The organism is Prevotella melaninogenica, assembly GCF_018127925.1.
Taxonomy (GTDB): domain Bacteria; phylum Bacteroidota; class Bacteroidia; order Bacteroidales; family Bacteroidaceae; genus Prevotella; species Prevotella melaninogenica_C.
The window spans coordinates 117,843-579,215 of the sequence record NZ_CP072347.1 but is presented as its reverse complement, the minus strand read 5'-3'; the positions used below and the strand labels follow the sequence as shown (position 1 = coordinate 579,215).

322 protein-coding genes, 5 tRNA genes, 1 rRNA gene, 18 pseudogenes and 1 riboswitch (2 of these 347 running past the window's edge) are annotated in these 461,373 nt (G+C 41.8%); of the genes and pseudogenes, 160 read left to right on the top strand and 186 right to left on the bottom strand.

The window, feature by feature from the left end:
• The 4 genes from pyk to dinB all read right to left on the bottom strand — a co-directional run.
• Window positions 1-968, bottom strand: partial view of a pyruvate kinase gene (gene pyk, locus J4861_RS02140; RefSeq protein ID WP_211816522.1) — the 5' portion only. The gene continues 496 nt to the left of window position 1, outside the view; only the first 968 of its 1,464 coding nucleotides appear in the window; its start codon is at window positions 966-968; its stop codon lies beyond the left edge, outside the window.
• A 20-nt stretch (window positions 969-988) separates the two neighbouring features.
• On the bottom strand, window positions 989-1,333 hold the full coding sequence (locus tag J4861_RS13335) for a hypothetical protein (protein ID WP_044046026.1): 345 nt from the start codon (window positions 1,331-1,333) through the stop codon (window positions 989-991).
• A gap of 22 nt (window positions 1,334-1,355) precedes the next feature.
• Complete coding sequence (locus J4861_RS02130; RefSeq protein WP_211816521.1) at window positions 1,356-2,099, bottom strand: hypothetical protein; 744 nt, start codon at window positions 2,097-2,099, stop codon at window positions 1,356-1,358.
• A 355-nt stretch (window positions 2,100-2,454) separates the two neighbouring features.
• Window positions 2,455-3,555, bottom strand: coding sequence for a DNA polymerase IV (gene dinB, locus J4861_RS02125; RefSeq protein ID WP_211816520.1), 1,101 nt, complete (start codon window positions 3,553-3,555; stop codon window positions 2,455-2,457).
• A 150-nt stretch (window positions 3,556-3,705) separates the two neighbouring features.
• Between dinB and J4861_RS02120 the strand changes: the two genes are divergently transcribed.
• Together J4861_RS02120 and J4861_RS02115 are read left to right on the top strand one after the other, a co-directional pair.
• On the top strand, window positions 3,706-4,326 hold the full coding sequence (locus tag J4861_RS02120; RefSeq protein WP_211816519.1) for a sugar transferase: 621 nt from the start codon (window positions 3,706-3,708) through the stop codon (window positions 4,324-4,326).
• 8 nt (window positions 4,327-4,334) lie between these two features.
• Window positions 4,335-6,968: an SLBB domain-containing protein gene (locus tag J4861_RS02115; RefSeq protein ID WP_211816518.1), complete on the top strand. Its 2,634-nt coding sequence runs from the start codon at window positions 4,335-4,337 to the stop codon at window positions 6,966-6,968.
• 350 nt (window positions 6,969-7,318) lie between these two features.
• Here the strand turns inward: J4861_RS02115 and J4861_RS02110 are convergent, their stop codons facing one another.
• The 6 genes from J4861_RS02110 to J4861_RS02085 all read right to left on the bottom strand — a co-directional run bounded on the left by J4861_RS02110 (window position 7,319) and on the right by J4861_RS02085 (window position 13,403).
• Window positions 7,319-8,185, bottom strand: coding sequence for an alpha-1,2-fucosyltransferase (locus J4861_RS02110; RefSeq protein WP_211816517.1), 867 nt, complete (start codon window positions 8,183-8,185; stop codon window positions 7,319-7,321).
• Window positions 8,182-8,961, bottom strand: a complete 780-nt coding sequence (locus tag J4861_RS02105; protein WP_211816516.1) for a glycosyltransferase family 2 protein — start codon at window positions 8,959-8,961, stop codon at window positions 8,182-8,184. Before J4861_RS02105 ends, J4861_RS02110 begins: the two co-directional genes overlap by 4 nt.
• Window positions 8,927-10,075, bottom strand: coding sequence for a ligase (locus J4861_RS02100; protein WP_211816515.1), 1,149 nt, complete (start codon window positions 10,073-10,075; stop codon window positions 8,927-8,929). The genes J4861_RS02105 and J4861_RS02100 overlap by 35 nt, the downstream gene beginning before the upstream one ends.
• Complete coding sequence (locus J4861_RS02095) at window positions 10,075-11,331, bottom strand: oligosaccharide flippase family protein (RefSeq protein WP_249110799.1); 1,257 nt, start codon at window positions 11,329-11,331, stop codon at window positions 10,075-10,077. Before J4861_RS02095 ends, J4861_RS02100 begins: the two co-directional genes overlap by 1 nt.
• A 60-nt stretch (window positions 11,332-11,391) precedes the next feature.
• Window positions 11,392-12,444: a chain-length determining protein gene (locus J4861_RS02090; protein WP_211816513.1), complete on the bottom strand. Its 1,053-nt coding sequence runs from the start codon at window positions 12,442-12,444 to the stop codon at window positions 11,392-11,394.
• 137 nt (window positions 12,445-12,581) lie between these two features.
• Complete coding sequence (locus tag J4861_RS02085; RefSeq protein ID WP_211816512.1) at window positions 12,582-13,403, bottom strand: glycosyltransferase; 822 nt, start codon at window positions 13,401-13,403, stop codon at window positions 12,582-12,584.
• Between the two features lie 246 nt (window positions 13,404-13,649).
• On the opposite strand from J4861_RS02085, the gene J4861_RS02080 reads away from it, so the two are divergent.
• Complete coding sequence (locus tag J4861_RS02080) at window positions 13,650-14,756, top strand: MraY family glycosyltransferase (RefSeq protein ID WP_211816511.1); 1,107 nt, start codon at window positions 13,650-13,652, stop codon at window positions 14,754-14,756.
• A 332-nt stretch (window positions 14,757-15,088) separates the two neighbouring features.
• On the opposite strand, the gene J4861_RS02075 is transcribed toward J4861_RS02080, so the two are convergent.
• Window positions 15,089-15,538, bottom strand: coding sequence for a lipocalin-like domain-containing protein (locus J4861_RS02075; protein WP_211794936.1), 450 nt, complete (start codon window positions 15,536-15,538; stop codon window positions 15,089-15,091).
• Window positions 15,539-15,571: 33 nt separating this feature from the next.
• Window positions 15,572-17,167, bottom strand: coding sequence for a capsule assembly Wzi family protein (locus J4861_RS02070; RefSeq protein WP_211816627.1), 1,596 nt, complete (start codon window positions 17,165-17,167; stop codon window positions 15,572-15,574).
• 1,041 nt (window positions 17,168-18,208) lie between these two features.
• Here J4861_RS02070 and J4861_RS02065 point away from each other — a divergent pair.
• From J4861_RS02065 to J4861_RS02040, 6 genes are all read left to right on the top strand, one after another.
• The gene (locus J4861_RS02065; RefSeq protein ID WP_211816510.1) at window positions 18,209-19,057 is read left to right on the top strand and encodes a vWA domain-containing protein; all 849 of its coding nucleotides are present in this window, start codon (window positions 18,209-18,211) and stop codon (window positions 19,055-19,057) included.
• A gap of 104 nt (window positions 19,058-19,161) precedes the next feature.
• The gene (locus J4861_RS02060) at window positions 19,162-20,166 is read left to right on the top strand and encodes a hypothetical protein (RefSeq protein ID WP_211816509.1); all 1,005 of its coding nucleotides are present in this window, start codon (window positions 19,162-19,164) and stop codon (window positions 20,164-20,166) included.
• Complete coding sequence (locus J4861_RS02055) at window positions 20,144-21,190, top strand: protein kinase domain-containing protein (RefSeq protein WP_211816508.1); 1,047 nt, start codon at window positions 20,144-20,146, stop codon at window positions 21,188-21,190. The genes J4861_RS02060 and J4861_RS02055 overlap by 23 nt, the downstream gene beginning before the upstream one ends.
• 1 nt (window position 21,191) lies before the next feature.
• Window positions 21,192-22,823: a protein kinase family protein gene (locus J4861_RS02050; RefSeq protein ID WP_211816507.1), complete on the top strand. Its 1,632-nt coding sequence runs from the start codon at window positions 21,192-21,194 to the stop codon at window positions 22,821-22,823.
• On the top strand, window positions 22,816-24,078 hold the full coding sequence (locus J4861_RS02045; protein ID WP_211816506.1) for a DUF4407 domain-containing protein: 1,263 nt from the start codon (window positions 22,816-22,818) through the stop codon (window positions 24,076-24,078). Before J4861_RS02050 ends, J4861_RS02045 begins: the two co-directional genes overlap by 8 nt.
• Before the next feature lie 919 nt (window positions 24,079-24,997).
• Window positions 24,998-25,867 (top strand): hypothetical protein, encoded by an 870-nt coding sequence (locus J4861_RS02040; RefSeq protein WP_004360612.1) that lies wholly within the window; start codon window positions 24,998-25,000, stop codon window positions 25,865-25,867.
• A gap of 253 nt (window positions 25,868-26,120) precedes the next feature.
• Here the strand turns inward: J4861_RS02040 and J4861_RS02035 are convergent, their stop codons facing one another.
• The gene (locus J4861_RS02035) at window positions 26,121-26,639 is read right to left on the bottom strand and encodes a histidine phosphatase family protein (RefSeq protein WP_211816505.1); all 519 of its coding nucleotides are present in this window, start codon (window positions 26,637-26,639) and stop codon (window positions 26,121-26,123) included.
• Between the two features lie 84 nt (window positions 26,640-26,723).
• Here J4861_RS02035 and J4861_RS02030 point away from each other — a divergent pair, with 84 nt between their 5' ends.
• From J4861_RS02030 to J4861_RS02020, 3 genes are all read left to right on the top strand, one after another.
• On the top strand, window positions 26,724-27,386 hold the full coding sequence (locus J4861_RS02030) for a DUF308 domain-containing protein (RefSeq protein ID WP_211816504.1): 663 nt from the start codon (window positions 26,724-26,726) through the stop codon (window positions 27,384-27,386).
• 3 nt (window positions 27,387-27,389) lie between these two features.
• Window positions 27,390-27,878: a methylated-DNA--[protein]-cysteine S-methyltransferase gene (locus J4861_RS02025; RefSeq protein ID WP_211816503.1), complete on the top strand. Its 489-nt coding sequence runs from the start codon at window positions 27,390-27,392 to the stop codon at window positions 27,876-27,878.
• A 139-nt stretch (window positions 27,879-28,017) separates the two neighbouring features.
• Window positions 28,018-28,230, top strand: coding sequence for a DUF4372 domain-containing protein (locus J4861_RS02020; RefSeq protein ID WP_249110798.1), 213 nt, complete (start codon window positions 28,018-28,020; stop codon window positions 28,228-28,230).
• Between the two features lie 683 nt (window positions 28,231-28,913).
• Here J4861_RS02020 and J4861_RS02015 read toward each other — a convergent pair.
• Window positions 28,914-31,808, bottom strand: a complete 2,895-nt coding sequence (locus J4861_RS02015; protein ID WP_211816502.1) for a TOTE conflict system archaeo-eukaryotic primase domain-containing protein — start codon at window positions 31,806-31,808, stop codon at window positions 28,914-28,916.
• Window positions 31,809-32,121: 313 nt separating this feature from the next.
• Here J4861_RS02015 and J4861_RS02010 point away from each other — a divergent pair.
• Window positions 32,122-32,529: pseudogene (locus J4861_RS02010) on the top strand (transposase); the annotation flags it as partial.
• 430 nt (window positions 32,530-32,959) lie between these two features.
• Here the strand turns inward: J4861_RS02010 and J4861_RS02005 are convergent.
• The 3 genes from J4861_RS02005 to J4861_RS01995 are packed head-to-tail and all read right to left on the bottom strand — an operon-like array spanning window position 32,960 to window position 37,885.
• Entirely contained in the window at window positions 32,960-33,604 is a 645-nt protein-coding gene (locus J4861_RS02005; RefSeq protein WP_211816501.1) for an ABC transporter permease, read from the bottom strand.
• Window positions 33,594-34,319, bottom strand: a complete 726-nt coding sequence (locus J4861_RS02000; RefSeq protein WP_204868344.1) for a DUF5932 domain-containing protein — start codon at window positions 34,317-34,319, stop codon at window positions 33,594-33,596. The genes J4861_RS02005 and J4861_RS02000 overlap by 11 nt, the downstream gene beginning before the upstream one ends.
• 26 nt (window positions 34,320-34,345) lie before the next feature.
• A complete protein-coding gene (locus J4861_RS01995; RefSeq protein ID WP_211816500.1) occupies window positions 34,346-37,885 on the bottom strand; it encodes a sensor histidine kinase in 3,540 nt (1,179 codons plus the stop codon).
• Between the two features lie 774 nt (window positions 37,886-38,659).
• On the opposite strand from J4861_RS01995, the gene J4861_RS01990 reads away from it, so the two are divergent.
• The 6 genes from J4861_RS01990 to J4861_RS01965 all read left to right on the top strand — a co-directional run bounded on the left by J4861_RS01990 (window position 38,660) and on the right by J4861_RS01965 (window position 47,191).
• Entirely contained in the window at window positions 38,660-41,083 is a 2,424-nt protein-coding gene (locus tag J4861_RS01990) for a TonB-dependent receptor (protein ID WP_211816499.1), read from the top strand.
• A 16-nt stretch (window positions 41,084-41,099) separates the two neighbouring features.
• The gene (locus tag J4861_RS01985) at window positions 41,100-42,557 is read left to right on the top strand and encodes a hypothetical protein (RefSeq protein WP_211816498.1); all 1,458 of its coding nucleotides are present in this window, start codon (window positions 41,100-41,102) and stop codon (window positions 42,555-42,557) included.
• A gap of 15 nt (window positions 42,558-42,572) precedes the next feature.
• On the top strand, window positions 42,573-43,979 hold the full coding sequence (locus tag J4861_RS01980; RefSeq protein ID WP_211816497.1) for a hypothetical protein: 1,407 nt from the start codon (window positions 42,573-42,575) through the stop codon (window positions 43,977-43,979).
• Window positions 43,980-44,111: 132 nt separating this feature from the next.
• Window positions 44,112-45,191, top strand: coding sequence for a DUF4876 domain-containing protein (locus J4861_RS01975; RefSeq protein ID WP_211816496.1), 1,080 nt, complete (start codon window positions 44,112-44,114; stop codon window positions 45,189-45,191).
• A gap of 407 nt (window positions 45,192-45,598) precedes the next feature.
• On the top strand, window positions 45,599-46,210 hold the full coding sequence (locus J4861_RS01970) for a fimbrillin family protein (RefSeq protein WP_211816495.1): 612 nt from the start codon (window positions 45,599-45,601) through the stop codon (window positions 46,208-46,210).
• A 180-nt stretch (window positions 46,211-46,390) separates the two neighbouring features.
• The gene (locus J4861_RS01965; RefSeq protein ID WP_249110797.1) at window positions 46,391-47,191 is read left to right on the top strand and encodes a hypothetical protein; all 801 of its coding nucleotides are present in this window, start codon (window positions 46,391-46,393) and stop codon (window positions 47,189-47,191) included.
• 1,886 nt (window positions 47,192-49,077) lie between these two features.
• Here the strand turns inward: J4861_RS01965 and J4861_RS01960 are convergent.
• From J4861_RS01960 to J4861_RS01925, 8 genes are all read right to left on the bottom strand, one after another.
• Window positions 49,078-50,958 carry an IS1634 family transposase gene (locus tag J4861_RS01960; protein WP_211816494.1) on the bottom strand — a complete coding sequence of 627 codons (1,881 nt, stop codon included), beginning with the start codon at window positions 50,956-50,958 and terminating at the stop codon, window positions 49,078-49,080.
• 467 nt (window positions 50,959-51,425) lie between these two features.
• Window positions 51,426-51,764: a hypothetical protein gene (locus J4861_RS01955; RefSeq protein ID WP_249110796.1), complete on the bottom strand. Its 339-nt coding sequence runs from the start codon at window positions 51,762-51,764 to the stop codon at window positions 51,426-51,428.
• A 254-nt stretch (window positions 51,765-52,018) separates the two neighbouring features.
• Window positions 52,019-53,929: an antiviral reverse transcriptase Drt3b gene (drt3b, locus tag J4861_RS01950; RefSeq protein ID WP_211816493.1), complete on the bottom strand. Its 1,911-nt coding sequence runs from the start codon at window positions 53,927-53,929 to the stop codon at window positions 52,019-52,021.
• Window positions 53,926-55,116 carry an antiviral reverse transcriptase Drt3a gene (gene drt3a / locus J4861_RS01945; protein ID WP_211816492.1) on the bottom strand — a complete coding sequence of 397 codons (1,191 nt, stop codon included), beginning with the start codon at window positions 55,114-55,116 and terminating at the stop codon, window positions 53,926-53,928. The genes drt3b and drt3a overlap by 4 nt, the downstream gene beginning before the upstream one ends.
• Window positions 55,117-56,134: 1,018 nt before the next feature.
• Window positions 56,135-57,358 carry an MFS transporter gene (locus tag J4861_RS01940; RefSeq protein ID WP_428842159.1) on the bottom strand — a complete coding sequence of 408 codons (1,224 nt, stop codon included), beginning with the start codon at window positions 57,356-57,358 and terminating at the stop codon, window positions 56,135-56,137.
• 350 nt (window positions 57,359-57,708) lie between these two features.
• Window positions 57,709-61,527, bottom strand: a complete 3,819-nt coding sequence (locus tag J4861_RS01935) for a glycoside hydrolase family 2 TIM barrel-domain containing protein (RefSeq protein WP_249110794.1) — start codon at window positions 61,525-61,527, stop codon at window positions 57,709-57,711.
• A gap of 82 nt (window positions 61,528-61,609) precedes the next feature.
• The gene (locus J4861_RS01930; protein WP_211816491.1) at window positions 61,610-65,101 is read right to left on the bottom strand and encodes a glycosyl hydrolase family 95 catalytic domain-containing protein; all 3,492 of its coding nucleotides are present in this window, start codon (window positions 65,099-65,101) and stop codon (window positions 61,610-61,612) included.
• A 275-nt stretch (window positions 65,102-65,376) separates the two neighbouring features.
• Window positions 65,377-66,678: a hypothetical protein gene (locus J4861_RS01925; RefSeq protein WP_211816490.1), complete on the bottom strand. Its 1,302-nt coding sequence runs from the start codon at window positions 66,676-66,678 to the stop codon at window positions 65,377-65,379.
• Window positions 66,679-67,544: 866 nt separating this feature from the next.
• Here J4861_RS01925 and J4861_RS01920 point away from each other — a divergent pair.
• Complete coding sequence (locus J4861_RS01920; protein ID WP_249110792.1) at window positions 67,545-68,171, top strand: tetratricopeptide repeat protein; 627 nt, start codon at window positions 67,545-67,547, stop codon at window positions 68,169-68,171.
• Between the two features lie 280 nt (window positions 68,172-68,451).
• On the opposite strand, the gene J4861_RS01915 is transcribed toward J4861_RS01920, so the two are convergent.
• Together J4861_RS01915 and J4861_RS01910 are read right to left on the bottom strand one after the other, a co-directional pair.
• Complete coding sequence (locus tag J4861_RS01915; RefSeq protein WP_211816489.1) at window positions 68,452-70,152, bottom strand: glycoside hydrolase family 10-like protein; 1,701 nt, start codon at window positions 70,150-70,152, stop codon at window positions 68,452-68,454.
• 213 nt (window positions 70,153-70,365) lie between these two features.
• Window positions 70,366-71,196 (bottom strand): IS5 family transposase, encoded by an 831-nt coding sequence (locus tag J4861_RS01910; RefSeq protein ID WP_211816488.1) that lies wholly within the window; start codon window positions 71,194-71,196, stop codon window positions 70,366-70,368.
• A 189-nt stretch (window positions 71,197-71,385) separates the two neighbouring features.
• Here J4861_RS01910 and J4861_RS01905 point away from each other — a divergent pair, with 189 nt between their 5' ends.
• Complete coding sequence (locus J4861_RS01905) at window positions 71,386-72,303, top strand: IS982 family transposase (RefSeq protein ID WP_211816477.1); 918 nt, start codon at window positions 71,386-71,388, stop codon at window positions 72,301-72,303.
• Between the two features lie 603 nt (window positions 72,304-72,906).
• On the opposite strand, the gene J4861_RS01900 is transcribed toward J4861_RS01905, so the two are convergent.
• Window positions 72,907-73,878 (bottom strand): leucine-rich repeat domain-containing protein, encoded by a 972-nt coding sequence (locus tag J4861_RS01900; RefSeq protein WP_282958347.1) that lies wholly within the window; start codon window positions 73,876-73,878, stop codon window positions 72,907-72,909.
• 1,215 nt (window positions 73,879-75,093) lie between these two features.
• On the opposite strand from J4861_RS01900, the gene J4861_RS01895 reads away from it, so the two are divergent.
• On the top strand, window positions 75,094-76,059 hold the full coding sequence (locus J4861_RS01895; protein ID WP_004339683.1) for a CfxA family broad-spectrum class A beta-lactamase: 966 nt from the start codon (window positions 75,094-75,096) through the stop codon (window positions 76,057-76,059).
• 92 nt (window positions 76,060-76,151) lie between these two features.
• Here J4861_RS01895 and J4861_RS01890 read toward each other — a convergent pair whose 3' ends face one another.
• The 12 genes from J4861_RS01890 to J4861_RS01835 form a co-directional block, all read right to left on the bottom strand.
• Window positions 76,152-77,555, bottom strand: a complete 1,404-nt coding sequence (locus J4861_RS01890; protein ID WP_004339684.1) for a hypothetical protein — start codon at window positions 77,553-77,555, stop codon at window positions 76,152-76,154.
• Window positions 77,556-77,838: 283 nt separating this feature from the next.
• The gene (locus J4861_RS01885) at window positions 77,839-78,954 is read right to left on the bottom strand and encodes a DUF6371 domain-containing protein (RefSeq protein WP_004292742.1); all 1,116 of its coding nucleotides are present in this window, start codon (window positions 78,952-78,954) and stop codon (window positions 77,839-77,841) included.
• A gap of 3 nt (window positions 78,955-78,957) precedes the next feature.
• Window positions 78,958-80,055 carry an AAA family ATPase gene (locus J4861_RS01880; protein WP_004338330.1) on the bottom strand — a complete coding sequence of 366 codons (1,098 nt, stop codon included), beginning with the start codon at window positions 80,053-80,055 and terminating at the stop codon, window positions 78,958-78,960.
• A 5-nt stretch (window positions 80,056-80,060) separates the two neighbouring features.
• Window positions 80,061-80,435, bottom strand: a complete 375-nt coding sequence (locus J4861_RS01875) for an excisionase family DNA-binding protein (RefSeq protein WP_004338328.1) — start codon at window positions 80,433-80,435, stop codon at window positions 80,061-80,063.
• A gap of 199 nt (window positions 80,436-80,634) precedes the next feature.
• Entirely contained in the window at window positions 80,635-81,492 is an 858-nt protein-coding gene (gene tnpC / locus J4861_RS01870; protein ID WP_004339687.1) for a transposon Tn4555 protein TnpC, read from the bottom strand.
• Between the two features lie 247 nt (window positions 81,493-81,739).
• Complete coding sequence (locus tag J4861_RS01865; RefSeq protein ID WP_004338318.1) at window positions 81,740-82,858, bottom strand: tyrosine-type recombinase/integrase; 1,119 nt, start codon at window positions 82,856-82,858, stop codon at window positions 81,740-81,742.
• 141 nt (window positions 82,859-82,999) lie between these two features.
• Complete coding sequence (gene tnpA, locus J4861_RS01860; protein WP_004292844.1) at window positions 83,000-83,935, bottom strand: transposon Tn4555 protein TnpA; 936 nt, start codon at window positions 83,933-83,935, stop codon at window positions 83,000-83,002.
• A gap of 297 nt (window positions 83,936-84,232) precedes the next feature.
• A complete protein-coding gene (locus tag J4861_RS01855) occupies window positions 84,233-84,607 on the bottom strand; it encodes a leucine-rich repeat protein (protein WP_211816487.1) in 375 nt (124 codons plus the stop codon).
• Window positions 84,608-84,910: 303 nt separating this feature from the next.
• A complete protein-coding gene (locus tag J4861_RS01850; protein ID WP_211816622.1) occupies window positions 84,911-86,203 on the bottom strand; it encodes a bifunctional folylpolyglutamate synthase/dihydrofolate synthase in 1,293 nt (430 codons plus the stop codon).
• A gap of 288 nt (window positions 86,204-86,491) precedes the next feature.
• Window positions 86,492-87,652: a molecular chaperone DnaJ gene (gene dnaJ / locus J4861_RS01845; RefSeq protein WP_211816486.1), complete on the bottom strand. Its 1,161-nt coding sequence runs from the start codon at window positions 87,650-87,652 to the stop codon at window positions 86,492-86,494.
• Window positions 87,653-87,666: 14 nt separating this feature from the next.
• A complete protein-coding gene (locus J4861_RS01840) occupies window positions 87,667-88,245 on the bottom strand; it encodes a nucleotide exchange factor GrpE (RefSeq protein ID WP_211816485.1) in 579 nt (192 codons plus the stop codon).
• Between the two features lie 62 nt (window positions 88,246-88,307).
• A complete protein-coding gene (locus tag J4861_RS01835) occupies window positions 88,308-89,924 on the bottom strand; it encodes an ABC-F family ATP-binding cassette domain-containing protein (RefSeq protein WP_004360592.1) in 1,617 nt (538 codons plus the stop codon).
• Between the two features lie 905 nt (window positions 89,925-90,829).
• Here J4861_RS01835 and J4861_RS01830 point away from each other — a divergent pair.
• The 3 genes from J4861_RS01830 to J4861_RS01820 all read left to right on the top strand — a co-directional run bounded on the left by J4861_RS01830 (window position 90,830) and on the right by J4861_RS01820 (window position 96,244).
• Window positions 90,830-92,284 carry an IS4 family transposase gene (locus tag J4861_RS01830; protein WP_211816484.1) on the top strand — a complete coding sequence of 485 codons (1,455 nt, stop codon included), beginning with the start codon at window positions 90,830-90,832 and terminating at the stop codon, window positions 92,282-92,284.
• A gap of 511 nt (window positions 92,285-92,795) precedes the next feature.
• Window positions 92,796-93,635, top strand: coding sequence for a GLPGLI family protein (locus J4861_RS01825; protein WP_211816483.1), 840 nt, complete (start codon window positions 92,796-92,798; stop codon window positions 93,633-93,635).
• Window positions 93,632-96,244, top strand: coding sequence for a TonB-dependent receptor (locus J4861_RS01820; RefSeq protein WP_211816482.1), 2,613 nt, complete (start codon window positions 93,632-93,634; stop codon window positions 96,242-96,244). The genes J4861_RS01825 and J4861_RS01820 overlap by 4 nt, the downstream gene beginning before the upstream one ends.
• A gap of 89 nt (window positions 96,245-96,333) precedes the next feature.
• Here J4861_RS01820 and J4861_RS01815 read toward each other — a convergent pair whose 3' ends face one another.
• Entirely contained in the window at window positions 96,334-96,753 is a 420-nt protein-coding gene (locus tag J4861_RS01815; protein WP_211816481.1) for a nucleoside 2-deoxyribosyltransferase, read from the bottom strand.
• Window positions 96,754-97,986: 1,233 nt separating this feature from the next.
• A riboswitch (TPP riboswitch) is annotated at window positions 97,987-98,085 on the top strand.
• Window positions 98,086-98,111: 26 nt separating this feature from the next.
• Between J4861_RS01815 and J4861_RS01810 the strand changes: the two genes are divergently transcribed.
• The 4 genes from J4861_RS01810 to J4861_RS01795 all read left to right on the top strand — a co-directional run bounded on the left by J4861_RS01810 (window position 98,112) and on the right by J4861_RS01795 (window position 103,499).
• Window positions 98,112-100,496: a TonB-dependent receptor gene (locus tag J4861_RS01810; RefSeq protein ID WP_211816480.1), complete on the top strand. Its 2,385-nt coding sequence runs from the start codon at window positions 98,112-98,114 to the stop codon at window positions 100,494-100,496.
• A gap of 280 nt (window positions 100,497-100,776) precedes the next feature.
• Window positions 100,777-101,376, top strand: a complete 600-nt coding sequence (pnuC, locus tag J4861_RS01805) for a nicotinamide riboside transporter PnuC (protein WP_211816479.1) — start codon at window positions 100,777-100,779, stop codon at window positions 101,374-101,376.
• A 188-nt stretch (window positions 101,377-101,564) separates the two neighbouring features.
• Window positions 101,565-102,305, top strand: coding sequence for a thiamine diphosphokinase (locus J4861_RS01800; RefSeq protein WP_211816478.1), 741 nt, complete (start codon window positions 101,565-101,567; stop codon window positions 102,303-102,305).
• A gap of 276 nt (window positions 102,306-102,581) precedes the next feature.
• Entirely contained in the window at window positions 102,582-103,499 is a 918-nt protein-coding gene (locus J4861_RS01795; RefSeq protein WP_211816477.1) for an IS982 family transposase, read from the top strand.
• 296 nt (window positions 103,500-103,795) lie between these two features.
• Here the strand turns inward: J4861_RS01795 and J4861_RS01790 are convergent, their stop codons facing one another.
• Window positions 103,796-105,676 (bottom strand): IS1634 family transposase, encoded by a 1,881-nt coding sequence (locus tag J4861_RS01790; RefSeq protein WP_211816476.1) that lies wholly within the window; start codon window positions 105,674-105,676, stop codon window positions 103,796-103,798.
• A 250-nt stretch (window positions 105,677-105,926) separates the two neighbouring features.
• On the opposite strand from J4861_RS01790, the gene J4861_RS01785 reads away from it, so the two are divergent.
• Window positions 105,927-106,070: a hypothetical protein gene (locus J4861_RS01785; protein ID WP_211816475.1), complete on the top strand. Its 144-nt coding sequence runs from the start codon at window positions 105,927-105,929 to the stop codon at window positions 106,068-106,070.
• A gap of 251 nt (window positions 106,071-106,321) precedes the next feature.
• Here J4861_RS01785 and J4861_RS01780 read toward each other — a convergent pair whose 3' ends face one another.
• Window positions 106,322-107,053, bottom strand: coding sequence for a nitroreductase family protein (locus tag J4861_RS01780; RefSeq protein WP_211816474.1), 732 nt, complete (start codon window positions 107,051-107,053; stop codon window positions 106,322-106,324).
• Window positions 107,054-107,150: 97 nt separating this feature from the next.
• Here J4861_RS01780 and J4861_RS01775 point away from each other — a divergent pair, with 97 nt between their 5' ends.
• The 10 genes from J4861_RS01775 to J4861_RS01730 all read left to right on the top strand — a co-directional run bounded on the left by J4861_RS01775 (window position 107,151) and on the right by J4861_RS01730 (window position 121,838).
• Window positions 107,151-109,751, top strand: a complete 2,601-nt coding sequence (locus J4861_RS01775) for an adenosylcobalamin-dependent ribonucleoside-diphosphate reductase (RefSeq protein ID WP_211816473.1) — start codon at window positions 107,151-107,153, stop codon at window positions 109,749-109,751.
• A 138-nt stretch (window positions 109,752-109,889) separates the two neighbouring features.
• Complete coding sequence (folB, locus tag J4861_RS01770) at window positions 109,890-110,273, top strand: dihydroneopterin aldolase (protein ID WP_211816621.1); 384 nt, start codon at window positions 109,890-109,892, stop codon at window positions 110,271-110,273.
• Between the two features lie 52 nt (window positions 110,274-110,325).
• A complete protein-coding gene (locus J4861_RS01765; RefSeq protein ID WP_211816472.1) occupies window positions 110,326-111,657 on the top strand; it encodes an N-acetylmuramoyl-L-alanine amidase family protein in 1,332 nt (443 codons plus the stop codon).
• Between the two features lie 11 nt (window positions 111,658-111,668).
• The gene (locus J4861_RS01760) at window positions 111,669-112,649 is read left to right on the top strand and encodes an MlaD family protein (RefSeq protein WP_211816471.1); all 981 of its coding nucleotides are present in this window, start codon (window positions 111,669-111,671) and stop codon (window positions 112,647-112,649) included.
• A gap of 374 nt (window positions 112,650-113,023) precedes the next feature.
• The gene (gene dnaA, locus J4861_RS01755; protein ID WP_211816470.1) at window positions 113,024-114,430 is read left to right on the top strand and encodes a chromosomal replication initiator protein DnaA; all 1,407 of its coding nucleotides are present in this window, start codon (window positions 113,024-113,026) and stop codon (window positions 114,428-114,430) included.
• Window positions 114,431-114,995: 565 nt separating this feature from the next.
• Window positions 114,996-115,916 carry an IS982 family transposase gene (locus J4861_RS01750; protein ID WP_211816469.1) on the top strand — a complete coding sequence of 307 codons (921 nt, stop codon included), beginning with the start codon at window positions 114,996-114,998 and terminating at the stop codon, window positions 115,914-115,916.
• A 384-nt stretch (window positions 115,917-116,300) separates the two neighbouring features.
• Window positions 116,301-116,630, top strand: coding sequence for a hypothetical protein (locus J4861_RS01745; protein ID WP_249110787.1), 330 nt, complete (start codon window positions 116,301-116,303; stop codon window positions 116,628-116,630).
• A 521-nt stretch (window positions 116,631-117,151) separates the two neighbouring features.
• The gene (locus tag J4861_RS01740; protein WP_211816468.1) at window positions 117,152-119,266 is read left to right on the top strand and encodes an AAA family ATPase; all 2,115 of its coding nucleotides are present in this window, start codon (window positions 117,152-117,154) and stop codon (window positions 119,264-119,266) included.
• Complete coding sequence (locus J4861_RS01735; protein ID WP_211816467.1) at window positions 119,266-120,579, top strand: 5-methylcytosine restriction system specificity protein McrC; 1,314 nt, start codon at window positions 119,266-119,268, stop codon at window positions 120,577-120,579. The genes J4861_RS01740 and J4861_RS01735 overlap by 1 nt, the downstream gene beginning before the upstream one ends.
• Before the next feature lie 374 nt (window positions 120,580-120,953).
• Window positions 120,954-121,838 carry a SusF/SusE family carbohydrate-binding protein gene (locus J4861_RS01730; protein WP_211816466.1) on the top strand — a complete coding sequence of 295 codons (885 nt, stop codon included), beginning with the start codon at window positions 120,954-120,956 and terminating at the stop codon, window positions 121,836-121,838.
• Between the two features lie 682 nt (window positions 121,839-122,520).
• On the opposite strand, the gene J4861_RS01725 is transcribed toward J4861_RS01730, so the two are convergent.
• Complete coding sequence (locus J4861_RS01725) at window positions 122,521-123,348, bottom strand: IS3 family transposase (RefSeq protein WP_282958346.1); 828 nt, start codon at window positions 123,346-123,348, stop codon at window positions 122,521-122,523.
• 350 nt (window positions 123,349-123,698) lie between these two features.
• Here J4861_RS01725 and J4861_RS01720 point away from each other — a divergent pair.
• Both J4861_RS01720 and J4861_RS01715 read left to right on the top strand, forming a co-directional pair.
• Window positions 123,699-124,409: pseudogene (locus J4861_RS01720) on the top strand (IS4 family transposase); the annotation flags it as partial.
• A 560-nt stretch (window positions 124,410-124,969) separates the two neighbouring features.
• On the top strand, window positions 124,970-125,212 hold the full coding sequence (locus J4861_RS01715; RefSeq protein WP_211816465.1) for a transposase: 243 nt from the start codon (window positions 124,970-124,972) through the stop codon (window positions 125,210-125,212).
• An 871-nt stretch (window positions 125,213-126,083) separates the two neighbouring features.
• On the opposite strand, the gene J4861_RS01710 is transcribed toward J4861_RS01715, so the two are convergent.
• Window positions 126,084-126,392 (bottom strand): hypothetical protein, encoded by a 309-nt coding sequence (locus J4861_RS01710; RefSeq protein WP_211816464.1) that lies wholly within the window; start codon window positions 126,390-126,392, stop codon window positions 126,084-126,086.
• A gap of 278 nt (window positions 126,393-126,670) precedes the next feature.
• On the opposite strand from J4861_RS01710, the gene J4861_RS01705 reads away from it, so the two are divergent.
• The 5 genes and pseudogenes from J4861_RS01705 to J4861_RS01690 all read left to right on the top strand — a co-directional run.
• Window positions 126,671-127,414: a head maturation protease, ClpP-related gene (locus tag J4861_RS01705; RefSeq protein WP_211816463.1), complete on the top strand. Its 744-nt coding sequence runs from the start codon at window positions 126,671-126,673 to the stop codon at window positions 127,412-127,414.
• Complete coding sequence (locus tag J4861_RS01700) at window positions 127,411-127,935, top strand: hypothetical protein (RefSeq protein WP_211816462.1); 525 nt, start codon at window positions 127,411-127,413, stop codon at window positions 127,933-127,935. The genes J4861_RS01705 and J4861_RS01700 overlap by 4 nt, the downstream gene beginning before the upstream one ends.
• A gap of 5 nt (window positions 127,936-127,940) precedes the next feature.
• Window positions 127,941-128,498: a hypothetical protein gene (locus J4861_RS13330; RefSeq protein WP_249110785.1), complete on the top strand. Its 558-nt coding sequence runs from the start codon at window positions 127,941-127,943 to the stop codon at window positions 128,496-128,498.
• Window positions 128,485-128,814 (top strand): hypothetical protein, encoded by a 330-nt coding sequence (locus J4861_RS13325; RefSeq protein ID WP_249110784.1) that lies wholly within the window; start codon window positions 128,485-128,487, stop codon window positions 128,812-128,814. The genes J4861_RS13330 and J4861_RS13325 overlap by 14 nt, the downstream gene beginning before the upstream one ends.
• Before the next feature lie 391 nt (window positions 128,815-129,205).
• A pseudogene (locus J4861_RS01690) lies at window positions 129,206-129,652 on the top strand (IS4 family transposase); the annotation flags it as partial.
• Window positions 129,653-129,843: 191 nt separating this feature from the next.
• On the opposite strand, the gene J4861_RS13320 reads toward J4861_RS01690, so the two are convergent.
• Together J4861_RS13320 and J4861_RS01685 are read right to left on the bottom strand one after the other, a co-directional pair.
• Entirely contained in the window at window positions 129,844-130,140 is a 297-nt protein-coding gene (locus tag J4861_RS13320; protein ID WP_249110811.1) for an IS110 family transposase, read from the bottom strand.
• A complete protein-coding gene (locus J4861_RS01685) occupies window positions 130,121-130,879 on the bottom strand; it encodes an IS110 family transposase (RefSeq protein ID WP_249110783.1) in 759 nt (252 codons plus the stop codon). The genes J4861_RS13320 and J4861_RS01685 overlap by 20 nt, the downstream gene beginning before the upstream one ends.
• Before the next feature lie 271 nt (window positions 130,880-131,150).
• Here J4861_RS01685 and J4861_RS01680 point away from each other — a divergent pair, with 271 nt between their 5' ends.
• Entirely contained in the window at window positions 131,151-133,031 is a 1,881-nt protein-coding gene (locus tag J4861_RS01680; protein WP_211816461.1) for an IS1634 family transposase, read from the top strand.
• A 608-nt stretch (window positions 133,032-133,639) separates the two neighbouring features.
• Here the strand turns inward: J4861_RS01680 and J4861_RS01675 are convergent.
• From J4861_RS01675 to J4861_RS01660, 4 genes are read right to left on the bottom strand one after another with little or no spacing between them, the layout of a single operon-like run.
• The gene (locus J4861_RS01675) at window positions 133,640-134,071 is read right to left on the bottom strand and encodes an NUDIX domain-containing protein (RefSeq protein WP_211816460.1); all 432 of its coding nucleotides are present in this window, start codon (window positions 134,069-134,071) and stop codon (window positions 133,640-133,642) included.
• 8 nt (window positions 134,072-134,079) lie between these two features.
• The gene (locus J4861_RS01670; protein ID WP_211816459.1) at window positions 134,080-134,298 is read right to left on the bottom strand and encodes a DUF3791 domain-containing protein; all 219 of its coding nucleotides are present in this window, start codon (window positions 134,296-134,298) and stop codon (window positions 134,080-134,082) included.
• Complete coding sequence (locus J4861_RS01665) at window positions 134,295-134,768, bottom strand: DUF3990 domain-containing protein (RefSeq protein WP_211816458.1); 474 nt, start codon at window positions 134,766-134,768, stop codon at window positions 134,295-134,297. Before J4861_RS01665 ends, J4861_RS01670 begins: the two co-directional genes overlap by 4 nt.
• Before the next feature lie 3 nt (window positions 134,769-134,771).
• Window positions 134,772-134,984, bottom strand: coding sequence for a DUF3791 domain-containing protein (locus J4861_RS01660; RefSeq protein ID WP_036924016.1), 213 nt, complete (start codon window positions 134,982-134,984; stop codon window positions 134,772-134,774).
• A 177-nt stretch (window positions 134,985-135,161) separates the two neighbouring features.
• Here J4861_RS01660 and J4861_RS01655 point away from each other — a divergent pair, with 177 nt between their 5' ends.
• The 4 genes from J4861_RS01655 to J4861_RS01640 all read left to right on the top strand — a co-directional run bounded on the left by J4861_RS01655 (window position 135,162) and on the right by J4861_RS01640 (window position 140,823).
• Entirely contained in the window at window positions 135,162-135,974 is an 813-nt protein-coding gene (locus tag J4861_RS01655) for a GSCFA domain-containing protein (protein WP_211816457.1), read from the top strand.
• A gap of 11 nt (window positions 135,975-135,985) precedes the next feature.
• On the top strand, window positions 135,986-136,417 hold the full coding sequence (locus J4861_RS01650; protein ID WP_211816618.1) for a Fur family transcriptional regulator: 432 nt from the start codon (window positions 135,986-135,988) through the stop codon (window positions 136,415-136,417).
• Between the two features lie 83 nt (window positions 136,418-136,500).
• Window positions 136,501-138,981 (top strand): bifunctional UDP-N-acetylmuramoyl-tripeptide:D-alanyl-D-alanine ligase/alanine racemase, encoded by a 2,481-nt coding sequence (locus J4861_RS01645; protein ID WP_211794782.1) that lies wholly within the window; start codon window positions 136,501-136,503, stop codon window positions 138,979-138,981.
• A 1,278-nt stretch (window positions 138,982-140,259) separates the two neighbouring features.
• Window positions 140,260-140,823, top strand: a complete 564-nt coding sequence (locus J4861_RS01640) for a pilus assembly protein N-terminal domain-containing protein (RefSeq protein WP_211816456.1) — start codon at window positions 140,260-140,262, stop codon at window positions 140,821-140,823.
• A 355-nt stretch (window positions 140,824-141,178) separates the two neighbouring features.
• Here the strand turns inward: J4861_RS01640 and J4861_RS01635 are convergent, their stop codons facing one another.
• Complete coding sequence (locus J4861_RS01635) at window positions 141,179-142,159, bottom strand: glycosyltransferase family 2 protein (RefSeq protein WP_211816455.1); 981 nt, start codon at window positions 142,157-142,159, stop codon at window positions 141,179-141,181.
• The gene (locus J4861_RS01630) at window positions 142,146-143,651 is read right to left on the bottom strand and encodes an oligosaccharide flippase family protein (RefSeq protein WP_211816454.1); all 1,506 of its coding nucleotides are present in this window, start codon (window positions 143,649-143,651) and stop codon (window positions 142,146-142,148) included. The genes J4861_RS01635 and J4861_RS01630 overlap by 14 nt, the downstream gene beginning before the upstream one ends.
• Before the next feature lie 57 nt (window positions 143,652-143,708).
• Between J4861_RS01630 and J4861_RS01625 the strand changes: the two genes are divergently transcribed.
• The 3 genes from J4861_RS01625 (at window position 143,709) to J4861_RS01615 (ending at window position 147,416) form a co-directional block, all read left to right on the top strand.
• Window positions 143,709-144,605: a glycosyltransferase family 2 protein gene (locus J4861_RS01625; protein WP_211816453.1), complete on the top strand. Its 897-nt coding sequence runs from the start codon at window positions 143,709-143,711 to the stop codon at window positions 144,603-144,605.
• On the top strand, window positions 144,554-145,540 hold the full coding sequence (locus J4861_RS01620; protein ID WP_211816452.1) for a glycosyltransferase family 2 protein: 987 nt from the start codon (window positions 144,554-144,556) through the stop codon (window positions 145,538-145,540). The genes J4861_RS01625 and J4861_RS01620 overlap by 52 nt, the downstream gene beginning before the upstream one ends.
• A gap of 763 nt (window positions 145,541-146,303) precedes the next feature.
• Window positions 146,304-147,416, top strand: coding sequence for a glycosyltransferase family protein (locus tag J4861_RS01615; protein WP_211816617.1), 1,113 nt, complete (start codon window positions 146,304-146,306; stop codon window positions 147,414-147,416).
• A gap of 155 nt (window positions 147,417-147,571) precedes the next feature.
• Here the strand turns inward: J4861_RS01615 and J4861_RS01610 are convergent, their stop codons facing one another.
• From J4861_RS01610 to J4861_RS01525, 18 genes are all read right to left on the bottom strand, one after another.
• Window positions 147,572-149,092 (bottom strand): glycoside hydrolase family 10-like protein, encoded by a 1,521-nt coding sequence (locus J4861_RS01610; protein WP_211816451.1) that lies wholly within the window; start codon window positions 149,090-149,092, stop codon window positions 147,572-147,574.
• 283 nt (window positions 149,093-149,375) lie between these two features.
• Window positions 149,376-149,798 (bottom strand): hypothetical protein, encoded by a 423-nt coding sequence (locus tag J4861_RS01605; protein WP_211816450.1) that lies wholly within the window; start codon window positions 149,796-149,798, stop codon window positions 149,376-149,378.
• Between the two features lie 16 nt (window positions 149,799-149,814).
• Window positions 149,815-150,210 carry a hypothetical protein gene (locus J4861_RS01600; protein ID WP_211816449.1) on the bottom strand — a complete coding sequence of 132 codons (396 nt, stop codon included), beginning with the start codon at window positions 150,208-150,210 and terminating at the stop codon, window positions 149,815-149,817.
• Between the two features lie 67 nt (window positions 150,211-150,277).
• Window positions 150,278-150,826 (bottom strand): RNA polymerase sigma factor, encoded by a 549-nt coding sequence (locus J4861_RS01595; RefSeq protein ID WP_211816448.1) that lies wholly within the window; start codon window positions 150,824-150,826, stop codon window positions 150,278-150,280.
• Window positions 150,827-150,871: 45 nt separating this feature from the next.
• A complete protein-coding gene (locus J4861_RS01590; protein ID WP_211816447.1) occupies window positions 150,872-151,183 on the bottom strand; it encodes a T9SS type A sorting domain-containing protein in 312 nt (103 codons plus the stop codon).
• 656 nt (window positions 151,184-151,839) lie between these two features.
• On the bottom strand, window positions 151,840-152,355 hold the full coding sequence (locus J4861_RS01585; RefSeq protein WP_211816446.1) for a HutD family protein: 516 nt from the start codon (window positions 152,353-152,355) through the stop codon (window positions 151,840-151,842).
• A gap of 412 nt (window positions 152,356-152,767) precedes the next feature.
• Window positions 152,768-156,547, bottom strand: coding sequence for an endo-beta-N-acetylglucosaminidase (locus J4861_RS01580; RefSeq protein ID WP_211816445.1), 3,780 nt, complete (start codon window positions 156,545-156,547; stop codon window positions 152,768-152,770).
• A 219-nt stretch (window positions 156,548-156,766) separates the two neighbouring features.
• Window positions 156,767-160,519 (bottom strand): endo-beta-N-acetylglucosaminidase, encoded by a 3,753-nt coding sequence (locus J4861_RS01575; RefSeq protein WP_211816444.1) that lies wholly within the window; start codon window positions 160,517-160,519, stop codon window positions 156,767-156,769.
• A 392-nt stretch (window positions 160,520-160,911) separates the two neighbouring features.
• Window positions 160,912-163,947 carry an endo-beta-N-acetylglucosaminidase gene (locus J4861_RS01570; RefSeq protein ID WP_211816443.1) on the bottom strand — a complete coding sequence of 1,012 codons (3,036 nt, stop codon included), beginning with the start codon at window positions 163,945-163,947 and terminating at the stop codon, window positions 160,912-160,914.
• Between the two features lie 112 nt (window positions 163,948-164,059).
• Window positions 164,060-165,892, bottom strand: coding sequence for a SusD/RagB family nutrient-binding outer membrane lipoprotein (locus tag J4861_RS01565; protein ID WP_211816442.1), 1,833 nt, complete (start codon window positions 165,890-165,892; stop codon window positions 164,060-164,062).
• 159 nt (window positions 165,893-166,051) lie between these two features.
• Entirely contained in the window at window positions 166,052-169,429 is a 3,378-nt protein-coding gene (locus tag J4861_RS01560; protein ID WP_211816441.1) for a SusC/RagA family TonB-linked outer membrane protein, read from the bottom strand.
• Window positions 169,430-170,263: 834 nt separating this feature from the next.
• Window positions 170,264-171,370 (bottom strand): Fic family protein, encoded by a 1,107-nt coding sequence (locus J4861_RS01555; protein WP_211816440.1) that lies wholly within the window; start codon window positions 171,368-171,370, stop codon window positions 170,264-170,266.
• 1,527 nt (window positions 171,371-172,897) lie between these two features.
• Window positions 172,898-173,965 carry a BACON domain-containing protein gene (locus tag J4861_RS01550; RefSeq protein ID WP_211816439.1) on the bottom strand — a complete coding sequence of 356 codons (1,068 nt, stop codon included), beginning with the start codon at window positions 173,963-173,965 and terminating at the stop codon, window positions 172,898-172,900.
• A 2-nt stretch (window positions 173,966-173,967) separates the two neighbouring features.
• Window positions 173,968-175,245 carry a DUF4302 domain-containing protein gene (locus J4861_RS01545; protein WP_249110781.1) on the bottom strand — a complete coding sequence of 426 codons (1,278 nt, stop codon included), beginning with the start codon at window positions 175,243-175,245 and terminating at the stop codon, window positions 173,968-173,970.
• A 137-nt stretch (window positions 175,246-175,382) separates the two neighbouring features.
• Entirely contained in the window at window positions 175,383-176,270 is an 888-nt protein-coding gene (locus tag J4861_RS01540) for a zinc-binding metallopeptidase (RefSeq protein WP_211816437.1), read from the bottom strand.
• Between the two features lie 11 nt (window positions 176,271-176,281).
• A complete protein-coding gene (locus tag J4861_RS01535) occupies window positions 176,282-177,865 on the bottom strand; it encodes a RagB/SusD family nutrient uptake outer membrane protein (protein ID WP_211816436.1) in 1,584 nt (527 codons plus the stop codon).
• A gap of 11 nt (window positions 177,866-177,876) precedes the next feature.
• Window positions 177,877-181,191, bottom strand: a complete 3,315-nt coding sequence (locus tag J4861_RS01530; protein ID WP_211816435.1) for a SusC/RagA family TonB-linked outer membrane protein — start codon at window positions 181,189-181,191, stop codon at window positions 177,877-177,879.
• Window positions 181,192-181,669: 478 nt separating this feature from the next.
• Window positions 181,670-183,931, bottom strand: a complete 2,262-nt coding sequence (locus J4861_RS01525; protein WP_249110780.1) for a TonB-dependent receptor domain-containing protein — start codon at window positions 183,929-183,931, stop codon at window positions 181,670-181,672.
• Window positions 183,932-185,022: 1,091 nt separating this feature from the next.
• Between J4861_RS01525 and J4861_RS01520 the strand changes: the two genes are divergently transcribed.
• The 7 genes from J4861_RS01520 (at window position 185,023) to J4861_RS01490 (ending at window position 194,025) form a co-directional block, all read left to right on the top strand.
• Window positions 185,023-185,226 (top strand): WG repeat-containing protein, encoded by a 204-nt coding sequence (locus tag J4861_RS01520; protein ID WP_211816433.1) that lies wholly within the window; start codon window positions 185,023-185,025, stop codon window positions 185,224-185,226.
• Window positions 185,227-185,405: 179 nt separating this feature from the next.
• Window positions 185,406-186,719, top strand: coding sequence for a phosphatase PAP2 family protein (locus J4861_RS01515; protein WP_249110779.1), 1,314 nt, complete (start codon window positions 185,406-185,408; stop codon window positions 186,717-186,719).
• A gap of 366 nt (window positions 186,720-187,085) precedes the next feature.
• Window positions 187,086-189,587, top strand: a complete 2,502-nt coding sequence (locus J4861_RS01510) for a TonB-dependent receptor (RefSeq protein WP_211816431.1) — start codon at window positions 187,086-187,088, stop codon at window positions 189,585-189,587.
• Between the two features lie 9 nt (window positions 189,588-189,596).
• Window positions 189,597-190,673, top strand: a complete 1,077-nt coding sequence (locus J4861_RS01505; RefSeq protein ID WP_211816430.1) for a DUF4249 domain-containing protein — start codon at window positions 189,597-189,599, stop codon at window positions 190,671-190,673.
• Between the two features lie 779 nt (window positions 190,674-191,452).
• Window positions 191,453-191,662, top strand: a complete 210-nt coding sequence (locus tag J4861_RS01500; protein ID WP_346267010.1) for a hypothetical protein — start codon at window positions 191,453-191,455, stop codon at window positions 191,660-191,662.
• A 43-nt stretch (window positions 191,663-191,705) separates the two neighbouring features.
• Window positions 191,706-193,280, top strand: coding sequence for a hypothetical protein (locus J4861_RS01495; RefSeq protein ID WP_211816615.1), 1,575 nt, complete (start codon window positions 191,706-191,708; stop codon window positions 193,278-193,280).
• Window positions 193,281-193,569: 289 nt separating this feature from the next.
• Window positions 193,570-194,025, top strand: a complete 456-nt coding sequence (locus J4861_RS01490) for an HU family DNA-binding protein (RefSeq protein ID WP_211816429.1) — start codon at window positions 193,570-193,572, stop codon at window positions 194,023-194,025.
• A gap of 1,246 nt (window positions 194,026-195,271) precedes the next feature.
• On the opposite strand, the gene J4861_RS01485 is transcribed toward J4861_RS01490, so the two are convergent.
• Window positions 195,272-197,659, bottom strand: a complete 2,388-nt coding sequence (locus tag J4861_RS01485; protein ID WP_211816428.1) for a TonB-dependent receptor — start codon at window positions 197,657-197,659, stop codon at window positions 195,272-195,274.
• 345 nt (window positions 197,660-198,004) lie between these two features.
• On the opposite strand from J4861_RS01485, the gene J4861_RS01480 reads away from it, so the two are divergent.
• Window positions 198,005-199,240, top strand: a complete 1,236-nt coding sequence (locus tag J4861_RS01480) for an AAA family ATPase (RefSeq protein ID WP_211816427.1) — start codon at window positions 198,005-198,007, stop codon at window positions 199,238-199,240.
• A gap of 2 nt (window positions 199,241-199,242) precedes the next feature.
• A complete protein-coding gene (locus J4861_RS01475) occupies window positions 199,243-199,713 on the top strand; it encodes a hypothetical protein (protein WP_211816426.1) in 471 nt (156 codons plus the stop codon).
• A 78-nt stretch (window positions 199,714-199,791) separates the two neighbouring features.
• Here the strand turns inward: J4861_RS01475 and J4861_RS01470 are convergent, their stop codons facing one another.
• The 4 genes from J4861_RS01470 to proS all read right to left on the bottom strand — a co-directional run bounded on the left by J4861_RS01470 (window position 199,792) and on the right by proS (window position 204,674).
• Entirely contained in the window at window positions 199,792-200,664 is an 873-nt protein-coding gene (locus J4861_RS01470) for a sigma-70 family RNA polymerase sigma factor (RefSeq protein ID WP_004359180.1), read from the bottom strand.
• A gap of 501 nt (window positions 200,665-201,165) precedes the next feature.
• A complete protein-coding gene (locus tag J4861_RS01465) occupies window positions 201,166-202,107 on the bottom strand; it encodes a hypothetical protein (protein ID WP_211816425.1) in 942 nt (313 codons plus the stop codon).
• A gap of 13 nt (window positions 202,108-202,120) precedes the next feature.
• Window positions 202,121-203,056: a hypothetical protein gene (locus J4861_RS01460; RefSeq protein WP_211816424.1), complete on the bottom strand. Its 936-nt coding sequence runs from the start codon at window positions 203,054-203,056 to the stop codon at window positions 202,121-202,123.
• A 136-nt stretch (window positions 203,057-203,192) separates the two neighbouring features.
• Complete coding sequence (gene proS, locus J4861_RS01455; RefSeq protein ID WP_004359175.1) at window positions 203,193-204,674, bottom strand: proline--tRNA ligase; 1,482 nt, start codon at window positions 204,672-204,674, stop codon at window positions 203,193-203,195.
• A 377-nt stretch (window positions 204,675-205,051) separates the two neighbouring features.
• Between proS and J4861_RS01450 the strand changes: the two genes are divergently transcribed.
• Complete coding sequence (locus J4861_RS01450) at window positions 205,052-205,729, top strand: OmpA family protein (RefSeq protein ID WP_211816423.1); 678 nt, start codon at window positions 205,052-205,054, stop codon at window positions 205,727-205,729.
• Window positions 205,730-205,914: 185 nt separating this feature from the next.
• On the opposite strand, the gene J4861_RS01445 is transcribed toward J4861_RS01450, so the two are convergent.
• From J4861_RS01445 to J4861_RS01435, 3 genes are all read right to left on the bottom strand, one after another.
• Complete coding sequence (locus J4861_RS01445) at window positions 205,915-208,731, bottom strand: outer membrane beta-barrel protein (RefSeq protein ID WP_249110778.1); 2,817 nt, start codon at window positions 208,729-208,731, stop codon at window positions 205,915-205,917.
• Window positions 208,732-209,667: 936 nt separating this feature from the next.
• A complete protein-coding gene (locus J4861_RS01440; protein WP_211816421.1) occupies window positions 209,668-210,150 on the bottom strand; it encodes an S-ribosylhomocysteine lyase in 483 nt (160 codons plus the stop codon).
• Between the two features lie 237 nt (window positions 210,151-210,387).
• A complete protein-coding gene (locus J4861_RS01435; protein WP_211816420.1) occupies window positions 210,388-211,095 on the bottom strand; it encodes a 5'-methylthioadenosine/adenosylhomocysteine nucleosidase in 708 nt (235 codons plus the stop codon).
• Between the two features lie 106 nt (window positions 211,096-211,201).
• Between J4861_RS01435 and J4861_RS01430 the strand changes: the two genes are divergently transcribed.
• Window positions 211,202-213,703, top strand: a complete 2,502-nt coding sequence (locus J4861_RS01430) for a YfhO family protein (RefSeq protein WP_211816419.1) — start codon at window positions 211,202-211,204, stop codon at window positions 213,701-213,703.
• A gap of 1,112 nt (window positions 213,704-214,815) precedes the next feature.
• Here J4861_RS01430 and J4861_RS01425 read toward each other — a convergent pair.
• The 4 genes from J4861_RS01425 to J4861_RS01410 form a co-directional block, all read right to left on the bottom strand.
• On the bottom strand, window positions 214,816-214,908 hold the full coding sequence (locus J4861_RS01425) for a smalltalk protein (RefSeq protein ID WP_152031158.1): 93 nt from the start codon (window positions 214,906-214,908) through the stop codon (window positions 214,816-214,818).
• Between the two features lie 522 nt (window positions 214,909-215,430).
• Window positions 215,431-215,952, bottom strand: coding sequence for an HU family DNA-binding protein (locus J4861_RS01420; RefSeq protein WP_211816418.1), 522 nt, complete (start codon window positions 215,950-215,952; stop codon window positions 215,431-215,433).
• A 608-nt stretch (window positions 215,953-216,560) separates the two neighbouring features.
• Window positions 216,561-217,046, bottom strand: a complete 486-nt coding sequence (locus J4861_RS01415) for a D-Ala-D-Ala carboxypeptidase family metallohydrolase (RefSeq protein ID WP_211816417.1) — start codon at window positions 217,044-217,046, stop codon at window positions 216,561-216,563.
• Between the two features lie 927 nt (window positions 217,047-217,973).
• Window positions 217,974-218,777 carry a tyrosine-type recombinase/integrase gene (locus J4861_RS01410; RefSeq protein ID WP_211816416.1) on the bottom strand — a complete coding sequence of 268 codons (804 nt, stop codon included), beginning with the start codon at window positions 218,775-218,777 and terminating at the stop codon, window positions 217,974-217,976.
• Window positions 218,778-218,785: 8 nt separating this feature from the next.
• Between J4861_RS01410 and J4861_RS01405 the strand changes: the two genes are divergently transcribed.
• The gene (locus tag J4861_RS01405) at window positions 218,786-219,442 is read left to right on the top strand and encodes a restriction endonuclease subunit S (protein ID WP_211816614.1); all 657 of its coding nucleotides are present in this window, start codon (window positions 218,786-218,788) and stop codon (window positions 219,440-219,442) included.
• Here the strand turns inward: J4861_RS01405 and J4861_RS01400 are convergent.
• The 16 genes and pseudogenes from J4861_RS01400 to J4861_RS01330 form a co-directional block, all read right to left on the bottom strand.
• Window positions 219,439-220,968, bottom strand: a complete 1,530-nt coding sequence (locus tag J4861_RS01400; RefSeq protein WP_249110777.1) for a restriction endonuclease subunit S — start codon at window positions 220,966-220,968, stop codon at window positions 219,439-219,441. The genes J4861_RS01405 and J4861_RS01400 overlap by 4 nt on opposite strands.
• Before the next feature lie 15 nt (window positions 220,969-220,983).
• Complete coding sequence (locus J4861_RS01395) at window positions 220,984-221,481, bottom strand: hypothetical protein (RefSeq protein ID WP_211816415.1); 498 nt, start codon at window positions 221,479-221,481, stop codon at window positions 220,984-220,986.
• Window positions 221,482-221,483: 2 nt separating this feature from the next.
• Complete coding sequence (locus J4861_RS01390; RefSeq protein ID WP_004384034.1) at window positions 221,484-221,966, bottom strand: type II toxin-antitoxin system death-on-curing family toxin; 483 nt, start codon at window positions 221,964-221,966, stop codon at window positions 221,484-221,486.
• A complete protein-coding gene (locus J4861_RS01385; protein ID WP_211816414.1) occupies window positions 221,959-222,975 on the bottom strand; it encodes a DNA-binding protein in 1,017 nt (338 codons plus the stop codon). The genes J4861_RS01390 and J4861_RS01385 overlap by 8 nt, the downstream gene beginning before the upstream one ends.
• A gap of 11 nt (window positions 222,976-222,986) precedes the next feature.
• Window positions 222,987-224,513 carry a class I SAM-dependent DNA methyltransferase gene (locus J4861_RS01380; RefSeq protein WP_211816413.1) on the bottom strand — a complete coding sequence of 509 codons (1,527 nt, stop codon included), beginning with the start codon at window positions 224,511-224,513 and terminating at the stop codon, window positions 222,987-222,989.
• 2 nt (window positions 224,514-224,515) lie between these two features.
• On the bottom strand, window positions 224,516-226,810 hold the full coding sequence (hsdR, locus tag J4861_RS01375) for an EcoAI/FtnUII family type I restriction enzme subunit R (protein ID WP_211816412.1): 2,295 nt from the start codon (window positions 226,808-226,810) through the stop codon (window positions 224,516-224,518).
• A 442-nt stretch (window positions 226,811-227,252) separates the two neighbouring features.
• Window positions 227,253-228,524 (bottom strand): annotated as a pseudogene (locus tag J4861_RS01370) (IS1634 family transposase); the annotation flags it as partial.
• 200 nt (window positions 228,525-228,724) lie between these two features.
• Window positions 228,725-229,315 (bottom strand): annotated as a pseudogene (locus tag J4861_RS01365) (IS1634 family transposase); the annotation flags it as partial.
• Window positions 229,316-230,050: 735 nt separating this feature from the next.
• The gene (locus J4861_RS01360; RefSeq protein ID WP_211816411.1) at window positions 230,051-231,160 is read right to left on the bottom strand and encodes a HigA family addiction module antitoxin; all 1,110 of its coding nucleotides are present in this window, start codon (window positions 231,158-231,160) and stop codon (window positions 230,051-230,053) included.
• Complete coding sequence (locus tag J4861_RS01355; protein WP_211816410.1) at window positions 231,144-231,476, bottom strand: hypothetical protein; 333 nt, start codon at window positions 231,474-231,476, stop codon at window positions 231,144-231,146. Before J4861_RS01355 ends, J4861_RS01360 begins: the two co-directional genes overlap by 17 nt.
• A gap of 209 nt (window positions 231,477-231,685) precedes the next feature.
• Window positions 231,686-233,422, bottom strand: coding sequence for an LlaJI family restriction endonuclease (locus J4861_RS01350; RefSeq protein WP_211816409.1), 1,737 nt, complete (start codon window positions 233,420-233,422; stop codon window positions 231,686-231,688).
• A 9-nt stretch (window positions 233,423-233,431) separates the two neighbouring features.
• Window positions 233,432-235,294 (bottom strand): DUF4268 domain-containing protein, encoded by a 1,863-nt coding sequence (locus J4861_RS01345; RefSeq protein WP_211816408.1) that lies wholly within the window; start codon window positions 235,292-235,294, stop codon window positions 233,432-233,434.
• Window positions 235,295-235,849: 555 nt separating this feature from the next.
• Window positions 235,850-237,729 (bottom strand): annotated as a pseudogene (locus tag J4861_RS01340) (IS1634 family transposase).
• A gap of 248 nt (window positions 237,730-237,977) precedes the next feature.
• Window positions 237,978-238,112: a hypothetical protein gene (locus J4861_RS13465; protein ID WP_282958343.1), complete on the bottom strand. Its 135-nt coding sequence runs from the start codon at window positions 238,110-238,112 to the stop codon at window positions 237,978-237,980.
• A gap of 108 nt (window positions 238,113-238,220) precedes the next feature.
• A complete protein-coding gene (locus J4861_RS01335; RefSeq protein WP_211816407.1) occupies window positions 238,221-238,409 on the bottom strand; it encodes a hypothetical protein in 189 nt (62 codons plus the stop codon).
• A 17-nt stretch (window positions 238,410-238,426) separates the two neighbouring features.
• On the bottom strand, window positions 238,427-239,950 hold the full coding sequence (locus tag J4861_RS01330) for an RNA-binding domain-containing protein (RefSeq protein ID WP_211816406.1): 1,524 nt from the start codon (window positions 239,948-239,950) through the stop codon (window positions 238,427-238,429).
• Between the two features lie 2,944 nt (window positions 239,951-242,894).
• Here J4861_RS01330 and J4861_RS01325 point away from each other — a divergent pair.
• Window positions 242,895-243,398: a hypothetical protein gene (locus J4861_RS01325; RefSeq protein WP_249110771.1), complete on the top strand. Its 504-nt coding sequence runs from the start codon at window positions 242,895-242,897 to the stop codon at window positions 243,396-243,398.
• A gap of 75 nt (window positions 243,399-243,473) precedes the next feature.
• Window positions 243,474-243,701 (top strand): annotated as a pseudogene (locus tag J4861_RS13310) (hypothetical protein).
• Here the strand turns inward: J4861_RS13310 and J4861_RS01320 are convergent.
• On the bottom strand, window positions 243,643-244,929 hold the full coding sequence (locus J4861_RS01320; protein WP_211816405.1) for a hypothetical protein: 1,287 nt from the start codon (window positions 244,927-244,929) through the stop codon (window positions 243,643-243,645). The pseudogene J4861_RS13310 and the gene J4861_RS01320 sit on opposite strands and share 59 nt — an antisense overlap.
• A 147-nt stretch (window positions 244,930-245,076) precedes the next feature.
• Between J4861_RS01320 and J4861_RS01315 the strand changes: the two genes are divergently transcribed.
• The 6 genes from J4861_RS01315 to J4861_RS13305 all read left to right on the top strand — a co-directional run bounded on the left by J4861_RS01315 (window position 245,077) and on the right by J4861_RS13305 (window position 252,144).
• Window positions 245,077-245,286: a hypothetical protein gene (locus tag J4861_RS01315; RefSeq protein WP_211816404.1), complete on the top strand. Its 210-nt coding sequence runs from the start codon at window positions 245,077-245,079 to the stop codon at window positions 245,284-245,286.
• 2,080 nt (window positions 245,287-247,366) lie between these two features.
• Complete coding sequence (locus J4861_RS01310) at window positions 247,367-248,056, top strand: hypothetical protein (protein WP_211816403.1); 690 nt, start codon at window positions 247,367-247,369, stop codon at window positions 248,054-248,056.
• Window positions 248,057-248,636: 580 nt separating this feature from the next.
• The gene (locus tag J4861_RS01305; RefSeq protein ID WP_004359131.1) at window positions 248,637-249,299 is read left to right on the top strand and encodes a ParA family protein; all 663 of its coding nucleotides are present in this window, start codon (window positions 248,637-248,639) and stop codon (window positions 249,297-249,299) included.
• Window positions 249,300-249,578: 279 nt separating this feature from the next.
• Window positions 249,579-250,211 (top strand): hypothetical protein, encoded by a 633-nt coding sequence (locus J4861_RS01300; RefSeq protein WP_211816402.1) that lies wholly within the window; start codon window positions 249,579-249,581, stop codon window positions 250,209-250,211.
• 336 nt (window positions 250,212-250,547) lie between these two features.
• Window positions 250,548-251,165: a hypothetical protein gene (locus J4861_RS01295; RefSeq protein WP_211816401.1), complete on the top strand. Its 618-nt coding sequence runs from the start codon at window positions 250,548-250,550 to the stop codon at window positions 251,163-251,165.
• Window positions 251,166-251,721: 556 nt separating this feature from the next.
• The gene (locus J4861_RS13305) at window positions 251,722-252,144 is read left to right on the top strand and encodes a hypothetical protein (protein WP_249110770.1); all 423 of its coding nucleotides are present in this window, start codon (window positions 251,722-251,724) and stop codon (window positions 252,142-252,144) included.
• Window positions 252,145-252,305: 161 nt separating this feature from the next.
• On the opposite strand, the gene J4861_RS01285 is transcribed toward J4861_RS13305, so the two are convergent.
• The 7 genes and pseudogenes from J4861_RS01285 to J4861_RS01255 form a co-directional block, all read right to left on the bottom strand.
• Window positions 252,306-252,758, bottom strand: a complete 453-nt coding sequence (locus tag J4861_RS01285) for a hypothetical protein (RefSeq protein ID WP_211816399.1) — start codon at window positions 252,756-252,758, stop codon at window positions 252,306-252,308.
• Window positions 252,759-252,897: 139 nt separating this feature from the next.
• The gene (locus J4861_RS01280; RefSeq protein ID WP_211816398.1) at window positions 252,898-253,464 is read right to left on the bottom strand and encodes a hypothetical protein; all 567 of its coding nucleotides are present in this window, start codon (window positions 253,462-253,464) and stop codon (window positions 252,898-252,900) included.
• A 589-nt stretch (window positions 253,465-254,053) separates the two neighbouring features.
• Window positions 254,054-254,533, bottom strand: a complete 480-nt coding sequence (locus J4861_RS01275; RefSeq protein ID WP_211816397.1) for a hypothetical protein — start codon at window positions 254,531-254,533, stop codon at window positions 254,054-254,056.
• Between the two features lie 485 nt (window positions 254,534-255,018).
• Window positions 255,019-256,898: pseudogene (locus J4861_RS01270) on the bottom strand (IS1634 family transposase).
• Between the two features lie 228 nt (window positions 256,899-257,126).
• A complete protein-coding gene (locus J4861_RS01265; protein WP_211816396.1) occupies window positions 257,127-258,074 on the bottom strand; it encodes a HipA domain-containing protein in 948 nt (315 codons plus the stop codon).
• Window positions 258,071-258,406 carry a HipA N-terminal domain-containing protein gene (locus J4861_RS01260; RefSeq protein WP_211816395.1) on the bottom strand — a complete coding sequence of 112 codons (336 nt, stop codon included), beginning with the start codon at window positions 258,404-258,406 and terminating at the stop codon, window positions 258,071-258,073. The genes J4861_RS01265 and J4861_RS01260 overlap by 4 nt, the downstream gene beginning before the upstream one ends.
• Window positions 258,407-258,426: 20 nt before the next feature.
• The gene (locus tag J4861_RS01255; RefSeq protein WP_211816394.1) at window positions 258,427-258,636 is read right to left on the bottom strand and encodes a helix-turn-helix transcriptional regulator; all 210 of its coding nucleotides are present in this window, start codon (window positions 258,634-258,636) and stop codon (window positions 258,427-258,429) included.
• A gap of 1,022 nt (window positions 258,637-259,658) precedes the next feature.
• On the opposite strand from J4861_RS01255, the gene J4861_RS01250 reads away from it, so the two are divergent.
• Genes J4861_RS01250 through J4861_RS01240 form a run of 3 tightly spaced genes read left to right on the top strand, consistent with a single transcriptional unit; the run spans window position 259,659 to window position 266,355 of the window.
• Window positions 259,659-262,955 carry a SusC/RagA family TonB-linked outer membrane protein gene (locus tag J4861_RS01250; RefSeq protein WP_211816393.1) on the top strand — a complete coding sequence of 1,099 codons (3,297 nt, stop codon included), beginning with the start codon at window positions 259,659-259,661 and terminating at the stop codon, window positions 262,953-262,955.
• A 49-nt stretch (window positions 262,956-263,004) separates the two neighbouring features.
• Window positions 263,005-264,783, top strand: coding sequence for a RagB/SusD family nutrient uptake outer membrane protein (locus J4861_RS01245; protein WP_249110767.1), 1,779 nt, complete (start codon window positions 263,005-263,007; stop codon window positions 264,781-264,783).
• A gap of 24 nt (window positions 264,784-264,807) precedes the next feature.
• A complete protein-coding gene (locus J4861_RS01240) occupies window positions 264,808-266,355 on the top strand; it encodes a sulfatase family protein (RefSeq protein ID WP_211816392.1) in 1,548 nt (515 codons plus the stop codon).
• 868 nt (window positions 266,356-267,223) lie between these two features.
• Here the strand turns inward: J4861_RS01240 and J4861_RS01235 are convergent.
• A complete protein-coding gene (locus J4861_RS01235) occupies window positions 267,224-267,649 on the bottom strand; it encodes a hypothetical protein (RefSeq protein ID WP_249110766.1) in 426 nt (141 codons plus the stop codon).
• Window positions 267,650-268,217: 568 nt separating this feature from the next.
• Here J4861_RS01235 and J4861_RS01230 point away from each other — a divergent pair.
• The 4 genes from J4861_RS01230 to J4861_RS01215 all read left to right on the top strand — a co-directional run bounded on the left by J4861_RS01230 (window position 268,218) and on the right by J4861_RS01215 (window position 271,672).
• Window positions 268,218-269,432, top strand: coding sequence for a replication-associated recombination protein A (locus tag J4861_RS01230; protein ID WP_211816391.1), 1,215 nt, complete (start codon window positions 268,218-268,220; stop codon window positions 269,430-269,432).
• A gap of 178 nt (window positions 269,433-269,610) precedes the next feature.
• Window positions 269,611-270,561: a D-2-hydroxyacid dehydrogenase gene (locus J4861_RS01225; protein WP_211816390.1), complete on the top strand. Its 951-nt coding sequence runs from the start codon at window positions 269,611-269,613 to the stop codon at window positions 270,559-270,561.
• 287 nt (window positions 270,562-270,848) lie between these two features.
• On the top strand, window positions 270,849-271,493 hold the full coding sequence (locus J4861_RS01220) for a trimeric intracellular cation channel family protein (RefSeq protein WP_211816389.1): 645 nt from the start codon (window positions 270,849-270,851) through the stop codon (window positions 271,491-271,493).
• 105 nt (window positions 271,494-271,598) lie between these two features.
• Window positions 271,599-271,672: transfer RNA gene (locus tag J4861_RS01215), tRNA-Arg, on the top strand.
• A gap of 79 nt (window positions 271,673-271,751) precedes the next feature.
• Here the strand turns inward: J4861_RS01215 and J4861_RS01210 are convergent.
• Window positions 271,752-272,744: an ISAon1 family transposase gene (locus J4861_RS01210; RefSeq protein ID WP_211816388.1), complete on the bottom strand. Its 993-nt coding sequence runs from the start codon at window positions 272,742-272,744 to the stop codon at window positions 271,752-271,754.
• Window positions 272,710-273,096 carry an ISAon1 family transposase N-terminal region protein gene (locus tag J4861_RS01205; protein WP_211816387.1) on the bottom strand — a complete coding sequence of 129 codons (387 nt, stop codon included), beginning with the start codon at window positions 273,094-273,096 and terminating at the stop codon, window positions 272,710-272,712. The genes J4861_RS01210 and J4861_RS01205 overlap by 35 nt, the downstream gene beginning before the upstream one ends.
• A gap of 1,942 nt (window positions 273,097-275,038) precedes the next feature.
• Here J4861_RS01205 and J4861_RS01200 point away from each other — a divergent pair.
• Window positions 275,039-278,440, top strand: a complete 3,402-nt coding sequence (locus J4861_RS01200) for a trifunctional glycoside hydrolase family 18/polysaccharide deacetylase/glycosyltransferase family 2 protein (RefSeq protein WP_211816386.1) — start codon at window positions 275,039-275,041, stop codon at window positions 278,438-278,440.
• A 216-nt stretch (window positions 278,441-278,656) separates the two neighbouring features.
• Here the strand turns inward: J4861_RS01200 and J4861_RS01195 are convergent, their stop codons facing one another.
• Complete coding sequence (locus J4861_RS01195; RefSeq protein WP_211816385.1) at window positions 278,657-279,067, bottom strand: hypothetical protein; 411 nt, start codon at window positions 279,065-279,067, stop codon at window positions 278,657-278,659.
• 1,592 nt (window positions 279,068-280,659) lie between these two features.
• On the opposite strand from J4861_RS01195, the gene J4861_RS01190 reads away from it, so the two are divergent.
• The 5 genes from J4861_RS01190 to J4861_RS01170 are packed head-to-tail and all read left to right on the top strand — an operon-like array spanning window position 280,660 to window position 288,656.
• Entirely contained in the window at window positions 280,660-283,761 is a 3,102-nt protein-coding gene (locus tag J4861_RS01190) for a SusC/RagA family TonB-linked outer membrane protein (RefSeq protein WP_211816384.1), read from the top strand.
• A 31-nt stretch (window positions 283,762-283,792) separates the two neighbouring features.
• Entirely contained in the window at window positions 283,793-285,343 is a 1,551-nt protein-coding gene (locus tag J4861_RS01185) for a RagB/SusD family nutrient uptake outer membrane protein (protein WP_211816383.1), read from the top strand.
• 35 nt (window positions 285,344-285,378) lie between these two features.
• Window positions 285,379-286,470, top strand: a complete 1,092-nt coding sequence (locus tag J4861_RS01180) for a glycoside hydrolase family 18 (protein WP_211816382.1) — start codon at window positions 285,379-285,381, stop codon at window positions 286,468-286,470.
• Window positions 286,471-286,486: 16 nt separating this feature from the next.
• A complete protein-coding gene (locus J4861_RS01175) occupies window positions 286,487-287,647 on the top strand; it encodes a BT_3987 domain-containing protein (protein ID WP_211816381.1) in 1,161 nt (386 codons plus the stop codon).
• 19 nt (window positions 287,648-287,666) lie between these two features.
• Window positions 287,667-288,656 carry a discoidin domain-containing protein gene (locus tag J4861_RS01170; RefSeq protein ID WP_211816380.1) on the top strand — a complete coding sequence of 330 codons (990 nt, stop codon included), beginning with the start codon at window positions 287,667-287,669 and terminating at the stop codon, window positions 288,654-288,656.
• A gap of 1,098 nt (window positions 288,657-289,754) precedes the next feature.
• On the opposite strand, the gene rbr is transcribed toward J4861_RS01170, so the two are convergent.
• Window positions 289,755-290,408: a rubrerythrin gene (gene rbr / locus J4861_RS01165; RefSeq protein ID WP_211806310.1), complete on the bottom strand. Its 654-nt coding sequence runs from the start codon at window positions 290,406-290,408 to the stop codon at window positions 289,755-289,757.
• A 699-nt stretch (window positions 290,409-291,107) separates the two neighbouring features.
• Here rbr and J4861_RS01160 point away from each other — a divergent pair.
• The 3 genes from J4861_RS01160 to J4861_RS01150 all read left to right on the top strand — a co-directional run bounded on the left by J4861_RS01160 (window position 291,108) and on the right by J4861_RS01150 (window position 299,594).
• A complete protein-coding gene (locus J4861_RS01160) occupies window positions 291,108-294,905 on the top strand; it encodes a TIM-barrel domain-containing protein (protein ID WP_211816379.1) in 3,798 nt (1,265 codons plus the stop codon).
• A gap of 834 nt (window positions 294,906-295,739) precedes the next feature.
• Window positions 295,740-297,266 carry an alpha-L-fucosidase gene (locus J4861_RS01155; RefSeq protein ID WP_211816378.1) on the top strand — a complete coding sequence of 509 codons (1,527 nt, stop codon included), beginning with the start codon at window positions 295,740-295,742 and terminating at the stop codon, window positions 297,264-297,266.
• A gap of 21 nt (window positions 297,267-297,287) precedes the next feature.
• Window positions 297,288-299,594, top strand: a complete 2,307-nt coding sequence (locus J4861_RS01150; RefSeq protein ID WP_211816377.1) for a GEVED domain-containing protein — start codon at window positions 297,288-297,290, stop codon at window positions 299,592-299,594.
• 978 nt (window positions 299,595-300,572) lie between these two features.
• Here the strand turns inward: J4861_RS01150 and J4861_RS01145 are convergent.
• From J4861_RS01145 to J4861_RS01120, 6 genes are all read right to left on the bottom strand, one after another.
• Window positions 300,573-302,765 (bottom strand): peptidase domain-containing ABC transporter, encoded by a 2,193-nt coding sequence (locus J4861_RS01145; RefSeq protein ID WP_211816376.1) that lies wholly within the window; start codon window positions 302,763-302,765, stop codon window positions 300,573-300,575.
• Between the two features lie 3 nt (window positions 302,766-302,768).
• Complete coding sequence (locus tag J4861_RS01140) at window positions 302,769-304,079, bottom strand: HlyD family secretion protein (RefSeq protein ID WP_211816375.1); 1,311 nt, start codon at window positions 304,077-304,079, stop codon at window positions 302,769-302,771.
• Window positions 304,080-304,087: 8 nt separating this feature from the next.
• Window positions 304,088-305,848, bottom strand: a complete 1,761-nt coding sequence (locus tag J4861_RS01135) for a glycosyltransferase (protein ID WP_211816374.1) — start codon at window positions 305,846-305,848, stop codon at window positions 304,088-304,090.
• 266 nt (window positions 305,849-306,114) lie between these two features.
• Entirely contained in the window at window positions 306,115-306,651 is a 537-nt protein-coding gene (locus J4861_RS01130) for a hypothetical protein (protein ID WP_211816373.1), read from the bottom strand.
• Window positions 306,652-306,657: 6 nt separating this feature from the next.
• Window positions 306,658-307,464 (bottom strand): hypothetical protein, encoded by an 807-nt coding sequence (locus J4861_RS01125; protein ID WP_211816372.1) that lies wholly within the window; start codon window positions 307,462-307,464, stop codon window positions 306,658-306,660.
• A gap of 24 nt (window positions 307,465-307,488) precedes the next feature.
• Window positions 307,489-308,964, bottom strand: coding sequence for a TolC family protein (locus J4861_RS01120; RefSeq protein WP_211816371.1), 1,476 nt, complete (start codon window positions 308,962-308,964; stop codon window positions 307,489-307,491).
• A gap of 861 nt (window positions 308,965-309,825) precedes the next feature.
• On the opposite strand from J4861_RS01120, the gene J4861_RS01115 reads away from it, so the two are divergent.
• From J4861_RS01115 to J4861_RS01080, 8 genes are all read left to right on the top strand, one after another.
• A complete protein-coding gene (locus J4861_RS01115) occupies window positions 309,826-311,325 on the top strand; it encodes an IPT/TIG domain-containing protein (RefSeq protein WP_211816369.1) in 1,500 nt (499 codons plus the stop codon).
• Window positions 311,326-311,357: 32 nt separating this feature from the next.
• Window positions 311,358-314,474: a SusC/RagA family TonB-linked outer membrane protein gene (locus J4861_RS01110; RefSeq protein ID WP_211816368.1), complete on the top strand. Its 3,117-nt coding sequence runs from the start codon at window positions 311,358-311,360 to the stop codon at window positions 314,472-314,474.
• Between the two features lie 29 nt (window positions 314,475-314,503).
• The gene (locus tag J4861_RS01105; protein WP_211816367.1) at window positions 314,504-316,534 is read left to right on the top strand and encodes a RagB/SusD family nutrient uptake outer membrane protein; all 2,031 of its coding nucleotides are present in this window, start codon (window positions 314,504-314,506) and stop codon (window positions 316,532-316,534) included.
• A 23-nt stretch (window positions 316,535-316,557) separates the two neighbouring features.
• Complete coding sequence (locus tag J4861_RS01100; protein ID WP_211816366.1) at window positions 316,558-317,616, top strand: DUF1735 domain-containing protein; 1,059 nt, start codon at window positions 316,558-316,560, stop codon at window positions 317,614-317,616.
• 20 nt (window positions 317,617-317,636) lie between these two features.
• Entirely contained in the window at window positions 317,637-319,442 is a 1,806-nt protein-coding gene (locus J4861_RS01095; protein ID WP_211816365.1) for a BACON domain-containing protein, read from the top strand.
• Window positions 319,443-319,656: 214 nt separating this feature from the next.
• Complete coding sequence (locus J4861_RS01090; RefSeq protein WP_211816364.1) at window positions 319,657-322,848, top strand: M60 family metallopeptidase; 3,192 nt, start codon at window positions 319,657-319,659, stop codon at window positions 322,846-322,848.
• Window positions 322,849-324,394: 1,546 nt separating this feature from the next.
• Window positions 324,395-325,045 carry a WG repeat-containing protein gene (locus J4861_RS01085; protein ID WP_211816363.1) on the top strand — a complete coding sequence of 217 codons (651 nt, stop codon included), beginning with the start codon at window positions 324,395-324,397 and terminating at the stop codon, window positions 325,043-325,045.
• A 373-nt stretch (window positions 325,046-325,418) separates the two neighbouring features.
• Complete coding sequence (locus J4861_RS01080) at window positions 325,419-326,336, top strand: IS982 family transposase (RefSeq protein ID WP_211816362.1); 918 nt, start codon at window positions 325,419-325,421, stop codon at window positions 326,334-326,336.
• A 115-nt stretch (window positions 326,337-326,451) separates the two neighbouring features.
• Here J4861_RS01080 and J4861_RS01075 read toward each other — a convergent pair whose 3' ends face one another.
• The 3 genes from J4861_RS01075 to J4861_RS01065 form a co-directional block, all read right to left on the bottom strand.
• Complete coding sequence (locus J4861_RS01075) at window positions 326,452-327,336, bottom strand: hypothetical protein (RefSeq protein WP_249110764.1); 885 nt, start codon at window positions 327,334-327,336, stop codon at window positions 326,452-326,454.
• A gap of 353 nt (window positions 327,337-327,689) precedes the next feature.
• Window positions 327,690-329,387, bottom strand: a complete 1,698-nt coding sequence (gene ettA / locus J4861_RS01070; RefSeq protein WP_211816361.1) for an energy-dependent translational throttle protein EttA — start codon at window positions 329,385-329,387, stop codon at window positions 327,690-327,692.
• 269 nt (window positions 329,388-329,656) lie between these two features.
• A complete protein-coding gene (locus tag J4861_RS01065; protein WP_004359207.1) occupies window positions 329,657-330,475 on the bottom strand; it encodes a KilA-N domain-containing protein in 819 nt (272 codons plus the stop codon).
• Window positions 330,476-330,744: 269 nt separating this feature from the next.
• Here J4861_RS01065 and J4861_RS01060 point away from each other — a divergent pair, with 269 nt between their 5' ends.
• A complete protein-coding gene (locus J4861_RS01060) occupies window positions 330,745-331,014 on the top strand; it encodes a hypothetical protein (protein WP_211816360.1) in 270 nt (89 codons plus the stop codon).
• Window positions 331,015-331,421: 407 nt separating this feature from the next.
• On the opposite strand, the gene J4861_RS01055 is transcribed toward J4861_RS01060, so the two are convergent.
• From J4861_RS01055 to J4861_RS01005, 11 genes are all read right to left on the bottom strand, one after another.
• Entirely contained in the window at window positions 331,422-333,200 is a 1,779-nt protein-coding gene (locus J4861_RS01055; RefSeq protein WP_211816359.1) for a M6 family metalloprotease domain-containing protein, read from the bottom strand.
• 912 nt (window positions 333,201-334,112) lie between these two features.
• Window positions 334,113-335,726, bottom strand: a complete 1,614-nt coding sequence (locus J4861_RS01050; protein WP_211816358.1) for a RagB/SusD family nutrient uptake outer membrane protein — start codon at window positions 335,724-335,726, stop codon at window positions 334,113-334,115.
• A gap of 22 nt (window positions 335,727-335,748) precedes the next feature.
• On the bottom strand, window positions 335,749-338,877 hold the full coding sequence (locus J4861_RS01045) for a SusC/RagA family TonB-linked outer membrane protein (RefSeq protein ID WP_211816357.1): 3,129 nt from the start codon (window positions 338,875-338,877) through the stop codon (window positions 335,749-335,751).
• Between the two features lie 1,303 nt (window positions 338,878-340,180).
• Window positions 340,181-340,254, bottom strand: a tRNA-Asp gene (locus J4861_RS01040).
• 25 nt (window positions 340,255-340,279) lie between these two features.
• Window positions 340,280-340,353, bottom strand: a tRNA-Asp gene (locus J4861_RS01035).
• A gap of 87 nt (window positions 340,354-340,440) precedes the next feature.
• Window positions 340,441-340,959, bottom strand: coding sequence for a GNAT family N-acetyltransferase (locus J4861_RS01030; RefSeq protein ID WP_211816356.1), 519 nt, complete (start codon window positions 340,957-340,959; stop codon window positions 340,441-340,443).
• Window positions 340,960-340,962: 3 nt separating this feature from the next.
• The gene (locus tag J4861_RS01025) at window positions 340,963-342,165 is read right to left on the bottom strand and encodes a glycosyltransferase family 2 protein (RefSeq protein WP_211816355.1); all 1,203 of its coding nucleotides are present in this window, start codon (window positions 342,163-342,165) and stop codon (window positions 340,963-340,965) included.
• A complete protein-coding gene (locus J4861_RS01020) occupies window positions 342,166-342,618 on the bottom strand; it encodes a hypothetical protein (protein ID WP_211816354.1) in 453 nt (150 codons plus the stop codon).
• 7 nt (window positions 342,619-342,625) lie between these two features.
• A complete protein-coding gene (recR, locus tag J4861_RS01015; protein ID WP_211816353.1) occupies window positions 342,626-343,234 on the bottom strand; it encodes a recombination mediator RecR in 609 nt (202 codons plus the stop codon).
• Between the two features lie 181 nt (window positions 343,235-343,415).
• The gene (locus J4861_RS01010) at window positions 343,416-343,895 is read right to left on the bottom strand and encodes a hypothetical protein (protein ID WP_428842161.1); all 480 of its coding nucleotides are present in this window, start codon (window positions 343,893-343,895) and stop codon (window positions 343,416-343,418) included.
• 1,360 nt (window positions 343,896-345,255) lie between these two features.
• On the bottom strand, window positions 345,256-347,463 hold the full coding sequence (locus J4861_RS01005) for a sodium-translocating pyrophosphatase (protein ID WP_211816349.1): 2,208 nt from the start codon (window positions 347,461-347,463) through the stop codon (window positions 345,256-345,258).
• Between the two features lie 163 nt (window positions 347,464-347,626).
• Here J4861_RS01005 and J4861_RS01000 point away from each other — a divergent pair, with 163 nt between their 5' ends.
• The 8 genes and pseudogenes from J4861_RS01000 (at window position 347,627) to J4861_RS00965 (ending at window position 360,509) form a co-directional block, all read left to right on the top strand.
• Window positions 347,627-348,640, top strand: a complete 1,014-nt coding sequence (locus tag J4861_RS01000; RefSeq protein ID WP_211816608.1) for an IS1595 family transposase — start codon at window positions 347,627-347,629, stop codon at window positions 348,638-348,640.
• A 177-nt stretch (window positions 348,641-348,817) separates the two neighbouring features.
• A pseudogene (gene tnpC / locus J4861_RS13540) lies at window positions 348,818-350,251 on the top strand (IS66 family transposase).
• A gap of 234 nt (window positions 350,252-350,485) precedes the next feature.
• Window positions 350,486-351,460 (top strand): glycoside hydrolase family 130 protein, encoded by a 975-nt coding sequence (locus J4861_RS00990; protein WP_025839877.1) that lies wholly within the window; start codon window positions 350,486-350,488, stop codon window positions 351,458-351,460.
• A gap of 212 nt (window positions 351,461-351,672) precedes the next feature.
• Window positions 351,673-353,928 carry a GH92 family glycosyl hydrolase gene (locus J4861_RS00985; RefSeq protein WP_211816347.1) on the top strand — a complete coding sequence of 752 codons (2,256 nt, stop codon included), beginning with the start codon at window positions 351,673-351,675 and terminating at the stop codon, window positions 353,926-353,928.
• A 341-nt stretch (window positions 353,929-354,269) separates the two neighbouring features.
• Window positions 354,270-356,345: a glycoside hydrolase family 20 protein gene (locus tag J4861_RS00980; protein ID WP_211816345.1), complete on the top strand. Its 2,076-nt coding sequence runs from the start codon at window positions 354,270-354,272 to the stop codon at window positions 356,343-356,345.
• Window positions 356,346-356,420: 75 nt separating this feature from the next.
• Window positions 356,421-358,571, top strand: coding sequence for a GH92 family glycosyl hydrolase (locus tag J4861_RS00975; protein WP_211816343.1), 2,151 nt, complete (start codon window positions 356,421-356,423; stop codon window positions 358,569-358,571).
• Between the two features lie 196 nt (window positions 358,572-358,767).
• Entirely contained in the window at window positions 358,768-359,859 is a 1,092-nt protein-coding gene (locus J4861_RS00970) for a phosphotransferase enzyme family protein (RefSeq protein WP_211816341.1), read from the top strand.
• Window positions 359,856-360,509: a carbohydrate-binding family 9-like protein gene (locus J4861_RS00965; protein WP_211816339.1), complete on the top strand. Its 654-nt coding sequence runs from the start codon at window positions 359,856-359,858 to the stop codon at window positions 360,507-360,509. The genes J4861_RS00970 and J4861_RS00965 overlap by 4 nt, the downstream gene beginning before the upstream one ends.
• A gap of 792 nt (window positions 360,510-361,301) precedes the next feature.
• Here J4861_RS00965 and J4861_RS00960 read toward each other — a convergent pair.
• Together J4861_RS00960 and J4861_RS00955 are read right to left on the bottom strand one after the other, a co-directional pair.
• A tRNA-Met gene (locus tag J4861_RS00960) sits at window positions 361,302-361,374 on the bottom strand.
• 102 nt (window positions 361,375-361,476) lie between these two features.
• Window positions 361,477-362,418 (bottom strand): HAD-IA family hydrolase, encoded by a 942-nt coding sequence (locus tag J4861_RS00955; RefSeq protein ID WP_211816337.1) that lies wholly within the window; start codon window positions 362,416-362,418, stop codon window positions 361,477-361,479.
• Between the two features lie 184 nt (window positions 362,419-362,602).
• Between J4861_RS00955 and J4861_RS00950 the strand changes: the two genes are divergently transcribed.
• The 4 genes from J4861_RS00950 (at window position 362,603) to J4861_RS00935 (ending at window position 368,181) form a co-directional block, all read left to right on the top strand.
• Window positions 362,603-363,667, top strand: a complete 1,065-nt coding sequence (locus tag J4861_RS00950; RefSeq protein ID WP_211816335.1) for a LacI family DNA-binding transcriptional regulator — start codon at window positions 362,603-362,605, stop codon at window positions 363,665-363,667.
• A 549-nt stretch (window positions 363,668-364,216) separates the two neighbouring features.
• Window positions 364,217-365,500: a Na+/H+ antiporter NhaC family protein gene (locus tag J4861_RS00945; protein WP_211816334.1), complete on the top strand. Its 1,284-nt coding sequence runs from the start codon at window positions 364,217-364,219 to the stop codon at window positions 365,498-365,500.
• Window positions 365,501-365,568: 68 nt separating this feature from the next.
• Window positions 365,569-366,384 (top strand): hypothetical protein, encoded by an 816-nt coding sequence (locus tag J4861_RS00940; RefSeq protein WP_211816607.1) that lies wholly within the window; start codon window positions 365,569-365,571, stop codon window positions 366,382-366,384.
• Window positions 366,385-366,570: 186 nt separating this feature from the next.
• Window positions 366,571-368,181, top strand: a complete 1,611-nt coding sequence (locus J4861_RS00935) for a beta-N-acetylhexosaminidase (RefSeq protein ID WP_211816332.1) — start codon at window positions 366,571-366,573, stop codon at window positions 368,179-368,181.
• A 731-nt stretch (window positions 368,182-368,912) separates the two neighbouring features.
• On the opposite strand, the gene J4861_RS00930 is transcribed toward J4861_RS00935, so the two are convergent.
• Window positions 368,913-370,643 carry a GH25 family lysozyme gene (locus J4861_RS00930; RefSeq protein WP_211816330.1) on the bottom strand — a complete coding sequence of 577 codons (1,731 nt, stop codon included), beginning with the start codon at window positions 370,641-370,643 and terminating at the stop codon, window positions 368,913-368,915.
• A gap of 61 nt (window positions 370,644-370,704) precedes the next feature.
• Between J4861_RS00930 and J4861_RS00925 the strand changes: the two genes are divergently transcribed.
• The 3 genes from J4861_RS00925 (at window position 370,705) to J4861_RS00915 (ending at window position 373,716) form a co-directional block, all read left to right on the top strand.
• The gene (locus J4861_RS00925; protein WP_249110759.1) at window positions 370,705-371,085 is read left to right on the top strand and encodes a hypothetical protein; all 381 of its coding nucleotides are present in this window, start codon (window positions 370,705-370,707) and stop codon (window positions 371,083-371,085) included.
• A 157-nt stretch (window positions 371,086-371,242) separates the two neighbouring features.
• A complete protein-coding gene (locus J4861_RS00920) occupies window positions 371,243-373,291 on the top strand; it encodes a TonB-dependent receptor plug domain-containing protein (protein ID WP_211816329.1) in 2,049 nt (682 codons plus the stop codon).
• A gap of 95 nt (window positions 373,292-373,386) precedes the next feature.
• Window positions 373,387-373,716, top strand: coding sequence for a heavy-metal-associated domain-containing protein (locus J4861_RS00915; RefSeq protein WP_211816327.1), 330 nt, complete (start codon window positions 373,387-373,389; stop codon window positions 373,714-373,716).
• Window positions 373,717-373,993: 277 nt separating this feature from the next.
• Here the strand turns inward: J4861_RS00915 and J4861_RS00910 are convergent, their stop codons facing one another.
• The gene (locus J4861_RS00910; protein WP_211816326.1) at window positions 373,994-374,821 is read right to left on the bottom strand and encodes a CPBP family intramembrane glutamic endopeptidase; all 828 of its coding nucleotides are present in this window, start codon (window positions 374,819-374,821) and stop codon (window positions 373,994-373,996) included.
• A gap of 11 nt (window positions 374,822-374,832) precedes the next feature.
• A complete protein-coding gene (locus tag J4861_RS00905; protein WP_211816324.1) occupies window positions 374,833-375,804 on the bottom strand; it encodes a bifunctional riboflavin kinase/FAD synthetase in 972 nt (323 codons plus the stop codon).
• Between the two features lie 251 nt (window positions 375,805-376,055).
• On the opposite strand from J4861_RS00905, the gene J4861_RS00900 reads away from it, so the two are divergent.
• From J4861_RS00900 to J4861_RS00805, 20 genes are all read left to right on the top strand, one after another.
• A tRNA-Ile gene (locus J4861_RS00900) sits at window positions 376,056-376,129 on the top strand.
• A gap of 144 nt (window positions 376,130-376,273) precedes the next feature.
• A complete protein-coding gene (locus tag J4861_RS00895; protein ID WP_211794981.1) occupies window positions 376,274-377,536 on the top strand; it encodes a phage integrase SAM-like domain-containing protein in 1,263 nt (420 codons plus the stop codon).
• Between the two features lie 75 nt (window positions 377,537-377,611).
• Window positions 377,612-379,186 carry a hypothetical protein gene (locus J4861_RS00890; RefSeq protein WP_249110758.1) on the top strand — a complete coding sequence of 525 codons (1,575 nt, stop codon included), beginning with the start codon at window positions 377,612-377,614 and terminating at the stop codon, window positions 379,184-379,186.
• Window positions 379,187-379,430: 244 nt separating this feature from the next.
• Window positions 379,431-379,703, top strand: a complete 273-nt coding sequence (locus tag J4861_RS00885) for a hypothetical protein (protein ID WP_211794982.1) — start codon at window positions 379,431-379,433, stop codon at window positions 379,701-379,703.
• 70 nt (window positions 379,704-379,773) lie between these two features.
• The gene (locus J4861_RS00880; RefSeq protein WP_211816322.1) at window positions 379,774-380,655 is read left to right on the top strand and encodes an AAA family ATPase; all 882 of its coding nucleotides are present in this window, start codon (window positions 379,774-379,776) and stop codon (window positions 380,653-380,655) included.
• Entirely contained in the window at window positions 380,621-381,658 is a 1,038-nt protein-coding gene (locus tag J4861_RS00875) for a DUF3871 family protein (protein WP_211816320.1), read from the top strand. The genes J4861_RS00880 and J4861_RS00875 overlap by 35 nt, the downstream gene beginning before the upstream one ends.
• Before the next feature lie 555 nt (window positions 381,659-382,213).
• Window positions 382,214-382,594 (top strand): hypothetical protein, encoded by a 381-nt coding sequence (locus J4861_RS00870; protein WP_211816318.1) that lies wholly within the window; start codon window positions 382,214-382,216, stop codon window positions 382,592-382,594.
• Window positions 382,595-382,648: 54 nt separating this feature from the next.
• Window positions 382,649-382,861: a hypothetical protein gene (locus tag J4861_RS00865; RefSeq protein WP_211816316.1), complete on the top strand. Its 213-nt coding sequence runs from the start codon at window positions 382,649-382,651 to the stop codon at window positions 382,859-382,861.
• A 213-nt stretch (window positions 382,862-383,074) separates the two neighbouring features.
• Window positions 383,075-383,296: a hypothetical protein gene (locus J4861_RS00860; protein WP_211816315.1), complete on the top strand. Its 222-nt coding sequence runs from the start codon at window positions 383,075-383,077 to the stop codon at window positions 383,294-383,296.
• 18 nt (window positions 383,297-383,314) lie between these two features.
• Window positions 383,315-383,722: a hypothetical protein gene (locus J4861_RS00855; RefSeq protein WP_211816313.1), complete on the top strand. Its 408-nt coding sequence runs from the start codon at window positions 383,315-383,317 to the stop codon at window positions 383,720-383,722.
• 16 nt (window positions 383,723-383,738) lie between these two features.
• Window positions 383,739-384,173: a retropepsin-like aspartic protease gene (locus tag J4861_RS00850; protein WP_211816312.1), complete on the top strand. Its 435-nt coding sequence runs from the start codon at window positions 383,739-383,741 to the stop codon at window positions 384,171-384,173.
• Window positions 384,148-384,609 carry a hypothetical protein gene (locus J4861_RS00845; RefSeq protein ID WP_211816311.1) on the top strand — a complete coding sequence of 154 codons (462 nt, stop codon included), beginning with the start codon at window positions 384,148-384,150 and terminating at the stop codon, window positions 384,607-384,609. Before J4861_RS00850 ends, J4861_RS00845 begins: the two co-directional genes overlap by 26 nt.
• 526 nt (window positions 384,610-385,135) lie before the next feature.
• Window positions 385,136-386,359 carry a site-specific integrase gene (locus J4861_RS00840; RefSeq protein ID WP_211816310.1) on the top strand — a complete coding sequence of 408 codons (1,224 nt, stop codon included), beginning with the start codon at window positions 385,136-385,138 and terminating at the stop codon, window positions 386,357-386,359.
• Between the two features lie 35 nt (window positions 386,360-386,394).
• Window positions 386,395-386,859, top strand: coding sequence for a DUF1896 domain-containing protein (locus J4861_RS00835; protein ID WP_211816309.1), 465 nt, complete (start codon window positions 386,395-386,397; stop codon window positions 386,857-386,859).
• 139 nt (window positions 386,860-386,998) lie between these two features.
• The gene (locus J4861_RS00830; protein ID WP_211816308.1) at window positions 386,999-387,346 is read left to right on the top strand and encodes a hypothetical protein; all 348 of its coding nucleotides are present in this window, start codon (window positions 386,999-387,001) and stop codon (window positions 387,344-387,346) included.
• 352 nt (window positions 387,347-387,698) lie between these two features.
• The gene (locus J4861_RS00825; RefSeq protein ID WP_211816307.1) at window positions 387,699-388,130 is read left to right on the top strand and encodes a hypothetical protein; all 432 of its coding nucleotides are present in this window, start codon (window positions 387,699-387,701) and stop codon (window positions 388,128-388,130) included.
• 5 nt (window positions 388,131-388,135) lie between these two features.
• On the top strand, window positions 388,136-388,555 hold the full coding sequence (locus J4861_RS00820) for a PcfK-like family protein (protein WP_004343791.1): 420 nt from the start codon (window positions 388,136-388,138) through the stop codon (window positions 388,553-388,555).
• Between the two features lie 4 nt (window positions 388,556-388,559).
• On the top strand, window positions 388,560-389,834 hold the full coding sequence (locus J4861_RS00815; protein ID WP_211816306.1) for a PcfJ domain-containing protein: 1,275 nt from the start codon (window positions 388,560-388,562) through the stop codon (window positions 389,832-389,834).
• A gap of 25 nt (window positions 389,835-389,859) precedes the next feature.
• Window positions 389,860-390,114 (top strand): hypothetical protein, encoded by a 255-nt coding sequence (locus J4861_RS00810; RefSeq protein WP_211816305.1) that lies wholly within the window; start codon window positions 389,860-389,862, stop codon window positions 390,112-390,114.
• A 4-nt stretch (window positions 390,115-390,118) separates the two neighbouring features.
• On the top strand, window positions 390,119-390,337 hold the full coding sequence (locus tag J4861_RS00805; protein ID WP_044046100.1) for a hypothetical protein: 219 nt from the start codon (window positions 390,119-390,121) through the stop codon (window positions 390,335-390,337).
• 109 nt (window positions 390,338-390,446) lie between these two features.
• On the opposite strand, the gene J4861_RS00800 is transcribed toward J4861_RS00805, so the two are convergent.
• Window positions 390,447-390,896 carry a phage exclusion protein Lit family protein gene (locus J4861_RS00800; RefSeq protein ID WP_282958344.1) on the bottom strand — a complete coding sequence of 150 codons (450 nt, stop codon included), beginning with the start codon at window positions 390,894-390,896 and terminating at the stop codon, window positions 390,447-390,449.
• A 175-nt stretch (window positions 390,897-391,071) separates the two neighbouring features.
• Between J4861_RS00800 and J4861_RS00795 the strand changes: the two genes are divergently transcribed.
• Window positions 391,072-392,439 carry a transposase gene (locus tag J4861_RS00795; protein ID WP_211815910.1) on the top strand — a complete coding sequence of 456 codons (1,368 nt, stop codon included), beginning with the start codon at window positions 391,072-391,074 and terminating at the stop codon, window positions 392,437-392,439.
• Window positions 392,440-392,612: 173 nt separating this feature from the next.
• Here the strand turns inward: J4861_RS00795 and J4861_RS00790 are convergent, their stop codons facing one another.
• Entirely contained in the window at window positions 392,613-393,146 is a 534-nt protein-coding gene (locus J4861_RS00790) for a hypothetical protein (RefSeq protein WP_249110757.1), read from the bottom strand.
• A gap of 139 nt (window positions 393,147-393,285) precedes the next feature.
• Between J4861_RS00790 and J4861_RS00785 the strand changes: the two are divergent.
• Window positions 393,286-393,483, top strand: a pseudogene (locus J4861_RS00785) (IS1380 family transposase); the annotation flags it as partial.
• Between the two features lie 174 nt (window positions 393,484-393,657).
• Here the strand turns inward: J4861_RS00785 and J4861_RS00780 are convergent.
• A complete protein-coding gene (locus J4861_RS00780) occupies window positions 393,658-394,284 on the bottom strand; it encodes a hypothetical protein (RefSeq protein ID WP_226893212.1) in 627 nt (208 codons plus the stop codon).
• 233 nt (window positions 394,285-394,517) lie between these two features.
• Here J4861_RS00780 and J4861_RS00775 point away from each other — a divergent pair, with 233 nt between their 5' ends.
• A complete protein-coding gene (locus J4861_RS00775; RefSeq protein ID WP_211816660.1) occupies window positions 394,518-394,820 on the top strand; it encodes a hypothetical protein in 303 nt (100 codons plus the stop codon).
• A 399-nt stretch (window positions 394,821-395,219) separates the two neighbouring features.
• On the opposite strand, the gene J4861_RS00770 is transcribed toward J4861_RS00775, so the two are convergent.
• Window positions 395,220-396,071: a DUF2971 domain-containing protein gene (locus tag J4861_RS00770; protein WP_211816303.1), complete on the bottom strand. Its 852-nt coding sequence runs from the start codon at window positions 396,069-396,071 to the stop codon at window positions 395,220-395,222.
• Window positions 396,072-396,247: 176 nt separating this feature from the next.
• Here J4861_RS00770 and J4861_RS00765 point away from each other — a divergent pair.
• Window positions 396,248-396,439: pseudogene (locus J4861_RS00765) on the top strand (hypothetical protein); the annotation flags it as partial.
• Window positions 396,440-396,698: 259 nt separating this feature from the next.
• Here J4861_RS00765 and J4861_RS00760 read toward each other — a convergent pair.
• Window positions 396,699-397,811 carry a ComEC/Rec2 family competence protein gene (locus tag J4861_RS00760; protein WP_211816302.1) on the bottom strand — a complete coding sequence of 371 codons (1,113 nt, stop codon included), beginning with the start codon at window positions 397,809-397,811 and terminating at the stop codon, window positions 396,699-396,701.
• Between the two features lie 239 nt (window positions 397,812-398,050).
• On the opposite strand from J4861_RS00760, the pseudogene J4861_RS00755 reads away from it, so the two are divergent.
• A pseudogene (locus J4861_RS00755) lies at window positions 398,051-398,469 on the top strand (IS1380 family transposase); the annotation flags it as partial.
• Window positions 398,470-399,095: 626 nt separating this feature from the next.
• Here the strand turns inward: J4861_RS00755 and rrf are convergent.
• The 17 genes from rrf to J4861_RS00670 all read right to left on the bottom strand — a co-directional run bounded on the left by rrf (window position 399,096) and on the right by J4861_RS00670 (window position 411,780).
• Window positions 399,096-399,204: ribosomal RNA gene (gene rrf / locus J4861_RS00750) — 5S ribosomal RNA — on the bottom strand.
• Window positions 399,205-399,211: 7 nt separating this feature from the next.
• A complete protein-coding gene (locus J4861_RS00745) occupies window positions 399,212-399,562 on the bottom strand; it encodes a hypothetical protein (RefSeq protein ID WP_009012708.1) in 351 nt (116 codons plus the stop codon).
• Window positions 399,563-399,680: 118 nt separating this feature from the next.
• The gene (locus J4861_RS00740; protein ID WP_211816301.1) at window positions 399,681-400,187 is read right to left on the bottom strand and encodes a glycoside hydrolase family protein; all 507 of its coding nucleotides are present in this window, start codon (window positions 400,185-400,187) and stop codon (window positions 399,681-399,683) included.
• A gap of 11 nt (window positions 400,188-400,198) precedes the next feature.
• The gene (locus J4861_RS00735) at window positions 400,199-400,657 is read right to left on the bottom strand and encodes a DUF3872 domain-containing protein (RefSeq protein WP_211816300.1); all 459 of its coding nucleotides are present in this window, start codon (window positions 400,655-400,657) and stop codon (window positions 400,199-400,201) included.
• A 12-nt stretch (window positions 400,658-400,669) separates the two neighbouring features.
• On the bottom strand, window positions 400,670-401,263 hold the full coding sequence (locus J4861_RS00730; RefSeq protein ID WP_211816299.1) for a conjugal transfer protein TraO: 594 nt from the start codon (window positions 401,261-401,263) through the stop codon (window positions 400,670-400,672).
• Window positions 401,257-402,207, bottom strand: a complete 951-nt coding sequence (gene traN / locus J4861_RS00725) for a conjugative transposon protein TraN (protein ID WP_211816297.1) — start codon at window positions 402,205-402,207, stop codon at window positions 401,257-401,259. The genes J4861_RS00730 and traN overlap by 7 nt, the downstream gene beginning before the upstream one ends.
• A gap of 48 nt (window positions 402,208-402,255) precedes the next feature.
• On the bottom strand, window positions 402,256-403,524 hold the full coding sequence (traM, locus tag J4861_RS00720; RefSeq protein ID WP_211816295.1) for a conjugative transposon protein TraM: 1,269 nt from the start codon (window positions 403,522-403,524) through the stop codon (window positions 402,256-402,258).
• Window positions 403,517-403,819, bottom strand: coding sequence for a hypothetical protein (locus J4861_RS00715; protein ID WP_025068377.1), 303 nt, complete (start codon window positions 403,817-403,819; stop codon window positions 403,517-403,519). Before J4861_RS00715 ends, traM begins: the two co-directional genes overlap by 8 nt.
• A 4-nt stretch (window positions 403,820-403,823) precedes the next feature.
• Window positions 403,824-404,447 (bottom strand): conjugative transposon protein TraK, encoded by a 624-nt coding sequence (gene traK / locus J4861_RS00710; RefSeq protein ID WP_097549329.1) that lies wholly within the window; start codon window positions 404,445-404,447, stop codon window positions 403,824-403,826.
• Between the two features lie 199 nt (window positions 404,448-404,646).
• The gene (gene traJ, locus J4861_RS00705; RefSeq protein WP_211816293.1) at window positions 404,647-405,684 is read right to left on the bottom strand and encodes a conjugative transposon protein TraJ; all 1,038 of its coding nucleotides are present in this window, start codon (window positions 405,682-405,684) and stop codon (window positions 404,647-404,649) included.
• A gap of 55 nt (window positions 405,685-405,739) precedes the next feature.
• Window positions 405,740-406,369 carry a DUF4141 domain-containing protein gene (locus J4861_RS00700; RefSeq protein WP_211816291.1) on the bottom strand — a complete coding sequence of 210 codons (630 nt, stop codon included), beginning with the start codon at window positions 406,367-406,369 and terminating at the stop codon, window positions 405,740-405,742.
• A gap of 27 nt (window positions 406,370-406,396) precedes the next feature.
• Window positions 406,397-408,910: a TraG family conjugative transposon ATPase gene (locus J4861_RS00695; protein ID WP_211816289.1), complete on the bottom strand. Its 2,514-nt coding sequence runs from the start codon at window positions 408,908-408,910 to the stop codon at window positions 406,397-406,399.
• Complete coding sequence (locus tag J4861_RS00690; protein ID WP_211816288.1) at window positions 408,907-409,242, bottom strand: DUF4133 domain-containing protein; 336 nt, start codon at window positions 409,240-409,242, stop codon at window positions 408,907-408,909. Before J4861_RS00690 ends, J4861_RS00695 begins: the two co-directional genes overlap by 4 nt.
• 4 nt (window positions 409,243-409,246) lie before the next feature.
• Window positions 409,247-409,546 carry a DUF4134 domain-containing protein gene (locus J4861_RS00685; RefSeq protein ID WP_211816287.1) on the bottom strand — a complete coding sequence of 100 codons (300 nt, stop codon included), beginning with the start codon at window positions 409,544-409,546 and terminating at the stop codon, window positions 409,247-409,249.
• A gap of 154 nt (window positions 409,547-409,700) precedes the next feature.
• Window positions 409,701-410,459 (bottom strand): hypothetical protein, encoded by a 759-nt coding sequence (locus J4861_RS00680; protein ID WP_211816286.1) that lies wholly within the window; start codon window positions 410,457-410,459, stop codon window positions 409,701-409,703.
• Entirely contained in the window at window positions 410,456-410,986 is a 531-nt protein-coding gene (locus J4861_RS00675) for a DUF3408 domain-containing protein (RefSeq protein WP_211810667.1), read from the bottom strand. The genes J4861_RS00680 and J4861_RS00675 overlap by 4 nt, the downstream gene beginning before the upstream one ends.
• Window positions 410,983-411,780 (bottom strand): ParA family protein, encoded by a 798-nt coding sequence (locus J4861_RS00670; protein WP_211816285.1) that lies wholly within the window; start codon window positions 411,778-411,780, stop codon window positions 410,983-410,985. The genes J4861_RS00675 and J4861_RS00670 overlap by 4 nt, the downstream gene beginning before the upstream one ends.
• A 557-nt stretch (window positions 411,781-412,337) precedes the next feature.
• Here J4861_RS00670 and J4861_RS00665 point away from each other — a divergent pair.
• The 3 genes from J4861_RS00665 (at window position 412,338) to mobC (ending at window position 416,102) form a co-directional block, all read left to right on the top strand.
• Window positions 412,338-412,751, top strand: a complete 414-nt coding sequence (locus tag J4861_RS00665; RefSeq protein WP_211816284.1) for a plasmid mobilization protein — start codon at window positions 412,338-412,340, stop codon at window positions 412,749-412,751.
• Entirely contained in the window at window positions 412,748-414,028 is a 1,281-nt protein-coding gene (gene mobB / locus J4861_RS00660; RefSeq protein ID WP_211816282.1) for a conjugal transfer protein MobB, read from the top strand. Before J4861_RS00665 ends, mobB begins: the two co-directional genes overlap by 4 nt.
• Before the next feature lie 67 nt (window positions 414,029-414,095).
• The gene (mobC, locus tag J4861_RS00655) at window positions 414,096-416,102 is read left to right on the top strand and encodes a conjugal transfer protein MobC (protein ID WP_211816280.1); all 2,007 of its coding nucleotides are present in this window, start codon (window positions 414,096-414,098) and stop codon (window positions 416,100-416,102) included.
• Window positions 416,103-416,126: 24 nt separating this feature from the next.
• On the opposite strand, the gene J4861_RS00650 is transcribed toward mobC, so the two are convergent.
• The 4 genes from J4861_RS00650 to J4861_RS00635 are packed head-to-tail and all read right to left on the bottom strand — an operon-like array spanning window position 416,127 to window position 421,264.
• Window positions 416,127-417,242 (bottom strand): M12 family metallopeptidase, encoded by a 1,116-nt coding sequence (locus tag J4861_RS00650; protein WP_211816279.1) that lies wholly within the window; start codon window positions 417,240-417,242, stop codon window positions 416,127-416,129.
• Between the two features lie 22 nt (window positions 417,243-417,264).
• Window positions 417,265-417,591: a hypothetical protein gene (locus tag J4861_RS00645; RefSeq protein WP_021670464.1), complete on the bottom strand. Its 327-nt coding sequence runs from the start codon at window positions 417,589-417,591 to the stop codon at window positions 417,265-417,267.
• Window positions 417,592-417,608: 17 nt separating this feature from the next.
• Window positions 417,609-418,244: a hypothetical protein gene (locus J4861_RS00640; protein ID WP_211816278.1), complete on the bottom strand. Its 636-nt coding sequence runs from the start codon at window positions 418,242-418,244 to the stop codon at window positions 417,609-417,611.
• A gap of 11 nt (window positions 418,245-418,255) precedes the next feature.
• Window positions 418,256-421,264, bottom strand: a complete 3,009-nt coding sequence (locus tag J4861_RS00635) for an esterase/lipase family protein (RefSeq protein ID WP_211816277.1) — start codon at window positions 421,262-421,264, stop codon at window positions 418,256-418,258.
• 485 nt (window positions 421,265-421,749) lie between these two features.
• Here J4861_RS00635 and J4861_RS00630 point away from each other — a divergent pair.
• Window positions 421,750-422,041 (top strand): annotated as a pseudogene (locus tag J4861_RS00630) (conjugal transfer protein TraG); the annotation flags it as partial.
• 93 nt (window positions 422,042-422,134) lie between these two features.
• Here the strand turns inward: J4861_RS00630 and J4861_RS00625 are convergent.
• From J4861_RS00625 to J4861_RS00580, 10 genes and pseudogenes are all read right to left on the bottom strand, one after another.
• Window positions 422,135-422,445 (bottom strand): annotated as a pseudogene (locus J4861_RS00625) (transposase); the annotation flags it as partial.
• A gap of 668 nt (window positions 422,446-423,113) precedes the next feature.
• Window positions 423,114-423,593, bottom strand: a complete 480-nt coding sequence (locus J4861_RS00620; protein ID WP_211816276.1) for an HlyD family secretion protein — start codon at window positions 423,591-423,593, stop codon at window positions 423,114-423,116.
• A 17-nt stretch (window positions 423,594-423,610) separates the two neighbouring features.
• Window positions 423,611-425,806 (bottom strand): peptidase domain-containing ABC transporter, encoded by a 2,196-nt coding sequence (locus J4861_RS00615; protein WP_211816275.1) that lies wholly within the window; start codon window positions 425,804-425,806, stop codon window positions 423,611-423,613.
• Window positions 425,807-425,815: 9 nt separating this feature from the next.
• Entirely contained in the window at window positions 425,816-427,327 is a 1,512-nt protein-coding gene (locus J4861_RS00610) for a DUF6734 family protein (protein WP_211816274.1), read from the bottom strand.
• Window positions 427,324-428,616: a DUF6734 family protein gene (locus J4861_RS00605; protein WP_211816272.1), complete on the bottom strand. Its 1,293-nt coding sequence runs from the start codon at window positions 428,614-428,616 to the stop codon at window positions 427,324-427,326. The genes J4861_RS00610 and J4861_RS00605 overlap by 4 nt, the downstream gene beginning before the upstream one ends.
• Window positions 428,616-429,974 (bottom strand): radical SAM/SPASM domain-containing protein, encoded by a 1,359-nt coding sequence (locus tag J4861_RS00600; RefSeq protein WP_009012735.1) that lies wholly within the window; start codon window positions 429,972-429,974, stop codon window positions 428,616-428,618. Before J4861_RS00600 ends, J4861_RS00605 begins: the two co-directional genes overlap by 1 nt.
• Window positions 429,975-430,052: 78 nt before the next feature.
• On the bottom strand, window positions 430,053-430,211 hold the full coding sequence (locus J4861_RS00595; protein ID WP_009012736.1) for a hypothetical protein: 159 nt from the start codon (window positions 430,209-430,211) through the stop codon (window positions 430,053-430,055).
• A 112-nt stretch (window positions 430,212-430,323) separates the two neighbouring features.
• A complete protein-coding gene (locus J4861_RS00590) occupies window positions 430,324-432,606 on the bottom strand; it encodes a carboxypeptidase-like regulatory domain-containing protein (protein WP_211816269.1) in 2,283 nt (760 codons plus the stop codon).
• Window positions 432,607-432,788: 182 nt separating this feature from the next.
• Window positions 432,789-433,010, bottom strand: coding sequence for a cysteine peptidase family C39 domain-containing protein (locus tag J4861_RS13460; protein ID WP_083822550.1), 222 nt, complete (start codon window positions 433,008-433,010; stop codon window positions 432,789-432,791).
• 682 nt (window positions 433,011-433,692) lie between these two features.
• Window positions 433,693-433,860 (bottom strand): hypothetical protein, encoded by a 168-nt coding sequence (locus J4861_RS00580; RefSeq protein WP_009012739.1) that lies wholly within the window; start codon window positions 433,858-433,860, stop codon window positions 433,693-433,695.
• Between the two features lie 280 nt (window positions 433,861-434,140).
• Here J4861_RS00580 and J4861_RS00575 point away from each other — a divergent pair, with 280 nt between their 5' ends.
• The 4 genes and pseudogenes from J4861_RS00575 to J4861_RS00560 all read left to right on the top strand — a co-directional run.
• Complete coding sequence (locus J4861_RS00575) at window positions 434,141-435,373, top strand: aminotransferase class I/II-fold pyridoxal phosphate-dependent enzyme (RefSeq protein WP_211816268.1); 1,233 nt, start codon at window positions 434,141-434,143, stop codon at window positions 435,371-435,373.
• Window positions 435,374-436,072: a TetR/AcrR family transcriptional regulator gene (locus tag J4861_RS00570; protein ID WP_211816266.1), complete on the top strand. Its 699-nt coding sequence runs from the start codon at window positions 435,374-435,376 to the stop codon at window positions 436,070-436,072.
• A gap of 236 nt (window positions 436,073-436,308) precedes the next feature.
• Window positions 436,309-437,718, top strand: coding sequence for a DUF3945 domain-containing protein (locus J4861_RS00565; protein WP_211816264.1), 1,410 nt, complete (start codon window positions 436,309-436,311; stop codon window positions 437,716-437,718).
• Window positions 437,719-437,738: 20 nt separating this feature from the next.
• Window positions 437,739-438,776, top strand: a pseudogene (locus tag J4861_RS00560) (DNA topoisomerase); the annotation flags it as partial.
• 253 nt (window positions 438,777-439,029) lie between these two features.
• Here J4861_RS00560 and J4861_RS00555 read toward each other — a convergent pair.
• On the bottom strand, window positions 439,030-439,482 hold the full coding sequence (locus tag J4861_RS00555; RefSeq protein WP_211816262.1) for a hypothetical protein: 453 nt from the start codon (window positions 439,480-439,482) through the stop codon (window positions 439,030-439,032).
• A 339-nt stretch (window positions 439,483-439,821) separates the two neighbouring features.
• On the opposite strand from J4861_RS00555, the pseudogene J4861_RS00550 reads away from it, so the two are divergent.
• Window positions 439,822-440,325: pseudogene (locus J4861_RS00550) on the top strand (topoisomerase C-terminal repeat-containing protein); the annotation flags it as partial.
• A 222-nt stretch (window positions 440,326-440,547) separates the two neighbouring features.
• On the opposite strand, the gene J4861_RS00545 reads toward J4861_RS00550, so the two are convergent.
• The 3 genes from J4861_RS00545 to dcm all read right to left on the bottom strand — a co-directional run bounded on the left by J4861_RS00545 (window position 440,548) and on the right by dcm (window position 443,313).
• Window positions 440,548-441,024, bottom strand: coding sequence for an HU family DNA-binding protein (locus J4861_RS00545; protein ID WP_042856397.1), 477 nt, complete (start codon window positions 441,022-441,024; stop codon window positions 440,548-440,550).
• 270 nt (window positions 441,025-441,294) lie between these two features.
• The gene (locus J4861_RS00540) at window positions 441,295-442,026 is read right to left on the bottom strand and encodes an NgoBV family restriction endonuclease (RefSeq protein WP_061869498.1); all 732 of its coding nucleotides are present in this window, start codon (window positions 442,024-442,026) and stop codon (window positions 441,295-441,297) included.
• A gap of 12 nt (window positions 442,027-442,038) precedes the next feature.
• On the bottom strand, window positions 442,039-443,313 hold the full coding sequence (gene dcm, locus J4861_RS00535; protein WP_211816260.1) for a DNA (cytosine-5-)-methyltransferase: 1,275 nt from the start codon (window positions 443,311-443,313) through the stop codon (window positions 442,039-442,041).
• A gap of 119 nt (window positions 443,314-443,432) precedes the next feature.
• Here dcm and J4861_RS00530 point away from each other — a divergent pair.
• From J4861_RS00530 to J4861_RS00490, 9 genes and pseudogenes are all read left to right on the top strand, one after another.
• A pseudogene (locus J4861_RS00530) lies at window positions 443,433-444,617 on the top strand (DUF2958 domain-containing protein); the annotation flags it as partial.
• A gap of 257 nt (window positions 444,618-444,874) precedes the next feature.
• Window positions 444,875-446,128, top strand: coding sequence for a site-specific integrase (locus J4861_RS00525; RefSeq protein ID WP_004359018.1), 1,254 nt, complete (start codon window positions 444,875-444,877; stop codon window positions 446,126-446,128).
• A 12-nt stretch (window positions 446,129-446,140) separates the two neighbouring features.
• Window positions 446,141-447,424, top strand: a complete 1,284-nt coding sequence (locus tag J4861_RS00520; RefSeq protein WP_004378883.1) for a site-specific integrase — start codon at window positions 446,141-446,143, stop codon at window positions 447,422-447,424.
• A gap of 55 nt (window positions 447,425-447,479) precedes the next feature.
• The gene (locus tag J4861_RS00515; protein ID WP_004359020.1) at window positions 447,480-447,965 is read left to right on the top strand and encodes a DUF1896 domain-containing protein; all 486 of its coding nucleotides are present in this window, start codon (window positions 447,480-447,482) and stop codon (window positions 447,963-447,965) included.
• Window positions 447,966-447,992: 27 nt separating this feature from the next.
• On the top strand, window positions 447,993-448,238 hold the full coding sequence (locus J4861_RS00510) for a hypothetical protein (RefSeq protein ID WP_118264313.1): 246 nt from the start codon (window positions 447,993-447,995) through the stop codon (window positions 448,236-448,238).
• Window positions 448,239-448,628: 390 nt separating this feature from the next.
• Window positions 448,629-448,898, top strand: coding sequence for a helix-turn-helix domain-containing protein (locus tag J4861_RS00505; protein WP_004359021.1), 270 nt, complete (start codon window positions 448,629-448,631; stop codon window positions 448,896-448,898).
• 20 nt (window positions 448,899-448,918) lie between these two features.
• Complete coding sequence (locus J4861_RS00500; protein WP_004359023.1) at window positions 448,919-449,233, top strand: helix-turn-helix domain-containing protein; 315 nt, start codon at window positions 448,919-448,921, stop codon at window positions 449,231-449,233.
• Window positions 449,221-449,730 carry a DUF3408 domain-containing protein gene (locus J4861_RS00495; protein WP_004359024.1) on the top strand — a complete coding sequence of 170 codons (510 nt, stop codon included), beginning with the start codon at window positions 449,221-449,223 and terminating at the stop codon, window positions 449,728-449,730. The genes J4861_RS00500 and J4861_RS00495 overlap by 13 nt, the downstream gene beginning before the upstream one ends.
• Before the next feature lie 192 nt (window positions 449,731-449,922).
• The gene (locus tag J4861_RS00490; RefSeq protein ID WP_004359027.1) at window positions 449,923-450,342 is read left to right on the top strand and encodes a plasmid mobilization protein; all 420 of its coding nucleotides are present in this window, start codon (window positions 449,923-449,925) and stop codon (window positions 450,340-450,342) included.
• Between the two features lie 218 nt (window positions 450,343-450,560).
• Here the strand turns inward: J4861_RS00490 and J4861_RS00485 are convergent, their stop codons facing one another.
• Window positions 450,561-450,818 (bottom strand): hypothetical protein, encoded by a 258-nt coding sequence (locus J4861_RS00485; RefSeq protein WP_004359029.1) that lies wholly within the window; start codon window positions 450,816-450,818, stop codon window positions 450,561-450,563.
• Window positions 450,815-451,796, bottom strand: a pseudogene (locus J4861_RS00480) (IS30-like element IS4351 family transposase). Before J4861_RS00480 ends, J4861_RS00485 begins: the two are co-directional and overlap by 4 nt.
• 193 nt (window positions 451,797-451,989) lie before the next feature.
• On the opposite strand from J4861_RS00480, the gene erm(F) reads away from it, so the two are divergent.
• Window positions 451,990-452,790, top strand: coding sequence for a 23S rRNA (adenine(2058)-N(6))-methyltransferase Erm(F) (gene erm(F), locus J4861_RS00475; RefSeq protein ID WP_004359035.1), 801 nt, complete (start codon window positions 451,990-451,992; stop codon window positions 452,788-452,790).
• A gap of 149 nt (window positions 452,791-452,939) precedes the next feature.
• On the opposite strand, the gene J4861_RS00470 is transcribed toward erm(F), so the two are convergent.
• On the bottom strand, window positions 452,940-454,385 hold the full coding sequence (locus J4861_RS00470) for a TonB-dependent receptor (RefSeq protein WP_249110755.1): 1,446 nt from the start codon (window positions 454,383-454,385) through the stop codon (window positions 452,940-452,942).
• A gap of 679 nt (window positions 454,386-455,064) precedes the next feature.
• Between J4861_RS00470 and J4861_RS00465 the strand changes: the two genes are divergently transcribed.
• Window positions 455,065-456,666: a helicase C-terminal domain-containing protein gene (locus J4861_RS00465; protein ID WP_249110754.1), complete on the top strand. Its 1,602-nt coding sequence runs from the start codon at window positions 455,065-455,067 to the stop codon at window positions 456,664-456,666.
• A 78-nt stretch (window positions 456,667-456,744) separates the two neighbouring features.
• Here J4861_RS00465 and J4861_RS00460 read toward each other — a convergent pair whose 3' ends face one another.
• The 6 genes from J4861_RS00460 to J4861_RS00435 all read right to left on the bottom strand — a co-directional run.
• Window positions 456,745-457,812 (bottom strand): nucleotidyl transferase AbiEii/AbiGii toxin family protein, encoded by a 1,068-nt coding sequence (locus J4861_RS00460; RefSeq protein ID WP_211816259.1) that lies wholly within the window; start codon window positions 457,810-457,812, stop codon window positions 456,745-456,747.
• Window positions 457,809-458,519: a DUF6577 family protein gene (locus tag J4861_RS00455; RefSeq protein WP_211816257.1), complete on the bottom strand. Its 711-nt coding sequence runs from the start codon at window positions 458,517-458,519 to the stop codon at window positions 457,809-457,811. The genes J4861_RS00460 and J4861_RS00455 overlap by 4 nt, the downstream gene beginning before the upstream one ends.
• A gap of 96 nt (window positions 458,520-458,615) precedes the next feature.
• Complete coding sequence (locus tag J4861_RS00450) at window positions 458,616-458,924, bottom strand: helix-turn-helix domain-containing protein (protein ID WP_009228984.1); 309 nt, start codon at window positions 458,922-458,924, stop codon at window positions 458,616-458,618.
• Window positions 458,912-460,972, bottom strand: a complete 2,061-nt coding sequence (locus J4861_RS00445) for a bifunctional DNA primase/helicase (protein WP_211816255.1) — start codon at window positions 460,970-460,972, stop codon at window positions 458,912-458,914. The genes J4861_RS00450 and J4861_RS00445 overlap by 13 nt, the downstream gene beginning before the upstream one ends.
• Complete coding sequence (locus J4861_RS00440) at window positions 460,969-461,349, bottom strand: DNA-binding protein (protein WP_211810483.1); 381 nt, start codon at window positions 461,347-461,349, stop codon at window positions 460,969-460,971. Before J4861_RS00440 ends, J4861_RS00445 begins: the two co-directional genes overlap by 4 nt.
• Window positions 461,349-461,373, bottom strand: partial view of a helix-turn-helix transcriptional regulator gene (locus J4861_RS00435; protein WP_211816253.1) — the final stretch only. Its footprint extends 317 nt past the window's final position; 25 of the gene's 342 nt are visible here — the last part of the coding sequence; the start codon falls outside the window, past its right edge — the gene reads right to left on this strand; it ends in the stop codon at window positions 461,349-461,351. The genes J4861_RS00440 and J4861_RS00435 overlap by 1 nt, the downstream gene beginning before the upstream one ends.

Here is a 461,373-nt window from a genome sequence, read left to right as displayed (position 1 = left end):
CGAGCCATTGTCTGTACAGCCTCAACAGGATACTTACCACTTGCTGTCTCACCACTCAACATCAACGCATCAGTGTGGCTATAGATAGCATTCGCAATGTCAGTAACCTCAGCACGCGTAGGACGAGGATTGTTAATCATCGTGTGTAACATCTGAGTAGCCACGATAACAGGCTTCTTCTTCAAGATACACTTATTGATAATGCTACGCTGAATACCAGGAATCTGCTCGATAGGCACCTCGATACCCAAGTCACCACGTGCAATCATGATACCGTATGAAGCATCGATAATCTCGTCGATATTGTCTACACCCTCTTGATTCTCAATCTTTGAGATAATCTTAATATCAGAGTTATGCTCGTCAAGAATCTTCTGAACCTCAAGAACATCAGCTGCTGAACGAACAAAAGAGTGAGCGATAAAGTCGATATCCTCCTCTATTGCCAACAAAATATTAGCCTTATCCTTCTCTGTTAAGGCAGGAAGTTCAATATGTTCACCAGGTACATTCACACTCTTGTGTGAGCCAAGATCACCTTCATTCTGCACCTGTGCGACTAACATTGGACCTGCACTCTCAACGATCAGCATATCCAATGCACCGTCATCAAAGAGAACGTGGTCGCCAACCTTCACATCACGAGCGAAGTCAGGGTAAGAAACATTGATAATATCCTTTGTTGAATCAACATCAGGACGACCGAATATCTTAACCATATCACCCACCTTATACTGGATAGGCTCAGCCACAGCTGTAGTTCTCACCTCTGGTCCCTTCGTATCAATCAGTAAAGCCAAGTGCTGAGACACAGCACGTGTATTGCGAATAATCTCCTTAATACCTTCAGGAGTTGCATGTGCCGTATTCATACGTACGACATTCATACCTGAGAAGAAAAGCTTTCTGAGGAAGTCAACATCACAGCGACGGTCGCTAATAGAACATACTATCTTTGTCTGTTTCATAAAATTGAGTGTGTTATTGTTTAATTTGACATTGCTGAGAAAATAATATATAAGAGTGATGACATGAGAATAACGAACAACAAGAAGCCAACAAAGATGATGGTTACTTTCTTTCCCAGTCCGCCCTTCGATGTCTTTTTATCCATCGCAGGTCTGACTTGTCCTTGCGTGTTATCCCTTTCCACTTGTACATGGTTCACAGTGGCAGTTGTCTCAGCAGCACTACCACTTGGAGCACCCATCTGCGGGGTTGCAACCGTCATACTCTCACCACAATAGGGGCAATTACATCTTAGCGTATTACCACCCTCCGACTCTATTACAAAGGGACGATGACAATGTTTACAGGCTATCTGAAATTGCATTTAAACCTCCTTTCGTCTGTTATTATCTTACGTCGTCAATGAGAATATGCCCATCTTGCGATAGCACTTTCACCTGACGATATTCCGTTTCACCATCTTGCGACAGTCTCACTTTATACCAATTATCATCAATAGCATCAACCTTGAGGTTGCGCTGAAGTTGATTAAAGTCTGGCTCTGAAGCCGTGTTTCCAAAGGCACCCCACCATACAGTCGCCTCATCAACATCATAGTCATAAGAGCCTTGAGTGCCAAAAACCATTCGATGACAGTAATCTGTGAGGTAACGACTGTAGAAGTCTGCATCCGCATCCTCCGTAAGAACAGCTTTCTTATAGAATGACTCTAAGAATCTGCAGATACTCTTTCGCTTATCATCCTGTCGCTGTGCCTCAGCTTCTTGCGCCTCTATCTGCGCACGAACCTGCATCATAGAGTCAGCGTGTGCCTTGCGTTGCGCTTGAAGTTCCTGCTGAGCAGCTTCCTTCTGGTTGTTCCAATAGATGTAGCCAAAGACTGCCAAGCCTCCTAAGATGAGAACTATCAAGATAGTAAGCAAGACTTTCAGTGTAGAACCAGAGTCTTTCTGCTCTCCTTGCCCCATGATAGGTTGTTGTACAGAAGGGGTAACAGGACTTGCCAATGTAGGCAAGTTGACAAGCAATGACTGTCCACAATAAGGACAATTGCAATGTATTTTATCATTGCCATCGGCCGTAATCATAAACGTGCGATTGCATTTATTACAAGTTACATTATATTGCATATGCTACCACTTCTTAAGAACAATGATTAGTGAGGACAAAGGGTTAACAACATCCCTAATAGTCTAACACGGTTTATCTTGTGCAAAATTAATAATTTTCTTCCATATTTGGAAATGTTTTAAGCAATAATATAAGGTCAATTTTACGAACAAATGCGAAACTTATAATATAAAACTCTACAATAAGAAACTACTATCTACACTGCGTTTAGGGCTTAGCACCACTGGTGTTTAGCCTTAGCACACGATGTGCGGAGCATCAGCACACGATGTGCGCAGTATCCCTACCCCACTTAAAGATAAGGAAGAAGGAGCGTTAAGTTCACCATTGTAAATAGAAGATAGTACAAGACGATTACGTAACAAAGTCATTTTCTTTAAAAGGAAGCAATCCTTCTATCCATTGAGGGCGTATTTGTCCTTCTTTTTCGTTCGTTTCGGGCAAAGAAACAGAGAGTCCCATCAAGCGGATAGGGCGATTCTTATAGTCCGTATCTTTTAATAATTGCTTGGCAAGAGGAAGGATATCATCTTTCGTTCGGAGGATTCTGTCCTGTGTAAGACTGCGTGTTATCTGCGTTGTAGCATCCCACTTCAGTTTTAGTGTGAGGGTTCTACCCTTAAAATCTTTCGCTTTGATTCGTTCAACTAACTCCAAAGTGATGTGATAGAGTTCGATGATTATCTTCGATTCGATATGTAAATCTTCAAGAAAAGTACGTTCACAGCCCACAGACTTACGCTCATAGGAAACGATGACAGGACGATTGTCAATGCCACGTGAGAAATCATAATAGACATTACCCATCTTACCAAACACCTGCACAAGGTGTTCTCGCGATATTTGTCGCAGTTGCTCTCCCGTAAAGATACCCATACTATGCATTCGCTCAGCCGTCTTTGGACCAACGCCCCATAGCTTCTCAACAGGGAGTTTACCGATAAAATCAAGCGCACGGTCGGGATGTACCGTGAAGAGTCCATTTGGCTTGCGCATATCAGAGGCTATCTTAGCCAATAGTTTATTGTAGCTTATTCCTGCAGAGGCAGTTAGCGAGGTACGCTCGAATATCTTTTGCTTGATTTCTTTCGCTATATCGACAGCCAGTTCTATTCCTTTTTTATTCTCTGAAACATCAAGGAACGCCTCATCCAATGAGATTGGCTCAACCAAATCGGTGTATTCATGAAAGACAGCATGAATCTGTCGTGACACTTCTTTGTATCTATCGAAATGTGAAGAGACAACGATCAGTTGCGGACAACGCCTTTTCGCCTGCGCCATTGACATGGCAGAATGAACGCCAAAGGGACGAGCCTCGTAGCTGGCAGTCGACACCACGCCACGTGGACCATCGAAACCGACAGCGATAGGCTTCCCTCTCAGTTCTGGATTGTCCCTTTGCTCAACCGAAGCAAAGAAAGCATCCATGTCAATGTGAATAATTTTACGCATGATAGCACCCTATTCTCTATGCAAAGATACGGCTAAGATGTGGAAAGATAAGGATTTTTGATTAATAAATAAATAAAAAAGCGTATCTTTGCAACAAAATAACGAAAATAGAGTTATAATAACTATACGGATCAAAGTACGAATAACCAAATGAGAGAAAACGAGAGTCATGATGGCATGGGAAAGCTTCAACGCTGTTTGAAGCGTGCTTTTGACATTGTTGGTGCGCTCATAGGACTTATCATCTGCTCTCCTCTATTTCTCCTCATCAGTATTCTTATTACTTATCAAAGCAATGGACCCATCATCTTCCGACAGATACGTATCGGATATAAAGGACGTCCGTTTGCTATCTTTAAGTTTCGTACAATGAGCAGTGTTGTGGAGGAAGAGGGTCCGCAACTTGTTGCAAAATGTGACAGTTCGAACTCTACTCGATTGGAACAGTTCCTGCGTGGGCATCACTTAGACGAACTACCACAGCTATGGAATGTGCTCAGAGGTGACATGTCGTTCGTGGGTCCGCGCCCTGAACGTAAGTTCTTTATCGACAAGATTATCGAACAGACCAACCGCTATCAACTCATCTATCAGATGCGACCGGGGCTTACTTCTGAGGCAACACTCTACAATGGTTATACCGATACGATGGAGAAAATGCTCCGACGAATGGAGATGGACATCCATTACTTGGAACATCGCACCTTGTGGTTGGACTTTACCATCGTCATTAAGACGGTTCTAAAAATTGTTACTGGAAAGAAATTCTAAACAGAAAGATGAAGAAATATATTCTATTTGTATTACTCGCATTATGTTCTTTGAACGGTTTTGCACAGTCGTCTATGACGGATACGCAGGTAATGGACTTCGTGCAGAAGGAGCACAAGAAAGGTACTCCACAAGCGCAGATTGTCACCAAGCTCATGCAGAGTGGTGTAGACATCTCGCAGATACGCCGCGTGAGAAACATATACGAAAAGATGCAGAAGGGAAATGCTGCTTTCGGAGCCGCAAAAGAGAGTACAACAACGGATCGTAGTCGTACAAATAACGGACAGACAAGTCCTACTTCTGCCCCAGGAAAGAGCAAACGACAAATCGCTGATGCGACACTCGATGATTACAATAACAACGAGCAGGAGATAAACAGATACTCAGAGGGACGTATCTCGGCTAATCGTTCGTGGACAAACACCTACGATGAGAACGATGGTGAGTACCTGAAGATGCAGGCTGAGATGAATGATTGGATGCCACAGGACACTGCTGCAATGTATGAAAACCTACTGAAGCAGCTGAGTCGTAACCGAAAGAAGGTCTGGGGACGTGACATCTTTAATAATAAGAGTCTTTCTTTTGAACCAAACATGAACATGGCGCTGCCTCGCAACTACCGTATTGGTCCCGGTGATGCTGTGTTTATCGATGTATATGGTGCTTCACAAAAGTCTTACCAGACAACGGTTGCCCCTGATGGTTACGTCACCTTGGAGGGTTTCGGTCCTGTTCAGGTGAGTGGATTGACTGTAGATCAGGCGAACAACCGTATCCGTGAGAAGATTGGTAAGCGTTTTAGTAGTTCGAACATACGCCTCTCTGTTGGTCAGACCCATACCATCATGGTGAATGTTGTGGGTGAAGTGAAGACCCCAGGTACCTATACACTGTCAGCTTTTGCCACTGTTTTCAACGCACTTTACATGGCTGGCGGTATCGGTGACTTAGGAACACTGCGTAATATCAAGGTTTATAGAGGAGGAACACTCATCACTACGGTTGACGTATACGACTTCCTTCGTCGCGGTCATCTGAGTGGTAATGTGCGCTTGGCTGATAACGACGTCATCGTTGTGGGTCCTTACGAGATGCTTGCACAGATTAGCGGTAAGGTGAAACGCCCAATGTTCTATGAGATGAAACGTGGCGAAAGCCTTGGAACACTCATCGGTTATGCAGGTGGATTTGCTGGTGATGCCTATACACGTTCGGTACGTGTACGCAGAAAGACGGGTCGCCAGTATTCTATCTTCAATGTTAATGAGTTTGACATGCGCAACTTCCGTGTTGCTGACGAAGACTCTATCAGTGTAGACTCGGTTATTCCAAGATACGAAAACATGGTTGAAATCAAGGGAGCCGTGTTCCGTCCGGGTATGTATGAGGTTGGTGGACGCATCAATAGCGTACGCGGTTTGATTGAAGCTGCAGACGGATTGACAGAGGTGGCATTTGCTCCACACGCCGTTTTACACCGCAAGAAGGCTGACCGCACATTAGAGGTTATCTCGGTAGATGTGGACGGAATCCTTACGGGTCGTGTGGCTGACATCCCTATACAAAATGAAGATGTACTCTTCATCCCTACACGTACGGATGCACAGGAGCAACGAACCATAACCATTCATGGTGAAGTTCTCTATCCAGGTATCTATCAATACGCTGATAATGAGTCGTTAGAAGACTTCATCCTGCAAGCTGGAGGTCTGAAACAGAGTGCCTCTACGGTGAGAGTAGATGTGTCACGTCGTATCACAAACCCACAAGCACTGACGCCAGACTCTATCATCGCCCGCACCTACTCCTTCTCTCTACGTGACGGCTTTGTCATCGATGGTGCGCCAGGTTTCGTTCTTGAACCTTACGATGAGGTGTATGTACGTAAGAGTCCGGGTACAACCAATCAGCAGAATGTTAGTATTGAAGGTGAGGTTGTGTTTGCTGGAAACTACACACTGACCTCAAGAAAGATGCGCCTAAGCGACATTTATAAGGCTGCAGGTGGTGCAACAGAATTAGGATATATCAAAGGTGCGCGCTTAGAGCGTCGCCCTACTCCATCCGAACGCATACGAATGGAGAATATCTATAAGGTGCAGTTGGAACAGCAACATAAGAACATGGTAAACTTAGCTGTGAAAACTAAGGATGCAGGTGTTCTTCAAGCAATACAAGAAAATAACAAGAAGTTAGAGGAGAAGTTCAAAGTTCCTGATGTATACCCAGTTGGTATCGAGTTAGATAAGGCGATAGCTAATCCAGGAAGTGATGCCGACATCGTCCTTCGTGAGGGCGATCACATCGTCATTCCACAATACAATGGAACCGTTAAGATTAACGGTGCGGTTATGTTCCCTAACTCTGTCGGTTATGTTGAGGGCAAGAGCGTTGCTTACTATATCGATCAGGCTGGTGGTTTCGCCAGTGATGCGAAAAAAAGCAACACCTATATTCTCTACATGAACGGCATGTTAGCAAAGGTTGGCCACAATGCTAAGGTTCGTCCAGGTTGCGAAATTATCGTTCCAACAAAGATACAAAGCAAGATGAGCCTTGCTGAAACCCTCAGCGTCGGTTCAAGTGCTGCCAGCATCGCAGCCGTCATTGCTACGATTGCAAACTTGCTGAAGTAAGGAATTATCTCTGTCAACAAGACTGTAGACAGTGTTTTGGAGTAAATAAAAAAGAAGTTAGGTCAATGCAATTTGTACTGACCTAACTTCTTTTTTATTAAAACCGCACGATGAATATCACCTGTATAAAATCATTTTATACCATCTATTAAACTCGTGTTGGTGCCCCGCACATTTCGTGTTCATACTTCGCACCATTGGTGCGGAGCACTTATAGCCTCACAATAGAGTACAAAAAGGGAATGAATTGGTGGTCGGGAAAGCGTTACACTAACCATTCCCATAGTCTAAAAGAGTTTTAGCAGAAGAAAATATGCTATTCTATTCGTATCAGACAGCAGTAAAAGAATTTAGATTTTAATCCATGATGCTGGCAAAGTGAAATGACATTCTTCCATATTCAACCATTTCTTAGGTGCAATAACCACCTTTTCACGATTCTGATTGAGCCATGCACCCCACCACGAAAAGGAAGAATTTGCGATGATATTATGCGCACAACACGACATCAACTGCATATCTCGGTAACTCTCAACACCTGTATTCCATGTCACATAGACTACTGGAGCTTTCAGATACGGCTGAAGATGCTGCTGACACCATGCGATGTCGTTACTAAAGATACAAAACAGTGAGGGCGTAACATGAGCGCACATCTTCTCAATGGCAGTACGATAATAGTCGAGGTCACAGATACCTTGATAAAGATTATTACCAACATAATCTCCTCGTCTTACGTGTAACGCAACGCTGTTTTCATCTAATTTCTCTAACAAAGATAGGTTTTCCGTGCGCTTAAAAGCAGGAAAAGTAAAGGCTTTCAACACCTTCTCGCGATATGCGGCAAAGTATCTTTCGTCCTGCCAATAGCCATCAAAGTATCTGTTTCCTTCTCTCGTCAACACCGATTCATCAAAACGAAGCGTAGAACTTTCCAAACACATACCCCTACGACGTGGGAGTAGGCGTTTGCCAATACGCCATAAAAGATAATTAGGATAGTAATAGGCAATGCGCATAATGTCAGTAGCTGAAGCCTTCTGAGCCGCTACAGAAAAGATGTTCTCCAGTTCGAAACCATTATGCAGATGGTAGCCGTGGAAACTAAAAAGGTCGAGTGCCACACGCTCCTTGGGAAAAGACTCCTGCAAGGAGAGGTATAAAGCATACTGGAACATCTGATTGCCCAAGCCACCTAATATCTTTACTATCTTCATTTGCGGATGAGTTTCTTTATTATACCCTTTAAATCATAGAGCATAACCATTTTATTGATGAATAAGCAACATCTTAATAGAGAATGACACTTATACTTTACGTTGAGAATAGCTATGTCTTTCACCTCTGATTGTTTCACATCTATCTGATTTGTAATCTTATCCTCATGGTCGTTAAAAGAGTTGATATGAAGATGATCTAAGAACTTTCTGCGCTTCCCCTTCAGTAGACGGTAATACCAATCAACATCAACAAGCCAGTTAAGGCGGTTGTCAAAGTCTGTAATATGCGCTCGCTTAAAAGCAACACAGGAACAAGGACCAATGACATTACAAAGGAAAAGAAGGGAAGGACAGCCTATAAAGCCTTTCATCACAGCCTCTGAGAACATATTGGACTTTAATATTCCACCATTAAAAACCTTTACACGGCTCACAAGTACGTCATATCCCTTTTGGAATTGTACGTTTAGAGAAGTCAGATAATTGTCTTCTTCGAAAGCCTCATCATGGTGTAATACAATAACATACTTACCACTTGCTAACTGTAAACCATGATTCCAATTACTCACTGCGCCTGCTGAGGGCACATGATGTCGATAAATAAGAATGGGATTATTAAGCGAAGACACGTAATCCTCTATAGACGAATCAGTGGAATCATCTACTACAACAACCTCATAGTCCTTAAAATCCTGCTTACAGACAGAACTGTACGCACTCTTAAAAAGGTCGAGATTATTATACGTCGGTATTACTATCGTGAATGTCTTCATTCAATTCTTTTTTACAAGCTGTTTCATTGATTACATACCAACTCAATAACAATAATGCAAAGGTATAGGTATTATCGAAGCTTCCACCCCAAAAGAGGTCCAAAGTTAAACCGATAAACAGTCCTAACTCTACTGAATAACGTCGGTATGCCTTATATCTCAACAATGTTTTGACAATACTTACGAGGAAGAATAACAAGACAATGACACCAAAACTATAACCAAGTGTCAAGATACAAGACTCTGTCACGCCATTGGCTATCAAATGAGAAGGTGTACTAAAGTCTTGGTTTTCATCCAAATGGATATTGAAGAATCCATGTCCTATCCATGGGTCTTTTGCTATCTCTTTTAAGAAATGGAACCAAATAAACGCTCGATAGAAGTTGCTTAGATTAGAGAACATCGTGACAAGTGTTGCCATAAACACTATGACAATACTTGAAACATACAGTCCAACCATCATAATCTTACTTCTGTACAAACGCAGATAATACATCGTTGCAACGACCGCACCGATGATAAGATAGCGATACGAACCTGACAAAATGAGGTTACCCACCATTGAGGCAAGCCCTATGTAAAAGACAAGTTTATTCACCTTCTTCTGGTTGAGCATATAACAAGCACTCACAAAGGTGATACTTCCTGAATATAAAGCATTACCCTTAAAGCCTGGGAAACGTGCAAGTGCTTCACCAGGGCGCACTGGTGGCAGTTCAGTCCAGGGTACATTCACACCGACAAGGAACAAGAGATTCGTTCCAAAGTCAAGAATAAAGATGATAAAAACGAAGATACGCAACGCTTCCAAGCACATCTTCTTATCTTTAACACCTAAGAGAAGAATACAAAGGAAGTAGAATTGTCCCCAATAAGCTATGTTCCATGGCTTCAGACCATTGCATAACGCAAAGTAAAAACCGACTCCCAAGGAGAGACAGATGAATAAAAAGAAGATTGGGGTATATCTCAGACTACGTAGAAAGGTGGTAGGTGAGAATATCATTAACAGCGAAAGGGCGAACAGTCCCATTGGAACAATGCCTGTACCCAGTATCTGTGTAAGGAAAAGAAAGAGTGCAAATAAGATATAACGAACCTTCTCTGACATCACTTTACCTCCTTCCTAACAACAATGATGGTGTACACCAAAAACATAAAGAAGGACACTACATAAGAGACTAATACTGCCATTGATAGGCCATTAGCCCCATCTCCTCTCATACAAAGATAATAAGAGCATCCAACCATTAGCAAAGCCCAAACAATATTGATAGCAAAGCATTGCCACATCTTACCAAGACTATATACTGCCATCTCAAGAACATTAGCCAATGCAGAGAAGATTGTAGATATAGCGAGTATCTGAACAGGTACAGAATTGTCATAAGTAGCACCGTACAGTCGCATGATAAAACCACCGAAGAGCATTACACCAATAGATAATAACAAAGCCGTAATGCCTACAATGAGCATATTATACTTCAAAGTAGATACAAAGGAGGTCTTTTCCTTATGTAAACTGGATAGGATTGGCAGGACTATCTGACTGAAGGCTGTGGGAACAAACAAGATAATAACTTTCCACTGGTCAGCCGCTTCGAAGACTGCAAGTTCCTGAAAGCCCTCTGCACGCACAAGTATTGAGCGTATCAACCAGAACGAAGGGGTGATAAGTAATGCCGACAAAGCTGCTGGAAGGCTATAAGTATATAAGATAGAGAAGTCCTTTAAATGGAGTTTCTTTATGCTTAACTTCTTTATATGAATAGCTGAGAAGTTCTTATTGATAGAAAGATGATTCGTAACAAATATCAAGATGAATCCCATTCCAAAACCAAGAATAGCTCCATTAACACCAAAATAATATGCTCCAAGAATCGTTAAAACCGATTCTAAGACACTTCCCAACAATGTATTGATAGCGATTGCCTTGAAGTTTTCAAAGCCCATCAATGCTCCATTCTGTACACCATTGATGATAGAAAAGAACAATAACACCGCACCTATACGTACTGGCAGGACAATACTTGGATGGTGAAGGATGTTATTAGCTATAAACGGTGCGCCTAACAGTATCAGGATTGCCGTTATGATGGCCATTAAAAGTCCAAAGTAGTTCGTTGCAGCATAGACAGCAGGAATCTTATCAGCCTGCTTCTCCCTGTATTCTGCTATATACTTAGTTGACGTAACACCTAATCCTGCAGAGCCAAGCACAATAAACATATTAATCGTAGAGCGCACCATAGAGAACTCTCCGTATGCTTCTTTCTGCAAAATATGGGCACAGATGATACCAACGAGTAAGGTAAGGAACTTCGCTAAAGCCGTTCCAGTGAACGACCACACCAGCCCTTGCCCCATTCTTCGTGATATAGAATATGAGTTTATACGCGTTATGATATCCTTCACTCTAATCATCAACTATTCACCCTTTGCTCCACCAAACAATAACGAGAAGTTACAAATAACGAATGTAACCATCATACTCAGGAAAACAACAATAAAAACAAATGCCATTCGCTTTGGTCCTGCAGGCTTAACAGGTACAGAGGCACTCTGAACTATTGTAAAAGAAGGAGTATGCTCTTGCAACTTTGCCTGTGCATTTTGCAGCTGTGTGCTCAACGCACTATAAGCATTAAACTTCAACTGCATATCATTCTCCAAGTCATCACGTTGTGACTGAAGCTCTTGTAAGATAACATCTTGATTGGCATCAGAGAAGGTTGCATACTTCTGACGTGCGTCCTCATACTTCTTCTTTGCCTCTGCGACCAACTTTGTATAATACTTCACGTCATTCTTCATCTTGTTTGTTTTATAGTTGGTGATGAAGTCCTGCAGTTTAGCTCGTACCGAATCAGCAATCGTAGCACTAATCAATGGGTCTTGATCTTCCACTGAAATCGTTATCAATCCAGTCTTAATATCAATGTCACATGCAATACTATTCTTTATACTCGTGAAGATTTCGTCTTGCTTTTTATTAAGCATAAACGGATTAATAGAGTCTATTTTGCTTGTAAGACTGTCTTTATCGCTAAACTTCTTTCCAATCCATCCTATCGCTTTAGCGTATGGCGACTCTTTCTGATGATTATAAAGATAATCGTAGTAATTGGTTTTTACCGAACCATCTTTTGTCTCTACAGGAATCTGTAGCAGACTCTTAATAAACTCATTTGACTTCATCAGGTCTGGATAAAGACTTGGCTGTAAGGCATTGGCAGAAGCAACATCGCCAAGATCCACACCAAAGGAAGACGCAATAGAACTCAACTTACCTCCGTTCTCGGTATTATCCATCTCTGGAGCAAGTGATATATCGCACTTATAATAGCGTGGAACAGGTAGAATCACTAAGATTGATCCTACCAAAGCAACAACAAATACGATAACGTATCGTAACAAGTCATGCTTAAGTTTTTTGAGAAAGGAAACTACTGCAACTTTCTCTTTCTTATTGTCTTCCATTGAAACTATATTTAATTCTGTATTTATCTTTAATAATTAACTACGATATAAAAATAGAAACGTAATGTTCGCTATTTTATTGTATCATCTCTTTGTAGATAAGTGTGATTCTTCTTAGCTTATTCAATCCTGCAAAGCTATGTTTTTCTTATCAAATTATATAACCGCTGACGGATAGGTAAAGGCATAACACGAGTGGTAAAACGGATTACAACACTTTGACAAAAAACATGGAAAGGTATGTAGCCCATCTTCAGCATCCGTACCAAGATACGCACCTCATCACAAGCATAAGCCCAACCACCTCGCTTTGCTACCGTCTCCTCCGAATAACGGAACCACAACAAAGACTCCTGAATATTATAAAACTTACTTCCATTCTTCAACATTCGCAACCAAAGGAAATAATCTTCAGGGAAATATTCTGTGAGATAACCACCTACTGCCAGCACTGCTACTTTTTTATACATAGCTGTCGGATGGTTTATAGGACATCTATACTGCGCATATTTCTTTATCTCATCATACGTTTCAGGAACCTTTCTTATCGACTTTACCCGCGTCTTATCGTCTGTAAATTCATCCACCCAAGAGCCTATCACGTCATAGTCCTCATGCGCCTTTAGCCAATTATACTCTACCTCTAACCTATTCGGTTTACAGATATCGTCAGCATCCATACGTGCCACAAGATCATATTTACAAAGTAGTAAGCCATCATTTAAGGTCTTACCCAACCCCCTATTCTCTGGGAATGACACCACTTTCAAAGTTGAATATCTCAACTTATAAGACTTTATAACGTCATACAAAGCATCCGTCAAAGGTCCATCCTCTAACAAAACGACCTCGGCAACCTCCACTGTCTGAGAAAAGATACTATCTAAACTTTCACGAAGGAAAGTTGGATTATCTTTCTTATAGACAGCCATTAAAACTGATATGTCAATACGTTCCATACGTTGATGCTCAAGGATTATTTAACAAAAAATACTTAATAGAACCGCCCAATGCCCATAATAGACAACGACTCAACTAATATTCTTTAGCTACAAATTTACAAAAAGAAAATAACAAATAACCATTCACAGTGAGAAGATTTCGCAAAAACGATTATCATCAGATAATAATTATACTTTTTATGACGCCCAAATACAATATAATTACAATTTTTGAGTTTTATTAAACACAAGAATACATACAACATGTCAACATATATTTTGATAAGCCTGTTTGCTTTTGCCATGAGTGCTGTCTGTGGATTCATTATGATTCCACAGATTCTCTCGTTTTGTAAAAAGAGAAAATTATATGACACACCAAATGCCAGAAAAATACACAAGAATGCTGTTCCTCGCTTAGGGGGTGTATCGTTTATGCCCAGTATGCTGATTGCTACGGTCGTTGCACTATTGGCGTGGATTTATACAAGCAAAGGCAATAAGATTGGGGTCAGCCCATGGAGCATCTTCTTTGGCGTGGGTATCACCGTTATCTATATAACAGGCGTACTCGATGACATCTTTGGCGTACGGGCAAAGAAGAAACTTCTCATGCAGATTATTGTGGCAAGTCTGCTTCCGATGTCCTATCTTTACATCAACAACCTCTACGGATTCTTGGGTATCTATGAGATTCCGCCACTCGTAGGGGCGGTGTTAACCATTGGCGTACTGGTATTTATCATGAATTCCATCAACTTGATAGATGGTATTGACGGCCTCTCTGCGAGCCTTACGCTCATCGCTTTATCGGGTCTTTTCTTTATTTTCCAACGCGAAAAGATATGGGTCTATTGCATCCTTATTGCTGGACTGATGGGTGTATTGATTCCTTTCCTTTACCATAACATATGGGGAAAACAGGAAAAGAACCAAAAGATATTCATGGGAGACTCTGGTAGTCTGACACTTGGTTACATCCTTGGCGTACTACTGATTAAGTTCTGTATGTATAACCCACATGTCATGCCTTATCAGAAGGGTGCAACGCTCCTTTCCGTGACCTTACTCCTCGTACCAACCTTTGATGTGTTCAGAGTTATCATCGTTCGAATTCTTCACCACAAACCGATCTTCAGAGCGGATAAAAACCATATCCACCATAAGCTAATGCGTGCAGGAATGACACAGCATCAGGCTTTGATAAGCATCATTGCACTGTCGCTTATCTTTATCATCATCAACCTTTCTCTCTTCAATCAACTTCTTGTGACATGGATTATTGCGATTGATATTATTATCTATATCACCTTCCAATATACCCTCGATGTCTTTATAAGAAGGAAAGGTGGACTTCCTTTCACAGAATAAAGAGGAAGTAAAAAGGTAAGAAACTAAAAACTAAGCAGCGTTATTAATATATACACAAAAGGCAGGCTCACACCTGCCTTTTGTTATTTCGTAGCCATAATGACTTAAAGCAATATCTTAAACAAAAACTACCCTTCTGCATAGCTTTCACACCGTATTACTTTGTTATGTGCTTACGGTCCGCACCAATAGTGCGAAGCCTCCGCACGTCATGTGTTAGGCGTCCGCACGTCTATTAAAGAGGGATAGAGCGTGTCAAGAAGAGAAAGATAAAAATCCAAAGATGCTAATAACTCACATGATATCAATAGGGTTCAATAGAGTTTAACCGCTTAGAATTTATCAAAGTAGAGCCTTACCGCCCCATCATTCAATATCATCTTTCGTCTGTCTATCTTCTCAATTCGGAACACTGGCGTAAGACTTTTAATACCATATAAGCCTAATGTTGACTCATAAGCTGTTAGTGGTCGGTCGCCATTCTCACGGTCAAACTGATAAGGAGAAGTCAACGTAAGTTGGTCATTATCAATACGGAAACGATAGAGATAGCTATAATGCTGTCCTGTCTTATCCTCCATCTGCAAGAGCTTAGCTTGAAAAGACCAGAAGATTACCTGCTCACTCAAGTCTTCATTTGCAGCGGATGTCATTGATTCTATCTTCACAAGATGCCACATTCCCTCCATTCTTCCTGCATCATTGTCCGTTTCCAACGTACAAGAGGAGAAGAGGAGTGTCAGTAGGGGCAAGACAAAAGATAATATCTTTATTCTTTTCATATTCTATTTTGTTCTTTTTACACAATAAAAAGGCTATTTCTTTCCTAACAAACCACGCTTCGTAATGGTCAACTGCATACCATAGTTGTTGCCACCGAGTACTGAACCAAAGTCGGCACCGATGCCCATTCGGACATCAACACCTCTCATCCACATCGGAAGTTTCTGTCCTTGCAGTGTATAGGTAGCCTCCCCCATCAGACTCACATTGTGTCGTCTCTTCGTGTAAGGCTGTTCGTAGGTTCCCAATCCCTCCTGCCATGTGCCGAGGAAGCGCCACTTGAAATACTCTGAAGGATGACCACCCAAACCTACATGGAAACCCACGAAACGGTTGTCCTTAAAGTAGATAGTCCCATCTTCATTATAAATTGGCGAACGATAAAGCGGATTACCAATGCCTTGTCCCCAATGTTGGAAACCGGGGAGGATATAATGGTTATAGTAGTTGTCCTTGCCTCCGATATGATCGGCTACCGTGATGGTGTGATCATGGTAAATCGGACCACTCTGATACTTTGAATAAAGGTATTCAACGACAAAAGTGTTCAACCAATTATCTGGTTTATAACGATATTCAAAACCTAAGAGCCAGTCCTTGAAATCATAAATCAAGTAGCGACGTTGCTTCTTCTCCATCCACTCGCTACCCTCACCATAACCGTCATAGTCAAGCTGAAGCATGGCTGAATGGTCCTCAAAGAACTTATCGGCATAGAGTGAAAAACCACTCCAGTCGCCATCATAGTTGAAACGCATCACCCAACTGCCCAATTGGTCGCCCTGCACATTCTGATAAGTTGTCTCACCATTGTCAGCACCACCGGGGAGAAAGGCGTTCCAATAAGCGTGCAGCCCTTTCCCATTCTCTATGGTTTTCATGGCACCATGCCCACCAGGGAGATAAGAGGTACCGCCAAAGATACTAACCATCTCTAATCCCATCTCCAACGACCACGGACAGAACACCTCATCATTGCCCACCTTCAGATAGCCTGCCTTAGAGTGGAAGAATGCGCGGTCGGTATATTTCGACTGCTTAGCGGTGAAGTCATGTTGCCAATTTTGGTCGGTCATCATTCCGTAAGCGACGTGTCCTTTGAGGTGTAACCAGCCATTCGCAAAAGGTAGTGTCCAATAGTCTGACAATGCCAAGCGCACCTGCGGAATAGGACGAGCATTGATACCCAATGTCTGCGAACCCGAACTGAGCTCATTGTTCTTCAGTTCCATCGGCTGTTCCTTAGCTCCAATGGTCAGTGTTCCATGTAACCATCGCCCTTCCACGTATGCCTGCTGGATAACAGCCTTACTTGTATAATTGATAGGAACGACAACATCTAACCCATAGCCTAAGCCGAACTTCTGCCCTTCATCCGTGCTCAATGGGCGTTCTATGCCCCCACGTAGATAGCCGTTCGCCGTCTCCAGCGAACTGAGTCCATACTTATTGGCATTGAGCCAGAGTGGGGTCTTGCCTTTTGAAAGGCTCCCCTGCATCTCCACCTTATATTCTAAGCCCTTTAATGGCTGCAACTTTAACGTGTCACGTCGCACCGGCTCTTGATACTGAGCCTGCATCGTCGATGTCATCAAAAGGACAACCAAGGTTGAAAATAACTTCTTCATCATTATAAAGTTAATACCAGCTACAAAGATAATAAAAAAAAGATGACCGGCAAACTTAATCCCTCCACAAGTAAACGCAACTTATTAGATTTCAAATAGAAAAGTGGTTAAAACAGTCCACACCTCCTCTATTTTGCATTAATAGCGCACTGTGGATACATATCTTTAAATAAACCCTCCCTTAACTCTTTGGCTCTGTGTAAGATTTAACTTCAAAAGACAAGGAAATATATTGACAAAATGTTCAAAGAAAAGATAGGGAAATAACTTAAACGTGAGTTGTTTTATTTCCTTTCTAAGTCATTTATTACCAAGTAGTTGCAAAAAGAGGATTCAAAAGATGCTTAGCAAGGTTTCAAAAGGGCGTTAATAAGACTTTAAAAGGGCATCTTTTGCAAGCCTATTAAGCATCAATTGCCTTATGTTTCGCTAAAATTAATCATACGTTGATGAATTCTTTGAAATGTGGGGAATGGGAATCTTTCTGGTTATTGAAAGATTGACGCCTTGTAGCGCTCAAATATACAATATGGTAGATATTGGGTATTATCTTGCTGATACTGTCAGTCATTTTTTAACTCCGACACACATTTCTCTACATTTTTTTTGTGGGTTTGTCTGATTTTGCTTAATTTTACGACCGCTTACCTCACTCCGAGCCTCTGTCGCAAGACAGCAGGAGCGGAATAAGGATGGGCGCATACATAGGCAAAGGCGTTTACTGATGCTTTGGATTTGACGCTATAGAATTCTTGCAAAGTTCAAACTGATTGTCAAAAAAAAGCAATGTCAATGCTTCACTGGGTGTACTACATACAACCCTCATTGTGTCCTATCATTTATTTGGCAGGGCGTGGAAGTACTATATATCTACATCAGCGTGGGGCTAATGGCGTTGCTCGTTTCGAGAATCAGGGCAATGCTAGAAGCCTTATAGTGTGGAACGAGTGACAGGACGTAGCTCCACGTTTTTGCGCTTGTATGTAACTTAATCTAAACTTAACTATCTGAACAGGAGCAGCCGGAATAAATTTACTACCTATGGCAGCAAACGACATGCAATGGAGTTCCGCAACACCAGGCTACCTTATCATCTTGATAGATCAGTCCGGCTCTATGATGAGTCCTTACGAAGGAGAGACAAGGACATCTTTCGCCTCAAAGGTAATCAACCGAGTTATCAATGAGATTATCCAGAAGAATTTCAACGGAGAAAAGCCAAAGAACCGTTGTTTTATCACCGTTATTGGATATAACCATAATGTGAAGGAGATTTGTTCTGGATACCTAGAGGATTTGTATAGTAATCCTGTAAGAATAGACTCTGTGAAGAAGAAGATGCCTGATGGTGCTGGCGGAATCATTGAAATAGACACAAAGATGCCAGTTTGGGTAGAAGCCATTGACAAGGATGGCACTACAAACATGAAGGGTGCCTTTGAGATGGCTAAAGAACTTGTCTCCAAATGGATGGAAGACAAGCCACAGAATCCCGCACCTGTTATCATCAACATCTCCGACGGAATTCCGTATTATAATGGTCAGGATATAAGTATTTGCATGCGTGAAACCATTGACGTTGCAAACGAAATAATGAACCTTTCTTGTGAGGATGGCAACGTATTGATATTCAACGCTGAGGTTGGTTCGGAAAATGGAACAAAGGTTGTGTTCCCCAATGACAAGTCAGCAATATCTTCTACTGGTGCCGGTGCTGAGTTCTTGTACGAGATTACAAGTGTGGTGCCAGAAGGTTATAAAGAGGCTGCAACTAAGAATGAACTACCTATGAGCGACAATGCTCGTGGATGCATTTTCCATGCAGAGGGTGTTGACCTCATCAATCTAATTAATTTCGGCTCAAGTAAGGGACAAAAAGATAAAAAATGATAGTTCGTGGCTTCATAACACACAAAGAGGCTGAACAATATTCCGACTGCCAGGATTTCTTCTCTATAAACGTAGAGAGGAAATCTGTGGCGGTCTCGGATGGCATGTCTCAGTCTATTTTTCCTCAATGGTGGGCAGAACTGCTTGCCAACGCATACGCAAACGACGATTTCAAACCTAAAGCTGTGGATGAGATTAAGAATCTTCGTCTACTATGGATGGAACGTGTGCGTAATTTTCTAGAAACAGAGCAAGAAAAAGGCAAGCCCACATGGATGCTTGAGAACATCCTGGCAGAGCGTAGAGGAGCGGGCTCCACCTTGTGTGGCGTTAAGTTCGAAAAGGAGGCAGCATACAGCAGCTACGTATTGGGAGATTCCTGCATCGTAAAGTTAGATGCCAATAATAACATTACGGATTTTATTCGCTCGCAAGAAGGGGATTTTGGTAATCATCCAGATTATTTCGATAGTATGGAAGGTGGTAAGGGAGAACCCAAGATTAAGGATGATGTTCTCGATGCTGGTGGAAAACTTCTACTTGTAACAGATGCCCTTTCTGAATTTCTCTATCGAAAACACGCCGAAGGACAAGAGCAATCATATGTTGAGTCTCTTCTATCTATACAATCACACCAAGAGTTTATAGAACTGGTGGGGAAATGGCGCAAGGAAGAGAAAATGCATAACGACGACACTACACTTGTAATCATAGAGAACGATGGTGTCTCAGAATTTAAAGTCAGCCTTACAGACAACTTAAGTAATCTAATCGCCCAGGAGTCTGTGAAAAAAAGTCCAATCCTCCCAACAGAAAAGGCTTCGAGCACACATGAAGTAGGAAGCAATGTTGCCGAAGACGAAAGTTATGTGGAACAGACTCCTGACAATTTTACAAGAGAAGATAACACAGCTTCACTACGGGAGAAGTTCTCAAAACTAGTCGACTCCCTTAGTTCTATCATCCCGAAGAAAGAAAACAAGAAGAGGAAGAAGATGAATATCAAACTTGAGAAATTAAAGAGTTTTGTCAATCAACTGCTTGAGAGAATAAAGAAACTCGAAGAACGTGTAAAAAAGCTAGAAGATGGCAAAACTTCCGGAATGTAGTGAGTATCTGTCAGCTATAGAAACTCCACAATTATTTAAATCCCCCGTCTTAATGGGTGGCCATGTGGTGAAGCGTAACGACACCGTTATTCGTTATGCAGGAGGTTTCTGTGTGGTCTTTCCATTTGAAAATCTCAATCGTAAATATGCCATAAGGTGTTGGCATGCAAGCGTAGACGATGCTCAGAAAAGGACTAAGGAGATTGCTGATGAACTGCGGCGCCTTCAATTGCCTTATTTCGTAGGTTTTGAGTATTTCTCTGATGGTATTTTGACAAATGAAGGCGTTCAGCCTATTGTCGCTATGGACTGGGTTGATGCCTCGCCGCTAAAAGATTATATAAGTAAGTATCTCTACTCTCCAGAGAAGTTGAAAACTCTTGCTGCTAATTTCTTGAAAATGGCAAAATCACTCCATGAGCACGGTATCTCTCATGGCGACCTTCAGCATGGAAATATCATGGTGAAGGACAGCGGTGAACTTGTGCTTGTGGATTATGACTCCATGTATGTTCCATCTCTTGATGGTTATTCAGATGACATAAAGGGCCTTGAGGGGTATCAGCATCCTGCACGCTGGCAGAACAAGAAACTAACCCCCAAGGCAGACTACTTCTCTGAGTTGGTCATCTACATAAGCATTCTTGCATTGTCAAAGATGCCGTCATTATGGAATGATCTTGGGATAGAAGATACCGACACACTGCTTTTTAATTCTGACGATATTGCCTCTCGTGGAAGTTCAAACATATTCAAGGTACTTGAAACAGATTCTGAACTTAAACATTTGTCCCAATCACTAAAAGATGCTCTATTACAGATATCTATTGAAGACTTAAATCCATTGGAGGAAATAGTGGGTTCGCCTATTGATTCCATATCAAGCAAGTGGGTTAACAACAGTTACACCCCTCCTTCTGAACCTGATTACAAGAAAGGAGCAGAAGATATGTCGTCCAAATGGAAACAGAATGTTCGTATCAGTGAAACTCCTAATATAGACAATATAAGCAAGAAGTGGTAAAATGCCTGAAATATCAGAGATAACACAAAGTATACTTGTCCCGGCATTAATCAAGGATTCATTTGTTAAAGACGGAACCTTTGAGGTTTTGCCAGACGGTAATCCCAAGAGATACTCTGGGGGATTCACCTCTGTGTATCCATTTGTGAAGAATGGTGAGAAATGGGCTTTTCGTTGTTGGCATAGTGATTTGGGGAATGTCAAACATAGGATGGAACTTGTGTCCGAAGCGTTATCAAAGCATCCTCTGCCTTATTTCTGTGAGTTCACCTATGTAGATGAGGGTATCGTGGTTGGAGGTAAAATATACCCAACAACCAGGATGAAATGGGTGGATGGGCTCAATCTGAAAGAATTTATATGTAGTCACAGAGATAAGCTAACCTTGAAGAAACTGGCTGACGATTTCTTGTCTCTATGTCATGATATGCACCTACATCAGTTTGCCCATGGTGACCTCCAGCATGAGAATATTATCGTAGGCAATAACGGACAACTATATCTGATTGATTACGATTCAATGTATGTGCCAACGATGAATGACTTTGACGATATCATCATCGGCAAGAAGGATTATCAGCACCCGTGCAGAAAGAATAATCACAAATCATCAGAGAGACTTGATTACTTCTCGGAACTTATCATTTACACAAGTATACTGGCTATCTCTGGAGACTTGTCATTGATAGATGACTATCAAGTAGAAGGGTCTGAAGCGTTATTGTTTACGGCAAAAGATTACGAGGATATTACGTCCTCGACTATTTATACAAGGCTAAAGAGTCTGGACGGAGTATTCCCTCTCTTACTGAAAGCGTTGATGCAATATCTTTCAGAAACAGACATCGACAATCTCAGACCATTTGACGAACTCCTTACTAAATGGCAGACAAACTTCTCCGCATCGTCAACAATACTAAGGAAAGGAAATGGTGACTCTTCTACACTTACATGGAATGTAAAAAATGCTAAGGCTGTAAAGTTGAGTTACGACAACATCACTGAGATAGTTGAGCCAAAAGCCTCCAAGGTTGTTTCCCCAGCACGGGACACAACGTATACTCTTACCGTTATAAGTCTTGATGGAAGACGAGAAGACAAGCTAACAGTAACTATAGAGGTAAAACCTGAATGCAAGATAGATTTTTGCGCTGATAAAGAATTTACGGTTTCAGGTGTACCAGTTGTCCTCTCTTGGAATATTTGTAATGCCATCTCAGTAGAACTTGAAGGTCATGGCATGGTGGAAACTATAGGAAGTCAAATAGTAGAGCCTCGTCGAAACACAAAATATAGGTTGAAAGTTGCTGATGTTTTTGGAGAAACCAATAAGGAGATAGAAGTAAAGATACTGCCCCTCCCTATAATCAAATCGATAATGGTACCTACTCCTCAGATAATCAACAATGTATCTGTGAGCATTAACTTCAATATGCTTCAAGCTACGCTCAACCTGAAGGACCCTCCGAAGATAGAGTTGTCGGCAGCCATGATTGAAGAAACTCCCAAAATCAGTATCGATAAATTCCACAGTTTACATATCCCATTGAATCGTAATAATTGGTGGAATAAGATCATTGTAAAATTAGACAATGTGTTTAACAAATTGAAAAAAATCAAGAAACATGGATAAAGTTAATGAACCTGCAAACGAGATGAAATGGGGAGGACTCCTAAACGAGTTCCTTTGGACTTGCGCTGGAGTAAACAAAAAGATTCTGAGACAGTGTCGCGCCGACTACGCCAAGTATGCCGGTATGGGTGGTACAATTCTCTTTACTGCGTTGATGGCTATGTTTTCTGGTGGCTATGCTATGTATTTCGTGTTTGCTAACCCCGATATAGAGAAACTATCAACCGACCACATAGACGGTCATGCTCAACTTATGGCTATCTGCTTCGGTATATTTTGGGGCCTCTTGATTTTTAATCTTGACCGATTTATCGTAAATACCATGTATTCAGATGGCAAGCACACCATCAGCAAAGATGAAATTATCGGCGGCTTGCCCAGAATTATCATGGCTATTTTTCTTGGCATTGTTATTTCGACACCTCTTGAGATGAAGATATTCGAGGACAGGATAGATCATCAATTAGTAATTGACAATATCAAGCGCGCCAATGATGCTAGAAAGGAATCTGAGCTAGGCAATAAGTCATTCATTGAACGTCGTAATGAACTAGAGAAAGAGCGCAAGGAAATAAGTAAACGTCTGGCGAAAGCCAACTATGAGCTACAGCAGGAAGCTGAGGGTACTGCCCTGAGTGGAAAAGTTGGCCATGGTCCTATATATGAAGACAAAAAGGCAAACCGAGATGCTATTCAGAAAGAAATGGATGACTGGACATCTGCGCACCAAACAGAACTGACCGATATAAAGCAACAAATTTCAGCTAATGCGAGCAACGCCGGTGCCAACATTTCAAAGGCTTCGGAAGAGAATGGTTTCTGCGTGAGATATGAGGCATTTAGCAATGTAAAGTCAGAGAATTTTTCGCTTCAACTCGTCTCTATCTTCGTTATGTTGCTGTTTATTATTATAGAAACAACTCCTACTTTCTTCAAAATGATGATAGCATCTGGCCCATATGATGACTTGCTTCGTTCGGAGATGCATCGGGTAAGAGTGCTTTCTGATCAACAAATATCTGACTTGAATGACAACGTAAATACAGAGGTCAAAATTTCTACCGAAAAGAATCATAGCAGACTTGAGGCAGAAATGGCTGCTAATAAAGAGTTGTTGAATCAAATAGCGACAGTGCAAGCAGAACTTCTCACAACAGCTATCGCCAAATGGCGTGAAGAGGAACTGACAAAGATAGAGAAGAACCCTTCACAGTATATCCAGACAGGAACTGCAACGAACCAACCAAAGTCATGAGTAAGAAATCTCCAATACCAGGGCTCTCGTTCTCATGGAAAAGAGCTCTTGGCATAACCCAAGCGAAGCAGAAAATATCTCGTGAGACGGGAATCTCCATGAGCAAACAGGGGTTAGAGCGTAAGATTGGAGCTGCCATATTGAAAAAACTACTGGAATGAAGTGCAGGAATTTCTATCCGCTGCACTTTGCACTTTCTGCACTTTTGCACTTTTGCACTTTGACAAAGATAGGTTGCTGGACTCGCCGTGAATATCATGGCAAGACTAGTAACTTTCTTTTACCTGCTCAAGCCTTGAGCGGCACGTTCAATCTTCCAGTCATAAAATCCGATTTGTAGGACACCAGCATCGAAAGCTCAACATAGAACTGCAATCCTAAGTACAGGTGTAGCTTAATAAGCTATACCAGAAAACACTGAGCGGTTTGGGCCGAGCATCCCCATGAGCGGAAAATCAACAAGTAATGCGTAAAAAAAAGAGAGTGAAAGAGGATGTATCCATTTTGACACACCCAGTTTTGTTTAACGCATAAGCTCGTTTCTTTCTTTAAAGCTATACAAAAACGTACACACATTTAACGGAAGAATCAATTTAAATGAGAACTAAAAGAATCCATCGAAACTTATTTTCCTGTCATTCCTATCATCACCTTTCAGTATATAACCATTTAATTTCCAATCGATTACGAGAATTGTTAAAAGTGACAGTAACGTAAAAATAAAACTAACTGTATATAAATAAGGTGAGATTTTAAGCCGTTATATCGTGTCAAACACAAGTTTAGGGAAAATCCCCCACTGTATAGGGGAAATCCTTTTCACATCTCTTTTTTTCTTCGTTCCTTTGCATCGTGAAAGTTAGGAAATGCTTTTCGAAGTAGTCCGAAACTTGAATAAGAACTTAAAAAGGTAACGATTATGAGAAGGATAGTACTAACCCTCATCGCATCGCTCATAGTTATCGGCGCATCAACAAGCGCAATGAGTTATGAGCAGGCTCGAGTACAAGCACTCTTTCTAACAGATAAGATGGCTTACGAGCTGAATCTGACGGAGGCACAATATGAGGCAGCCTACGAAATAAACTTGGATTACCTCATGAATGTCAACACGGTAGACGACCTCTATGGAATGTATTGGTCACATCGAAATGTAGATTTGAGCTATATCCTCTATGATTGGCAATATCGTGCATACGTTGAAGCAGCATATTTCTACCGCCCACTGAGATGGGACGCAGGCTACTGGAGATTTGGCATTTATGCTCGTTATCCACGCCGCGACTATTATTACTTCGGACGACCATCGTTCTACAACGTTTACAACGGAGCCCACAGCTGGCGAATGAATGGCGGAAGAAGTTGGTATAACGGAAGAGAAATCTTCTACGGCGGAGATTATAACAGCCGATATGGGATGAGAGATAGCTACATACGTGGCGATTACAATAGAGGAGGAAACTACTATTATAACAATGGTCCTACTTATCAGAACGACCGCCCACGCAGCTTCGGCAATCAGCAACGCGGAAACTTTGATGGACCACGTAATTATCAGTACTACGCTCCACGAGAGAGTTCAACACGAACAACGGTTACTCAACCTAACTATGGTGGTAACTTCGGTGGAAGTAGGAACTATGGTGGCGCAACAAGAAGCTATGAGCCAAGTCGCTCATTCGATGCACCAAGCAACAGCTTCGGTGGTGGTGGCGCAACATTTGGCGGAAACCGCTCAGGTGGTGGAAGCGTTTCAAACGGAAGTAGCTCATTTGGTGGACATAGATAACGACATTAAGATATAATAAATAGACGTTGATTCAATCAGGTTTAAATACTAAGCACTAAGGTTTTAAATTAAGGTAATTAAGATTGTTTAGCAGTTAGCAAACCAATGAGTAAAACTGCATTCAGACCAAATTAGAGATGTAACAAAGAGAGTTATTTAAATGAAGGGGAGGAGTTTCACGTGAGTGAGGCTCCTCTTCGCTTTTTACTATTAGGCACAATAAGGCTAATTAGGCTGATAGGGCTAATAAGCCTTATAGCTCAAGCACCCTAACCTCGGCATTCCCCATAGGCTTCAGCTCATTCATCGGCTTATCAAAATAAACGCTTTGAATGGCTTTATTGATGATACCATGTCCTACGGCAAGCACCTTCTTATCAGGATATTCTTCCTTCAACCATGTGAGGAATTCCTTAGCGCGAGCCTTCAAAGCTTCTAAGCTTTCGATGTCATCAGGCCATAAAGAAGGGTCATTTAGATTTGCCAAATTAGGAATATACTTCCCAGTAAACGAACCCCAATCACGTTCACGAAGCAAGGGAGTCGTCGTAACAGCCTTCCCATGAGGTCGAGCTATAAGTTCACAGGTATGAATACTACGCTGTAAATCACTTGAGACAAACGCATCGATAGGCTCATCTTTCAAACGTTCTGCAAGATCTTCAGCCTGCTTGATACCCTGCTCATTCAGTTCTCCCGGTGTTTGTCCTTGCATAATATGATTGGCGTTATCCACCGTTTCACCATGCCTTACAAGATATAATAATGTCATAACTTCATCATTTCTTATTGCAAAAATAATAAAAAATCAGGGAGTAAAACGTTGGAATAGAGATTATTTTGTATTTTTGCATCTATGAAAGTACTTCAAATATCAGCCATAAGGGCTATTATCGTATTAGTGACAGGTTTCCTCCTCGTAAGATATCGTGAGGAAACTATGACGTGGATGACCATCACCGTGGGTATACTCTTCCTACTCTCTGGATTGGTTTCCTGCATCGCTTACTATTTTGAAAAGGAGAAAGTAGCAAAGAAAACAGCGAAGGCAGAACAGCAAGAAGGACAACAAGAAGAAGAGAACCTCAAGTCGCCTTCCTTCCCTATTGCGGGTGTTGGCAGTATTGCCTTGGGTATCATCCTTGCCGTTATGCCCAACACGTTTATCACATGGGTGGTTTATATCCTTGCAGCATTACTGATTCTCGGTGCTGTCAATCAGTTTATGAACCTCGCTCGTTCACGTCAATACGCTCGTGTTCCAGTCTATATGTGGCTCTTCCCAACAGTCATCTTGGCAGTAGCTATTCTTTTGATTAGTAAACCAATAGAGACTGCGCAGCTTCCATTGTTAGTTCTCGGATGGGCATTTATGTACTATGGAGTCTTAGAATTCATCTTGATTATCCGTATGTATCTTGTCCGTAAATCTTACGAGAAGGCTGAAGATGCCAAGATTGTGACAGGCGACAAGTTGGTTACAGATAATATCGAAGACGCTGAGGTTGTAGAGGAATAATCCATGTACTTCTGTCGTTACCCCTCACCCCTCGGCAACTTATTACTTGCCGAGGAAGAAGACGCTATCGTTTATTGCCAATGGGAAGATACGATTGACGAACGAATGATAGCGAAGTGGACGGAAGACAAGGAACAAAACAGCGTGTTACTAACTGAGGCTTGCCGACAGCTAACGGAATATTTCACTCAGAAGCGTAAGACTTTTAACCTCCCCATACGATTAAACGGCACTCCCTTTCAGCTACTCGCATGGGAAGGTTTGCAGCAAATCCCATACGGAGAAACGCTTTCTTACGCAGAATTAGCAAGACGTATCGGCAGAAACAAAGCCGCCCGTGCTGTAGGTAATGCCAATCACCATAATCCATTAATGGTCATCATTCCCTGCCATAGAGTTGTGGCAAGCAATGGAGAATTAGGAGGATATGCAGGAGGAACAGCCCGAAAAGTGTGGTTGTTGGAAAAAGAAAGAGGGTGTGTCAAAATGTAAATTAATATTGGTGTCCGATAAAACTTTTTGTGCGTTCATATCTTTTTAATTCAGAATAATAAAAAAACGGGCTGATTGTTTTGCACAGTCAGCCCTTCTTATTTCCTTTGTAGCTGTCATAATAAAACAATGAAATAAGATGAACAAAAGTACACATTTTATCGGACAATCGCTATATGTTCAACTGTTAAACTATTCTAATCGTGATAAAATTCTCTCTCTGAGCCAAGCTCTGGGAGGTGAACACTATATAAAGAAGTTTGATGCATGGCATCATCTTGTCGTCATGCTTTATGCCGTAATGATGTGTTTAGACTCTCTGCGTGAGATAAAAGACCTCTCTCTTTGCTAATGCTAATCGCTTTAATCATCTTGGTTTAACCCTAATCGGTCATTAGAACCTAAACATATTTTGTTTTATTATCGAACAGATTGTTTGGCTTTGTAATGCAGGCGTAGCGAGCTACGTCGAGTTACAAAGACGGACAAGATGCCGATAAGAAAATAAAAGATGTTAGGAAACAATACCAGAGTAAGAAGAATTATACATATTGTGGTCTAATGACCGATTTAGATTAAATAATCCTCCGTCCTCTCCGTGCCTCCGTGTGACATTGTTTCAAACTCTAAACACAAGTGGCAAACCTTATCACTTCAAATTACTGAAGACCCAAATTCATATCCTATAAACAACCCATCGCTCTGAATTATCTTTACATTAACCGGTGCTTTATTCACCAAAAACAGTCGAAAAAACGCTTTTCTTATCACCTTTGTAACTCGTTTGTTATGAAGAAGTTACAAAATCATTTTTCAAAAGGTGCTTAGTTAGACTTCAAAAGGGCGTTAGTAAGAGGCTTAAAGGGCATCTTTTGCAAGCCAAAAGGGCGTTAATTCGAATGCTAAAGAGTATCTTTTAAAAATGAAGATGTGAAAAATAATTACATTCGTAGTTTGATTTGGCTTTGAAAAGGATAAAAGATACAGATATTTATTTATACTAAACTTATCCTAAATTGGCATATATCATGTTACTTAACTATGTTTGAGTATCATCTCTATCAATTCATTAGCAAGGTGAATATCAGTCACCTTTATCATGTTATCATCCTTTGAAGCATAACCAAGCGTGTTTATTGAACCATACCAAACAACTTCTTTATCAATGATGGTAGTATATAATGATAGCTTTGGTTTCACTTTTACAGATAGCCCCTTTGATTGGATGAATGCTGTTTGTTCGTTCTCTGCAACTGTTGTAATAAGAATTTCAATTCCCTGGTGAGCAAGTTCTTTCAACAAAGTGACTAAGGGATTTTGCTCCGTTCTATACAGTTTTGGTGAAGATATCACAATGGAACGCTTTGCTTTTATCAAATCTGAAGTGTAGGGGCGGTAGAAAGTTGAACCATTAAATATCTGATTTTCAGGTACGGAGGACGGTATGTCGTTTATGTTATCAAACAATGTTGGTTGGGCTGTATTGATTGTTTTGTATCCTATTGCAGCATAGCCTTTGAGTCGTTTTCTATACATACTATCGCAAATTGGTTCATGGATATCGATATAGTCATAGATACGTACATCTTTCTTTCCCTCATATTCCCGATGAAGCCGACCTGCATACTGAGTTAAAAGACCTTTCCATGAGATTGGAAGTGCAAGGAATAGGGTGTCAAGACGCGGATAATCAAAGCCTTCGCCAACATACTTTCCCGTTGCGACAATAACTAATTGTTCGCTGTCAGGAATATTTTGTAGCCGTTGCATTGCCTCTCGCTTTTCTCTTGTCGTACCTGCCCCTGTCAATGAGATAACATTTTTGATGGTAGCATTCAACTTCTCTGCTAATACAGACACATGGGCAGTTCTATTAGTCAGAATGATCGGTGTTCTTCCTGTATTAACTGCTTTGCAAATATCTTCTACAATGAGATTGTTGCGTATCTCATCTTCGGATAGATATTTATATAAGGTTGCAATTGATAGCCTGTCCTCTAAAATAAAGTTATATGATGTAAATCTTGGAATAAGGAACCTATCGAAGGATTGCTTAGCTATCTGACTTTTAACATCAGTAGAAAATCGTATTGGACCACATTGCATGAAGATGATTGGCTGATGACCGTCTTTACGAATGGGGGTAGCTGTTAACCCATATATGGTGTGAGCTTTTATAGACATCAATACTTGTTCAAAGGTTATAGAAGACACATGATGACATTCGTCAACAATTACCATTCCGTAGTCCTGTACAAATGGTTTTACACCATCTTCATCCAAACATGACTGTATAAGAGCTATATCAATAATACCGTGAAGCGTATTCCCTGATGAATCAAAGCAACCTATAGGAGAAAACACCTTACGTCTACCACGTTTATTCTTTTCTTCATGTTTTGGGTAGTCGATATTAAGAAACTCTGTTAAGCGGTCATGCCATTGTTTAAGTAATGCATTCGAATGAACAAGGATGAGTGTATTTACTTTTTTACGAGCGATAATAGCTGCTGCTGTAACGGTTTTCCCAAAAGCGGTAGTGGCATGTAGGATGCCATTCGTATATGGTAATAGGGCATTGATGGCTTCCAACTGTTCCTCTCTTTCTTCCCCTTGAAAAGAAACAGAAATCTTATTGCCATGATTTGTTTTATCAGTAATAGTGTATGTTACAGCATTGTCGTTAAGGAAAGATCGAGTAGCATCCTCACAACCACGTGGCATAGCAAGGTATTCGTTAGTAATATCAAAACATGAGATTATGCGTGGAATGGCATATGTAGAAAGACGGAGTGCTTGCTTACTGTAAAATTCAGGATTCTTGAAGGCTGCAATTCTTTTCAGATGGTTTAGTACCTTTGCAGAAACAGCCTTCAATGGGATGTATAGTTTGTCTGCTTTGATTATCTCAACCTTAGCATGGAAGTCTTCTTGCGTAATATTTTGCGGCAAAGGGGTAACCCATGGCTTGCTTTCGCTCGACATAGACAGTTTTCCAAGTTCTTCTTGATAATGCAGGCGTAGTAGTTGGTCGATAGTAGATTCTTGTATTTTCTTAAGATTATATAGAAATGCCCATTGATCCTTATATACAAGGAAATCATTATCAACAAAAACACTGTTCTGTTTCCTGCGTGCCTGACCTTGTAGTGGGAGTGCAACGAGGTTGCCAAAGCCTCCTTCTGGCAAATAATCTTGATTGGGAAAGAATCGATCATAGGAGTTGAACGACATCTGTCCATTACGCGTCATAGCTTCCGTTAGTATAGTATTTCCTAATCTCCTCGCCTTAGATGCTGGTAGAGGCGCTTCAAAGAAAATCCACACGTGGGCACCATTCCCCGATCTCGAGCGCTCTATGGCATAGGGAATCAGCCATTCTCTGCACACACCCACATAGGCAAGTACATCTTCTTTATAACCATACTTACAGTTCTTGTCATCAAAATCGGCACAAAGGAAAGCACAGTTATTATCTTGCATGATAGCATAGAGTCCCACAACATCACAGCAATACTCATCTTTTCCTTCTAAATGGCGATACATATCTTGAGTTGTTAGTGGTGCAAAGTTTCTATTTGGACATATTACACACCTATACTTCTTCTTATCACAGATTCCTTGTTTCCACTCATTAATACAAACAGGTTGATATCCAGATTTACCAGTTGTCTTACTAAACCATCTCCGTGCAAAGACATCTTCCCTCCCTTTAAATAAAGATTGGAAAAGTCTTATGCGCTCATCTATCGAAAGAGTAATAGTTGGAACTGAAACCAAAGAATATATAGGTTTATTCATATCTTCTTTCATCCTTGTTTCATATTCAACACCATGGATTTTTAGAAGTGATCTCAGAACCTCATTCTCTTTGTGCAAAACCTCATATTGCCTAAGAAGTTTATTATATCTTGTCAGTAAATCATCCATATCATCAGCTGTTTTGACTACTTATCTTTGGTTCTTCCGTTAAATGCATAGACTGGAAATAGAATAAAGACTTACATACTTGTGTGGTATTGATATCCCCAACTAAATAGTTATACAAAGGAAAATAAACTAAAAGATAAATGCAAATAATACTATATCTATTCGTATTTCACCAACAACTTATCTCCAAATTATAGGAATTTGTAAACTATTTTTTCTGTGTTTTGATAAAAGTACTAAGGTATGTTAATTTCAATATAGCTCCATTGTAAAAATCTGAAAATCAATTATATTTGTCACAAATATGAGACCTATGTTATTGAAAGACTTCTTCCAGATGTTCCCTGATGAGGATAGCTGCGAGAACTACCTTAGAGCTGTTCGAGAGGAAATAGGTGTTGTGTGTCCTAAGTGTGGAGCTACAAAGTATAAATGGCTGCCTGGAAGGAAATCCTTTCAATGTGAGAACTGTGGCAACAGAATCTCGTTGACAAAGGGTACCGTTATGGAACATAGCAAACTACCGCTGTATGATTGGTTCTCTACTGCGCACATGATGACATCCATCAAGCAGGTACTGTCGGCTAAGGAGATCCAGCATCAGCTTGAACTCGAATATTACTCTCCCGCATGGTTGATGATGATGAAATTGCGAGAGATTATGGGGCAGAGGGACAGCATCTATACACTCTCTGATGACTATGAGGCATACTTTGAAAGTGTTTAAGGTTTGTTAGTACTTTTATCAAAACACAGAAACTATTTTTATGTATCTCAAAACCAATACATGCTCTTTTGACTTCTAAAAGACGGCTAATTGGCTTGCAAAAGGTGCCCTTTAAGCCCCTAACTAACGCCCTTTTGAAGTCCTATTAAGCACCTTTTGAGAACCACCTTTGCAACTACTTGATAACAAAATACTTACGGAGGTAACAGATTTACTTGTTTTTAGCTCAATTCCCAGCCTCCTCTTTGCTCGTTTTGTAAATATTTTTCTAACCCCTTGTTACTTAATTTAATTCTCACACAGAGTCACGGAGCTAAGGGAGTTTATATTTAAAAATATGTTGACCATAGAGGTACCGTTGGTGCAGGGAACGCTAAGTATGGGTTAGAAGCTGTTTACAAACCTATATTAATATATGTTGAGACTATAGGATAAACACATATATGACTGACATATAGAGTTGAATGCCGATGACGTAGGTGGGGATGAACTTGGAGCCGACCTCTAAACCGCCTACAAGAATCTTGTGCATCTTTGCAACACTGTCTATCGTACCACTTGCCACACCATAGGTTAGTGACATGATGATGATAATCAGTGATAATGAGGGGATAAAACTGGAGGAGAAGGAACTGGGGAATAGCTGTCCTGTCACGCTCAGGAGAATTGCGTGGGGGACAGCCGTGAGAAGAATCATGACAACTACATAGACGATGAATTCAACCAATGCTATGCGTAGTCCAACCGTTTCTCGATAATGGAACTTGTAACGATTGTTTGTGGAGTTTGTTAGGCCGCTTCTCATGTTTGATAGCATCGCTCGTAATGCAGTATAAAGGCGACTGCGAACGCACGCACCTGCTGCCATCACTGCCATAATAAAGTAGATAAGCAATGGTGAAAGTTGGTTGCTGACAAATGAGCCAAAGAACCAACGGATGCCCTCACTGCTCAACATAGACCGCATCGGGAGCTCGGGAAAAGCTGCCGTAAGAAGCCATGAGAGCAGTATCAGTGCTAACTGGGCTATGAGAAGCACTAAGACTATATAACCTAACTTATTCCTCATCAGCGTGGAGGTTGTCGATGTCGATAATACGTAGTTCTAATGCACGTACAACAAGACGCGTCGCGTTGACGCTCATTCCATTGTTACCATCAGGGAAGAGCTTCTGTACAAGTTCGTTCTGTCGCTTCTCTAAGCTCTTTACACCGAATGGCATACCACGTAGGTTGGTAATCTGTTCCTTGGTATAACCGAGTGCAAGGTGGCGTAGGAAGCGCTCATCATACTCGTCAATCTCGTAGCTAACCATTGCTTCTTGGTGCATCAGCTGACTGCTCACGCTCATCTTGAATCTGCCTACAATCTTTTCGAGGATAGGCTGATTGAATACCATTCGCTTGCCCGACATGACACTTGCCACGTCGCCACGTGTCAATAGTTCGCCACTCTTCAAGCAGATACCATCAGCACCAGCATCGAGGACGTCGACCCATAGTTTTTCATTCAGTATCTCACCCGTAAAGATAAGCACCTTTACATGTGGATAAGTCTGTTTTGTTTGGCGGCAGATTTCTACTCCCACCGTTGTTGAACCACCCAATCCAAGGTCGAGAAGCACGAGGTCGGGCAGGTTTTGCTTAATGAGTTTCCAGTAGGCAACTTCACTTTCTGCTGTTCCAATAATCTCGGCTTCAGGGATTTCGTTTCGGAAGATACCCTCCGTTCCTTTTAACTCTAAGGGTACGTCTTCAACGATGATGACTCTAAAATTCTCCATAGTTATATTTTGTTTTGTTATGTTTCCTAATTTGCTTTTGCCAAAACCACATCTATTCTCACGCCATTTGGTATCGCATTCGCTGAGATACCGCAGCCACGTTTATTGGTTGATTCACCATTGTCGCGGGCTATCTGTCGGCAGATAAAGAACATCAAACGGTCGGCAGAAGGCTGGAAGAGGTCGCGACAAACGTCATCTGAGAGTGTCAGTGTCGACATGATGACATGTAGGGTGAGGTAACCAGGCTGATGTTCTTCGGCTGTGACCGTCAGTGGTTGGTTGTTATTGATAAGATATAGTATATCAAATAAATAAGAAAGGAAGACAGGGTCGCCACTGATGAGTGGTGACTCGAAGGTTGTTGTCAGCTTCGATGGACTCACCAATGTCGTGATATCCACTGGGCGCGACACGAGTTTCACGGATTCTACTTGGCTCATTGCCTGCTGACTAAGAATCTGATAGAGTTCTTTATAGTAGATTGCCAACTCGTCAATCGCCTCAAGTTGACCATCAGGTTCGTCTACAAGCTGGCGAATACGTGAAGGATAGTACATCGTTTCATGCTTGAGTGTTGATAGACAGTTATCAAGAATGCTGTTACTAATGTGCAAACGCTCGTTCTCATATTCCACACAACGCACCTCATCTTCGAGCATTTCTATGTCTGATTGGCTCTTTTGATTCTCCTCAACAGAGGCAATTAGTGCCTCCTTAATCTGGTTGACGATAGCAAGTAATCGTTCTGGGAATCTGTCGCTAACACCTTTCTCAACCTCTCTGAGTTTGTTTTCTTCGCTTACATCACTAAGAAGAATCGTGTTTATCTGCTTCACACGCTCCAAACAGAACTGATAAGAGAGACGATGACGATAATACATCACGTAATAAACAGGGAAAATTGAAAGCAGGAAAAGCACAAGAAGGGCAACAGCCACATTCTTATTCGTCTCCGACTTCATCATCATTCGACAGTATTCGCCCAATGAGTTGTCGGCATAACGCTCCTTAAAGAGGTGGGTATAAACAGAGTTATTGTATTTATAAACCTCCCATTCGTGCAGTGCCAATGCTGCCACAGCACTCTCGTTACGTATGTCGAGAATGATACCATAGTTCATTGGCAGGCTATCATGATACCACTTAATCTCTGCAGGAACGATAGAAAGGCTTCCAAGTCGCTTCATCAACTCCTTTCCTTTAGGGCGAAGTTGGAGATAATGGAGATTCAGATAGTAACGACATGTGTCTGCATAAGCCAATGTCTTACTATAGGAACCATTGATATTTGAGAAGTAAGCCGAGTCTGCATAGATGCCTGCAAGGGTGTTATAGTCCTTCTTTGCAAGGGCAGTAGCCTTATCGCTGGCTCTTGTAGGACGTGCCTGAGCTGTCAGGAGGGAGGCTGTAGCGAGGACAAATGCCAACAAGACACGGCTGATACCCTTTGGCAAGCGGAAGAAGAAACGACTTCCCTTGTCCTTCTCGCTCTCTACACCCATCTCACAAACAGAGAATATTTGACTAATCTTCTTGTATTTATTGATGATACCATTACAATTCATCAATCCAAAACCATGTGAAGCACTGTCTTTCTGATCATGAATTGGCTTGTGATCGAAGATGTGTTGTTGCTGTTCCTCAGTGAGTCCACAGCCCGTATCGGCAACAGATATCTCAACATAGTCCGGCTCTTCAATAGATGAAATGGTCACCTTACCTCCCTTATCGGTAAACTTACGGGCATTATCAGCCAATGTATTCACCATGAAAAGCGTCAGAACGCGGTCGGCTTTGACGACAGCTTTCGTGTCTTCTACACGTAGGTCGATACCCTTCATATGGAAACCCATACGTCCTTTCTTCACGATATCGAACACCTGTTGTATAGGGAAACTCTCAATATGCAGCGACAGTTTACCTTGTCTAAGCTGAATCCACTCTGTGAGAACAGCGTTTAGCTCGTTAATCTTATCGGTCAACTCACGGATATAGGTGTAACGTTCTGCCTGCACAGCATCACTTTCGCCACCCTTCTTGAGCTTCTCAATCTCATGTAACATACGGTCGATGAGTGGGATAACACCATTGACAAGCGAAATCTTAGCCCGTTGTTCAAGGTGTTTACGCTTATTATCCGTAAGATGTAACTTATTGATAACAAGTTGTTCAGACACCTCTTCATACTTATCCGCCAGTTCAGCCATGTGCTTTTCATTGTTATGACGCCACTGTTCAAGCGGAAGGAGGAGATCGTCTAACGAACCCTGTGTATCTTTTCTTCGACGAAGATAATGGAAGAGGACAAGCGAAGCAAGCACAAAGAAGATAGAGAGTGCCACAGCAATGATAATAAGATTCAGCTGTTTTGAGGTACGCTCTAATTGTTCAGCACGTGATGTAAGGTATCTGTCTTGTCGAGTTTCGTCCTGAAGATCAAGGTAGATGTTACGGTTATAATCACTCTGTTGCTTATTATTTATAGCCGAATACGTAACACTCAACTGCTCTCGGATAGACGCAACAAGGTCGGGTGCCTGATTGATAGCTGGATTATCGTGCAAAGCCTTGTTCAGACAGATGATAGCCGAGCGGTAATCCTTTATCTGCCAATAGCATGAAGCCAAGGTACGATAGCAACCTGCCGTCTGATAAACATCTCCATAACGTTGGAAGATATGCAGTGATCGCTGTGCTAAATTGCCCGCAAGAAGTCTCTCAGGCATATTATCAAGGTTGATATATTGGAACGACGGTAGGTTATCATGCATCAGTGTTGCTCGACTCTTATCGTTCAGAATCAGCTCACTGATCGCCTGCAAGGAGTTTGCCTCCCAATAAGGGAAGTTGTGCTGGCGTGCAAGCATATAACAGCGTATGAGATACTCAAACTCTTTCTGCTCTATGGCTTTCTGCGAATTGGTATTGATAATACCACCCGAACCGATGTTATAGTAATAAGCCAAGAGCTGAGCCATGTCGGTTTGTATCTCTCCATCGGGATTAATCTGGCTGATTGCCTTGATAGAAGGTTGCTCCAAACCTACATAATAATAGTATGTCGAAGTGACAATGGCAAACTCTGAGCGCGCATAAACCATGCGACGACGTTGACGAGGAGAGAGTAGTTCCTCGTCTTCTTCGATACGATGAATTCGTTTCTGTGCTTTTTCATAGTAGTCATAGAACTCCTTATTGAGTGACTCACGCTGACAAAGACGCATAAACTGGATGTCTGCCACCAAGAGTTCTACTTGGTTATCAGTGATTTTGAGGACAGAATCGAGTTTAGCATAGGCATCTGTAAAGCGCATCTTCATCAAGTCAACAAAAGCAAGATTGTTTAATGCCTCCGCCTTTCCTGCGTCATAGCTTCCTGCCAGGCTGTAGGCTTTATCCGCATAGATTCTCACGGAGTCGAGATTACGATAGTGTAAGGCATATGCCTTGTCGTTTAATTCGTCAACTTCTTGTACGTGTGGAACATTACATGCAGCAAGCATCAGAAGGAGTAGACAACCTACCCACCCTGTAATTATGCTGTATGTCTTTGTTCTTTTCATCTATTTTATGTAGACTTAGCTACTACTCCTTTATAAATCAAAGGCAAATATACAAAACTTTTTTTAATAATTTCATAATTCAGAATTCATAATTCATAATTATGATTACTATTGTTGGAAAAATGTTCAACTGGAAAAATCAAGGATTAAAGCACAAATCAAAAAGTTTAATGCTCAAAACTCAAAGTTCAAAGGATAAAAAGTTCAAAGAAAGAAAATGATTCGCGGGATTAGAGAAATTCGTAGTTAGTGTTTGAATTTATTTTACATTATGGTTAAGGAAATGGTAGGGAAAATGGTTAAGAACGAGTGATTTCAGTACCTCTATAAGTCTTTTGTTTTCAGGTAGTTGCGAAGGTGGTTTCCAAAAGGTGCTTAATTGGACTTCAAAAGGGCGTTAGTAAGGGGCTTAAAGGGCACCTTTTGCAAGCCGAAAGGGCGTTAATTCGAGGGGTAAAGAGCATCTATAAAAAGCGAGGCGTGAGTTTATTCTTACAAAATGGATTGTTAGGACGAAAGAGGAGAATGTGTTTCACCTACCAAGAAATGGGGATTATGCAATTTCACTAAAAGTAAGTATTGTGCGATGTATATATTTTTTCTACTTTTGCAGTCGTAAATCGTAACAAATGAAAATACAAGGCTGACTTCATTTGCAGACACCTGCAACTTGATCTGAAGCCTGAGTAAACCCTTATAGATTCGTTTCCTCCGCTGTGAAGGTTGGGGGGAATTGTGTCTATTAATTAAAAACCATTTGTAATCTGAGTATATATGAACAAATTAAAAATGAACTATGAAAGGCGTGTCAGATACTACCTGTCCGCCACTCTCTTAAGTTCTTTGTTCTTATTCCCACCCACCTACGTCCATGCAACGGCTGTACATGGGCAGGAGACCGTGGAGGATGAGGATAAAGATGTCAAAACATCTGTAACCGTTCGGGTTGTTTCCGAACTGTCACAAGAGCCGCTCATCGGTGCTGTCGTACGTTGCGAAGGCGTTTCAAACCCCTCGGTGACAGACATCGACGGTAGGTGTACGATTAAACTCAAGCGTGCTGCCGACCGCATGAAACTAACGGTTACTTACGTAGGTTATAAGACGGTGACACGTGTTGTTAGCGTTCCCGACAGCCACATGATAACCTTACAGTTGAAGGACGATTCTAAGCAATTAGATAATGTCACTGTCACGGCACAGAAACGACACACGACCGTCTTACAGCAGTCGTCTGCTATCAGTCAGGAAGCATTGGAAAAAGGTGGTGCTACATCATTGGCAAAACTCCTTGAAACCATCCCCGGCGTTAGTTCTATCAGTACTGGAAACACGATTGCCAAGCCTGTTATTCAAGGTATGCACAGTAGTCGTATCCTCTTGATGAACAATGGAGTACGATTAGAAAGCCAGAGTTGGGGTGCCGACCACGCACCAGAACTCGACTATACAGGTTCGAGCATGGTAGAAGTGGTGAAAGGTGCCGAGTGTATTCGCTATGGCTTCGGTGCAATGGGCGGTGTGGTACTCTTGAATGATGCGCCCCTACCCTACGAAAACAAGAAGATTAAGGTGAATGGAAACGTCAACATGGGTTACGATACCAATGCGCGAGGCTTCAGTGGGTCGGGTACTATTGAGACTGGTTATAAGCAGTTTGGTTTGCGCCTACACGGAATGTACACGAAAGGAGGCGACTATCATACAGCCGACTACGTACTGAACAACACAGGATATAACACCATAAGTTTCTCAGCCTTAGCCGGTTGGCAAGGAAAGAAACTAACGGCAACGCTCTTCTCAAGTATCTACTATCAGCGAAGTGGAATCTATTACGCCAGTAAGATATCCGACCTATCACAGTTGATCAAGCGATTTGAATACGGACGTCCTGATCCAGAGACCGTTAAACCCTTCTCATACGAAATCAAACCGCCATTCCAGCAGTCGCAACACGTGACGTTAAAAGGAGAACTGAAATGGGAACTTAATCCTAACCATCACCTCAATTTCACGCTATCCTTCCAAGAGAATCTCCGTCAAGAGTTTGAAAATCGAAAGAAGACACAATGGAGTTGGATTCCAATGCAGGACCTGATGCTGAAAACCTATAAGTTCGACGTACTTTGGCAAGCGAAATGGAAACTATGGAAGATGACGACTGACGCTGGTCTTTCTAACACTTACCAAACGAACTTCAACTACCCGGGCACCAAACAGCCAGCTTTTGTTCCTAACTTTGCAGCCCTTTCAATGGGTGGATATTTCCTTCATAAGGCAGAGTTTGGTAAGTTGCAGTGCGCGCTCGGTATGCGTTATGACTTCCGTGTGTTGTCGGTCAATGGCTATAGCAGCCTCAGCAACTACACCTACTACGACGACTTCAAACTCTATAGTAACTTCACCATGAGCCTTGCCACCCACTATCAGTTCAGTGACAAGTGGGATGCACGTGCGAATATCGGTTGGTCATGGCGTCCACCAGATATCAACGAGCTCTATGCCATTGGCTTGCAAGACGGTTCCTATTGGGTAGTAGGCAACAAGAATCTTGCCAGCGAGCGTGGTTATAAACTCGTGTTAGGTACGAAGTATAGGAACACATGGTTCTCCGTAGAGCCAAGTGTCTTCTTCCAGCGTATCAATAGCTATATCTACGACCACATCGGAGCAGGTAAGGACCGCTTCCATAACCATCCAAGTGGTAAGTATCCAAAGTTTATCTACGACCAAGACGATGTGAAACTCTATGGTGGTGACATCGAAGCAACCGTGAAGCCGCTGCAAGGACTGACCTTTGTCGGTAAGGGAGAATGGATGTTTGCACGCAACCTGACCCATAACGACTGGCTACCTTTCATGCCATCAGACCGTTACGGACTCTCAGCCACCTACGACCTACCGCTGACGAAGAATCATAAGTATCATTCGTCGCTGTCGCTCTCAGGTATCTACGTGACCAAGCAGACCCGCTTTGATCCCGATAAAGACCTCGTTCCCGACTCGCCACCAGCCTATTTTCTACTGAATGGTACGGCTGAGTTCCGCATCGCGTTACCACAGAATAGAGAGTTGAAGTTTATGATTGTCGGTGATAACATCCTCAACGCACTCTATAAGGAGTACACCGACCGCTTCAGATACTACGCCCATGAGCGTGGAGCAAACTTCTCTTTACGCACATTGTTTAAGTTCTAATTAGCTGAAAAAGAATATGAAACTATATAAAGACATACGCCTCATACTTGCCACGGTAGCAGTGGGACTTCTCCTCGGAAGTTGCTCTAACGACCAAGTTGACGATTTCTTCAAGAAGATTATACAAGCCCCTCCTTCCTCTATTGAGCGAGATGTGAAGGGACATGAGCAGATTTATGCGGTTCATGCCATCTTGAGAATGGGCTATAAGGGGGGAATGATTGGTGTTGGACCAGACGGAAACGACTCTATTCGAGCCTATAACACTTATCATCTTGTCAGTGGTGCGACCTCTATCCCTGTCATGCAGGAAATTGATATTGCCAAAGATGACGACGGACAGATGACGATTACGACCGAACGCGACTGCTTTGACGTGATTGCTTCAGACGATATCTACTATGGATTGGAGCTGAAATACTACGATCAAAACGGTATGCTCATCAACCATCAGTTCTCAGGTTATCCCTTCATGAAGGATAAAGACGGTTATAACGTGCCTGATGAAGACAACGCAACACTGCTTGTTCACCAGCACTTCTTCGGTATTGGTAACGCATCTTTGAACAAAGCAGTGGCAGATAGTAGCTCTGCAGGACACGGACAGGAGGTGCGTGGATTGCAAATGGCATACCCACGTTCGTTGGCTTCACTACCTACTTATTATGACCGATACACCTTTAAAGAGAAAGGTGGAGCAATGGAAGCTGCCACAAAGTTCTCAACTTCTAACATCTATGTCCCTGATGGTTACACGTTGGGACAGAATTTAGTGCCGTTCGATAGTGAGTTGGCATGGAAGTCGATTGAGGTATCGGGAAAACCAGAGGCTTTGCAGCCTTATAACTTCGGTGGAAAGACCTATCATCTCTACAAAACCATTGATCCAATGGAGCTAAATAAGATTACTCCAGAGGTCTTTACCTATGAGTATCGTGACACAGATCCAGTGGAAGAAGAACTCGGAAAACTTTTTACAGAAGCTTATAACGATGACTTCACCGACCCAGATACTGAGTCACCACGCCAGCGTTATGGTCATACAGTGGGATTACTGCATCAGAAACGCAGTTTGGACGTCGGCTCAGACATGGACCGATTGGGCTTTAAGGGCGTCATGCAGTTCCACAAATCAGACATTGCTTTCCAGCTACAAGTGCGCATTTGCCACATTCTTAACAAAGGACAGCAGCACGTGGGAGAGTCGGAAAAGCCTGCAAAGTATTGCAATACGAACAATAGCGAGCATAGTTTCCTATGGGATTTCAACCAGATACAACCCGGTTGGGATAGCTTTGATATTGATTATCCGCTGTCTGTTCGTGTCATAGCCAACACCAAGGACGGTGAAGACAAGTGTTTTGAAGATGTCAAGCGATTCTATCCAGCTGCCGACAAGGCACAGCTCTGGCGTATGCTGACACAGCCACAAGACTTCTTCATACAGTACAGACATAACGTAGTATTGATGTAAAAACGAATTGGGAAGATGAATAAGATATTCAAGAACATTCTTTTATTATCATGTGTTGCCGCAGTTTTCACTTCATGTGACAACTTTGTGTTTGGCAATGTACATGTTGATTATAACGAAAATCCCTTAGAAAGTAAGGGATTAGCACGTAGTGGTGCAGACCGTTATGTAGATAGTCTGTCGAAGATTAAGGTCTCTGAGCAGGTGAATAACCCTGACCCAGACGGAGCCTTCAATGGTTGGGCTACCTGCTTAGCGATGTTTAAAGAGGGACACTCCCACGGCGACGGTATGATGCACGGTAACTTCGTCTATCATAACGCCCCTTGGAAGCAGGAGGAGTTTGTCATTATCCGCAACAATACGGCAAAATGGCCTACGGTTGAGGTGCAGCGCCAAAGTACTGTGACGTATCTTGAGCAGAGCGATGGTAAGATTGGACCTGATTATATCCGTATCATTGGTGGAAAACTCAAGCGTTGGGGACTCTGTCTCTACTTCTTCGACAAAGAGGGTAAGCTGATGAACGACAATATTCTCGACCACTCTGATGAGTATCAGATATTCTTCACGGTGAGCGAGGTTGACGATAAGGGCAATCCATACGAAGTAATGGACTGCCGTGGTACGTGGAAACCAAACAAGAATAAGTTTGGTGATTGGAAGAAAGGCGGTACAGTCGACACGACACCAGTTCCTTCTCCAACCTTTGCGAATAAGACCACGTGGAAAGAACGTGCCGAATTGACCCCAAAGATATTTGAATATACCTATCGAGATACGTGGATTCATAATGCAATGGCTGATGGTGCACGTGAGTTATTCAACCAACGTCTTCTCCCACCGTTGACACGTGAGGATGCTGACTGGGCTGTTGCGCCTTACGACCAAGACCGTGTAGGACTGAAGGGGCATTTCAACTTTGACATTGAAGCCGATGAGAACGATGCACTTCATCAAGAGTGGCCATTAGAGATTACACGCCGTTTGGACCCTGCAACGGGTGAGGCTGGCCGTTATACACGTCCGTCTTACCTCTTACCAAAGTTCTATCTGTCTGTAAGAGTGATGAAATGCCCGAAAGGAAAGAAGGCATTGATACCGAAGGACGAGTATCTTAATCGCCATTCAACCTATGTCTTCCGTAGTCCGTTCATCTGTTCGGAGGCTTACAACCCTGACGAGCCAAAGGAGTATGGGGCAGATTCAGAATGGAAGGAGCTTTTCCGCTTTAATATCCCTATCAAGGTGTTCTGCAGTAGCTTTGATACTGACCCTACAACCATCGACCCGAACGACCCACTCTATTTCTACTTAGGTCACGAAATAGGCTTGTCATCATTAGATGCGTTGGAAGCTTCGCAGAATGTACAGACCCACGGCATTGGTGGTGGCTCTGGTTTCGGAAACTGGTTCTTGTAACATGGACAGAGGGAGAGGACAGCATCGTCGCTAAGGAAGTATCTATACGTCTGTAACTCACAATCTATTCCTCTCGTGGCAATAGTCCCTCCCACTGCTCACAATGATATAAACATAAATAGAAGAAAACAAATGATGAAAAAGAAGATAACTGCGTACCTGCTTTTTAGCCTTATGCTTTTAGGGATGAACAGCTGTACGCGTAATGAAATGCCTGTGAAGCAATCCACTTCTAAGACAAAGTTAGACCACTTGATTATCAAGGAGGTGTTCTATGTTGGTCATTATTGGTATCGTGATGTACGTGCTTGGGGTATGAAGAATTTGAACCAGATGTACAATGACGACCAATATATCGCCATCTTTAACCCTACGGACGAGGTGAAATATCTTGACGGATTGGCGCTGTGTGTCAATGCCATTGAACCGAGCAAAGCTATCCAGTTCGCACCGAAAGACGATTTCGTCAATCGTTATTATGGTGCATCGGGTATCTCTTACTTCCCCGGTAAGGGCAATGACTACCCTGTGAAGCCAGGTCAGACTATCATTGTTGCAAAGTATGCCATCGACCACAAGGCTAAATTTGAGGCTGAGTTAGAGGGCGAGGACCTGAGTATGTATGGCGGATTGAATGCCTTTTTGGACCTAAGTAAGGCTGATTTCGAATGGACAAACAGCAACTACGACCCCGGACAGAAGAATAATCCGAACGTTCCAGACATGAATGCAATCCTCACATCTACCGATGCTAAGGGCAATATTGGTCCTGCTTACGAATTCTCTCACATCTCTGAGAGCAACGGTATTGCCTTGATAAAACTGCCATGGACACCAGAGGAATTCAAGAAGAACTATGCCGAGACAAAGGATAGTAAGGGTTATCTGCATTACATCACCGTGACCAGTAGTGCCTTCGGTGACTTCTATGCCATCGAAGTACCTTTTGAGTGCGTCATCGACTGCATTACCATCTGTCCTCGCCGTATGTTCCAGATGCGTCCAAGCAAGTTAGACAGAGGCTACAATGCCGTTACCGACGTCTCTTTCTCCAGCCTAAAACAAAGCGATTACCCCATATCTTCTGGCCTTGCACTGGTAAGAAAGTGGGATGGTAAGAAATACGTGGATGACAACAACACAACCGCAGACTTTGAAGTAAAAGTCACTTCACTATCAAGAAGGGATGAAAAGGGAAACGCTATAAAGTAAAATTAAACCCAACTCTGTCATTAGAGCCTAAACATATTTTGTTTTATTATCGAGCAGATTGTTTGGCTTTGGGGCGCAGGCGTAGCGGGCTACGTCAAGTTCAAAGCCAGACAAGATGCCGATAAGAAAAGATATTAGGAAACTATACATCGTAATAAAAACGGTTTATTGTCAAAGAGGTACAAGCACCTGTGACACGTACGAATGTGGTAATTGGCAAACCAATCACGTGGAATGCTAGAGATCGTCTTATGGCTTATAATATTACTTCACCTCAGAAGGATTATGATTATCTATCTGTAGCTACAGATGGAGTCTATTCTAAATTTATTGGAGACATTCACTGAAAAGAAGGCGATGAAGTAGCAGTTTTTTATCCTTATAGATATAATTCATTAGAAGCTCAGATGGGTACAATGAGTTTGGGACTGAGAGAGAATGAAGTAATGGATAAGGGTAAAGTTGTAAAGGGTCATCAAAATGGTACCGTTAAGAATTTTAGATTCTTCGATTACTCTTGGAATAAACTAAAGAATATCAAGGAAGAGGGTGTTAATATCTGGGCAGATTTTATACTGAAGAAGCAGTATACACTCATGTCGGTGAATATACTATTTAATAATCACCCTTTGAAGAAAATAAAGCGTGTGACGCTTTATAACATCTACACCAATGCAAAACTTAATTTGAGCACAGGTGAGATGACTTATGGTGATAAAGATAGTTTAAGTATGACCGCTGATACGCCATTGGATGAGTTTTATTTATTGGTTTTCCCAGATATGCATTTCACACCAAAGTTTGTTATTGAGACAGAAGATGGTAAGAAGTATTATTCTGAGATAAAGAATCCTTTGAAATATGAGCGTGTAAAGTTCTATACAGAAATATTGCTGTCCGGTAAAAATAAACTGAAAGTTCTGTATCTCTTTATTCATCGGTGTTGCAGCCGTTTTACTTATCTAGGGGCTTGGTTCTTAGTTTTAAACTGTAAGCATTATAAAATGCGCTTATTTTGACAAGGAAAGCCCTATAATAACCAAATAAATTAATGAAATCATAAGTTTAAGCCTATTTTATCTAACACAGATAACTCCAAAAAAGTTTTATCGGACACCAATAATACAGAAACTATTAACGGAACATGTATTCCTGGTCCATGCATTGATATTGACGGAACAAAGTGGGGAAGATACAACTTGCAGTATGAGCCTTGCACAAATTTAGAGGGTTGGGTTCCTGGTTACAGACTGGCTAAGCAGGCATGGGATTACTTCTATACCGAAGCTGACCCTTTCAACTCCCATCCTCAGTATCTCCCACGTGACTTCAACAACTCCGCTTTCGATCACTTCCGTTGGGGTAACATCGCTTGTGCAAACAATTACAGCTACTGCTACTCTCGTTACTACTCAACTCACATGGGTAATATTCAGGCTACGATTCAGAATAGATGCTATGGCGACCTTGCTTACTATGCTTCTAATGGTAAGTTCATGATGCCTACAAAGGTAGACCTCGATAATCTGATGGCAAAGACGGGTGAGTATGTTGGTTATTATCAAGATGGCTGTAACATCATCGTCGGTGTGCTCTTCGACCCAACCGTTCCTGCTTGCAAGAAGGGTAAGGTACTCGATAAGAACGGCCACATCATTGGTAATACAAACCGCCCAAAAGCTATCTATGTAGGTAAGTATAATACCCGCAACACACGTATGAAGAAGTTCTCTAAGGAGGATATCGATAAGGGTGTGTTCTTCCCATTTGCAGGTGCTTACACTGAATACAATGACAGAGCACCTCGCCTCCAATGTCCGGGTAGTTCGGCTTACTACTGGACCGCTGACGGCAACCGCTGTAACTACACACAGGCAATCGCTTTCTCAGCTTGCTACACGAATTGTGGCTGGCTCTATCCGGGTACAGTTTACAGCTGCAGAAGAGGCAGCAGTCCTAAGTGGTGTATGCATAGCATTCGCCCTGTAAGCGCAGAATAAAGAAAGTAGACAAGTTGACTTGTAAACTCGCTTTACAAGTTAAATCATAGCAAGTTGATGAGTTGTAATAAACTTATCAACTTGCTTTTTATTCCTCAAAAACTATTACTCAAAGCATAAAGCTAACTGCGAATTAAGCAAATGTCACGAATTACATCACAATAATATTAGCGTAATTAGAGAAATTCGTAGCCATTCGTAGTTCTAAGCATAAAGTAAACTACGAATTATGCGAATGACACGAATTACATCGCAATAATGATTCGTGTCATTAGAGAAATTCGTAGTCTATAAGTTTATTTCTCGTTTGCTGTCACTTTTAACATTTGAACGAACCAACTCTCCTTCAGCACATTACAAGTACTCAAATACTGACAGTAGTGACAGCAACTTCAGAAGTCCGTTGGTTAGAGTTGCTCCACGCACGACGGTGCCTCCGTTACTTCCATAGCTTATTTTTTAATAATCCTCCGTGCCTCAGTTTCTCCGTGTGACATCTCATCAAAGTTCTAAACTTAGGCTACTCCCCTATCACTCCGAACATCTGAAAACCCAAATAAAGGGTTATTTCATATCCTTTTCTTAACCAAAATCCTTGCAAAAACGCTGATACTACGAACTATTTATGTATCTTTGCTGATGGTAATCATCGTTTGAATAGCGGTGTAACTTATTGATGAACAATCATAATAGCACTGGTTATTCCTTGATTTACCGACTTTATTAAATAACTATTCATGAGTCTTTTATCTCCTTAGGCGGGATAGAATTACGTTTAAGAACACAAGTGATTATGGCAGAAACTTCTTCACCTTACGGTTGGCTCGGTTATATGTTTATTTGGATGTTGCTCTGTCCATTTATTTTTGTAATGGGAGAAGCATCCTACGAGATTATCTTGTTCCTTTTTATGTCAACAATAGTGATAAATATTTATTGTGCATTATTGGTGTCCGATAAAACTTTTTTGGAGTTATCTGTGTTAGATAAAATAGGCTTAAACTTATGATTTCATTAATTTATTTGGTTATTATAGGGCTTTCCTTGTCAAAATAAGCGCATTTTATAATGCTTACAGTTTAAAACTAAGAACCAAGCCCCTAGATAAGTAAAACGGCTGCAACACCGATGAATAAAGAGATACAGAACTTTCAGTTTATTTTTACCGGACAGCAATAATTGTGCATATAAATTTGCATTGGAGAAAGGGATACTCTTAGCCATACTGGCATTCGTCGTGGCTATAGCACTTGACATCCTTTTACCACTTTCACTCTATGTTGTTTTATTGGGTTTATCATGGCGTAACTAACACTTCGGAATTGTTTTCTACTTTTCTTATCCCTAATTATTTAATTTTGCCGAAATATGGGGTGATAAGGTTTTCTCCCTTAAATTTAGAACTTTGAAGTAATGTCACACAGGGCAAAGGAGAACACAGAGGATTATTAACAACAAATCGGTTGAAGTCGCGGAGGCACCGTCGGTACGTAGAGCAAGCGGAGCTTGGTTGCCAGTTTTATTAGAGATTCTATGTACAAAGCTTACACCCAAAAAGCTATCAAGATTCTGTACGCTTCGTCTCTGTCACTCTTTGTGCCATCGGCACCTCCGTATATTGTGTTTAACTCCGTTCCCTCCATCCCTCTGTGTGACATATTATGTAAGGACTTTAGTTTATCTCTCCATATACGAGTTGGCGAAATTCTTAAGAGAAGTATATCTTCTTTTGCTTATCTACCCCTCAAATAGACATCATTCAGCATCTTTATGCGTTTTGAATTTCCTTGACATGACAGCGCGAAAATACCCATAAAAACAACTAACCCAAGTTTAACACCCACTTTCGCCTAATTGTTACTGTCACCGTACTTTCCTCATTTTTCTTATGGGCTCTGTGTCCTACAAATTTTATTCTTTTTGAATGGTGAGTGTTTTAAGTTCAACTTATCGTATATCTGTTTTGCTTGCTTCGAAGGACTACTGCACTGGCGCATCTCGATGGTTTCACCTAATGGATTCTTCCCTTTTGTGGTGACGAGCTTTTGGATGCTCATACGTCGTACAATCTCAGTCCAGTAACAGGATTCTCCTTCTCGTTTTAATTGACAACGGATAGTGTTTACCACCCAGTAGGCTAGTAAACCGAAGAAAAGGTGTGCGTCGCTTCGCTCATCTTTCTGATGATAGATAGGACGGAGGTTGAGATCATTCTTTAGTTGTCTGTTCGTACATTCTATCTCACGAATGAGATTGTAGTATTCCCATGTTACACGTTCAGAAAGTGTCCTGACATTGCTGCGGAGGAAATAGACTCCATGACCAGATTCCATTGCCGAGAGGTCTTTTATCTCCCAGTCTACACGCAGCATCTGCTTGGGCTTCTTCTCATTTTTTATGTAGCTTATCTGGTAGAACTTCGCTATAGAAGGGTACTTCTGTATGGCACGTCCTGTACGTTCAACAACCTTTTCATAGGTTTTTGTTCCACCTTTCTTGGAGATTCCTTCGTTTATCCTCTGCAGTTCCATCTCAAAACGCTCTCTCCAAACCCTGTTCATGGACGACTCTGTCATAGCTTTCGAAGGAGATGTTATTTCGAGATAATAATCCTTATCATCCTCTGTCTTAACCTCTTTCAGCGTTATCTTCTGCCGACGGGCATCCATTACCGTAACACTCTTGTTATCATCACTGAGCGTATAGTCCTTCATTTGCGTACGGGATACGCAGAGATAATTGTAACCCTTTTTCTTTATTAACTCCAAGTTCTCTTCTGTGGCAACACCTGCATCCATGACAACAAGCGTATCTTTGGTTCTTGATGGATTCCTCTTTGCCAGCGTATCAATCATATTGGGTAGAGACTTGGAATCTGCTGTATTACCCTCCAAGATAGAAGAATAACGTATAAAACCTTCTTTATTGATACATAATGCAAGTACAAGTAGCTTACAATCAGAGCGCTTTTCTTTTGAACGACCGAACTTGGCTTTATCGCTATTACGCTTGCTACCCTCGAAATAGAAGTTGGTTAAGTCGAAGAGCATCAACTTGTTGTCTATATTAAAGAGATCGTCAGTAACGCTGCACAAATGACGCTCTAACTGTTCCTTTAGTTCATATAATTTATCAGTGATTTTATACAGAGAATTGATTCCTGGTGTCCAGCCAGGAACTCCACTATAAAGTTCAGCGGCAGCCGAGTTATCGCGCAAATAATAATAAGATGAACGTTCAGAAACTGCATATACCGTGCGAACAATCAATGCTGACAAAGCCGTGTGTATCGCATTCTCCGTCCAGCCGTTTTTGCGCAGAAAACCCTCTAATTGTAGCTTGTCTATTGTCTGCTTGCAGAGCCACTCTGCACCAACATTCCTTGCGTCAGTATAGTTTGCCGTCTCAAGGTCAATATAGTTCTCATATTTTCTCAGCGACTTCTGCTCTTCCTTATTAAACCGATCGATTCCACCTTCTTTCTCCATACGGATCCACCATTCGTCAGCCTTTGCCTGTTCAATAGGAGTAAGACCGTCAAGATGTTCTTTGAAAAGCGAGGGTGTACTTCTATTTTTGAAGCGTTCGGTAAGAGCGTATGCAATTTTTCGAACCTGTACAGCAGTAAGTGAAGGTTCGAACCCGATGTTCAACAGAATTAGCGAATGTACATGACCCTGCACGTCACGATATGACTCCTTGATGCGATAATAAGGAGCCATGTCCCCTGTGGCAGGGTTGAATCGTGTCTGTACATTTGCGTGCATGAGTGCAAAGTAACAAAATATTTTTGATATGGCTGTGTCCTACAAATCAGATTTTACTCCTCGTTACAATACCCTATACTTGATTATCAACCATTTATCAAATTGATACTACACAAAACATCCCGAAAATTTATGAAAAATAATTTTGCCAGTTAAACTTGGGTTAACTGCGAATTAAGCGAATGTCACGAATTACATCGCAATAATGATTCGTGTCATTAGAGAAATTCGTAGTTCTAAGCATAAAGTAAACTACGAATTACGCGAATGGCACGAATTACATCGCAATAATATTAGCGCAATTAGAGAAATTCGTAGTTCATTAAACGTACAAATCATAAAGTTCAATGCTCAAAGTTCAAAAATGATTAGACAAATTCGTAGTCCATAAGTATATTTTTATTTTTTGTTTGCTGTCACTTTTAACATTTGAACGAACAAGCTATCCTTCAGCATATTACAATCATCTAAAGCCTGACAGCAGTGACAGCAACTTCAAAAGTTAGTTGGTGAGAGTTTATTCCTATAAGAACTAATTGAGCTTTAAACACCTCGTCCAAGAACTCCTCCAATGTTCCAGCCTTAGCAGCTGGCAGACTATCAGCTTGTCGCAAATGATGGTCAGCCTCTGAGATATGGATGTCTTCATCAAAGCCAAGAATATAACGTAGTGCAATACGATAGATACACTCCGTTGGAGCCAGTCCATACACTTGATGCTTAAAGATGTGGCGGATACGCCCCTCCGAGTTTGGATAGGCTTGCTTCAATCCCTCACTATTACTTCTTCTAACATATATTTCCACTTGATCTATTACCAACTATTCAAATATATAAAACGGAATCAACTACAGCCTCTGAGGGTCATTAGTGTGTGAGGATAAATCCTCTCATTCTCTCTTTGTTACAAATGCATTCATTGAACTATAACTTAGAACTCTCAAGTTCTAAATTAAGTCAGTAACTCTAATTGAATGTATATTCTTTGGTCGTTATCTTGATCATGGATTACTTCCGCAGAACTGTCTCTTCGGGCTTTCGCTGATTCCGTATATAAATATTACTCGTATGGAGAATGGTATTCTTTCTTAGATAATAAGTTTGACAAATCACATCTTTTATCCCAATTGAAAAACCATCTCCCTGTTTTATTGTATAACTCTAGTTTTTTATCTACTGATGCTGGATTACCACATACTTCTTTCAAAATCTCTTTCCTCTCACTCTCTTCAAAAAAAGGGCAAACTATAGCATCAAAAAAAAGCATTACTGTATCTGCGTGCCACATCGAATTCTCTTCTTTTACTCGACGTTTTATTTCTTCTAAGATATTTTTTTTGATATCATCATAGGTTTTATCCCAACCTATAATATATAATAGAGTACATATCTGGAAGTAGTTTTGTTGTTTATATTCGTCTATACCTCCCTTATTTATATTAAAGAGTCTAAGTAATTGTGTTCGCGATATGGATGTTTGCATTATACGACTGAGGCATAGTAATAAATTAAGCGCTTCAAGATTAATCTCATCGTTTTTTTTATTAACCTCATAAATATCCAAACATCGTTTTATTTCACGAAAAATTCTATTCTCTAATTCTGGTAATATTGTTTTGTCAATACATTTCTCTGCCCATTTATGAAGTTCATATAGTATGCGGCACAGCTTTATAGATGCAGATACATTCATATCCAAAGAGAAAACATAAAAGGCAACTTCAAGATACATCAAAAGTAGTTTACCCGTTGCCTCACTGGCGTATTCTTTATTAGATTCTTCACATAGCTGTGAGCTTATCAATGTAAGAAAATATCGATTTAGTGTTCCATATTTTTGATTATATCTATATGTAATTGAACAAAATTTATTTACGATGGATGAAAAAGAACTCATCTCATTCTTTATAGAATGTTTATATTTGCCTTTTTCATCCTTCACTAACCACCGCTCAGAAATACTATTTTTTAGTTCTGCAAGTTCTTTTTTTGCAACTGCAACATCTGAAACAAAAGGTCGCTTTAAAAACTCAAGTTTACTCTCGTTAATATAAAGCTTATACAACTGAAGTTCATCTTTGTAAACATCTAATATAGAGCAAAGTGTTTCTTCATTATTTGCATAAATATAATGGTCATCAATATATCTTCTAACTTCATAATCACGACCGAGCGTTAATGAATATGGTGATTGCTTTAGGCGATTAACCACATTTATATCAATACGTTGCAATATAACTTCTGCAAATATTCGAGAGATCTCTGGACCAACAATTATTCCATTCGTTTCATTGTAGTTTGCATGCTGCATAAGGGTGTCAAAGGCATTTTCAAAGGTTTCTTTTCCGATTAGCTCTTTAGCTTGTTTTTTGCCCTTAACAGCCCATGCAATAGTATGAGTATATATATGATAGAAGCAACGAGCAATGTCCATCTTCATCAGATGGGAATACTTTTGTTCCAAGCGAAGATAATCACCACTGGTAAAAAACTTATACATCATATCGTAACGCTTATAACTGAAATACGAACGATATAATTTATCTACTTCTTCATCTAATATCTCTATACGGTTCTGGTTCTCCTCCTCCTTAGTTTCCGATTCTTCTACCTTGAATATACATTTTGCACGCTCTGATATATAGCGAATAGAAAAAGGGCTATTACTACAAAGTGAGAGCATATAATAATCATGACTTTCGTAAAATTTTGCGCATTCTACCTGAATATAGGGATGCATTAAACTAAGTTTACGACTCTTATCTCCACCATATTTACGAACAGAGTAATCGAAAGGGATTGTCCACTTTTTAAGTTTCCCTTGAAAAGTCTGATAGAATATATCTTGTAATTCTTTATCTTGCATATTAAGATAGAACCCTTCATTATCAAGCATTAAAGGTATCTCATATGGTAAGACTTCTGTTAGAAGAACTCTATATTTATTGTTTAAATCTATATTCTTACTCATCGCCAGCAATTAGTTATGTCCGCAATCGTTGCAGATGTAAAATAATGTCTTACATGCTTTTCAAAACCAAAAACAAAAGAATATTTAGATAACTCTTCTACTTGATTTGCGTTAAATTTTTTCTTTAATTTTAATCCCAAACGTCCCGTTCTACAATGCAGTAATTTCTGATAGTACTTATCAAGCTCATATAATGAAGCCCTTGAAGTTATCATATTATAATTAAAATAGATTCCAATTCTAATTGGTAATAAAGTAGAAGGATTATTAATAGTGATATTGCCCGTAAGAAATTTAATTCTATTCTTCAACTTGATAAAATTTCCATCTTTAGCAAATCGCACAAAACTCTTTGTTATACGAGTCTTTATAACATTTACTTTCTTATCTGCTATTGCTATTTCTAAATCATTATTTTTTTTAAGAATAAAAGTATAACCAAGATAGGTAAGATTTAAATCTTCCTGATCATTATCACCCTTGTATGATTTAGATTCATTAAGTTGCAATCCCAGTTTATCCAATAATTCAGGAACTTTCGTCCAAACATTCTCTTGTGAATTACTACTACTACAAAAGATTATTATATCATCAACAAATCGCGCATAATAGAATACGCCATCCATTCTGCGGATTTCCAAATCGAAATACTTCATATAAAGTTCAGACATCACAGAACTTATATTCAACCCACGAGGTAATCCTTTTATTTTGGAAATACTTGAATTAGAAAAGAGATTTTTAAGAAGATATATTGACTGATAATTCAAACGTCCATCTTCTACAAAACGATTAATAAGTCTCTCACGTTCAATAGACTCATAAAAATGCCGTATGTCAAGGCGAATAACCCACTTACAAGCCTCTTCTCTCAACAAAGAGACCATCTGCTTGACTATCTGATTACGATTAGACTGCTCTATTCCATATATACGTTTAATATTATTATACAATTTACGTAACACCAAATCTTGACAAAGAAATTCCATAGAATCTTTGGGATGATTATTAAGAAATAAATCCCATCTTTGTTTTATATTAAAATAATATGTCCCTTCATTTATTTTTTCACCAATTATGAAGTCGACTTTCTCTGCGAACTCTTCCTTATTAAGTCTACCATTCCTGCGCTCACTCTGTGTAGTACAAGAATATAAGTTATGTGGTGAAAATAATAGCGAATACATTTATACTTTATTGGGGTAGTTGCAGTTTATAGACATTTTATTATATGTTCATTAAAAAGACTGTCAAAACACTGTTCATCCTTTGTAGAAAAGGGACAAACAATATCGAACAATGCCTCCTTGACATATACTTATATAATCTGACGTTCTCATTTTGTAGAAATAGTTTAACTATCAATGAAATATTAGCTCTAAGTGATTGCAAATATAATACATAAATTTTAAATATCCATAATTTAAAAGGACAGAAATATAATTATTATACACTTGCAAAAAAAACAACTACAAAGCCACATTAGATAAACAACAATTAACACTTCCATAAAAATAATATAAGAGTTTTCATAAAAGTGCTTGAAACTTGTGCTCGTAACAAGTTTAGAAGACTCTTATGAAATGTGAAGTGAGAAGAGAAAACTAACTCCAGACTTCGAACATCCCATTATAATTAAAGTGAGGTTAAGCTCAATACTTCATAATTATAATCACCCCTAAAGGGACGAAAATTTAAAGATAAAAAACATTACATAACACAAAAGAAAAAGCTGGGGAAAGAACTAAAATCATATCGATTTAAGTACCGTTGTAAACAACTTGTTATCAAGCTATTGCAAGGGTGCTTTTGAAAAGGGGCTTAATTGGACTTCAAAAGGGCGTTAATAAGAGTCCCAGAGGGCACCTTTTAGAAGCGAAAAGAGCATGAATTGAAAGCCAATTCATGCTCTTTTTATTTTTAAGATTTGATTTTTATTTACAATACGGAGGTGGCGGAAGGGAAAAAGTGGAATATTTTATTAGGCAAAGAAGCAAGTGTAAACGGTGTTGTCTTAACTCCTTTAACTCCATTTAACTCCTTAACTCCTCATCCTTTCCTCCTTAACTCCACATAAAATCCTCCTTAACTCCGCATCACTCCTATGAGTCAGCGGTGTTGTCTTAACTCCTTTAACTCCATTTCACTCCTTAACTTCACATCAAATCCTCCTTAATTCCTCGTCAATTCCTCCTTTCCTCCTCATCACTCCTCCTTCTTCGTACGAATCTTATATCCTGCCATTCCGTAATAAAGGATGAAGAGGAAACAAGGGACGCTGACCCAGTAGGAGGTTTGGAAAGAGGTGCAATCCTGCACGACACCACGCAACCAAGGCATCACAGCACCACCAGCAATCGCCATAGTTAGCAGTGAAGCACCAGACTTTGTGAACTTGCCAAGGTCTGCCATTGCCAAAGGCCACAGCGCTGGCCACATCAATGAACAGCCTAATGCCATCAAGAAGATGCAATAAACGGAGATAACTGGGTTTGGCACTACGGCTACAGCCACACTACCAACGAGGGCAATGATAGCGCAGATGCGCATTGCAGCAGCCTGAGAGAGGTAACGTGGGATGAAGATTACACCACAGATATAACCCACAATCATACCCACAGAAGGGATAAATCCGTAGTTATCACCCTCCAAACCTAACGACTGTGCATAACCTGTTGCCGTAGCGAGCGAGATGGTCTCTACACCAACATAGAGGAAGAGTGCCAAACAGCCCAACAACAAGTGTGGGAACTGCAGAATACTGGTCTTACCGTCAGCGTATGAACTGACTGCTGCCTCGTCACCACGCTCACTCTCATCCTCACCTGCATCCTTCACGTCTGGCAGTGGAGCCATCAATGCGATAACACCCAAGAGCAAAAAGATACCGATAATGATGGTGAATGGCATGTAAAGATCGCTGAGTTGCGTATCGCCAATACCCTTACCTATCACCAAAGTAATGAAGAGGGTTGTCACTGGCCAAGCCAACTTATTGCTGATACCCATGCAAGAGATACGACGTGCTGCCGAATCCATCGGACCCAGAATCGTCACATATGGATTGACAGATGCCTGTAAAACGGCATTGGCTGCACCACTGACGAAGCTCGCAATGAGGAACCATGTCAGTGAGTTCTGCTTCGCTGCGAGGATGAAAAGTCCAAAGGCTGCTGCGAAGATAGCGAACGACAAAGCCATCGTACGCTTATAACCGATTGCCTTAATGCAATGGGTTGCAGGAATACCGAACAAGAGAAACGGTATGAAAGTCGCTGCAAGCAACAGACTTGAAGCCGCACCAGAGATGTGCATTGACTTCTCTAATACTGGCATCAGATAAGAGTTGATACCCAAGGCAAAGCCAATAGAGAAGAAGAATAAGCCGATAATGGCTAAAGGAAATAGGTAGTTAGTTTTTTGTTTCATAATAAAGATATTTTTTTTTACTACTTCATAACAAGGGTTTAATGATTACTCTCCCCCCTAAGAGAGGACTTCTGTGAGCTTACTAAGGCTCCGCACCAATGGTGTTTACCATCAACACGCCATGTGCTAAGCCTCCGCACACTCTTTGAAAACGGAAAGAAGTGCACATTATTATAGCTTTGGCTTACTTTATTATCGCTCCATACATGGGGGAAGGATATTTTTAGTCAACCATTATAATTGCCATTGTGAAATATAAAGGCGCACGAGGCACCCATTCCTTAGAATGATGAATACCACGTGCGCCCCTACCCTACAGTCAAATCATAGGCAGTGAAGACTGCAAAGCGTTAGTTAGCATGAACCTTTCCACCCTGAATATAGAATCCTTTGGCAGGAGGTTCAGGGAGTCTACGACCAGAGAGGTCGTAGACTTGTGCCATTGTTGTCGCTGAGTTTACTACGGCAGAGATTCCGTTTGCGGTATCATCTGCCGCTTCCGAAAAAGGGATGAAACGCACGATGTTTGAGTAGGTTTTACCCTTTTCAATCTCATACTTCGGTAATGGAGCAGGACCACAAGAGCCATTACCAAGACCACGCTGAACAGCATCAAAGTGAGCTACGGTGCGGTCTGATGTTGGTAACTCCCATTCATGGCGTGCTGTGCGCAATTCTGCGTCTGTCCAAGGGGTCAGAGAGAAGGCAACATCACCCGATGTCTCTACCTTCACACCATTGCCCTCGTTGTTTGTGAGGGTGAACCAACGTAATCCGATGCGATTGCCGTTACTCTGTGGGTGTGCGAAAGGCTCATACATATCCTTGACTGTCGTCTCATAGAGACCGAAGTCTTCGCCATCGAGGCGGTCGATATAGCTTGCACGAGGACCACGTGCATAGTAGCGCACCTTTGACATGTCGCTTGGGAAGCTCAGACTAAAGCCTAAACGTCTTGCGCCATTGCCCTGTGCCTCATACGAGCTGGCGAGGTCTATCGTACCGTTTGCATTGATTGTGTACTTATAAGTAGCCTTACCATAGTTGCCGTTCTGCGTAACATTCACGGTTGCCGTCTTACCATCGTCAGAGAGTTGGAAGGTAGCCGTCTGCGACTTCACGCCATTATCGGTAGGATCATTACCATAAGCCTCCATCGGACCATCATTTTCAATCCAACGATAGCGGTCGAAACGTGGACCATTGTTCTGCATAAAGAGGTCCTTACCCTCGTATGCCCAAAGGGTGATATTACCCTGTCCGTCGAATGTTACTTTCTGCTTACCGTTCGCGTAGGTATAACCACCATCGCTATTCTTCGTTGCGTGAAGGGCATCAGCCTTTGTGTTATCAACTTTATCGAGGACCTCTGTGCGTTGTGCCAACTGTTGCTGGAACTCAGCAACAGGATAGTCACGATCGCACCAGTTCGTTGCCTCCTTCGTATAAAGTCCGATATTGAGGAAGAGTTCCTTACCTGCAAAGGCTGTAGGGTTATACTTCAAGTCAACGGTTTCAGTACCACCAGCAGCACAATTCAGTTTCTTAACGATACCATCCTGTACAGGCTTACCGTCGGCAAGGAGGGTCCACTTAAGATAGAACTGGTTGAGATTGCGATCGAGATACTTATTCGTCAACTTCACCTGACGGCTGTTTTTATTCAAATCGAAGCCCACCCATTGGTAAACACGCTTCACCTCGTCAAGCTCAGCACTCCATGCACGGTCGGCATTGACAAGTCCGTTGTTAACGAAGTTATACTGATGAGGACCCGGACAGTCATATCCTGTGATATAAGCAGGGAATCCATTCTTTGTCAATTGGTTGTTTTTAATCGCATCATAAGAGTAGATACTCTGATCCACCCAGTCCCAGATACAACCGCCAACACCCATCTGAGAGCCTTCCATTGCCTCCCAATACTCACGCAGGTTGCCCACAGCGTTACCCATAGCATGGGCATACTCGCACATGAAGTAAGGCTTATTCGTGTTCGGATGGTTCACATCAGAGGTCACCGGACCCGTTGTTCCGCTGCGCCAAGCATCCATAGCAGGATACATTACAGAGTGAATATCAGTTCCTTCAGCCTTATCTCGTGTTGATCCCTCATAGTGGATATAACGGTTGTCGAGTTCTTTCACAGCGTTGTAAGCCGCCATGATGTTCAGACCAGAGCCACTCTCGTTACCCAAACTCCAGAAGACAACACTCGGATGGTTGCGGTCGCGGAGCGTATTACGTACGTTACGGTCAACGATAGCACCTGTCCAATCGGTGTTATTGATGATTGTCTTTGAGCCTTCCCAGTTCCTATGAAGTTCCATATCAGCCTCATCAACAACGAAGAGACCGAAGTAATCGAACATTGCCATCATCTTTGCATGACGTGGATAGTGGCTGGTACGAACCGTATTCATGTTAGACTGCTTCATCATTGCTATGTCTTTTAACATAAGGTCGGTGCTGATGCTGCGACCATGCAATGGGTCAGTGTCCTGTGTGTTAGCACCCTTGAGGTAAGTACGACGGCCGTTTACCTCAAGATAACCCTTGCTAAGGTCAATCTTTCTGAAGCCATATTTAGTAGAGAAAGCCTCCTCTTCCTTGCCGTCCTGCGACTGGCTGAAAATGAAGGTATAGAGGGTTGGAGTCTCAGCAGACCATAGTTTCACGCCAGAGAGTGTTCCGAAGTCAACTGTCTGTGTTTTCAAGCTATCGCCAGCAGCAAAGACAAAGTCAGACTTCAGCCTCTTCACTTCCTTACCAGATGGGTCGAAGAGCGTTACGGTTACGGTCTTCTTCGCTGCAGTCTTATCGCGATTGCATACGGTAAGGTCTACAGATGTAGCCGCACTACCCGTAGCAACGGTAGTAGAACCCGGTGTAACAGTAGCCTTAATATAATGATCTGCCAAGTAAGTCTTTGGTGTAGCCACAAGGTAAACATCACGATGAATACCACTCATGTGCCACATATCCTGACCCTCAAGATAAGAGCCATCGCTCCAACGAATCACCTGTACGGCAACATTATTCTTACCAGTGCGGAGATATTTAGTAATGTCAAACTCGCTGACATTGTTTGCTCCTTCCGTATAACCCACCTCATTACCATTCACATAAACGTAAGCAGCAGAGTAGATACCATCAAAATGGAGGAAGACACGCTTATTCTCCCAGCCTACAGGCAAGGTGAAATCACGACGATAAGAGCCCACTGAGTTCTTCAAACCAGCCTTCATACGAACGTAAGGCTGCTGATCTTCAAATGGATAGTCTACGTTCACATACATTGGCAGACCATAACCATTCATCTCTAAACAAGAAGGAACAGTGATATCGTTCCACGCAGAGCCTTCAGTACTTACGCCATCGCCCCAGAAGTCGTCCTTACCGAGCAAGACAGGCTTAGCTCCCTCGCTCCAACGCAACTTCCATGTGCCATTCAAACTAAGGTAGTTTGCACCTGTTGGGTCCAACCAAGGCTTGTCATAACGCTGACCATCAGCCTTCATAGCCTTCGTTGATGGATAAGGCATATAGGTAGCATGCGCACACTCCTTGTTACGCTCATAGACCTTCGCATTCTCCCAGTCGGCACCCTCAGGAATAACCACTGCAGGCACCTCCTTGAACTGTAGCGTAGCAGCTGATGCCTCACTGTTCTCATAACCACAGTAATATCCGTTGACAGAAGAGATAGAACCAAAGGTTACATAATAAGTCTGACCGTTCTTTACAGACACTGCACTCAACTTATAACCACTGCCTTTCTTAGTGATATAAATCTGTTGATTAGGATTGGCGATGCTCTGTGTCCACATACAAGGGTAGCCAGAGACTTTCTTTGTGTCGTTGAGTGCCATGTCGAAAGCCAACTCGCCGTCGCCATTTACCAACTGATAGCAGTCCTGCTTACCCCTCACAGCAACGAGTTTCCACTTCTGTGCATCGTTGCCTTCAGCATAAGTAAGGAACGCAAGACCCGTGTCTCTTAACCATGAATACTTGTAGGGAGTAAGGACATTCTTGGTGTCTTGCCCTACCGAGATTAAATAGGTCTTACCGTGTTCAGGCTTCGCACCCCATGTGCCAGCCCTTAGCACGGATGGTGCTAACGCCAGTAAGAATACGAGAAGACCAATGTTTCTGATTGATTTCATATGAATGAAAGATAATAGATGTTTTTACTTGAACCCACACCTCAGCCTAAGCCGAAGTGTGGGTAAGATGTATAACCTGTGATTAGTTGATTACTTTCGTTGTGCTTGTTGTACCGTTGCTATACTTCATTTGCTTGATGTACACGCCACGGCTCTGTGACTGACTTGTCTTTGTACCGTTAAGGCTGTAGTAGTCTACGGAAGCAATGTTACCGTCCTGCGCCTTTTGTATGGCTGCGATAGCGTCTGCAGTATTAGAAACAATGACATACACACCGCCCTTCACTGTAGGGAAGCTGATTTCGTCATCACTGATACGCTTTGCCTTAACCGTCTTTCCGTCGGCAGTCGTCACCTTATAATCCTTTGCTACGTTAGTATATTTCACAACACAGGTTGTACCCATGTTGGAAACAATCTGTACCTTCGTAGCCTTCGCAGCAGCCCAATCAATGTCAACAGTGAAGTTGCCCACAGCCTTCAAGCCCTTTACTGAACCCTTCTGCCAGAATGTTGTTGGCAAGGCAGGGAGAATCACGAGTTTATCATTATGACTCTGTAGGAGCATCTCAGCTACACCAGCTGTATAACCGAAGTTACCATCAATCTGATAAGGTGCATGGGCATCCCAGAGGTTCTCATAGATACCACCTGCAGCCTCGTTTGTTCCGGTGTCCCAAGTCTGCTGTAAAGCACGCTTGATAAGGTTATGACAGTGGAGACCTTCGTAGGCACGGGCGTTAAGATTAATCTTATGACCGAGTGACCAACCTGTTCCGTGGCCATCGCCACGAGCTATCAGCGACTGACGTGCTGCCTCAAAGACGGTCTTATCGGCATCTTCACTGATCTGCGTACAAGGATAAAGCCCCATCAAATGTGAGATATGACGGTGTGCCTTATACTCATTAACACCGATTTTGCTTGGGTTATTAAACTGTGAAGAGTACTTCCACTCACGGAGATAAGTCTTACCATCAGCTGGATTCACCTCTGTATGACATCCATCGTCAAGCTTAGCAAAGTAGGTTGCAAGCGAATCACGGAACGCCTTTGACACTACATCATCGCCAAGAACTTTAATCGCCTTGCGTGTGTTATTGAAGAGATCCCAAACCAACTGCTGGCTGTGTGCGGTAGCATTCTCCGTTGGTCCATGTTCTGGCGACCACTCATTAGGACACTCATAGGTGCCGTCAGCAGCCTTCACGAGTTTCTTAAACCAATAGTCGACAGCCGACTTCATCGCAGGGAATGCCTTTGTGCGCAGGAAGTCCTTATCCATTGTGTAGGTATAGTGCTGCCAGAGGTGCTGGCAATACCACGCATTAGCAACGGTATAGGTGTTGGCAAAGGTAGTACCAGAGCCATAGATATTATTCTCTGTTGGTAAGGTCCAACCTGTATTCACGTGCCCCATGTCCTGTGCAAAGCGACGCCATGTAGGCTTCACACATGCCTCACGATAGATATAATCGAGGAATGGGCGGTGAAGTTCAGAGAGGTTGGTTGGCTCTGCAGGCCAGTAGTTCATCTGTACGTTGATGTTCGCATGGATATCAGAGTGCCATGCTGGTGTATTGTTGTCGTTCCAAATACCCTGTAAGTTAGCTGGGAGCGATACACCACGGCTTGAACTGATAAGGAGGTAACGACCATAATTGAAGTAGAGTTCCTCTAAGAAGAGGTTGTCCTGCTGGTTGTCACGATAGCTGCTGATGAGCTGTGGGGTTGGAATATTGTTCTTAACATCACCGAGGGTCAGCTGACAACGGTCGAAGAGCGACTTATAATCGGTCTTATGTGCTGCTAACAAAGCATCGTAACCCTTGTTCTGTGCACCATTCACTGTCGCTGCTGCACGACCTGCAAGGCGGTTAGCTCCAGACACATATGTCGGTGCGTCTGGATCGAAGTCGGTCAAACCACGGAGATAAACAGTCATGCTATTGGCACCATTTACCTCAATAATGCCCTTTGCATTCTTAGTAATCGTACCGCCATCGGTCACGATGCGCGCTGCACAATAATAGCTCTCTGGTGTTGTTGCACCATGATCATCCTGGCGAGCGACCTGACCATCGAAGGTAATCGTTGCCTGATTGTTATTATCAACGGTATAACTTACGTTACGTCCATTCTGATTCTTCAGTGTAAGGGTTGTATTGATTTTACCGTTCTGTGAGGCTGTATAGCGAACTACCACACAGCTATCAGGATTGCTTGCGAAGTAAGTACGACTGTATGCTACGCCATCCATCGTATATTTCACACCTGCTACGGCATCGTTGATATCGAGGTAACGCACGTAGTCTGTTACCTTTGACAATCCACGACTGCGAATATAAAGGTTACCAAAGTTAAGATAATAACCATAAGCAGCCGTACTCGTCAACCCACCGAGCTTACCGCTCCAAAGGGTCTTGTCATTAAATTGTACGTCGTCAATGGCTACATCGCCCATCAAAGTTGCACCAAACTGACCGTTACCGATAGGAAGACAAGAGGTCATCCAGTTGGTTGCGGGCTTTGTATACCAAAGCGTATATTTGTTGGCAGGGTTAAAAGTAGCAATACCTGACACTGGAACCAACTCTTCTGCTGGTACGAAGCGCACGACATTACCACCATCGCCTAAGTCCCAGAAGCTGATTAACCTACCCTCACCAGCACCTTGGAACATATTAAAGAAGTTACGTCCTGTGGTTGACTTACCAATCTCGAAGCCACCCAATGCGTTCTTTGACTCCACCATCGTAAAGAGCGTATCCTTCACGTTGCGAGCCTTTGCAGCGTTGACGTATGAATCGCTGACATAAAGAATCTTTCCACTCTTGCTAACAAAAGAGTATTTGCCGTCTTTCTCTGATACACGCCATAGCATATCATCAAGATTACCATTATGCAATGCGGCTGTTTGGCAAGTTGCCTTATCCCCCTTGGCACTCAGAAGCCAATTACCAGTCTGGAACTGGATGTAATAATAAACAGGATTTGCAGCTGTTGAGATGACTGGCATATAGTATGGAAACTCCATGTCATCCTTGCTAACAAAGGTCAAGACGTTGTTGATGTCTCCCTTATCCCATAATCCGATTTCCTGTCCTACCTTAATATCACCCACTTGATTCATCGCATGACTACCCGTAGAGTCTGGTCCCAACTCGAATGCACCCGTTCCAAAGCTATTATTCATACTCTGGAAGATGTGGAATGAGGTAATATCTGTAGCCTTAGTAGCCGCCATAAAACGCGAACTATAAGGATTTGTGCCATTGACATAAAGGGTATGCCCGCTCTTGCTTACCAACTGGTACTTCTTATTACGACCAAAGTTCTCTGCCGCTACCACCTTCCATAACTGGCGATCACCATTCATAACCTGTGGAACGGCAGTAAGGCACTTTTGCTTTTCGCCCTTATCTTCCAACACGTTGTTAGAACGAAGATACTTAACGTAATACCAATGCTCATTGCCTTTGGTACTGATGCGAGGATAACCTTGTGCCAGAACTTGTCCGAGACATACGACAGACAAGAGAAAAGCAGCACAAAGACGCTTACAGATATTCATAATAGAGGATAAGATATTGTGATAATTATTTAATTATTAATGTTGAACAATAAGACGAAAAAGGGGGTTGTATCAAAATGGTGTCAGTGGCAAGTGATAGAATTACACATGTTGTGTATCTATGCTTAGCCTGCTAACAGACACACCCTCAAGTGTATCCTTCCTTTTGATACAGCCCCTTAACCCCTATCTGCCCTTAGACAACTGAGTCTATTCTTCTTTTTAACAGCATTGTCATTTGACAAATGGGAGTTAAACTATTTTCATTGTGAAACTTACTTCACAACAACCTTCTTGCCATTTACGATGTACAAGCCCTTAGCAAGACCATTGAGGCTCTTTGCTACCATGCGACCATCGAGGGTGTAAACATAACCATCAGCCTGCTTCTCCTGTACCTTAACGTTTGAGATGCCAGTAGCTGAAGCCTTCTCCATCTCCTTAATCTCTTCATCATTCAAGATATCAGAGATTGGAATGAACTTGAGGGCGTTGTTAGGATCGTTAACTGCCCACTTACCCATAAAGTGGTGCCAAGCTACGTTACCCCATGCATTAAGGAAGTTGTTTGTAGTTCTGTCACTGCTGTCACCGATAGAGTAGCACTCGCTGCCCTGGTTGCTGTCGAAGATGTAGAGTTCTTGTGGATCTGTAGTTGCTATGAAGCCACCATTCATCTTACCACCACCGCTCTTGCCGTTGCGTACCCACTCGCCAGCCTCATTCTTCTTATACATATCGTTACCACCAGGCATCTCTGTCTCGAATGCAACGAACTTAATGTACTGACCTGCCTCGTTAACAAGAACAATCTTCTTTGTATCAGCATCGAACTCTGTTACGTGCCATACCTTGTGCTTGAAGTTCACATCAGCCTTTACAAGAGAATCAGCAATCAGTGTATCGTTGTCAACAGAAAGAATCAACTTATTTCCTGTCAGACCATTCAAACCTGTAGGACCATTTGCTGGGTTGTTTGCTGCTGGTCTGTTGAGCTGGATGAAGTAACGAGTACTATTGTCACCCTGCTGGAAAATATTAAAGTCGAAGTTCCAAGTTGGAATCTCTACCTCAGAAGCCTTGATAAAGTAAACCTTAGAACCATTGTCTGTTTCAGTCCAAGGACCATACTCATTACCTAACTTCTGACCACTGTAGATGTTTACGAAAGCATTACCATCCTTTTCAAGCATCTTGATAGCACCAAAGGCTGCTGAAGGATCGTCATTGTGGTCGATAATTTTGAAAGCCTTGAAGTTCTCGCCAGTATCAGAACCAGCAGCAAGACGCTCACCCGCATTGGTATACATTGTCCAAGTGTTGCCATCAACAGTAACAGTGAATGTCCAAGTCTCATCAGCATTCTTTGTACAAGTCCAAGTCTGCTTTTCAACATCACCCAAAGAAGCAGCCTTAGCTGTCAACTTCTCACCATCGCCATTAGCTGTAACGTAACCCACTTTCTGGTTACCAACAGCGATGTAGTACTTTTCACCGCTCTCAGGAACTGAAACCCACTGAGCGAAAGTTGTCATTGCGACCATGCACAATGAGAGTAGAGTAAAGAATTTTTTCATAAGTTGTAATAAATAATTGGTTTTTGTTTTATTTTTTAAATAGATGTTAGTTTCTACCTCGATTAAGGTTTACTATTTTCTACCGTTAAGTTGATATTTTAGGTTTTATCTTTTGGGCTTTAATAAAGGAGTCGTCTACCTTCTTTAAGTCGATGGCAAATATAAACATATTCTTTTAAATATTCATTGTTGCAAATACAATATTTAATATTTTTAACTATTACCAGCCGATAATAGTAAATCGATTATGCGCTCATACTGAATCTTCTTCAGTTAAATAATACCTTATTACACTAAGAATATAAGTCGTACGACCGAATAGAAAGAGCTTATTCATAGTCGTTTAACTCCTTCCAAACAACAAGTTGACACCCTATCAGTAACCATTTGCAGAGCATTCAGCGCCCCGCACCATATGTGCGGAGCATCCGCACACGATGTGCTAAGCACCGACACCACAGCATTAAGCCCATACTTCACTTTTCAGAACTAATATTTTATACTTATGATCACCCATGTTGGAAACGCTGAAGAAGACTGAAGACATTTAATAGAGGTACATATAAAATATATACCGAGTGGAAACACCCTCCGTATTAGCTTCCTTTGATATTATAATTAGCCATTCCGTAGTAAGTTATATACAGACGACGTGAACCATCTCTTTGAAGTTCTGTCCTGCTATTTTATTAAAGAAAGGCAGTATTATGTAACAATTAATTTTTAATTTAACAAAAAAGTATTATCTTTGCCACGAGAAGAACTTTTGCGTTTATGCAAACGCAGAGATAGATATACTTCATTAGAATAGAGGTCAACCTAAACAATAGAATACTCTTATTCTTAAACATAAAATATTAAAACCTATGAATCGTAATTTTCTTTTGGCATTATCACTATTCATGTTCTTAACATTGACACCCTGCAATGCGCAGAGCAACAAGAAACTTTGTTGCGGACATGAACCTGACCCAGCTGCAATAGAATTAAACAATCAAGCAGTAAACGCATATACAAATCATTCAAACTCACCTGACTCTGTGAAGAAGGCGATGACCCTACTTGATCGTGCTATTGAGAAGGACCCCGACTATCAAATTGCCTACGCTCACAAGGCGAAATACCTCAAAAATCAGGGCGATATTGCGCAGGCATTAGAGACCCTAAATGCCTACCTCAAGCGTAACCCAACAGAGCCTTACACACTTCTTGATGCAGGTATATTCTATGAGAAGATGGGAAACAAGAAGGAGGCAATGGACTACTACAAGCGTGCTGAAGAAAACTTCAAGAGGCTATATGAGGAAGAACACGAGAGTCCAGACGAGATAAACCGATATTTTGCCATCAGGTTAATGGAGGGACCTAAAAAGGCAAAGGCACTGTATGAGGCTGAGAGAGACCGACTTGCCTCAACCGAAGAGCAACGCAAAATAAATGATGTCCTTGTGATGTCTATCCTTGAAACGCCACGTGAACAGTTTTTTAAGTAGACGAGTTTGTCAAGTGGACAAGTGAACGAGTTAACCAGTTGCTTGTAGACAGGGTAATTAAAGACAAAGTAACAGGGTAAGTTGACAAGTTTACGAGTAGACAAGTAAACAAGTTATTTGTTATAAAGGATAAACTTGTTCTTATGTTACTTTGTCTCTCTTCGCAAGCAACTTGTCAACTTGTCCACCCGTTGACTCGTCTACTTAACGACGCAAGCAACTTGTTAACTTGTCTACTCGTTTACTCGTCCACACGTTGACTTGTCCATTCGTCTACCTGTCAACTTCCCCTCTTAACCATAAATGCCCCTAAGGTGAAGGACTTCTTCTTGTGGTTATAGACCTTGAGGGAATACATACCATCGGACAGGGAGCCGATATATAACTGGTTGTTTCTTACCGATTTAGCGTTAACAATGCGGAGGATGACACCCTGCAAAGAGAGGATTACATAACGATCGGCATCCGCTAGCTTTGCTGCAGCAGGGAGGGTAAGGGTGTTTCCATCATTAGCGAGCAGTGTATCAGGAGACTTCGAAAGCGTCGAAGACTTTATATTCTCCTGTAAAGCAGGCGTTTCTAATCCGTAACGATCCATACCTCTGACCGCAAAATAGAGGTTAGGATTCACGTTCTTCAACTGCAGCGTCTGCCCAGTATAACGTGCAAAGAGCAGGTTTCGCGCATCCTCAGTATCAACAGGATAGGTGTAGCTGGCGTATATATTATAATAAGGAGTGACCGCCTTCCACCTCAGGATCACCGACTTATCCTCTCGACGTTCTCCCAATGAGGAGTTGACAGCATATGGCATAGCAGCCGTTGACACAACACCCTGCATCTTATGAGGGAGGGAAAGCGTAGCATTAAACTGCTTCTCAAAGTCGTAGACACCCTGCTTATTAGCCGTGAGGAAGTAAGAACGGAAGTGAGCATGTCCCACTCCGAGGTCACGACTCACATACATCTGGCGGGTGAGGTCGCCCAAAGTCCAATTACCCTCACGTGGATCGAGGAAGTAAGTACCCAAACCTGTCACTATCTCACGCTTATAAGCATTCTCAACCCAGTCTGCAACAAAAGGATAATAGTTGTCGCCACGGAAGTATTGCATCGGATAGAGCTGGTCCATCAACCCTAATCTCATCCACTCCTGCGCCTCTTGTGAAACACGATCGTGGGCATTGAAATTCTTTGAACTATAACGACTGAGGTCGGCATGCTTACCGATTGGCGAGCACGACATCTTCACCCACGGTTTGATAGCCTTCACCTCGTCATGAATAGCACGCACAATGGCTGTGATATTGCTACGACGCTGGTCGGGTGTATCGCCATCACGGTAAGAAGGACGTGGCCATCCATCAGGGTAACGGATATAGTCGAGGTTGATACCATCCACATCATACTTTCTTACAATCTCTCCACAGATAGAGGCAAGGTAAGGTGCAACACCGGGATCGGCAGGGTCGAGATAAGAACCCGTTGAGAAGTTTCTAATTCGAAAGCCCTTCTTCATCAGCGTTCTACAGCCCAATGAGTTTTTTGCACCCACCGGAATCGTCGCTATCCATGCGTGAATTTCCATGCCACGTTTGTGACATTCCTCTACGGCAAAGCCGAGTGGGTCGTAGCCATAACCTGGTGCCTTACCCTCAACGCCTGTGATACACTGGTCCCAAGGCTCAATATCCGACGGATAAATCGTAGCTGCACGCACACGCGCCTGCAAGAGTACGGTGTTGATATTTGCCTTCTGGTATTTATCGAGAATGTCAATGAGTTCCTGCTTTTGCAGTTTGATGCTTTCTTCCGACCGTGCGTAGTTCTTCGGCCAATCAAGACTGGCAAGTGTCGTCAGCCATACGGCACGCGTCTCCCGCTTCGGCATTCGCTTCGTAAGATAGTCGGAGAGATTCGTCTGTGCTTGTGTTGTCATCGTTATTACGCAAAGGAGCGTAAATAAAAAAAGCTTCTTCATATATGAAATGATAATATACGTGAATTTGAGCGACTAATTAACCTGAGTTCAATGGGGTATAAGTATCTGTAAATTCAGTGATTAATGAAATTCCACCCCCTTATCCTGTGCGCTCTAAAGAACAACAAACAGAAACCACAATAGCCACCGAGGGCAAAATTACTAAATTATTTCGTATGGCAGATGACTTCTATTCGTTTTTTAATATAGAACTTATCTTGACTTTTGTTTCTTTTTCACTTTCTTCATCAGAATAACAATAAATGCTATATAATTCCATGCTTGCCAACTGGTCAAAGTAACATCAAATCTGTTCAACAGACTTCTGTATGAATCCAACCACGCATTTGTTCTTTCTATGCTGTACCTTTCTTTATACAGTATATCGTCAAACAAATAGCAATCTTGCCCACCCCCTGCTCTATAATTAAATGCTACATTTGCAAACACACCCATTCTTAGGCACATGTGTCTAAACTCTTTTGCATCGAATCCCGCATCAGCATTGAGAAATAATCCATCAGTAGAAATATCAGACTTTGTGAGTTGTGAGAATACTTCTTTAACCACTTCTGAAATATTGTACAAATCATTGTGAGAACCTGCAACTGGAGTGGATATGGCGAGTGGTATTCCCTGACGGTCAGTTACATAAATAGCATTTGTAGTCTTGCTCTTCTTGCGTCCCTGATAGCTCTGACAATCTCCACCACGTAATGCTGTAGTATGGCTGCCATCCAAATCTATACTTGACATATCCAAGAAAGATTTATAACGGCCTAGAAGTATTGTCCACACTTTTTGCCATTCTCCTTTCTTACACCATTTGCGAAAATGTCCGTATACGGTTTTGTAATGAAGAACCTTTGCTGTGAAGAACGATGAAACTGGAAGCATATACCATTGGCAACCAGTCTTAAGCTTATAAAGAATACATTGAATTACCTCGGACAGGCAGCTTTGGCAAATATATCCACGTTTTGCTACTGATAAATGAGGTAGAATTTCATTTTTTATTGTATCTTTGTCCAGTACTTTGTACATGAGAGGTATTTGAAGCTTGGTTCAATAATACAAAGATAAGAATTCCTCTCTATTTTAACAAAATAAAAACTCAAGACGACTTCATAATGACCTGAACTCGGGATAAGAAAAGTCTGCAAAAAGTTGGTAATCTCATTATATTTTTGTAACTTTATAGTTGAAAATCAATCAATTACAATAAATATAACAATGATTACCAAGGACAAAATTACTGAAATTTTCTGTATTGCAGATGACTTTTGCAAAGAATTTGAGTTAGAAACTGATAAAATAGGTCTCTCAGAAAAGAATAAAGGATGTCATCGCCATCGTAGGTGGCGTATGAGTAAGTCTGAAATCATAACGATATTAATTTGCTTCCACTTTAATTCCTATCGTAATTTTCGTCACTATTATACCTTTTTCGTAAAAGAGCATTTAGCAGATTTATTTCCAAATCAATTGTCTTATAATCGTTTTCTTGAATTAGAGGCAAGAGTCTCTGTAGAGATGATGATGTTCCTGCAGATATGTTGTTTTGGGAGGTGTACTGGTATTAGTTTTATGGATTCAACTTGTATTCCAGTTTGCCATAATAAATGTATTTGTCGCAATAAGGTTTTTAGAAATTATGCAACAAGGGGTAAGAGTACAATGGGATGGTATTTTGGATTCAAACTACATCTTATCTGTAATGAAAGAGGTGAGATTCTAAACTTTATGCTTACTAAAGCAAATGTTGATGACCGAGACGAAAATGTATTTAACAGGTTGACAGACAATGTGTTTGGTAAATTGTTTGCAGACAAAGGGTACATTTCTCAAGGATTATTTGAGCGATTGTTCAATGATGGAATAAATTTAGTTACTGGCATTAGGAGTAACATGAAAAACAAACTAATGCCACTTTATGATAGACTTCTTCTAAGGAAAAGATCTGTAATAGAGACTATCAATGATGAGCTAAAGAATGTAGCTCAATTAGTGCATTCAAGGCATAGAAGCATATTTAATTTCGCAATGAATGTTCTCTCTGCTATTGCAGCTTACAGCTTCTTTGAGAAGAAGCCAGCAGTGAACATAGACTTTGCTATAGAGCAACATTCGGGACAGCTTACATTATTCTAAAGTAATCTGTTTTATTATTATCTTTAGGCCCAATCAAAAGATTGAGTCTAAAGAGCCGTTGTACTAAACCAAACAGAAGAGTGGGATGATATTTATCCCGAGTTCAGGTTAATGTGACGAAATACACGTTAAATCCACGCTAAAAAGCGGTTCATGCGGAAGAAGGAGTGGTAAAGTCTGTTTGCTTCAGTCATTTAGAACGATAAGGCTGCTGCCTAAGTTTAAGACATTTGATGAAATGTCCCACAGAGAAACGGAGTGTATGGAGGTTTTATTTAAACATACGCAACCCACAGAGGCACCGATGATGCTGGGAGCAAAGGAGTATAAAAGCAATATTTCTTCTCTTGTTTTTTCTTTGAATTTAATCATATATTACTCTCCCTTTCTTTTGCAAATATAACTCTTTGCATTGATATTTGTTAGAAGGTAAATGAAAAAGCAGCAAATGATTGCTCACTTGCTGCTCTATAGTAATAAGGTTTTCTGTATAAGCCATCGAAGTTTTCCTTGTAAGTTTCTGTTCCTATTCTTATTTCTTTGTCAGACGAACATACAACAGGTAAAAATATATGGTGTGGCTTAGGAAAACCGATGTGCTCATTATTTAATGATTATCTTTTTACCATTGACAATATAAACACCCTTAGGCAAAGCATTAATTTCGTCAGTGCTTGCTTTACTTAGCCGTCTTGTTCCATCTAATGTATAGACATCAGCAAGTCCTGCTTTATTATAAACAGTGTTTGTTATGCCAGTAGTACTCTCCTCAATTAATAAGAAATCATTCCATTCAGGGGCTTGTTTATAAGCATCAATACTGGCTTTAGGTACAAATAGTTTGCAGCTGCTTTTGTCAATATGATGGAAAGCTTTTAAACCACAAGTTGGTGGTACAATTGCTTCACACGAAATTTGTGTAACATTCGTACATCCGTCGAAGGCGCTTTTTTCAATTCCCTTTACATCTTTATGAATTCTTATGCTTTCTAAAGAAGTGCAATTAGCCAATAGACCTTTATGGAGTGTAGTAACAGAGCTTGGGATGATAAATTGTTTCAGTTTACGGCAGCCAGAAAAAGCATAGTCACTAATGTATCTAACACTATTTGGAATGGTTACGGAAGTTAAGTTACTGCAATTTCTGAAAGCATTGGTGCCAATTGTTGTAACACTATTTGGAATGGTTACAGAAGTTAGGTTACTGCAATTGTAGAAAGCTTCTGAGCCAATTGTCGTAACATTATTGCCTATGACTACAAAATTTAGTGCTTTGCAATCTATGAAAGCCTCGTCGTGAATTTCCGTAACACTATTGCCAATTATTACAGAAGTTAGAGCGATGCAACCTCTGAATGTATCGTAGCCAATTTCCTTAACACTATTGGGAATGGTGATAGAAGTTAGAGCACTGCAACCTCTGAATGCAGCGTAGCCAATTTCCGTAACACTATTGCCGAGATTTATAGACCTTAGAATATTGCATTCACTAAACGCAAATTTACCAATTTCTTTAACACTATTGGGAATGGTGATAGAAGTTAGAGCACTGCAACGTGCGTATTTACAACCGATTATTACTCAATATTTTATAGATAATAAGTCAGAAATATGGTTGTTATTTTTAATTGCACATTCTAAAAGGTGAAGATTTAACGCTTTTATTGATTATTAACTCAAAAAGGACATCAACTTGGGTCGTTTCTTCTCTTTTCCTTGCTATTCGTTTCCGATATTCCACTTTTGTTTTGGTCTATCTCATATGTACTGCAAAGGTATTGATTTTTGTTTGATATTGCTCCTTGCTTGCTCCTTGTCGTAGATTAATTTTCACACAGGAATTTTTGTTCTCTTTCTATAGGGGCTTGAAACAATCCATTTATTGGAAACAATTAAAGACGGAGCTGGTTTGCCCCAGTGCTTTTTAAGAAACAGGGCAATTATTTTATCTCCACAAAGGCTCTTGTTCCCAATTATGAGGAAAGCCTAATAAACGAGTTCTTACTGATGGGTATTTCGATAAAAGCTGCTTGAAATCTGCAACAAAAGTGTTGCCCATAGAAATGGAGTTAAGCCAATACACCACATAGCAGAGTTGCGGATAAAGTGTTTGTTCACGGAACGAGAAATCCGTAATCCATGTGTTTGGCATACGCATAGGCATCATTGGCTTGACAGGAAAGACCCGATTTGACAGTCTTGAATGATGGGCGCAGCAATTACGAAGTACGGGTCTGGGTACGGATTAAAAGGCTAAGTGATTATTTTCAGTCATTTAGCCTTTTTAATTATCTAATTTTTCCCCACATTTTCCCCACAGCTGTCTATTTATATACAGGGCAACCGCATCAAAATAACGTTAGCTTAGGAAACAAACGTAGTTTTCAACCTCCTCCTCTCCCTTATTGTCCATTTTCCTAAAAAAACCATTGGTCCAAATCGAAACTACTACCCCATAAAAATTGATTTTTTGCCCCATATAATTCAAATTTCCCTTGCGGGTAATATTTTTTAAGAAACATGATTTTTGACAACAGGCTATTATTCAGACAAATACAAAATTATGCATTTTTAAGGGGGGATATTGTAAATTGTTGAAACTTCTCATCCTTGTATCCACCCCACTTATCCCTATTAATACAAAATCGACAAGTATTGATTATCAGGTTATTGACATTTTGATGCGGTTGCCCTGATTTATATATTTTAGAAACATATTTTTCCGTAAAGTTATGTACCTTTGTCGGCAAATAAAGATATTCTCGTCAAACAAATATAAATAATATAAACATGGAAAAAAACAGAAAAAAACAAATCGTAGTTTTGAGTATAGCTTTAGTTTGCATTTTCATCTTGGTATTTTCATTGTTCCATAAATCAGCGACAAAAGATAGCGCAAATCCTCCTTTAACAAATGTTTTGACTGATAGCATTTCTCAAATTGTCTCAGCTTGTCCTGGCGAAATTGGTGTGGCGGTTATTGTTAATAACAGAGATACGGTTAAGGTCAATAATAAGAGTGTTTATCCTATGATGAGTGTGTTTAAGGTTCATCAGGCATTAGCTCTTTGTAATGACTTTGACAATAAAGGAATTTCACTTGATACCTTAGTAAATATAAATAGGGATAAACTTGACCCAAAGACTTGGAGTCCTATGCTGAAAGATTATTCAGGGCCAGTCATATCATTGACAGTGAGAGATTTGCTGCGTTATACTCTTACTCAGAGTGACAACAATGCAAGCAACCTTATGTTTAAGGATATGGTTAATGTCGCTCAAACAGATAGTTTTATAGCCACACTCATTCCTCGTTCAAGTTTTCAGATAGCTTATACGGAAGAGGAAATGTCGGCTGACCATAACAAGGCTTACTCTAACTATACATCTCCTCTTGGTGCTGCAATGTTGATGAATCGTTTGTTTACTGAAGGTCTTATCGATGATGAGAAACAAAGTTTCATTAAGAATACGTTAAAAGAATGCAAAACAGGTGTAGATAGGATAGCAGCTCCACTTCTTGATAAAGAAGGGGTTGTTATAGCGCATAAGACAGGTTCAGGTTATGTTAATGAAAATGGTGTTCTTGCAGCTCACAATGATGTTGCCTATATATGTCTGCCTAATAATATCAGTTATACCTTAGCGGTATTTGTTAAGGATTTCAAGGGAAATGAATCACAAGCGTCACAATATGTTGCGCATATATCAGCTGTAGTATATTCTTTATTAATGCAAACTTCAGTAAAATCTTAAACTGCACTTGCTTTGATAATTAATGATAAACAATCTAAAAGCACTCTAATCGTTATCGGAGTGCTTTTAGATTACTAATCAAATTGCTTCTATTATAATTTGAATCCTCTACTTTTTCTTTCTTCCTGTTGCGGCACTCTTGCTCCATATCTAAGCCTGTGCCATTGCTCCCTGAACCAGTCGGCAATCGGCTTCCTGTTTATTGTCAGGTTCAGCCTGCTTTCATCGTCAGGGTCATTTTCCACCCTTAAAATATCATCCTTTATATCAAAGTTCCGCCTGTGTTGCTCGGAATAGATTTTACCGCTACATTTCAGGGCTTCTTTTTTGACTATAAGACTTTCAGTCATTTCTTTAGAGAATCCCAGCATGGCACAAAACTTTTCCATGCGCAGCATTTCCCTGAACATCGGAAACCACCTGAAAGCCTTGTCTATGATTCTGGCGAGCCGTGACAGTTCTTTTTCTTTCATGTCAAGTTCCTGCCTGTGCATTTCTCTGAGATTGTGGATTTGCGTATCATGCTGTTTCTGCATCTGCTGTACTTGGCTCTGCAATTTTTCAATATTGGTGTTCCGTTTTGAAACCTCGTCTTGCAGTTTTTCGTTGGCACGTTCCAGTTCTTTCAGTTTTCCACTCCCGAAAAGAGAAGCAACTCCACTAGTTATGGCTGTCGCTGCCGTGGTGGCTGTCTTCTTTAACTTGTCAGTGCGTATTTCTGATTTCACCTGTTTCAGTTCCTGCTCGGCAAGATTTATCTGTTCTTCTTTGTGCCGTTTGGCTGCATCCATGCGTTGCAGTTCAGCTTTCTGCTTCTCAATGATAAAGTCGTTCCGTTCCAGATGCTCCTTACCAGTGACAGCCTTTGACTGCCCGCGTTCCATCAGCAGGATGTCGGATGCAAGGGTCTGCATCTGCATCATGTCATCGTCATTGAGCTTTCGGCTCTTTCCTGTTTCGTGGTTCATCCAGTCGAAAACGATATGGGCATGATAGTTCGGCTTGAACCATCTGTCCCCGACTTTGAAGCTTTCCCTGTCTTCCGCTTCCGGCTGACCGTTCAGCCAATGCCCTTCATCCTTGTGCAGGAAGATTTGCAGCGGTGTGATTCCCCAGCGTCTTTGACACTCCTCACCGAATTTACGCACGTCTGCCAGTGTGGTGTCCGACCTGACAAGCAGCACTCCTTCACGTATGGGGGAGCATCCCGCAATCTTGACTATTTTACCGTTCTTGCCTTTGCGTTCACGCTCCTTTTCCTGCATGGCACGTCCGGTCTTTTCCTTTACCATCTGTCTGATATTGTCATAATGCATCCGCAAATCCGGACTGCCGAAGTCGGGATTTATCCACTGCTCATTATCGGTGGAGAGTTCTGGAACCACATAGGTTCTGGACTCTCCGATGTGGCGCATGTATTCGGCAGTCCTCCTGTTGTGAGCCTCACTCGATGCGATATTGCAGGGCTTGATATGTATGCTTGATTTTGTTGCCATAGATACTTGTTTTTTGGGTTTGTACTTTATTGTTTGCTTTTCCGCTGTCCGTAAACGCATGGGGTTCTTAGGGGTGCAACCCATAAGCGGAGATTGCAAAGAGAGGGTCACTCTTTGCTCTGGGTTCTCAGGGGAGAAACGCCCTGAGTGGGTCATTAGGGTAAAACCCTAATCCCCTCGGGAGAGCCCACAACTACGTAAGCGGAGCGTGTAGTTATAGTGGGCTATATCAATGGCAAGCCATTGTCTGCAAACTCCAGCCTACGGCTTCCGCTCTCCTCCGTCAGGGAGGTTTTTCATCATCGTTGCCGATTGGAGATGCACCGACCAGCACAAGGTCTAAATCGTCTATCAGTTTTTGCAGGACGGGATTCTTCTCTATCATCCGCTGGAGGATTCTCTCAGCCTCGACCAAGTGGTTGGCTGTACTCATCACCTTGCCCTCCCGTATCTGAAAGATAATCCAATCGGCTATGTCGATATGGGCTTCTTTTTGTTTCGGGGTGGCATTCCTTTCGATGATGTCCGAAACCACCACCTTACAAAAGTACATGCTCTCGGCTCGCTGTTTCCACTCGGCATAAGCATCGGCATCGGGAAAGAGAAGCACGGTTCGCCCTGACAGTACACGGAGTTTCTCTTCTCTCATCTGACTCTTACCACCCGTAGCCAGCCATACATAATCGGGGAAGATAGCAGAACCGATAACGGCACTCTTCTCGGATTCCACCAAGACCACCACCTTGTCGGGATGCGTTTTCAACAAGTGTTCCCCGAAAAGGCATTGGGATAGTTGCCAATCCTCTGCCAACACACGCTGCTTTTTCAATATGCTGTGTATCCAGTTCACTGCCGATGTCTGTCCTCCCTTGATACGGTGTCCGTCTTCGGGATTGTACTGCATCACCTTTCCCGTGCGTACCTTGCCCGTCCTGTCTATCTGCCAAAAGATAACAGAGCCGTCACGGGTAGCCCCCAAACGGTATTCCTCCAACAACCGCTTCAACACCTCTTTCGCCTTGTCGCCATAGTAGGAAGTAAGGAGTGTGAAGAGGAAACGGAAGAAATTGCTACGCTCGCTTTGCGACTTCTCCACATAGTGAGGGGGAATATAGCCGATGGCTGTCGGCTTACTTTGCTGCTTCACTTTCTTCTGCTCTGCTCTTTGCCTGTCAAAAGAGAAATCATTGGTAGTTCTGTGTTCAGGATGCTCTTGAAAATACTCTTTCGGAGTGTAGTGATACCCACAACCGCTTTCGTGGTTACATCTGCCGACCGATGGATGCAACGGCACATTATTTTCGTCCACGTAATAGACGAAAGAATGCCTGTCTCCGCATTTGGGGCAGGTATGCCGTGTTGCCGTTCCTTTATACTTCTGTAATGAATAATTGCCCATAGCTTAGTCCGTTTTTGATGGTTGATTGTCGGCTGTCCCATCCTGTCCCATTGTCCCACACTCTAAGGGTTGGGACAGTGGGACACTTGGGACACCTGCGTTTTTACTCTCTTTGCTGCGCTGGATGATACGGTTTACGGTGGACTTGCCACAATTCACCTGTGAGGCTATCTCCCTGACGGACTTGCCCGATTGGGAGAGTTGCAGAATTTGGCAATCCCTTTGGCTTGATTCATTGTCGCCCAATTTTTTCAAGTGTTCCTTTTCCGTGGAATAGCCCCTGAACACGAACTGCAAGAAAGCATCCACCTTGTCAATCTCGTAAACGATTACATTATCCGCATCATGAGAGAACGTGCCATAGCGCACTTTAAGCTGCTTCACATAGCGAAGCCCTCCGTCTTGGGCACTTTTTCCAATGGTGAACACGCTGTCAAAGAAATTGTAGAGCCGTTTGCTTCCGGCAAGGTCGTTGGATGTGATGGGACAATCCAAAGAGCGTTTGGGCGTATGTGCCAGGACAAGGATAGAGAGCGCATATCTCTTTTTGAGATTGTTCAGCTGAATCATCAGCCGTCCTGCGGCATCGCCTTTCTCCATGGCGCAACACAGGTAGGTAAGATTGTCAATGATGAAAATCTTGCAGTCGGTCTGCACAGCCATCTGTTCAATGCCGCCTATGATAGCTTCCTCAAAGTTGGCATCCAAAAGCTGGTTGCAGTCAATAGACACCCGATAGATTTTGTCGGGAAAGGTGTAGAGCTCTCCATGCTCGTTGGTATAGCGGAGCTGGAACTGCTTTTCGGACAGTTCAAAGTCCAGATACAGCACATTGTCGGTTCGGGCGATGCGGTCGGCTATCTGCACGGCAAGGATGGACTTGCCCACGTTGGAATCGGCAAACAAGCAGGAGAGTTCCCCCTCGTACCAAAAGCTGTCCCACAGCGCACGGGGCGTAGGCAATAACGATGCTTCAAGAATGGTTTGGTTTGCCGTCTTGATATTCATCATGCCTACACTGTCGGGCATACCGTTATGCGCTTGGGATGCTTTTGTGAGGTCGCCACGTATCAGGTTGATATAGTTCTTATCCTCTTCCATATCATTCACCAGTTACGTGGGTTGGGCTTGCGACGGTGGGAAGAGGATAAGGACTTGTTCAGTTCCTCGTCTGACAACGGTATGGGATTCTTTCGGGCGGTTTCCAGCCACTTGTCCAGTTCGTCACGGTAAAGGCAATAGCGTTTGCCGGGCTTGGTGGCAGGGATTGTCCCTTCTGACAGTTTCATGTAGAGCGTACCCTTAGGGATACCTAAATACTCTGCTGCCTCGTCCACAGACATGGGCACGTGGGTGTCCACCGTTTTGGCATTGTTCACACTGCGCTGCTCGGCGAGCAGGCTTTTCAGGCTCATCACTTCGTCTCGAAGCTGAGCGACAACCTCGGGGAGGTCGTTGAAGGTAAGAATTGATTTTTCCATTCGCGTACTCGTCTCTTTTGTAAGACTTGGCGCAAAGGACTGAAATGATATATCCGTGAATATCTCCACGACACGTCATTGCAAAATAATTCCCGAATAATTAAGCCCAGCCATAAATGACGGGTAAAATTACTCGGGAAACGATGTAAAACAGGCGGTTATGAGTTACCGGATGGTTGTCGTTGGTGTCGTGATTATCCTAATTCCGCACATAATCCTCGGGATAGTGGAAATCAAGTTTGCCGTTTTCGGGTTCATCAATGGGAATTTCCGTCTTTAACGGCTCTACCTTGAAATTCTTGATGGTTGATAAGTCTGTATCAGCAAACGATTTCGGGAAAAGGGCTTTGATGAACTTGGCACGGTTATCCCCATTGTAGTATCTCTTGTACAGGAAACGCTCAGAGATATTCCATACGAAGTGACGGAGTGGAATGTTGTTGATGTCTTTGGTAAACGGTCTTTGTATGGGCTTCGGGGTATAAGTGTTAAGATTCATCCATTTGTCCACCTCAGTACAGATGTGGTTCACGGTTTCTTGGTCGGCAATGCGAGGCAGGTAATAATGGCAATACTCCATGACCATGCGGATGCGCTCTTCCTTTTCCCGTTGCTCTCTGCTTGCGTAATTGGCACGGTTCTTTTCGTGAAGATCCGGGGCGATAGTAAGCTCTATCGGTTGTGTTTGGATAAGTGTCTCTTCTTTTGTCGGGGATGATTCGGGTACAGGCTCAGGGACTGATGTAGGTCCAGGCACAGATGTGGCTTCTTCAAGTGTATTTTGTGACAGTTCTTCCTGCACCTCTATGGCTTCGGCAATCGTTTCTTTCTTGCCGAACTTGATTTTGTAGATTTCGTATGTATCAAAGATAAGTGTCTGAAAGGAGAGATAGAGCAACCATCCCAACAGGTTACAGCATACGAATACTATCCACCTGACAAAGTTGTCTTGGTTGAAGCTGTCCGCTATTACCAGCGTGGCAATGGAAGATATTAGGACGATGGCGAAGCCGACAAAGCCCAAGATGATGTATTTGTCCTTGATTGATGATTCCATATTTCGTTGAGAGATTGAATGTTCCTGTATTATTTTGTGCAAAGTTAATGCTATTTTTCCCAATTACTGCCCGTTATTTGCGGTTAGAACGGTCTTTTTCAATGTATTTCACGAAATGTCATCATATCATACTCTGTTTCATACTCTGAGGGGCTTATAAATGGTGGCATCAAGCCAAAAACATAGAGGGGCGATTATAGCCTTGTAGCCATAACCGCCCCTCTGAATACCTGTCAATGTGAGACATTTATGCCTCCTTGCGCTTCAAGGTTATCTTGTCCACCACCTGACACATCTGCTGCGCTGCTATCTTGGAATAGATTTGTGTGGTGGTAATGTTCTTATGTCCGAGATAGGCTTGGATGACAGCCATGTCCGTTCCCATTTCCACGTGCAGGCTTCCGAAGCTGTGGCGGGTACAGTGAAAGGTGATTTTCTTGGTTATCCCTGCTGCCGTGAGCCACCGTTGGAGTGGTCCTTGCAGCATCTTGTCCTTGAAATCCTCAAAGATAAGTCCCTCGCCCCGTTCTCCCAGCAGTCCATAGGCTTCATCACTGATGGGGTTATGCACTATTTCTTTGGTTTTCTGCATACGGGTGGTAACGAACATCCTGCCGTTGGTGTATGGTTGTATCTGCTGCCACGTGAGCTGTCTGATGTCGCTCTTTCTCAGTCCCGTAAGACAGGCGAAAAGAAAAGCTTTTTTCAAGACCTCCTCCTCACAGGGTGTTTCGGCAAGCCGTATCAGTTCCTCTTGGCTCAAATGCTCCCTGATGGTGGGAATGCACTCGATGCGGTCTAAGAAGCCGTTTGGGTTCTCCTTTATCTTCCTGTCACGGTAGGCGGTGTGCAGCACGGCACGGAAAGTTGACCAATAGCCTGCTGCGGAGTTGATGTGCAGCTTTTGGTTGGTGTGGATGGATTGGGGTGCATCAAGCAGGTATTCCATGAACTTGCGGCACAAATCCACATCCACCTCCTCAAAGGTGCATTTGCCGTTCACGAACCGCTGGAAATGCTTGTATACGTGCTGCCACTTGATATTCTTGCGGTCAGCCAGTCCTTTGAAATAGGCAAGGAAATCGCCCTTCATCTTGGTCTTGTCAAAAAAGCCGTTGTTTTCATTGAAAATGGCTTCGTAGCGCTGGTTGCGCAGGATGACCGCTTTCTTCATCATGCGTGCGTTGAAGTCCCGTTCCTGCTGGTTTGCAGGTTTGGCGAAGATGTAAATTCCTAAGGCTTCACGTGTAATCACTCTCATGGTGACATTGTCACGGTAGCCGGGATAGTAGTCAAGGCATAGTGAATACTGTGTCCCGTTCTTAATCTTGCGCTTACGCAAGGTAACTGTTTTGCATTTACTCATAATAATTATGTTTTAATTGGTTGTATACATTTTGGAGTTGTATCCATGTTTCCGATGGCAAAGGAACAACGTGAAATATCCGTGAATACCTCCACGATACATCATTTTGAAATAATTTTCGATAATCCCGATTTTTCACGGTTATTTGTTCCTTTCAGCCATGACACGCTCCACATCTGAGCGCAAAAGCAGGTTTTTCACACCCACCTTTATCTTTTCGATGTGCTTCACCTTGACGATATGGCAGATGTTGGCTGACGAAAGACCATAGATTTGCTGCACCTGCTCAACGGTATAGTAGCGTTCATCGTTCACAAGGTCAGTTCTGCGGAGTTCGTTCAAATGTGATTTGGAGTAATAGGTACGCCCGTACTCTCTTTTAGTGGGTATCTTATGGCGATAGGTGTAGGCACGGAGTGCGGTCGGCTTCATGCCGAACAGTTCCTCCACCTCCTCGGTCAGTAGCCAGTCGGTAATTTCGCTAATATCAACTGCCACACCGAAAAACTCGTCAATATGCTTCTTGCTGTAATAGTTCTTTCCTGCGATACGGCAGATGGGGATATGGTTACGCTTGGCGGAAGTGTAAAGCCATGACTGCTTTACCTTAAAAAGGGACATCACCTCCTCGCCCGAATAGAAGTCCAACACTTCTTCGCTTTCCTTTTCCCTTTTTTCTCTTTTGGCAGGTAAGGAAGATGAAGATGATTTCCTTGGTGTGGAGGTGTTGCCGGGCAGGATGCGGTGATAGGGATTGCCCTCCAACATCTGCTCGATGTCGGCTCTGCGGATGAATGCCATGCGGTTGCTGATGCGTGAGGCTTTCAGCTTGCCGATGGCTACAAGTTTGTAAATGTACTGTCGGGAACAGCCCATGAGGATGGCTGCTTTGGAAAAGGTGAGATACTCCTGATGCTGTATCTCCATCAAGGGTTGGGCGACTTTGAAGAGGTTGTTCTTCTGCATCACTCTGGCTCGTTTGGCTTCTGCCTGACAAGCCTCACTGCAATATCTTTGCATACCGCTTCGGGTTACAAAGGACTTGCCGCAAAAACTGCATTTTCTGGTTGCTTTCATACCGTTTTATCGTTTAATGGTTCATTTCTTCAATCCTATATCTCTGAAATGGTAAACGGATGTGAACGGAAGTCAACCATTGTCGCTTTTCTACACAGTGTGACTGTTTCCGCATATCGGGGCGGTTATTGTCGCTTGTCGTAAACGGTTGTAAACCCTTGTCAACTGTCTGCACGGTGTGACAAAAAACAAGCCCCGCAAATTCTCCACGTCAGAAATACGTCTCAAAAATATGTGGAAATTTGGGAAGCGACAAATGGCAACCGAAAAGTGTTAAATTTTAGAATATGCTGGTAATTAAAGATTTACACTCGGATATTTCTGATTAGTTTTGGTTGTTCTATGGTTATAAATACAAGTAGCGAAAGCTGAAGTTCCAATTTTCGTAACACTATTTGGAATGGTTACAGATGTTAGAGCGATACAAGTAGTGAAAGCCTCATTACCAATTGTCGAAACACCATCGTCAATTATAATTCGTTTAATATGTTGACCGTACCATGGGCTTCGATTTGCATATGAATAATCCGTCATTTCTCCTTCCCCAGTAATGGTTAATACACCATCATCAGTAAGGAGCCATTTTAGATTAGGTCCACAGGTACCAGAGCTTTTTGCATTAGCTGATAAGCCCATGAGTAGGGCTATTAATAAGATGTAAATTTGTTTCATGTTAGTACTTTTATATAAATAATACTTTTTTGATTTACGGAAAATCAAATACAAAGATAAACAAAAATTATTATAAAATGTTTTTTATAGAAAGTTTATGTAACATTTTGCTTCTTTTTCAAGATAGTTATTATTGAGAGATGGTCGTGAAATTATGAAAACCAACTTTCCTGTCACTTCTATCACTTCTTATATGCTTATAATATATTGAGTATAAGCACATAGGAAGAAGTGTTAAAAGTGACAGGAAACGAAAATTAAACTTTATGTAGTGATATGGGGGTAATGGAGAAGGGACTTTTGCTACTTCTTTTGTAGGTTTGTCAGCAAGTCGGCAACCACATAGCTGGAGCCACCAACGAAGATGAAGTCGGATTGGGCGGCATCATGAAGGGCGGCTTGGTAGGCTTCAAGGACGGTTGGGAAGACCATTCCGTGTAGGTCGTAGTCGTCGGCTGTTGCGGCAACTTTCTCTGCTGGGAAAGCACGATGTGTACTTGGTTGTGTCCAATAGTAAATGGCATCATCGGGGAGCATAGACATGACTGCGTGAAGGTCTTTATCATCCACCATACCAAAGACAATGCGCTTCTGCTTACATTGTTGACGTTTGATTTGTTGGGAGAGGTAAGTCCATCCGCCAACGTTGTGTCCTGTATCGCAAATGGCCAACGGGTTAGCCTGTAGCTTCTGCCACCTACCCATTAAGCCCGTCAGTTCGCAAATATTGGCAAAGCCCTTGGCAATACTCTCTGCGTTCTTAATGACACCTTTATTATACAGTTGCATGACGGCTGTTAAGACCGTGTTGGCGTTCTTCTCTTGGTAACTACCACCCAATTCGCCCACAATATCGCCAAAGAAACGAGTCTGATAAGCGATACCACCATCGGGGTTAGGGCGAGAAGAAAGCACTGCAGGGATGTCTTCTGCAAAGACAATGAGGGCATCCTCTTTCTGTGCTTTTGCCTTAAAAACAATCTGTGTTTCAGGGACAGACTCACCAATAACGACAGGTACACAATGTTTGATAATACCAGCCTTCTCTGCCGCAATCGCTCCGAGCGTATTACCGAGGAACTGAGTGTGGTCGAGTGATATATTGGTGATAATCGATAAGATAGGAGTGATAATGTTTGTGCAATCGAGCCTACCACCTAAGCCCACTTCAATGATAGCAATATCAACCTTCTGCTCAGCAAAGTACTTGAAAGCTAAGGCTGTTGTAAGTTCAAAGAAAGAAGGGTGCAGCGGCTCAAAGAAGTCGCGTTCCTGTTCAACAAAGTCGATTACTTCCTGCTCTGAAATCATTTCTCCGTTGACCCTGATGCGCTCACGGAAGTCAACGAGGTGAGGACTGGTATAGAGTCCGACCTTATATCCTTCAGCTTGGAGGATAGCTGCCAACGTGTGGGAGCATGAACCTTTTCCGTTGGTTCCTGCAACATGAATAGAAAGGAAGTGGGTATGTGGATGGCCAAAGTGCTCGTCCAAAGCCTTTGTCGTCTCAAGTCCTTCTTTGTAAGCAGATGCCCCGACGTGTTCAAAGACGGGTGTGCTATTGAATAGATATTCTACGGTTTCTTGGTAGGTCATAGTTGGGTGATGGGTGTTGGGTGTTGATGAAATGCGATGATAGGATGATGAAGGGTGATGATAGGTGATGAAATGATTTAGCCCCATTAGCCAAATAAGTCTAATGGGGCATATAATCATTATTTCAATTTTGTTTGAAAACTCATTGCTTATTAAAAACTCGTTTACTCGTCAATTCGTTCGACTTATCAACTCATTTAACTTGTTTACTTGTCAACTTGTCTAACTTGTCAACTCGTCAACTCATATAACTTGTTTACTCGTAAACTCGTTCACTCGTCAACTCGCTCAACTAAACAATTTCTTAAAGTTCTCAAAGATAGAGCGTTTGGTGCTGTTATCACCACGGAAGTTTTCGCTTTGGCGTAATTCTTCGATAATCTTCTTCTCTTCTTTATTCAACTCCTTTGGAACGTAAATACTGATGTGAACCACTAAATCACCAGTACCGCTGCCATAACCTTGTACGGCTGGGAGACCCTTGCCACGTAGGCGGAGCGTCTTACCAGGCTGTGTTCCGGGTTCAATCTTTATCTTTACATTACTGCCATCGATGGTTGGGATATCCACCTGACCACCTAAGGCAGCTGTTGGGAAATCGAGCAAGAGATTATAGATGACGTTCTGTCCGTCACGAATGAAGGTGTCGTTAGGTTCCTCCTCGATATATACTTGGATATTACCAGCCACACCATTGTGTCTACCAGCGTTACCCTTGCCAGGAACATTGACCACCATACCTTCAGCTACACCCGCTGGTATGTTGATTTCAACGACTTCCTCGCCCTTTACAACGCCTTCACCATGACAGTGAGTACACTTATTTTTAATGATAGTTCCCTCACCATTACATACGTGACAGGTAGTCTGGGTCTGCATCATACCAAAGATACTCTGCTGTGTACGGATTTCAACGCCCGAACCATGACAGTTCTGGCAAGTTTCTGTTCCGCTACCCTCCTCAGCACCAGTGCCGTGGCAGTGTTCGCAAGGAACGTCTTTACGCACCTTAAACTTCTTGGTAACGCCCGTAGCAACCTCTTGCAACGACAGACGAACCTTTAAACGAAGGTCAGAGCCACGGTACTTAGGGGCTTGATGACCGCCACCTCCGAAGCCGCCAAATCCTCCGCCATGTCCGCCGAACACATCGCCAAACATAGAGAAGATATCGTCCATAGAGAAACCACCAGCTCCACCGAAGGGACCACCACCAAAGCCACCGCCAGGAGCATCGAAACCAAACTGGTCATACTGTTGGCGTTTCTGTGGATCGTGCAGTACATCATAAGCCTCAGCAGCCTCTTTAAACTTTGCTTCAGCCTCAGGGTCATCTGGATTACGGTCAGGATGATACTTGATAGCAAGTTTTCTGTATGCTTTCTTTATTTCGTCTTCAGAGGCATTTTTGCTGACACCTAACACCTCATAGTAATCTCTTTTTGCCATTCTTCCTTATGAAATTATTGTCCGACAGCAACCTTTGCGTGACGGATAACCTTGTCATTGAGCGTATAACCAGTCTGTACACAGTCGATAACCTTGCCCTTCTTATCGTCGCCCATACCAGGAACCATAGCGATAGCCTCATGATAATCGACGTTGAAGTCAGCATTATTGGTCTCAATCTTGTTAACACCGAGTGTCTCCAAGGCCTTCAAAAACTTCTTATAGATAAGTTCGAAACCTTCTTTAATTGCCTGTGGGTCCTCTGTCTTATCGGCAGTAGCACGCTCAAAGTCGTCAAGGATAGGCAGAATAGCAGCTACAGTCTTCTCACTTCCGTTGAGAATCAGTTCTGACTTCTCCTTCAGTGTACGTTTCTTGTAGTTCTCAAATTCGGCAACCAAACGGATATACTTGTCTTTCCACTGCTCAGCTTCGTTCTGTGCAGCTACCAATGGTGCGAGTTCTTCCTCTGCAGGAGTCTCCTCTCCGTTAGCATCTTCCGCCTGTTCTTCAGCGTCGTTCTGGGTTGTTTCTTCGTTATTCAACTCCAGTTCTTCGCCTTCAATCTTTATATTTTTCTCTTTCTTACTCATAATTATATTGCACTATTTGTCATGGCATACCCTTGCAAATAGTATGCCATGTTTTGACAATCTTAGTACATTCCTGCTTTTTGCTCCTTAATCTGCTCGTCATGGATATAGTCATCGTAGCTCATTAGCTTGTCGATGGTACCCTTTGGAGTCAACTCAATGATACGATCAGCCACGGTGTTAATAAACTCATGGTCGTGTGAGCTGAAGAGGATATTACCCTTAAAGCCAATCAGGTTGTTATTGAACGCCTGAATACTCTCCAAGTCAAGGTGGTTGGTTGGTGTGTCAAGAATCAAACAGTTAGCATTCTGAAGCTGCATACGTGCAATCATACAACGCATCTTCTCACCTCCAGAGAGTACGTTCACCTTCTTCTCAACCTCTTCCTGCTTGAACAACATACGACCCAAGAAGCCCTTCATAGCCACTTCGTTACCTGGACCGAACTGTGACAACCAGTCAACGAGGTTCAGATCGCAATCGAAGAACTCGGTATTATCCAATGGGAGATAAGCCGTAGTGATTGTCACACCCCAGTTATACGTACCAGCATCAGGCTCACGATTACCATTGATAATCTCGAAGAGCGCAGTCATAGCCTTTGAGTTGCGAGAGAGGAAGACAACCTTCTGTCCCTTCTCAATGTTGAAGTTCACATTATCGAAGAGTACTGTTCCATCCTCATCAACAGCCTTCAAGTTCTCAACCTCAAGAATCTGATTACCTGGCTCACGCTCCATAGAGAAGATAATACCCGGATATTTACGGCTTGATGGACGAATCTCCTCTACGTTCAGACGCTCCAACATCTTCTTACGTGATGTTGTCTGCTTACTCTTAGCAACATTGGCAGAGAATCGGCGGATGAATTCCTCCAACTGCTTCTTCTTCTCCTCAGCCTTCATCTTCTGGTTCTGAGCCTGACGTAAAGCCAACTGTGAACTCTCATACCAGAATGAGTAGTTACCTGCAAAGACGGTTACCTTACCGAAGTCGATATCGATTGTCTGTGTGCTGACAGAGTCGAGGAAGTGACGGTCGTGCGATACAACCAATACCGTCTGATGCTCATCAATCTCACCGAGGTAATCCTCTAACCATTCAACGGTCTCAAGGTCGAGGTCGTTGGTAGGTTCATCGAGCAACAAGTTCTCTGGCTTACCAAAGAGAGCTTTAGCCAACATCACACGCACCTTCTCTGTATTTGAGAGCTGTGACATCTGCTTCTCATGCAAATCCTCCTTAACGCCAAGGTTCTGGAGCAACTGTGCAGCATTGCTTTCAGCCTCCCATCCATTCATCTCAGCAAACTTCAACTCTAAGTCGGCAGCACGATTACCATCCTCCTCAGTCATCTCTGGCTTAGCATAAAGTTCCTCACGCTCTTTCATGTTCTGCCAAAGTGCATCATGTCCCATGAGGACTGTGTCCATTACCTTATACTCATCATATTTGAAGTGGTCCTGTTCCAATACAGACAGACGCTCACCTGGTCCCAACTCTACTGTTCCCTTGTTTGGCTCTAAGTCGCCAGAAATGGCACGAAGCAAGGTTGATTTACCAGCACCATTGGCACCAATGACACCGTAAATATTACCTGGTGTAAACTTTAAGTTAACGTCCTTGTATAGAACTCTCTTGCCGAATTGGATAGCAAGGTTTGAAAGTGTAATCATCGTTTTCTAATACCTTATTATATAATAATTTGGCTGCAAAGTTACGATTTTTATTTCAAACGACAAAGAAACAAGTAGAACTTAACTTTGAACTTTGAGGTTTGAACTTTGAACTTTATGATATGTTCCTTTACTAACTATGAATTTCGCTAATTACTCTAATGCTTATTGCGATATAATTCGTGTCATTCGTAGTCGGTAAAATTTCGCGTAGATAATGATTGAAAAACCATTACATAATTTCGAGTGATACAGCTATAGATAAGGATAAAAACACGTATAAAAAGTAAGTTTGCAACCAACAGAAAATCAGTTGGTTATAAAGTTGCAATGTAAAAGGAGGTTAATTGGACTTCAAAAGGGCGTTAGTAAGGGTCTTAAAGGGCACCTTTTGCAAGTCAATTAGGCGCCTTTAAGAAGCCTAAAGAGCATGTATTAGTTTTGCTTCACAAGAAAATAGTTTACAAATATCAGTTAACATGAGAATCATTTGCTTGTAGAAAATGGATAGACATAGTATCTATTTGTATTTAACTTGTAGTTTATCTCGCTTTGTAAGGTCCCCCTCATTAAGAATTGTCATACCATGCAAGTGTATAAGTCTTTATTCTATTTCTAATCAATGCCTTTAACTTCAGACCCTTTTTAGGCTCATAACTTCGCATTCTCCTTACTTATAGAAGCTTGCTAATCATAAAGAAAGCAAATGAAAAAACAAGTATTGTTTTTAATTAAAATCTTGCGAAATTGAAATTGTTTCAGTAATTATGCAGACGAAAATTAAAATTAATCACTAAAGTTTCCCACCCTAATAAATAGATAGAAAAATAACAGTTTGTCGAATTTTCTTTGTAAATTAGTAATCGCCAAACAACTGATTTTAAAGACAAAACAACAAAACTGTTATGGAAGCAAAAATAGAGAAAATAAGTGAGTTATCCAAACTTTTGAGTGTTAAAACTCGAATGAGTGATGATTTATTTCATCTTTTTGGCAAGTTTGGCATTGGTCACCTGTTATCTTGTCTTTCATTGGAGAAACAGGACGGGGTCTCGGCTTCGGAATTAATCCTTTCTCTTTGCCTCTTCCGCATTGTGGGTGAAAGTATTCACAGTATATGCAAACATAAGATATATGAGCTTTCAAGTCATGGTAACAACTGTTTCTATCGGATGATGATTCGCCCCCAGATGGATTGGAGACGCTTGATGAACCACTTTGTACTGCGTTATATGTGCCTTTTGCGTAAGTATGGCGAAGCTCCTCAATCCAATACCACGACAGGTTTCATTATAGATGATACTGTGCTTGAGAAGAGTGGTGTGAGAATGGAGGGTGTCAGTCGTGTTTACGACCATGTAAAAGGTAGGTGCGTATTGGGCTACAAACTGCTACTTTGTGCATTCTTTGACGGCAAGACAACCATACCCTTTGATTTTTCACTGCATCAGGAAAAAGGGAAACAAGGCGACTGCGGGCTGACAAAACAGCAACTCAGAAAGGCATATCATACCAAGAGGAATACTGGCAACCCCGATTATAAGCGCTTTCAAGAGTGTAAGATGTCTAAGATGGAAGTTGCCATGGATATGCTTCGCCGTGGATGGAAGATGGGCTTGCATGCGAAATATGTGATTACTGATAGTCGGTTTACCTGTGAGCAACTTATGGCATGTGTTAGAAGCATAGGCAAAGGGGCAATGCACTTTGTTGGACTTGCAAAAATGGGAAAGACAAAATACACCGTATCAGGCAGGAAGAAAAATGCTGCAGAACTCATTGCTACCTATGAACGCGAACGAGGAAAGAACTGCCGTAAGTACAAATGTCGATATATTCAACTCAGCGGACACTTAGGAGATATACCTGTAAGAATCTTCCTCATCAAATATGGTAGAAACTCCGTATGGAACGTCCTGCTCACCACGGATACAACGATGTCTTTCGTAAAAGCCTTTGAGGTGTATCAGATTAGATGGAACATAGAGGTGATGAACAAGGAGACTAAGCAATATCTTGGATTAGGAGGTTATCAAGGTTGCGACTTTAATGGTCAGATAGCTGACGCAACGCTGTGTTACCTTACATATACTGTCATGGCTTTGGAAAAGAGATTCACAGAATATCAAACCATGGGCGAACTCTTTTCGGATATGGAGGACGATCTCATGGCACTCACGCTATGGAAACGAGTTCTTGCCTGTATTGAACGCATTCTTCGTATTTTAGGAGAAACACTTGGATTGACGCCCCAACACCTTATGGCTACAATCAGCGGTAACGACAAAGAGTTGAGTAAAATCCTTGTAATGGCTGAAGCATTGGAAAAATGGGATGAAGTATATGGGCACACCGTATAACTTCAGTTAGTCATGTGTTAAAAGTCAATGGATATGGGGGATGACAAGCAAAGGAAAATGAGAAAAGACAGTGTTTTAAGGGGTGGGAAACTTTAGTTAATCACTAAAAGGAGGTAATCTGGGGACAAATATAATTAAAAACTAATGATAATCTATATTGGCTTAAGGTAAAAGAGCAGTGTGAAACAGAATTAAGTTCTTCAATTAGGATAACAGAATAAGGATCAAATACCAATTCAATATCACACTTATACTCCCACTTTTAAAGAGTGAGTGTAAACATTTTTGCGTCCTACAAATTGAGAATAAGGATAATAAAACAAGTAAATAAGTAGCATTTTAGGTTTAGTGAGTGACTTTGGTTCTTTCACTAAAGCAATACGAAAAGCGTCCACACATTTAGCAGAAGAACCAAAAATAATTTAAACTTAAAGGAACATTCACTTGCATTTTACAAAAAGATTTCGTACAATTGTACTCGTTTTTGATTTACTTAATAGATAATATAACTATGAATTTGAAGATTAAACTACTACTAATTGCGATAACCTTATCGTTATCTGCAAATGCACAGGAGAAGACGGAATTAGATGTTTTTAAGCATACAGCAATTGACACGACACAGTTGATTGTTTCTTATGACCTAACCGTTAAATATGACCTATCAGGACAGAATAATCCTGACTTTGAGAAAGTATATACTTACATCGGACGTAAGGTATGCCAGAGTTTTGTGGAGAGTGAACATAATGCTGACCTAAGAATGGCTAAAGCCTTTCTACGTAATGGGAAGCGTGGTTCAAGAGCATCTATGAAACTCGTCGCTAACGTTGGTGAAACCTATATTGGCTATCCAAAGGGAAAGACAACAGTTATTTACAATATGGACGGAGCTGGCTCTTACCTTTATCAAGAGGCTACTCCGAAGATGCAATGGAAACTTACAACCGAGCATAAAACACTTTTAGACTACGATTGTACAGCTGCAACCTGTTCTTATCGTGGAAGAAATTATAAGGTATGGTTCACTACCAAGATTCCGCTTTCATACGGTCCGTGGAAGTTTACAGGACTGCCGGGCTTGGTTATGGAGGCTGAAACCAAAGAGGGAGATTATCATTGGACGGTTACTGGCATAGAAAAGCCTAAGACAGCAACCCCTATCTATTTCCTTGACAGGAACTATGTAAAGACTTCTCGTGAGAACACACGCAAGCAAGAGAGGCTCTTGCTGAAAGATCCTGCAGGCTACCTTGAGAGTTATGGCTACAACTTCACTACAACTAATTTCAATGGACAAGTTGTGAAACTAACGCTCTTTACATTCGACAATCCTTTGGAACGAGAATGATAAGACGCCTACTTATCTTACTATCGTTTATCAGCTTATTGTCTATAAACAGTAAGGCTCAGAATAGTCAGGGAGACTCTCTGACTATTACTGGGCGTGTGGTTGATAATAAACATCAACCTATGGATGGCTGTATTCTTACAATCATACAAGAAAAGGATTCTTCCATTCTTGCGAGTAGCGTGACCAATGAAGACGGCAGATACGCTATCAGCTATCTACAAACAAATGAGAACCTTCTTTTAAACCTGACAGGATTCAATATAAAACGGCAGGTAAAGCGGATAACTCCAACGAATCAGACCGTTAACTTCAATACCACCTACGAGAGTATCACGCTGAAAGAAGTAGAGATAAAGGCAAGAAAGCTATGGGGAAGTAGGGACACACTGAACTACTTGGTCTCTGCCTATATGAAAGGACAGGACAGAACCATTGGTGATATCCTCAAACAGCTGCCAGGTATCACGTTAGAAGGTGGCATGGTGAAGTATCAAGGTGTGCCTATCAACCATTTCTACATTGAGAACATGGATATGTTTGCGGGCAAATATAGCATCGCTACGAATGGTATTAAGGCTGAGGATGTCAGTACGGTGCAGGTGATGGAAAACCATGAACATATCAAGGCATTGCAGGATCAGATACCACCTGAATCGGCAGCTATCAACTTAAGGCTAAAGAAGAAAGCAAAGGGCAGATGGCTAAAGACCATAGACTTAGGGGTAGGCTTCGATTCTAACGGTTTATTGAGAGAGGTCAATGCTGCCCTTATGTACTTCGCGCAAAGACAACAGCACGTTTTCTATTACGAAACAGATAATAACGGTTCAAGCGTTGATTGGTTTAAATCATACTATGGTGGGAGTAATATCGGAGCCTCTCGCCTAACATCCATCATCTTTCCGGGGTCATCTCCTGTAGGTAAGAGTCTACGTAACAATCAGCATAACATCTGTTTCAGCAATCTCAACAAACTAAGTGAGACGGCGGAAATAAAGTATAACATTACCTACAGACACGATATCCAACGGCAAAGTAGCTATTCGCAAACCACTTATCTGCTCCCTGATGCAAGTACCCGTATGATGACCGAAGACATTTCTGCGCGTAATACAACGAATGCAGCCACAATGCAGTTGCATTATGAGAACAACGGCAGTAAGACTTATCTTAAAAACACACTTGACTTAGCAGGAAACTGGAGCGACGACAATGGTCTAACTTTGTCAAACAATGCACGTATCCAGCAACATGCTTTTAATAGGAACTTAGGACTGAACAATCACACAGAGTGGATTCAGCGTACAACCAATGGTGGAGGTTTTAAGCTAAAGACAACCAACTTTGTACAGACAAATCCACAAGCTCTCGCCATTGAAGGGGATATGCAGGTAAGACAAGATGTAAGACTCTCAAACATGGGAAGTTACAACAGCCTCACTTTGATAAGAAACATCCGAAAACAAAACTGGACTATTGCGCCTTCCGCAGAGTTTGATATTGAATATGTGGGACTGAAAAGTCTATTAAACGATACAGCTGTGACGATAGCGACGAGCGGCGACATGGGTTACTTGCAGATAAAAAGCAACATTGGAGCCAACCTACAATATGTCAAAAATACGTTCCGCCTATCGTTCAATCTGCCTTTATCGCTCAACTATACAAAGGTGGATAACGAACCAATAGTTAACGAGACGACGAAAGGAAAGCGCACAACCCTACTCTTCTCGCCATCTTTTACAATGCTTTGGAAAGCTACGGACAATTGGACGCTTTCTGCAGGAGGAAGTTATGGAATGTTTCCTACGAGTTGGAGAAGTCTGTTCACTGCTTATCTGATGAGCAACTATAGGACACTGAACCGCTACAAGGTGAATCTATCGGAAAACAAATCGGCAACTATACATGGGAAGATACACTACAAGAATATCCCTCATCAGTTCTTTGCCTATCTCTCTGGGGCGGTTAGTCGCTCATGGAGTGACATGGTTTATGGTACGACAATAGACCAGAATGCGCATACACTACTGCAAGCAGAATATGCTCCGAACCACCAAAGCAGCTTCTCTATGACAGCAAATGTAAGAAAGGAGATTACTTGGCACGACATGAGTATCGGGGCAACAGCTGATTATTCGACTAACACAAGCACGATACTGCGTCAGTCAGTCATCACCGACTATCAATATAATAGTTTCTTCGTCTCTGCCAACCTTGCTTTTAATCTTATCAAGAACATCCGACTAACAGAGAATTGTCGATGGGCAATCTCTCAATCAAAGTCGGGTAACTATAAAAATATGATTCGCAACTTTAGCAATGAGGCTACGATCTCCATGGCTTTTATCCCTGACAGACTGATACTTAACACCAACCTACAATACACACATAACAGTGGTTTTACGGATAAAAAGGATTACACCTTTATGAATCTTAGTATCACCTTTAAAACAAAAAAGAAGATACAATTCGTCTTGAACGTCGATAATGTCTTCAATACAAAAACCTTTATCTATCGTTCTAACAGCAATCTTTCCGAAAGCTACACCCTCTACCAGCTTCGTCCAAGAAGTGTGATGCTCACTACCCACTTTGCTTTATAACTGAAAAAGCAAGCATGTCCGTCCCTATCTTGACAAGAATGAGAGCATACTGTCAACCTCGAATATTGATTTTTCTCTATTAAACCGCCCTACTTATTTCCTAAGATTTTATCAAGAACGGGATATATCTCCGCTTCGTTCTCGTATGGATAAACCTTAAAATAGGCGTCGCCATTCAGCATTGCGGAGATATTGGCTTTGCGCTTGTCATAGAAGATACGCACAGGGATATTACGAGCCTCAGCGTATGCTAATTCATAACCGACGCCATGAGAAGGGTTCGTACATTCTGCTATCAGCACATCGGATGACCTAAGCCACTCTGTATCACGCTCATATATATGTACGTCATCCTCTTTCGTACGTGTCTTCACACTCAAACTCCCTAATCCGATATGCTCCGTCAACACCGTATCCGTTGCATTGATATAATCTATAATGCGCTTATACACAGCCGCATCCTCCCTACCGCCACGAATAGAACCTGCAAAATATACCTTCTTCTCCATAATACAATGCTTTCGTTGAAAAAACATACATGAGTAATACTCGCCCACAAAGATAATACTTTATAGTGAGAAACAGATGACTTAGATAGCCAATAACCTCTTTTAGTATCCTCCTGCCGACATAAAATCGCTATCCATTTGCAAGCTATAAAATACGGAGTGTTTAGTGAAAAATATTTACATCAAATCCCATAAAACACCTAAAACAAAGGTAGAAAACACGTATAAGGAACAAGCCTACAACAGTCAGAAATTCAATTAGTTACAAAGGCGATACAGAAAAGGTGCTTAATTGGACTTCAAAAGGGCGTTAGTAAGGGGCTTAAAGGGCATCTTTTGAAAGCCAAAAGGGCATTAATTGAGAGGTAATTAATGCCTTTTTGATTTTCAATATTAGAATTATATTTACAAGACAGAAGGACAAAAAGAGACAGAATGACAGAATGACCAAAAATGACAGAAGAACAAAAGAAGACAGAATGACAAAAAGACAAATAAAGACAGAATAATAAAAAAGACAGAAGGACAGAAAGAAAAAAGACAAAAGGAGGTTCTTCCGGAATTTGGAGTGATAGTGTTTAATATCTGATTATCAATAACTTTTATAATTTATATACTTTTATATCCCCTTTGTTTACTGATATTAAAGAATACAAAGTTCTAATTTAAAGGTTACGAAAGTTGTTGTTGGATCACATGGGTTATACACGCTACAAAACGCTTATAATGAACTATTTATAAATTTTCTTTACTAACAAGTAGCATAAAGGACATCATCACATCACTCCAAATTCCGGAAGAACCCAAAAGGAGATTTATTCTGTCTACATGGCATTGTTACGACCGAGTACCGAAAGTACTTCTGAGATTTATTCTAATTGTGCAACAAGTTGTTGCACGATTGAGCTTAATAGTAATGTTAGCTATAAAATCTATGGTTTTAGACACTTCTAATCTTCTTTCCTTTTTGCGTATTTCAATTTTGCTGTCACTGCTATCACTTAAAGACACAAGATAACTCGTTAGATTACAGAGGGAATGAATGAAATGTTAATAGTGACAGCAAATCAAAACAAAACTTATATTGTGAGAAATATAATAGTTTCTCTTGTTAGAAAATAGTTATCACTCTCTATATAGAAAGAAAGGAATATAAACACGCGCATCCGACATTTATACAGATTACATTTGGCAGTTTGATAAGAAAGTGTTACTTTTGCAGTGGTTTTCAGAATGGAAACTAAGGGGTGCTTGCCTGTTTGGGCTTGCTGAGATTATACCCATTGACCTGATACGGATAATGCCGTCGTAGGAAGATTCCCCCTTTTTATTTTATCTTAATATCATCAACCTGGGATATGAAAAGAATTATCCTGTTTACAGCAGCATTGACTTGTGTTGCTATCACAAAGGCGCAAACAATGACCGACACGCTGAAACAACAGCAGCTTGACGAGGTCGTTGTGGCAGGTGTACGTGTACCAAAGAGTGCTCCATACGCAGTATCTAATATTAAAAAGAAGGAACTTGAAGCCTTTTCTAAGAGTGGACGTGAAATGCCATTCCTCCTCGCTCAGACTCCGGGCGTTTTGGCTTGGGGCGAGAATGGACTCGGAACCGGTACGGCAGCAATGCGCATCCGTGGTGCTGCGGGTAGTAGAATCAATATTACGTTAGACGGAGTATCGCTCAATTCACCAGAAGATCAGACGGTTTTCTGGGCTAATATGAACTCTTACGCTTCGCTGATGAATAGTGTACAGATACAGCGTGGTATCGGAACATCGACCAATGGTGATGGTGCTTTCGGTGGTTCGGTGTCGTTGGCAACGAGTGCACCAAGCCGACAACCAAGCATTGAGGTGAGTGGTTCATACGGCTCATACAATACGTATAACGCAGGCATGAAGTTCTCTACGGGTCTGTTGTTCAATCATCTTATCTTCGATGGAGCTTACCACGAAACCACAACAGACGGATATATCAATGGTACAAGTGGGCGTTCGGGGTCTTACTATGGTGGACTTACATGGTTGGGGGATAACTTCCGCATCAGCTATAAGAACATCGGCAACTTCGAGAAGACGGGTCAGGCATGGAATGGTGTCGTTACGGGTAGCGACGACTTAAGTTTGATGGATGGTACATACGGCACAAAGACAGGTATCACAACCTATAAAGACATGTATGACAGAGGTTTGGGTAAGTTCAACCAACTCTATGAATACTTGCAGACCGATGCTAACGGAGCCTTCGTAAAGGATGGGAATGGCAACTACGAGACAGCCCGTTACACGATGCGTGACGGCTCATTCTGGAACAAGACGACAGATAATTTCTATCAGAATCATAACCTCTTATCGTTTGCTTTCCACCCTTCCAATCATTGGAGTCATAATGTAACCCTGCATTACACCTACGGTTACGGTTATTATAGCGAATTTAAGCATAATGCAAAGTTTGCTAAATTCGGCTTGGCGTTCACTGACAGCAATGGTAAGTTTATCAAGAAGTCTGACTTTGTACGCCTGAAAGGTTTGTCACAGCACACCTACGGCATTGTCTACACCAGCAATTACAAAGACGAGAACTGGGACGTAACGGGTGGACTGAATCTACAGCAGTTCCGTGGCAGTCATTTCGGCTACCTTACTTATATAAAGAATGAGGAGGCAGATGCGAAGTATCGTGCTGGTGGCAATGATTATAAGTATTATGCCTCTAAGGCACATAAGTATGATTACAGCGGATTCTTCAAGGCAAAATACAACTTTGCAGACTATTGGAACGTTTTTATGGACCTGCAGATTCGTCATGTGGAGTATATGACCGATGGTCAGAACGACCGTTTCTATAAGGTGGGAAGTGGCTATCAGAACCAACTCTTGGATATTAGCGAGCGTTATGACTTCGTTAATCCGAAAGCGGGAATCAGCTATTATCGTGGTGGTCACAAGGCATACGCTTCTATTGCGCACGCCAGTCGTGAACCAGAACGTAATAACTTCACCAACAACGGTAGTTATCCTGCACCTTCACCAGAGCGTATGATGGATATCGAAATGGGCTATCAATACAATGGTCGCAACTGGAGAGCAGGGGTGAACCTCTATTATATGGACTATAACAACCAGTTTGTACAGACGGGTGCGCAGAGTGATATCGGTGCGAATCTGACTACAAACATCAAGGACAGCTATCGTATGGGTGCTGAGATTGAGGCTGGATGGAGTCCACTGTCATGGTTGACCGTTGAAGGTAACGCTGCTTTGAGCCGTAATATCATCAAGGACTTTGACGAGATGGCAAGTGTTGACTGGGAGGCTTCGTTCCGTAAGATTCATTACAACCACTCTACTTTGGCTTTCTCACCATCAGCTATCCTCAATGGTATGCTCAATCTTCATTACAAAGGCTTTGAGGCAGTATGGCATACAAACTTCGTCAGTCGTCAGTATCTCGACAATACCGAGAACATGACACGCTCACTGCCATGCTATTCACAGACGAATGTCAACCTCAGCTATACCCTTCGTCCTACCAAGCACATTGCAGGTTTGAAGGAAGCTGTCTTCGGTGTGAACCTCAACAATATCTTCAATCGCCATTATGCAGCCAGCGGATGGGTGTACAGCACAATCCTTGACAACAACGGTCATCCTAATGAGAACCGTTATACGCAGATTGGTTTTATCCCAATGGCAGGGTTTAATATGATGGGAAGTGTTGCGGTGAAGTTTTAAACAGAAAGCAGCACCACCAACTGGCCCCTCCCCCATCCCCTCCCCCGAAGGGAGGGGCGTGAAATGTACTGTTTGCTTGTAGATTGCTTGTAAGAAAAGAATCAACTTCCAAGCAGGACAAATTGTTTACACACAAGTTTGTCTACTTGTGAACTTATCTACTAATCACAAGGGGTATCACACATTCTACGCCCCTCCCTTTGGGGGAGGGGAAGGGGGAGAGGCCGCTTGGTGGTGCATTGGTGGTCCGCTTGGTGGTGCTACGCTATCTTATTTTAATATGACATTAGACATGCTGGGCTGCATCGTTGGCCTAATTTACATCTATCAAGAATACAAAGCGAGTATATGGCTTTGGTTGACGGGTATTATTATGCCTGTCATCTATATGTTTGTCTATTACGAGGCAGGACTGTATGCGGACTTTGGAATGCAGATATACTATACATTGGCAGCTATCTATGGCTTCTTGTATTGGAAGTTCGGAAGGAAGAAAGGGGCGGAGGAGATTCCTATCACACACTATCCTCGTCGGTTGATACTTCCCTCATTGCTTACCTTCCTCCTTCTCTGGGCTGCACTCTATACCATCCTCATCAAGTTCACAAACTCTACCGTACCGGTATTAGATAGCTTCGGTAATGCACTCAGCTTCATCGGACTGTGGGCGTTAGCAAAGAAATACATCGAACAGTGGTGGATATGGATTGTTGTCGACATCGAATTAGCAGGACTTTATGTATATAAAGGGATTCCTTTCACTGTAGGACTCTATGCCTTCTATGCCGTTATCGCTGTGGCTGGGTATTTTAAGTGGAGGAGGGGCCTCCCCCGACCCCTCCGAAAGGAGGGGAGTGCAAATAGGGAAGACCTCCCCTAACTATTAGAAGAAAAAGATATCTATCGGGACAAAGACCTCCCCTAACCCCTCCAAAGGAGGGGAATGCCTAACGGGATAAAGGCTCCCCAAATCATATTGATAGGTTGAAGAAGAAGTTACAACAATAAATAAAATGAATACAAAGTATCTCGAAAGGGAGAAAGATTAGAATAAGAATAGCAAGATAAATGATTATCAATAATAAAGAGAATAACAAGGGCGGACAACACCAACACATTCCCAACGAGCACTCCGTTAGGCACTCCCCTCCTTTCGGAGGGGTTGGGAGAGGCTTCTCTGCCGTCATCCTTGCTGCAGGCGACTTCCCAACCCACGTCCTACCCCTTCACATCCTACGCACTGCGGAGAATCTGATAGTTTGTGACGGTGCTTTGGAGGATTTATTGGAATATGATATAGAGCCAACGGCAGTGGTGGGTGATGGTGACTCGCTCTCTGAAGAGTTGAAACAACGCTATGCACATATCTATCATCCGATTTCGGAGCAGGAGTTTAACGACCTCACCAAGGCTACCCTCTTTGCTCGTTCACATCTGAAGATAGATGCACCGACCCATACTCGTCCTCGCTTCTGCTACCTCGGAGCAACTGGCAAGCGTGAAGATCATACCTTGGGCAACATCTCTCTCATGCTCTATTACTATCGCCAGTTGGCTATCGACCCAGTGATGGTAACCGACTATGGATATTTTGTTGCGGCATCAGGTACAATGCGCTTTGAATCATTCCCTGGACAGCAAGTCAGCATCTTCAATGCAACCAGCAAAGAGCTAAGTAGTAACGGACTGAAATGGGATATCTATCCATTCAGCGAGCTATGGCAGGGAACACTGAACGAAGCCTCATCGAATGAATTTACAATCCAAGCGGATGGTGATTACTTAATTTACCGTACGCATAAAATATAACAAATCTTTTCTACAAATCAAAATGCCATATCTTCATCTCCGTAGGGAGATGTCGATATGGCTTTATTTAGATTCTTCCGTTAAATGGCGTAGATTATTAATAGAATAAAATCAATCCGCAGACATGGTATGATTATCCCTAATTAGATGGTTTTAGAAAGGGCGGTAAACTACTTACCTGAACTCGGGATAAGAAAAGTCTGCAAAAAGTTGGTAATCTCATTATATTTTTGTAACTTTATAGTTGAAAATCAATCAATTACAATAAATATAACAATGATTACCAAGGACAAAATTACTGAAATTTTCTGTATTGCAGATGACTTTTGCAAAGAATTTGAGTTAGAAACTGATAAAATAGGTCTCTCAGAAAAGAATAAAGGATGTCATCGCCATCGTAGGTGGCGTATGAGTAAGTCTGAAATCATAACGATATTAATTTGCTTCCACTTTAATTCCTATCGTAATTTTCGTCACTATTATACCTTTTTCGTAAAAGAGCATTTAGCAGATTTATTTCCAAATCAATTGTCTTATAATCGTTTTCTTGAATTAGAGGCAAGAGTCTCTGTAGAGATGATGATGTTCCTGCAGATATGTTGTTTTGGGAGGTGTACTGGTATTAGTTTTATGGATTCAACTTGTATTCCAGTTTGCCATAATAAATGTATTTGTCGCAATAAGGTTTTTAGAAATTATGCAACAAGGGGTAAGAGTACAATGGGATGGTATTTTGGATTCAAACTACATCTTATCTGTAATGAAAGAGGTGAGATTCTAAACTTTATGCTTACTAAAGCAAATGTTGATGACCGAGACGAAAATGTATTTAACAGGTTGACAGACAATGTGTTTGGTAAATTGTTTGCAGACAAAGGGTACATTTCTCAAGGATTATTTGAGCGATTGTTCAATGATGGAATAAATTTAGTTACTGGCATTAGGAGTAACATGAAAAACAAACTAATGCCACTTTATGATAGACTTCTTCTAAGGAAAAGATCTGTAATAGAGACTATCAATGATGAGCTAAAGAATGTAGCTCAATTAGTGCATTCAAGGCATAGAAGCATATTTAATTTCGCAATGAATGTTCTCTCTGCTATTGCAGCTTACAGCTTCTTTGAGAAGAAGCCAGCAGTGAACATAGACTTTGCTATAGAGCAACATTCGGGACAGCTTACATTATTCTAAAGTAATCTGTTTTATTATTATCTTTAGGCCCAATCAAAAGATTGAGTCTAAAGAGCCGTTGTACTAAACCAAACAGAAGAGTGGGATGATATTTATCCCGAGTTCAGGTTACTTGATAAATTTAATTAGTTGTGATGCCTCTCTGCCTTCAACAAACAACTTATTCCCATGTAATTGGCTTTTGTAAGCTATTTTTATACCGTTCAAAAACAACACATGCTCTTTTGCCTTCTTAACCCAAGTTTAATACCCACCTTCGCCTAATTGTTACTGTCACCGTACTTTCCTCATTTTTCTTATGGGCTCTGTGTCCTACAAATTTTATTCTTTTTGAATGGTGAGTGTTTTAAGTTCAACTTATCGTATATCTGTTTTGCTTGCTTCGAAGGACTACTACATTGGCGCATCTCGATGTTCTCACCTAATGGATTCTTCCCTTTTGTTGTGACGAGCTTCTGGGTACTCATACGTCGTACTATCTCGGTCCAGTAACAGGATTCTCCTTCTCGTTTTAATTGACAACGGATGGTGTTTACCACCCAGTAGGCTAATAAACCGAAGAAGAGGTGTGCGTCACTTCGCTCATCTTTCTGATGATAGATAGGACGGAGGTTGAGGTCATTCTTTAGTTGTCTGTTCGTACATTCTATCTCACGAATGAGATTGTAGTATTCCCATGTTACACGCTCAGAAAGTGTCCTGACATTGCTGCGGAGGAAATAGACTCCGTGACCAGATTCCATTGCCGAGAGGTCTTTTATCTCCCAGTCTACACGCAGCATCTCCTTGGGTTTCTTCTCGTTTTTTATGTAGCTTATCTGGTAGAACTTCGCTATAGAAGGGTACTTCTGTATGGCACGTCCTGTACGTTCAACAACCTTTTCATAGGTCTTTGTTCCACCTTTCTTGGAGATTCCTTCGTTTATCCTCTGCAGTTCCATCTCAAAACGCTCTCTCCAAACCCTGTTCATGGACGACTCTGTCATAGCTTTCGAAGGAGATGTTATTTCGAGATAATAATCCTTATCATCCTCTGTCTTAACCTCTTTCAGCGTTATCTTCTGCCGACGGGCATCCATTACCGTAACGCTCTTGTTATCATCACTGAGCGTATAGTCTTTCATTTTCGTACGGGATACGCAGAGATAATTGTAACCCTTTTTCTTTATTAGCTCCAAGTTCTCTTCCGTGGCAACACCTGCATCCATGACAACAAGCGTATCCTTTGTTCTTGATGGATTCCTCTTTGCCAGCGTATCAATCATATTGGGTAGAGACTTGGAATCTGCTGTATTACCCTCCAAGATAGAAGAATAACGTATAAAACCTTCTTTATTGATACATAATGCAAGTACAAGTAGCTTACAATCAGAGCGCTTTTCTTTTGAACGACCGAACTTGGCTTTATCGCTATTACGCTTGCTACCCTCGAAATAGAAGTTGGTTAAGTCGAAGAGCATCAACTTGTTGTCTATATTAAAGAGAACGTCAGTAATGCTGCACAGATGATGCTCTAACTGTTCCTTTAGTTCATATAATTTATCAGTGATTTTATACAGAGAATTGATTCCTGGTGTCCAGCCAGGAACTCCACTATAAAGTTCAGCGGCAGCCGAGTTATCGCGCAAATAATAATAAGATGAACGTTCAGAAACTGCATATACCGTGCGAACAATCAATGCTGACAAAGCCGTGTGTATTGCATTCTCCGTCCACCCGTTTTTGTGCAGAAAACCCTCTAATTGTAGCTTGTCTATTGTCTGCTTGCAGAGCCACTCTGCACCAACATTCCTTGCGTCAGTATAGTTTGCCGTCTCAAGGTCAATATAGTTCTCATATTTTCTCAGCGACTTCTGCTCTTCCTTATTAAACCGATCGATTCCACCTTCTTTCTCCATACGGATCCACCATTCGTCAGCCTTTGCCTGTTCAATAGGAGTAAGACCGTCAAGATGTTTTTTAAAAAGCGAGGGTGTACTTCTGTTTTTGAAGCGTTCGGTAAGAGCGTATGCAATTTTTCGAACCTGTACAGCAGTAAGTGAAGGTTCGAACCCGATGTTCAACAGAATTAGCGAATGTACATGACCCTGCACGTCACGATATGACTCCTTGATGCGATAATAAGGAGCCATGTCCCCTGTGGCAGGGTTGAATCGTGTCTGTACATTTGCGTGCATGAGTGCAAAGTAACAAAATATTTTTGATATGGCTGTGTCCTACAAATCAGATTTTACTCCTCACAACAATACTCTACACTTGATTATCAATCATTTATCAAATTGATACTACACAAAACATCCCGAAAATTTATGAAAAATAATTTTGCCGGTTAAACTTGGGTTAGAAGATCTGTCATTACGCAATTTTGCACTATTCCCTCGAAATACATTTTGTCGAGAAGGTCATGATAACGAATACCTGTCTCCTATGTTTGAAATGACAGATATAAAGATTTTTTCTGATTTGAGTGAAAGTCCTTCAAAAGAAGATTCGTTGAAAAAAATAAAAGAGAAAAACGCAGACACATCGCAAGAAGAGTTTCACCCTATTAATGTTACATTGAAACAATAAGAGGTTGCTTATTTTTGGATATATATAAAAATATTGATAGGGAAAGAAAATTTAAAAAAGCCTCACCCCCTGCACTCCCCCTCTCCTGCAGAGAGGGGGAGTGCAGGAAACAGTTCGCTTAAGTAATCAAGTAATGATGAGCGGAAACATTTACCACAAGGGGTATCACGCATATCACTCCCCTCCCTCTGGGGGAGGGGTAAGGGGGAGGGGCTGCTTGTTGTGGTGTGTTTGGTAGTTTTGCTTCTTTTCTACCACTGCTCCTTCAGCGTTTCTAACAACGTCTTTGATATTGCCTCATTCGCCTCTTTCGTATAACGCAGGTCGGTGAAGACTTGTGCGAGGGTTTCTTTGTTGTTGATTTCCACAAAGTGTTTGTTTTCCTCTAACTGCTCCTTTGGCGTATAGAAAGCATCGATACGGTCAGGGGTATAGTCTTCGTAAGTCTCGTGGTGGATGATGCTGTCGATAGGAAGGCGGTCGGTGAGGGCAGGATCTTCAGCAGGCCAACCGAGAGTGATAGTGGCAACAGGCATCACGAGACGTGGCAGTTGTAGGACTTCAATGATGGTTTTAGGGTTGTAAATGGTCGTACCCAAGAAGCAAGTACCTAAGCCTTCTTCCTCTGCAAGGTTGCAGAAAGTCTGACAATAAAGCAGTGCATCGGTGGCAGCATTGAGGAAAGAAAGGAAGTTGTCGTAACCCGGAGTAGCCTTACGGTTCTCCGCCCAGAGCGTTGTACGACGGAAGTCAGCGCAGAAGGTGAGGATAACAGGTGCCCCCATGACCATCGGTTGGTTGAAATGAGCAGGTGCCAATTGCGCCTTCTTCTCCTCGTTTCGAGTGATGACAACCGAGTAAAGCTGCAGGTTTCCCATTGTTGGCGTACGTTCAGCCTTCTCCAATAGAGTTTTCAACAAATCCTCTGATACATCCTTGTTGGTGTATTTTCTTATCGTCTTTCTTGTATTGATAGTTTTCATTTTAGATAATTTTGATGCTACAAAGTTAAGTAAATGTTTTCTATTTTGGAAAACAATTCGTAACTTCGCAGACGAAAAAAATTCTAAAACGACAATAATGGGAACCAAACAAACTTACTCATTTGATGAAGCTTTTCAAGCATCTTTAGCTTATTTCGGTGGAGACGAACTTGCTGCCCGTGTGTGGGTCAACAAGTATGCGATGAAGGATAGCTTCGGGAATATCTATGAGAAGTCGCCAGAACAGATGCATTGGCGCATTGCTAACGAGATAGCTCGTATTGAAAACAAATATCAGAACCCTTTGACGGCACAGGAGGTGTTCGACCTCTTGGACCATTTCAGATATATTATCCCTGCTGGTAGTCCGATGACGGGTATCGGTAATAACTATCAGGTGGCATCCCTTTCCAACTGTTTCGTAATCGGTTTGGACGGTGATGCCGATTCTTATGGTGCCATTATGCGCATTGACGAAGAGCAGGTACAGCTGATGAAGCGTCGTGGTGGAGTAGGACATGACTTGACCCATATCCGTCCGAAAGGCTCACCAGTTAACAACTCAGCCCTGACTTCAACAGGTCTTGTTCCTTTCATGGAGCGTTATTCAAACAGTACTCGTGAGGTAGCGCAGGACGGTCGTCGTGGTGCCTTGATGCTTTCAGTAAGTATTAAGCATCCAGACTCAGAAGCGTTTATCGATGCCAAGATGGAAGAAGGTAAGGTGACTGGTGCTAATGTGTCGGTGAAGATTACCGATGAGTTCATGCAGGCAGTCGTTGAAGATAAGACATACGTACAGCAGTTCCCTACCAATAGCAGCGAACCAAGCGTAACGAAGGAGATTTCTGCTAAGGCATTATGGGAAAAGATTGTACATAACGCATGGAAGAGTGCCGAGCCAGGCGTACTATTTTGGGACACAATTATCCGAGAGAGTATTCCTGATTGTTATGCAGACCTTGGTTTCCAGACTGTTTCAACTAATCCATGTGGTGAGATTCCACTCTGTCCATACGATAGTTGTCGACTCCTTTCGTTGAATCTCTATTCATACGTTATCGACCCATTTACAGACCATGCACGCTTTGATATGGAATTGTTTAAGCGTCATGCACAGCTCGCACAGCGATTGATGGACGACATCATCGACCTTGAGATGGAGAAAATCGACCTCATCATGTCGAAGATAAAGACCGATCCTCAGGTTGACGAGGTGAAGAGTGCAGAGTATCATCTTTGGGAAAAGATCAAGAAAAAGAGCTGTCAGGGTCGTCGTACAGGTGTGGGAATCACCGCTGAGGGCGATATGATAGCAGCCATGGGCTTGCGTTATGGAACACAGGAAGCAACCGACTTCTCTGTTGATATTCATCGCGCGTTGGCTCTGAATGCTTATCGCTCATCGGTGACAATGGCACAAGAGCGTGGTGCTTTTGAGATATATGATGCTAAGCGTGAGGAGAAGAATCCGTTTATCCTTCGTCTGAAGGAGACTGACGGACAGCTCTACGAGGATATGAAGAAGTATGGTCGTAGAAATATTGCCTGTCTGACGATTGCTCCTACGGGTACAACCTCGCTCATGACACAGACAACATCGGGTATTGAACCTGTCTTTATGCCTGTATATAAGCGTCGTCGTAAGGTGAATCCAAATGATACGGATGTACATGTAGACTTCGTTGATGAGGTGGGCGACTCTTTTGAGGAGTACATTGTTTACCACCGTAAGTTCCTGACATGGATGGAGGTGAACGGAATCGATACGCAGAAGAAGTACAGTCAGGAAGAGATTGACGAACTTGTGAAGCGTTCTCCTTATTATAAAGCTACTGCAAACGATGTCGATTGGTTGATGAAGGTACGTATGCAGGGCGAGATTCAGAAGTGGGTAGACCACTCAATCTCAGTGACTGTGAACCTTCCAAATCAGGTTGACGAGGAGTTAGTGAATAAACTCTATGTTGAGGCATGGCGTAGTGGTTGCAAGGGTTGTACTATCTATCGTGATGGAAGCCGCTCGGGTGTGATGATTTCGGTATCGAAGAAGGATAAGACAAAGGACGAAAAGCCTGTCGATGAGGAGAAGGCAAAAGACCTTAACTCAGCTGAGGAGCATCATGAACATATCTGTAATCATCCAAATGTAATTGAAGTTCGTCCAAAAGAATTGGAGTGTGACGTCGTACGCTTCCAAAACAACAAAGAGAAATGGGTGGCTTTCGTTGGTTTGTTAGAGGGTTATCCTTACGAAATCTTTACTGGTTTGCAGGACGATGAGGAGGGTATTGCCCTTCCAAAGAGCGTAACCAAGGGTAAGATTATCAAGCAAACAGCCGAAGATGGTAACCATCGTTACGACTTCCAGTTTGAGAATAAGCGTGGTTATAAGACCACTGTTGAGGGTTTGTCAGAGAAGTTTAACCCAGAGTATTGGAACTATGCGAAGCTGATTTCAGGCGTATTGCGTTATCGTATGCCAATCGATCACGTCATCAAGCTCGTTGGTTCGCTGCAGTTGAAGAACGAAAGCATCAACACATGGAAGAACGGTGTTGAGCGAGCATTGAAGAAGTATGTTGTTGATGGTACGAGTGCGTCAGGCTTGAAATGTCCAGTCTGTGGACAAGAAACCCTTGTTTATCAAGAAGGTTGTCTGATTTGTACCAACTGTGGTGCCTCACGTTGTGGCTAAGCAGTTAGCAGTAGAGTTCAATTAAACCCCATTTCAGTCATTAGAAAACCATACATATACCTATTGTAGACTAATGACTGAGTTGGATTAAGACAGAGGGCGGGCAGCTCGTCTTGCCCTCACTCCTCTCAAAGAATGATGAAATTAATGACAAGTTATATACTTCTGCAAGGTCTTCACTTCCATGCTCGTATCGGAGTAGGGGAGCAGGAGCGAGTGGTCGGTAATGAGTACGTTCTCGACCTACGGTTAGGTTATCCGTTTGCAAAGGCAGTGAAGAGCGATGATGTTGCTGACACGCTGAACTATGCAGAAGTATTTAACGTCATAAGAGAGGTAATGAAACAACCCGCTCTCCTGTTAGAATCCGTCGCTGGGTTCATTGTCGAGGCATTGTGTGCGGCTTTCCCAATGATAAGTAGTATTGACTTAAAACTCGTGAAACTTAATCCTCCAATGGGTGCTGACAGTGATGGGGCAGGCGTAGAATTACACTTAATAAATGATAAAACCGAGGATTAGAGCCTTGGTTTCCCAACGAAAAGCCGTATCTTTGCCCTTTAAATAGTTAAGTATGTTTAAGAAAATATCGCTTCTCCTTGTTTTCTTGGTCTTGTCGGTAAGCCTGTCATGGGCTGCAGACGGACGGTTCACACTTGTTATTGACCCTGGTCATGGTGGTCATGACGCTGGTGCGATAGGTGCAATCTCAAAGGAGAAGGACATCAACTTGAATATAGCATTGGCTTTTGGCCGTTATGTTGAGAGGAATCTGCCAGATGTCAATGTGATTTATACCCGTAAGACCGACGTGTTTATCCCTTTGCATCAGCGTGCAGACATCGCCAATAAGGCTAAGGCAGACCTTTTTATATCCGTACATACGAACTCTGTTGCATCGGGTCGTTATGTAAAGGGATTTCAGGTGTATACCTTAGGTATGCACCGTGCGAAGGCTAACCTCGATGTGGCTATGCGAGAGAATAGCGTTATCTCAATGGAGAAAGGCTATCAGCAGACCTATCAGGGTTTTGACCCAAACTCCTCAGAGAGTTATATCATGTTTGAATTCATGCAGAATGCGAATATGGAGCGGAGTGTTGAGTTAGCTCGAATGATACAAAACTCTGTTTGTTCGTCTGCAGGACGTATCGACAAGGGTGTTCATCAGGCTGGTTTCCTCGTGTTGCGAGAGAGCTATATGCCAAGTTGTTTGATAGAGTTAGGCTTCATTACGGCAGCTGATGAGGAGGAATATCTGAACTCTCCAGCGGGTATAGATGCCATGGCAAAGGGTATTTACAATGCTTTTGTACAATACAAGAATGCCTATGACACACGCATCGTGGTGCCTTACCGTCCTGTTGAAAACAAGCGAATAGTGATAGATCGCGTTGTCCCAACTGCTCCAACAACTAAACCGCGTCCTGTTGCGCCAATAGAGCGTGCCCGTTCTGTGGCTCCTGTGCAGCGTTCTCGTTCTACAGTACCCATAGAGCAGCCACGTTCTTCCACCCCAGCACCCCCAGCTCGCCCTATGAATAAGGTACAAGAGGCGAAGAAGAGAATCTCAGATGCGATTCGAGAGTTGCTCCCTTGTAATGATTCTGAGGCTGGAACGGCAAAGAGCGTACCTGTCTTTAAGGTGCAAGTGTTGGCTTCTAACCGTCAGTTACGGTCGGGTAGTGAACTCTTCCGTGGGCATACAGACTTTGATTGTGTTCAAGAAGGCAACTTTTATAAGTATTTTATAGGCTCCAGTACGAATTATAACGACATCTCACGCTTACGTGGAAAGCTGTTGAAAGACTTCCCACAAGCTTTTATTATTGCCTACAAAAACGGTGCACGTATGGATGTCAACCAAGCAATAGCAGAGTTTCTCAAGAATAAAAAGAATAAGTAAACAAAACGGATATGAAGAAATTTTTCACACCACAAGTAAGGATTGCCATCGTTGCTATACTTGCAATCGTTGTGTTATTCTTTGGAATACAGTTCCTAAGAGGTATTTCCCTCTTCTCGAATGACGCACATTACAAGATTAAGTTCAACGATATCACGGGCTTGTCTACATCAACTCCTGTCTATGCTCGCGGTTTCAAGGTGGGTATCGTTAGGAATATTGATTACGACTATGATAAGTTAGGCGAGTCTATCACAGTCGATGTCGATGTTGAAAAGACATTGAGAATCCCAGAGGGTACTACCGCTGAGATTGTTAGTGACATCATGGGTAACGTGAAGGTCGTACTACAGTTTGGCAAAAGCACGAAGTTCTTGGAGCCTAACGGATGGATTGACGGTGCTATTAATGATGGTACTTTAGGCGACTTGAAGAGTATGGTGCCTTCTATCCAGAAGATGTTGCCAAAGTTGGATAGCATCCTTGGAAGCGTAAATACGCTCCTTGCCGACCCAGCTCTTCAGAGTTCGGTACACAATGTAGATAAGATTACAGCCAATCTTACTACTTCTACCCGTGAACTTAACACCTTGCTCGCGCAGGTTAATGGTTCTTTGCCTGTTGTGGCTGCAAAGGCTGGTAGGGTGATGGACAATGCCAACGGCATGATGGTAAACGCAAACAGAGGCGTTACAGAGGCTCGTGGGGCTATCCGTGGCGCAAATACGATGATGTCTAACCTTAATAATAAGGTGAACGGACTCGATGTTGAGGCAACGATGGCTAAGGTGAACGCTACTTTAGACAATATGAACTCGCTCACAGCTAAGCTGAATAGCAATGAGGGTACGATGGGCTTGATGCTTAACGACGCCTCTTTGTACAATAATCTTAATAGCACGATGCGCTCAGCAGATAGTCTTTTGACAAATCTTAAAGCACATCCAAAGCGTTATGTTCATTTCTCTATCTTTGGTAGAAAAGACAAGTAATTTAAATGTAGTCTAAATAATATCATCAATGTTTCACACGCAGGGAAAGCTTCTTGAAGCTGTTTGAATATCAGCCTCTTTGCGCTTTCCCTGCGTTTGTTTCACTCTCAGCGTCATAAAGGGTGTAAGCATGTTTAAACTATTTGTTTTTCAAATACTTACAATTACACAACTACGCAAAACGAGTGGTTCGTAAGAAAGATAACGCAACGTCCACAGATATAACGATTTACCATCTTTCACGTCTTTGGGACATTATCTTACAAATAGTTCTCTTTATAAATAAATTGCTATCTTTGCACTATCAAAATTAATCAGAGATAGTCGGTACGCCACTATTTCGAGAAAGACATAGATATTATAGTCAATCAGTTATGAACGTCAATCCTAAAAATCTTTGGGATAGTTGCCTCCAGCTCATTAAGGAGAATGTGACCGAGCAGCAATTTGATACTTGGTTTCGTCCGATTGTTTTACAGTCGTACAAGCCAGCATCAAAGACATTGTTAGTTCAGGTCCCAAGCCAATTCGTATATGAGTATTTGGAGGGACATTACGTAGACTTGCTACGTAAGGTCTTGACGCGTGTCTTCGGACAAGGCGTTCAGCTGACCTATCGTGTCATGGTTGACCAGGAGAATCACTTGTCGCAGGACTTAGAGCAGGACACCGTAGAGGATATCTCGTCACAGCGTCCTACCGCTCGCGCTAATCAAAGCCCAACCGTACTGGACACAGTGCCACAGGATCTCGATTCACAGCTCGACCCTCATAAGTCATTCAGCAACTATGTTGAAGGCGACAGCAACAAACTCCCTCGCTCTATCGGTCTTTCTATCGCAGAACACCCTAACACAACACAGTTTAACCCAATGTTCATCTATGGACCATCGGGCTGTGGAAAGACTCACCTTGTTAATGCTATCGGATTAAGAGCAAAGCAGCTTTATCCACAAAAGCGTGTGTTATACGTGTCTGCACGTCTGTTCCAAGTACAGTACACCGATTCTGTACGACAGAATACTACCAACGATTTTATCAACTTCTATCAGACAATTGACATTCTGATTGTCGATGATATCCAGGAATGGGTTACTGCAACAAAGACGCAGGACACCTTCTTCCACATCTTCAACCACCTTTTCCGTAACGGAAAACGTATCATCTTAGCGAGCGACCGCCCACCAGTCGACCTGAAGGGCATGAACGACCGCTTGCTGACACGTTTCTCTTGCGGTTTGATAGCAGAGTTAGAAAAGCCAAATGTACAGCTGTGTGTGGATATTCTCCATAGCAAGATTAAGCGTGACGGTCTTAACATTCCAGAGGATGTAGTGCGTTTCATCGCCGAGACTGCTAATGGCAGCGTACGTGATCTTCAAGGTGTTATTAACTCACTCCTCGCTTACAGCGTCGTTTACAATAGTAATATTGATATGCGATTGGCTGAACGTGTCATCAAACGTGCAGTGAAGATTGACGACGAACCGCTGACAATTGACGATATCTTGGATAAGGTATGTACACATTATAATGTTACGATGACGGCAGTTAACTCTCGTTCACGTAAGAAAGACATTGTGATGGCGCGCCAAGTGAGTATGTATATGGCACAGAAATATACGAAGATGCCTGCAAGTCGTATCGGAAAACTGGTTGGTAATCGTGACCACAGCACCGTAATCCACAGTTGTTCTAAGATTGAAGACCGTCTTAAGGTTGACAAGGGATTCCATGCTGAAATCGCAAGTATTGAAAACTCTTTTAAGTTAAAAGCATAAGGTATTAGTTTGAGAGTCTGTCGCATGCTTGTGGCAGGCTTTTTTTAATTGACTTAAGCCTTACTCCCTCACCTGAAAATAACCTTCCCCTCACTCTGAAAAATTATTACAAAGCAAGCGTAGAAAACACTCTTAAAAGCTCCAAAATGTACTAATGGTAACGTCTTTGTAACTTGCATAAAGTCAATAACTTACAAAGTTACTTTCTAATAGGTGCTTACTTAGGCATGAAAAGGGCGTTAGTAAGCGTTCAAAAGGGCATCTTTTGCAAGCCAATTAGGCATCTTTTCGAAGCCAAAAGAGCATCTTTTAAAAAAGAGGATGTGAAAAATAATTACATTCGTTGTAAGGAGTGGTTTTGGAGATGGTTAAGGATACCCATTTAAAATTGTTCTTTTTGGGTAGGACTGTTTGGCATTAAACGTAATAAAAAGTGACTATACATAGTTTTAAAACAAAAATGACGCCAGTTCGGGATAAAAAAGAGCCCTAAAAAGTTGGTAATCTCGCTATTATTTTGTAACTTTATAGTTGAAAATCAATTACTTACAAAACATATATAGCGATGATTACCACAGACAAAGTTACAGAAATATTTTATATATTGGATGAGTTCTGCAAGAATTTAGATGCCGAGTTAACTAAAAACCTACACATTGCCCCCATAGACGAGGGATATAAGCGCATGCGAAACCGTAAAGGGCAGATGTCCAAGAGCGAAATCATGACCATCCTGTTGTGCTATCATTTTGGCTCTTTCCGCAACTTCAAGCACTATTACCTCTTCTTCATCAAGGAGCATCTGGCAAGCTACTTCCCTAAGGCCGTGTCCTACACGCGTTTCGTGGAACTCATGCCTCGCGTGTTCTTCGAACTGATGGCCTTCATGCGCATCCAAGGTTTTGGAAAGTGCACGGGCATTAGTTTCGTGGACAGCACGATGATTCCCGTATGCCACAACATGAGAAGGAATTTCAACAAGGTGTTTGATGGACTTGCTAAGAACGGAAAGGGAACAATGGGGTGGTGTCATGGCTTCAAGCTTCATCTGCTGTGCTACGAGATGGGCGATGTACTCACGTTCTGCCTAACTCCCGCAAACGTGGACGACAGGGACCCTAGGGTGTGGCAGGTCTTCACCAAGGTGCTCTACGGCAAAGTATTTGCCGATAAGGGCTGCATCAAGCAAGAGTTCTTTGAGAACCTCTTCAACCAAGGCATCCATCTCGTTCACGGGCTCAAATCAAACATGAAAAACAAGCTTATGCCCTTGTGGGACAAGATGATGCTGCGCAAGCGATATATAATAGAATGCATCAACGAACTGCTCAAGAACAAGGCCAACCTTGTCCATTCACGCCATCGCTCCGTACATAACTTTCTCATGAATCTCTGTGCGGCATTGGCAACATATTGTTTCTTCGAGAATAAGCCCGAGGCACTTCCCGTGCGCATTGAAAAGACTAGGCAATTGGAACTTTTCTAAGCAAATCCTTATCCCGAACTGGCGTAAAATGGTACTTATGAAATATGGATTGATGAGGTAAGGTGCATACATAATAAGGCACACAGAGCCACGGAGAGGACGGAGCTAAGTGCAATGTCAGGGAGGTACCAGTGGCACAATGAGCGACGGAGATGAAGCGTACAGATTCCTGATAAGTTTTGGGGTAAATGCTTTGGGCATAAAATCTCTAATAAAACTGGCAAATAACCTCCGTTTCTCCACGCACCGACGGTGCCTCTGTGACTTCCATTGCCTTGTATGCAATAAGCCTCTGTACACTCCTTTTCTCTGTGTGACATTCCGTCAGAGTTCAAAATTTAGGCGGACAGCCTTATGATTCCAAGTTTCAGAAGACCCAACAAAATGAGTAATTGCACAATGAAGACCTATGATTTCCATTATTCTGTTCACGAGGTGGACGGAAAACTATTTAAGTTGATTGAATGCTCTACATGGCCTCGCCTGAATGTTCAGGTGATTGATACCACGCCTGACCGCTTTGAAGACGATTTAAATGTGATTAAAAGCCGTTCTCTTTGCGGTTATTCTCCCCATGATAAAACCTTTATTCTCAAGCATGCAGGTGGAGAAGGCAACGGCGAATTAAAACAAAGTAATATCGATGAGATTTTAGACGGCATGAAGGAGATTATGAATGCTGCTGTGAAATGGTGGATGAAAAATAAAAAATAACACATAATACATAACAAGCAGCCCCTCCCCCTTGCCCCTCCCCCAAGGGGAGGGGAGTAGAATGCGCGATATCCCTGTGTGGTTTGATATAATATAAAATTTGTAAACATAAAATAACGATATGTCAAACAAAGTCGCTATATTTGTAGTTCGGCACTTTATAACAAACTTTCCTGTCACTTCTGTCATCGGTTGTGAGTGTTTAACTTGTTGATTTACAATGAACTCTATGCAAATGTTAAAATGACAGCAAATGAAAATAAAAGTAAGCTTGTGAGAAGTGTTGTAATTGAGGCAGACTTTATTAGCCTATTTTGGATGTACCATAGGTTATAGTGTTTACTTTGCATATCTATCTTCTTGTAGGAGATTGTGATAAAGACTTTGTTGTAGAAGTAGATAAAGAAATATCTGCTTAATCAGACAAGGTGAGGTGTAGTGATATAAATCTGATGATTGGTGTACAGATTTTTTCTGATACATATGTATGAATGAAAATATAACAGTAAATTGAAATAAATATGAATTTTACTTGGATTCCTTTCTACAAGGAGTTTGCAGAAAAACTTCTTCAGTTTCAAACGGATAGGAAGAAACTGCTTAAACTAATATATAATAATAGAGCAACTCTCTTAGCGGACTACCTTCACGACGAAGGTGGTAAGGATGATTTATTCACAGACATTGATCCGTTTACTACTTTCGGAATATTCAATCGAGGTGTTAAAAAAGAAAATAGAATCCGCTCTGCAGAATTATTTAAGGATCTTCTGAAGATGTCAGCTAATGTTCCAGAAGACTTTGTAGGTATTCCTATCCTTAATAATCAGAAGTCTCATTTCTTTGGTTTTAGAAGGGATCGTGAAGATGATGATATTGATAATCTTTGGAGTTTGTTTGTAAAAGTAGTTAAGAAAGAGAACTTCGAAGACGAATATAATATAGTCATAAGGCAATATATTATACGTGTAAATATAACAATGGCTTTGTTCTGGATTCGTCCAGAAGATTTCTTGGCTTTTGACAGTACGAATAGAGCATATTTGAAAGAACATTATGGTGTTATATTACCAAATAAAGCTCCAGAATATTCAGAGTATATGAGTATACTTAATGAAATAAAGACGAAAATGAAGAAAGGTATTATAAAGGAAAAAACATTCTATGAACTTTCTGCAAATGCAAATAATGGATTATTAGATGATGCAGAACTAACATGGTATGATGACTGGGTTCTTACATGGGAGCGACGTAAGAATATAGTGTTATATGGTGCACCGGGTACTGGTAAGACTTATGACGTACCAGAGTTTGCTGTTCGTCTTTGTGATCCATCGTTTAGGGCAACAGAAGCGAGGAGGGAGGAGATAGTAAGCAGATATAATCAGCTTAAAACGGAAAAGCGTATTGCCTTTACAACCTTCCATCAGTCCTTAGACTATGAGGATTGGATTGAAGGATTGCGCCCTGTTGTCAACGAAAATGGTCAGGTAACCTACGAGATTGAAAGCGGAATCTTCAAGAAGTTGTGTGAAGAGGCAGAACGTCCAGTAGTTAAGGACAAGCAGGTGGGTATCTCTGATAATGCTGTTATCTGGAAAGTTTCGCTTGCAGGAACGGGAGATAATAATGTTCGTCGTGAGTGTATGGAGAATAACCATATACGAATCGGATGGGATGGTTATGGTCCTGTTATCTCAGATGAGACGGACTGGAGTGTTTATAATGGTGAAGGCAAGCAGATATTAGATGCTTATATCAATAAGATGAAGATAGGCGATATCGTTATGTCGTGTTATTCAAGTCAGACGATTGATGCCATTGGAGTCGTTGCAGGTGAATATGAGTTTGAGGATAAGTTCTCTAACTATAAACGTGTTAGACGTGTTAACTGGCTTGTAAAGAATATCAATGAGAACATTGTAGAGATGAATGATGGTAAGACAATGACCTTAGGAACGGTCTACCGTCTGAATTCTATCACACTCGACAATGTAAAGTCAATTCTTGAGAAGTACGATACTTCTTCTAAGATGGAGGAGAACGACAAAGCCTATGTGATGGTTATTGATGAGTTGAACCGTGGAAATGTGTCGAAGGTGTTTGGCGAACTGATAACACTGCTCGAAGCAGACAAGCGTAAGGGACGTATCAATGCTGAGAGTGTGGTGCTGCCTTACTCTAAGAAAGCTTTTCATATTCCAAACAATGTCTATCTGATTGCAACCATGAATACTGCCGACCGCTCTTTAGGTTCGCTTGATTATGCTATCAGACGACGTTTTGCCTTCATAGCGGAAAAGCCATTTGGCTTAGATGTAAAAGGGTTCGATGAGGATCTGTTTGAGAAGGTTAGTAGTCTGTTTGTTAAGAACTTTGATGAGTATAAAGAGAGTGGTTGGGACCCGACTATGAAACTCGAACCAGCAGATATCTTGTCTGAAGAATATAAGCCAGAAGATGTTTGGATTGGTCATAGTTACTTCCTGATGCAGGATGAGGAAGGGAATGATAATACAACCGATCGTCTTCTATATGAGATTATTCCACTTTTAGAGGAGTATGTTCGTGATGGTGTGCTGACAGCAGAGGCACAGGATGTTATCGACGAATTATATAAGCAAGCAACCGAGTAATGAGAGTAGTACAACTTCAAGAACAGTTGTTGGAGAATACTTATCTTCAGCAAACTGAGTGTGAGGCTATCATCCCTTATATGGATGATGGCTCGGAAGTTGTGCGTTGGGTTAAAAGAGGGCGTGAGGAGAAGGAACTCTGTCTTAAGCTGTCTCGTAAAGCGGATAGTATCTGTGCTACTAACTCTTATTTCGTTGGGGTAGACTGGATTAAGGAAGAGGAGTTAGCAGTACAAGTCAGTCCTAAGATGAATGACGGCTTTGAGATAGACTATGTTCGTATGTTAAACGAGGCATTAGCAGAACCTGATAACATGGAGCATCTGAAAGACTTACTCACCATTCGTTTTGATAAACCTTCTATCTGTATCAGTCAGAAGCAAGACTTGTTGAGTATCTTCTTGATTACAGAGTATCTGAATATTCTTCAGCGTATCGTAAGAAAGGGGTTGAAGAAGAGTTACTATAGGGTTGAAGAAAACCTAAACAATAAGGTTAAAGGACATATCCTTGTCAGTAGAACGATTCAGCGAAACCTTGCGAAGGGACGTATTACAGACAATGTCTGCCGTTACCAGGTGTATGACATTGACTCACCAGAGAACAGAATACTAAAGAAGGCACTTGCTTTTTGTAAGAAGCAGTTGGAGGTTTATAAGCATGCACTTGATACAAAGGCTTTGGAAAAGAAGATAAGATATGTGCAGCCTTCTTTCGAGCGGGTGGGCGATGAGATAAGTGTTAAGGCTATGAAGACATTTAAGGGAAATCCTGTTTTCAAAGAATACTTCACGGCTGTTGAGTATGCACAACTGCTGCTAAGGCGTTTCAGTTATGATATTACACTTGTTGGTAAAAGCCAGATAGTCACGCCTCCGTTCTGGATTGATATGAGTAAGCTCTTTGAGTTATATGTTTTTGGTAAGCTTAAGAAGATTTTTACAAGGAAAAGAGAGATTCAATATCATGTGAAAGCTCATCGTCAAGAACTTGATTATCTCCTGAAACCGACAGAGTGGACTGAACCCTATGTTATTGATGCGAAATATAAACCACGTTATAAGCAGGGTGGTGGTATAACGATGGACGATGCAAGGGAGGTCAGTGGTTATGCCCGATTAAGCAAAGTCTATAAAAAGTTAGGCTTGAATGAAGAGACTGCACTGCCTATTAAGTGTCTCATTATCTATCCCGACCAAGATCAGGAAGAACGATTTACCTTTACAAGAACGGAAGAACCAGTGTTTGAAAAGGTTTCTAATTATGTACGTTTCTACAAATTAGGAATCAGGTTGCCTGTTATTTCTGTGTGAATCATTATTAACTCAATCGGTTTTTCCTTTTATTTTCGTCTCTTTTTTAGGTCTTTATTGTTTTATAATGTTATTTCTTACTTTATATTTTTCTATAAAGTAGTGCTTTTCTGTTGTCTTTTTATTAGTTGTTATATATCTGATAATAAGGTGATTATGATTTTATTTGAGGTTTGGAAGGCTATTGAAAGACTTATATTGATTTATATTATAGCCGTAGGAAGTTTGTATTCGCTTTTAGTTTCGCTTTTTCTTCGTAATATTGTAGTTGAAAAGGAAAGATAAGAAACCTAAATCTTTGTTGATAAGAGAAAGGACTTCGTGTTGTATTACGAAATAAATCAGATTTTAATAACCTTTTAATATATAAGTTTATGGGATTAAAAACATTTACAAAATCTATTTTATGTTGCGCTTTATTCGTTGTTGGCGCATTGTCTGCAAAAGCTGCTGACCGCTTAGTAATCGTCGGTGATGCTACATGGGGTGGTTGGAATCTTGGTCAATCTACCGTTATGCAGAAGTCTGATGAGAATGCTGATGTCTTCAAGGCAACCGTTCATTTGGATGCAAACAAGGAGTTTAAGTTCTTGACGGAGCTTGGTTGGGGTAACTTGGAGTATCGTGCTGGTGCTGGTCCTGTTACCTTACAGTCGGGTGTTGAGGCTCCATTGGTGAGCAGCGAAGATGAGCCTACCGATGGTAAGTTCTTCGTTTCTGAGTCTGCCAACTATGATATTGTTTGTAACTTGGCTACGAAAAAAGTGGTTGTTACTAAGGCTGCTTATCAGACAACAGCTTTGAAGCACACTGCTTTGTGGATGATTGGTAGTGCTACAAAGGGCGGTTGGAGTATCGGTGAAGGTACGATTATGAAGGCAGATGCAACTAATCCTGCTAAGTTCTCAGCGCGTACAGAGTTGAAGGCTGGTGAGTTGAAGTTTGGTACGAATGTCTATGCTGGCTTCGATCAGATGTTCTATTTGCGCGACTCGTCAGACGAGGGTAAGATTGTCTTTGGTGGTGATGATAATAAGTGGAACTTCACAGAGGAGGCTACTTACGACGTTACCGTTGACGTTGCTGCGATGACAGTGTCATTTACTAAGGTTGATCCAACCGCGATTAGCAGTGTAGAGACAGCAAACAATGCACCTGCAGTTTACTACACATTGAGCGGTGTGAAGGTTGAGAAGCCTGTTGCTGGTGTTTATGTAAAGCGTCAGGGTGGTAAGTCAGTGAAGGTTGTAGTGAAATAAAACCTTGTTTCTTACCATAAGTTGGGTGAGAAAATAGGTTCTTCCGTTAAATCCAAATCGGTCATTAGAGGCTAAACATATTGTGGTCTAATGACCGATTTGAGTTTAGTGTGTGTGCACTTTTCGTGTTGTTTTAACAGAAGAACCGAAGTTACTCATTAAGCAAAAACATAGTTAAGACAGTCAACTATTTGTCCTTTAGCCATCTTCTGACATTGAAAAACACTTTGAAAGGCTGCAGAAAAGGGTTTGAAAAACCATTACAAAATTACAAATAAGATATCTATAAATAGCAGTAAAAACACATACCAAAAGTGAGTTTGTAACCAACAGCAAATCAATAAGTTATAAAGTAGTAAAGTAAAAGGTGCTTAATTGCATTCCAAAAGAGCGTTAGTTAGCGTTCAAAAGGGCATCTTTTGCAAGTCAATTAGGCGTCTTTAACCCAAGTTTTGACTATGCCTAAATTTACTTCACACGTTTTTGGTTATTGTTACTGAATTGGTTTACACATTTTTTATTTGCTTCCTGAACAGCTTTACACCCCCATGGAAACTTTACTGATTCGCTTTACATAGTCATAAACTTTGACAATGAAGTCCGAACGTGTGTAGCACATGTTCAAAGTTAATATTTTTCCTTCAACTTACAAAATTTAATACCATGAAAAGCACAGAAGCCCTTATGCCGCATTGCAGTGCCTTTCTCTCATTTGTCTTGGCGTAAGCATGCCGTTGCTCATATGAGGTCTCTTATTGTTGTAGAAGTCTATGATACCTGCAATGATGCATCGTGCATCATCGAGGTTCTTCGGTCGTTTCATGTGGTAGAGCCACTCTTGCTTTATTATTCCGTTCACTCTTTCGGCGATTGCATTATCTGTAGGGTTGTAGTCTTCTGTCATGCTTATACACGAGTGTATACTCTCCAGCCTTGCCACGTAGGCGTTGCTGCAGTATTGAACCCCACGATCAGAGTGGTGCGTCATCAGCGAGAGATCCATACCCTGTGACTGTTCTATTGCCATGTCAAGGGCAGCAAGCGTATTGACAGCCTGCAGACTGTCAGAAAGCTGCCATCCGATTATCTCATGAGTGAACGCATCGGTTATGAGGTGAAGATAGACCACACCATCCTCAGTATCTATATACGTGATGTCTGCTACCCAGAGCTGTGCAGGACGTGTAAGAACCATTCCTTTTGCCGTGTTCTTGTACTTGAAATAGTTGTGATTGGAGTTCGTGGTATGGCGACATCTGGGTGGCTTCAGCATAAGGTGATGCTTGTGCATTAGCTGGTAGAACCTGTCGCGCCCAAGCATTAAGCCAGGATAGATATCCGTAAGCATGTGCAAAAGTTTCTGTGCACCTATACGAGGAGCATCTGCACGAACATCCATTACTGCACGTACGACAATTTTCTCAGTAAGTTTACGGCTCTCCCTCTTCTCCTTACTCACAGAGTAATAGCCTTCACGAGTCTTGCCAAACAGTCCACTCAGCAGCCCAATTGATAAACCAGGGTTGCTGACTCGAAGGCTGTCTACTGCTTGGCGCCAGCTTTTTTTAGCAAATCCTCCCCGTATTCCTTACTGCTTATCTCTATGACCTTCATCAACCCTTGATTGCGAAGTTCAGAATACTCCAAAGCTTTCTTCAAAATTGGATACTTGTGCTTCAAGCTCTTCCTCACGGGTTAGAGGGGCTTTCTCCATATCTTTCTTACTACGCATAGATTTTACTTTAGTAACTAAAGCTTCCCACCCTAATAAACAGATAGAAAAATAACAGTTTGTCGAATTTTCTTTGTAAATTAGTAATCGCAAACAACTGATTTTAAAGACAAGACAACAAAACTGTTATGGAAGCAAAGATAGAGAAAATAAGTGAGTTATCCAAACTTTTGAGTGTTAAAACCCGAATGAGTGATGATTTATTTCATCTTTTTGGCAAGTTTGGCATCGGTCACCTGTTATCTCGCCTTTCATTGGAGAAACAGGACGGAGTTTCGGCTTCGGAGTTGCTCCTTTCGCTCTGCCTCTTCCGCATTGTGGGCGAGAGCATCCACAGTATATGCAAACATAAGATATATGAACTTTCAAATCATGGTAAGAACTGTTTCTATCGGATGATGATTCGCCCGCAGATGGATTGGAGGCGCTTGATGAACCACTTTGCACTGCGTTATATGTGCCTATTGCGTAAGTATGGCGAAGCTCCTCTGTCCGATACCACGACCTGTTTCATTATAGATGACACCGTGCTTGAGAAGAGTAGCGTGAGAATGGAGGGTGTCAGTCGTGTTTACGACCATGTAAAAGGCAGGTGCGTATTGGGTTACAAACTGCTACTTTGTGCATTCTTTGATGGCAAGACAACCATACCCTTTGATTTTTCACTGCATCAAGAAAAGGGGAAGCAAGGTGACTGCGGGCTGACAAAACAGCAACGTAGAAAAGCGTATCATACCAAGAGGAATACCGGCAACCCTGATTATAAGCGCTTTCAAGAGTGTAAGATGTCTAAGATGGATGTCGCCATGGATATGCTTCGCTGTGGATGTAAGGGGGGTAAAACGAAATGTGTAAAAATGACTATGGAATAATCTACGTATTGCTATTCGTATGGGCTTATTAATCAATGATATACAAGGCGATAAACGTTTATTAACACTGTAACGTCTTGCAAAACGAAATGTTACATTTGTGTTACATTTGAGATGCGTTTGAACGGTATTTGAACGAAAAATGTTACATCGGTGATAAATAATTGTAACTTCTTATATGTAAATTACTTATATTCAAATATATCTTTTATAATATCTTGACTGTTTTACTAAATAGGGTATATATAGTTACTTGAAATAAGCTGTAACTGATTGATTTATCAGTACTTGAACGTTTTTTCGCTATTTATAAAACAATTTGATTATTTTATATCTGCTTTTTGCTGCTTACTTTATCTCTTTAATTGTTAAAATTGAGGTTTGTTTATCTATTAGTTTATACATTAGGGGAGACAATTCTTTTTTAATAAAAAAAGTTAAGACAAAAAGCACATGTAAAAAAATATTACTTTGTGATAACTCTTTTTTTTAGTATCCTTTTATTTTTCTACCTTTGTAAAAAAAAGATGAGAAAAGGGAGAAGTGCAGAACTAATAGTAAGGAGAAATAACGCTCTTTGGGAACGTTGGCTTTATTGGACAGAAGATAAACGATTACGTTTTGATGATGCTGTCAGGAAACTTGCTAATGATGAGTTCTTTTTATCTGAAGAACGAGTTATTGGCTTGTTGCGTCAAATGATAAAAGAGAATAAAAAGGTAGTTCCTAAAAGTGGCTTTAAAGGATTTCGACTAAAATGTAATATTTAGTTGAAACCTAAGAGAACGGCAAAAACCTGCATGCTTTGCCGTAACAGGCATTTTTCTTTGTTTGTGGACAACTTATCAGCTTTTATTATCTTGTGAGCTTACAGGGCAAAAAGCAGGCTTTCTGTGCTGTTTTTCTGACAGGAATACTTACAGGAAAGGCAAAAGCCTGCATACTTTACCGTAACAGGCGTTTTTCTTTGTTTGTGAGCAACTTATCAGCTTTTATTATCTTGTGAGCTTACAGGGCAAAAAGCAGGCTTTCTGTGCTGTTTCTCTGACAGGAATACTTACAGGGACGGCAAAAGCCTGCATACTTTGCCATAATAGACGTTTTTCTTTGTTTGTGAGCAACTTATCAGCTTTTATTATCTTGTGAGCTTACAGGGCAAAAAGCAGGCTTTCTGTGCTGTTTCTCTGACAGGAATACTTACAGGGACGGCAAAAGCCTGCATACTTTGCCATAATAGACGTTTTTCTTTGTTTGTGGGCAACTTATCAGCTTTTATTATCTTGTGAACTTACAGGGTAAAAAGCAGGCTTTCTGTGCTGTTTCTCTGACAGGAATACTTGCAGGGACGGCAAAAGCCTGCATGCTTTGCCGTAACAGGCGTTTTTCTTTGTTTGTGGGCAACTTGTCAGCTTTTATTATCTTGTGAGCTTACAGGGCAAAAAGCAGGCTTTCTGTGCTGTTTCTCTGACAGGAATACTTACAGGGACGGCAAAAGCCTGCATACTTTGCCATAATAGACGTTTTTTTGTTTGTGGGCAACTTGTCAGCTTTTATTATCTTGTGAGCTTACAGGCAAAGGAAACACTTTGGAGAAACAAATAAGAAACATGCAAAAAATGCACGTTTCTTATAATCAATTGGTTAGATATAAATTTCACAGACTCTTTTCTTTGCCTTTTCGTATTTTGTTTCCGAGTCTTGATTAAAGTATGATGCTATCATATCAAACATTTGCTCGTCTGTAAACTCCATTTCTCCCATAAGAGAATGAAGGTAATAGTTATCGTCATGGTTTGTATAATCGCATCCTCTGGAGTCCAAATGCGATTCTGTTGTCTGCATATATGAGTTAATAGCTTTTCGGAAACGTGTAACGTCTTCATAGGAAAATGTTTCACCCAACACAATAGCAAGATGTTCCTTGCCGTCCAAATTGATTTTTGCAATCATAACTGTAAATTTTAGGAAATGAAAAAAGGCACGCCTTAGGTGTCCTATGCCTTACAGAAAAGCATTGGGGCGTTTCCACTTGCCACACCATAGCGTGCAAAAATAATTTCTTTAATAAAGTCGTTGTCATTCTCTGTAATTTATAGGATATTGCAAAATTAGCATTTTTATTTGAACGGGCAAAGAAAAACAGAAAAAAATATCAGAAAGATAATAATTTTATGACATTTCAGTGTTTTTACATAGTTTTGCAACGTATAATAAATGTAAAATGCAACATGGGTAAATACTTTAACAGACTGATAACAAGTGCAGATGAATGCACTATCTTGTTATATGGTGAAATAGGTGACACAGAAGTAAATGCAGCTGAAATCAAACAGGAGATAATGCAGGCTGAAGGTGCGGGCAAGCCTATTGAAATACGTATAAACTCATTTGGAGGGGAGGTGTTTACAGGTATTGCCATTGTACAGGCTATAAATGAATGTAAGGGAGATATAAGAATCTTTATAGATGGTATTGCAGCTTCAATAGCAAGTGTGATAGCAATGTGTGGCAAGCCTCTTGAGATGGGGCGTTATTCTCGCCTAATGATACATACCGTTTCCACAGGGTGCTATGGAACACAGAAAGACTTGATTAAGTGTGTTGAGGAAATGGGAAAAATAGATGCACTTCTGTGTGATATTATAGCACACAAGTGCCACAAATCGAGTGAGGAAATACGTAATTTATATTTTGACGGCAATGACCATTGGTTTACGGCTGAAGAAGCCTTTAAACTTGGACTTGTTGATAATATATTTGATACTTCACCTATACAGGGAGAGCCGACAGAGGAAAATATTTACACCATTACAAACAGACTTCACGGCTTTACTCCAAAGGCTGATTATAAGGCGTTCAAAAACAAGTTGAGTGCTGTTTTATCACTTGATAAAAAAACGGATGAAAGAGATATCCTTAATGCTATTAACAAATTGCAAAAAACAACAAAAATGTTGATTATTCAGGAATGATTAAGAATGCACTAAAAAAAGGATGGATAGATGATGCCGAAAAGAACGTGTTTCAATCACTTGCAAAGCATGACAGTGCTACATTTATAGCACGGTATGAAGCATTAAAGAAAAGTGACGATGCAAAGATAATAGAATTAATTTGCGATGCTGAAAGAAGTGGAAGAATAATGCCTTTTGAACGTGAGGTTTATAAAAGCATTGGAGAACAGATGGGCGGACGGAGCTTGGAAGAGGTGTTAAGTATAAAACCAAAACCTAAGAGAGTTAATCGTTTCCTTTCATTGAATTTTGAGGATAGGGCAGAGTGGACGTTAGACGATTGGAGAATTTTTGCCCCAAAGGATTTGGCAGAAAATCCCCTATTATATAAGATTCTGATGTCTAACAAAGGAAAGAAATTGCCACAAGTCAAAACGCTTGAGTGGTATCGGAAGAATGACCCCGAATATTTAGCTAAGCACCCAGATATATACAAAGAATTAGTTGATAATCAATATAATAACAATAAATTAAAATAACAAATATGGCACTAAACAAGGAAGTTTGGGTAAACCAATTAAAGGAAAATTTTTACCCCGATAGTAGTTTCTTAAAGTATGTTTTAGACTTTTCGTCTGAAGTAGATAATAACAAAATACATATGGGGGAAGCAGGTATTGACCCCAAGGTGTTGATAAACAACAAAACATATCCTATCCCCGTTGTTGGACGTGATGACAAGGATTGTGAAATACCTCTTGATCAGTTTGAAACGGAAAATACAATAATTCGCCGTCCTGATGCTGTGGAGTATGCTTATGATAAACTGGAAAGTGTGCTGAGGCAACATCGGTCTACTTTACAAAAGGCAGTAGCAGTCAAAGCAGCTCATGCCATTGCACCGAATGAAGACACGGAGTTTACCCCTATTGTATCAACAACAGGAGAAACTGCAAAGGGGCGTAAACGCTTGACGTTTGCAGATATTCTTGCGCTTAAAGAACGCTTTGATAATGTAGAAATCCCTTTGGATAGACGTTTCTTGATTCTTCACCCCCAAACACGTTTCAGATTTATTACTCGAGGACTTGAAACTGTTTAAGGACTTAACAAACCTTACAGATGGAGAGCCAACCCGATTTGCTGGATTTGGATGCCTTTCTTTCCCACACATGCCCACCTATTCATTTACAGGTGGCAAGTATTCTAAGGTTGAGTTTAAAGGGCAGGAAACAGCTAATTTTGCAAGCGTGGCTTTTTACACGGATGAGGTGATGAAAGCAGATGGTGAAATTTATATGTATTCCAAGGTTGATGACCCCGAACAGCGTGCAACCATTGTTGGATTTGATAAGCGTTTTGTATGTATGCCTATTAGAAACAAGGGGATAGGGGCAATTGTTAGTAGTGGTATTTAATTATACTTTTTCTTCATAAGATACTTGATTTCATAAGAAATTACGTATCTTTGTGGTGTGGCTTTACGTCGCACCACAAATTATTATAAGAACTATGCAAACAAGACGATTAAAGGCTATTGAACAGGTTGGGGATATAATCAGCCAGCATTACGAACAAGGCAACCAAAGAAAGTGTTACAAGCAAGTTTGGCGTATGTTTGTTTTTCCTCAAATGGGGTTATCATATCCAACATTTGTACGCTATGTAAAAGCGTTAAAATGTAAATAATTATTATGTGAAAAATAATTAAAATTACATGCGCTTATAAGTTAATTAAGGTAAAATGAAATGTTAAAATTGTACATTTCGTTTTTCAAAAGTGATACATTTCGTTTTGTCGGATTAAGATGGAAGATGGGCTTGCATGCGAAATATGTGATTACTGATAGTCGGTTTACCTGTGAGCAACTTATGGCATGTGTTAGAAGCATAGGTAAAAGAGCAATGCACTTTGTTGGACTTGCTAAAATGGGAAAGACGAAATACACCGTATCAGGCAGGAAGAAAAATGCTGCAGAACTCATTGCCACCTATGAACGCGAACGAGGAAAGAACTGTCGTAAGTACAAATGTCGATATATTCAACTCAACGGACGCTTAGGAGATATACCTGTTAGAATCTTCCTCATCAAGTATGGCAGGAACTCCGCATGGAACGTCCTGCTCACCACGGATACAACGATGTCTTTCGTAAAAGCCTTTGAAGTGTATCAGATTAGATGGAACATAGAGGTGATGAACAAGGAGACTAAGCAATATCTTGGATTAGGAGGTTATCAAGGTTGCGACTTTAACCCAAGTTTAACCGGCAAAATTATTTTTCATAAATTTTCGGGATGTTTTGTGTAGTATCAATTTGATAAATGATTGATAATCAAGTGTAGGGTATTGTTGCGAGGAGTAAAATCTGATTTGTAGGACACAGCCATATCAAAATTATTTTGCTTTCTATGTCAAAAACCTCCAATATTTCTTATTTTAACTATTTATTTAACATTTACACTTTGCGTTGCCACGCAGATGTTGTCAGATTGATACATGCAACCATTTCTGACCATTGCTGTTATAATGGCAATCATCTTATTCTTGACATTATTCAGTGCAACCATCGGTTTCTTTCCTCGTTCTATAAGCCTTTGATAATACTTTGCAATCTGTGGACAAGTTCGTACAGCGGCTAATGCAGCCTGTGTGAGGAGCGATTTGAGCATCTTATTAGCTATAAAGCCCACTCGTGGATCAGTGTGTACGCTTGTGCCAGAATCACGTCCAAAAGGTGCTATACCATAGTAGCAAGCAATCTTTCTTGGGTTGTATGCGAACTCGCGTAAAGTTGTTCGTATATACCATTAAACTGACAGCGTTGATAGTCCCAACACCAGGCATAGATGTGACAATGGCAAAAATACTATAGAGTTGGTCATCTGATTCGATATATTCCTTTATCTTTTCATCACACTTGGCTATTTCCTTATTTATCTCTGTAATGATATGTCTGGCACTCTGAGATATAGTATTCTTGATAGGCGATTTCTCTTGTGTAAAACGTTTCTCAATTCGTCTTACTTGAAAGCTGTACCTGTGACGTACAAGGTGATGACGACACAAGAAAAGTTCCCGTAATCCACTCAAAGCAGGGCTTAAGGGTTCATATAACTGCGCCTTATCCTCAAAGCGGAGAGCATACTCAGCAATCATAAATGCGTCAACAGCATCATTCTTTATACGCTTCAAAGGGAATGTGCGTTTGATGGTTAGTGCATTCTCTATCCACACGTCATACCCCTGAGCATATAGCCAGTCGCTCATCATACGGCTGTATCCACCCGTAGTTTCGCCACAGAACAACCAAGAGGAGCATGTTTTTTCCTCAACCACAGACTTAATCCACTTAATCATCTTACGATAACCACTCACTTTATTGTCGAACACTGCATGCACTTGCATAGATGTAGACTTAACGATAATAGCTACATCGAATTTTTCTTTTGAGAAATCAATGCCAATTAAAACTTTCTTCATATCTTTGCATTTTATGGAAGGCTAGCCAATAGTTGTTGGACTCAAAACTCTAAATAGGCTCGCAGCCTAGACTTTCTATCAGGTCTTTGCAACTATACAGGATGGACTAAAGCAAAAGCTGGATTTGAATTCCTTGTTACTTTAAAGTTTCCCTATCCTGTAGGCTGGTTCTTCCTTTTGACAACAAAGGTAATGAATCAACCTTGTTTTCTAAAGGATTTTTATACCCTCTTTAAGTTTCTTGCTGCAAACTTAGAGTTACTTTGCACTCATGCACGCAAATGTACAGACACGATTCAACCCTGCCACAGGGGACATGGCTCCTTATTATCGCATCAAGGAGTCATATCGTGATGTGCAGGGTCATGTACATTCGCTAATTCTGTTGAATATCGGGTTCGAACCTTCACTTACTGCTGTACAGGTTCGAAAAATTGCATACGCTCTTACCGAACGCTTCAAAAATAGAAGTACACCCTCGCTTTTCAAAGAACATCTTGACGGTCTTACTCCTATTGAACAGGCAAAGGCTGACGAATGGTGGATCCGTATGGAGAAAGAAGGTGGAATCGATCGGTTTAATAAGGAAGAGCAGAAGTCGCTGAGAAAATATGAGAACTATATTGACCTTGAGACGGCAAACTATACTGACGCAAGGAATGTTGGTGCAGAGTGGCTCTGCAAGCAGACAATAGACAAGCTACAATTAGAGGGTTTTCTGCGCAAAAACGGGTGGACGGAGAATGCGATACACACGGCTTTGTCAGCATTGATTGTTCGCACGGTATATGCAGTTTCTGAACGTTCATCTTATTATTATTTGCGCGATAACTCGGCTGCCGCTGAACTTTATAGTGGAGTTCCTGGCTGGACACCAGGAATCAATTCTCTGTATAAAATCACTGATAAATTATATGAACTAAAGGAACAGTTAGAGCATCATCTGTGCAGCATTACTGACGCTCTCTTTAATATAGACAACAAGTTGATGCTCTTCGACTTAACCAACTTCTATTTCGAGGGCAGCAAGCGTAACAGCAACAAGGCCAAGTTCGGTCGTTCAAAAGAAAAACGCTCTGACTGTAAGCTACTTGTACTTGCATTATGTATCAATAAAGAAGGTTTTATACGTTATTCTTCTATCTTGGAGGGTAATACAGCAGATCCCAAGTCTCTACCCAATATGATTGATACGCTGGCAAAGAGGAATCCATCAAGAACAAAGGATACGCTCGTTGTCATGGATGCAGGTGTTGCCACGGAAGAGAACTTGGATCTAATAAAGAAAAAGGGTTACAATTATCTCTGCGTATCCCGTACGAAAATGAAAGACTATATGCTCAGTGATGATAACAAGAGCGTTACAGTAATGGATGCCCGTCGGCAGAAGATAACGCTGAAAGAGGTTAAGACAGAGGATGATGAGGATTATTATCTCGAAATAACATCTCCTTCGAAAGCTATGACAGAGTCGTCCATGAACAGGGTTTGGAAAGAGCGTTTTGAGATGGAACTGCAGAGGATAAACAATGGAATCTCCAAGAAAGGTGGAACAAAAACCTATGAAAAGGTTGTTGAACGTACAGGACGTGCCATACAGAAGTACCCTTCTATAGCGAAGTTCTACCAGATAAGCTACATAAAAAATGAGAAGAAGCCCAAGGAGATGCTACGTGTAGACTGGGAGATAAAAGACCTCTCGGCAATGGAATCTGGTCATGGAGTCTATTTCCTCCGTAGCAATGTCAGGACACTTTCTGAGTGTGTAACATGGGAATACTACAATCTCATTCGTGAGATAGAATGTACGAACAGACAACTAAAGAATGATCTCAACCTCCGTCCAATCTATCATCAGAAAGATGAGCGAAGCGACGCACACCTTTTCTTCGGTTTATTAGCCTACTGGGTGGTAAACACTATCCGTTGTCAATTAAAACGAGAAGGAGAATCCTGTTACTGGACCGAGATAGTACGACGTATGAGTACCCAAAAGCTCGTCACCACAAAAGGGAAGAATCCATTAGGTGAAACCATCGAGATGCGCCAATGTAGTAGTCCTTCGAAGCAAGCAAAACAGATATACGATAAGTTGAACTTAAAACACTCACCATTCAAAAAGAATAAAATTTGTAGGACACAGAGCCCATAAGAAAAACGAGGAAGGTACGGTAACAGTAACAATTAGGCGAAGTGGGTGTTAAACTTGGGTTAAGACGTTTTCCGACCTTTTCTTCGGACGCTTTGTCAACATATTTCTTTGTCTTACTACGCTAAATCTCACACGGAGGAACGGAGGTTATGGAGGTTTTATTTAAGGATATGTAGCCCACAGAGGCACCGATGGTGTAGGGGGTGAAGGAGTATAACAGCAAGGTTAATTGGGGAAAACAAATGACAAAGATATTACAAGGAAATTATTTGATGCGTAAAATCACAGCATAAGTTTGGAACTTTCATCCAGATAAGTTATATTTGCAAACAGAATTTACTAACAATTAAAAAGCAATTAAAGGTATGAGAAGAACGATTCTAATATTGTTGCTCTTTATTATTGGCAATGGCTTATTGTTATTGGGAACAGATTTTAAGCCCACGATACCTCTTATTACACTGCAAATTATGAGTTTATGGGGAACTTACAAACTGATAAAAGATTCTAATCTTTCCAAGAAGAAGGAGGAGAAATCAGCTTAATTAGACTAATTGGACTAATTAGGCTAATTAAACTTATTGTTCTCATTGACCGCCCAACACCCATCAGCTATCACCCATTACCCTTTCTGCCTCTTGGAGGATTTCCTTATGGTCAAACGCTAAGTCGGGAAGTTCGGTCAAGAGGAACCACTTTGCTTGTGCTGCATCATCCAAACCGCTGACTTCGGCAGGTTTGTCAAGAATCGTGTAATAAGCCACAGTGATGATACGTTCGCGTGGATCACGGTCGACAGCATCAAAGATACCAACACGATGCAGCTCGCCAACCACTAAACCAGTCTCTTCTTTCAACTCACGACGAGCAGCATCAACAGTTGTCTCGTCAATATCCATGAAGCCACCGGGGAATGCCCATTTCCCCTTACAAGGTTCGTTCTTCCGCTGTATCAACAGCAGTTTCATCCCCTCATCACTTCGTGCAAAGACGAGACAGTCAGCCGTTACGGCTGGGTGTGGGTAATTGTATGTGTACATTAGGAGTATTATTTTGTTTCGTGTACTTCCTTCCAGATTTCTTCTGAAAGATATTTTTCACTGCGACAATGTAAATCAGCAATCCCCTCTTCTATCATATTAGAGGTTTCCGAATTATAATACATATCAGTTGCTTCACTAAGAGAGATTCCATACATTGTACTAAGCATTTGAATAACTCTTGCACATCGTGCGCTCTTTATAATCTGTGTACTATCCTCATTCATATCTTTTCACTTCCTATAAAAACGAGACAAGTTCGCAACATCTTCTCAGAACGAATACAATATTGTATATTAGGCTTCTCAAACTTCAATAATCCTAATGCCTCTTCCTGAGATAACTCGCCCATAAAATACCTATCTAATGTAAGAATGACCTTATCATTGGCAATACCACCAACTACCATATCATAATTAAAGCTATCTTTTCCATCACGACATTGTGCCACAAAATCAAGCCATTCTTGGTCATAAGAACCAAATTTCTTTATTATCCATTGTGCTTCATCTGCCAAGTTCAGCTCATAGGTATTCAGCCATGCCTCGTTTCCCCTACGCTTAAAGCGTTGTGCATATCGCACCGCCTGATCATATATAGACGTCAGATAAAATCCACTTCCAAAGTCCAAATACCTTCGTGAGTGTAAAGTATCTGGCTGCTCAATGCTTGTATTAGAAGAATGATACAGTTTCATATCTTATAAAACTCCTTTCTCTTTCATGTATTCCGTCAAATCTTCCATCAGATAACGAGAGCCGAATGTATGCAAGACATCATAAGATGGCACAATATATTCATCCAGTATACCAGAGGTTTTCAACCTACGATACACTTCTTGTTGTGGTAGTTTCAGCATTACCGACAACTTGCCAATGCAATAAGTAACAAACTCTAATGTCTTTTGATCCATATCATTACTCAACTTAAAAACAATAAGCTTATAAGTAGGGCAAATATACAAATAATATATGAGATTGAACATTATCTTGCAGAATAATTATCTTACATAAATATTTAAGCAATAAAAAGTATGAAAAATATTCTTTCCGTTTGAGTATTCTATCCTTTTTTCTTACCTTTGCGCTCAATGGAATTTAGAACAATTGTCAACATCCCCCGTCCAACATTTGAGTTGGAACCTTGTGAGCGGATTCTTTTTGTAGGGTCGTGCTTTGCCGACAATATTGGTAAGCGATTCGAAGAAGAGAAGTTTCGTGCCATGGTAAACCCCTTCGGTGTGATGTATAACCCTGTTTCAGTGCTACATACGGTGAAGAAGGTGGCAAACTATACGTTTGACACAGCCGTATTCACATTGGGAACAAACCATGTCTATGTGGAGCGAGCTACAGGCGAGATTGTTGACAACTGCCAGAAACGTCCACAACGAGAGTTTGAAGAGCGCGAACTTACGGTTGAAGAGTGTGCCGACGCACTGCGCGAGGCTATCACCCTACTACGCCAAGCGAATCCAAAGGTCAATATTATCATCACGGTCAGCCCTATCCGTTATGCCAAATATGGCTATCACGGAAGTCAGTTGTCAAAGGCTGTGCTGCTGTTGGCTGCCGACAAGGTGATTAAGGAAGAAGGAGAGAGGGTCTATTACTTCCCAGCCTATGAGATTGTGAACGACGAACTGCGCGACTATCGTTTCTACAAAGCAGATATGCTGCACCCCAACGAGCAGGCTGTAGAATACATCTGGGAACAGCTTGTGGCAACCTGTTTCTCTGCAGAAGCCAAACAGTTTCTGGAGGAATGGCGACCTATCAAAGAGGCATTGGCGCACCGCCCGTTTCATCCAGAGGCTGCGGCTTATCAGGATTTCATAAAGAAAACAAAGGAAAAAGCCAAGATGTTGGAACTAAAATATCCCAATATAGAATTGAATTTATAACTATGGAAGAAATGAATGACAAGCAGATCGAAGCACTGCTGAAAGCACATGGTATTAGACTGACCGCAAATCGCATTCTCATAGCACGAACACTGTCAGGATTGGACAACCCAGCCTCTATGAAAGAGTTGGAAGCAAAGATTCAAACGATTGACAAGTCAAATATTTTCCGTACATTAGCATTGTTCAAACAGCAACATTTAGTACATCAGTTGGAAGACGGAAATGATATAGTGCGCTACGAATTATGTCTCAGCGATGACGATGAAGAAGATGAAGACATGCACGTACACTTCTATTGTGAGCGTTGCCATCGCACCTATTGCCTCAATGACATACATGTTCCACAGGTCGAGTTGCCTGCAGGATACGAACAATCATCTATCAATTATATGATAAAAGGAGTGTGTCCTAAGTGCGCTCACCGATATTATATTCAATGATAAGACGAAAAAACAGCAAGGATAATACGCTGTATTAAGACTTTTCACTATCTTTGCATAAGAATAAAACAATTTAGATAGTAATGAATTATACTATTGAGAAAGTAACGACGCTCATTGGCGCACGCCGTTATGGTGATAAGGACGCAAATATAAGCTTTGTACTTACCGACAGCCGCTCTCTGTGTTTCCCTGAAGAAACATTGTTTTTTGCGCTCAAAACTGAGCGTAACGACGGACAGAATTACATCCCAGAACTCTATGCAAGGGGTGTAAGAAACTTTGTCGTGGAGGTAGTGCCTGAGGATTGGGCAACTCGTTATCCTGATTCTAACTTCTTGAAGGTGGTTGGTTCGCTGGAAGCTTTGCAGCGACTGGCTGAACGTCATCGCGATGAATACTTGATTCCGATAGTCGGCATCACGGGTTCAAATGGTAAGACGATGGTCAAGGAGTGGCTTTATCAGTTGCTTTCTCCACAGATGGTGGTCACACGTTCACCTCGTAGCTATAATTCACAGATAGGTGTTCCTCTGTCAGTACTGCTCTTAAACGAGAATACACAGGTCGGAGTGTTTGAAGCAGGTATCAGTCAACCAGGCGAGATGATGGCTTTGCGCGACATTATCCAGCCTACTATCGGCGTCTTCACCACATTAGGTACTGCCCATCAAGAGAACTTCCCTTCCTTAGAAGCTAAGTGCCACGAGAAGATAAAGCTCTTCCACGACACCGAGGCAATCGTCTATTCTGCCGATAATGAGGTGATGGCACAGTGTTTAAGCCAGTATGATTATAAGGGTCAGAAGCTCGATTGGTCTGTAAAGAATACGGAGGTAGCCTTCTATATCAAAGCTATCGAGAAGAAAGACATTGAAACAACCGTTTCATATGTATGGAAAGGACAGACGGAAGGACAATATAAACTACCTTTCATTGACGATGCCAGCGTTGAGAATTCTATCACCTGCGCAGTCGTTTCACTCCATTTAGGACTCACCCCTGCTACTATCAGCGAGCGAATGGCACAGTTAGAGCCAGTCGCTATGCGCTTGGAGGTGAAGGAGGGACAGCATGGCTGTACGCTTATCAACGATTCTTATAACTCTGATTTCAACTCACTCGATATTGCACTCGACTTCATGAACCGTCGTCCTGACCATAAGGGACGTCGCCGCACATTGATTCTGAGCGATATCCTGCAGAGTGGTGACACGGATAAAGACCTATATAATAAGGTGGCTTTCCTCTGCGAGAAGCGTGGTGTTGAGAAGTTTATCGGTATTGGTGAAGGTCTCTTGGCACAGCGTTCTGCCTTTAAGCATTTAGGCGAAAAGCATTTCTTTGCTACCGTCAACTCCTTTATCCACAGCGATGTCTTCGCTAACTTGCACGATGAAGTAATCTTATTGAAGGGCGCACGACAATTTGGTTTCGACCGACTGACAGAACTCTTGGTGAAGAAGGTGCATGAAACAGTGTTGGAGGTAAACCTCAATGCCGTTGTTGACAACCTCAATTGGTATCGCTCTTTCCTCAAACCAGAGACGAAATTGGTTTGTATGATTAAGGCTGATGCCTATGGAGCTGGTGCCGTAGAGATTGCAAAGACTTTACAGGATCATCGTGTTGACTACCTCGCTGTGGCTGTTGCCGACGAGGGTGTGACGCTCCGTAAGAACGGTATCACAAGCAATATCATGATTATGAACCCAGAGATGACTTCCTTTAAGACGCTCTTCGACTACGACCTTGAGCCAGAGGTGTATAGCTTCCGACTCATGGATGCACTCGTGAAGGCTGCACAGAAGGAGGGTATCACGGGCTTCCCTGTTCATATTAAGCTCGATACGGGTATGCATCGATTAGGTTTTGACCCACAGAAGGATATGGACGAACTGATTAAGCGACTGAAACAACAGAACGCTATCATCCCTCGTTCGGTCTTCTCTCACTTCGTTGGCTCTGATGCTGACAACTTCGACGAGTTCTCTGCTCATCAGTTTGCGCTCTTCGATGAGGGTAGCAAGAAGCTTCAAGCTGCGTTCAGCCATAAGATTATCCGCCACATGGACAACTCTTCGGGCATCGAACACTTCCCTGAACGTCAGATGGATATGTGTCGATTGGGCTTAGGCTTGTATGGTATCAACCCACGAACGAACAAGACAATCAACAATATCTCTACGTTGAAGACTACCATCCTGCAGCTGCGTAACGTACCAGCTGGTGACACGGTAGGCTATTCTCGCAAGGGAACAATCGACCATGACAGTGTGATTGCAGCAATTCCAATCGGCTACGCTGACGGCTTAAACCGCCATTTGGGCAACCGCCACTGCTACTGTTTAGTGAATGGTCAGAAGGCGGAGTACGTCGGCAACATCTGTATGGACGTAGCGATGATTGACGTTACTGGCATCGACTGTAAGGAAGGTGACAGTGTCGAAATCTTCGGCGACCATCTTCCTGTCACCGTTCTCAGCGATACGCTTGACACGATTCCATATGAGGTACTGACGACTATCAGCAATCGTGTGAAGAGAGTTTACTTCCAGGATTAGATGGTTAAGTTGACGAGTTGACAAGTTGACGAGTAAACAAGTTGATAGTAGACAAGTAAACGAGTTAACAGTAGACAAGTAAACGAGTTAACAGTAGACAAGTAAACGAGTAGTTAACGAGTTATGTGTGCTGCTGTGTACATTTATGGAGCTTTAGGAATTTAGAATGATAGGGCTATCACCTAAGATGAGAACTTAAACCCATATATCACACAGAGAAGCGGAGATAACGGAGGATTAATAAACCAAACAATAAATATCACGGAGGTGTCGACGACACAAAGAGCAACAGAGGTAGTTTGTGGATTTTATGAGAGGCTTTATTTGCAAAGCATTTGTCTCAAAGGTTATTAGGAATCTGTACGCTACACCTCTGCCACTCTTTGTATCTTCGGCACCTCCGTTGCATTGGCTTTACTCCATCCCCTCCATCCTTCTGTGTGCCTTATGATGCAAGAACTTTCGTTCATCAGCCCAAATCTCAGAAGAACCAACTTCATTTCCCCTTCCCCTCTACCTCACCCTTCATCGTATAACCCGATGAGTTATCCTTTACCACACAGTCTTTATTGTAAAGAAAATTCTAACCTTGAATTTTAAAAGGGCGTAAATAGCAGTCGAATTAACGCCCTTTTGGCTTCCAAAAGGTGCCCTTTAAGACTCTTACTAACGCCCTTTTGAACCCTTAATAAGCACCTTTTACTTTCGCGTTTTATAACATCCTGATTTCCTGTTAGTTGCAAACCTGTTCACAATACGTGTTTTTTACCCTTATTTCAGAGATTTTATTGAAGAAAACGTCAAGGTTTTTGACACTGATAAAAGCGATAATTATGAATTATAAAAGTCACACTGGGAAAGCAAAATAAATGGAGGTTAGAACAAAGCGGAGACTTCATTAGCGCAAAGAGAAAAGGATTACTCCATATATATGATAAGAGGAGGCAAGGCAAGTAACAGATAGATTGTAGCGAGTTAACGTTGTAAAAATCAGAAATTGTTATATCCAATTATCTCGAACAAGGGAGGATTATACCTAATTAAAATGGGGTATAGTATGCCCCAAAAGGCTTTACAACACTGTCTTTTCCCAAAGATTTACACCAGTGAAGTTTATAAAAGAGGGAGTAGATTATGTAGCAATTTTTGCTAAACAAACACTTTTAACAAAACTTTATTCTTATGCGAGGCAAGATATTTAGAAAGTTGCTTTTATATAAGCGAAATCAATTCGATAAAAAGATTATTTTCAACTTATATAAACCAAAAACTAAAACAATGGAAATGAAAAGTATTTTCAAAACAATGGTGATGGCAGCTCTCTGCCTTGGTACAGTAACTCTCGCATCTTGCAGTGATGACAATGGTGACAAAAACACTGGTCTGAAGTTCAGTACTACTACAGTTAATGTGACTCCCAGTGCCTCTGCAAACGTAACTATTGGTAACGGAACCCAACCTTTCACAGTTAAGTCTACTGACGAAAAGGTTGCTACCGTAAAGGTTGACAAGAATGTCATGACCGTTACAGGTGTCAAGGAGGGCAAGGCATCCATTACAGTTACCGACAAGAACAAGCGCTTCGGCACTATCTCTGTCAATGTAATTACTCCACTTGCCTTTGACAAGACAAGCTTAAACATTGCCGTTGGTAAGGAGGATGTTGTTAACATCAAAACAGGTCAGGCTCCATACACGGTTAACGTGAAGGATAACAAGATTGCAACTGCTACCGTTAAGGATGCTAAGATTACCATCAAGGGCGTGAAAGCAGGAACAACAACTGTTAACGTGCTTGACAAGAACAAGCTGGCAGGTACAATAACCGTAACTGTAAAGTAAAGAACTTACTACAGGATAAGGGTATATTGAAATGCAAACTAACAAACTGATAACTTTCTATTTGTAAGTATAAATAAAGTTTCTCATAGATCAATAAAGACCATTTCCTTACTCAAAAACAGGTTTTGAAATAGTCTTTTCCTCCTTAAGCAATACACTGCTTGAGGAGGATTTCTTTTGGTCTATAGGTCAATAACAACATATAACAAGAAAATAAAAAGCTCTTCTAACGGACGGTTTTAGCCATCGATGCAACACGAAAAGGAAGGACTGAATATATCATAAATACAAATGTTTACGAAGGAAACAGTATCTATACTACGAAAAATTGCGGAGATCTATGTAGGGGGTGAGGCTATTTATTCTTCCCTACAATCCCCCTCAACCAAAAGTAAGCCTCCTCCTGCAAACGGAAAAGATGCCACGAACAGCGGAGGGGCATATAACCGAACTTCCTTTTTATTGAAGGGCTTACTTGCTGAAGATGAATGGTTTGCCAAACATGGTGCATGACAGACAAACCATGTTGGCGGTCGGTTAGGGAGAGTTCATGGCGATGAAGGAAATAGAACATGTAAAGCCCCACTAAGTTGAGCCATCTCACCGTCTCAAAACAACGGAGGGTCTCCTCTGATGCACCCAAAGAAAGGAGCTGATAACGCATACTCTCGTTCGCTAAGAGAAAGTCGAAACGGCGAACACTGATGTTATGTGTTGTGGAGACTGGTTGCTGACGATAATAATAAACTCCCTCACAATAAGCCACCTTACGCGAATAATAATAATGAATACGTGTGGTGTTATCATCGCTGTATGCCCGCTGCGACTCATCGTATGGGTGCGCCTTATGAATACTATTACGTACAACATAGCAACCATGAATCTGCCAAGTAAGACTCGACCGAAAAGCCTCATCGCCTGTCATCGTCGTGAATGGCGACATTTCATAATCCCTCATACGACCATCAGGATAAGCATAAAGTACACGAAACAGAACACTATCGACATCATCTCGGAAAGATTCGCACACCTTCTCCAAAGCATCTCGGCTTAACCAGTCGTCACTATCCACAAAACCAATGTAATCGCCTGTGGCATGAGACAGTCCAACGTTGCGGGCATGGGCTTGTCCTCTATTCTCTTTCAGCGCAAAAACCTTCACACGCTCGTCCTTTTCAGCATATTGATGGAGAATATCCAATGAGTTATCCGTTGACGCATCATCGACACAGATAACCTCAATATCCTTTAAGGTCTGCGACAACAGCGAGTCAAGGCATTGCGGTAGGTAAGCTGCTGTGTTATAAACGGCTACAAGTATACTAATCTTTGGCATGGCGAACAAACTTATTCTTCACTTTACTTACTAAAGCATTCCATAGTCCCGACTTCGCTTTCATCACACGGAGAGAAACTATCGTACTGACAACACATAACAAACTGGCTACGCCCCACCGCATCCACTCGTCATCAGAACGTACACAAAGAAGCACAAGGAGTCCAATTGAGAAATGAAGTGTGGCATAGCGCATCACTGATGAGGACAGACGATAATCATAACGAGCGTAAGCATAGCCATAGACACAGACAAGATTGAGCAGACCAGCTCCTGCTATGCCTAATCCTGCACCGAAGAGTCCCCACTTCCAAAAGCCAAGAAGCACGAGTGCAACAAAGAAAATGTCATACAATCCCTCTAAGAGTAGATAGGATTTTGAGTCACCCTTTGCTAAAGAAATATACTCTACAGGGAGGCGAATAGCACGGATATACATCGCTAACACCAACACTTGCGCCATGCTGAGGGCTGGAAGGAACTTATCAGAATAAAGGAAAAGAATCAGCTGGGGTAGGAATAAGAGGAAGAAAGTAAGCAAAGGAGAGATGAGCAAGAGTGTCACTTCTATCTGTCGGTTGACAATCTGATTAAAAGTAAACTTCAAGTTGTTCGCCCCAGAAAGGCGTGGAAAGTAGTCAGTTTCCATTGCTGAAAAGATCATACCAGCATAAACCATCGTCATCATGAAGGCAGAATTATAGAAACCTACGGTCTCTATATCCGAAACATTATTGAGATAGCTGCGGATAATCAGGTCGGCACCAGAGCCCAAGATGCCTGCAAAGACAAAGGCTGTACCCAAACGAATCATGCCCCAACCCTTGTCTAAGAACGTTTTTTGGAAAGAAACGTGGAAAGGGTATAGGCGATAGGAAACGACTATCGTCAAAATCAACTGTACTAATGCCATCAATACCAACGAAGGAACAATGGCTGCATCACCAAAGAAATAATAAAGTGGAACGGTTAACACTAAGGCTCCCAACACGTTATACACCGATATAGCGGCTAAGGCACGCAACTTACGGACTCCCTTGAGGATAGCAAGTTCGCCTCCAGCTAAGGCAGTCAATGCCACACAAGGAGAAAGAAGGATGAAATGAAGCGTATGTCCGTCCCATGCAAAGGTGTAACGGCTAAGCAACGGACTCAGGAAAATGCAGATAAAGAATCCCAACAAGGCAGCAAGCAGGCTCCATGAACGCACAAGGGCAATATCTTTCGTCAGTTTCTCCTCATCTTTCTTGTCGTAATCCTCTGATATATTGCGCACAGCACTCATAGATATTCCAAAGTTCGTAGAGTCACTGATGAGCTTGGTTGTGGAATTAAAAAGCGAGATAAGACCTACTCCCTGCGGTCCAAGCAACATCGCAACAAACTTGTTGCGCACGATACCAATCAGCACATTCAGCACCTGTACACCACCAAAGAGGCTGATGTACTTCAAGATATGCAAATAGCTGTCAGTATTAGAGACTTTTTTCATCACATTAACTAACGGATTTAAAAGTTTTTTATTATTTTTGCATCAAACAATTATTACATGAGATTATCTATCATCATCCCCATCTATAACGTTGAAGACACACTCCAGAGATGTTTGGAGAGTGTGTTAACGCAGATGGATGAGAGGATAGAGGTCATTCTCATTGATGATGGGTCAACGGATACCTCTGGGCAGATAGCGGAAGAAATGGCGGCTACTAAGGGGAATTGTAGGCTTATCCACCAAACAAACAAGGGTCTTTCGGCAGCAAGGAACGCAGGAATAGCAGTGGCAAAGGGCGATTATCTCACCTTTGTCGACTCTGATGACTTCGTTGCTGAGGGTACATACGATACGTTGTTGGCTGTCTTGGCAGCACATCCCGACTACGATATCCTTGAATATCCTGCTATGCTGTATTACGGAAGTGCGACAAAGCAACGCCTGCTGAGCTTCACGGATACAACGATCGGTTCTATTCGTGACTATTGGTTGGGCGGGGCTCACCTCCACACCTACGCTTGTAATAAGCTTTTTCGGCGTGAACTCTTTGCACAGACGCGCTTTCCAGAGGGCAGAGTGTTTGAAGATGTCTACACTTATCCTTACTTATTGCAGCAGGCAAAGGTAGTGGCAACAACTGCCGCGGGCTTGTATTACTATTGTCAAAACGACAAAGGCATCACCGCTCAAGCAGGAGGAAAGGAATTAAACGACCTCTTGGAAGCGCATCTTAAGCACCTCAAGTTATGGGGCGAACTGACACCTGCGTATTATCAGGCATTGGTTAATATTCAGTTGGATGTCTACGAAGCTACTCACGCTGCCCCTATCCTACCCATTCTGCCCTATAAAGGCACCTTGAAACTCTTTATTCTCCACTTAATCGGATTAAAACGCTTATGTCAACTCACCCAGTTTATTCACAAAATAAGGAAGATAAGCCACTCGTAAGCTTCATCGTGACTTACTATAGCGAGCCTGTTGATATGCTAAAGGAATGTATCAGCAGTATCTTGGCATTGAGTCTGAACGAGACGGAACGCCAGATTATCGTCGTGGATGACGGTGCAGACTATTCGCCTATCAACGAATTGCTTGCCCTTTCATCAAAAATTGTCTACGTTAGGCAGCCTAACCGAGGATTGGGACAAGCACGGAACACAGGAATTGAACTGGCTGAAGGAAGTTTTATTCAGTTTGTTGATGGTGACGATTTGTTGCTGACAAGTGCCTATGAGCAGTGTCTGGATATCATCAGATACCGCGAAACGGATATGGTTTTATTCCAGTCAACTGACAAGAAAATCTCAAAACCACTTGCTGATGCTGAGGGGCCGATAAGTGGAACGGAGTATATGACGCACAATAACCTGCGGGGCAGTGTCTGTACAGCTCTTTTCCGCAAGGAGATTCTACACGAACTTCGTTTCCCTAAAGGCATACTTCACGAGGATGAAGAGTTTACGCCACAACTCATGTTACGTGCTGAGAACCTTTATTTTACCAATAACAAGGCGTATTACTATCGTAAACGTGAGGGGTCTATCATGCACAAACGTGACAAGCGTTGGCATATCCGCCGCCTTTCTGACGCTGAGCAGGTGCTTTATCGGTTGAAAGAGCGGATTGACTATCTCCCTGTTAAAGAGCGGATTGCAATGGAACGACGCATCGCCCAACTGACAATGGACCATATTTACAACGTGATAACGATGACACATGACGAGACTCATCTCAACCATGTGCTACAACGTCTGTCCCGACATGGGCTTTTCCCGCTGCCCGACAAGGACTATACAAGTAAGTATAAGTGGTTCAGAAGAATGACAAACAGCAGTTTCGGGCGCAAGACATTGAGAATGCTGTTAAGGCTAAACAAGGGATAAAACGCAAATAGACACGATATCTATCTGTCGTCTACGAATAGCTCATTCCCTTATCAACTGATTCTTGTAAACTATTTTCATGTAGTTCAAAACCAATACATGCTCTTTTGGCTTCTAAAAGACGCCTAATTGACTTACAATAGATGCCCTTTAAGCCTCTTACTAACGCCCTTTTGAAGTCCTATTAAGCACCTTTTGGGAATCACCTTTGCAACTACTTGATAGCAAAACACTTACAAGGGTATTGAAACGGCTTGTTTTTTTGTCCTTTTCTCCGCCATTTCATCGAACATTTTGTCAATATATTTCTTTGTCTTTTGGGGTTAAATCTCACACGGAGACACGGAGTTTACGGAGTCTTTTTTAATGACACAGAGGCACCGTCGGCGCAGGGAGCAACGGAGAAAATAACCCATAAAACTTGTGTAAACGTAATTTATAAGTTACCTTTGCCATGAACTATAGAGAAGTAAAACCTATAAAGATTATTCTGAGAACTTCTTCAAACTATAAAGAAATGAAGAATATCAAAGGCTGTAATTCATAATTCATAATTATGATTACCGCAATAGCTGGCAATATGCAACCCCTAACTCAGAGTTCTCAATGGATAATTATGATAACTTTCAGAGATAAATGATTAATTCATATTTATGACTACCCAGCCTATCATACAATAATAGCAAACTCGGTAATCATAATTATGAATTGTGAATTATGAATTATGAATTGTACGAAGTGAATTATGAATTACAAAAGACACATGAAAATTCTTCTCTTAGGTGAATATAGCAACGTACATAACACGCTGGCACGAGGCTTGCGTGAACTTGGACATACGGTAACGGTGGTGTCGAATGGGGATTTTTGGAAGAATTACCCACGTGATATTGATGTTTCCAGACGGTCGGGAAGGCTGGGTGGCATGCTGTTAATGGCTAAAATCTATACCCTACTGCCCCGTCTGCGAGGCTATGACATCGTACAGTTTATCAATCCTGTGTTCTTTGAACTGAAGGCGGAGCGCCTCTTTCCGCTCTTTCATTATCTGAAAAAACATAACAAAAAGGTTGTTCTCTGTGGCTTTGGGATGGATTATTATTGGGTAAACACGTGCTCAACGACGATGCCACTGCGTTACAGCGACTTCAATATCGGTAAGGAACTGCGCCAAAATAAGGAGGCGATAGTCGAGAGAGAGGATTGGATTGATACGGAAAAAGGTCGTCTGAACCAGCTGATGGCTGAACAATGCGACGCTATCGTGACAGGACTCTACGAGTATTGGTGCTGTTATGAGCCGTATTTCCCTAAGAAAACAACCTTCATCCCCTTCCCTATCGTTGTCGGTGAGCCGCCTATCATAGCCGATGAAACACCCGAGAAGTTGAATCTTTTTATTGGAATCAGTAAGAGTCGATCGGTATATAAAGGGACTGATATCATGCTGAGAGCCGCAGAAACGGTGAAAAAACAATACCCCGACCGCCTCAACCTCACTGTTGTTAATGGTCTACCCTTTGACGAATACGTACGAACGATGCTCGGTTCGGATGCTATCATGGACCAGCTCTACAGCTATACGCCCTCGATGAATCCGCTTGAAGCGATGGCACACGGCATTATCTGTATCGGTGGCGGTGAGCCAGAGAACTATGAAATCATCCATGAGCCCACTCTCCGACCTATCATCAACGTTCTCCCGACTTACGAAAGCTGTGTTAGAGAGCTTACGCACCTCGTCAATAACCTCTCTCTCATTCCACATTTGCGCCGCGATAGCTATGAATATGTACGCAAACATCATGATCATATCAAGGTTGCCCGCCAGTATGAGGAGCTTTATCGGGGATTATTAAGGGAGAAGGACTATTAGCCTTGTTGGGCTAATAAGACTAATTGGGCTAATAATTATTAGGCTAACAAGCCCTATTGGGCTAATAACAATTGGGCTAATTAGCCCAACAAAGCTAATAACAATCAGGCTAACAAGCCCTATCAGCCCAATAACCTCAATAAAAAAAGTGAAGCCTAAAGCTTCACCTTTTTCTTTTTACCATGACTTTCGTTACTCATACGGTCAAGTGCAGTAACGACATAAACATATTTTGTACTGCCGTCTTTATAATTAAGACGTAGCTTATTGCCGTAAGGCATCCCCACAATCTTTGACGGATCATCGAGATTGATTGGCTCACCAGCATAGAAACGATAAACGATATAACGATAAGGAGCATCCTTCCAGCCCTCTCCTCGTGGAGCCTTCCATGTGAGATAATAGTAGCCATCACTCTCCTGTCTTGCCTTCACCTTCTTTGGCTTCGATGGAGCCTCATCGTCAATGAATGGCATCAAAGGCTGCAAAGCTGGATAACGCCAGTAGTTTGTGCGAAGGAGTGTACCATAGTTGCCTGGGTTATCAACCACCGACTTAGCATACCACAACACCGTTCCATTTACGTTCTGACACTGCTGATGCAGACGACGTTTCGCTGGAAGCTGATTTGAGTTAGGGTTCTGTGGGTCAGCATACTTCACCGTACGAAGTACATCCTCACCAATATACAACGGACGATTACCTGCATAGCGGTTCCACCAACCTATGAGTTCCTTATAATCTGCTGCACGATTGCCAATTTCCCAGTAAATCTGTGGCACACAATAGTCTATCCAACCATTGTTCACCCACTTAAGAACGTCGGCATAGAGGTCGTCATAGTTCTGCAAACCATTTGTACGACTACCATTCTTTGGGTCGTTCTTCTGATTTCTATAGATACCAAAAGGAGACACACCAAACTTCACCCAAGGCTTACGACGATGGATAGACTCACCCAACTGCTTGATGAAAAGGTCTACATTATTACGTCTCCAATCGTTGATATTGGTGAAACCACGTCTGTCATGTTGGAAGTAAGCTTGGTCTGGAATGGTCTGTCCTGCAGCAGGATAAGGATAGAAATAGTCATCAATATGCAATCCATCAATATCATATCGGCTCACAATATCATCCACTACTGCACAGATATAATTGCGATTCTCTGGTAGAGCAGGATTGAGGATGTAAAGTCCATCGTATGAGAAAACACGATTTGGGTTGGTTACTGCTACATGATTCGTTGCCAACTGTGTGGTATTCTTTGTCTTTGCACGATAAGGATTAATCCACGCATGAAGTTCCATACCACGGTCGTGACACTCCGTAATCATCCATTGCAATGGGTCCCAATAAGGTGAAGGAGGTGTACCCTGACGCCCTGTAAGGAACTTACTCCATGGCTCATACTTACTTGGATAGAGCGCATCACACTCTGCACGCACCTGAAAGATGATAGCATTCACACCATCTCGCTGCAGTTCGTCCAACTGATAACGCAACGTACGCTGCATCTCCTCTGTACCAATACCTTGGAACTGTCCGTTCACACACTGAATCCATGCACCGCGGAACTCTCGCTTCTTAGCTGGAACCTGTCCATACACGGCATTTGCCATCCCAATGAAAAGCACTGCGGCAATCAATAATCTCAAAAGAGAATGAAGTTGTCTCATTATTATAATTTAGTTATATCAAAATAGGAACAAGCGGCACAACCAGCACAACCAACACAACTGGCCCCTCCCCCTTACCCCTCCCCATAGGGAGGGGAGTGAAATGCGTGATACCCCTTGTAGTTCGGAAGGTTTTATGAGTGATACATCTATCCATTCGGAAGGTTTTATGCGTAATTCCGCCCCTCTCTCAGTAAGAGAAAACCTTTCTGTGAGTCCCCAAGCAAACCGTTTCCAGCACTCCCCCTCTCCTTTCGGAGAGGGGGTTGGGGGGTGAGGCTTTTTATCTCCTCCCTGCCATTTTCCTAAACGTCTGGCGGTGAAAGCGGCGTTCAGCCTCTAACACGCGCAGCAGTTTTGTGGCAGGAATCACCTTTAGCATTTCCTTATGATAACGCTGTTCTATCTGTTTTAATTGTATTTCATAGGCGTCAGCCTGTTCAATCATCTTACTTGCCTCACGTTCTGACGACGGCTTTGCACTAAATATAGCACGTAACTTATCGAAATAGACACGCTGCTTACCTCTCATCTCATCATAGACAGGGAACAGTCGTGCTGCCTCTTGCCCACTCAGTCCTGCCTCTTTAGTAATGAAGTTATGCGACTCTGCCTTGATTCTGTTAAAATCAAACTTCCCCTGTGCGTGCAGCAAAGACACACTAAAGAAAACGCAAAGCAATAGGATTATTCTTTTATATTTCATACTTCCTTCTCCTCTATTATTCTTCACTCGCCAGATAAGCATACATATCCGACTCGTCTATCATGAAGTAATCGGCTGCCTGATCGAAATCATCTTCTGATGAAGCCGATGTCTCGTGCGCTCCCTGCGCCAAATGATCCTCTGCCAAAGCATGTTTCCCTTGCCCACCATCAAACTCATGATAAGCAAGGAAGCCTACCAACACGACCCCGATAGTCATCGCTGCTGCTGCCAATGGGCGGAGATAATGCACCTTCGCACGACGTGGCTTTACCGTCACCACCGTCTCTTTCTGCTCTTCAGTTGGTATCTGAGCCATCACACGGGAAGACAATTCAGAGAAGTAATTCTCTGGAACTGTGAAAGGCCGTTGCGTGCCGTATTCCTTTTGTAAGTGATTCGTTGATTCCATAAAGTTTTTTCTTTGATATAACTTAGACTGCAGAAAGGCTGAATGGTTTAATTATCAAGGTAAAATATTATTCATACCGCTTCACGTAGTCAGTAATCTTCTGTACAGCAATATGATAAGAGGCTTTCAGCGAACCCTCGCTTGTACCTAATATCTCACTCATCTCGGAGTATTTCATCTCGTCATAATAACGAAGTGTGAACACCGTACGCTGCACATCGGGCAAGGTTGCAATGGCTTCCTGCAACACTGCCTGACTCTTATCGCCATCGAAGTAGTCGTCTGCCATCAAGCGATTGGCTACTGAGAGGTCGGCATCAGCACTGGAGAGCGTAGCCGTCTTTTGATGACGAAGGAAATCGAGCGACTCGTTGATAGCTATGCGATAGAGCCAAGTGGACAATTTAGCTTTCCCTTGAAAGGTCGGAAGACTCTTCCATGCTTTGAGAAACGTGTTTTGCAATACGTCGTCAGCATCCTCATGTGTAAGGACTATACTACGAATCTTCCAATACAGCGATTGGCTGTACTGGTCAACAATCACGGGGAAAACCTTCTGTCTTCCTTCGGGACTCGCCAACAGGCGAATCACTTCAGCTTCATCGAGGGGAGTCACTACTCTTCAAGAAAAGGTTTTGATTGTCAAGTGCTTAACGCCTTCTTAACGAATTGACACCTTGCGGACTACGTTACCCACCTTGACGATGTAGCATCCCTTCGGGAGGTTGAGCGTATAGTGCTTATCGTCACCGTCAACCTTCACACTCATCACACGTACACCCGTCACATTATAGATTGCCAACTGTTCGTTCTCAGCACCAACCACATGCAACACGTTACCAACAACCGAGATTAAAATAGTCTGAACGTCTAAGTCAATCAAATCAATCGCTGCACGTGCCTGCACCGGTGCGGCGAAGCCTACAGAGAGCAGTAATGTGAAAAGAAAAGGAGTAAATATATTTTTTATCATAGACTATGCTTTTATGTTAGCTACAAAGATAACAAATTTAGGAATACATCTACTTATTTTATTGCATTAGTCTATTAAGATTTAATATAAATTAATACTATAATTCAGAATTCATAATTCACAATTCATAATTATGATTACTACTATAATTCAAAATTCACAATTCAGAATTCATAATTATGATTACTACTGCCTGCTATATTCATTGATGCAAGCAACTTGTTTACTCGTAAACCAGTCAACTCGTAAACTACCAATAAGCATTAACGTAATTAGAGAAATTCGTAGTCAGTAAAGGTACATATCATAAAGTTCAAACCTCAAAGTTCAAAGGTTAAACCTCAAAGTTCAAAGGCTAAAAAATCGTAGTCGGCTTCTGAATTTATTTTACATTTAGATGTAAGAAAAGACAGGATTTTTAGTTAAGAATCAGCTATTTCTGCACCCTCATAAGTCTTTTATTATCAAATAGTTGCAGAAGCGGTTTTCAAAAGGTGCTTAATTGGACTTCAAAAGGGCGTTAGTAAGGGGCTTAAAGGGCACCTTTTGCAAGCCAAAAGAGCGTTAATTCAATCGCTATTGGGCGTCTTTAATTTTTGAAGCGTGAGCTTATATTTACAAAACGGATGATCAGAAACGAGCGTTCTGACCATCCGTTATTCCATGAATCGAGCAATGACAACTTTTCCTTTTAGGCAGAAAGGCTCGTCAAGGAGTGCCGTATCGTGTTTAGAAAGAGCCTCACCCTCAACGATACAATCTTCAAGGGCAAAAACAATCGTTCGACGGCTGTCCGTGAACGCTGCATCTTCCATTATCCCCACCTCAACACTAATGCCGTGTCGCACGATGATATTAAAATCTACAGCTCCCTGCGTATTCTCCGAACTTACTTTCTCGTCACCCTCAAACTCATACAAAGCATTGTGTGACAAAGTAACATGACGACCATCTTTTATCAGCGTTATCTCTCCTTCCAAGGGCAGGATATAACGTGTGAAGCCCGAAAAATCAGAGAAATCGCTCTGTACATCATCGATAATAGCCGACGAGATACGCACATCAAATTGCCGTGCTGACAAGTCGCCATCAGCAGGTGAGATAAAAATCTGACGTGTGACACCACCCTTCCATGTGGTAGTCTTGTAGGTTGATTGAGTGAGTGTGATCATAATAATAAAAATAAAAGCCCCTCCCCCTTGCCCCTCCCCCAAAGGGAGGGGAGTAGTATGCGTGATACCCCTTATTACTTAGGAAATATCTTTCTGCTATTCATAAGGTATACGTGATATCCCTTATTACTTAGGAAATTTCTTTCTACTATTCATAAGGTATGCATGATATCCCTTATTACTTAGGAAATGTCTTTTTGCTATTCATAAGGTATGCGTGATACCCCTTATTACTTAGGAAATATCTTTCTGCTATTCATAAGCAAGTTGTTCCCAGTACTTCCCATCTGTCAGTAAAGATTAGTTCACTAAAGAATCGCATCCCCTATTATTGGGGTATCTCGCATTTCACTCCCCTCCCTATGGGGGAGGGGCAAGGGGGAGGGGCTGGTCGGTCAGTCGTGGTTGCTTTCTACTTCTTCACAACCTTCACAGTCTTGTAAACCTTACCATTCTTAAGCACCTGAACGAGGTACATACCCTTTGCGCCAGTGATAGCTACATTAACGACCTGACCCTGTGCAGCCTCAAAGCTATTGCTCTGGAGGAGTGTGCCAGTAGTACCGAGCACGTTAACTGTGTAACGACCATTCTCAGCAAAGCGCAGATTTACGCTCTCAACGAATGGGTTAGGATAAACAGAGAAGCCAAGTTGAGCATCGACTGCATCGATAGCGTTAGCCTCAGAGGTAATCTCAACGATTTCCTCAACGGTCTTCTCAGCTTCACCCCAGCCGTTCTTCAGCTTCAAAGTTACATTCTTCTTACCAGGAGCAGCATAGGTAACGACAGCAGTCTTATCTGTAGATGAAGAGATAACACCATCGCCCAAAGTCCAAGTAGGAACTGTCTTAATCTCGTATGTACCGACAACACCAGGGAAGCCTAATACATCGTTGTTAGGCTTCTGGTCAACGTAAGAAGCACTTGATGTATTCTCGCCACCACTACCAGCGACAACGACAACAGAACCATCAAAAGCACTACCTGCACTACCGAGATTCTTAAACTTCATACCATTAGCCTCCTCGAATGTGAAGTAAGCCTTCAAGTCAGTAGGAACCTGACCTTCCTTATAGCCCTTCATCGCCTGCAACACCTCATCGTCAGAGAGTGGCTTGCTCCATACCTGAACCTCATCAATGATACCATTGAAGCCGCTCTTGTAAACACCACCACCACCGATGAAGATGTCGGCTACCTTATTAGCATCGATACGTGGATCGCTCTGTGCAACATCCTCACGACGCTTAGACTCTGTGAAGCTGTGGTCAGCCACCTTACGACCGTTGAAGTAGATCTTCTGCATATTGCCTTCATCCTGTGTTACAACGATATGGTTCCATACACCTGGAGTAACATTGTAACCAGTAGACATCACTTCCTCATAAGGATTGTCGTGAGCTGTCCAACCCATAGTATTGAACGAAATCTCATTCGCTTCATGCTTCGTTCTATGACCCTGCCACTCTGGACGGATAGTCACCCAAAGGTCACCCCAGTTGTTATGTGGCCACTTGTCATGGATAGAGTTCTTATTGATAAGGTTTGTACCCTGACTATCATGGCTGAACTTGTCTGCCTTGAACCAGAGAGCATATGAATAAGACTTACCCTGCTGAACATCACCAGGGATGCGGAACATCTTAGGGTCGGTAATCTCAAGACCACGTGACGCCTTACCCTCACCGAGACGACCCTCGTAAGTGTAGGTTACGTTCTTACCAGTCACTTCTGTTGTCTTGTCAGCAGTGATATCGGTAATCTGAGGAACAGCACCTGTAGCCTCTGGCGTCACCTTTACCTTACCACGGATAATGCTTTCCTTGCCGTTGCTATCCATAACAACGAGGTCGTATGTACCCTCTGTTGGAACAGTAAACTTAGCACTTGTACCGCTTTCGCCCTGAGCAACAACAGCACCAGTAACTGCATTCTTCAACTTCCATGACTGAGCAGCAGGAACCATGTCATCAAGATACTTGAGTGTGAACTCTTCGTTTGGCTTGATAACAGGACGGTCAGCAACGACATCGCTCAATGGCTGGTCGTAAGCAACCTTCTTATACTCTGACCAAACAATGTCAGAACCCTTCTTACCATCAGGAGATACGGCACGTACACCGAAACGGCAGTCGCGCTTGTCGGCACCTGATACCATTGGAGCATCAACAACGTATGCAGCCCAAGAGGTTGTAGCGGTAAGCAACTGCACTGGCTGGTCTTTCTGTTGGAAGTAAATTTCATAATACCATGTACCTACCTCATCGTTATAAGTCTTCTCCCAACCTGATTCTTCCTTAGAAGCATACTGCATCTTGAAGTCACAAGCGTTGTAACGACCACGGAGAATCTCAACCTTCTTGATTGTTGGAGTGGCTGTAGCGAAGTCTTTTGCATTGTCGCGGAGCGCCATCTCACCAACACGCAACTCATAATTGGCAGGAGTATTCTCAACAACAAGACCCATCATCGCTACCTTATCACCAGCAGCCAAACCTAAGTCTGAAGCCTTTACGGTGAAAGTCTTCCACTCGCCTACTGCCTCAACAGCTGGCAATGCCACCTCTTTATACTCGGTGACGTGGTCCTTCAGGGCTACAAAGAACTTAGCATGTGTGTCCTTGTCGGCGATCGTCTTATAGGTAACAGAGAACTCATAGTCTGGCTTTACCTCAAGCATTGTCTTAAAGAGTTTCACACGTGAGAATGCTGTCTGACCAGAGATAGACAAACATGAGCCACCCCAGTAAGCATCATCGAAGGTAAGTTCTGCCTTTGCAAGGCTATTGATATTACCTGTGTTTACCTGATCAGAACCATCAGTAATCCACCAACGCCATGTTGGCATGTAATCCTGCGTATTGAGGTTGTACCACTTGTGATTGAAGGTAACCTTACCATCCTTACGGAAGCTCAAACCATTACCAAGGTTAAAGCGTGAAACAAATGGAACCTGCTGGATAGTAGACTTCGCTGTAAGGAAGGTTGCAAGTCCGTGGAAGCTCTTTAAGCTTGCATTCGCCAAATTACAATCTGTATTGATGGCTGGTAACAGACCTGGATTGTTATAACCACCACTAAACATAAGCTCCTGCTTCTTCAGATAAGTCTTCTGAATAGCAATGTCAGATGTACCATTGTCGGTAGCACTCTGGTGGATAAGACTCTGCTTGTGAGCACCCCAGAAACCGATAGAGATATCATTGTCTAACAATGCGCTCCAACTTGCCTGGCGCAAACCACGACCTTGAATGTCAAAGCCTGCATAATAATCGAAGCTACTACGACCCAAACGATTGGCTGTAGCTACAGATGAACGAAGTAATCCACCGTCCCAGTTATAATTGGCAAAGAGCATATCAGTGGCAATATTGTCTTTATCACCAAAGATCTTCTCATTATGAGAACCTAATCCACGGTCGAAGCGAATATAACCACTATCAGCTGTGCCATCATACCAATGTACTTCAAACTTCCAATTGATTTTCTCAGCTTCCTTATGACACGCCACAAAGAACTCACTCAATTGTTTCATTGATGCTGCATTAGTATAGAACTCTGAGTTGAAACCGATACCATTCACACCATAATACTTCATCAAGCGAACGAAAGGAGCGGCATAAATAAACTTATCTCCCTCCTTTTTCGACAGCTTGAAAAGAACCTTACTATAGGTATCTTGTCTCCATTGGTTAAGATATACACTTGCACCATAACCAATAGACATCACACAACCCACGCTGACACCGTTCTTATGAGCAACGTCAGTCAGACCTGCGGTAGAACGAATCCAAGGTGAAGTCCAGTTTCCGTGGATATCAATGTATGACCACAAACTAAAGTTATCGCCCTCAAAGCAATAACGAGGGAGCGCCTTCCACTGAGCGGTAGGGTCGTCAAGCGGTGTCCACAGACACATCTTACGATTGCGCTTCACGCCTTGGCGCACCTGATAATCACCATCCTTAATACGCTCGAGTGGGCGAACACGTGAGATAAAGAACTGGTCGTCAATATCGCTGACGCCCTGTGGCTGCTTCATCTCGCCTTTCAACCATGCTTCAAGGTAGTTAGGCAGGTTCTCAAACTTAGCATCTTGGATGTCCAATGGATGTGTTGGCGTACGCTGTGCACTCATGCTGAGACAGCTCGCCAATGCCAAAGATGCAAATAAAGTAATCTTTTTCATGAATAATGAATGTTTAGTTTATAAATGAATTTAGGTTTATACAGCCATACACATACAGCCATATAAGGTTTGTTTATTTCTGTTTAGCAATAATGCTATTTAGTTATAATTCTTTTATGTACCCAAAGTTTAAAGTTTAGATGCTTTTATAAGCAATAAGATTAGGTTAAAACATAAGTGCCAGAGGAGTAGAGCTCCTTCCAGCACTTACAGAATTATTTACTTACAGATAAATTTCACTGTACGGAGTGTCTTACCGTCCTTCTTAACATTCACGACGTAAACGCCCTGAGCACCAAGATGGAGACGTACAGACTCTGCACCATTGACAGAAACAGCCTTACTTGCAACCATCTGACCATTGGTAGAGAATACCTGAACGAGGTAGTTGCCCGGTGTTTCAACATCAAACAATACGTCACGGTCGATTGCGTAAACCTTCATATCAGCAGCCTCAGTGCCATTGATACCTGTTGGATCAGCCTTCACCTTAATTACCTTGAAGGTACGAGTGTCAGAACCGTGAGCATTGGTCAAGGTCAATGTAACCTCATAGTCACCAGCCTTAGCATACTTCAACTTCGCTGTACCAGCCTGATCGTTACCTGACTGTGAAGTGATAGTAGCCTTCTTAGCAGTCCACTCTGCAGTAGTTGTCACTTGGAAATTACCAGAAACGAATGCACTACCAGCATCATAAGTTGGAGCATCTGGAACAAGCGTTGTAACACCCTCACCAGTACCTGCCTTCAACTCACCGTGCGCAATCTTAGCAGTACCAACCTTACTTGCGAAGTAGTGGTCTGCAGCAGCATCTGACTCGAAGTCCCAGTAAGCCTTCATACCAGCATCTGTAGTAGCTATAGACATCATTGTTTTTGTAGCCTCAGCCTCAGAGATAGCCTTGTCGAAGAACTTAACATCATCAACAGTACCATTAATAGCAGCTGCTCCAGCACGACCAAAGCCAATACCGAGAATATTCTCATCCCACCATGCATTGTTTGCAAAACGAGCTGTATTAAGACCCTCGCCCTGCTGACCATTATATTCCCAGTTATGAGCCTTAGCAGCCTTACCATTGATATAAACCATAGGCTTGGTATCTGTACCGTTACCTTCCATAGCCAAAACGAAGTGTGTCCAAGCACCCGGAACGAAGTCAACCTTCCAACGCTGCTTGTACTCCTTAGCACCACCAGCATTCTTCTCACGGAGTGTCACCTCATAAACACCTGTGTTAGGATCGTATGTAGTCCACATAGAACCCCAGTTATTCTGTGGCCAGTCAGTACCGGGATGACGCATATCTACAATCTGAGTACCACCAGTGAAGCCATTGAACTTAACCCAGAATGCGAGTGACCAAGCCTGATTGTTCTTGCTTGTATTATTAAAGCCGAGCTCAGAAACCTTAACACCTACTGGTTTCTCAAGGAGTTTAACACCTCTTGAGCCTGAACCGTCAGCCTTCTTACCCTCATACTTCATTGTTACCTCCTTATTGGCAACAACCTCAATACTTGTCTCGCTCTCATCAGCTGTCAGCTTGTTGATGTGAGGAACAGCACCTACTGCATTAGAAGTAATCTGAACATAGTTAGAGTAAGTTACTTCCTTGTCTACACGACCAGAAGTTGAAGCTACCTTACCATTGAGAATGAGGTTATAGAAACCTACGTTAGCAATGCCAGTCACCTTAATCTCTGTAGCGTTGTCAGCCTGAGCAACGACGTTACCAGAACCATCAACAATCTTCCAGTTACCAGCCTCGTGACGTGGGTCAACATAAGAGATAGTGAACTCCTCGTTTGGCTTAATCACAGACTTGTCTGCCTTGATTTCGTCGTTGTAGTCATAGTTTGTGAAGATTTCGTGATTCTCGCCCCAAGCGATAGCACTTTCCTTCTTCATATCAAGAGATACTGCAGACACACCGAACTTAACCTTGCCCTGACCCTTGAGGTCAACAGGAACAGAATAGAACATACCTGCCCATGAAGTGGTTACACCCATGAGGATAGGCTCCTTGCCCTCCTGCTGTGCCCAGAGCTTGAAGAGAGAAGTCTTCACGTCTGTATTGTAGCAAGGCTCGCCCTTTGCCTTAGTGTTAGGCATGTTGAAGATAATCTTACCGTCAACACCATTCTTTGCAGAATGCAACAGAGCTGTCTTCACAATCTGTGGCTGAGCTGGAGTATCGAAAGTACCACGAACGATAGAGAACTCACCGAGGTAGAGATTCAAGTCGGCAGCATTCTCCATCTTGAGTGCAACGAGTGCAAGTGTCTTACCGTTCAAGTCGCCACCAACAGTGATAGTCTTCTCAACCCACTTATCCTCATCAGCCTCATCAGCAGTTGTCAATACTGGATAAGCCTTCTCTGCGTTTACATTATCTTCTGTAGCGAATACCAAAGAAGCATCAGCCTTACCACCCTTAACCTTATAACGGAAGGTGATAACGTCGCCTGTCTTCAAAGCATACTTTGTCTTGAAGAGGTGGAGATACTCCTTAGGAGTAGAACCATGTACACGAACAGTAGAACCACCCATGTAAGCATCGTCCCATACGAACTCTGCATCAAGACCAGTTGCAGGAACATCAGCCGCGGTACGACCGAGCAACTTGCTTGCAAACCACCAACGCCATGTTGGCAAGTAATCCTGTACACCTACGTTAGCCCATGGGCGATCGTTCTGACGAACACCACCATAGTTGAAGAACTTACCGTTACCGAGGTTGAAGTAAGTAATCAATGGCTCCTGTGTCAAGTCCCAAGACATAGAACTACGTGCGGTCATCATAGCTGACATACCGTGGAAATCTGTGTTATCAGCATTGTACTGCATGCTGTGTGAAATCTCAGGAGTAGTAACAGGGTTACGTGAACCGCTTGAGAACCAACGCTCAGTACGCAACATATAAGTACGCTGCTGTGTCTCTGGGTCACTACCCTTCTCACCACGACTCTCAAAGAACATGTTCTGTGAGTGAGCACCCCAAAGACCGATTGAGATTGGGTACTTCTTCAAAAGCGGCCAACGTACAGTACTATATGTTTTTGGTTCGCCTCCCTGCATATTGAAACCTGCGTAGAGGTCCAATGGGTTACGGTGAAGTTCCTCAGCCTTAGCTACTGAATTCTCCAATAACCAAGAACGGTTCCAGTTATAGTTGAAGAAAAGGTCTGCAGCCTCGCTACCACTTTCACCGAAGATAGTCTTGTTATGATCGCCCAGACCTTGGTCGAAAGTAACACGACCTTGATCATTAGTACCATCATACCAAATATTTTCAAAAATAGGATTATAAGGTCTGATTGCTTTGTTGAGTTTTACGTGGAAATCTCTAACTGCTTTTGTAACACGACCTGCAGTATAATACTCAGAAAACTCAGAGTTATAACCGAAACCGTCATAACCGTAGTACTTCATATAGTCAGCTACAGTCTGAATATCAGAACCTGCGAGTGTAGTCAGTGATCTACTCCACTCACCTTTAAGCTGACCATCAGGAATACCAGCAACAGAAGATACAGCTACACCATTCTTATGTGCAACGTCCAACAAAGCTGCAGGAATACGACCTAAGCCGCAGTTCCAGTCACCCCAGTGAGTTACGTAAGGCCACATTGAGAATACCTCAGAGTCGAAGACACCATCAGGGAGAGCGTTCTTACTTGGCACGTTCCATGGCAGCCAAGCAAGGAGCTTCTTGTCGTTTGTCTCTGTAAGGTCCGTACGAACCTGTGTTCCTTCGTAACGGAAACGCTGCTTTGGTTTTACACGAGAGATGAAGAAGTTATCATCATCATTGATTTTAGGGTTAGACTTTGACCAACTGCGAAGTTTGTTTGGAAACTGCTGAGATTCAAAGCCCCACTGAATATAGTTGCTCTTAAGTTCCTGCGCCATCAAAGTAGATGGAATCAGGCAGCAACCAAAAAGAAGTAAATGAATTCTTCTCATAATTGATTTGGGTTTTGTTATTGAATAATTGTAAATCTAATTACGACTTATATCTGCTTTCTCCCTTTAAGGAGTATAGCTTATGTCCAAGGACAAGATTCTAAAGCAGTGCTGTCTGCTCTTATTTCCCACATGAGTTATTCACTATTGACTTACAACGTAATCCTAATGAATTCCTCTTACCGTCTTCATCTGATGTGCTAACGCCCCGCACGTGTTGTGCTAATGGTAAACACCACTCGTGTTGATGGCTTATAACTTTTCAAAATGTAGCTTGGCTATGAGTAATTAGTTGTTAAAAGACAGCTAAAAACTTTACCTATAAAAGCGGAACAAGGTTACCCGACTCGATGAAATCAAGCCAGATAACCTTATTCCTAAGAGATTACTTATTACTTAATAGTAACTTTCTGTGTACGGATAACATTATTGTTCTGCATCTTAACGAGGTAAACACCTGCTGGCAACTCATTTGTGTTGAAAGACTTTGGATTAACCAAGCTCTTCACAGTCTGACCGTCAACAGAGAATACCCATGCACGCTCAACATTCTTGAAGACAACCTGACCACCAGCAACTACAACTGAAGAAGCCGCGCCAGCATTAGCTGTCTCAATGTTGGTTGAACCACCTTCAAGCATCTCTGGCTGGTCTGCTGTACCCTTATCGTGGGTGTCGACCTTACCAGGACGAGGCGTATTTGTACCTGTGATTTCCACATCGAAATCGATAGCAAAGCCCTTATTGAACTTACCCGTTGGGGTCAAACCACCCTGGAACCATGCGTCACAGAATACGAGGCGGATACGACTCTTACCCGGTTTAGCATCCTGAGGAACGGTGAACTCGTATTCATTAAGCCGTTCTACCTGTTCAGGAACACCAGCACGAACCTTGCCGAAGAACAATACACACTCACCAGACTCTGGCTTGTCAGAGAGGTTATCAGGGTTGAACTGATGGTCACCATCAAAGTCCATCCATGCTTTACCCATACAGTAACGGAGGTCATCATGTGATCCATCTGTATATTCAGTTGCTTTGTACCCCTTAATCTTCACCTTGACTTTTGCACCTTGAGCCACAACCAATTTCTGATCAGTTGCATCAACATAGTTGGTTTCATTATGAGCAGGACCAGAAGCAGTATAATTGATGTTCTCTGTACCGCCCTCTGTTTGGAACTTCTCAACGTAACGAATCTTCTTCGCAACATCTGCGCCAGCAGCAGAATTATCCAATTCAACAGTGCCGTAAGAATCATCTTTTGCCTTAGGGAGGTCTGCTTGATTAGCACGAGGTACTTCTTTCCATACTATCTTAGAGTATGTCTTGAGGTCAGTACCTACTGCACGAACACCGATAAATGGCTTATCATCAACACTTGTAAACTGAATGTTAGGAACGAATGTAGCCCACTGTGAAGTACGACCGATCTCTGAAACAGTTCCGTTCTGTCCATTCTTATAGAGAATCTCGAAGTGATCAATGTTTGCATCATCGTTATATACGATTGGAGCCGAGCCTGATTCCTTATCGATACCCCATACAGCCTTTACAGAAAGAGAGGTCTTGGTCTCTTCTTTCACTTGGATGGTCAGATCCTTAACATTTGCTGGTGTGGCTGTCACGTCATCATTGATTTCGAGCTTGCCAACAAGAACTTTATAGTTAGCATCTGGATTATTTACACGCAAACCGATACGATCAATCTTCTGATTAGTAGTGATATCATTCAGTTCTATACGCTTTTCTGTCCAATTGCTGTTATCTGTATTGCCTACTGGATAAACCTTCCATGCTCCATTTACACGTACAATTAAAGAAAGTTTAGAGTCTGTTGTTCCCTCTTTACCAGTCTTAATAGCAACCTTAGCTACGACCTTACCCTTAGAAGGGGTGAGGTTAGTCTTATAGAGAACAACGTCCGTTGCACCTGCATTGCTTACACCTTTCAAGCTCAAGCAAGCACCACCTGTATAGGCATCTTCGTTAGTCAATGATGGTTGAATAGCTGTGCTTGCAGTCTCTGTACCTGCATTAACAACCAACCAACGATAGGTTGGAACAATGTCCTGACTACTCATGTTATACCATGAGCCAGCTGTTTTCTTACCTTTATAATTATAAAGTTCGCCATTACCCATGTTGAAGTGGGTTGCAAAAGGTAGCTTTCCAGAAATGGCAGTACGCTCTGGAATCCATGATGCAAGACCCGCAAATGTTTTCAATGGAGGTGTGCTACCTTGTGCCTCAACGTTATTACCAGTGTTACTAATCTCTGGGCGTGACAAAGGATTACGATTACCACCAGAGAAAGCACGCTCTAAATACTCCTGATAATTAGACATACGTGACAAAGCATCACCACCAGTATTATAGCTCCAGAAGCGACTTTCGGCATGTTCACCCCATAAGCAGATACCACAACGCTTTGCATCTTGGTTGTCAAGGCTATTCCAACGCCTGTCCATACTTACTATCCACACACCTGCATAAAGTCCATCAGCAGAACCCATTGTGCGTTCTGCCTCTCTTACAGACTCACCTATATTCCAACTGAAGTCGCTACTAGCATAATTCAACATCACTTCACTAATGCGGTTCTCAGGGTTTTGTCCCCACATATAGCTAGAATTATAAGATGTCAGACTTTGGTTGGTAGTATAGTACATGATCTTGAAATCATTGAAACCTTCTTCCTTTGCTATCCTATAGAGTTCCTTGTGGAAAGCAATATTATTGGTTTCTCTATACTTGTTAGTGCTCTCCCAGTTATAGTTGATACCATCGAAACCGAGGAAACGCATACAGTTGATGATAGGATGCGTATAACGGAAACTACCATCTGCATTGCGTGTCATGATGAAGTCAGCCCAACTGTTTGCAGCTCCACCTGTTGTGTGGTCGAAGAACTTAATACCTGCGAAGATGCTTGTACCATTGCGGTGCGCAGCATCAGCCCATGAACCTGGAGCCTGGAAAAGCCCATAGTTCCATGCACCAAATAGGTTGGTATAGTTCCACATAGAGAAGTTATCATTCGCAAAAGTCTTTGAAGGATAACCGCCGAGGTTCTTTCCTGCACCGCCGGGGATATTCATAAAGAGGTTACGCTTCTCGTATGTGTCTTTGATAAGACGGTCAGCACGTGACTCAATAGCACGTTTCTTCACGTGAGAACGAATGAATTCCACCTCGTCTTTAATGCCCCATTCCTTCAGATCAGCATCTGTTGGATACTTTTTCCCTTGGTCTGCGAGCTTTGCAAAATGCTCTAACAAGACTTGATCGCTAAGCTTAGAAAGGTCATAAACCTGCGTAGAAGCTGTAGGAGACATACCTGCTGTCTGAGCTGCAGCACCCATAGGTGCCATAGCCAACATGGCTGCTACCACCCACGCACTAAGAGTAATTTTCTTTTTCATTTTGATTATTATTGTTTATTTAGTAATATTATATCTTAAATCCCAGCAGTAGAATGACTGTACTCCCACTGCTGGGATTAAAATGTATTCTTATTCGAAAGTACTACATCGCTTAGAAGTTTGATGTAGTTTTATCCCAGAAGAGGCGAGTTGCCATCTTATCTGGACCGCCCAACGCTGGAATACCAGTATTGTCAACATCCTGCTTTGTTGCAATGTCGCTTGTACCCGGGAATGGAAGACGATGCATGATATCGCCAGGGAAGAGGCTACCATCAGCCTCGTCGATGTTCAGAACAGGCAACATACGGGGGAAGCCAGTACGACGAAGGTCTACCCATGCCTCGAAACCATTAGGATATGTGGCAAGATACTTCTGTGTAATAATCTTCTCAAGTTTGGTTTCTTGAGAGTCACCATCATTCCACTTCACACCAACATGAATTGGTGAAGCTGCATCAGGGGTATCACCCGTAGGATCCTTATAGACGTAAGCAACAGGATTCTCTTGCTCCATGTACTTATGAATCCATGCGTCATACCAGTTGACACCATGCTGACCTGCAGGTCCTTCACCGTCATTCGACTTCATTTCTGGGTCTTCGCAGTTACCATGAAGAATACCTTCCTCATAGAAGTGCTGTGCTGTTCCGCCCATGTTCCAACCACGAAGTGCACCTTCAGCACGTAGGAAGCAAACCTCTGCATACTTCATAAGATAAAGCGGAGCAGTAGTGAAGTATTGTTCATTCAACTTACTGAATGCGATGTACTGGTTCTCATCGTAACCTTGTCCTTCGCCTGGATGCGTACCTGTACGTATACCACAAATACGAGTATCTGCTGGTGTCGTTTCACCCGTCTTGTTGTTCTTAATTACGTTATCGTTCTTCTTAAAGAGGTATTTCAACCATGGGTGATCGAAGGTCTTTAAGGTTATCTCCATCGTTGCACTCATACGGGCATCACCCCAATTCTCTACTCCTGGCAATGGATGACTGAATCCCATCACACCTGGACGGATAGAAACACTTTGAGACTCATTCTCAATGACACCATCAGTAACAGCCTCTTCCGCTAACTTCTGTGCACGATTAGGATCGCTCTTTACCATGTGCATAGCGATACGCAACTTCAAAGAGTTAGCATAACGTGCCCATGATTTCAAGGTACCGTCAGCAGCACCACCATCGGTCATTACCACAAAGCGATCTACAAAGGCACTCTTAATCTTCTGCTTATAGTCAGCTGGCTTCTGATCGAAGTAATGGAAACAAGCAATTGCTGTATCGAGATTAGCAATAACATCGTTGTATACATCTTCTACCTTATTATAGGTATAAGGACCTACCTGCAGATTAGTCTTCAACTCGCGATAAGGCATAGGACCATAAACATCTGCAACCTCAACAGCCTGCTGATTGAAGAGTGTCAAGTAAGCAGCCTTCAGCTCTGGAATAGCATTGATTTTCTCGTTATTCAAGATAGGTACAAGACTCGTCTTCATCTCTGTGAATGAGCCCCATGCACCGCCATAACACTTCTGGTCAATAGCATAAGAAGATGCAAGACGAATCTTAGAATACTGGAAGAATGTGTGAGGGATAACTGTGTACTCTGCATAGTTATCAACACCTAATGAGTATTGATACTGATAAGCATGCGCTCCTGGGTTCTCACCATTCTTACCACCACGCATAGAAAACTGACCACCAACACCAGCATCGAGCAAGTCTTGCATAGCATTCAACGCCTCTTCAGCAGTAGCGGCATTTGTAGCCTGACGGAAAGGAATCTTATCAACGTCACCACGGCTTGTTACCTTCTCAACATTCTTGGTTGTTGAGTTGAACTCATCACCGGGATTATCATAGTCAAGACATGACTGTAGACCGAAGGTCGGCAATGCCATTGCCATGAGTACGATTATATGTTTACTTTTCATTGTAATTTATCTTTTGAATGTTATTGTTTTATTTAAACTTGTTAGGAGCTAAAGGAGTGCATGTCCTTACGCAGAAACTGCTTCATTACGTGGGGAGCAAGACACCAAATAGTACATTTGTCTCTCACTCCCTTTCACTCCTTTTTTACTCCTCTACAATTAGAAGTTAGCCTTCAGTGAGAAACCGAATGAGCGTGAAGATGGCATATTGAAGCTCTCAAACGCTCCGAGACCATTCTGTGTAGACAGAGATACGTCTGGGTCTGTTGGTGCATCCTTGTAGATGAAGAACAGGTTACGAGCGATGAATGAGAGGGTCAAGTTACGGTTCTGACCGAAGAGGTCACGGAAGGTATAACCCAATGAAAGTTCACGCAGACGGAAGTTTGTTCCGTTGTAGAGATAGCTTGATGGGTTGCTTGATGCACCAAGTGCCTGATAATAAGACTGGATAGGAACAATTCTTCCGCTACCATCGTTAAGAACCATACCCGGAACATTACCATAGTCAGAAGCAACAATGTTATTCTTCTCAGCATTTAGACGAGCCTCAGCTGTACGCTTAGAAGCACCAATATAGTCAAGATAAGCCTCTGTCAGAGAGAGTACCTTACCACCGATACGACCATTGATGAGGAATGAAAGCTGGAACTCCTTATAGTTAAAGGTATTGGTCCAACCCATCTGCCACTTAGAGTTCATGTTGCCAAGGAAGCGATCGTTAGAACCAGTCTTGTCAAACATTGGCTCACCCTTAGCGGTCAGCTTGATATGTCCTTTCTCGTCACGGAGGAAATCGCCAGCATAGATGTCACCAATAGAGCCACCCTTCTTATAGATGACCTTAGCCTCACCGACCGTCTGCTGATACTTACGTGATGTACCATCCTTGTCATAACCAGTCTCAAGAATCTTGTTATCATTAAATGAGAGGTTATAAGATGTACGCCAACGGAAGTTTCTACCGAACTTGAAGTCATAACCGATAGTTGCCTCGAAACCAGTATTGCGGACCTTAGCCGAATTCAGCAACTCTGTGTTACCACCGAGAGAACCCAACTCCATGTAGAGGTTCTTCACAATTGTATTATAGAAGGTGAAGTCAAAGCTCAAACGGTTGTTCAAGAACAATGACTCAATACCTGTCTCGAATGAACCAGTCTCCTCTGGTACTGGTGAGAAGTCGAGTAGCTTATTACCTGACAACGCACCAGTCTGAAGGTTACGACTCATTGCGCCGTATGCCTTGTTAGGAATAGAGTTACCTACTGAAGAGTAAGAAACACGATACTTCAAGAAGTTAAACCAATCTGGCAACTTAACCAACTGACTAACGATAGCATTCGCACCAACACCGAAGTAGCCATAGTTATCGGTATCAATCTTACCCAACTGCTTGAAGTAACGGAATGGACGATACCAGTCACGACGATAAGAAGCATCGAGGTAAACCGTTTCTTTCCAACCTAACTGTGCTGTGAAGAGATAAGAGCGGTCCCAGTTTGAACTCTTTGAAGTGCTTGTTACACCATAGCCACCAGCACTGGTTTCAAAGTAGTTGACCATTGTTGGGAGCTTACGCATAAGACGGTCGTAGTAAGTTGCGACAGCATCTGTACCCTTTGATTCACCCTTAACAGTATGACCTACGTAACCTGCTGTTGCAGAAACTGAATAGTCACCAAAGGTCTTGTTATATGACAAGAGGTAATCGGTATAGAACTCAGTTGTCTTCTCGTCAGAATCCCAAAGACGACCATAGTCTTCCATAGATGCTGGAAGGAAAGTGGTTGCATAACGAGTTGCATGGTTCTTGAAACGTATCTGGCTGTAGTTGACACGTGCCTGGAAGGTCAAACCATCATAAATGTCAACATTAGCTTGCAAAGTACCGAAGAGGCGGCTCTCCTTCTGCTGACTGTTACCCATGTTCAACAACCAGTATGGGTTGTTGTTAGGATGCGAGAGGAATGCCCATTCCTGCTGTGGACCTGTTAAGGTTGTACGCTGTCCTGCAGCCCAAGTGAAGTTCTTACCATTCAACTTATAATATGAAGCTGGGTTTGACAACCACTTACCCTCTGCATTCATATAGTGGTTGCGATAGTAATCCATATCAATGTTCTGAGGTGCAGTATAGAGATGGTAGAGAGGGTTACCAACAGTACCACCACCGGGACGGTTCCTTGTCTTAGACTCTGTATAGTTCATTGAAGCATCAATGTGGAGACGCTTGAAGAAGTTATATGTCTGACGGAAGCTGATAGAATTACGGTTGTATGAGTTGTTACGCATCATACCTGTTGCATGGCTATTTGCAACTGACACATAGGTGCGAGCAATCTCAGTACCACCAGAAAGTGAGATAGAGTTATTAGTTGTCACACCTGTACGGAAGAAGTTGTCTACATCATCAACAGCACGGTTGCGGAGATAGACATTATGACGACGTGCCATGATTGGCATACCATTAGCATCAGTACCAATCTGCTCTTCTGGATAACCTACCCAACGCTCATCCAATGGAGTACGTACAACGAGGTCGTTATCAGAACGGTCAGAGAGCTTACCGCCCCAGTTGTTCAATGCTAATGCACCTGTTGTCTGGTCATAGGCAGCACCGTAAGTCTTCTGAATCTTTGGTGTCAACAATGGTGAATCGAAAGTGATATTTGAAGTTACGTTGATATCTACCTTTCCTTCACGACCACGTTTGGTAGTAATCATCACAACACCATTGGCTGCACGTGAACCATAAAGCGCAGCAGCGTTAGCACCCTTGAGGACGTTGATTGACTCAATATCGTCTGGATTAATCAATGACAATGGGTCAGAACCCTCAGAAGTTCCAGTTGAACCGAAGCCCTCAGCGCCCATACCCTGCTGACCACGAATACCGTTACTCATTGGTACACCGTCAACAACGATGAGAGGAGAACTGTTACCGAGGATAGAGCGGTTACCACGAAGAACAATCTTTGAAGCACCACCGGCACCACCGGCACTTGGCGTAATAGTAATACCTGCAACCTTACCCTCGAGTGAGTTAGCAGCATTAGGGTCCTGCACCTTCATGAGGTCTTCTGCCTTCACCTGCTGGGTAGCATAGGTAAGAGACTTCTCCTTACGCATAATACCCATAGCGGTAACAACGACCTCGTTCATGGTGTTAGCTTCCTCCTTCAAAGTCACGTCGATAGTGCCCTTACCACCAACAGGGATGGTCTGTGCAGCATAACCGATGTAAGAGAAGACGAGCTTCGCGTTAGCTGTGGTATTGAGGGTATAGTTACCATCAATATCCGTTACTGTGCCATTGGTGGTACCCTCAACGAGGATAGTAGCACCAATAAGCGGTTCACCAGTTGAGTCAACGACACGACCGGTCACTTTGTGAGTGCCATTCTGCTGTACGGCTTGCACAGCAGTATTGGCATTTACACCTGCGTAGACACCTGTTGGTGCCATGGCTAATGATAAAGCAAAGGCAGCCGAGAAGTACAGATGCTTCTGCTTTGATTCTTTAAAGATTCTCATCAGGTTTAGGTTTTAAACTTTTAATTTATTTATTTTCCTAATTTTATTTCAAGTGATTTTAGGCAATGTCAATATTCCATCTTGTTACACCTTATTATTAGTAAGGCATAGGTTATTTGGGACTTCTTGTTCGCTTTACTTAGGTTTTTAGGCTATAACTGTCTTGCAGTGGTCGAAGACTTCACATTCCCCTTCCCACAACTCGTTAACAAACAGCCATTTACACCTTTCCTCGTATTCCTTCTCTAAGATTGGTCTAATGACACCTATAATCCAAACAACTCAAATGCTAATAATACTTATGTTAACTTTAATATTTAACAAATATAAACAGTTGGTAGACGAGTGGACAAGTGAACGAGTAGACAAGTTGCTTGCAAAGGGAGACAAAGTAACAAGGTAAGTTGACGAGTGAACAAGTAGACAAGTAAACAAGTTGCTTGTGAAAAAGACAGAGTAACATAGTAAGTGGACAAGTGAACGAGTAGACAAGTAAACGAGTTGCTTGTGAAGAAAGACAGGGTAACAAGGTAAGTAAACAAGTGAACGAGTAGACAAGTAGACGAGTAAACAAGTTGCTTGTGAAAAAGACAGGGTAACAAGGTAAGTAGACAGGTAAACGAGTTAGACGAATAGACAAGTTGATTGCAAAGAGAGACAGGGTAACATGTGAACAAAGTATAAGATCCTTTAACTCCATTTTACCCGTCCACCCATTCACATCATATTCATAGGGGTATCTCGCATTCTACTCCCCTCCCCTTGGGGGAGGGGCAAGGGGGAGGGGCTGCTTATTGCTGTCGTTGTTGTTCTTCTTCTTTTTCCTTTTCTGTCTTATATCAGCATTTCATAGGCGGTGCTACGTCCTCCCTCACTACTTTTCTTCAATATATTCTTTTTGACAAGGTCGTTGAGGTCACGAGTTGCGGTATCTTGCGAACAGTGATTTATCTTGTACCACTTAGAGGAAGTCAGCTTCCCTTCAAAACCATCGAGGAGCATGTTGAGTACCTTTCTTTGTCGGTCGTTTAGTTGAAGGTCCTTATATTCATCCCAAAAGCGCACCTTTCTGATGATGCCTTCCGTCTTTTCAAGTGCAGTATCTAAAGCCTTACGGAGTGTTTCAAGGAACCATACAATCCATTCTGTGATGTCTAATCCGCCGTGTTGTGCCTTCTCTAATTGTGTATAGTAGTCTTTTCGATGATTGAGAATCTCAGACGAAAGGCTGTAATATCTTTGTGAGGTATTGTCAGCCCTTGATAGTAACATCTCAGTTACCGTACGGCAGAGTCGTCCGTTACCATCGTCGAAAGGGTGAATCGTGACAAACCAGAGGTGGGCTACTGCCGCCTTTATTAATGGGTCAATACCAAGTGTTGCGTCGTCAATCCATGCCAATAGCTGTCTCATCAGCCGTGGCACATCACTACTTGGTGGCGCTTCATAATGCACTTTCTGTCGCCCCATAGCTCCCGACACTACCTGCATCGCCTCTTTACCTTTTCGCCAATCGCCCACAGTAATCTTATATATTCCACTATATCCTGTTGGGAATAGGGCAGAATGCCAGCCAAAGAGTCTCTCTTTGGTAAGTGATTCTTGGAAATGCTGGGTAGCATCGAGCATCACTTGTACAACACCCTCGATATAATGGTCAGTTTTGGGCAAACCATCATGTGCGAGACCTAACTGCCGAGCGACAGACGAACGTACACTATCTCTATTAAGGCTTTCTCCTTCTATCTCAGATGAATGAATAATCTCTTCCGTTAGCGAGTCCAGCATAGACTCTCCCTGCTCTTTAAATCCGAACATAGAAAGTCTACCGAGTAAGCTTCCTCGCCGAAGACTTACCTCGGAGATAAGTGAACTAAGGGCGTTGTCTTGCCATGTCATCTTACGCAAATCAGTATTCTGCCATATATATTGATGCTTCATAGACCTCTGTTTTAGTGCAACAAACTTACAACTTTTTTGCTATAATGCCAAGTCTTTGCGGAGAAAAAGCAATTATTCTCCGTAAACTTGCGGAGAATATGCTTCCTATTCTCGGCGTGTGGGGCAAGGTGATGAGTAAACGAGTGAACGAGTGGACAAGTGAACGAGTTGCTTGTGAAAAAGACAGAGTAACATAGTAAGTAGACGAGTAGACAAGTTGCTTGCGAAAAAGACAGAGTAACAAGGTAAGTGGACGAGTTGACAAGTTACTTGTAATAAAGAAGAGATTTGTTCTCATGTTACCATGTCTACTTCACAAGCAACTCGTTCACTTATCTACCTGTTAACCATGTTACTTTGTCTCCCTTCGCAAGCAACTTGTCTACTCGTCTAACATGTCTACTCGTCAACCATCGTAAAGATAATTCACAGGTGGAAAATCAGAAGGGTGTTAATAGCGTTCAAATTAACGCCCTTTTGGCTTGCAAAAGATGCCCTTTAAGACCCTTACTAACGCCCTTTTGAAATCCAATTAAGCACCTTTTAGTTTACGACTTTATAAACTATTGATTCTCTGTTAGTTGCAGAGTAATTTTTAAAGAGGCTTTTCTCGTGACTTTGAAGGGGGATTAAGCGAGAATATATAATGATTTTTTCATAGTCTAATAGCGGTTTTTCTTATCAGTATTGCAAAGTAATACCAACTACGAATTTCACAAATTACGCTAATGATTTTTATCCTTTGAATATTGAGGTTTGAACATTGAACTCCTTTACCTTTGAAGTTTGAACTTTGAACATTGAACTTTATGATATGTACCTTTAATGACTACGAATTTCACTAATTACGCTAATGATTTTTATCCTTTGAACATTGAGGTTTGAACATTGAACTTTATGATATGTACCATTAATGACTACGAATTTCACTAATTACGCTAAACTTATTGCTATATAATTCGTGTCATTCGCGTAATTCGTAGTTAATTGTATGAATTATGTTTTAACCCTTGAGCTTTGAACTGTCACTATATCGGTAATCATAATTATGGATTATGAATTCTGAATTAAAATAGTAATTATAAATTATATTTCAAGTAATCAACCTTTCCAATTCACTCCAATTCTTTCCAATTCTGCAAACATTGGAAAGAATTTGAAGGTTGTTAAGGGGGCAAGTGGACGAGTGAACAAAGTGGACGAGTGGACAAGATGCTTGTGAAAAAGGATAATAGATGATAGCAAAAAGAAAACGAGTGAATAAGGGGGCAAGTGGACGAGTTAAACAAGTGAACGGGTGGACAAGATGTTTGTGATAAAGGAAAATAGATGATAGCAAAAAGAAAACGAGTGAACAAGTTAGGAACTCATTCACTCGTCATCTAAAATATGTTCGTATGTTACTTTGAAGTGAACGAGTTAACAAGTAGACGAGTTAACAAGTTACTTGTTAACCATGTTACTCTGTCTCCTTCACAAGCAACTTGTTAACTCGTCTACTTGTTAACTCGTCAACTTGAACAACACCTACTTCCGCGTAAGTTTTGGCTGCACATAGACCTCACCGATACCACGGTAGGCACCCATGACTGGTTTAGAATCGGAGAAACGGTTCCAGCCGTAAGAGGAGAAGGTCTGCTCAGAGGCAAGTTTCTGTGCTTCCTTGAAGACGAGGTTGCCAGCATCGTCAATCGCTAAGAGGATGCTCTCCTGCGTACCATTGATGGCTGTCTCATGCTCCTTACTGAAGTCGTCGGCAACGATGACAGAGATAAGGTATTCGTAAACACCAGTCTGCACCTCGTTCTTAGCAACGACCTTACCATTGGTCATCTTGAAACCCTTACCAGGAATGAAGTCTACTGCCCACGTGTATTTGTTATCAACGATGAAGTTAGCCTTGTTGGTACCAGCTGCAGCCTCGATACGCACGTCAGAAGTCTTCTTAGACAAAGTACGGTCAGCATTACGCATCTTTGCTGTCTGCTTGTATTCGCCAACGAAGTCTGCCAATGAAGCCTGAACCACCTTCAACGAGTCAACTAAGCCCACAGCCTTAGCGATAACCCAGCCTACACGTGCCTTACCCGTTGTGTTCTCAGCCACCTTTACGCCTACTTCGTTACCTTTCTGCTCAACGGTAATCCAGTCGCCCGTAGTAACATAGGTGACAGGAACGTTAGCCGTAGCGATGAGCGTCTTCTGAATAGCCTTGTCATCGGTGAAGATATCCTCACCAGCAGGCAGACCGAAGGTGACACCCTCCTGCTGAACGTTAAGGGTGATAGAGTCGCCCTGAAGGTTCTTAATAACGAGGAGCGTGTTACGCGACTGTGGGCTGGTATTTGTCGCTGCAGTCAACATAAGTGTCTCAGCTTTCTTCGTAACCGTCAGCCACGCATCCTGCGCATAAGCTTGAGCAGGTTCAGAAGCCATCTTCACCTCATTCGTACCACCAATCACGTTGAACGCCGTCTGCGCCTTTACGACCTTCAATCCCGCAGCATACTCAGGCAGTTCGTTATTATCGTTGCTGCATGCCGTCCCAAGAACGGCAGCTGCAACGAGCATGAATATTGAAATATACTTCTTCATAATTAATTAATTTTCGTCATGTACTGGATATTTGGCAATGTGAAGGCAAATACGTAGTTGCCTTGAGCATCGGTGACAGGCTGGAGATCTTCGCCATAAGCCACACCGAAGAAGGAGTCTACAGCATGTCCTGTAATCTGACCACTGTCTTCAGCCTTAGCACGCTGCATATCTTCATCCCATGTGAAGAACAAGCTACCCTTTCCTTCACCGAAGAGTTTGCCCTCCTTCTGCGATGCTGGAATCATTACGATACCCGCAGGATACTTATAAGTAGGGTCGGTCACTGGCTGTCCAGGAAGCTCGAGGTGGCCCGTAGCAGGGTCGTAAGTCAAGAGAATCTCATAGTTGATATTATTAATATTCAACTTACCCTTCAGCGTATTTGCCACAGAACCCATCTCCAAGGTAAGCTTGATACGCTTACGCAGGTTCGTCTTGAGTTGCCATTCACCAATCCAGAAGTCGATATTCTTATGACTCTTAGGCAAGAACTGAATGATTTTAAGGTCGTCTTGTGTCAGCGAGTGGTCGGCATCATTCCATGTAAAGTGCTGATACTTCTTGTTACCGATGACGATAGGTTCACGAAGAACGATACCTGTATTGGTCGTACAATAAGGCATCTCCCACTTCTTATCGCCCAAGGTAACAGTAAGACGTCTAACCTCCTGCGTGAGTGTTCCCTGTCCTAAGGTGTCATTACCCAAAACGAAGTCGTAGGTCTCGACATTCATACCCCCCATCACAGTCACAAGACCGAGCATATACTCCTCCCAGTTAGTACCCTTTGGCAGACGAGTAAGCACCATCTCATTGTGCCACTTACGTCCTTTCAGGAAGATGCTGTCGTTGGTTGCACGGAGGATAGAGAACTCATAGTCGCCCTGCGCACCATCAGGACTACCCAACCAAGTCTCAGCCAATGGGTGAATCACTGCGTTATACTCATTGAACGACAAGGTAGGACCCAAGTCTTTCACTACATCGTAGCCCGAAGTAGCCTTTGCTTCAACATCCTTCACGTCACCCATAGCGGTAACATGACCATTCTTGAACTTCAGCAACAGCGTATAACCACCGTAGCTATAGTTCTTTCCCGTATAATACTGCATTACCCAACCTTCCTCTGACGACTCTAAAAGTGCCTTATAGTCAGCAACCTTCTTCTCAATTCGCTCAGCCGCAGGGAGGTCGAAAGTGGTCTTATCGTCATGTAGACACGATTGCAAAGAAAGTGTCAGTACGATAGCCATGAATAGTAAATATACCTTTTTCATTTGCGTATTCATTTATTTTTATCAGGTTCTGAACTTAGTTCTTTATTCTCACCTCATGTACTTGCATGGGAAAGCTCATCCTAAGTCAGCAACCCTTGTTTAATTATTTATTGATAATATGTACACTCACTGCTCTATTAGTTGAGCGTGTTCAAATCGAGTGTACCAATCTTTCCACCTCTTCTGAGGATCGCATTGCGCAGCAGTTCGATGTCAACATTCCATGAATTGCTCATGTACTCGCGAATAATCTTCAGCTTTTTGTTGATAATCGTACCGCCCTTGTTACCCGCATTCTTCATGATTGTAGCCCAATCCTCTGGCGTACTGGTCACGTAGATAGAGTAAAGTTCGGCAATATCCTCAGCAGGATTCTCCATAGAGTAAGCCGAAACGAAGCCCATGCTCTGCGCCTTCTTGTCAGGAATAGAAGTCCAGTTACCACTTACGTAGTCAGAGCGTGAGATGTTATCATACGACTCATCGTAAGGCTTCTTCTGATTAAGAATGTGCATGAACTCATGGTGCATCGTGTGGAAATAGTAGTTATTCATACTACCATAGTCCTTCAGCTGGTCATCGGTAAGGGCATTTACCTTACCTAATCTTACCTTATAACCACCCTCAGCACTACCAACTACCTCCGTGCGATAACGTGTGTAACCCGGAGTACCAGTCACTAAGATGATACGTGGGGCATTCTCCTTGATGAAGTCAAGTCCGACGGTCTCTGCATAAGCATCAAACCACATATACTTTGTGAGGATTGCTAACTTCACCGTCTTTGCAGAGTCGGCAGGAACAAAGTTATAAGCCTGCTCGGTCTCCTCTGTTTTCAGACGATATTGGAAGTCTATATTATAAGGCATGGTGTAGTTCTTATACAACCACTGGTCGAAGGCATTGCGCTCCACAGCCTTTGTAGAGAAGATAGAGTCACCGCTTATCTTGTCATCACTACATGAAGACAAGATTGCGCCACAGCTGACAAGAGCGATTGCAACCAAATATAAATACTTTTTCATAACCTATCGTTTTAATTATTACGTGGATTAGGTTTCACACCTGCTGTGATGACGTCCTGTGGCAACTGAATAGCCAAACGTGGGTCGCCAACCTTCATAGAGTCGGTTACGGCAGTAACGTTTGACTGCACATCAACCTTTCTACGATACATTGTTATACCATAACGCTTAACATCCTGCAGACGGAAACCCTCATGGATGGTAACTAATCGCTTCAACTGTAAGAGACACTGCAAGAGAGGTTCCTGTGTGGTTGCCTCAACAGTGAACAATGGATTGAGTTTCTTCTTTGGTGTTGGCTTTGTTGGTGTGTAATAAGCCATTGAACCATAGAAGTCTTGAATGTCTGCAAGTGTGAGTTGCTTTCTATTCTTTGAGAAGACAGTCAACTCGGTGTTGATGTCCTTCAAAGCCTTGTCATATTGACCTAAGAGGGCATAAGCCTCTGCACGCTCAAGCAAGGTGATGTCTGTGCTGAACACTGCATACTCTCCGTAAGGTACTCCAATCTCCGCAGTTGCGTCGATGACCTTAGGAACGTAAGGGATTTTGCGCAAGCAATACTTTGATACACCATTATTATATAGAACGGTATAGTTCAAACTTGAACCGCTGTCACCCCATGGACCCGGAGCCTGCAGAGTTTCGTTCTTGCTAATCAATTCGCCATGTGCATACTTGCTACCAGCCTGAATAGGAATACTGATAACACCCCACTGTGAAGGAACTGGCAACAACATGATGTTCGCATTGTTACTTGCATTCACAAAGGCGTTTGGCTGTACGTTACCACTTGGACCCAAGCGGTTCCATTCTGCCCAGTTGCGGAGAATGTCTGCTGGCTGATTGCCCAATACCATATCAGCATACTTCACAGCCTTGTCATACTGCTGTGCATAGAGATAGAAGCGAGTTGCGAAAGCATAAGCCGCCTGCTTGGTGAAGTGGAACTTTGGCTTTGCATACTTTGTACCGACAAGGGCAATACCCTTCAACATATCTGCCTCAATCTTCTGATAAAGCTCAGCTAATGTACCACGCTCTATCAATCTACCAACAACCTTCTCTGGCTCTGTTGGATAAGGCAAACCCAACTCTTTGGCAGCCGTAGTCTTTTCGTAAGCCTGACAGAAGACGGTTGACAACTGAAACATTGAGAACGCTCTACAAAGCAAAGCCTCGCCCAACTGTGCACGATAGTCTTCCTCTGACTGCGCATCCTTGACAGTACGCTCAATGTATTCAATTGCCTCATTACAAGCTGATATAGCTGCATAATGCGCTGACCAGAGCTGATAAGGTGTCTCGGTATTGCTCACATCGTCAATATCTTTCCACTGATAAGCCTGCTCTTGGAAACGGTCGAACGCACTCCAAGTACTATGCAACTGCTCGTCAGTATTGTCCGAATACATCTCAGTGAGGTAAGCTGGGTGCGCCTGTGGATAAGCACTCACCAACAACTGGCTCACCTCCGTAGGGTTCTTGAGGTCCATGCGACTGTCTGGATACTTGTTAAGGAAATCGTTACACGATGTAAGTGCAAGCGAAATCGCAGCCACTGGCAAGTATATAATATATTTTTTGACTTTCATCTTCATAAGTTTTAAAGTCCAAGTTTTACTGTTAGCGTAAATTGTTTTGGCATAGGCGATGCAACACCACCCACATTATAGAACTCTGGGTCCTGACCATTGAGTCGCTTGTCAGCATAGAGAAGGAAGAGGTTGGTAGCTTGAAGCTTCAACGATACGTTCTTGATCATGCTGCTCTGGAACATCTGCGCAGGGAAGTCATAGCCTAAAGAAATCTCTTTGAGGCGGATGAAGTCGCCCTTTGCAATACGTGCATCGCTGTAGTTGTAAGCGTTGTAACCCAAGCGAACATTGGTGTTTGCCATATACTGGCTCTTTGAAAGGATACCCGGAACGTTGGTTTCTTTCTCCTCACCTGCTGCCATCCAACGGTTCTTGAATGCGTTGGTCATTGAAACGAGATCGTTATAACGTGCACGGAACTTAGGATCAAGGCGTACTACATTACCGAAGGCATAAGTGAAGAACACGTTCAGACGGAAACCACGATAGGTAAACATATTGCCAAGCGAACCTGTATGTGGTGGGTCGGTAGGACCTTCATACTTCAAGAAGTCGGTCTTTGTACGCTCTTGGAAGTTGATATCGTCGGTTGTCACCTGACCTTTCTCGTTGAGTACCATTGGCATACCCTCGCTATTCAAGCCCATGAATGGGATTGAGAACAAGGCACGAGCAGGATAACCCTTCTTCGCAAAACCGTTACCACTCACAAGACTCATCACGTTACCTTGATTGAAAAGCTTTGTTATCTCGGTCGTTGCGTAAGAGTAGATGAAGTTAGTTGTCCAAGAGAAGTTCTTCTTCTTAATGTTAACAGAAGAGATACTCAACTCAAGACCATTAGAATTCATCTCGGCAACGTTGGCAGCACGGATAATCTCACCACCCAAACCTGCTGTTACCATCGGACCAATCTCGTCGAAGTTTCTACGTGTATAGTAGTCGAAGGTGATACCCAAACGGTTGTTCCACAGTGAGGCATCGAAGCCAAGATTCAACTCGTTCTTCTTCTCATAAGTAAGGGTTGAGTTTGCCAACTCGCTCAATTCAAGCTGTGGCTCCTGATCTTCTGCAAAGAGACGGAAAGGAGTTGAAGCGGTGATGATAGCGGTTGAGTTACTATAAGACGCATCTGGAGGTGTACCCGTAAGACTGTAAGAGGCACGCAGGGTAAGTTTGTTTAATGGAGAGAGCTTGTTAAACCAGTTCTCCTCATGTACGTTCCATGCACCAGACACGTTCCATGTAGGCATCCAGCGTGCGCTTGAGTTACGACCCATCTGGTTTGAACCTTCATAACGAAGTGTACCATTAAAGACGTAACGACCCTGATAGCTGTAAGTAGTGTTACCATAGAAGGCTACACTGCGTGAGTTGGTTGGGTTAATAGTATAATAGGTATTGCCCGACTCCAATGCTCGCTTGAAATACTGATAGATATAGAACGGTACCATACCTGCATCATAACGCAGACCAGCACCCTCGAAGGCATTACGCTGACGTTCGATGCTCTTCAATTCCATACCACCAAAGAGGTTTACGATATGCTTGTCGGCAAAGGTGTGACTATAGTTTGCCGTTGCACGAATATCATAATCGCTCATGCGGTTGTCGCCCTTATGATACAAACCACCATATGGCAATACGGTCATTGGCAATACGTAAGGGTTATTAGGGTCCTTATAAAGATACTTGTTGGCATCGCGGATAATTCCGTTTGACATCGCACGATAAGCCAATGCCTGATTTGAATTATCCTTCACAAAATGCTCCTGTGTTGAAGCCATATACTTAAATGCACCCAAGACTGACAGCTCCAGACCTTGGATAGGCTTATACTTCAATTCCAATTGGAAACGAGCATCGAGGGTGTTGAGGTCGATATAGTTGTTATTCAACTCATTGAAGATGTTGAATGGTGCATAATTCGCTACGTAGGTTGCTGACGGATCAAGTACACGTGAGGTGTTACTTGCGTAGGAATATGGGTTGATATCGAAGTCACGCTTCACCTCACCACCTACGACGTCAACGTCCTGACCAAGTGTTCCTGGCGCACGCTGCTTACGATAAGCGGCACCACCAATGAGGTTCAACGACAGCTTGTCTGACAAATGCTGTGTGAGGTTCACATTGAGCGTATAACGGTTTACGCTACTCTGCTTATACCATCCTGGGTCTAACAACGCACTGAACGATGCATAGTAGTTTGACTTCTGTGTACCACCGCTCAAGCTGATAGAGTGGCTTTGCATAATGTTAGATGAGAACAACTCCTTAAACCAGTTGGTATTGCGGAACTCTGCACGCTGTAGATAGCGGTTGCGAGCCTCTGTGGTGTTCTCTAAAGCAAAACGCCCTGTACGTGCATTATACGTGTTAATCAGCTCGTACATCTTTCCATATACACCATACTCGCTACCATTGAGTACCTCAGAGAAGTTCAACCATCCTTTATCTGCTAACTCTCTGTAGATACCCATCTGCTCCTTTGAATCGAGGATATCGAAGTTGCTATAAGAGGGAACGAGACGAGAGGTGAACTCACCAGTATAACTGATGTGTGCCTGTCCTTGCTTTCCTTTCTTCGTAGTAACGACAATCACACCTGCCATCGCGCGCGCACCATAGATAGAAGTGGCTGAACCGTCCTTCAAAATCTGGAAACTCTCGATGTCGTCGGCATTAAGACCAGCTATCGCAGAAGAGATAAGGGTCTCTGGATTACCTGATGCCAAGTCGTCGGCACCGACATTGGCTGCGTCTTCCATGATGACACCATCGACAACCCAAAGTGGCTTACTGCTACCATAGATAGAGGTGGCACCACGAATGCGAATCTTTGGTGACGTACCGAAGGTTCCACTGACGTTCTGCACAGACACACCCGCTGCCTGACCTTCAAGCGAACGGCTGATATCTGCCACACCACTCAGGCGTGCCTTCTCAGCATCAACCTTGTCGGTAGCACCCGTAAACAAACGGCGGTCGGTGCGGGTAAGACCCGTCACAACAACCTCGTTCAGTGTCTGAGTGCTTGACTTTAGCACCACCTTCATGTCGGTAGTACCCTTCAGTGTCTGCGATGCCATACCGATGTAGCCCACAGTAATCTGAGGATTAGCGACGTCAGTGGTAAGCGAGAACTTACCATCAACATCGGTTACTGCACCCGACTTGGTGCCCACTACCATAATGGTAGCACCGATAACGGGTTCGTTATCGTCGGCAGCCACTACAGTACCCGAAATTTTAGTTTGTGCCAATGCCGTGCTTATGCACATAAACAGCATGGCAAAACACATAAGTAACTTTTTTCTCATAGAACATTGTTATATTTAGTCTGATATTATTTAATGCGGTTATTAAAACTCTTTTCTTTCCTATTAAAGGACAAACAAAAACGCTCTCTTGCGCCTTCACACTTAGCCATTATACAAAGTCATAGTATGAAAACATCTATTAATTTAACAAACTTACAATACATACATATTATATTAAGTTGCAAATTTAGCAAAAAATATTCAAAAAACAAGTTATTGCAACATTTATGACACATTTACACATAATTAACAGTGGGGAGAGAGTACGCCACACGGAGAAAAGGAGAGTACGAAGGCTGATCAATTTCTTTATTTTCTCACAGATAGTACAGAAGAACAGAGTCCATAGGACGCACAGAAACCTAAAGGTTATAGATGACACAGAACATTAAAACAGAAATCCTGCACAAGCAACTCGTTTACTTGCTAACTTTTATTGTCAGTCCAAAAACTTTGAATAATTTTCATCTCTCTTATTTTATTTCTTAATATCCGGCAGGCGATTCATTTCGCTGTTATTGATATTTACATCCGTTCGTTTGGCTTTATGCTTTCCAAAATTATACGTTAACCCTACACGTAACGAAGTATTGTCATTATCTATGTTATTTCTGAACATATAATCGTTGTATGCCACTCGGTTATGAGCTTTGGTACCTCCAAAGATATCCTGCGCCAGAACATTCAGCAAGAGCTTATTCTTTAGGAGATTGATTTTGCAGCCCAAACCTAAGCAATCGATATTCCCAGTATGAAAAGATTCTTCCACTCCCGGAAATACATGATAATAATTTGCAAAAATGGTCATAGCCTTGTAGCGATAACTAAGATTTGCAGAGAGAGTCGTGTTCAAGCTCTTCAAATCCGAATCATCCAGTTCTTCTGCCATAGACTTGGCCTTCAGATAGTACATAGAAGCACTTGTATACAAGTTGAATTTACCCCACGAGAAATTATAACTAACATCTCCGCCGTAGGTGTTTATGGTTAGGCAGTTCTTGGGATAGTACTTGGTATATAAATCATCAACCACTTGTATCAGGCTCTGTATGGCGTCAGAAGTGTGATAGTAGTACAAATCTACATTAAGGTTTCCCTTAAAGACATAGTTAAACTCTAAATTATCCATGATGGACGGAACAAGCCTGTCGTTTCCTTCCGAGTAAGAATAAGTGTCGCGATAAACCTTTGTCGGATCCATATTGTTCATACTTGGCCGGTTGATTCGCTTGCTATATCCTAAAGAGAAGGAATGGTCGTCGGAAGGATTATAGGAAAACTCTGCGAACGGAAACCAATGATGATATTTATTGGAAACGGTTAAACCGCCAAGCGTTATCCCATTATTGCTTGTATGCTCATAGCGCAACCCTGCCTTGGCATAAAAAGGACCAAAGTTCCGGTGAACATCTGCATAGAGGGCCGTTATTGTTTCTTTGAACAAGAAACCATTGCTGCCTCCGTAATCCGAAATGTTGTTCGTTCTGAAATGGGAGTACTTGCCACCCACCTCAAAGTTCAGCCACGTAAAGGGAAGGTTTAAGTCTGCGCTGAGAGTATTCACCACATTGCTGTAATTGTCCCAACTGCTCGAAAAGGGGTGAGCCGAGCCAGAATCGTACACCTGGTTGACATCATCGCTTAAATGAATGTAATTATAATTCAGCGTTAGCTTCTTACCTATGCTGTCCAGCTTCCATTCCACATAAGGGGAAATCGTTTCCAAACGATACTTGTCGTGAGTCTGCTCCGAATAGGTGTTCGACGGATAAGAACCATCACTGAAGTTCATTTCGCCCTTGTGAAAGCCCTTATTACGAGAACGATTGAGAGTGGAAAAGAATCCTATTTTTACATGCCCTATTTGATAGCTGCTATTAAGATTCTGGCTCAATATGTCATAGCGGTTAAGAGCATAATCGTTCGTAACACGTGTGTATGTCGGATAGATGTAAGAGCTTTTCATCTTCTGAGGGCGTTTTTCGTTGGAGTTGTCGACTTTGTACTCTACCGAAAAATTACCTGATGAGAACGACAAGTCAGCTCCCTCCTCGGCTGCAAAATGAGTGCGTTGTGTCAGCAAGGTGTGAATTTTTCCATCAAAACCTACCGGCTTGCTTTTTAGGATAATGTTCAGCACTCCGCTGTTACCCGCAGCATCAAATCTGGCAGAAGGATTTGTAATGAGTTCTATTTTACTAATGTTCTCAGAGGGTAACGTACGCAAATACATATCCAAATCCTTTCCCTCCAAATTAACCCTGTGTCCGTCCACCAATACAAGAACATTGCTCTTTCCTATTATCTTTATCTCCTCGCTTGTCGGGTCTATGCGAGGGATATTATGAAGTAAATCGCGTGTACTGAACCCCTGGGCAAAAGGACTGTTCTGAACTAAATATACAAGTTTTCCGGCTTTCTGACTAAGCATTCTGCGCTGAGAGGTAACCGTAACCTCCTTCATTGTGTATTTCTTTATTTCTAAAGGAATATCACCCAAATCGGTGTCGGCTTGCACATCGAGGGTGTCGGTCTTAAGAATATCGCCCAACTGTCGGTATCTGAACACATACTTGCCCGAAGAAAGCGAAAGAGCAAACCTGCCTTCTTCATCCGATAAGCTGCTGGAAGTGACATCCCCGCCAAGAGGGCTTACTAATATCTCAGCGGCATCCAAAGGAGTAGTCCTGTCTACCTTCTCCACCAACCTCCCCTTCAGCTGCCATTGCTGGGCATACATAGGCTGGCTCGATAGTAAAAGAAATATAAAACTTATAGGTGTGAACTGCAAAATTGAATGTAAAGATTTTACCATTATCATATTACATAGTATTTTTATATTAGGTTCATAAAGCATATATTATACTAAGGTACAAAAGTAGTAAAAAAATATTGAAAGAACAATCTATTACTGTTTTTACGTCATTTTTTATGTTGAGTTGATGATTTTATGAGTGCTGAGTTTACAAGTTGTTTGTAGACAGGGTAATAGAAAGACAGAGTAACATAAGAACGTTTTTGTGACGAGTTTTTGAGTGCATAGGTCAGCAAATGAGAACAAACAACTCGTTAACTTGTCCACTCGTTAACTTGTCCACTCGTTAACTTGTCCACTCGTAATTTTGTTACTCAAAAGAACCTTGTTCATTTGTTACTTTGTCTTTCTATTATCCTGTCTTTCTTAGCAAGCAACTCGTTAACTTGTCTACTCGCATTTCCCCACCCTGAAAAAACATTACACTCCCTTAAACAAATCACCTTAAAAAGCATACAAAAACCCAGTTCAAGAGCGACTCTACAACCAACAGAAAATCAAATAGTTATAAAGCCGTAAAGCAAAAGGTGCTTTATTGGACTTCAAAAGGGCGTTAGTAAGCGTCTTAAAGGGCATCTTTTGCAAGCGAAAAGGGCGCTAATTCGAATGGAATTAACGCCCTTTTGATTTTTAGCTTATGAAATTATCTAACAAAAGAAAATGTGCCAGTACACCTTATTGAACCTTTGTGAGTTCATAAATCAGATAACGTCCTGTGAGTGGAATTCTTGTTCTTTGAAAGGTGTCATAAAATTGCACTGCGTATGCATTGAAAGGACGAAGATAAATCTTAAGCTTACTTGTTTTTACATTATAATATCCGTAGCCGTTAAAATAAGTTCTAAGATAGCTTGCGCTTGCTATTGTGTAACCGCTCATACGTGTCGCGTGACAAGGATAAATAGCTATAGGTATATTTTTCTTTATCGTATATGATTAGAGAGTCGAGGTCAAGCCTTGAATTGGAATAATAATTTTGGTTCTTCCCATATCATGAGGGATTGGCAGCTGTGGCAGTGGGATGCAAGACAGTGCGACCTGCTGATAATCCAGAACACGAATATGCCGTTGGAGGTAAGTGGGGATTTATTGATAAGCAGGGCAATGAGGTTGTGCCGTTGCAGTACGATAGCATCGCTAATTATCGTCAGGTTAAGAATAATAAGGTCCTTGTCTTGAAGGATGGTAAGTGGAAGGCTCTCCAACTCAGCGGTCGCTGACCAAAGGAAATAATGAGGAGAGGGTGTGTGAATTTTGGTAAATTATAATCATTTATCGACAGATAGTTGTTAAGATTACTCTTAAAGGTAAAAATATTCTCATTTTCCGTAGAAAAGTTGTAATTTTGTAGCCGATAAACCCATGTTAGACAAACTTACTATCAATGCTCGTTGAGGAGATGAAACGTTTTAAGGAGTTTTTACCGATACTATTCGTATGTCTTTGTTGTCAGGCAAAGGCATCTGCTGTATTGCAAGATAGCATACGGCTTGCAGACTCAATAAAAACGGTTGATAGTTTAAGCCTTGTTGCTGACACAGGTTTAGTTCCTTCTATAAAATGTGTTCCTGCGGAAGGAGAGGATAAGTCTTGTAACACTTCTAAACCGCATTTTGATAGGATTATATATACTTGTACACCACTTATTATAAACGGTCTTATCATGAAAGGGCAGAGTAGGCAATTTCGTGGTTTGCGAAATGACTATATACCAAGATTTGATAATAGTTTAGATAACTACACGCAGTATCTCCCTGCTGTCGTTATGCTTGGCTTAAAGGTTAGTGGCGTGAAAGGTAGAAGTAGCTGGGGGCGTATGCTTGCCTCTGATGCTATGTCGGTAGCGTTGATGGCAGGTATTGTTAATTCGTTAAAGTATTCTGCTCAAGTAGAGCGTCCAGATGGCACGGACCTACGCTCTTTCCCTTCTGGACACACTGCGACAGCCTTTATGACTGCTACCATGCTGAATAAGGAGTATGGCTATCGGAGTCCGTGGATAGGTGTCGGTGCTTACACAGTGGCAGCTGCGACAGGTTTAATGCGTATGGCAAACAATAAGCATTGGCTGAGCGACGTACTGACAGGGGCAGGCGTAGGTATTGTGGCTACAGAGTTGGGCTATTATTTTACGGATTTGATATTTAAGGAGCATGGGTTAAGAAAGGCTGATGTAGAGGAAAAGTTTGATAAGCTACAGAAGCCGTCATACGTTGGTCTTAATTTTCTTATTAATGAGCCGTTAGGTACGTATCTCAATGGGAAAGGCTCAAAAGTTAAGGTGTCGCGTGGATGTACTTCAGCTGTTGAGGGAGCCTACTTCTTTAATCCCTATATTGGTGTTGGTGGGCGGTTCTCTGTGACCCGTACGTCAGTCATCGTAGACAATGTCAAGGCTGAAGATAATGTCTTCGATACGTGGAAGTTAGGTGGAGGTGCTTATTTCTCTTATCCGTTATCAGAGCGTTGGCTTCTCGGTAGTAAACTCTTGGTTTCATCTGTGTTTTATCCCGACATAAAGTTAACGGACGATTTAATTGATTCTCATCATGGAGTAGGTTTTGGAACAGGTCTTTCACTGACCTTCAGAGTTCGTCAGCATTATAATGTTCGTTTCCTTATAGACTACAATCTCTTACCTTATCGTGTGTCAGGAGTGCGCACTTGTTCTCATTCTTTAGGATTAGGCTCCTCTTTTGTCATTAGTTTTTAACCAAGAGTAACGTTAAAACACAAAATCAGCACACACCTCGTTAACCTGCTAACTCGTTACTCAAAAGAACTTTGTTCATCTGTTACTTTGTCTTTTATTTACTCTGTCTACAAGCAACTGGTTCACTTGTCCACCCGTTGACTTGTCTACTTACCATGTTACTTTGTCTTTGACACAAGCAACTCGTCTACTCGTAAACTTGTCTACTTGTCTACTCGTCTACTATCATGAATTACACCAGTAATCATAATTATGAATTTTGAATTATGAATTTTGAATTCTGAATTTTGAATTATGAATTTTGAATTCTGAATTCTGAATTCTGAATTAAAAGCATTATCTTTGCACCGCTTAAATTTATTTCAGATGAATAAACAGTTTTTATTAGCTGCCTTATGGCTCAGCCCTTTGGGATTGTATGCACACAAGGCTAATGGGATTGGTGCGGTAACATGGAAAAACGAAGCGCCAATAGAAAGAATGATTCGGGGCATTGATGAGGACAAGACGCACCTGCGTTTTACGCTCAGTGGATATGTGAAAGACCGTAACGGAGAACCACTTATCAATGCAACTATCTACGACCTCACCACACGACAAGGCACGATGACGAATGCCTACGGACATTTCTCGCTCACGTTGGGCGAAGGACAACACGAAATTAGGTGTAGCTACGTAGGATATAAAACCCTTATTGAGACCATTGACCTATCTGCAAACCAAAACCATGACATCATCTTGCAAAACGAAGCACAGTTGGATGAGGTGGTTGTGACGACAGACCTGAACTCACCTTTGTTGAAAACGCAGACTGGAAAACTCTCTCTCTCACAGAAAGATATTAAAACGGAGTACGCACTGTTGAGTAGTCCGGATGTTATCAAGACCTTACAGCGTACGAGCGGTGTGGCTGACGGTATGGAACTTGCCAGCGGTCTCTACGTTCATGGTGGTAATGGCGACGAAAACCTCTTCTTACTCGACGGTACACCTCTCTATCATACCAACCATGCCTTAGGTCTTTTCTCCTCGTTCAATGCCGATGTTGTGAAGAATGTCGACTTCTACAAGAGCGGTTTCCCAGCACGTTATGGCGGTCGTTTGTCGAGTGTCATCGACGTTCGCACGGCTGACGGCGACCTTTATAACACCCACGGCAGCTATCGTATCGGCTTACTCGATGGTGCCTTCCATATCGAGGGACCTATTAGAAAGGGAAAGACATCCTATAACTTCGGTTTGCGTCGTAGCTGGATGGACCTCCTCACACGTCCTGCCTTTGCAATTATGAACCACAAGAGCAACGATGAGGATAAGTTGAGTATGTCGTATTTCTTCCATGACTTAAACTTCAAGTTGACCAATATCTTCAACGAACGTTCGCGAATGTCGCTGAGTGTCTACTCTGGTGAGGACCGATTGGACGCAAAAGACGAGTGGCACAGTAACAATAGCAGTGGTTATAACGACGTAGACATCTATGTGAATCGCTTCCACTGGGGTAACTTCAATGCTGCCTTAGACTGGAACTACCAATTCTCACCGAAGCTCTTTGCTAACTTCACAGCCGTCTATACGCACAATCGCTCAACGGTTAGCAGCTCAGACGAGTGGAGATTTACACGCCCTGGAGAGAAAGAACAGCTGACATTGACCTCTCATGGCTATCGTTCATCTATTGATGACATTGGCTATCGCGCAGCTTTCGACTTCCGCCCAAACCCTCGTCACCACATTCGCTTTGGTCAGGACTATACCTATCATCGCTTCCAGCCACAGACTTACAACCGTTTTGATAACTATCAAACCAATAGTGAGGCAAAGGCTGACACGATTGAGACCCACAGTTATAATAAGAATGTGGCACATCAGCTGACTTTCTATGCCGAAGACGAGATGACACTCAACGAGAAATGGAGCCTCAACGGGGGTGTGAATGCCGATGTCTTCCATATTAGCGGTAAGACCTTCGCAACACTGAGTCCACGTCTTTCGATGAAGTTCCAGCCAACGGAGCGTCTGTCTCTTAAGGCAAGCTACACGCTGATGAGCCAGTTTGTACACAAGATTGCCAACTCCTTCCTCGATCTCCCAACCGACTACTGGGTGCCAACGACGGCTCGACTACACCCGATGCGCTCTTGGCAGGTGGCTGCAGGAGCTTATATGAAACCTAACAAGCACTGGTTGCTCTCGTTGGAGGCTTACTACAAGCGTTCAAGTCATATCCTACAGTATTCAAGTTGGGCAGGATTGGAGCCACCAGCAGCCAACTGGGACTATATGGTTATGGAGGGTGATGGTCGCTCTTACGGTGTTGAATTGGATGCTGATTACAACGTTTCCAACCTCACACTACATGGTTCTTATACCCTCTCATGGACTGAGAAGAAGTTTGATGACTTCTACGATGGTTGGTATTATGATAAGTTTGACAACCGTCATAAGCTCACCCTCACCGGAAGATGGAACATCACAAAGAAGATTGCAGCCTTTGCAGCATGGACATTCCGCACAGGTAACCGCATGACAATCCCTACTCAGTATATCGGATTGCCTGACGTTCCAGCGCAGGAGCAGGGAGGATTGACCTTTAATTCATCTGATGACAACACGTTGAACTTTGCTTACGAAAAGCCTAACAACGTTATCTTGCCGGCTTATCACCGTCTTGACATCGGCTTCGACTTCCATCATACCACCAAGAAGGGGCATGAGCGCATCTGGAACCTCAGTTTCTACAATGCCTATTGTCATCTGAACTCTATGTGGGTACGTGTGAAAATCGACAGCAATAACCAGATGAAGATAAAGAACATAGCATTCATCCCTGTGATTCCATCGTTCAGTTACACATTTAAATTCTAAGTTTCGAACATGAAAAAGATATTTTTCCTCCTCTTCCTTGCCCTATCGGTGATGAGTTGCAAGGATGATTTCAGTGTCAGCAATCTGCCTGATGCAAAGCCAAAGTTGGTTGTCTATTGTATGCCTTCTACTTCCGACACCACTTATATCACGGTGTCACGTAGCATACCTTTGAAACAATATAACGCAACAGAGAAGAATGTGATGATTGATGATGCAGTAATCAGCTATCAATTGAACGGACAGACGAGGACGGTGACTGCCTTGGGCAATGGTCGCTATCGTGTCGTTGGACAGCAGAAGGCGGGCGATAAGGTGCAGTTGCGTGTTGAAGCGCAGGGCTTAGAGGCTGTCGAGTCGTCTACGGAGATTCCACAACCGATTGGTATCAGCAATATTGCCACACGTATGGTACGTATGAAGAGAGACCCTTCGGCAAATGTAGAAGACTTCCTGCAGCTGCAAGCCACCTTCACCGACCCTGCCCAGACACACGATTATTATGCTGTGCGTGTCAAGAGTAAGAAGTTGCGCTACCTTTATATTGATTGTTTTAAAAATATGGGTGGCTATATGCAGGAGGTGATGAGCTACTATTCTTACGCTGACTATATGGAGGGACGTAAGAGCAACAGCTATGATAGTGTGGCTGTAAGATACGACTTGGAAACAGCGTATATACCTATCTCAACGGCAAGTGAACCGCTTCTGAACCCATTGTCAGACATTGACGATGATTTCGACTTCAGTAGTGACTTCTATAAGCAGTTCTATGTCTTCGATGATGCGACAATCAATGGCAAGACTTACACACTTCATCTGAACGTTGAACCTTACACAGGTATAAGAGATGAGACCAAAGCGTCTTTGGCAGAGCTAAAGACAAAGTATGGTATAGAGGAAGGATTACAGTTAGAGTTCTATCACATCGCCCCAGCCTACTACCGTTTCCTACAGGCTTTGAACGATGTTTCGAACAATTCCCTTGCTCAAGCGGGACTCTCTACTATCCGCACCACCTACAGCAATATGCTGAATGGTATGGGAATCTGTGCTGGGTTTAATATGAGCCAAGCAAAACACTAACGAGCCAGAGCCTCACCCCCCAAGAGGATGTGTCAAAATGCAAATTAATAACTTGACAACCTTCAATTTATAAGTAGGATTCTTCTAAAGGCAAAGAAAAGACCATTTCTTTACTCAAAATCGAGTACAGAAATGGTTATTTTTATTGGATTGTTTCAGACTGTAAGATTATCAAAATGGTATTTGTATTTTGACACATCCTCGCGGGGGTGAGGCTTTTTTTCTTCTTTTCCTTGCCCATTCAATTTATTCTTCTTACCTTTGCGGCCGTGAAACAATTAGCAACGACATATCAGACCAATTCAGCGCAGCAAAGAAACTTTGATTTCTTTGCCTTTTTTAGTGCTTTATATTTGGTAGTTTCAGATATTTTGCTAACACACACACACACACGCGCACCTAGCGTTTAATCATACTTTTTTTCTTCCATCCTACGCGCGCGCGAAGCGTGTCGTAACCGTTGTAAACAAAGGACTTCACAGAGTTTCCTTTGTTCGCTTTTTTGTGCCCGTTTGCGAGCTGTTTAGAAAGCAAAATAAGAACGTTTTAAGCACTGATTTTACCACAATAATTCATTGTAATTCTCTGATTAATTTTGTTTTCACTCATCAATGTTTCGGGCAGGCAGTAGTAAGATACTGTCTGCCTGTAGAGGGGGGAGAGGGCAAGCAATCAGAAAGGATAAATAATGAGTTCGTCAGGATGTATATATAAAGGTGACTTAATAAAGCCACATCTAGAGAACAGTAACAACTATTTTTAATCAAATCAAAAAAGCAATGAGAAAGAAACAAGACAGGAAGGATTATTCTGCACCATGTTGTATGATAATCCAAGTAAGCGAAACCACTAATTTGATGGAAACATCTTTCCCCAGTCAGCATAAGCCAGGGCACCATGGTACAGGTCCTTCTGGTGCGAAAGCTGCAACTATATGGCAGGAAGAGGAAGAAGACAATGCAGAAAACACTTCTCCTTGGGAAGACTAAGAGAGTTATCAACAAGAATCAGAAAAGACAAAGTAACAAAGTAATGATGAGAACAAAACAATTATTCAAGACTCGCCTATTGTCCTTTGCAGCCCTTTGCAGTATGGCTTTGGCAGTCGTTTCCTGCGCCAATGAGGATGTTGCACAGAATGGTACGGACACAGGAAGCAATGATAACGATAAGAACATGACAACCTTTGTAGCTGGCAATCCAACGAAGACCCGTACAACGATGGATTACAACAGCGGCGACTTCTATTGGGAAGCAGGCGACAAAATCTATGTACAGGACGATGACGGCGCATGGAAGGTGAGCAGCAATAGTCCAACAAGCAAGACCAGCTATTTCAATTTCAAGGTATCTGGTAAGTTCAATAACCATGCCACCTACAAGGTTTATTACCCAGGCAAGAATGGCAGTAACAACCAAATGACAATCCCCACAGTACAAACACAGACAACTCCTAGCACTACTGATCACTTTGGCACATCTGGCGATTGTGGAATAGCAGACGCTACAGGAACTATAGGTGGTAAAGTCTTTTCTTTCCAACTCGAGCACCAAGCAGCTATCCTCGTCTTCGAACCATTCACAAAGAATGCCGTGTTCAAGAACTGCTATCTAACCAAAGTAGAGGTTACCGCCGATAACAACATCGCAGGCAACTACATCCTCGATCCTAGCAACGGCGAGATTACGGGAGCAGGTAGCGACAAGCAAATCATCCTCACCACCAAGGGTAGCGGTGCATACGCTGATGGTTTTAAGTTGGACAACTCTACCAGCAGCACCACCGCTGACAAGATCTATATGTTTATCAAACCAGGCACACACAAGTTAAAGATTCGTTATTGGTTGAAAGACCTCGTCACTGGAACAGAGGGCACCATCACCAAGGCTCCCGGCTCATTCACTTACGATAAGAATACCTACTACGACATGACTGCTGACCTTGATACCCGCGCCTATAGTGGGCATAACTATTATATGTGGGATGCTCAGCAGCAATACTGGTATGGTTATGAATGGACAAAGAACTTGCCAGCAGGTACAGGTCAACCAACTCTCAATTTCAACAGCTCATCAAACTACGCGCAGGGCAACACTGACTCTCGTTGGTACAACGAGGGCGGTGGTTCAGGTCGCTTCGATGCTACCCAGAGTTGCGCCACTCTTCCTAATGTGAACGAGATGACGTGGTACGCTGCCTATGGCGATCCCCGTTGGGACAAAGACGAGTTATGGACAACTATGGGTCATTTATATCAAGGTGGTATGTGGCTTAAGAAGAAGTCAGTATTGCAAGGCGAAGGTAATTACAGCAGCAACACTGCTGCCGACGGCACAGATTGGCGTACAAATCAAAACAGTAACGGCTGGTCTGCACTTCAGACTCTTCCTTCCGCCGCCGATGCAGGCAACTACTTTTACCTGCCCGCCTTGGGTTACTACGGCGGTGGTCAGCTGCGCAGCGTTACCCGCTACGGCTTCTATTGGTCGTCGAGTATTTACCCAGGGTATAGTAACAGGGCGTACAGCCTACACTTCGTTAAAAATGGCATCACCGTGAGCGACTACTCGTGCTACGACGGGCAGACAGTCGGTGGGTTCGAGTAGTCCTTGCGATTGCCTTTTACCGGTGTCGCCCTCTAAAAGGCGAAGTTTAATGCGAAAAAATAGGACAAAATAGGGGTAAAGACAAACCTCCTTTAACTAATTGATAATCAATGTGTTATAGAAAAGGGTATCTCGGCATAGGACTAAGACCCCCTCGGTATAGGACTAAGGGTACCTCAGTATAGGACCGAGGTACCCTCTGTAACGGACTGAGATAGGCTGTTGCTTGAAAATAATTTACATATCGTTTATAATAAATCTATTTATTAATCTTTAAAAGTTTGAGACTATGGCTTTTTTCAAGAAAGTGAAAAAGAAAATTACAGGTTTGTGGTATCCACAGGTGGTGACGGTTGGAAAGCCCGTAACAACAGACCAAGTGGCTGACCGATTGGCACTGATTTCAACCGTGAGTCGTGGTGACACGTATGCAGTGTTGAAAGATTTAGGCGGTGTACTGGCTTCCTTTATGGCCGAGGGTCGCACGGTGAAACTAGAGGGTGTAGGTACATTCTACTATACGATTAATGCCGATAAGGGTATCGCAAAGCCTGAAGAAGTAACAGCAAAACAGATTAAGGGTGTGCGTGTTCGCTTCATCCCTGAATCATCGCGCACGCAGAACAACAAGGTTGCCACTCGTTCGCTAGTTTCTGAAACTATCTACTGGGAGGAGTGGAAGGACGAGAAGAAGAAGGAGAAAGAGAAAGGGAAGAAAGAGGAAGGAGGACCAGAGGCGGGATAAAACAACAACAACTGGCCTCACCCCCCAGCCCCTCTCCAAGAGGAGAGGGGAGTGAAATGCGCAGTTTGCTAGAGGAGGATGGAAGCTAGATGGTGTTAGTTGGTGATGAAAGGGAGGAGAGCTGGTAGCGGGAGCTATATGCAAGTAGAGGGTTTGTCAAAATGCAAATTAATAAGTTGACAACTCTCAAACTATAAGTAGTTTTTTCCTAAAAGCAAAGAAAAGACCATTTCTTTACTCACAAACGAGTACAGAAATGGTCATTTTTAATGAACTGTTTCAAACTGCAAGATTATCAAAATGGTATTTGCATTTTGACACATCCTCAGTGCTAACAAAAATTCGCTTCGAGATTACTTAAAGACTTTCCCAATCAATAGGGAAAATTTGCTATCTACTCTCCTCGCCATTTCTCTCCCAAAAGGAAATATAAAGCATAAAGAAAGCCAGCCCCCTCCCCCTCTCAGAACCAATGGTCACTGACCAAAGGGAAGTAATGAGAGAGCGGGAGTGCTGGCAACAATTCGCTTTGAGATGATTTAAGGTTCTTCCGTTAAATGCGTAGATTATTAATAGAATGAGATTAATCCACATACATGGTATGATTAGCCCTAATTAGATGGTTTTACAAAGGGGGGATAAACTACATGCTAAATGTAATTAGGTGCGATATCTATCTGTCTTCTACAAACAACTTATTCCCAAGGTTTATTTTTTGTAAACTCTTTTCACATAGTTCAAAACAAATACATGCTCTTTTGACTTCTTAAAGACGCCCTTTTGGCTTGCAAAAGATGCTCTTTAAGACCCTTACTAACGCCCTTTTGAAGTCCAATTAAGCACCTTTTACTTTACCACTTTATAACTAATTGATTTCCTGTTGATTACAAACCTACTTTTTATATGTGGTTTTACCGTAATTTATTGATGTTTTACTTGAAATTATGTAATGATTTTTCAAAGCCTTATTAGCAGATTTTCGAAGTCTTAAAATAGAATGTTTTTCAATGTCAGAGGATGATAATAGGATAGATAGTTGACTATCTTAGCTATATTTTTGTTTAATGAGTAACTTTGGTTCTTCCGTTAAAGCAATACGAAAAGCGTCCACATATTTAACGGAAAAACCAGATTTAAGAACTTCCTCTATCAGTAGGGGTAGCACGTATTTCACTCCCCTCTCCATTACTTCCCTTTGGTCAGTGACCGTTGGTTCGGAGAGGGGCTGGGGGTGATGCTTCTTTTTTTAAAACTCCACCGTCACCCTACCATTTATCTGTCGTCCAGTGAGGTAGTTTGGAACGGCATATTGCTGTCCGGCGATGTCTGTCACCCAATAATACGAGTTGACGTTATTGATACCAAAGAGGTTCAGACAGTCCAAACCGAGCCAGATATTCTTAAAGATTGTGTTGCGATGTCCGTCGTTATTGTCTAATAGGCGATAGCTCATACCGATGTCGGCACGCTTATAAGCTGGCGCACGGAAGGTGTTATTCTCCAATTCCTTGTGTGGAGCAGAGAATGGAAGACCGTCTGCATAAGCCAACTTCAGCGACATACGCCAACGCGTCGTACCTGGGAAGAAGTCCGTGAAATAGAGGTTGAGCGCATAACGTTGGTCGGTTGGGAGCGGAATACTCTTACCATTCAACTTCATACTCGTGTTCATCACACTCAGCGTCAGCCATGAGTCAGCACCCGGAACGAACTCACCAAAGAGTTTAAGGTCGAGACCTGTGGCATGTCCTGTGGCTGTATTCTCACCATAATACGTCACCTTCACATTGTCAACTGAGTAAGGAACGAGGTGTGAGAGTGCCTTATAATAAGCCTCCGCAGTGAACTTAAACGGACGACCCAACATCTCGAAGCGATAGGTCATACCTGCCAATGCGTGGATAGACTGCTGTGCGCGAATCTTCTGATTGAGCGTTGCGTAGGTGACACCATTGACGATTGACGTGTCGCGAAGTTCCTTATAGAATGGTGCCTGATAGTAGATACCACCTGCAATGCGGAAACTAAGGTTACGATTTCTACCCGGTGTGATGGTCAGCGATGCACGTGGAGAGAATAGGCTCTCGCCATTAAAGTCCCAATGCGCAAAGCGAACGCCATAATTCAGTGTGAAAAGCGTTGGAACAGAGTCACGTGTCTGGAAGTTCCATGTGTCCTGCAAGTAGCTTTCAAAGCGTTTCGCCTTGAGTTCGTTACGAGCACGAAGCGAGTAAATCATCTTCAAGTCACGCCCTGTATGCGGAACGTTATAACCCGCAGAATCACGATATTCGTATTCGGCAGAGTTCTCCTTGATACGCTCAAGTTTATAGGTCACTGCGCCCTCAATCTTATGCTTGCCTGCACGGTGCTGCATCATCAGCTTCAAACTCTTCACGTTAGCGTTGAGATAGTCGCGAGAATGCTGCATAAACGTACCCACACCGAGGTTTTCAGACGTCTCCGTCTGTGTCAACCAGTACTGTCCCTGAATGTCATAACGCTCTTGCTCCTTCGTCGTGAAAGCCGATGCAAGGAGGGAGAGGTCTGTGCGTGAACTCAAATGGCGTGTGATAGCCAACGAACCAAAGAACGTACGGAAGAGGTCTTTCTCCTGTCCATCGAAGTAGACGCGGAACTTCTTCACGTTCTGCAGCGTTCCGAAGTTTGTCTCACGGTCTTCTGGCTCGAAGTTATAACGGTTGTCAGAGATGTTACCGATGAAGTCTACCTGCCAACGTTTGTTGGGTTGCCATGAGAGATAAGTCTGATAATCAAGGAATGACGGACGATATTCGCCCTTTGTCTGGAGTGATCCGAGGAGGTAACGATTGGTTTTATAACGCACACCATTGGTCCACGTCAACTTCTTCGTAGCCAATCCGAGGTAGGCACTGGCACCTAAAAGTGAGGCAGAGATAGAGGCTTCCGTCTTCTTCGGACGTTTATAGGTGATGTCTAAGGCTGAACTCATCTTGTCACCATATTTCGCTTCGAATCCACCAGTTGAGAAACCAACGCTCTCTACCATGTCGGGATTGATAATAGAGAGTCCTTCTTGCTGTCCACTTCGTACAAGGAAGGGGCGGAATACTTCTATATTATTGATATAGACAGAGTTCTCGTCAAACGTACCACCACGAACGTTATATTGTGAGGATAGCTCCGAGTGGGTCGAAACACCCGCCTGTGTCTGTACCATTTCTTCGACAGCATTGCCCGACGTAGAGGGTCCTTGTTTAGTTTTTTGAATATCCAATTCTTCCGTTGTTCCGTGCTGTTTGGCTTTGCCCTGCACTACAACCTCCTCCAATGCGTTGTCGTCAGCAAGCTGTACGAGTAGTGTCTGCTTTCCCTTTGGGCGCACGAGAATCCTCGTCTTGGTCTTGTAACCAATCATTGAGAAGCGCACCTTCACGGAGTCTTCACTCTGCAACTGCATATTGAACTCGCCTTTTAGGTTGGTCATCGACAGTTTTCCCTGCGTAACAACCATAACAGAAGCCAACTCGATAGGGTTACCTTCCTTGTCGGAAACCTTCCCTTGCAGTGTGAACGATTGCGCAAATGCCAACTGCGCTGTCACCATGAACAATAGTAGTAATATGTATTTCTGAATATCCTTACGTTTCATACATTATATAACGACTCTTTCACGAGTTTATTGTAAGTATCTTGCGAAATAGAATGTGTGTAAATATTATTGAGTATAGACTTTCAGGATACTTTTTCCTTCAGTGGTATTCAAAACCCAACTTTGAAAAAACATTCATAATATGATAAATTCCTCCGAAAGAAGTTATATTCTCGTTTTTAATTGCTACCTTTGTCATGTTAGATTTTTGTTTATTTGTTAAATTTGTATTACCACGATAGGTGAAAATTCTGACATCTCCAAGTGTTTTGAGAACTTTGTTTGTCAGGCACTTGTATTTCCTAAATGATTTTACGCTGCGGAATTAAGGTATAATAGAATAACATGGCAACAATTCAGATAAAGAATCTTGGACCAATCAAAGATACTGGTTTAATCAATCTAACCGATGTGCTGCTTGTCATCGGTCGCCAAAGTTCTGGTAAGAGCACCTTCATGAAGGTGTTATGCTTCTGCCGTTGGATAGAGAAGAAGATAATGACTTCTTTTGATAAAACAATTCAGGCATATACACACAACAAACGTTTTACCAAGGATTTGAAACAATTTTACCGTATTGATGAAATATATTTCAAGGAGGACACCGAAATCATTTATGATGGTGATGTGGTTACTATCTCACTGACAGGTGTTAACCAGAATGCTAAAATCAACCGCAAGCAAGAGGCTTGGGAGGATAGGTATAATTCCAAACTGTCCTATATCCCAGCTGAAAGAAATCTCGTTTCTGCCATTCAGAACATCAATGACACGTATAAAGCAAAGGAAAGGGATTCCATCTTCAATTTCATACAGGAGTGGTATGAGGCAAAGGATACTTATGGCTCTGATAACAAGTTGACTCTTTCTCTGACAGATGTTTTCAAATATTACAGCGATAAAGGACTTGATTATGTGGTGCTGCCAAACGGCAAGCCTATAACTTCTTTCTATGCTTCAAGCGGTGTCCAGTCAATCATGCCTATCGATGTGATGACAGATTATATTATGGGTGTCGTAGGAAAAGTAGTTAAATTCAGTATGTCGGATTTGATGAACCGCCTCATGGAGTCGTTAGATACGGATGTGCGCAATGGAATCGTACATGGTGCCCATGAGGTCACGGAAGAGGAGTTGGCTCCAATCCGTGAGAAGATGAAATACCAGTCGGCACAGCTTTTCATAGAAGAGCCGGAGCAGAACCTCTATCCCGATGCGCAACGTAAACTTGTGCAGAACATCATACGCCATCTGAAAGCTGTGAAGTCAGTTGGCAAGCATCGTTCTATGGTGGTACTCACTACACATAGCCCTTACGTGCTGTCAATACTCAATGTCTTGATAGCAGATGCAGCAGCCGTCGAGAAGAAACCCGGCGACGAAAGGCTTAAAGATGTGGTTGACGAAAGTACGTTGCTTCCAACAGATGCTTTCTCGGCATATTTCATCAACAAAGATGGTGTGTTCGAGGACATCAAAGATATGGAGATACCGATGCTCTCTGGTATAAACTTGGATAGTGTCTCTGATTGGGTCGATGAGCATGTGGGTCGTATCAATGAAATATTATACGCAGAATAGTCATGGGGAAAAATACATACGAGAACTTGACTGGTGCTGGGTATCAGGCTGAACAGTCCCTCGAAGTACGTAAAACGGTTGTCACACGGGAGCAAGGAAAGAAATACACTCTTGACATTCAAGGGAATCTGCGGTCTACGGTCTTTCAAGTTGATGGTTACATCATAAAGACTGGTCTCAAATGTGACAAGTTGGTGATGGTACAGACATCGGCAGGGCCTAAGGAGGCATGGACACAGATATTCGTTGAACTGAAAGGGCATGATGCTTTTCATGGCATGAAACAGCTGCTTGCAACAGCAAATAATCCTACATTCGACAGCTTTAGCAATCGGCAAAGGAAAGCTCGTCTGGTAGCGACATCATTTCCTACGAACAAGGCGAATCCCAAAGTGGAGAAACTGAAGATTGAGTTTGCCAAACTGAATGTCGATTATAAGAACATTAAATCTGGTCAGACAGACTGTTTGTAATTAAGGTTAAATGAAAAAAGTGGATGCGCCTCATTTGACACATCCACCTCTATAATTGAAATCTATCTTTTGTCTCTTTTATCCCAAGTACTTCATGAGTACGCGTGCATTTCCGCTCTCACGAATCTTCTCGATAGCCTTCTCACGAATCTGGCGAACACGCTCACGGGTAAGTCCCATCTCTGTTCCAATCTCCTCCAAACCCTTCTCTTGGCAACCGATACCGAAACACTCGGTGACAATCTTTATCTCACGATCCTTCAATGTGTTCTGAAGAACGGCACGAAGGTCGTCTGACATTGACTCGAAATCAACGCCACGGTCGGTACGAGAGTCGTCACCTGAAGACAGCATATCACTCATTGAGTTATCGTCGTCATCGCTAAATGGAGCGTCGATACTCATGTGATGGTTGTCGGCACTTTGGCTCTGACGGATGCGAGCCTCATCGATACCAGTCAACTCTGCCAACTCATGGATAGAAGGACGACGGTTGTGTTGCTGCACAAACTCGTTCGTTACCTGATTAATCTTTGAGATAGCACCCACCTGATTCAGCGGAAGACGCACGATACGACTCTGCTCAGCGATAGCCTGCAAAATACTCTGACGAATCCACCAAACAGCGTATGAGATAAACTTAAAACCACGAGTCTCATCGAATTTCTCTGCTGCCTTTACCAAACCAATGTTTCCCTCGTCGATAAGGTCAGTGAGAGAGAGTCCTTGGTGCTGATACTGTTTAGCTACAGAAACGACGAAACGGAGGTTAGCCTTAATCAGTTTCTCCTTCGCACGCTCGCCTTTGCGACCGCCTTTGTGGATTTCCTGTGCCAGCTCAATCTCTTCGTCAACGGTAATCATCGGCTCACGACCAATCTCAACGAGATACTTATCCAGTGCCTCACTTGATCGGTTGGTGATACTTTTTGAAATCTTAAGTTGTCTCATGAATTGTTTACTATTTCCTCCTAAAAAATATAGCTAATTTCCGTTATCCAAAATTGATACGGCGTGCAAAGGTACATATAATTATGTGAATAACCAAATACAAATACCTTTGGTTGTGTATTTTTATGTTTTTTTATACGATTTCGCGTCGCAATCGCCTGTTATTGTAGACAAAATCAATGTGTAATGCACTAAATTCTTCCACACGTAAGTCAATAAACAGTGCCTTATAATGATTTCTGATGTAAGAGAAAGAATCTTTTTGCCCCCTCTAACATATGTGCGGACGCCCCGCACATATAGTGTTTATACTTCGCACAATTAGTGCTAAGCATGAATAGGAAATAAATATAGGTGCAGGATCTGTTTTGTCAATTCTTGTCAGTAGAATTCATAAGCATATAAACGGAAAAGAGGCGACTTTTTAGCGTGAGAGGAAGAAAAGAAAAGGTGGTGATAGGATTGCCTACACCACCTTTATACCTTATAAATATGCTAAGATTACTTCCAATTCTTCTGCACTAACTTCGTCACAGAGTTGATGGTTATACGCACGCCCATCCTATTCGCTTTTATCTTCGAGCTGTATTCGGTAGGCCAACCACTTTTGAGGAGTTGAAAGTTAGTTGTTCCGTTGATATCCATTGTAGCCATACCAATTTCCTTCATTCTGTCCCAGTGGGCCTCAAGCTGTGCTATCATATGCTCAAGGTTTTCGTCAGCACCGACTCCCTTCATCTTGTCAATGATGAAAGCTTTCACATCGGCTTCGGTCATATTACTGCTAATCTCCTCCGCGATGTTCATCGTATTCCCTTTCTTGGTAAGGGTATAGGTAACGGTTGACCTGATATCCCTTATCTCCTTATTCTCTTTGTAGCCATTCTTCAGCGACTTACCGAAGAGATAGAAGAAGGTGTTATTATTGATATTCGCGATAAGAACGTCTTTGGCAACCTCTTTTGTTATACTCATCATAGCCTTCATCTTCGGCATACTCTTCTCTACGTTCGGATTGTTATTGTAGAGAGAGTCGAGTTTTGTGAGAGCAAACTTCCAAGCCTTGCGCTGCACCTCGTCATAGTTTAAGATGTCAGTAATCTTTCCGTTTGCATCTGTCCTTAGAAGCATAGGGACATTGTTCAGACTTTGGATGATCATATCTCCCGTCTGTCTTAGGAACGACTGATCTCCATCTACCGCTATGTCTTTGGTCAGTATTTCGATAATATACCCATCACGGAGAATCTCTTGTACGGTTATCTTCGTCTGTTTAGTTACTTTTACCGCTTCTGAACCAGCCGCAGCAGACTGTCCTTCAATCTCTGTCACGTTTTCATAGACTGCCCTATCGCCTTTCTGAAACTTTGCCTTGATTAAGGTTTGGGCGTTCAACGCTGTTACCGCAAGGGCGAAGGCAAGGATAAAAAGTAGTTTCTTCATATCGAAATATCGATTATTTCCAACTCTTTTCTACCAATTTCGTAACAGAGGTGATGAACATTTCCATACCCATCATCTTTGTTTTCACGTCCGTACTGTATTCAGTAGCCCAACCCGTGTTGAGGAGTTTAGTCATGGAAGTACCGTCGACATCCATCTTCGCCATACCCATCTGCTTCATCTGTCCCCAGTTAGTTTCTATCTGTGAGGTCATGCCTTCGTCAGCACCCATCTGCTTCATCTTGCTAATAAGGAAAGCTTTCACATCGTCTTCAGTCATATTGCCGTTAATCTTACCAACGATGTTGAGTGCGTTTGGCTCATTGTTAAGCTCGTAGGTAACAGTAATCTTTATGCCCTGCATGTCCTTATTCTCTTTGTCACCCGTCTTGAGGGTCTTACCAAATAATTGAAAGAAAGTGTTGTATTCGACAGACTCGATAAACGCTTCTTTAGTGAACTGGCTGTTCATAGACATAGCCATCTTGTACTTAGGCAGCACCTTCTCCATTTCTGGATTGGCGTTGTAGAGAGAGTCAATAAATGTCATTGCAAACTTGCTTGCCTTTGTTTGGACCTCAGTATAATTCAAGAGGTCCTTCACCTTACCGTTAGCATCCGTCTTTAGGAGCATTGGGACATTGCTGAGGTATTGGTTCAGCATGTTTCCTGTCTGCTGAGCGATTTCCTTACTGCCTTCCATCTTCATATTGGTTGTCAATACTTCGATAATATAACCGTCAGCAGTAGCATCTTGTACGGTAATCTTTGTTTTGCTGTTAGTCTTTATGCTTTCAGAACCACCACTCATAGGGGTGTTGACTTTAACATCAGCTACGGTTTCATAGGTAGCTTGGTCACCTTTTTGGAAATTCGCTTTGATTAAGGTCTGAGCGTTCAACGCTGTTACAGCGAGAAGTAACGCAAAAGTGATAAGTGATTTTTTCATAAGACAATAGTTGTTTAATTAGAATTTTAGAATTTAGAATAAAAAGATTAACGGCTCCAGAATTTATAAGCATTCTTTGTTAGTACTGCCTTTATAAATATCCTGAAGCCGTTAAATCTATGCGTATTATTGACGATTAGTATGATCTTGCGATGATGACACGATACTTAGCAGGCTTGCCGCTAACCATGTCGACGCCCGGTGTCTGCTCGAACATATAAGGGACACAACGGATGGTTGCCTGCGTGTCTTCCTTAATCTTCGCCTCAGTCTCCTCAGTACCATCCCAGTGGCAGAGGAAGAAACCACCGTCCTTCACCTTCTCCTTGAACTCCTCATAGTTCTCACACTCGTAGATGTGAGCATCACGGAAGTCCTTAGCCTTCTTGAAGATGTTGTCCTGAATCTCGTCGAGGAGGTTCTTGATACGCTCAACAATGCCGTCAAAGCTTACGCTCTCCTTCTCTAATGTATCACGACGCATCACCTCAATAGTGTTGTTCTCCAAGTCACGACCACCCATAGCGAGACGTACTGGCACACCCTTCAACTCGTAGTCAGCAAACTTAAAGCCCGGACGCTTATTGTCGGCATCGTCATACTTGACGGTGATACCCAACGCGCGGAGCTGATCGATCACTGGCTGCAACTTGTCGGTGAGCGCCTTCAACTGCTCCTCACCCTTGAAGATTGGTACGATAACCACCTGAATAGGTGCAATCTTTGGAGGAAGAACGAGACCGTTATCGTCAGAGTGGGTCATGATGAGCGCACCAATCAATCGGGTACTAACACCCCAAGAGGTAGCCCATACATACTCTGGCTTGTTCTCCTTATTAAGGAAGGTAACGTCGAATGACTTTGCAAAGTTCTGACCTAAGAAGTGAGAAGTACCGCTCTGGAGAGCTTTACCGTCCTGCATCATTGCCTCGATAGTATAAGTATCTAACGCACCAGCAAAACGCTCAGTCTCACTCTTCACACCCTGTACGACAGGGACAGCAAGCCACTTCTCAGCGAAGTCAGCATAGACACGCAACATGGTCTGTGCCTCCTTCTCAGCCTCCTCACGTGTAGCGTGAGCCGTGTGACCCTCCTGCCAGAGGAACTCAGACGTGCGGAGGAAAGGACGCGTACGCATCTCCCAACGCATAACATTACACCACTGGTTGCACATCAATGGCAGATCGCGCCAAGAGTGAATCCAGTTTTTATAGGTATTCCAGATGATTGTCTCACTGGTAGGACGGATAATCAGCTCTTCCTCCAACTTTGCGTTAGGGTCAACCTGCACTGCATTGCCATCCTCTGTAGCCTTCAGACGATAGTGAGTAACCACGGCACACTCCTTGGCAAATCCCTTTACGTGCTCAGCCTCACGAGAGAGGAAACTCTTAGGAATCAGCATTGGGAAGTAAGCATTCTGCACACCTGTCTCCTTAAACATCTTGTCAAGCTGTGCCTGAATCTTCTCCCAGATAGCATAGCCGTATGGCTTGATAACCATACAACCACGTACGGCAGACTGCTCAATCAAGTCTGCCTTTATTACCAAGTCATTGTACCATTGAGAGTAGTTGTCTGCTCTCTTGGTCATCTCTTTTAGTTCTTTTGCCATAAATATATTATTCTATTTTTTATTTTGCACCTTTAGGGGATTTCCCATGCTATTATAGGCATTTCCCTTTTGCGAGTATGCCTTGAAACACTAACTTTGCACACAGATACGGCTGAGAAAGTCAAGAACAAAGGGAACCCCGTTCCCACTTGCTAATACCAGCCTATCCTTTGCGAAAATAATGCAAATGAGTGCAAACGAAACTTGCTTCACTTTGCCGAGTTAGCTTTATTTTTTGCAAAAATACAAAAAAATGTTGGCAATGAATGCTATACAGCACATATTTGTTTAACTTTGCACGAATTAAAATGAATTAAGGTGCGGCTGTAAAGCCAAGCCAGAAGGTAAAAGATATTAATCAATAAGTACGTTTGATTATGAAGAATATGAAAATGATGGCAGTAGGTATGTGTTTCCTCACTGTCGTAAGTTGTCAGACAAAACAAGGTTCAGGTGCATTAATCGGTGGCGGTGCTGGTGCAGCATTGGGTGGTATCGTCGGTCAGATTATAGGTCGTAATGGTAAGAGCACAGCCATTGGTGCTGCTATTGGTGGTGCTGTAGGTGCTGGTGCTGGTGCCCTCATCGGTCGTCACATGGACAAGGTAGCACGCGAGGCAGCACAGCAGTTGCCAAACGCACGTGTCGACAAGGTGACAGATGCTAATGGTTTAGACTGTGTGAAGGTTACCTTCGACTCTGGTATCCTCTTCCCATTGAACGGTTCAAACCTCAGCGCATCTGCTAAGAACGACCTCACAAAGTTCGCTTCTTTGATGCAGCGTAACTCTAACTGTGACGTTGCTATCCAGGGTTACACAGATGCTTCTGGTAACGACAACATCAACCTCCCATTGTCACAGCGTCGTGCTGATGCTGTATCATCTTACCTCAAGGGTCGTGGTGTAAGCAGCCGTCAGATTCGTTCAGTACAGGGCTTCGGTAGTGCCAACCCTATCGAGAATAAGACTATTAGTCAGGCTAACCGCCGTGTAGAGGTTTACCTCTATGCTTCATCAGAGATGGTTCGTCAGGCAAACAACGGTTCACTCTAATTCCATTTAATTTTCCTTTGAACTTTATGATATGTACCTTTAATGACTACGAATTTCTCTAATTACGCGAAGCCTTATTGCAAAATACTTCGTATCATGCGTAGTCGGTGGAAATCATAAAGTTCAAAGTTCAAAACTCAAAGTTCAAAGGTAAAAGTTCAGACTTTGGAAGGGTCTTATACTTTTCATTTTTTCTTAGGAATAATATTGAAGTGATAGACGGCATGTAACATCACGTAGCGGGGAATAACATTACTGTAAGTTTCTGTGATTCCTTGTGCATTCATCATCCGTGTGACGTTATTCAGTTGACCAAGAATGTCGAAGCCATCAAGCAATAAGGTAAGTTGTCCTTTGAAGAATGAGCGTGACAGACGAGCATTCCACACCAAATCATCGCTATTCATCGACTTATCTAAATAACCTCTGCGACTATACATTGTCAGGTCAGTCCCAAGTCGGAAATCCCATGGCAACTGTAATTGTGCTGTTAAGCCGTAATTGAAATCACTCACATTAAATGCCTTAAAGTCTTCACGAGTGCCATCGACATGTGCCCAGTTTCCTTTACTAATGAAGCCAATGGAAGATTGCCCAAGCCTATAGTTCAGCTGTAAATCACCAATGTAGTTTAACGATTCTACTATGCTCCTATTAGATGCAGACGTGCCTGCCAAACCAATAAGGTCGACACTCTTCTCATATCTTAATCCAGCCATAGCTTTAAAATCCAACTTGCGATTTTTGGTCAATGGTCCAGCACCACCTAAAGCAAGCTGACCGTGCCAATTACCATTCACATTGTCTGGTCTGAACGTTCGCTGTCCTGTAGCCTTGTCGTAGGTATAGCCCATAGCAATAGCGTTAACAGTGGGGATATATTGAGCCTCTATTAACCACATCAGTCCCTTTTTCGGATATATACGTAGGAAGTGTGATATAAGTTCGTGCTTATAGGATGGTTTCAAGTTGGTATTACCCATTGTTACGTTTAATGGATCAGTGGTATTGAGGATGTTTACAAACAGGTTCATGTCTGGCGCTTGCCCGTTCACATGATATTGAAGCATGAATTCATATTTGTGATCAGTACTACGCCATTTGATGAACGTACTATACATATTGTAAAGTATAGAACGTTTCGTAAAAGTCGTATCTACATTTCCACTATGATAATGCATCGTCCGTGAAAGCAGCGATAAATTAGGTACAAGCTGTGCCCACCACTCCGACTTCGTCGTTTTCTTATTCCATACAAGAAAGGCTCCGAGGGTATGGGTATTATCAGTCTGCCTGCTGTCATAACTATTATGAATATCCATTACTCTGTTATAAGCATCCACAGAAGGAAGTATTCCAAGCTCGTGCTCTGAATTAATTCCCCAATCTGCTAACTGGTCAAGACGATAGAGTGAAGAATATCGGTTTGAGGTAGTCCGATTGTATTTATAACTAAAGTCGAAGAACAAGCCCCGCTTTACTAAATAGCTGTAAGTCACTTTACCTGTCATGCTATAGCCGTGGTCGGGACGGTTGTTGAAATATCGATTGCGGAAGTCTGTATTACTTTGCTGACCGTTGGTATAATAATCAATTCGGTTACGGTCAAAGCTATCCTCAGTAGCATGCCTCAAAGAAGCGTCAGCATAAAGGGTGACGTGGTCGGGAGAGTGCTTGAACTTAATTAACGACTCCATCGAAACCGAACCTTCTAAAGAATGTCCAATTGATAATCCATTGCGAAGATTTCTGTTAATGGCTGTGCGAATCAACTCCCTGCCTATCATTGGTGTGTACAAACTATCCAACTGCGCCTTTGAGAAAGACGTAAAACTACGATTAAGTGTCAGCGAAGAATATCCGCTTTTATTGTTATAATATTGGTAGTTAAAACGTGGCTTGATATTCAAGTTGGCATTCTTAAACTCAAAATAAAACTGATGATTGGTGGAGAGAGTAAAATTGTGATTTCTATTATTAGCCACCATACGGTCGTATGTATCTCCGTTAGCAAGGAAATTTGTACGATTAGTGTTATTCACTATCGTGTTGTCAGCATGCCTAACCTGTGCATTTCCACTAAGTTTATACTTACCACTGCGTGCATCTATATTATAGTCAAGACCTCCTAACTGTTGCTGTGTCAACCCACCAAAAAGATCAGAAGGCGACCAATTGTCATTCTCACCAGGCTTACGGTCGTCGTTTAGATTGTTCATATTTCCATAGACAGCCAAACGGGAGTGATCAGTAAACCGCATAGCAAACAGACGAGCCAAGTAGCGTTCCTTTGTTCCTCCACCTGTTTCCACATTACCTACCCATCCAATGTTGTATTGCTTTTTCAGTTGAACATCCATTACGTATTTCTTGTCTCCTGCCACCTCTTGCCCGAGAAAACGACTATTTTCGCCAAGACGGTCATACACCTTTACTTGGTTTACCATATAAGTAGGCAGATTCTCAAACATAACAGTATTATCTCCACGGAAAAAATCTTTTCCATTGAGAAGCAAACTCTCAACAAACTTGCCATTAACATATATGCGTCCATCCTTGCTTAGTTCAGCACCAGGCAATTGACGAATAAGGGCGTCGAGCATGGAGCCTTCACCTAACTGGAAAGCATCGGCATTATAAACAATCGTGTCGCCTTTATGATAGAACTTCACCTTTGTAGCCTTAACAACCACCTCATTTAAGTCTACTGTTTTCGGTCGTTTCAGAAAGATGGTACCAACCTCTCTACTTATCTCTCGCTTGTAAAAATGACGCAGTGGTAAGGTTACGTAGGTAGGTGTATAACCTTCTTCGGTAACACGCAGTATATAATCACCCTCCTTACGTGGAATTTCCACCCAATATTCTGATGTTTCCCATCTTTGTTCACCACTCTCATATTGAGTGAGAGCCTTCTTAGAAGCAATAATCGAGCTATCTTTAGCATTTAGTACTTCCACTAAACTTCCAGGGATATCTGCATGAGTTACAAAATCTTGCACTCTGCCTTTAATGGTAATTGTATTGTCTAAAGTTTGTGCCGATATGCAGACAGTAAGGCATAACAAAATTAAAGTTGTACAAAAGGTTTTCATATTTTATTCTCAATGTTTGATTCGTATTGTTCACAAGAGGTATGGGGTAATAGAGATTCCTCTAATTTATCTTTTAGGTAAAGAAATAACGCTTGCTTGTAGGTTGTAAATCCAGAAGATTCTTTCTAAGATATATCAAGAAGGTAGAGCATTTTAGCCATATCCTACGTTTTTATCTGATCATACTCTGTCCAATAATGATTAGAGTTCTCGGATGAAAAGAACCAAATGGATTTTACAGGCATAAACCGAACTTTTCTATCAGTTTGCCTGCAATTATATTCTCTACAAGAGGTGTATTTCATAATTTAAAACTTATCTATCAATCGTATTCTTTATATTAACACGCTGCGAATATACAAAATGTTTTTTTTAAACAAGAAAAATCGTTATTTTTTTTCATTGTCGCTATATCCGCATCGTTTCGTAGTCATTAAAGGTACATATCATAAAGTTAACTGCGAATTACGCGAATAACACGAATTATTTAGCAATAGGGATTAGTGCAATTAGAGAAATTCGTAGTCTTAGAAGTCAAAGTTCAATGTTCAAAACTCAAAGTTCAAAGGTAAAAGAGTTTAAAGGTAAGAGTTCAAAGGCTAAAGGGCGTCTTTAGCAAGCCAAAAGGGCGTTAATTCACATGGAATTAACGCCCTTTTAAATCTCTAACACTGCTTTTTTCTCTTTATCCCAAGCAACTCGTTAACTCGTCTAACTTGTTAACTATGTTACTTTGTCTTCCTCACAAGCAACTCGTTAACTCGTTCACCATGTTACTTTGTCTTATTACTCAAGCAACTTGTTTACTCGTCCACTCGTTTACTTGTCTACTTGTTCACTTGTCTACTTCTCCGGATAAACGAGATTAGCATCGGTGATATTGTCCAGCACCTCGGTGAGGAACTTACGTGACTCCCACTTCGCCATAGGCAGGTCGTGGAGCAGGTAGTTACCACAGTCGCGTGGAGCAGCACCAGGGATTTCACCCTCGAAGTCGGCAACGAATTGGAAGGTGCGGCGCATGAGGTCGACGATGTCTTTCGACTCCAGATCGCCACGAAGGATAAGATAGTTACCAGTCAGACAGCCCATTGGACCCCAATAGATAACACGGTCTTTCCACTCGTCATCATTGCGGAGATAAGTAGCAGCCAAGTGTTCAATAGCGTGAATAGCCCCCACGTGCAACACTGGCTCACGGTTTGGTTCTTTCATACGGATGTCGAAGGTGGTAACGGTCTCGCCACCCACCTCGTCCTTACGACTCACATAAATGCCACGCAGCAATCGCTCGTGGTCAATGGTAAAAGAAGGAATCTTATTCATAATTCTTATTTAATTCAGAATTCATGTTTAATTCAGAATTCATAATTCACAATTCATAATTATGATTACTAATGTTAGCGTAAATATTATCCACATCTTTAGGACTTTGTGGGTTTTATTAGCTAAACGGAAAACTGCTTGTTTTTGAGTTCCGTAAGAGAATTTAGCAGATAAGTAAACAAATTACTTATTCTATAAACTCTGCCTACAACGGTAATCATAATTATGAATTTTGAATTATGAATTATGAATTGCCTCTATAAAGTGCCTTGTCACCTCAAAGCTGCCGTTGGCGATGCGCTCCCAGAAGTCGTAGTACTGGCTGGCTTTGTTGTCTTTGAGCGGAACATCGCTGATGACACGGAAGGAGACGAAGGGAGTTTGATAGATGTAGCAGACCTGCGCAATAGAACAACTCTCCATATCGACAGCTGTTGCCTCTGGGAAGTGGTCCATGATCTGTTGCATCTTCTCACGTGAGTTGACAAACCATTCCCCACTGACGGTCAGTCCTGCCTTGACGTGCAGGTCCTTACAATCAGGCAAGTTATTCAACGACAGCGCCTTTTCAATCAACTCAGTGGGAGCCTTGAAGCGAGCAGGCATACCGATAATCTGACCGTAAGCCACCTCGTCGCCACAGTAGGCATCGTGATAAGCACACTCCGTTGCTACCACCACATCCGTAACCTCCAATGAAGTATCAGCTCCACCCGCACAACCACTTGAGATAACAAGGTCAGGGTGGTAATGATTAATCATCTCAACAGCACCGACGGCAGAGTTAACCTTACCGATACCACACTGCTGCAGAATGATTTCCTTATCTCCCAACTGTCCCGTAACGAAGTCTTTATGATTAAAATGTTTCGTCTCGGTGTTGGAAAGAATTGCTTTAAGTTGCGCGAACTCTTTGTCCATCGCAACGATGATTCCTATTTTCATACTGCAAAGGTACGAAAAAGTTACAAGTTGGATATTGTAAGTTCTTAGTTTTTTGTAACTTTGCAGAGATTAATCATTTGTCTGACATAAGCAAAATTAAATAAAAATGAAAACTTGGAAAAGATTTCTACCCGATGTACTGGTAGTCGTATTGTTTGCGGTCATCTCGTTCGCTTACTTTTTCGTTCCGGTCACTCAGGGTAAGATTCTCTATCGCCACGATGCCTCAGCAGGTGTCGGTTCGGCACAGGAAATGACAGAGTATCAGAACCGTACTGGTGAGGCAACACGCTGGACAAACGCCATCTTCGGTGGTATGCCTACCTATCAGATGTCACCATCGTATCAGTCAACAGACGGACTGTCGCAGGTGATGAACGCTTACCACCTTTGGTTGCCAGACAATGTATGGTTTCTTTTTGTCTATCTCTTAGGCTTTTATATCCTGTTGCGAGCCTTCGACTTCCGACAGTCGTTGGCAGCCTTGGGTAGTATCATGTGGGCTTTCTCGTCCTATTTCCTCATCATCATTGCTGCCGGTCACCTCTGGAAGGTTATGGCATTGGCTTATCTTCCACCGATGATTGCCGGTATTGTCTTGGCTTATCGAGGACGTTACTTGTCGGGATTCATCGTGACGGCTATCTTCACCGCCTTTGAGGTGAAAGCCAACCACGTGCAGATGACATATTACTATCTCTTTATCGTCCTCTTTATGGTCATTGGCTATCTCGTTCAAGCCGTTCGCCAGAAGCAACTCGTGGGTTTCCTCAAGGCTTCGGGCATATTGGCTGTAGCGGCATTGATTGGTATATTAATCAATCTCTCAAGCCTTTACCACACATGGGAGTATCAGAAAGAGAGTATGCGTGGCAAGAGTGAGTTGCTGAAGGCTGATGGCGCGAACCAGACAAGCTCTGGTCTTGATCGCGACTATATCACGCAGTGGAGTTATGGTATTGATGAGACAATGACCTTACTCGTACCTGATGCAAAGGGTGGAGCGAGTGTTCCATTGAGCCAAAGCAGTACGGCTATGTCGAAGGTTGACCCACAGATACAGTCAATGATTCCACAGCTCTATGATGCTTTCCCACAGTATTTCGGTACACAGCCGGGTACGAGCGGACCAGTTTACGTGGGTGCCTTCGTGCTTTTCCTCTTCATCTTAGGACTTTTCTTGGTGAAGGGTACGATGAAGTGGGCTTTGTTAGCAGCCACCATCCTATCCGTTCTTCTCGCATGGGGCCATAACTTCATGGGCTTTACTAACTTCTTCCTCGATTACATCCCGATGTATGCGAAGTTCCGAACGGTGGCAAGTATCCTTGTTATCGCTGAGTTCACCATCCCTCTCTTGGCAGCACTGACCTTAAAACGCCTTGTTGACGAGCCTGAACTCTTAGGACAGAAGATGAAGTATGCTTATATCAGCCTTGGCTTGACAGCGGGTGTAGCCCTTTTAGTGGCTGTATTCCCAGACATGATGGGTCCGTTTGTCAGCGATCAGGAACGCCAAATGATTAATAGTATTCAGGGCATGGACGGCAATACGGCAGGAACAATCCTCGCGAATGTCTCTGCGATGCGTGCTGCAATGGTCAGCTCTGATGCTTGGCGTTCGGTTATCGTTATCCTCATCGGCTTTGCGCTGCTCTTCGCTTATAAGATGAAGAAGCTGCGTGCCGACTATATGGTGGCTGGTCTTTTGGTGCTTTGCCTCGTTGATATGTGGCAGGTGGATAAGCGTTACCTTAATGACGAGATGTTCGTACCAAAGAGTGAGCGCGATATGCCACAGCAGCCAACGGCAGCCGACCTTGAGATTAACAAGGACAAGAGTCTTGACTATCGTGTGCTGAACTTCGCTTCTAACACGTTCAACGAGAACGAGACTTCTTACTTCCATAAGAGTATCGGTGGTTATCACCCTGCAAAGCTCCGTCGTTATCAGGAGATGATTGATGCTTACATCGCTCCAGAGATGCAAAAAACGATGCAGGCGATTGCTGCTGCAGGTGGTAATATGCAGGCGGTGGACGGCGTTAAGACCTTCCCTGTATTGAATATGCTGAACACGAAGTACTTTATCCTTCCACTGCAGGGTGGCACAACGGCACCAATACAGAACCCATACGCACAGGGCAACGGCTGGTTTGTCAATAAGCTTAGCTATGTCGACGATGCTAACGCAGAGTATGCTGAGGTGGGTAAGATTGATGTTCGCCATGAGGCAGTAGCCGATAAGAAGTTTGAGGCGGCTTTAGGTCAGGCTAAGGTGAACGATTCTACCGCAATCGTGAAGCTCGATAAGTATGAGCCTAACAACCTGCAATACACTGTCAACTCAAAGAACGGTGGTGTTGTCGTCTTCTCTGAGATCTACTATCCGGGTTGGACAGCCACTATCGACGGTCAGCCAGCAGAGCTCGGACGTGTTAACTATATCCTCCGTGCTGTGAGCGTGAAGCCGGGTAAGCACACCGTAGTCCTCGACTTCCACCCAACAAGTATCTCTACCACTGAGACCATCGCTTACATTGCGATTGTTATCTTGCTCTTGACGATTGCGGGTGCAGGGTATATGGAGTGGAGGAAGAAGAAGTAGTAGAAGCCCCACCCCATCCCTCCCCGAACCAACGGTCACTGACCGAAGGGAAGTAAAGGGGGAGGGGGTAATTAATTACCGAGATACCCCAAGGATTCTCCAAACTCGTAACCGCTGATTTAAGAGAAAGAGGGGCGTAAGTAGTGAGCTATCCTTTTATAAGAATATAAAAAACAGAGTAACAAGCTAATTTGTTGCTCTGTTTTTTTAGACTTTATAACAAGCAACTTGCTAACTCATCCAACTTGTCTACTTCGTAACACAAAAACAAATTTACTCATTATCATTGACCTTCATCGACTACGAATTTCTCTAACTACACTAATGCTTTTATCCTTTGAACCTTCAACAACTACGAATTTCTCGAATTACGCTAAAACTTTTATCCTTTGAACATTGAACTTTGAGCTTTGAACTTTATGATTTGTGTTTTAAGCCTTGAGCTCTGAACTGTCACTACATCGGTAATCATAATTATGACGTACTGATGAGAACTTCGTTCGAATAATTCTGAATTGTGAATTATGAATTAACAGAGGATTATGAATTATAGCAGTAATCATAATTATGAATTCTGAATTCTGAATTACCCATGAATATATATTTATATAATCCTGCGACAAAAAAGTGTAAAGTTTAATTATTTCAGCAATCTACCTATTTGTCGCAGATTAGCAAACAGCCTCAACCGAAGAAAGTTACTAATTTGTCGCGCTATTCCACAATCGTTTGATTTACATAACATTACAAAGGTAGAAAATCAAACAAAAAAGAGTTACAAACAAATTAGTAACGATGAAAACAAAAAGAAAAGAACACAAATACGATATATTTGTAAAGAAAAGAGAAAGATAAGGAGACAAACCTCCTTATCCGTCTCTCCGCTCCTCCCTATCCGTCGAACAATGAGGAAAATGACTCCCTTTTTGTCGCACAGAAGCTACTTCGCTGTCGGGGACAACCTCCCATGAAGTCGCACGTAACCTACATATACGTCGCCTATTTTCAGCGTAAGCACCTGTACTTCAAATACATAAGAGTGTCTAACTAAGTCTTAAAAAGTGACTGACAATGATTGTCTAAGTCCAAGACTGGGGTTTATGGGAGGAGTTTTACATACAAGAACTGACACCCAACGTGGTTGCCAACGCAGTGAGTACGGTAACGAGAATATGCAGGATATTCTTCCAAATAGGTTTAATCATAACGTCTAAATAAATTAAAAGCCCAATCGGCAAGCAGATTACACTGCCGTCCCTTCTTGTTAGCGGCATTGTATCCGTGCCGATTTGGACTAAAAGTGAATACTAAAGGTTCTTCCGAAATATGGGGTAATAGTCACACGGAGTCACAGAGGCGACGGAGGTAACGCACAATGTTACGGAGGTATAGCTTACAGATTCTTGACAATTATTTTTGGATAAACGCTTTGTATTTAAGCTAATAAAATTGGCAAACAAGCTCCGTCACTCTATGCACCGACGGTGCCTCCATAACATTGCATTTACCTCCGTAACTCCGTGTGACATTGCTTCAAACTCTAAACACAAGTGGCAAAACTCATCACCCAACATTCAACACCCAACACCCTATCCCTCTCGCTCATCAGAAGCCAATATGATACGTTCTTACAATAACATTGTTTCCTAATAAGCGATTTAGGGTAAACGGAGAGCGGAGGGGCACAAACTCGCTACTCCCCCACGCTCATCTCTCAAACCAATCGACTATGCGTGGCCCTCAGTAGTGGCAGTAGCCTCACCTGGCTCTGGACCAGCAGAAGGCTTGTTCTCCTTCTTCTTGCCCTTGTTCTTCGCCTTCTCGGCAGCCTTAGGCGCATCATACTGCACAGCCTCCTGAATACGCAAACCGCTGATGAGGGTCTTCACACGACGCTTCATCGCATCGATAGTCACCGTTGGCGCGAAAAGCACATGCGCACCGTAGATATCTCTCTGTGCGTTAAAGTCTTCCGCCTTCTGAACACCCTGTGAGTGAATACCTACGCGGAAAGTTCCCAATCCGTCGAGCTTCACACGGTTACCATCCTTGAGAACCTGATTCATCTCGAACACCAACGCACTGATGACAGCCAAAATGTCAGGCTCAGTTACGGTGCAACGCTCACTGATACGCAGAGCGAGATCCTTAACGCTAACAAGGTCGGGAGACACCGCACGGGCATACCAATAACCCTTGCGCTTGCTGTTCTTACGATTGTCCTGATACATACGAAATTTGATTGACATAACTTGAAAATTTAAAAAGTGAAACAAAGAAATTATTGAAATGAAAAAATGAAATCTTAACTCAATGCGCTAATAAGACAGAGGCAAATCCTCTCCGTGGCTCCACGCACGACGGTGCCTCCGTGACCTACATCGCTTTATTTTTATTACTCCTTCGTGTCCTCCTTCTCTCTGTGTGATACTACCTTAAAACTAAGTGGCAAACCTATTACTGAAGACCCTTCTTCCCACTCCTCATCGCCCTCATCGTTCGCCAGTCTCCACCCCCTCCCCACACAAAAAGAAGGGAGAGGGACAACGACCTAAAAGACATACTGCGACAAAAAAGTGTAAAATTATGTAAACGAGTAAATAAGTGAACACGTAAACAGATAAAAAGATAAACACAGAAATAACTAAAAACACAATAACGCAAAAACGTATAAAAATATAAAGGTAAAAGTCGGAAAACACAAAAACGTAAAAACATACTTCATCATAAACATAAACGACTAAAAATATGAAAAGATATTCACGTAAATAATTAAAATATTTACAATCAGCAACTTAAAACGTATTTCTCAGACTTACGGCGACAAAAAAGTGAAATCTTCCACCGCCTTTTTCCCCTATTTAGCTCCTAAAATCTGGTGTCTATTCTTCCCATCACGCCTATAACTGATGTGAATCCACCGCTTAATCATCGACTCCCGTGGCTCAAGAATCATCTGATCGAAGTCCGTTTGGGCAAGAATCGCCGCATATTTCCGACACATTTCCAGTCCTGTGACATGAATATCAGCCGCCTCACCCCGCATATGTTGCGAATGTTCAGCCCCATGAACAGCCCTATTCACAGCCTCGCAGCGATAACCTCCCACGACTATCACACGTCCCACACGCCGTCTAAGCGGTTCTAAGACGCATCTACAAAGCTCCCGAAGATTCTCTATCACCTCCTCTCTCGAAGCCTCTCCAGGCGCAGGATCCTCCTCAGGCACGTTCTTAACACCCATGCCCACCGCCTTTCCCGAGCGCATCATCTCGCCCACCGTAAAATGTGGTGAGAGCCGCTCCTCAAAATCTATTTCATTAGAATGACTATCGTTGATCATACACATTAATTATTATAGATTATTTGGTTCATTAAAACTCCGTTCGTCATCCCTTCATTCCTGATGACGATGCAAAGGTACAACACAAAAAAACCGATTCCAAGGAAGATATATGTAGTAATGTGAGTAGACAAAGTCAACTTAATTCAGAATTCATAATTCACAATTCATAATTATGATTACCGATGTCAACTGTGATTTATTGCTGCAAGAAACTTGTCAACTTGTCAACTCGTCAACTTGTCAACTCGTCAACTACTACTCATGATTTATTACTGCAAGCAACTTGTAAACTCGTAAACTTGTCAACTCGTCAACTACTACTCATGATTTATTGCTGCAAGCAACTTGTAAACTCGTAAACTTGTCAACTCGTCAACTACAAATTATGATTACCGATGTCAACTACCAATAAAGCACTACGAATGTCCCTAATTGCACGAATCCTTATTGTTAAATAATTCGTGTCATTCGAGAAATTCGTAGTTCATATCATAAAGTTCAAAGTTCAATGCTCAAAGTGCAAAGGTAAAAGTCCAAAGCTAATACATGCTTTTTTCCTTCTTAGAGACGCTCAATTGACTTGCAAAAGATGCCCTTTACACCCCTTACTAACGCCCTTTTGAAGTCCAACTAAGCACCTTTTAAAATCTCCGTTTACAACCATCTGATAGCAAGCAACATACGCAAGCACTAAAATAACTCGCTTTTAAGCCCTTTCCCTACCCTTTTCTTTGAGCATTATGTCAATGTCATTCTTTGCCTTTTAGATTAAATCTCACACAGAGCTACGGAGCTTACAGAGGTTTTATTTAAAGACACGTAGCAACTACGGTTTACGATAAATAGAAAGAGACTGTTACCTTTATCGGAAATTCAAAAAACCTTAGAGATGTAATAGATATCATCTCTAAAGTTCTATACTATTTACCAATTCACTACCCTATCTACAATTTTCTGCTGTTCGCTTGCGGTACGTCGCAGATAGATACGTGTTGTCTCTATACTTTCATGCCCCATAAGGTCGGCTAATAAAGCAAGGTCATTGAAGCGGTCGAGGAAATTCTTGGCAAAGCGATGGCGGAAAGAGTGAGGATAGACCACATCACGATTCAATCCATATTTCTCTGCAAAATGCTTCAGTTGCTGGGCTATTCCACGTGTCGTGATCCGTTGTCCGAAACGATTAAGGAAGATATAACCCGATGATAGTTCTTTCTCTTTAATCCATTTGGTTGCTTCTATTCGCAAAGTCTTAGGAATATACAGCCGTCTAATCTTCCCTCCTTTAGAATAAATATCAAAGTAGCCTATGTTAACATGTTCAACTTTGATTTGAATAAGTTCACTGACACGTGCACCTGTAGCAGTTAGGAAACGCACAACAAAATACCACATAAGATTTTCTTCTTGTTTGAGTGTCTGTTTAAGGAAGATGTAATCCGCTTGACTAATTACATTTTCCAAGAAAGTGTGTTGTTGAACTTTAACTGATTTTAGGCGAAGCTTAGACTTACCAGTATGGTCCAAAAACTTATTCAGGGCTTGAATACGAAGGTTTACTGTCTTAGGCCTAAACTGCTCAATAATATTAGCTTTATACAAAAGTAAATTTCGCTTATTCAGCGTTTTGTACTTGGAGAAGTAGTCATTGACAGCATAAACGTATGCTGAAATTGTATTCTCCGCCATGTTGCTCTCTCTGAGAGCTGTCTTAAATGATTCTACCATAATTGTAAATTTTAAATTCTGAGAATATTCTCTTATATTATGGTAGAACAACTTTCCCTAACAAGTATTATGAGCAGGTAGATGGTGAAACTGTTGATATAACAGAGGATATACCTTTTGACATTCCCAACGGTTGGACTTGGTGTCGCCTTAAAGCTATCTGCACAATCTTTACAGGAGCTACTTTTAAAAAAGAAGACTCAACAACAGATAAAAAAGGGATAAGAATTCTACGAGGAGGCAACATTCTTCCATTTAAAATAAACTTCAACGCTGATGATATATTTCTTCCACCTAATTTTGTAAAGGAGAATATACTTCTTCAAAGAAATGATATTGTCACACCTGCAGTAACAAGCTTGGAGAATATTGGAAAAATGGCACGTATTAAAGATAATTTGGTAGATGTTACTGTTGGAGGCTTTGTTTTTATACTACGCCTCTATTATTCAAGCGATTGGCTATCTAAATATCTTTTAGCAGTTATGAGTTCGCCAACTATTATAGAATATATGAAATCAATCACCAATAAATCAGGACAGGCATTTTATAATATAGGAAAGGAACGGTTGGGTACTACATTGTTACCAATACCACCTCATTGTGAACAACACCGAATTGTAAGTCAGATAGAAAAGATATTTAGTGAGATAAAGGGAAATTAACCCTTTATCTTGTTCACTATAATATCTATTTTACGAACGATTCTTTTTTGTTCTTGATATGGTGGAATACCGATCAAGAGGGAATAGAATATTTCTTTGTTCAGATGCGGTATAGCTGCCCCCTTTTTTGAATTACGAAGCAAATCCTTGTAGAATTGAATAAAGTAAAGAACGTATGGTTGGTGCATAGCTTCACTTACCCAAAGTTGCTTGAAAGTACTTCCCATATATCCATCATGGGGCACAGCAAAAACTTCTCCAGAGTTTTCTCCATCTACAAGAATAATGTTATCTCCCTTGGTCACAAACTTACCTTTGTTCAACTGAGCACCAGTAGATTTGCCACGCAAATACTTCGCATCAAGACAAATATGTTGACCTTCTTTCTTTTCACCATCAATGAGCCTGCAAATATGGGAAAGTTTAACAACTGCCCATGTTTTTGGAAAGTCAAAATCTGATTCAATTTGGATAGTTGTTCCATCTACCTGCTCATAATACTTGTTATCATCACCTTTATAGATGATCGAATCAACAACATCTTTCTTTTTCAATTTCCCCTCCTTAACAAGTCTTTGCTTCTCTTCTTTAATCCGTTGAAGAAGAACAGATGCTGGCTCATCATTTGGATCTTGCGGAATAAGCTTGCCTTGGATAGCTTCTTGAAGAATGGATTTCTTTATTAGAGAGGGCAATGTTGAGTTCAGATGCTCTAAATTTCTTTGAAGTTTCTCATACCGAGTAACAACTGGTAACATAGACTCTACTTTTTCCACAATTCTCTTTTGTTCTTCTACAGGTGGAATAGGAACAAGATAATCAGATATAGTCGTTGTTCTAAGTTCTATTTGATTAGTACTACCTGTACATCTTTCTTCTATTCCTATTTGAATGTATGGAGAAAGTAAATAGTGGTATATGTATCTGTGAGAGACAAGTTTATTAGGACGTACAATTGTTACATGAGAGTCAGCTACAAACTTATCAAATTTTTCAAACACAGTTGCATCTATATAGCCTGTTCTACCAACTGTTCCACCGCCTGTAGAATTAATGATTATATCACCTTTTTGAAGGAATTGCTCTTCCTTATATTTTAAAATATAATCTATATCTGAAAAAAGACATCTATCAATATATAGTTGGTCCCAGTGGTTACATTTTTGTGCTATAATAGGTAATATCTTTTGATTACCATATTTAGGTGTTTTCCCTCGATGCAGATAGTTACAGATAACTCCTAAACGTACAAAACTCCAAGATTCAGGAATCTCAAACGGTATCTCATCATCTATGCATACCACCTTACCATCGGTGAACTTCTCATAATAGGAATTGTCCTCACCACGGTAAATGATAGATTCTTTCTTATCTTTCTTGATTTTTCCTTCCTTTACAAGTCTTGCCTTTTCTGCACGAATCTTTTCAAGCAGTACGGATGCTGGTTCATCATTAGGGTCTTGCGGTACAAGTTTTCCCTGTATCGCCCACTGAAGTATGCTATTTTTTAATTGTTTACCGTTCATCGTATTCCTATTAATTTAGAAGTCTTCGTCTTTCTTTTTCTCCTTCAGATAAAATTGATATAGCTTTTTCCCAATCTTATCTTTTTGGAATGTACGTTCATGATTCATAGGTGTCATAGACAAACGAATTTTGGCAACACCTTCATTCAAAACCTCAAGTTGCTGTGGAGTAATTTTAAATTGTGCAGTGGAAGTTATTTCTGTTACAGGAATTACGATATTACCACTAATGAGACCTGTCGATTGGCTTCTATCTCCTATCACTTTCCCTTTCAGTTCAAGATATTCACCAGTGAATGTCTTAATTTTCATAGTTGGCTCGTTAAGAAAAGTCATTCTGTCTGAGCTAACTGTGGCAACTATTGAATATTCAGTTCCTTGTTTTGCCACACTATACTTCATATTGCAGCCTTCGGCGGCAAATGCTTTATAAGTATAACCTACAGTCTGAGCTTGGGCTATAAGTCCAAAACACATACAGAGCAGAAATAGTATTTTCTTTATTATCTTCATAATCAGTCCATTTTATTGTAATCTTCACCATTTATACCTAACTCACCATCACCTATTGCATTCGCAATGTCTATCTTCAGCTCTTCATCATAATCCTGTCCTGACATGAATGATACCATTATTCGTAAAAGCATATCTTGGGAAATATGCGAAGCGGCAACATGATATACGATTGCTTCTAATTGGCGCATGAAAATGCAAGCCTCCCATTGGTAATTGTTCTTATGTAGGAAATATGCTCCTAAAGTCAAAGCTATACGCTTATTCCCATCATTGAAATAATGTCCAGAACAGAATCTGAAGACAAGACTGGAAAGCTTTTTGGTAAATGTTGGATAGTAATCATCATTCTGAATGGAATCAAGTGTGGCAAGTATGCCACCCTCATCCCGAACTCCAACAAAGCCTCCACCACTGGCATCTATCATTTTGCGATAAACCTCCAATGCTTCCTCGTAGCAAATGTAGTGTATTTCGTTATTCATCCTCTGCCTGTTTTAACCGTTTGAGTACATCCTTATTGTTTTCCAATATACGGTCGAAATCTACCGACTGGTCACCTATAAATCGTTCAAATTCTTCAGGAGACACAGCTTGTAGATATTCGCCAATATTGCCATGATAGGCATCACGGAAACTAAAATCACGCGAGGCCATTTTGCTTCTGGCGTCATTGAGATAAGGCTTCTGCATCGGATGTTCTGCCAGTTCTCCAACTATCCGTTCAACTTCCTCAATGGTAAGTTTCACTTTACCGTTCTGTTTGCATTCTTCTTGTATCACTGCGCCAACGCCATTCTCAAAAGACGAAATTACCAATAGAACCTCTGCGTACAATGTATGTCGCACGTTATCTTTACTGTCAAGACGTAGTATTTCTCGGTATTCTTTCGCATTCTCCTTGAAAACTGCTTTGTAGATAAGATCTGTCACTTGGGCGTACTTGTATGTTTGGTGCCCTTGTACATATTGGCTGATTACCGATGTGAGATTCTTTCGATAATTTTCTTCTGTTATAGCAGCTGGAATATAATTTCTATCCCTTCTGTTGATGAACTTTGTCCCTCCACCTGTTTTTTCATGTATTGTAGCAATAACCAAATCAAGAATCATACTACGCAATTTCTTTGCCCTTTCACTCTCTGTGAGCAGCATACCCATATTAAGGAATGCTCTGAAATTAAAGAGACCTAACTGAGTAGTTTTGCTCGCCTCATTAATAAGGTGAGCAAATTGTAACTTAAACTCTTTCAGTGATTTACCCTTACATAAAACATAGCCATTATGCTTTAGCTCATCACCATTAGAAGCAAGGTATCTATCAATGGTGGAAACATCTACACCATAAATTTCGGCAACCATTTTTTTTGTCAACCAATATTCTCCTTCAAAGAGCATGAATGGAATATCAAGTTGCTCCTGTATTTTATTGATAGCAAAACGATTATTGAGTACGTTTTGGCGTTCAATATTTGAAACTGTCAAGTCTTTCATTGTCCGTCAAATTAAAGTTGCTTATCTATATTGATTTCTATTCCTAAAATCTTCTGTATTCCCGCCAGCGTCTTATCTATCTCATCGTCAAGTGCCTTACGCTTCTTGAAATAGTTAGCAAGGAGTTCGGCTGGAGGAAGTATCTCTTCCTCATCCTTAGGGAACTTGCATTGATCGAAGTTAAAATCCAACTCAGCCAATTCTTTGGCAGTAAAGCAGCGAGCTTTCTCTCCCAATTCATCCGAAGCTATTTCCTTACGATCATTCCACCAATCACAGATAGGTTGGCAATGCTCCAATCTCATTGACTTTGTCTTGGAGAAATGCTTATACCCTTCTGGCATATCAAGACGATAGAACCATGTTTTATTGGTAGAGAAGCCTTCGTCAGCTCCCTCAGCTCGTTCATTATTGAAGAACAGGATATTTGTTGCGATACTGGTATAAGGTGCAAAGATGCTACCTGGCAAACGAATAATAGTGTGGAGATTAAAATCTCGAAGCATCTTTTGCTTGATAGCCAATTTTGCTCCATCCGTACCAAAGAGGAAACCATCAGGAACAATGACAGCTGCACGTCCATTAGCTTTCAGTCTATACATGATAAGTACCATGAATAGATCTGCTGTCTCACTTGAACGAAATTCCATCGGGAAATTACTTTTAGAGGCAGCATCAGTACTTCCACCGTATGGCGGATTCATTGCGATCACATTTACCTTGTCTCCTTCCTTGAAATCAGACATCTTTGTTCCCAGCGAATCACAATGACGGATATTCGGCGATTCTACGTCATGCAAAAGAAGATTAGTGATAGAGAGAAGGTAAGGTAGAGGTTTCCACTCCTGTCCAATAACAGCCTTTTGAAAGAGTCTCCTATCATCGGTAGTTTTTACTTGTTTCTGTAAGTAATTCAAAGCAGAAGTAAGGAATCCTCCTGTTCCCGATGTGAAATCGCCTACGGTTTCACCAAGTACAGGAGAAAGCTGCTGGATGATAAAATCAGTCAATGCACGAGGAGTATAGAACTCTCCAGCATTACCTGCCGATTGGAGGTCTTTAAGTATACCTTCATAGATGTCACCAAACATGTGTCGATCGGTTGCATCATCAAACTCTATCTCGTTGATGACATTGACAACCTGACGCAGCAGGATGCCATTCTTCATATATTGGTTCAAGTCCTCAAACACCTCTTTTACAATAGCTTTGCTACGAGGAGTTTCACGTGTGACCTCAAGCCCTTTTAAGGTAGGGAATAGTTTATCGTTGATGAAAGAAAGCAAGGCATCACCAGTCATGGCGTCACCATCTTTCTCATCTATTGCCCAATTCCTCCACCGTAATTCTTCAGGAATTATGGATTCAAAGGTTGTGCGTTCCTTGCTGGCTTTATATTCCCATGTTTCCTCTTGAGTGTCATACACCTTTAGGAAAAACATCCATGTCATCTGCTCAATACGCTGTGCATCTCCATTGATACCCGCATCTTGACGCATGATATTTTGCAGACGCTTTACTATATTATTTACTGCCATTTTTATGCTGTCTTATATATTTCGTTTTCAAGCTCTTTCAAAGCCTGTTCATATTTATCTATTCCCCCAAATAGTTTCACTATCTTTTGTGGTTTGCCTATCTTATTGAATGGAGCAGTATCAAGAATATCGGAGTCTTCAAGATTCAAAATACCATAATCCGCATATTTATCGAGAAGAGCCTCTAACACTTCTCGCGCCTTACCTTCATATTTGGCAAAGTAATTCCGCTTCTTGACATTATTTGCCCTTTCACGTCTTGCCATAGGTGGTTGGTCGTATGCCACATGACATATCACATCGAAGATGTCTGCATGCGCCAATGCTGGATTCTTTTCTCTAACAGCATCAACAAGAACACTATAGTCTTTCAGTTCATCAACAATTACTTTCTTTCGCTCTGCTTCTGTCCAATTCTTTACAAAATCATTTAAGGTAGCATAACGCTTTCGAATCTGCTTACGCGTATAGTCTGTTACACTTTCTGTACGCATAGTTCTACCATCTTCACCAAGAACACTCACAATTTCCGTAGTGATAGCTATATGTTCACCCTCCACAAGATACTTAACCCGTTGAGGTTCAGAGACAATAGTTGGCGACTTATCAGGTATGGTATAAATCTTCGGACCTTTTCCTTGTGGCGGCTCGGGGTCGCCATCAAATTTTGGGTCTTTGAATTTAGCAGTGGCATTGCGGAAATCCAATATTTCCAAATGCCATTTTCCCTTGTCAGTTCTTAGACGCGTACCACGTCCTATGATTTGTTTGAACTCCGTCATAGACCCAATTTCCTTATCAATTACAATAAGTCCACAGGTCTTGCAGTCTACACCAGTAGCAAGTAGTTCAGACGTTGTAACGATTGTCGGATAAGCCTGGTCTACATCAATAAAGTTGTCTAACTGCTTCTTTCCCACATTGTCATCACCAGTTATACGCATAACGTAACGCGGATCTCTGTTACAAAGGTCTGTATTCAAGTTGACCAATAAACTCCTCATTGCCTCTGCCTCGTCAATGTCTGTACAGAACACAATTGTCTTAGTCATTCTGCCTATCTGTTTCAACATCTTTGTAATACGCTTGGCAACTATCTCCCTGCGCTTGGTGAAGGCTATATCTCTACCAATATCCTTACGCTCATACAAGCGTTGCACAATATCCCTGCCCAGTAAGTCTTTCTCATCTTCATTCGGTTTGAAACCTTGTAGATCTATGCTAATGTAGGAATTTGTTACTCGGTAAGGAGCAAGAAATCCGTCCTGTATTCCCTGTAAGAGTGAATAGGTAAACACAGGTTCACCAAAGTAATCAAGATTATTAGCTCCATTCTCTGCCTTTGGGGTGGCAGTCATACCGATTTGAGTGGCTGTATTAAAATATTCAAGCACCTTGCGCCATGCGCTATCATCTTTAGCGCTACCACGGTGACACTCGTCAACAATTATAAGATCAAAGAAAGTTGGCTGAACTTGTCTGAATGGGTCTTCTACTCCTTCTTCATTAGAAACCAGTTGATGATATAAAGCCATATGGACTTCATAGGCAGAGTCGATAGCTGCACCTTGTATTTTGGTCATAACCTTTTTGAAAGGTTTGAAGTCCTGTACCATCGTTTGGTCTATCAGAATATTACGGTCTGCAAGGTATAATATTTTTTTCTTTGTGCCAGAAGCTTTCAAACGATGAATGATTTGAAAGGCAGTAATAGTCTTGCCTGTACCCGTAGCCATAACAATCAGCACCCTATCTCTACCTTTGGCAATGGCTTCAACAGTACGCTCTACTGCTATACGTTGATAATATCGAGGCTCATAGGTATATGGATCAGAATAGAACGGTTGCTCTATGATTTTCAAAGCCTCGTTATTCAACTGTTTAGCATTGATAATCCGTTGATACAAAGCATCAGGCGTTGGAAACTGTTCCAATGAAAGTTCAGTTTCTTTCCCAGTCAGGAAATCATGCTCTAAAAATCCATCTCCGTTAGAACTGTATGCAAAAGGAATATCAAGAATCTGAGCATATTCCATTGCCTGCTGCATTCCTCCTCCAAGTGGTTTATTATTATCTTTAGCTTCTATAATAGCGATAGGCTTATTAGCAGCATGAAACAAGAGATAGTCAGCCTTCTTACCTGTTTGACGTGCATGCACCTTACCTTGGAAAATAACCCTACCATCAGTAAAGTAATATTCCATTCGGATATGTTCATTCTTCCATCCTGCCTTATTAATTGCAGGTGTGATGAAACGCAACTTTATATCTTCTTCTGTCAAATCCTTTTTACTCATTGTTCTTGATTGTTTTAATCTTTACATAATTTTTTATTATGAGAAGTTCTGCTAATAGAGATAATTCTTGCATACTGAACATAATATTGCCGTCGGGCAACTATGAGTAAATAGTCTTATCTCAGCCTTCAGTTCATCTGTAGATTCTGGTAGGTTTTTAAGAGAAAGCTGCACCTTATCAGAACAACATCTTGATATCGGTTCTTAGCTTTTCCGAGTCTGAGCGAAAGCCCTTTTTTGTCTTGTGGGACTCTACACTGCTCGGTTTTAATACTCTGTATTAATGCTATACGATGATTTTCAAAATGAAAACAGCCATTATAACTGCAAAGATAGTGTTTTTAAACAGAATGACATAATTATTTTTAGACAGAATGACTAACCCAAGTTTAATACCCACCTTCGCCTAATTGTTGCTGTCACCATACTTTCCTCGTTTTTCTTATGGGCTCTGTGTCCTACAAATTTTATTCTTTTTGAATGGTGAGTGTTTTAAGTTCAACTTATCGTATATCTGTTTTGCTTGCTTCGAAGGACTACTACATTGGCGCATCTCGATGATTTCACCTAATGGATTCTTCCCTTTTGTGGTGACAAGCTTTTGAGTGCTCATACGTCGTACTATCTCGGTCCAGTAACAGGATTCTCCTTCTCGTTTTAATTGACAACGGATAGTGTTTACCACCCAGTAGGCTAATAAACCGAAGAAAAGGTGTGCGTCGCTTCGCTCATCTTTCTGATGATAGATAGGACGGAGGTTGAGATCATTCTTTAGTTGTCTGTTCGTACATTCTATCTCGCGAATGAGATTGTAGTATTCCCATGTCACACGCTCAGAAAGTGTCCTGACATTGCTACGGAGGAAATAGACTCCGTGACCAGATTCCATTGCCGAGAGGTCTTTTATCTCCCAGTCTACACGTAGCATCTCCTTGGGTTTCTTCTCATTTTTTATGTAGCTTATCTGGTAGAACTTCGCTATAGAAGGGTACTTCTGTATGGCACGTCCTGTACGTTCAACAACCTTTTCATAGGTTTTTGTTCCACCTTTCTTGGAGATTCCTTCGTTTATCCTCTGCAGTTCCATCTCAAAACGCTCTCTCCAAACCCTGTTCATGGACGACTCTGTCATAGCTTTCGAAGGAGATGTTATTTCGAGATAATAATCCTTGTCATCCTCTGTCTTAACCTCTTTCAGCGTTATCTTCTGCCGACGGGCATCCATTACCGTAACACTCTTATTATCATCACTGAGCGTATAGTCTTTCATTTTCGTACGGGATACGCAGAGATAATTGTAACCCTTTTTCTTTATTAGATCCAAGTTCTCTTCCGTGGCAACACCTGCATCCATGACAACAAGCGTATCCTTTGTTCGTGATGGATTCCTCTTTGCCAGCGTATCAATCATATTGGGTAGAGACTTGGGATCTGCTGTATTACCCTCTAAGATAGAAGAATAACGTATAAAACCTTCTTGATTGATACATAATGCAAGTACAAGTAGCTTACAGTCAGAGCGTTTTTCTTTTGAACGACCGAACTTGGCTTTATCGCTATTACGCTTGCTACCCTCGAAATAGAAGTTGGTCAAGTCGAAGAGCATCAGTTTGTTGTCTATATTGAAGAGATCGTCAGTAACGTTGCACAGATGATGCTCCTGCTGTTCCTTTAGTTCATATAATTTTTCAGTGATTTTATACAGAGAATTGAGAGGGTGTGTCAAAATAGACACTTCCTCTTTTTGAAGAAATTGTTGACCTATTTTGTGAAAACCGTCAACCCTTTTTAAAAAAAACAGTCGACTGTTTTTGAAAAATAGTCGACTGTTTTGATGAAAACTGTTGACTATTTTTGTGGACAGAGTAAGTTTTAGAAAATAAAAAGAGAGAATGTGCCTATTTTGACACACCCTCCTCCACTATAAAGTTCACCAGCAGCCGAGTTATCGCGCAAATAATAATAAGACGAACGTTCAGAAACTGCATATACTGCGCGAACAATCAATGCTGATAAAGCCGTACGTATCGTATTCTCCGTCCAGCCGTTTCTGCGCAGGAAACCCTCTAACTGCAGCTTGTCTATTGTCTGCTTGCAGAGCCACTCTGCACCAACATTCCTTGCGTCAGTATAGTTTGCCGTCTCAAGGTCAACGTAGTTCTCATATTTTCTCAGCGATTTCTGCTCTTCCTTATTAAACCGATCGATTCCACCTTCTTTCTCCATACGGATCCACCATTCGTCAGCCTTTGCCTGTTCAAAAGGAGTAAGACCGTCAAGATGTTCTATGAAAAGCGAGGGTGTACTTCTCTTTTTGAAGCGTTCGGTAAGAGCGTATGCAATTTTTCGAACCTGTACAGCAGTAAGTGAAGGTTCGAACCCGATGTTCAACAGAATTAGCGAATGTACATGACCCTGCACGTCACGATATGACTCCTTGATGCGATAATAAGGAGCCATGTCGCCTGTGGCAGGGTTGAATCGTGTCTGTACATTTGCGTGCATGAGTGCAAAGTAACAAAATATTTTTGATATGGCTGTGTCCTACAAATCAGATTTTACTCCTCACAACAATACTCTACACTTGATTATCAATCATTTATCAAATTGATACTACACAAAACATCCCGAAAATTTATGAAAAATAATTTTACCGGTTAAACTTGGGCTAAAGACAAGAAAAGACAAAGAAAAGACAGGGGAACAGAAGACAGAACACAGAATGACAAAAAAAGACAGAAAAAACAATGACATAGAAAAGCTCCTCTGCCAAGACCTCCCCCAACCAACGGTCACTAACCGAAGAGAAGTAAAGGGAGGGGAGTAAATACCGAGGTTCCCCTTAGTCTGGTGGATAGAAGTATGTAAACAGTAAGCAATTAAAAACTATGCCGTACTGATGTGAACTCCGTTCGAATAATTATAAAACATTCTCTCGCGGATAAACAGATTGCATACCCGCACAGAAACCTAAAGGTTGAGGATGGCAGAGTATCAATGGGAAAGAAAGATAGAGGGTATAAAAGCAGGAGTGATAGATATAAGCCACCCATTAATTAAATTATTCATCATCTAAAGTTTCTATAAAGAAAAGAAAAGGTTTCCCAAATCCTTCCCTTCGGAACTGCAATCCGACGCGGTATTTGAGAAACCTTTCCTATTTCTGTTGCAAAGATACAACTTATCCAGCTAAAAACAAAAAGGAGTTAGGAAAAATCCCCAACTCCTTTTCTGTTTTTATCAATTGATTTTTGGTGATTTATAAGCTGATGTCTGATACCAATTTGTATCATGTTTATATCTGGAAACTGCAATAGACGGACTGATACCATAGCGTTCAGCCTCTTTTGCAATGGCATTGACAACCTTATGCGGAGACAAACTTTTACAGCCTGCCCCGATAATTTTATTCCATACATCATCAGGAATGAGTTGCTGCCTTGCAAAGGCATTAGCTTCTTTTTCACGTGGATCTTTGGAATAAAGAGTTTCTTCTGTAGATATAAACGCCTGATTGTCTTCTGAAAGGTGCCTTTCAATATGACACAACTCGTGAAGAACATCAAAAGCTAACTTATCCATATCATTATAACGATAAGTAACCGTGATTACTGGACAGCCATCTACCAATGTAGAATAAGCATCAACAGGCGTTTTATCTAATTTCTCAACATAAAGATAGGCAATTCCATACTCATTAAGACAGTCCTTTATACCTTGTGTAGAAAGTGTACCGTTATTCGCCATATGTGCTATCTCACTTGCTGCCATCAATCCGTTTCCCTTTTGATACTTCTTATCTATTGTTGCACGTGATATTTCCAACCAATTAAGAATAAGCCAAGTTTGCATATTCTTCTCATCAATGTGTACTTTCTCACTATGCTTGTAACGGCCAACTACCTGCAAACTCAACTCTTTAGATGACCGCAAATCAAAAGAGAATAATGCTTTTAATTTCGTTACTCTCTCAAGACATGGAAGATACGACAAGTTTAATTTCTTATAAAGAAGTTTCAAGTTGAATATACTCGCACATGATTCTTCGTATTCACGAGCTTCTTGTTCTTCGCTTTGTTTTGCATCCATAGCTTTACAGTCATACATATAACCGCTATGCAGGTTCATCCAGGTCTTATAGGGTATTCCTAAATGACGCTCTAATTTCATTGCTAAATCGTCATTCAGGTTTCGTTTACCGCGTATAAAGGCATTCAGATGAGTTGCCTGAACACCAATCTGCTTTGCAAAATCCTTTTGCTTGATGCCACGTTCCTGCAACTCTTCACGCAAGATTTCTCCTGGGTGGATTGCCCTGACAGGAACTAATCTGTTATTTCTTGTTGCCATAATGTGTACTATCAATTTCTATTAATTCTACTTCAATTCCATCATCCGTCTCTGAAAACAGCAGCCGCTCAACCAATCCGTTTACAAGACGTACAGAGCTGATAGGCTTGTCCTTCTGATGTCTGAGTTTCTCATAGTGTAAAAAGCTAAATACTTTTAGTTCTTCTGTTGACTCTACGTTATACAGCGTATTAACAACACGGACATAGCCATCTATCAAGCGTTTGTTCTTATAAAGTTTCTTGTATTTTTTATCATTGGTCTTACCGGTTTCATATAATTCGGACAAGGCTTCTTCCTTGAAAATTATATTCATGCGGTGAAATGTTTCAATATATATAGTGCAAAGATAGAACAAAATTACCAAAATTGGTAATTTAAAGACACCATTAACACTTTTTACGTGTCACTTTTTTGCTTAGGAAAGATAAAAGGTACAGAAAATACAGATGAATGGAACAAACAACTTGTTAACTTATCTACTTGTACAACTTGTCTACTTATATAAAGAGATACTATACATTCTTAGTGTGAAGGTGCTCCTATCCTTACCAATACATCCTGTTGATCTTTTTCTAATTTGAACTTCTCTACAAAGAAGTAATCTTTGAGTTGATTAAGTAGCAACTTATTCTCCTGCTGATACTTCTCTCCTTTCTCAAGTGCCAAGGAGTAGATATCCTTATATTGCTCAAAAGGCGCGTAAAACTTTCCCAATAGTTGCTGGAAATGTGTCTTAAAGTATTCTTTATCATCAACACCAGTCTTAGCTTTGATAAAATAGAAGTCATAATCCTCATCTAACCATTTCTGTATCTCTTTACAAAAACGCTGTCTTACCTTCATCTTCCACGCGGTCTTCTGACTTTGATTATCCCTCGCATACAGTGAAAGAACGTAAAGGAAGTTCACATCATAATGGGACAGCAACAGTGTGTCACGGTCAAAGAGTCGGTTATCAAACTGCACACGCTTGTGCCTGTTTCTCTTTCTGTCGGTTTTCTCTATATTGTCATCGTCATAACTGAACATTTCATTCAGCTTTGCCGATATAAAGAAATTAGGCAGGATATTATAGCCTTCTGTCACATCATCTCGCAGGCGAACACCCGAAGATGGCTTATCACCATTGCTAAAAATATCAATGTTCCATTGTATAACATTCCGTGCATAGGTGTATTGCTTATAGATTGACTGACTTCCTAACTCATGACCAATCTTATAATACTTACTATCCCCGATATAATACGTTTGCTCGTTCTCCCCCGCAATAAGACTCTGTGACGTGAACAGATGATCAACGATTTTCCCATCCTCTTGCTGTTTCTCCATACCATCTGGCAATGGGTTATCGCCTATCAGTTCATCGATAATGGCTTCAAAAACAACATAGAAGTTCTTTACCAATAGGTAATCCCATTGTTCTGTGGCAACCATCACCTGCTGTGCTTCGTCGAAGAAGTTATAACACAAATGCCATAGTTGTAAGGCTTTATCAGAGAAATACTTATACTTTATCTGTCGTAAACGTGTCTTACCAAATCCATTGAGATAGGTATCAAATCGCTTACCGGTAATGAGCTGGAACTGGCAACAGATATCCTTCGGAAAACCGTAGGTGTCACCAATATAATTTAGGATGGAAAAGAAGATGATGAGTAGTTCTTCATCAAAGTTTATCTGTCGCCGCTTATTAACTGGGTTTAGATAGACAGCCTGCTCATTCTGAATAATAGCAGTCTTCGTTGCTATCGTTCGTTGCCAATTAATCTTGTTCAGACCACTATGCAGATTCTTTATGATAAAGAAGAAAAAATTTTGATTGTCTTGATTGAATTGTATCAGCGACAGAAGAATATCAAGGTAGGTATTACTCTGTCTGCGTCCTCGATTACAAATTTGTGCTATATATGATTGACAAACTATTCTCGTATCATTGCGTCTATCATTCTTATAGACCACAATGGCACGATATATCCACACAGCAAATTTATAAAGAAAACTACGCTCTTTGGAGTCGAAAGTATCTAAGTTGGCTATATCCTCTGGCTTATACTTTCCAAAAACAAGTTCCTTACCGTCAACATCCTTCAGCAAAACCTTAGGAAGAATAAAGACACAATCCTTGAGTAGCATATTATAATAATACCCTACGTAATGGATAGACACCCTACCCTCCATATTCTCTAAGGCATCAATACCATAAAGAATGTCCCTGACCTTAGAGACATCGTACTGATATTCTTCTATAAGGATTCGCATAACGAGTGTCTACTGCTGCTTTGAATACTTAACAAAGACCTCACGCATACGAAGTATTCGTGTAATAATAAGATCGAAGATGGTAGTCCAATGTTCCTTATCCTCAAAATCTATATCGTCTATCCGCTCTACAATCGTACTTGATTTCTTTTCTGGATTCTCACGCCACTCATACGTTGTATCCATCTCTGCTTCAATATCCTTTTTCTGATCAGCAAGATGATAATAAGTATCTGTGGTTCTATCGAAATATACTTGCAGTGCAATAGCACGCTCCCAAAGTTTCAGAACTACAGACATATAGAAATCAGCACCAGATACATAGAAATTCTTCCAATGATCCTTACCTGCCTTCTTGGTTCCTCCAAAGTAAGTCTTAAAGTCGTCATTCTTTTGTGCATAGGCTAAGAACGCCTCCCAAAAATCATAACGCTTTCGTTCTGACACCGACCATGTCGCCCTTGGATTCTCGGAGTCATCGGTATTCTCTGCCTGTCCGTTATATTCCTCTTTGCTTTCTTCAACTGGTGTTAAGCCTAAGTTACCAAGGAACTGTGCCACTTTATCTGTCCTTACCTTAGTCTTCATTTCGCCTTCAGTATAGAACTTTGCGAACGTTAGTTTTCCACCTTCAACTGTATCATCAAAGATAGGACCTACTAAATCGAAGTCCTTAAACACATCGTTCCAAAGGTAGAAGACAACCTTACCCACAAATGTCTCTGCGCTAATAACGCCTCCATGTGCCTTACAAAAGAAATAGCCCAACTTCTTATCCTCCGAATTGGTCGTGCTCTCTATCTTCTTGTTTATCTCCTCTAAGAACTGCCACCAGTCATATAGACTGCCCGCAACATCAATGACATAACCTTTCTTTGCATCCGATATTGGCATATAGCTCCAATCCCAACGACGCTTAAAGGCAGAGTCTATCGGGAACAAACTCTGATCGCTAGTGTTCATCGTTGCCCAAATAAACAGATTACTTGGTAACAGAAGAATATTTCCCTCTAACACCTCGCTCACTACATCACGACCACCATAAAGGCTATTGATGGCACCTGCCTGAGAAATAGACAATCCCTTTAGTGCTTTAGCCACATAACGTTTCATATCGGTATCTGCCTTCACAGGATAATCAGAGAAGCCGCTATGGTTGCGGTCTAAGAGCTGGAATAAATCACCGAAAATCTGTGCACAGTTACCTCGATTAATTTCTTCTATTACTAAGAACTGTCGCTGTGGATTGCCTTCATCACACGTAGCATACTTCTCCCATGCTGCAACATATGCTTGTAGAAATGCCTGTGGAACAAACTCATAGACAATCTTCTCCTCCGTCAGAATCTGCGCATGCTCAATGACAGGATGTCCCGACAAGTCACGCATCGTTATCTCTCGTGTCGTCGGCTTATACGCTCCCACAAAAGACGAATAGTCACTATCAGGATGAAATGTAGTACGAATTACGTCCTCCCCCTTTATCTCCTGATTGATAGTAAAGGACTTACCTGTGCCAGGTGCACCGTAGAAGATTTGCTGGAGAGGAAGACTGCTTACGTTATTCTTTACTTTGTGAGTTGATTGAAGAACCATTTGAGCCATTACCGACAGTGTGGACGTATAACCATACTCATACTTATCTATCTCACTGGTTCCAGACAATGCTTGCCTTGCAGATTCAGATGTAGCATCAGAATGCTCACTCCAATAGTTTACATATTCTTCCAACAGACTTTTTGAGATTGTACGTAAGCCTGTAGCACCTTTACTTGTTGACCTTACCAAATAACATAATCTGTCCTCATCAACAATCTCTACCTGACCATTGTTTGATACATCGCCTATCTGTAATCTGTTATTCAACCCCATAATTTACATTCATTTAGCCTAATATGATTTAGTTATATCCAATATATCGGTAATAGTTATGAGCAATATAACTAAGTATTTCTATGTGTTTTGTCATTGATTTCAAGAGCCTTATTCTATTACCATCCACCGCAGTGATTGTTAATTATAGCTCTCTCCTCATTAGTACAAAACAGTGTTATACATACTCACTGCAAAGGTAATCATTTTAGAGGACATAAAGGTAGAAAAGAAGAGATTTTGTGTGAACAGAAGAGGGCGAACAAATCAGAATTGCTATACGCCGCCACAACACAAAAAGAGCCGTAAGAATACGGCTCTATATAAAAGTAGGACGGCTGCGGAGCTTGAAGTTATCGTACTTATATGCAGACGCTCATCCTACTGAAAAGAAAGACGCACATCACCACAGTAGGAAATACTATCTAAGGTAGAATCAGTGCTCTTTGCTACAAAGATACAATATTTGTTTCAAAAACCTATAACTGCACATAGCCCAAGTTTAACACCCACCTTCGCCTAATTGTTACTGTCACCGTACTTTCCTCATTTTTCTTATGTGCTCTGTGTCCTACAAATTTTATTCTTTTTGAATGGTGAGTGTTTTAAGTTCAACTTATCGTATATCTGTTTTGCTTGCTTCGAAGGACTACTACATTGGCGCATCTCGATGGTTTCACCTAATGGATTCTTCCCTTTTGTGGTGACGAGCTTTTGGGTACTCATACGTCGTACAATCTCGGTCCAGTAACAGGATTCTCCTTCTCGTTTTAATTGACAACGGATAGTGTTTACCACCCAGTAGGCTAATAAACCGAAGAAAAGGTGTGCGTCGCTTCGCTCATCTTTCTGATGATAGATTGGACGGAGGTTGAGATCATTCTTTAGTTGTCTGTTCGTACATTCTATCTCGCGAATGAGATTGTAGTATTCCCATGTCACACGCTCAGAAAGTGTCCTGACATTGCTGCGGAGGAAATAGACTCCATGACCAGATTCCATTGCCGAGAGGTCTTTTATCTCCCAGTCTACACGCAGCATCTGCTTGGGCTTCTTCTCATTTTTTATGTAGCTTATCTGGTAGAACTTCGCTATAGAAGGGTACTTCTGTATGGCACGTCCTGTACGTTCAACAACCTTTTCATAGGTTTTTGTTCCACCTTTCTTGGAGATTCCTTCGTTTATCCTCTGCAGTTCCATCTCAAGACGCCCTCTCCAAACCCTGTTCATGGACGACTCTGTCATAGCTTTTGAAGGAGATGTTATTTCGAGATAATAATCCTTATCATCCTCTGTCTTAACCTCTTTCAGCGTTATCTTCTGCCGACGGGCATCCATTATCGTAACGCTCTTATTATCATCACTGAGCATATAGTCTTTCATTTTCGTACGGGATACGCAGAGATAATTGTAACCCTTTTTCTTTATTAACTCCAAGTTCTCTTCCGTGGCAACACCTGCATCCATGACAACGAGCGTATCCTTTGTTCTTGATGGATTCCTCTTTGCCAGCGTATCAATCATATTGGGTAGAGACTTGGAATCTGCTGTATTACCCTCCAAGATAGAAGAATAACGTATAAAACCTTCTTTATTGATACATAATGCAAGTACAAGTAGCTTACAATCAGAGCGCTTTTCTTTTGAACGACCGAACTTGGCTTTATCGCTATTACGCTTGCTACCCTCGAAATAGAAGTTGGTTAAGTCGAAGAGCATCAACTTGTTGTCTATATTAAAGAGAGCGTCAGTAATGCTGCACAGATGATGCTCTAACTGTTCCTTTAGTTCATATAATTTGTCAGTGATTTTATACAGAGAATTGATTCCTGGTGTCCAGCCAGGAACTCCACTGTAAAGTTCGCCAGCAGCCGAGTTATCGCGCAAATAATAATAAGATGAACGTTCAGAGACAGCATATACCGTACGAACAATCAATGCTGACAAAGCCGTGTGTATTGCATTTCCGTCCACCCATTTTTGCGCAGAAAACCCTCTAATTGTAGCTTGTCTATTGTCTGCTTGCAGAGCCACTCTGCACCAACATTCCTTGCGTCAGTATAGTTTGCCGTCTCAAGGTCAATATAGTTCTCATATTTTCTCAGCGACTTCTGCTCTTCCTTATTAAACCGATCGATTCCACCTTCTTTCTCCATACGGCTCCACCATTCGTCAGCCTTTGCCTGTTCAATAGGAGTAAGACCGTCAAGGTATTCTTTGAAAAGCGAGGGTGTACTTCTGTTTTTGAAGCGTTCGGTAAGAGCGTATGCAATTTTTCGAACCTGTACAGCAGTAAGTGAAGGTTCGAACCCGATGTTCAAAAGAATTAGCGAATGTACATGACCCTGCACATCACGATATGACTCCTTGATGCGATAATAAGGAGCCATGTCCCCTGTGGCAGGGTTGAATCGTGTCTGTACATTTGCGTGCATGAGTGCAAAGTAACAAAATAATTTTGATATGACTGTGTCCTACAAATCAGATTTTACTCCTCGTTACAATACCCTATACTTGATTATCAACCATTTATCAAATTGATACTACACAAAACATCCCGAAAATTTATGAAAAATAATTTTGCCGGTTAAACTTGGGATAGATTTTGCCAGCAGAGCTTTTTGCCCCATTAACACTTTGCTAAATCTTCGAACATTTTAATGCTATAAGGTTGGTTCAACTTCTAAAAACGATACCAGCAAATATTCCTATAATTTACTACCATGTGAACTGATGTAGACAGAAACTTATCGTCAACACCACTCGCAGAAACAGCTTTAACAGGCACACCATTGTTTCTCAACACTCTATTTACCATATTTTTTAACTAAATAAATGGAGTTCGAAAGTTCCATAACTAAGTTTGCTTTGCCGTATCAGAACAAGTTTATACAAGTATTTACTTCATATCGTATCATTTACTGTATCACGCAACCGTATCATTTACCGTATCATTTACCGTATCATTTACCGTATCATTTACCGTATCATTTACCGTATCATTTACCGTATCATTTACCGTATCATTTACCGTATCATTTACCGTATCATCAACCGTATCATTTACTGTATCATCAACCGTATCATCAACCGTATTATTTACTGTATCATGCAACCGTATTATTTACTGTATCATGCAACCGTATAACTTACGGTCCATTTACCCCTTGTATTAACCTTAATCTCTAATTCACCAAGGATTTTAATATCACGCCAAACAGTAGGTATAGAAATAGATAATTCCATTGCTATCTGTTTCGCCGAAGTTACTTTTCCTTGCTGTATCATTTGAATCATAGTTTGCAGTCTCTTACGGCGCTTCTCTTCTTTTATCTGATTATCTATTCTATCATTTATTCTGTCATTAACAGGTAATAGAGATATCTTATCGTTTACAAAATCTGGATGACAAGGAATATGTATCAAGAAAAAACTGCGTTCCTCATCAGTATCAATTCTCGCTTTGGGTGAACCATTACGAAGCAACTCATCTTGTATAGTAGGAATGCCTGTAGAACGACCTTCAGAAAGACTAAGTTCCTTTAGAAAATCTCCCAAACGTCTGTTTCGATAACGACGAGCCTTTAAATGTTTTGCTTCTTTAAGATCAGCATCAGAGATAGAGCGGTCAGGCCCAGAGTAGCTTAAGATAGCTATCTCATGTGGCTCTACACGTATCTCCACAATTTCCCGTGTTTGGTAATCCCTATGATATAAAGCATTAACGACAGCCTCCTCAAGAGCTTGGTAAGGATAGTTGAAATAACGAATGGACTCTGCTTGATTTTTAGGCTTGATAATCCGTTCTTTTACTATATTGCTACGTAAATAATCTAATGTCGCTCTTATTATAGTTGGAACTGAACCCTTGAAACTCGGAGCTTCTATCATATTATTTGGATTCTTGATTACCCCTTCTGGAAACATCACAATATCAACCTGTGTATAAGGGAAAAACTTATGAGGTTCTTCCGAAAACATCATTGCCGCTACATTCTTGAGTCGTCGGTCTTCCTTGGGTCCAGTCCATAGGTCAAGTTGCTCAAGGGTTTTGGTGAAGTCTTGTGTCAGTACGGTATCTACCAACCTACTCTGTACACGTCGAAGGTAGTCTTGCACCAAAATCATAGATATGTCTTTGATGGATATTTCCTTATTGCCACGATCATCAAAGGGTACACGATTTGCCATTTCTCTGAGTTCGTTTAAAGGATCGCCCTTAGCCTCTATTGTACTACTTCCCGAGCGAATATAACTCTTTGATTCAGAACGAGGATTTGTCACATCGCAACGTACCTCATAAGGTCTGGAGTCTCCAGCAGGTACCCATATTGCAAGTACTTGCTTCCCATCTACTTCCTCCACACTTGGATGTGGAAGATAGTAAGGGAGCAGTTTATTATTATAGCCTATCATTGCCTTCATAATCTTATCTAACTCCTTTGGACTAACTCCACATACAGGGCGTTTCGCTATACCATTCTCCTCTTCTACACCTACAAGAATATATCCTCCACCAATATCATCGAAATCATTGGCAAAAGCACAAATAGATTGATAAATTTTAGTAGGATTCCACCCTTTCTTGAATTCTATACGATTGCTTTCTATTTTTCTCTTTTCAAGCAAATCTTCGATGTTGATATGTAGAATCATATTTCTTCTGTATTAAACTATATTTAATTTTGACTTCAAAATACATTGTATCTCTGAGCAAAATAGAAATCCTCTATGAGGTCTTCTACCTACAAGCCTGAAAAGGTTGGCAAATATAATAATCTACAAACGTCCCTTACAGTCTGTCTGTTTTTAAGACAAGATGATATCTACTTCTATCGTTTCTATTAGTCCTAACTCAATGCTTACACAAAAATACCTCTTGACAACAAAGAATATAAAATGATAGTACGATTTAGAAATAGAACTTTCAGGTGTCTCTACTAACGCCTTTCAAGCTGATTACTTTGCAACCAATGCAAACTTCAAACAATTTATCACAGTTATAAGATACTTTTCTTCTTGTAATTACATTACAAAGATAAAGATTAGAATTCTGTAAAACGAATATTTAACTAAGAATTTTCTTTTTGCCTCAAAAGATAATTTAACAGAATATACACACATCCACTTATTTATCTGTATATATCGCTATTACTTGTCCATCTGCCCTCCCATTGTTCCTTTTCCAACGCTTCACGACCCTATTCCTCTGTTACCACCCCTTATGTGTTCATCTGTTACTTTGTCTTTTACATACTCCGTCCCTTTGGTCATTATATCTTCCGTTCCTCTGTTACCATGTCTTTTATTACTTCTGTCCCTTCGGTCATTATGTCTTCCGTTCATTCTATCTGGTTTAGAGGGTCTTTTATGTAAAGTATTTTTATCATCTTACTATTTTGTCGGTAAACTGTGAGTGGCGAGTTGAGCAATATCTTCCCTTTTTGTCTCGAACGTTTAGAAAAGAATTAGTAACTATCAAAAATACAATAGTTTATAAGATAAAATAAAGAATACAAAGTTCAGAAAATCACAAGTTTATTTATGGAAGAAGCATAGGAAAAGAAGTGAAAGAAAGGAAGATGCGTTATAAAAAGGGAGAAATTGTTTATATTTTTCACAACAAAGCCTTATTCCCTCCCTATTCGTCGCACCTAACCTCCTAACTTGTCGACTACCCCACCCTATTAGCTACTAAAGTGTCGCACCATAGTTACTAATTTGTCGCAACCTACTTACTAATCTGTCGCCGCTAACTTACTAATTTGTCGTTGATTAGTCGTGTAACTATTTAAGGTTCAGTGGTTTGGAAGTCCATTACTAATATCTAACAAAGATTATATAACGATATTCTAAGTTCAGAAGAGGTGTTTTGTTTTGAGAAAATATATACTTTTTCGCTGGGGGAAGAAGACTTTAAACAAAGCTTTTGGGCGCAACCTCCCTTTTTGTCGCACATACTGTTGGGAGCGTTGCAGGTGTTTTCTGTTTTGCTGTAGGCTTGTAGGACGAGCGTTTTGACTCGGGTTTTCATTTTCGTTTCATGGTTTTGTGGGTTTTTAGTCGGTGGTTTCGGGTAGGAAATTTTAGTGAGATTCATGTCGGTTTGGTAGTAGGTTTTGTTTCGTTTTCTTATTTTTATTTCCGTTGATCTTTTCTTTATTCGGTTGTTTTTTAGGCGGTTACACAGGATTTTTATTGTCTTCAAATATGTTTTTATATATTTGTGTATCAGTATATTATTGCTTTTTTAATTATCTTAAAGACTATTCTTTACTTCTTCGTATTCAATGATTAAAGGGCGGAGATGTGTCAGGACGTTTGTATGTTTTTCTTTGTTATCAGCTTGTCGGTATTCGTATCGAATTTAGAAGGATTATTTCTTCTTTTCATTGTTCAAACTTTTCGGTTTTTATGTTTACATTTTAGGAAGGTTATTCGCATTGAGTTTTCTTCTTTTCATGACTTTGTCGACATACTTTTTATAGGTTTTGGCATGAGAGTTTTTCCTCCTTTTTTGTCGCACCTAAGCTCTTTTCCGTTTTTAATCATTCTCAAAATGCTGTTTTATTGCTTAAAGATAGCGGAGACAAATAGGGAAGCTATTTTCGATACTCCCCTACTCTATTTATTTGATAAAGTATTAAAAATAAGTATGTTATGACGGATTCTTTTGTCATTTACGTCTGAAAAGTACAAAAACTTGTCACTTTTTTGTCGCACTTTACTTTTATTAATATTTGTTTTCTACTGATATTCAGTTTATTATGAAGATTTTTTAAGTCAATAAATAATATTCCCTTTTTGTCGTTTTATGCTCTCAAAGCATGGTAATTTTGATTTATAACACAGCTATCGACAGTTTTCTTCACCTATTTAATCTATAAGTGCCAAATATATTCCTATTTTGTCGACCCTCACGAATGCTTTACATTCAGTTTTCTCTCCCTATTTGTCGCATCATTCACCACATACCGGTTGAGGTTTTTCCTATTCTTGTAATGTTATAGGTCCTCCGCACATGTGGTGCTAAGCCTTCGCACCATATGTGCGGAGCGTTTGTAAGGTGAGCTTCCAAAATTTAGAATGATAAACTAAAGTTCTTATAGAATAAGGCACATAGAGTCACGGAGGGATGGAGGTAACACAATGTTAATGAGCTGCCGATGGACACAGAGAAACGGAGGGAACGGAGTTAAATGCAATATTACGGAGGTGCCGATGGCACAAAGAGTGACGGAGATGAAGCGTACAGATTCTTGATAACTATTTTGGGGTAAATGCTTTGTATTTAAGCTAATAGAATTGACAAACAAGCTCCTTTGCTCTACGCACCGACGGTGCCTCCGTGACTTTCGCTGCTTTGTTTTAATAATCCTCCGTCCTCTCCGTTTCTCTGTGTGATATTATGTCAAATTTCTGACCCTAAGAAGTAAACGTCTCACTACAAATTACTGAATTCCCTTTTCCTTTTGAAAAAGATTATAACTTGTTTTGGTAGTGCGATTTTTTTAATAACTTTGCAATACTATTTTTAATTATCTACACGTATGTGATAAACCTTTTCTCTTGAAAGTTCTGAATAACTGTAAATTTTATTATGATGAATTTATCGAAAATGATAGTTAGCTGTCGGCGCATCAAACGGCTTGGGATTTGTATTTTCTTCTTGTTATCTCTTCAATCTTGTGATACGGGATTTATTCTTCCGTTAGATAACAATAAGTTTAGCTATGACATTCATTTATCAGAGAATCGTATGGTGAAGGTCAGCAGTATGTACTTCGGTGGCTGGTATTACCTTCTCTTTAATTTAAAAGGAGACTATGTATTGAATCCCGATTCCTTACGGTTGGACTTTTGTGATAAGAATATAAAGGTGGGGAAGTCTTTTCCGTTCTCTGGAACCAATACATATAAGAATAATAATACGCACGTAAAGAATAAAATCATTTCAGTTAAATTACGTTATGAACGCCAAGGTGAAGGCGACGAAGATACATTAGCCTTATTTGTTTTGCCCTCAGATTTCATTATGTGTAATGACAAAAGGGTACTCACTGATTCGCTGAGAATAGTATTGAGGAAGGTAAAGAGGAAATAGTTCTTTTGAAACTCAGTCTGGCTTATTGTGTAATAGATTCAGATTATCACTCCCTATTGCTGAAGAGCCCAACTTATGGGAATGATATTGCGTATTGCCTCAAGTCACATTGTGGGGTAAGGGGATATTGTAGGCAAAAGTGGGTGCTTCAAGTTCAAATTATCTGCAAATTCAGTTATGAGAGGATGTGTACACGCAAGAAGGACGTTGAAAGGCTTAGTTGCGGATTTGAGGCTATACTATATTAAAGTTTCATCTTCACCCCTATCTCTGCCACCTTCGCAGCATCATAATCGGCCTTGATGCGAGCATAATCTCTGCCGCCATACGAGCTTGGAAGAAGATAATAGAATGGCTCTCCATACTTCTCCAGCACCACATCGATATATAATATCTCTCCTGTCAGCAGGCGCATCATGGGCAGATGGTCGTATCTGAAGCGTACCTCCATCACTCGACAGTTATACTGACGTGCCTCCTCCAAATAGTCAAACATGCTCAGATCCGTCGTAAAGTAGGCCTCGTCAATACCGCAAAACAAGTGGAATTTGCCCGCAATCAGGGTGAAGACTACGCCTTTGAACTTATTGTTTTTATACGCCATGTAAGAACCATGATACGCAAAAGGCAGGTGGGCGTAAGAGGAAAGTGCCTCTAAATACTCCGCCTCGCTGATGCGTTGGCAGTCTTGGAAGTCGTACAGTCGTGCCACAGCCATCGCCTCATCTTCATGGTACACACTTCTTGCCACACCCTCTTCTTCTCTGAAATCGTGCACCACCTGTCCACCTCTAAGATAGGCATATTCTGGCCAATCATAGCCGTGAATGAGCAAATACGAGTCTAACAGATGCAGATCCCGACGTATGATAATCTCGTGAAGTATATCTTGCGTGGGCTTCAACGCTTTCACGGCGTGGGCTACCGGCCCGCAAGCCTCTATCTTGAGCATCAGGCTGCTCTCTGACAACGCATGCGCCGTCTCAAAACCATAGTCTTGCCACAGACACCTCCATACCTCTGCGAGCCTTCTCTCTATCTCTTCCTGCTCCGTCTGCCAGTTGCTGCGACGCAGCGGAATCACCACCGAGAAGCGCATCTGCTCTCCGCTTCCCGTGAGCAATCCTACCTCCGTCAGCTCATAGGCGTACACCATCGAGTCTTCAAAAGCAAGCACTCTATTCTGCCCTGCGGCAATCTCCTGATGCGTCAGTGCCTCTATGGCTGTGGAAAAATTGTCTTCCCGTTCGATGCGATAGCTCTCGGTCGGTGCTTCCTCGCTCGCTGGCAATGCATCCGTGCCGTCCTCCGCCTTATCTGCCGACGTCTCCATCTTTAGCACGTCACGCTTCTCGGCCCGCTTCTTGGTGTAATGCTCTGCCCAGATGAGCACCCCGCCGATGAGCAGACCTATCACTGTCGGCCCCTTACCGCCATCGGCAACGACCCCTAAGACCAATGCTCCGATTGCTGTCAAGACAATAGCAATGAGCAGCCATTGAAGTATAGAGTTGATAAAATGATGGTTCATATATGGTTTACCTTACCTTAATTCCGCAGCATAAACTCTTGTGAGAACTCCAAGTACCTGAGAAACAAAGTTCTCAAAACACTTGGATATGTCAGAAATTTCACCTATCTTGGTGCTGCAAACATAACAAGTAAGCAAAAATCTGACATGACAAAGGTAGCAATTAAAAACGTGAATATCACTTCTTTCGGTGGAATTTATCACATTATGGACGTTTTCTCAAAGTTGGGCTTTGAAAAACTTACCGAATCTGTATTGGGTAAACGTGGAAGTAGCGGCAAAGCATTCTGTTATGGAAGTATTTTTTGTGGTTTTTCATACTTCCCCATTGGTTTGGGTGGGGGATTTTATGCTTAGAAAAGAGCCAAGAAACACCGAAGCACCTCATATCAACATATAGAGCCCCAAAAAGACGTCTCAACATATAAAATTTTCTCACAAGAAAAAATACTGCGGAATTAAGGATATAAGAGTTTTGTTTTATTCCTCTATATTTCAGATGATCATTGTCTTTCCTTTCATTGTTTTGAAGTATTTTTCGTTTTGCTGTCACTCCTCTCACTCAGTTTTATGTTGTAACTGTTTGGTTTATAGTTGTTTTATTTTAATTGTTAAAAGTGACAGCATCTTTAATCGAAATTCTTCTTGTTAGTTATCTATTCTTTTTCAAATTTGTTTGTTACCCATCTTTGTTTATATCCTGTTTTTTCACTTATATAACCTTACTTTTTTATTTTAGATTGTATTTTGTTCTTTTTTTATGCATTCTGTTTTTCCTGTTACCTTGTCTTTATTTGTTCTGTTTTTCCTGTTGCTCTGTCTCTTTTTTTACTTTGTCTTTCCTTATTCTGTTTTTCCTGTTACTTTTTTTATGTTACTCTGTCTTTCCTCTTATTTTGTCTTTATGTCATTCTGTCTTTCCTTTGTCATTCTGTCTCTTTTCATCTTTTTGTCGCACTTCCTCTCCCCTATTTTTCCTCTTCATTTTGGCTTCGTTTTTACCCTTTCATCTGTTTATTTTTTGATATTTTTGCTTGAATATCTAAGTATATAAAAATACTTTTATCGTTTTATTTCTTTGTTTGTTTATCTACTTTGTTTTTATTTTCATTTGTTATTTATGTAATTGGGTTTTTAATTTTATATGTTATAATATAAATCTATATTTATATAAGCACGTAATATTATTTTTATGTTCTTATATTTAATAAATATATAAATATGTTTTAGCATACGTAATTATATGATTAGGCAAATAAAGAAATATATAAATAGTAACAGCTTACGTTTCGTGTCGCTATTATATAAGTAAATATATAAATAAGTAGATATTTTTTTGTATTTTTTTTACTTTTATCTTTTATTCCTTTCTATGTTCTTTATTAGCCCCCTTACTTTTGTTTATCTTATCAGTTTTTTCACTTTGTTATTTGGACTCTTGTTTAGGTTTCTTCTCTGTTTCTTTATTTTACTGCTTTCTTTTTCTATTTGCTAAGCTTTTTACTCGTCTTTTGTCCCTTTTCTTCTATTTGCTTATTTATGTCTTTGTATAAATCAATCATTATATATTTATTTTTGTGTTGTTTTCTTTGCAAAGTGTCGTAACTTGAAGAATAGCAATATTATATATATTTGACTAAACAATTATTTATGTTTTTATTTTTTAATATCTCTTTGCACGTCTTTTTGCTTTTAGCTGTGTTCTTTTCTTGTTCGTATATAGAACTGTTTGTTGGTCTTTTTTCGATGAAATCGTTGTTTTTCATGTTTTGTTTCATTTAAGATCTTATATATAATAGGTTTCTTGAGTGTTTTGTTTCTTACTTTTCCCTTGATTATAAGGATTCTATGTTTTTATATATTTGTTTAAATATGTTTGTGTGCTTTTATTTGATTTCATCGAGCTTTATCTTTTGATTCTTTATTTCTTCTTTTCGTATGTTTCCTCCTTTTTGTTTCTTTTGTTATAACCTTATGGTTCTTTATGTTCTTCTTTTGTATGCCTATTTCTCTCCTTGTCTTCCTCTTTATTTATTTGACTTGTTATTTAAACGCATAAATCATTAATTACAAAAAAATATAACAATATAAATATACGTAATCTTTATTTTGTTTAATATGTCATTATGTATGTAAATATATAAATATAGAATATATTTTTATTTTTATTATTTAATTATTTGTTTTTAGTTTGCTTCTTTTCTCTTTTAATTTATTTATTTTGCCAACATGTAACTATATAAATATATATAAAGATTAAAACGTAAAAGAATAAATATTTTATTGCATTTTTGCTTTCTTATCTTTTTATTTTTCTCATTAAAAATGTTTAGATGTATTTGCTTGTTTCGATAAATAGATGTATATTTGCAAGTATAAAAATATAACCACATCAATATGTGCGTATTTATTTAATTCAACCTTTATATAAATATATATGAATTTAAAGATTTTTTCTATTACACCTAAAGAAGGTCAGGTTTTAAATTGGAGCCTGGGCTTATTCGTTGTTTTTAGTGTTTTCAATCTGATCGATGGATGGACATCTGCACCTAATGCTGGGCAGGGAGTTCTTACGAATGCTTTTGCGACAGTGCAGTCGAATAGCTTTATTCGTGCTGTTGAGTATTTTGTCATTGCTGCGACAAAGTTAGCGATGCTGGAGGTATTTCGTAGATGCTTAAATAAGAATGGTAATAAGGCTGCACAGTTGACCGTCACTATTATGATGGTGCTTATATTTTGCTTAGCTCTTGCAGGTGCTTTACCACAGTTCCTTTTTACTCAAGAGGAGGAAATTGAGGCAATGCTTCATGGAGGATTACCATCATATTTTTCAACTTTCTCGAAAGTAGCTTTCCTTGTGTTTGTTATTACGAAGTTAGTTCTGTGTGTGCAGTTAGTGCGTACTTATGCTGGTAAGATTCGTTTGTTTGGTGCATCTTTGTTTGGCTGTCAAGCCTTGGCATGGTTGATAGATTTCGCATACTTTATTGTATATACATGGGTTAGCGGTGCGACGATGACAGATATTACGTATGTTTCTACTATCACCTCTCTGTTAACCTTCGTTCTTACTCTGATTCCATTCTGCGTTTTGAGGACGGCAATGGTAGTTGAAGACTAAAAAAGAAGAATTAAGAAGTTACTCACAACTCGATGCTCTTAGCTCGTCTGAAACCTTAAGACACTAAAAATGAGTTGTTCGGACGAGAGGGACAGAAAAAAGTAATTCATAACTTGAGAATTTGTGGGTAGAGGGGCGAAGAATTAAAAATATTGTAGAAATGAGCCCTGATGAAGTGGAGGAGAATTGACAGAAAGAAAGCGTTACGCTATGTTTGTGTGGTGAAATGTAAGCTGCTCTGATGAGAAGGTGGGAGATAAGAAAGATAAAAGTATCAAATAGATATTTTCAATACTATCATATTTGTTGATGAAAGAGAAGGAAATAGCGTTTAAAAGACGTGAAAAGATAAATTGAAAGGAGAAAACCATTGAAAAGTCCTTTCCTCGCTCAAAGAAAGTGAGAATCGGCACAAAGAGCAGAGTAAGGGAGAGGCAGCCAACTTGCAAGACTCCGAAAGAGGAAACAGCATAGAAGGCAACAACGTAAATAAGTGAACGAATGAAAATATAAATATTTGAACACGTAAATACGTAAATAAAGAAAAAGATAAGAAATTAAAAATATAAATATATAAACAATGAAGAATAAGAAGATTGTTTTTGCAAATCAGAAAGGTGGAGTAGGGAAGAGCACGCTGTGTATCCTCTTTGCCAATTATCTCGCTGCAAAGGGTAAGGACGTGTGTATCATCGATACCGACTTGCAGAAGACGATTCTGATGCAGCGTCGAAAGGACAAGCTGATCTATGAGGGCGAGGAAGAACCTTATAACGTTCAGGACTTCGACGTGACCGATGTCGAGACAATGCAGACACTGGTTGACTCAGCTTCACAGGTAGAAGGTTTCGTATTGTTTGACTCTCCTGGTAATATCAGCGAGGACGGTCTTGCTCCGCTCTTCGTGGGTGCCGACTACATTGTTTGTCCTTACGAATACGAGGATAAGGCGTTAGACTCAACGGGCGTCTTCGTTCAGGTGCTTAACGTGCTTCGCGAACATAACCCACAGATGACAGCACAGCTCTTCTTCGTTCCAAACCGCATCGACCCACGTATCGGTACGGCTGAGGAGCAGGAGATGTGGCGCAGAACCGATGAGGTGTTTGGTAACTTCGGACGTGTCACACCAGTTGTCAACAGCCGTGCGACACTGAAGCGTACAAACACTTTCGAATTGCTCGGTACACAACGTGATGCGGTGAAGAAGGCGTTTGATTATATGCTGAGGAGGATGAAGTAAAGAAGAGCCTCACCCCCAACCCCTCTCCGAAGGGAGAGGGGAGTGCCTAACGGGATGAAGTTGGGTAAATTGGTTAGATAAAGAAAGTCAAACAATGTGGGTTAGACAAATAAAGTTTAATAAAGCTGGTTGGACAAACGATGTTAGAAGATGCTAACCGAGAAGACTTCAAGAGGGGCAATAGGGGAGAGAGGATGACGAAGGGACAGATCAGGTGAAAGGAAATGATAAGGTCCACGTTTATATATAATAAAGTAGAAACAAAGAAATAAAGATACAATGGCTAAGAAGAAGAAAACAATGGTTATGATGCCTGGTGCAATGACCGACTTGGCACATAGCGTACAGAAGAGTGCAAGACCAAATCCTACTACTAATTCAGAGGAGACGACGACGGATGAGCAGGAAGCTAACGAGCCTGCACAGTATGATACGAACAATGTTGAGCAGGAGGTGCGTACTCAGGTTGAGGAACAGCAGCCAGAGGCGTATGCTGAAGCTATTGCAGATGTTGACGAGCCAGCAGTAGCACCAACGACTCCTGCAAGTCCGTTTGGCCGTGTAGAGCCAAAGCAAGAGCCCACTGACCGTAAGGACCGTACTGCACCAGCAGCAAAGAAGCTCCCAAAGGCAGAGGGCAGACAGCTGGCACGCGAGTATTCTCTTGCAAAGGATAGCGGTGAGGATAGCTGGCAGATTTTCCTCGACTTAGCACGCGACTATAAAGCACGCGACTCTCGTCTGGCAACCGTTTACATCGATTCAGATCTCAAGGGTGTCCTGGACCGTCTGAAGTCTGCTACGAGTGTGAAACTTCCTTCAACAGCCCTATTGAGTGCCATCGTTGCCCGCTTCGTATTCGAACACGAGAAGGATATTAAGAACGCGATATTTGGAGAGAGCTTGCTGTAAGAAGGAGAAAACAACAAGCAGAACAAGCAGAACAAGCAGAACAACAGGACCCAACTGGCCCCTTCCCCTTCCCCTCCCCCGTAGGGAGGGGAGTGAAATGCGAGATACCCCTTGTGTGAGTTGACGAGTGAACAAGTTCACGAGTAGACAAGTTGCTTGTGGTGATAAGCCACAGTTTTCATTAGTTATCATGAGTGGTAGTTGACGTGTTTACTATACGTTTAGGGGAAACATAGTCAATAGAGGTAATTATGATTCATAACAGATAAGGAATTATTGAACGAAATGAAATTTAGGAATATTATTTATTTAATTTCTTTTTTACCATTGTGTGCCATGGCGCAAGGGGAGAATGCTCGTCATGAAGTATCCATGAGTGCAGGTATTATGACAAATCAGGCTTATGATACTCGACTAACCTATCAATATTACTTGAACAAAAGTATTGGTGTGGGTGCTTCTTTCGGATATTATAACCAATGGTGCGCTAATCATATCCCGCAGTCAGAACTTCATCATAGGGAATGGGACTATTGGAGGTTATTAGAAAAGGATAGTAAACCACAGAATATCTATTTAGAGCCTTCGTTATCAATAAATAGCCCTGCTATAGCTCAAGTGGGAAGCTGGTCTTTCAAACTCGGAGTAGACCTTGGTGTAATGTTCCAGCTTCCGTTTACTCTCGTTTCTGTAAAATATATCAATACCACAACACAAAAATCACATCAAAAAAACATATACGCAAGCAATATGCAGTGGTGCTTTTGGGATATACGCCCTACTGTTAGGGTCGAAAGTAATAATATTTTCGTAGCTCTTGGTTATGGACTTTCTGATTTTGATGTTTACTCATCCTATCGGAAGATATCAGTCCAAGGGAAGCCATTTGACGATTTCTATCCTAAAAAGAAGTTGAATAATACCTTCTTCTTAAGCGTTGGTGGTTATTTCTAAATTAAAGTATTGAGAAGTTTACAAGTAGACAAGTATACGAGTAGACCAGTTAATTGTGGCGATAAATCACAGTTAACAGTAGTAATCATAAGTGGTAGTTTACGAGTAGACAGGTTTACGATTGAACAAGTTAATTGCAGCGATAAACCACAGTTAACATCGGAAATGATGAGTGGTAGTTGACGAGTAGACAGGTTTACGAGTAGACCAGTTAATTATTGCGATAAACCACAGTTTACATCGGTAATCATATTTATGACGTACTGATGAGAACTTCGTTCGAATAATTGTGAATTATGAATTGTGAATTAATAAAGGAATATACAGGATGAAATCAATGGCTGTAAGTGTTGTTTGTATTTTCGCAATATTAGGCATCATTTATGCGATAAATTATCTTTTTTATCGTTTCTCTCCTTTTCATACTTTACCCAGTATCAAGACCCTTCCTGTAAGGGGTATTTTGGGGGTATTCATAGCCTTATTAGGTTACTTTGGTTCGTTCCCTTATTTTACCATTTTTAATAGAGAAATAAACCAGCTCTGTTCTGGGAATATGTACATATATCTACCAATAATTCTGACAGTTCTGTTGGTAGCTGTGATAGTAGGTATTTTTCGATACGAGAAAAGTGTTTGGCTCCGTCGTAATCCCAAGTATAGTAGACTTTTCCTTCCCTCGTGGAATGCAGGTTCTAAGAATATGTGCGTTTCAATAAGCGAAATGGATGATATTGCTTATGGTCGTGGCGTGAGTTTCTCATGGTTTGATGGACGTTTTATTACTGCAGGAAGACACAAAGTTGTGTTTGAATTCTATGAGGACCGTTTTCTTGCAAATCGCAATACACGTAACGTAATCTACCAAAAGGTAATGAGCTTTAATTTCCGACCAGGTATGGCATATGTGGTAGAGGCAATTCTAGAGAGAAAAACCTTCCAAATAACACAGGATAAGACTGTTAACTTTGAACATTGAACTTTGAACATTGAACTTTGAGGTTTGAACTTTGAACTCTTTTACTTTTGAACTTTGAACTTTATGATTTGAGTTTAATCCTTTGAGCTATTCACTCCCCCTCTCCATTACTTCCCTTCGGTCAGTGACCGCTGGTTCGGAGAGGGGGCGGGGGTGAGGCTTTAAAACCTAATAACGCCCTTTCCAAGTGCAGCAGCGTAGCTACGCTGTAGGTTGTCGCCTATCCAGCCACTCTTCCACGCAGCTCTTTTGAGGTTGTGAGCAGTTTTGGCTGTTTTTACGTTGCGAGGGATAGGATTCTTAAAGAGGTCTTTGTGTGCCACGTTGATAGTGAAGAAGATACTATCTTTTGTTACTCGGAGATTCTCCATTGGTGCTACAAAATGACCGGGGAGATAACCTTCACGGGCATCCACGAAGTCGTCTGTGGTACCATAGAATCTACCAGAGATTTTACCGTTTGCACCCTTCTCAAGTACGATGTTGTGGTCTTTGAGAACATTCTTACTTTCCTTTGTGTTAATGAGTTGATAAACTCCACACTTTGTTGTCTGAGCTTGGGAAATTGCGTTTGCTCCAAAGAGTACGCAACAGAATAAAATTAGCTTTTTCATATCGTTATGATTTGTTTAATTTGATATTTGACCTTTGACTTTTGATGTTTAAGTTTTGATGTTAGACCTTTTACTTTTTCATTTTTCCCACAGCGGTAATCATAATTATGACGTACTGATGAGAACTCTGTTCGAACTATTATTTTATTCTTCTGAAATTTGCCCCTGTAATATAGTATTCTTTTTCTTTAAACGCTCCCACTACAGGATGTATTGGTAGCTCACACTTACTGTATAAACGGAGAATCTCATAAATCTGCTCTTGGGTTAAGTGTTTAGCGGTGCTACTCTTCATTTTTATCTTTACAAACCTCTTTTTGCTATTTATAAAGACATAGAACTCAGACCACATAATATTACTTTTCTTTCCAATTAGGTTTAAGAGTTTCTTTTGTTCTTCTGTAAGAACCGCACTTATGGACTCAGCAAAGCATTCTCTGATTAAAGGTAGTGATACATTATTGTAAGGTGTATATCGTTTCTCATAAGCGGGCTTCCAATTCCCTTCCTTGATAAAGCGTTCCGTACTATCCGCATCAGCAGCAATGTAATAGGTCATAAAGGTGTCGCGCTCCCAAGTTGAAGGGAGGGACTCCTGAACGAGTTTACCCACCTTTGTAATCTTCACATCATTCTGTGCACATGTAGGATTACAGAATAGGAATGCTAAAAAGATAGCATAGAAAATGTTTTTAATTCTCTTCATACTTCAAATTTAGATTAAAATTAATAATTTAAAACCCAATTTGTTCCAATATTATGCCATCTTCTAACAATAACTGCAACAACTGCAACAACTGGCCCCTCCCCCTTCCCCTCCCCCAAAGGGAGGGGCGTGAAATGCGAGATACCCCTTTTTGTTAGTTTACGAGTTCACAAGTTTATAAGTTGACGTGTTTGCCTGTGCGTTCAGGTAAATCATAGCCACCAGCAGTTTATTATCAGTTTACGAGTTTATGAGTTTACGAATTGACGTGTTCGCCCGTGCGTTCAGGTAAATCATAGCCAACAGTGGTTTATAATCAGTTTACGAGTTCACAAGTTTACAAGTTGACGTGTTCTCCTGTGCGTTCAGGTAAATCATAGCCAACAGTGGTTTATAATCAGTTTACGAGTTCACAAGTTTACAAGTTGACGTGTTCTCCTGTGCGTTCAGGTAAATCATAGCCAACAGTGGTTTATAATCAGTTTACGAGTTTACGAGTTCACAAGTTGACGTGTTTGCCTGTGCGTTCAGTTAAATCATAACCAACAGCGGTAATCATAATTATGAATTGTGAATTATGAATTCTGAATTATATTTTCGTCAGCTTTGGTTTCTCAGAAGTAGCATCCTCGATGATAAATGAGTTGCCCTGCTGCTTTACCTTGATATAAATAACTTTTTTCTGTGATGGGATTTTATCATAAGTTGAAGTCCACATAAATGTAACGCAGAACCAATCGTTATTGATGGGAACAACTTGTAGCGTACGCACATTCTCCTCTATACAGTCTTGCGCATCAAGAAGTACGTCAGCACCAGTGTCGGCAGTCTTCTTCAAAACCTTTGGACTAACAAACTTCTTTGCAATTACCATGTAAAGGTCTGAGAGCTGATAGATAAGGCTGTTCATATAGGTCTTGTAAAAACCATAAGCGAACTGTTGCTTTTCCTTCTGTGTTTCGTTCATCGTAACAGCAGCACTTTTAGCCTTTTTAGCTTGTGCATAGGTTGTAAGTGGTGCAGAAGCCAAGCATACAACTAAGCTTATTGCAAGATAAATCTTTTTCATTGTTATTGTTGTTTATAGAATTAATATCAGTAAAAATAGTTGGTTTCTTTTCAAGTCGTATCGTGTCAGGTTCCTCAGCGCATAACTGTTTAGGTGTTATAGTATTTGCCTCTCTGTAGCTGACAAACGTTGAAATCATACCAGCTCTTTTCTTTATTATTGTTTGTTTCGTGAGCAAAGATAGGAAATAAAACTATTCAAACAAATTATTTTGCAATTATTTTCAAAGAGAATGTAATTAAGTTGACGAGTTGACGAGTTGACAAGTTTACGAGTTAACCAGTTAATTGTAGCAATAAACTACAGTTAACAGTAGTAATCATGAGGGTAGTTTACGGGTGGACAAGTTTACAAGTTAATTGTAGCGATAAACCACAGTTAACAGTAGTAATCATAATTATGAATTGTGAATTATGAATTCTTAACCCAAGTTTAACACCCACTTTCGCCTAATTGTTACTGTCACCGTACTTTCCTCATTTTTCTTATGGGCTCTGTGTCCTACAAATTTTATTCTTTTTGAATGGTGAGTGTTTTAAGTTCAACTTATCGTATATCTGTTTTGCTTGCTTCGAAGGACTACTACATTGGCGCATCTCGATGGTTTCACCTAATGGATTCTTCCCTTTTGTGGTGACGAGCTTTTGGGTGCTCATACGTCGTACTATCTCGGTCCAGTAACAGGATTCTCCTTCTCGTTTTAATTGACAACGGATAGTGTTTACCACCCAGTAGGCTAATAAACCGAAGAAAAGGTGTGCATCGCTTCGCTCATCTTTCTGATGATAGATAGGACGGAGGTTGAGATCATTCTTTAGTTGTCTGTTCGTACATTCTATCTCACGAATGAGATTGTAGTATTCCCATGTTACACGCTCAGAAAGTGTCCTGACATTGCTACGGAGGAAATAGACTCCATGCCCAGATTCCATTGCCGAGAGGTCTTTTATCTCCCAGTCTACACGCAGCATCTCCTTGGGTTTCTTCTCGTTTTTTATGTAGCTTATCTGGTAGAACTTCGCTATAGAAGGGTACTTCTGTATGGTACGTCCTGTACGTTCAACAACCTTTTCATAGGTCTTTGTTCCACCTTTCTTGGAGATTCCATTGTTTATCCTCTGCAGTTCCATCTCAAAACGCTCTTTCCAAACCCTGTTCATGGATGACTCTGTCATAGCTTTCGAAGGAGATGTTATTTCGAGATAATAATCCTCATCATCCTCTGTCTTAACCTCTTTCAGCGTTATCTTTTGCCGACGGGCATCCATTACTGTAACACTCTTGTTATCATCACTGAGCGTATAGTCCTTCATTTTCGTACGGGATACGCAGAGATAATTGTAACCCTTTTTCTTTATTAACTCCAAGTTCTCTTCCGTGGCAACACCTGCATCCATGACAACGAGCGTATCCTTTGTTCTTGATGGATTCCTCTTTGCCAGCGTATCAATCATATTGGGTAGAGACTTGGAATCTGCTGTATTACCCTCCAAGATAGAAGAATAACGTATAAAACCTTCTTTATTGATACATAATGCAAGTACAAGTAGCTTACAATCAGAGCGCTTTTCTTTTGAACGACCGAACTTGGCTTTATCGCTATTACGCTTGCTACCCTCGAAATAGAAGTTGGTTAAGTCGAAGAGCATCAACTTGTTGTCTATATTAAAGAGAGCGTCAGTAATGCTGCACAGATGATGCTCTAACTGTTCCTTTAGTTCATATAATTTGTCAGTGATTTTATACAGAGAATTGATTCCTGGTGTCCAGCCAGGAACTCCACTGTAAAGTTCGCCAGCAGCCGAGTTATCGCGCAAATAATAATAAGATGAACGTTCAGAGACAGCATATACCGTACGAACAATCAATGCTGACAAAGCCGTGTGTATTGCATTTCCGTCCACCCATTTTTGCGCAGAAAACCCTCTAATTGTAGCTTGTCTATTGTCTGCTTGCAGAGCCACTCTGCACCAACATTCCTTGCGTCAGTATAGTTTGCCGTCTCAAGGTCAATATAGTTCTCATATTTTCTCAGCGACTTCTGCTCTTCCTTATTAAACCGATCGATTCCACCTTCTTTCTCCATACGGCTCCACCATTCGTCAGCCTTTGCCTGTTCAATAGGAGTAAGACCGTCAAGATGTTCTTTGAAAAGCGAGGGTGTACTTCTATTTTTGAAGCGTTCGGTAAGAGCGTATGCAATTTTTCGAACCTGTACAGCAGTAAGTGAAGGTTCGAACCCGATGTTCAACAGAATTAGCGAATGTACATGACCCTGCACGTCACGATATGACTCCTTGATGCGATAATAAGGAGCCATGTCCCCTGTGGCAGGGTTGAATCGTGTCTGTACATTTGCGTGCATGAGTGCAAAGTAACAAAATATTTTTGATATGGATGTGTCCTACAAATCAGATTTTACTCCTCGCAACAATACTCTACACTTGATTATCAATCATTTATCAAATTGATACTACACAAAACATCCCGAAAATTTATGAAAAATAATTTTGCCGGTTAAACTTGGGTTAATTAACGGAGAATTATGAATTATGAATTATGAATTAACAGAGGCTTCTGAATTAAATCAGTCTTATTCTTTTGCTAAGGTTTCCAATCTGTGGTCAATAAGTTTCTTGTATTGTTCTTTCTGATTATCAGAGATAAAAGAGTTATCAATACACACCATCCATTTGTCCCTAAACTTAGCAAAACCAGATAATATTCTGTTAGCAACCACTTCGGAAAGTCCTGTCGAAAACATAGCTTCTCGGAAGTCATAGACAAGAAGTGATTTCTTGAAGCCGTTGAGCGACAATGCCACTTCCTCTGTGTCTTCTGGCATAACAATCTTTGTGGAAACCTGATCGTAGGTTGGACAGAGTACATAGTGTCCTTCTCGTATGCTATACAAAGAGAAGTTTTTAAGGTGCATATCCGCATTGCCTATAATCCACGAGAAAACAACTTGCTGCCAATAGTTCACTTTGTCTAACATAGAGACACTGGAATATTGGTCGAGGAAACGCGCTATCATTTCATAACTTCCTTGGTATTTCTGTTCCGTCAGTTTACCACTTAGTTGACACATATCCTCCATAGGAAGCTTTCGCCCATCGTCGGTTCTATCAATTCTTTTTGTGATATAGTTTAGTTCACCATCAGCAAAACGGATAAGAGAATGCGGAACTGTTGGAATCTTCGCAATCTCAGCCAGATGCATGGATAAATCCTCTATCTCTGGGAGGCATTCAAACTGCTCTGTTTGGGGTTTAAGGATATATCGTCCCATAACGCCTACTATCGTTAGACTTTGTGGATTTCCTGCTGCGTCATGCTCAAGGTCAATTGATAGTTTTGATTGTACACCTGTCACTGTCGTTCGTTTTTCAACGACAATCTGTGCCAAACGGTTAATATCTTTTCGTGTGTAAGGAAGGATAGGGGCTATTGCGGCTCCAAACATTTTCTTTGCACAATGTGGGTGATAGTCAACTTCCCCAGCCTTTAACGGCTTATAACAACACAGGCAACGTTTCATCTTCTTTCCTCCTCCTTTTCTATGGGTACGATGCTAATATCTCCTATACAATCACGGCAGCATGAGAGGAGTAATCCCATGCGGTCTCTACGGTTGATTTTCCAGTTTCGTTCAGCAATATTCAGCATCCAACCTTCTGGAATAAGACCATCGAAGAAAGAAAAAAGTACATTATTATGATAATGTTCTGCACGTAATGGCAAAGTCAGACTTACGGGAGTTGGCTTACTACTATCCAAATACTCTTGAAGATAAGCGAAGCTATATCCCCTCTCGTCTTCTGTGATAATGCCTGCCGACTTATCTTTTACATATACTTTTCCTTGTCTCATGATGTTGTTTTTTTTGCCACTTAGTCCTTTGGAATAGGTACTGGTCCTAACTGTAGGTTGAACAGCTCAAGTACTTGGTTGACTTTGTCCATGCGTAGTGTAGCTTTTCCTTGTTCCATCTCACGGACAAAGCGGAGTCCTACACCTGCTTTGAAAGCCATATCCTCCTGCGTTAGATGATATTCCTTCCGCAGTTGCTTTAATGTGGCTGATAATTGATTCTTCTCCATGCTGATTATACCTTTACGGGTACAAATGTACGAAATATCTATGAAAAACAAAACAGATAATCCCTAAAGGGTATAAAGTTTGGTTTATTTAACGTAAATATACCCTATCGGGGAGGACCTCACCCCCCAACCCCCTCTCCGAGAGAGAGGGGGAGTGCTGGAAACAGTTTGCTGAAGGATGCATTTTCCTTTGAACTTTGAGCATTGAACTTTGGACTTTATGATATGAACTACGAATTTCCCTAATTACACTAATGTTAATTATAATCTAATTCGTGTCATTCGCGAAATTCGTAGTGCTGTATTGGTAGTTGACAAGTTAATAAGTTGCTTGTTGCAATAAAACACATAATCTTGTTTTTTATTCTTCTGTCTTCTTTTGTTCCTCTGTATTGTAAAGGAAATTCAAACCTTGAAAATTAAGAGGGCGTTAATTCCATTCGAATTAACGCCCTTTTAGCTTGCAAAAGATGCCCTTTAAGCCCCTTACTAACGCCCTTTTGAAGCCTTAATAAGAACCTTTTAAACCGCACTCCGATAACTGATTGATAATAAAACATTTACAAAGGTGAAAAAAAGAGTTGATTCTCGACTCCATTCCTCACCTTTTCCTGACCAAAAATGTAAAATAAATTCACGCATCGACTACGAATTTTTATCCTTTGAACATTGAGGTTTGAACTTTGAACTCTTTTACCTTTGAACATTGAGGTTTGAACTTTGAACTTTATGATATGAACTACGATTTTCTCTAATTACGCTAATGCTTATTGTAATGTAATTCGTGTCATTCGCGTAATTAGTAGTTCTTTGTTGGCAGGTTGACGAGTTGACAGGTTTACGAGTTGACAGGTTTACGAGTTGACGAGTTAATTGTAGCGATAAACCACAGTTAACAGTAGTAATCATAATTATGAATTGTGAATTTTGAATTATGAATTACCAGAGGATTATGAATTTTGAATTCTGAATTAATAAAAAAAGTGTTATATTTGCACCTGTAAACCTAAATCAATGTAATTATGTCTAAATCTACTACTGTCTTCCTGGGTATAAGGAAGCATCCCCCATTTGCAATGGGAGGGGTGGCACTCTCTTTGTGTCTGAGTTTATTTGCCGCTACCCCAGCAGTTAGTTCTACACGTACGAGTGTAAAAACATTTGAGAGTACACAGCAACAAAAGCAGGCTATCAAGGGTGTTGTGAAGGATACCCATGGTGAACCCGTTATCGGTGCCTCTGTGATGGTTAATGGAGTCGCCATGGCTGTTACGGATGTTGATGGCAACTTCTCGCTTGCCGCCGCTCCTGGTGCTGTGCTACAAGTAAGTTATGTGGGCTTTAAGCCTCAGTCTGTAACCGTCAAAGCAGGTATGACCAATTATGCCGTTAGTCTGCAGGATGACAACCAAGCATTGAATGAAGTGGTTGTCGTAGGCTATGGAGTACAAAAGAAGGTAAACCTCACTGGTTCTGTTTCATCTGTTAAGGGCGATGCACTCGAGATGCGCCCAGTGACAGACGCGTCGCAGAGTCTTCAGGGATTAGTACCGGGTTTGATGGTATCTAATGGTAGCTCTGGTCGTCCGGGTGCCACGGCAGCCTTGTCATTGCGTGGTCAGGGCAACCTCTCCGGTACTGGTCATCCTTATGTTTTGGTAGATGGAATCGAGATGAGTCTTGCCGATGTCAATCCAAATGATATCGAGTCAATCTCTGTATTGAAAGATGCATCCGCTTGTTCTATCTATGGTGCGCGTGCTGCCTATGGTGTTATCTTGGTTACGACCAAGCGAGGAGAGGAAGGCAAGATGCACGTAAACTATCAAGGAAGCATGGGTTGGAACCGTCCGACGGTATTACCAGAGATGGCAAATGCCGTAGAGTTTGCGAAGATGTGGAATACTGGTGTTACGAATGCCAACTCCTCTCGCCTCTACAGCGACGAAAAGATTAAGCTGTTAGAGCAGTATATGAACGACCCATCAAGTGTGAATCCATGGCAAGAACTCCCTGCCAACTCCTTGATGAACCCAGCCTTTGAGAACACAGAGAAGGGTATTGGAAACGTTGACTACTTCAAGTTACATTATAAAGACTATGCCTTCAAGCAGCAGCACAACGTAAGTTTGAGCGGTGGCGGTAAGCAGGCACAGTATTATGTATCAGGAGGTTACTTCAAGGAAGACGGTATTCTGCGTTATGCGAAGATGAACTTTGAGCGTATGAACCTCGCTTCCAATCTCACCTCTCGACTCACCTCATGGATGAAGATGAAGCTTAATTTGAAGTATGTTCATTCTGTCGACAACACTCCTTTTGGTGCAGGCGGACTGAGTGAAGGCTTCTATCACTCCTTAGCACGTTTCCGTCCGACGATTTCTGTTGTCGATCCTAACGGTCATTTCACGGAGTTGTCAATGATACCTTACCTACAGAGTGGCACCTTCACCCGTACAAAGCGCAATCATTACGACATCACATTAGGCTTCGAACTTAATCCAGTAAAGGGATTGATTATCAATGCCGATTACACCAATAAGTTTATCTCAACCTCATACGAGGCTTTGAATGTTGCGCCAGACATCTATGCAGCCGATGGCGTAACGACCTCAAAGGGTGTGCGAGGAGAGTTGGATGCAAGTCCTGATGGCAAGTATCAGCGTTCAAACTATAACATTCACTACCAGAATATCAGCCTTTATGGTAACTACTCATTGACCCTTGCAGAGGATCATAACATCGTTTTGATGGCTGGTTATCAGGAAGAAAACAACAAGGTAGACTATCTGAAGAACGGTATCTCTGGTCTTTACTCAATGCATAATCCAAATACGGCAATGGGAACAGGCGACAAGCAGCCAGATGATATCCGCAACGGATGGGCAACACGTGGCTTCTTCGGACGTATCAACTACGACTATCAGGGTCGTTACTTGCTCGAAGTAAACGGCCGTTATGACGGTTCTTCACGCTTTGCACGTGACCATCGTTGGGGTTTCTTCCCATCTGTTTCCCTCGGTTGGAACATCAGTCGTGAGAAGTTTATGGAACCACTCAGCCAGAAAGTATCGCAGTTGAAGTTGCGTATGTCATACGGTAAGCTCGGTAATCAGGCAGGTGCAGCGCTCTACACCTTCGCATCAACCATGAATCTCAGTGGTGGATTGGGAAGCTATATCTTTGCAGATGGTCGTCATGCTTACCTCCTTGCGCCAGGCGTTGTAAACCCTGCAACAACATGGGAGAAGGTAAGCAGTAAGAATATCGGTTTAGACTTCGGCTTTATGAACAATGCCCTTACGGGTAGTCTTGACGTCTACGAGCGTAAGACGAAGGATATGTTAGGACCTGGTGTCGACTTCCCTGACTTCTTCGGTGCTAATGCCCCACAAACCAATAATGCGTCTTTGCGCGACCGTGGTTGGGAGCTAACGCTGAATTATCGTGGTAAGATTGGTAAGGACATCGACTATAGCATCGGTGGTTCTTTGGCTGACTATACCTCTATTGTGACAGACTATGCAAACCCAACGGGTACGGCACCCGCAAGCAACTGGTATAAGGGCAGACGCGTAGGAGAGATATGGGGCTATCGTACAGACGGCTTGTTGCAGACACAGGAGCAGGCTGATGCTTACAATGCAAGCCATAACAACACCTTCTTCTCAACCTTGAAGTGGACACCGGGTGACGTTGCTTTCCGCGATCTTAACAACGACGGATATGTGAACAATGGTAAGAATAAACTCGATGATATGGGTGATATGACTGTTATCGGTAACTCATCTCCACGCTATCAGTACACAATCAACGGCATGGTTAGCTGGAAGGGACTGAGCTTGAGTTTCATGTTCCAAGGTGTAGGCAAGCGTGATTGGGACCCAACCAACAGCGTTTACTTCTGGGGAACAGGTCCTTACGCACAAGTAACGCTCTTCAAAGATCATCTTGACTACTGGTCGGAGAGCAATCCTAATGCCTACTATCCAAAGCCTTATATCAATTCAGCAGGTGGAGTTCGTCCATACGCAGCGAAGACAAAGAGCCAGCCTACTGACCAATACTTGCAGAGTGCGGCTTACTGTCGTTTGAAGAACTTGACCTTGAGTTACATCCTCCCACAGGCTTGGACACAGAAGATGAAGCTCCAGCAGGTGAAGGTGTTCTTCTCTGGTGAGAACCTCCTTACCTTCACAAAGCTAAAGAAGATGCTCGACCCAGAGGTTATCTTCACTGCCAATGGCTACACAGGCGAAGGCGGTAAGAACTATCCAATGAACAAGGTCATCTCATTTGGACTTATGGTTAATCTCTAATCGTTTAAAAGAATATAACTATGAAACTTAAATATATTGTTTAGCACTCTTGAGTGCAACAACACTTACAAGTTGCTTCGACTTGGACAAGTCTCCAGAAGGAGTGCTTTCAACGGTCAACCCTTTCACTTCCTTGGGTGAGATGAACAGCTATCTCGACCAGTTCTATCAGACAGGTGTGAAGGGACAAGACTTTAACTCATGGGGTAGTGGTGGTATTGCTGGTATCGATATGAACAGCGATAACATGGCAAGTGGCTCTGTTAATACACGATTAAATGGCGGTTTGACCCTCGCTAATGCGGGCAAACTCGGTCATTACTATAATATTCGTAACGTCAACTTCTTCTTGAATAACCTCAATTTCAAGGATAAGAACTCTGCTGCCTACAAACAATGCGTGGGCGAAGCCTATTATTTCCGTGCTTGGTTCTACTTCCAGTTGTTCAAGAACTATGGTAAAATCGCTTGGGTGAATCGCCCTCTTAAACCAGAGGAAAGCGAGATGCAGCAGCCACAACAGGAACGAACCGTTATTGCTGATAGTATTCTTGCCGATCTCGATAAGGCTATTGCCAACCTTAACACCCAGAACAGCAGTGCTTCGATGCGTGTTCATAAGGATGTGGCACGTGCTTTCAAGAGCGAGGTGGCACTCTATGAGGCTACATGGGAGAAGTATCATAAGGCAAAGAACGATGCTTTCTTCGACCCAACAGTTACCGATGCGAAGATTAAGTCTTACTTAGATCAGTGCGTTGAGGCTTGTAAGGACGTTGTAGACAGAGGTGTATGGAGAATCTATACGACAGGTAATCCATTGAATGACTACCGCGTTATCTTCCAGACAGAGGACCTTAGTGCCAACCCAGAGGTGTTATGGTTTAAGCGATATGACGGCGTGAACGTTGGTAACAGCGTTGACCGATACCTCAATCAGGGTGGTGGTAGTAGCGGTGTTACGGCATCATTGGTTGACGACTACCTCACCATCGACGGCAAACCCTTTGTCGGACCAGCCGTGTTGACCGCAAAGGCAACCTTTGGCGATGAGCTAAAGCCAACCATTCGCGACCCACGTCTGTGCCAGACGGTGTGCATGCCGGGTCAGATTCTGCGTCCAGACCAAGGCGGTTACGTTGTTCCACCACTCAATGGGTCGGGCTATAACAAGAATGAAACAGGCTATTCAATGCTCAAGCACGTACAGATTGACTATAAGGGAAGCCTTGATCAGGAAGGAAAAGGCAGCACACCAGCCATTCAGTATCGCTATGCTGACATTCTCTTAAACTATGCTGAGGCTTTGGCAGAGCTCGATGGTGCTGCTAACGCAAGTCAGATTATAGCTGTTCTGAAGCCTTTGCGCGACCGAGTTGGTATGCCAGCAGTCGACTTCGACAGAGAGTATAACACCGAGGCTGACTATCCTTTCCGCAATCTCAACAAGTACTTGCAGGCTGTTCGCCGTGAACGTCGTATTGAGCAGGCTTGTGAGGGTCGTCGTTTGGACGATATCTTCCGTTGGGCAGCAGCCGATGAGCTTATCGTCGGCAAGCGTGCACACGGTGTTTTATTCGTGGGTAGCAACCTCGAACATCATGCAAAGTATGGCACAAGCCTCGTTTATGACAAGCCAAAAGGCAATAATCTCTACCTCTCTGGCAAGCCTGGCGACGCACAACGTTACGTATTGCCAGTGAATCCATCAGGGTATGAGACCGGTTGGAAGTTTAATCCAAAGCGTGATTACCTCCTTCCGTTCGAAACTCGTATGCTCACACTGACCAACAATCTGTGGAAGCAGAACCCTGGATGGGATAAATAATTGCGATAAACCAATTTATTATATATGCAAAAGAAAGTATTATACGGCTTGACAGGAGCGATTGCAATGGGTGCAGTCGTTCCTGCCCAAGCGCAGAAGAAACCGATGAACATCGTCTTCATCATGAGCGATGACCATTCGTATCAGACAATCAGCGCTTACGACAAGCGTTTTATCAGTACACCTAACATCGACTGGCTGGCTGACAATGGTGTGAAGTTCCAAGAGAGCTTCGTTGCCAACTCCCTCAGCGGTCCGTCACGTGCTTGTATGCTGACCGGTAAGCATAGCCATGCCAATGGCTTCACAGACAACTCTAAGACCTTTGATGGTGGTCAGCAGACCTTCCCTAAGTTGCTCCAGAAGCAGGGCTATCAAACGGCTATGATTGGTAAGTGGCACCTCACTTCACTGCCAACAGGCTTCAACTATTGGGATATCCTTATCGGACAGGGCGACTACTATAACCCTGACTTCCTTAGCAATGGTAAGAAGATACGCCGTCCGGGCTATGTGACGAACATCATTGCCGACATGGCGATTGACTGGATGGAGAACAAACGCGACAAGAACAAGCCTTTCTGTCTGTTGATGCACAACAAGGCGCCTCACCGTGTGTGGAATCCTGATACCTGCGACCTCCGCCTCTATGACGACGTGACCTATCCGTTGCCAAAGACTTTCTATGATGATTATGCTGGTCGTTTGGCTGCACAGAAGCAGGAGATGAGTATCATAAAGGACATGGACCTCGTCTATGACAATAAGATGGCAGATAAGGAGAACGAGATTCACACCACTACAGGGCTTGAGCAGTGGGGACGTGGCAACTACAAACGTATGACACCTTCGCAGCGGGCGCAGTGGGATAGCTACTATGACCCAATCATCAAGAAGTTTAAGGAAGACAAACTCTCTGGTAAGGCACTCGCTGAATGGAAGTATCAACGTTATATGCACGACTATATGCGTGTGATTCACTCTGTTGATCGCAACGTCGGTCGTGTCATCGAGTATCTGCGCCAGCACGGTCTTCTTGACAACACGATGATTGTCTATACCTCTGATCAAGGTTTCTACATGGGCGAACATGGATGGTTCGACAAGCGTTTCATGTATGAAGAGTCATTCCGCACACCATTGTTGGTTTACTATCCGGGCGGTAAGCATGGGGTTGTCAAAGAGATGGTACAGAACATCGACTATGCCCCAACCTTCCTCGATGTAGCTGGTGCAAAGGTGCCTTCTGACATTCAGGGCCGTTCTTTCCTCCCACTCCTTGAGGGTAAGAAGCCTGCCAACTGGCGTCAGTCGCTCTACTATCACTACTACGAATACCCTGCCGAGCACTCTGTTTGCCGTCACTATGGTATTCGTACGAAGCGTTATTCGCTCATGCACTTCTACAATGATATCAATGCTTGGGAACTCTACGACCTAAAGAAAGACCCTGACCAAATGCATAATATCTATGGTAAACCTGGTACGGAGAAGCTTACAAAGAACCTTAAGAAACAACTCCTCCAGCTCCAAGTGCAGTATGATGACCCAATACGCAACAAAGGACTTTAGTCCTTTGTCCTTTGAACATTGAACTTTGAGGTTTGAACTTTATGATATGTACCATTAATGACTACGAATTACGCGAATTGCGCGAATCCATAGTATTCTTTGAACTTTGATGTTTGAACTTTGAACTTTATGATATGAACTACAAATTGCGCGAATTGCGCGAATCCTTGCAAACCTCAATGTGCAAAGGTAAAAGGTACATATCATAAAGTTCAATGTTCAAAGTTCAATGTTCAAAGTTCGAATTTATTTTACATTTCGGGTCAGGAAAAGGTGAGGAATAGAGTCGAGAATCAGCTTTTTTGTTACCTTTGTAAGTATCTTGTTATCAGTTATTTGTAAAGTTGCGGTTTTGAAGGTGCTTACTAAGGTTCTTAAAGGGCGTTATTAAGGTTCTTAAAGGGCATCTTTAGCAAGCCAAAAGGGCGTTAATTCGAATGGAATTAACGCCCTTTTGATTTTTAGGTTATGAAATAATTTAACAAAAGAAGATATGACTATACACCTTATTTTAAACCCTAATCGGTCATTATACCACAATACGTATCGTTCTTATTACTATTGTATTGTTTCCTAACATCTTTTATTTTCTTATCGGCATCTTGTCCGTCTTTGCAATGCAGACGTAGCGGGCTACGTCAAGTTCGAGTATATTGGTGTCCGATAAAACTTTTTTTGGTTATCTGTGTTAGATAAAATAGACTTAAACTTATGATTTCATTAATTTATTTGGTTATTATAGGGCTTTCCTTGTCAAAATAAGCACATTTTATAATGCTTACAGTTTAAAACTGAAAACCAAGCCCATGGATAAGTAAAACGGCTGTAACACCGATGGATAAAGAGATACAGAGCTTTCAGTTTATTTTTACCGGACAGCAATAATTTTATATAGTATGTCATAAGCATATTGATCCTTCTTTAAGGCATATAATGTAAAAGGATGGGGAACAGGAGTCAAGTAAAACTGATGTAAGTATAATTCGAACTTGGCACTTACATGATTATCAAAATTAGAAGGAATTACCTGTTTGGTCTTAGGGTCATAAACGGTTAGCGTACCCTCGTAGGTACCTACAGCCTTAAAGAAATATTGATTAGCGTCGTCTCCTTGGATAGGAATTGAATAATTAATATTAGGTTGCAGGATATCAGCTGTGAAATCATTTTGTTCGATAGGAACAAAGGGTATGTGGTCGTTTACGCTTTCTTCATCTTTTGAACATGAAGCAAACAAAAGTGGAAGGACTAAACATGCGACCGCAATAAACAACTTTGATTTGGGATGTTTCATTTTTTGTGTTTCTAATTGATAAATGATAGGGAAGGGGTATTTCGTGTAGACGTTTATTTGTTTTCGCTGATAGCAGTGCTAATGCCTTATCGGATAATGGTTATTACCCAGTGGCTTTAAGTTTACAGAAGAAAGCAGTTGCATATCTCCTGTGTGTTTTTAGCTTTAGAAGCAGATAATCTTCAAGATATTTGGTCATCAGAATTCCTATCTTATGTCGTAAAAAGTCATTTGGTTTATGTGTACATAAGATACAGATTCCTTTTCTTCTGTACTAAGAATTGCAGATTCATTAACCTGCTTTTCTCTTTAATAAATTTATCTATAAAGTTAACCCCAAATCTCTAAGTTTGTAATTCATCTTGCAAACTTAGAGATTTGGGGTTAAGAAAGATATTAAAGCAGTAGTGTTATCAAAATACAAACTTATGGCTTGTATTTTTGTAATGTTAATTATCATGTAGTAGGCTTATTTTATCGCTCCATAATTCAGAAGAACTTTCTTTCATTCTTTGTTATTATGAGATAAATTCAGTACTTTTGTAACAATAATAAAAGAGGAAGAGATATGGAACCATTGGCAGAACGATTGCGACCACGCACGCTCGACGATTATATCGGACAGGAACACCTCGTTGGTGAGGGGGCTGTGCTCCGACGTATGATTGACTCGGGGCGCATTGCGTCGTTTATCCTTTGGGGACCACCGGGCGTGGGCAAGACTACGTTGGCACAGATTATCGCTAATCGTCTGGAAACACCGTTCTATACGCTTTCTGCCGTGACGAGTGGTGTGAAGGATGTGCGCGATGTCATCGAAAGGGCACAGAGTGGTCGTTTCTTCAATTCGGTCTCACCAATTCTCTTTATCGATGAGATTCATCGTTTCTCAAAGTCGCAGCAAGATTCGCTCTTGGGTGCGGTAGAGAAAGGAACGGTGACGCTTATTGGTGCGACAACAGAGAACCCATCGTTCGAAGTGATTCGTCCGTTGCTCTCTCGTTGTCAACTCTATACGCTGAAGTCGTTGGAGAAAGACGATTTGCTGAAGCTGTTGCATCGAGCCATTACGGAGGATGTGGAACTGAAGAAGCGTAATATCGAACTGCGTGAGACGGGGGCGCTCCTGCGTTACAGTGGGGGCGATGCGCGTAAGCTACTGAATATCCTCGACTTGATTATCTCAGCCGAATCGGGCAACGATGTCGTGATTACGGATAAGATGGTGGAGGAACGACTGCAAGAGAATCCGTTGGCGTATGACAAGGATGGGGAGATGCATTACGATATTATCTCGGCATTCATCAAGTCGATTCGTGGCTCCGACCCAGATGCGGCACTCTACTGGATGGCACGTATGATAGAGGCTGGGGAAGACCCGAAGTTTATTGCGCGTCGTGTCGTTATCAGTGCGGCAGAAGATATCGGACTTGCCAATCCTAACGCCCTATTGCTGGCGAATGCAGCCTTTGACGCTGTGACGAAGATCGGTTGGCCCGAAGGTAGAATCCCATTAGCAGAGGCGGTAGTCTATTTAGCTCGTTCGAAGAAGGATAACTCCGCGTATAAAGCCATCAACGAAGCGATAGAGTTGGTGCGCCAGACAGGTAACCTCCCAGTTCCTCTCCATCTTCGCAATGCACCGACAAAACTAATGAAGGACCTCGGTTATAGCGATGGATATAAGTATCCACACGATTACCCCGGACATTATGTCGAGCAGCAGTATATGCCGGATGAGTTGGTACCTCCCCCAACCCCTCCAAAGGAGGGGAGCACCTAACGGAGTGTTATCTCCCTATGTCTCCCCTTATGATAGTAATAATATGTAGCGAAAGCTCACTAAATTGTACCCTAAACCCAATCAAATTGTGCCTCAAACCCAACCAAACTGTACCCCGTTAGGCACTCCCCTCCCTTTTGGGGAGGGGTTGGGGGAGAGGTTCTAACACCCAACAAACATGAAAATAGTAATTCTCGACTGCCATGCAGTCAACCCAGGTGACCTTTCATGGGAACCGATAAAGGAAATAGCAGAGTGCGTTATCTATGAGCGCACAAGTCAGGAACAAGTTATTGAGCGAGCTAAGGATGCGGACGGTATTCTTATCAATAAGATTAATATCACCCGTGAAGTACTCGACCAACTGCCACAATTGAAGTATATCGGTGAGTTAGCAACAGGATATAACAATATTGATGTTGAGGCTGCACGCGAGCGGGGCGTCGTCGTATGCAACATCCCTGCATATAGTACGGATAGCGTTGCACAGCATGTCTTCGCCCTTCTCTTGAACGCTACCACACATGTCGACCATTATGCTGAGGCTGTACGCCGTGGCGAGTGGAGCAAGCAGCAGGACTTCTGCTACTGGGACACACCACTCATGGAACTCGCTGGTAAGACACTCGGTATCGTTGGCTTGGGCAACATCGGTCAGAAGGTGGCAATGATTGCACATGCTCTGGGTATGGATATCTCAGCTTGCACCAGCAAGAACAGTAGCGACCTACCAGAATGTATCCGTAAGACAACCCTTGAAGGCTTGCTCAGTACGTCTGACGTCATCACCTTGCACTGTCCTTTGACAGCGGAGAACGCTGGTATGATCAATGCCGAGACACTGAAGAAGGTACGTCGTGGTGCCATCCTTATCAATACCGGACGTGGCGGACTTGTCGACGATCAGGCTGTTGCCGATGCCCTTGAGAGTGGTCAGCTCGGTGCTTATTGTGCCGACGTAATGACTGAGGAGCCACCTCGTGCAGACAATCCGCTATTCCGTCAGCCTAATGCCTTCATCACTCCACATATTGCGTGGGCAACACGTGAGGCACGTGAGCGCCTAATGGCTATCTGCGTTGAGAATATTAAGAAGTTTATAGCAGGGGAACCACAGAACGTGGTGTAAAGCCCCACCCCGACCCTCCCCGAAGGGGGAGGGAGAAAGCCTCCCCCAGCCCCTCCGAAAGGAGGGGAGTGCAGATAGTTATGGGTAGTACTCTAAGTTTATGCAGCTAATGAGCATAGCTTACATGGAGGGGTTAAGTAATTATAATATGTAAATTAGATTTCTTTATTGCACAACAATGAGGAGATATACTTAATACTTACGAAGAATGTATAGTGAACCTTATCCTGTTTGCCTCCCTCCCCCTTCGGGGAGGGTCGGGGTGGGGCTTCCTTTTTAATTCAAATATGATCTACACTGATCCACATCTTGTCCGTACACTTCAGGTGATACTGGAGTTTCTCGGAACGTTTGCGTTTGCCATATCGGGCATCCGCCATGCCGCACAGAAACACTTCGACTGGTTCGGAGGTTATGTCTGTGGCTTTGCCGTCGCTATTGGTGGCGGTACGCTTCGTGACACTATGTTAGGCGTGCGCCCGTTCTGGATGGCAAACATCATGTACGTTCTTTGTACAGGTCTGGCGCTCTTCCTCGTCATCTTGTCGCGTAGGTGGATTCAACGCCTTAGCAATGCGTGGTTCGTCTTCGATACACTCGGCTTGGCACTCTTTACTATTGCGGGTATTCAGAAGACAATCGCATTAGGACACCCCTTCTGGGTAGCCATCATCATGGGTTGTATCACTGGTGTGGCAGGTGGTGTTATCCGTGACGTATTGCTGAACAATATCCCCGTAATCTTCCACAAAGAGATCTACGCCGTGGCAAGTGTGGGTGGCGGACTCATCTATTGGGCACTCTTCTCGCTCGGAATACCACTTCCGATAACAGTTATTGTGACATTCCTTGCAATCTGTTTAATTCGTTTTATTGCAGTGGGTTATCACATCTCGCTCCCCACTTTACAAGATGAAGACGAAAAAAAATAATAAAAAAGATTGCTAAACATTTGGTGGAACGAATAAAAAGCAATACCTTTGCACTCGCAATTCAGAAATGACAACTTAGTTATTATCTGTTGCGACCATAATAATGGTTCCGTAGCTCAACTGAATAGAGCACTTGACTACGGATCAAGAGGTTACAGGTTTGAATCCTGTCGGAATCACAAAAGGAATACTCGGGAGAGTATTCCTTTTTTTGTTTTCCGAACTTTTACCTTTGAACTTTGAGGGGGCAGTAGATATTTAGTGGGGAAAGGCATATAGTTTGGCAAGTCTAAAAAGAAAGAAACTTTTATCTACAACTCCTCTTAAGTTAGCCCTAAATAGTTTTATTTTTGCATTGAAGGATTCCGCAGCAGCGTTTGTAGATCTGTTAATATAAAAGTTAAGTATGTCTTCGTAATGTTCGTAGAAAGTTGCAGCAATGACATTAAAGGAATGAAAGCCAGCTTCTGCGACGTTATTATACCATTTTGCCAATGATAGTCTGGCTGCATCTTTGATAGTATTCTTAGCAAAAATCATTCTTAGCGAATGTGATAAACCGTAAGCCTTTTTAATGTCAGGATATTCTCTGAACAGTATTTTGGCTCTTAGCTTCTGTTCATCAGTCCATTTCTCTGATGATTTGAACAACAGGTACCTACTTCTTACCAGCAGTTCACTACGTGTATCTCCATTTTCAAAAGTCAGTGGTTGATACGCTATCTTTTCTAACTTCGCATTCTCTTTCTCGTCATTTGCTTGCTGTAAAGCTGCCCAGCGATACTCTATTCTCATCTGTTGCACGGCATCACTTGCAAGTTTCTGTATATGAAAGCGATCAATCACTCGTTTAGCTTTTGGAAAACAATGCCTTACAATCTTACGCATACTATCGGACAAGTCCAAGGTGACCTCTTCTACAGCTTCCCGTTTCTTCTCATCTATCTTATCCAATACCTTGCAGACATCCAAGGATTTGGTTCCAGCAACAATGGCTACAAGACATCCTTGCTTGCCGTGTTTGTCCCTATTAGTGATAATCGTATAGAGTTCACCATTGGACAAGGATGTCTCGTCTATTGCTATGTTCTTACCAATATTATCCTCAAAGAGAAGCCACTTCTGAGCATGAGACAACTGATCCCAGGACCTGTAACCGCTTAATGTTTCCTTGTATTGTTTCTCAAAACTACGTCCATTGATATGATAGAATTCCTCAAGCGTACGGCAGGTCACTGGGGATGTCTCCATACGTTTCTTTTAAAAAAGCTCCGAACTCTTTGGAATAACGAGTGCCGGAGGCTGTAATATCTATCTGCAAGGGAAGAGAGAAACTCTTACCTGTACGAATATCTATCCAGCGACGTCGACGAAGAACCAAAATAACCTTATGGTCACGAATCGGAAAGTCCGTCACCTCGACAGCTTCCATAAAGCCTTTTGATTCAAAATGAAGATCATCGGAAAGTTCTTTCTCCATCTTCTCATCAAGATAAATACGTAACAATGAAGTATCAGACTCTATCTTAACAATAGAGAAATAATGTAATACATCACTGGGTAAAACGAATTCGGCTAAATGATATAGATATTTTTCTTCCATGATACAAAGGAAAGAAAAATATATTAATTAAGAAAATTTCCCCACCTTTTTTCTACTGAGCCACTTTGAGGTTTGAACATTGAACTTTATGATATGGGTAGTTGACGAGTTGACAGGTTGACGAGTTAATTGTAGCAATAAACCACAGCTAACATCGGTAATCATAATTTGGAGTTGACGAGTTGACAAGTTTACGAGTTTACGAGTTAATTGTGGCAATAAACCACAGCTAACAGTAGTAATCATAATTATAAATTGTGAATTATGAATTCTGAATTATAGTTGGGGTATATATAAAAAGAAACGGCAGAGCAATTGCTCTTCCGTTATCTCCGAATAACCACCGTCTCACGACGATAATATTTCTACAATCTTTACCTAAAATATAACTAAAAACCTAAATCTATTACTAACCTAAACAAATCTTCTTTTTCAATAATAATCCTGAGCAATCTTGAATACCTGTAAAGTCTAAAACCTTGTAACCAGATATGTTTCTCTTGAATTACAATGCAAAGGTATGGATAATATTCAGATTATCAAAATTAAACGATGAAAAATATCATTCTATCGGTTGTTTCTTGATATATATCAAAGGCGATGATTAGTGTAAAGTTGACCTTTTGAGGGTATGTTTTCTTAACGGAATGTGCTTGAATACCGCAAGAATCCTATTGTTTTCGTGAATAGAGTAGGGCGGAGCGGTAGGCAAGCAAATGCGAGGGGGCTTTGTTAGTGGAAGCTGATTGTTGGTTCTTCCGTTAAATGTGTGGACGCTTTCCGTATTGATTTAATGGAAGAAGCAAAGTTAGTCACTAAATAAAAACATAGTCAAGACAGTCAACTATTTACTCTTTTATCATCCTATGACATTGAACCCCTTTTCATTTTAAGACTTCGAAAATCTATAGGCAGGGGCTTGAAAAATCATTATATAATTTCAAGCAAGACATCTATAAATAACGGCAAAAACACATACAAAAAGTAGGTTTGTAACCATAAGGAAATCAATTAGTTATAAAGTGGTAAAGTAAAAGGTGCTTAATTGGACATCAAAAGGGCGTTAGTAAGGGGCTTAAAGGGTACCTTTTGCAAGCCAATTAGGAGTCTTTTCGAAGCCAAAAGAGCATGTATTCAAAATTATGATGTGAAAAATTATGACAGAATAATAAGTTATTAGCCTAATTAGCCCAATTGAACCAAATAGCCTAATTAGGCTAATAGGGAATAAATTGTTTGTAGAAGAAAGACAGACATCGCACCTAATTACATTTATCATATAGTTTATCCCGTTTTGTAAAACCATCTAATTGGAGGTAATTATACCGGTGTTGGGTGATGGTTGTTGGGTGTTGAGTCTTTATAAAACAATCTTATTGGATGAAAGCATACCATGTATGCGGATTATTCTCATTCTATTAACCTGTCTACGCATTTAATGGGAGCGGCTTATTATTTTCATATAATTATGTTTGTCTTTATAAGAAATATTGTACTTTTGCACTTGTAATAGGCAAATCCTTTTGCCCTTTCCATCTTCCTGAAAGGTATTAGGACTTTGTTATGACAGGTTGGAGAGAGCTTGCAGGCTGCGAAGCGGAGCATAATCGTTTTGAAGAACAGTACTACAGAGCATTCCTTGGATTTATGTAGGAAACAAAAACGGCTTAAAACACAGGAAGTAAGATCGAGAAGGATAACATTTTTTGTTCTTAGATACAATCGACGGATTGTCACTTTATGCGTAGAACCTTTATATTCTTATAGGTGAAAGAAGTCATCCGCTTATTATGATAGGAAGTAACAAATCACTTCCCACGTTTATATCTAAGGAACAAGATAGTGGGACAATACCCGAAAAAAGAATTAGAGATACAGAAATCATCTATAGAAGAATGTCTATAGATAATAATTATTGCTTTCATTTAATAGAAAAGAAACAATGAGCAAGCAAGTTTTTCAGACAGACTCCCGTCAGCGCTGGAGTTATTTTAAGTGGACCTTACGCGTCGTTCTTACGATTCTCTCATTGTTAGGAATCGTTTTCTTGGCAATGTTTGCCTTGGAAGGAAGTCCTCAGATGCCTTTCCGTCACGATTATCGAAATGCAGTAACAGCGTCATCACCTTATACGAAGGATAACAAGACGGCAAAGCTTTATAAGTCGTTCCGCGACTTCTTCAAGGAGAAGAAGATGCACAATAACTATGCGAAGGCTACGATTAAGAAACAACGATTTATTGGAAAGGCAGATAGTCTGACACAGAAATACTTTCGTGAGTGGGACGACCCACGAATCGGTGTGCGTTCGGCATGGTATGTAAACTGGGATAAGCATGCTTATATCTCCCTGAAGAACAATATCAAACATTTGAATATGGTTCTGCCAGAGTGGTTTTTTATCAATCCTAAGACCGACAAGGTGGAGTATCGGATTGATAAGCAAGCACTGCGGTTGATGCGTCGAACAGGTATTCCGGTTCTTCCTATGCTCACCAATAACTACAACTCCGACTTCCATCCAGAGGCGATAGGACGTATCATGCGTGACGAGAAGAAGCGTATGGTACTCATCAACGAGATAGTTGGGACGTGTCGGCGCTATGGATTTGCAGGAATCAACCTCGACTTAGAGGAACTTAATATTCAAGACAACGACCTTCTTGTCGAATTGCTCAAAGACTTCTCACGTGTTTTCCATGCGAATGGGCTTTATGTAACACAAGCCGTAGCCCCTTTCAATGAGGATTATAACATGCAGGAACTGGCGAAGTATAACGACTATCTCTTCCTCATGGCTTATGATGAGCATAGTATGGGAAGCCAACCGGGAGCTGTTAGCTCACAACGTTGGGTAGAAAAGGCTACCGACTGGGCTGCAAAGAATGTTCCGAATGATAAGATTGTCCTCGGTATGGCTACCTATGGATATGATTGGGCAAACGGAGAAGGCGGTACGACCGTGTCATTCGACCAGACAATGGCTATTGCACAAGATGCAGATGCAAAGGTAAAGTTCGATGATGACACCTATAACGTGAACTTCTCTTATCAGAACACCGACGATGGAAAGGTTCATCATGTGTTCTTCACCGATGCTGCGACCACTTTTAACATCATGCGTTTTGGTGCAGAGTATCATCTTGCAGGCTATGGCTTATGGCGTTTGGGAACTGAAGACAAGCGTATCTGGCGTTTCTATGGCAAAGATATGTCATGGGAGAATGTGGCAAGGATGTCTGTTGCAAAGCTGATGCAACTCAACGGAACCGATGATGTCAACTTTGTTGGCTCTGGTGAAGTGCTCGAAGTGACAACAGAACCTCATCCTGGAGACATCTCGATAAGGATAGATAAGGACAATCGCCTTATCTCGGAAGAGTATTATCGTGCCCTGCCTTCTACTTATACCATCCAACGATTAGGTAAATGTAAGGACAAGCAGCTTGTTATTACCTTCGATGACGGACCAGACAGCCGTTGGACTCCTACCGTATTAAGTACGCTGAAGAAGTATAATGTCCCTGCAGCGTTCTTCATGGTGGGACTGCAGATGGAGAAGAATCTGCCATTGGTAAAGCAAGTATATGAGGATGGACACACCATTGGCAACCACACCTTCACCCACCATAACATGATTGAGAACTCCGACCGCCGCTCTTATGCAGAGTTGAAGTTGACAAGAATGTTGATAGAGAGTGTGACAGGACATAGTACTATCCTCTTTCGTGCGCCTTATAATGCTGATGCCGACCCAACGGAACATGAAGAGATATGGCCAATGATTGTGGCAAGTCGTAGGAATTACCTCTTTGTGGGAGAGGCTATCGACCCTAACGACTGGCAGCCTAACGTTACAGCCGACCAGATTTATCAGCGTGTCATCGATGGTGTACACCATGAAGACGGACATATCATCTTGTTGCATGATGCGGGTGGTAGTTCTCGAAAGCCTACCCTTGATGCGCTCCCTCGTATCATAGAGACCTTGCAGCATGAGGGTTATCAGTTCATCTCCCTCGAACAATACTTAGGTATGGACAAGCAAACGCTGATGCCTGAGATTAATAAAGGTAAGGCATACTATGCGATGCAGACCAACCTTTGGTTAGCAGAGATGATCTATCATGTCTCAGACTTCCTCACAGCTCTTTTCCTTGTCTTCCTTGCCTTGGGAGTGATGCGCCTGATATTTATGTATGTGTTGATGATAAGAGAGAAGCGGGCGGAGAACCGACGTCATTATGCTCCTATTGATGCTGCCACAGCACCAACAGTCTCTATCATCGTACCGGGTTATAACGAGGAAGTAAACATCGTGCGTACCATCACTACGCTTAAGCAACAGGACTATCCTAACCTGCATATCTACTTCGTTGATGATGGTAGTAAGGACCATACACTCGAACGTGTACATGAGGCATTCGACAATGATGATACGGTTACGGTGCTTGCTAAGAAGAATGGTGGAAAGGCTTCAGCCCTCAACTATGGTATTGCTGCCTGCCGTTCAGAGTATGTCGTTTGTATTGATGCCGACACCCAGTTGAAGAATGATGCGGTAAGTAGATTGATGAAACACTTCATCGCTGACACAGAGAAGCGTGTCGGTGCGGTGGCTGGTAACGTGAAGGTGGGTAATCAGCGGAATATGCTTACCTACTGGCAGGCTATTGAATATACGAGCAGTCAGAACTTTGACCGTATGGCTTACTCTAATATCAATGCTATCACCGTTGTGCCTGGAGCTATTGGCGCTTTCCGCAAGGAGGTGATTGAAGCCGTGGGAGGCTTTACAACTGATACCTTAGCAGAAGACTGCGACCTGACGATGAGTATCAACGAGCATGGATATATCATCGAGAACGAGAACTATGCTGTGGCACTTACCGAAGCGCCAGAGACACTCCGTCAGTTTGTGAAGCAACGTATCCGTTGGTGCTTTGGTGTGATGCAAGCCTTCTGGAAGCATCGTTCCTCACTCTTTGCACCTTCTAAGAAAGGTTTTGGTCTATGGGCTATGCCTAATATGCTTATCTTCCAGTATATCATCCCAACCTTCTCACCATTGGCCGACGTACTAATGCTCATCGGACTCTTTACGGGTAATGCCCTTCAGATATTCTTCTATTACCTCATCTTCCTTATGATTGATGCCAGTGTGTCTATTATGGCTTATATCTTCGAGGGCGAGCGTCTGTGGGTTCTTCTGTGGGTTATCCCTCAACGTTTCTTCTATCGCTGGATAATGTATTACGTCCTCTTTAAGAGTTACCTCAAGGCGATAAAGGGTGAGCTGCAGACATGGGGCGTACTGAAGAGGACAGGGCATGTAAAAGGCTAACCCACACAAAAGCCTCACCCCCCAGCCCCCTCTCCGAAAGGAGAGGGGGAGTGCTGGCAACAATTTGCTAAAGAATGACTAAAAGTTCTCCCTAACTAATAGGGGTATCTCGCTGATTACTCCCCTCCCTATGGGGGAGGGGTAGGGGGGTGGGGCCAGTTGGGGTTGTTGGGGCTTTTCCCCCTCCCCCTTCGGGGAGGGAAGGGGTGGGGCTTTTTATTTCCTCCTTATCTCCAACCTCATCGGGTCTTGTATATTTGCCTTACTGATCAGTTGCAAGTAGCGTTCGCGGAGCGGACCGACCCTAACATTCTTTCGGGCACGGACTGATGAGATGACCGATGAGGGGTTACACGGTTCGCGTACATGAAGCACCCTACAGATATGATGTACGATGGTTTGGAAGTCCATTGGACGACCGCATTTATCCATCAGTCGCCCTGTCTCCCAAACCATGTGAGCCAAGTCGATGAGGTCACACTTCAAGCCAGTCCAATACAATCCTTCCTTCTCGCTTCTATTGATTAGGTCACAGAAGTTATCAACAATCCTTGCCGTCAGTCGGTCTTCCTCCTCTTGAGTCCAGAGGTGGTTAGCCTTCATTACTATGTTAACTTTCTTCATCATTGTTCTTAGTGTTTTTTGTTATAGAATAATGGTTTTTTAATCATCTACCACCTTTATATATTCGTGACGCAGTGTAGGTCAGTAGGAGAAGTCGTCGGGTGGCATTCGCATCGTCCCCCATAGAAACAGCCTACTGGGGAGAAGACTGTTTCGTGAGGTTGCTGCAAAGGTAAAATCCTAAAGTGCAGTATATGTTCAATACCAAAAATTTTTTCATTAAATAAAACTAACGAAATGACCACTAATCTGATTCGAAGGAATAAGATAGGTGAGCCGCATTAAAAGTTAAGGGTTCATCTATAAAAACTACGAATCCTTATACTTTTACCTTTGAACATTGAGCTTTGAACTTTATGATATGTACCTTTTTACCTTTGAACATTGAACTTTATGATATGCACTACGAATTGCACGAATTTCTCGAATAATGTTTGCGATAATGATTCGTGTCATTCGCGTAATTCGTAGTCTTGTCGATTCTGTCTTCGTGCAAAAATATGTCATTGAAGTATATGTCTCTATGTCATTCTGTCTTCGTGCAATTCTCGTCATTCGTAGTCTTGTCGATTCTGTCTTCGTTCTAAAATATGTCATTGAAGTATATGTCTCTATGTCATTCTGTCTTCTTATCTCATTCTGTCTGTCAAAGATTTTCACAATCAGCAAGTTAGTCGGGCATAAATAGCGTGCGAATTAACGGCTTTTTGGCTTGCAAAAGGTGCCCTTTAAGGCGCTTACTAACGCCCTTTTGAAGTCCTATTAAGCACCTTTTACTTTACTACTTTATAACTATTTGATTTCCTTGTGGTTACAAACCTGCTTTTACTATGTTTTTTGCCGTTATTTATTGATGTTTTCTTTGGGATAATGTAATGTTTTTTTTAACCCTTATCTGTAGATTTTCGATGTCTTAAAATGAAAAGGATGGGGCTTCAGGATGTTGGAGTGATAAGGTTTGCCACTTGTGTTTAGAGTTTGATGTAATGTCATACGGAGGCACGGAGAGGACGGAGGATTATTAAAACAAAGCAATGGAAGTTACGGAGGCACCGTCGGTGCATAGAGTGACGGAGCTTGTTAGCAAACTTTGTTAGAGTTATTATGCACAGAGCATTTAACTTAAAACTTATTAGGAATCTGTACGCTGCATCTCCGTTGCTCTTTGTGCCGTCGGCACCTCTGTAATATTGGCTTTAGCTCCGTCCTCTCCGTGACTCTGTGTGCCTTATATATAAGAGTTTTATTTTATCAATCCATTTTAGGAAAAACCTTATTTCTTTGTTCTTAATAGACGAAAGCGTTTGTGAAAAGTAATCTTTTTTGTGTTTATTTTTGTTAAATACTTGATATATGATAAGTATTGTTTGCGTGTAATATGTTATCTTTGTATTAAGAACCTACAAAAAAACGGATGGGAATGTGAGAAAGCATGGATAACTTTTGAACACCTATTTAATATAGGGAACTACATTTTTAATATAGAGACCTACATTTCATACAGGACACACCTATTATATATATAAGGCTGCCCCACATCTGTTTTTGTGCAGACCTAAGTCAGAACAAGATTATTATCAAATATAAAATAACTAATGAGAAAAGGAAAGATTCTACCAGTAAGTGTTTTCCTATCTTGCTGCTCTTTGACCGCTTTTGCCAGCAGTCATGTCACTTCGGCTGACAACTTTGGTAAGAACGTAGTCATTGCTGCAACTAAGGCAAATACCGCAAAGGTATTGGGAACACAGCAATCAAGTGGTGACGTGAAGGTTACCGGAACTATCGTAGACAATGCTGGCGACCCAGTTATTGGTGCTACTATCCGCGTAAAGGATTCGCAGCAGGGTACGACAACCGACCTCGATGGTAAGTTTGAGATTATGACCCATAAGGGTGCTACGCTTATTGTCAGCTATATCGGTATGAACACTCAGGAGGTGAAGATTGCAGGTGATACTCCATTGAGTATCACATTGAAGCCAGAGGCTCATCAGATTGAGGAAGTTGTGGTAACCGCTTTGGGTATCAAGCGTTCAGAGAAGGCGTTGAGCTATAACGTTCAGAAGGTAGGCGGCGAGAACCTTACAACGGTTAAGAACCCTAACTTTATGAATTCCCTCTCTGGTAAGGTAGCCGGTGTGAACATCAATGCTTCTTCTGCTGGTATGGGTGGTGCAGCCCGCGTTGTGATGCGTGGTCCTAAGTCTATTACCCGTAGTAATCAGGCTTTGTATGTAATCGACGGTGTGCCAATCAACAACACCAGTCAGGGTGAGATTTCAGGTGGTGCGTTCAGTTCACAGCCAGGTTCAGAAGGTATTGCCGATATAAACCCAGAGGATATCGAGTCAATCAGCGTCCTCAGTGGTCCTGCTGCTGCTGCCCTCTATGGTTCAGCTGCTGCACAGGGTGTCATCATGATTACCACGAAGAAGGGTAAGGAGGGTAAGGTAAGTGTGACTGTAAGTAACAGTACACAGTTTGCTAATCCATTCATCATGCCAGAGTTCCAGAACTCTTACGTAAACCGTGCTGGCGAAGTGAAGTCATGGGGCGCAAAGACTCCATCAGTCTATGGTAACTATGAGCCAAAGAACTTCTTCAATACAGGTACGAACGTTCAGAACAACGTAGCTCTGACTGCAGGTACAGACAAGAACCAGACCTATATCTCAGTAGGTACAACGAATGCAAAGGGTATCATTCCTAATAACAGCTACGACCGTTATAACTTTGCATTCCGCAATACAACAACGTTCTTGCACGACAAGATGACCTTCGACTTCAACTTCAATTACATCAAGGAGCATGATAAGAACTTGACAGCTCAGGGTCAGTACTTCAACCCATTGACCGCTGTTTATCTCTTCCCACGTGGTGAGAGCTTCGACGCTGTTCGTACATACGAGCTTTACGATGTGACAAGAGGTATCAATGTTCAGAACTGGAACTTCGGTGATGCGTTGAGTATGCAGAACCCATACTGGGTAGCCAACCGCATGGTTCGTTCAAACAACCGCAGCCGTTACATGATCAGTGCAAGTCTTAAGTATAAGATCTTCGACTGGATGGACGTTGTGGGTCGTTTGCGTTGGGACGATGCAGGAACAAAGCAGGAAGACAAGCGTTACGCTTCAACAACCAACCTCTTTGCTCACTCAAAGTATGGTTTCTATGGTTATGACAAGGTGAATGACCGTTCACTCTATGGCGACTTGATGTTCAATATCAACAAGACATTGAACGACTTCTCAGTATCAGCCAACCTCGGTGGTTCGTTCACACGTAACAAGTATAACGTAACAGGTTTCCAAGGTGGTTTGAAGGCACCATCTAACTTGTTTACTCCAAACGCGATCGATTACGGTTCAGCAACCGCTGACAACCGTCCAATCTTCACAGACCATGCACACAAGATTAACTCACTCTTCGCTAACGTAGAGTTGGGCTGGCGCAGTATGCTGTTTATGACTGTAACAGGTCGTAACGATTGGGACTCAGCTTTGGACGGTACCGACAATGTATCCTTCTTCTATCCATCAGTGGGTATGTCAGCAGTTATCTCTCAGATGGCTACACTTCCATCATGGATTAGCTACATGAAGGTGCGTGGTTCATGGGCATCAGTAGGTTCAGCTATCTCTCCAAACATCACCTCACCATGGCGTTATCAGTATAACCCAGCGTCAGGTACTTATAGCACCGTAACTTATAAGTTCCCATCAAACTTCCGTCCAGAGCGTACGAACTCTTGGGAGGCAGGTTTGACATCTCGTTTCTTCAATAATGCACTTACTTTGGATGTTACAGTTTATCAGTCTAACACCCGCAACCAGACCTTCCTTCGTCCTATCACAGGTAGTCAGGGATTCTCTTCTGAGTATGTACAGACTGGTAACGTAAGAAACCGTGGTATTGAGCTTTCATTGGGTTACAACCACAGTTGGGGCGATTTCGCATGGAGCAGCAGCTTCACTTACAGTGCTAACCGCAACAAGATTGTTGAGTTGCTCAACGATCCTAACGAGGTTATCAACCAAGGTGGTTTGAATGGTGCTAACATCATCCTTAAGAAGGGTGGTACGATGGGCGACCTCTATATGACCAGCGACTTCAAGCGCGACGCAGAAGGCAATATTGCTATCAAGGATGGTAACGTATCACAGGTGAACCTTACCAACCCATCTTATCGTGGTTCAGTACTTCCAAAGGGTAACATCGGTTTCTCTAACGACTTCTCTTGGAAGGGTCTTAACTTCGGTTTCGTTGTAACTGCACGTTTCGGTGGTATCGTAATGTCACAGACACAGGCGTTGATGGATGCTTACGGTGTATCAAAGGCATCTGCTGATGCACGCGACAAGGGCGGTATCGCAGTAAACAATGGTTTGGTATCAGCTGAGAAATACTATGCTGTAGTAGGTGGTGAGAACCCAATCTGGTCAGAGTATATCTACAGTGCAACCAACGCACGTATCCAAGAAGCACACCTCGCTTACACCTTCCCACGTCGAATGTTGGGCGGTATGGAGCTGACACTCGGTTTGACAGCTAACAACCTCCTCATGCTTTACAACAAGGCACCATTCGATCCAGAGGCAACAGCATCAACAGGTACCTACTATCAGGGCTTCGACTACCTCATGCAGCCAAGCCTTCGTACACTTGGTTTCAACGTGAAGCTGAAATTCTAAAACTAATTCCACTCATTTAATCGAAATATAAATGAAAAAGATTAATATATATAAAGCCATCACTGCCTGCACATTCGCAAGTGCGGTGTTAATCTCAATGCCATCTTGTACAGATGGTTTTCAGGAGGCAAACCGTCCAGGTACAGGTGCTTCTCTCGAAGACCTGTCACGCGACAACTATCAAACCTCTTCTTTCCTCGTACAGATGGAGAACGAGGCTTTCCCAGAGCAGGAGAATGCTTACCAGATGAATGAAGACCTTATTGGTAACTACTTGGGCCGTTACATGACCTATGCTAACAATGGTTTTGCTGAGAAGAACTTTGCTCGTCTCAATGCTCCTAATGGTTGGGTACGCTATCCGTTTAAGGATTCTATGACAAAGACGGTGTCTGCTTTCAAGGCAATTGACAACGTGACAAAGGGCGAAGGACCAGTTTATGCTTGGGCATTGATTCTCCGTGCACAGTCATTCATGCGTCTTTCAGATATGTACGGACCACTTCCTATCGGTGCTGATGCAACAGATGGTAATGCTTACTCTTCTCAAGAGGATGTTTACAAGAGCATTATCGCTGACCTCAACAAGGCAACAGACGTTATCAAACCATTGGTTGCTTCTAACCCTAATGTTACTATTGCAGAAGAGTTAGACAAGGTTTATCAGGGTAAGATGGCTAAATGGTTGAAGTATGCGAACTCTTTGAAGCTCCGTATTGCTATCCGCATCCGTTATGTTGAGCCAACATTGGCAAAGCAGTTGGGCGAACAGGCAGTACAGGACGGTGTCATCACAAGCAATGAAGACAACTGCGCTATTGCTTATACACCAAACGGACAGTATAAGACATCTGTAGAGTGGGGTGATAGCCGTGCTTGTGCCGACCTTGAGAGCTTCCTCACAGGTTACAACGACCCACGTCTGACGAAGTTCTTTACCCCAGTAGAGGGCGGTATTCGTTCAGTAATCGGCTGTCGTGCCGCTGCAAAGATTGGTAATAAGACCACAGCAGGTAAGGCTTACTCAGCTGCAAACATCAAGATAGACAGCAAGGGCGTATGGCTCACTGCTTCTGAGATGGCTTTCTGTCGTGCAGAAGGTGCGTTGGCAGGTTGGAGTAACATGGGCGGAAGCGCTAAGGACCTCTATGAGGAAGGTGTGAAACTCTCCTTCGAGCAGTGGGGTGCAGGTTCTGCAACAGCCTACTTGGCTGATAACACATCAACCGAGAAGAATTATGTTGACCCAATCAGCGAGTACGGTGGAGATGTTAGTGCGGTCAGCAATATCACTATTAAGTGGGACGACTCAGCTACTGATGAGCAGAAGATGGAGCGTCTGATTACTCAGAAGTGGATTGCAATGTTCCCTAACGGACAGGAAGGCTGGAGCGAAATCCGTCGTACAGGCTATCCAAAGGTGTTCCCTCTGGCACAGTCAACAGACTATAGCATCCAGGTTGCTAACCGTATCCCATTTGATATTGATGAGGCTACCAATAACAAGGCAAACTATATTAAGGCTGTACAGCTGTTAAAGGGTAATGACGACTATGCAACCAAGATGTGGTGGCAGCGTTAAACGATATCTATCATACAATAAACATTCGATAAAAAATGAAGAATTTAATAAAGATATTCTTGCTTTCAGCCTGCGCTGCAACGGCTTTCACTGCCTGCAGCGACTGGACTGAGACAGAGGCAAAGGACGGAGCTGACCTTACTCACACAAATAAGTCTGAGGCTTACTATGCTCAACTTCGCGACTATAAGAAGACTGACCACTCTGTAGCTTTCGGTTGGTTCGGTAACTGGACGGGTACTGGTGTTACCCATGAGAACTCTTTGGCGGGTCTTCCTGACAGTACTGACTTCGTTTCTCTTTGGGGAAACTGGAAGAATCCAACAGAGGCTATGCTCAAGGATCTCCGCTTTGTTCAGAAGACAAAGGGTACAAAGGTGCTTATCAGCTGCCTTGTATTTGACATTGGTGACCAGATTACTCCAACAAACACAGACAAAAACCTCACATGGAAAGAGTGGCGTCATAAGTTCTGGGGATGGGGCAACGATGAGGCTTCACAGATTGCAGCTACTGAGAAGTATGCAAATGCTATCTGCGACACTATCGCTAAGTATGGTTATGATGGTTTCGACCTCGATGCTGAACCTTCATATGCTCAGCCTTTCCAGACCGATAAGGAGCTTTGGCAGAACGCTAAGGTGATGGAGGCATTCGTAAAGACTATGGGTAAGCGCATCGGTCCTAAGTCTGGTACTGATAAGATGTTCGTTATCGATGGTGAGCCTGACGCTATGGCTGCTCAGTATGGCGAATACTTCAATTACTTCATCCTTCAGGCTTATAGCTCTTCTGGTAACAGTGACCTAAACGGTCGATTTGCTACTCAGGCAGACCATTTCAAGCAGCATCTTACAGCTGAACAGGTAGCAAAGAAGCTTATCGTCTGCGAAAACTTTGAGAACTATGCTGGTAAGGGTGGTGTAAGTTTCCGTTTAGACAATGGTCAGACCCTCCCTTCTCTCTTAGGTATGGCTTACTGGAACCCTGTTTACAATGGCGTAACCTATCGTAAGGGTGGTGTAGGAACCTATCACATGGAGTACGAGTATACAGTATCTGGACAGACAGGCAACTATCCTTTCTTGCGCAAGGCTATCCAGATTATGAATCCATCAATCCAATAATCAAGACATTCAAATTATGAAATACAATATTTCTAAGCTTTTCATCGGAGCCGTGGCTATGGCTTCTCTGACAATGCTGGCTTCTTGTGAGAATGCTGAATATTCGCCTCTTTCTAATCAGGCGTATATCGCACAAACCAATACTAATGGTAACTCAAGTCAGAATATTACTATCGGTACGTCGGCTGTCACTTCTTCTGTGAACGTGCGTCTCTCTGACCTTGCTACACAGGACTACACCTTCGAGGTGGTAAGTGATACAACGGCACTCGCTGAATACAACCAGCGTAACGAGACTTCTTACAAGCCACTGCCTGCAAGTCTCTACTCACTCTCTTCTAACGAGGTGAAGATTGAGAAGGGTAAGTCGGTTTCTTCTGATGTGACACTGACGATTAACCCATTGACACAGGCACTGAAGGACAGCGGTCAGAAGTATGCTGTTGCCCTCCGTCTGAAGAGTAAAGATGGCAAGTATGACGTCCTGAACTCTGGTAGTTCAATGGTTTACATCCTCGATCAGGTTGTTTATCAGGCTGTGCCAATCATTAACGCTACACATAACATCCACTTCGCAATGCGTCAGACCTATGACCTTTCACAGTGGACTGTCGAGATGAACGTGAACATGAGCAAGCTTGGTAAGGGACTTGGCGAACTTAACAACCAGACACTCTTCGGTGCATGGGGTAACGATGGTGGTGAGATTTATACTCGCTTCGGTGATGCTCCTATCGAGGGTAACCGTCTGCAGATTAAGACTCAGGGAACACAGATGAACAGTAAGCAGCTCTTTAACGCTAACCAGTGGTATCACCTCGCATGCGTTTGCACAGGTACAAAACTCTACCTCTATGTAAATGGTGCACTTGACAACTCTATGGACCTCCCTGGTAAGGCTACTAACCTCAGCAACCGCTTCAACTTCGGTAACACTGATTACCTGAAGGCAGACGTGAAGGTGAGCGAGTTACGCTTCTGGACCGTGGCTCGTACACAGGCTCAGATTGCTAACAATATGTATGCTTGTGACGCTAAGAGCACCGGCTTGGAGGCTTACTGGAAGCTCAACGAGGGTCAGGGCGATACCTTCAAGGATGCAACAGACCACGGCAACACCGGTAAGTGTGTAGCTGTTCCAACTTGGGAGCAGAACGTAAGAATCGATGGTAAATAAGTCAAAAGGAAACTCAAATATGAAAATAAACGTATTCAAGTCAGTGCTGGCAGCCTCTTTGGTTGCTGCCACACTGGCATCTTGTCAGAGCGAGCCAGAAGTTGGTAGCACGCTCTACCCAACTGCAGAAGAGAACTACTCTGCGAAGGCTTACCTCTATACTGGTACCAGTGACGGCAACAAGTTGTTGCTCGCTGGTGAGAAGTCTGCATCAGCTGTTACCTTGGCTGGCGATAGCGCAAATTTCTATGTTCGTCTTTCTTCTCCAGCAGAGAAGGATGTTACAGTAACATTGGCTGCTACATCTGATGGTGTTGAGGCAAATAGTAGCGAAGAGGTGATGAGCACTGACGCTATCAGCCTTAGCAAGACATCTGTAACGATCGCTAAGGGTCAGCAGGTATCTGAACCAATCGTCGTTAAGTTGGTGAATGGTGATGCACTCAAGAACCTGACAATGTTGAAGAACGGCGTTACATCTGTTGTTATCAAGAGTGTTGACGGTGCTGAAACAGCAAAGACAAGCACGAAGGTAGCAGTAGCAACCAACTTCTCTTTCAACAATATCAACGCTTCTGGCACCCTCGACACCGACAAGCAGATTGCTCTGACCGACTACGATATGTTGACTTCACTCAGAGGTTCAAATGCTAAGAAGTTGAATGATGGTGATCCTAATACCTATATATACTCATATTTGTATTATAACCCACAGTTCGTCATTAAGTTTAAGAGTGTTAGGACCTTGTCTGGTGTAGGTATTCTTAGCAGCTTCACAAGCTATGGATATGGCGTTAAGAAGGTCACAGTAGAAACCAGCTTAGATGGTAAGGTATGGACAAGCATGGGTACTGCCACCACATCAACTCAATACGATGATGATACTCCATTCCCAATCGTGTTCAGTTCTCCAGTGAAGTGTCAGTATGTAAGACTTTCCAACCTCGAGACCTTTGATACAGGCGACTATCCTCTCTTCTCTATCAGCGAGATTGGCGCATACGAATAATCCTTAACCTATGTGCACATAGTAGTGCAAACTACTCAGCCTCCGAAGTATCCCTTACTTCGGGGGCTTTTTGTTTAATTCACATAATCCTTTATTAATTCATAATCCTTTATTAATTCATAATTCATAATTCACAATTCATAATTATGATTACTACTGTTAACTGTGGTTTATTGATGCAAACAACCTGTCAACTCGTAAACCAGTCCACTCGTCAACTCCCAATAAAGCACTACGAATTACGCGAATGACACGAATTGCTATGCAATAAGAATTCGTGCAATTAGAGAAATTCGTAGTCATTAAAAGTACATATCATAAAGTTCAATGTTCAATGTTCAAACCTCAAAGGTAAAGGAGTTCAAACCTCAAAGTTCAAAGGATAAAAAACATTAGCGTAATTAGTGAAATTCGTAGTTGGTATTACTTTGCAATAATGATTAGAGAAATTCGTAATATGTATTCGAATTTCTTTTACATTTTAGTTGATGAAAGGGTAGGGGAAAGGGTTAAAAATGTGTCATTTCGGAGTCTTTGTAAGTATTTTATTATCAATTAGTTGTGATGATGTGTTTTTAAAGGTGCTTAGTAAGGTTCCAAAAGGGCGTTAGTAAGGGTCTTAAAGGGTATCTTTAGCAAGCTAAAAGGGCGTTAATTTGAATGTCATTAACGCCCTTCTGTTTTTCAGTCTGTGAATTAAGTTTACGATAGTTGACGAGTGAACAAGTAGACGAGTAAACAAGTTGCTTGCGAAGAGAGACAAAGTAACATGGTTAACAAGTAGACGAGTGAACAAGTTAGACGAGTAAACAAGTTGCTTGTATCAAAGACAAGGTAACATGAGAACGAGTTTGTCCTTTATAACAATCACCTTGTTTACTTGTCCACTTACTATGTTACTCTGTCTTTGATACAAGCAACTTGTTCATTTGTCTACTCGTTCACTTGTCCACTTACTATGTTACTCTGTCTTTGATTCAAGCAACTTGTTTATTCGTCAACTTGTTCACTTGTCTACTTACAACAAAACCGTGCTAAGGTCCGCAAAGACCTTGGCACGGTATGTGACTAACGCTGTGGAATTATTATTGCGTCGATTTAGTAGTTTGACTCCTCAACCTGGAAGAAGCTCTGTGGGTGGTTACATACAGGGCAAACAGCTGGAGCCTTCTTGCCGATAACGATGTGACCACAGTTGCGGCACTGCCAGATGCAGTCACCCTCACGAGAGAATACTACGCTATCCTCGATGTTCTTCAAGAGCTTGCGGTAACGCTCCTCGTGGTGCTTCTCAACCTTACCAACGCTGCGGAACTTAACTGCCAACTCAGGGAAGCCTTCTTCCATAGCATCCTTTGCCATCTGCTCGTACATATCGGTCCACTCGTAGTTCTCACCAGCTGCTGCGTCAGCGAGATTCTGAGTTGTTGTAGGGATATCACCCTCATGGAGGAACTTGAACCAAATCTTAGCATGCTCTTTCTCGTTGCGTGCTGTCTCCTCGAAGAAACCAGCAATCTGCTCATAGCCGTCCTTCTTTGCCTTTGAAGCATAGTAGAGATACTTTGTGTGTGCCTGGCTCTCACCTGCGAAAGCGTTCTTAAGGTTCTGCTCAGTCTTAGTACCCTTCAAAGCCTCTGGGTTGAACTCCTTGAACTTCTCAGCCTTAACGTGGCATACTGGGCACTCTGCTGGAGCCTCTGTTCCCTCGTGGATGTAACCACAAACGGTGCAAATAAATTTCTTTTTCATAATGTTCTTGTATTTGTATAATGTTCTTGTATTATAATAATGATATGTGTACGAATTACGAATAGGATCGCTTTTATACCCACTGACAATCAGTTGGATATCTATTGTGTTCTTGTTCTGTAATTATTACAATCTTTCTGGGTGCAAAGGTATTAATTATTTCCGAGTCTGTCAACTTTAATCGTTCTTTTTTTATACCAAGCGACCTATTTAGACAACGAATAATTAATGAATGAATAGTAATAACAGAGCGCATAAAAAGCTAAAAACCTCTGTGTTTCAAGTCCCAAATAGGATGTCTCAAACCCCAAGTTTCAATCAAAAAGTTGACTACGAATTACGCGAATGATACGAATTATTTAGCAATTAAGTATTAGCGTAATTAGCGAAATTCGTAGTTTCAATCAAAAGAGGTAACTACGAAATATGCGAATGACACGAATTATATAGTAATAAGGATTTGCGTAATTAGCGAAATTCGTAGTCATTGAAAGTTCAAATCATAAAGTTCAAAATTCCAAGTTCAAAGTTCCAAGTTTCGTGTTTTTAGTTAAAAAAATCTTAGTTAAATAATTGTAGTTTATAAAAATATGGTGTATCTTTGCCACTCAGTAACAAAAACAACTATTAGCTAAAAACCAAAAGGAGTTCGGAAACCAAGTAAACCTAAGCTTGGGGACGGGCGACGAGATCTATAAAATGAAAAAGAAGAAAGCCAAGATTTTACTTGCTGCCTTGTTATTGGCAGTGGGAGAGACTGCGTTCGCTGACGGAAAGGCAGTGAGTGGTATTCGACAAATCAATCCAACAACGGTAGAGATTACTTATAGCGACGGTGGCGTGATGACAGTAGACTTCTATGGTCAGAATGTATTTCGCCTTTTTCGCGACCCAAAGGGTGGTATCGTTTGTGATCCAGTTAGTAATCCTCCAGCACGTATCCTCCTCGATAATCCACGTAAGAACGCAGGACGATTGAGCGTTAATGAGACCGATGCCGACGTAGCAGTCGCAACAGCTGAGGTGCGTGTGCGCTTCGACCGCAGCACGGGGCTGATGACTGTCACCGACCTTCGCAATGGTAAGGAGGTTATTAAGGAGGTGAAGGGAGTCGACTTCCAGAAGAATCGCACCACCGTTACCCTCGCCAATGCAGCAGGAGAGTATTTCTATGGTGGCGGTGTACAAAACGGTCGCTTCTCACATCGTGGCAAACGCATTGAGATTGTCAATACCAACAGCTGGACCGATGGCGGTGTTGCTTCGCCAGCTCCGTTCTATTGGTCAACAGGGGGCTATGCAGCCATGCCTTACACCTTTGCTCCCGGTGCCTACGACTTCGGAAGTACGGATAAGAACACGGTGACAATCAGTCACGATATGCCTTATCTCGACCTCTTCCTGATGGTCGACACAACCCCAGTTTCTTTGCTTCAAGATTATTATCAGCTAACCGGTAACCCCGTCTTATTGCCAAAGTTTGCTTTTTATGAGGGTCACCTAAATGCCTACAACCGCGACTATTGGAAAGAGACAACCGAAGACGGAAAGGGAATCCTCTTTGAAGACGGCAAGCGATATGTAGAAAGTCAGAAGGACAATGGCGGTATCAAGGAAAGCCTCAATGGCGAAAAGCAGAACTATCAGTTCTCTGCACGTGCCGTTATCGATCGATATAAGAAAGACGATATGCCATTGGGTTGGATTCTCCCTAACGATGGTTACGGAGCTGGATATGGGCAAACTACCACCCTTGATGGTAATATAGCCAACCTCAAGAGCCTTGGTGATTATGCGCGTAAGAACGGTGTAGAGATTGGTTTGTGGACACAATCAAACCTCCACCCAGTCGATAGCATCCCTGCTCTCTTGCAGCGTGACATCGTGAAAGAGGTGCGTGATGCTGGCGTACGTGTGTTGAAGACCGACGTAGCATGGGTCGGTGCGGGCTATTCCTTTGGACTCAATGGTATTGCCGATGTGGCTAATATCATGCCTTACTACGGCAGCGATGCGCGTCCGTTCATTATCACCCTCGACGGCTGGGCTGGTACACAGCGTTATGGTGGTGTATGGTCGGGCGATCAGACCGGTGGCGAGTGGGAGTATATTCGTTTCCACATCCCAACTTATATCGGCTCTGGACTCTCTGGAATGGGTAATATTACGAGCGATATGGACGGTATCTTTGGTGGAAAGAACCTCTCAGTGAACATCCGTGATTTCCAATGGAAGACCTTCACACCTATGCAGTTGAATATGGATGGATGGGGTAGCAACCCTAAGTATCCACAAGCTTTGGGCGAACCAGCCACAAGTATCAACCGTTCTTACCTCAAACTCAAGTCAATGCTTCTGCCTTACACCTACTCATGTGCCTATGAGGCAGTGACTGGCAAGCCACTCATGCGTGCGATGTTCCTTGATGATAGCAACGATTACACCCACAGCAGTGCTACACGCTATCAATATATGTATGGTCCTTCGTTCCTCGTTGCACCTATCTATCAGAACACGGCAGCCGACAAGGAGGGCAACGATGTGCGCAATGGCATCTATCTACCAAAGGGAACATGGTACGATTACTTCACGGGTGCTACTTACGAAGGTGGTTGCATACTCAACGATTACTTCGCACCCATCTGGAAGTTGCCTGTCTTGGTGAAGTCGGGTGCTATCATTCCGATGGTCAACGCGAATAATAACCCTTCTGAGATTGACAAGAACCGTCGTGTCTTTGAACTCTATCCAGACGGCAAGACCGAGTTTACACTCTATGATGACGACGGTACAACACAGAAATATCTCTCTAATGAGAAGGCAACAACCCGCATCACCTCCGATCTTAACGATAAGCAGGTGCTGACCGTAAGTATCGACAAGACCGAAGGAACGTTCGATGGAATGGTGAAAAATCAGTCAACAACCTTCTATCTGAACACCAATGCGAAGCCTAAGAAGATCACAGCCGTTATCGGTGGGAAGAAGATTCGACTCACAGAGGCTGAGCAGGGTGATAACACATGGCAGTATGTTCAGACTTCGAATATCAACCGTTTCTCAACCGCTAACAGCGAGATGGAACGCCTACTGGTAACTAAAAATGCCCAAATCATCGTACGTTTGGCTTCCTGCGACATCACAAAGGAGGCTGTAATGCTCCGCGTGGATGGCTTCACACGTCTGAATAAGTCGAATGAAACCTTGCGAAAGAAGGGTGCTTTGACAGCTCCTGAACTCCTTGAGGCTGATGTCCAGTCGTATAGTATCACTCCAAAGTGGAAGCCTGTGCAGGATGCTGACTACTATGAGATAGCCTTCAATGGTCAGACTTATACCACTATCCGCCACAACTCGCTCCTCTTCGACGACCTCCAGCCTGCCACCGACTATGATTTCAAGGTGCGTGCAGTGAACAGTGAGGGCGCAAGTGAGTGGACGCCACTACACGTGAAGACGGCTGTCAACCCATTGGAGTATGCTATCCAAGGACTTACCGCAACCTCTACTGCCCGTGATATGGAAGGTTTCGAGATCCACCGACTCGTTGATTTCAGTACGACTGGCGACATCTGGCACACCTATTATTATACGAAGGCGGTGCCATTCGACTTCACTGTCGACCTCCACAGCACCAACACCCTCGACAAACTGCAGTATGTTCCACGTGCGAATGGCGGTAACGGTACGATTACGAAGTGTGATATCGCTGTCAGCAAAGACGGTAGAAACTGGACAGAAATCGGTCCACAGCAGTGGGCTCGAGATGGTAGAACGAAGGAAGTGACGCTCTCTACCCACCCAGTGGCACGTTATGTGAAGGTGAGCGTGAAGGAAGCTGTCGGCAACTTTGGCTCTGGTCGTGAGTTCTATGTCTTCAAAGTGCCAGGCACAAAGACTATTCTGCCAGGCGATATCAACCTCGATGGTAAGGTAGACGAGAACGATTTCACCTCTTATATGAACTATACAGGACTTAAGAAGGGCGATGCCGACTTCGACGGTTATATCTCTGGTGGCGACATCAACGGCAACGGTCTCATTGATGCTTACGACATTTCTAATGTTGCCATGCACCTTGAGGATGGTTGGAACGACGATGACGTAGCCCCTGTTGGCGGTAAGGTTTATTATGAATACAACCGTAAGTCTTATGCTGCAGGCGACGATGTCATCATCAAGGTGAAGGGTAAGGACCTGCAGTCAGTCAATGCCTTCAACCTTATCTTCCCATATAGTCCGAAGGAATTGCAGTTCGTTAAGGTTGAGACCGACCCATCAATGGTAATGCGCAACTTCACCTACGACCGTCATCACAGCGATGGTTCTCAGGTTCTCTATCCAACCTTCGTGAATGTGGGCGACCACCATACGTTCAATGGCGATGCCGACCTCCTCGTCATCCGTATGAAAGCCCTCAAGCCATTCACCGTTAAGAACACAACAGCCAAGGGCCTGTTGGTGGATAAGCAGTTGGAGGAAGTGGAGTTAAAGTAGAACCAACCACAAACCAGCCCATAAACCAGCCCCTCCCCCTTACCCCTCCCCCAAAGGGAGGGGAGTGAAATGTGTGAGAGAGATAGCAGCCCCACCCCCAACCCCTCCCCCAAAGGGAGGGGCGTGAAATGCGGGATACCCCTTGTGGTTAGTTAACAAGTGAACGAGTAGAGGAGTTATTTGTGTAATTACAAGTATCTTGTCTACTCGTAACGTTATTAAGTTGGTCTGCTCTTAACGTTATTTAGTTGGTCAACTCTTATCGTTATTTACTTGTTCTCTTGTTACTCTGCTCTGTTTTGTCAGATTTTTTCACTTAGTTGAAAATCAAGTGATGCTCATTAAGGGGCAAATTAACGTCCAATTGGCTTCTTAAAGACGCCCTTTAAGCCCCTTACTAACGCCCTTTAGGAGTCCAATTAAGCACCTTTTAGTTTGCTACTTTATAACCACTTGATTCCCTGTTGGTTACAGAGTCGCTTTTTAGATGTCTTTTTTCGTGATTTTAAGGGGGATTTAGACGGTAAATATGTAGTGATTTTTCGAAGTCTTATGGTAGTAATAAGCAGGCAGGATGATAAGAGAAAACATGAAGAATCAACTCATGATTCGTCGTGTTTTTACGCCCACTAAAAAAAAACTATAGTCCAAGTTACACGAATACCCAAATTAATTCGTATATTTGCGACTATCTTTTGAGCGACTTGGTGCCTTGATATAGCAGCACAGAGGCAAACAGGTTGCTTGCAATGACAAAAAACCTAAACTAAACATTGTCAATCAAATATTTATAAAATGCTACGTCTAAAGTGCTGCTGAACTAAAAAACCTAATATGAATAACCGATTTCTACACGGTGTGCTTACTGCACTTGCCCTAACGGCATCGGCTACGAGCTTTGCTCAGACCAATACCGTTATGACCCTTAAGACGCAAATCGCTCCCAATGCGGAGAACGAGCCGCGCCCAGTGTTCCCTGTACCCACTGACCGCCAGTGGAAATGGCAACAAACAGAGTTCTATGCCTTCTTCCATTATGGCATGAACACCTATACCAATAAGGAATGGGGTAATGGTGATGAAGATGTAAATACTTTTGCTCCGACAGCAAAGCCAGACCCAAGACAGTGGTTAGAGGCTGTAAAAGAGGCTGGAATGAAGGGCGGTATTGCTGTTGTGAAGCATCATGATGGCTTCTGCCTGTGGCCTACAGAAACAACAGATCATAAAAGCATGAACTCATCAAGCCCTAATGCGCAGGTGAATATTGCTGATCTCTTTGCGAAAGCAGCACAGGAGTTGAATATGAAATATGGTTTCTACGTATCTCCTTGGGACCGCAACAGTGGTCTTTACGGTACGGACAGCTATGTGAAGGACGTCTTTTTGAAGCAGTGTGCAGAGCTTGCAAAGTATGGCTCAGACCAGTTTGAGATGTGGTTCGACGGTGCAAATGGTGGGAATGGCTACTATGGTGGTAAGAATAAGACCATCAATATTGACCGTGCAACCTACTATGACGTACCCAACCTCCGTGATTCTATCCATAAACTCAGCCCAAATATCATCCTTTGGGGTGTCGGTGGTGAGGCACGCTGGATTGGTAATGAGGACGGTTGGGCAGGCGAGACCAACTGGTGTAATGAGAATCGTGGCTATGCTCCTGAGCGCAATGGTATGTATGGCACAGAGAACGGTTGGTTCTGGCTCCCTGGCGAGAGCGATGCTAAGTTTACAGACAAAGGTTGGTTCTGGCATCCTGGTTGTGAACCAATGTCGGCAGAACGCACGTTCCAGATGTACTTAGAGACCGTTGGTCGCAATGCAACCCTCATTCTGAATTGTCCTCCAGACCGAAGTGGAAGAATACCACAGAACCAAGTGAATCGTCTGAAGGAATTCGGAACTATGTTGAAGAGCCGTTTCAAGACCAATCTTGCCAAGACTGCTACCGTTGAAGCTACCAGTACACGTGCCAATGGGGCGACACGTACCTATGTTGTTAACAACCTCATTGATGAGAATCCAGATACTTACTGGGCAGCAGAGGACGATGTAAAGGATGTTACCCTTACTTTCAAATGGAACAGCCCACAGACTGTTCGCTACGTAACCTTGCAGGAGTATGTAAGACTTGGACAGCGTGTAAAGAGTTTCTCAATCGAATATACCACCGATGGCAGCACATGGAAGCCACTTGCCAACAAAGTAAAGCAAACCACTATCGGCTATAAACGTATCATTCCGCTCAACGGAAGTACCGCAAACAGCTATGGTTCGGGCTATGAGGCTAAGGCTATCCGCATTCATATCAAGGATGCTAAGGCTTGTCCTGTAATGAGTGAGATTGCAATTTATTAATCGTTTGACTTGAGAAACAATATGAAAAAGAATATATTAGCTACCTGTGGTTTGTTGTTCTGCACCTCTTTACTTCATGCACAGACCACAGAAGAGGTTAGAATAGATTTTGAAAATCAGAACTATAAGGCGTTAGGTGTCTACGATACTTGGCTGAAGTCGCCTTTCCGCAGCCAAAACAAGCAAGCTGCTGCACTGGAAGGAAACGTGCAAGTAGTAAGCAATATCGATAAAAACTACGACGAGATACTGAAGGCTACACCAAATGCTTCTGACAATGTGTTGGGCTTCCAGCGTTCACGCTTTGGCTCAAACACTTTCGGTGCGCGCATCGACCTTAAGCAGCCATTTGCTTTGACCAAAGAAACAAAGTACGTACACGTAATGATTCACAAGCCAAAGGCAGGACGTACGATGCTTATCGGACTCGGAAAGCGTACGGATCGTAAGGGTCAGAGCACAGACACAGAGCAGTTCTGGGAGCTTTCAACAAGAGAGATAGAGCCAAATAAGTGGGTAGATGCTGTTTTCCCAGTTAAGGGAGCAGGTGGCATTGAAATCCATAGTCTTGTTGTTGTTGTCGATTGTGAGGACACCAACGGTATGAAAGATGATTTCCTTGCTTATATCGACAATATCGTCGTAAACAACGAGGCTTTCACAACAACCAATCGTGAGGACTATCCGATGAATTATAGCAAGGATGCGAAATGCTCACGTAGTGACCGTGGACTCAAGGGTATCAGCCTTGGCGACCAGACATTCAGTGTCTATGGTGACATTACCACATCAACTCCAGCTTACACCTGCCTCAGCAAGCAGGCGTTCTTGGCTAAACCGGGTGAGACACTCAACCCAGCGGTTCAGTACAAGGGTATCTGGATGCACAGCTATGTTTATCTTGACTTGAACAACAACGGCCGTTTTGAGCCAAAGGTAGAGGGCGGTCAGATTGTTCCCAACGCTGGTAACGAGTTGTTGGCTTACTCTTTCCTCAGTGGAGAGGACGAGAATTCTGGCTTCAACAGCGCAGGAACAGAGATTTCTGGTAATGGTCGTAACACCCTCGTTATGCCTGAATTTACCCTTCCAAGCAACCTTCAGCACGGTTTCTATCGTATGCGTTACAAAGTGGATTGGAACTCTGCAGACGCAGGAGGTAGCATTGAGAACAACAACCACATCCTTAACAATGGTGGTGGTGCCATCGATGTGCGCCTGAATGTTCATGGAGACAATGTGAAGATTTATCAAGGTGCACTCAATGGTAAGGTTGTTGCAGAAGATGGTACTGAGCTGAACGGTATCTCTATCCCATTCGGTAAGCCTTACACTATCAAGATGAAGCCTGAACATGGCTTTAACTTCAGCGGTCTGAAGGTGCGACACGGCTACAACCTCACTGGCGATAGTATCAGCCATGGCACCTATCAGTATGTTGACGAGCTGATTCCACGTGAGCGTTTCAATGCTGATGGAACCTTCACCCTCCCTGCTGAGATGATTGATGGTGATGTGTCACTTGAGGGTATCTTCATTGATGCGAAGACAGCTTTGACCTACGAGGTTTACTTCAACAATGAATTTGTCTATTCAACCGTTGTCAATGGTGCGAAGACTGGTGCTGTGACGATTCCTGAAGGACTTAGCAGAGACTATGTTGAACTGACAGCTGACAAGGAGACCATCACAAGTCTGCCAGCTACAGTACGTATTACCGCTACATGGACAGCCCCAATGAAGGTGGCTACACCAGCCGACACTACTTGGTATAACCTCAAGGTGAGCAACCAGCCAAGATGGGTTTCGTCAGGAAACTATACACCTAACGTTTACTTCATTGACGAGACTTACATCACTACTGATTATGCTCTTTGGGCATTGACAGGTAATCCTTACAGCGGTTTCCGCCTCATCAACAAGGCAATGGGTCCTACAATGGTCCTCGCATCGGCTTCTCCAAAGGGTTCAGCTAAGGCTGGCGGTAACACTTACGCTACCCTTCTGCCTGCTGACAACCTACCTGCAGGGTACACCAGCGACTGGACTGTGACAATAAGCCCAAATGATGATGAAGGTTTCTATATCTGTAATCCAGAGGGCTTCGGCTTGAACTATCGTGCTGACGGCAACCTCGCTTACTGGACTGGTGGTAAGGATGCTGGCTCTACCTTCGTTCCTACAGAGGTTAAGAAGACTTCTACTGGCATCAACGCTCTTATCTTCCAGAATGAATCAGCTACCACTTACGATCTCTCAGGCAAGACAGTTAGCAAGAGTCATAAGGGTGTTGTTATCCGTAATGGTAAGAAGATGCTCGTGAAGTGAGTGGTAGAGGAGTTAACAAGTAGACAAGTTGACGAGTAAACAAGTTGCTTGTATGGTAAGTTGATGAGTGAACGAGTTGGCGAGTAGACAAGTTGATTGCGAAGAAAGACAAAGTAACATGGTAAGTTGACGGGTGAACAAGTTGACGAGTAGACAAGTTGATTGCGAAGAAAGACAAAGTAACATGGTAAGTTGACGGGTGAACAAGTTGACGAGTAGACAAGTTGATTGCGAAGAAAGACAAAGTAACATGGTAAGTTGACGGGTGAACAAGTTAGACGAGTAGAGGAGTTAACAAGCAACTTGTTTACTTGTCTACTTGTCTAACTTGTCCACTCGTCTAACTTGTCTACTTGTCTAACTTGTCCACTTGTCCACTATCATTCAGAAGGGCGTTAATTGGCTTTCAATTAACGCCCTTTTGGTTTGCAAAAGGTGCCCTTTAAGCCCCTTACTAACGCCCTTTTCAAGTCCAATTAAGCACCTTTTACTTTGCTACTTTATAACCACTTGATTCTCTGTTGGTTACAGAGTCGCTTTTTAGATGTCTTTTTTCGTGATTTTGAAGGGGATTTGGATGAGGATATGTAATGATTTTTCAAAGGTTTGCAGCGGCTTTTGGGCTTGCGAATCAAAGGATATTGGTTATTCCCAAATATGAAGTGATAAACTAAAATGGTTAGATAATAAGGCACATGGAGGGACGGAGGAGACGGAGGTTAAGGCTATATCACGGAGGTGCCGACGGCACAAAGAGCGACGGAGGTGTAGCGTACAGATTCCTGATAATTCTCTGGGATAAACGCTTTGTATATAAACTCAAATCGGTCATTAGACCACAATATGTTTAGGCTCTAATGACCGAATTGGGTTTAAGAGCATTGATAAAGCACTGTATGTGTTTTTATGCCAGAGCCCAATTGTATTTATCAGTCCATTTAGGAACTTTACTCTTAGGAACCTATATGTGGAATAAGTTTATGTATCCAATGAAGGCATTTGGGATGCAATCATTTGAAAATAATGACCTTTTCTTTCCATTAATGAATCATGATTACCAACTTCAACAATATACCCTTTGTCTAAAACCACAATTTGGTCAGCATTTCTAATCGTGCTTAATCTATGTGCAACAACAATAACAGTACGCTGAAGGAATGCATTATTTAAAGCTTCAACTATCTTCTTTTCATTGATAGTGTCTAATGCATTTGTGGCTTCATCAAGAAAAAGGTATTGTGGATTACGATAAAGAGCACGAGCTATCAAAAGTCTTTGCTTTTGTCCTCCACTTAAACCTCGACCATTCTCACCGATATTGGTTTCAAACCCCTTTGGCATTGCATTTATTTCATCTTCTATTTGTGCTATTCTACAAACTTTCCGTAGTTGTTCATAATCAATATGTTCGTCATCTAAGACAATATTGTTTAATATTGTATCACTGAAAATTTTTCCATCCTGCATTACTACACCACACATACTACGCCATTGTCGTAGATTAATAGCATTTACATTCATTTTATCCATTTTTATATCTCCATAGCTAGGTTTATATAAACGGACTAAAAGTTTTAATAAGGTTGATTTACCACTACCACTACCTCCTACAATAGCGGTCACTTTATTCTCTGGAATGTGCAAATAAATATTATGTAGTACTAATGGTGAGTTGGCTGTATACTGGAAATTTACGTTGTCCAATATAAGTGATTTGTTCTCTGGCAGAATTGTAGTACTACCAACTGACAATAATTCTTCTTCATCTTCTAATTGTTTGATCTCATTAATTCGGAGGAAACTTATTTTTGCATATTGTGCAGATACAATAAAATTGATGAATTGAACTAAGGGACCATTGAGCATACCTATTATGAATTGGGTCGAAATCATCACACCAAACGTAATCTCTCCTTTAATTACTGCTGTGGCACAGAAGAATACAATACCCATATTTTTAATACTCTCAATGAATTGTGCTCCAAGATTCTGTGCATTTGTAATAGCTAATACGCGCTTGTTTACATGATACAAACGTGCTTGTATCTCTTCCCATTTCCAGCGTCTATGTTTCTCATAATTATAAATTTTTATATCTTGGATGGAAGATACCGTCTCAACCCAGTAACTCTGATTTTTAGAAAGTAACTCAAAATATTCCCAGTCCATTTTTTTGCGAATATTGAGAAATAACAATACCCAACCAGCATACAAAATTGAGCCAGATATAAAGATATAGAAAATGATAGCATTGTATATCAGTAAGATGATAGAGAATACAACAAATGTCAATATTGAAAATATCAAAGATAATGAATTATTCATGATAAAGCTGCGTATTCGCTCATGATCCTGTGCTCTTTGAAGAATGTCACCTAGGAGTTTGTTCTCAAAGAAAGTAACAGGAAGCTTCATCAGTTTAATAAGATAATCTGAAATAAGTGCAATATTTACTCTTGCTGTAATATGCATCAATATCCAGTCACGTATTACATTGAATATCATCACACTAAGCAGGATAGATATGTTTCCAATTAAGACCATATTGATGAAATTTACATCTGAGGTCTTTATTCCTACATCGATAACTGCTTTAGAAATAAATGGCAACATGCCTTGTAAAGCTGTTACAAGGAGCATGATTACAAAAATCAGTGTAAAGTTACGCTGATAAGGAGTAAAATATTTTAGAATACTCGAAAAAGTATTCTTTCTTTGCTCTCTTTCTGCTTTACTGTCTTTAAATTCTGCAGTGGGTTCTATAGCCAACAATACACCTTGCTTAGCTCCTTTTTGATACCAACCTTTCTTAAATTCTTCATGAGTATACTTAATACGACCTTTTGCAGGATCAGAAACCCAAATATATTTCTTGTTAGCATGATATACAACTACAAAATGGCTATCTTTCCAAAAAATAATAGCAGGGAAAGGGACGCTATTTACCACATCATCAATAGTACATTTTATTGCTAATGTGCGTAATCCTATGCTTTCTGCACCTGTACTTAAGTCTAACAATGAGACGCCTTCTTTGGTAATACCGCATTTATCTCTGAGAGACTGCAAAGAGTAGAACTTTCCAAAATGTTTAGCAATAATTTTCAAACATGCAGGACCACAGTCTTGTGAATCCATTTGGTATTCTACTGGAAATCTATTTAACAACATATTTTATTTTTCTCCTTTTGCATATAAATTATCAAACAATCTTTCTATAAGCCTCTTAGGTTTAGTAATAATTTCCACAACTCCTTTCGACTCAAAGTCTAATGGCAGTTGCTGTCCAAAATTTGTTATTAACCCCTCTGGAAAAGAAATAATAACAGAGTAGGCGTCTATATCACCATTCTTCGTTTTTAATTTATTTGTAATCCGCGAAACAGATGTTACCTTTCCTCGTAGCAACCCATACTCATCGTATGGGAAATTGTTAATTTTTACATTTGCGCGTTGCCCTACTTTTACTTTTCCTGCACCAAAGGAAGGTATCTGAACTTCTCCTATTACGCTATTCTTATGTGGAATAACAGAGAACAGTTCTTGACCAGCTTGCACAAAATTATTATTACGCCAAAAACCAGAATATTCCAATTCTCCATCAATTGGTGCAGTTATTAGATAGCGTTCTTTCCAAAGCAGAATAGCATTTGCCAACTCATTCTTTTTGGTTAATAACTCAGAATAAAGTTTTTCCCTTGTTTCTGTCTCCTCCAACTTTATACGTTGTACTTCGGTCTGGTTCCTATTCACTTCTGACATCTTCATCTGCCGATTACTCTGAAGCCCAATGTTTGATGCTTGAAGATTTTGGTGATTTGTATGTTGGTTCTGGTACTCTATCTCACTCATTCCTTTAGCAGCAAGTAAGATACTGTCTTTCTTCAACTGTGTTTTAGAGTTATCAAGTACCTCTTTCTTTATTTCTATTTCCGAATCTATATTAGTAATAACTTTCTTGTCAGAGGCTATTTGCTCTTGAATACTTTGGCGCATCGTTGCATAAAGGTCGGATGCTAACAGTCGTTGATACTGTGAGTGGGCAAGTTTTAAGGAATTATAGGCAGTACTTAACTCACCAAGTACTAATGTATCTGGCATGACTACAGAGGTTAATGCAGTATTAGACATTTTATCTATGATTTTCTCCAAACGTAATAAATGCCAATAGTTAGCCCCATTATCTATATAGGCGACAACCTCTCCTCTTTTTACTTTCGAATGGCTGGAATGTAACAATATAATACGACCATTATCTTTAGAAACTAATCGTATAGGAGCATTGGAGGCTGTAACTGTTATCTCTCCATCTACTGTGTCTGGATATTTGATTAAAAAACCTAACAGAATAACAACACCCATAAGTACGCTCACACAAAGCGCAACCCATTTGGTCCAATAAGTAGGCATACGGTCGATGATAGCCTGTATTTCTTCTGATCTCTGTTCTAATTCAGTGTGCTCTTGCACTGTTTCTTTTTCCATATTGTATATCAGTCGTTAAAATGATGTGATATGTTATGAACCATTGCCAATCTTTTATCCGTCTCTTTAAAATGTTGACTTATTAGTCCCTTAAATCTATCATTACTGGCTGTTACATCTGAATAGCCAAAATCAGTCTGTATAGACAGAAAAGGATAAACAGTCATCTTGTTTTTAGCAATGACAGATAGTACACCATCTGCTGTGTCATTATCCTGAAAATCGTATTCCAAGATCTTATTAAACAGAGGTTTGAAAATAACGATGAACTGTGTGCACCAAAACCAGTCTACCCAATATCTATTGGCAGATACAGGTACGGCATGTCCAAATCCTCCAATACCTCCTGACAATAATTCTACGTGTTGTTCTTCTGCTTCAATAATATTGGCGAACAAGTAATCTCTGGAATAGTCCTGCGTAAAAGTATGGTCATCCTCACAGATAATCATAATATCATCACCGTTACTTATAGCAGTTTTTACAACCTTAACCATGCTTTTCCATAGTCCTAATCTTCCATTTGTATCTTCAACGGCATCAATGATATGTAAAGCGAATTCTTTTTTCCCTCTGAACTGTTTCTCTAAGTGCTTACGTCTGTCAGGGCGACTTTTCATGTTGATGGCATACACAGGGAGATAAAAATCTGTAGAGGAATCTACTTCTCTCTTTTTTTGTTTTATTGCTTTTCTAAAGATGATATCAACTTTTCTTTTCCATACATCCCAATTCAGTCTTTTTTCATATTCTTTTCTGCTTGATTTACGCAGTGCGGTATATTGTTTTTGATTACTGAAAATAGAGATGATTTTCTCTGCATAATCCTTACCAGAAGCAGAAGGTGGAAGTAAATAACCATTCTTTCCTTCCCTCACAGGTTGACTCACACCACCCACATTTGCAGCTATGCTTGGTACTCCATAAGCTGATGCTTCACAGAAAACAATTCCATAAGCATCAAAAGTGGTTGGCAAAATGAGGAAATGCGCATTATACAGTATTTCATCAAGTTTTTTCAAGTCTTCTTCCTTTGATTTGTCCAAAAAAGGAATGATGGTGAGCCCTTCGTCCTCTTCTATTTTTGTAGGTGGGGTAGAGCCTATAATTGTCAGCGTACAAGGAAATCCTTTTTCCTTCATGTGTCTGTAAGCCGCAAGAGCTTTGTCTCCTCCTTTCTTTTCCCAATTTCTCCCAATAAATACCAGATGGCAAACGTCCGTTGGTGACTCTATCTTATACTTTAAGGGTGCAGGGATGTTAGCTCCGAATTCTACGACGTTTATCTTACGTGCATCAGCATGATAATGCTCTATTGCATTGTTTTTTACCCATTCTGAACAATATAACAGAACATCAACATTGTCTATCAACCGTTGTTCTGTTGCTTCTGCAAGACCATGATAGTAGCCTTCTTTAATATTAAGATAATCTTTGAATTGGTCAAACGTCGCATCACTGATATATACGATAGGGATATTTATTTGTAGGTCAGATGCAAAATAGTAATCACAAGCTACAACCACATCAAATCGACCATTCTTAATTTCTGTGGACAGAATTCTTGCAAAATCCTTTGAATAATTCTCTGGGTAATATCTTTCACTCTTTCCTTTGAAACGATGATGCCAAACACCACCATCTACCAAGTTACTTCCAATCCATACCACTTCATGCTGCAGTGATAGGGCTTGGAAAATATTTCGTGTTGTTCCAGACCATAGGTGAAAGTCATTGGGATTTTTGTTCGAGAGAAATGCTATTTTCATTGAATATGATTAATTATTTATTGTTATTCAAAAATTATATGAAGTATGGAAACCTATTTTATTTCCATATCTCCATATAATTTTTTAGGATTATAGTGCAAAGGATGTAGACAATATGCTCTACCTTTCTACAATATGTTATCTGTACATTTAATTGAAACTAAGGAAATATTCTTAGTCTAGTAAAAATGTACCAATAGAGATTTTCTCTAATGACATCAATGCCACAACTATTAGTATTATACTTTTGACACTTTAAGTTATACTTAAAATTGTCGGTTTATCTTTGAGGGTTTGTGACGAGTTGTGTTATATTTTAAAAATTTTAATTTCTTTTTAAGGTATGTGTTATAAAATAAAATCATATTATTTTCTAAATATCCTACATACTTACGATGTAAAATATCTCCTATCCATCCGCTTTTCCATAATGGAAACTTAAGATTATGAGCATCTTTTGCAGTTTTTATTTTGAGTGGAATTGGTTTCTTGAAAAGGTCCTTAGATGACACATTTATAGTGAAAATAATGCTATCATGTATTAAGAGAAGACTATCCATAGGTGTAACAAAATAGCCTGGAGAGTATCCTTCTCGTGCATCAATAAATTCATCTGTAGTAGCATAAAATCTACCATGAATCTTACCATCTACATTCTTTTCAAGTACTATGTATTGATTTTCAAGTGAACTTTGGGATTTATCAGAGTGTGAATATTTATAAACCCCACACAGTCCTTTTAAATCTTGAGAAAAACTATTTAAGCCATAAAGTAAAAAAAATAGAAATATAATTTTTTTCATAAGATTTTATTTTTGTTTTATTTCTAAGTGGTAGCAATCATTCTCTATAATACATTTAATGCCATTTGCTTTCAAAGCATTTTCAAAGGAGGTTCTGTTATTAACAGAACTTATAGCAACATCCATAACATTTACTTTAGTATGATCCCCACAATGGTGAGACACTCTTTCTGGACCTAATTCTTTAATTTTACTTTCCATAGCAGCTATATTCTGCTCTCTACTCATTTTTGCATTATAGACATCTATAACTTGGTCTCCAATATCAGTGTATTTATTTTTTTGATATTGAACACCCTTTCTTAGAATATTTTCATACATTACGCGTGCTTGGTCATGAGCAGAACGTATAGTACTGGTGACAAAAAGATTATCGTTTCCAGTTGCTTTCATTACTCTATACAAACAGTCTCTTGTATAATTTGAAACTGTGCTTTTATTGGCATTTTTCCCAAACGAAAGAGGGTCTCTCTTAGGCTCATCATATATATGTGAACCACCATCATACATAGTTCCACCACTATACCCTTCAGCTTCAGGAATCTGGGTTCCGCCTCCATATTTAGCAAGATCTGAACCAATATAAGAAAGAGAACCCCCGTTGTAAGTAATTTGACCGTTAATTTCACTTACACCTTGAACATAACCACCTGCCCATTGATTAGAATTTATCAGAGATAAAAACTCCTGATAAGAAAATGGGTCACCACTTTCTCCTGTTCCTCCACCTACATAACTTTTTTGTTCAAGAAACGAAATGATTTCCTTTGACTCTGCTAATTCAGAAAGACTAGCTTTTGTTAACTTTCTCATAATAAAAATGTTTTTAATTAATAATTATTTAACGAGACTCTCAATTAAGTCTCTTTCTTTTTTGAAGTCATATAAAGTCATACCCCTTATGATATAGTAGTTAGTGTATGCTTGTCTGATAGCAGAAGCATATTGTGATAATGAGGTAAATTGATTGTTTTGGGCAATATATAGTTCATAGTCTGAAATTCTACCTAACGAGAATTTCTTCAAGGCAAGTTTATATTGATCCTGTGATAGTTCGTAGGATTGTTTAGCTGTCATCCAGAGTTTGACAGCCGACCGATAGGTATTAATTCTTTCTGTAATCTGATTTTCAAAATTTCTTAGTCTCGTTTCACGTTCAAGGCGGTTAGACTGAAATATATTCTCCGCCATTTTGACTTTATTCTTGTTAATACCCCATTGGAAAATAGGGATCTGAATACCCACCTGAATAGATTGCCGAGTATTCGGATGATGGTATGCTTCTACTAAATGCTCAGCATACTGGTTTGTTCCATAGCCAAGACTAATACTGGCATTAAAACGATTTTCCAGTTTAACAAGGAAAAGATTTTGCTCTGCTTCAAGTTTCTCAAGTTCCTGCTGCTGATAAAAAGAATTGTTCTTACGTACATAGTACCATATTGCTACAGAGTCAATGGATAATGGAAGGTCAAATTCTGGCGAAACTATAGCTATCTCCTGTGTTGTACCAATACTTGTCAATAGCTGGTGGTAAAGTTGTTGATAGTTTTGGATTGCATCTTCAGAGTCTAATTTACTTCGTAAAGATTGTAACTCTATTTGCTTGTAATCATATTCCGTAATACGACCATTATCCAGTTTTATTCGTGCAATATCTAATAATGTGTCATTGTTAAGAACGGTTTGCTTTGAAAGATTAAGTCTCATTTTCGCTGCTAAAACATCCATATATTGACTTAAGATGTTTTGTTGTATCTGCGCAATATTAGAACAAAACTTGTTGATAGCAATCATGTTCTTCGATTCTTCTATTTTCTTTTCCAGCAGATAACGCTTTCTTCCGCCCCATAGATTTTGCGAATAACTAATATAATAAGGTGAGGTACTGTAACTCTTACGATGATAAGAAAATTCGTTCAGATAGTTTAAACTACTTCCAACTTGTAGTTGACCTCCTGTAAATGGTACATTTTGATGTATAGTAAGTCCGACACTACTGCTGTTAGAGTAATCTTTTACATACGTATAACTACCAGTTGTAGGATCCTGCATAAGCCTTAATGAGCGATTAAAGCCAATAGGAGACAACGCAAAACTAATAGAGGGTAAGTAGCTCTTTTTATAGTTTTCATAACGTAACAGTTCGTTTTTATACTTAAGCTTTTCTATCTGGGCATTATTTGAAGTAAGCGAAAGCGTATCTATGACATATGACAGGCTCCCCTTCACAATAGGCGTCTGTGAAGACACTCTATTGCTACATAAAAACAGTAGATGAAAAGTTAGATAAATATAGATTTTAAGTTTCACGATTTTTAGGTATAGTTATATTATGTGCAAATATACAATTAATTATAATACAAAAGTGTAGAGGGGTATGTTTTTAACTTTTATTATAATTCCGTTTTGTTTGTGGCTAAGTATTCATCAAATAATAATAAAGTAAGATTTTGATGCTGTCTTCATTTTTAAGATTCTGAATTATCTTTACATGATTCTCTGTTGTCAGCCCTTTAAAAACACAAATAAAGCCTTTATTCTTCGCCTCTGTAACTATCAGTAGTTCAGTTTGTTATAATATTGTGCAAGAAAAGGTGCTTAATTAGACTTCAAAAGGGCGTTACTTCACCTTCAAGTAACGCCCTTTTCAAATGTATTTAACGCCCTTTTCAAACCGTAAAGAGCGTAGATTGAAAAGGGAGAATTGAAAAAAACGGACAAAATGTTATTATTGCAAGGGGCGATTGGGATTTAATGCGCGATATCCCTGAAACCTCCCCCAGCCCCTCCAAAGGAGGGGAGTGTAGGAAACAATTTGCTTGGAGATAACTTAAAAACTTTCCTAATCAATAGGGATATTGCGCATTCTACTCCCCTCCCTATGGGGGAGGGGTCGGGGGTGGGGCCGCTCCCCCTCTCTGTAGGAGAGGGGGTTGGGGGGTGAGGCCGTTTGTTTCGTTTATGTTTTTTTATTATTGAAATCCTCTTTCTTTTACAAGTTTCAGCGCATTTAACATTTTAACATTTAAAAATAGTTAATAAATAATTGTATTGAGTACATAATATAAAATTATTTTCTAAATTTGTCAGTCCCCTAAGAGGGTGTACTGACATTTACCTAAAGAATAAAATTTAATTAAAAACCATAATCAATTTAACTAAACCGTTTCTATGAAGAGACTTTTCAAATCTTATTTGTGGATGGTCTTGATGGGCTCGCTCGCATGGGTTTCCTGCTCTGATAAAGAGGTAGGAGGCACAGCAGGTACTTCTTTTGACCCATCACAACCAATTGTCATTAGTGACTTTTATCCCGACAGTGGTGGTATTGCCACCCCAATGATTATCACTGGTAAGAACTTTGGTACTGATACCACAGGTCTTGCACTTTGGTATGTTGATGAAGATGGAGGTCGCCACCGTGGTGGTCTTGTATCATCTAATGGCGAAAAGCTTTATTGCTATGTGCCAGCTGGTTTGACTTACAAGCGTAACATCAAACTTGAGGTGACACGTGCTAACGGTGCTGATACCATTAAGGGCGCTGGTAGCCGCGACTTTAAGTATATCACACAGACTGCTGTTACAACAATTGTTGGAACACAGACAAGTGATGCGCACGCTACAAAGATAGACAAGCTGTTGACATCAAATCTTTCAGCTCCGGGTTATCTTTGTGTTGACAATGATAACAATATCTTTATCGTACAGCATAGATTTGATGATAGTTTTAAAGCTAATGGAAGTGATGCTTTTATCGAATGCCGTGATGAGAAGAATGAGAATGTCGGAGGTATGGTGTTAAAAGCTGACTTGAAGAGAGATCAGATTTCAATTCTTCAGGTGAATAGTAAAAAAGACGAGAAAATTAATGCGCCAGCCTACTCAACACTTGATGGTTATGAGGGTGTATATGTACCAGACGATAACGGACGTAAGTATTATAGTCTGTTGAAGGCTCAGGGTTATGCCGTTCACAAGCAGCAGTTCATCAATCCTAACGGTTATGCAAACCTTGACGAAAGCAACTGGAAGTATTGCTTCGTGATTAACAAGAACGACCAGATGATTTACTCTGTGATGTTTAAGGGTCAGCTCATTCGTATTAATCCTAAGACACGTAAGGCAGAGTTGCTCTTGAAGCGTGTTGGTAAGGATGGTCCTAAGGGAAGCGGTGGTTCAGATGCTTTCTGTACTTTCAGCCCTACACAGCCTAACCGTCTGTTCATCTCATTCACCGATGCACACCAGATTTGGTATGTTGACGTTGACCAGTTGTCAGACAAGGATTCTCTGACTTACGCAGGTGAGCCATACGCAGGTATTTCTTCTTTCGGTACTGTAAACGTAACTGAAGGTAAGGGATGGGAAGACGGAGCGTTGAAGAATGCTAAGTTCTGTTATCCACGTCAGATGACCTTCACCAAGGACGGTAAGCTTTATATTGCCGACTCTGGTAACCACTGTATTCGTATGATTGATACCACTCAAGGTAAGAACGCACGCGTTACTACACCAATTGGTGTACCACAGAGTGCAGGTTTCCACGATGGTGGTGTCGAGTTAGCCAAGTTTAATTGGCCGACGGGAGTCGCCGTGAGTGCTGACGGAAGTACGGTTTATGTCGCCGATTCAAAGAATCAGGTGATACGAGAGTTATCAATTAAATAGCTATTGCCTAATAATACTACAAACATAGATCTATGAGAAGAACTTTATATGTCTTGTGTCTTATGGTAGCTCTGCTGACTCATGCAGGCTACGCCTATTCACAAGATAATGGTACTGCAAAGCAGTTCTCGGTAGCGGGTGTCATCCTCGATGATACAGGTGAGCCATGTATTGGTGCTACCGTTCGTGTTAAGAACGAGCCGGGTGTAGGAACTGTTTCCGACCTTGATGGTAAGTTCGAGATTAAGGTTAAGCCGGGTGCTACGCTCTTGTTCGAGTACGTCGGTATGGAGACCGTACAGCGCACCATTCTTAAGGACGAGCCTTCCCTTTCAGTTAAGTTCAAGGTAGCCAAGACAAATGCCATCGACGAGGTTGTCGTGACAGGTCTTGTTTCTCAGAAAAAGGTATCGGTGGTAGGTGCTGTGTCTACTATTAATATGGATGAGTTGCGTACCCCGGGTACTTCACTTGTGAACATGATTGGTGGTCGTATGCCGGGTGTTATCACCATGCAGATTTCTGGTGAGCCGGGACAGAACCTTTCAAACTTCTGGGTGCGTGGTGTATCAACCTTCGGTGCTGGAGCTGGTGCATTGGTCCTCATCGATGGTATTGAGGGTCGCCTCAGCGATATTGATGTAGACGACGTTGAGAGCATTTCTGTATTAAAGGATGCTGCCGCAACAGCTGTTTACGGTGTGCGTGGTGCTAACGGTGTTGTATTGGTTACTACCAAGCGCGGTTCTAAGGAGAAGATTCAGGTTACAGCTCGTGCGACAGTGAAGTTGTCACAGATCAAGCGTCTGCCTGAGTATCTCTCATCTTACGACTATGCAAGACTTGCTAATGAGGCACGTGCAATGTCAGGAGAAGCCGACCTCTATACACCAATTCAGTTGGATATCATCAAGAACAATCTTGACCCAGAGCTTTATCCTAACGTAAACTGGATAGACCAGATTATGAAGAAGGCCTCTTTGCAGGAGAACTACTATGCCAGTGCGCGTGGTGGTGGTGATGTTGCACAGTACTTCGTTTCTGTAGGTTATCGTCACGAAGGTGCTGCCTATAAGCAGAAGGAGAACCAGTTCCACCGTCCATTGTCTTACGACCAGTTGACTTATCGTGCAAACATCAACATGAACCTTACAAAGCGTTCTGAGCTTTACTTTGGTGTTGATGGTAGCATCACTAACTACACAACTCCGGGTGGTAAGAATACCAACCAAGTGTGGGAGGATGTACTCCAGCTGAATCCATTGATGTTCCCTGTTACCTATGCTGACGGAACATTGCCAACTTATGGTCAGAACGACCTTATCTCTCCATTTGCAGCGCTTAACTATCAGGGTTACAACTCAGCTGATAACACTCGTAACATGATTACCTTGAAGTTCACACACCGCTTCGGTGGTATTCTCAAGGGACTCGTGGGTTCTGTTCAGGCTGTTAATGACCGCACATCAGGTTTCAGCGAGCGTCGTTTCGTTAAGCCAGACTACTATCGCGCTACAGGTCGTACCGCTACAGGTGACCTTATCAAGACACTGCGTTCTAAGCAGCAAGATATGTCGTACTCTTCAAACAATGAATCTTGGAGAAAGTACTACATGGAGGCTAAGTTAGACTATAACACAAGTATCGGTGCTCACAACCTCGGTGCTCTCCTCTTCTATTATATGGAAGATACAAAGGGTTCTAAATGGGGCAATGGTGATGCCCTCGGTATCGCAGCTATTCCTAAGCGTCGTCAGAACGTATCTGGTCGTTTGTCATGGGGTTATAACTCAACTTACTTTGTAGATGCTAACTTCGGTTACACTGGTTCAGACATCTTCCCTAAGGGTGAGCGTTTCGGTTTCTTCCCATCAATCGCTGTGGGTTGGGCTCCAACTTCATACAAGTGGGTACAGAAGCATCTTCCATTCGTAAACTTCTTCAAGATTCGTGGTTCTTACGGTCTTGCAGGTAACGACCAGATTGCAGATAAGGATTCTCGTTTCCCATACTTGACAATTATCAACAACCACGCTGGTACCACATGGGGTTATACCGGTCAGGGTATTGTTGAGAAGCAGCAGGGTGCTGACAACTTGAAGTGGGAGGTTGCTAAGAAGTTGAACGTCGGTATCGATGCTAACTTCTTCAACGATGCTATCAAATTGACTATTGATGTGTTCCGTGATACACGTGACCACATCTTCCAAGACCGTGTTACATTGCCAGAGTTTGCTGGTATGGTTACTTATCCTAAGTCAAACGTGGGTCGTATGCACTCATTTGGTTCAGATGGTAACATCTCTTATTTCCACAAGATTAACAAGGATATGAACTTTACTGTTCGTGCCAACTATACATGGTCACAGAATATTGTTGACTACTTCGAGGAGAACAAGCTTGCTTACGATTATCAGAGCGTGACAGGTATGCCTTACGGCGTATTGCGTGGATACATCTCTGAGGGTCTCTTCAAGGATGAGGCTGATATTCGTCAGAGCGCAGACCAGACAGCAGCCTTCGGTGTTGTTCGTCCCGGTGATATCAAGTATCGTGACGTGAATGGTGATGGTGTCATCAATAAGGACGACCGCGTGCCATTGTCTTACGGTAACAACGTTCCTCGTGTAATGTTCGGTCTTGGTGGTGAGTTCAACTATAAGGACTTCACTGTAAGTTTGCTCTTCAAGGGTAATACAGGTGTTAACTACTACCGTGTAGGTATGGGTCACGATGCAGGTTGGATTCCATTCTACAATGGTGAGATGGGTAATGTGTTGAAGATGGTAAACAATCCAAAGAATCGTTGGATTCCATCATGGTACTCTGGTGACCCATCAACAGAGAATCCTAACGCAATGTTCCCACGTCTCTCTTACGGTTCAAATACCAACAACTCACAGCTTTCTACCTTCTGGAAGCAGAATGGTTCATTCCTCCGTTTCCAGGAGTTGAACTTCCGTTACGTCTTCCGTCATCGTAAGTGGCTGCGTGCAGCTGGTCTTAGTGCATTAGAGTGTGACTTCGTTATCAACAACCTCTTCACTATCGACAGCGCAAAGTACTTCGATCCAGAGCAGGCTTGGTATAATGGTGCGGCTTATCCAATCCCAACCACCTATTCATTGCAGATGTACTTTAGATTCTAAGGTTTCACCTCTTAATTAAGATTGTAATAATGAAAAAACATATTTTAGCTTTGGGCGCGGTTGCAGCTCTGTTCTCAGGCATGACATTCACATCATGTAACTTCTTGGATCAGGACGACAACTTTAATGCTATCTTCAAGGAGGACTCTGTCTTCCACTCTGCCCAGAATGCAAATGGCTATCTCTTTGCTACACCAACGATGTTCCCATCAGCTGGTAACATCTGGGGTAACTCATGGACTCCAGGTGAGACAGCGTCAGACGAGATTTGTGTACGCTGGCAGACTAACGAGTTCTGGGGTGCAAAGTTCACAGTAGGAAATGTCAATGCAGAGAACGTTCCTAACTGGGGTTATTGGTACCAGATGTATAAGATTATCAATCGTTGTAACCGTATGTTGGCAAATGTTGATAAGATTGGTGATATGTCTAACAATGATAAGGCAGACTATAAGGCAATGGTTCACTTCATCCGTGGTTATGCTTACTACGTATTGTTGCAGAACTGGGGTCCTTGTCTGATTGTGAATGATGAGGTTATCTCAACCAGTGAAAAGGCTGATTACTATGACCGTGAGCGTGCAACAATGGATGAGTCTATTGACTATATCTGTAATGAGTTTGCACAGTCACTACCGGGTTTGAAGCGTCCAAGCGAGCAGTCTACTGCTTACTTCGGTCGTCCAACAAGGGGTACAGCACTCGCACTTATCGCACGTCTTCGTCTTATTCAGGCTTCACCAACCTTCAATGGCGGCACTTATGCTAAGCGTTGCTTTGGTGAGTGGAAGCGTAAGAGCGATGGCAAGTATTATGTAAACCAGACTTACGATGCAAAGCGTTGGGCTGTTGCTGCAGCTGCTGCTAAGCAGGTTATCGACCTTAATTACTATACACTCTACACTGTTGATGCTGATAAGGATAATCCATATCCACTTGATGCATCTGTTCCAACAGCGAAGTTCCCTGATGGTGCTGGTGGTATCGACCCATATCACTCATTTGCTGATATGTTCAATGGTGAGGGTACAGCAAAGGTAAACAGAGAGTTTATCTGGGCTGACGAGTACTCAGGTCCTGTAATGAACTATACCCATCACTCATTCCCAGTGAACTATGGTGGATGGGGTGGTATGTCAGTTCCACAGCGTGTAATCGACTGCTTCTTGATGAAGGATGGTAAGAAGCCAGCAGAGTCTCCACTCTATGAGGCAGACTTGACCAAGCACGTGAACCAGAAGAAGTCTATCGGTGATTGCGATATGGCAAACGGTACACCATTGGCTTACACAAATCGTTCGGCTCGTTTCTATGCAAGTATCGGCTTCCCTGGTCGTATCTGGAAGATGAACTCTACCACAGATGGTAGTTATAACAACCAGACATTCTGGTACTCTATTGATGATTCTAAGGCTGGTAAGAATGCGGCTGGTAACAACCCTAACGACTACTGTATCAGTGGTTACGTGCCATTCAAGTACATCCACCCAGATGACTCTTGGCATGGTAAGGATGGTGCTTCTGTTATTCCTAAGCCATTCCCAATCATCCGTTATGCTGAAATCTTGTTGCTGTACTGTGAGGCAGCTAACCATGTTCAAGGTTCAGAGACTGTGAAGACATGGGATGTAAATGGTAGACTTGTTGATGTTGCCGTAACTCGTGATGAGGCTGCTATGGCACGTTACTTCAATATGATTCGTTATCGTGTTGGTCTTCCAGGTGTTGAAGCTGCAACACTCAGCTCTGAGAATGCTTTCGACGAGGTTATCAAGAACGAACGTCAGGTTGAGCTCTTCAATGAGGGTTATCGCTACTTCGACACACGTCGTTGGGGTACTTACTTCACAGAGGATGCCAACAGTTCTAATTGGCGTGGTCTTGATGTTTACAGCGAGAAGAAGGGTAACAATGATGGCCCATTCTTTAACCTTGTAACCATCAACGAGCAGAATATCCGCGACCGTAAGGCTCTCCCACGTATGGTATTCCTTCCACTCATGCATCGTGAGTTGTTGAAGAGTCCTAAGATGGATCAGAACCCAGGTTGGGATCGTTAATAACGTTAATATTGTAACTATTTATGAAAAAATACAAGTATATTTTAGGATGTGCCTTAGCTGCTGTAGCATTGTCATCATGTAATAATTATGACTTTGAGCAGAACTTCTATCCTCACAAGGTAGGATTGATGGCAGGTTCCAACCGTATCTACGACCGCACCACGGTAGAACTTTCTGCCGTGGAGAACGGTACGGCTTCTGTACAGTTGGTAGCAAATCTGAGTGGTTCGCAGTTGGCTGACCGTGACTATCACGTGACGATTGCTCATGATGACTCACTCTTCAATGCTTATAACAAATCTAACTTCGATATTGACAGCACAAAGTTTGCGCGTCTTCTGCCACAGAACTGCTATGAGGACCCTGCTATGGCGGGTACTATCCCATCAGGTTCAAACAAGTGCCTCTTTGATATCAAGTTGAAGAACCTCGGTACCTTGTCACCAGACAGTACTTACTTCCTCAACTACAAGATTGTTAGCCACGATGCAAGTGCACTCGCAACTGACAATAATAAGTTAGGTGTTAAGTTGGATCATGTCTTGATTAAGGTGACATGGAAGAATGCTTACGGTTCTACTGCTGAGGGCTGGAACTATCAGTTGGTATCTTCACAGGTTACTAACCTTGAGACAAAGTCAACTACTCGTCCAACCAATACTGTTCGTGCATTCCCTATCGCGGCTAACGCTGTTCGTTTCCTTGCTGGTGATGAGAAGTGGGATAACTACGAGAAGGCACTCCATGACATCAATGTCAAGAGTATCGTTGCTACTATCGGCTCAAAGACTGTTACTAATCCATCAGCTTACAACGTAACGCTGAAGCCTTACAAACAGGATTCTCTCGAGGTAGAGATGCTTACTCCAGTTGGTGAGTATAACAATACATTCTTGCTCAATGAGTTAGGTGGTAGTGCATCAACCAATCCAACCTATTTCAAGGAGTTCCGCCTCCACTATCGTTACCGCGTGATGAAGAATGCTAAGCAGAACGATGGTACATGGAAGGCTGGTCCATGGAAGGAAGTGTTGTCTAAGCTGCGCTATCAGTATAATCCAAGAGCAGATAAACTTTAACGTATAAACAATTACGAATAATGAAACTGAAGATTAATTTCCTATTCATATTGTCAGTGCTGTTTGTGGGAACATTAGGTCTCGCATCATGTGCAACTGACTATGACACAGATTTTACTGGTAAGGAACTTGAGGTTCCTCATTCTTCTCAGCGAATGATTGCATTCAATAAGGAGGGTGGCGAGCAGCAGATTGCTGTCGAGACGAATGTTGCGCTCGATGAGTGGAAGGCTGAGAGCAATGCTGATTGGCTTACTGTTACCAAGAATGCCGATGGTAAGGGTGTGACGGTTAAGGCACCAGCTTACGATGGTTTCAAGGCTCGTGAGGCTAAGGTTACTATCTCTCATGGCGAGCGTGCGTCTTATGAAATTAAGGTGTCACAGATGGGCTTTGAGAGTGTACTCCGTATTCCTGAGCAGAATCCATTCTTCAATCGTGAGGGTACTTTCTATTCTCTCCTCGAGAGTAAGGTGACAAGTATCGACGTTCCTGTTGAAACCAACCTCAATCTCGACCATATAATTGTTCCTGATACAGTGTCTTTCGTTCGTTTGGATGCAAGCAAGACAGTGAAAGAGAATGGTATTGTTAAGCTCCATTTCGATATGGATCCAAACACAACTTCAGAGAAACGCTATTGTACAGTACGTCTGAAGAGTTCTGATAACTGGGATGCTTCTATTGAGTATGTTATTGAGCAGGCTGCAAAGGGTTATAAGGTTCGTCCTATCTATCCAGTAGAGACTAAGCAGGCTTCTGTTGAGATGATAGACCTCGGCCGTACTTATCGTGTGCCATTCCAGCGTACAGCTGTTGATGGTAACTATGAAGTTATTATTCCAGACAATGCTAAAGATTGGTTGTCAACTACTAAGAAGTTTATTGCAGGCTCTGAAGTTGTCTTTACAACAACGCTTAATACAACAGACAGTCCTCGTTCATGTGATGTGGTTTGCAAGCCTTCTAACGGAAGCGCACAGCCATTCACTATCCACGTGACACAGCAGGCTTTCCAGGATATTGTTCCTACTGGTGTGAGCGAACTGAACGTAACACCTGGTAAGGGTCAGTTCAATGTATCTTGGAAGGCCCCAGATGAGGTGAACTATGAGAAGGTTATTGTTAGAGCGAAGAGCAATATGCCTGGTGTTCCTGAGTCAGTGAAGGAGGTTGCTGCAACTGAGACATCTTGTGTTCTCAATGATGTATTCAACTTTGCAGGCAACTATACTATCACCGTAACAACTCAGGGTCTCAGAGGTAAGAACACAGATGCTCCAGCAACAGCTACTGCTCAGGCTAATGAGTGGTCAGAGTCTGTTGAGATTCCTCTTACTGCAGCTATGGTTTCTTCTAACTCAATGCAGCCTGGTCATGAGATTGGCTCTGCGGTTGATGGTAACAAGACAACTTACTTCCAGACAAAGAGTAACGGTAGTACAAGCGATCCACGTCCACACATTGACATTACACTGAATGAGGGTATCAATGGTACGTTCTACCTTGCATTCGATGAGAATAAGGTGACAAGCAATGACCGTAACCCTAAGAAGGCAAATATCTATGCTTCTTCTGACGTCATCACTGCTACTACAAGACCATTGACACAGACGAACTTCCGTTCTGCAAATGCAGTGAGCGAGCCGCTCTCATATACTAAGACAAATGGCGTAACTGTCACACATATCCGCTTCGAGCCTACACAGCGCAAGAACGGTACGAACATCAACAATGGTGGCGGTTCTTCATACTGGTATCTCGCTGAACTCCACCTCTACGTTTACCACGATGAGGCTTGGAAGAGAGAGCAGTTAGGTCTTTAATCCCAATATCTCAACCTACTGGCATAGTACCCCTATGCCAGTGGGTTGTCTTCGTTAATATACTATTCAGGTGATGTGCTATACCTTCGCACGAAAGGTGCGGGACGTGAACACCACGGGTGCGTAGCCTCCGCACTGTCCTAAAAAGGGATGAAAGCAAACTTGATACTTACCGAAGAGAAACCTAAAAAACAACTACTTATTAAATACATCTATGTTATTCGAAAGATTTTTACGCAAGAAGACACTCATGGCAGCACTGGCTTTGACCGCTGCTGTGCCAAGTGTTGCGAAAGCTTCGATGCTCTCTGCGGCGCCAACTGCTGATGGAGAGAATCAGAAACTCAAACCGGGAGTTTATTACATTGTTAATGACAAGCGTCAAAAAGGTACTGATCTTCATGTCTTTGTCAATGATGAAGGCACCTTACATGGGCAGCATTATGGCAGTCCATCTACCGACTTCTCTGATCTCTTCTTACTACGTGCTAAGGACGGCAGGTACACCATTCAGAGTCTGAAGAATGCTAAGTACGTTCAGAGTGTGGGTCAAAATAATGAGGTCTATAAGACGGCTAATGATGCTTACAAGTTCAGGATTATTTATCAGACTGAGTCAAGTGGGACAGGTAAGTCTTACTTCAATATCTATAATAGTAATGCTGAAGATTGGTGCTGGCACATCGATGCTCAGAAGCATATCGTTCGTTGGAAACCATTGATGGATAATGGTATTAGAGCAGTTGGCCCAAGTGAGTTCCGCTTCGACCCTGTGACGACGCTTACAAACGAGCAGGTGCTTGCCAGACTGGCTCAGCTGACCAAGGTGGTAGACCCAACAAAGGATCTCACAAAGTACTATCAGATTGTTTCTGACACCTATGGCAGGTCGATGCGTGAGGACTTTATAGTTGGCGAATTGTCTACCTCGGGTTTTAACAGCAGTGATTACTCTTATTATTGGAAGTTAGAAAGGTTGGCTAACGGCCGCTACGTGTTCCAGAATGCTGTGACAGGAAAGTATATCGTCCCTCAGAATGGGCAGACAAGTCGCTCTTATACGACAGCTGAGGGGAAGGGCACAGGCTTTGACCTCCAACGTAACACGGACGATCCATACGGGTTGGCTTTCGAGATGGTCGATGCCAATAATGTTGGTATCCATTGTGCTGAGAGTCAGGGATACCATCCTGTAGGCTGGTACACGCACAACGAGGCAAATAAGTGGGTCTTCAAGGAGGCTACACTCAACCCTGCTAAACTCAAGGAGCAGCAGGAGGCTTACAAGGCACGTGTCGACTTGACCAAGAATGTGGATGTCTATGCTGAGAAGGTGGCTAAGTATTTCACTAACAGTGCCGCTACGGAGGTTACTGCTGCTACTAAGGCGATGACCGATGAGGCTTTGAAGGGGCAGATGACTACCGAGGGTGTGCCACAGGGTTTGCAGGAGGTTGTGTTGAAGATTAAGAACCAGAGCTGGACCGTTTATCCAAGTGGTCGCAACTGGGAGAAGCTCTTCCGTATCGCTGATTATAAGGTTTACAGCGAGAATAACTATGGTGCTTGGGCACGTTCAATGGGTATCGGCTACGATTATGGTAGCATGACGAACCCAACAGGTATCACGGCTCAAGACGGCGAGGACCTTTTCATCTTCCTTGGCGATGATATTCCACAGAATGCAACCGTGCAGATTGAACTCGTACCATTGGGTACACGCAGTGCTGGTAAGTACTATAACTTGAAGAAGGGATTGAATATCATCCTCAATCAGGGCGAGAACAACGTGTTTGTTAACTATATCGGTCGTACCTTCAACAACGGTAAGTACCTCAGAGACTATAAGCCTATGAACATCCACATTGAGGGTGGTAAGGTGAATGGTTACTTCGATCTTACTAAGGGTAATACCAATGAGGACTGGCAGAAGATGCAGTCAGACGGTCTTGTTTGGGCTAAGGCGTTCAATATGAAGGGCGAATTGGTTGTTATGAACATGCCTGGTGCTGATTGCAAGCGCTATACTCCTGTTCACATGAAGGAGTTGGTTGAAATCTGGAACAGCATCGTACAGCGTGAGGACGACCTCATGGGATTCCGTGCTTCTAAGAAGGATAAGTGCAACAACGTCCTCAATGCGACTGCCGTTGACCATGGTTATATGTATGCTACGACCGGTGGTACCTACTATAACTACAACACTTTGGGCGATGTGCTCAACTACGACAAGATGAAGTGGGGTAATGGTACACTCTGGGGTCCTGCTCACGAGTTCGGTCATAACCATCAGCAGCTGTTCAATACGGCAGGTATGACGGAGATTTCTGTCAATATGTATTCTAACATGGTGATGTTTACTTCTGGTCGCGTAACCAGCCGTTCAGAAAACTGTTCTTATACAGATGTTGACGGTAAGAAGTATGATGGTGTTTGCGAGAGTGCTGTCTCAACCTATGCTGATCGCTTTGCTAACAAGAAGAAGTGGTTTGAATATGGCACATGGGGCACAACGCAAATGTACTATAAGCTCTATATGATGTTCCATTCAACAGGTCTTGATAATCAGTTCTGGAACAAGTGTCTTGATTATCTCCGCACACACCGTCTTGAAGGTCAGGGAACAGCCAACTGTCAGGGTCAGAACGACTACTTGCTCTTTGCTAAGGCATGTTCTTATGCAGCTCAGCAAGACCTCTCAAGCTTCTTCGAGGCATGGGGACATTTCTATGATGTGAACGGATCTGTCATTGGTGACTACAGTAACACAACCATGTATACCACAAGAGCACAGTGGATGGAGGCAAAGAAGTTCATGCAGAAATATCCTAAGGGCCCTGCTAACAACATGATTTTCATTGACGATCATATCCGTCGTACTCCTGCTACATATCCTGGTCATGCTGCTGGTGAGATGCGTGAAGACTTTAATGGTGCCGTACGCGTAGGCAGAATGGGTGATTTCGGTTCATGGGATCAGTTCTGTCCAGACAGCCTCGGTCAGGGTTATGCTATTATCAAGACGCAGAGCGATGCTAATGGTAAGCGCACCTATACTATGGAGGCTAAGAACAGCCACGTGGTAGGTTTCAAGATTTACAACAGCAAGGGTCAGCTTATCTACTTTGCTAACACCAAGACCTTCACTATTCCTAAGAAGGTGATGGAGGATGCTAACAACGATATCAAGGTTAAGGTTTGCGGTTCAGACGGTTCTGAGGTTGACCCAGGTACTGTTCCAACAGGTATCAAGACCTTCTCGGCTCAGGCTAACGGTGGTAAGGTAGATGTTTATAGCATCTATGGTGTCCTCGTTCGCAGTAAGGTGAATGCAGAGACAGCCCTCGAAGGCTTACCTAACGGCGTTTACGTTGTTGGTGGTAAGAAGGTGGTAGTGGGTAAGTAAAAAGCCTCACCCCCAACCCCTCTCCGAAAGGAGAGGGGCGTGAAATGTGGGATACCCCAAAGGAAAAAGACAGAGTAACAAGCAAAACTGTTACTTTGTCTTTTTTGTAGGGACCTCTCCCAACCCCTCCAAAGGAGGGGAGTGCCTAATGGGGTGAGAGTTAAAACAAGAGCAGGGACCTTTTCCAGCCCTTCGAAGGAGGGGAGTGTCTAACGGAGTGGGAGTTTAAAACCAAATCAGCTAATATACAATAGGCTTACTCTTCAAATCTTTATTTGCAGGCAACTCCCCTCCTTTGGAGGGGTAGGGGGAGGTTGATATACAAAAATGCTTTACAAATCCTCAAACATTAAGACTTAAAATAGAGCCAAAAAATAAGCGATTTTCTTACCCTTGTAAGTGTTTTGTTATCAGATAGTTGTGAGTATGGATTTCAAAAGGTGCTTGGTAAGGGTTCAAAAGGGCGTTAGTAAGACCTCAAAAGGGCATGTTTTGCAAGCCTATTAGGCGTCTTTTCAAAGCCAAGAGAGCACGTATTGAAATTTAGTACACGGAAAAATGTTTACAAGTGGACAAGTGGACAAGTGAACGAGTAGACAAGTTTACAAGTAAACAAGTTGCTTGCGAAACATATAACTCGTTTACTCGTTCACTTGTAAACTTGTCTACTCGTTCACTTGTTCACTTCTCCACTCGTATATTTATTGCAGAATTTTCCAGAGTGGTTCATTCTTCCAATTAGTAGGGAATCCTATTGCAAGAATGTCCACATTAGGATAGTCTGTTAGTAATGATGAAAGGTGTTGCCATAGCTATAAAATAAAACGTCCCCCGATTTGAGCATTGTGAAGAGGCTTGGGGGAACTGATGCTACAAAGATAGATGTTTTTCTTTTTATCGCCAAGGATTTTTCGAAAAAAGTTTGTTGCAAGTTTACGGGTTTAGATGTTTACAAGTGGACGAGTTTACAAGTTTACAAGTTTACAAGTAGACAAGTTTACAAGTAAACAAGTTGCTTGCGAAACATATAACTCGTTTACTCGTTCACTTGTAAACTTGTCTACTCGTTCACTTGTTCACTTCTCCACTCGTATATTTATTGCAGAATTTTCCAGAGTGGTTCATTCTTCCAATTAGTAGGGAATCCTATTGCAAGAATGTCCACATTAGGATAGTCTGTTAGTAATGATGAAAGGTGTTGCCATAGCTATAAAATAAAACGTCCCCCGATTTGAGCATTGTGAAGAGGCTTGGGGGAACTGATGCTACAAAGATAGATGTTTTTCTTTTTATCGCCAAGGATTTTTCGAAAAAAGTTTGTTGCAAGTTTACGGGTTTAGATGTTTACAAGTGGACGAGTTTACAAGTTTACAAGTTTACAAGTAGACAAGTTTACAAGTAAACAAGTTGCGTGCGAAACATATAACTCGTTTACTCGTTTACTTGTCCACTCGTTCACTTTTTTACAAACACACTTGCTTTTGGTTTATTATTTTAGTATCTTTACAGCGGAAGATTATTAATACCTAAACAACGAAGAATCAAGATGAAGAGATTACAGCTTATCGTTCCAATGTTGGCTTGTTGCTTGGCACTGCCCTGTTTGTCATTTACAGATGTGAAGGACTCATATTTGGTTTTACAGGTTGATACGACACAGAAGTACGAACAATATTCTTATGTTAATGAGAAAGGAGAGACAGTTGTGCCATATAACCGCTATTTGCAGTGTTATACAGACACAATCCGTACTATTGGCTTTGTGTGGAAGTCGAATGTGGGTTGTATTGCTATCAATAATAAAGGTGAGGAGCTGTTTAGGGTCTACGCTGTGGATAATGGCAATGACTATCCCGTTGATGGACTCTTTAGAATCTTGGATGAGAGCGGACAGAAGATGGGCGTCGCGAATATGGAAGGCAAGGTTATTGTCAATCCGAAGTATGATGCTATCTTTCCATATCATGACGGTTTGGCAGCTGTGGCAGTAGGGAGTAAGACGGTGCGACCAGCCGATGATCCAGAACATGAATATACTGTAGGAGGCAAGTGGGGATTCATCGATAAGCAAGGCAACGAGGTTATTCCTTTGGAGTATGATAGTATCGCTAACTATCGCCGCTTTGTGAATGGTAAAGCCCTTGTCTTGAAGCATGGTAAGTGGATGAAACTCTCTATTCGTCAGAAGAAGAGATAGAGAGTGCTGGCAACAAATAGTTTGGGGAATTACGAAAGGACTTCCCCAACTCTCTCGTAGCCTTCAAAGTTCACAGGGGACTACGAATTATGCGAATTGCACTAATCACTTAGCAAAAGAATTCGTGCTATTCGTGTCATTCGTAGTCGTTCGTAGTTCTAATCATAAAGTTCAAAGTTCAAACCTCAAAGTTCAAAGTACAATAATGATTCGTGTCATTCGTAGTTCTGATCATAAAGTTCAAAGTTCAAAGTTAACAGTTCAAAGGTAATAACCTGAACTCGGGATAAGAAAAGTCTGCAAAAAGTTGGTAATCTCATTATATTTTTGTAACTTTACAGTTGAAAATCAATCAATTACAATAAATATAACGATGATTACCAAGGACAAAATTACTGAAATTTTCTGTATTGCAGATGACTTTTGCAAAGAATTTGAGTTAGAAACTGATAAAATAGGTCTCTCAGAAAAGAATAAAGGATGTCATCGCCATCGCAGGTGGCGTATGAGTAAGTCTGAAATCATAACGATTTTAATTTGCTTTCACTTTAATTCCTATCGTAATTTTCGTCACTATTATACCTTTTTCGTAAAAGAGCATTTAGCAGATTTATTTCCAAATCAATTGTCTTATAATCGTTTTCTTGAATTAGAGGCAAGAGTCTCTGTAGAGATGATGATGTTCCTGCAGATATGTTGTTTTGGGAGGTGTACTGGTATTAGTTTTATTGACTCAACTTGTATTCCAGTTTGCCATAATAAACGTATTTGTCGCAATAAGGTTTTTAGAAATTATGCAACAAGGGGTAAGAGTACAATGGGATGGTATTTTGGATTCAAACTACATCTTATCTGTAATGAAAGAGGTGAGATTCTAAACTTTATGCTCACTAAAGCAAATGTTGATGACCGAGACGAAAATGTATTTAACAGGTTGACAGACAATGTGTTTGGTAAATTGTTTGCAGACAAAGGGTACATTTCTCAAGGATTATTTGAGCGATTGTTCAATGATGGAATAAATTTAGTTACTGGCATTAGGAGTAACATGAAAGATAAACTGATGCCACTTTATGATAGACTTCTTTTAAGGAAAAGATCTGTAATAGAGACTATCAATGATGAGCTAAAGAATGTAGCTCAATTAGTGCATTCAAGGCATAGAAGCATATTTAATTTCGCAATGAATGTTCTCTCTGCTATTGCAGCCTACTGCTTCTTTGAGAAAAAGCCAGCAGTGAACATAGACTTTGCTATAGAGCAACATTCGGGACAGCTTACATTATTCTAAAGTAATCTGTTTTATTATTATCTTTAGACCCAATCAAAACATTGAGTCTAAAGAGCCGTTGTACTAAACCAAACAGAAGAGTGGGATGATACTTATCCCGAGTTCAGGTTAATAGTTATTTTACCGTATAAACAGTCGAGGTCAGTTTCATCTTTTCGACATCAAACGTAGTGAGGTAAGAAGTATCTGCGAAGGCTGTTGAGAGAACGGAGAACCTCTTTATCCCATACAGGTCGCAACCATAAAGCATATAGTTAGCGATATCTGTCGTTGTGAAATAAGGTGTCATTGGAGTATGTGAGTGTATTACCTCTGTTATCTCTTCACCATTCATTGTTATTGGCTGCTCAAGAAAACTACGATGAAACCTGCGCCAACTGAGTATGTTCATATCCTTATCAAAGTCGAAAGCGTAGTCATCACCAATAGGAATCACCCCATGCTTTGTTGTTCCATGCAGGAGATAGAGTCTATAACCACCTTTCTCCAAAGGGAGCAAGTCCCAGTTCAAGCCAGAAGTGTTAGCCAAGAAAATACTATCTCCCTTCTCCTTTATAACCTTACGAGGCGCAAGCTGCTTTGCTTTGAGCAGTTCAATCTCATTTGGTTTGAGTTTACGTGGGGTGACAGAACTGACATAGAAACTCGTGTCGTTACTTAGGTGGAGCGTCAGTTCAAAGACGGTCTGTTCCTTATCAAGGTTAGCAAAGATATAACGCCAAGTTAGGTTTCCGTCTTCAATAGCGGTAGCGGAATTAATCTCCGCTCTATTGACATTATACTTCATAAGAGAATCAGAAGCTTGCCACGCCAGTTTCTCAAAAGTATATAACAACATTCCTTCTGCAAGGATAGAGTCGTTGATAGCTTGGAAACGCTCTGGAGAAGGTGCAATCAACTTCTTTGGTGCGGTCTGTGCCTTACTATGAAGGGAAAAACATAAGAAGAAAAGTACGAACAAAATAGGTTTTGTCTTGGATTTGCAAAGTAATGTTTTCATAATAATATTTGTTTAGGAGGCCTCACCCCCCCAACCCCCTCTCCGAAAGGAGAGGGGGAGTGCTGGAAACAATTCGCTTGAGGATGAAAGCCTTGTTTGGTTTAACTTGTTTGAGGACGAATCCTTATTCGGTTTAATTTGTTTGAGGTTAAAAACCTTATTCAATCTATTTTACTTGAGATAAAAAGCTTTAACCGAACTAATTTACCTGAGCTAATCCGCTTGGAAGGCATTTCCGTCATTCCTCAATCTCATAGGGATATCTCGCATTTCACGCCCCCTCTCCTTTTGGAGAGGGGTCGGGGGTGAGGCTTTTTCCCCCTCCCCCTTCGGGGAGGGAAGGGGTGGGGCTTTTACTCCTCCATCAACTTTCTATACCTACCCTTCTTAATCTCCTCATTGCCGAGTCGGCGTGCCTTATTGATTTCGTAATCAGAGAAGCCACCTTCGAAGTAGACAACTTCACCATTACCCTCAAAGGCAAGGATGTGGGTACAGATGCGGTCGAGGACCCAACGGTCGTGGCTGATGACAACAGCACAACCGGCAAATGCCTCAAGACCTTCCTCCAATGCACGGAGTGTGTTCACGTCGATATCGTTGGTAGGCTCATCGAGAAGAAGGACATTACCTTCCTGCTTCAATGCCATAGCCAACTGAAGACGGTTGCGCTCACCACCTGAGAGTACTGAACAAAGCTTGCTCTGGTCGGTTCCTGAGAAGTTGAAACGTGAGAGATAAGCACGTGAATTGATGTCACGTCCACCCATACGAATCGTCTCGTTGCCTTGTGAAACTACGTCATATACCGTCTTGTTAGGGTCGATATCCTTGTGCTGCTGGTCAACATAAGCAAGTTTAACGGTCTCACCTACCTCGAACGTACCGCCATCAGCCTGCTCCAAGCCCATGATAAGGCGGAAGAGCGTAGTCTTACCCGCACCGTTAGGACCGATAACACCTACGATGCCGTTAGGAGGCAACATGAAGTTGAGGTCGTTGAAGAGTACCTTCTCACCGAAAGCCTTCTTTACGTGCTGTGCTTCGATAACCTTATTACCCAAGCGTGGACCGTTAGGAATAAAGATTTCGAGCTTCTCCTCACGCTGTTTCTGCTCCTCGTTGAGCATCTGCTCGTAAGAATTCAGACGCGCCTTACCCTTTGCCTGACGAGCCTTTGGTGCCATGCGCACCCACTCCAACTCACGCTCCAAGGTCTTGCGACGCTTAGAAGCCGACTTCTCTTCCTGCTCCATGCGCTTTGTCTTCTGATCGAGCCATGAAGAGTAGTTGCCCTTCCATGGAATACCCTCACCACGGTCGAGCTCAAGAATCCACTCACTCACATCGTCCAAGAAGTAACGGTCGTGGGTAACAGCGATAACAGTACCCTCATACTGCTGCAAATGCTGCTCCAACCAGTCGATACTCTCAGCATCAAGGTGGTTGGTAGGCTCATCGAGCAACAACACGTCTGGCTTCTGAAGGAGCAGACGGCAGAGTGCAACACGACGACGCTCACCTCCAGAGAGGTTGGTCACAGGCAAATCACCCTTTGGACAACGCAACGCATCCATCGCACGCTCCAAGCGTGAATCAATGTTCCAAGCATCTGTTGCATCAATAATATCCTGCAACTCTGCTTGACGCTGCATCAGTTTGTCCATCTTGTCAGCATCAGAGTAATACTCCTCCAAGCCGAACTTTACGTTGATATCGTCGTATTCCTTCAGTGCATCATAGATATGTTGCACACCCTCCATAACATTCTCCTTCACGGTCTTCGCCTCATCGAGTGGTGGATCCTGTGGCAGATAACCCACTGAATAGCCCGGACTCCATACCACTTCGCCCTCTGTTGGTTCCACAAGACCAGCGATAATCTTCATCAGCGTAGACTTACCTGCGCCGTTCAGACCAATAATACCTATCTTTGCACCATAGAAGAACGAGAGGTAAATGTTCTTCAGAATCTGTTTCTGGTTCTGTGGGATAATCTTCGATACACCCACCATTGAGAAGATAATCTTCTTGTCGTCTACTGTTGCCATTTATTCTTTCGTTTGTTTTGTAGGCAAAGATAACGAAAATAATTCATATTGGCAAGTTAAGAAGTTGACAAGTAATCAAGGTGCTTGCGGAAAGAAGACAGAGAATATAAAAGACAGGGTAACAGAAGAACGCTTAGGATTCAGCCTTTTATTGTCTCAACATATAGCGACTTTCTAATAATTACCACGCCCCAGAGACTATTATATCTATCTTCTTTGTGAACGAGAGAATATGTATTGTTTTCAATTGTTTTATTGACGAAAAGAAATCACCGTAAAAGATTTCTATTACTATTCCTCTCAAGGATTTGCATTTGATGAATAGCTATCTGATTAAGTCTGACAAGTCTTTCCCCTTGAGGTATATCGTCATTGATAAGTACTGCATTGATATTCTCCATGTTCGACAAACAAATCAATTCATTTACAGAAGCATAGTCACGAATATTACCTTTCAAATCTGGATTAGACTCTCGCCATTGTCTGGCAGTCATTCCAAACATGGCAACATTCAGCACGTCTGCCTCCTCTGCATAAATGATGTTTGCCTGCGTAGGGGTAACTTTCTCTGGGATGAGATGACTCTTTATAGCATCCGTATGTATGCGATAGTTTATCTTAGATAATTCTCTTTTTGCAGTCCATCCTATCAACTCTTGTTCTTTAGCTTTCAGACGTTGGAACTCCATGACAAGATAAAGTTCAAACTCAACAGAAACCCAATTGGCAAACTTGAAAGCTATATCACGCTGAGCAAAAGTACCACCACCAGCTCCATTCTTAGTGAAGACACCTATTGCTGCAGTCAACTCCACCCATCTGGTTGGGCTCATAGTAAAAGAGTTACTACCTGCTTCTGCCAAAAGGGGGTCGAATTCGACCCCTTTGAAGTTAGGATTGTTTAGTTTCTCCCATAAACCCAAATACTCCAGCGTATTCTTTTGGCGCATCCAATTCTTAACAACGTCTTTAGGCTCAGCAGCATTCTTCTGTCGAGCAATGTCTGTTATACAGATGTAATCAATACCATCTTTTGTCATAGTCTTAATTGCTACATCTTTAACGAAGATTTCTCCCTTCTTTGTCATAGTATTATTATTTTATAAATATATGTGCAAAGATAATATAAAATTCACTTCCTGCTCACTCCTATCAACAAAATACTAATAAAATCGTTGATAAATAAGAATAATGTTTACCTTTGCAGGGGTAATCATTAACAGAATACTAACGTAACGTGTTGGCAGCCAAACATAAATATACGAAGTTTTCTTATCTTTACCTACTTACAAACACCCACTGACAGGGAAACTTATCCCTCAAATTAGGAAAGTATTATCTTATAAAACAAGCGATTATGGAAGAAACTCCTTCACCCTACAGATGGTTCGGCTATATGTTTGTTTGGATGCTGGCGTGTCTACTTCTTCTTCAAGAAGGAAAAGTATCCGAGCTGTTTATCTTTATCCTTTTATTAGTAGCAATAGTGCTCAATGGTTATTGCGCATATAGGTTTGCTTTGGAGAAATGGACATTCTTAGCCATACTGGCATTCGTCGTGGCTATGGTACTTGACTTCCTCCCAATTGTTGCCTATTTCGTAATAATAGAAATATTCATGGCGTAACTAACACTTCAGAGTCGTTTCCTACTTTTTTATCACACTTACGCTTTGAATTTTCCTTACATAACAGCGACGAAAATGTCCTTAAAAACAGCCAAAAATAGCTTTTTTGAACGTCTTTGTAACTAACAGCGTATCAGTCTATTGTAAACTCACATAGCAAGAGGTGCTTAATTGGACTCCAAAAGGGCGTTAGTAAGACTCTAAAAGGGCACCTTTTGCAAGCCGAAAGGGCGTCTTTTAGAAGCCAAAAGAGCATGTTTTGATTTCGTGATACATGAAAAAAGTTGACAAGTGAACAAGTGCACAAGTTGACAGGTTCACAAGTGAACAAGGTATATGCGTACACCCAACAACGCATACAACTTGTTCACTCGTCTACTCGTAAGCTCGTTCACTTTTTATCTCTCCTACTTCCTCACCTTCTTGCCCTTAACAATCACAATCTGATTGTGGAGATTCTGATTGTCCGCAACCTTTACACCAGAGATTGTATAGGTCTCGGCTGGCTGTTCGTGGTCGGCAGAGAGGTTGTTGATGCCTGTTGCAGCCTTTAGCGGAGTAAAGTGGAAAGAGATTGTGTTGTCATTGTTGCGAACTATCTGCTTGACTCCAGCCTGACTGCTGACGTTATAGTTCGTATAAAAACTTAGACGAGGGTCGGTAGAGTTCGTTAAGCTATTGTTCAAATCCGTTGGGAATGGGTCGCTATTCTGCGTGTCATGATCGAGTCGACCATCGGCAGACACTATCGTGAAGCGTGGATGACGCTGTGCAGAAGCAGCATTGAGGTTGTTCATTCGCCATGAATAAGCATCGAAATCAACGTGGAAGACCATCAGTCCGTGCCCCGGCAATTCAGCATCCCAGCGGTGAGGCGTACGATTTTCAAAGATATAATATTCATTTTTCGTGTCTGGATTATAGAGGAAATAGGCATCGCCACCCTCAGCAAGTCCCTTCATATTCTTCACCTCAACAGCCTCATCGCCAAGTGTGATAGGCTTTAGCCAACCCATATATGCCTTCTCATAAGCATCGTAACCAGCAGGCACAGTACCGATTCCAGTACCACCATAGACGTTAATCAGACTCTCTGGTCCACCGTTATAACTACCACCACACATCAAATCGTATCGTCCAGAACCAATGTTACTGCCGCCACGTGTATCATAAAAGTCGGGCAATCCGAGACAATGCGAGAACTCATGACAGATAGTACCGATACCAGAATAGTAGATACGCGACTTCTCATTCACCTTCGCACGAATGATTTCATTGCTACAAGCATAGGTATTTATCGTTTGTCCATTGAAGATCAGTGCGTCAAGTCCTGCATCGGTAAGGGAATACTTGTGTGGCCAGATGGTACTTGACTCACCACCAGTAGCCTCACCCTCACCGGCATAGATGACATAAACTTGCTCTACTTCGCCATCATCATCCCAGTCGTACTTACTGAAGTCTACCTGCCCTTGAATAGCATTGCAGGCATCAATAATCATCTGTGGTGCATTCGCATCATTCATATTAGCTGTTCGCTCACCATAAAACTGATGAGGATGCTTGAGCTTTACGGGTCCTACGACATCAAAAGTGAGGTCGAACTTACCATTACTTTGGTCGAGGAAATAGTCGTGAACACTACCGATAGCACCGTTATCATTGGTATATCCCACCTTATTGAGCATGTTCTCATAGAGTGTCTTGACATCTTTCTCACGTGGTCTGAGCGTCTTCACATCATTTGGAATTCTGAAAGCCACATCTTCGAACTCAACCAAGATGACGAGTCCTTTCTTTTTACCCTCCCATGTCATTCCCAATCCTTCTCCGAAAGGCTTAGAATTGACATGCATCTCATGTTGTTTTTGCAGTTGTCTTACTTGCTGAATGGCTGCCGCAACGAGTTCTTCCTTTCCCTTTCGCAATGCCTTGTCATGGGCTAACACCGATGAAGGCACCAACTGATTATCCTCGATACGCGCGTAATAATAGCTGCCATTATGGGGCAACACAGGGATGTTGTCCTCTGTCAGCGCATAATTGAAATGCTCATCGCCTACGGTCATCACCTTTAGGATTGTTCCGTCAGCCTGCTTAAAGCTTCGCCACATCCTCATGGCAGGAATAGCAAATGATGATGTTGCCAACAATACGCTGACTAAGAGAGTTATAATTTTCTTCATAAGACTGCTTTTAAATATGATTCTCTGGTTTTTAATTAGTAAGATGTTATTTTTCAAAAGACAGTGCAAAGATAAATAAAAAATTAAAAGGTAAGAAAATAAAATGGCAAAAAAGTGAGAAAGTGGACAAGTGAACGGGTAGACGAGTGAACAAGTTGCTTGTAGACAGGGTAAATAAAAGACAAAGTAACATAGGAACAAGATTTTTAAAGTTGACGAGTAAACAAGTAAACCTGCAAACGAGGTATTTGTTACAAAGTGGCTTATCAACTAAACACCTGTTCACCTGTTACCTTGTCTTCTCTTGCAAGTAACTTGTTCACTTGTCCACTCGTTCACTCATCCACTAAACACCTGTTAATCTGTTACTTTGTCTTCTCTCACAAGCAACTGGTTAACTTGTCTACTTGTTCACTCGTCAACTTGCTCATCTTGTCAATTTTTTTCAAGAACTTAGAGAGTGAGAGGTGCTCTTTTGGCTTCTTAAAGACGCCTAATTGGCTTGCAAAAGGTGCCCTTTAAGACCCTTACTAACACCCTTTTGGAACCTTAATAAGTACCTTTTACTATCGTGTTTTATAATCAATTGATTTCCTGTGAGTTGCAAGTCTGCTCACAATACGTGTTTTTCACCTTTGTTTCATGGATTTTATTGGAGGGAATGTCAAGGTTTTTGACACGGATAAAGAAAAAACAAAAAAGCCTCACCCCCCAACCCCCTCTCCGAAAGGAGAGGGGGAGTGCTGGGAACAATTCGCTTAGGAATGACTAAAAGATTTCCCCAAACAATAGGGGTATCTCGCATTTCACTCCCCTCTCCTTTCGGAGAGGGGGTTGGGGGGTGAGGCTGGAGAGGGGTTGGGGGTGAGGCTTTTTCCCCCTCCCCCTTCGGGGAGGGAAGGGGTGGGGCTTTTACTTCGCATACCCTGGATTCTGCTCCAACTTAGGATTATCAGAGATATTCCACTGTGGGATAGGCAGGTATCTGTTGAAGGTTTGGAACGTACGATCCTCAACCTTACTGCTACCACTGACTACGGCACGCATGGTTGGGTCGGTAGCAGATGTGTTAATAGTACCTGTGATACGGTTCAATGGACCATTCAATACTGTCTCTGCGACCATCTTACCATTGCTTGTCCAACGTAAGATATCAGCACGACGGAGACCTTCACCAGCGAACTCTGAGCCACGCTCACGACGAATCAACTCACGGAGTTTGTCCTTAGTGTTATACTTTGACTGGTCAACAGCAGGCATACCTACGCGTGTACGCACCTTGTCAATTATTGCATAGACATTTGCTGAAGGACCGTTCAACTCGTTCTCAGCCTCTGCCCATGTCAAGAGTACCTCTGCGTAGCGGAAGACAATAGGGCAAGCCTCTGTGTCCCATACGTCAGAATACTGGCTCATTGGGTCTAAGTACTTACGCCATGTGAGCGCAGTCTTAGAAGAGTTGGCAGCATTGGTTGGATAGTTAGGGTTCTTCTTACCATTGACATTCTCGTCGAGGGTATTGAAGATAGTACCTTCCCAATCGCAACCGGGATAGAGAATCGTCATTGCCATACGTGGGTCACGACCATGGAAAGGATGCGTTGCATCGTATCCAGAACCCGCCTCATCGATAGTCATACCATTGCTCATCTCATAGTTATCAACACACTTCTGTGTTGGAACCACTGATGACCAGCCACCATCGGCATTGTTATAGAGCTGTCCGATAGTGCTTAATGGGCGAGTACCGCTCTTATACTGTACGGCAAGGATGATTTCTTTTGAGTCAACACCAGCCAACTTAAAGAGGTTGGTATAGTCAGGATCAAGTTCATACTTACCCAAGTCGATAATAGCCTGAGCAGCATCCTTCGCCTTCTGATAGTCGCCCCAGTAGAGGGCAGCACGCATCTTCATAGCTAAGGCAGCACCCTTTGCGATACGTCCACGTGCAGCAGGAGACGTATTGATATCAGCAATCGCCTCATCAAGGTCTTTGAATACCAAATCCTTCACTTCTTGCTCCGTATTACGTGGCACGCGTGCCTCCTGAGCACTGGTGAAAGGCTTAACGATTGGCACACCACCATAGAGGAAGCCCATGCGGAAATAGTTATAAGCGCGGATAGCCTTCACCTGTGCGACGAGGTCTTTCTTTACTGCATCGCTGCTGAAGACACACTTATCAACATTCTCAAGGAAGGTGTTACATCTACCAATGATAGTATAATCGTAGAACGACCAACCCGGAGACGATGGTGAGAGCGAACCATTACCGATATTGGTAAAGCCTTCCCAAGGGAAGTTGTTGTACGCAAAGTCAGAGCCAGCGTCCCAATAGAGCAGGGCTGCACCACTTTCCCAACCATCATAACAGCCCACAAGGAACTTCTCTGCATCGTCGCCCGTCTTCCATGTTGTAGCTGGCGACATTGCATCCTTCGGCACAGTGGTAAGGTAGTCATTACAAGATGTGAGCACAAGAGCAGCCACACCTGCTAATATATATGTTCTTACTGTTTTCATAATGTATATCGGGTATTTACGGTTAGAATGTGATATTGATACCGATAGAATGTGAACGTAGCAATGGATAAGATGATCCACGCTCGCTGGTCACTTCTGGGTCAATATTGAATGGCAATGCATCGAAGGTAAGGAGGTTTTCACCTGCATAGTAGATACGTACCTTCTCAAGACCAACAGCTTTGAGTGCACTCTTTGGAAGGGTGTAACCCAACTGCAAGGTCTTCAAACGCAAGTAAGCTGTGTTCCACAACCAGAAGGTTGACATAGCACGAGTCATGTCGCTTGGGCTGTTTCCTGTCTCGAATACACGTGGCAACTTAGCATTGTGGTTGTCGTCTGTCCATGAGTCTTTCCACAGTGTTGAAGGGTGGCTGGCATCACCAGAGAACTCACCAAGCACCTCACGGTTGTAGATATGAGATACAGCACCAACACCCTGCCAAATCATAGAGAAGTCAATGTTCTTCCATGTTGCACCAAGGTTGAAGCCGTAAGTAATTGCTGGGATATCCGTGTGGTCGGTGTAGATGCGGTCGTTTGAATCGAGCTTACCATCACCGTTTGTGTCCTCATAGATAAGGTCACCCGCCATGAACTTACGTCCGAATGGGTTGCCATACTTCGCTGTGTAGTCGTCAGCCTCCTGCTGTGAGTTGAAGAACTTACCCGTAGCCTTGTACATATAATAGCTCTTGTACTGCTGACCAATAGCTGTACGGCGGTTGCGGTCATTCTTATCTACAATATATTCGGTTCCCTCACCCAAGTAGAGAATCTTATTCTTGTTGTAAGAGAAGTTCGCACCAACATTGATGGTCCAATCCTTGTTCAACTGCTTTGCGTAAGCCAATGAGAGCTCAACACCCTGATTGCGCAATGCACCGATATTATCCTTGTAAGCACCAAGTGCAAACTCTGCAGGAGCAGACACGTCCATGATGATACCAGTCGTCTTGCGGTTGTAGTAATCCAACGAACCAGTCAAACCACCGAAGAGGGTAAAGTCAAGACCAACGCCCCATGTAGTTGAACGCTCCCAAGAGATTGTCTCAAGGTGATAGCTACCTTGATAGTAACCCGGAGTGAGCTGACCACCAAATGGATACTTCGCATTGAGGTTGTAAGTGTTCATCCAAGGATAGTAATCGTTCAACGCGTCCTGATTACCAAGCTGACCCCATGATGCACGCAACTTCAAGTTGTTCAACCATGACTTTGAACTCTCCATGAATGGTTCCTCAGAGATACGCCATGCAGCTGAGAATGATGGGAAGAAGCCCCAGCGATGACCCTCAGCAAAGCGTGAAGAAGCATCTGAACGGAAGTTTGCCTCAAAGAGGTAACGACCAGCATAGTCGTAATTCAGACGACCGAAGTAAGACACCATTGACAGCTCGCGAGTGTTACCTGCGTTCTGTTGTGTCGAAGCATCACCAGCGTTCATATCAGTAAGTTCGTTGTTAGGGAAGTTCTTACGATACATCCAGTCAGGCAGATACTTATAGCGTTCAGTATGCCAACCGAGCATAGCCTTGAAGTTGTGCTGCGCAAATGACTTATCATAGTTTAGGAACGCATCGAAGGTAGTACGATGCCAGTCATAGTGAGCAATCTCTAACTTGTTAGGGTCAGAGGCTTTATTAGGGTTATACTGAATGAACTTCTGGAAGTAAGAGTAACGCTGTGAGTTATCAACGTAAGCCCCTTGGAGTGTCAGTTTCAAATCCTTGATAATCTGATAGTCAATACCAATCATACCCGTAAAGTTACGGTTGTTGCGGTTTACGGTCATACCCGACTCCAACCAAGCCATTGGGTTACCATCAGAAACGGTTCCATAAGTACCATCTTCATACTTATAAACAATCCAAGGCGCGATGATATTCAGCTGACGAATAATCTGATCGCTACTGCCACCAGCGTATGCACTGCTTGCATCGCGGTAGTTGTTTTGAATATAAGCAAGGTTAAGATGGGCAGTGATGCGCTTTGACAACACCATGTCGAGATTTGCACGACCATTAAACTGCTCACGACCTGCATTAGGAAGAATACTGCTTTGCTTGAGATAACCTGCAGAAGCAAGATACTTCACATACTCATTACCACCTGTAATGTTCACGTTATGGCGGTTTTGCCAAGCTGTCTTGAATGCAAGATCGTACCAGTCGGTATTAGGATAGTTGTAAGGGTCAGAGCCGTCACGGAACTTCTTAATAGCTTCATCAGAGAAACGTGGAGCCTTACCACTACGCTCCAATGCCTTATTATAGTAGTAAGCGGCATCGGCAGAATTCATCCTTTCCATCAAGGCTGTTGCATTCTGAATACCAAAATAACCTGAATAGCTAACCTTTGGCGCACCGTTCTGCCCTCGTTTTGTAGTTACCAGAATCACACCATTAGATGCTTTTGAACCATAGATGGCTGCTGAAGAAGCATCCTTTAGGACAGAGATACTCGCAATATCCTCTGGGTCGAGCGAGTTCAGTGTTCCTGCTTCAACACCATCAATCAAAATGTATGGCGTAGCTGAGTTCAATGTTCCCACACCACGCACAAGAATCGTACCATTATCAAGACCCGGCGCACCGTCAGCTCCTGTCACCGTGATACCCGGAAGCAAGCCCTGCAAGCCTGAAGACACGTTAGAGATAGGACGGTTTTCAAGTGCCTTACTATCAAGTTGTGCAACAGAACCAGAGAGGTTTGCCTTCTTCTGCGTACCATAACCGACAACAACAACCTCGCTGAGAGCGCTGTTCTCATCTTTCAGAGTAATGTTATAGTTCGTCACACCACTTCTCACCATGACGCTCTGAGTGGCAAAACCAACATAACTAATCTTCAACTCCGTACCCGGAGCAACAGAGACTGAGAAGCGACCGTCCATGTCGGTCACCCCTACAGGAGTACCATTTGCCAGTATAGAAGCACCAATGACTGGGTCGCCATTAGCATCCTTCACTACACCATTGATACTCTGCTTTTGCTGCTGAACACTCATACTCGTGTTCGCATCTACATTGGCTAATACTGGGGACGGCGCAAATGCCATCAACCCAAGTGCAAAGGAGAAAGCTAAACGACCACTAACAAATGGTGGGTGCTTTCTGCGGTTCTGACTTACTTTCATAAAATTAGACATATATTCTATTGATTTAGGTTTTGTGCTACAAATATAGTCGTTTATACAATAAATACCAAAAGAAAAGTTCTTTTTTTTCAATTAGAAATATTGTTCACGCACACAAACAATTATGGTAATTCATAATTCATAATTCAAAATTCATAATTATGATTACTACTATTCCACAATTCCAATTCATAATCCACAATTATTCGAATGAAGTTCTCATCAGTACGTCATAATTATGACAACACAGACACAAACAGCCCCTCCCCCAAGGGGAGTGCCAAACGGATAAAGATTTGCAGAGTAAACCAGATTGTCCCTTGGCTGATTTTGTATTTAAATCATTACCCCATTTGTTTCTCCCCTCCTTTGGAGGGGTTGGAGGAGGTTTTGGAGGAACTGGGGCGTTTATTTGTAAACAATTTTCCATACTCTGAAATTCAACACATGGTCTTTTGGCTTTGAAAAGACGCCCTTTAGGCTTGCAAAAGGTGCCCTTTTCTGGTCTTATTAACGCCCTTTTGGAGTCCAGTTAAGCACCTTTTGCAATGTGACTTTGTAAGTTGTTGACAACAAGATGATTGCAGTGGTGCTAAAAATACTCGCTTTTAGCCATTTTCTTTGCGATATTCTCTGATGACTTGTAATAACTTTTCATAGTTCTTGGGTAATAATATCCTCTTACAGAAGACGGATATATGCAAGAAAGCGCAGCTCTACAAACCCTTTTTAGATGGACGAGAATTCTCAGAAGGCTAAGGGCTATGGAACGCACAGAGCTATTTCTCAAATGTTTTAGTCAATGCTCACTGATGCAAAGGACGTAAAAGTGGGGGAGAGGCTAATGTTATTTTGAGTTGATAACAGAATAAGAAGCTATGCAGAAGATTTACTTGTTAACTTATCCACTCGTTAACTTGTACCCAAAAAGTTCCTATGTTACTTTGTCTTTCTTGCAAGTTGACGAGTTAGCAAGTCTACAAGTATACGAGTTGCTTGTTATTCTATACGCCAATCTTCGTTCTTTTACTTGGCTTTTCGGCAAGCAACTTGTTCACTTGTCTTCTTGTTCACTCGTCCACTTGTTATTCTTTAAATATATGTTTTCATGCTTACTTTGTCTCTTTCGTGTAAGTTGACAAGTTAACAAGTCTACAAGTATACGAGTTGCTTGTTATTCTATACGTAAATCCTCGTTCTTTTATTCTGGCTTTCTTACAAGCAACTTGTTGACTTGTCAACTCGTCGACTTGTTTACTCGTTACCTTTTACCTATCATAAACAAAAAAACCTTGGCGAGAAGCCAAGGTTTCAGCGGTGCGTACGAGACTCGAACTCGTGACCTCCTGCGTGACAGGCAGGCATTCTAACCAACTGAACTAACGCACCATGCATTACAGAATTGGGGCTTCAGCGGTGCGTACGAGACTCGAACTCGTGACCTCCTGCGTGACAGGCAGGCATTCTAACCAACTGAACTAACGCACCAAAAATGGATGTGTAAAACCCTTTTTCTGTTTTGCGTGTGCAAAGGTAATAATAAAAATCTATTCCACCAAAATTAATTTATGCTTTTTATATAAAAAGTTGCATTACCCTTGCATCCTTGTATTGTCCGTCACAATAAAGCCACTCTTTCAGTATGCTGCCATTTGTAAAACCAATGGACGAAAGACAGCGGAGTGACACCTCGTTGTCAACGTCTACCACAGCGTAGATTTGCTTTAGGTGTAGACCATCGCGGGTATAGTCGATAAGGGCTGAGATTGCAGCGTGAGCATAGCCTTGTTGGCGAAATGGTTTCATGATGATAATACCCATTTCCGCCCGCTGATGCTTTGGATCGAAGTTGACAAGGTCTATCACTCCGACAATCTCCTGCTCATGATTTTCAATCATTAAGCGCAGTTGTCCGTCAATATAGATATCGTTTTTCGCATCAGCAATGTAGTTATGCAGGGCATAACGGCTGTAGGGAACATTCGTTGCACTGATGTTCCATAGGCTACGATCGTTCTCAATGTGATAGAGCATATCGAGGTCTTCCGGCTCCATAGCTCTCAGTCTGACTTCCACGTGCTGTTTCTTTTCCATGCTTTAATCTCCTATAACTTCCATCATGGTGACGACTCTGTTCTCCTTTCTATGGTAGAAACCAATGTGAATATTCTGTTTTGGCTGTTCAGCAAAGACATTCAGGATGTCTTGATAGCTGAATAAGTCGGTGTCATAGACGATGCAAAAAGGTCTGTTCTTTCCTCCAAACTCCTTGAGTAGGTCGGAATGTGTGCGCTTTAAGTTATCTTTGTCTGCGACCCGATACTCTGCCACTAAGGCGTTATCCGTTGCTAAATGTTGACACTTTTCCATTACTTCTTCGCCTGTAACAAAGATATAATGTGGGAATGATTTAGCTTTCGAAGTGCGAAATCCGAGTTTCTTCTTCGTTGCGCGTATCGTTGTACCTATCAGTGAGCCAAAGGCTTTCACGTAGATAGCCGTCTTAATCGGTAGTCGCCACAATACGTTCATACCGCCATAATGCTTGCGGAAGAAGATAAGCATGGCATCATAGAAGACGTGAACATATCGGAAGCTCGACTTCTGCGTACTCTCGCCCTTGTAATGCAGGATGCGCACGGGGAGATACCAGTTCTCAAAGCCACCTTTCAGCAGTCGATAGCTGAGGTCGACATCTTCGCCATACATAAAGAAATCCTCGTCTAAGAGTCCTACCTTGTCTAAGGCAGCCCTGCGAAGGAAGCAGTAAGCACCGCTGATTACCTCAATCTTGCCCGGAACATCCCACGGCAGACTGCCCATATAATAATGTGCAAAGCGGTCGCTTTGTGGGAAATGCTTGCAAAGTCCTATCATCTTATAGAACGAAACCACGGGAGAGGGCAAGCCACGACGGCTTTCTAAGGCTCGTTCACCACAGTGAGTAAGCATCTGTACGCCATGTCCTCCAGCCGTTAGGTGGCTATCCATGAAGTCGATAGAAGCACGGATAACCTCCTCGCCCACAACCGTGTCGGGATTGAGTAGTAAGACATATTCGCCCTTACTCTGGCGAATTGCAATATTATTACCACAAGCAAAGCCTAAGTTATGCGCACTGGCAATGAAGTGAACATCAGGGAAACGGCTGCGGAGATAGGCTACGGAGCCGTCATGTGAATGGTTGTCAACCACAAATACCTCTGCTTCAACGCCTTTCAAAGCGCGCTGAAGACTCTCAAGACACTGTTGGAGATAGTATTTTACGTTATAATTAACGATGACAACGCTCAGCTTCATTTATGCTTGTTCTGAATTATCCATAGAACATTCATGCTCGCAACGCTTCTTGCTTGGGAATACGAAGAATAAGCTCAACGCTAAGATGACGGCAAGATAGAAGAAACTTACACTATCCCCGAAGGCATAGTAGAAGAAGGTGTTGAGTATCATCGGAACGCAAAGCATCATCATTCGCACGCTACCCCAGAAGAGTAGCTTACGACTGACGTGGCTCTCGTCGGTATGTAAGTCAGAGTGTACGTAGCCAATCTTGAAAAGGAAGAGTGCAAGTGGGATAGCAGCGAGGGTCAACAGTTGCATAAGAAACTGCACCGTAACCATATTGCTGCTTTCAACATCAGCCCACGCACCGGGCAAGATCAGTTCAAGTTCATACACCGCGATGATGAGCAGTGTGATAAGGCATGAGCCAAAGAACTCAGTAAGAAGTATTTTTCTCGTTTTATCCATGGTTGTTTTAAGATTCAAAAGGTGTGCGGTTCAGAATACTTCTGCCCAACGTCACCTCATCTGTATATTCAAGTTCGTCGCCAACAGAGATACCTCGTGCGATAACCGACAGTTTCACGCCTGTGTCTTTCAGCTTTCGAGAGATATAAAAGTTGGTCGTGTCGCCTTCCATCGTACTGGCAAGGGCAAGGATAATCTCCTTCACAGTCCCTTCCTGCACGCGCTCAACGAGCGATTCAATCTCTAAGTCGTGCGGTCCGATGCCGTCCATCGGAGAGATGATACCCCCCAAAACGTGGTAAAGTCCATGAAACTGCTGTGTGTTCTCAATCGCCATCACGTCTTGAATGTTCTCTACCACACAGACCACCGAGCCGTCTCGACGAGGATCAGAACAGATAGAACACACCTCATTATCGGAAATGTTATGGCAAACCTTGCAATACTTCACATCGTGTTTCACACGAATGACAGCATCCGCAAAGCTATCCACGTCCTCTGTCGACTGGCGTAGCAGATGCAAAACAAGGCGCAGAGCGGTCTTGCGCCCCACACCTGGCAACTGTGAGAAAGCCTCTACGGCACGTTCTAAGAGTTGAGAAGGGTATTGTTGCATTGAAAGTTAATTCTCGTAGGCTGGAGATATCGAAAGGAGGGTTACACTTGTAATCCTCTTTTTTCATTCTTAATAGTCGATAGAATCAGCCGCTTGATTTGAGAGATATAGGGACACACCAACTGGTGCATCCCTATATAAAGACAGCCAGTCCTTAAAAAAATATATCTTTTCTCTTCGATTAATCATCAAAGAGGTAGATACCGAGACCAACCTTCAAGCCAATATTTGAATAGTTATGTGTCTTGAATGATTGATCATAGTAAATAGCAGGCTCAATTGTCACTGAGCGGTTGATGAAGAAGGCATAACCCACCTCAACACCTGGCATCAGGTCGTTATAATTATGGTTGGCATGGAGGAGTTTCACACCCGCACCCAAGTAGAGTCCGTTCTGTGTGATATAATAACGTCCACCAACACCCACACTGATATGGTCGGCAACAGCCTCAGAACCATTGTGTGCCGCATCGAAAGTAGCAAGTACCATGAGGTTATCCCAAGGGAAGTAACCCGCCTTTGCCTGCACACCTAAGTTTAATTCGTCCTGACCATTATAGTGTAAGTCAAGTCCTGTCAGGGAAGCACCTAAATAGCCCTTACCCTCTTGAAACTGTGCAGATGCACTGATGCTCACTACCATTGCTGCAACGAACAGCATAAATCTTTTTATCATAGCAATATTACGATATAAATAATAATTTAGGATTGACAAGTAATACCATAGGTTTCATGTCAATAATCTTAAGACAAAGGTAAGGATAATATTTGGAATGAGGAAAAAATTGACATTCTTTATAAAAATAGTAGCCTTGCCTTATTATCACTTTATGTATCAGTAGGCTTCTGTCGAATGTGCTAAAAGGGAGTGTTCTTGAACTTTTAACTTTGTGATTTGACCTTTATGCTTTTTATATAAAGCTGCACACAGAGAAAAGGAGTTCACGGAGATAAATCTATTATCACATGAGGTGCCGACGGCACGCAGAGCGACAGAGATATAACGTACAGATAGCTGGTATCTTTGGGGATAATCGCTATTAATAAGCCTTGCGAATATAAACGCAAATAAGACTTACAAATAAGATTCACAAATAAGACTTACAAATAAGACTTGCAATTAAGCCTCGCAAATACTCTCCGTTACTCCCCTGCACCGACGGTGCCTCCATTATCCCGTTCTTATCTCCGTGAACTCCGTGGCTCTGTGTGCTAAAACTTTGAACTTTGTTTTTCCCCCTTTATATTTCTTTTGTCTTCTTTACAAACAATTTGTTCGCTTGTAAACTATTTTCACTCATCTCAAATTCAATACATGCTCTTTAGGGGACTAAAAGACGCTCTTTCGGCTTGCAAAAGGTGCCCTTTTGAGGTCTTATTAACGCCCTTTTGAAGTCCAATTAAGCACCTTTTACGTTACTATTTTATAACTAATTGATTTCCTTATGGTTACAAACTTGCTTTTTATATGTGTTTTTGCTGTTATTTATTGATATATTCTTTGAACTTATGTAATGATTTTTCAATTTATTGTCTATAGCTTTTCGAAGTCTTAAAAAGAAAAGGTTGGGTCTTCAGGATTTTGGAGTGATAAGGTTTTCTACTTGTGTTTAGAGTTTGAAGTAATGTCACACAGAGGCACGGAGAGGACGGAGGATTATTAAAACAAGCAATGGAAGTCACGGAGGCACCGTCGGTGCGTGGAGCGACGGAGCTTGTTAGCAAACTTTGTTAGAGTTATAATGCACAGAACATTTAACTTAAAACGTATCAGGAATCTGTACGCTACATCTCCTTTGCTCTTTGTGCCGTCGGCACCTCTGTAATATAGGCTTTACCTCCGTCCCCTCCGTGACTCCGTGTGCTTTTTATATAATAGCTTTAGCCACAGAGTCAGGTATCTTACAGCCTGTACACAGCGGATTACCCTCACGAAAAGAAATGTTTTCTGTTGGGAAGATAAACATTTCTTTCCATGAAAGTAAAGCCTTATTCTCACGAAAACTACTCCGAGAGTGTTGTTATAGGCAGGCAACAGTGAGGCCCGCCATGACGATGCTGACCATGCTCATGAGTTTGATAAGGATGTTGAGCGATGGTCCAGAAGTGTCTTTGAATGGGTCGCCAACGGTGTCACCGACGATGGTTGCCTTGTGAGCGTCAGAACCTTTACCACCGAAGTTGCCCTCCTCGACATACTTCTTCGCATTGTCCCACGCACCACCAGCATTCGACATGAAGGCGGCAAGGGTGAAACCGGCAGCCAAACCGCCTACTAACAAGCCCAATACACCTGCCACTCCGAGTAAAAGACCGACGACAACGGGGATGATGATGGCTAAAAGCGATGGGATAATCATCTCGTGTTGCGCACTCTGAGTACTGATTTCTACGCATCGTCCATAGTCTGGTGTGCCTGTTCCTTCTAATATTCCCTTAATCTCACGGAACTGGCGCCGCACCTCTTCCACCATCTTTCCAGCTGCTCTACCAACGGCACCCATCGTCAATCCGCAGAAAAGGAAGGCTGCCATAGCACCGATAAACGCACCGACAAGCACCTTTGGATTCATCAGGTTCACTTGAAAGAAGTTCATGAAGTCTGGGATAGTAGCCTTTGTGGCATCAATGGTTTCGCCTGCAACGTTGGTCATTTGTGTACCGACACGAGCCATGGCAATCTTGATTTCTTCGATATAAGAAGCCAACAACGCCAATGCGGTCAGTGCAGCCGAACCAATAGCAAAGCCCTTACCCGTAGCAGCAGTCGTATTACCCAAGGCGTCAAGGGCATCAGTACGCTGGCGCACCTCCGCTCCTAACTCGCTCATCTCAGCGTTTCCGCCAGCATTGTCGGCAATCGGTCCGTAGGCATCTGTTGCCAAGGTGATACCCAAGGTTGAGAGCATACCGACCGCAGCGATACCGATACCATAGAGTCCGTGCTGAATAGAGAGTGCTGACATTGACATGTCAAAGCCGTTGGCACAGAGATAACTCAGCATGATAGCCACTGAAATAGAAAGGACGGGGACGCAAGTAGAAATCATACCCGTACCAATACCTTTTATAATAACAGTCGCAGCACCTGTATGACTTGCCTCCGAAATCGCCTTTGTAGGCATGTAACTCTGGGAAGTATAGTACTCCGTTGCCTGTCCGATGATAACACCGGCTGCCAAACCAGCAATGACAGAGAAGCTAACACCCAACCAGTTCTCCAAGCCTAAGAGGTAGAGAATGAGGAAACTAACAGCTGCAATGAGTACAGCAGCCGTGTTCGTGCCGAGTCCTAAGGCGTGGAGAAGGTCCTTCATCGTGGCTCCCTCCTTCGTTCTTACGAGGAAAATACCGAACAAACTAAGGAAAACACCGACGGCAGCGATGAGCATTGGTGCGATGACAGCCTTTAGTTGCATATCACCTGATGAGGCTGCAAAGGCAGTTGCACCCAAGGCAGCGGTAGAAAGAATCGAACCACAGTAGCTCTCGTAGAGGTCGGCACCCATACCCGCCACGTCACCCACGTTGTCACCCACGTTGTCGGCAATCGTTGCAGGGTTGCGTGGGTCGTCTTCAGGGATGTTAGCTTCCACCTTACCCACGAGGTCGGCGCCCACGTCAGCCGCCTTTGTATAGATGCCGCCACCCACACGAGCAAACAAAGCCTGTGTAGATGCACCCATACCAAAGGTCAACATCGTTGTTGTGATGGTGATAAGCATTTCGCTCGTTGTCATCTTATCAGAATAGAACCAAGTGAGGACAATGAACCAAATGGCTATGTCTAACAAGCCTAATCCTACGACAACGAGTCCCATGACTGCGCCCGAACGGAAGGCAATTTTGAGTCCATCGTTGAGTCCGTTGCGTGCTGCATTGGCTGTTCTCGCACTGGCATAGGTAGCCGTTTTCATACCGAAGAAGCCCGCAAGACCAGAGAAGAAACCACCAGTCAGGAAGGCAAAGGGTACCCATTCATTCTGCGCATTGAAGCCATAAGCCATGATGGCGAAGACGACTGCAAGGACAACAAAAACAATCAATACGACTTTGTATTGCTGTTTCAGATACGCCATGGCACCACGGCGCACGTATTCAGCAATCTCAACCATGCGGGGAGTACCTTCCTCCGCTTGCATCATAGACTTAAAGAAATACCATGCCATACCCAGTGCGCATACTGATGCAATGGGAATGAGCCAAAAAACTTGTGGGATGTGTTCCATAATTTAAAATGTTTAGGTTGTGTAATAGATAGATTATAATATGGCGCAAATATATAAAAAAATTTTTCTGTGTTTTGATAAAAGTACTAAGATATGTTAATTTCAATATAGCTCCATTGTAAAAATCTGAAAATCAATTATATTTGTCACAAATATGAGACCTATGTTATTGAAAGACTTCTTCCAGATGTTCCCTGATGAGGATAGCTGCGAGAACTACCTTAGAGCTGTTCGAGAGGAGATAGGTGTTGTGTGTCCTAAGTGTGGAGCTACAAAGTATAAATGGCTGCCTGGAAGGAAATCCTTTCAATGTGAGAACTGTGGCAACAGAATCTCGTTGACAAAGGGTACCGTTATGGAACATAGCAAACTACCGCTGTATGATTGGTTCTTTACTGCGCACATGATGACGTCCATCAAGCAGGTACTGTCGGCTAAGGAGATCCAGCATCAGCTTGAACTCGAATATTACTCTCCCGCATGGTTGATGATGATGAAATTGCGAGAGATTATGGGGCAGAGGGACAGCATCTATACACTCTCTGACCAGATAGAGCTCGACTTGTCATATTTCTCAACTTCCTTCATTTCAGAGGAGTGCGGAGAAAAGGTCCTTAAGAGTAAGAAAACTCCTGTGTTGGTAATTGCACAGAGTAAAGATGCAGGTTCAATCCTAAACGAATACCTATCAGACAATACTGACACAGAACGATTTAACAAAGCCTCTAAACTTATGAAGCAAGCTAACAGAAGCAAAGTGAAGAAAGCTGTCCGTTATATCAAAATGTATGCATTGCCTGATAGTAAATACAAGACACTGGCGCCTTATGCTCAGAAGTCTGTGAATCAGGATTCAAAGATACATTCTGACGGAGGACATAATCTCATGGGGTTGAAGAAGACTCTGACAGGTCTTGTTCAGCATATTGAGACTGAGAGCACCCCTCACGAGGTTGTTACCAAAGTCTTGCCATGGGTTCACATCGTTACAGGAGAATGCCGTAGTGGTATTGATGCGATTCACAAAGAAATCGATGAGCATTTTCTCCAATTATACTTGAATGAGTATTGTTGGAAATTTAATCGTCGTTGGTTTAGGGATAGTAAAAAGCCAGAATATGACTTGTTCAGACATCTGATGAAGATAGCAGTACAATATAAATCCAGCATAAAATGACATGACTATGAGGCATACTTTGAAAGTGTTTAAGGTTTGTTAGTACTTTTATCAAAACACGTAACTATTCAGCGGTATTGATCAGTCTGTATTTTCTCCTCTAAAATCTTCGTATAAAGGCTATAAATATGCTTGTTTTTCTTGCGTATTTCAGATTTTCTTTGTACCTTTATACCTATGAAAGAGCAGGTTACGGACATATCAAAAGTATTACAAGGCATGACGGAAGAGATGCGATTATTACGTGCAACTGTAAATCAGCAGTATGCCGAGATTATCAAATTGAACCGTAACATAAATGCTCTGAACCTTGAAATTCGCAAGAAAGATACGGAGCTTATAAACTTACGGGAACGCTTAGCTAAGTATGAAAAACCTGACAAAAACTCTAATAACAGCAGCACTCCTCCAAGCAAGGAGCGTATAAAGGATGAGGTTATCAGAAGAACAAGAAGCCTCCGTAAGCCAAGTGGTAAGAAGCCGGGAGGACAAAAGGGGCATGATGGGCATAAGTTGTCTTGTTCTTCCATACCTGACGAGATAATTGATGAGGTACCCAACTATTGCACTCGTTGCGGAGAATCTTTATCAGATGCAGAACGTGTGCTTGATTATGTGACGCAGGTTATTTCCATTCCAGAGTTGAAGCCCGTAATCAAGGAAATCCGACACTATGTGATGGTATGCAAGAACTGTGGTGAACGTATTCGGACAGCACCGAGACGGCGGTCAAACAACGTGGTATATGATTCAAGCGTAAAGACCTTAGTGGTTTATCTGAGTGTCGTGCAATTTCTTCCTTATGGTCGCATAGCAAGTTTTTTGCGTGAGGTATTTGGACTCACTCCAAGCGAAGGCTCGCTGGTGAACTGAGTAAATGAGGCAAAGAGAAATGCACAACCTGTGATTGATAAGATTAAAGAATATATCAAGTTATCAGCAGTTGTTGGTTTCGATGAGAGCGGCTTGTACTGTAACAAAAGACTTGACTGGGCATGGATAGCACAGACTGTTTATTACACATTGCTTTTCCGTGCTGATGGAAGAGGATCGAAGGTATTAGCAGACAAATTTGGCGATAGCCTGGAACGAATGACTGCCGTTACCGACCGCCATAGCGCATACTTTGCACTCCATTTTCTCAATCACCAGGTTTGTCTTGCTCACTTACTCCGCGAACTGCAATATCTCTCAGAGTTGAACATTGAACAAGAGTGGTCTGGGAAAGTAGCCAATCTGTTCCGTGAAGCCATTCGCAAGCGGAATACCAATCCGAACGACGTTATAGACAAGGTGTTATGGAATGAACGTTTAGACAATCTGCTCAAACAGAATATAGAGGAGCTTGGTAAAAAGTTTATTACGTTCAGAAAAGGCTTGGTCAAATGCAGAGATTACATTTTCAATTTCCTCGAAAATCCGATGATACCATTTGACAATAATGGAAGCGAAAGGGGAATACGCAAGCTAAAAATCAAACTGAAGAACTCCTGTGCTTTTCGTTCAGACTTCGGAGCAGACGCTTTCCTTGAACTTCATTCGATTGTAGAAACAGCTAAGAAGCACGACAAAACGCCATATAATGCGATTCAAGCCTTATTTAAGGTTTGAGAAATTGATATGCACTTATATATCTATTATCGCTGAATAGTTACCAAAACACATAAACTATTTTCTTAGTAAGTTTGGTTAAATAACAGATTCTTAACACTGCTTGTTAAGAAGTGTTTTTCCTATTTAATGAATGATAAAAACTTACCTTTTGTTGAAGTAAAAAGCTAACTTTGCTTGTACTTATAATGTATAGACATTTATAAAAACTAAAAGCATAAAACTATATTTACAATGAAAAGTTTAAAAGATATTCTGCCTTGGGAAGAACGTCCAGAAGGATGCAAGGATGTGATGTGGCGTTATTCAAAGAACCCAATCATCGATCGTTATCATATTCCAACATCAAACAGTATCTTCAATAGTGCTGTTGTTCCTTTTGAGGACGGCTTCGCTGGTGTGTTCCGTTGCGATAACAAGGCGGTACAGATGAACATTTTTGCTGGTTTCAGTAAGGATGGTGTGAACTGGGAAATCAATCACGAGCCTATTAAGTTTGAGGCTGGTAACACTGAAATGATTGAGTCAGAATACAAGTACGACCCACGTGTTACATGGATTGAGGACCGTTATTGGATTACTTGGTGTAACGGTTATCACGGACCAACAATCGGTATTGCTTACACCTTCGACTTCAAGAAGTTCTATCAGTGTGAGAATGCTTTCTTGCCATTCAATCGTAATGGCGTCCTCTTCCCAGAGAAGATCAATGGAAAGTATGCTATGTTGAGTCGTCCAAGTGACAATGGTCACACTCCTTTCGGCGACATCTATATCAGTTTTAGCCCAGATATGAAGTATTGGGGCGAGCATCGTTGTGTGATGAAGGTTACTCCTTTCCCAGAGAGTGCATGGCAGTGTACGAAGATTGGTGCAGGTTCGGTTCCTTTCTTGACAGACGAAGGTTGGTTGCTCTTCTATCACGGTGTAATCACTACTTGTAACGGTTTCCGTTATTCAATGGGTGCAGCTATCCTTGACAAGGACAATCCAGAGAAGGTTCTCTATCGTACTCGTCCTTATCTTCTTGCACCAAATGCACCTTACGAGTTGCAGGGTGACGTACCAAACGTTGTCTTCCCATGTGCTGCTTTGCAGGATGGCGAGCGCGTAGCCGTTTACTATGGTGCAGCTGATACCGTCGTTGGTATGGCATTCGGCTATATCAAGGACATCGTAGAGTTTACAAAGAACAATAGCATTTTATAAGGTGTTAAGTGTTGGGTGTTGGGTGTTGATGATTTGTTAGGTGATAGGTGATAGGTGTTGGGTGTTGATGAATTGCTTAGAAGTAAATAATGATAGCTTCATCACAATTCATCACCACCCACCATCCACCACCTAACACCCATCACTACCTAACACCCACTACCTATCACCTACTATTCATCACCATCTAACACCTATCACCTATCACCCAAATGAATCATAAATTCCTATTAGTACTACTTCTTTCCTTGTCTTTTCTTTCGCTGAAGGCGGCTGACAAGGGTGGGGAAGAGCCTGTTGATCTTGTCAATCCTTTTATCGGAACATCTAATTTCGGTACTACCAATCCAGGAGCAGTATGCCCTAACGGATTGATGTCAGTCGTACCATTCAACGTAATGGGTTCTGATTTGAATAAATATGACAAGGATGCACGCTGGTGGTCAACTCCTTACGAATATCATAACGTCTTTTTCACGGGCTATTCTCACGTCAATCTAAGTGGTGTGGGTTGTCCAGAAGTAGGCTCATTGTTGCTTATGCCTACGACAGGAAAGCTGAATGTCGACTATAAGGAGTACGGAAGTACATACGACAAGGAGGTTGCACACCCCGGTTATTATTCTAATAATCTGAAAAAGTATAATGTGAAGACAGAGGTAACAGCTACTCCTCGCAGTTCTGTTGCACGTTTCACATTCCCGAAAGGAGAAAGTCATATCTTGTTGAACCTCGGTGAAGGACTCACAAATGAGTCTGGTGCCATGGTGAAGAAGGTGAGCGACACAGAGTATGAGGGTATGAAGTTGCAGGGTACATTCTGTTATAACCCTCAGGCTGTATTCCCAATTTACTTCGTGATGCGTGTCAGCAAGAAGCCTACAGAAGCTGGCTATTGGAAGAAACAGCGTCCGATGACAGGCGTAGAGGCTGAGTGGGATGTCGACAATGGTAAGTATAAGCTCTATAAGACCTATAACAAGGAACTCTCTGGCGATGATATCGGTGTATGGATGAACTTCAACACTGAGGCTGACGAGCAGATAGAGGTGCAGATGGGTGTGTCATTCGTAAGTATGGCAAACGCCCGTGAGAACCTTGATGCCGAACAGCGTGGAAAGAACTTCGACGCTATTCGTGCTGAGGCGCGTGCTAAGTGGAATGATGATCTCTCTCGCATCCTCGTTGAGGGTGGTACAAAGACAGAGCGTACGATCTTCTATACAGCTCTTTATCACGTCCTTATCCACCCAAATATCCTGCAGGATGTCAACGGACAGTACCCTGCCATGGAGGGTGATGAGATTCGTACGGTGAAGGAGGGCAACCGTTATACGGTCTTCTCTCTATGGGACACCTATCGCAATGTGCATCAGTTGCTTACGTTGGTCTATCCAAATCGTCAGCGCGACATGATTCGTTCGATGATTGGGATGTACGAGGAGCATGGCTGGATGCCAAAGTGGGAACTCTTCAGTCGTGAGACTTACACGATGGAAGGCGACCCAGCTATCCCTGTTATCACTGATTCTTGGTTGAAAGGTCTGCGTGGTTACGATATCAATAAGGCTTACGAGGCATTCCGCAAGTCGGCTTTGACAAAGGGAAGCGAGAACCCGCTGCGCCCAGACAATGACGAATATATGGAGAAGGGATATGTAGCTTTGCACGAGAAGTTCGACAATTCCGTTTCTCACGCACTCGAATACTACATTGCCGACAATGCCCTCTCACGTTTGGCTGCGGCATTGGGTAAGAAAGATGATGCCCGTCTGTTCCACAATCGTGCTTTGGGTTATCGCCATTATTTCAGTAAGGAGTATGGTTTGTTGCGCCCATTGATGCCAGACGGCACCTTCTATAAGCCTTTCGATCCAAAGCAGGGAGAGAACTTCGAACCATCTCCAGGCTTCCACGAAGGTAATGCTTGGAACTATACTTTCTATGTTCCGCATGACGTAATGGGACTTGCAAAGCTCATGGGAGGACAGAAAAACTTTGTAAACAAGCTCCAGAGCGTGTTCGACAAGGGTTATTACGACCCTGCCAACGAACCTGATATTGCTTATCCTCACCTCTTCTCTTATTTCAAGGGCGACGAGTGGCGTACACAGGTGCAGACCCGCAGACTCTTGAAGGAGTATTTCAAGAATGCACCAGAGGGCATCCCTGGTAATGATGATACCGGAACAATGTCTGCTTGGGCAGTGTTCAATATGATAGGTTTCTATCCTGACTGTCCGGGTGATCCATCTTACACGCTCACTTCACCAGTCTTTGACAAGGTGACTATCCGTTTAGATAAGGCGCAGTGGGGCAGAGATAAGCTCTTGATAGAGACAGTTCGTCCAAATGCTGAGGCTGTAATTATCAAGAAAATAGAGTTAGGTGGTAAGCCATTGAACCGCTATCGCATTACGAATGACGAACTCTTAAAGGGTGGAGTATTGAAGTTCTATCTAAAGTAAACGACTACTACCCATCAAACCTCCCATGCTTCCGACGGTCTTTAATGTCTTATTACATTATATATAATGATAAAAACAGACATTGTTTGCCGTCTTCTATCCTTGTCCGAACGCTTCGGACAAAGTGTGCGGAGGCTTAACACAAGTTGTGCGGAGCCTTAGCACATTTGGTGCGGAGGCTTAATTCGAAACAAAAAGGTGGCAATGTGGAAGGTCGTCTACTATCAGGAAGGTATTAACCGACCACAGATAAGAAGACAGACAGCCGACAGTCATCGAAGAAAGAGACATAAAGTAAAAACAAATAATAAAGAAATAAAACCGAAATTTATACTCACGTTATGAGAAAAAAAGTTCTTTTGAGTGCAGTTTTCCTGTTGTTTGCAGCAGCCGTTTCTATACCTGTTGCAGCTCAGAACATCATCCCACAACCTGAGAATATCAGTCTTTTGAAGGGTCAATTCAAACTGAATAAGGGTACGAAGATTGTGACCAATCTTACAGGTAGTGACTTTAAGGTGCTTAATCAGTACACTTCTGAGGTGCTGCAGCATCCATTAGCATACGCAAAGAATCCTTCTAAGCAGGGCGTTTTCCGCTTGATTTGTAAGGGAACAGCCCAGCAGGCAGCGCAGGCAATGGACAGTGTACGCCTGCAAGGCTATGAGTTGGAGGTGACACCAAAAGGTATCACCATTCAGGCACTGACCCCAACGGGCTTGTTCTATGGTTTGCAGACCCTTCGCCAGCTCGAAAAGGATGGTCAGATAGCTTGTGTAAAGGTGAAGGATACCCCTCGTTTCGCTTATCGTGGTTTGATGATTGACTGTTCTCGCCACTTCTGGACAAAGGACTTCTTGAAGAAACAGATTGATGCAATGGCTTACTTCAAGCTCGACCGCTTCCATTGGCATCTCACTGATGGTGGTGGATGGCGCATGGAGGTGAAGAAATATCCTCGTTTGACCGATGAAGCCTCTTATCGCACACAGTCTGATTGGACAAAGTGGTGGATGGATAACGACCGTAAGTATTGTCATAAGGATACACCGGGAGCCTACGGTGGTTATTACACACAGGAAGATATCAAGGATATCGTGCGCTATGCAGCAGCGCACCACATTGAGGTAATCCCAGAGATAGAGATGCCTGGCCATAGCGATGAGGTTGTTTATGCCTACCCAGAGTTGTCATGTACAGGCAAACCTTATACACAGTCAGACCTCTGTGTAGGTAAGGAAGCAACCTATACCTTCATGGAGAACGTGTTGAAAGAGACAATGGCGCTCTTCCCTTCTAAGTATATCCACATCGGAGGAGACGAGGCAGAACGTCGCACATGGAAGACTTGCCCCGATTGTCAGAAGGTGATGAAGGAGAATAACTTGAAGGATGTAGCCGAGTTGCAGAGCCATTTCACCCATCGTATGGAAGAATTCTTGAACCGTAATGGTCGAAAACTCCTCGGTTGGGATGAGATTATGGAAGGTAAGTTGGCTCCTAACGCAGCTGTGATGTCATGGCGTGGAATCGAAGCAGGTATCGAAGCTGCAACAAGCAAACATCATGTAGTAATGGCTCCACAGCAGTTCTATTATCTGAATATGTATCAGGATAATCCGATGGAACAGCCAAAGGCTCAGGGAGGTTATACACGTTTGGATAAGACGTATAACTATGAGCCAATCCCTGCAGAGTATAAAGGGACCAATCTTGAGAAATATATGGATGGCGTTCAGGCGTGTGTATGGACCGAGTTCATCGCTGAGCCAAGCCATTTAGAGTATATGCTCTATCCTCGTTTGTTTGCTTTAGCAGAGACAGGTTGGACAAAGAAGCGCACCGGATACGACAACTTCCGTAAGAGAGCAGTCGTAAATGTTGAACGTCTGAAGCGTGCGGGCTATAATGCCTTTGACCTCTCAAAGGAGAAGGGCTCACGTATGGAAAGCCGTAGTGTGACACAGCATGAGGCATTGGGTAAGCCTGTCACTTACTTAGGACGGTATGCAGAGAAGTATCGTGCTGAAGGTGACAACACACTGATCAATGGTTTGCGTGGCGATTGGGGTTATCTTGAGGGTCGTTGGCAGGGTTTCATCGATAGTACTGGTGTGGATGTTGTGGTTGATATGGGTAAGGTTACGGACATCCGTGACGTACGTGTTGACTTTATGCACCTCTATGAGTCTGTTATCTATACGCCAGAGACAATCGAGTTGATGGTGTCAGAGGATGGTAAGAACTTCAAGACGATTGACACAGTACGCCCAGGTATTAAGGCTTCAGAGGACTATCTCGTTTATCCTTACAAGTGGAAGGGAGATGTCAAAGGTCGTTATGTGCGTGTGAAGGCACTCCCTCGGGAGAAAGGCGCATGGATTTTTACAGACGAAATCATCGTCAATCAGAAGTAAACGAATACTTGATGAGCAGTTGAATGACGGCTCTGTCAAGACAAATAAGACAAGAAGATTAAAACAATTCAGTATATGAAAAAAAGGTTCTTAACTTTAATGGCGTTTGCTGCAACCAGTCTTTTCGCTTTTGCGCAGGACTATACGCAGTATGTTGACCCATTTATTGGAACAGGCGGACACGGACATGTGTTCCTTGGAGCTAATGTTCCATTCGGTAACATTCAGGCTGGTCCTACACAGAAGAAGCAGGGCTGGGACTGGTGTTCTGGTTATCATTACAGCGATTCAACAGTTATCGGATTCGGACAGATGCACCTTAGCGGTACGGGTATTGGTGACTTGGGTGATGTATCACTCCTCCCTACTACCAATCCAGCACAGCGTGAGGTGAAGTTTGCCCATCGTGCCGAGCATGTAACCCCAGGTTACTACTCTGTAATGTTGGCTTCTGGTGTTCGTGTAGAGTTGACTGCGACTCAGCGTGTCGCCTTCCATCGTTACGCTTTTCCTGCTGATGTAGCAAAGGGTTACGTTATTTTGAACCTCTCACAGGGTATCGGATGGGACAAGATGACCTCTTGCAGCTTTAAGCAGGAGTCGGCTAAGACCGTCAGTGGCTACCGTATGTCACAAGGATGGGCTAAAGACCAGCGCGTTTACTTCGTGGCAGAGTTCTCACAGCCTGTTAAGTTGGAGTCGAACGAGCGTGATACGATTGGTGTCTTTGCTTTCGACAATGCTGAGCAGCCACTTCTCGTGAAGGTAGGTATCTCTGCTGTGAGTGTTGAGAACGCTCGATTGAATATGCAGAAGGAACTTCCTGGTTGGGATTTCCGCAATGCTGTTGCTCAGGCAAAGGATGAGTGGAACCGTGAGTTGAGTAAGATTGCAATCAAGACACAGGACGAGAGTACAAGAAAGATATTCTATACAGCAATGTATCACTCAATGATTGCACCTTCTGTCTTTAATGATGTAAACGGCGAATATCGTGGTGCAGACGGTAAGACACATAAGGGTGACTTCACTGATTACACTACCTTCTCACTATGGGATACCTATCGTGCAGCACATCCATTGATGACTATCATTCATCCAGAGAAGCAGTGCGACATTGCACAGACCATGCTTCATATCTTTAAGGAGCAGGGCAAGTTGCCTGTATGGCACCTTGTGGGTAATGAAACTGACTGTATGATTGGTAATCCGGGTGTTCCTGTGCTTGTTGATATTGTATTGAAAGGCTATGATGTAGATAAGAATGCGGTCTTTGAGGCTGCTAAGGCGTCTGCTATGCGTGATGAGCGTGGTATGGGATTGTTGAAGAAGTATGGTTATATTCCTTGTGATCTCGACCCAGAGCATGAGACAGTAGCAAAGGGATTGGAGTATGCTTTGGCTGATGCATGTATTGCAAAACTCGCCAAGGAATTGGGTAAGACCGCTGATTACAAGTACTTCTCAAAGCGCAGTCAGTCATATCGTGACTTCTACTTCGATAAGAAGACGAAGTTTATGCGTGGTGTAACATCTGATCGTAAGTTCCGTGAACCATTCGATCCATTCAGTACTGTTCATCGTCAGGACGACTATGCAGAGGGTAATGCTTGGCAGTATGTATGGCTTGTTCCACACGATGTGCATGGTCTTGTTTCTGCCTTCGGTGGTGAGAAACCATTTGTTTCAAAACTCGACTCCCTTTTCATTGTTAGTGGTGATATGGGAGCAGAGGCTTCACCAGACATCACTGGTCTGATTGGTCAGTACGCTCACGGTAATGAGCCAAGCCATCATATCCTCTATATGTACAACTATGTGGGTCAGCCTTGGAAGGCAGCGGATAAGATTCGCTATGTACTCAAGAACTTATACCACGACGACTTCGATGGTTTGAGTGGTAACGAGGATGTGGGTCAGATGTCTGCATGGTACATTCTTTCCTCTCTTGGCATGTATCAGGTAGAGCCTGCAGGTGGAAAATATCTCTTCGGTACACCGCTCTTCGATGAGGCTACGGTGAACGTTGGAGGTGGTAAGACCTTCCGCATTGTGGCTCATAACAACAGCGATAAGAATATTTATATTCAGAGTGCTAAGTTGAATGGCAAGCCTTATACCCGTTCTTACATTGACTTCAAGGACATCAAACGTGGTGGAACACTTGAGTTTGTAATGGGTAGCAAGCCTTCTCAGTTTGGTGTTAAGCCTGCTGATAGACCCTAAAAGTTTTTGGAGTTAAGGAGTTAAGGAGTTGAAGGGAGCTAAGACAAATGTATTGTTGGACTATATTAATAAAAAACATTACGTTGATATTGAAGTCATCAGATTTTGACCCATATAACATTTGTCTTAACTCCCTTCAACTCCTTAACTCCTTAACTCCTAATAGTGCATCAATCTTTAATACTAATAAACAGCTATGACTAATTTTAATGATGTTGTATCACAGTTCCGTATTGAGGGAACTGTTGAGAGTGTAAGTCCAATTGGTAATGGACTGATCAATGAAACACTGCGTGTAAAAACTGTAGATGCTAATACGCCTGATTATATCTTACAGCGTATTAACAACGCCATATTCACCGATGTAGACCTGTTGCAGCATAATATCGAACTTGTAACTGACCATATCCGCCATAAGTTGATGGAGAAAGGTGAGACTGATATCGAACGGAAATGTCTGCGTTTCATACAGGCTAAGGACGGTAAGACCTACTACAAGGATGCCGACAACCTCTATTGGCGTGTGAGTGTCTTCATTCCTAACGCTGTTACAAAAGAGGAAGTAAACCCAGAGAGCGCTTTTTGCTGTGGTGAAACCTTCGGTAACTTCCAGAATATGTTGGTTGATTTGAAGGAACCATTGGGAGAAACCATCCCTGATTTCCATAACATGGAACTTCGTCTGCGCCAGTTGCGTGAGGCTATTAGTGCTGATAAGGCTGGTCGAGTGGCTTCTGTGAAAGATATTCTTGCTGAGTTAGAGCGTGATGCTGACGAGATGTGTCTCGCTGAGCGCCTCTATCGTGAGGGAACACTGCCTAAGCGCATCTGTCACTGTGATACAAAGGTTAACAACATGATGTTTGATGCAGACGGTAAGGTGCTCTGTGTTATCGACCTCGATACCGTAATGCCAAGCTTTATCTTCTCTGATTATGGCGACTTCTTGCGCACTGGTGCTAATCATGTGGCTGAGGATAGCGATAACTACGATGCTGTTGGATTGAAAGAGGATATATTCTGTTCGTTCACAGAGGGTTATCTCAGTACTGCAAGCAATTTCCTTACACCAGTAGAGACCAGCCATCTGCCATACGCTGTGGCACTCTTCCCATATATGCAGTGTGTTCGTTTCTTTACTGATTACATCAACGGAGATGTATATTACAAGACAAAGTATGCTGAGCACAACCTCGTTCGCTCACGCAATCAGCTCTTACTCTATCGTGACGTACGTTGTCATGACCAGATGATGGCTGACTTTGTGAAGAAGACTTTGAAACAATGAAACAACTCGAAGTAAAACGTTTGGAGTGTCAGCAGGTGAAAGCTGTTGACATTCCTGCTCTTTTCAAGGATAATGGTGTATCTTACAATAAGATAGATACCGTCGATTGGGCAGCAGAATATCCTTATTGTCCAAGTGTAGAGTTTGCCATTGCCCATAAAGGTGATGCCATTCTGTTGCATTATCGGGTAGAGGAAGACTGTGTGCGTGCTGAGGCAGGCACTGATTTAGGTCCTGTTTGGCAAGACTCCTGCTGTGAGTTTTTCTGCAGCCCTGATGAAGAAGGAGGTTATTACAACCTTGAAAGCAACTGTATCGGTACGATATTGCTGTGCAATGGACAGGGACGAGAGAATCGTACTCATGCCCCTGCAGCTGCCTTAGAGCAGATTGATCGTTGGGCATCTTTGGGGCGTGAGCCTTTCGAGATGAGAGAGGGACGACAGGCATGGGAACTCGCTCTCGTTGTTCCTGTTAGTTCTTACTTCCGTCACACGTTAGAGAATCTCTCAGGAAAGACGATAAGAGCCAATTTCTATAAGTGTGGTGACAAGACATCGCAGCCTCATTTCCTCTCTTGGAATCCCATTGCCTTGCCTTCTCCCGACTTCCATTGTCCCACTTTCTTTGGTGAACTGAACTTTGAGTAATCGATAAAAGAAATAAAATGTAGTAAGTTTTAGGGGTATGAAAAAGTCTCTATCACTTACTACATTTCTTTTTTATATACTCGAAGGAATGGTGTTTCCGTTAAATTTGTGTCTACATGTCGTATAGCTTTAACGGAAGATGGGAGGTTATTCATTAAATTAAGATATGACCAAGACGCTCATCTTCCTATTTTATTATTATCCTTCGACACAGAAAACCTTTTTATTTTGATACATCAAAAATCGCAGATAAGGTTCTGAAAAATCATTACATAATTTCAAGTAAACCATCTATAAATAAGGGAAAAAGCATGCATAAAAAGTAGGTTCATAACCTACAGGAAGTCAATTAGTTATAAAGTGATAAAGTAAAAGATGCCTAATTGCACTTCAAAAGGGCGTTAGTAAGGGGCTTAAAGGGCACCCTTTTGCAAGCCAAAAGGGCGTTAATTGGAAGCCAATTAACGCCCTTCTCGTTTTCAGTCTATGATTTTTATTTACATTATATCTGTTCGCACAGAAGCAAAACATTGTTGTATTACGATTCCTTCGATTCCTTTGTTACATATCTCCACTTCCTTTGTTACCCTGTCTTCACGTACCTTGTTACTGCATAATTACTTACTTTGTTACTCTGTCTTTAATTATTATGTCTTTTGCATTTTGTCAACAATACTACTGTAGTAATCATAATTATGAATTATGGATTATGAATTCTGAATTAATATTATTTTTTGGTGGGCATGAAAAAAGCTTAGAAAACTTATTACTAAGTATTTCTAAGCTTTGAAGTTGCGGGTGCAGGACTCGAACATGCGACCTCCAGGTTATGAGCCTGGCGAGCTACCAACTGCTCCAACCCGCGATATTAATTAAGAAGAATTCATCTATGAACCGAGGTGCATTCCTGAATTGCGAGTGCAAAGGTAGTGGTTTATTACGAAACTACCAAAGAATTATACATTATTTAACAAACTATCCACTCTGCTTTTGCGGCTTCTAAACTCTCTTTGCTACCATTACCGTAGGTAACTCCGCAGGTGTGTGTACCTGCATTTCTGCCCATGAGAATGTCGAATTCGGTATCACCAACGACGAGGGTTTCGTGTGCTTCGATGTTGAAATGACGCAAAGTCTTAAGCACTGATTCAGCTGCTGGTTTCTTCTCGACAACATCGTCGGCAGCAATCAGATAAGTGATATACTTCGAGAGGTCTAATTCGTCCATCAGTTTTGCAAGCGTTCTATGGCTACGACTACTTGCAATAGACATCAGAATGCCTTGCGAAGAAAGTCTTTCCAACGTTTCAACAACACCCGGAAAGGCTTTTACAACACCCGGAACATTCTTCTCATTGAATATTTCGCTATACACTTTAGCACACTCCTCAGCCTGTTCATCCGTCATTGGGATGATAGATGAGAAACATTCCTTCAATGGTAAACCAATCGTTCGGGCGCACTCCTCACGACTTCTCATCGGTAAATTCAGACGTTCTATCGTTGCAAGCATCGTGTCGGTAATGAGCTTTTGAGAATCGCCAAGCGTTCCATCGAAGTCGAAGATGATGAGACGAATACCAGAAAGAATCTCTGGATTGGAGAAAAGGTCAGGACAGTAGCGAGGAATTGCGTCGCTATTAGCCTTCTCAGCCTTATCCTTCGCCTGCTTTTTCCGTTTAAGATAGCCCTTCACGCGTTTGTAACCTTCCTTTCCAAGGATAGCGATGCCGCCATATTGAAAGCTCTTTGCCAGTCCGAAAAAGACAGTAAACAGTATGCCTTTCGTTGCCGTTGACACTGGGAAAAACACTTGAACGAATGAGAGAATATAAAAGGGAATACACATCAGGAGTACGATGACACCTGTGCGAAAAGACAATTTTTGAAGATAACTTTTAATAGACATAACTGCACGTAGCCTTATTTCAGAACGCAAATTTAGTTAAAAACTTCCTATTATCCGTCATTCTGTACACAATTAAATAATAAAAAGAACTTTTACTTATAAATTCTAACGTTGTGCTTTCGCACATTCCAACAATTATTAGTAAATTTGCAGCGCAAAAATATTATATTCACTTCCCATATTTATGGCAGAAAAGATAAGAATCAAAGACATTGCAGAACGTGCAGGTGTAAGTGTTGGAACAGTTGATAGAGTATTGCATAAACGCCCGAATGTATCGGAATCCGCACTGAAACGAGTGGAAAAGGTGCTGAAGGAGATGAATTATCAGCCGAATGTCTACGCAAGTGCACTGGCTTATAACAAGAGTTACACGTTCTATTGTTTGATTCCAAAGCACAGCAGTGAGGCTTACTGGGAAGAGATTGAGATTGGTGCCATGAAGGCGGTAGAGGCACGTAGAGACTTTTATATCGACTTGGAAATCATGTATTACAGTCGATTGGACCCTCACTCTTTTATCGAGACCTACCAGAAATGTCTTAGGCAGAATCCAGATGGCGTTATCCTTGTCCCTACGACATTAGAGGTGACACGCCAGCTCACCGACGAACTGCACGATCGCAACATCCCTTTCATTCTGCTCGACTCTTATATGCCATCGCTGCAACCGCTGTCATTCTACGGACAAGACTCTATCCAGAGTGGTCGTTTTGCTGCTCGAATGCTGATGCTCATTGCTCAAAAGGAGGAAAGCATCATGCTCATGAAGCAGACGAAGGACGGAAAGATGGCGAGCCGTCAGCAAGAGAATCGTGAGGTGGGCTTCCGTCATTATATGGAAGAGAACTTCCCTAATATTAAGATTTTAGAGGTAAACCTCCCATTAGACGAAGAGCGGAAGCGTTATGACCATATCTTAGAAAAGTTCTTCAGCGAACATCCAGAGGTACATCATTGCATCACACTGAACTCTAAAGCGCATATCGTGGGTAAATTCCTACTGAAGACGCATCGCCATAACGTTCAGATTATGGGCTATGACGTGGTACATAAGAATGCTGACTGCCTACGAGAAGGGAGTATATCGTTCCTCATCGCACAGCATGCCTACCAACAAGGCTACTTTAGTGTTGACTCCCTCTTCCGTGCTATCGTGCTGAAGAAGAAGGTTGAACCAGTCAACTATATGCCTATCGACTTGCTTATGCGAGAGAATATAGACTTCTATCATAGGTCGTGGGGGTAAAACAAAAAGCCCCACCCCGACCCTCCCCGAAGGGGGAGGGAGACAAATTTGCTAAGGGTTAGGTGGTGAAGGAGCCCAGCCCAGCCCTCTCTCGAAGGGGTAGGGAGGCAAGACTGCTAAGGATTAAATGGTGAAGGAACCCCTGCTCAGTCCTCTTCCGAAGGGGGAGGGAGGCAAGATTGCTATAAGCAAGATGAAAGAAAGGTAGTAAAAGGGGGATAAAATTAAATAAAAGATGGCATCGATAAAAAGGGTGATGATGCTCAACACATGACGTGCGGAGGGCTAACACATAATGTGCGGAGGCTTAGCACATGATGTGCGGATGCTTAAGATAAGATATGGTAAATGTGAAAAGGGGATGAATAATAGGTTAATAGAATTCATCAACACCTAACATTCAACAGCTAACATTTAACACCCAACATTCACCATTTATCATTCAACATCTGCACAATTCATCAACACCTAACATTTAACACCCACCACCCATCCTCCCTCACAATTCATCAACACCCAACATTTAACACTCAACACCCAACACAACACATGACAGAAAACAAAAAAGGACTCCTCGCGTTGAGTCCGCTACTTGTGTTCATCGTACTATATCTGGTCACTTCAATCATATCGGGTGACTTCTATAAGGTACCGATTACCGTGGCTTTCATGGCTTCGAGTATCTTTGCTATTGCCATATCAGGAGGCTATCCGCTCGCAAAACGAATTGAAATATACAGCAAGGGAGCCAGCACAGACAACATGATGATGATGTTGTGGATATTCGTACTTGCTGGAGCATTTGCCAACTCGGCTAAGGATATGGGCAGTATTGACGCTACGGTCAACCTAACCCTCTCTGTCCTACCAGATAACATGCTGCTGCCAGGACTCTTCCTCGCTGCTTGCTTCATCTCTATGAGTATCGGAACGAGCGTTGGAACTATCGTTGCACTCACCCCTATCGCAGCAGGTATTGCCACTTCTACGGGGAGTTCGCTTCCTTTTGTCGTTGCAATCGTAGTCGGTGGTTCGTTCTTTGGCGACAACCTTTCGTTTATTAGCGATACAACCGTTGTGGCAACAAGGACACAGGAGTGTAAGATGGCAGATAAGTTTAGAGTAAACTTCTTCATCGTAGCCCCTGCAGCAGTCTTGATTCTGCTTGTCTATATCTTCTTGGGAAGAGATATACATACGACAGGACAGGTCGCTAACGTTGACATCTACAGAGTAATTCCTTACATGGCAGTACTGGTTTGTGCACTCTTTGGTATGAACGTGATGGCTGTTTTGACCATTGGAATTATCCTCACAGGTGCTATTGGCATCATTGCTGGCAGCTACGATGTCTATGGTTGGTTTGGAAGTATGGGCGCAGGAATCAAAGGTATGGGCGAACTGATTATCATCACGATGATGGCAGGTGGTATGTTAGAGATTATCCGTGAGAATGGTGGTGTCGACTATCTCATCAAGATGATCACCCGACACGTCAACAGTAAGCGCGGAGCAGAGCTAACAATAGCTTTCCTCGTAAGTTTGGTGGATATCTGTACAGCCAATAATACGGTGGCAATCCTCACCGTGGGTGGTCTTTCGAAGCAGATAGGCGACCGCTATGGTGTAGACAAACGTAAGGCAGCCAGCATCCTCGACACCTTCTCATGCTGTGCGCAGGGCTTGATTCCCTATGGTGCACAGATATTAATGGCAGCAGGTTTGGCAAAGATAAACCCCGTGAGCATCGTCCCATTCTTGTATTATCCAATGTTATTGGGTATCACAGCCTTCCTTTCTATCCTCTTCCATTATCCCCGTCGTTATTCATAACATATCATCATCACCCAATATTCAACACCCAACACCCAATCACCATGCAATCAATAGAATCATCTGGAATGGACATCATTCAACGCAACTTCTTTCGAATCCTTTGTTCGGGCGCATTCGGCACACAGTCGAACCTCGAACCGATGTCGCCTTTCAAATGGCGAAGACTCATACAGATGGTTGAAGCACAACAAGTGATGCCTATCTTCATCAATGGTATCGCAAGACACGCTATGGATGAAGGACTCAACCTGCCAGAGAGTATCATCACTGACATCAAAGCAAAGCAGGAAGAACGCAAGACTTTAAGTGCAAGAATACCCAAGACGGTTAGACTTAGCAATGCGTTACTGAACCGAAGACTAAAGAATCTTATCTACAATGAACTGCATAGTATCGACACTTCGATTGAGGCGATTGATATGTTGAAGTTGATTGTCAACAACTCTGAGACGATGTTTACACGTGGTATGAACTTAGGTGGTATCATTACGATGGGCGAATACCTAAGAACTCGGGGTAATAAGGTAGACTTTGTGAAACTCGAGAACTGGCTGAACACCTTGCAGTTGAGTGCTATGGCAGAGCTACAGGGTAATGTTCTCATCTCCGTCTTTGGCTTTGAAGAAGACGAAATCCCCTTCGTTAGCAAGAGTGATCCTAATGCTTACCGCCTCACATTACGCAGTATTTCAGACTTAGCCAAGGACACTGCACACGAATGGCACTTTAAACAAAATGCCGTAGGATTTGTACAAAACAACAGTTCTGTACTTCGTCGCAACGTCCGTCGCAGTCTCCGTTATGTCAGGTATGCACCCATTGAAACAACCAGCAACTTCTTTAGCAACTTCGTCAGAAGCCTTTCAGAGATTGAAGAGTAAGCTTAAAAAACAAAGATAAAGCCTTGTCCCATGCAGACAAGGCATTATCTTTTTAATAGAATAAGTAGATTTTCTACACTTTTCACCCTCATTAAGCATTTAATCAGATATTTTTCGTATCTTTGTCCATGGATAGTTGAAGTCCAGAATATAAAAACCTAAATACAAAACATTCATTTAATCGAGATGAAGAAAATCTTACTTTCAGTGGCATTGATGATGGCTACATTCTCACTTCATGCCACAGATGCGAACTACCAGGTAGTTCCTCTCCCACAAAGCATTACTGCTGAGAAGGGTACACCATTCGTTTTAGATGCTAACACCGTTATTAATGTTGCAAGCAACGATGAGGCTATGCGCCGTAATGGTGAATTCTTGAAGCAATATATCCAAGAGGCAACCGGTATTGTGCTCAATGGTATGAACAAGAAAGGAAGTACTATCACCTTGAAACTCAATGCAAAGGTTGAGAATGAGGAGGGTTATGTTATCACTGTAAAGGGTAAGAATATTACCGTTGAGGGCAAGACTCCACGTGGTGTATTCTATGGTGTACAGACACTTCGTAAGTCATTGCCATTGGAGAAGGCTGAGAACGTAACCTTCCCAGCAGCTCGTATCATTGACTATCCACGCTTCGGCTATCGTGGTACGATGCTCGATTGCGCTCGTCACTATTTCAAGATGAGTTTCATTAAGGAGTTCATTGATATGTTGGCGCTCCACAATGTCAACACCTTCCACTGGCATCTCACTGAGGATCAGGGCTGGCGTGCACAGATTGACCGCTATCCAAAGCTTACAGAGGTTGGTTCAAAGCGTGCGCAGACAGTTATTGGTCGTATGACAGGACTCTTTGATGAGACTCCATACGGTGGTTACTATACAAAGGATGAGATGCGTGAAGTTGTGAAGTATGCAGCTGACCGTTATATCACTGTTATCCCTGAGATTGACATGCCAGGCCACATGCTTGCTGCCTTGGCTGCTTATCCAGAGCTTGGTTGTACTGGTGGTCCTTACAAAGTGGCTGAGCAATGGGGCGTATTCCCAGACATTCTCTGCGCTGGTCATCCTGAGACCTACGAGTTTGTGAACAATGTTCTCGATGAAATTATAGAAATTTTCCCATCAAAATACATCCATATTGGTGGCGACGAGGCCCCACGTACTCGTTGGCAACACTGTCCACGTTGTCAGGCTGAAATCAAACATCTCGGCTTGAAGGGCTCTAACGGCTTCTCTGCAGAGGCTCAGCTACAAGCTCACTTCATGAATCAAGTGGCAAAACACTTGGAGTCTAAGGGACGTAACATCATCGGTTGGGACGAGATTCTTGAGGGTGATGTAGACAAGGGTACAACTGTCATGAGCTGGCGTGGTGTGAATGGTGGTATTGAGGCAGCTAAGCGTGGCTTGGATGCTATCATGACTCCAACCACTTATTATTACCTTGATTTCTATCAGAAGCCAGATAATCGCATGATTCTCATCGGTAATATGCTCCCTGTTGAGAAGACTTACAGTTACAATCCAGTGCCAGACGATGCTGCTCCTGAGATGAAAAAGCACGTTAAGGGTGTACAGGCAAACCTCTGGACAGAGTATGTTATTGGTCGCGACCTCGCTTTCTTCCAGCTCCTCCCACGTGTTGCAGCTATGGCAGAGACTGGTTGGACAGAGAACGATAAGAAGGACTTCGCTTCTTTCAAGGCACGTGAAACCCGTCTGAACGAGCTTTACAAGCACTTCGGTTGGAAGACTTGCCAGGACCTTTATAAGGAGAAGAAGTAATCTTAAAGCGTATTAGTACCGTCTAATACAAGCTAAATTATATTCGGCTGATAAGCTGTGAGGGTTATCCTCACAGCTTATCAGCCCTTTTTTTAATTCATAATTCAAAATTCAGAATTCATAATTATGATTACCATTGTTAGGAAAGTTCAATCCTTAATGAGATGAATCACAAATCAAAAAGTTCAAAGTTCAATGTTCAAAGTTCAAAGTATTTAATGCTCCGTGGCTCTGTGTGAGATTTAAATTAAGTGGTAAGGATTGGAAATATGTTTACAAAATGAGCAAGGAGGAGACTGGGAATTGAGCTAAAAACATGCAAATCTGACACCTTTGTAAGTCTTTTGTTATCAGGAAGTTGCAAAGGTGGTTTCCAAAAGGTGCTTAATTGGACTTCAAAAGGGCGTTAGTAAGGGGCTTAAAGGGCACCTTTTGCAAGCCAAAAGGGCGTTAATTCGAATACAATTAACGCCCTTTTGATTTTCAAGTTTTGAACTTTCTTTACAAAACAGGTTTTGGGTAATAAATAAATCACACGGAGAGAAAGTGTGCATAAGGCTTCATGGCTCTTTGAGTCTACGCACCCATATTAGTCATTCTCACTTCAACTCCGTGTCTCCACGTGACTTATCATCTATAGCAGGTGGTCTTCACATTACAATATACTCAATCATATTAAACCTGTCTGTAAACAAATTTATGTTATCTGTTCATTCTTCGACTCTCCAATCTTAGAAGCAATGGCGTTTAAGGAACTCCTCATACTGGTTGCGATAGCCATTGAAGACGTTGATGTCGACATCGCCATGGATGCCACGCACCTTACCATCAGGACTTAACTGCCAGTAAGCCAATTTGAAGTTGGGTTTATACTCACCATAGCGGGCTATCCATATGTGGTAGTTATCGCCCAAATCGGGTGCCAATGGCATGTAAGTGTTGGCAAAAGTCTGACTGATATAAAGGATAGGGCGTTTACCTGTTCGCTTCTGCACAAGACTCATCCACGCACGAATATTGCGGAATATCACCTCCGCTCCACCCATCGCAACAATCTGCGCATCGGTCGGCTCAACGTCTAAGACTGGTGGTAGGTCGCCCTTATTAAACTTACTACACTTGAGGAAATAGGCTACTTGTGCTGCACCTGGTGACATGGTAGAAAAGAAATGATAGGTACCTGTTCGAATACCATGCGCACGTGCTGCCTTGTAATCAGCCTCGTAATAAGCGTTTAGCACCGTACAACCCTCCGTAGACTTCACGTAAGCGAAGGAAACAGGATAATCCACCTTCCCCTTGATTGTCTTCGTACTCAGCGTACCGAGGTCGGTGATGCGTAGTTTGTTCCAATAGATGTGATACACCTTATTATTCTTCTCGTGCTGATGACGTGAGAGGTCGATGCCATAGATACGGTCGGAGGTGTATGTAAGACGTTCACCTTTAAACACATCCGCCTTCCATTCACCCACTTGCAGATACTCGTGTGGCGCAACATAGATGCCAAAGCCGTCGCGTTTTCCGTCCTTCCAATGTCCGTCATAGAAGCTGCCATCGTCGCCATAGTACTTTCCATAACCATTCGGAACGTTCTTCTGGCTCTCACCCTCATATCGTCCGCCAGCAATACGAATGCCCTTTGCAAGGCTGCTGATAGTAGCTGCGTGGGTCTTATAGTATGCATTTAGTGCATCTATCGCCCCACTTTTCTGCAAGCGAGTAATCAAGCGAATTGGCGTTCTTTTATTTTCGGTTTGCAGGAGTACACAATCGTTCTTCTTATCTATTTCCAAACGGTTGCAAACAGTAGGTTTCGCCTTCTTAGAGGAAGTCTGAATAGCATAGCGATTTTGCTGTCGAATGCGCAGCTGGGCAGAAGAAGTAGAGAGAGAATCCAACACCTTCATCATCCGACGAAGTGAATCCATCTGCTGCACCACCTCAGTATGATATTCCGCAATCTTGTTATATCCGTAATCCTGAACGCTATGTACACGAAGATAATAACCCATCTCGTTGCTCTTCGTTTGCAATCCGTCTAACTCCGAATCCATCTGAGCCATCGTCTGACGAACAAGCCTTAGCACCCCTTTTCCTTTTAAGTTGACGATTGTTAAGGGTTTGTAATTCCACCGAATGAGAATACGTCCGTGGCAAGAAGGCACTACGGGCAGCTGGTTCACCCAATAACCACGTTGCGTGATGCTGCGTGTATGAATTGAATCTTTATTGATAGAGCCACCCACAAAGGCTGAGTCGACATAATCAGCAAAGTATACAAGGGGCTTACCATCAGCCTCTAACGTGTAATAAGCCTCCTGACGAATGGTCACAGCACTCTTATCCACCTCCTCTTGTGAAGGAGGCAGACAACGAAAGATAATATATAAGAGTAGAAGAGTAAGCAAAATGCCCCCTCCTACATACAGGCTTCGCCTTGAAGGGCGGTAGTTGAACATTAAAATAAATTTAAAATCTTTGCAAAGTTACTAATAATTATCTAACTTTGTTGCCAAGTTTATGAGAAAAACGATAGACATATTACTATCCCTTCTATTGTCAACGATGATAGTATGGAGTGGTTCGGGCATCATGACAGTGGTGTGCGCACATACTGGCAATGTGTCTGTTGCTAAGATGGAGGATAAAGGTCATTGCAATGATAACGATGTAAAACATTGCATGAAGATTGAGGTGAAAAGCTTGTCGCCCACAAATATGGTGCACAATGATTTTTATCACATTCAGCCAATACAGCTTTCTCTTCTCCCACAATTCGTAAGTGATTGTCAATTATTGCCTTTGCCTGTTTTAACAAAGGCACCAGAGAGGTTATTGTCGTTGCTCTGGCATAGTCCGCCACGCCAATATCTCCGATTACTTACGACACTTATCATTTGATTTTTGGTTGTTTTCTGTTCCTCATGAAATGGGCAACAGAAGGTTTATCGTACCTGTTACACAAGTGTGTTCGGGCTAAAAGTCGTATCAGTATGTTTCCCATTCTGATACCACACAGGCTTTATAAATTTTAAATAACAACTGAAAATCAAACGAAATGAATAAAATTATATATTTAGCAGGACTGACCTTGCTGTCTGTTCTACCTGCTACCGCACAGCAAAATGCAGTCGACTCGACCGCAACCCTAAAAGACCAGACACTGGATAACGTGACCGTTACAACGCGAAGGGCCTCTGTGCGCTCATTAGCTGGAGCCATCAACGGTAAAGACATCCTACGTGACGAACTCTTCAAGGCTGCTTGCTGTAATCTTGGTGAGAGCTTTGTCAACAACGCTTCAGTAGATGTAAACTACTCAGATGCGACAACGGGTGCCAAACAAATCAAACTCCTTGGTCTTAGTGGTACATATGTTCAGATGTTGACAGAGAACCTTCCTAACTTTCGTGGTGCTGCTCTCCCTTATGGTTTGGGCTATGTACCAGGCAGTTGGATGAAGAGTATGCAGGTGAGTAAGGGTAATACATCCGTCAAGAATGGCTACGAAGCGATGACAGGTCAGATTAATGTGGAATACGTTAAACCTGAAGATCCAACAGGTATGAGCGTCAACCTCTATGGCAGTACGATGGGTAAATTCGAGGCAAATGCGGATGGTAACATTCATATCAATGGCAACAAGAACCTCAGTACGGAAATCCTTGCCCACTATGAAAACAACTGGAGACATCATGATGGCAATGGAGACGGATTCCAAGATGCCCCAAAGGTGAGACAATACAACCTGCAGAACCGTTGGTTTTGGAAGCAGGGCGATTATATTTTACATGCAGGTTTGTCGCTGTTGAAGGAAGACCGCATGAGTGGTCAGACTCCTCATGCTGCTGCAACGAATCCTTATCGCATTGATATCGGCACCGACCGCTACGAGGCTTATATGAAACATGCCTTTGTTCTCAATAAGGAACACGCCACAAACATCGCTTTGATGGGTAATGTATCTATGCACAAGCAGCAGGCGCAATATGGTATTAAGCAGTATGATGTCAACGAGAAGAATGCTTATGCATCACTTATGTTTGAGACAAACTTCACCGATGAGCACAATCTCTCTGCTGGTTTGAGCCTCAACCATGATTACTTGCATCAGCGTCTGACGCTCCCTGCAACGGCTATCCCTGCCGATTACGGTAATCTCTACCCACTCACACGTGGCATTGAGAGTGAGACAACACCTGGCGCATACGTTCAGTACACCTATAACCTGCATAGTCGATTCATCGCTATGGCAGGATTGCGTGTCGACCATAGCAATGTTTACGGTACGTTCTTCACTCCTCGCTTCCACTTGAAATGGGTACCAGCCGACTTCCTGACCCTTCGCCTCTCTGCAGGTAAGGGCTATCGCAGTCCGCACGCACTGGCTGAGAACAATTACCTCATGGCTTCGGGCCGCCGACTTATCATCGATAAGCTCGATCAAGAGGCTGCATGGAACTATGGTGCGAGTCTTAATTTCAACATTCCAATAGGAAATAAGATGCTGAAAATCAATACTGATTACTATTACACGCACTTCCTTTCACAGATGTTGATTGACTATGATAGTAATCCACAGGAGCTGCACATCACCAATCTCAATGGAAAGAGCTTCTCGCATACCTTCCAAATCGAAGCTTCTTATCCTTTGTTCAAGGGTCTTGAGCTGGGAGCAGCCTACCGATATAACCTCGTTAAGGCGACGTATGGAGGAAAACTGATGTGGAAACCACTGCAGAGTCGTTACAAAGGACTCTTGACGCTCAGCTATAAAACACCTTTAGGACTCTGGCAGTTTGATGCTACTGCAGCCTTGAACGGAGGTGGTAGAATGCCAGAATCTTACACCTTAGCATCGGGCGAACGCTCATGGGCGGGCAGCTATAAGGCCTACGGACAGCTTAGCGGTCAGGTGACACGCTACTTCCGCAACTTCTCTCTTTATATTGGTGGGGAAAACCTTACCAATTACAAGCAGAAGAATCCTATCATTGGCTATCAAAATCCGTGGGCTAACAGCTTCGAACCAACAATGGTCTATGGTCCTGTAGAGGGTGCAATGGCATACGTTGGTATCCGTCTGAACCTCGGTAAACGACAGTAAACATTGATTCATTCACAATAGAATAACATAAACGACAACACAGAGAGACGTCTTGAAACACGCTTTCGGACGTCTCCTACAAACAAAGAACAATTATGAAAAAAACTATTTTCACAATGCTGATGCTCATGGTAGCTATGATTGCAACAGCCAAAGACATTAAGACAGTTATCTTCACTACAACTCCACAGATGCACTGCGCTAACTGTGAGGCGAAAGTAAAGAACAACCTCCGCTTTGCAAAGGGTGTGAAGGAGATTAAGACAAGTGTAGAAGAACAGAAGGTATATGTAACCTACGATGCTCAGAAGACCAATGAAGAAAAGCTTCAGAAGGCTTTTGAGAAGTTTGGTTATAAGGCAGAAAAGACGACAAAGGAGGCAAAAATCCCTGTTCATGAGAACGAGGAGTGCGAGAATATGTAATCGCTAACAGTAAAGTCTATAAGTAAGTAATCGACCATTACATGGCTCTCAACAGCCTATGTGATGGTCGATTCTTGTTTAATCTCTATCGTTTATATAATAAAGGAATAGTATCATAGAGTGGTGCGGAGGCTCCGCACATAAGGTGCTAAGCGTTCGCACATCTGGTGTTAAGCCTTAACAGGCTTCTAAAAGAGGGTAGGGATATGAGAGGATAGGCGTTATCGTCCCTTTTCCTATGCGCTTATTCTATTAGATGTCTTTATAGGAAAGCTGCTTATTTCTTCCCCTTTGGCATCCTTCCTATTAACTGCAGCAACGAAGGAATGAAGATACACAGTGAGAAGAACAAACCAGCATACATCATGTGGTCGTTGCCGTGGAAGAAGTCGATGAGTTTTCCATCGTTCATCTGTGGCATGAGGTTGAACATAAGATAAGCCACCGTATTGTTCACCCAATGAAATACGAAACCTGGCAGAATACTACCCGTTTTCGAATAGAGCCAACCCAATAGCAGACCAATCAAAAAAGCGTGTAAGCCTTGTGCTAAATTGAAATGGATAATACCGAAGATAAGGGCTGAAATGACAATGGCAATCCATCGTTTGCGTTCGTCCAAGGCGTTTTGCAGTACACGTAGAATAGCACCACGGAAGACAATCTCCTCAGCGATGGGCACCATCATTCCTAAGGCTACATAGCCCCAAGACACCTTCATGATACTTTCAAACATCTTTTCTGTGCCCGCTGGCATCGTTAGATTAATCTTCTCTGCAAGGAATTGCAGTGGGAGTATCGAACCTAAAGCTATGAGAGCCGACCACATGAGGACAGCCCAAGGACGCGTCTTCAAATAGTTACCAGATACAGGTGCCCACTTTGTAGCGATGAAAAGAATAAAAGTTGCAAGACTACTGATGACTGCCGTTATGGCAAGAGTCTCACCATTTTTCGTTAGATAATCCCCATCAGCAGCCTTAGCCCCTCCAAGTAGGCTTACAAGATGCTTACCTCCCTCGAAAGAAAGACTTTGTATCAAGATGAAAAGTGAAACAAATAAGATGACATAGAGCGTTGCGCTCAAAACGTTTTTATTGTTCATTTCTGCGAATCTTAGGGTGTATTAATAATATTCTCTTGTATGTGATAAGTCTCATCAAACAATCGATTAATTTGCTCTTTGTCTTGCTTCAGCTGTTGTGCTAAGGCTTCTAAAGAGTCAAACTTATGCTCATCTCTTATCTTACTAATAAAACTTACAAGGAGTTCCTGTCCATAGAGATTTCCTGTGAAATTAAAGAGATTGACCTCTATCGAGGTGGTTGTGCCATTGAAAGTAGGTCGATGCCCAATGTTCATCATCCCTCGCTTCCATCCAACAGAATCTTTCAAGCGCACCATGACCGCATAGACACCACTTGCAGGGAGCAGCTGTTGGCAACCATTCACATCGAGATTGGCTGTTGGGAAACCCATCTTGCGCCCATTCTGATAGCCACTCACGATGCGACTCTCTATCGTATAAGGATAGCCTAAAAGGCGGTTGGCAGCCTCAATATTGCCCGTGCGGAGGTCATTTCTGATGATTGAAGAACTCACTTTCTCATCATTTGGCAGGAAGGCATCGGCACGAATGACCTCAATACCCATTTCCTTGCCATACTGAACATAGTCTTCAAAAGTTTCAGAGCGGTTGTGTCCGAAGCGGTTGTCGTAGCCAATGATGAGTTTCTTTACGTTCAGCTGTTTGCATAACACCTCTTGCATGAAGTCATGAGCTGAGAGCGCAGCCAACGAAGCATCGAAATGCAGTACGAAACTATTGTCAACATGTGTCTTTGAGAGCAGAAGTAGCTTCTCATCGAGTGTTGACAGCAGTTCTGGTTGGTAGTCAGCCTGCAGCACCTGACGCGGATGTCGGTCGAAGGTGATGACTGCCGATGCCATTCCTGACCGCTCTGCCTCGTCAATGACACGACTAATCAGGAACTGATGTCCACGATGCACCCCATCAAAGAATCCTATGGTTGCAACCTGTTCTACTAATTCATGCGTCTCATCTCGCTTAATATATATTGTATTCAATCCTCTTGTCTTATAGTTCGTTTACTTTCTTGTAAAGGTAATTTCCATTCTCTGCAGGCGATGTTAAGCCTCCTGAAAAGATAGTCCCACCTTGTTACAAAGCCATGTCTACTTTCTTGCAAAGGTACTCCAAATCACCCATAAACCCATGTTTGGGCAAACAAAATGTGTTAAAACATTAAATTTCCTTATCGTCCTTTCTCTTTTTTCCATTTATTTCATTATCTTTGCAGCCGAATTCACGAAATTCAGGACTTGTAGCTCAGTTGGTTAGAGCAACAGACTCATAATCTGGAGGTCCCTGGTTCAAGCCCAGGCTGGTCCACTATATTAAACTCCTTGTAATCAATAGGTTGCAGGGAGTTTTTATTTAATAGATTTGATGTTTTATTGTATCAAATAATACCCCAAAAAGTACACTATTTTATTGATTGTTGGTTTATTGTTGGTTTTTTAAATTACATCTAACATGCTGACTATCAAAGCAGAAATATTAAAAAGTGGATTAAGAGCAGATGATACATACAATGTAAAAGTAAGAATCACCTATAAAAGACAGGTTAAGAGAATATCGACAAACATCTATATCCATAAATCAGAACTTACAAAATCCTTGAAAATCAAGAATGGTTGTAAACTAAAGAAAAGGATAGATGATTTAATTACATACTATCAAGATATAGGAAATAACCTCCAAGTAGAAAGAGAGGATTACACCATTGATGATATAATTGCCAACCTTAAAGGAGAAGAGCAGAAGAACAAGCCTATTGATTTTATAAAATTCAGTAGGGATTGGATTGAGACTGCAACCATTAAAGGTGCTGATAATTATAAATATTGCATCAATTCATTTGTGAGGTTTCTCGGAAAAGATAACCTAAATATCAATGATTTAACCATCAAACTTCTTACTCAATATGCAGAATATCTCTGTAAGAACAAGGAAAAGAAAGATAAGAAGCTGACCTCCAAGAGTAATAGTAAAACATCTAATAGAGCAGTATCACTTTACTTGGGCAGTATAAGGCATCTTTTTAATGAAGCAAAGAAGAAGTATAATGACTATGACAGGGGAATTATTATCATACCTCATTCACCCTTTGAGAATTTCAAAGTACCAAGACAGGAAGCCACAAGGAAAAGGGCTATTACTACCCAACAAATTAAGGCTATTTGGCAACTTGCTGACCTTAAAGAGGGGAAAGGTGTAAATAAACTTTGTAGATTTGATTTGGCAAAGGATTGCTTTATGCTGTCATTTTTCTTGATGGGAATGAACTCAGCAGACCTCTTTACTTGTTCAGAACTTAAAGATAATTGTATTATCTATTACAGGTGCAAGACTAAGGAAAGAAGAGCTGACAATGCAAAGATGGTGGTAAAGATACCATCTTTAGCCTTGCCACTCATTGAGAAGTATAAGGACATTACAGGGAAGAGAATTTTCAAATTCTATCAATGGTATTCTACTGCTGATACATTCAATGCAGCCTTGAATATAGGGCTTAAACAGGTGGGAAAAGTTCTCCACTTAGAAGACCTTGAATTTTATGCTGCAAGGCATTCTTGGGCAACTATAGCTGTGAATAAGGCTGGAGTTGATAAGTATGCTGTTCACTCTGCATTGAACCATATTGATGAGAAAATGAAAATCACCGATATTTATATTGAAAGGGATTTTAAGATGGAAAATGATGCGAATGAAAAAGTAATAAATTCAGTATTCTAAGATGAAAAAGTTCCAGTAATAATCTTGTTATTGGAACCTTTTATTTATTTTTGCATCTAAAAATTTCCCATCATAATGAATAATAGAAAACAGAACAAATCAGTAGTTTATGAGACAAGCAAGGAATGGTTGAAAGCTAAGCAAGACCTTTTAAATTGGGTTGCTTCTCAACCAAAAGTTCATTCTATTGCAAGTGGACTTGGTATAAGACCTGAACACTCGGGAAAATTTGCCTTTATACCTGCTAACTTGGATTTAGAAGCTCATTTAAGAAATTTTCCTGTGACAAATTATTATTTTGTAGAGGATTGTGGTGGACACATAAAGACTGTAAATACTAATGGAACTTTTGGTGCTGTATTTGATGAAGAAAGATTAATTTATCTAATTGGCTTGATTTATTCCATCCCAGGCAGAAATAAGGACTTAATATCAGAAGATGGTTTTGTTAGTATCAATTCTGCAATTTTAAGGGACTTTTTTAAAGATTACCTATCATATTTAGACTACTTACTTCGTACAGGTATTTTCATAACAGATAGCCAATACATAGTAGGGAAAAAATCTATTGGGTACAAATTAAGTGATACTTATTGTAATTCTCCACTAAGAACTTACATATACAGACATTCACGAGAAAATCAATCTCATAGTGCAGTTATAGAAGCTGGTAATAATTACCTGCTTTCTTGGTATAACAATAACCTGCAAATTAATGCAAGCATTGCATTAGAATATGCAGAAAGAAAATATAGAGAAAAGATTGCAGGAGGGGTTGATACTTGGGATTACAACAGAGACACCCATCAAAGGAAGAATCCAAAGTTACAATATTATGCAATACGTTATAATATTGAGTCTATAATACAGGAAGATTATAAAGTTAAAATAGATGATACTGTGCATAGGCTTCACTCTGTACTTACCAATATGCAAAAAGACTATAGAAATTTCATTAAATATGATGGAAGGGACTTAGTTAGTATTGATATTTCTAATAGTCAACCTTACCTATTATGCTTACTCTTAAATCCTTTGTTTTGGGATAAAAGTTCAGCATTAGCTGTAAACATAGGTAAGTTACCTGCAAATGTTCAAAACTTATTTTCAGAAGAAGATTTATCATCATTGCAAGCCTATGTATATAGAATAAGGCATGATGAAAAGGTCAATGAATACATACACTATGCTTCTGAAGGACATATTTATGAGTATATGTTAGAAAGGACAAGAGAAAATGGTGAAGAATATCAAAGAAAAGATATGAAAATTATGATACTGATGACTTTCTTCTCAGACAACAAATTTTTAAATCAGCCAGGTGCAAAACTTAAAAAACTTTTTAAGCTCTCATTCCCAAAGATTTACGGATTAATACATGCCATAAAGAAAGGAAGAGATGGCAAGAAAAAATTGGCAGTACTACTTCAATCAATAGAGAGCACTATAGTACTACAAATATGCTGCAAAAAAATATGGGAAGAAAATGCTCATCAAGTACCTATATTTACAATACATGACTCAATCTGCACAACTTTGGAGTATGAAGACTTAGTCTTCAATGTAATGACTACAACTTTAAATGATATAGTCCAAGTTACCCCCAACCTAAAAAAGGAGTATTGGACTCCACGGAATTTATCCTTGTAAGATAGGAAACTAAGCACTTTTGAGGATATTTTGGGCAAAATAATAAGCAGTCTGTCTTTCATATCTTTTTTTTACAACATTTTTGGCATAATCTATAATCCCGAAAGGTGCAATATGCCCCCCTATGGGCTATTTGAAATATATTAAGCCCCTATCTTTCTGTGAGCAACATACACCACCCAACCCCCCCCTTGCCTTTGGGCAAGGGGATATTCCCTCCCATAACAATTAACAAAAAAGAATTATGGAAAGTACATTGAAATTTATTCAGACATTGTCTGTGGAGGAGTTTAAAGCTCAAAAGGGAGTGAATGTGATTGAAGTGAAGCAAAACCCTGCAACAGGTAAATGCTTCTTCACTTATGGATTTGAAACAGGTGCTGTGAGTGAGAGGTTTTTGAAAGGAGAACTCAAGACACCTGTTATCTCACAAGTATGCTCAGCTGAAACAGGAGATATGTTCTACTTGTTACATGAAAGAGCAGAGAATGCAGCAGCTACATTAGCTACTTTGTAAGATTGAAAGTTAATAGCAAGAGGTGAAAACTTCTTGCTATTTTATTTCTGAACCATTAAATTTTTATGATATGGAGTTAAGGCAAACAACAAAGAAGCAGGTAAAAATAAAACTTGCTTTACAAGGTTGTGCAGGTAGTGGAAAGACCTATTCTGCACTATTATTAGCTTATGGTTTATGTCATGATTGGAATAAGATTGCAATCATTGACACAGAGAATGGAAGTGCTGATTTATATGCCAGTCTTGGAGAGTACAATGTATTACAGCTAAAAGAGAATTTTACACCCGAAAATTACATTGAAGCTATCAATGTATGTGAAAGTGCAGGAATGGAAGTAATCATTATAGACTCCATTTCATTATGTTGGGATAATCTTCTTGAATATCATGCTAATTTGCAAGGGAATAGCTTTACTAATTGGCAGAAAATCACTCCAAGAATAAATGCTTTTATGCAGAAAATTCTACAGAGTAATAGACATATCATTTGCACCATGAGGTGTAAACAGGATTATGTTCTTAATGAGAAGAATGGCAAGATGGTGCCTGAAAAGGTAGGATTGAAAGCTGTTATGAGAGATGGAATAGATTATGAATTTACCATTGTGTTTGATATTAATATGAAGCATCAATGTGTAACCTCCAAGGATAGAACTAATCTCTTTGTGGGTCAGCCTGACTTCACCATTACAAGCCAAACAGGAGAGAAAATATCTGATTGGTGTAATGATGGTGTGAGTATGCAGACTATTAAACAGCAGATTAAAGACTGCCAAACTTTGGAAGAGCTTACAAGGATATACCATCAATATCCCGAATATTATCAGCAGCTTAATTTTGAGTTTGTTGAGAAGAAGAAGCATCTTCAAAATAGTGAGAAAAGAATTATAAGTCAACCATTTAACTACATTCAAAATGGAAATAATGCAATTACAACCAGTCAGAGCTAAGCAGAGCTTTCCTATCTTATATAGTAATGACCCTTTACCAATTACCTCTTTGAGGTCAACATTGGATAAGCCTATTTCAAGGCTACCATTTATTGAAGCCAACACAAAAGAAGTGGACTTCATGCACTTACAGAAAGACTGCATAGTACCAGTATTTAGCAAGGATAATGAGGTGACAATTTCTCACCCAGAGTTTATCGAAGCTATTTGGAATGCTGCAAATACAGTTTTCCCACAAGAAGAGATAAACAAGCCTTTGATTAGAGTCAGCCATATTATCAAAGGTAGAACACCCGAAGCAATCTTTAAACCAGTCAATATGCTTTTGGAAGAAGAAAAGACCATCTATTACGAGAGAATGATGTTTTGCTTTGAAATACCTACCATCTTTGAAACAATTGATGGTAATAGGTTAAATCTCACCATAGGAGGAGTAAGAGCCTATAACCATGAAAATCTCTACAGCAAGAAGAGTATGGAGAAGTTCAAGGTATTTATTGGCTTTAAAAACCTTGTGTGTTGCAATATGTGTGTTAGTACAGATGGGTATAAGTCAGAGTTAAAGGTTATGTCAGTAAATGATTTGATGCAAGAAGCAATTAGATTGTTTCAAAGTTATAAGTTTGAGAGTCATTTACAGATGATGTCAGCACTGCAAAATTACTCAATGACAGAGCATCAGTTTGCTCAATTTATTGGTAAAAGTAGGCTTTACCAATATATTCCTGCATCAAGCAAGAAGTTACTTCCACCTGTGTTATTAACTGATACACAGATAGGGCTTGTTGCAAGGTCATATTATCAAGATGAGAATTTTTCCCATCATAATGATAATAACAAGGAAATTAGTATGTGGAATGTATATAACCTATTTACAGGTGCCAACAAGACTTCCTACATTGATAATTTCTTGGATAGAGCAAATAATGCTTCTGATGTAGCATTTGGTCTATGTGATACCATTAGTAATGTGAATAAAGATTTTGCTTGGTTTATTGAGTAATTATGGAAATAGTTATCATGTTACTATTGAAAATAATAGGTTTCTTCGTAGTGCTATTTATCATTTGTGGTGCAAATAACAACTAATCTTTTGTTAATTGTGAGCCTTGGTGTGTAGAAATACACATCAGGGCTTTTTTTCAATTAAATAAGGAATATAGCTCACACCTTAGGTAATATGTGTATTTTTGTCTTTAAATTATGTGTACAACTGAAAGATATTTTATATCTTTGCAAAATAAACATAAAAATGAGATAAAAGTTTAACAAGACATATTAAAAGAAGTGTTTGCTTCTTGATTGATGTTATCAGAGAAATCGCCAATTTCAAAAGGAATAACCATCAACAACAAGAAAGTGAATGCTTGCACCTATGGGTGTGGGCTTTCCTTGTTTGATTGGTTATAGGTGTTTGGCGATGCCTTCTGATAAGCATTCAGGGTTTAGCTTGCACCTTTTTTGTGCCTATAACCAAATTATTTATTCAAACTTGTATATAATGAAGTACACAAAATCAGAGATTAGAAAAATGTCATGGCATGAATGGAATGAAACTATGGCAAAAGAATTAAATGAAGCTGGATTTAAGGCTAAAGGATTTAATAAGGAAACTGGTAAATGGGAGAAAGACTATGAGCCGTATAAAGCTTATGCCGAAGACCCTGAAACCTTTATTCTTGGAGTTGTGAGTGGGGCTAAAGAAATCAATTATCTTAAAAGTATTGGCCTTCTTAACAATGGGAGATGTCCAATGTGTGGTAAAAACATAGAAGTACCTGGACGCTTTACTTCTGGATATGACCCTAATTGTCATTTTCAAATTTGCCAGTCTTGTGTTAATAAAGAGCAAGGAGTTTCAATCAACCCTTCAAATAACACAGGGTGTATGCTGTCCTTACTTTTTATTCCTTGGTATCTTGTAAAGGCAATAATATAGATTGCAATAGTGGCTTAATAGGAGTTAAGTATAAACTATCATAAGCATAACAAAATGAAAGTTTTTGGAATTATTTTAGAAATCTTTGCTGCAATGAATTTACTTGTAGCAATTATTGCATCTGCTAATCATGTAAATGCAGATGTAGTTATGTCAAAAATGGCAGGTGCTTTTCTATTGGGTGCCATAGGTGGTCTTCTTCATTATTTGGGGAATAAAAAAAAATGCAGCCAAGAAAACTGCGAATGCACCCATTTCAAACAATAATCATAATGCACATGCCAAAACAAATAATACAGACAAATTAGAAATGTTTTCAGCAGTTACAGAACAGATTTTAATATTGATGAAGCAGGTAGAAGAACTAACAGGAGTTGACCTAAGCACTTCTAATGATAAAGATACAAAAGAACTTATGCAATCAATGGTAAGATGGTCAAAAATCTTGGCTGTGACATACCCAATATAAAACATGTGTTCATGGAGAAAACACTTGAAACCTTTGATTTTGATGAACTGGGAGTGGTTATATCCCAATTAAAAGATGAAAAATTAGCAGAAGAAGCAAAACATTTTGGTGTAGCTGAAAAGAACACATGTACATTTTACATGATAAAATGGCTCTCTGAAATGAACACAATGATGTCCATGAAAGTTCATCCCAATCATGTAGTAAAAGAGGACGATGATTTACCTTTTTAATCAACAAGTAAACAAGTTATGTGGATAATAGCAGTTTTAGTGGTAATTGGTTTTATTGTGTATAAAATCAATAGTGAGTATAATAGTAATGTTAAAGAGAATGTTACGAAATATGGTGGCATGCTCAAAAAATATGAGGATTTTGTGGATTACCTACAAGATGGGGGGACTTTTAAAGTGGCGAAAGTAACCAAAGACTCTGTAATACTTGCAGGTAGAGGTGCTACTTGGAGTCTTGATTATGTTGGGAATACTTTAGAAGTAAAGTTTAAGGGGGAAGTTCCTTTGCTTGGCTTTCAAAAGCAGAATTGGACTTTTCCTGATGGTTTCCCACAGAATAATATGATAGCTACTATTGAAGAGTTTATTAAAGGACAAATACAACAACAAGACCAAATCAGAGATAGGAAGCTGTATGGTTATTAATATCAAAACATAATAGATGATATTCCCACTACACACAGGATTGGTTAAGGCTGGAATGCCTTTAATCATTTCATCGAAAGGACCAAATAAAGAGATAAAAAACCTTTGTTTTCTTATTGACACAGGCTCTACTCACAACATACTTTTCAGCTATGTATATGAGTTTGTTAAGGATGATATAAAGCCATTAAACACCCAAAATAATTTAATGGGTTTTGAGGGCAAAAGTCAACAAGGAAAAATGGTTGAAGTAAATCTTTCCTTTGAAGAGAAAGATTATAAGATACCAATGGTGATAATTGATGCCAATGCAGCTATGGGGAAAATTCATAAGGATTGTGGCATACAAATTCATGGTATATTGGGCATGTCCTTTCTCCTTGAACACCATTGGACTCTTGATTTCAAGAACTATATTGTAACAGATGAAACAGAACAGAAAGAAAAATAACCAGGGTAAGGAAGTTAAGATAAGAGTAAGTGAAGAGGGGGCAGATTGGGGCTACACAATAATATGCAAAGTTGAAAAAAGAAAAAGCAATCTAATCCACCCATCTATTATCAATGAACTAAGTCACTTTGATAATCCCGACATACTTGGTGTGGAAGATTTATGGATGGTAGATGAAATGTCTGAAAATGAAAAGAAGCAGTGGATTGCAGAAACTCACAAAACCTTGATTAATTCAAAGATTGACAATCCCTCTATTTTCAAGACTTTGGACAAATCATTAGTCTTATGTTATGACAAAAAATTAAGATTATGTAGAAGAGTTAAACTATATTTCGAGTATAATAAAAATCAGTTTTCAGAGATTTTCTATTTAGATAGTTCCTTGGACTCCGAAGATAATCCTATCGTAATAAATGAAAAAATACTTGAGTAAATTTCAAACTACAAATAAACAGCTCTATTATATTACTTCTTGTGGGTCAACCATACTAAGTAAAATGAATAGATAGCTGAAAATGATTTTGTTGGTTTATTGTTGATTTATACACCAACAAAGAGTGAAATAAACAACTGATAATCAATAAATTATTGTACTTTAAATTGGAGACTCATAATCTGGAGGTCCCTGGTTCAAGCCCAGGCTGGTCCACAAATAGGTTTCAAAAGGACGTCAAACAATACGTCATTTTAGCCTTCAAAACAAGGATAATCGCTGTAAAATCAAGGTTTTACAGCGATTTTTTGTTTTTTATCCATATCCGTTTGACTGCCAAACTATACCTTTTGATAGTCATCATTCGGTCATTTTCTGCTACAGAAATTGCTACACAAAAGCAGGCTCTCAAAAAAATGTAGCAATGAATGGAAAATGACTATCAAATTGACGGCATGCAAAACTTTCGTTTTCAAGAACTTATGTCGAACTTTGTAGCCAAAAAGCTACACTAAAATGATGCGTTATGAAAACAACTTTCAAGGTATCCTACTACCTACGTTCCAACTATGAGAACAAAGAAGGAAAATCACCTGTAATGCTCCGAATATATCTCGGTGGCGAAAAGGCGAATCTTGGATCCACTAAAATTTTTGTGGATAAATCCAAGTGGAGTAACAAAACCAGCAGAATGATTGGCAGAACAGCAGAAGCACTCTCCATTAATGCTTCTATAGATGCACTGACAACAACGCTGATGCAGATTTACAGGAAATATGAAACATCAGAGGAACTTTCCATAGACCTTATCAGGTCGGTATTCCTTGGTACAGACAAAGAATATACAACTTTTCTGCCAGTCTTTGACAAGTACATAGACTCCATCACACAACAAGTTGGCAAGACATTAACTAAGGGTACTTTTTATAAGTATAAGGTGGTGAGGCAGAACTTTCAGGATTTCCTACAAGCAAAGTATCATCGCAAGGATATTGGACTGACAGAACTGACAAGTGCCGTTGTTCAGGACTTCGAATTATACCTTACATCTGTTGTAGGTGGTGTGCATAACACAACCACCAAGAAATTGAGAAACCTGAAAACGGTCGTGAACTATGCGAGGAACAGAGGACTTATCATGCATGATCCATTTGCGAATCACAAGCTGCGCTATGAATTGGTAGATCGTGGCTACCTCACAGAAGAAGAGGTACTCCGTATTATGAAGAAGCACTTTGACATAGAACGGCTGGAGTTAGTAAAGAATATTTTTATTTTTTCCTGCTTCACGGGATTAGCCTACATTGACGTATATAATCTTACCTACGATAAAATTGTTACCGTAGAAGACAGACAATGGCTTATCACCAAGAGATACAAGACAAGCGTAGATGAAAACGTCATGTTACTGGACATTCCACTTGCCATTATAAGAAGGTACTACGACATCAATAGAAAAGGGGGGAAAGTCTTTCCTATGTTGAGCAACCAGCGTATCAACTCATATTTGAAAGAAATTGCCGACCTTTGTGGCATAAAAAAGAATCTGACCTTCCACATGGCAAGGCATACTTTCGCCACTATGTCTATATCCAAAGGGGTACCAATGGAGTCTGTATCAAAGATGCTTGGACATACAAATATCAGAATAACTCAGATTTATGCACGAATAACAAACAAGAAAGTTGAACGTGACATGGAAGAACTGGCTGGAAAGCTCAGTAAGTTTAATACAGCCATGGGCATATAATATATTAATGTATAACCCTAAAATAATAGACGATTATGGAAACAAAGAAAGAACTATCTTACTTCCGTTTGAAATTAGAGAATTATCTCAGTGAGCATTTCCCCGAAATGCTGAGTGACAAACCATTCATAACGGCAAGAGCCGACGAAGCCCTTACTACCTACTGCGATGCAGTGGCACAAGGCTTTTCTCATCCCGAGGCGGAGACGAAGGCAAGCGAAGTTCTGTATCAAGGACTGCATTTCTCCAAGTACGACACCCTTGTTTCAGTTTTAGAGAATGAGTTCGAGAAAGAACTCCCTTCTCCTCTTCCAGAAAGACTAACACCAATACTTTTGAAGAATAAGGCTGTGCAAAGCGTTTTCAATAAGTACGAACTGACAGACGACTTTGGGGCAAGCCCAGATTATGAGAAACTCTACACCGAACTGACAGGGACAATCGTTCTGCTCATTGAGGTCAATGGTCTGCCAACGATAGGCGGTGAGAACATGACTTGATGTAGCACCATCGGGAGCTTTTGTAGTGTCAAGAGCCAAGATAAACGCTCCACTCCACACGACAAGAGTTTGTACAAACACTTGTCTTTGTGTAGTCTGCGCCTCTTGTAAATGCTCTTGAACTATAAAAAGCTCCGATATGAATACAATCATTATGAATCAAGATGTCCACACACCTGCCTTCATCAAGGCAGACGCATCGAACAAAACCGATAAGAACAAGCAGCAGCCGACTTCTCCCAAGCAAGTCCACCGCTTCGGTTGGACACGCTTCATCGAACTCACTATCCTGCTTTCTATCGTTATCGGTGCCATTTGGCTTATCTCGAAGATGGTAACGCCGCAAGTCGTAACTGTCGTCTCTGTCATTGCAGGTTTTCTGATACTACGTTTTATAGTCAGGGTAATTCTAAAAGTGACGTTTACGCTGCTGAGCATTCTCTTCTGGCTGGCAATTCTCTGTGCCATCCTGCTTTGCGTGCTTTGAAAAGCATAGCTCTGTAAAAACTTTCATTTTATTTCATCAGGTGGTTATCTCGTATTTTGAGATAGCCACCTTTTCTATTTTCCACTACGAGCGTTGCACTTTTGCTTCTTTTCCAATGCTCCACGATATGCGATGACAAGGAGACGGATGCTGTTCCCTTTTTATCCGCAAAGGTAGTACGGGGCTTGTGGCTTGCAAAAGGTCTGTGCCGCTTGGTTTGTCTGGAAAATCTCCACACCTACGGGTTGTATTTTCCGCCAAAACCTTGTGCAAGCCCACCCCGCTACCTCTATTTTGCTACAAAAAGGAATCAGCATACTCCGATCTTTGGACGCATAAAAAAAATGTCGCTATGGATAAGCAAAAAGTAAATACAACATCTTCGATGAAAGAAAAAGGATATAGCTCCTCCTCTCATTACCGCATTAACCCTACGGCTGAAAAAAGTGAGCAAGTGTTGGCAATTAAGTTTGTACAATGGGACGTTCCCCCGTTGGAGAGCCTTTGTAATAGCAAAGTATATCTCCTGCGTATGAAACTCTATCGTGGCGAAATGATGAGCCGTGAGGAAAAGAATTGGCTATGTGAAGCGGTGAACTCAAACACCTATTTCCGAACAGCCGTTCCACTGCAAGGCTATCGCTTTGACTTCTTTGATGTACTGAAGAAATATCTTGTCAATCAGTACGGACAATGGACAGAGTATTACGCACCTGACAGAACAAGCCTAAGAGCCTACCTATATGGGCGTATCAATCAAATAGTAGAAATCCCAAAATACTAAGCAATATGAAAGGAACAGAACATTTCACACGGACAATAGCCGAGTATCTCAATCAGCGTGCTATGACAGACCCCTTGTTTGCCCCTAACTTGATGAAACCGAACAAGAATATCGAGGAGTGCATCACCTACATTCTTAATGAAGTGCAGAAAAGCGGTTGCAACGGCTTTGATGATGATGAAATCTTCTCTATGGCTGTTCACTACTACGATGAAGACGATATAGAGGTGGGTAAGGCTATTTCTTGCCAAGTTGCCGTCAATCACATTGTAGAACTCACAGAGGAAGAAAAAGCCGAAGCAAGGCAGGAAGCCATTAAGCAATATCAGCGTGAGGAACTTGCTAAGTTACAGAGCCGTAACGCACGAGTGAAAAAGACTGAGAACGCGACAACCCAAGTACAACCATCACTATTCGATTTTTAAGCCTATGAAACCGAGAAACAAATTTGAAAAGGCAGTTTTGGAACAAAGCAAGCATCTTCGCCCGATAACCACGACACAAAGTAAGTGGGCATTTCGTGAGTGCATAGACCACTTCGCCTACCGCTTGCCAAAAGGTCGCACTACTTGTATGGATTGTGGGCATAGTTGGGTAATGGACAAACATAGAGAAACTTGCACTTGCCCTCATTGCAGGGCAAAGTTGCAGGTCAAGGAAACATACGAGCGCAAGTTGCAGCAGAAGCAGTATTTCACCTTACTTACCACTTGTGGAGAGTTTCAAGTATTACGTATGTTCCTACTTATTGTGGGTATGGAGAAAGGTTACAAAGCACAGACTTCTATAATTGAGATTGGGCAATATTGGTGGAATATGCAGGGACGAAAAGCTGTGGTTGCCATACAGAGGGTATTGGGACACTATGTTGATACCTTTTCCTATTATAGTCCTATGGCGATACGCAACGATAATGAAGCCTATCAGCATATTGCCTACTCACCCATATATCCGAAGTTCAAGGTTACAGACATACTTCGCAGAAATGGTTTTAAGGATAATTTCTATGGCATCGTGCCTACTAAGTTTATTCCTGCATTACTTACAGACAGCCGAGTGGAAACATTGCTAAAAGCAGGTCGCACAGAGCATTTACGTTACTTTCTTGGCAACAAGAGAACTTTTGAAGAACTATGGCAATCTTACAAGATTGCAGTCCGTAACGGCTATGAGATAGCAGACATTTCTCTTTGGAATGATTATGTAGATACACTTAGAAGATTAGGTAAGGATATTCATAATCCAAAATATTTATGCCCAACAGACCTTAAAGGCGAACACGACCGCAGACACGAGGAACTTCTCAGAGTGCGTGAAAGGGAGGAGATAGAAAAGAAGCAGCAGAAGGCAATCGAAGATGAGAAACGCTTCAAGGAACTTAAATCCAAGTTTTTCGGTATCTGTTTCACGGACGGCACTATCCAAGTCCACGTATTAGAGAGCGTGCAGGAGCATTTGGAAGAAGGTGTATCAATGCATCATTGCGTATTTTCCAACGCCTATTACCTCAAGGAGGACTCCCTTATCCTCTCGGCTACCATTGAAGGCAAGCGAATAGAAACCATTGAAGTATCTTTACGAACTTTGGAAGTGGTGCAAAGTCGTGGGGTGTGCAACAAGAATACTGCATATCATGAGCAGATAGTAAACCTTGTGAATGCTAATCGAGGTCTTATAAGCCGAAGAATGAAAGCAACCGCATAAAGTATGAGCCATTAAATAAAGGAGTATGAAAGTACAGATAGAAGACATTATTCATAATTGGGCAGACGAAATCCCCAATATTATCGTGAGAGTTATCAACGCCATAAGCATAGCCGAGAACAAGGAGGAATTGCAGACCGCACTCCTCCAAATCTCCCAAGAAACGGAACTTGACAAGTTCTTTGTCTATGGTTACGGAGCGCACCATTTTTGGCTCACCCATCGTAGGTTATCCAATGGTGAGCCAATGGAACACAGATTACTCATTGCTGAATTTTGAAGATATGGAAAGGAATGTTTACAGAGTACGCACCCAATACATTTTTGAAGGAGTATTTGAGGTAGCAGCCACAAACCGAGAGGAAGCCGAGCGTAAAATCCTTGAAGATTGTGGTATGGTGATGGGCAGAGGAGTACACAGCATCCTGCCCGATGAACAAATCAACTGGGCTTTTGATACCCACCCCGAAGAACGGATAATTGAAACTATTGAAAAATCCTAACACAATGAGCCACGCAACCTCAAACTTGCGTGGCTTCTTTTCTTTTTCTTTGAACGAGTAGGCGACCAAAGAAAAGAAGCAAAAGAAAGTCGCAGAAACATCAATAATATCACGCTTTTATCTTCTTATACTCTGTAAGAAAATCCTTAATCCTATCTACGGAATCCTCTGTGTTTTGTAGATTGGGAGGAAAATCGATTATCTGATAAATTTCTGCCCAATACTTAAAAAACTGAACCAATATTACTATGTATTTTGGATTATCATTTTTTATACACTCATAGACCTTAAAAATTCTCTCGTCCTCTGTGGGGTGGATATTATCAGGTTCAATTGTTGGATTTAGGTAAAGAAGTGAGAACAGAGCACAAAGGACCCCACAATTTGCAGAAAACTTTTCATTTTCAGATATGTCAGAGTAAATACTCCCAAAAGATGAAAAGTCTGCTTCTACTTCATCTTGTATAGCAGGGCTTACTTTATCAAGATGCCCAAGAGCAAAATGTGATACCTCGTGTAGAAGAATAAAACAAATTCCAAAGCAATAAACAGAGTTAATTTTCTCCCCATACGGTGTATTGACATCAATTGCAGAGAAATCACCTAAATTAGGGATATTCAGAATTTTTCTAACTAATTGTTTGTCAGCATAATATATTATTTGTACCTTTACATAAAATCCCCCGAACGACCCATCACGGGCAGAATCGGGGGAAAACTTAAAATAAATCGTCGTGAAGATACAAAAAATTTCTGATATAACACCAACTTTGCCCTTTACAGAGTTCGATTTTTTACAGAGCTATCGTGAAAGCTTTGCACAAAGCGAACTTGGACGCATTCATTCCCAGCTCCCACTAAAGGAGTTGGCAGCAGAGTATACGAACCTTAGCCATAAGAGCAAGCGAGGCAAAAAGCCTCTTTTCTCGGGTGAAGGAGAAATAGCCCTAATGTTCCTTAAGTCATACACAGGTCTGTCTGACGATGGTCTGATAGAAATGCTTAACGGAAGCATCCACATGCAGATGTTCTGTGGTGTTCTGATAGACCCCTCCTGTCCCATCAAGGATGGAAAGATTGTAAGTGCCATACGCAATCGTCTTGGTCAGTTTCTTGACATAGACAGCTTTCAGGGCATATTGTATGCCAAATGGAAAGACAACCTTAAAGACAAAGACCTGTGCTTGACGGATGCAACCTGTTACGAGAGCTACCTGCGTTTTCCTACGGATATCAAGCTGCTCTGGGAGTGTTGTTATTGGCTTCACACTCTGCTGGTCTCCGAGTGTAAACACCTCTCAGAGCGTATTCCGAGAAGCAAGTATAATAATATTGACAAGGCCAGGCTTGCATACGCTAAGCAGCGCAAGCACACAGCCTCGTCCACGCGCAAGCTCAGGAGAAGACTCCTGAGGCTTCTGTCCAAACTCCTGTCCCAATGGAATCGTCTGCGTAAACAGTACAGTCCTTGCATCTGTCTGTCGGCAGAACAAGAAAAGCGGCTGTCCGCTGTGCGTGAGGTATGCCTCCAACAGTCAGAACTATTCTCCGGCAAGGAAGTCAAGCACCGTATCGTCAGCATCGACCGCCCCTACCTCCGTCCTATTGTCAGAGGCAAGGAAAACAAGCGTGTAGAGTTTGGGGCAAAGGTCAACAACATACAGATAGACGGCATATCATTCATAGAGCACCACAGCTTTGAGGCATTCAACGAGGGTGTCCGTCTTAAGCTATGTATAGAATATCAAGAATCTTTGACGGGAATCAAAGTCAAGCGTGTAGGTGCCGATTCCATATACGCCAACAATGCCAACCGCACTATGTGTACAGAAAAAGGCATAACGACCTGTTTCACTAGAAAAGGTCCAAGACCCAAAGAAGAAGCTGAATGTCTCAAGACAGCGAGAAAGATTATTGGAAACCTCAGAGCTACGGTAATGGAGGGTAGCTTTGGAAATCAAAAGCAACACTATAGCCTTGGACGCATCAAGGCACGCAATATGTTTAGCGAGAGGCTACTACTCTTCTTCGGAATCCATACAGCAAATGCTGCCATTCTTGCCGCAAGGGAGATGGCTCGGAGGGTGAAGAAGGCTGCCTAATAAAACTTAAGGATAATTTTACAAGTCCATAGATAGTATGGAAAGGGCAGGTGTGCTCATATGACTCATTATTTGAGATTTTTGAACAAATAACACAGCATATTCTTTTTCTGGGACCTTCTCCAAGGAAAAGAATGCAGTTTTTGGCTGCCTTGGAGAGCTCTAAGAGGGAATTAACTGAAATTCCCTAAATTAAACGTTTCTTGCCCCATCAATTCGACCAATAATTTTATATAATATTTTTGTAGTTTACAAAACTCTTCGATATTTAATAGTTCAGGAATTCGTTTTAAGTAATCAATATACTGTTCTATATTTATCCCTTTATATTCTAAAGGAATCTGTTCCAAAACTTGTTCTTGAGAAAGACTTACCGCTTGCTTTGTGCCTTCTATAAATTGCTCTAAAGTAACACCACATCGTTTGCACTCCTCCATAACCACAGATAAATCCATTTCTCTTATAATTATGCTGCACATTAGCCATAGATATTGACAGTATGCTGCAGACAGGCTAACATAACTTTTTCCATCCATTGAAAACTTTACTATTTTAGCAACATCTGAAATAGGACAATCTTGGTCTATAAAACGAATTTCATTGTTAAGTCCTTCCTTGATATTTTCTAAAATGCCACCGGAAGGGATTTTTTTGATGAGCTGCGTAATGTTACTGTTTAATGCAAGTATTGGAAACTGTGAATTCATATTTTTTCTTAATTCCGCAACACTATTATAAATTAAACTTTTTAAGTACTTGAGCAACAAAAAGTTGCTCAGGATTTTGCCATGTCAGAATTTTCACTTATCTTAGTGTTGCAAAAAACAAGAGGATCCGACGATAGACATGGCGAAGATACAAATTAAATCTGAGAGACTCACTCCTTTTGGGGGATTATTTTCAATCATGGAGCAATTTGACTCCACCCTCGGTCTAAGGTGTAGATCGTTCGGTTATCAGTACAGCGAAATCATCCGTTCTCTCATGAGTATCTACTTCTGTGGTGGTTCTCATGTACCCAAGGATATCACTACTCATTTGATTACGAAATCTCTATAATATTGAACTCTGCAAAACTCTATTTGCATACCAAATACTTTAATCGATAATCAAAAAGTACATATTTGACGTGAACTCGATGAAAACATTGTTGTTAATAATTTGGTAAATTGAATTAATTGTAATAGTCAAGACTTGTTCAAATTAATCAAACTAACGTTAGATTATAGATAAAATCCCAAATATGATAGTCAAAACCATTCCTATAATTGCTAACGGAATAGACCATTTATTCAAATTTTCAATTTTCTTCTGTTGTTCATGTCTAGTAATAATAACACTACTCAATTCGCTTAGTTTTCTATTTATAGAATTTTGGTCACCTAACTTATTAAATGCACTCAAATCATTAATTATACTTCGCTCTGTATCTGGCAAGTCTGTATAAGGATTAGTGGTTTCGTTTTCTTTAATGAAATTCGTAATTTTTTCCTTTATTTCTATTACTTTATCTTGTACTAAATCCTGTCCAACTTCTTTATTTATAAGTTTAGCAAGAATCTCCCTAAGCCATTTATTTAAGTCCTGTCTGTTTGTTAAATCTTCGGGACTCAATTTTGTTATTCCAGAATATATATTCAATAAATCAGTTGAATTTGCAATAGTATTATCTGATATACCCTTAATAAAAGTATTAATAAATATCTTTTTCCGTTCTAATTTTCGAGCTTTCAGCTTTCCTAACAAGCGAATTACAGATAATGAATACATAACAGTGAAAACAATGGTGAAGATATCCAAAAGAAGATTCTCTTTTCCTAAAATATATTCGATGATTTCATTCATTTTATCTTGAACAAGTATTAAGTTATGGTAATACATAAAATTCCTTAATTCCGCAGCATAAATTCTTGTGAGAACTCCAAGTGCCTGAAAAACAAAGTTCTCAAAACACTTGGATATGTCAGAATTTTCACCTATCTTGGTGCTGCAAACATAACAAGTAAGCAAAAAACTGACATGGCAAAGATAGCTATTAAAAACGAGAATATCACTTCTTTCGGTGGAATTTATCATTTATGGACGTTTTCTCAAAGTTGGGCTTTGAAAAACTTACCAAATCTGTATTGGGCAAACGTGGAAGTAGCGGCAAAGCATTCAGCCATGGAAGTATTTTCGGCTCTCTCTCTTCATTCACAGCACTCAATGTGGCGAAAATTATGTGCAAGGAACTTGGTACGTCCATCGGTCGCCTTAAAGCGAAGATGATTAATGCCTATTACACGCAACGAATTATTGACGCGTTCGAGAAAAGCCCGAACACGCCATTAAATAAAGAAAGGATAAATGATATATTTAGTTTCGCTGATGATGCAGTATAATATTTAACGGACTATTGTTATACAGAAAATTTCAGTAAATTTGTCCTTGGTAATCATCGTTCAAAAATCTTGTAATCTATTGATTTTCACCTATAAGGATACGAATTTTTGACGAGATTACCAACTTTTTCAAGCTTTTTTTATCCCGAACTCGCGTATAATCTAGGTTCCGCACGATAATATTCCGTTATTCAAAAAGAGGATGTGTCAAAAAGCAAAATAATAACTTGACAACTTTCAATCTATAAGTAGGATTCTTTTAAAGACAAAGAAAAGATCATTTCTTTACTCAAAACCGAGTACAAAAATGGTCATATTTAATTGGATTGTTTCAAACTGTAAGATTTTCAAAATGGTATTTGCATTTTGACACACCCTCAACTCTAAAGGTTATAACTTCTATAGTTTGATAGATTTGGGAACAAAATCATACAATATAGAACGTTCTATCAGCTCTTTCTTAACTCCACAACCAGAAATCAACTGAATAGCTTCCTTAATATCCTCCTGATTAAGACGTGGATCTAATATGAATTCTTCAAAAATATTAATATTAGGAATATCAAATTCAAGGAAGTCTTTTACAGGCTTATCCGTAGCCTCGGATATTATTATTCGCACCTCTTCTTCATGCTGGAAAGAATCTCGTTTCATAAACAGACATTTTTCTGAAAACTTAGGGAAATCAATAGAGGGATTCTTCTTCTCCAAACTGTTTCTCCATTCTTCGATTTCATTTGCTGTTTTATATTGCACTTCTCCAATACTTGTTGTTGCCATACAGTGGTCTTCAGTATATACAAGACTGAAAAGAGAATCTACTTTTATTTTTACCTTAACAGCTTTTTCCTTTATCCTCCCTTCTTTGCTAGAATATATACGCCACATAGCATCAGACTCCTCTTTAAGTGTCCAGCTCTGTCCATATAGTCGTTTTGAGATATCTTCAGTACTTATTGAGACATTATTTTTGTAGAAAGAAGCATAAGTATAGAAATCTTCTTTCATAAAAAAGTTCTCATAAGGGTCCTCCCATGTACTCACTTTGTCTACACGGAGTTTTTGGTCTTTCAGCATTGAAAGCAAATACTCCAATCGGATATACTTATAAACATAAGTGTCCGGATTGAGCCCTCTCATTTTTTCGGTTCTGCAATATTGATTCATGAGATTGATAATTGTTTGAATTGCGTATTTTCTTTGCAAAAAAAATGCCAGAAAGATAAAAATATGACATTTTGTCAGAGACATTCTTTTGCTTCTTTTCTTTTGGTCGCCTGCTTGTTTCAAAGAGACCTTAATTCCGCAGCATAAATTCTTGTGAGAACTCCAAGTGTCTGAGAAACAAAGTTTTCAAAACACTTGGATATGTCAGAAATTTCACCTATCTTGGTGCTGCAAACATAACAAGTAAGCAAAAATCTGACATGCCAAAGGTAGTAATTAAAAACGAGAATATCACTTCCTTCGGTGGAATTTATCATATCATGGACGTTTTCTCAAAGTTGGACTTTGAAAAACTTACCGAATCTGTATTGGGCAAACGTGGAAGTAGCGGCAAAACATTCTGTTATGGAAGTATTTTTGGCTCTCTCTTCATTCACAGCACTCAATGTGGCGAAAATTATGCGCAAGGAACTTGGTACGTCCATCGGTCGCCTTAAAGCGAAGATGAGCAATGCCTATTACGCGCAACGAATTATTGACGTGTTCGAGAAAAACCCGAACACGCCATTAATAAAGAAAAGATAAATGATATATTTAGTTTCGCTGCTGATGCAGCATAAAAATTAACGGAGTATTGTTTTACACTTGTAGATAAAAAACGAGCAAAACAATCATATTATTTCGTTCGTTATTATTCGGAGCTTCCAATAGTTAGCATTTAATTATTTCAACGAAAGTACTATCCACATTCTCTGTTACAAGTATAGGACAACTTCTTTTTAAGAGTATCTCACTAATAACCTTTTGAGAGGGATGTCCATAAGAATTTTCGTTTCCTACAGAGATAGGGCATAGGAAACATACATTGTCAAGGGCGTCTGCATTAAACGATGCCGAACTTCCATGATGAGGAATTTGTATAGTTCCTATTAAGTCCCAATATGTTCTGTATATAGTTCTAACCTTCACTTTATTCAAATCACCATCACCAGTGTATAGACAAGCAACTCTATGTGAATGGCAAGGATGGGAGAGATAATCAAAACAACATCTAAAAAAGTCTTTACAATAGTATTTCATTCTCCCAAAATGTATGCCTAATTTTTTACAGGATGGTCCTGAATATAAGAACATCGAGTTTTCGTTAATGTTACCGCTAATCTCCTTGCTCTTATAGATATTCTTTATTTTCTCATTTTCCTCAAGAATGTAATAGGGGTCCATTTTCAATCTGCCGACATCAATACCTTCTTTTTGCAATTCAGATAGAAACTGGTTGTTCCTATTTTTATACTCATAATTAAAGGGAATGTACACCCAATAATCGTTGAAACCTTTTATGGTCAGCGGAGTTCCGCTTGGTATTTCTGTTCTAGGCTCATCTATTTCTGACACATTCAAGGAGGAGATTTCTCCTATCTCCGTATCAGAGCTTGGTTGTACTTCAATAATCTTAGTTTCTTCTCCAAAGAATTCATTTGGATTGCTCACCAAATTTGCTAAACGGCTTTCCCCTAAAGCCCAATATATTCCGGATAGGAAATCCTTTTCTTCATCATGAAGAAGCGGTATCACAACCCTCTCAATTCTCTTGACCGCTTTCTTCAATGTATCTATCAATGAGATATGGTCTTTGTCAAAATGAGAGATAAAGAGAATGTGAATTACATCATCTTTTCTAAAACTCTGACTTACTACTCTTTGTTTGGCTTGTGAACTTGGGTCTGTCGTACCACAATCATACACGATATTGATATTGCAAAACGTGTGTCTTTCGGAGTAAAAGGCCCCCTGGCCTATTGGGTGAAAAAATCTTTGAATCATTATTTGTATAAAATTAGTTATACCTTAATTCCGCAGCATAAATTCTTATGAGAACTCCAAGTGTCTGAGAAACAAAGTTCTCAAAACACTTGGATATGTCAGAAATTTCACCTATCTTGGTGCTGCAAACATAACAAGTAAGCAAAAAACTAACATAGCAAAGGTAGCAATTAAAAACGAGAATATCACTTCTTTCGGTGGAATTTATCATATTATGGACGTTTTCTCAAAGTTGGGCTTTGAAAGACAAGGATGGCAAGCAACAGACAGATATCTTCGGAGTTATATACACATACCGCTGTATACTTACCAATAACTAGATGTTTACCGAGAAAGACATCATTACATTTTATAATGAGCGTGGAGCAAGCGAAAAGAACTTCGACATACAGAATAATGACTTCGGATGGTCGCATCTGCCCTTTTCCTTTATGGCTGAGAACATGGTTTTCATGATGGTTACCGCCATGCCGAAGAACTTCTATCTCTATTTCGTCCGTCATATCAGCGATAAGGTCAAGCCATTGAAAAAGACAAGCAGGCTGAAAGCCTTTATCCTGTATTTTGTCAGCGTGCCAGCAAAATGGGTGCGCGCTGGAAGGCCGTTCTGAACCTATATACAAATAAAACCTACTACGCTGAAGTCTTCATTGAATAAACAGTATTTCTTTGTGGTTATCATACTTCCCCATTGGTTTGGGAGGGGGATTGTATGCTTAGAAAAGACCCAAGAAACACCGACGCACCTCATATCAACATATAGAGCCCCAAAAAGACATTTCAACATATAAAATTTTCTCACAAGAAAAAATACTGCGGAATTGAGGTATCTTATGAAAAAAGCGGAACAAACACGTTGCTCCGCTCCGGAAACTTAATCTGTTCCTTTTTTGTTGTTAAACAACTAAAAGCAAGTCAAAATCATTGTTGATATTATACCTGCTATTGGATTTATCAAACCAACAATCAGAGGAATCATATTGTTAGATACTATCACAACCTTCTTATTGGCATCCTTGCTGTTATACAACTAATAGCACATTACAACAGCCGTAGCTATTATACCTGCTATTGGATTAAAGAGTCCGACAATTAGTGGAATTATATTGCTACATACAATCATCACAGACTTGTCAGAGGACAATCCTTGTAGGGATTGACTAAGTTTTTTACTTAAATCAATCACCTACTTTCTGAAAAATACAATTTTCTTCATTTTAGATAATTCATTAAAATAAAGAGTTCTACCGTTATTGGTTTTACGTCCCGAACTCATTTAGTGGACGTTGGCAGCGACCTACTCTTCCACTTAGTGTAGTACCATTGGCGCAATAAGGCTTAACTTCTCTGTTCGGAATGGGAAGAGGTGTACACTTATGCTATAGCTACCATTTTATATTTTATTGTTTCTTCCAACGATAACGGCGAGTATAACCGCCCTCAGTTTCAAAGAGCCGATTATCTTCTTGCAGAACACTTTTCAATATCTTACCGGCATCTTTTGCAGCCTGGTCAAAAGCATAATCATGGTCATAACCTGCATCTATATGACGAAAATAGAGGATTCCCAAAGGATAATGTTCCCAGTAATAATTATCTCCTCCTATAAAATTCCTCGCACAGAACCATTCATCATTGCGAGTTATACACCAAGAATACACTGCTCCTTGTAGAAATGCTTTAATTTTCTGCAGGTCAGTATCCGCAATTCCGTGTACCTTTCGTATTGTTATGTTATCTCCTTGAAGCATAATATGTAGTTTAATAATTTTCCTGCAAAGTTACTCATTCTTAACGAGGAAGACGAATAAAACGAGCAGAATACGCCCCTTGCAAGCATAAAAATGTAGCAAGAGGCGTATTTGAAAATCAGGGTATATAAAACAGGGCAAACTCCACCTTTCGTCGTTTGACAAGTCCTCTGAGAACTTTGCCCTTGTATCGACAGAAAGAGACAAATTCACGGTAGAAATTCCTATCTCCTGCCTCTATCTTTCGTAGCAGCCTACTCTTGGGGTGCTTACCATAACCAAGCAGTCGCCCTGCGCCCACATTGTAGGCAAGCAAGGTCAGCAGTAACGCATCTTTCCTATACCCTTTGAAGTGTTCAAAGCATTTCCAAAGGTCGGCACGCAGCAGGGAGTCCGCCTGCCGTTCCGTCATATCCGCCGTGAAACGTTCTCTTGGCTGCAGCTGATGCCCATAGCCAACATACGGATAATTCTTCCAGCCGTGCATACCCTCAAAGTATTTCACAACAACTACCGCACGCTCAAAAGGTGGCAAGTCTGCCAGCCGCACCCTCCGCTGAGCAAGGGTCGGCTGACAGAACAGGCAGAATACACAAAGTAAAATGAAAGAATTTATCGTTCGCATCAATTACAGTCTTAGTGGCGTGAAGATGCAGGCTTGTCCTTGCCTTCTTCTCGTTCGTTGTTAAAACTAAAGGTCAGCTGCTGAACCTTACCGAAACTATCCTCCACGTATACATCAATCGTCTGGCGATCAGATGAGAGCGAGGTATAGTACAAGCGAAACACATCCTTCGTCAGCGGATAGCGATCGTTTGGCTTGAAGACAGTACCATTGTCATTTCTTAGCAAGCCCTTGCCATCAGACTGGAAGTAACGTATTGTATAGCGAGTGTCGGCAAACTCACCGCCTCGCTTCAGCATGCAGCGTATCTCAGCTGTCTGCCCCCTTATGATGTCCTTTTGAACCGGCATTGTCTCCACCGTAAACGGATAAGACTGCTGAACATCCAACTCCCTATCACAAGCAGATAGGCAAAACACGGCAAGGGTCAGCACACCCATTACCCATATCGTATTCAATATCTTCTTCATCTTTTCTTCTACTTAAAAGTTAAACCTTAGTCCAGCAGAAACAGCCGGACGAAAACGATGCACGTCCGTTCCAAAGAGGAACCGTCCCTGCGCCTTTATAAGAAAGAGAACCTTGTCCGTCAGGAACACTTCCACCGAGCCATGCACGGCACCGCCATAGACAAAGCGGGAGCGGTCGAGCAGTGTCGCCCCATCGGGCAGCAGCTTCTTGTCCTCGTTCAGCTGCTCATAGCCACCCAAGGCGGATATGCCACCATAAAGAAGCACGTTCTTACCCCTGTCGGAGAGAACAGGGTGCATATAGCCCACCTGTAAGAGTGCATCCTTGAGTTTTACGTTATAATCTCGGTACGGCATATTCTGCTGTTCATACTCTGCCATAACAAAGGTATAGTTCTCACGCCCCAAATATCGGGTGAGTGATGCTCCCATGCCAAAATTGTCAGCAGCAAGGAACTTTTCACCCTTGATAAGCGGAACACTCCCTACGACCTCTATTCCCCTTTGCTTGGGTATCAGTCGCTGTGCTTGCGTTGGCAAGCTAAAAGCCATTGCCACCGCTGCACAAACCGATAAAATGATTTTCTTCTTCATAATGTCTACCATTTCAGTTTGAGGTTATCAATCTTCTTTGCCAGCTGCAGGTCTTCTGAAGTCACATAAAAGGTCAGCGTACGACCGCCATTTCTTTCATAGAGCGTCACTTCAAGCTGCTTGTCTTCCGCCAGAGAAAACTGCTCGAGCGCAAACACTGTGTGTTCACTGCCCATGCCACGCACCTGCATCACCTGATGATAGGCACGAAGCGGCTGCAACACCTGTTCCTGTATAGCGGTGCGCTTTGCCATCTTCTTATCAACCACCTTAAATGTAATAAAATCCACTGAGTACGGCATATTTGTGCCGTTTTCCATACGGGTGTGGAAATACAGCAAGCCGTTATGGGCATACAAGCCACGAAGCAGAAACTTCATGCCAAACTGCTGTGCACCGATGTGCTTGATGCAGCGTCTGTCATTCTGATAGATAGTCTGCATCATCAGCTTTACTAATACGGGCGACTCATTACCGAGTTCCTTAAAGTAAATGTCAGAGCGATTGCTTGGCAGCCTACCTTCCGTCGTGGAAAGAAAGTCTTTCATCTCGATACTTAACTTCTCTGGCTCATCGGCATATTTTACGTTGAAAGCATAAAACGAGCCGTTCTCACAGATGACACTCATATTGGTTTCCGTCTCAAAGTCTTTCACGGCAGCCTTTACACGCAGTACGTTCTCCGCATCCTCCGCTTTCCCTGCGATGATGTTCTGTGAACCTAAGTCTACATAGCGAATAGCAGAAGGAAAGATAAGATGCACGGTCTTATCAAAAGTAACGTCAAGACCATACGGCAGTACGACACGCCCCGTTGGTATGGCACCGCTCATACCTTGAAAAAGCTCTCCCGAAGTAAGCGGACGGCTTGGTGTCAGACCATCATTGTTTTCCTGTGCAGTGGCTGTTACTCCCACCATGGCAAGCATAGCCATTGATAAAATAATTTTCTTCATTGTTGCTATTGATTTGATGTTATTTTTTACTTATCTTTTTCGATTGTTTTATTTGGACTGAACCAAGAAAAGGCGGTAGCCACCCTTGAGCGTAATCTTGACGGTTCGCAGTTTCTTCTGAAGCAGCTGACTTGCGCCCTGCATCACCCCACGGGCAGCCTCTGAGATAATTTGGTCTTTGGCAGAGGAAGCGAAGGTAAAGGATGTGCCCATTGAACCACCGATGTTCGCCCCAACTTCCTTAAGCGCATTGATGTCCTCCGAGCCTGGTATATACACTCCCTCCTGTCCGTCTGTGTCATATGCCGAGAGCTTGACGGCTATGATATGCCCGTCCACTTCTATGCTTTTGACAAGCAGATGCATACGGTTACCTTCTATCTTGGCAACTGCTATGAGTCGGCTCTGTCGTGGAATGTGCAGTCCCTGTACCTTAGCAGTTTCCAGCAGACGGAGTACCACATTGTCACCCTCCTTAAGAACAGTAGTCCTATCCACGACGACTTTCAGCGTATTGTGCATTGTAGGTACAGCCGTGCTTGCAAGCGAATGAAAACCCATATTGCGAGCCTTCTTGCCGTATTCCTCCATAAAGTACACATCACTCATAGGCTGATCTAGTGAGGATACTATCTGCCTACGCTCCGGCAGCACTTCCATTGCAGGCTTCTCATTCTGCATGGTCTTGCCCTTAGCGGCTTCAAAGCCGCCTGCTGCCCCTTCCGTCTTCTCTTTTTCAGCAGTCAGACTATTATTGAAGGTAGGTGGAGTTGATGCTTTAGGGAGATACTTCGCTGCCATCTGATAGCTCTTTTCCATCAAGGCAAGCTGCCGTTTCTCTTCATTATCCTCCCTGCTGTCTTTGGCAGAGAGTTCCTTTTTAAGGTTATCTATCTCCGAGCGCAGGGCTTCCCGCTCCTGCTCGTGTGGGTCGGGAGCGTAAAAGGAGTTCAAGAGGCGATTATTCTCCTCATAGCGATGCATGGAGTTTTCTATCTTTGCCGTAGAAGCAGCTGTCTCTGCACGCTGCTCCTCTGATGGAGCAGTGTTCTGTGCGAAATAGTCCGATAGCCTGCCCATCTCCTCGCGGGTCTGTTCCTCCTCGTGTGCCTTGTCGCCTAATTCATAGGCTTTGAGCTTGTTCTCCGTCAGTTTTTCTGTCGTTGCCTGCGGAATGCTGTCATTGAGTCCCTGCTCCGCAGCAGTCTTATCCTTGCCCGAAGGTGCAAAGATAAACCACATTGAGAGGGCAAACAGCAGTCCCAGTCCTCCGAAGACCAAGCCTTTTTTCATTTGTTCTTTCTGTTTATTATCCATTTTCTTTGATTGTTTGATGATGTTGTAGATAAAAATTGCCGTGTAACTCTTGTAAAGTACTGTCTGTCCGTATCGGACTGTCCGTCAGCTTTCCCGTGGGAATGGGTAGTTTTTCTTTCTTTGGAGGAAGGAAAAACTGTGCTATCATCCAAAGCGAGCAGAGCAGATAGATGAAACTCAGCCCATAGACGATTTCCTTTCTCTGCCTTATCGTAAGTCTTTCACAACGATGGCGGAGCCACAGGTGAAAGCGCAGATATTGACGTGAGAGTAAAAAGTTTCTTTTCCTTGCCATAGCCTTATCGTTTATAGGTCTGTATGTCCCTGTTCTCCTTGACGAGGAAGTTCTCCATTAGGAAGCCCTGCGGATTGTTGTCTGAACGGACTGAGTTCTGCAACGTGCAGGTCGTAACAAGACTGCGCTCTGTAACATTACTCTGACGGACGATAAACTCCCTTGCATAGGTCGTTACCGCATAAGGGTAAGTATTAAAGTTGCAGTGGATAGAGTCCACCTCTATGCGCTGATTGACATTACCCGATATGGCACGGTTATAATAGCCCTTCTCTGCCAAGTCTTTGTAATAGTTGAAAGCCGACTTGTCACACAGCACAAAGGCACGTTCCATATTCTTCTCGATGGCATCCTTGTCGGGTGCAATGGTGAAGAACAGCTCATGGAAACGACGTACATGCTCCCTTGCCTCTACAGGGCGGTTACGACTTGCATCCTGACTGAGGGCAAGCATGAGTGACTTACCCTGATCAAGCACATAGATTTTCTCCCTCTGCTCCTTTGCGAAGCTGTATGAGGCATAGACAGCATAACCGCTTACTGCCACGCAGACGATGGCAAAGACAAAGGCATAGAGCCGTATCTGCCTGAATGAGGTCTCGATATTTGTGAGTGATTTAAATTCCATTTCTTTTTGTTTAATGTTCTTTCTGTTTAATCTGTAATCGTTGTTTGGTAGCAGAGTAAGGGTACGGGATTTTCCACCCATTAATATCCCTTTCCGCACCCCACTCGTGGGGTGTGCTCGTACCCCACGAGTGCCCCCTTGCGATACCCCACGAGTGGGGTACAAATCGAGGGGCTTAGTGTCCATTATGTGGCTTGTTTCATTTCCCTTTGAGCAGTGCACCCTTGATACGTCCACCGACATTTCCCACAGCAGCACCCGCGCCAGCCATAGCAGCCTTGCCACCGGTATATGCGCCTTGCGCACCATGCTGCGCTGTCTGATTGACGTTGCGACCGTATGAGCCGATACCACCTCCCGCTTCGATAATCCAGCCTGCCACGGTAGGTACACAGAAGTAGCCTACAATACCGATAAGGAAGAAGACGATGTAGTACCACGTCCCCGAATCAGGCAGGTAGTTAGGGTCACTGAGCGCTTCGATATCCTTCTCTATCATCAGCACCTGTATTTTCGTAAGCAGTGCCGTAAGAATAGAGCTAACAGGCAGCCACAGGTAGACCGATATATAGCGTGAGAACCATGCCGTAAGTGAGCCTGAAAGACCATCCCATACGGCAATGCCGAAGACTATCGGACCGAGAATGGCAAGGACGATGAGTATGAAGGTGCGCAGTGTGTCGATGATAAGCCCTGCAGCATGGAACAGGAGTTCTAAAAGGTCGTGTACCATCTTCATAATCCATTGCTTGGTCTGATAGGCAGCACGCTCGGCATACATACCCGCTATCGTCACAGCATCTTCAGGTCCGATGATGCCCATTTCCTCTATCTTCTCATCGAACTTCTCGTTGGAGACAAGGTAGGCTGTTTCAGGATTTCTAAGGTAGGCTTCCTCTTGCAACTTGTCTCGCTTGGCAGTAAGCTCTGCAAGGTTCCCCTCCTGCTGGTGTACCATCATCTCCGTTCCCTGCACTACGGGCGAGAGAACGGCATTCATCGTACCCAGTACGACTGTCGGGAAGAACATAATGCAAAAGCCTAAGACAAAAGGTCGGAGAAGCGGAAAAACATCTATCGCCTCGGCACGGGCAATGGAAGCCCATACCCGAAGGGCTATATAAAAGAGTGCTCCCAAGCCCGCAATGCCTTTGGCAATGCCCGTCATCTGGGCACAGAGCGGCATCATCTCATCATAGGTTGAGCGTAGCAGCTCATGTAAACTGGCAAAATCCATAAGCAAAAGTGTTTTTTTATGAAAGTTCTTTCAAGTTCTTTTTTAGTCTGTGGATTTACCAATACCTGCTTGCCGTATTACCATAGAGTGCCTTAACAGAGGCAAGGTTGTTCTTCTCCCTTGCACGCACATAGCTCACAGAGATGTTTTTCCTTGTATAGTAGGATACGAGCGAGCGATTTTCCCGAAGCGTAGTATAGATACGGTCGATTGCCTGCATTCGTTCGTGGTCGTTCATCGAGAAGACATTACTCTTGACAATAGACTTTAGTTCCTTGAGACTCTCACCGCTCTGCTCCAAGAGTTTGGCATAGCCCGAAGCCATTGCAGCAAGCTCTGAAGGGCGGAAGTTCTTGTCCGAGAGCATTTTCTTATACGAGGTAACATAAATCTCCGAAATATCGCCCACCATCAGAATGCACTCCTTGACCTTGTAGGCATCGCCGATAAGATTGCTTACCTTCTTCAGGGCATCGTAATACTTCTTGGTGTCGTTGTAAAGCTTCTCCACCTCCTTAAAGCCGTCAAGGGTATTCTTCACCGTCTTCGAGGCGGTGGCTATCTCCTTGACCGAATTGACGATGTTGCCGGCAAAATTGCCAGGGTCGGTTACTACCCACTGTGCGTGGGCTTTGGGAACAGAAAGGCTCAATCCTAAGAGAGCCATGAAAATGTACTTTTTCATTGTTACTATAGTTTTGATGGTTTGTACTTATTTCTTTTTATTGTTTCTTTTCTCTATGGCAAGCTGACGGATAGCCGTTTCGATATCTCCACCGAGCTGTGCTGCCCTGTTCATCACCTCCACCTTCTCGGTTTCCTCCGTGGTGTAGGTAAGGTATTCCTCCATACTTACCTCCGTAGCATAGACAGCACTCTGCATACCGCCCAAGCCTATCCACACTTCCTTGTAGAGTCGGTTCGGGTCGTTGTTCTGATTGATAGAGAGGATCTGGCTCTTTTCCTTTTCCGAAAGACCGAGCATCGCCTGTATGCCATCGAACTTGGTCATATATTTGCGCTGGTCGAGCAGTATCTTGCAGTCGGAGTTGTTGATGATGCTCTCCTTGACAATCGGAGACTGGATGATATCGTCCACCTCCTGCGTTACAACAATGGCTTCCCCGAAATACTTTCTCACCGTCTTATATAAATACTTGATGTAGTCTGCCATGTTTGCCGAAGCGATGGCTTTCCATGCTTCCTCAATGAGTATCATCTTGCGGATACCTTTTAATCGGCGCATTTTGTTGATAAAAGCCTCCATGATGATAATCGTTACCACAGGAAAGAGGTCCTTGTTATCCTTTACTTGGTCGATTTCAAAGACGATGAAGCGTTTAGAGAGCAGGTCGATGTTCTTGCCCGAGTTCAGCAGGAAATCATAACGACCGCCACGATAGTATTGCTTTAATGTTGTTAAGAGGTTGTTAATATTGAAGTCCGAGAGTGTTACCTTGATGTCACGCTTTTCCATATCCTTGCGGTACACGTCCCGCAGATACTCATAGAAGGTATTGAAACAGGGTGTAACGCTATGGTCAGCACATATAAGCTCGATATAGGAGTTTACAGCAGAACCAAGTTCGCCTGCCTCGGTCTTAGTAATATGCTCATCAGCACTCTTCCAAAGTGTAAGTAATAACGTGCAGATACTCTCCCTTTTCTCTACATCGAAGAAGTAATCATCCGTATAAAAGGGGTTGAAAGATATCGGACTTTCATTGGTATAGGTGAAATACACACCATCCTTGCCCTTAGTCTTGCGGTGGATAAGTTCACACAAGCCTTGATATGAGTTACCCGTATCGACCAAGAGGACGTGCGCCCCCTGCTCGTAATACTGACGAACCATGTGGTTGGTGAAAAAAGACTTACCACTACCCGAAGGACCCAAGATGAACTTGTTACGGTTGGTGATGACTCCCTTTTTCATTGGTAAGTCCGAGATGTCCAGATGAACAGGTTTTCCCGAAAGGCGGTCTGCCATCTTGATACCAAAGGGAGAGAGCGAATCCTTATAGTTCGTCTCTGCTGTAAAGAAGCAGAGGGCAGGCTCGATGAAAGTATAGAACGACTCTTCTGCTGGGAAGTCTGCGGCATTGCCGGGAATACCTGCCCAGTAGAGCGTTGCCGCATCAATGGTATTGTGGCGTGGGTGGCATTCCATAAGAGCAAGTGCAGAGCCCACGTCATTCTTGATCTGGCGAAGTTCTTCCTTATCGCTGCTCCATGCCAGTACGTTGAAGTGGGCACGGATAGAGGTCAGCCCCTGTGAGTGGGCGATGTTGAGATACTCCTGTATCCATTCCTCGTTGATTTGGTTGCTACGGCTGTAGCGTGCCAGCGAGTGCATATTCCTTGCCTGCTTCTCGAAGCGTTCAAGATTGGCGTCGCTATCCTCTATGAAGAGGTACTGGTTATAGATATGGTTACAGGGTAGCATTAGTCCTACAGGTGAGGCAAAGGAAAGGCGGCAGTCGCTTCGGTCGGTCGATAATCGCTCATATCGGCTGTCTGTGCTGACCGTTGTCGGCAGGTCATCCGTATCGGAAAGCGTATGCAGGCACAGCTGATTGTCGCCTACACGTACAAGGTCTGCGCTCAGACGGATGTCCTCCAATGAAGCATGTCCTTCTTCAGAAAGGGAGAAGTAACGGTCAAGCAGACCGCCCTTTTCATTTGTGCCAACTAACTCGTCTTCAGTCATGCGGATAATCCTTATCTGTTCGGTATCGTTGATGATACGCTCAAACTGGTCTACTGCTTCCATGAACTTCATCACCTCATCCTTGTTGGTGATTTCCTTGGGCAACAGGTGTCCACGGCAGAGCGAAGAAAAATTGCTCTGTTGTGCCATACGCTGCTTATTCGTCTTGGTCAGGAAGAGATAGACTGAGTGGTGGAGATACGGACGTTCGTTGAAGTGCCGTTCAGATGCACGGGCAAGGAAACTCAGTCCGCCATCAGCGAGCTTTCCTTGATAGTCTTCCTTAATGAACCAGTCCTGCTTGTGTACGATGCTGTAATTGGGTAACACCTTGATTGCCTTATGCCAGGCAGAGTGCATTGCCTCATATTCTGTAGAGGTAACGGTGAAGAGTTCGGGCAGTTCCACACGGAAAGCTACCGTGATATCTGCATCCTTGCTCACCATACACCCCTGCTCGATGGAGAGCAGCGGGAACTTTGACTCCAAAGTTGTTATCTTGCTTTTGTTTCTCATTTCTTCGCTATCTTTGGTTGAAGGTTACGGATAAGGTGGCAGACCGTACGGCGGTTCACAAGGTAGCGTGGGTGCATACGCACTGCTCCCTTTTTCATCAGCCCGTATTGCCCGTACTTTCTATTCATGGTGAACGTTTGCCATACCACAAGGCTGGCACCCACTACACCTATGACAAGACAGGCTATCTGACTGATGCCGCAGAGATAGAGAATGACCACAAGAATAAAAACTGCCAGCAGTCCTCCTGCAAAGAGGAAGAGGTACTGTGCCTTCAAGCCCTTGAACTCTACCGTCCGGCCTACACCCTTGTTGATTTCAAATGCTGCCATCGCCTTACAGGAAGAAACTTCTCAAGATAGTAGCAGCCACGATGAGGAAGATACATGCACCGAACCAAGAGGCTGCGGTCTTGCTCGTATCGGGGTCACCACTTGAGAACTTGTTGTACACTTTAATGCCTCCAATCAACCCCACTACCGCCCCTACGGCATAAATGAGTTTCGTGCCGGAATCGAAGTAGGAGGTTACCATTTTTGTAGCTTCATTGATACCGGCAATGCCGTTGCCTTGTGCGTATGCTCCTATGGCGGTAGCTGTCAGGAGTAGCATTGTGATTTTCTTTTTGTTGTTCATTGTTCTTTTTATTTTATGTTGTTAAATGAATTATGTTCTTTTGGATAGAGGTGGTAAGGGGTGGCTCGGTTTTATTGTATGACTGATATAGTTTGATTGTTTTACTTTTGAGCCACCCCTCGAACACTGTACAATATGAACAAAAACAATAGTTTTACAGATAGTATGAAAGTGGACGCTCGGCTTCTTCCGATGCATCGCTATTCTCTTGTGCAGAATCAGACTCGGGAGATATTGTTTCTTCGTTCGTCATTTCTGCTTTACGGATGGCAGTAAGTAGCTTTTGATGGTCTTTCTCCTGCTTGAGCGTTGTCTCTTTGATATAGTCCATTAGCTGTGTGCCCTGTATGCTTTGCAGTGTATCCTGCACTTCGGTTTCGTTTTCCTCATCAAGTGTATCGTCATTTCTGTGCCAGCCGTTTACACGGGACAAGTCCCTTGTAAGAATGGCGGATGGTGAGACTTCGGGTAAAGAATCGTCTGCAATCTGCAGTTCCTCACGGATGATAGTGTCTTCGTCCGATTCGTCCATCGTATAGTCAACCTGCATTTCATTGTCCTCATCTGTACCTTCCACTTCTTTTGTTTCTTCGGATACAGATGAGTTTTTCTCTGCAAAAGTATCAGGTTTTTCATCAGGATTTTCAGAGGAGGAAACAGCGGGAACTTCGGAGATAGACGGGGAAACGAAAGGTTTACTCCTGCCCACCAAAACGTGACGTGCATTGTCAATCTGCTCTTGGGAAACGGATGTCTTGAGACTTGTGCCGTGCTCGTTTCCTTTCTGTTTCGGTGTATTCTTCCCTGATTGGGCTGCCAAATCTTGAAATAACCTCCAAAAGTATGCGATGCCGAGAGCTATCCACGCTATACCCAGCAGAAGCAATGCGCCTAACAATAAATTGATTATCATAAGTCTATGGTTTTATCGCGCCTGCGCTGTGAGGCGGTATGGTTCAACAAATCCTGATATGTTTTCAAATGATCGAGAAGGATATTCTCAATATACCCCGTGATGGAAGCCTCCGATCTGATGTCGTTCAGCACATCACGCAGTATCTGGAGTATCTCAGTATGGATACTGAAGCCCGACTTGTTGCGCCCGTTGCGGACACCCGTCAGAAATCGCTGTTCGTATTCAGGAAAGTCCATTGCTGGGGAAGAATCCTTCGTTCTGGTATTTCTCTTTCTTTTCGAGAGCTGCGCTGTTTTGGCATTGTTGCCATTAAACGAAGTTTCTTCCGGTATTTCCTCCTGTTCGTCAATTTTAGAAAGAGAGGCACTTACATCTTCTTCCACAGAGTCAGAATCATCATCCAAATCTATGGGGTCGTCAAAGTCTGGTGTGTTCTCCTCTGTGCGCTTCTTGACACCAATATCTGCCATCTCCTCCAATTTCGCTTGAAGCAGCTTTTCACGTTGCTCTTTCAGTGATTTCATACGCCGTTCTCAGTTTTCAGGTTGAGTTTCTCCATGACCTCCATTACCCACTCATCCACTCCAGTCTGAGGACGGAGAGCAGGTGCAGGGGGCAGGTAGGAGCAGCGGAATACACCTTTGACACCCCCTTGTGCTAATTCCCTGCTGAATCGGACGGAGTTGTAGATACGGGTATCGAAAATCGGCAGTCCCTGTTCCTCAGCATTCTGACTAAACAGGTCGATGACCGTGGTACTGGCACTGCGGTTGATTTTGTTCCAAAGCAGGAAGAAGTCCTGAATGCGTGAGCCTTCGAAACCGATGCCCAAGTCCCTGATTGTCTTGGCGTATGCAAAACTCGATGCCAGCGACTGTGGGTCGGCTTCTATAGGTGAGATGATATAGTCCATCGTAATGGACAAATCCATCATGGCACTGGTAAGGGCATGACCAGGAAAGTCAAAGATAATCAGTTGCGGTTCCGTCTTCATTTTACGAAGGTATTTCATGACATCGGAAACGGCTCTTTCCGGCTTGCTTCTGACGATATGGTATGATTTCTTGCCGTAGCGCGACAGGCGTTCATGAAGCTCTTTGCTCATTTCGGGCGAGGACTCGATAAGGTCTCTGTCGCGTTCGCGGAGTTTGTAGAACGATTCCTGCGTACCGTCACAGTCCACGACGGCAAGGGAGATGTTCTTTTCGTAATATAGTATGGAAGCCAGAACTTCGGCAAGGCTGCTTTTGCCAACTCCGCCTTTCTGTGAGGCGAAGCCCAGATAGATGGGATTGTTTTTTTTCTTTTCCATATTCATAGTTGGTTGTTACTTATGTTATAAGTTGATTTATGTCTTGACTGACAAGTCATGTCATATTTGTTGTTGAAACCATATTTTTGACTCGACCTAAAAGTCTGGTTTTGACCCAGCTCAATTTTGACTCAGCTCAAAAACATAAAACCATCCGCAGTTCAAACCTTTCTTGATTGAGATTTTTGAAGTTGAAATCATTATTTTGGACTCTTTATCCATACAGGTTTCAAGCTGTCTTTCAACTGAATCTGCTTGCAAAATAACAAGGTTTTATCCTAAGTTTCAACTACCTGTGAAGTACAGGGAAATACAAGGAAAAAGAGTGAATATCATTGATAATGAGATATTTGAAAACTCGCCGTAACTTTGCAGGCGAGAATAATACATGGAGGTAATATCCCGAAGCAGACACCCCAAAAGGGTGGATACTTCAATTGTATCAACTCTTGATATTAGCAAGGTGTGTCTTTGTAACACAAACCGCTGTTTGTACCACAAAGACCCTTGCCCCGAAGGGGGAATGAATTACTCCAAAGTCGTAATTAGAAGATAAAACGGATATGAATAAGGAAACGGAACATGGTTCAGAACGGAAACAAGCAGAAAAGCCCCGTTGGGACAACTGGCATGTACGGTTGCCCAACCCCAAAGACCAGCAAAGGGCGATAGATTTGTTTCAGCGTTCGGGCGCAGAAACCAAGTCGGATTTCGTACGCGCTCGCATTCTTGGAGAGAGTTTCAAGGTGATTACGGTGGATAAATCTGCCGTAGAATATTACCGAAAACTCTCGGAACTGACGGCACAAATTCATAAGATCGGCGTGCTGTATAACCAAACTGTGCGTGCCATCAACAGCTATCACAGCGTAAAAACTGCACAGATACTGCTTGAAAAGTTGGAGAAATTGTCTGCTCAAATCATAGTCTTGCAGGAACAGGCTAACAGTCTTACCATAGACTACCGTAAGAAATGATTGCCAAAATATCTGCCACAGAAAACCTTGGAGGAGCACTCGGCTACAACTTCAAAAAGGTGGAGAAAGGGGAAGCAAGCATTCTCCTTGCCCAAGGCTTGTATCAAAACAAAGAGGGAACTTATACGATGGCAGAGGTGTTTGCCGATATGCAAGCACTTATCCCAGAGAAATGCCGAACGAAGAAGACGGTGTTCCATTGCTCCCTCAATCCTCACCCAGACGAGAAATTCTCCAATGAAACACTTATGCAGATTGCCAAGGAGTATATGGAAGCACTCGGCTACGGAAAACAACCCTACATCGTGTTCAAGCACAACGACATCGCCCGTGAGCATATACACATCGTATCGCTTCGGGTGGATAGTGAAGGAAAGAAAATCAACGATAAATTTGAAAAGCGAAGGAGCAAGCAGATTACTGATACCTTGGAAAGGAAGTACAATCTTATTCCGAGTTCAAAGGTCAGCAATAAGGAGGAAGTAGAAACGCCCAAGGTGGACATAAGTAAAGAAAATATTAAGGAGCAGGTGGCAAGTGCCCTTCGCATGGTGCTGAAACATTATAAGTTCTGTTCATTAGGAGAGCTGAATGCCATTCTTTCCCGATACCATCTTGCAGTAGAAGAAGTGAAGACGGAGTTTCGGGGAAAGAAGTATGACGGACTGGTTTATGTTCCAACTGATGATAAGGGCGACAAGGTAGGCACACCCATCCACGCCTCGGACATCGGTCGTGGTGTGGGCTATACTGCCGTACAGAACAGGATGCAGAAGTCGAAACAAAACGTCAAACCACTGATACCAACCGTCAGGAACAAAGTGTTAAAAACTATGCGTACCTCTCCCAATACGGAGAAAGAACTTCGGCAAAGATTGGAGGAACAAGGCTTGCGTGTGGTAATCCGAAAGAACGAAAGCGGTCGTATCTATGGCATTACCTTTATTGATGATAAAGCGGGCATTGCGCTCAATGGTTCTCGATTGGGTAAGGGATATGCCGCCAATGTATTCAACACCTATTTCTCTAATCCAACGCATAACCCATTCTTGGACAAGACGCTGTATGGCAGTCCTTCTGTCTGTTTGGAACAATCGGCAACCGTTCAATCTTCGCAGCAAAATACGGAGGAAAGCGATAACCTTATTGATGAACTCTTTGAAGATATGGCAGATGGTTCTTTCCTACCTACGGGCAACGATGATTGGAAGGAGGCGGCGTGGCAGCGTAAGCTCCGAAAACTAAGTAAGGTAAATATTAGACGAAGAAAACGTTAAATAAATGAGCATTTCCAACTCCCCTCCCTTCGGAGGGGGTTGGGGGAGGCTACAAAAACATAGCATTATGGCACAAGAAGATGATTTAAGAGCATTGGGTAAAGTTATGGACTTTATGCGGGGCATATCGGTGATATTCCTCCTTATCAACTGTTATTGGTTCTGCTACGAAGCGTTTCACGAGTGGCACTTCACGCTCGGTATCATCAACAAGATACTAATAAACTTCCAACGTACCACAGGCTTGTTCTCGTCCATCCTCTGGACGAAACTCTTTTGTGTGGTATTTCTCGCTTTGTCCTGCCTTGGAACAAAGGGCGTGAAAGAGGAGAAAATCACTTGGTCGAAGATTTGGATGGTACTTTTCTCTGGCTTTGTCTTTTTCTTTCTCAATTGGTGGCTGCTGGCACTGCCCATCGGCAAGGTTGGGGCAGCTACTCTATATATCTTCATACTGTCCGTGGGTTATATCTGCCTGCTGATGGCAGGTGTATGGATGAGCCGACTGCTGAAAAACAACCTGATGGACGATGTGTTCAATACGGAGAATGAGAGCTTCATGCAGGAAACCCGACTGATGGAGAATGAGTATTCTGTCAATCTGCCTACACGTTTTTACTATAAGAAGAAGTGGAATAATGGCTGGATTAACGTAGTCAATCCCTTCCGCGCCTCGATGGTACTCGGCACACCGGGGTCGGGTAAGTCTTACGCTATCGTGAACAATTACATCAAGCAGCAGATAGAGAAAGGCTTTGCCATGTACATCTACGACTATAAGTTTCCCGACCTTTCAGAGATAGCTTACAATCACCTGCTTCATAATTTAGATGCCTACAAGGTAAAACCACAGTTCTATGTAATCAACTTTGACGATCCGAGGAAATCGCATCGGTGCAATCCTATCAATCCTGCCTTTATGACGGATATATCGGACGCTTACGAAAGTGCCTACACCATCATGCTCAACTTGAACCGTTCGTGGATACAAAAGCAGGGAGATTTCTTTGTAGAGTCACCGATTATCTTGCTGGCTGCCATCATTTGGTTTCTGAAAATCTATGAGGACGGGAAGTATTGCACGTTTCCCCATGCCATCGAATTTCTTAACCGTCCCTACGCACAGATATTTCCTATACTCACTTCCTACGATGAACTTGCCAACTACCTTTCTCCTTTTATGGACGCATGGGAGGGTGGAGCGCAGGATCAGTTGCAGGGACAGATTGCCAGTGCCAAGATACCGCTTTCGCGTATGATTTCACCAGCTCTTTATTGGGTGATGACAGGCGATGATTTCTCGCTTGATATCAATAACCCTAATGAGCCGAAAGTCCTTGTTGTGGGTAACAACCCCGATCGTCAGAATATCTATTCTGCAGCACTTGGTCTATACAACAGCCGTATCGTGAAGCTCATCAACAAGAAGAAGCAACTCAAATCATCGGTGATTATCGATGAGTTGCCGACTATCTACTTTCGTGGGCTTGACAACCTCATAGCTACTGCACGAAGCAATAAGGTTGCCGTATGTTTGGGCTTTCAGGACTTCTCACAACTTACCCGTGATTATGGGGACAAGGAGAGTAAGGTGATACAGAATACTGTGGGCAATGTGTTTTCCGGGCAGGTAGTTGGGGAAACAGCCAAGACTCTCTCAGAACGTTTCGGAAAGGTGCTTCAGCAACGGCAGTCTATGACCATCAACCGCAATGACAAATCCACATCTATCTCCACACAGATGGATAGCCTTATCCCTGCATCGAAAATCAGCAACCTCACGCAGGGGATGTTTGTGGGTGCTGTGTCCGACAACTTTGATGAGCGAATTGAGCAGAAGATTTTCCATGCTGAGATTGTGGTGGATAGTGCCAAAGTCTCTGCTGAAATGAAAGTTTATCAGTCTATACCCACTATCGCAGACTTCATAAACGAAGATGGCTCCGACAATCTCAAAGAGACTATCGAAGCCAACTATAAATGTGTCAAACAAGATGTTCTAACTCTTGTAGATACGGAGATTGAACGTATCAAGAATAATCCACAACTAAGTGTTTTATTAAAAGGAATATAGTTCTGTTGGTTACAGAATTATATATTACCAAGGAATTCTTCGTGGAGATCTACCTTTAGCAGAAGGTTCACCAAATAAGCCGCGTTGTTGGTTGAGTTGATGTTGTATTCTTAATCTTTCTTCGTCTGTTAATTTTCTGCCATCAATATAGACGATACTATCAAGTTCTGTATAGTTGTCTTTTCGAGCTATATATGGTAAGTAGTGCTGATTTAAAAAGTACTTATCTAAATCGGATAAGGTCAGATTCTTCAGAATTTCTCCTCCACTTATTAATTTAATAGTAGGATTACCATTCTTGCTATATGCCTTAGAAGATGCTATAGTAATAGAATTCTTATCGAAAGAGCCATTCATTATATAGTTTCTGCCACACTTCTCAAAATATGCTTGATAGCCATCTTTGATATTATCTCGGTAGATTGTGACATACTTATCTCTATCAGGGCGTTGTTGTTCATTGAACATGCCTGCAGCATTACAGAAAGCATGTAACAAGAATGCGACTAATTGCTTATAGCCAGCTGCCCCTAACTTATATTTGTCATCATTAAATGTCTGAGGAATACTAATAAACTGCTCCCCACCAACAAGACCAAAACTACCCGTTCCTTCATACTTACTGAGGTCGTATCCTATTGAAACATTAGGTAGTTTTATACCATATCTAGCAAGCACTTCTGGCTCGCCTTCCGAATTATAAAACCTTACATTTGTATTTTTTTCAATTTCATTTACAGCTTCATTGATTGCTCTTCTTATGTGCGGTGCCAAAACCTCACCTCCTACAACTTTTGCTTTTCTAAGTCTAATCATTGTCCAATATTGTGCAGGATATGACCCCCAAATGCCAACGGCTCGCGTTTCGGTTTGAGGAAAAGAATATATGCCATATCTCGTAGGTATATCTTTGTCTATTGTTGCATTAAAAGCATGTCTTTGCTGATTCTGCAAGAATGCTTCTCCTGTTTTCTGGATATTAATCTTTTGTTGTTCTGATAGTTTTGCAACAAACTCTGGAGACGATTGAGATATAGAAATATCTTCGACTGTACCTTCAACAGTCTCATCATTTGAACATGAATACGATGAGCAGATAGCAATAATTACTATCAACCCCAAAAATACTTTTCTTTTCATAATACAATAATTTGATTGGTTTTTATTTGTGTAATACTTTTATTTGATTGAGAGTTTTTACATAATTTTCTACAGAAAGATATTCGTTTAGCGTGAAGCCCATCTTATATGCATCTTCTTTTGATAAGGCTAGGATGTATTTACTACTGCCTTTATCAAACCAAACAAGTCTTGTAAGCATAGCTATATGATCAGTTTGCTCCATATATATGTTTTCTTTATTGCTCCTTGGCTTATTTTCTTTCTGATATTCAGTCATATTATTGTCTATATCCTCTATAACGTTATCATTGCAAGAGGTTGCAAAAATGACATATATCATTATGAGTATTATATTTATTTTTTTCATTTAGGATAAATTTAAAATTATTTTTGTTCTATATCTTCAGGGCCTCCAGCATGTGCAGTAAAATCTCCTTCAAGATTACATCTTTCACCTGTAGGCCAAATGCCTGAAAGTTTTAGATATCCATGAGCGAACCCTTTTTTATCATAATTATTGAGTACACAGGTACCTGAAAGAGAGGTGACTACCGCCGTTCTTATATGTCCAGTTACTGTTCTTAAAATGCAAACTCCTCCGCTACCAAATGTAGGGAGATGTCGCCTGTCCTCCCATATCTTTTTGTAAAAATCCAAACGTTTATTCTTATAGAGTAAAGTGTCTTCAGTAGAAACTATAGTATAAGGCTCTTTTAACTTTAGTTTCTTCAACGGTGAATCAAAGACGATATCAAGAGAATATGCATGATTCGAACGATTGTCTGGTTGTTTTCGGAGATATAGGTCCAATTCTGTCAGTTGTTCCTCACATCCCAATATTGATAAAAAGACAGGATTGTATGAGCTACGCAGCCAGTTCCAAGAATCATAATTCTTATATACTTCTCCATTCAGCGTTATCGTTGCAAAGGTATCATATCCTTCCACTTCTTTCATACAACTTGAAAGAAGGAAAATATTGCATAACAATATTAAAGAGACTTTTAAAAACTTTATCATAATTCTATTCTTTATTTGTTAATATCACTTTTGTAGATAACTCTAATAGGGATATACTGTAAAGACTTATTTTCATAATTTAGAAGTACAATTGTATAAATATACTGTTGTCCTTCTTCTGAATGCGCCTTCATATACTCTATAGCATCTTCTGCAAACATATCCTTCAAAAGAATACTTCCCTCGTTAATAGTAACTTCTTTATATTTACCAATAGGATCAACTGACAACGCAGTTATGGCATCCCAAGAACTATCATCAAATGCTTTGCTAATATTTTTCTTGCGAGAGAAATATATGCTGGCATAGTCAAAATCATATTTATTTTTTATTCCATCATATAAATTACCACTCCTGTCTATGTAGAAAGTAGAATTTTCAATATCATAAATATTCAGAGAACTGATTTCCATATTTTGCATAGATACTCGTTCGCCTTGACTATTCAAAACTTCAAGAAAACAAACACAGTATTCGTTATCTGAAGTTTGTCTAAAAAGAATTTCAGGTTTAGTGTTTTCTATCCATTCTATTGGGCTATTGCCATACTTAATACCCCATTTGAATTTGAAAGCGTCATTTATAAGATCCTGTGAGTTTTTAAATTCATTATCAAGACATTCAGCTTTAAGCAAATAGCCTCCTGGACTGTAAGAACCCTTAAGTATGTATCTTGGATTACCTACGACTATTGGCATACTATATTTAATTCCATTATTAGATGCCTCTACAAAGCAAATTCCTTTCCCCTTTGCGGTAAGTATTCCACTTGAATTAATAGTCGCAATCTTTGAATTATCTGTGCTCCAACTTGTCACCCCTATAGCGTTCGTCAAGAAATATTGGGCATTGGTATAAGCATTTATAGGTCCAACGATTAGAGTAGAGAACCTTGATAATATCCACTTATTTACTTGCTTTTCTTTTAAAAAAGAAGAGTGTTCTTGACTTTCATTATTAACAAAATAGTTTTTGCCAAAAGCACTGGCCATACTTTGCGGTTCAGCTTTATAAAGCTCAGGGTTATGAGTTAATCCTGACCCTATAGCCAAGGCACTAGAGGTTGGAACAAAAGGGATAGCTTTAGGCTTAACAAAAATATCTCTTTGCAATAGAATATCAGGAACATTCAACTTATCTCCAAGATTACCATCTAGATTACCTGTGAATCCCCTTACATCGTATTTTGAACTGGGATAAGTATCATAGAGCGGTATGTTGGGATAGTATCTATCAAAGCTAAAGTTAGTGTGACTAATAGTGAGTCCTATCCAAAGAAATTTTTTCTTAATTTTTATTCTAAAATAAGTAACTTCATCTCCAACTTTTTTAGCAGGAGAGATTTTTATGTCGGCATCTACCTTTGTTTTACCAGGTATCATGCTAACTAGTGCTGCGGTTATATCATTCAATGAAAGTCCATAAATAAATGGATTTAATGGTGTTAGAATGTCGAGTGAGCCTATTCCTGCATTGGCATCGGCTGATAAATAATGATCAGGAATAATCGGTTCCTTATATGAACCATTAGCTATAGCAAACATGTTTAGTCCATGCCCATTATCACCTTTAGGGAATCCTAATTTAGAGAGTTCCTTTTGCCATAATATATATTCCCGATTATCCAAATTTCCCTCTGGGTTTACATAATCAACCAATAATTGGGCTGTAGCACTTGAATATGCCAATGAATTTCCCAATTGTATTAACTCATCCACATTAAATTTATTACCACTAAATGTTTTTATTACAGATTTAAGAAATTTTTTATCTGCGCACCAGTCGCGAATAGCTTTATAACCATATAGGACTCCCAAAGGAACATAAGCACCTAAATGTGGAGCATCATAACTTATATAAGTCTGAGTTTGGTGCTTGATATTCCTATCCTCCATTGTTTTAAGAGCATATCTTATGATAAGCCCTCCCATACTATGCCCGATTATTGTGTTTTTTTCTTTGCTATTAGATATAGCTTTCTGCTCATTTATCCAGTTAATAACAGATATCAATGTATATGCATTTGCCTGAATATATTCTCCAGAGCTCTTCCAATCTACATATACAAGATCATAGCCAAAACCTTCTCTTAACATTTCTAAGAAAGAATTTGGAGCAACGACATTATTGTAATGCGTAAAGCCTTTAGGCTTGTTAGGTAATCTAGGATCAAAGCCTTCTACAATAATAAAAGGTTTCACAATAGTTGTATGATCACCTGATAAACAATATGTAACTTCTGCTTTTGTAGATATACCACGATAATCATCTCCGTCTATAACTATTGTATCTGAAAGGGGATTGGAGAGAAAGCTGTATTCAGAAGATCTTGTTAATCCATCAGGCTTACGTTCTAATTTTGTTATAAACATGTGGGATAATAATGATTGTCCATTATCCAATGTTGCCTTTATTATTATTTCATTTCTTCCTTGTTGTAAATTCGCTTTTACCTTTTTATTCCCTCCAATTTCCTGAAAGCCATTTCCAATATTTATTTCAAGTTTACTTAAATGTATGTTAGTCAAAAGGTTACTTTGGGGCAAACTTATGACAACAGAAGATTCAGTTGTGTTTTCTACGAGTGAACTACAAGCAAACAGGTAACCTTGCTTATATGGATCTTTATTTGTAGTATATACTTGATCGTTTTTGTAGGTTATTAATCCATCTTTTAATGCATTTTCCTTAATTTGAGAATATTTGTACAATGCAAGACTTAATGATATAGAGTTATTCTCATAATAAGATTTTTTTTGACGGAAAAAAACATCTATGTCTTTACTTACTACACCTATTAAATCTGCAGACTTAATTGTTGACAACAAATAGCCAAATCTTACATAATCAGCAGCGTTATGTTCTGTTAAGGGCACTATTCCCGTAAATATATCAAGATCTTCATACTCTTCTGCATAATCTCTTAATAGTCCTGTTGGCACTTTATTTTTGTCAATGTGCGCAAACATTTTATCTAAGACTTTCCTTAAGCTCTCATCTTTACCTCTTTGTTGTGCCATTGTCGGCATACAAAGAAATAGAAATACGGAAAGAATTGCCGTTACTTTTAAAGTATGTATGTTCATATCTAATTAAGGTAAGTTAGGGCCTACTCGTAAGCTTTTCGGCTTCCGCTCCTTTTTACAGTATGGTCTGATAGATAATTATACTAAAATGACATTTTCCTTTTCTTGTCGCAAATATACAAATAGATATTGTTTATAACAAGAAAATAGTTATTTTATTTTCAAAAATTTGTATTTCCTTAGTATTTTCACTATATTTGCTATATTATTAACTATATATAACTCGTTGGCGGAATTAAATTAAAGGATAAATTAATATGCAAGAAAAGTTGCATATAAAAGAGGTTTTGTAACTTAGTAATAAGCAACACGCTAAGTTTAATAATCCGTATGCACAACTTATATGCGGATTTCGCAAAAATACTTAATATATGCAATTCTTTTCAAAAGACTTGGTAAATTCGGCCTTAATTCCGCCAACGGGTCAGGGTATGTTTGAAGGTGTAGTATCCGATAATTTCGATGAACGTATTGACCAAAAGATTTTCCATGCCGATATTGTCGTGGATATTGCTAAAGTTTCCGCTGAAATGAAAGTTTATCAGTCTATATCCACAATCGCAGACTTCAAAACAAAGATGGCTCCGATAATCTCAAAGAAACTATTGAAGCCAATTATCGTAAGGAGAAAAAGAAATATTGTCGCTTGTGAATGCAGAGGTCAAGCGCATCAAGGCTGATTCTGCATTGGCACATCTAATTAAAGAATAGTTTTTTACTATCTATTTTTTATTGAGATATCTATTATAGACCCTTTATTCACTGTAAAAGGTTTGTCTATTGTTACGTGAATTCGGGATAAGTTTAGCATGATAAAAGTTCCAACTGCCTTGATTTCCCACATACACTGGCAGTGCCTCTGGCTTGTTCTCAGAGAAGCAGTATGCTGTAAGGGCAGAACACAAGTTCATGATAAAGTTGTGTATCGAGCGGTGTCTTGAGTGAACAAGGTTGGCTTTGTTCTTGAGTAGTTCGTTAATGCACTCGATAATGTTTCTTTTCCTCAGCATGATTTTGTCCCACATAGCCATCAGTTTATTCTTCATCTTAGCCTTGAGCCCATGAACGAGTTGGATACATTGACCGAATAGGCTCTCAAAGAGTTCCTGCTTGATGCATCACCCCTTTGACCCAATTCAAATAATACTCCTTGAAATTGCGATATGCGCCGAAATGATAGCATACCAAAATGGTCATAATCTCACTTTCCGAGAGCCTGCCCTTGCGGTTTCGGTAGCGTTTGCAATACATGCTCTTTTGGCTTCTAAAAGACACCTAATTGCAAGCCAAAAGATGCTCTTTTGGAGTGGTACTAACACCCTTTTGAAGTCCAACTAAGCACCTTTTCTTACACAACTTTATAACTAATTGATTTTCTGTTAGTTGTAAACTTACTTTTTATACGTGTTTTTATCTTTATTTATAGATGTTTTAATCTGAATTATGTAATGATTTTTCAGACCCTTATCTACATTTTGAAGTGTTAAAATGAAAAAGGGTGCGGTGTTGGAGGGTGATAATAGAATAGACATTGACAGTCTTGACTGTATTTTTGTTTAATGAATAAACTCGGTTTTTCCGTTAAAGCTATGCGAAAAGCATCCACTCATTTAACGGAAGAACCTAAAATATCTGGAGTAATGTTTGCATTGGCAGTATTGTTTATCATTGCTATTCTTCCCACTTTTAATCATTTCCGTTGAACTGCAATATGGACATAAAAATTTAACACTCAATCTGGACATTCCTCTCTTTCACTGTTTTATTACGATTAAAAAGGAAATCATATGATATTTGTTATTCTCTTGACAATCCTTTGAAGTACGCTTTCATTACTTTCAAGTATAGATACCGTGCCTGTCATCCCGCTTACAAGATTATACTTGTAATCCGTTATCCTTACCTGTGCCGTGAATACACTACCAGCTTCCGTTTGTAAGGGTATATGCGATGTGGCTGTTATTACAGCATTTGCAACTCCGTATGTTTCTGCATCGTAACCCTCAAACTCAATGTTTGCCGTCATTCCTCTTGCTATCGTATTCACATATTTATATGGAATGGTTATTGCGCCTTGATAGGCATTTGTCATCTGCACCTTTGCACTGATGGTTTCGGGATAAGGTATAAAATATGCGCCTATCAGTAGTCCCAACATCACAATGGTGATAATCGTGATACCATAACGGACAATCCTTGATGGTATCTCGCCAATGATATGCCTTACTTTCTCGCTACGGAGTTCTATCTTGTTGTCTGACATAATATTCCTTTCTGCTGTTAGTTGCCCAATTCCAATTGATTCTTTACAAGGTTATAGTATGCACCCTGCTTTGCCGTGAGTGCTTCGTGGTTGCCAATTTCTACCACCTTGCCTTTATCCAATACCACTATTTGATCAGCATTCTTCACCGTACTTAATCGGTGAGCCACGATAACCACGGTCTTGCCTTTGTAGAACTCATCCAGATGCTCCACAATCATGCGCTCGTTATTGGCATCGAGCGAGTTGGTGGCTTCATCAAGGAAAATATAATCGGGGTTCTTGTACACGGCTCTTGCTATCAAGATACGCTGTTTCTGTCCTTGGCTCAAACCAACGCCATCGCGACCAATCTTAGTGTTGTATTTTAAGGGAAGTCCCATTACATAGTTATGAATACAAGCTATTTCGGCTGCCCTTTGCAACCGCTCCTTGTCAATCTCTCCATCATCAACGGCAATGTTGCGTGCAATGGATTCAGAGAAGATGACACCGTCTTGCATCACCACACCACATTGTCTGCGCCACCATTTCTTATTGAGTGTGTTCACATCTGTTCCGCCAATGGTGATTTGTCCTTCCAATACAGGATAATAGCCTAACATCAGTTTGATGAGGGTGGTCTTACCGCTTCCCGATGCGCCCACAATGGCAGTTACCTTACCTTTGGGGATAGTGAGGCTCACATCATCAATGATGATCTTCAGTGCGTGTGGGTCGTATTTGAAGTTTACGTTTTCAAGGTCTATGCCCTTATCCTCTTCTTTCACAGAGGTTTCCAATCCTTGCTTTCCGTTCTCATCGTCCATACGGTGGATTTCGTTGATACGTTCAAGGCTTATCTTTACATCTTGTACGGAGTAGAAGAAACTCATCAACTGTTCCACGGGCGAGTTAAGTTGTCCTATGATGTACTGCACGGCAAGCATCATACCCAGCGTGAGTTGTCCATGAATGACGGCTGTTGCTGCCACTACCGTGATGACAATGTTCTTTAGTTCGTTGATGAAGATGCTGCCAGCCTCCTGTGTCTGCTGGAGTTTCAGCGATTTCATCTGCACTCCAAAGAGGTCTGCCTGCACGTCTTCCCATTCCCAGCGTCTGCGCTGCTCGCAGTCTTGGAGCTTTATTTCCTGCATGGAGGTGATAAACTCGTAGGTTTTATTGTTGTTGATAGCTTGTTGCTCAAAGAGTTCGTAGTCGAGTACCTTTCTGCGCCTGAGGAAGAGTGCAAGCCAACCGCCATAAAGCAGACTGCCAAGCATGAAGATGGCAAAGACGAGCCAATTATAGAATAGCAGTACGATGCTGAACACCACAAAGGTGAAGAGTGAGAATACGATACTGAGCGTCTGTTGCGTCAGAAACGTGTTCACCCTACTGTGGTCGCCCATGCGTTGCATGAGGTCACCCATCAATTTTGTATCGAAGAACGACATTGGCAGCTTCAAAAGTTTGATGAAAAAGTCGCTTACCAATGAGATGTTTATGCGCAGCGAAATATGCAACAGCAGCCAACGGCGAATAAAGTCGATGGCAGTACGGCTCACGGTAAGCATCAGTTGCCCTAAGAGTATCAGCCATATAAAACCGATGTTCTGGTTTTTAATGCCCACATCCACGATTGACTGCGTGAGGAAAGGGAGGATAAGCTGCAGAAGGCAACCTACAAATAAGCCCAGTACGATCTGCCCAAAGTATTTTTTGTACTTTTTGATGTAACCAAAGAGGAACTTAAACAGGTGTTCCTCCCTCCTGTCTATGTCTTTTCGCTTATAGAATTTTTCCGTCGGATATAGGAACACAGCTACTCCTTTCTCCGCTCCGTCCTGCTTTGTACTAATCCAGTGCTCCTTAAACTCCTCAAGCTTATACCTAATGAGTCCTTTTCCTGGGTCAGCAATATAGAATGTCTTGCCTTTCTTCAATTTATACAGCACTACAAAATGGTTCTGATTCCAGTGGAGGATGCAGGGGAGATTCTTATTAACCAGATTACTTACCTCACACCTAGCTCCAACAGTCTTAAATCCAAGTGTCTCTGCAGCCCTAGTAATACTCAATAGAGAGACACCTTCTGTAGTTGCAAAACATAACTGGTTAAGACAATCCATTGAATATTTCTTGCCATAATATTTGCATATCATAGCCAAACATGCAATCCCACATTGCATTGAATCATATTGTTTACAAATAATGAAATTCTTATTCATTTTCAGAGATTATTCATCACACAGCAACACATTGTTCGTAATAAATGAAATAATATACTTCATTATCAACTCTGAGTCACTTCTCACATCATCATCTTTTAGTTCTAATTGTATGTGGTTTATAATTTGAGGGGCAGTTGCTTCGGATACAGTCCACATATATCTAATTATTTCCGCACCAATTCCCCTTAACAAAACATCTTTTACTTTTAAAATTAATGGATCCTTCAAGAAAGCCATGATAGGATTCCTAGATGGAAAATGGTAATTTGGAAAAAGATATTTATAGATATCTTGAGAAAGTTCAATGAATGAAAATTGATTATTTAATTTCAACTTATTTTTCTTTAAAAGATCCTCCTTCCAAAAAAATGTGATGTTTTTATCATTTACACTACAAATTTCTTGATAATTCTTTACTAAGTTTTTTTCTGCATTATACCTCATTAAATCTATACAGAAAATCTTTGATAACAAATTATCTTCCTTATAATTAGATTTAGTAATATAGGAATCTAAACCTTCTTTTGATATAGGAGTATATATCTTTAAATACTTTTTCGTTTCTGAAAATATTAAATCGTTTGTTCTAAGATTGTTTATACACAAATCACAGCATATATCAAAATAGTTAATAATAGTGTGACCTCCTCGATTAATATACGTTTGTATAATATTTTTGTATAAATCTGGAGCTATATTTCTAAGGTATTGAGAAACAAAAATCTGAGCATTAATAGATCGTTTTAAAGAAGCGAGTAAATGCATATACCCGTATTTTGGTTTACATGTAAAATCAATATCAAGCCAATCAAACTTAGTACTAAGCTTATCTCCCCTAGTACAATAGTTTACTGATTTATTTTCCTCCCTCGCCATAGTATAAAAAAACATTTGCTCATAAAAAGAATTTATAAATCCATCTTTCGTTACTTTTAGAACTCTATCATTTTTCTTTATAAAAGAATAAACTTGATTAACATATCTCTTTATAAAATCAATATCATTCCCGCCTAAAATCCCAGCATTAGCGACCCTACAAATTGGAGCAGATAATTCTGCATTCACACATTGAGGAACGACTCCCCCTGCATGTATAAATCTCTCTATGCACTTACGATTATAAAACTGATCATCATATTCAATATTCTGTGCAAATAAATCCGATGACAAAAAATCATCAGATAATTTTTCAAACATAAACCAGTCACAATCGACATGTAAGAATGGTTCTCTCTGCATGCTATATGTATAGACTTTAGGTAAAGCCCATAAATTATATCCTTCATAATTTTCCATAAAATCAGGAATTTCAACAATATTAGTATAAGGAATATGAAGTTCTTCTACCAATATACGGACTTTATGGTTGCAATATAATGTAACCTTTCCAAAATGCTGTTTCAATAAAACGCAACTTAAAGCAATGCTTAGCCAATTAAATTCAGCACTTAAAAAACCTGCGTTATCAAATAAAGGGTCTCCATCTGTATAACTATAAAATGTTTGAATTATATTCATATGCAAATTAATATATTATCAAAGATAGCTTGTTTAATAAAGAATATAAAAGCTTTCTTACTATTCTCAGGGATAGATCTTAAAATATCATCTATATTCCTAGGACTTTTAAAATTCCAGAGAATTGATGAAAGATTTTTAGAATAAAGATAATTGTGGTATATCCCCATATAAGCATCAAAAGCTTTAATATTCAGATATTGACCAATTTTGCTCCCATCTGCATTTTTCTTTTTTAAGACCTCTTTTTGCTTGTTAGACAGTTCTAAAAACTGAATATAAGGAGATAATTGTAATTTTAGATTCAATAAAAAAGATGAATCCTGATTAATTTGATTTAAAAATATTTGTTGTTTTAATTGATCTTGGGTAACTTTCTTGGGCACAGATAACTGTGGGACATCTATTCCATTTTTATAACACTCTTTTAAAATTCGTTCATACGTGTCAGGGAACTCTAAAAGCATATTTCGTGCAACAAAACTATTACATCTCACATGTTTCTTATGTTCCATGATATGTATAAAATCTATAGGGTATTGATTAACTATCCTTTCAGGGACAAAGCCATTCGGCATTACAAAGTCTTTTACAATTTCATGATAAAATGTGGATACAGGTTCATTTCTATATTTTGCCAGAGCATAAAACATCCACTGTTCAAATACAACATTAAAAAGACATTTTTGTTCCGCAGAATACATATTCCTGTGATTAATGGTCATGAACTTTTTAATACATTGTATATACTCTTTAAAGAAATTAATATCACATCCCCCCACTATTCCCAGATTATAAGAGTTAATATAGCTTCCATCTATGCAAACTTTCTGGATATCTAATAATTTAACTTTACTTTCTTTAAGATAATCATATACTAACTTATAAAAGGTGGAATCATGTTCTTGATGTTGAGCTATTAAATCCGACTTATCCCAATATTGAGGAAATGGATTATTTACAAATATATCAGTATCAATATGGATAAAAGGAGCATTCTGTAAAGAATATGTTATTATCTTGGGAAGACAATAATATTTATTACCCTCTAAGATATGACTATTAAAACTATTATATTCATCATATGGCAATTTGAATAAATCCTGAAGTATATGCACAATATCAGAATCACCATAAAAAAACAATGGTGATTTTTGATTATTCTTTTTCAGTGTTAAACAGCTATACGCAATGGACAACCAGTTTGTGACAGAATTTAAATATCTTCCAGAAATATCTAATCCATGCTCATGTATACGATCATCATAGTATGTTTGTAAAATATTCATTACTTTCCTTTCCCCTTATAATTATACAACATCTGAATAAGCATTCTATCTTCAATATTATAGATAAACGATGGACATCTAGGCTCATTCTCAACTAAAGCTAGAGGGCACAATCCACCACAAAGTGGATAGAATTTACAGACACGACATTTTTCAAACTTACCATTCATTAGCATCTCAGGAACATCTTTGAGAATGCTATTATATTTCAAATTTTTCTGATTTCTTAGATTTCCTAATGCGAAAGGTCCTTTGGAATAGGTAGAAGAATATGATGTTTCAGAACAATCAAAGATATTTCCATATGCATCATACATTTCTGAATCTCTTATTGTCCCGAGACACATGTATGGACCTTCTCTTTCTGGCAAAATCTCTGTTTTAAAACCATGGTCCAACATATACAAAAGATATTCAGTTGATTTCTCACCTATCTTTTTCCAAGTATTTTCTACTCCAGCACCATTCTTAGCCCAAGAGACAACATTCGCGACATAAAAAAATATCTTATCTTGAGCGTTATGATCATAAAGGGATTTTAGAAGAGGAATAACACCTTCAATATTTTTCTCATCCACATTACATCTTACAGATATAAAACATTGATCTTTATCGTAATCAGGACTATTTATAATATTAATTAGATTGGAAAAAATTCTATCAAAAGACCCACTATGATTAATTGTAAAACGATGGATATCGTGAAATTCTTTACTGCCATCTAAAGTTATTTCAATTCGCTTACAATTAAATTCATTTTTCAATGAAATGTATTTGTGCAAAGTTAGGGCATATCCATTTGTAGTTATATGACTTATATAACGAATATCTTCACTTGAAGTCAGATCTTTTATATTGCGGTTTATATGGCGCATTTCTGTCCATGCGGTCAATGGCTCTCCACCAAACCAACCTATCTCCAATAATTTATATGTATGCGTTTTCAATTTCATCCTAATTCTGTTAAGAACTAGATGGATGTTGTCAGCTGAGATTTTAGCCTTTTTGTGCTCTTGCCCACAATAATCACATGCTAATTGACAAGAAGCTGATGGCTGAATAGATAAATAAAGATTTTCTTTTCTAAAATTTGCCTGCCTTCTTAATTTCTCATGATTTTCTTTATTAATTTCCGCAAATTCATCTTCATTCTCTGGTACAAGGACCTTTACATTCCTTAATAAGTAGAGAGTATCGTCGGATATTATATCTAACCTATTATGTTTAATTGCATCAAATGACTTACAGGATAATCTAATATTTTTACCAGATCTTCCAGAGAAAATAAGATAAACATCATTGCGAGGAGCAGACATAAATGCATATTTCGAAAGTTTAAGCTTGGTTAGATTCTTCATAATAAAATATTTTAATTTATTTGAGGGTACTGAGTTTATGAAGTAAGCCAGCACCCTCAAATTGTGAATTTAGTTATTCTAACAATTTACACAGTTATTATAAACTCCTCCACATATCCATTTTCCTTTTCCGCCATAAATCTCATCTGCTTGGTCATCGTTTAGAATAAGACAGTCAAAATCACTCTCAGACATCATTGGAATACTTTCCATTGATTTTAAAATTTTCTTTTCCATTTTTTTAAGGATTAAAGTTGTATGCTTACTCTTTTATAGATTTTCAGCTACCTCTATTTTTATATTTAAAATGCGCATAAATTAAATATCTAATCAATCATAGCTATACCTTCTATTTGCTTCCTGACAAAATGCCAGAATTGGTATCACTATTATTTATTCGTTTGTTTACATTGTTCTTGTGTTTACCGAAGTCTACGTTGATATATGCTTCAAGCATGAATATTCTGTTCAGGTCATGCGAAAAAGCATCCTGCCTGTAAGGAGCTAGCTTCGACCAGTTCTCTACATACTGACTATACTTGCTACTGAAAGGATTCAACACCTGAGCTTGTATGCCCCAGTTATCCTTATTATAGCCGATAGATATTGAATGTAGAGTCTCCTCCTTGGTTAAAGTCTCTCCCCATAGTATTTTATGCCCTTTGCTGGCACTGGCCATCAGGAACCAATTCCCTTTCAAAAAGGTAACAGAACCATTTACACCAAAATCAGAATAGGTGTGGGTATAATTATTTCCCTCACTTATGTATCTGTTCAAGTATGTGCTGATATTAACCTGAAGATTTTCACCGAACGGAGTCAGCTTCAGATTTAAATTATTCTGCAATCGATGAAAACCCCTCTGATTTTCCATTGTACGTATATACTTATTATTCTCGAACAATGTCGTTTCCATTAATGGCTTATCATCAAAGCTGTATCTGATAAGATAATCCAAATCCAACCATTTGTACTTCCAGTTGATAGTCAAATCATTAGAAACGAATTTTACTGTCTTAAGATTAGGATTTCCTCGTCTAACTTGATAATTATCTATATTCTGACTCACATCATTCATATCTGATAATGATGGAGAATAACCTGAAATATAGCCAGTGTATCTAACAAGTAAATTCTTGGTCAGATTGTATGATAATTTAAGTGTTGGCCGAAAAATAATTTTACTCTGGCTTACATCTCCCTGACTGTTATATGTTCTCATTACACCACTACCCATGGTGTATACCAATTTCCCTACCTTAGACATAAATTCCACATACCCATAGGTCTCAGCTGTTCGCATGCTTATATTCGCATTGATGGTTCCACCATAATTATTGGAAACGAAGGCCTGATTATGTTTTATGCCAAGTGATAACATGGAATTTTTAATCTTTTGCTCATAAATAGCCTCAGCGATGAGCGAATATTTATCACCTTTTGTCTGTGATGCATATTCCTCAACAGAATTTACTCCTCTCTGAACAAAATGCCTATTATTCTTAGTTTTTATATAGGTTCCTACCACGTCAATAAACAGATTCTTTCCTTTAGCCAATTCTGTCTGGTAATAAATATCTAATGAAGGTATATTTTCCCTCGACTTTTCATGATCGGATATTTTATATTCCTGTCCAGCACTTGTAAGTTCGGATTCTCTGTCTGATATGGAATAAGGCATATCCATATATGACTGTCTATAGTTAATACTGAGTAGATGGTTATTTTTATTATAGTCATAACCTAATAGGAAATTCATCCTGTCATACTTTACCTTTGTAGGCAAGCCTGTTTCCACATTGTATAGTGGAGTTGCAGTTCCATTAAAGGTTTCAACATTTTCACGTATCCATTTCAAATCTCTGCGTTCCCAATTAGATATAAACTTGAAAGACGAACTTCCAAAATGATAATTAGCGGAAACATTATAATCTCCTGTTCCAACTTTATTTATGCCATTGGTTAAATCGACTGAGAAATTTCCACCTGAGTTCCTCCGTTTCAGAATAATATTAATGACAGCTCCCACATTTCCATAACGCAATCCCGGATTATCATGGTATTCCACCTTTGCTATATCGTCTGGTCTTAGAGATTTCACCTCAGGAAGCTTTGCCTTTACTCCATTAATTTGTAATTCAACTGTCCCTCCTGTAGTCATCTCTATACTATTGTTAATAGAATTAATCTCAATGCGTGGAAGACTTAAATTCTGCAGTAACAAAAGTCCATTACTGGATGCCTTCCGTTGCAGACTACTAGGAATAAGTATCTGTCTGTCAATTTTCTGAATTTTATTACTACCAACAACTTTTACCTCTCCTAAAGTCTTTGGCAATACCATCAGTTTAATCTTTCCCATATCAACATCATCCGATGCATTATTACAGGTAATATATTGGTCTTCATAGCCTATATATGACAGATGAACGATAAAGTTATTCGATTGAATATTTTTAATATGAAATTCACCCACATCATTGGTTACGCCGCCAGACAAGAATGTCGAATCTGTCGACAGAATTCTGACTGAACATCCAATTACTTCCTTGTCGTTTTCATCAATAATGTTTCCTCTTACACTCACTTGAGAGTATACTCCTTTGGAAAACATCAGAAACAGGATCATCATAAAAATATGCCTCATTTTTTGTACCATTTTGATAATTTCCTTATAATTTTACATTTATATCTTTAGTCTATTTTGAAACACCCTCTTTTATTTCCTTACTACTTGCTCCATCGCTATCAAACATCACACTTTACGTTATATTCTTATTACCTATAGGCGAAAGAAGTATTCTTATGTTTCCATTAAAGTCCTATAGTTTTAATGCCAAATTTCTCAGCAGCTTCTTTTATTCCCAACATAGAAATACCTTCTGTAGTTGCATAACATATGCTAGACAAGAAAGCTTGGCTAAAGTTCTTACCGTAATATTTACATATCATCTGTAAGCAAGTGGTACCACACATCATAGAATCTGATTGTCTAAAAAAGGTAATCGCCTCATTGTAATCGTATTTTCTCCTCATTACCAGCACCTGTTCCCTTGAACTTGCTGCGGATGTAGATGCGATTTGTGTTGCTTTTCTCTGTTACCATAAAATTTATTTCCAATGGTGTTTGTAGCCAACATTACACATAAGGATTCTTCGGAGAGAAGTCTGTTACATAAAATATAGAGTATCATCTTTTTGATTTGAAAATATTAATAACTGTTCAGGGAAAACTAATATTCCCCCCATAAAAGTTATAGATTTACTCGATTGCTCTACAATTTGAGACATGAAACTTTTTAATGTTGCGACATTAATGTTGAGGTCTTTTCCTATTTCAACAATAGATTGTTCATAACTCTTTTCCCAATATTGGTTATGATATATCCAAGAAATGGAGGAATTGTATATATTGTCTGATAATTACTCAGAATTAACAAACATATTCTTTCTTACGATGTATGAGCAGGTTGCCTCATTTCTCACCGAGTACGCTCTATTTAAAATAACATATTGCATTTCGTATAAAATTAGGTAATTAATAATCTATGCCAAAATTGAAATGAGCACTATCAGAAATTGCACTTTATGATGGTTGGGGTTAAAACTCATGCCAAAACTGCATTTCAAGTAATGGCATGACTTTGTTCTTTGTTATTGGAGCATCAAGTCTAAAGTAGATTTTTAATAAAGCATTAATTCTCCCTTCGCTCATTGTTTAGCTGTAAATGGCACCATCAGAATCTTCTGAACCATCTTCAGTAGGAACCTCAATTATTACGACTTTTTCTGCACCACTGCTGCAATGATAATCTCTATATGCTTGACCTCCCTTTACTTCTTCCAACTCTGAAAGTCGCAAATTTTCTATAATTTCTTTATTCATCTTTTGTTATTTTATTTTCACCTACTCGTGTAGCTTTTCAGTTACCGCTTCTTTAATTATTTCAGTTCGGTTTAGATTAGCCTTCTTATAGCTTCTGGCATTGCTTCCCTTTGTACAGTAAGGTCTGTTCTATAATTATACTAATTATAATCTTAACGATGCAAATATACAAATCTATATTGTTTATAACAAGAAAAACAAGGTTTTTTTCAAAAAATTTTCAACTTCTCAATATTTTCGCTACATTTGTAGCTATATTTACTATCTACACATTGTTTATATGAATAAAAAAATTATTTCATTAAAAGATTTCGAGATTACTCCAAATGAGAATGTAATCGAACGGAGCCAAAATTTCCAAAGCTACATAGACCAAATGGAGCAGTTCGGCTGCAAGAGTTATTGGGTCATGGCAAGAACGGGAGTAGGAGCCAAGATGCAGATAGAGGGCTATGATGGTGAAGTTTCCGCATACATTTCCAATGATTACCTTGGTATGTCGCAAAGATCAGAAACTAAAGAAGCTGGCATAAATGCCGTCCTGAAATATGGCACAGGGGCAAGTGCCGCACAAGCCATAGGAGGCTATCTAGATATTCATAAACAATTGGAGGAAGACATAGCGAAGTTTGTAGGACAAGAAGATGCCATCCTTTTTTCATCTGGCTTTGGCGCTAATGCAGGTTTACTTCGTGCCATATTGGGAAAAAATGACATAGCCTACATTGATTCGTATATCCATACCAGTGCCACGAGTGGTTTAATTGGAACCAATGTAAAACATATAGGACACAATGACATTGACTATCTTGACATGATTCTTGAACGGGAAACAGGAAAATATCAGACTCGATTGGTCATCATTGATGGGGTCTATTCCCAAAATGGAGATTTGTCAAAACTCCCAGAATATATCACAGTCTGCAAGAAACACGATTGTCTTCTTATGATGGATGATGCCCATGGTATTGGAGTTATGGGAGAAAATGGCAGAGGAACAGCCGAATATTATAATTGCTTGGGACAAGTAGATATTATTACAGGAACTTTCAGTAAATCCTTCGGATGTGTCGGTGGTTTTGTTGCCGCGTCAGAAAAACTGATTCAGTATCTGAGATATTATGCTGACAGTAATGTCTTTTCCGCAGCAATGACTCCACAGGTTGCAGCATCTACACTGAAGGCACTGGAACTTATACAGACACGTCCTGAAATTCGCAAGAAATTGTGGACCAATGTCAATTATCTGCGCAAACGACTGACAGAGGAAGGCTTTGATATAGGCTGTTCGGTATCAGCAATATTCCCTATTATGGTCAGGGACAATAGAAAAGTATATGAAATAGCACGTGAATTACAAAAAAGATGTATCTTTGTAAGCGGTATCACATATCCTGCGGTAAGAACCAAGGAAGCACGGCTTAGAGTCAGTGTGTTGGCTTCACACGAAATAGTACAGTTGGAGCAATTGGTGACCGCCCTTGTGGAAATTAGAAAATCAACACCTTTTTAGATGGCAGAAGAAGAAAATAAACCCAAAAGATACAGAAGGACAAATGTCGATATACAGGCTGACATTATCAAGGCAGCAGAAAGTCTGATCAAGAAAAAAGGCTTTGCATCAATGTTGGTAACAGAACTTATCAAGAAAGCCAGAATCGAACCGCTTGTCTTTTATAACAGATATGATAATCTTAGTGAGTTTTATGATGAATTCGTTAAGAGATACGACTATTGGTTTAAGGATGTCCTGACTGATATTCCATTTCCTACTGATTCAGAATTGGGCTATATCAGTATTTTCAAGGATGTACATAAGGCACTTCAGGACAAATCCGTAATGTTGGAATTACTGCGTTGGGAAATAGCAGAAGGAAATCAGACCACGGTTCGTACAGCTATGCTCAGGGAAATGCACACATTACCTCTTGCCAATTCCTATGAAGAGAAATTTAAAGATATTGACATATCAGCCATATCGGCATTGATTATAGGTGGCATATATTATCTCAATCTCCATCGCGACCGTTCAAAGTTTGCCGATATTGACTTGAATACGGAGCAAGGCAGAAAACGTATAGAAAATGCCTTAGAGGAACTTGGACACATGATATTCCACAACCATGAAGTAAATAATTATAAAAAAGTAGTTGCTGAAAGAATGAAAGAAAACGGTATCAGCGATGAAATCATAAAAAAGTGTTTGGATTAAACCATACAGTTCAAAGAGATTCCCCACTTATCCAGCGTGATAATTGGGGAATTTTCTTATTATAGAAACTATATTCTAATAAAGTGATATTTTAGGCTTTACCATAAACTAAACATAATAGATTGTTTCCCATAAATTCCTTTTATTTCCTACTTTACCCGAAAACTTTTTCATCTCTTCATATACCTATAATTTAGCAGCTTGATAACAGTATTCATCATTAAAATTATCAAGCAATGGAATCAAACAGCAATGACAATTACGTGCTGGTCTTGGAAGACCGCACGGAAGTGAAGAATGAAAAGGAAGCAGGAAAACTCTCCGTAATTTCTGGTATTGACGACAAGGGAAACCTTAAAAGCACCGAGGCAATCGCTGCCAATCAGGCAGCGTTCTTGAAGTTCAACAACAAGGACGGACTCCTCAAAAACTTCATGACTAACTTCCTCAAACAGTTCAATAACCCGACTCATTTTGGGCTGTACAAGGTATTGGCTGACAATGTGGAGCAGGGCGTGGACAACCTGCGTACTATGTTACAAAGCCGTGAGAAGCCCGAAAACAAACAGCAACTGGCAGAGATGGGCGTTCCCTTTGAGGACTATCTGCCCCAGCAGAAGAATGCCACCGCTATCGACCCCGAAAAGGTGGATTGGAAGATACTCGACAATCTCGGACTTACCCGTGAGCGATTGGAGCAGAGTGGAGAGTTGGCAAAAATGCTCAACTGGCAGAAGAGTAATCTCTTAACGATTGCCGTACCTATTGGAGACACTACTATCTACACCGAAGCTCGCCTTGCTTTTCGCACGGACGATAACGGCAATATCGGTTTGGCAATTCATCCTTTGAAAAAAGAACCACAGCTTGACTTTCCCTATATGGGCTACAAGTTCTCTCCCGAAGAAAAGGAGGCACTTCTCACTACGGGCAATCTCGGTAAAACCATCGAGGTAACACCCAAGAACGGAGAGCCTTTCTCTGCATACGTTTCTATTGACCCGCAGACGAATGAAATCATAGCCCTGCGTGCCGACCGTGTGAACATCCCTAAGGAGATCAAGGGCGTAACGCTCTCTGATGCCCAGTACAAAGAACTTGTGGAAGGCAAAGCCGTGAAGGTGGAAGGTATGACTGCCAAGAGTGGTAAGACCTTTGATGCAACTTTGCAAGTCAATGCCGAGCGAAAGGGCATTGAGTTCATCTTTGACAACAACAAGAGTTTAAGAGAACGACAGGAACACAAACAGGCTCAGCAGCAAGGTGTTCCACATAAGCTTTGCGGCTTAGAGTTATCAGAAAAACAGCGTGAAGCTTTGGATAGCGGTCGCACACTATATCTAAAGAATATGGTGGACAAGCAGGGACAACCTTTCAACGCATATGTTCGCATGGACAAGGAACAGAATAGACCACGCTTTTATAAATGGAATCCCGACAAGAAGCAGGAAACCGGCAAGGAAAAGGTGGTTGCCGTAGCCGAAGAACACAAAACACAGGTAGCCGTAAACAACCATGGCAAGACGAATGAAGCCACCAAAGACGTGAAAGAACCGCTGAAAACGGGACAGACACAGCCTACTGCTGAGCAGAAGCAAAAGCAGGACGAGAACAAGCAGAAAAAGTCCCGTGGACGTAGAATGTAACCTTAAAACCATTCAGCACTATGACAACTTGTATTATTGCCGAGAAGCCCTCGGTAGCCAGAGATATTGCCCACATTGTAGGAGCAACGAGCAAGCAAGACGGATATATGGAAGGCAGCGGCTACCTCGTCACTTGGGCAATGGGACATCTCATAGCCCTTGCCATGCCCGAAGCCTACGGTTTTTCTGCCTATAAAGCTGAAGACCTGCCCATCCGTCCCAATCCATTTCTGTTAGTGGTACGACAAGTACGTAAGGACAAGGAGTATGTATCAGACCCTGCAGCTTTGAAGCAACTCAAAGTGATACGCTCCTGCTTTGACAAGGCAGATCGTATCATTGTCGCCACCGATGCAGGGCGTGAAGGTGAGCTCATCTTCCGCTATATCTACCAACATCTTAATTGTAAAAAACCTTTTGACCGCCTTTGGATAAGTTCTCTTACCGATAAGGCTATTCGTGAGGGACTTTCCAATCTCAAACCTGGAAACTGTTACGACAATCTCTATCATTCTGCCAAGGCAAGAAGCGAAGCCGACTGGCTCGTGGGTATTAATGCAAGTCGTGCGCTGTCCATTGCACGCAAGGGAGGCTATTCTTTGGGGCGGGTACAGACCCCGACACTTGCTATGGTCTGCCGTCGGTACATAGAGAACCGTGATTTTTCTTCCGTGCCTTATTGGAAACTCTCCGCTCTCATGGAGAAAGAGGGCGTGTCGCTGAAAGCCATTGGCAGTGCAGACTATGAGAGTGAAGCCACGGCACAGACTGCTCTCACTACACTCCGCAGTCAGAGCCAGCTTACAGTGGAATCGGTCGCAAGAAAGGTAACGCATACATCGCCACCACTCTTGTACGACCTCACTGCCTTGCAGAAGGAAGCCAACAGACGCCAAGGCTTTTCTGCAGACAAAACCCTCTCGATTGCCCAGAGCCTCTATGAGAAGAAGATCACGACCTATCCCCGCACAGGCAGCCGTTACATCAGTGAAGATGTCTTCGAGGAAATACCCACCCTGCTGCGTAAGACAGGCATGCCACTATCAAATCCACTTAATCATATTGTAGGGCATTTGGTTGTTGCCTCCCCACGGAATATAGCTCAACTTGTCACTGAGCATGGTCGGTATGATGTCAACGTCCTCCTTGAATACGGCTGACGAGTTGACGGTGAAAGCGGTGCGGGCTTCAATGCCGGGGATGCTTTCTACTGAGTTGAAATTAAGAGAGTCCATAACTTGCTGTTGTTTTCAGCGAAGTTATGGACTCTGTATGAGGTTAGAAAAGACGTAGTTATTATCTGATGAACATCTATCCAGCAGCGTTACATTCACATGCTTTTTTATAAGATACTTTTTTACGATGAGCTAAATTGACAATCATGGTAGGTATAGAGCATACGAAAATACCAATAAGTATCCCCACGATATAAGCAAAGATTGAATCTATACCAAACTCAATACTATTTTTAATATTCCGCATATATGCAGTAAATGCAATTCCGACAATAATACCTATGGGAATTGCTATCGAAGCCATTTTATTTGTGATTCTTTCATATTTTAGATATTCTTCATAGCATTTTTTACAGCAAAATGCCTTAAAATGACGTACATATTTGGTTTCCTTAAGATAATTACCACCCCAATTATATCCAGGTGTGAATTCTCTCTTTACAGTTTCTTCTTGGTTAATTGCTCTATCGTATGATAATTTCCCGGTGATATTAGCACCGCAAAATGGGCACGTTATTTTATATTCCATTTTTCAGAACTATTTGAAAATTTCGTTTTGCAAAGGTATAAAATATACCACCACCAAGCAAATATACCACCTAAAAAGTGGTATATTTGCTGAAATGACCTTGAAAAATACCACCACACATTCAACATACCACCTCAAAAGTGGTATATTAAAGGCAATCTGATTACAAAAATACCTCTAAATCGTTCACTTTGAAGATGCAAACGTCGCGTATGCAGCGCATTTCGCCAGATTTGAGCAGTTTTACGTTGCGCCAACCTCCGTAGAAATCGTAGCGTAGCGAGATGACGTTGTGAAGTTCGAGGATGCTTCCGTCGGACTTCCACACGGAGAGGTCTACTTAATCACCATTCGGTGGACAATACAAAAGTAACCGATCACCATGCCATTATTCCTACGGGAGAATCGCCTTCGAGGTTGTCAGCAGACGAAGCAACTGTCTATCAAATGGTTGTTACACGTTTTGTCGAAGCCTTTTCACCCAATTCAGAAGAAGAGCGTATGCTGGTGCGATTCACTGACGGCACCAATACCTTTACTTGGAAGGCATACCGACAAATCTCTTTGGTTTGGAAAGCTGTACAGAAAGGTAAAGAAGTAGAAGCTGAAAAGAAAGAAGATGGTGATGAACAGATTTTACCTTCATTGTCGAACTTGACTGAAGGTGAAGTCTGCGGCATACTTCTCTCTGAAGATAGCATCCGTGACTTGATAAGCTCTGGTTGTACGCCTATCCTTAAAGGGCTGACCAGCAAGGCAGGCAAGAAATTCAATGTCCGACTTGTTTTGAAGGATGATTATACCACCACCTTTGAGTTTGAACAAAACAAGAAACGGAAATAGCCGACCTCCTTCTATACCGATACCCGTGTCGTTTCTGCCATCTCAGACGCACTTGCCTCCATAAATCTGCAGAAAGACGATGTTTAGTCCCATCTATAGGCATGGATGCACACATTTGAAGTTAAAAAGAAAAAGGCTGCTCCAGCAATCAACTTTGCCCGAGCAGCCAATTCTTTTACTCACAAGGTTTGTGATTCTTTCACAACAACCGTTAGGCGCACTTTACGGTTCTGGGACAGGTTCAGGCTCTGGTCCCGGTTTCTTTTTCCCGATACCGCCCTCTTCTTTCTTCTTAGTCTCCTTTTTCGTCACCTGCTCATAGGCAACATCGGTCAGCGTAAAGTACTTGGTTGATGCCACCAGACGCACCACAGGCTTTTCGATATGCACCTGCGCACGGAAAGGCGTACCCACTTCAACGGCTTTACTCTTGAACGATGGCTTCAGCGTACCGAGATCGCCAAAGTCCACGATGTCGCCATTAGCCACAATGTCGCGAGCCGTTTCAGTAGCAAGATTAAGAACTGCCGCCACTTCCTGTGGATTGAAAGTAGTAGACTTAGACACACGTTCGCAGAAGTTGCGGAAATCCACACGGTGTCGTCCCGTAGGTTGGGCAATCTGTACGGTTTTCTCACCCGCCTTGCCCACATTGAGCTTGCGCTCAGTCAGAATAAATTGTAAAGGCTTGTTTGCCATAGTATACACAAAGTTGGTCTGCATTGTTAGCCTTGCGTGAGTCGAGACCATAAGACCCACAAAGGTGGCTGTCATGGGCAACCAACAGCAAAGATAGTAATAAAATTTTATCAAACCAAGAACTAACAAGAAAAAGCTCCTAAGCTTTTTAGAAAAAGGTTAGGAGCTTTTTGAAGAAAGCTTAAGAGCTTTTTGCCGAAAGCTTAGGAACTTTTGAATATTACTTAATAGCTTTCTGAAAGAAAGGTAAGAATTTCCCAAGAAAAACGATTATTTCTTTCCTTGATAAATCTCCTCAATGTCCTCCCAACGTGGAATGGTTATCTTTCGTCCAGAAAAAGCATTATAGCTATCCTGCATTTTCTTTCGCCAGCCGATGGACAAAGCTCTTGTATCTGGGTAATCAACCAGTGTCTGTTCTAAGGCTGAAAGATAATGTTCCAGGCTTTGGAACAACGGGAATTTTGCCTTATTAGCATACCATGTTGCAGGACGTATCTTGTTTATCTGCTCATTCTTGTACTGCACATTGAGTGCCCATTTGTCCGACGAACGACTTATTTCCCAAACGTTCTTTATCCACAAGTCTTTGATAGTAACAATACCCTCGTCCGACATGTTATAACCGAATATCAAATACTTTGTATCCAGTTCCCATGGTTCTTTCAATATAGCTTTAGCATAACCCGTAAAGTCGGCGAGATCAAAAGCAGGCGAAGCATCTCTATTGAATGCCTTGACCTCTAAAAGAGAGTGTTTCTTGTCGTCAGGGTCGAGGTAGAAGTCGGGGGGAAGTTGTGGATTATCACTTGGCAGGTAGGCTATTTCACGTTTTTTAAACCAGCCCTCCAGCCACTCTTGAACAATATTTCCCACAACATCTTTCTGTTTTACGATAATATCTACATCGCCAAGAAAGAACTGGATTTTTCCATCAAGGCTTTTAATGTCGTAATCATCTAATAGTCTATTATAGACTTCTTCTGGTGTAAGTTTTTCCATATATCTGATATTTTAAATTGCATCTAATAGTCTTGCTGCAACTGCCTTGATGACAGGTACAACCACGGTGTTACCCAACAGGTCGAAAGCTTCTTTCTCTGGCAAATCAAGCTTGTAATCCTCAGGATAGCCGAAGAGCCTTAACCCCTCCCGAATAGTAAGCCGTCTTATTCCTCCTGTGTCAGGGACATAGAGTTTCTGCATATCCATAGCAACCAAAGTTGGAGCAACCTCATTGGGCGAAAGAACTTTGTTTACTTCAAAACTTAGTTTCCCTGAAACGATATTATAACCTTGTGGCTTTGTTGTGTCGTATTCCCTGTAACTGGCTTTATTGCCGTTTTCATCTGTTACCCAAACTTTTTTCTTTGGAAACTCATACTTCAAATATCCTTTCTGTTCAAGGCTACTAAGTAGGACATGCAAATCATTTCCTTTGTAGAACGAAGCTATCATGTCAGCAGTCAAAGGCATTCCGTCCATCCATTCAATGCCATATAACTCTGCCCACTTCTTCTTACGTCGTTCAGTTAAAATCTGATTCAAGAGCATACGTTCTGCTTTGCTCGTAGGACCTTTTACCTGTAAGTCCCAACTATGGATATTATTTTTTCCACCACGCTTGTCCTTGATGGATTTCCCATAAAGTTCTTCTAAAGTAAAATTCTTCAAGAGAAGTCGGGTAAATTTTGTATTAGAAACTGTTTTCCCTGTTTCCATAATATCACGCATACAACGATGAACTATTGGGAAATCAGTTAAATCAGGTGCTTTCTGCAATGTCCCGACAATATAAATTCTTTTACGTTCTTGCGGTACACCAAAATCCTTTGAGTTAAGAATACGATGACTAACTTTATAACCAGCAGAATGAAGATGGTCTAAAATAATCTTGAGAGTTTTTCCGCCATCATGATTGACCAGCCCCTCAACGTTTTCGAGAATAAATCCTTTAGGCTTCTTTTCTAATAAGATACGTTCAACGTCAAAGAATAATGTTCCTCTCGTATCAGCAAATCCTCTTCTATTACCTGCTGCACTGAAAGCCTGGCAGGGGAAACCTGCACAAAGAATGTCGAAATCGGGAATGTCAGCCGCATTTATTTTGGTTATATCACCTGTAATCGTGTCTGTGGGGTGATTCTGCTCAAGCACTTTTATAGCATGGGGCTTAATCTCCGAAGTGAAAACACACTCGGAAACATCAGCACGCTCTGCGATTGCTTGTTCCAATCCTTTGCGTATTCCGCCAATCCCTGCGAAAAGGTCTATAAATCTTATCTTCATCGTATTGTCTCGCCAAATTTTGACTTGCAAACTTACAAAAAAATACCGATATAAACAATAAAGCACAAGCATATATTAGGTTTATGTGAGAAACTTTTTGTATTCAATAGCTACAATCAACAATCCGAATTTGGGACGGACATGCCATCCAGATGGCAAATGCCAAGATTGAGGAAATCAGGCAGGGCTTTATTGATTGGCTCGGACGTACACCTGACACGTTCAAGCAACAACTCTCTGACCGTTATAATCGTCTTTTCAACTGTTTTGTGCGACCCAACTTTGACGGCACGCACCAGACGTTTCCCGACCTTGACCTCAGACGATTGGGCATTGCAGACCTCTACAAGAGCCAGAAGGATGCCGTATGGATGCTCAAGACCAATGGTGGCGGTATATGTGACCACGAGGTGGGTGCGGGTAAGACCTTGATTATGTGTACGGCAGCCTACGAGATGAAGCGCTTGGGACTCTCAAACAAGCCGATGATTATCGGGCTGAAGGCAAACGTCTTCGATATTGCCGACACTTTTAGGAAAGCTTATCCCAATGCTAAGGTACTCTATCCAGGTAAGAACGATTTTAATAAGCAGAACCGCCAACGTATCTTCAACGACATCAAGAACAACGACTGGGACTGTATTATCTTGACGCACGAACAGTTCGGCATGATACCGCAGGCCTTGGAGATACAGGAAGCGATTATGGAGAAGGAACTGGACTCCGTGGAAGAGAACCTCGAAGTGTTGCGGCAACAAGGAAGAGACATCTCTCGTGGGATGCTCAAAGGCTTGGAGAAGCGCAAGCAGACGCTTGAAGCCAAGTTACAGAACATACAGGACAGTATCGCAGAGCGTAAGGACGATGCTGTAGATTTCAAGATGATGGGTATTGACCATTTGTTCGTGGATGAGAGCCACCAATTCAAGAACCTAATGTTCAACACTCGCCATGACCGTGTGTCGGGCTTGGGCAATCCTGATGGCTCACAGCGTGCCTTAAACATGCTCTTTGCCATTCGTACCATACAGGAGAGGTCGGGCAAGGACTTGGGAGCGACTTTCCTTTCGGGAACAACTATCAGTAACAGTCTTACAGAGCTATATCTACTCTTTAAGTATCTCCGCCCGCAGGCTTTGGAAAAGCAAGGTATCAACAGCTTTGATGCTTGGGCAGCGGTTTTTGCCAAGAAATCGACCGACTACGAGTTCTCCATCACAAACGACATCATTCAGAAGGAACGGTTCAGAACATTTATCAAGGTTCCGGAACTGGCTTCATTTTATGCGGAAGTATGGGAGTAGAAAGCAGAAAATGGCATAAAACTCATATCTGACTGAAATACAGCGGATATTGCTTGTTTCTTCTTAGGGTTGCATCATAGGAAACAGGCAGAAAAGGGAGCGAAAAGGAGGGAGTTCAGTTACCAAATCGTTCGAAAAACGATGAAAGGAAAAGGACGGCTGAAAGTGGTAACTAAAACGGAGTTTTCTCTTTCATTATCAATGTTTTGCATCGTTCAAAGTTCCTCAAAGAAGTGTAATTTTGCAAGTAAAAAACAATGGAAAAAGAAAAATTCAAGCTGCTTTTCTACCTCAAGAGAGGTACGCAGGACAAAAACGGAAAAAGTCCCATCATGGGACGCATCAGCGCAGGACGCTCTATGGTACAGTTCAGTTGCAAATGCTCGTGTACTCCTCGTTTGTGGGACAGTCGCAAAAACCGACTGCTGGGCAAGAGTGCCGAAGCCGTATCGGTAAACAAGGAACTTGACCGCCTTCAGGTGAGCATACACAAGGTTTATGAGTCTCTTTCGGGTAAATCCGATGCTCCCATCACGGCAGAGCGAGTACGGGAGCTTGTATTCGGACTGAACAGTGAGTCACAAGGACTGCTGCATCATACAGACGAGTATATCGACCGCTTCCGTGAGCGTGTGGGCATAGACCGCAGCGAACGCAGACTAAAATGCCTGTTGCTCTTTCACAAGCATCTGGCAAACTTCGTCAGGTATCGCTACCGTGTGGAGGATATTCCCGTGCAGAAAGCCGACATCGCCTTTATCAAAGACTTGGAGGACTACTTCGCCAAAGAAAAGGGATTCAAGCTCAACACTTCGGCTGGCTATCTCTCCATGCTGGCTTCCTTGCTCAAAGACCTGCATAAACGGCACATCATTGACACCTATCCCTTCATCAACCATTCCATTCGTTGGGAAGTGGGTACTCCACGTTACATCACAAGGGAGGAGGTAGGTCTTATCGCAGCCTTGGGAGAAGATAAATTGCAAGGCTATGAAAAAGTGTCGAGGGATATGTTCCTTTTCTCCTGCCTGACGGGGCTTTCCTATACCGACGTGTATCACTTGACGGAGCAGCACGTCTTTCACGAAGCGGGAATGACTTGGATACGCAAGCCGAGAATAAAGACGGGCAACGTGTGCCACATCCCCCTACTTCCCGAAGCCACTGCCATTATCGAGCGTTATCGGGGCATTCACACGAGGGCTTTCCGACACGAACCGCCCAAGGGGTATCTGCTGCCCATACCCGGATGCGACACGGTAAACATACACCTCAAAAAGATAGCACGGCTTTGCGGTATTCAGAAAACGCTGACCTATCACATGGCACGGCATACCTTCGCATCTCAGATGACACTGTCGGAGGGCGTGTCCATTGAGAGCGTTTCCAAAATGCTCGGACACAGTCAAATCAAAACCACGCAAGTGTATGCGGAGACATCTCCCGAGCGTGTCTTTCTGGACATAGAGAAAATACTTCCACAACTCGCACATTATCAACTGACCAACTAAAACCGCAGAACAATGAAAAGTACATTTGCCATACTATTCTACATAGATAGAAGCAAGACCAATGAAGACGGACTATGCGTAATCCGTTGCCGTATCACCTGTAATGGAACGTCCTCATCGTTTTCCACGCAGTTGCAAACTTCCCCCGACGAGTGGCTTGCCCGAAAAGGGTGCATCAAGGCGACAACAGGTAATTCAAGCGGCATCAATCTGCAACTGAACTCAATAGAAGAGTGCTTGCATTCACTCTATGAACGTACATTAAGGGAAGAAAACTATATCACGGCGGAATACCTCAAGGAGCGTTATATGCAGCAAAGTCGCCCCATGCCAACACTTACGGAGCTATATCAATCCGTTTGTGAATACAAGGAGGAATTGCAGGGCAGAACATTAAGCAAGGCAACTGTCAGGGCTTTTAAGGACAGCTACAAGAGTTTTGTTCATTTCCTGCAAGTAAGGGACAGGGCAGACTGTATGCCCACAGAGGTGGACAAGACTTTGCTTGAGGACTATCGCCTTTTTATGCTTCGGGACTTGGGAAACAAGGAAAGCAGTGTCGGCAACCGCCTACGCCACTTGCATCAGGTCATTCGCAAGGCATTGCAGGAGCGATACGTTCGTGAAGACCCTTTTGAACTCATAGACATAGAAACGCCTACCTACGAGCGCAATGCACTTACGGCGGACGACCTGCAAAAACTCTTGGCTTACCGTCCGCACCGCTCGACAGATAACCATTGCAGACTTATTTTCCTCTTGGGATGTTTCACGGGGCTGGCATTCTCAGACTTAAAGAAACTCCGAATGGACGATGTTTATACATTCGGGGATGGGCGTAGGTACATATCGCTCTGTCGAACAAAGACACAGAACAGAAGTATTGTCCCGTTGCTGCCCGTTGCCGAGAAAATACTCGCCATTGTGAGCCACGGACGAAGGGAGGGGCTTTTCTTTCGAGAGTTTCCCAGCAACAGTAATTTCAATAGAACTATTCAGGAGATATGTATTAAGGCAGGACTGCCACCGCATACTCAAGCGACCTCGCACACCGCACGGCACACCTTTGCCACGACCATCTGTCTGGAGAACGGACTTCCGATAGAGACGGTGAGCAAGATGCTGGGGCATCGCTTCATCTCCACGACCGAGATTTATGCACGGGTGACCAAGAGCAAGATTGCCAAGGAAATGCAACCCCTGATGGGTAGTGAGCATACAAGGGTACTGCGTAAAGCCTTACGGCTGTGTCCGTCAAGAACACCGAAAAAGTCAAGTCCCATAATTGGGATGTAACAGCCGTAATGAATGATTCAAAAAAAAGAAGTCCAACTTTTTAACAAGAAAAACAATGAAACAGAAGAACAAAAAGGAACTTTCCTACTTCCGATTGAAGTTAAGAAGTTACATGAGTGAGCATCACCCCGAAAAGTTGCAAGATACGGAGTTTATCACTGCACGGGCAGATATGGCTCTCACAGTTTACTGCGATGCTGTAGCACAAGGCTTTACACACATTGAAGCGGAGAGCATGGCAAGCGAGGCATTGTATCAAGGCTTGCACTTTTCCAAGTACGATACGCTTATATCCGTGTTGGAAAACGAGTTTGAAAGGGAACTTCCTGCACCGCTCCCAGAGAAACTCGTACCTATACTGTTGTCGAACAAGGCTGTTCAAGCCACATTCGACAAGTTCGGTTTGACGGACACATTGGCTTCTGACGAGCAATACGGCCGTCTTTACACCGAACTGACAGGCACGATAGTGCTGCTCATCGAGAGCAACAATCTGCCAACGGTCAGACTGACGGAGGAAGCAAGCCTGAAGGCGTTGTAGGCAAAGGCGGCGCACGCAAAGTTCCTGATGCCGTTTCTTATCGTGCAAAGGTACAACGGCAGCCTGTCTGCCCTGACAAGGTCGAGTCCTGCGGATGGAGAGAAGAATCTCCACCGCAGGATTTCTCTGTTTCAAGGTGGTATTGCCATTTTCTATATCCATGCGGTCGTATTCATCTCTCCCAACCTTGCAGGGCTGGGCTGCCGTAGAGAGTATAGGCACGACAAGAATACGGCATACTCAGGCTCTTTGGACGCAAGGCGTAACAACTAACAACAGATAGGACTGACGATAATACGGACAATCTATTGTTTGTACAATTTGTTGTCATGACTATCTGTTGTCAAAACTATATATCGTCAAAATAATCTATCGATAAAACTATCTATCGACACTTCGACATCTCGATTTGTCGAACTATCGAATTATCGATAAAACAACAAGATAATAAAAGGAACGAGCCGGCACCTCATCTCATTACCGCAATAACACAGACGGATTTCCTTTGTTTTTCTATTGCTTTCTCTCTATTTCCCTGCTTATCCTCATTTCTTGCAGTGGTGCTTCCGAGGGGTTACTTTTGCACCCGAGAAGTACGGCAATGGACTGCATAACAGTTTGTTTGCTGAGTAACAATAAAGTAATCAAAACAAAATTAAGGCAATGAAACTCATTATCATCGACCGCAAAGCGTGGGAGCGACATCGCTCCGAATTTGCAGACTTTATCCATCGTGTGGAAAAACTCATCGGTAATCCTCCCAAGACCGAGCAATGGCTCGACAACGAAGCCGTGTGCAAGCGTTTAGGCATCAGCAAGCGTACCCTACAATCATACCGAGATACGGGCAAAATCCCTTTCTCCATGATTGGACATAAGTGTTATTACAAACAGACCGACATCTGTGAAATGCTGAATGCAGTCAAGGATTGAAATCAAAGAATGAATGAATTATGGCAGAGAATGAAATCATTACGCGGGAAGACCCTCAGATGCAGTTGTTTTCACAACTGATGGAAGGCACTTTGAAGAAGTTGGAGCGGTATTGCTCTACCGCCCGTCCGATGCTGAATGGTGAGGTTTACCTTTCGGGTGAGGAGGTTTGCAGCCAATTACGGCTCAGCACACGCACGCTCCAAGAGTACAGAAACTCAGGAACGCTTCCTTTCTACAAAATCGGAGGGAAGATACTCTACAAGCAGAGCGACATACAAGCCATGCTTGAAAAACACTATAACCCGATACCCAAGAAATTATGGCAAGAATAGATGAAAAAAGGAAACAACGCTTGGAACAAGCCATTAGAGATATGGGAAATTATGGCGTTAAGCTCCGCAAGCCCGAAGAGTTACCCGATTTTGACCAGCCCTTCGATTATGAAGAGGAAAAGAGAAGGTTTGAGCCTGTTGATAAAGTTGAGGAACAAAATGACAAGGAGAGTAACAAGGATTTTTCTCAACCGTCCTATCAAGAAACAGCGTTGTCGCCAACAGAAAGGGCTACTTCTACCGAAGAATTTCATCAAAGAATGGGAAAAACAAAGGACAGAAAGCAATTATCCGAGTTTCAGGGGAAATATCTCCAGCCCTTTCGCAACAGCCACCGCAAAGCCGTGTATGTATCAGAGGAAACCCAACGAAAGTTAGACTTCGTGGTGCGGAGAATCGGTGAGCATGGAGCGAGCGTTTCGGGATATGTCGAACAGGTACTGCGGGAACACCTCGACCAATACAAGGAAGATGTGGAAAGATGGAGGAAACTCTGAATTACTGCATTCCTCGAATGCAAGCCTACGCCGAGTTACTGTATTCAATGAATGCAGTAACACAGCAGGGGCTTATAATCCCATTTTCTACATCAGCAAGGTGTGTCTTTGTACCACAAATTGCCATTTGTACCACAAAGACCCTTGCCCCGAAAGGGGATTAAATCACTCCAAAGTCGTGATTAGAAAGCAATGAAGAAGCAAAAACAAAAGAAGCCAGACGGCAGATGTGCCACCTGCCCACGATGGGACAGATGGCACATCAGAATACCTAATTCCGAAGACCAGCAGAAACTTATCAGACTCTATCGCAAGTCGGGAGCAAAGACAAAGAGCGACTTTGTCCGAGCAAGGCTTCTTGGTGAATCTTTTAAGGTCATCACCCAAGACCCTGCAAAAGAACCTTACTTGGAGAAACTCTCAGAAATCGTTGCCTTGGCTCATAAGATAGGAGTTCTGTACAACGAAGTCGTGAAAGTCCTCAATACTTATCATTCTGTTGCCACTGCTCAACAACTGCTCGGCAAACTCGAAACCTATTCCCAAATTCTCATCAGACTACAACAGCAAGCAGTACAACTGACAAAATCCTTTGGGAGTAGAGAAGAATGAATGCTGATAAATCATAACACCCATACTCGTATCGTACCGCGAATGTCCAATCCCTCTTTGGATGATACAAAAGGGTCACTTTGAACGATTACATAGGACCAGTTTCAACGATTTTTCCACTCTGCCCTAATACTTTATCTTTTGGAAAGTACATTGATAATCAGATAATTATTTCAATAACTCCCGATTTGGAGTATTACCCCACATTTATTATTTTTTTATTTTGACAATTCCCGATTTGGGGCATTACCATGACCATTAACAAACACAAAGTCTGTATAATCCCCTATAACTAACGTATCTTTTGAAATTTTCCGTATTTTGTAATCAACATATGGATAGAGCTTTTCCACAGGATGTGGAAGTTTCCAATAAATAAAAACTCGCATGCCATCAACATCAAACACTTTAGGGAATAAAATGTCCTGTTGGGAAGTAAATTCTTCATCTCCTTTCTTATTATAAGCTGAATTCAACTTGCAAATGCAACAGAATTCTGATTAATAATTTGTTTAAATTTTTCGTTTGGCGTGAGGTATCCAAGTCTTTTACGAGGTCGATTATTGAGTTTATTTTCAATCCACTTAATCTGTTTGTTGGTTACTTCACTAAAGTCCTTACCCTTTGGGATATACTGCCTGATAAGCCCGTTGGTGTTTTCATTGGCACCACGTTCCCATGAGTGGTATGGTTTGCAAAAATAGAATTTTATTTCCAATTTTTGCGCAATTTCCTCGTGCTTTGCAAACTCCTTTCCATTGTCAGCCGTAATTGTGTGTATTAAGTTTTTCACTTTCCGCAGTGCCCATACTGCAATCTTAGCTACCGGGATGGCTTCTTTTCCCGACAACTTGCGTATCCAGACCCTGCTTGTTGCTCTGTCGTTAATGGTAAGAATGGCACCTTTGTGGTTCTTACCAATAATTGTATCTATCTCTAAATCACCAAATCTCTCCTTCAGTTCCACTATCTCGGGACGCTCATCAATATCCACCCTGCCTGGGATAAATCCTCGCCCTGCATTTTTAGAACCACGTTTGGCATACCTGCGACCTTGTCTGCGAAGATATTTGTGCAGTTTGCCACCCCGCCGCTTATCCTCCCAAATCCAGCGATATATCGTTTCGTGAGATACCATCGCAATTCCCTCCAAGCGGCTCCTGCCGACAATCTGCTCCGGGCTGAATCCTTTCTTCAACAGCTTTATTATCCGTTTTCTCATTGCCGGTGTAAGCACTTCCTTGCGATGTTTTTGCTGCTTGCGCCTGTCTGCTTTTCGCTGGGCAAGCTCCATGCTATAGCTACCACTTCGGGCGTCGCAATTGCGCTTTATCTCCCTGTAAACAGTGCTTTTATCTACTCCGATAGCTTCCGCTATTGCTTTTTTGCTCATCGGTATTTGCAACATCATAGAAAATTGCATACCTTTGTTCCTCGGTTATATGTTTGCTCATCTGCAACTTTTTTTTCTTTGGACGGACAATTAAAGCAAAGATAGCAAACTTTATCCATTCAGAGTGAGAGAAAGGGGGACATTGTCTCTCTTTCCTCTCTGAAAAATAAATGTTTTTATTGCTTATTATCCGCACCCAAAAAGTTGCATTTATAAGTTGAACTCAAGAAGTATTCACCTGTAAGAAGTTACTAATGACAAAAAAGAAATTGCCCGTTCGTTTTACGGGTCAGCACTTTACTATTGATAAAGTGCTAATAAAAGATGCAATAAGACAAGCAAATATAAGTAATCAGGATACGGTTTTAGATATTGGGGCAGGCAAGGGGTTTCTTACTGTTCATTTATTAAAAATCGCCAACAATGTTGTTGCTATTGAAAACGACACAGCTTTGGTTGAACATTTACGAAAATTATTTTCTGATGCCCGAAATGTTCAAGTTGTCGGTTGTGATTTTAGGAATTTTGCAGTTCCGAAATTTCCTTTCAAAGTGGTGTCAAATATTCCTTATGGCATTACTTCCGATATTTTCAAAATCCTGATGTTTGAGAGTCTTGGAAATTTTCTGGGAGGTTCCATTATCCTTCAATTAGAACCTACACAAAAGTTATTTTCGAGGAAGCTTTACAATCCATATACCGTTTTCTATCATACTTTTTTTGATTTGAAACTTGTCTATGAGGTAGGTCCTGAAAGTTTCTTGCCACCGCCAACTGTCAAATCAGCCCTGTTAAACATTAAAAGAAAACACTTATTTTTTGATTTTAAGTTTAAAGCCAAATACTTAGCATTTATTTCCTGTCTGTTAGAGAAACCTGATTTATCTGTAAAAACAGCTTTAAAGTCGATTTTCAGGAAAAGTCAGGTCAGGTCAATTTCGGAAAAATTCGGTTTAAACCTTAATGCTCAAATTGTTTGTTTGTCTCCAAGTCAATGGTTAAACTGTTTTTTGGAAATGCTGGAAGTTGTCCCTGAAAAATTTCATCCTTCGTAGTTCAAAGTCGGGTGGTTGTCAAGATGATTTTTTTGGTTTGGTGTCGTCTTTTTTTAAGCTGCCGCATAACGGCTGGCAAATTGGCGATGGAGCCGACTTTTAGCACAAATGTTGAATAGAATTACTAATCTTCAACATTGCACAAAAGTTCAATAGAAGTACTTCACCGGCTCTATTGCCAATTTGTTTGTTATGTGCCTCTTGTCATCAAGTGTCAGCAAAGCCTGTATGGAAGGCTGTTGTGTGTTTCCGTTATAACGCAGTTCAACTTCTATTTTTCCGTTGTTCCACTTTGCGCCGAACTTGGGCTTGTATTCCGTAGCCTTGACTGTATAGTCCACTGTTTCCGAATTGTGTTGCCGGCAGATATTCCTGCGTTGCCATTCTACATCAATGCCACTGTTTATCTTCCATTGCTTACCCTTATAATCCATTCTCAGGGTGAGTTCCTGCCCACATATAGATAGTGTGTTCTCATAACTTAGGCTATCTATGTATGGTCTATTCGGTATAGTATAGTCGTAAGTGTTGCTTGTGTTTCTATCCTCTTCGTGATGCAGTCCGTACCCTGTCTGCAATTTCAACTGTTTGCCAAAAGGATGGGTATATTGCAATGATATTCTGCTTTCGTTGCGCAGGGTGGGCAGTTGTTGGCAAAGATTGCGCAACAGTAGTGAATCTCCGCCCACAGCGTTGCGCAGGTGGTGGAATTTCGTCAGTGAAAGGCTGGTATTATTAGTTTCATTCGAGTTACCGCCAAGTGTCGCCTTCACGGTAAATGATGCCCCAGCCTTGCCAATCCGCCGTGTGAGGTCGGCAGATACATGGTAATTCTTTCCATTGCTTTTTGTGTTATTTCGCAGCGTTCCCGAGGTCAGCGTGTCCGCAGCCGTATTGCGCTCATATAGGTATGTTGTGTTGTCAGTCAGGTTGTCTGACCGTCCGAAGTTTCCATTTGCACTTATATTCAGCAAAGTCTTTTTGTCTATGTTATACTGCAGATTTATGTTTGCGGCATTACTGTGATTCTTGCTCAAGGAAAGCAGCATTGATTCCCGATATTTTGTTCCCGATGAAAGATATTGCTCATCATAGTCATGATTCTCGCTTCCATTGTGGAAGGCATTGAGTGAGAGGCTTGCATTGAGCGTAATTTTCTTACCAAATTTCTTCACGATATTGCCCGACAATATGTTTTGGAAATTGTTTCCCCCAATGTTCATATTACTAAGATTGTCAGAGCGCAAAGTCAGCGAGGTGTTTTCGCCATCGGCATTGAATAGATTGCCCTGTACCTCATCCCTGCGTCTGTCGCGATTGCCGTGTTCAGCCGTTAGTGTTCCTGTCAGGCTGCCATTGTAGGTAGATTTGGTCTTGATGTCCAGCACATAATTGTCGGCACCATCATCTACTCCCGTCATTTTCTCCAATGCGCTGAGCATGTCATACAGTTTCAGTAGTTCCACTGCATCGGTTGGCATATTCTCCAACGCTGCGATAATGTCGTTGCCCATAAAGGTCTCGCCATTGATGTTTACGCCGTTCAATGGCTTTCCTTTGAATGATAGTTGCCTGTTCGCCTTGTCGTATTCCATGCCCGGAATATTCCTGATTAAGTCTTCCAAGTTAGCACCTTTCCTTACTCGAAGGCAATCAGTATTGATAAACGTGGTGTCTTTTCTTATGGAAAACAATTTCCGCTGTCCAATAACTTGAACTTCATCGAGTTCTATCGTTTTATGTAATGAAGAAACATGTTTTCGAGTAGGGTATATAGTATCACCCACAACTAAATTCAAAATAGTAGCATTAGCAGTGGGAAACAGCAGAAGTAGAATGATGAAGATTAAAAGAAATCTTTTGATTATCATTTTGCAAAATTACCATTGTTCATAGATATATGCAATACCTTAAAATGGCGATTTTATAGAATTAGAAATGTCTAAGGTTGATTTTCATTGAAAAAACAACGTAAATACTTTGCTTATATGAATTATATCGCTATCTTTGCAACATCAAACAGAGAGTTCTTTGAGACTTTGCAGAATAAAGAAAGGGAAAGAAACTCGCTCGTTTCTTAGTCGTTCACCTTATCAGATTATATATTCTGCTTTTTATTAGTAATCAGTCGATTACATTCACCCCCATTACTTTTATGCGGAGATTTGCGATTTTCGTACCGCCAAAGACATCGGTATCGACAGACCGGAGAAGAATGAGATACTGCACAATATACCGCCAACACCCGAGCAGGAAGTTTTTATCGGCAAGCTGATGGAGTTTGCCAAAAGTGGTGATGCCACGATCTTAGGACGAGCACCTCTGAGTGAGAGCGAGGAAAAGGCAAAGATGCTTATTGCAACGGACTACGCCCGCAAGATGAGCCTTGATTTACGCATGATAGATGAAAATGGGTACTCAGATCATATCGACAACAAGGCAAGTCACTGTGCCAAGATGCTCAATGACTATTACCAAAAGTTCGATGCACAGAAAGGAACGCAGTTCGTTTTCTCTGATTTAGGTACTTATAAGTCCGGCGGAGACTTCAATGTCTATTCGGAAATCAAGCGTAAGCTGGTAGAAGACTATCATATCCCGTCCTACGAGATACGCTTCATTCAAGAATGCAAGAACGAGAAGGCCAAGAAAGCGATGGTAGATGCCATGAACCGTGGTGACATTCGCATTATCTTCGGTTCTACCTCTATGTTGGGTACTGGTGTGAATGCCCAGCAACGTGCCGTTGCGGTCCATCATTTAGACACGCCTTGGCGCCCATCAGACTTGGAGCAGCGCAACGGACGAGCCGTGCGCAAGGGAAACCTTATCGCCAAAGAGTTTGCGGACAACAAGGTTGATGTGATTATCTATGCCGTGGAACGTTCCTTGGATAGCTACAAGTTTAACCTGCTGCATAATAAGCAGCTTTTCATCAATCAGCTGAAGACAAACACGCTTGGCAGTCGCACCATCGATGAGGGTTCAATGGATGAGGACAGCGGCATGAACTTCTCAGAATACGTAGCGGTGCTTTCTGGCAATACCGACCTTTTGGAGAAAGCAAGATTGGATAAGAAGATTACCACCTTGGAATCAGAGCGCAAGAACTTTCTTCGGGAGCGTGACGCGGCAACGGGCAAGTTGGCTGAGATTGAGAGTTCGGTATCCTTCCATACGGACAAAATCAAAGAGGCACAGTCAGACCTGGCTCTATTTGAGCAGCGTGTGGAGCGTAATGATGAAGGTACACCTATAAATAAACTGACAATCAAAGGTGTGGAAGACAGCACCGATATCAAGGTCATTGCTGCACGCTTGCAGGAGATAGACGAGAAGGCACGCACCAAAGGAGAGTACAACAAAATCGGTGAGATTTATGGGTTTTCCATCATGGTCAAGACAGAGAGCACTTCCAAGGACTTGTTCGACTACTCGGTGAACCGCTTCTTTGTGAAAGGGCAGGAGTCTATCTACTACACTTACAATAACGGTAAGTTGGCAACAGACCCGAAACTTGCCTGCCAGAACTTCGTTAATGCTTTGGAACGTATTCCAAAGGTAATAGAGTCGCATGAGAAGGAAATGGCAAAGGTTGTTGCAAATAAAGATGTTTATACTAACATTGCTAACAGTTCTTGGAAGAAAGAGGACGAGCTTCGCTCACTTAAAAGTGAAACTGCTGAATTGGACAGAAAGATTGCGCTTACCCTTACTCCACCTGATGAAGAAAAGGAAGAAAAAGAGGAAATAAAGCAAAGAAAAGATTTATCCAACAACAACTACTCTGCCAAAATAAAAAATGAGAATAACCCTATCCAAAATAAAGAAGAGGATAGCCGGTTACAGAGTTTCAGACCCAAGTGGAGACACTAATGGAAGTGTATTTGTAATTATTTATCGAGCTGGTTAGATTTTGGCAATAATACTTGTTTGTTGCCAAAATCTAACTGATTATTTTTGTAATAGTTCGCTCGTCTTGACCCAATAGAAGAAAGCTTCAGGTAGTACTTTCTTCAATTTGTTGAGTTTATTATTGACGGAAGGAGACAATTCCATGGCAAGTATGGTGTTTAGATTTCCATCGTATTTCTCAATTCTCGTGCTTGATTTCTCTATTGAGGTAGCAAGATAAGCCGCACGAGCCGAATCTACGATAGCTTCTTCTATGCGATATTTCCCCTTATAGATGTAGCCGTCTATTTTCTTAATACCACTTTGCAGCATATTGAAATCACCTTTACCCTTTTGCCCTCTGGTAGCCAGACACAAGGCGGTCTCCCTAATATCCTCATAAATGAGTGACAGTTCAGCGGGTAAGCCCCGATATTGCAATTCGATTTTCCCTATTTGGGTGAAAATATCCTTAATGTGCTGAAAGTTATCGGCATGTTCAAACAGCCTACCTACATCGTATAGCTGCTTGATAATTTCCAATGAGCGGTCTCTACCTCCCTTGATATAAGGAATGCCTGAGGTATTGGGGGCAAATGCCGTAAGTTTATCACCGAGAATATCATCAGCAGAGGGCACAGTTACCATCAATGGCTCATTGTCCAATTCTATAAAAGGACCTTTAATCTCGACTTCTTCGGTAGCATGATATTGTAAATCCTCGTACAGGACATCAAGCAGTATATATGCAGGTTTATCATCGTTCTTATAAGCTATGTGATAAAAGAATTTCGAGTGACTCTTTGGAATATTCGTGTCTCTCTGCTGCCGCTCTTCAAGAGTTTTGGATATAAAACCGAACTTTTCTATATCTTTCAGATATGGCTCAATATCCGTACCTGGTGGACAGATAATGTCAATGTCTATGGATAGTCGATGGGCAGATTCTCCCAAAATAAGCATCAGAGCCGAACCACCCTTGAAACAGAAAGGGCAACCGGACAATTTCAGCATCTCCAAGAGCGACATTGCCCTAATAACTTTCTCTATCAGATTCAGGTCTTTATATTTGTTACGAACAGATATGGCCTTTATCCATTCTGCAGTCATACATTTCTTCTTGATCATACAAATTCCTTGATATATTTTTCTATTTGCGGTTTAATATTGCGCCGTGAGGCATAACGCAGTAACATTCCTATATTCACATTATAGTTGGCAAAGGCATTCTGCATCATGTACAAGGACTCTTGTCCTTGCAGGTAGAAGAAATCCCTGTCACATTGGATATCAACTAAGAGTTTCTCTATTGTTGGTACATTGATACCGTTTACTTCCTGTATGGGCGATTCTGAAACAAGAGGCTTCACAATAAAGGATCTTTTGTCCAACCGGATATAATCGGACATAATATCCTCCTTTGGCGAAAGGAAACTGCGTTCGTGCATATCCTGTACAAAGTGGAAAATGGTTTCAGTGGCATCACGCTCCGTTTCTATATAGATATTGTTGTTATACGACAGGTGATGCTGCAAGTCAGACAGTATTTCACCATTATAGACACAAAAGTCCAATAAGGGATATACCGCTTTTAATTTCTTATACAACCGAATGGAGTGAGCATTAGGAACAGGATGGAAAATGTTTTTTGGGGTTGTTGTATATACTCCTTTGCTTATTCTGAATATTTTTTTTTCGTCCAACAACTTGCGTAAATGCCAAGACAACATCTTCTTGGAAAGTTCAATCTTCCCAGAAAGATACTCAGACAAGTCATTCGTTCTGAATTCCTTGTTGGTGTTTGCAAAATCTACAATGATATTACTGACATTCATTCTGCTAGCATTAATGGTCCGATGCAAAGATAGTTAGATTTTGGCAATAAAACAAATATATTGCCAAAATCTAACTTATTATTATACCGTCTTTCGTTACCAACCATCTCGCTTTCGTACCATTTCATCAATTTCTTCCCGAAGGAAAAGTAACCTGCCATTGGCTTTGAGATAGGGAATTTTTCCTGCCCACACCCAATTATATATGGTCTTTTGCTCCACTTTGAGTATCTTGGATACATCTATGATATCCAAGTATTCGGGTTTCAGGGGAGGATGGACGGTTGTGTCAACAGATTGATCCTGCAGGACAAGCAGGCGGTCGAGTTTATCCTCGACGCTTATCAGCTTGTCGAACAGGCGTTTTTGCCAAGTGTCTTCGGTTTTATAATCTATGTACGGCATAGTTCTCCTTTTTGATAGTTACCATTGGTATCTTGTGCCAAGATACGTTGTTCTTTCATATAGGCGATGTATTTCTTTGCAGTTCTGTCCTTGATTTCCATTTCGCGCATCAGAACCTCACAAAGTTCTTGGTAAGTGAGCTTGAAAGAATTTCGGAAGGCTTCTTTGACAACGGCAATGAGTTCATCAGTCTTGCGCTTTTCCTTGTCCTCTTTAGATTTCTCGCCACGATAGACGTGCATGTCCTCAGCCTTATCCCAGCCGAAAAGCATCATCGGTACGTCCAACGGACTTCCGTCACGGACTTTCAATGCTTTTACGACCGAGTATTCGGGATTATCATCTTTCTCTATGGAAAGAATTCCCGCTGCTTTGCGCTGCAATTCTGAGCCGATATGCCCACGGAGTTTAATACCATTCGGTACGAAGTGTAGCACGCATATGATACAGGTATTATAAATCCCCGCCAAGCGATAAAGCTCGTCCACAATGGCAATACTTTCCGTTTCATCGTTGGCAGAACGTATTAAGTCGGCTATTCCGTCAATCACCACGAGATGGATACCTCCATGCCTGTGATGGAACAAATCCATACTCTCACGGATAAGGTTCAGTCTGTCCTTACGAGACAGAGAGGCAAGGTACAGAGAATGGCAAAACTCCGGTACTGCCGTCAAAGAAGCCCTACGCAGTGTCTTACCCAAGTTCTTGTGCAACTGTGCCTCGGACTGTTCAGTGTCATAGTGTAGGACCGCCAAGCCTTTGGGATTGGCGGTGATCTCCAATCCCAAGGTCTTTTCTATCGGCAATCGTTTTTCTCCCAACGCTCCGGCAAGGATGGCACCCACATAGTTGCTCTTGCCCGTACCCTCACCTCCGGTAATGCAGAACAGGTTATCCTGTGTGCCGAGTGGCACACCGTTTACTGCTACTACTGATTTGGAAATGTCCGGTGGATTCTCATAATCAATCTCACAGGAACGTAACATCATTATGGTTTGGCTATATAGATCTGAGAACATCTTGGCAAGCAGCTCTTTCAGTTCCTTTGCCCCGTTGCCTAAGGCAAAGAAATCAGAAATGTCTTTTTCAGACTTCGTACCACTTAGCGGAAGTGAAAGGTTCAAGACCTTGTATTCCACCAGATGTTCAGACTGTTTATGTGCCTCCCGTACACCTGTTTCATCCGCATCATATAAGAGTATTATATGCCTAAAACGAAGCTGAAGGCTCTCAATGATACTTGTCGGTATCTGTGCCGTTTCACTGTTAAAGCAAATCGCATTGAAGCCGTGTGCATACAATGAGAGTACATCCTTTTCTCCACCTGTAATGAAAAGCATATCTCCTTTGGCAGGAATCTGCTCCATTCCGAAGCAATAAGTAGCAGGCATCCGTCCACCATAAAGAAAGCGGATTTTTGGACTGTGAGGTCGGTATATCTTTACATAGCCATTTCCTATATAGGCAAACATAGGTTCCGTAGGTGATCCATAAAGTTCAAACTTCCTGTCTTCAGCAGATACACTTTCATAGCGCTTAAGACTCCGTACACAAAAGCGACGGAGTGTATCTTCATGGATGCCGTAATGCGCCCAATAGTTCAGCAGACCATCGTCAAATGGCTGTATCTCAAAACTATATGGACGTTCTTCCGTACACTTGGTTATATCAGCCTTAGGAGTGGGAACAATAGTTTCTTTATATGCTGACATGATATGGCTGCTATGCTTTTCACCATCACATAAAGAATACAATCCAAGTTCTTGTACTATCGTTTCCAATACTTCGGGAAAACTTGTTTTCAGGTTCAAATTACGGAGGGTTGCCACAAACCAGAAACAATCCCCAGAATAGGTGGTATCTCCATGATCATAGAATTTGTAAGAAGAAGTTTTCCTGTCGTAGTAGATATGGCAGGAAGCTCGCCTGTCGTCATAGAAAGGACTTCGGAAGTTGCGATGAAGGTTCACCTCAAAGCCAAGGAAATGTGAAAACACATTCAAACCTCCTTGTGTAAGCAAAAGAATCTGTTCCTTTTCTATCATAATTGTCGGTTTTTAGGATTAAGACATGAACTCATGATGAGATTGTCCTTGAAACGGTTGAGCCGCCCAAGAACCTCATCGTTTCTCATACCTGATATGCGGAGTCGGTTACATTTCGTGGCTATCACGATAGACTTGAAGAAGTAGCGCACATCGCCACCCTCCGTGTAGCGGTAACGCACTAGCTGCTTCTTGCGCCAGCGGTAAAGGGTGGACTCTGAAACATTCAGAGTCCCGATAAGGTCTTTCGTGGTCATCTCCAGCTCGTCGTCAATGTCTTGAATAAGACGGGAGGTGCGCTCAACATACTGCTCAATACGATTGAGCTTGTCTATCAGTTCTTGATAGGCTTGGCTTTCTACTGCTATTATTTCCATCAGCGTAATCGTTTGGTTTTAATT

Bases quoted from the DNA above. Each gene is read 5' to 3' on its own strand.
- tnpC (WP_004339687.1), bottom strand. From the start codon at position 81,492: ATGGAATCATCAATCAAGGACAAATACATCATCTTGGGCTTTGTCGGC.
- dcm (WP_211816260.1), bottom strand. From the start codon at position 443,313: ATGAAGATAAGATTTATAGACCTTTTCGCAGGGATTGGCGGAATACGC.
- J4861_RS00810 (WP_211816305.1), top strand. From the start codon at position 389,860: ATGAAAGTACAGATAGAAGACATTATTCATAATTGGGCAGACGAAATC.
- J4861_RS00525 (WP_004359018.1), top strand. From the start codon at position 444,875: ATGGAAAAAGAAAAATTCAAGCTGCTTTTCTACCTCAAGAGAGGTACG.
- J4861_RS01630 (WP_211816454.1), bottom strand. From the start codon at position 143,651: ATGAAAAAAGTCTCTAATACTGACAGCTATTTGCATATCTTGAAGTAC.
- J4861_RS00925 (WP_249110759.1), top strand. From the start codon at position 370,705: ATGAGAAAAACGATAGACATATTACTATCCCTTCTATTGTCAACGATG.
- J4861_RS00780 (WP_226893212.1), bottom strand. From the start codon at position 394,284: ATGAATGAAATCATCGAATATATTTTAGGAAAAGAGAATCTTCTTTTG.
- J4861_RS01075 (WP_249110764.1), bottom strand. From the start codon at position 327,336: ATGAAAACATTACTTTGCAAATCCAAGACAAAACCTATTTTGTTCGTA.
- J4861_RS02060 (WP_211816509.1), top strand. From the start codon at position 19,162: ATGTCTCAGTCTATTTTTCCTCAATGGTGGGCAGAACTGCTTGCCAAC.
- J4861_RS02065 (WP_211816510.1), top strand. From the start codon at position 18,209: ATGGCAGCAAACGACATGCAATGGAGTTCCGCAACACCAGGCTACCTT.
- J4861_RS00460 (WP_211816259.1), bottom strand. From the start codon at position 457,812: ATGATCAAGAAGAAATGTATGACTGCAGAATGGATAAAGGCCATATCT.
- J4861_RS00605 (WP_211816272.1), bottom strand. From the start codon at position 428,616: ATGAATATTTTACAAACATACTATGATGATCGTATACATGAGCATGGA.
- J4861_RS02045 (WP_211816506.1), top strand. From the start codon at position 22,816: ATGGATAAAGTTAATGAACCTGCAAACGAGATGAAATGGGGAGGACTC.
- J4861_RS01705 (WP_211816463.1), top strand. From the start codon at position 126,671: ATGGGTAAATACTTTAACAGACTGATAACAAGTGCAGATGAATGCACT.
- J4861_RS01975 (WP_211816496.1), top strand. From the start codon at position 44,112: ATGATGAAAAAGAAGATAACTGCGTACCTGCTTTTTAGCCTTATGCTT.
- J4861_RS00615 (WP_211816275.1), bottom strand. From the start codon at position 425,806: ATGAATAAGAATTTCATTATTTGTAAACAATATGATTCAATGCAATGT.
- hsdR (WP_211816412.1), bottom strand. From the start codon at position 226,810: ATGAGTAAAAAGGATTTGACAGAAGAAGATATAAAGTTGCGTTTCATC.
- J4861_RS02105 (WP_211816516.1), bottom strand. From the start codon at position 8,961: ATGAAGACATTCACGATAGTAATACCGACGTATAATAATCTCGACCTT.
- J4861_RS00985 (WP_211816347.1), top strand. From the start codon at position 351,673: ATGAATCATAAATTCCTATTAGTACTACTTCTTTCCTTGTCTTTTCTT.
- J4861_RS01785 (WP_211816475.1), top strand. From the start codon at position 105,927: ATGTTTGAAATGACAGATATAAAGATTTTTTCTGATTTGAGTGAAAGT.
- J4861_RS02070 (WP_211816627.1), bottom strand. From the start codon at position 17,167: ATGAAGAAGTTATTTTCAACCTTGGTTGTCCTTTTGATGACATCGACG.
- J4861_RS02090 (WP_211816513.1), bottom strand. From the start codon at position 12,444: ATGGAAGACAATAAGAAAGAGAAAGTTGCAGTAGTTTCCTTTCTCAAA.
- J4861_RS01230 (WP_211816391.1), top strand. From the start codon at position 268,218: ATGGAACCATTGGCAGAACGATTGCGACCACGCACGCTCGACGATTAT.
- tnpA (WP_004292844.1), bottom strand. From the start codon at position 83,935: ATGAAAGCAACCAGAAAATGCAGTTTTTGCGGCAAGTCCTTTGTAACC.
- J4861_RS13305 (WP_249110770.1), top strand. From the start codon at position 251,722: ATGTACATATATCTACCAATAATTCTGACAGTTCTGTTGGTAGCTGTG.
- J4861_RS13465 (WP_282958343.1), bottom strand. From the start codon at position 238,112: ATGGTAAATAGAGTGTTGAGAAACAATGGTGTGCCTGTTAAAGCTGTT.
- J4861_RS02040 (WP_004360612.1), top strand. From the start codon at position 24,998: ATGAGAAGGATAGTACTAACCCTCATCGCATCGCTCATAGTTATCGGC.
- J4861_RS01170 (WP_211816380.1), top strand. From the start codon at position 287,667: ATGAAAATAAACGTATTCAAGTCAGTGCTGGCAGCCTCTTTGGTTGCT.
- J4861_RS01750 (WP_211816469.1), top strand. From the start codon at position 114,996: ATGATTACCACAGACAAAGTTACAGAAATATTTTATATATTGGATGAG.
- J4861_RS00950 (WP_211816335.1), top strand. From the start codon at position 362,603: ATGGCAGAAAAGATAAGAATCAAAGACATTGCAGAACGTGCAGGTGTA.
- J4861_RS01830 (WP_211816484.1), top strand. From the start codon at position 90,830: ATGGAAGCAAAAATAGAGAAAATAAGTGAGTTATCCAAACTTTTGAGT.
- J4861_RS01700 (WP_211816462.1), top strand. From the start codon at position 127,411: ATGATTAAGAATGCACTAAAAAAAGGATGGATAGATGATGCCGAAAAG.
- J4861_RS00545 (WP_042856397.1), bottom strand. From the start codon at position 441,024: ATGGCAAACAAGCCTTTACAATTTATTCTGACTGAGCGCAAGCTCAAT.
- J4861_RS01295 (WP_211816401.1), top strand. From the start codon at position 250,548: ATGGCGCAAGGGGAGAATGCTCGTCATGAAGTATCCATGAGTGCAGGT.
- J4861_RS01280 (WP_211816398.1), bottom strand. From the start codon at position 253,464: ATGAAGAGAATTAAAAACATTTTCTATGCTATCTTTTTAGCATTCCTA.
- J4861_RS01875 (WP_004338328.1), bottom strand. From the start codon at position 80,435: ATGGAAAAATCAATTCTTACCTTCAACGACCTCCCCGAGGTTGTCGCT.
- J4861_RS00775 (WP_211816660.1), top strand. From the start codon at position 394,518: ATGGACGTTTTCTCAAAGTTGGGCTTTGAAAAACTTACCAAATCTGTA.
- J4861_RS01620 (WP_211816452.1), top strand. From the start codon at position 144,554: ATGTCAACTCACCCAGTTTATTCACAAAATAAGGAAGATAAGCCACTC.
- J4861_RS01285 (WP_211816399.1), bottom strand. From the start codon at position 252,758: ATGAAAAAGCTAATTTTATTCTGTTGCGTACTCTTTGGAGCAAACGCA.
- J4861_RS01580 (WP_211816445.1), bottom strand. From the start codon at position 156,547: ATGAAAAAGATTACTTTATTTGCATCTTTGGCATTGGCGAGCTGTCTC.
- J4861_RS01110 (WP_211816368.1), top strand. From the start codon at position 311,358: ATGAGAAGAACTTTATATGTCTTGTGTCTTATGGTAGCTCTGCTGACT.
- J4861_RS01135 (WP_211816374.1), bottom strand. From the start codon at position 305,848: ATGAAAATAGCATTTCTCTCGAACAAAAATCCCAATGACTTTCACCTA.
- J4861_RS01790 (WP_211816476.1), bottom strand. From the start codon at position 105,676: ATGCACGCAAATGTACAGACACGATTCAACCCTGCCACAGGGGACATG.
- J4861_RS00580 (WP_009012739.1), bottom strand. From the start codon at position 433,860: ATGAATAAAGAAATTATAGAAAATTTGCGACTTTCAGAGTTGGAAGAA.
- J4861_RS01780 (WP_211816474.1), bottom strand. From the start codon at position 107,053: ATGAAAACTATCAATACAAGAAAGACGATAAGAAAATACACCAACAAG.
- J4861_RS00980 (WP_211816345.1), top strand. From the start codon at position 354,270: ATGAGAAAAAAAGTTCTTTTGAGTGCAGTTTTCCTGTTGTTTGCAGCA.
- J4861_RS00570 (WP_211816266.1), top strand. From the start codon at position 435,374: ATGGCAGAAGAAGAAAATAAACCCAAAAGATACAGAAGGACAAATGTC.
- J4861_RS01835 (WP_004360592.1), bottom strand. From the start codon at position 89,924: ATGATTACACTTTCAAACCTTGCTATCCAATTCGGCAAGAGAGTTCTA.
- dnaJ (WP_211816486.1), bottom strand. From the start codon at position 87,652: ATGGCAAAAAGAGATTACTATGAGGTGTTAGGTGTCAGCAAAAATGCC.
- J4861_RS01350 (WP_211816409.1), bottom strand. From the start codon at position 233,422: ATGCGAATCCTTATAGAAGAATATCAGTACGATGTCTCTAAGGTCAGG.
- J4861_RS01555 (WP_211816440.1), bottom strand. From the start codon at position 171,370: ATGAAGCATCAATATATATGGCAGAATACTGATTTGCGTAAGATGACA.
- J4861_RS01080 (WP_211816362.1), top strand. From the start codon at position 325,419: ATGATTACCAAGGACAAAATTACTGAAATTTTCTGTATTGCAGATGAC.
- J4861_RS01880 (WP_004338330.1), bottom strand. From the start codon at position 80,055: ATGGAAGAGGATAAGAACTATATCAACCTGATACGTGGCGACCTCACA.
- J4861_RS00665 (WP_211816284.1), top strand. From the start codon at position 412,338: ATGAATAAGGAAACGGAACATGGTTCAGAACGGAAACAAGCAGAAAAG.
- J4861_RS01815 (WP_211816481.1), bottom strand. From the start codon at position 96,753: ATGGAGAAGAAGGTATATTTTGCAGGTTCTATTCGTGGCGGTAGGGAG.
- J4861_RS01525 (WP_249110780.1), bottom strand. From the start codon at position 183,931: ATGTATGCCCAGCAATGGCAGCTGAAGGGGAGGTTGGTGGAGAAGGTA.
- J4861_RS00455 (WP_211816257.1), bottom strand. From the start codon at position 458,519: ATGAATGTCAGTAATATCATTGTAGATTTTGCAAACACCAACAAGGAA.
- J4861_RS01865 (WP_004338318.1), bottom strand. From the start codon at position 82,858: ATGAGTAAATGCAAAACAGTTACCTTGCGTAAGCGCAAGATTAAGAAC.
- J4861_RS00500 (WP_004359023.1), top strand. From the start codon at position 448,919: ATGGCAGAGAATGAAATCATTACGCGGGAAGACCCTCAGATGCAGTTG.
- J4861_RS00790 (WP_249110757.1), bottom strand. From the start codon at position 393,146: ATGAATTCACAGTTTCCAATACTTGCATTAAACAGTAACATTACGCAG.
- J4861_RS00890 (WP_249110758.1), top strand. From the start codon at position 377,612: ATGAATAATAGAAAACAGAACAAATCAGTAGTTTATGAGACAAGCAAG.
- J4861_RS02085 (WP_211816512.1), bottom strand. From the start codon at position 13,403: ATGGAACGTATTGACATATCAGTTTTAATGGCTGTCTATAAGAAAGAT.
- J4861_RS01500 (WP_346267010.1), top strand. From the start codon at position 191,453: ATGAGAAAGAAACAAGACAGGAAGGATTATTCTGCACCATGTTGTATG.
- J4861_RS01685 (WP_249110783.1), bottom strand. From the start codon at position 130,879: ATGAAGAAAGTTTTAATTGGCATTGATTTCTCAAAAGAAAAATTCGAT.
- J4861_RS01390 (WP_004384034.1), bottom strand. From the start codon at position 221,966: ATGAATAACGAAATACACTACATTTGCTACGAGGAAGCATTGGAGGTT.
- J4861_RS01155 (WP_211816378.1), top strand. From the start codon at position 295,740: ATGAATAACCGATTTCTACACGGTGTGCTTACTGCACTTGCCCTAACG.
- J4861_RS01600 (WP_211816449.1), bottom strand. From the start codon at position 150,210: ATGGAATCAACGAATCACTTACAAAAGGAATACGGCACGCAACGGCCT.
- J4861_RS01395 (WP_211816415.1), bottom strand. From the start codon at position 221,481: ATGAAGATAATAAAGAAAATACTATTTCTGCTCTGTATGTGTTTTGGA.
- J4861_RS01940 (WP_428842159.1), bottom strand. From the start codon at position 57,358: ATGAAACAAAAAACTAACTACCTATTTCCTTTAGCCATTATCGGCTTA.
- J4861_RS00440 (WP_211810483.1), bottom strand. From the start codon at position 461,349: ATGGAAATAATAGCAGTAGAAAGCCAAGCCTATCAAGAACTGATAGAC.
- mobB (WP_211816282.1), top strand. From the start codon at position 412,748: ATGATTGCCAAAATATCTGCCACAGAAAACCTTGGAGGAGCACTCGGC.
- J4861_RS01585 (WP_211816446.1), bottom strand. From the start codon at position 152,355: ATGATCACACTCACTCAATCAACCTACAAGACTACCACATGGAAGGGT.
- J4861_RS00600 (WP_009012735.1), bottom strand. From the start codon at position 429,974: ATGAAGAATCTAACCAAGCTTAAACTTTCGAAATATGCATTTATGTCT.
- J4861_RS01235 (WP_249110766.1), bottom strand. From the start codon at position 267,649: ATGAAACATCCCAAATCAAAGTTGTTTATTGCGGTCGCATGTTTAGTC.
- drt3a (WP_211816492.1), bottom strand. From the start codon at position 55,116: ATGTATTCGCTATTATTTTCACCACATAACTTATATTCTTGTACTACA.
- J4861_RS01825 (WP_211816483.1), top strand. From the start codon at position 92,796: ATGAATTTGAAGATTAAACTACTACTAATTGCGATAACCTTATCGTTA.
- J4861_RS01515 (WP_249110779.1), top strand. From the start codon at position 185,406: ATGAAACGTTTTAAGGAGTTTTTACCGATACTATTCGTATGTCTTTGT.
- J4861_RS01345 (WP_211816408.1), bottom strand. From the start codon at position 235,294: ATGGGGTTGAATAACAGATTACAGATAGGCGATGTATCAAACAATGGT.
- traM (WP_211816295.1), bottom strand. From the start codon at position 403,524: ATGGATAATAAACAGAAAGAACAAATGAAAAAAGGCTTGGTCTTCGGA.
- J4861_RS00695 (WP_211816289.1), bottom strand. From the start codon at position 408,910: ATGAGAAACAAAAGCAAGATAACAACTTTGGAGTCAAAGTTCCCGCTG.
- J4861_RS02015 (WP_211816502.1), bottom strand. From the start codon at position 31,808: ATGGATGATTTACTGACAAGATATAATAAACTTCTTAGGCAATATGAG.
- J4861_RS01930 (WP_211816491.1), bottom strand. From the start codon at position 65,101: ATGAATATCTGTAAGCGTCTTTGTGCTGCTTTTCTCTTGTCTGTCGTA.
- J4861_RS01730 (WP_211816466.1), top strand. From the start codon at position 120,954: ATGGGATTAAAAACATTTACAAAATCTATTTTATGTTGCGCTTTATTC.
- J4861_RS01800 (WP_211816478.1), top strand. From the start codon at position 101,565: ATGATTATCAATAATAAAGAGAATAACAAGGGCGGACAACACCAACAC.
- J4861_RS00540 (WP_061869498.1), bottom strand. From the start codon at position 442,026: ATGGAAAAACTTACACCAGAAGAAGTCTATAATAGACTATTAGATGAT.
- J4861_RS00590 (WP_211816269.1), bottom strand. From the start codon at position 432,606: ATGATGATCCTGTTTCTGATGTTTTCCAAAGGAGTATACTCTCAAGTG.
- J4861_RS01495 (WP_211816615.1), top strand. From the start codon at position 191,706: ATGATGAGAACAAAACAATTATTCAAGACTCGCCTATTGTCCTTTGCA.
- J4861_RS01710 (WP_211816464.1), bottom strand. From the start codon at position 126,392: ATGATTGCAAAAATCAATTTGGACGGCAAGGAACATCTTGCTATTGTG.
- J4861_RS01175 (WP_211816381.1), top strand. From the start codon at position 286,487: ATGAAATACAATATTTCTAAGCTTTTCATCGGAGCCGTGGCTATGGCT.
- J4861_RS00760 (WP_211816302.1), bottom strand. From the start codon at position 397,811: ATGATTCAAAGATTTTTTCACCCAATAGGCCAGGGGGCCTTTTACTCC.
- traN (WP_211816297.1), bottom strand. From the start codon at position 402,207: ATGAAGAAAATTATTTTATCAATGGCTATGCTTGCCATGGTGGGAGTA.
- folB (WP_211816621.1), top strand. From the start codon at position 109,890: ATGAAATTAATGACAAGTTATATACTTCTGCAAGGTCTTCACTTCCAT.
- J4861_RS01840 (WP_211816485.1), bottom strand. From the start codon at position 88,245: ATGAGTAAGAAAGAGAAAAATATAAAGATTGAAGGCGAAGAACTGGAG.
- J4861_RS01545 (WP_249110781.1), bottom strand. From the start codon at position 175,245: ATGAAAAAGGTATATTTACTATTCATGGCTATCGTACTGACACTTTCT.
- J4861_RS00640 (WP_211816278.1), bottom strand. From the start codon at position 418,244: ATGATAAAGTTTTTAAAAGTCTCTTTAATATTGTTATGCAATATTTTC.
- J4861_RS01535 (WP_211816436.1), bottom strand. From the start codon at position 177,865: ATGAAAGTCAAAAAATATATTATATACTTGCCAGTGGCTGCGATTTCG.
- J4861_RS01195 (WP_211816385.1), bottom strand. From the start codon at position 279,067: ATGATGAAGAAAGTTAACATAGTAATGAAGGCTAACCACCTCTGGACT.
- J4861_RS00730 (WP_211816299.1), bottom strand. From the start codon at position 401,263: ATGGTAGACATTATGAAGAAGAAAATCATTTTATCGGTTTGTGCAGCG.
- J4861_RS00850 (WP_211816312.1), top strand. From the start codon at position 383,739: ATGATATTCCCACTACACACAGGATTGGTTAAGGCTGGAATGCCTTTA.
- J4861_RS13335 (WP_044046026.1), bottom strand. From the start codon at position 1,333: ATGCAATTTCAGATAGCCTGTAAACATTGTCATCGTCCCTTTGTAATA.
- J4861_RS00835 (WP_211816309.1), top strand. From the start codon at position 386,395: ATGGAAACAAAGAAAGAACTATCTTACTTCCGTTTGAAATTAGAGAAT.
- J4861_RS01190 (WP_211816384.1), top strand. From the start codon at position 280,660: ATGAGAAAAGGAAAGATTCTACCAGTAAGTGTTTTCCTATCTTGCTGC.
- J4861_RS01475 (WP_211816426.1), top strand. From the start codon at position 199,243: ATGGGGAAAAATACATACGAGAACTTGACTGGTGCTGGGTATCAGGCT.
- J4861_RS01050 (WP_211816358.1), bottom strand. From the start codon at position 335,726: ATGAAAACAGTAAGAACATATATATTAGCAGGTGTGGCTGCTCTTGTG.
- J4861_RS01980 (WP_211816497.1), top strand. From the start codon at position 42,573: ATGAATAAGATATTCAAGAACATTCTTTTATTATCATGTGTTGCCGCA.
- recR (WP_211816353.1), bottom strand. From the start codon at position 343,234: ATGCAACAATACCCTTCTCAACTCTTAGAACGTGCCGTAGAGGCTTTC.
- proS (WP_004359175.1), bottom strand. From the start codon at position 204,674: ATGGCAAAAGAACTAAAAGAGATGACCAAGAGAGCAGACAACTACTCT.
- J4861_RS01570 (WP_211816443.1), bottom strand. From the start codon at position 163,947: ATGAAAAAGAAAATTACTCTTAGTGCGTGGGTGGTAGCAGCCATGTTG.
- J4861_RS00555 (WP_211816262.1), bottom strand. From the start codon at position 439,482: ATGGAATATAAAATAACGTGCCCATTTTGCGGTGCTAATATCACCGGG.
- J4861_RS01160 (WP_211816379.1), top strand. From the start codon at position 291,108: ATGAAAAAGAAGAAAGCCAAGATTTTACTTGCTGCCTTGTTATTGGCA.
- J4861_RS01890 (WP_004339684.1), bottom strand. From the start codon at position 77,555: ATGGCAACAAAATCAAGCATACATATCAAGCCCTGCAATATCGCATCG.
- J4861_RS01810 (WP_211816480.1), top strand. From the start codon at position 98,112: ATGAAAAGAATTATCCTGTTTACAGCAGCATTGACTTGTGTTGCTATC.
- J4861_RS01000 (WP_211816608.1), top strand. From the start codon at position 347,627: ATGTTATTGAAAGACTTCTTCCAGATGTTCCCTGATGAGGATAGCTGC.
- J4861_RS01660 (WP_036924016.1), bottom strand. From the start codon at position 134,984: ATGGATCAAAAGACATTAGAGTTTGTTACTTATTGCATTGGCAAGTTG.
- J4861_RS01020 (WP_211816354.1), bottom strand. From the start codon at position 342,618: ATGGATAAAACGAGAAAAATACTTCTTACTGAGTTCTTTGGCTCATGC.
- J4861_RS01905 (WP_211816477.1), top strand. From the start codon at position 71,386: ATGATTACCAAGGACAAAATTACTGAAATTTTCTGTATTGCAGATGAC.
- J4861_RS00520 (WP_004378883.1), top strand. From the start codon at position 446,141: ATGAAAAGTACATTTGCCATACTATTCTACATAGATAGAAGCAAGACC.
- J4861_RS01200 (WP_211816386.1), top strand. From the start codon at position 275,039: ATGAGCAAGCAAGTTTTTCAGACAGACTCCCGTCAGCGCTGGAGTTAT.
- J4861_RS02055 (WP_211816508.1), top strand. From the start codon at position 20,144: ATGGCAAAACTTCCGGAATGTAGTGAGTATCTGTCAGCTATAGAAACT.
- J4861_RS01205 (WP_211816387.1), bottom strand. From the start codon at position 273,096: ATGGAAGAAAAATATCTATATCATTTAGCCGAATTCGTTTTACCCAGT.
- J4861_RS01225 (WP_211816390.1), top strand. From the start codon at position 269,611: ATGAAAATAGTAATTCTCGACTGCCATGCAGTCAACCCAGGTGACCTT.
- J4861_RS00935 (WP_211816332.1), top strand. From the start codon at position 366,571: ATGAAGAAAATCTTACTTTCAGTGGCATTGATGATGGCTACATTCTCA.
- J4861_RS00745 (WP_009012708.1), bottom strand. From the start codon at position 399,562: ATGCTTCAAGGAGATAACATAACAATACGAAAGGTACACGGAATTGCG.
- J4861_RS01485 (WP_211816428.1), bottom strand. From the start codon at position 197,659: ATGAAACGTAAGGATATTCAGAAATACATATTACTACTATTGTTCATG.
- J4861_RS01260 (WP_211816395.1), bottom strand. From the start codon at position 258,406: ATGAGACAAGGAAAAGTATATGTAAAAGATAAGTCGGCAGGCATTATC.
- J4861_RS00895 (WP_211794981.1), top strand. From the start codon at position 376,274: ATGCTGACTATCAAAGCAGAAATATTAAAAAGTGGATTAAGAGCAGAT.
- J4861_RS00990 (WP_025839877.1), top strand. From the start codon at position 350,486: ATGAAAAGTTTAAAAGATATTCTGCCTTGGGAAGAACGTCCAGAAGGA.
- J4861_RS01300 (WP_211816402.1), top strand. From the start codon at position 249,579: ATGGCTAAGAAGAAGAAAACAATGGTTATGATGCCTGGTGCAATGACC.
- J4861_RS01305 (WP_004359131.1), top strand. From the start codon at position 248,637: ATGAAGAATAAGAAGATTGTTTTTGCAAATCAGAAAGGTGGAGTAGGG.
- J4861_RS01505 (WP_211816430.1), top strand. From the start codon at position 189,597: ATGAAAAAGATATTTTTCCTCCTCTTCCTTGCCCTATCGGTGATGAGT.
- J4861_RS02080 (WP_211816511.1), top strand. From the start codon at position 13,650: ATGTCAACATATATTTTGATAAGCCTGTTTGCTTTTGCCATGAGTGCT.
- J4861_RS01605 (WP_211816450.1), bottom strand. From the start codon at position 149,798: ATGAAATATAAAAGAATAATCCTATTGCTTTGCGTTTTCTTTAGTGTG.
- J4861_RS01255 (WP_211816394.1), bottom strand. From the start codon at position 258,636: ATGGAGAAGAATCAATTATCAGCCACATTAAAGCAACTGCGGAAGGAA.
- J4861_RS01680 (WP_211816461.1), top strand. From the start codon at position 131,151: ATGCACGCAAATGTACAGACACGATTCAACCCTGCCACAGGGGACATG.
- J4861_RS00670 (WP_211816285.1), bottom strand. From the start codon at position 411,780: ATGAATATGGAAAAGAAAAAAAACAATCCCATCTATCTGGGCTTCGCC.
- J4861_RS02130 (WP_211816521.1), bottom strand. From the start codon at position 2,099: ATGCAATATAATGTAACTTGTAATAAATGCAATCGCACGTTTATGATT.
- J4861_RS01985 (WP_211816498.1), top strand. From the start codon at position 41,100: ATGAAACTATATAAAGACATACGCCTCATACTTGCCACGGTAGCAGTG.
- J4861_RS00915 (WP_211816327.1), top strand. From the start codon at position 373,387: ATGAAAAAAACTATTTTCACAATGCTGATGCTCATGGTAGCTATGATT.
- J4861_RS01480 (WP_211816427.1), top strand. From the start codon at position 198,005: ATGGCAACAATTCAGATAAAGAATCTTGGACCAATCAAAGATACTGGT.
- J4861_RS01775 (WP_211816473.1), top strand. From the start codon at position 107,151: ATGGGAACCAAACAAACTTACTCATTTGATGAAGCTTTTCAAGCATCT.
- dnaA (WP_211816470.1), top strand. From the start codon at position 113,024: ATGAACGTCAATCCTAAAAATCTTTGGGATAGTTGCCTCCAGCTCATT.
- J4861_RS01095 (WP_211816365.1), top strand. From the start codon at position 317,637: ATGAAACTGAAGATTAATTTCCTATTCATATTGTCAGTGCTGTTTGTG.
- J4861_RS01465 (WP_211816425.1), bottom strand. From the start codon at position 202,107: ATGAAGAAACTACTTTTTATCCTTGCCTTCGCCCTTGCGGTAACAGCG.
- J4861_RS00575 (WP_211816268.1), top strand. From the start codon at position 434,141: ATGAATAAAAAAATTATTTCATTAAAAGATTTCGAGATTACTCCAAAT.
- J4861_RS00930 (WP_211816330.1), bottom strand. From the start codon at position 370,643: ATGTTCAACTACCGCCCTTCAAGGCGAAGCCTGTATGTAGGAGGGGGC.
- J4861_RS00805 (WP_044046100.1), top strand. From the start codon at position 390,119: ATGGAAAGGAATGTTTACAGAGTACGCACCCAATACATTTTTGAAGGA.
- J4861_RS02095 (WP_249110799.1), bottom strand. From the start codon at position 11,331: ATGGGGCAAGGGCTGGTGTGGTCGTTCACTGGAACGGCTTTAGCGAAG.
- J4861_RS00565 (WP_211816264.1), top strand. From the start codon at position 436,309: ATGGAATCAAACAGCAATGACAATTACGTGCTGGTCTTGGAAGACCGC.
- J4861_RS00975 (WP_211816343.1), top strand. From the start codon at position 356,421: ATGAAAAAAAGGTTCTTAACTTTAATGGCGTTTGCTGCAACCAGTCTT.
- J4861_RS00595 (WP_009012736.1), bottom strand. From the start codon at position 430,211: ATGGAAAAGAAAATTTTAAAATCAATGGAAAGTATTCCAATGATGTCT.
- J4861_RS01565 (WP_211816442.1), bottom strand. From the start codon at position 165,892: ATGAAAAGTAAACATATAATCGTACTCATGGCAATGGCATTGCCGACC.
- J4861_RS01450 (WP_211816423.1), top strand. From the start codon at position 205,052: ATGAAGAATATGAAAATGATGGCAGTAGGTATGTGTTTCCTCACTGTC.
- J4861_RS00515 (WP_004359020.1), top strand. From the start codon at position 447,480: ATGAAACAGAAGAACAAAAAGGAACTTTCCTACTTCCGATTGAAGTTA.
- J4861_RS01090 (WP_211816364.1), top strand. From the start codon at position 319,657: ATGTTATTCGAAAGATTTTTACGCAAGAAGACACTCATGGCAGCACTG.
- J4861_RS01005 (WP_211816349.1), bottom strand. From the start codon at position 347,463: ATGGAACACATCCCACAAGTTTTTTGGCTCATTCCCATTGCATCAGTA.
- J4861_RS01125 (WP_211816372.1), bottom strand. From the start codon at position 307,464: ATGAGAAAGTTAACAAAAGCTAGTCTTTCTGAATTAGCAGAGTCAAAG.
- J4861_RS01435 (WP_211816420.1), bottom strand. From the start codon at position 211,095: ATGAAAATAGGAATCATCGTTGCGATGGACAAAGAGTTCGCGCAACTT.
- J4861_RS00875 (WP_211816320.1), top strand. From the start codon at position 380,621: ATGGAAATAATGCAATTACAACCAGTCAGAGCTAAGCAGAGCTTTCCT.
- J4861_RS01850 (WP_211816622.1), bottom strand. From the start codon at position 86,203: ATGACCTACCAAGAAACCGTAGAATATCTATTCAATAGCACACCCGTC.
- J4861_RS01130 (WP_211816373.1), bottom strand. From the start codon at position 306,651: ATGAAAAAAATTATATTTCTATTTTTTTTACTTTATGGCTTAAATAGT.
- J4861_RS01420 (WP_211816418.1), bottom strand. From the start codon at position 215,952: ATGTCAATCAAATTTCGTATGTATCAGGACAATCGTAAGAACAGCAAG.
- dinB (WP_211816520.1), bottom strand. From the start codon at position 3,555: ATGCGTAAAATTATTCACATTGACATGGATGCTTTCTTTGCTTCGGTT.
- J4861_RS00450 (WP_009228984.1), bottom strand. From the start codon at position 458,924: ATGCCGTACATAGATTATAAAACCGAAGACACTTGGCAAAAACGCCTG.
- J4861_RS01460 (WP_211816424.1), bottom strand. From the start codon at position 203,056: ATGAAAAAATCACTTATCACTTTTGCGTTACTTCTCGCTGTAACAGCG.
- J4861_RS01895 (WP_004339683.1), top strand. From the start codon at position 75,094: ATGGAAAAAAACAGAAAAAAACAAATCGTAGTTTTGAGTATAGCTTTA.
- J4861_RS00945 (WP_211816334.1), top strand. From the start codon at position 364,217: ATGACAGAAAACAAAAAAGGACTCCTCGCGTTGAGTCCGCTACTTGTG.
- J4861_RS00735 (WP_211816300.1), bottom strand. From the start codon at position 400,657: ATGAAGAAGATATTGAATACGATATGGGTAATGGGTGTGCTGACCCTT.
- J4861_RS01670 (WP_211816459.1), bottom strand. From the start codon at position 134,298: ATGAATGAGGATAGTACACAGATTATAAAGAGCGCACGATGTGCAAGA.
- J4861_RS01440 (WP_211816421.1), bottom strand. From the start codon at position 210,150: ATGAATAAGATTCCTTCTTTTACCATTGACCACGAGCGATTGCTGCGT.
- J4861_RS01920 (WP_249110792.1), top strand. From the start codon at position 67,545: ATGAATCGTAATTTTCTTTTGGCATTATCACTATTCATGTTCTTAACA.
- J4861_RS01490 (WP_211816429.1), top strand. From the start codon at position 193,570: ATGGCTTTTTTCAAGAAAGTGAAAAAGAAAATTACAGGTTTGTGGTAT.
- J4861_RS01310 (WP_211816403.1), top strand. From the start codon at position 247,367: ATGAATTTAAAGATTTTTTCTATTACACCTAAAGAAGGTCAGGTTTTA.
- J4861_RS01320 (WP_211816405.1), bottom strand. From the start codon at position 244,929: ATGAACCATCATTTTATCAACTCTATACTTCAATGGCTGCTCATTGCT.
- J4861_RS01315 (WP_211816404.1), top strand. From the start codon at position 245,077: ATGACAAAGGTAGCAATTAAAAACGTGAATATCACTTCTTTCGGTGGA.
- J4861_RS01010 (WP_428842161.1), bottom strand. From the start codon at position 343,895: ATGCTGTTCGTTGCAGCAATGGTAGTGAGCATCAGTGCATCTGCACAG.
- J4861_RS01380 (WP_211816413.1), bottom strand. From the start codon at position 224,513: ATGGCAGTAAATAATATAGTAAAGCGTCTGCAAAATATCATGCGTCAA.
- J4861_RS02100 (WP_211816515.1), bottom strand. From the start codon at position 10,075: ATGTCAGAGAAGGTTCGTTATATCTTATTTGCACTCTTTCTTTTCCTT.
- mobC (WP_211816280.1), top strand. From the start codon at position 414,096: ATGGCACAAGAAGATGATTTAAGAGCATTGGGTAAAGTTATGGACTTT.
- J4861_RS01645 (WP_211794782.1), top strand. From the start codon at position 136,501: ATGAATTATACTATTGAGAAAGTAACGACGCTCATTGGCGCACGCCGT.
- J4861_RS00495 (WP_004359024.1), top strand. From the start codon at position 449,221: ATGGCAAGAATAGATGAAAAAAGGAAACAACGCTTGGAACAAGCCATT.
- J4861_RS00910 (WP_211816326.1), bottom strand. From the start codon at position 374,821: ATGAACAATAAAAACGTTTTGAGCGCAACGCTCTATGTCATCTTATTT.
- J4861_RS01250 (WP_211816393.1), top strand. From the start codon at position 259,659: ATGTCTAAATCTACTACTGTCTTCCTGGGTATAAGGAAGCATCCCCCA.
- J4861_RS02115 (WP_211816518.1), top strand. From the start codon at position 4,335: ATGAAGAAATATATTCTATTTGTATTACTCGCATTATGTTCTTTGAAC.
- J4861_RS02050 (WP_211816507.1), top strand. From the start codon at position 21,192: ATGCCTGAAATATCAGAGATAACACAAAGTATACTTGTCCCGGCATTA.
- J4861_RS00470 (WP_249110755.1), bottom strand. From the start codon at position 454,385: ATGGAATACGACAAGGCGAACAGGCAACTATCATTCAAAGGAAAGCCA.
- J4861_RS01065 (WP_004359207.1), bottom strand. From the start codon at position 330,475: ATGACAAAGAAGGGAGAAATCTTCGTTAAAGATGTAGCAATTAAGACT.
- J4861_RS01185 (WP_211816383.1), top strand. From the start codon at position 283,793: ATGAAAAAGATTAATATATATAAAGCCATCACTGCCTGCACATTCGCA.
- J4861_RS00690 (WP_211816288.1), bottom strand. From the start codon at position 409,242: ATGGCAGCATTTGAAATCAACAAGGGTGTAGGCCGGACGGTAGAGTTC.
- J4861_RS01145 (WP_211816376.1), bottom strand. From the start codon at position 302,765: ATGTTGTTAAATAGATTTCCAGTAGAATACCAAATGGATTCACAAGAC.
- J4861_RS00685 (WP_211816287.1), bottom strand. From the start codon at position 409,546: ATGAACAACAAAAAGAAAATCACAATGCTACTCCTGACAGCTACCGCC.
- J4861_RS01575 (WP_211816444.1), bottom strand. From the start codon at position 160,519: ATGAGAAGAATTCATTTACTTCTTTTTGGTTGCTGCCTGATTCCATCT.
- J4861_RS01530 (WP_211816435.1), bottom strand. From the start codon at position 181,191: ATGAGAAAAAAGTTACTTATGTGTTTTGCCATGCTGTTTATGTGCATA.
- J4861_RS01745 (WP_249110787.1), top strand. From the start codon at position 116,301: ATGAGTAATTGCACAATGAAGACCTATGATTTCCATTATTCTGTTCAC.
- J4861_RS00510 (WP_118264313.1), top strand. From the start codon at position 447,993: ATGCCGTTTCTTATCGTGCAAAGGTACAACGGCAGCCTGTCTGCCCTG.
- J4861_RS00740 (WP_211816301.1), bottom strand. From the start codon at position 400,187: ATGCGAACGATAAATTCTTTCATTTTACTTTGTGTATTCTGCCTGTTC.
- J4861_RS01275 (WP_211816397.1), bottom strand. From the start codon at position 254,533: ATGAAAAAGATTTATCTTGCAATAAGCTTAGTTGTATGCTTGGCTTCT.
- J4861_RS01970 (WP_211816495.1), top strand. From the start codon at position 45,599: ATGGGTACAATGAGTTTGGGACTGAGAGAGAATGAAGTAATGGATAAG.
- rbr (WP_211806310.1), bottom strand. From the start codon at position 290,408: ATGAAAAAGAAATTTATTTGCACCGTTTGTGGTTACATCCACGAGGGA.
- J4861_RS01355 (WP_211816410.1), bottom strand. From the start codon at position 231,476: ATGAATATAATTTTCAAGGAAGAAGCCTTGTCCGAATTATATGAAACC.
- J4861_RS01265 (WP_211816396.1), bottom strand. From the start codon at position 258,074: ATGAAACGTTGCCTGTGTTGTTATAAGCCGTTAAAGGCTGGGGAAGTT.
- J4861_RS01060 (WP_211816360.1), top strand. From the start codon at position 330,745: ATGGAAGAAACTCCTTCACCCTACAGATGGTTCGGCTATATGTTTGTT.
- J4861_RS02025 (WP_211816503.1), top strand. From the start codon at position 27,390: ATGTACTTCTGTCGTTACCCCTCACCCCTCGGCAACTTATTACTTGCC.
- J4861_RS01105 (WP_211816367.1), top strand. From the start codon at position 314,504: ATGAAAAAACATATTTTAGCTTTGGGCGCGGTTGCAGCTCTGTTCTCA.
- J4861_RS01025 (WP_211816355.1), bottom strand. From the start codon at position 342,165: ATGAAGCTGAGCGTTGTCATCGTTAATTATAACGTAAAATACTATCTC.
- J4861_RS01325 (WP_249110771.1), top strand. From the start codon at position 242,895: ATGATGAATTTATCGAAAATGATAGTTAGCTGTCGGCGCATCAAACGG.
- J4861_RS01210 (WP_211816388.1), bottom strand. From the start codon at position 272,744: ATGGAGACATCCCCAGTGACCTGCCGTACGCTTGAGGAATTCTATCAT.
- J4861_RS01715 (WP_211816465.1), top strand. From the start codon at position 124,970: ATGAGAAAAGGGAGAAGTGCAGAACTAATAGTAAGGAGAAATAACGCT.
- J4861_RS01030 (WP_211816356.1), bottom strand. From the start codon at position 340,959: ATGGAAAAGAAACAGCACGTGGAAGTCAGACTGAGAGCTATGGAGCCG.
- J4861_RS02110 (WP_211816517.1), bottom strand. From the start codon at position 8,185: ATGAAGATAGTAAAGATATTAGGTGGCTTGGGCAATCAGATGTTCCAG.
- J4861_RS01540 (WP_211816437.1), bottom strand. From the start codon at position 176,270: ATGAAAAAGTATTTATATTTGGTTGCAATCGCTCTTGTCAGCTGTGGC.
- J4861_RS01425 (WP_152031158.1), bottom strand. From the start codon at position 214,908: ATGATTAAACCTATTTGGAAGAATATCCTGCATATTCTCGTTACCGTA.
- J4861_RS01610 (WP_211816451.1), bottom strand. From the start codon at position 149,092: ATGAGACAACTTCATTCTCTTTTGAGATTATTGATTGCCGCAGTGCTT.
- J4861_RS01650 (WP_211816618.1), top strand. From the start codon at position 135,986: ATGAATGACAAGCAGATCGAAGCACTGCTGAAAGCACATGGTATTAGA.
- J4861_RS02005 (WP_211816501.1), bottom strand. From the start codon at position 33,604: ATGAGGAATAAGTTAGGTTATATAGTCTTAGTGCTTCTCATAGCCCAG.
- J4861_RS01855 (WP_211816487.1), bottom strand. From the start codon at position 84,607: ATGAAACAAATTTACATCTTATTAATAGCCCTACTCATGGGCTTATCA.
- J4861_RS00840 (WP_211816310.1), top strand. From the start codon at position 385,136: ATGAAAACAACTTTCAAGGTATCCTACTACCTACGTTCCAACTATGAG.
- J4861_RS00830 (WP_211816308.1), top strand. From the start codon at position 386,999: ATGAATACAATCATTATGAATCAAGATGTCCACACACCTGCCTTCATC.
- ettA (WP_211816361.1), bottom strand. From the start codon at position 329,387: ATGGCAACAGTAGACGACAAGAAGATTATCTTCTCAATGGTGGGTGTA.
- J4861_RS01820 (WP_211816482.1), top strand. From the start codon at position 93,632: ATGATAAGACGCCTACTTATCTTACTATCGTTTATCAGCTTATTGTCT.
- J4861_RS01560 (WP_211816441.1), bottom strand. From the start codon at position 169,429: ATGAGAATCTTTAAAGAATCAAAGCAGAAGCATCTGTACTTCTCGGCT.
- J4861_RS01085 (WP_211816363.1), top strand. From the start codon at position 324,395: ATGAAGAGATTACAGCTTATCGTTCCAATGTTGGCTTGTTGCTTGGCA.
- J4861_RS00865 (WP_211816316.1), top strand. From the start codon at position 382,649: ATGAAAGTTTTTGGAATTATTTTAGAAATCTTTGCTGCAATGAATTTA.
- traK (WP_097549329.1), bottom strand. From the start codon at position 404,447: ATGGAATTTAAATCACTCACAAATATCGAGACCTCATTCAGGCAGATA.
- J4861_RS01590 (WP_211816447.1), bottom strand. From the start codon at position 151,183: ATGATAAAAAATATATTTACTCCTTTTCTTTTCACATTACTGCTCTCT.
- J4861_RS01115 (WP_211816369.1), top strand. From the start codon at position 309,826: ATGAAGAGACTTTTCAAATCTTATTTGTGGATGGTCTTGATGGGCTCG.
- J4861_RS00770 (WP_211816303.1), bottom strand. From the start codon at position 396,071: ATGTCTCTGACAAAATGTCATATTTTTATCTTTCTGGCATTTTTTTTG.
- J4861_RS01640 (WP_211816456.1), top strand. From the start codon at position 140,260: ATGGAAATGAAAAGTATTTTCAAAACAATGGTGATGGCAGCTCTCTGC.
- J4861_RS00815 (WP_211816306.1), top strand. From the start codon at position 388,560: ATGAAACCGAGAAACAAATTTGAAAAGGCAGTTTTGGAACAAAGCAAG.
- J4861_RS00845 (WP_211816311.1), top strand. From the start codon at position 384,148: ATGAAACAGAACAGAAAGAAAAATAACCAGGGTAAGGAAGTTAAGATA.
- J4861_RS01240 (WP_211816392.1), top strand. From the start codon at position 264,808: ATGCAAAAGAAAGTATTATACGGCTTGACAGGAGCGATTGCAATGGGT.
- J4861_RS01430 (WP_211816419.1), top strand. From the start codon at position 211,202: ATGAAAACTTGGAAAAGATTTCTACCCGATGTACTGGTAGTCGTATTG.
- J4861_RS02120 (WP_211816519.1), top strand. From the start codon at position 3,706: ATGAGAGAAAACGAGAGTCATGATGGCATGGGAAAGCTTCAACGCTGT.
- J4861_RS00715 (WP_025068377.1), bottom strand. From the start codon at position 403,819: ATGGCAAGGAAAAGAAACTTTTTACTCTCACGTCAATATCTGCGCTTT.
- J4861_RS01470 (WP_004359180.1), bottom strand. From the start codon at position 200,664: ATGAGACAACTTAAGATTTCAAAAAGTATCACCAACCGATCAAGTGAG.
- J4861_RS01360 (WP_211816411.1), bottom strand. From the start codon at position 231,160: ATGGCAACAAGAAATAACAGATTAGTTCCTGTCAGGGCAATCCACCCA.
- J4861_RS01925 (WP_211816490.1), bottom strand. From the start codon at position 66,678: ATGAAAAAATTCTTTACTCTACTCTCATTGTGCATGGTCGCAATGACA.
- J4861_RS01220 (WP_211816389.1), top strand. From the start codon at position 270,849: ATGATCTACACTGATCCACATCTTGTCCGTACACTTCAGGTGATACTG.
- J4861_RS00920 (WP_211816329.1), top strand. From the start codon at position 371,243: ATGAATAAAATTATATATTTAGCAGGACTGACCTTGCTGTCTGTTCTA.
- J4861_RS00885 (WP_211794982.1), top strand. From the start codon at position 379,431: ATGGAAAGTACATTGAAATTTATTCAGACATTGTCTGTGGAGGAGTTT.
- J4861_RS01675 (WP_211816460.1), bottom strand. From the start codon at position 134,071: ATGTACACATACAATTACCCACACCCAGCCGTAACGGCTGACTGTCTC.
- J4861_RS02000 (WP_204868344.1), bottom strand. From the start codon at position 34,319: ATGGAGAATTTTAGAGTCATCATCGTTGAAGACGTACCCTTAGAGTTA.
- J4861_RS00940 (WP_211816607.1), top strand. From the start codon at position 365,569: ATGGACATCATTCAACGCAACTTCTTTCGAATCCTTTGTTCGGGCGCA.
- J4861_RS01795 (WP_211816477.1), top strand. From the start codon at position 102,582: ATGATTACCAAGGACAAAATTACTGAAATTTTCTGTATTGCAGATGAC.
- J4861_RS01100 (WP_211816366.1), top strand. From the start codon at position 316,558: ATGAAAAAATACAAGTATATTTTAGGATGTGCCTTAGCTGCTGTAGCA.
- J4861_RS00645 (WP_021670464.1), bottom strand. From the start codon at position 417,591: ATGAAAAAAATAAATATAATACTCATAATGATATATGTCATTTTTGCA.
- J4861_RS01960 (WP_211816494.1), bottom strand. From the start codon at position 50,958: ATGCACGCAAATGTACAGACACGATTCAACCCTGCCACAGGGGACATG.
- J4861_RS01935 (WP_249110794.1), bottom strand. From the start codon at position 61,527: ATGAAATCAATCAGAAACATTGGTCTTCTCGTATTCTTACTGGCGTTA.
- J4861_RS01990 (WP_211816499.1), top strand. From the start codon at position 38,660: ATGAACAAATTAAAAATGAACTATGAAAGGCGTGTCAGATACTACCTG.
- J4861_RS00445 (WP_211816255.1), bottom strand. From the start codon at position 460,972: ATGATAGAAAAGGAACAGATTCTTTTGCTTACACAAGGAGGTTTGAAT.
- J4861_RS01655 (WP_211816457.1), top strand. From the start codon at position 135,162: ATGGAATTTAGAACAATTGTCAACATCCCCCGTCCAACATTTGAGTTG.
- J4861_RS01735 (WP_211816467.1), top strand. From the start codon at position 119,266: ATGAGAGTAGTACAACTTCAAGAACAGTTGTTGGAGAATACTTATCTT.
- J4861_RS01045 (WP_211816357.1), bottom strand. From the start codon at position 338,877: ATGTCTAATTTTATGAAAGTAAGTCAGAACCGCAGAAAGCACCCACCA.
- J4861_RS00870 (WP_211816318.1), top strand. From the start codon at position 382,214: ATGGCAAAAGAATTAAATGAAGCTGGATTTAAGGCTAAAGGATTTAAT.
- J4861_RS00700 (WP_211816291.1), bottom strand. From the start codon at position 406,369: ATGAAAAAGTACATTTTCATGGCTCTCTTAGGATTGAGCCTTTCTGTT.
- J4861_RS13460 (WP_083822550.1), bottom strand. From the start codon at position 433,010: ATGAGGAGAAAATACGATTACAATGAGGCGATTACCTTTTTTAGACAA.
- J4861_RS00855 (WP_211816313.1), top strand. From the start codon at position 383,315: ATGTGGATAATAGCAGTTTTAGTGGTAATTGGTTTTATTGTGTATAAA.
- J4861_RS13330 (WP_249110785.1), top strand. From the start codon at position 127,941: ATGGCACTAAACAAGGAAGTTTGGGTAAACCAATTAAAGGAAAATTTT.
- J4861_RS01625 (WP_211816453.1), top strand. From the start codon at position 143,709: ATGAGATTATCTATCATCATCCCCATCTATAACGTTGAAGACACACTC.
- drt3b (WP_211816493.1), bottom strand. From the start codon at position 53,929: ATGAGTAAGAATATAGATTTAAACAATAAATATAGAGTTCTTCTAACA.
- J4861_RS01400 (WP_249110777.1), bottom strand. From the start codon at position 220,968: ATGAACGGTAAACAATTAAAAAATAGCATACTTCAGTGGGCGATACAG.
- J4861_RS00820 (WP_004343791.1), top strand. From the start codon at position 388,136: ATGAAAGGAACAGAACATTTCACACGGACAATAGCCGAGTATCTCAAT.
- J4861_RS02030 (WP_211816504.1), top strand. From the start codon at position 26,724: ATGAAAGTACTTCAAATATCAGCCATAAGGGCTATTATCGTATTAGTG.
- J4861_RS00675 (WP_211810667.1), bottom strand. From the start codon at position 410,986: ATGAAATCACTGAAAGAGCAACGTGAAAAGCTGCTTCAAGCGAAATTG.
- J4861_RS02035 (WP_211816505.1), bottom strand. From the start codon at position 26,639: ATGACATTATTATATCTTGTAAGGCATGGTGAAACGGTGGATAACGCC.
- J4861_RS02075 (WP_211794936.1), bottom strand. From the start codon at position 15,538: ATGAAAAGAATAAAGATATTATCTTTTGTCTTGCCCCTACTGACACTC.
- J4861_RS02020 (WP_249110798.1), top strand. From the start codon at position 28,018: ATGAACAAAAGTACACATTTTATCGGACAATCGCTATATGTTCAACTG.
- J4861_RS00650 (WP_211816279.1), bottom strand. From the start codon at position 417,242: ATGAAAAGAAAAGTATTTTTGGGGTTGATAGTAATTATTGCTATCTGC.
- J4861_RS01510 (WP_211816431.1), top strand. From the start codon at position 187,086: ATGAATAAACAGTTTTTATTAGCTGCCTTATGGCTCAGCCCTTTGGGA.
- J4861_RS01995 (WP_211816500.1), bottom strand. From the start codon at position 37,885: ATGAAAAGAACAAAGACATACAGCATAATTACAGGGTGGGTAGGTTGT.
- J4861_RS01915 (WP_211816489.1), bottom strand. From the start codon at position 70,152: ATGAAGAAGCTTTTTTTATTTACGCTCCTTTGCGTAATAACGATGACA.
- J4861_RS01665 (WP_211816458.1), bottom strand. From the start codon at position 134,768: ATGAAACTGTATCATTCTTCTAATACAAGCATTGAGCAGCCAGATACT.
- J4861_RS01385 (WP_211816414.1), bottom strand. From the start codon at position 222,975: ATGAAAGACTTGACAGTTTCAAATATTGAACGCCAAAACGTACTCAAT.
- J4861_RS00505 (WP_004359021.1), top strand. From the start codon at position 448,629: ATGAAACTCATTATCATCGACCGCAAAGCGTGGGAGCGACATCGCTCC.
- J4861_RS00610 (WP_211816274.1), bottom strand. From the start codon at position 427,327: ATGAATATAATTCAAACATTTTATAGTTATACAGATGGAGACCCTTTA.
- J4861_RS00970 (WP_211816341.1), top strand. From the start codon at position 358,768: ATGACTAATTTTAATGATGTTGTATCACAGTTCCGTATTGAGGGAACT.
- J4861_RS00620 (WP_211816276.1), bottom strand. From the start codon at position 423,593: ATGTCAGACAACAAGATAGAACTCCGTAGCGAGAAAGTAAGGCATATC.
- J4861_RS00965 (WP_211816339.1), top strand. From the start codon at position 359,856: ATGAAACAACTCGAAGTAAAACGTTTGGAGTGTCAGCAGGTGAAAGCT.
- J4861_RS01760 (WP_211816471.1), top strand. From the start codon at position 111,669: ATGAAGAAATTTTTCACACCACAAGTAAGGATTGCCATCGTTGCTATA.
- J4861_RS01910 (WP_211816488.1), bottom strand. From the start codon at position 71,196: ATGTACAAAGTACTGGACAAAGATACAATAAAAAATGAAATTCTACCT.
- J4861_RS00955 (WP_211816337.1), bottom strand. From the start codon at position 362,418: ATGTCTATTAAAAGTTATCTTCAAAAATTGTCTTTTCGCACAGGTGTC.
- J4861_RS01150 (WP_211816377.1), top strand. From the start codon at position 297,288: ATGAAAAAGAATATATTAGCTACCTGTGGTTTGTTGTTCTGCACCTCT.
- J4861_RS00465 (WP_249110754.1), top strand. From the start codon at position 455,065: ATGGAGTTTGCCAAAAGTGGTGATGCCACGATCTTAGGACGAGCACCT.
- J4861_RS01615 (WP_211816617.1), top strand. From the start codon at position 146,304: ATGAAAATTCTTCTCTTAGGTGAATATAGCAACGTACATAACACGCTG.
- J4861_RS00635 (WP_211816277.1), bottom strand. From the start codon at position 421,264: ATGGCACAACAAAGAGGTAAAGATGAGAGCTTAAGGAAAGTCTTAGAT.
- J4861_RS01410 (WP_211816416.1), bottom strand. From the start codon at position 218,777: ATGGTAGAATCATTTAAGACAGCTCTCAGAGAGAGCAACATGGCGGAG.
- J4861_RS01740 (WP_211816468.1), top strand. From the start codon at position 117,152: ATGAATTTTACTTGGATTCCTTTCTACAAGGAGTTTGCAGAAAAACTT.
- J4861_RS00825 (WP_211816307.1), top strand. From the start codon at position 387,699: ATGGATAAGCAAAAAGTAAATACAACATCTTCGATGAAAGAAAAAGGA.
- traJ (WP_211816293.1), bottom strand. From the start codon at position 405,684: ATGGATTTTGCCAGTTTACATGAGCTGCTACGCTCAACCTATGATGAG.
- J4861_RS00860 (WP_211816315.1), top strand. From the start codon at position 383,075: ATGGAGAAAACACTTGAAACCTTTGATTTTGATGAACTGGGAGTGGTT.
- J4861_RS01330 (WP_211816406.1), bottom strand. From the start codon at position 239,950: ATGATTCTACATATCAACATCGAAGATTTGCTTGAAAAGAGAAAAATA.
- J4861_RS01765 (WP_211816472.1), top strand. From the start codon at position 110,326: ATGTTTAAGAAAATATCGCTTCTCCTTGTTTTCTTGGTCTTGTCGGTA.
- J4861_RS01415 (WP_211816417.1), bottom strand. From the start codon at position 217,046: ATGATCAACGATAGTCATTCTAATGAAATAGATTTTGAGGAGCGGCTC.
- J4861_RS00680 (WP_211816286.1), bottom strand. From the start codon at position 410,459: ATGATAATCAATTTATTGTTAGGCGCATTGCTTCTGCTGGGTATAGCG.
- J4861_RS00490 (WP_004359027.1), top strand. From the start codon at position 449,923: ATGAAGAAGCAAAAACAAAAGAAGCCAGACGGCAGATGTGCCACCTGC.
- J4861_RS00880 (WP_211816322.1), top strand. From the start codon at position 379,774: ATGGAGTTAAGGCAAACAACAAAGAAGCAGGTAAAAATAAAACTTGCT.
- J4861_RS01180 (WP_211816382.1), top strand. From the start codon at position 285,379: ATGAAGAATTTAATAAAGATATTCTTGCTTTCAGCCTGCGCTGCAACG.
- J4861_RS01055 (WP_211816359.1), bottom strand. From the start codon at position 333,200: ATGAAGAAAATTATAACTCTCTTAGTCAGCGTATTGTTGGCAACATCA.
- J4861_RS01885 (WP_004292742.1), bottom strand. From the start codon at position 78,954: ATGGGCAATTATTCATTACAGAAGTATAAAGGAACGGCAACACGGCAT.
- J4861_RS01635 (WP_211816455.1), bottom strand. From the start codon at position 142,159: ATGCCAAAGATTAGTATACTTGTAGCCGTTTATAACACAGCAGCTTAC.
- J4861_RS01550 (WP_211816439.1), bottom strand. From the start codon at position 173,965: ATGAAGAAGTATATTTCAATATTCATGCTCGTTGCAGCTGCCGTTCTT.
- pnuC (WP_211816479.1), top strand. From the start codon at position 100,777: ATGACATTAGACATGCTGGGCTGCATCGTTGGCCTAATTTACATCTAT.
- J4861_RS01140 (WP_211816375.1), bottom strand. From the start codon at position 304,079: ATGGAAAAAGAAACAGTGCAAGAGCACACTGAATTAGAACAGAGATCA.